Source organism: Winogradskyella sp. PG-2 (assembly GCF_000828715.1).
Taxonomy (GTDB): domain Bacteria; phylum Bacteroidota; class Bacteroidia; order Flavobacteriales; family Flavobacteriaceae; genus Winogradskyella.
The window spans coordinates 910,686-1,372,058 of sequence record NZ_AP014583.1; the positions used below are offsets into that span (position 1 = coordinate 910,686).

Sequence of the window (461,373 nt, forward strand, 5' to 3'; positions counted from 1 at the left end):
ATACATAATTCTAACAGAGCATATCCCATTTGGAAACTTTGAACCTAATAAAGATAAAATAGCCAGTCAAGGGATTCGGCTAAAACAAAATAGTGGTGTTAACCTATTAGAAGCGCCTTTTAATTTAAAAGTTTTAAAAGCAAAAAAAATAAACGAAGTCGTTTTAGAAAACAACAAAGGAAAGATTACAACAACACTCTACAATTGTTTCTGACCGCCTATTTCATTTAGCAGCCACAAATAATCCTCACGAGACTTCACAAAATCCTTATCAGAAATATCAATAATCTTAACATTCATTTCTGGCTGACTTTTTAAGAATTCGAGATAACCAGAGTTAATTTTTTCGAGATAATCATCTTTAATATCCTTCTCGTAATTACGTCCACGCTTTTTAATGTTCTTCTGAAGTCGTTCTGTATTTTGATATAAATAAACATATAAATCTGGTTTCGCAATGTCCTTATAAACTTGATAAAATAATTTTCGGTATAATCGAAACTCATCTGCTGGTAAAGTCACCTTAGAAAATATAAGCGACTTATTTACATCATAATCGCTTACCATAAAATCTTTAAACAAATCTAATTGCGATAAATCATCAGAAATTTGCTGATAACGATCTGCCAAAAAAGACATTTCTAAAGTAAATGCATAACGTTCTGGTTCTTTATAAAATTTTGGTAAAAACGCATTATCTGCAAAACGCTCTAAAATTAATTTCGCATTAAAGTCATGAGCTATTTTATTAGCTAAACTGGTTTTGCCTGCACCAATATTACCTTCAATAGCAATGTAATTATAGTCACCAAAAGTAAATGCTCTCTTAGGGTTTTTTAACCATATTTTAATAGGTTCTATTTCAGAATCATCTTCACATTCCTCCAATAAAACTGAAATTAGTTTATTCAATTTTACATGTTCAATATCTTGAGCAATATCGCAAAGTGGTTTTAGAACGAACTTACGGTTTTCCATTTCTGGATGTGGTATTACTAAAGATTTTTCTTCAATAATAACATCGTCGTAAAACAAAATGTCTAAATCTATTTCACGAGATTCATAACCTTCTTTTGTTTTCGATTGTCTTCCTAAATCAATCTCAATGGATTGAAGCACTTTCAAAACCTTCTTAGGTTTCAGTTCTGTTTCTACCTTAATACATGCGTTATAGAAATCATCTCCATCAAAACCAAAAGCAGGTGTTTTATAGACTTTAGATATCTTACTAACCACACCAATTCTTTCATATATAGCATCAACGGCAAGTTGCAAATAGTCTAATTTGTTGCCTTTATTACTTCCTAATGCTATGTAAACATTTTTTGTTGGTGTCATAGAAAGTTCAAAATAACTAAAAGAATAATTAATACTTTATCTTTACTGAAACTATTTATTAACCATTTTCAATGCCATTAAAAGATAAGCTATTAGCACAACGGATTTATTTGTTATTGGGTGCGCTTTTTATAACGTCTTTAGTGGTTTCTAATCTAATATTTCAAAAATTTTTTTATTGGTACCCAATTGATGTTGAGATTTTTGGAAGCAAACTTTTTGAAATTTCTGTTGGTATCTTACCTTACCCAATTACATTTTTAATTACAGATTTAATCAGTGAAATTTATGGCAAAAAACGCGCTAATGATGTGGTAGTCGTTGGTATTTTTGCCTCGATATTTTCGCTACTAATTATTTACACAGCTTCAATTGTACCTGCTACCTCATGGTCTCCAGTAAATAATTCTCTATTTGATACCGTTTTTGGAAATTCTACAATCGCTGTATTTGCGAGTATGCTAACATATTTGTTTGCGCAATTTGTAGATATTCAAATTTATCATTTCTGGAAACGCAGAACAAAAGGCAAACACCTTTGGTTGCGTAACAACTTTTCAACTTGGTTTTCTCAATTTGTTGATACGTTTACTATTGTATTTTTATTATGCTCGTTTGGTATTATCGATTGGACTAATTTTAAAGGCTTATTAATCAGTGGTTTTTTATTTAAAGTATTAGTCGCGGCATTAGATACACCATTTTTATATCTAGGTGTTTATTTATTCAGAAGGCGTTTTAAACTCAAAGTAAACGAAGAAATTGAGCTCCTTTAGATGTTATTAAATCATTAAAACACTCCCAAAGTTTCTTAATAGCACAACTATTCTGCTCTACTTTACGTATAATATATAGAAGCTATTATCAAAATAATAAAGCACTTATGAAGAAAATTTTCAAAATTATTGGAATCATCTTACTCCTTTTTATTGCAATACTAATTGCTATTCCTTTTGTTTTAGAATCTAAAATAGATAGCATCGTTCAGAATTATGGAGATGAAAACCTAAATGCAGATTTAAGTTTTGATGACATTAGTCTAAGCTTAATAAGCAGTTTTCCAAAGGCAGAAGTTAATGTTGATAATTTAAAAATTACAAATAGGTTACCTTTTGAAGGAGAAACTCTTGCCACTGCAAAATCGTTGTCTTTTGAAATGCCAATTGGCGAATTGTTTAAAGGCACGGAAGAACCACTTATTATAAATGAAATTATTGCAGATGAAATGTTATTAACCTTAAAAACTAATAAAAATGGTTCTGTAAATTATGATATTGTAAAAGAAAGTGATGACGCCAATGAAGTAGAAGCAAACTCAAGTCCTACTGGTTTTAGCTTTGATATTGAAAATTACGAACTCAACAATAGTGCTTTCATTTACATTGATGAAGGCGCAAACACAAAACTTTATGCAACGGAGATAAACCATAATGGTAAAGGCATTTTTTCTGGCAACGGTTCAGAATTAGTTACTAAAACCGAAGCTATGATTAGCATAGCTATAGACAGTACCGAATATTTAAGTAATAATATTATAAAGTTAGATGCGCTAATCGGTTTAGATTTAGAGCAAGAAAAATACACGTTTAAAAAAAACAAAGGCTTTATAAATGCTTTACCACTAGAATTTGAAGGCTTTGTGCAATTAGTTGAGCAAGGGCAAGAAATTGATATCAGCTTTAAAAACCCCGAATCGTCTTTTAAGGATTTCTTAGCTGTAATCCCTAACGCTTATGCCAAGAATATTGAAAATGTAACTACAACTGGGAATTTTACTGTCAAGGGTATTATTAAAGGCTTGATGTCTGAAGAAACTATTCCAACTTTAGATATAAACATGCGCTCAGAAAATGCTTCGTTTAAATATCCTGACTTACCAAAAAGCGTTGACAATATAATGATTAATGCTTCGGTTAAAAACACAACTGGTAACGTAGATGATACATTTATTGACATCAATAAACTAGACTTTAAAATTGATCAAGATGTTTTTAAATCTGAAGCGCATATTAAAAATCTAACTGGCAATATTTTAGTCAACGCCAATTTAGATGGTGTTTTAAATTTAGCCAATATTTCTAAAGCTTATCCTTTAGAATTAGAAAATCAATTAAGTGGTATTTTAAAAGGAAAACTGAACACTGCCTTTGACATGAATGCCATAGAGACCAATGCATATCAGCGTATTAAAAATAATGGAAGTGTTTCAATTTCGGACTTTATATTTTCATCTGAAGACATTGTAAATCCTATTCAAATTAATAAGGCAGATTTAACCTTTAAACCAGGAATAGTTAGCCTCAATAGTTTTGACGCATTAACAGGTAAGAGTGATTTCTCTGCAACAGGAACTATTAATAATTTACTCGGGTTTCTATTAAGTAATAAAAAGCTTCAAGGGAATTTTAATGTCAACTCAAACACATTTGCTATTTCAGATTTTATGGTAGAAGATGAAACTGCAACTGAATCCTCAAATAAGACAACATCAGATTCAGAATCTCTAAAAATTCCTGACTTTTTAGATTGTGCTATTACTGCCAATGCAAAATCTGTTCTTTATGATAACCTAACATTAAAGAATGTAAATGGTGAGCTATTAATAAAAGATCAGAATGCTAATTTAAAAGACATGACAACAGATTTGTTTAAAGGTCAGCTAGGAATTTCTGGTAATGTTTCTACTAAAGGTGTCAAACCAAAGTTTGATATGAAGTTAGCAATGCAACAGTTTGATATTTCACAGTCATTTAAAGAATTAGAACTATTGAAGTTTTTAGCACCAATTGCTAAAATACTTAAAGGAAAACTCAATTCTACAATAGATTTAAATGGTATTTTAGATGAAAACTTTACACCAGATTTAATGTCTATTTCTGGAGATGCTTTAGCTGAAGTATTAACCGATAATATTAGTTCAAATCAAAGTGCTATTCTTTCCGGTCTCAGTGATAAACTAGATTTTTTAGATTTAGATCAATTCGATTTTAAAGACATTAAAACTAATTTAAGTTTTGAAAATGGGCAAGTTTCAGTGAAGCCATTTACTTTTATATATAAAGACGACATCCCTATTGAAATATCTGGAACGCATAGTTTTTCTAACACAATGGATTACAGTGCTGTTCTGCAAGTACCAGCTAAATATTTAGGAAGTGAGGTCAATAGACTCATCGGAAAAATAAATGATTCTGAAGTTGACATTATTAAGATTCCTGTAACTGCAACTATTGGAGGAACAGTTACAAAACCAAATATTAAAACTGACTTAACAAGTGGTATTTCTAATTTAACGAAACAACTCATTGAAATACAAAAACAAAAATTCTTAAATCTAGGAACAAATCAAATTAATGATTTATTAGGTGGTCTTGTAGGAGGTGATTCTAATACTAAAGAAACGGATTCTACTAAAACTAAAACTGACAGCACAAAAACAACTATTGATGATAATATAAAAGAAGGTTTAAATTCTGTTTTAGGCGGACTTCTCGATGGGAAAAAGAAATCGAAGGACAAAAAAGTACAAGATTCAACTAAAAACGACTGACATTTACGTCAAAACCATACTTTTTTCACAATTTCTGTTAATAATTGCCCGTTTTTTTGGATTTCTTAAATATTACGTTATCATGTGGGTTCACAAATTTTAAAAAGGATACATGAGGCAGTTAAAAATCACCAAGCAAGTTACCAATAGAGAAGATAAATCATTAGATAAATATCTTCAAGATATAAGTAAGATTCCACTAATTACAGCGGAAGAAGAAGTAGAATTGGCACAACTTATACGTAAAGGTGATCAAGTTGCATTAGATAAACTAACAACAGCGAATTTGCGTTTTGTTGTTTCTGTAGCTAAGCAATATCAAAATCAAGGATTAAAACTTCCAGATTTAATAAACGAAGGTAATGCTGGTTTAGTAAAAGCAGCAAAGCGTTTTGATGAAACAAGAGGTTTTAAGTTTATATCTTATGCCGTATGGTGGATTAGACAAGCTATACTTCAAGCATTAGCAGAACAATCTCGTATTGTACGTTTACCATTAAATAAGATTGGTACAATCAATAAGATTAATAAAGCGTTTTCGCATTTAGAACAATTACACCAAAGACCTCCAAATGCTGAAGAAATTGCTCGCGAGTTAGATATAAGCGCACGTGAGGTTAAGCAATCTATGAAAAACTCAGGTCGTCACTTATCTATGGATGCACCATTAAAAGATGGTGAGACATTTAGTTTATATGACGTAGTTAGTGCGAGTGAGTCACCAAGACCAGATAAAAATTTAATGAAGGAATCACTGAATCTAGAAGTTGAGCGTGCTTTAGAAACGTTAACTCAAAAGGAAAGTGATGTTATTCGTTTAAATTTTGGTATTGGAGATCAGCCACCAATGACCTTAGAAGAAATAGGTGGAATCTATGACTTAACAAGAGAACGTGTTAGACAAATTAGAGAAAAAGGCATTCGAAGATTAAGACATGCAAGTAAGAGTAAAATTTTAAAGACCTATTTAGGGTAATTAAAATAATTTAATTTTTTATTTTCAAATAGTTAGCATATATTTGCCGACCATTTGCAAGAATTAGATAACAAAAATATATCGATATAATGATTAAAATCGAAATCAAAGAAGGAGAAAATATAGAACGTGCACTTAAGCGTTACAAGCGTAAACACAGAAATGTGCAGATTATGCAAAACTTAAGAGAGTCTCGTTATTTCACAAAACCTTCTGTAAAAAGAAGAAGAGAAATTCAGAAAGCTGAATATATTCAAGGTCTTAGAGACGCTGAAAACGTATAGATTTTAATCTACGTATTTATAATATACTAGAGCAATAGAAATATTGCTCTTTTTTGTTTGCACATCTTTTCCAAACTTTATGTGTCTCATTTGTAAGTTATCTAAAACTTATACTACAAATGAGTCATGCTTATTCTATACTTTTTTATTGGTCTTTTAGCTTCAATTATTGGAGCATTACCTCTAGGCGCTTCTAATATTGCTGTAATTAATACTACACTTAAGCAAAATGCGTCTCAAGCATTTAAAATAGCAATTGCAGCAGGTATTGCAGAAGTCATTTTGTCTTATTACGCTTTGCACTTTAATATGGCAGTAAAAGATTTTTTCAATGCCAATCAATGGTTACAAATTAGTATTGCTATACTTCTATTAGGTATTGGCAGTTTTCTATTCTTTAAATCCAATAACAGAAAATCAAAGTCTGCAACAAAATCAAATAAACTTTTAAAATCAAAATACGCTACAGGTTTTCTACTAGGTCTTTTAAATCCACCAGTATTAGTTTATTGGCTTGTAGTTTATGGATTTATCAATACTAATAATATTATGTTGTCATTACAATCTTCTTTACTAGTACTATTTCTATTTTTTGTTGGTGTATATGCTGGTAAGATTCTAACACTATATATATAAAGTAGATTTAGCATAGTAATTAAGCAAAAGTTTAGGAATATAAACGTGATTATTAATAAAGTAACTAGAAGTCTCTTATTCTTTATTGGATTGGTAAATGTATTTAAAATCTATTTCATTTAGATATTTAATTCCACTACCAAGCCTTCATTCGCTCTAATATTGAATACTGTATTATCTTCAAATATTAGGTACTGTCCTTTTATACCAACTAATTTACCTGAGTACTCTAGTTGCTTTTTTATATTTAAGCTATTTGGTTTTTCTGGGTAGTGTTCTACCGGAAATTTTAAATGTGTTTCAGAATTATACTCTATAAAATAATCTTGGGCTTCTTCAGGAATATATTGTTTTAACTTTTGCCTCCATTCCAAAAGATTTTCATCCTCAATATCATTTTTTAGCATTTTTCTCCAGTTGGTTTTATCTGCTACATAATCTTTTAAAGCTACTTCTGTAATACCAGCTAAATATCTATTTGGAACCTCAACTATTTCAACTGCTTCATGAGCACCTTGGTCTATCCAACGCGTTGGCACTTGACTTTTCCTTGTTACACCAACCTTTACATTACTAGAATTTGCTAAATACACTATATGTGGCTGCAATTGCACCTTTTTCTCATATTCCAAATCACGATCTTCCTTTCCTATATGTGCTGTACTTAACTCTGGTCGCATTATCCAATCACCTGCTAAAGGTTTATCGAAGAAACATGTTTTACAAAAGCCTTGTCTATATATTGGGCGATCTAATCCGCAACTTAAGCACTGATGCCCAACGAGTTTCATTTCAATAGTCTTATTCAATAATTGATTCATATGAATAAAATCATTTTCAAAGACCAAATAATATTGAATTGGTTCTAAAAACTCAGTTTGCATTTTTGTAAGGACACCTTTATAAAGCATAAAAGAAATTTAGTATTTTTAACGCATAAGCTTCTTTAAATTAAATATAAAGATGCTTATAAAATGAAGATTTACGACTACAAAACCTAACTAGTAATATAAATCTCGCTTAGAGAATAAAGATAACTAATCCATGCCAATTCCAATTGTAAATTCTATTGCTTCTTGGTTTTTGAAAAAACGATTTCATCAGATAGAATTGTTTCTCAAATATCCTAATGAAGTACAAAATGAATTGCTCTTTAGTCTACTAAAAATAGCAAAAGACACTGAAATTGGTCGGCAATATGACTTTGCATCAATAAAATCGTATAAAGATTTTAGCGAGCGTATTCCTGTTGTTAATTACGAAGCTTTTCAACCATTAATTGAACGGTCTAGAAATGGGGAATACAATATTTTTTGGCCAAGACCTATTAAATGGTTCGCGAAATCTAGTGGAACAACTAACGCAAAAAGTAAATTTATTCCTGTTAGTACTGAATCTTTAGAAGATTGTCATTATGCAGGTGGTAAAGACTTATTATGTATGTACCTCAATAATAATGAAGGCTCTCAAATGTTTACTGGAAAGAGCTTACGTCTTGGAGGCAGTAAAGAACTTTATAAAGAAAACGGTACCATATTTGGAGATTTAAGCGCAATACTAATAGATAATATGCCTTTTTGGGCAGAATTTAGTAGTACTCCTAGTAGCAGAGTTTCATTAATGAGTGAATGGGAAACAAAAATGGGAGCTATTGTAGATGAAACTATTGATGAAAACGTAACCAGCTTAACAGGTGTACCATCCTGGATGCTAGTTTTACTCAATAATGTTTTAGATAAAACAGGAAAAGATAACCTTTTTGATATTTGGCCTAATCTCGAAGTTTACTTTCATGGTGGAGTGAGCTTCCATCCTTACATTGAACAATACAGAGCAATACTACCGAAAAAGCAATTTAAGTATTATGAAATCTATAATGCTTCAGAAGGTTTTTTTGCTATCCAAGATCAGAATAACTCAGGAGATTTATTACTAATGTTGGATTATGGTATTTTCTATGAGTTTATACCTATGGATACTTATGGGACTCTAGAGCAAAAAGTAATACCCTTGAGTGATGTAAAACTGAATATTAATTATGCTTTAGTAATTACTACTAATGCTGGTCTTTGGCGTTATAAAATTGGTGATACTATTCGTTTTGTTAGTTTAAGTCCACATCGTATCAAAGTTTCTGGTCGTACTAAACACCACATTAATGTCTTTGGAGAGGAGTTAATCATTGAAAATGCTGAAGATGCTCTTAAAAAAGTATGTAAACGTACTTCAGCTGAAGTTGTAGACTATACAGCAGCTCCAATTTTTATGAATGGTAAAGAAAAAGGTGCTCACGAATGGATCATTGAGTTTAAAAAGCCACCTGAAAGCATCAACTATTTTAATGAATTATTTGATAATGCATTAAAAGCCTTAAACTCTGATTACGAAGCAAAACGCTATAATAACATGACTTTAAATAAGCCTACTATTCACATGGCTAGACCAAATCTATTCTATGATTGGTTAAAGGAAAACGATAAGCTTGGTGGACAACATAAAGTACCACGTCTATCTAATTCTAGAGATTATATAGAAGAATTATTACGCTTAAACAATACATAAGCTACTCTAATTTTAATTAAAGGAATGAGCATATTCTTTACATTAAAATGCAACTGACCCTTCATCGTTAAAAACAACATTAAATTTTATTACATCGACTAATCAATAGTCTTTAACCAAAAAATAAATTAAACAACGTTTACTTTATTTTAAGCCTATACCTTGCGGTAAATAAATGTGCTATTTATTATTATAATCCCTTAAGAACTAAATAAAATATTGCCATGCAATATTATATTAATCAATCCTAACTAAATAAAAAAACCACAATTTCAAAATTAGAAATTGTGGTTTTTACTTATAAAGTTTTGTTTTTACGAGACGGCTTTCAATTTCTTTAAAGTTGACTTAGATAACCTATCTTCAGCATACGTTTTGGTAACATTAAGTTTTGTTTCACCAGAACCTGGTAAATCAAACATAGCTTCAGTTAAAATTTCTTCGCACAGTGAACGTAAACCACGTGCTCCAAGCTTATACTCTATGGCCTTACTTACGATATATTCTAGTGCACCTTCTGTAATTGTAAAAGCGACTTCGTCCATTAAAAATAATTTTTTGTATTGTTTAATAATGGCATTTTTAGGCTCAGTTAAAATAGCTCTTAATGTCTTAGCATCTAACGGATCCATATGTGTTAACACAGGTAGACGACCTATAATCTCTGGTATTAAACCAAAGTCTTTTAAATCTTTAGGAATAATGTACTGCAAGATATTATCGTTATCTACATTATCATCAGAATTTATAGAACTATAACCAATAGCTTGCATATTTAAGCGTTTTGTAATAACGCGCTCAATGCCATCAAATGCACCACCAGCAATAAATAATATATGCTCTGTGTTAACTTCAATAAACTTTTGGTCTGGATGTTTACGACCTCCTTTAGGTGGTACATTAACAACAGTTCCTTCTAACAATTTTAATAATGCTTGTTGAACACCTTCACCAGAAACATCTCTCGTTATTGAAGGGTTATCACTTTTACGAGCAATTTTATCTATTTCATCAATAAAAACAATACCTCGTTCAGCTTTTTCAAGATTATAATCAGCAGCTTGTAATAAACGTGTTAAAATACTTTCAACATCTTCACCAACATAACCAGCTTCTGTTAAAACAGTTGCATCTACAATTGCCAAAGGCACATTTAACATTCTTGCAACTGTCTTTGCCATTAATGTTTTACCTGTACCAGTTTGCCCAACCATAATGATATTACTTTTTTGTATTTCAATATCATCATCAGATGGAGGTTGTAATAAACGTTTATAATGATTATAAACGGCAACGGACATAACTCGCTTTGTATATTCTTGTCCAATTATATATTCATCTAAAAAAGCTTTAATTTCTTTCGGCTTTCTCAACATTAACTCAGCACTTAAATCTGAATTTCCTGTTTGTTTAGATTCTTCAATAACAATTCCATGCGCTTGTTCTATGCAACGATCACAAATGTGAGCATCTAGACCTGCAATAAGTAAATTTGTTTCTGGCTTCTTTCTACCACAAAATGAACATTCTAATTCTTCTTTTGCCATAATTAAATTCTAGTTAGGAATTAATAGTCGTAATTATAAGGGTTTACTTGCGTTGTAGCACTTCATCAATCATACCGTAATCTAATGCTTCGTTAGAAGTCATCCAATAATCACGGTCAGAGTCTTTTTCAACTTGGTCATAAGTTTTACCTGAATGACTAGAGATAATATCATACAATTCTTTCTTAATTTTCAAGGTTTCTCTTACTGCAATTTCCATATCAGATACTTGACCTTGAGTACCACTCATTGGTTGATGTATCATAACACGAGAGTGTTTTAAAGCTGAGCGTTTTCCTTTTTCTCCAGCACACAATAATACTGCTGCCATAGAAGCTGCAATACCTGTACATATTGTTGCTACGTCTGGTTTTATAAATTGCATTGTATCATAAATACCCAAACCTGCATAAACAGATCCTCCTGGTGAGTTTATATATATTTGAACATCTTTAGATGCATCAGTACTTTGAAGAAATAATAATTGGGCTTGAATAATATTTGCAACCTGATCATTTACGCCAGTACCTAAAAAGATAATTCGATCCATCATTAAACGAGAAAACACATCAAAAACAGCAATGTTCATTTGACGCTCTTCAATAATATTTGGTGTTAGGTTTGTAGGATACATACTCTGTATAATTTTATCATAGTACATACTATTTACACCTTGATCTTTTATCGCAAATTTTTCAAATTCTTTTCCGTAATCCATTTATTTTTAAATCTTTTAATTGTTGAAATTTGTATTATTCTTAATCTAATGATATCCCGATAATAAGTTCAGGACGACACGAATTTTTCATAGAAAATAAGTGCCAAAAAAAGCGTAAAACTTTTCAGTTCTACGCCTTAAAGATACTAATTAATTCAATATCGATTAACTGTAGAATTCTTTAACAAAATCATCATAAGTGATTTCTTTTGTCTTAATATTTGCTTCAGCTTTATATAAGCCTAATAGTTTTTGGCTCATTAACTGTTCTGATAAACGCTTCACCTCATCTTGGTTTCCTAAAATACGTGCTGCAATATCTTCTAATTCTTTTTCTGAAGGATTCATTTGACCAAATTGAGCCATCTGACCTTTTATCATTTCCATTGAATAGGCTTTCAAATCTTCAAACTGAACTTGTAATTTGTGTTCGTTGATAAGTTTCCCTTCTATTAACTGATAACGCATGCTTTTTTCTGACTTTTCATATTCTTCTTTAGCTTGGTCTTCTGACATCACTTCTTCACCCGCAGTTTGCATCCATTTCTGTAAAAAACTTGCTGGTAAATCGAACTTTGTATTTTCTACTAAATATTCAGTAACATCGTTCAATAATTTCTGATCACCTTGTTGCACAAATTGCTTCTCAGAATCTTCTTTAATCTTCTCTTTCAATTCTGTAACAGAAGTTACAATGGCTTTACCGAATAACTTATCAAACAATTCCTGATCTAAATCCGCTAATTCTCTACCATTGATTTCAGTGATTTCAAAATTAACTTCGACATTTAAACCATCAGCAATATCTTGAGGTACCTTTAAAAATGTCATTAAATCATTGTCATTATTAAACAACCCTTTAGTCTTAAGAGTAATAACGTCACCTACTTTAGCTCCGATAAATTTCTTTGGGTTAGTTTTCCCCTTTAATTTATCTAAAGTCATCATTGTAGAATTATCGATCCCTTTTTCTTCATTGAAGAAGGTACCAGTAACCTCTGAATCTTTATCTGCTTCATTTTGTGAAATTATTTTACCATATTGCTTTTGGATATGCTCAATTTGGTTATTGATCATCTTATCATCTGCAACTATGTTATAATGCGTAATTGCTTTTTTGCCTTTTAGTTTTACATCGAATTCTGGTGCTAAACCTAATTCAAACTCAAAAGAAAATGCGTCTGCATCCCAATCTAAATCGTCTTGAGGTTTAGGTAATGGGTTACCTAAAACGTCTAGCTTTTCTTCAACCAAATACTTCCCAAGAGCGTCTTGTAATAATTTATTCACCTCATCAACTAACACAGCCTTACCATATTGTTTCTTAACCATTCCCATTGGTACATGACCTTTTCTAAAACCTGGAATGTTTGCAGACTTTCGATAATCTGTTAAAATCTTTTCTACTTTATCACTATAATCTTCTTTAGCGATATCCACTGTTACAACTGCATTTAATGCATCAATGTTTTCTCTTGTAATGTTCATTTTTTTGAAACTAAAATTGGGCTGCAAAAATACAATATTTTTTACAACCCAACAATACTTTTAACCCTTTGATTGTTATACCATTTATACTTTCAAAATAACTGCAATAAAACGCCCTTTTTAACTTTCCATTTCTGTTAAAAACAGGAAACGTAGCTTAGGCTATGCTTTAATTTTTACCATCGTATAAAATTAAAAATCATCATTTCATTTAGCAATGATTTCAAAACATAAATGTTACAGCTATTTTTTGTCTTTTTTTAAGAAGGAATGTAGCAACGATTGAAGAACACATAAAAGCACACTAAAAAGTATTGCTGTCCATATACCATCTACACTAAATCCATCAATAAGTTTATCTGCCAATAAAATAATAAGTGCATTGATTACAAATAAAAATAATCCTAATGTCAATATTGTCACAGGCAAAGTCAAAATAACTAAGATTGGCTTTACTAATATATTTAATACAGAGAGTACGGCTGCAACAATCAAAGATGTTATATAGTTGTCTACATAGACTCCATTAAGAACTTCTGCTAGCACAAAAACTGCTACTGCGTTTAATAATAGTTTGATCAGTTTATTCATTTTCTAATGTTATTTATTTTATTCAACCATAAATACAATTGGTATTGAAAATGGCATTGCTACTGGTTTTCCACGTTGATAACCTGGTGTGAATCTTGGCATTTCTTGCATTACACGTTGTGCTTCTATTCTTAATATAGGATGTGGTGCTTTTATTTTAGTAATGCTAACATAACCGTATTTATCTACCTTAAACGTTACAAATATCCTCTGTTTACCTTTTAGTCCTAGTCCCTTAGCTTTGTTTATATCAAAATTTACTGATATAAGTTGCGCCACATTTTGATTGATACATTTTTTTCTGGCTTTATTACCGAATAACTCTTCGCAACCAGGAAATATAGCAACGCGTTCTATCACTCCATCAGGAACTATTGTAGGTTCTATATCTAAATCCTCTACTCCTTTAGATACTTTTATCTTTTTTATTTTCTTACCGTTAGCATCATATTTAATCCAAGTCTTAGAAAATTCATTATTAGTATAAGCTCCTTTCCATAGAAGATTACCATTTTCGTTAAATCGTTTTTCTTCACCTTGTTTTTTATCCTTTAAAATTATGCCTTTAAGTTTTAGTTTACCATTAGGATAAAAAGATTCGTAAATTCCATTCCTAGAGCCCTTTTCATAGCTTACGCTCCACTCTAATTGACTTTGCACATCATATTGTCTCCATTTACCATAAAGCTCGTAGTCTAAATAATTTGCTTCTACTTTTAAAGAACCATCTTCTCTAAACTCTTTATAATAACCGCTTTTTCGAGCTCGCTCATAGAATAATTTTCCGCTCTCATAGTAACCTCTTATTACAATAATGCCATTTTCTTTTACACCTTTACGCCTTACAACACCATTCTCATAGAATGAAGTTCCTTCAAAATCCATTTTGCCATTAGTATAACTAAATGTACTCGAAATTTGTCCGTTTTTATGATAGGCTATCCAAGCACCAACTCGTTTATTGTTTTTATGTTGACCTTCAACTTTTAACTCTCCAGTTTTGTAGTAGTCTTTAAAAGGACCATCTGGTTTTTCTTGGGAGAATGACAAATTAAAGCTTGAAACAACTAAAAGGATTACGAAAATGTATTTCATATTTTAAAAGTACTAATTTTTAGGATGGTAGAAAATCAATTACTGCTCTGTAAAAATCTTTAGGATTTTCTGCATGCAACCAGTGACCTGCATTACTGATTGTTACTATTTCTGAATTTGAAAAATGCCTTTGAATATTGGCTTCATCTGCTTCACCAATATATTCAGAACGATCTCCTCGTAAAAACAAGGTCTCCTTTTCAAATGTTGCATGCATTGGTAATACTTCACCAACTTCCGAAACATTTTCTTTCAAAACTTCTAAATTGATTCTTAAACCCAATTGCCCTTTTTCAACCCAATATAAATTTTTGAGTAAAAACATTCGCGTTCCTATTTCATCTACATAATAACTCAATGCTATATCTGCTTGCCCTCTACTTTTTATTTCAGAAAAATCTAAACTACTCAACCCTTCTAATATAGCATCATGATGAACTGGATAATATCGCGGTGAAATATCTGCTACTAAAAGCTTGCTTACCAATTCTGGATATTTAGTCGCAAATAACATTGCAGTTTTGCCTCCCATGGAATGCCCTAACAAAACAATATCACTTAACTCGTTTTCATCGCAATAGTGTTTTAAATCTTCTGCCATTAACTCATAATCAAAATCATCTGAGTGAAAACTACGTCCATGATTGCGTTGATCAACTAAATGCATTTTAAAATTAGACTCAGAAAACTGTCTAGCTAATGTTTTCCAATTGTCACCCATTCCTAAAAAGCCGTGAAGAATTACGAATGGCTTTCCTTCTCCAAAAGTATTTGAATGTAATATCATTTTAACTTATCTAAATACATACCAATTACATTCTCAGCTCCCATATATAAACTCTCGGCTATTAATGCATGCCCAATAGAAACCTCAAGTAAACCTGTAATATTTTCTTTGAAGTATTTTATATTGCCAAGTGATAAATCATGTCCAGCATTGATACCAAGTTGTAAAGTGTTTGCTAATCCTGAGCACTCCATATATGGTATTATAGCTTCCTTATTTCCTAAACTATATTGATGCGCAAAAGCTTCAGTATAAAGTTCTATTCTATCAGTTCCGGTTTCTTTAGCTCCTTCTACCTGATGTAAGTCTGGATCTACAAATATGGAAGTTCTAATACCATTGCTTTTAAATTCTTTAATTACTTCAACTAAAAAATCTTTATGTTTAATCGTGTCCCAACCTGCATTAGATGTAATAGCATCAACGGCATCTGGCACCAATGTTACTTGTGTTGGTTTAATATCTAAAACCATATCTACAAACTTCGGAATAGGATTCCCTTCTATATTATATTCTGTATAAACTTCTGGTTTTAAATCATAGGCATCTTGATAACGAATATGACGCTCATCTGGTCTTGGATGAATCGTAACACCTTCTGCTCCAAAATGCTGTACATCTTTAGCAAATTGAACCACATTAGGCACATCTCCTCCTCTACTATTTCTTAAGGTTGCTATCTTATTTATATTAACACTTAGCTTTGTCATTTTATAGAATTTGTCATACAAAAATACAAACTACAACACGCTTTTTATGGTAATTTTTGATTAATTTGCAGGATATTTAAAGCCTAATATGCAACTACAAGATTTAGTTATTAATGACATAAAGCCACTCAGTTTAAATGACAAAGTCAGTGATTTGCAAATGCTTTTTAATCAACTGACCTATTCACATATTCCTATTCAGAAAGATGGAGTTTATTTAGGCTGTATTTCTGAAACTGATGTACATTGTTTTGAAAGTGTAAAATCAATTAGTGAATGTCATCATACAATCGAAGGCTTTTTTGTAAGACCTACTTCAAACTGGCTAGATGTGTTAGAGGCTTTTGCTCAAAATGATTCTAACGTAATGCCTATTTTAGACCACAACAATAAATATCTAGGCTATTACGAACTCAATGATATCATTCACTTGTTTAATGAAACACCTTTCTTCTCTGAGCCAGGTGGAATCTTAATCGTTGAAAAAGGAATTCATGATTATTCATTCAGTGAAATTAGTCAGATTGTAGAATCTAATGATGCCAAACTATTAGGTGCATTTATTTCTAAAATGGAAAGCGATTTAGTTAGAATAACGATAAAAATTGGAAACGCAAGTATTAATGATGTCATCCATACCTTTAGACGTTATAGTTACAATATCATTTCTGGGCATGAAGAAGATTCTTATATCGAAAACCTAAAAGAACGCTCTCAATATTTAGACAAATACCTAAACATGTAAGGAATGAAAGTAGCAGTATATGGTCAGAATTACGCAAAGGAGGCGACTCAAGAAGCTTTTGAAATTCTCTTAGAAGTACTTTTAGAACATAAAGTAAGTATATATGTTGAAGTTGACTTTTTAAGTCTTCAAAATGATGCTTTAAAAAATAGTTCTGCAGTAAGAAGTTTTAAAGACTTAGATAAAAGTTATGACTTACTTATCAGTATTGGTGGTGATGGTACAATACTAAGAGCCATAACTTATGTTAGAGATTTAGGTATACCGATTGTTGGTATTAACACAGGTCGACTAGGTTTTTTAGCAACCGTACAAACTGACGATATTGCATCAGCACTTTCGGAGATATTTAAAGGCAACTATAAAATTTCTGAACGTTCTTTACTAAGTGTAGATACACATCCTAAACATAATGACATTGAAGAAACACATTTTGCACTTAACGAGATTGCTATAAGTAGAAAAAATACAACTTCGATGATTACAGTTGAAACACATCTAAATGATGAGTATTTAACTTCTTATTGGGCAGATGGTTTGATTCTATCAACACCAACAGGTTCCACTGGTTACTCCTTAAGTTGCGGAGGACCAGTAATTACTCCAGCTACTAAAAATTTCGCATTAACTCCTATAGCGCCTCATAACCTTAGTGCTCGTCCGTTGATTATTCCAGACGATACAAGGGTAAGTTTTAAAGTAGATGGTAGAGAAGATCAGTTTTTAATGTCTTTAGATTCTAGAATTGTTACATTACCAAACTCTACTATAGTTAATGTAAAAAAAGCAAACTTCGTAATTAAAATGGTTGAACTCTTAGATGAAACTTTTTTAAATACCCTCCGAAAAAAACTACTTTGGGGCGAAGATCGTCGTAATTAGACAATAAATACCACCAAAATCTGTTTATCTGTAATACATTTTGTGTCAAATTATTTAACACAAATCATAATTGTTATATTTGCAAACTTTGAAAAATTTATGAGGTATTTTTTTCTAATTCTATTAAGTCTATTTGTGGTTAAAAACGTTGATGCTCAAATCTATGAGGTTGGCATTTTTGCTGGTGGCAGTAATTTTATTGGCGATGTTGGTGAGACCACCTATATTTCGCCTAATCAAGGAGCATTTGGAGCTATAGTAAAGTGGAATAGAAGTCCTAGACATTCTTTTAGAGCTTCATTGATTTTTTCAAATTTAGAAGGTGTTGACGGAAAATCAGATGATCCAAGACGAGTACGACGAGGCTATCGCTTTAATACGAGTATTCTTGAAATTTCTGCTGGTATGGAATTTACATTTTTAGATTTCGACTTACATACAAGTGACATGAAAGGCACTCCTTATTTATATGGAGGTATTTCCTTGGCCAATCACGACAATTTTTATTTTAATCAAGCTGGTCAGGTAACTTCAGAGAATACAAGTAGTTGGGCATATGGAATTCCTATGGCATTAGGTTATAAGACTAATATTACTAATCACCTTATATTAGCAGCCGAGATTGGTGCTCGTTATACATTTTCTGATGAACTAGATGGAAGTGTGCCTGATGCAGAATTTAGAGAACAATTTAGCTTTGGAAATACAAATAGCACAGATTGGTATGTATTTTCAGGATTTACCTTAACTTACACCTTTGGTAGAAGACCTTGTTATTGCAATTTTTAAATGAGTCTTAAAGAACAATTAAACAAAGAGAAACTTCCCAACCATGTAGCAATTATAATGGATGGAAATGGTCGTTGGGCAAAACAACAAGGCTTTATGCGTGTTATTGGCCATGAAAATGGCACAAAATCAGTAAGGCAAACTGTTGAAGCAAGCGCAGAATTAGGTATAAAAAACTTAACCTTATATGCCTTTTCTACAGAAAATTGGAATAGACCAAAGCTAGAAGTACAAACTTTAATGAAACTTTTAGTAAAATCATTAAAGAAAGAAATAAAAACTCTACAAGACAATAACATAAAGTTATCTGCTATTGGGTGTCTAGGTGATTTACCAAAAAAGGCCCATCAAGAACTTTTAGATGTTATAGAAAAGACAAAAAATAATACGAATATGACATTAACCTTGGCATTAAGCTATGGATCTCGTGAAGAAATTGTTAATGTTATTAAAGAATTATCACTTAAAGTTAAAAATAATATAATTTCTACAGAAAGTATTGATGAATCCATTATTAATAAGCATCTTTACACGCAAAATTTACCAGATGTTGACTTACTTATTCGCACAAGTGGTGAACATCGTATAAGTAACTTTTTGCTTTGGCAAATAGCTTACGCAGAATTATATTTTACAGATATTTTATGGCCAGATTTTAAAAAAGAGAATCTATATGAAGCGCTAATAAATTATCAAAATAGAGAACGAAGATTTGGAAAAACAAGCGAACAACTCACCTAACATATCAGTATTGAAATCAATTAAAACCCTTATTTGTACTGTATTCTTTTTTACAATTTCATTTACTAGTAATTCTCAAGTACAAGGTGGAGAAAAATATTTAATTAAAGAGATTACAGTTACTGGAAACACTAATTTTAGTGCACAAACTATAATTGCATACTCAAAACTTAGAAAAGATGAAGAGATACAAGTTGGTGGTGAAAAAATTGCCAATGCTGTAAAAACTTTATGGAAATCAAATCTGTTTAGTAGTATTGATATTTATGTTACTAATATCGAAGGTCGTAATGCAAACCTAGAAATCAACCTTATTGACTTGCCTGAACTTTTAGATCTTACTATTGAAGGTGTTAAAAAAGGAAGAAAAGACGAGATTATCAATGAGAATAATCTTAAAACCGGCCAGAAAATTACTGAAAACCTTCTTGCAACAACAAAAAACTTCCTTACCAATAAATATAAAAAGAAAGGTTTTTATAACACTAAAGTTAATATCACAACATCTCAAGTTATTGACTCTGTTGAGAAAGAACGTGTTAACATGTTTATAAAAATAGACAAAGGTAAAAAGGTAAAAATAAAGAAGATAACTTTTGACGGAAACGAAAAAATAAAGGACAAAAAGCTTCGTAAAGCAATGAAAAATACGAAGAAAAAGAATCCTATTCGTATTTTAAAACGTTCTAAATATATAGAAGAAGATTTCAAAACCGACCTCGTTAGTGTTGTTGATTATTACAAAGAGAATGGTTATAGAGATGCAAGAATTTTATCTGATTCCATAACTTATGTAGATGATAAAACTATAAGTTTAAATATCGAAGTAGAAGAAGGTGAAAAATATACATTTGGTAAGATAACCTTTGTAGGAAATACAGTTTATACAGATAGACAATTAGCCGCAATTCTTAGAATAAAAGAGGGTGATACTTATAATGGTGTAGAACTAAGAGAGCGCATTGCGGACGAGACGAATCCTGATGCTGATGATTTAACTAATGCTTACCAAAATTTTGGTTATATGTTCTCAACTATAAACCCTGTTGAGGTAAGTGCTGAAGGTAATGTTATTGATATGGAAATCCGTATCTCAGAAGGTAAACCTGCATACTTTAATAATGTAACTGTGATTGGTAATGATGTAACTAACGATCATGTAATCTACAGAGAAATAAGAACACGTCCTGGTGAATTATACAGTAAAGCAAAAATTATAAGAACAATAAGAGAACTTGGTCAACTTGGTTATTTTGATGCACAGCAAATAGCACCAAATATTAAAAATCCTAATCCTGTTGATGGGACATTAGATGTAGAATATTCTGTTGTAGAACAAGGTTCTAGTCAAATACAACTACAAGGTGGTTATGGTGGTGGAGGCTTTATTGGTACATTAGGATTATCCTTTAATAATTTTGCAATTAAAGACATTTTTAAGAAAGAAGCCTATAAACCTGTACCAAGGGGTGATGGTCAAAGTTTAGCGTTAAGATTACAGGCGAGTCAGTTTTTTCAAACCTATAGTTTTTCTTTTAGTGAACCTTGGTTAGGAGGTAAAAAACCTTATCAGCTATCAACATCACTTTCGCATTCAAGACAATTTTTGTTTAATCCGACAACTCGAAGGGCAGATAAAAGTAGGCGTTTTAATATTACAGGTCTAACTTTTGGTCTATCTACAAGGTTATCTGAGCCAGATGATTATTTCTTACTATCACAGGCAGTAAGTTACCAGCACTACGATTTACAAAATTACAATACTGGTTTATTTACATTTGGTGATGGTACGTCAAATAACTTATCATATACCATTGGTTTAAGTAGAAACAACTTATATACTGATCCTATATTTCCAACAGGCGGTTCTAGCTTTTCAGCTTCTGCAAAATTCTCATTTCCATACTCACTAGTAAATGGGGTTGATTACAAAGCTTTAAAAGAAGAAAGAGATGAACTAGATCCTACAGATGCAGATGATTTGACCCGTATTGGTGAAATTGACCAAGAACGCTTTAAATGGTTAGAATTTTACAAAATAAAATTTAAGGTAGATTGGTACACTTCATTAACAAAAAAGTTAGTGTTACGTCCAAGTATGGAATTTGGTTTCTTGGGTGCTTACGATAATAATAGAGGTATTATTCCATTTGAGCGTTTCTTCGTAGGAGGTGATGGATTAGGAAATTTTGCATTAGATGGTAGAGAAGTTATTCAGTTAAGAGGATATCCAAATCAATCTTTATCATCACAAGATGGTGGTTCGATTTATAATAAGTTTTCTCTTGAGTTACGTTATCCTATTACTTTAGGTGCACAAGCAAAGATTTATGCTTTATCATTTTTAGAGGCTGGTCAATCAGTTAATGATTTTAAAGATTTCAACCCTTTTGACCTTCAGAGATCTGCTGGTGTTGGGCTAAGAATTTTCATGCCAGCTTTTGGTTTATTAGGTATTGATTTTGGTCACGCCTTTGATACTTTACCAGATGGATCATCGCCACGAAAATGGGAAACACACTTCATAATCGGACAACAATTTTAAGTTTGGCACGATATTTTCTAATTGCTAAATAAGGATTTCATCATGGTGTTAAAATTTTTAAGAATATATTTCGTTAATTTGAAGTAATGTAACACTGAAAACAAGGATAAGTTTGGTTATACCAAAATAGATCTCAAAACAAAAACACAAAAAGATGAAATATAAAGTTCTTTTTTTATTGGCAATAATAAGTCTGATGAGCTTTAATGCGAGCGCACAACGTGGTGTTAGAATTGGTTATATAGATACAGAATACATCTTACAAAATGTTCCAGAATATCAAGAAGCTTCGACGCAATTAGATAAGAAGGTTTTGAAATGGAAGTCTGAAGTAGAACAGAAATTAAGTGTAATTGAACAAAAGAAAAAAGAACTTGAAAATGAGAGTGTTCTATTAACAAAAGAATTATATGAAGAACGACTAGAAGATATTTCTTTTGAAGAAGCAGAGATTTTAGATTATCAACAAAAACGTTTTGGACCAAATGGAGATTTAATGATTCAAAAGCGTCAGTTGATAGAGCCTATACAAGATCAAATATTCGCAGCAGTGCAAGACATTGCATCAACAGGTAAATATGATTTTGTACTCGATAAGTCCGCAGACGTAGTAATGCTATATTCTGCAGAACGTTACGATTTGAGTGAGCGTGTATTAAAAACAATCACGAGAACATCTAAAAGAGCTCAAGCTAAAAATAAAAAAGAGCGTAAAGCTTTAGAAGATGAAGCTGTAGTACCTGTAGTTAGTGAAGAAAAAGACGCTCGGCAAAAAGCACTAGAAGAACGAAAAGCGACAAGAGAAGCTGAGTTAGCAGCAAAACGTGCAGAACGTGAAAAAGCTGCTGAGGATAGAAGAAAAAAGCAACAAGAGTTGAGAGATGCTAAAAAGCGTGAAGCTGAAGAGCGTCGCCAAAAAGCATTAGATGCCAGAAAGAAAAAAACGTCTGAAAGTAATGACAAACCTGAAGACACAACAGCTAAAGCTAAAACTTCTGTAAAGATTGATAGCACAAAAGCTAAAGGAACTGTTAAGAAAGATTCTACAAGTGCTAAAAAACCTTTAACAGCTGCAGAAATTAAAGCAAAAGACCGTGCCGAAAGACGAAAAGCACTAGAAGCCAGAAAACAAAAGATCTTAGATCAAAGAAAAAAAGCACGTGAGGAACGTGAAAAACAAACAAAAAAGAATGATTCTATAGCAAAGGCTAGGAAAAAAAATAAAGACAATTAATATTTATAACACACAAATACAATTTAGAACAAATGAAACATTTAAAAACTTTACTATTTGCAACCGCACTTTTTATTGGAGCTACTAGTTTTTCAGCTGCACAAGGTAAACTTGCACATATTAATACACAGGAACTTATAGAAGCAATGCCAGCATACGCTAAGGCACAAGCAGAGATTAAGCAAATGGGGGAAACCTATGAAGCTGAAATACAAGGTTCACTTAAAGAACTAGAGAAAAAATTAGCACAATATAATGCTGAAGCTGAGTCACAAACTCAAGAAGAGAATACGAAACGTATGCAAGAAGTAGAAGGTATTAAACAAAGTATCGGACAATTTCAGCAGCAAGCGCAAAAAGACTTAGAAGAAAAAAGATTTAATATGCTTAAGCCAATTACAGAAGAGGCTAAAGCTGCAATTGAAAAAGTAGCTACTGCACAAGGTATACAATATGTATTCGAAGCTGGTGGTTTAATTATAGCAAAAGGTAAAAATCTTTTAGATGATGTTAAAGCAGAATTAAAGATCTAATTCGTAATAAAATAAATTTTTAAAAAGTCGCTTATCTCTAAGCGACTTTTTATTTTTGTATTGATGAAAACACCTATTGGTATATTCGATTCTGGTATTGGAGGTACATCTATCTTTAAGGAGATTCATACCCTTCTACCAAATGAAAACATCATCTATTTAGCCGATAGTAGAAATGCACCTTATGGCAATAAGTCTCAAGAAGAAATTCTTCAACTGTGCATAAAAAACACAGAACTACTCATTAGAAAAAACTGTAAACTTATTGTTGTTGCATGCAATACAGCAACAACAAATGCTATAACCTATCTGAGAACCAATTATGAGGTTCCTTTTATTGGTATTGAGCCAGCTATCAAACCTGCAGCACTAAATACGCAAACCAAAACTATAGGCATATTAGCTACTAAAGGAACGTTAAGTAGCCATTTATTCCACAAAACAACGGATTTATATGCAAGCGGTATAAAAGTAATTGAACAAGTAGGAGAAGGTATTGTGCCATTAATTGAAAATGCAATGTTAGACTCTATAGAAATGGAGACACTTTTAGACCGCTATTTAGAACCCATGTTAGCGCAAAATATTGATTTCCTAGTCTTAGGATGCACACATTACCCTTACCTTATTCCAATGCTGTCTAAAATGCTTCCTGAGCATGTAAAGATTATTGATTCTGGATTAGCTGTTGCTAAACAAACTGAGACTGTTTTAGCTTCGAATAAATTATTAATTACCTCTAATAATAAGGCATCAATTTATCTATATTCTAATGGTAATATTCAAGTACTTAACACTATACTAAAGAATCAATTCGATACTGCATATTTAGATTTTTAGTAAGGATTGTTATCAAAATCGCACTAATGATTTATGACATTACTTTTTATATATAATGCAAATTCAGGGAAATTAAATGCACTATTTGATGCTGGGCATAAATTATTTAGTCCATCTAGCTATCCATGTAGTCTCTGTCATTTAACTTATGATACCTTCACAGAAAATGCAACTTGGAAAAAATTTAGAAAAGAAAGTCATCTAGTAATGGAGTTCTATCATAAAGATGAATTTGAAGCAAAGTTCCCAAAAGTAAAAGTCATATATCCAACAATTTTAAAACTTGAAAGTCATCAGCTGACAACCTTATTAACAGATGAAGTATTAAATGAGATTAAGAATGTTGAAGCTTTAATAAAAAAACTAAAAATTAGTCTTTAAACCAACCTGAGTATTTCACATAATTATTTGCAATACGATCAATCTCTCCCAAAATCAATTCCTTACTAATGTCTTTTACTTTTTTTGCTGGCACACCAGCATAAATACTTCCAGATTCAACTATAGTGTTTTGGGTAACAACGGCACCGGCTGCAATAATACTATTACTTTCTATAACGGCATCATCCATTATAATACTTCCCATACCAATAAGCACATTATCCTTTACTGTACAACCATGTACAATGGCATTGTGCCCAATTGACACATTATTACCAATCGTAGTCGGAGACTTTTGATAGGTAGCATGAATTATGGCACCATCTTGAACATTTACCTTATCACCCATTCTTATATAATGTACGTCACCTCTTATGACGGCACTAAACCAAATACTACATTGTTTCCCCATAGTAACATCTCCTACTATAGTTGCATTTTCTGCTACAAAACAATCTTCTGGTATTTGCGGACGATTACCATTTACTGGTTTAATTATAGACATAGTTTATTTAAAATAAGATAACAAATCAGACTTTTTAGAAGCAGAGACCATAATCTCTTTACCATTACTTAAAACCACACTTCCACCTTTACCTTTTACATATTTCACCACTTCATTGACGTTCACCAAATAACTTTTATGAACTCTAGCAAAATTAGCATCTTTTAGGCTTTCTTCTATATACTTTAAAGTTTTGCTCACTAACTTCTTTTTATTAGTATTTAAGAATATTTCTGTATAATTATCATCAGCTTTGCAATACATAATATCGGCTGTTTCTATAACCTCAAATCCATCTTGTTGTGGAATGGTAATTTTACCATTAACCGAGTTTGTTTTTGGTACCAAAACCTGGTCTTGTAATGCATCTTCCTTAACTCTAATTTCAGTAACATAATCTACAGCTTTTATTAAATCATCAATAGAAATTGGTTTCATTAAATAATAGGAAGCGTGAGCATTTAAAGCTTCAATAGCATAATGATTGTAGGCTGTAACAAATATGGTTTCAAAATTAATATCGCCAACTTTGTCTAATAAATCAAAAGCATTTCCATAGGGCATTTCTACATCTAAAAACACAACATCTAAATCATTATTTCTAATTAAAACTAGCGCATCTTCTACATTCGCTGCTTCACCAACAATTGAAATATTTGGGCAGTATTTAGTGAGATAATTTCTTAAAATCTCTCTACTCTTTTCTTCATCTTCTACTAAAATGGCATTTAACTTCATAATTAATCCTTTTTTAATGTCACCACAACCTTTGTCCCTGCATCTTCTGACTCTTGAAAATCTTCAATGGTAACATCAACCTTATCTTTATACATTTCATTTAAAATAGCGACACGCTTTTTAATATTGTTCATGCCCTTAGAATTTTGCTTTTTCTGATGTTCCGTTTTTAAAGCTTTAGAGCGTGCTCTACCAATACCATCATCAGTAATCGTAATAGTCAATTCGTTTTTGGTTCTCGGCTGTATATTAATATTTAAATGTCCCTTCTCTGTTTTGTAGCGCAATCCATGCCAAACCGCATTCTCTATATAAGGTTGCAATAACATTGGTGGTATTTGAAACTCTTCAACATTAATTGATTCATCCACATCTATTGTATAATCAAACTTATCTTGAAATCTAAAATGCTCTAATTTCGTATACAAATCTAGTAATTCAACTTCTTTTTTAAGTGGAATAAAATCCTCTTCACTATTCTCTAAAACCGAACGCATTAAATGAGAAAAATCTGATAAATATTTATTTGCTGTTCGTTCATCATTTGATGCTATAAAGCTATTCACTGAGTTTAACGCATTGAAAATAAAATGCGGATTCATTTGGCTTCGTAAAGATTTAAGAGCCAAGAGATTATTTGCCAATTTTTGTTGCTTAATATATTTAAACATAAAGTAAGCCGTAACCAAAAGCAACACTAGACCACTAATAAGTGAGTAAATAATTAATTTCTGACTTTTGTTTTGTTCTTGTGTTAAATCATACTTACTCTTAGACAGAGCTCTATCACTTTCTAATAAAGTTTTTCTGTTTTGCAGCTCGGCAATATTTCTACTAAATCTGGCTGCTTGAGATATTTCTTGTTCTTTTTTCGCGTATAATTCGTCAACTATGTTTTCATAATTTTCAATCATAGCTAATCCTTTTTCAGTATCACCTTTTTTGATAAGAGCTTCAGACAGTTTTCTTGATGCATCTTTTCCTACTACAAGGTCTCCTTTTTCATCTGCCTCTTTTCTACTCTTTTCTAAATATGGTATGGCGTCATCATTTCTATTTTGCATAATTAAAGCATTACCAATTTTATAGTTCTGCTTTTGTGAAGTAATAGCACTTTCATTAGAAATAACAGAATCCCGCTCTATCTCTTTAATATCATTTATTATTTCCTTTCGTAATTCTATCTCGCTTTCGTAATCCTGATTATCACTATTAAACTCTGCCACTTTTACTTTCTCTTCAATAGCTCTTGTCCTATTTTCTTTTTCAGCTAAATTCAGAGAATTATTAAAGTAAAAATTTGCCTTGCTCTTTTCCCCTTGTTCATTATACGCTTGAGCAATTTTAGAATTTAAGTCGGTAACTTTTGGAGCTATTAGATGCTTGTTTGCTACCTCAAGCCCTTCTTGATAAGATGTAATAGCTTTAGGAATGTTATTGATTTTTAAATTAGCGTCTCCAATACCTTCGTGTAAACTTGCTTTTTCATAGTTAGACAAATCCTTTTCATTTAAATTTTCATAAGTAGATATACTTTTTTGAAAATCGCCATTATTTTGGTAAGCTTTTGCCAATTTTAACTTAGCAGATGGAGTTTCAAAATTTTGAATACTAATTTTATAAGCAGAAATAGCTAAATCATATTGTTTCCAATGCATATAAATATCACCTAGCAACTCATGTGCTTGGGCACTTTGACTTGAAGTGTCATTTACGCTTAGCGCATCACCTACAAATTTTATACTTTTTTCAGCATCAGATTTGAGATAGACATCTGCTGAATCAATCATTTCATTGAAACGCTTCAGATTTCCGCTCAACTTTGATCGTCCATCAAATTTATCTTCATCTACAACTTTTATAGTAATACGTTCATTAGATTGTACTGTGTGATAAATCGTTTCAAAATCATCATGACTTATTATGAGTTCATCACCAATTTTTGCTCTAATAGTAAACGTACCATCAAAACTAGTTGTAGTATACCTACCACCATTTACGAGTATCTCCGCATCTCTATAGGGTTTGTAAGTCCCTTTTTCATAAACGGATCCCCTTATGCTAAATACTGTTTCTTCAAATTTCTTTGAGACCACTCTATCTTGTCCATAGATAGAAAAACTGAGTATACAGAAACCTAATAATGTTATAAATGTCTTTAATATTTTCACTTATTATAATAAATAATTGGATTAAACTTACATACTTTATTTGGTTTGCAAAAATTGACAATTAACAATTATGGCCCAATTACCATAAAAAAGCCCATGTTACTAAAATAGTATTCCACTTCACTCATTGATATACACATGTCACTCATTCTGATTTTTAATTAAAGTTAATTCAATTGAGCTTTACAGCATTAATCAAAAAACATAAATCAAAATGAAAAAAAGCAATTTAGCATTTATGCTAATCATTCTTTGCTGTTGTTTTTTAACAGCTCAGCATAAAGGAAATTACAACCAAATCACAAGAGACATTTCTCGTCAGAATATTTTAACTTCTGGGAATGCTCAGATTTATAACCCAACTGTTCAGCGCCAAATTCACAAAGTCTTACAAGCTAGTAACGTTGTAAAAATTGACGTAAAAGCACTTCAAAATGTAAGCGCTACCACTAGTACTGCAGTGTTTAATCTATCTCAGATTGGACCATCAGCAGAGGTCACTAATGATTTGATGAAAAAACGTATTGACAGCATCAAAATGCAGTTAAATGCTAAAGGTATTTCTCAAAAAAATATTGCTATTGATGTCATTTCATTTATACCAATTTATGAAGTAGAAGTCACTAAAAAATTATTTAGCAAAACCTATACAGAGGTGCCAAAAGGTTTTGAATTACAGCAAAATATTCATATTCAATTCACCAAAACAAATCAATTTGAAGCTATTTTAGAAGCTTGCGCAAAAAGTGAAGTTTACAACCTTGTTAAAGTGGATTACTTTATTGAGAATATTCAGGAAGTTTATAAAAATCTTCAAGATCAACTTCTTAAACTCATAGAAGATAAAAAAACTTACTATAAAGTTTTAGGCTTTGATTTAGCTGAATACAATGTTGCTATTGCAGATGACAAATACTGTTATTTTCCAAAAGATTTTTATCAAAGCTACCAAGCCTATAATAGTGTGTCTTTCGATGCATTAAAAAAAGGGAAAGCAATTACTAGTGTTAAAAAACAAACGTCTTACTATTACCAACCATTAACCTATGAAAGTTACGATGTGGTTATAAACCCTTCGATTCTAGAACCTGTCGTTCAAATTGGTATGAATATAAAACTGGTTTTCACTCCAAAACCTAAAGAGAAAAAACAACAACCTATTACCAAAACAGAAATAGATCATAAATACTATGTGATATCCCCAAATGGAACTATTGATGTAAAAGAATTAAATACTAAAAATTAGAGGTGAATAATGATATTATATAAAATTCGATATAGCATGAAAACAAAAATTAAATTTTTAAACCTTGTAGTGAGTCTAACAATAATGACAGCTTGCAATGCAAATTCTAAAACTAAAACACAAGATTTAGCAATTTCAGAAACTGTAATTGAAACTAAATCAAAATCTGAAAATCGAGAAATAAAAGTCGCCTTATTATTAGATACTAGTAATAGCATGGATGGTTTAATTGACCAAGCTAAAGCACAGCTTTGGGAAATTGTAAACGAATTGTCTTATGCCAAATGTGAAGACAAAAGTCCTAATCTAAAAATTGCTGTCTATGAATATGGTAATGATAATCTTAATGCTGAAGAAGGTTACTTAAGGCAGGTTATCACTTTTAGTAATGATTTAGATGAAATTTCAAAGTCGCTATTCTCATTAACAACAAATGGTGGGAATGAATTTTGCGGAAAAGTGATTACAACAGCTCTTAATCAGTTAGAATGGGGGGAAAGCGATAATTGATTTAAAGCTAATTTTTATTGCAGGGAACGAGCCTTATACACAAGGGAAAGTTAGTTATAAAGATGCTTCAAAATTGGCACATAAAAATGATGTAACTGTAAACACTATTTTCTGTGGAGATTACAACCAAGGGATATCTAGCTATTGGAAAGAAGGTGCAGATTTAACGCATGGCAATTACATGGCTATAAATCATAATCAAGCCACAGTTCATGTAGCTTCCCTATATGACGATAAGATCTTAGAGTTGAATGAAAGACTCAATAAAACTTATGTCGCTTATAGCAAAAAAGGGAGAGCAAAAATGGAAATGCAAGCTGAACAAGATTCTAATGCAATGAGTTATAACAAAGCAAACGCAGTAAGCAGAACGGTAAGTAAAAGCTCTCATTTGTATTTGAATAGTTCATGGGATTTAGTAGATGCTGAACAAGAAGCTAATTTCTCTTATGAAGATTTAGATGAGAAACAATTACCCGAAGAATTAAAAGGTAAATCTAAAGCGGAAATTAAATCTTATGTTGAAAAAAAACGTAAAGAGCGTAAAATGCTTCAAAAAGACATTGCAAGTTTAAATTTAAAACGTCGAGATTATGTTTCAAAGCAAAATAAAACTAGTAATAATGGCCTCGAAAGCGCGATGATTAAAGCTCTAAAATTTCAAGCTGAAAAGAAAAATTATAAATGGGAATAAAAAAGAAAGGCTCAATTTACATTGAGCCTTTCTTTTTAATTTATTGCAGGACAGTTACACTCATACTTCTCACGTTTACAATTAAAGTTATAACCTAAAGTTATTTGGTGAAAACCACCTGTATTGAAATTAATTGTATTGGCTTGATATGAATATGTATATGCAAACACAAACTGATTATAATCTACACCAATAAATGGTGTTATATATTGTAATTTTTGGCTACTTACACCAGATCCACTGGCAAATTCTGCGCCATCTAAACTTCGTCTATAAGATAAACCTCCCCAAACTTTACCAAAATCCATTTTCTTATAAGCCTTAGCGTTAATATCAATTGAAGATTCCTCTGTAGCATCTCTGTGCATAAACATTATAGAAGGTTCATATGTCCAATCACTACCAAACTTACCGAATGTATATCCTGCAGAAAACAAATAGGTTCTCAAGTTTTTAAATTGAAACTGATTATTTCCACGATTCCAGTTGATACCCTCATTCTCCAAAATATTTTTAGCCGTAAAGTGAGCATAAAAATCTAAAAAGTGATAAGAAAAACCAAAGTCAACATTAAAATTTGTAGCACTTTGTTCAATTCCTGCAATAGCCTGATCAAACTCACCAGGAGCTAAAAACTCTGTTTCATCTAATTTGTACTGCAAAAATCCAGCACTTAAACCAAAAGAAAGCATATTTAAATCTATCTCATTTCGTGAAAACATTAAGTGGTAAGCAAAAGTCGCATACCCACCAACTGTAGAATGATATCCATTAGAATCATTAAAAAGAATTCCACCAAGTCCAACTGGTGTATCCCCTAATTTTCCATTCATACTTACAGTTTGCAAGCTAGGAGCATCATCAACACCAAACCATTGTTGTCTGGCTGTTAATCTAACTTTAGCACAATTTGCAACACCAGCCATTGAAGGATGAATTAAGTAATAATTATCAGTTAAATAATCCGAATAAATCGGAATACCCTCTTGCGCAAAACTAAAATTTGCTACAAAAGCTATAAATGCTACTAAACAAAACTTTTTTAATCTCATAATTATTTATCGTTTCAGGGTAAAATGGGCTTTAAATTCTTTTTGGTTACCATTAATAGGTTCGTTATAAATAACTGTAAACCAGTAATCACTTGTTGGCATTAAACTACCATTAAATGTTCCATCCCAACCCGATCCTGTCGGACTGAGTTGTTTCAGTAATTTTCCATAACGGTCAAATATATAAATTTTTGCACTACTTCCAATACCTTCTATATTCCAAGTATCATGGTTTCCATCTCCATTTGGTGTAAAGTATAATGGATAATCTATTACTTGTACTTCTACACTGACTAATCCACAACCAATCTTATCGCGTGCTGTGATTATACGTATCCCTGAGGATACATTGGTAAACACACCACTATCTTGCCATGGACCATTATCTAAACTGTATTCATAATCACCGATTCCAGTAGCAACTGCTTCTATAACGTTATTATCACCAAATAGTTGTGTTACCACTTCTGCTGTTAAACTTGGTGGTGCACTTTCTATCACTTCTGTGCTATCCATATTAACACAACTTGTAACACTCGATGTACTTATATCTGTAACGATAACACTATATGTTCCACCTTGGGTTGGCGCTAAACTAGATCCTGTTTCTGTTGGAAGGATAGCCCCATTGTAACTCCATTCAAAACTATAATCCGTTTCTGATAAGCCTGTGTCTAATACTGGACTACTTAATACTTCTGTACCATTGGTATCAATACATAAGATATAACTGTCTTCTAAATCAAATTCTGGTAATGGATTTACCTGTAAGGTTAACTCGGCTACTTCAAAACAAATTGATCCATCAACTTGGTTATCAAACACTCCATCATTGGTAATATCTACTGGGTCTCCTTGTCCGTCTCCATCTACATCTACAAAATCTATAAAACCATCAGCATTGGTGTCTATAGCATCTGAGATACCGTCTCCATCGACATCAATCAAATCAAACACCCCATCTGCATCTGCATCATAAGTATCTATAGTGCCATCCCCATCTAAATCTAAGCCTGTTGCCAGACCTGCTAAATCTAAGTTAATCGAGATCACTGTTAACGTGTTATTATCTACTCTTGCATAAATCACCTGTGGATTTACGATATTCTCGTACAGGTTAGGTAATGGGTTTACATTTAAATTCGCATCGTCCTCTGTTGCATAATAAGTGACTATATAATTCGCTGGATCTTGACCGTCTAATACTTCTGGGTCGCGAGTTGCTAAATCAAATTGTACACTGTCATTTGATGGGTTTCCATCAGTCCCCATATTATCATCACACTCCTCATACACAATAGCTTCCATATCTGGATTGGCCTGCGCAGCTTCATCCACTTGGATATTAAAACGTTGTGTACTAATCGAACAACCTGTTACTGTATTGGTTATCGTTACAAAAATCTCTTGTGGATTTGTAAGATTAGTATAAGGGCTTACTAAGGCATTCATCTCTGCTTCTGCATCTAATAAACTCTCATGATAGGTCACTACAAACTCCATTGGGTCTTGACCATTTAAGACTTCTGCATCCTTAGTTGTTAAATCAAAACTATCGATACCATCAGTATTTAATTCACATTGTATAAAGTCTGTTACTGCTATTACTGCTGGTAGTGGATTTACGATGAGCGCAAAATCAACTATGGTATAACAGCCTGTAACATCATTGGTTACTCTTACGTAAATCGTTTGTGGTGTTTGTGTATTGGTATAGTTTATTGGATCTAGTATTGGATTACTACCTGAGTCTGCATCTTCTGGTGTTTCATGATACGTCGGTGTAACTCCAACTTCACCATTTAATAGCAGTATCTCATTTTCTGTTAAGTCAAAGACTTCTTCCCCATCTCCTGTATTGATATCGTCACATAACACTAAATCTGGTAGTATATCCGTTGGAGTTGGATTAGGTAATACTCTAATGGTCATTGTAGTGAAGTCCACACAACCTGTATCTGTATCGGTTACCACTACGTACAAAGTTTGTGGGTTTTGTGGTAAACCTCCTATGGACGTATTTGTATATTGGGTTGGGTCTGGTATCGCATTCATCTGCGACTGAGCATCTGCATCAGTCTCATAATAATCTACAGACCAACTGGCATTACCTCCTGTGATCTCTGCGTCTTTTAACGTCAAATCAAAAGTCGTCATCTCATCTCCTGGGGATTCCCCTAAATCATCACAATCCTCTAATGGTGTTGGTTGCACTGCTACTGGTGGTAATTCTACTTGTAACTCAAACTCTCCTGTATCTTGACAACCTGTTGTTGGATTGAATAACCTCACATAGATAACCTGTGGGTTCATTGTATTGGTATAGTTACCTACATTAATGATTGCACTATTACCTGCTTCTGCTGCGGCTGCGCTCAAATGATAGGTCAATATAACGTCTGTTGCACTTTGAGTGCCTAAAATCTCTGATGCTTTGGTTGTTAAATCAAATTGAGTCATCCCATTAGCATCATCATCACACAACACATAAGGTGCTATATCTGTTGGTACTTCTGGCGATGGAACTACAATTAACTCTAACGTATTTAAGGTGAGACTATAACAACCTGTGATGGTGTTCTCTGATCGTACATAAATCATTTGACTGTTCGCCATAATGTTAGTATATAAGCCTGTGATTGGATTATCACCTAGGTTAGCTTCTTCTTCCGTTTCATGGTAACTAATCACAACATCTAACTCACCATTTATAATTTCTATGGTGCGTTGCTCTAAATCAAATTCTGCAAAACCATCATTATCATCATCACAAACTTCTATAGGGTCTGGATCTGGTTCTGGTGATGGAATTGGATCTACACGTAAGGTTAATGTAATGGTGCTATAACAACCTGTATCATCGTTCTCTGCTCTTACATAAATCGTCTGTGCATTACTCGTATTGGTATATGAACTCCCTATTGGGCTGGTTGCTGCGTCTGCATCTGCCTGTGTTTCATAATATGTTAGGGTAATTCCTGTTTGACCATTGAGTATCTCATCTCTGGCGTCGTCTAGCATAAAGGCTTCTGATTCATCTCCTGGATTGTTAACATCACACTCCTCTAATGGGCTTGGTTGTACTAATACTGGTAATGGATTGACTTTAAGTACTAAACTTGTAACCTTATAACAGCCTCCCGCAGTACTACTGTCTTCAACACGTATCCATATTGTTTGGGTGTTTTCTGTATTGGTATAAGCCGTTGGATTGGCTATTGGATTATTAGCGTCGTTTGCATTTTCTGGCGTCTCGTAATAGCTTACAATATAATCTGTCGCATCTGCACCGTTTAAGACTTCGTCTGCCTTGGTCGTTAAATCAAAACTTGCAAAGCCATCTGCTGAGATATCATCACACTCCTCTAATGGTGTTGGCTCTATAATCTGTGGGCTTGGTTCTACGATTAATTGTAACTCTACTAGTGTTGCACAGGCTGTCGCTATCGTTGCACTTTCTACTCTGGCGTATAGCGTCTGCTCATCAACTACAATATTATTGTAATCTACTGTGGTATCTATGGCATCTACATTATTGTCTGCATTGGCGTAAGTCTCATGGTAACTCACGGTGAGTCCTGCTGCACCTCCTGTAATATCATTATCTGCATCTGTTAGCATAAAAACCCCAAAACCGTCATTGTCTGGATCACAATAGGTCAACGCTGTTGGTATTGGATTAGCGATTGGTGCTTGTTCTACGACTAACTCTAAAGTTGTTGTATCATAACAGCCTGTACCTGTATCTTCTACACGTACATAGATGATTTGTCCGTTACTTGTATTGGTATATAATGTTGGTAGTGGACTTGTCTCTGATTGCGCATCTGACAAGTTCTCATAGTAACTCACTGCATAACTCGGGTTGTTCCCTGTAATCTCGATGTTCTTTAAACTTAAATCCATCTCTGTGAGTCCGTCTGGTGTAGCATCATCACAAACCTCTAAAGCGGTAGGTGCGATTAAGGATGGTAATGGATTAACTACTAAATCAAAGCTAATGTTAGAACTACAATTAGTGAGTGTATTGGTCAGTACTGCAAATACTTCTTGAGGGTTGCTTATCGTATTTGCATATAATGTAGTAATCTCATTAATTCCTAAATCGGCATCCATCTGATTTCCATAGTAAGCTACCGTAACATTAACTTGGCCGTTTATTATTTCTGCATCTTTGGTAGTGAGATTAAATAACTCTTGTCCATCACCTGGATTATTCTCGTCACACAACTCATAATCACCAATCTCTATAGTTGTTGGTAGTGGGTTAACAATTAATTGTAAGGTTGTCGTAGCATAACAACCTGTAACATCATTTTCTATTCGTGCATAGATAACTTGAGATCCTGCTACTATATTACTATAATTGTTTGCTAATGGATTATTACCTGCTATAGCTTCTGCTTCAGTATCATAGTAATTTACCACCATTCCTGTTTGTGTTCCTATAACCTCTACATCACGTAAACTTAAATTGAAAGTGGCTAAACCATCATTATCATCATCACAAACTTCTAAAGGTGTCGTTGGATTGGCTATTGGGTTTTCTAAAACTTCGAGTGGCAATGCAGTGACATTATAACAACTGGTCATTGTATTCTCTAATCTTACATATACAGTGTCGTTATTTGCCGTCGTATTGATATAACCATCAAAAATTTCTGCTGTATCCATCTCTGCCCCTGACATATTCTCATGGAACGATACTTCTATTCCTGTTTGTCCATTTAATAGCTCCGCTTCTTTAGTACTTAATGGGAAGCCTACAAAACCATCCGTGTCGTCATCACATACTTGTAATGGTGTTACTGATGATACTATTGGTAATGGATTGACAATTAAATCAAAACTTGTCGTACCATAACAGTCTGGATGTAAAGGGTCTTCTACTCTTACATAAACAGTCTCAATATTTGGATCTGTATTACTATAAAGCGTCGGTAAGGCTCCTTCATTATTATCCGCATCGTCTTGGGTATCATGAAACGATACATTGTAAATCGATGGGTCTTGACCTGCTAGTATATCTGCTTCTTGGGTCGATAAATCAAATTGCTCTACACCATCGTTACTTACATCATCACAGGTCATCATATTTTCTGGCATATTGCCTATCGCTCGTGTGTTGACTGTTAATGTGAAATCGACTGACCCTGTAACGTTATAACAATTACTGTCACTTACACTCTCTATTCTTACATAGATATCTTGCGAATTACTCGTATTGGTATACAAATCTGGTAAGGCTCCTACACCCATCTCTGCATCTACAATACTCGTGTGATAAGTCACCGTGAAATCAGTCGGACTTTGACTACCTAATATCGTAGCAGTCTGTAAACCTAAATCAAAATCCTCAAAACCATCATTACTAAAATCATCACAAACCATTAAATTATTTACAACGTTAATCGTTGGTTGAGTGGAAGCAGATAATGAGAATGAAATTATATCATAGCATGATTGGGAATTATCAGCCATACGAGCCCAAATAGTTTGTGGATTAGTAATATTCGTATAGTTAGCTGGTAAAGCACCAACATTATCCATTGCATTTTCCGGTGTAAGGTGATAGCTTACAACAAAATCAGCTGCACTTTGTGTTCCTAAAACATCATCGTCATTATCTAACAACATAAACTCAGCTGTTCCAGTTGCACTACATTCTACTAGATTTACAGCCGGATTTGCTGTTGGACTAGGTCTAAACTCAACCAAAATATCATCTGTAGATTGGCAAGCACCTGAAACACCTGTAAAAATAAAGTCAACGGTATAAGTACCTGTATCCCCAACCATAATAGTAGATCCCGTTTCCCCAGGAATTTCAACACCTTCAAAATACCATACATGATCAGCCGCGGGAATACCTGTATCCAGCATAATCTCATTTCCACCGCACTCTGCTGTACCTGCAGCAATGGTAATATCATCACCTAAATTACCTCCTAAATCAAAACTTCCAGCTCTTAGGAATACGCCCGAATCAAGTTGTGTATCTGAACCACCATTGCCATCATCACCAATAACCAACTTTATTGTATAGTTTTCACCAGGAATTACATCAGCTTGGGCTGTAAAAACAGTTGTTCGTCCATCGTAGCCGATTGGAGGGCTAAGCACTGGAATATATTCTCCAAAAAATTCTTCATTGATTGCTGGACAATTACCATTAAAAGGGTGAATATTAGTTACTAAAATTGGTGTATTAGTTCCTGGGAGTACTGCTAAATTAGATGTATTACCCGCAGAATCCGTTAATAAAAAAGCAAAAGCGTCTGAAAATGTACATTCAAAATTACCCATATCATATTCTTCTGAGGCCATTATGAACTCAAAACTTATACTGTCGGCAAATGGAATAAAATTAAATTGTATAAAAGTCGCATTGGTAGTATTTGTGCCAGCAACTACATCCAAGTCAGGGTCACCTGGCCAACCAATTCCGCCAGAACTTTCACCTACACCACTATTTGGCCCAGCAGCTATATTAGCATCACCTGATGAAAGAATTATACCATCTTCAAATGGAAAATTAATCCCATCCCCAAAAAAATAACCAATTCCATTTGGTTCAAATGAATTAAAGGTAGTTCCTGTAGACCACACAATATCAGTTATTTCTGCACAATCGCTATTTATTAAGACATCTTCTATAAGTTGCTCTGGGGTAAATAAATCTTGATCAACAACTACGTTTGGACCTAGAACAAAAACTGTTATAGTTTCTGTATCTATGCATACTTGAGGGTTATCATCTTTTACGGTTAATGTAACTACATAAGTACCTGGATTTGCAAATGTATTAGAAACATCATTACCAGTTGCTGTATTTGTATCACCAAAATTCCAATCATAAGTTGCATTAGTACCATCAAGGGAAAACGTAGCACTACCAGAAAAATCTACTGTATCACCAGGTAAAATCCCTATAACACCAGATCCATTAGGTATTGGAGTAGTACTATCTATTGAAGCAACAATGTCTTGACATGGAGTAGCACAAAGAATATCTGCAACCCAACCATCTGCGGTACCTGAATCATTAGAAATAAATTCTACAGTCAAACAACCTGAAGTATTAGCAGTTGTAGCAGATACCATTCCCGGACTTGTAGTAGGCCCAGAAAAACTCCCTATTAAATTAGCGGAAGTATCATCACCATCATAGATATTCATGGTGTCTACATTAAGTCCTCCTTGAGTACTGAATGATGTGAAATTAAGAATAATAAACTCATCTGCATTTTGAGGGCATATTGTCGTAACAAAGTTTTCATCCAAACTGTAATTACCAAATTCACCACCAGAGTCATAAAATTTATCGGGAGCACAACGGTTAAAAGTACCATTTTGCATAGATACATCTTGTGAAAACCCAATAGAATTAACTATCAGGATCATTATATAGAGGATCTTTTTCATATTTAGTTTTTAACAAACTAACTCTATTAAATGCTAGCAATTACGCATTATGAAACTAGAGATTATTTTTATGAGCACGGAATTTAATCAAATTATATGAATTGACTTAAGAATTTAGTTACAAAACTTAATATATGGGATAAACGTTTAATCTTGATATTTCATACCTTTGTAAAAAAAAGATGTCGCAGACAAAAATTTCAATAATACCAACGTCTAACGAAACGATTTTAAAGTTTGAAGCTGATCGTTTTCTTACTAATCATAATAGTTTTGAATTCAATAATATTGATGAAGCAAAACACTCACCATTAGCACAGCAATTATTTCACTTACCATTTGTTAAAAAGGTGTATATCGCTTCTAATTTTATTGCTATAGAACGTTATAATATTGTTGAATGGTCCGATGTTCAAAGTGAAGTTGCAGTACAAATTGAAGATTATTTATCAAAAGATGGAATAGTTATTACTGAAGACGCAATTAAACCAAAAGCAGCAGTAACTGTATACGCTGAAAGCACGCCAAACCCAAGTGTTATAAAATTTGTTAGCAATAAAGTTTTAGTACCTAATCTTTATGAATTCTCTTCTATTGAAGATGCTAAACCTTCTCCACTTGCAACTGCTTTATTTCAGTTTCCTTTTGTAAAGAATATATATATGGAAAAGAACTTCATTTCCATTACAAAATTTGACATTATAGAATGGGAAGAAATTACACTTCAGTTACGTGAGTTTATAAAGTCTTATGTTGAAGAGGGTAAAACTATACTTAATGATGATGCCCCTCAAAAACTTAATAAAACAGAAGAAGCTATTGAGCAAAAGTTTGAAGCTTTAGATGACACCTCAAAAAACATAGTAAACATTTTAGAGGAGTATGTTAAACCTGCTGTAGAAAGTGATGGTGGTAATATAGAGTTTAAATCATATGACCCTAATACTAAAAAAGTAGAAGTACTATTACAAGGTGCATGTAGTGGTTGTCCTTCGTCAACCTTTACTTTAAAAAATGGAATAGAGAATATGCTCAAAGAAATGCTTAACGATAACGCAATAACGGTTAATGCAATTAATGGCTAAATAGCATTAATTTTAATGTGACAATTAATATTATTTTGTTTCTAAAAAGTATAAACCTAAAAAATATTATGGCAGTATTAAAAGTTATTGAAGTATTATCAAATTCAGATAAAAGTTGGGAAGATGCAACTAAAAAGGCTGTGAAAGAAGCTTCTAAAACTGTAAAAAACATTCGTTCTGTGTATGTACAAGATCAAAGTGCAATTGTAAATGGAGACGATGTCACAGAATTTAGAGTGGCTTTAAAATTAACTTTTGAAGTTAAGTAATAACATTAAAACACAACACATAACTCGACTATTAAACGTCGAGTTTTTTTATTCAACATAAATTAAACCAACATGGACACACAACAATGGATTGACAAAGGCTACAACGTAATAGTTGAGTTTGCACCAAAAATTATTGCTGCTATTCTTATATGGATAATTGGTAGCTGGATTATCAAAGTAATTAAAAATGTTCTAAGAAAAACTTTGAATAAGGGAGATTACGATGAAAGTTTAAAGAAGTTTCTGTTAAATCTAATCAATTGGGTTTTAAAAATTGTTCTTATAGTTGTAATACTTGGCACTGTAGGTATAGAAACCACATCGTTTGCCGCTATTCTTGCTGCTGCTGGTCTTGCTATAGGTATGGCATTACAAGGCTCGCTAGGTAATTTTGCAGGTGGCGTTTTACTGATGATTTTTAAGCCTATAAAAATAGGTGATCTTATTGAAGCGCAAGGTGAACTTGGGGTTGTAAAAGAGATTGAAATTTTTACAACTAAACTTTTAACGCCAACAAATAAAGAAGTTATTATTCCTAATGGTGCATTATCTAATGGGAATATTGTAAACTATTCTACGGAAGGAAAACTACGTGTAGACTTAACTTTTGGAGTAGGTTATGATTCTGATATCAAACAAACTAAAGAAGTATTATTAAAAGTTCTGACATCTAATCCAAAGGTGTTTAAGGATCCTGCACCAACAGTAAACGTATCTGAATTGGCAGATAGTTCTGTAAACTTTGCGGTTAGACCATGGTGTACAGTTGCAGATTACTGGGATGTATATTTTGACACACACGAAAACGCAAAAGAAGCTCTTGATGCTGCAGGAATTGAAATTCCTTATCCACATGCAGTAGAAATACAAAAAGAGGGTTAATTCTTCTTTTTTAAAGCTACAAAATCCTTTAAATAATAAGGTTCAAAATAAGCGACATCTTCAGTGTCGCTTTTTTGATGTTTTAATTCGGCTAAAACTGCCATTTCATTGGCAGACGGTAATTTCCCATTAATAAAAATAGCATTTGGATGTTGAATTAAGCTTTTAGTTTTTTCTACACCACTACCAATAAAATATACTTTGCTTTTACTGAGAAGGTATTTAAAGCTTTCTTCTGTTAAAATTTCAGCTTTAATCTCTCTATGTAACTCTAACTGTGAATTATAAATAGCTGAATACACTTCCATCCGTCTTGCATCTAACATTGGAATAATAAAACCTTCTTCACAATTCACTTGATTCGCTAAACTCTCTAAGGTATCAATCGCAATTAAAGGTTTGTTCAATGCAAAACATAGCCCTTTAGCGGAAGATACCCCAATGCGAAGTCCTGTATAAGAACCTGGACCTTTACTTACAGCAACAGCATCAATTTCTGAGGGGGTAATATGAGACGTTTTAAAAACCTCATCTATAAAAACGTGTAAGGTCTCTGCATGAGAGTAACCTTTGCTATTATCTTCTTTTAAAACTAAAGTCTCCCCATCTTTAGATAGAGAGACAGAACAATTTGTGGTTGCTGTTTCTATGTTTAGCACAACTGCCATTAGCAAATATGTATTAGGTTATTCGTCTTCTTTATCTCCAGACGATTTTACCTTTTTACTTTTTTCTTCAATAAGATCTCCTGGCTTCAATGTCTTAGAAACTACATTATAAGGACCAGTAATTATTTTATCATCTTTCGACAACCCTTCAACTATTTCTATATTGGTATCATCTTGAATTCCTGTTTTTACAACTCTTAGTTTAGCTTTTCCATTTTCATTAACAAAAACACATTCAAATTTCTCTTCCTCTTTTGGAGAACCTTCTTCAATTTCCGATGATTTACCATAAGGTTTCTTAGTTGAACTTGTGTCTGTTTTAATTACTATAGCGCTAATTGGTACCGAAATTGCATCCTTTCTTGTCTTAGTAATCACATCTACTGTAGCTGTCATTCCTGGTCTAAAAGGAGAATACGTATCTGGCTTCCCTTCAGTTAAATCTTTATATGATTCTTCAATAATTCTAACTTTTACTTTAAAGTTAGTCACTTGATCGGCAGCCAAATTTCCTGCAGCGGAGTTTGCAATTTCAGTAACTACACCTCTAAATTCTTTCTTTAAATAAGCATCTACTTCAACAATTGTAGAATCTCCGATATTAACCTTTACAATATCATTTTCATTAACATCTACTTCAACTTCCATATTATTAAGGTTTGCTACACGTAAAATTTCAGTACCAGCCATTTGTTGGGTACCAACCACGCGCTCTCCTAATTCAACATTAAGAAGTGAAACTGTGCCGCTCATTGGAGCATAAATTGTTGTTCTATTTAAGTTGTCTTTAGCTTCATTAACAGTTGCAGCAGCACTTTGAACGTTATAGTATGCAGAATTTTTTCCTGCTTCAGCCGTTTCATAAGAAGCAATAGCTCTATCCCAATCAGCCTTAGAAATGACTCCTTTCTCAAAAAGTGTTTTGTTTCTGTCGTAATCTGCCTTAGCTTGTTTTAAACTTGCTTCAGCTTGTTCTAAGCCTGCTCTAACATTTTGGTAAGAGGCTTGCGAACGATTTACTGCCGACTGAATTAAATCTGGATTTACCCTAACTAATAAGTCTCCTTTTTTAACTTGTTGTCCTTCTTTAAAAGGCAATTCTAAAATTTCACCAGAGACTTCTGAAGATATCTTAACCTCAACTTCTGGTTGGATTTTACCCGTTGCGGAAACGGTTTCAACAATATCTTTTAAAGATACTTCTTTAACCGTAACTTCTTTGAAATTTCCTTTTTTACCGAACCATCCCATCTTAGATCCTGCTATTAATGCGACTAATAGAAGAATGACAGCGACAATGATAATTTTTACTGTTTTGCTCATAATTAAAACTTTAATTCAGTTGCTGGTATTCCGAAATATAATTCAAGAACCTTCAACTTAAAAATATAATCGTACTTAGCACGATTTAATTCAATTTTAGAATTATCGAATCTTAATTTAGATTGACTAAAATCGAATGCATTTGTTAACCCTACATCATAACGCTCCTTGGCGTAATTATAGGCTAATTGTTGTGACTCTAATGCTAATTTGGCTGCCTCATAAGATTTTAAAGCTCCTTTAGCATCAACATAAGCTTGGTACACTGTGGACTCCAAATCTAATTCTGCTTGCTCTAACTGAAACTTAGAACGTTCTAAACTGACTTTACTTCTTTGAATACTTCCTTTAGTATTAAAACCATTTAAAATAGGAATATTAAGATTTAAGCCATATCCAATACCATCATTTTGATATAATTGATCTATAAATGGGTCCGCAGCTACCTCTACTGCAAAAGTATTAGGAAATTCACTGATAACAGCTTGGCCTGTACCTTGTACTGTACCGATTTGCTGAGTAACCGTTGGGTTATTAGGATCTACTTGCTGAATAAATCCTGGTGTATTAGCATATCTGGTATTATATCCAAAAAACGCAGACAATGTTGGTAAATTTGCCCCTTTGGCAATCTTTAAATCCATTTCTGCTAACTCTACAGATTGTTCTGCAATCTTTATTTCAGATCTAGATTCTTTAGCTTTTGCTAATATTTCAGAAATATCTTTATCTGCTATACTAGCATCAACAATGTCATAACCTTCATCCTCGATATCAAAATTTTCATAATCTTTAATTAAAAGTAATTGTGCTAAGCTGATTAATGATATTTGAATATTATTTTCTGCATTTATTATTGATTGCTGCTCACTAGCATCTGTTGCTCTAATTTCTAATAAGTCACCTCTTGGCAATGAGCCTGCATCAACTAATTCTTGTGTTCTTTGAATTTGCTCTTTTGTGACATCATTTTGAGATCTTAAAACCTCTAGATTAGCTTTATTGAGTATTACAGTAAGATATCCATTGGCTACAAACAGTGAAATATCATCTTTCATTTTATCTAAACGATATTGACTAGAAAGTTTAGAAATATCTGCACGTTGTAATTGTCTGATGTTTCTTAAACCATCAAATAAAGTATAACCCATATTAATACTTCCTGAAGCAGACAAAAAGGTTGTAGTTTGAGCATTGTTAGTTATAGGATTAAAACTAAGACCTGTATTTTCTGAAACACCAGCTCCCGCATTTAGACTAGGAATAAAGTTTCCTTTAGCTGTTAATTTCTCAATATCTGCAATCTCTATATCTAATTCACTTTGCTTAACTGAAATATTATTCTCTAAAGCATATACAACACACTCTTTGAGGGTCCACTTTTTATTTTGAGCCTGTGCGAAAACTCCAAAAAGAAGTAATATTATTATGATTGATTTTTTCATGATGTCTATTTGTCTATATAAATCCTAAAGTGTTACACTAAATGTTAAAATTATTGTTGCCCATATGCTGGAGGCCCTTGAAGTTGATTCCATACCTTTATCTCATCAGAATCTGATATCCCCTTTTTTACTTCAACAAAGATACCATTACTTAGTCCTAATTCTATATCACGACGTTCAAATTTCTGATCTCCAACTGCGATTTCAACGAAAGGTTTTTTTGTTTCTGAATCGTATTGTACTAAGGCTTCTTTAATAGCTAGCACATTTTCTACTTTATCTAAAATAATGGACGCATTAGCACTAAGACCTGCTCTAATAAAAGTGGAATCAATTTTTTTAAGTGTGCCCTTAATTTCAAATTGAATAGCACCGTTTTCTGCAACGCCTTTTGGTGCTATATAATCTAAAACCGCATCAAATTTTTCATTTTCTATGGCACCAACAGTGATTTCTAATGGTAGATCTTCTTTTATTTTACCAACTTCGCTTTCATCTACCTTGCCTTCAAAAATCATTTTCTTTACATCAGCGAGAGAAGCAATTGATGTTCCTTCATTAAAGTTATTCGCTTCTATCACTTGATTCCCAGCTTTTACTGGCACATCTAAAACCATTCCTGCAACAGTAGCCCTTACTTGTGTTTGCGCAATATTTCCTAAACCAGACGTGGTTCCTGTTTTTATAATATCATAATTCTGTCTTGATTGGGTCACATCAATTCTAGCCTGTTCTACACTCTGTTTTGCTTGCAAAAAGGTGTTGTTTACTTGATCGAATTCATTCGCTGCAATCACACCTTTATCAAACAATTCTTTCTGGCGATCGTAAATTGCTTTTTGAGTTTTGTAATTGATTTCTGCAGTTTGTAATGCTGTTCTATTTGATGCAATATTATTCTTTGCACTAGCTAAAGATGATACATTAGGAATAACTCTAATCTTTGCAATTAAATCTCCTTGTTGTACATATTCACCAGCTTCAATATAAACTTCTTCAATAACACCTGAGATATTTGGTTTAATCAATACCTCTTCTTTTGGCACTATACTTCCTGTCGCTACTGTTTTTAACACTATAGTTTCAGTTGAAGCTTTTTCGGTAGTATATGTTACTGGGTCTTCTTGATTTTTTGCCCACAAATAATATAAAGAGCTTCCAAATACAAGGACTATTAATATCAGTACAATAATGGTTGTAGTTCTTTTCATTTTTTAGTTGATGATTTTATTTATTCTAACTTTCTTGATTTATGATTATTCAATTCTTAAAGCGTCAACAGGTTTCATTTTAGTGGCACTGTTTGCAGGAATTAATCCTGCTAATAAACCTGAAACTACTAATATGATTAATGCTGTAAATACCACTTGCATACTTACACTTGGATTTGCGAAATTTTCTACTGGTCCAACACTATCCAAAATAGCATTCATTCCCCAAATAACTAATGCTGCAAATGAAATACCTACCATACCAGATAAAATAGTGAGTATTAAACTTTCTTGTAATATTTGACCTTTTATTGTCCATGGTGTAGCACCTAAAGCACGCCTCACTCCTATTTCTTTAGTACGTTCTTTGACTACAATAAGCATGATATTACTAATACCAATGATTCCAGACAATAGAACTAAAGCTCCGACAAAATAGCCTACAATAGATAAAATATCAAAAAGTCCATTAACTCTACCGAACTGCTCAGATAAGTCAAAATGACCTATTGCTCTTACATCTTCAGGGTGAATGGTATGTCTATCTCGCATTAAAGAAAAAATACGCTCTTTAACATCAGTAATACTTATTTTATCCGTTGCTGTAATCGCCATCCATCCTACTACATCACCGTAATTAAATGCCTGATTAAAAGTTGAGAATGGAATAAAGATAGTATTAGCTTCTTCCTCTGAATCACCTTGGCTATTTGTAATTTTAAACGTTCCGGCTACCATGAAGTTAACGCCATTAATTTTTATGTAAGATCCTATAACATCTTCATTTTTATTATAAAGTCCTTTTACAACATCTGGACCAATAACACAAATTTTGCGCTTCGCATTTATATCAGAGTAACTTATAAAACGACCTTCAAGAATATCCATCGGCTTTTGCTTTATAAACTCTGGGTAATCTCCATAAATCTGAAAGGCGCCTGTTTTTGTTCCCTTTATAACATTATTTGCTCCATTATAACCACCTAATTGATTTCTGGGAGATACGTATTTAATTTCTGGATCGGCCGCTTTTATTGCAGCGACATCATCAAACTTGTAATTAAAATTTCTTGATTTTGGCAATCCTTTGTATGGTTTTGATGTTCCTTGTGTCCACATAAACATGGAATTAGTAGCAAAATCGCCAAAATCTGCGGTGACACCATTTCTCAACCCATTCGTTAAAGCTAAGAGGAGCACTAAAATAGTTATACCCCAAAATACCCCGAATGCAGTAAGAAAAGTTCTTACTTTATTAGCATTTAATGCTTCCAATATTTCTGTCCAACGGTCTTTATTAAACATCTTATTCGTCTCTTAATGCTACAATGGGTTTTATCTTGGCAGCTCTATATGCTGGTAAAAATCCTGCTAAAGCACCTGCAGCAACTAAAATAAACACAGTTATAATTGCTGTATTAAAATCAACTTGAGGAAATTTTATAAAAGGGCTATCCACCTGCGGACCAACCAACTCTAAAAGTCCTAAACCGAATATTAATCCAAATAATCCTGAAAACATAGTTACAAAAACAGCTTCTTGCAAAATCATAGCGATTATTGACATAGGCTCTGCACCTAAAGCTTTTCTTATTCCTATTTCTTTGGTACGCTCTTTAACTATTATAATCATAATATTACCTACACCGACAACGCCAGCTATAATAGTCCCTATTCCAATAAACCAAAACACTGCTTTTATAGTATCAATCAGTGAATAGATTTTCTTGGCTTCTTCAAGTGTATTATTTACTCTAATCGCAGCTACATCGTCTGGTGCAACAATATGTTTTTTCTTCAAATCATTTTCAATTGCTAATGATAAATTTTTTGATAATTCTACCGCTTCTTGAAAGTTATCTGACATTTTCACAGTAAACGACATATCTCTAATATTATCACCTCCATTAAAAGAACGCTGAACGGTAGTTAACGGTAAAAAAACATTACTCTCTTCACGTTCACCACCAGGGTCAGTATAGACACCTATAACTTTAAAATTAATTCCCCATATCGCTATATCTTTATTTATTGGATCCTTTCCTTTAAATAAATCTGTCTTTACTTTATTACCAATTACAGCAACCTTTTTCCCTTCGTTAATGTCTGAATAATTCAAAAAGCGACCACTAACCATATCAGCATTCTCAATGAATTGCTCATCTGGCATAACACCTCTTACCCTATAATTTCCGGATTCGTTTTTATGTGTAATTTGCCCTCCCCAAATGCTATAACTTGCGGAACGATATTCGAGATTATCATCATAGGTAGAAGATAGATTAGTAAAATCTTCATCTTTGAGTTGAATACGTCTTCCTGGATTCAATCCTTTATAGCCTTTTGTTGTTATTCGGGTTCTAACACTGATTTCATTAGTTGCATCCTGCTGAAATTCGGACGTAACTCCGTTTTCAATACCAGAACTAAAACCTAAAAGAACTACTAAAATAAAAATACCTGAAGCCACGGAAAGTCCGGTTAAGAAAGTCCTTAACTTATTCTTCCTTAGTGTTTCGAATATTTCTTGCCAGCGTTCTATGTTAAACATATTGCTTTGCTATAACTTGTTCTACTGCACTATCATCTATAATCACTCCATCTTTGAGGTTAACGATACGTTTTGTCATGTGTGCAATATCATCTTCGTGGGTTACCACTAAAATAGTTTTACCTTCATCATTAATACCTTGAATTAACTCCATAACCTCATAAGATGTTTTGGTATCTAAAGCACCTGTTGGCTCATCAGCTAGTAACACTTTTGGCTCACTTGCTAATGCTCTTGCAATAGCTACACGCTGTTTTTGTCCACCAGAAAGTTCACTAGGCAAATGATGTGACCACTGAGCTAAACCTACTTTTTCGAGATAATGTTCAGCCTTTTCAATACGCTCCTTCCTTGGTAATCCTTGATAGAATAATGGTAACGCTACATTGTCTGCAGCCGATTTGTAATTAATTAAGTTAAAAGATTGAAAAACGAATCCTAAAAATTCATTCCTGTAACGTGCTGCTATTTTTTCATTGAGGTTTTTGATAGGAACATTATCTAGGACATAACTTCCTATATCTGCTTCGTCTAACATTCCTAAAATATTAAGTAATGTAGATTTCCCTGAGCCAGAAGAACCCATTATAGACACTAACTCACCTTCTTTTACATCAAAGTTAATCCCTTTTAAAACATGGAGAGAATTACTTCCCATGTGATAAGATTTATGCAAATCTTTTATTTGTATCATAATGCAGTTGGTTACCGATGCAATTTTAAGAAAATCCTTAAGGCTTTTATGCCAACAAATTGTTAAGACTTCCTTATAAACTCTTATGACTAAGACTATCAAATTGAAGAAATGTTACAGAATTTAATCTGTAATTTCAATCTTTTTTGGAGTATTATATTTTCTGTAGATAAAATAGCCTATTGCAGCAACCAAAATATAAGGTACTGCCATTAAAAAAAGAATTCCATCATTAATACCTTCTGCAGCATTTTGACTCTCTTCACTTTCGAGCACAGCTCTGCACATAGCACATTGCGCACTTCCTTTTAGAAAAAAGAAAACAGAGAATAGAAAACAGACAATTTTGCGTTTCATGACTTATGCATAATATGGTGAAATCATGATATATACAATAACTCCTGTTACAGCAACGTACAACCATAGTGGAAATGTAATTTTCGCAATCTTTTTATGCCGCTCAATATTATTGGTTATTGCTCTTACGTAAGTAATTAATACAAATGGAATAATAATAATTGAGAGCACGATATGCGTTATTAAAATAAAGTAATAAACATATTTGATATAGCCCTCATCACCAAATTTAGTTGAATCGCTAGTCATATGATATGCAATATACATTAGCAAGAAAGCTATAGATAACATAATAGCAAACTTCATTAATCGTTCATGTAGTTTTCTGTTCTTCCTTTTAATAGCTATTACAGCAACTGCTAAAACAATGGCCGTTAATCCGTTTATTGTAGCATATATTGGAGGTAAAAAATTGAGAGGTTCGACATCAAAACCTAATTTTTTTAAATTAACTCCAAATAGAGCTGCTACTGCTAATGGAATTATAATCGAAAGCGCTACTATCCACTTATTATATTTCTTTTCTTTTTCTATTGTATCCATAATTATTCTTTTAATAGTTTAGCTATATCTTCTTTTAAAATTGTAATCTCTTGTGGAATACCTTCATCATCTATTCCTTCATCTTCAGAAATAATTCCATTATAGTATATTAATGGGTTATTTGGTGATTTAAGTCTAGATCTTATAAAACCTTTCTTATCAATTAGAGCAAAGTTTCCTGAATGTTCAAAACCATCGATAATTTCGTCGTTTATTGCTGTGTAAAGGTAAAATCCTTCATTAGCTAATTTATAAATAGTATCTTCATTACCTGTCATTAAATGCCAATTAGGGTTTGTAATTCCATAATTAATTGCATAAGCTTTTAAGACTTGTGGTGTATCAACTTCTGGATTAATTGTAAATGATGCTACACCAAAATTCTCAAAATCTTTAAACTCATTTTGAATTTCAATAAGGTTACGATTCATTTTTGGACAAATTGTTGGGCATGTTGTAAAAAAGAATTCTATAACATAAACTTTGCCTAAATAGTCTTCATTAGTAATTGTTTTGCCTTCTTGGTCTATAAAACTAAAACTAGGCACTTTCTTATTTCCACCATCTGCATTTGGAATATATACCAAGTCACTCTTATATGATTTTTTATCAAGATTTTTATCAGCTTTAGATACATCGTCGCTTCGACTCTCGTCTCTAGTGATATCATCTTTTCCGATTCGATCTATTATTTTAGGAATAAAAATTATCCCAAAAACCAAAACGACAAATGCAATGCCTACGTAGGAATAATTGCTTTTCTTACTCATTGGCTTGTTTTAAATCATTTCCTCTTCTTGTATTAGAATCATCAAATTTCCCTTTTCGTTTTTGACGATATTCTGTAAATAAAATACGCATATCATCACTCATCATATTTTTAATTTCCGACACTTCAATTGTGTTATAGGAATAGACACTAAATTTTGGTTTATTAGTTTCTACTTCTTTTTCATCTCTTCCATCAATTCGCCCTCGCTGACTTAAATCTTTATCTATGATAAAAACATTATCATTCGATAAATCTGGCATGAGATTTCTTTTCGATTTTAAAGCATTATATAGCTTTTTTATTTCGCCTTCAGTGCCATAAGCGTAATGCCAAAATCTTAAATCTTCATAGGTGTTCACCTCTCTTTTTAATTCTTCTATTTCTGCTTCTGTACCTTCAGGAACAACAATAATTATTTGAAATTTCTTGAATCCTTTAAACTTATCGTAAACCAATTCCTTAAGATTAGAAGCGGCAATAGATTTAGACAATGGAGATTTACCTAAAAACCCTAAAACTGTAATATGACCTTTTAATTGAATAGAATCCGATAGGTCTGAATAGAAACACTCTAAATCAGAAACCTTCTTGTTTACAATATCTAATGGCTTATAATTATGCTTTGCAGGATAAAGCATTAATAAAAAAGCAACAGGTAAAAAGAATAAAATACCTAATACTATGTTTCGTTTTGTATTGCTTATACTCATAGAATGCAAAAATAAAAAAGGTGGTTTAGAAAAACCACCTTTTAATATCATTTAACGCAAAAAATTACGTTTAAAAATCTCTTTTTATTAAAGCGTCTTCCGCATTATAAACTCCAAACACATATCCACCCTCTTGTAATAAAATAAACATTAAGTAACAGATAAGAAAAACAGCAGTCCATACTACCATCTTACGCATCGCACCTGTTTCATCTCTCATGTGCATAAAATCCCATGTGATATAATAGGCTTTTACTAGTGTCAATACAATAAATATGAAGTTTAAGGACTTCATATATATAATTGGTGAGAAAAATATATTCCCCAGAGTTGCCATAAAACCACCTTCAAAAGGTGACATTAATGGTGTCATTAATACATCTGGCTTATAAATACCTAATACTACTTCTATTGCAGTTATTATTGTTAAGAATACTAACACTCCCCAAATTTTTTGAGTATTAGACTTAAATTTCCAAAGCCCTCTAAATATTTCTAATTTATGTTCGTGTGCCATAATTTAATCTTAATTGCTATTATACTAAGTAGAAGAATGTGAATACAAACACCCAAACTAAATCGACAAAGTGCCAATATAAACCTACTTTCTCGACCATCTCATAACTTCCTCTTCGTTCGTAAGTTCCAAGAATAACATTAAAGAATATAATAATGTTAATCACAACTCCAGAGAAAACGTGGAATCCATGAAATCCAGTAATGAAGAAGAAGAAATCTGCAAATAATGATGTACCATATTCGTTAACCTGAAGGTTCGCTCCCTTGACAACTAACTTGCCGTTTTCCTTTATTTGCCTCAATGATTCTTCCCTTGAGAGTACCGTTTTTTCACCTTCCTCATTAATGATTTGATTTCTTACTAGAATATTATCATTAGTCTCTAATCCGTTATATATTTCATTAACTGAATATGGGGGTAATGACCCTTCAGTTACAAACCAAAGTCCATTCTTACGCTCGTGCTGAACTCTTTCACCTTCTTGCACTACAGCAAATTCATCAATTGAAATACGCTCAAATTTTTGTTCACCATCTTTAGTTACATACTCTCCAAATTGAAGAATATTTCCACCTTTTGTTTGTACAGCCCCATAATCCCCTTGGATAAATGTTGCCCATTCCCAAGCTTGAGATCCTACAAAAATAGCACCACCAATAATGGTTAAAAACATATATAAGGTCACTTTAGCTTTATTCATGTGATGACCTGCATCAACGGCTAAAACCATTGTTACAGATGACATAATAAGTATAAAGGTCATAAACGCCACATAAATCATTGGCAATTCTTGACCATGTAGAAAAGGTACATGAGTAAACACCTCATCTGCAATTGGCCATTCTTTTATAAACTTAAATCTTGAAAAACCATAAGCCGCCAAGAAGCCTGAAAATGTTAGTGCATCAGATACAATGAAAAACCACATCATCATCTTTCCGTAACTTGCATTTAGAGGTTTATTTCCTCCTCCCCAAGTTTTACCTTCTGTACCAGTACTTTCTACTGTAGAATTCATAGAATTTATTTAATTTTTAAGATTGGACAAAAATAATCAAATTATATATCTAAAAAAATATAAAAACAAAAAGAGCACAACCCAAAGTAGGTCTACAAAATGCCAGAAATTAGCTGCCAGTTCTAAACCCAACATATTGTTGGCATTATACTTCTGTTTAAAATGATTATAAATTACGACAATCAAGCATATTAACCCAGCAATAACGTGTAGTATGTGTACTACTGCAATCACATAAATGTAAGACATTGTTATGTTACTTGTTGGTCCTGTAAAATTATAACCTGTTTCAATAATTTGATTAAAGCCTTCTAGCTGATTAAAAATAAATGTAATTCCCAAGGCTAACGTAACTAACAACCAAATCGTAGTCATTTTTACATCATTTTGTTTTAATGCACGCTTTGCTAGAATAAAAGTTATACTACTCACTATAATTACACCTAAGCTTATGAAAAAAGCGTTTGGTAATTGATAGTCTTTCAACCAATCTTTATCTATTCGTTGCTTACTACTTACTATAAAAGCACTAATTAAACCAGCAAAAGACATAATCAATGAACCTATACCAAACCAAAGCATCATCTTCTTAGACCTTGCCCTTTTCTCTTCTTGTGTTCCTTGTGTTAAATCCATCTATCTAAAAAATTTATCTGCAACATATATAATCTGCAACATCGTAATATAAAACACACTAGACAACATTAATTGTTTCGCCGTTTTTGCCGTTCGGTCTTTAAAAAGTTTGAAGGCGTATACCAACATTATCATTCCTAGTAAAAAAACTAAGACAGCACCTAGAATAGACAATTTTAAATCTCCTGTAAAACCAAATACTGGAATTATAGAAGCTAAAACCGTCCAAACACTATACATTATAATTTGCACTGCAGTTCCTTTATCTGGTTTACCTGTTGGTAACATAAAAAAACCACCTTTTTTATAATCTTCAAAAAGAAACCAACCAATAGCCCAAAAATGTGGAAACTGCCAAAAAAACTGAATGGCGAATAAGGTTCCTGGTTCTATACCAAAATCATTGCGAGCAGCAACCCAACCCAACATAAAGGGAATTGCTCCAGGCAGAGCACCAACAAAAACTGCTAATGATGTTTTAGTCTTTAATGGTGTATAAACACTAGTATATAAAAATATAGATATCGCTCCCCACATTGCTGTCTTTGGATTGATAATATACAAGGTAATTAATCCTAAAACCGTGAATGATGTAGCAATAATAAATGCTGTATTCACTGTCATACGACCTGCAGGAATTGGTCTATTTTTTGTACGATCCATAAGTGCATCTAAATCGCGCTCAATAATCTGGTTATAAGCATTAGAGGCACCAACCATAAAGTAGCCACCAAAAGCTAATAAAGTAAGTGTAACCAAATTAATGGTTTCTGCACCAAGAAAATAACCTGCTATAGCCGAAAACACGACACTTATGGACAATCCCATTTTGGTGATTTCCTTAAAATCTGTTATCACAGAAGCTGTTGATATCGAAGATTTTGTGCTATTCAAACTGTATGCTTTTGGTTCTATTCTTAGCGAGTGCAAAGATAGTTTGAAAATTGATTCTAACCAACGTAAAACCTTAGTTTTAATTTTACTCTAAAGGTTCTTGTAAGTTTGTTTATTTTTTTATGACCAAAAGTGCCTAAAACTATGCTATGAAAAACACGCAACTACTCTCCATAGTACTTATACTTACTTCAACTTCTATTCTTGCATAAGGACGTTTTGACAATATTGAAATTAAAGCAACAAAACTATCTGAGCATACTTATATACTAGAAGGAACTGGAGGAAATATTGGTGTCTCTGTTGGAGAAGATGGTGTTTTTGTAATCGATGATCAGTTTGCTCCTTTATCTGAAAAAATTTTAATGCTATAAAGACCTTAATTGATAAGCCGTTAAAGTTTTTAGTAAACACACATCATCATGGAGATCACTCTGATAGAAATGAAAACATGAACAAAGCAGGTGCTACAATTATTGCTCACGAAGATGTAAAAAAACGATTAGAAGTTAAGCAACGTGATGGTAGTTACAAACCTAAAGAAGCTTTGCCTGTAGTTACATTTAATGACTAACTAAATATTAGCATAAATGACTAAAGCTTAGCAATTTTCCATGTTGCTAATGCACATACAGATGGAGATGCATTATTATATTTCACAGAAAGTAATGTGCTACATACTGGAGACACGTACTTCAATGGTCGTTACCCTTACATAGATTTAAACTCTGGTGGAAGTACAAACGGTTATATTGAAGCAGCAAAGTGCGGCTTAATGGTTATTGATGAAGACACTAAAATTATTCCTGGTCATGTAAAAGTATCTAATAAAGAAGAGTACAAAAGTTTTTTGCAAATGCTTGAAACGTTAAGAGCTACAATGCAAAAAGCTATTGATGATGGTAAAACAGAAGAAGAAGTGAAAACAGACTCAAGTTTAACTAAGACCTATGATGATTTAGGTTTTGGTTCTGGATTTATTAATAGCGAAAGGATTCGTTTAACATTTTATAAGAGCTTAAAAAAATCAAATCTTAAAAGTCATTGTACCAATTAAACAAATCTGTTCTTACACCAATACTAAACCATATCGTGTTAGAAGCCATAGTTGAAGCTGTAATAGCTTCAGGATTAAAATCCCGATAAATTATATTGGTAAACAGTTTTAAATTAGTTGCAGGGTTTAACAAGTAACCTGCTTGCAATTCGGTCATAAAACTATTCGTCCTATTTCCTTGACCAATTCTTATACCTGTATCACTAGCTCGATCTCTTTCATCACCAAATATATTTCCTCCATAATTAAAACTATCTTCATCAGTATTAAAATCAAAACCACGCTGACCAATTATAAATTTAGCATCTGCGAACCAACGTTTGTAGTTATAACGACCAATTAAAACTAGCTCTCTAAAGTTAGAACCCCAAAGATGCGCCATTGGTTGATTAACATTTGCATAGTTTAAGATGATAGAATTATGTGAATATGTATAAGGTCGTACTTGATTATACTCTGCTTGCAATAATAAATTATCAACTTCAAAGGCATTAAAATATTTAGCACCTAATTGAAATCCGAATTTATTTTTCCAACTTTTATCACCACCAGTAACATCGCTTAATGAAAATTCATCTAAAACAAATTGACCGTAGATATTCACTTTATTATTCCATTTGTATTTAGCACTCAAACCTAAAATTGCATTACCAGCATCTTGTCCTGTTTGAAATTCAATAGCTCTAAAAAAGATAATAGGATTGAGATAGTTAACATCAAAACCTCTTCCGTTGGTATCAGCCCATATTACAGACTCAAACAAACCTATATTAAGTCTCTTAGACAAATTCCAACTCAAATAGTGATTGGCCATATATTTTGTTAAGAATGCTCCATCAACACGGACTTCATTTCTAGCATCTCTTAGCCACATCCATGTACTTGTATATTTAATTTTCCAAAATGTAGCATTGAGTTTTAAAAACGGGTGTGGACTAGTGACATCACTCTGAAATAATGAACGGTAACCATCACCAATAAAATTTTTACCATGACCAAATTGAATGTTTAAAAAAGCAGCTGGAGTATAGGATAAATAAGCTTCAGCCACTGGATAATCATAGGCATCGTTTTTAAATCGTTTGGCTATACCGCGCCCAGGAATTATTGCAGCTTCAGCGCCAGAACCTCTTAAATCTTCGGCAAATTGATTAAAGTAATCTGCAAAACGTCCTTGACTCTCGTAAACTGATGCTGTTAAATTAAAACGTTTTCCTAAACCAGCTTGTATAAAAAGGCCACGCGTATTATTCCAAGTAGAATTAAAATCAGCTTCAGTATCTTTTCCTATTTGCAAATCTAAAATAGGGTCTACAGTAAACCAATAGTCGTTACTCTGAACTTCCACTAAATGCTCATTATACAATTTTCTATCGAACCAAGAATCCACATCCTTAGCTAAACTTTTTTTTTCTGCCTTGATATCATAATATCTTGCAACATCACTATATACGAAAGGTTTTGCAGCAGTATGACTATTGGTGCCAATGGCATTCATCTCATCATCGAAACGTGCGTAATAAGCATGTGTAAACGGCACATTTAACTCGCTATCATACTCTAACTGTTCGTAAGGTTTCAACCCTTTGGCAATATCATCATATTCATCAGAAAGTGTTGCACTAAGGCTATTTCTTTCAATTAATCCCAATTCACCAACCGAAGCTTCTTTTACTTTTACAGGCTCAGTTAAAGGTATCGTTATACCAATACTATATTGTATAAATGTTGGTTTCCCATTATAAGTTGCAGGTTTTACTTTTGGCAATAACTCAAAAACACGTTTACTCTCTTCTTTTAATTCATCATATATAGCATCGACATATATGATTTTAAACTCGCCATCTTTATTAACCTCGAATAGCAATTGAACATCACCTTTAAAATCTTCGTCAATGGCAATCTGTGGCACTTTAAAATTTGCATAAATAAAGTTATTTAATGTAAAATTGAAACACGATTTTACCTGATCTACAGCTTCAGACTCACACTCATTAAAAGTAGGTGGCTTTTCGTAGGTAATTAAATTTTGGGTAAAACCAAATGAAGAAATCAATACAATAGCAATGCAACAAATGCGCTTCATAAAAGTTTGAATTTTAATGGTTGAAAGATACTTATTTTTTTTAGTAACATTAACCACAGCTTAAGCAATAAAAAAACCGTTATTGCAGTAATAACGGTTTTATATCATAGAAGATTTTATTTTTAATCTCTAACTTCAAATTTAATTGGCAATGTATAAATTACTCCTACTGGTACATTACGTTGCAAACCAGGCTTCATATCTGGTATTTTATTAATAACACGCTTAGCTTCTCGCTCTAAAGCAGGATGTGGTCCTCTAATTTTAATATCCGTAACATTACCATTTTTATCAACAGTAAATTGCGTGTAAATTCTTTGTAGTCCAGTAATACCATGATCACTAGCTATACCAGAATTAAATTTCCTATTAACCAGTTTAGTAATCTTTTCTGACATACATTTTTTTCGTTCTTCATTTGTTTTTTTTCTTTCACAACCTGGATATACTGGTACTACTTGTATTGATCTAAATGGAACTACAAAATCATCATCTATTGGGTCTTCACCACAATCAAAAATAGCATTTATAGGTGCTGGATCCTTCTGAGGCGCTGGGTCAACTGGTGTATTTATAATTCTTTCTTCAATTGGAATATCATCTTCAACAACTTTTAGGACATCTTTCACATCTGTACTTGGTAATGATTCAACTTTTTTTGGCTGAATAACCTCAACAATATATGGCTTAACATAGTCAATTGAAACTGGTACTAACTGCGCCTCTTCTTCTGGCACAATGAGTCTCTTATCCTGAAACTGCATTTCAAAAAGGGAGTAAGTTCCTAATAAGCAAAGTATCAACCCTATTTGAAAATATAGGGTTGAGTTTTTTTGTAAATTTGCATCATGCTTGTGTGGTTTCTTTACTTCAGTAGTGCTCTGACCAGCATTACCGAAGACTTTTTTAGAATTTTTCATAATATGTATTGTTTAAATGTTAATATTATGATAAAGTCACAATAAGTATACCAAAACGAAAATCCCGTCCAATTAATTTTGAACGGGATTTTTATATTTTAAAATATACTTTTTCTAGTCTTGTACTTGGAATACAATTGGAATGGAGAATGGCATTACCACAGCCTTACCTCTCTGTCTTCCTGGTTTCATTTTTGGAAGCTTACTAATAACACGCTTAGCTTCTTTTTCAAGTCCTGGGTGAGGACCACGAGCTCCAATGCTAGTAATGTTTCCGTTCTTGTCAACTTTAAACTGAACAAAAATTCTTTTTCTTCCAGCAGGTAAACCTAATTCACTAGCTAATTCTGTGTTAAACTTCTTATTAATGAATTTATTTACTTTTTCATTCATACAAGCCTTCTTAGCTGCATTTCCCTTTTTCTTTTCACAACCTGGAAAAACGGCCACATTCTCAATAACTGAAAACGGTACTTCTATATCCTCCTCTACTTCTTCAACCTCTACTTCTTCAACTTCTACAATTTCTGTATCCATTTCTGTTTCCGTAGATTCAATAACTGTTTCCTCTACTTCTTCCTCATCTTCTACAACTTCAATAATTTCTGGAGCAGCAGGTGGTGGAGGTGGTGGAGGTGGTGGAGTAATAATTTGTTCTGTGATAGGTATTTCTTCATCTAACTCATCATCTAGATTAAGTGTATCCGCTACAACACCAGTTGGGTCATAGGTCTTATAATTTAAAGATAAATAAGTAACAGCTAGCATTAAAGCAAGACCAACAGCAAAATATATTGAGCTATTACGACTTACATCTGATTTAGGATTCTTTTTAGGTTCCATAGTATTGTGTTTATTATATCATCGCTAATTTAACTAAATAATAGTAAAAAAAACAAGGCTTTGGGTTATTTTAACTTTAGTATGTTAAATTTAATGGCGATTAATGTGCCAAATACAACCCCTGTACAGTTTGCTATTAAATCTATAGTATCATATGTTCTATTAGGATTTAACTGATGTTGAATCAATTCTAAGACTACTCCAAATAGAATTACTGCTATAAATGCGAAACTTATATTATTATTTTTTCTAACTCTCTTTACGTAAGTAATCCATAAAAATGAGAAGCCTAAATACGCTATTAAATGATAAATTTTATCATCAAAGGAAGATCCTAAACTTGGAACGCCACTAAGATTAATTAAGCTAACAACGACCAATACAATCGTATAAATTATTGCAGCTGGTAATAGTAATGTCTTAAGCACTTATTAACGCTTTGTAATCTTCTGCCGATAGTAAATCATCTATTTGAGAATCGTCAGAGAATTTTAGTTTTATCATCCAACCTTCTCCATAAGGATCCGTGTTCACCTTTTCAGGTTCATCCTCTAAACCCTCATTAAATTCCACAATTTCTCCAGATAATGGCAAGAATAAGTCTGAGACTGTTTTTACAGCTTCCACTGTACCAAAGACTTCTTCAATGTCTAAAGTTTCATCTAGGGTTTCTACTTCTACATAAACAATATCACCCAATTCTCCTTGTGCGAAATCTGTAATTCCTACTGTAGCTACGTCTCCTTCAATTTTGATCCATTCGTGATCTTTAGTGTACTTTAATTCTGCTGGTATATTCATTTGTAATGTTGTAAAATATTAGTGAAACAAAAGTAATTTTTTAATTGCTTTGATTCAAAATTAATTCCCAAAATTATATCGTAATGTAATTCCTGACCTAAGAGATGTTTGTGGGAATGATGTAGAAATAGCAAAATCTGAAAACGTATAGTCAAAATAGAAAATCGCAGTTAGATTTTTACTAAAGGCATAATCTGCTGTATACTTTAATCCCCAAATAGTTTGACCAGCTGTAATCTGATTGTTTTCAAGGTCTAAGTATCTGATAATCGTTTTATTATCTCTCACCGAAATATCTGCTCGCATATTTAAATCACTAACTATGATTTGTTTTGGACCAGCCAACTGTGAACGAATTCTCAAATCCTTTATTCTGTAACCTAGACCAAGTGTATATTCCTTACCTTGTATTTCTGTCATTAAATTATTATCAAAACTCAATGATAGTAATCTATCAGTTTTAATTTCAGCTAGAACTTTGATTGAATTTTTCATTTCAAAATCTAAGCGAACTAGAGGACTGAATTGTTCTTCTAAATTGATATTACTGTAAAGCGTTTCATTTTTAAAATTACCAGATTGGTCTAAAGCATCGGCTGGTTGATTTCCATACTCGTCACCTCTAATACCAGGAGTATAATCTAGATTAGTCCTAAACTGATTAATTGTATATCTAGACCTATAGCCATGCTGAATTGAAAAACGTCTAAACGTTTTCTTAAACCATGGTATTTTCATTAATCCTGTGTACTTCAATGTCCAATTAGGTATTGGTACATCTCTAAATGCACTTGTACTTACTTTATCTGGATTAGAACCTTGATATGCTGATAAAAATGCCGGTAATAATACACGTTGGCTATTTTTTCCAAATCCTTCTGGGTAACCATCAGCATCGGTATTAAAAGGCGTAGCACCATAAAAATCTCTTGCTAATCTATTAGCAATGACTAATCTATTAGTTCTAAAATCATCAAATGCAGCTGATTGATTTTCATCGCTTGCACTAAACGCTGTTTTAATAAGTGAAGTTGAAATATTAAAATTTCCAAAAGTATTTGGAGTTAATGGAATATAATTTAAATCGTCATCTACTCTAAAGTTTTCAGTAAAGCTTTCAGCATAAGTTCTGTTACCAATTAAATCTATCTTTAAATCTCGCATTGGTTCAACATTAACAGAATAATCGAGTGTTTTATTCTGTACCTCTGTGTACTGTTGATTAAAATCTGGAAACGTTGTTAACCATCCATTCCTAGCTGTTAAATCTCTAATATCTCTTTGTCCACCAAAAGTATAGCCAACAGTTGGTCTTAGTGTTCCAATAAAACCTGGAGTTGGCAAATAACCAGGTAAAAACGTACCGTTATTCTCTGTGTAGCCCAACTGGACTCTCTTTACCATCGTTACAATATCAATTAAGGTATTGTATGCTTTTTTACCAGTACTTAACTTATTTAGATCTTTTTGTTGATCTTTATTATTCTGTGAAGCATCTGGAGTTGTTGATCGACTTTTAACAGGTACATTTCTTCCTCGCCCTCTAGTTCTTGGTTTTCCTTTTCTTACCAAACCTAATGTTTTATACAAGGTCTCCATGTTAAGCGTGGTATTGATATTGTGCGTATTAGAATTCTGAATAGAATGACCTAAGTTATAGGTGTTACCATCTAAAACTAATCCTTCATTTAAATCCGAACCTTTTTGCCATTGGAAACTACCATTATAAGCATAAGTAGTTCTAAAGAAATTTAATGCTGGTATTTTATAGATTGGCAATTCGTAATTAACCTGAAGCTGTTGAGTCTGCAGATTAGGGTCACCAAAATCAAAGAAACCATCCCAAACATCTAAATCTGGATCTTGTCTTCCATTAATACGATCATCAATAAAATAGTTACGTACAATATTAGTATTGGCAGCTGTAAAGTTTAAACTCAAAGCATCAGTAATGTTATAGTTTATTGCATATTGAAAATCGAATGTATAGTTTCTTCTAAACAATTCTTCAATACCAATATTACTTCCACCTAATTCAACTTCTCTAAATTTCTGCTGACTAAACTGTCTATTAATATTAGTATTTAGAGAGAAACTTGATGGTAAAAGATTTAGGTTAAAATCTTTCAAAATTTTCCAATACTTTCCTGTAAATAAAGAGTCATTCTTTTTGAAAGGTTCAATCTTCAAAGGTTCAAATGAATAATTATAGTTAACACCAGCTCTTATATTTTGATCTAATGCATTTTCAATTTCAAAGTCACGGTGTTCTACTTTATTGTAAGAATAATTGAATGTTAAGTTTTCAACATCATAAAAATGCTTTTTAGCATCACCCATTTTTTGCTTTCTTACGCCAATAAAATTGATACTTTTTCGCTTCGTATAATCTTCAGATTGTGTTCTTATTCGATCCTCTTCTTCACTTGAACTTGCTGCATCTAAACGCGACTCTAAAGTTAAGTCATTATAAAACTGATCAAACTTTGGAGTTATAATCTCTTCACTCTGTGCATAATTAAATGGAATTTGAACTCCCCATTTCTTTGGCAACAATTGTCCCAATTGTATGTTAGTTACAACATCGTATTGCTGAACATCTTCTAAGCTTCTTTCACTAGGTCCTTGTTCAATGCCACCAAAGCCTATTGTGCTGCGTCGTCCTGTTGCACTAATATCTGCAAAGTCTGCTATATTAGTATCCATACTTACTACTGCTGCCCATCCTCCTTCATTCTCTAAGTCCGACATTCTTAACTCATTAAACCATACTTCACCGCAAGCATTCATTGTTGTAATACCAGAGTTTTTGACTCCAACCATTAATACTCTAATATTTCCAAAATTTGGATTTCCTTTTACGGCAACACGTTGTTGTTTTCCACTACTTAAAACGTCATTAAATGGAACATCACCATCCACCAAAGGGTTTTCATCTAATTGCCCATCTACAACATTATAGAATGTAGGATCTTCATTACTTAATGAGCCATCAGAAATACCTAGGGCTTTAATCTTTTGTAAAAATTCTAGTGGAATATCAATTTCATTTTGATTTGGCCAAATTTGTTCTTCTATTGTACCTTCAGCAAAATCAGTAGGCAATAATGGGATTTCAATCTGATAAAAGTTTTGAGTAAAATCATTACCCATTCTTATGAATCCAACCATTTCTCCAGGATCTAACGTTGAACCTTCTTGTGCCTCAGCATGTAAAAACATACGTAGTTTTTTATACTGTCGCATATCTACATTAATATTTTTAAACACACCACGCGAATCAGTTGGTTCCAAATCACAGGCCTGTAATACTAAAGATTGTTCATTTTGTCTTATGATATTATTGTTATTGTTCAGTTCTTCACGTCTTACTCCTGGAGGTATTACATAATCTCCATCGTTTTCTTGTACACCAACAATTGCAACATTAAATTCAGCATCTGCACTATTATTTGTGTCATCATTATCTAAATCTAAAGTATAACGTCTCCAGTCACTCCTCACTAAATCTAAAGTAGCTAAACGTAAAGTTGTTTTTTCTGTAAACTCGGTTAGGTATAAACGAGCAAAACGAACTGAACGAATATCACTAATACCACCAATAGCATTTGTAGGTTCATTTATTGGTAATCTATATTGATACCAAGTCACTTCTCTCTGATCTCCATTTGGTAAGGTTACATTTCTTACCTTAACATCGTTAATCTGAGGGTTATCAATATTAAGATTTGCAGGAATCATATTAACCTCATATTCATAATAACTATCAATGGTATTCATAGTATTATCTCGGTTGATATCTTCAACATCTGGCTGTGTTGTAGAACCTCTATTTGTATCTGTAAAAACATCTGGTGTGTTTCCTTCTTGACCATTATACCTTTTATAACGTTCAAAGATATCACCATCTGTATTTAGGTAATAGATATAATTATCTCTTGCTGGATCTTCCCCAAAATTATTAGCTCCGTATACTTGAGATAACATTTGACTTTCTTCCGCATCATCATAACCATCATAACCAACATCTTGGTTGGCTCTTTCTGCACCAGTGGTAGCAAAAGTGTATATTAAAGATTGATTTTGTGGTACTACATAAGGGCTTTGTAATGTTGGTAATTGCTGCTGAATTGAACTAATATCACCATCTTCAGGTAGTCCGTTTTCGTATTGCTTTTTACCATCTTTTAATACATCTTCAGAAATGTTACCTAAGTTAATGGTTAACTTTCCACCTGAACTAGATGGATTATCTAAAAATGGATCCTGAACCCAAAACTCTATATACTCAACATTAGCCTGTTCAAAATCTGTTGATGTAATTTGTCTTGTTATACCAGCCCAACTTTGATTTGGATTAAGTATATCATCCGTTTCATTCGGATCGAAATTATAAGGTCCACGCTCCGTTGGGTAATATGACAAATCTAAAGTGTTAATCACCGATGTCTGTCCTTGTACAATATCTACTTCTGGAAATATTTCCTCAATAAATACACGTCTTGTATATAAATCTGAAACGTCATCATCAGTAATACCGTCTGGACGTTGGTTACTAAAAAATATTGGATCAATAGTATACCAGTTTAAAAAGGCTCTACCATATCCATTCTCAATACCATTAGCATCAGTTCCTGGAATTGTATTTGGTAATTCTTTAGGACGACTAGATAATGTCCAAGACAAAGGGCTCAATAAATCAATTGATCCTTGCGTTCCTTCAAAATCATCGATATAAGCTGTGGCTTCACCATTAAAATCTGTTCCATTTGGTGCTCCTGGTAACAAATAAGCAAACTCACCTCTTAAGGATAAGTTAGAAGGTACATCTGTATCTATATTTGGAAGTTTGTTTGCTAATCGCGTTAAAAAAGGAACTTCAGTAGAAAAGTTTCCATTAAGTCCGAATATAGTGTTGTTAATTGGCTCACTATTGAAATTAGCTTTTTGGGTAATAGGTCGCTCATTTAGATTTAATAAAGTTGCACCTAAAACAAAATTCTCGTTGAATTGATGTTCTATATTAATTCCCGTAAAACGTCTAGTTTGTTGTCCGAAAACAGCATTATTTTCTACAGAAACATTAATTGGTGTATTTGATGCTTGTAAAGCTGCGTCCAATATTTCTACACGTCCTAACTGATAGTTTACCGTATAATCAACACCTTCTACTAGTAAACGCCCGCCAGCAGTAACTCTTACAGAGCCTCTTGGAACATTAAAGGCACCTATTGGAATTCCGCCAGCTCCTCCACTACTTTTGAATCGTCCTTTTATTTGAAATTTATTCTTTTCTGCTTCATCTAAAGCTTGTGTCTTCGTAGATTTATATAGCAAATCGTAAACATACTTCTCCTGATTTTCATTAGGATATGTATCTAGTTCATAATCAGCATCATTATTATTTGGATTGCCATCATCATCTAAAACATCAAATAAGTAACGTCCAAAAGGTTCTGCTTTGGTGAAAATTATTTTTCCATTTTGACTTAAAACTGTTTGTCCTTCAACGTAGTCAAAAAATCCATCACCTCGTTCTTGTGGATCGTTATTAAAATTTAATCGATCTAAATGAAACAGTCTAATTAATGGTGTTTCGTTTATTTCAGTATCATCACTGGTAAATGTTGTATTGTTATCAAAGGGTGGAAATGCTGTGCCTTCAACTGGTCTTATATAATTTAGGGCAGATGCTTCTGTATAAAATATATTAAGTCTAAAGTCTTCTTGACTTAATTGAAAAGCACCAGTATCATAGATGTTTTTCATCATTAAGTCCCAAATTGGTTGATCAACAGCTGTCACTGCACTTTTCAACATTTTTAAAACTAGTCCTTGATTATTTATAACTTGGTTACCGTTATTACCATCACTTACTTGTGTTGCATCCACCCCATCATTAGCAAATTCACCTACCTGAAAAACCTCACCTCCTATGGTGTATTGAAATGCAACAGCTAAGACTTCATCATTAAGCAATCTTTGATTTAATGATATATATCCTAATTCTGTGTTTAACACATATTCTTGTCCTTCTCTTAATTTTCTTGCAGCCTCAAGTTTACCATAGTCAAAGCCCTCATTTACTGCAACATTAATTCCTGATTCTACATTTGTAATATTTCTAACAGCTTCAGTTAATAAGGAACCTCCACCACCAATATTTGTTGGGTCAAAATCATTGTTTTTATTACTTGGCAATCCGCCTGGAATATTCACAAAACCAGCTGGTAATGGATCTAAACCGATATTCTCTATCTCAGATTCACCTAAATCTTGAAGAGCAACTATATTTCTTACATTCTCTGTTTGATTGTTTCTATTAGTAACCCAAACCTCAACTCTTGTAATCTGTAATCCTTGATTATCTATAAAAGGATATTGTAATAAGGCCTTATCGTAATTATCTCTAAAGTATTGTGCTAAAAAGTAGTGTCTATTTTCATCATAGTCTCTAGCAAAAAATTCAAACTCTTCAACGGTTCCTCCACCTTGTGCAGTTACAGATTTGGACTGAGATTGCTGTTCTGAAAATACTGCAGTTACTCTTGTTTTACCAAATTGTAATTCTGTCTTTACACCAAAAAGACTTTGTGCTCCAGTAATTAAGGAGCTATTTAATGGCATATTTACATTACCGACTTCTATCTTACGGACGATATCATCTTCAGTTGGTGTATATTCTAATTTTACAAGTTGTTGAAAATCGAAGGTTGCTTCTGTATCGTAATTTGCTGTTACCTGAAGTCGCGTTCCTACTTTTCCTAATAAACTTAAACTGATTCTTTGGTCAAAATCAAATGTGAAATTTGTTCTATTCCTTGGAGAGAAAGCTGGGTTATCTTGCTTAGAAAATAGAACTCCCAAATCTACTTCTACAGAACCTTGTGGTATAACGTTAATAGTATTACCACCAAAAATAGTTTCAAATAATCCTGAATTGACATAAAATTCTGGTAATAAATTCTTTTGATCTTCCTCAGCCCCATCTTTCTGGCCAGCTGCAGCATCAGCCATTCGCTTATAATATTCTTTTAATTTCTCTTGTAAAACCAACTTCTGAAATTCTTCAGGTGTTAATATCAATGGATAATTAGTATTGAAATTTCCTATTTTCTCAGTATAGATATAGCGATCTAAAATAGGGTCATAAGTATATTTTGAAACAATACTAGTAGGATTTGGCATGTTAAGCTTTCCAAATGCAAATGTTGTTTTTGTAGAATCTTGCTCTTGCTCAGTTTCTTGCGCAGATAAAGAAGAACCTATCAGCATTATACATGCTATTACGCAATATAAACCTAATGATTTGAGTTGATTATAGTTAGTTTTATTCAATTGCATTATAAATTTTTAAGAGCTTCTTTAATAATTTGCTCTACAAGGGCATCTGGGTTGGCTTGTAAAATTCTATCCACAACTTTTTCAGATTGCTTTTTATTAAATCCTAAAACATCTAAAGCAGATAACGCTTCATCTTTATTCGTATTGTTTGGTAATAAAGAAAGTTCGTCAATACCATAAACTTTTAATACTTTATCTTTTAAATCAATAATAACACGTTGAGCGGTTTTAGCTCCTATACCTTTAACACTCTGAATTAAAGCTACATCTGCACTAGCAATCCCATCTTTAACTTGATCTGGAGTCAAAGATGAAAGCATAGTTCTTGCTGTATTGGCACCAATACCACTAACTGAAATCAATAACTTAAATATTTCGCGTTCAATTTTAGATGAAAAACCATAAAGACTATGCGAATCTTCTCTTACTTGAAGATAGGTATATAATCGTAAATGTTCTCTATCAGGTATTTGAGAAAATGTATGTAGAGATATATTAATAAAATAACCTACACCATTGCAGTCAATCACAACATCTGTAGGATTTTTTTCAACAAGTTTCCCCTCTAAGTGAGTTATCATTTATAATGAATAGTTAGAAACCCAAATGTAATAAAATTATTTACATAAAAGAGTGTCGTCTATGACTAAGAAACTAACTATTTCTGCTGTTGTTTTTCACGTTCTTGGGCATCAATAACTGAAACTGCTGTCATATTTACAATTTCATCTACACTAGCTCCTAATTGTAAAATGTGAACTGGTTTTGCCATTCCCATCATAATCGGTCCAATAGATTCCGCTTTGTTAAGTTCTTTTAACAACTTATATGTAATATTTGCCGCATCTAAACTTGGGAATATTAGTGTATTTACTCTATGACCTGCTAGTTTTGAAAATGGAAAAATATCTTTAAGCATTTTAGAATTCAAAGCAAAATCAGTCTGTAATTCCCCATCAATAACCATTTCTGGATAAGCCTTGTGTAAATAATCAACAGCTTCTCCTACTTTTTTTGCTCGTGGATTCTCTGAAGATCCAAAATTAGAATACGATATCATTGCAGTAACTGGTTCAATTCCAAACATTTTAGTTACACGATATGTCATACGTGCAATTCTCGCTAAATCTTTTGCTGTAGGATCAATATTTATAGAAGTGTCACTCAAAAACATAGGACCTCTTTGAGTCATCATTACATTAGTTGTGGCTACTCTCGAAATTCCAGGCGCCATACCTATTAACTCCAACATTGGCTTCACAACCGTTGGATAACTTCGGGAATATCCAGTTACCAAACAATCTGCATCACCTTGATTGACCATCATTGCCGCATAGTAGTTACGCTCTCGCATTTTCTTTTCTGCAGAATAGATGGTTACACCTTGTCTTTTACGTTTTTCCCAATACGCTTTTGCATAACGATTTTTTCGTTCTAATTCTTCGTCAGATTTAGGATCTATAATTGGTACATCAGCATCGAATTCAATCTCTTTCATCAAATTGACAATTGTATCTCTTCGTCCTAATAGAATTGGATGAGCAAATCCTTCATCATGAGCAATCTGGGCAGCTTTAAGCACATTTAACTGATCTGCTTCTGCAAATACAACTCGTTTAGGGTTAGTGCGTGCTCTACCCAACAATTGTCGGACTAACTTATTATCTGAACCTAAACGTTCTAATAGTGAATCCTTGTAACGATCCCAATCGTCAATTGGCTCCTTAGCAACACCACTCTCCATAGCAGCTTTAGCTACTGCTGGTGGTACTTCTGCGATTAATCTAGGATCAAAAGGCTTAGGAATAATATAATCTCTTCCAAAAGTTAGGCGTGTTTCATTATATGCTAGGTTGACTTGTTCTGGCACAGGTTCTTTTGCTAATCTAGACAATGCTTTTACGGCTGCCATTTTCATAGCTTCGTTAATCTTGGTTGCTCTAACATCTAAAGCACCTCTAAAAATAAAAGGAAAGCCAAGTACATTATTTACTTGATTCGGATGATCACTTCGACCTGTTGCCATAATAATATCATCTCTCGTATCTAGAGCTAATTGATATTTTATTTCTGGGTTTGGATTAGCCATCGCAAAAACAATAGGGTTTTTCTCCATGGATTTCAGCATAGCAGGAGTCACAATATCTGCCATAGATAAGCCAATGAATACATCTGCTTTTTCCATAGCTTCATCTAGAGTATCAATTTTTCTATGCGTAGAAAATTCAGCTTTTTGAGACGTGAGATTTTCTCTATCTGACCTAATAATACCTTTACTATCTAGCATTACAATGTTTTCACGCTTGGCTCCGCAAGCTTGATACAATCGTGTACATGAAATTGCAGCAGCACCAGCACCACTTACGACTATTCTTACCTCATCTATTTTCTTTTTAGCTATTTCTAGTGCATTCATCAATGCTGCTGCTGATATTATTGCTGTACCATGTTGATCATCATGCATTACAGGAATATCTAATTCTTCTTTGAGTCGACGTTCTATTTCAAACGCTTCTGGAGCTTTAATGTCCTCTAAATTAATACCCCCAAAAGTCGGAGCAATATTCTTCACTGTTTCAATAAATGTATCAATATCCTCAGTATCAACTTCGATATCAAACACGTCAATATCAGCAAAGATTTTAAATAGCAATCCTTTTCCTTCCATCACTGGTTTAGAAGCTTCAGGACCAATATTACCTAGTCCTAAAACTGCTGTTCCATTAGAGATTACAGCTACTAGATTTCCTTTAGCAGTATATTTATAAACATTCTCAACCTCTTTTTCAATTTCTAAACATGGTTCTGCAACACCAGGAGAATAGGCTAAGGATAAATCGCGTTGTGAGGCATACTTTTTAGTAGGCACCACTTTTATCTTACCTGGTGTTGGTTTTGCATGATATACCAAGGCTTCTATACGCTTGCTTTGTTTGCTCATAATCAAAATTAATTAAGTTTCAAAAATACAAATATTAAGCTCTATACATGCCAATTTGAATTTGAATGATACGAATATTAAATTTTAATTCTCTTTAACAGATTTATTCAAAATTTCTATGTTAATTGAGAATATATAAATCAATATATTAATGAAAAACCTTCTTTTATTAGCTTTCGTTCTCTTTAACCTTGCTGCCAATGCTCAAAAATCCAGGAAATTTAAATTAGTAGATGAGGATAATAGAAAAGTAATTCCGTTTGCTAATATTCTTTTTAATGACAAAAATTATAAAGGCACATCAACTGATATTGATGGTGTATTCTTTTTAGATTCAGATATCACAAGTATTACAATAAGTTATGTTGGCTACGCAACAAAGGTTTTGATCATTGAAAATATAAAAAGCACTACAATTACACTTAAACCAATTGTGAGTGAATTAGACGAAGTTATTATTGATGGCGAAAATCCTGCTCATCGCATTATTAGACTAGCAGTTGAGAATAGAAATCTTAACAACCCTGAAAATTTAAATTCATTCACCTACAAATCTTACGATAAGGTTTTTGTAGATCTTAATGAAGATAAACCTTTGAATGACACACTTAAGAGTGTGAATTCTTTTTTTAAGGATTCATATTTTTTTATAACAGAAACTATTGCGAAACATAAATACTTAAAACCGCGATTTACTGAAGATAGTGTGATAGCCACAAGAACATCAGGATTTAAAAACCCAAATTTTGCGGTCTTAGCAAATAGTTTTCAACCATTTTCTTTTTACGAAGAATATATTTCGCTTTTTGAAACTAACTATCTAAATCCTATTTCAAAAGGGAGTACAAGGAAATATAAACTCAGATTAAAAGAAGAATATATCAAAGAAAAGGACACTGTTTTTGTTATTTCTTTTAAACCGAAAGCTAATAGAAATTTTGAAGGTTTGGAGGGTTTGCTTTACATTAATTCTAATCAATATGCTGTTGAAAGTGTTGATGCCACGACCTTCAATTCTGGGAAAATAAATTTTACAATTCAACAGAAATATAAATTTATAGAAAATAAATACTGGTTTCCTGAGCAATTGAATTTTGAAATCATTTTAGGTGATGGCATGGGTAGTTTTAAATATATAGGTAAAAGTTATCTCTCTGAAATTACGCCTAATGCTCCATTAAAAAAGTACGATTTCCCTGTAGTTTCCCTTACATTACCGGATAAAGTTGAAGGCAGAAACTCAAAATATTGGAATCAATACAGAAAAGATGCGTTAAACAAAAAAGAACTGCGAACATATGTTTTAATGGATAGTGTCGGTGAGGAAATTAAATTAGACAAAATTTTAAAATGGGCTCCTAGTTTAGCTAAGTGGCGTCTTCCTTTAAAATATGTAGATATTAACTTGAAAAAAATTATACAAACAAACCGCTTTGAAGGTGTTAGATTAGGGCTAGGCGTATACACCAATGACGATATTTTTAAACATGTTTCTATTGGTGGCTATGCAGGTTACGGTTTTAAAGACCATTCTTGGAAATATGGAGGAGAAATATTACTTAATGTTCCGGGAGAAAGAGATATTTCTATAAGCTTAAATTACAACAACGATTTGCGAGAAACTGGAAGCTACTCTGGCAATAATATTGACAATCCATTTACACAAAGGCAATGGATTGCAAGTCAAATGGATGCTATTGAATCATTTAGTCTTACATCCGAAATGAAAATTTTAAGAAACATAAATTGGTCTTTGGGATTTAATACTGCTGATGTTACACCTCTTTATGAGTACCAGTTTGTTAATACTGGGATACCAATTACCAACTATTCTAATTCTGAAATTAGTTTAGGCATAGGCTACCATGTAGATGAAGAATTAGTAAAAACATTTGGAGTTACTACAAGAATACCGAATGATGCTCCTGTATTTAATCTTATTTATTCTAGAGGATTAGAAAACACTTTTGATAGTGATTTTGGTTATAACAAACTTCGCTTTACAGTAGACCACAGTTTCTTAACTAAAGGTTTGGGTAAAACAACATATCGACTAGATTTAGGATATATTGATAGTGACCTTCCTTATGGATTATTATTTACTGGAGAAGGTAATTACGATAAGAAATTACCATATGTCGTGAAAAATTATTTTCAGACCGTTACACCTTATGAGTTTCTTTCTAATAAATACGCACATCTATTTACCACACATAATTTTGGTAGATTATTTAATAACAAAGGGTGTTTTCAGCCTGATGTACTGCTTCACAATAATTTTGGAATAGGCAGTCTTGATAATAGTTCATCACATCAAAATATTAATTTTAAAACTAAAGAAAACCTTTTTTTAGAAACAGGTTTAGAGTTACAAAATATTATTAAAATTCCTGTTCTTAATTTATATTATATGGGTTTTGGAGCTGGAGGGTTTTATCGTTATGGCTCGCATAATTTAGAAAATTTTAGAGATAATTTTGTGTTTAAGCTTTCTATGGGAATTAGTTTTAAGTAACTATTCATCCTTTAAAAACTTAATATTTCTGTCTATACCTGAAAACTTAGTCCGTTTTACAGCTGATTTTTTAAATACCTTTCTAAAGGTATCTTCAGTGATTTCTTCCCAATCTTTTTTAGTCATTGATAGTAGTTCTGGATGCGGATTAAATAAAGGCTCACTATGAGGTTTAGAAAATCGATTCCAAGGGCAAACATCTTGGCAAATATCACAACCGAACATCCAATCGTCAAATTTATCTTTAAATTCTGTTGGGATGTTTTCTTTAAGTTCTATGGTGAAATAAGAAATACATTTACTACCATCCACAACATAAGGTTCTGTAATCGCTTTGGTTGGACAAGCATCTATACATGCGGTGCAGGTTCCGCAATGATCCATAACTGGTGTGTCGCAATCTAATTCTAAATCGATAATCAATTCTGCTATAAAATAAAATGAACCAACTTGCTGTGTTAACAAATTTGAATGTTTACCAATCCAACCCAAACCAGATTTTGCCGCCCAAGCTTTGTCCAAAACTGGTGCGGAATCTACAAATGCTCTTCCATGAACTTCACCAATTTCATCTTGAATAAAATATAAGAGTGATTTTAACTTATCTTTAATTACGAAATGATAATCGGTTCCGTAAGCATATTTGGATAATTTATAAGATTCTTCATTTTGAAATTCTGAAGGATAGTAATTTAATAATAAAGACACCACACTTTTAGAGCCTTCAACAAGTAAAGTTGGATCTAAACGCTTATCGAAATGATTTTCCATATAACGCATTTGACCATGCATATTTTTATTTAACCATGCTTCTAGTCTAGGTGCCTCTTCTTCTAAAAACTCAGCTTTACTAATACCACAAGACAGAAAGCCAAGGCGTTTAGCTTCGGCTTTAATCTTTTTAGTATAAGTTTCTTTGTTCAAAATAGTTCTTAAAAGAACTAAACTACAATAATGTTTTTAATTACGCATTTACTATACTCAATGTTATAGTCTAATTACATCCTAAGTCTGAAGAGGACATATCATCTGCATTTGGAAAACAGTATCCAGATGGAAGACTCTCAGGCACGTAACGCTGTAAATTATCATCATATAAAGATGTCTCCAAGAATATTGTAAGCTGGTTAATCTCAGTTTCTGTTAAATTTAGAGGCACGAAAAGTGACGACAGTTTATCTTGAGGTACTATAGCATTTTCTGATATTGCAGTATTTTTATATTCTACAACTTCTTTTACAGTTTGAAAATTCCCACCATGTCCAAAAAACTGAACGTCTTTTAAATTATATAATTGAGGTGTTTTAAATTTATAATCATCTTCTGCATTTCCAGTAAATCCACCACGACCTTTTTTGGTTCTTTCATCTACAATAGTCGCAACTTCTGTTCCCTCTAAATCATTCATCCCAATAGCATGAAAATCCATACCATTTAATCCTGGTCCTGAATGACATGTATAACATTGTCCTTTATCAAAAAATATCCTTGCACCTGCAATTTCATCATTACCCATTGCATTATCATCACCTCTTAACCATCTTTGAAAAGGGGATTGATTTGGTAATAAAGTTCTTTCGTAAGCAGCAATGGCTAAAGCCGCATAAAGTTTAGTGTAACGTTCACTCTCGTTAATATTTGAAAATGCGTTGTCAAACAAATCTTTATATGAAGAGTTAATGATATCGTCCGCATCAATTTCTAAACGGTGTACATCCATGCCTGCAATCGCTTGAGTTTCAACACCTTCAAAACCTAAATTATTAGTTGCAATTGGAGTACCATATGCCCACTGCGATTCTGTACCTTCATTTGGTCCTGTTGCACCAAACTGTCCATTCCACAACATTACTTTTTGAAATGCAACATTTAGTGTTGTTGGTGTTCTAATAGGTTGCACATCTATACTATCTTCAATGTACATTGGATTTTTAACTCTACCTTCCCCAAAAGTACCAAAACCTAAACCACCATCACCAATACCTTGTTTTAAACCACTCTGAAAACCTGCATCAACATGATGACAGCTTGCACATGAATAGGTATACATTCCATTCTCTATATTTGCACCCTTAGCAATCATAGTTTCATGGTATAATAACTTTCCTAATTCTACTTTAGCAGCAGTAATTGGATTATTTATATCATTTGGAATTGCAGAAAAATCTGTTTCTAATGGTTGAATCAATTCAGCTCTAGAGCCAAATAACTCAATGATTCGATTTTCAAGTTCAATATGATTTGAAACATTTTGATAATTGTCGTCATCTGAATTACATGACATAAGTGTTAAGAAAATCAATACTAGGATTGATTTTAAATGTAGGCTTTTCATTATTTCTAAGCTTTAAGGTACTCAAATATATAATGAAGCTATTTGGAACTTTACGCAATTAGACCAACGCACAAAAAATTAGTTAAACTAATGTAAGGTGCTATTTTCTTCGATGAATTGTTATGGATAGAGAACTAAAACAAACCTCCTTGAGTAGGTCCTTTTATTTTACCTAAATGTCTGTAAGCCTGATCTGTAACTTCTCGCCCACGAGGTGTACGCATAATAAAACCTTGTTGAATTAAAAAAGGTTCATATACTTCTTCAATGGTTTCTGTACTTTCACTTACTGCTGTAGCAATAGTACTAATGCCAACAGGTCCGCCTTTAAACTTTTCTATAATAGTTGTTAAAATCTTGTTATCCATTTCATCTAAGCCATAAGCATCTACATTCAAAGCTTTTAATGCAAATTTGGCAATCTTAATATCTATACTACCATTACCCTTAATCTGTGCAAAATCTCTAACACGTCTCAACAATGCATTTGCAATTCTTGGTGTCCCTCTACTACGTCCTGCAATTTCAATTGCCGCCTCCATCGTAATTGGCATATTCAAAATTGATGCACTTCGTTGCACTATAGTTGTTAATAATTCTGTTTTATAGTATTGTAGTCGACTCTGAATTCCAAATCTTGCTCGCATTGGAGCAGTTAGTAATCCAGATCTTGTAGTCGCACCTACCAAGGTAAATGGGTTTAAATTGATTTGAACAGTTCTGGCATTTGGGCCAGATTCAATCATAATATCAATTTTATAGTCTTCCATTGCAGAATATAAATACTCTTCTACAATTGGGCTTAAACGATGAATTTCATCTATAAAAAGTACATCTCTATCTTCGAGATTGGTGAGTAATCCAGCTAAGTCTCCTGGTTTATCTAAAACTGGTCCAGATGTTACTTTTATGCCAACATCTAATTCGTTTGCTAAAATGTGCGCTAATGTTGTTTTACCTAGTCCAGGAGGACCATGAAATAAAGTATGATCTAAAGCTTCTTCTCTAAGATTAGCTGCTTGAACAAAAACCAGTAAATTTTCCAATACTTGATCCTGTCCCGTAAAGTCTTCAAAGGTTAAGGGTCTTAACTTCTTTTCAACATCTATTTCTTCTGGGCTAAAGTTATCGTTGGACGGATTCAAATTTTCGTTCATATTAAAACAAATATAAAGAAAAAGCCTATCTAAATTAGAAAGGCTTTTCATTAATATATTTAAGTAAACATCATCTAATGATGCAATTCTTCTTCGCCTTCTTTCATGGGAACATTTTGAGGCACAAAGTCTTCATCATGTCCTGGTTTACTATAATCATAAGACCAACGATATACATGAGGTATTGCACCCGGCCAGTTACCATGTATATGCTTTACTGGTGCTGTCCATTCTAATGTATTGGATTTCCATGGGTTTTGTGGCGCTTTCTTTCCATAGAAAATACTACTTATAAAGTTGTATAGGAAAACTAACTGTACAAGACCTCCAAGTAAAGCAAACATTGTAATCACAACATTAGCATTCGCAGTATCATCAAATAATGGGAAATTAGAGTTAGTATAATAACGTCGTGGTAAACCCGCCATGCCTATAAAATGCATTGGGAAAAACACACCGTATGCAGCGATAGCTGTAACCCAAAAGTGCAGATACCCTAAATTCTTATTCATCATTCGACCATACATTCTTGGGAACCAATGGTAAATACCAGCAAATACACCATATAATGCAGAAATACCCATAACCAAGTGAAAGTGCGCAACTACAAAATATGTATCATGCACATTAATATCTAATGCACTATCACCAAGAATAATACCCGTTAATCCTCCTGTTATAAAAGTAGAAACTAATCCAATTGAAAACAGCATAGCCGGGTTCAACTGCAAATTACCTTTCCAGAGTGTGGTAATATAATTAAAGGCTTTTACTGCCGAAGGGATTGCTATCAATAGAGTCGTAAATGTAAACACTGAACCTAAGAATGGATTCATACCAGATATAAACATATGGTGTCCCCAAACAATTGTAGATAAGAAAGCAATTGCTAAAATAGAAGCAACCATAGCACGATATCCAAAGATAGGCTTACGTGAGTTAGTCGCAATAATTTCAGAAGTAATTCCTAGAGCTGGCAATAATACGATATAAACTTCTGGATGGCCTAAAAACCAAAACAAGTGCTCAAATAATACTGGTGAACCTCCTTGATAATGCAATACTTCACCTTGAATAAATATATCCGATAAAAAGAAAGATGTTCCAAAACTTCTATCCATTATTAATAACAATGCAGCCGATAATAACACTGGGAATGAGATTATACCAATTACCGCAGTTACAAAGAATGCCCAAATTGTTAAAGGTAACCTTGTCATTGACATACCTTTTGTACGTAAATTAATAACTGTAACTACATAATTCAATGAACCTAATAAAGATGACGCAATAAATATTGCCATAGATACTAACCATAAAGTCATACCCATACCTGAACCTCCTTGAGCCAATGGTAATGCCGATAAAGGCGGATAAATTGTCCAACCAGCAGCAGCAGGTCCAAACTCAACAAAAAATGAGAGTATCATTATAACACATGATAAGAAGAACAACCAATAAGAAATCATATTAAGAAATCCTGATGCCATATCACGCGCACCAATCTGTAAAGGAATTAACAGGTTACTAAAGGTACCACTAAGTCCAGCAGTAAGAACAAAAAATACCATCAACGTACCATGTATAGTCACTAATGCCAAATAAATATCAGCATCCATAACACCATCTGGTGCCCACTTACCTAATAGTACTTCAAAAATAACATTTGGCTCTTCTGGCCAAGCAATTTGCATACGCATCATTAGAGACATTAAAATCCCAAGAATACCCATAATAATTACACCAGTAATTAAATACTGCTTTGCAATCATTTTGTGATCTTGACTAAATATATATTTAGTTATAAAAGTTTCTTTATGATGATGTACGTCGTGATCGTCGTGATCGTGTGTATCTACTGTTGCTGACATAATCTCTTTATCTATTTTCTTAGATTTCTAATTTTAGTTTAATGAGTTAGCAAAGTTTTTTTGCTCCGCTATCCAAGTATCAAATTCTTCTTGCGTCTCTACAATAATCTTCATTTGCATATTATAGTGTGACTTTCCGCAAATTTTATTACATAATAATAGGTAGTCAAATGTGTAAGGTTCTAAGCCTTCTTCTCCTTTGGCTGTTAATTCCTTACTCTTTTCAATTCTGATTGAATTAATATTCTGAACTTTATCAATTATATCAGGATTCTGACGCATTTCTTCTGTTGTAATTGTCGGTGTAAAACCAAATTGTGTAACCATTCCAGGTACACAATTCATCTGTGCTCTAAAGTGAGGCATATAGGCTGAGTGCAATACATCTTGAGATCTCATTTTGAATAAGATTGGTCTACCTACAGGTAAATGTAACTCTGTTACAATTACATCATCTTTTGCATTTGGGTCATCTTCCGAAACCCCCAAAATATTATTCTTATCTAGATCTATTAATCTTACATTAGCTTTACCTAATACATTATCACCACCACCATATCTGGCTTTCCAATTAAATTGTTGTGCATATAACTCAATGACCATTGGATCATCATCTTGGTCTACATTCATAATGTCATTCCAAGTAAATAGTCCCCAGATAATTAAACCAGCTAAAACAATTACAGGAATAATAGTCCAAATAAATTCTAACGTATTGTTATCTGCATAAAACAAGGCTTTTCTACCTTTCTCACCTTTATATTTAAAGGCAAAATAATGCAATAAAAATTGGGTCACAGTCTGAACTATAAATATGATTATCATGGAAATAACCATAAGAGTATCTAATTCTGGACCATGTTCAGATGCCGCATTAGACACTAATGGCAAATCACCTAAATACCAAAAACTAGCAATAGTTATGGCATAAATGAATACCAAGAATCCCATCATTAAATAACCATTTAACCTGTTGTCATTATCATCAGCAACTTGCGTATTTGATGCACCAACCTGAGCTAAATCAAAAATCTTTACCATCTGCCATAAGGCAACAGCTACAAAGAGTAAAATTATAATCGTTAATAAAGCAGTCATTATCGTTTCTGTTCTTATTTATAATTAATAATGGAAATGTTCACTTTCCTTAATGAATGGGTTTCCTTTTGCAAGTAGCGGATGTTTACCAAGTGACCAAAACACGATCAACATAAAAATTCCACCAAATAATAATATTGAACCAATTTCTGGAATTCCAATAAACCATCTGTCACCAACAGTTGCAGGCATAATCATATTAAAGATATCTACATAGTGACCACATAGTATTACAATACCAGCCATAATCACAAACCAATTAATTCGTTTGTAATCGCTATTCATTAATAGTAATAATGGGAAAATAAAGTTCATTGCTACCATACCAAAGAATGGTAATTTATAATCCTCTATACGGGTTATAAAATAAGTAACCTCTTCTGGAATGTTAGAATACCATATTAACATGAATTGTGAGAACCATAAATACGTCCAGAAAATACTAATACCAAACATAAACTTCGCCAAATCATGAATATGACTATCATTTACAAATTCTAATAAACCTTTAGACTTTAAATAAATAGTGACAATAGCTATTACTGTGATACCACTTACAAACATACTTGCAAAAACATACCATCCAAATAGTGTACTAAACCAGTGAGGGTCTACACTCATTATCCAATCCCAAGACATCATTGATTCTGTATAAATGTAAAATACAAGGAATGCTGCTGAAATTCTAAAGTTCTTTTTAAAATTTCTATTATCATCTGCATTATCTTGAGCAACAGAGAATTTTCTAGAAAAATGACGGTATAAAGACCAACCTCCTAAGAAAATAAGACCTCTGATCATAAATCCTGTTTTGTTTAACCAACCAGACTTCCCTTGAATAAGTTCATCATGAGCAACAACATCAGAATCCATCCAAATAAATATATGACTATCCGCAAAAAATGCTATTAGTAATACAATGATACCACCTGGTAATACATAAGATGTAATCCCTTCCATGACTCTAAAAAGTACTGGTGACCAACCTGCTTGTGCTGCATATTGAATCGCATAAAATGCTAACACACCTAAAGCGATCATAAAGAAAAAGAATGCTGCAACATATAATGCAGACCATGGTCTATTGTGTATTTGATGTAATACATGCTCTTCATGACTCATTTCGTGTCCTGAAGCTTCAGCTCCATGAGCTTCATCCGCGTAAGCGTCTATTGCATGTGCTGCGGATTCGTTATCAGAATCTCCTTGTGCTTCTTCTGCATGTGCTTCTCCATGTCCTTCAGTTGCATGCCCACCATGGTGAGATTCGCTAGCCAATAGTTCTTTTACGTCCTCAACAGTTTCATAGTGATGTGAATCCATAAAGCCGTAGCCAACGCCTAATAATCCTAAGATCATTAAAACTATAGCGCTTATTTTTAATCGATTTGAAATTTTATATTCCATTTATATAATCTTTATCTAAACCTTATTTTTCTAAATCTGCTTTTAGTTTTTCAACATAAGCAACAACTTGCCAACGTTCAGTCTCATTTAATTGGTTAGCATAAGAACCCATAGTATTTTTACCATAATAAATGACATGGTAAATACTACCTGTTGTAATTGCCCTACCAGCATCATCATAACTAGGCACACCTAATATTTTTTCGCGTTGAACTAATTTACCTTGACCATTACCTTTATTCCCATGACATATACCACAATATATATCATATAATACTTTTCCTTCTTCATAATCAACTTCATTAGCTTTTAATGGACTTTTTAAAGTGCCTTTAGCCAAATCATAACCTTCATTAGTGTTATCAATTTCATAAGGCATAAAATCACCTCTTGGAATTGAACCTTCAGCAGGTAATTGAGCTTCTACTCCACCAGGAAAGGCATCGGATTCTTGATACGCTTCATAGCCGATCGGTTCGTACATATTAGGCATATACTGATAGTTTGGTCTAGAATTCTTCTGGCAAGACGTAATACTTACCAATAGTACTAACACTACGATATATTTTAATGCTATTTTCATATTAATGTGCATCTTCATCTTTATCTACAATATTTATCTCAACAGCTCCTGTCTCTTGCAATAATGCCGCTAATGAATCTTCATTATCGTGTATAGCAATTTCCATTAAGAAATGATCATCTGTTGTTCTTGGATCTGGATTCTCAGCATTTTTAAATGGCCACATTCTACTTCTTAAATAAAACGTAATTACCATTAAGTGCGCTGCAAAAAATACAGTAAGCTCAAACATAATTGGTACAAAAGCTGGCATATTCTCTAAATAACTAAAGCTTGGTTTACCACCAATATCTTGTGGCCAATCTTTAATCATTATAAAATTCATCATTACAATTGCAACTGTTAAACCAACACAACCGTACATAAATGCAGTAATTGCAATACGTGTTGGTGCTAATCCCATTGCCTTATCTAGTCCGTGAACCGGAAAAGGTGTATATATCTCTTCAATATGATGCTTTTCTGCCTTCACCTTTTTAACGGCTGACATTAATACATCATCATCTGTATAAATAGCATGAATTACTTTCGAAGCTTCCATAGACTATATTAGTTGTTTAATAAATTTTTAGCTTGCCCTGACCAATCATCACGTTCTGCTCTTCCTGGGAAAGAACCTGTAATTGAATCTAACAAGTCGTATTCTTTTTTAGTCATCTTACTTACCTGAAGGAAGGTATAAATACCAATACTATTAAGTACGTCTTCCATTTTAGGTCCAACACCACTGATTTTCTTTAAATCATCAGCAGTCTCTGTAGAGGCATCAAATGTTCCTATACTTCCTAAAAGACTATTTACTTTTTCTGAATTATCTTCAGTTGTTGATGCTTCAATTTTCTTTGGAGATGCGTTACTCACAACTAAATTAGAAGTTCTTGCATCAGCACCCGTACCTACTAAGCTATCACCACGCTCTCTGATGTTTTTGTAACGCTCACCAGATGATTTTAAAATGGTTTTTACCTCTGCTTGTGCAATTACTGGGAATGTACGTGAGTACAATAAAAATAATACAAAGAAGAAACCTATTGTTCCGATAAAGATTCCAATATCAACAAACGTTGGAGAGAACATAGACCAAGATGATGGTAAATAATCTCTATGTAATGAGGTTACAATAATTACAAAACGTTCAAACCACATACCAATATTCACAACAATAGAGATAAAGAATGAGAACATAATACTTGTTCTTAATTTCTTAAACCACATAAACTGAGGAGAGAATACGTTACAACACATCATTGACCAATAAGCCCACCAGTATGGTCCTGTTGCTCTGTTTAAAAATGCATATTGTTCGTACTCAACACCTGAATACCAAGCTATAAATAACTCTGTGATATATGCCACACCTACAATAGAACCTGTAAGCATTATGACAATATTCATTAATTCTATATGTTGAACAGTAATATAGTCTTCAAGGTTACACACTTTTCTCATGATAATAAGAAGTGTATTTACCATAGCAAATCCCGAGAAAATCGCACCTGCAACGAAGTAAGGTGGGAAAATCGTGGTGTGCCAACCTGGAATAACGGATGTGGCGAAATCAAACGATACAATTGTGTGTACAGAAAGTACTAAAGGTGTTGCTAAACCAGCAAGTACCAATGATACTTCTTCGAAACGTTGCCAGTCTTTTGCTCTTCCTGACCAACCAAAACTTAATAAAGAATATATTTTCTTTTGAAATGGTCTTACAGCTCTATCTCTAATCATAGCGAAATCTGGTAATAAACCTGTCCACCAGAATACTAATGAAACTGATAAATATGTAGAAATCGCAAATACATCCCAAAGCAGTGGTGAGTTAAAGTTAACCCATAAGGACCCAAATTGATTTGGAATTGGTAATACCCAATACGCTAACCAAGGACGACCCATATGAATAATTGGGAATAAACCAGCTTGTACTACTGAGAAAATTGTCATAGCTTCTGCTGAACGGTTAATTGCCATTCTCCATTTTTGTCGGAAAAGTAAAAGTACTGCAGAAATCAGTGTTCCTGCGTGACCAATACCAACCCACCAAACGAAGTTAGTAATATCCCAAGCCCAGTTTACAGTCTTATTAAGACCCCAAACTCCAATACCAGTTGAAATGGTATAAATAATACAACCTATTCCCCAAAGGAATGCTACCAATGCAATGCTGAAAACAATCCACCATGCTCTGTTGGCCTTACCTTCTACAGGTCTAGCTACATCAACAGTAACATCGTGATACGATTTTTCTCCTGTTACTAAAGGTCTTCTAATAGGTGCTTCGTAATGAGACGCCATAATTATATACTTGTTTCTTTAATTTATTATGCTTTTGATGTGTTTCTCACTTTTGTTTGATAAATCACGTTTGGTTTTGTTCCAACGCTTTCTAACAAGTGATACATACGATCATCTTCTTTTAATTCTGCAATCTTACTATGCTTATCATTTACATCACCGAATACCATTGCTCCGTTTCCACATGCTGCAGAACAAGCTGTTTGGAATTCACCATCTTTAACCTCTCTACCATCGCGCTTAGCATCTAGAATTGTTTTTTGTGTTTTTTGAATACACATAGAACATTTTTCCATCACACCACGAGAACGTACAACAACATCTGGATTTAATACCATACGTCCTAAATCATCATTCATGTAGTAATCAAACTCATCATTCTTGTTGTATAAGAACCAGTTAAAACGACGCACTTTATAAGGACAGTTGTTAGCACAGTAACGTGTACCTACACAACGGTTATATGCCATATGGTTTTGACCTTGACGACCATGAGCTGTTGCTGCAACAGGACAAACTGTTTCACAAGGAGCATGGTTACAATGCTGACACATAACTGGCTGAAAAGCAACCTGAGGATTATCAGCAGGATCTTCCATCTCACCAAACTCACTTAATGAACTACCTAAACCTGAAATATTATCTTTCTTTTCATTATCACCTTCAAATGAATCTTCTGAAGAATAGTATCTATCAATACGCAACCAATGCATATCTCTACTACGTCTCATTTCAGTTTTCCCAACTACAGGAACATTGTTTTCAGCGTGACATGCAATAACACATGCTCCACATCCTGTACAAGCGTTTAAGTCGATTGATAAATTAAAGTGATGACCAACTGAACGATCAAATGAGTCCCATAAATCTACATCTGGAGATGTTACAGGAGTTTCTATATGATTAAGCGATACTTTAGGAATTGCATTCCAGTATTCTTTATCTTTTGTATTAAATATTTCTAAGCTTGTCTCTTTAATGATGTCTCCACGACCCATTAACGTATTATGTAATTGTACACAAGCAAACTCATGTGAACCACCAACTTTACTTAGAGAAACATCTTGTGCTGTATTAAAGTTTTGGTATAATGGATAAGCATTAACACCCGTCTGCATTTCAGCTTTTAATCCATCTTTTCTACCATAACCAAATGCCATACCAACAGAACCTTTAGCTTGTCCTGGTTGAATAATCACTGGTACATTAGGAACCGTTACACCATTTACTGTAACATCTACATAACTACCATTTAATCCACCATTAGCAACATTCTCGTTCACTAAGCTCATTTCATCAGCATCAGCTTTTGATACAGTAACGTAGTTATCCCAAGATGTTCTTGTTATAGGATCTGGAAATTCTTGTAACCATGGATTGTTAGCTTGTTTACCATCACCTAAACCAGTTTTAGTATAGAGCGACAATTCCATAGCACCTCCTTTAGCAGAAGTTGCTAAAGCTCTAGCTGCATTTCCACCCGACAAAGCTGAAACCGAACCGCCTGCACTACCACCGACTGTAGTTGATGTTGTGTTTGTTACGTACTCGTCTTTATCTTCATCTTTAATACCAACTCCTACAGCAACATCGTGAATAATGCCTCCTACAAAAGTTCTATCTTTTTTATCTTTTAATTCTGTGGTTGTGGTTTCACTCGTTGAAGCACCTGCTCCACCATTTCCTGCTGAGCCAGAAACAAAAATACCATCTTGTACTGCTTTATTAAATGACGTACCATTTAAGATATTGCTAGTCCAGTAAGACTTTAAGAAATCTCTGTATGAACCCGTAGCACCATTCCATGCCATTAATACCTCTTGAAACTGTTTAGTATCAAAAAATTGACGAATGGTTGGTTGCATCATTGAATAATGACCTGACTTTAACTCAACATCTCCCCAAGATTCTAAATAATGAGGCACTGCTGCGATATATTGGCAATTCGTTGACGTCTCATCATGTTTCATTGAGAACGCTACTGACAAATCTGTTTTTGCAAGACCTTCAGCAAAATCTGATACATTAGGTAATGTATACATTGGATTTACACCATTCATAATGATGGCACCAACTTTACCCGCTTTCATATCAGCAACTAATTGTATTACTGATTTATCGCTTCCTTGTCTTGTTTTTATTGTTGTTTTAGGGTCAAATGCTTTACTATTTAAGTATGCATTAATTTCTAAAACTATCGTTTGCGCATTTACATCTTGAATACCTGTAACGACAACTGCATTACTTCCTGCCAAACTAATTTCTTTAGCTGCTGCTTTAACTGCTGCATCTAATCCTTCCGGAAGTTTAGCACCACTAGCAGAATTGCCGGTAATTTCACTGTATAATTTAACTAGAGCTAATTTTTGCTGAGTTGGAGTTAATGGTACACGCTTATCTGCATTTGCGCCAGATAACGACATATTAGATTCAAACTGAATATGTCTAGACATTTTCCCATGATCTGGAATACGCTTAGTAGCATAACCCGAATCAAAACCTCCACCTTGCCAATCTCCTAAGAAATCAGCTCCAACAGAAACAATAGTTTTTGCTTTCGAGAAATCGTAATTAGCCATTCCTCTTGTACCATACTTAGCTTCGTATGCATCTAATGTTGCAGATTCAGACACAGCATCATAGACAACATGATTTACATTACCATACTTAACTTTAAAATCTGCAATTAATTTATTTGTAGATGGACTTGGAAATGTCTGTGTTAAAAACACTATTGATTTGTCATCGCTAAGACCATTTAATGCTGAAGAAGTTTCAGAGATAAAGGTTTCCCATGAGATTGCATCCTCACCCTTCATAGGTCTCTTCACTCTTAGGTTGTCATACAATCCTAAAACCGACGCATTAACTCTTGCGTTTGCAACACCATTAGTAGCTGCATCAGTATTATTTTCAATTTTAATAGGTCTTCCTTCTCTTGTCTTTACTAAAACACTAGCAAAATCATATCCATCTGCAATCGTTGTTGCATAATAGTTAGCAACACCTGGAATAATTTCCGTAGGTTGATTTACATAAGGGATAGACTTAATTACTGGTCCTTCACATGCTGCTAAAGATGCAGCAGCTGTACTAAAACCGACGTATTTTAAGAAATCACGACGCGATGTAGATGACGACTCTAAAGTTTCTTTATCACCCAAAAACTCATCTGTTGGAATTTCTTCCACAAATTCGTTTTGTTGTAGCGCCTCAACAATAGAACTATTTTCGTTTAGTTCTTCAACACTTTTCCAGTATTTCTTGTTTGATGACATATAATTATGAATTACTTCTTATTTAATTTAATAATGACACTTACCACATTCTAATCCGCCCATCTGTGCCACAGTTAACTGATCAACTCCATACTTTTTAGATAACTCTTCGTGAATCTTTGTATAGTAATCGTTGTCTTTAACTTTTACATTTGTTTCTCTGTGACAGTTGATACACCAACCCATTGTTAATGGCGAATACTGGTACATCACTTCCATTTCCTCAACTGGTCCATGACAGGTTTGACATTCAACACCTCCAACCATAACGTGTTGTGAGTGGTTGAAATAAACAAAATCTGGCAAGTTATGAATGCGCACCCATTTTACAGGTTGAGAATCTCCCGTATAACCTGTTCCATCCCATCCTACTGCTTCGTATAATTTCTGAATCTCAGCATCATAATCTACACCATATGTTTTACCTTCCGCAAGTGTTTCTGGAGCTACATTTGAAATTGATTTATGACAGTTCATACATACATTTAATGACGGTATACCTGAATGCTTACTTACTCTTGCTGAAGAGTGACAGTATTTACAATCGATAGCATTATCACCAGCATGTATTCTATGCGAATAGTGTATTGGCTGCACTGGTTCGTAGCCTTGATCAATACCCACTTGCATAAAATAACCGTAAACAAAATACCCACTTGCTAACAAGAAGAATATTGCTGTTACTAATACTAAAAATTGATTTTGAACAAAAGCTTTCCAAATAGGTGTGCCTTTTTCTTTAGAAGCAACTTCAATTCCTTTAGCATCTGCAAAACGATTTAAGGTACGCTTTACTAAGATTAATGCTAAGGCTAATAAGCCAAATAAAACTGCTAATGCCCCAAGAATTAAGTTGTTTGAAACACCTGAACCTTTACCGTTACCATTTGCCGTGATCTCAGTAGGAGGTGGCGGAGGAGGTGGAGTTGTTGCAGTATAAGCCAAAATATCTGAGATATCCTGATCTGTAAAACCAGGGTAAGGTGTCATAGCGACACCCTTGTATTCTTTGTATATTTTATTTGCATAAGCATCCCCAGATTTAATGACTGCAGCGCTATTACGAATCCACGCATTAAGCCAAGCCCTATCTAAACCTTCATCTTCCGCCAATCTTGCTTCCACATTACGTAGAGCAGGACCAGTCATTGGCTTGTCTAATTTATGACAAGCAGCACAATTTGCATTAAATAAAGCTTTTCCTTTTACTGGGTCGCCTTCTTGGGCTGTAAGTGAGGTTGAAAACGTAAGTAATAAAATAAAACCTAGATGAAGAATCTTTGAGGTTAAATTACGGTAGATCACCTGTTTCATATTGTTAGTTGAATTATCTTCTAAACTTTGGTACGATTTTTTCATTTAATAGAGAAAAAACATGTTTATAAAAACTCATGCAAAAGTAAGATATAAAGTCGATTTTAGAAATCTTAGAGAAGTGTTAATAACTAATTTATACCAATTCTAAATAACAAATTTAGACCATTTACGTTGAATATAATATCTTTGCATTTAAATACGAAAAGGATGACATTTAAAACCAAATATTTAGGCCTCATTATTTTGCTGTTAATGTTTTCTAACATGACATTTTCTCAAGAAGGAGAAGTTACTGTTAATCAAGATAGTGATATTGATAAATTACTGGAATATAAGAAGGACATTAAAACCACTAAGGTATATAGAATCCAAGTATATCAAAGCGTTGATCCTGACAAAGCACAGCGCGAGAAAGCTAACTTCTTAAATTCATATGAGCAATGGCCTGTTGAAATCATTTGGAACACACCAAATTATAAGGTTTGGGTTGGTAATTTTGCCACACGTTTAGAGGCTGATCGTGCTTGGGCAAAAATTAAGGAAAAATACATGAATGCTATTATTTTTCAGCCCAAGTCAGATAAAAAATAATTTTATTTTTAACGTTTTATTTTTCTTATTACTGCATTAATTAAACGAGGAAAAAAAGGTCTTGCTTTTACGAAAGATTTCCTCTTATCTTTATTATAATCTTCATAATTACAAGTAACTAATTCTTTTGGGATTTTAGAAAAACTATTATTAGATCCATGCATACTATAATTGCAAATGGAGTAGTTTTTATTGTCTTGATTTTCAATATTGAAAAACGGTGAGGAATCATTAAAAGTTCTTACTGAAAAATCACAATTATCAACAATATACATTTCAATAGCAAAGAGTAGATAGTTGTCTTTTATGTCGCCTAGTAAAGTCTTAAATTTATTACTCGAATGAAACCTAGCATCATTGATTTTATAATTTCTATCATTAGTACAATAAAACACAGAGTTATAGTCAAAACGGCTCAATTTTCTTAGCATGGTTTCTTCATTCATGCTATCATTTAATTTTTTATTTAGACGATCACCACGTCTTAAATGCACTCCAACAACTGGTCTTTCTAAACTATCCAATATTTGATCTCCAATAGTTTTAATATGGTTTGGAGCTGAGACTAATGGAATCACAAATTTGACTCCAACTCCATGATATAATTTAGCTAGACTGAATGCATCATAGGTCTTTTTTAAACTCCAGAAATTATCTGTTTTTAAGCTTCTGACTACTAAAGTCTCAGAAGTACTATAATCAAAAGGTTGGTCTTGAATAATTAAAACATTTTTGGAATCTATAGTCTTTTCTATATCTAAAAAATCTTCTTCTAGAATATAGTCCACATCTATTTTTTCTAAACTAATATATTCGTCGATTAAATAACTTTCTAAAGGTTTACCATTATTATGTTGAGAACCCAATTGAAATTTCGGAACAACAGCTACCCTATTGCTCAACTTTGCCTCAGCCAATAAAATCATTAAGCATGAGCGTCGATCCAATAAACCTTCACCATATTTTTTAGTTGCTTTGTAATAGAGGTATCTCATTGTAACAGTTCTAAAAATGGTTTTAAATCTAACAAAAAAAGCGACCGATTGGTCGCTTTTTTATTTATATAATTGATATTACTTCAACTTTTTCTTTACTTCTACTTCTTGGAACGATTCTACAACATCTCCGATAATAATATCGTTGAATCCTTTAATCTGCATACCACAATCGTAACCTTTCGCTACCTCTTTAACATCATCTTTAAAGCGTTTTAAAGCAGCAAGCTCACCTGTATGAACAACGACTCCATCTCTAATAATACGTATTCCAGCATTTCTTAAGATTTTACCATTCATTACCATACAACCAGCAATATTTCCAATTTTAGAAACTTTAAATATTTCTCTAATTTCAGCAGTACCAGTAACTTCCTCTTTAACCTCTGGAGATAACATACCTTCCATAGCATCTTTAAGATCATTAATGGCCGCATAAATAATAGAATATGTTCTGATATCTATTTCTTCTTTATCAGCAATCATTCTTGCATTTCCAACAGGTCGTACATTAAATCCTACAATGATTGCGTCAGAAGCTGTTGCTAATAACACGTCACTTTCAGTAATAGCACCAACACCTTTATGAATAATATTAACTTGTATTTCTTCTGTAGATAATTTCTGGAATGAATCTGTTAAAGCTTCAACAGAGCCATCCACATCACCTTTAAGGATAATATTTAACTCTTGGAAATCACCAAGTGCAATACGTCTTCCGATTTCATCAAGTGTAATATGACGCTGTGTTCTAACAGATTGCTCACGTTGTAATTGTGTACGCTTTGTAGCAATTTGTTTTGCTTCACGCTCGTCTTCAAAAACATTGAATTTATCACCCGCTTGCGGCGCACCATCTAAACCAAGTATAGATACTGGAGTTGCAGGACCTGCTTCAGCAACATCATTACCACGTTCATCTTGCATTGCTTTAACTTTACCACTATTTTTTCCTGCTAAAACGTAATCTCCAATACGTAGTGTACCTGCCTGTACAAGTATAGTTGATACATATCCTCTACCTTTATCTAAATACGCTTCTACAACTGTACCAATTGCTGGTTTATTAGGATTAGCTTTTAACTCTAAAAGTTCAGCTTCAAGTAATACTTTCTCTAGTAACTCTTTTATTCCAGTTCCCATTTTAGCAGAGATATCATGAGACTGAATTTTTCCACCCCAATCTTCTACTAGAAGATTCATTGCTGCTAATTGCTCCTTAACTTTTTCAGGATTAGCATCTGGTTTATCAATTTTATTAATCGCAAAAACTATTGGAACACCAGCCGCTTGAGCATGAGAAATTGCTTCTTTAGTTTGTGGCATAATCGCATCATCTGCTGCAACAACAATAATTGCAATATCAGTAACTTGAGCACCACGAGCACGCATCGCTGTAAAGGCTTCGTGACCAGGTGTATCTAAGAACGCTATTTTTTGGCCATCTTCTAATTCAACACCATAAGCACCAATATGTTGTGTAATTCCACCAGATTCACCAGCAATTACATTTTCCTCACGTATGTAATCTAATAAAGATGTTTTACCGTGATCGACGTGACCCATTACAGTGACAATAGGTGCACGTGGTAATAAATCTTTAGGATCGTCAATATATTCTTCAATAGATTCTTCAATATCTGCAGTAACAAACTCTACTCCATAGCCAAACTCTTCAGCAACTATAGTTAATGTTTCTGCATCTAGTCTTTGGTTCATGGTTACCATCATACCTAAAGACATACACGCTGAAATAACTTCAGTTACACCAACCGTCATCATCGTAGCTATTTCACTAACCGTTACAAATTCAGTAACTTTTATAGTTTTACTTTCAGCTGCTGCAATTTCTTGATCAATCTCTGTTTGTTCTCTATGTTGATCTCTTTTGTCTCTTCTGTATTTAGCTCCTTTACCTTTATTAGATTTACCTTGTAATTTTTCAAGTGTTTCTCTAATTTGCTTTTTAACATCTTCTTCACTAGGTTCTTCCTTAACCACTTTTGGTCTAGAATTTCCACCTCTTCCTTTTTGACCACCTCTTCTATTATCAAAGTTTGGTTTTCCACCAGGTGTATTTCCACCTTTACTAATACGACGTCTTTTACGTTTATTAGCATCCCCTGAAGCTGCCGCTGGTTTCTTTTCTTCTTTCTTCTTTTTTGGTTTATTAAACTGCGTAAGGTCAATTTTCTTACCAGTTGCTTTAGGACCTGAAAGCTTTTTATATTGTGTTTTTAAAGTTTCTTCTACTGGTTCTTCTGAAACCTCGGTAGTTTCTTCTTTTTTAGTTTCTTTTTTTGCTTCAACTTTTTCAGTTTTCTTAGTTTCAGCTTTTGATTTTGGTTCCGTTTTCTTAGAATCTTCGACTTTAGCCTTTGGCTTTTCTTTAGCCTCTGCAACTTTAGGCTCTTCTTTTTTAACAGCTTTAGGCTTCTTATCTAAGTCTATTTTACCAACTTGTTTTGGCCCACTTAAATCAGCTTTTGCTTTAACTACAGCTTCCTTAGCTTCTTTAACAACTTCTTCTTGCTTTTGCTTTTCCTCAATTTCGCGTTCGCGCTTTTCGCGAAGCTCCTCTTTTTCTTTGAGTTTAGCTTCACTAACTTCTTGAGCCTTTTCACGCTTAGTTGCATCTGTCTGAAATTCATCAGAAAGCGTGTCATAAACCTCTTGCGAAATTTTGGTATTTGGACTTTTCTCAATCTCTATGCCTTTGGATTCTAAAAAATCCACAGCACGATCAATAGAGATGTTTAACTCCCTTAATACCTTATTTAATCTTGTCTGAGCCATAAATGCCTGTAATATAACTTAAATATATGTGATACCTATTCAACTTCAAAACGTCTTGATAACATTTTAAAAATTTGAAGTGATATTTATTCTTCAAATTCTTCTTTAAGAATTCTAATAACTTCTTCTATTGTCTCTTCTTCTAAATCTGTACGTTTTACTAAATCCGCAACATCTTGCTCTAGAATACTTTTAGCAGTATCTAAACCAGCTTTGCTAAATTCAGAAATAATCCATCCTTCAATTTCATCAGAGAATTCTTTTAATTCTACATCTTCTTCTGCACCTTCTCTAAACACATCAATCTCATAACCTGTCAGTTGACCAGCCAAACGAATATTATGACCACCTCTACCAATAGCTTTAGAAACTTCTTCTGGTTTCAACAAAACCTCAGCACGCATTGTTTCTTCGTCTAATTTTAACGAGGTTACTCTTGCTGGGCTTAATGCTCTTGTTACAAATAATTGTATGTTATTTGTGTAATTAATTACATCAATATTTTCATTTCCTAATTCACGCACAATACCATGAATTCTTGAACCTTTCATACCAACACAAGCTCCTACAGGATCGATTCTATCATCATAAGAATCAACCGCCACTTTTGCCTTCTCTCCAGGAATACGTACTACTTTCTTCACAGTAATTAAACCATCAAAAACTTCTGGTATTTCTTGCTCAAATAATTTCTCTAGGAACGTAGGACTTGTTCTAGACATTATAATTGCTGGCTTACTTCCTTTTAATTCTACACTCTCAATAATTCCTCTTACATTTTCTCCTTTTCTAAAGAAATCTGAAGGAATTTGTTTGTCCTTTGGGAGTATAATTTCATTACCATCATCATCTAGCAATATAATTGCTCTATGGCGTATATGGTGAACTTCTGCTGTATATATTTCGCCTTCTAATTCTTTAAAATGCTTGTATATGTTTGTATTATCGTGTTCGTGAATCTTAGAAATTAAGTTTTGTCTTAATGCTAAAATTGAACGTCTTCCTAAGTCAATTAATTTTACTTCTTCAGCAACATCTTCTCCAACTTCAAAATCTGGTTCTATTTTTTGTGCTTCAGATAATTCAATTTCTTGATTTGGTTCTTCAACCTCTCCATTAGCAACAACAATACGGTTTCTCCAAATTTCTAAATCTCCTTTATCTGGATTAATAATGATATCAAAGTTATCATCATCACCATATTTCTTTTTTAATGCATTACGTAATACATCTTCAAGAATCGCCATCAGCGTAACTCTATCTATTAATTTGTCGTCTTTAAATTCTGAAAATGATTCAATTAACGCTACATTTTCCATAATTGATATGAATTAAAATTTTATTTTAACTTTTGCTTCTTTAATATTATTAAATGTAACATTGGCCTCTTTGGTTACTGTTACTTTTCCTTTTCCAACAGGTTTTGGCTCTCTAGCTTTCCACTTTAAAACCACCCCTTCATCGTTGACATTTGTTAGCTCTCCTTCTAAGTTTTGACTGTCCAGAGTTTTTACTTCTAAATGTCTTCCAATATGTTTTTTATATTGTCTTGGTAATGTTAATGGGGTTGTTGCACCAGATGATAAAACCTCTAGAGAAAAATCATGTTCGTCTCTATCTATGTTGTGCTCTATCGCTCTGCTAATAAACATGCAATCCTCTACCAATACTCCGCTATCACCATCTATTACAATCTTAATCGCATTATCTCCAGACAAGTTAAAATCTATTAAAAACAAATCTTGTCTTTCGTCTAAGGCAGTTTGTAATAAGTCTTCTACGGTTTTCTTGAACATTTTTTGATATAAAAAGAGAGGACTTTTCGTCCTCTCGCGTATTTATTTTTAGTAAACAACGGTGCAAATATAGGGTATTTTTATTGATTTTTCAAAGTTTCATATTATGGATTTATTTTCATAAATTTATGTAACTAACAAATATCTAAACCAATGAATAAAATATTAGTCCCTACCGATTTTTCAGAGCAAGCAGAAAACGCCTTAAGGGTAGCTGCTATGTTAGCAAAAAAGCATGATGCAGAAATTTATCTCTTGCACATGATGGAAATACCAATGCAACAAATAGATCCTGGAGCTGTACAAAGTGATATACCCGAAGCTCTATTCTTTATGAAATTAGCTCACCGAAAATTTGAAGATCTTTTAGAAAGTGATTTCTTAGAAGGACTAACTGTACATGAAACCGTAAAGGCTGATATTACATTTAACGAAATTAAAGATTCCTGTAAAGAATTCGGAATTGACCTCATAGTAATGGGTTCTCATGGAGCTTCTGGTTTAAAAGAAATGTTTGTTGGTTCTAATGCCGAAAAAGTGGTTCGTACATCCGATATCCCTGTTTTAGTCATTAAAAATGAGCATAAGTCATTTGATATTTCGGATTTTGTTTTCGCATCAGATTTTAAAAATGATAATAAAGAAACCTATAAACAAGCCGTAAAATTTGCAAATGCCGTTGGAGCAAAAATTCATCTCTTAATGGTAAATACTGCAAATAATTTTATCACATCCTACGATGCAAAAAAACGTATCAATGATTTTATTTCAGGACAAACGTTCGAAAATTACACTATTACAATACATAACGACACTACTGTGGAACAAGGTGTACTTAATTTTTCAAAAGATATTGATGCTGATCTTATTGGTATTAGCACACATGGACGACAAGGTATCGCTCACTTTTTTAATAGTAGTATTAGTGAAGATTTAGTTAACCATGCTAAGCGACCAGTAATTACTTTCAAAATATAATCAATAAAATTACTAAAATAAAAAAATCCTAATCAGTTATGATTAGGATTTTTTGTTGGCCCACTAGGTTTCGAACCTAGACTCTTCGGTACCAAAAACCGATGTGTTAGCCAGTTACACCATGGGCCAATCTCTTAAAATGAGGGTGCAAATTTAAAACAAAGTTTCACTTGGACAAAAAAAATCTAAGAAAATAATTGAAATTACTTAACGTTAACTTAAAAATGTCTGCTGTATTGTAATTATTAGTAAATTCGCCAGCATCAATACCTAAGGTTTTCATGACAGATTTTAACTTCAAAAAGTGGAATAATATTTTAGCATGGTTTGCTTTTGCTGTAGCATTTGCAGTTTATGGATTTACCATAGAACCAACTGTTAGTTTTTGGGATGCTGGAGAATATATTTTAACCTCATCTAAATTACAAGTTGGACACCCTCCTGGAGCTCCTTTGTTTCAAATGTTAGGTGCATTTTTCTCAATGTTTGCTTTAGAACCTTCCCAAATTGGAATGTTACTAAACATGATGAGCGCAGTATCTAGTGCCTTCACTATTTTATTTATGTTTTTAACCATTAGTATCCTTCTTGTTAAGTTGGTGAAGTACGATAAAGATTCTAGCTCAAGTAAAGGAATAGCTATTTTAGGTAGTGCTCTAGTTGGTAGTTTAGCTTTTACATTTACTGACTCTTTTTGGTTTAATGCAGTTGAAACAGAGGTATACGCCATGGCAACATTAATTATGGCTGTGATGTTTTATCTCGCTTTACGTTGGGAACAAGACATGCATAAACCTCGAGGTAATCGTTGGCTTATTCTTATTGCTTTTGTAATTGGGTTATCTTTTGGTGTTCACTTTATGGGCTTATTGACTATTCCAGCAATCGGATTAATCTATTACTTTAAAAATTATAAAACTATTACAGTCAAAAATTTTATAATAGCTAATATCGTTTCTGCAGCTATATTACTTTTTATATTTAAACTGTTATTGCCTTCTACATTAAAACTCTTTGGTTATTTAGAAGTATTTTTTGTGAATTCCATAGGGCTTCCTTTTAATTCTGGAACTATTATTACTGCTTTACTAGTGATTGGTTTATTCTACTTTGGACTAAATTACACCCGAAAGAAAGGCATGCTGCATGCAAACACTTTAGTGCTTTGCCTTATGTTTATTTTTATTGGTTTTTCATCATGGATGATGCTTCCTATTCGTGCAAATGCTCAAGTTATAATAAATGAAAATGACCCTTCTGATGCAAGAGAGCTTTTAGCATACTATAATCTAGAGCAATATCCTGAAACACACTTATTCTATGGGCCTCAGTTTACAGAAATTTATTCTGGAGCTGATAAAGACGAACCCTTTGTTGACGAAAAAAAGGACTACGAACGAGATGACGAGCTAGGCAAGTATATTATTATAAACGATTGGGAACAATCTAAGCAAAACTACAATCATGAGCATGCTTCAATTCTGCCAAGAATGTGGAGTAGTGAGCATGCTGAAAACTACATGATGTTTACTGGATTAATTGACTTTAAACTAGATCCAAATTTACAAAGGCGTGCATATAATGAAGCAATCGATGCAGGTTATCCTGAAGAAGATGCAGGAAAATATGCTTTAAGTAGAAAAAGGCAATTAGATGAAATCATAAATGATTTTAGAATGCGTATTGCTAATGGAGAAGTAGACTATGAAGACTACGATCAATTTTTAAGACGTTATGGACAACAAGATTTAATTGTAGAACAGCCATCATTTATTGATAATTTAGCTTATATGTTTCAATACCAGTTTGGATATATGTATTGGCGTTACTTTATGTGGAACTTCACAGGAAGACAAAACGATATTCAGGGAAAATATGATGACTTTAATGGAAATTGGATTTCTGGAATAAAAGCTATAGATGAAATTCACCTTGGCTTGTCTCAAGATAATCTACCTACTGAAGTCGTTGAGAATAAAGCAAGAAACACATATTATTTTTTACCATTATTACTTGGACTAATTGGGTTCTCTTTCTTAATTTATTCTGATATGAAACGCTTTTGGGTATTACTGGTATTTTTCTTGTTAACTGGTTTAGCTATTCAATTCTACACAAATATTAGACCTTTTGAACCTAGAGAACGTGACTATTCTGTTGTAGGTTCTTTTTATGTATTTGCTATCTGGATAGGCTTTGGTGTTTATGCCATTTATGATCTTTTGAAATCTAGTGTAAAGTCTAAATTTTTAGCACCTGCGATAACTTTTACGTGCCTAATTATTGTTCCAGGAATTTTAGCAGCAAATAACTGGGACGATCATGATCGTTCGGGTAAGTACACTGCTAATGCTATGGCTCGAAAATATTTAGAATCTTGTGCGCCAAATTCAATCCTATTTACCATTGGAGACAATGATTCTTTTCCATTATGGTACTTGCAAGAAATAGAAGGAGTTCGTACTGATGTTCGTGTAGTAAATACGAGTTTATTTCAAACCGATTGGTATATAGACCAAATGAAACGTAAAGCTTACGAAAGTGACCCAATTCCTTCACAATTAACGCATAAACAATATCGTGGTGGTAATAGAGATGTTCTTATTAGAAGAGAAATAACAAATGATACTATACCTATTAATAACTTTATGGACTTTGTTGCTAGTGAAAAACCAAGTACTAAATTTAGATATGTTGTTGAAAAGCAAGGCGAAGATCCAAGACAATATCCTAGTCATTTGTTAAACTCTAATTATTTTCCTACACGTTCTATTAGTATCCCTGTTAATAAAGATGTAGTTCTTAAAAATGGTATTGTTAAACCAAAAGATGCTGATAAAATAGAAGATAATTTGTACGCTCAAATAGAAGGTAGTTATATTTATAAGAATCGACTATTAATGCTCGATATTATAGCTAATAATAATTGGGAGCGACCAATTTATTTTACTGGTGGAGCCTTTGGTGCTGATGACTATGTTTGGTTAAAAGACTACTTACAATTAGATGGTATGTGTTACAAATTAGTCCCAATTAAAACACCTGTCGACAGAGCAAATCCTTATGACATGGGGCGCGTAGATCCAGATTTAATGTATGACATGGTGAGATCTTGGGAATGGGGAGGAAGTGGAGAAAATATCTATCATGATATTGAAACTAGAAGAAACGGAATTACATATCGAGGTAATTTAGCACGTTTAATAGAACAACTTATAAATGAAGATAAGTTAGATAAGGCAGAAGAAATTGCTGATATCGCTATGGCAAAAATGCCAGTTGATAAATTTGGGTTTTACTCCTTACTTGAGCCTTATGTAAGTGCCTATTATGAAATAGGAAACGTTGAAAAAGGAAGAGCGCTTTATAAAGATGTGGCTAAGAAATATCAAGAAAATTTAATGTATTACTGTAATCTCTCTCTAAAGAATCAAGAGCGCAAAGTTGGTGAAGATATTTATTTAGATATTCAGCGTTACAGAGCTTTGATCGATATTTTAGTAATCTATAATGATAAAGATTTTGCTTTAGAAGAGACTAAGAAGTTTAATAGTTATTTAGGGCTTTTTGATGAATTAATGAATCGATACAGTGAAGATGAGCTACCTGAAGTATCTGAGAATATTGACCTAAAAACTACAATTAATGATACTATTAAAAACATAACACCAGAAGAGTAAAATTGTATGCAGATAATTCCGGCAAAAACCCCAGAATTTGTAAAAACAATATTTCCGAATTTTGTCTGGAATATCCATACGGATAAAAAAGAACTCTATCTTACTTTTGATGATGGACCAACACCCGAAATTACTGAATGGGTGCTTCAAAGCTTAAAAAAATTCAATGCTAAAGCTACATTCTTTTGTATTGGTAATAATATTGAAAAGCACTCTGAAGTTTTTCTAAATATAATTTCTGATGGTCATTCCATTGGCAATCATACTTACAATCACCTCAAGGGTTGGAAACATAAAACTAAAATTTACTACAAAGATGTTTTAAAGGCTGAAAAAGTAATTCAGAAATTTGAAGCTGCTAATTCTATTCCTCTATTTAGACCTCCATATGGCAAGTTTAAAAACAAACAGAGTAAAAAACTGCTAGAACGAGGTTATCGCATTATTTTATGGGATACTTTATCTTATGATTGGGACAGTTCTGTAAATGAAGATACTTGTTATAATAATGTTGTTACAGCTGCAAAGGAAGGTAGTATTATTGTCTTTCATGATAGCCTAAAAGCCTCAAGAAACTTAAAATATGTACTACCAAAAATATTACATTATTATAGCGAACAGGGTTATGTTTTTAAAGCTTTATAATTTAAAAATATTCTTGGATAATTTCAATTAATGTATCCGCATCTTGTTCACCACTATGACGCCATTTCATTTCGCCATTTTTGTAGATGATTAAAGTAGGTAGGCCTTTAACTCGCAGTGCTTCGGCAAGTTCCTTGTTTTTATCTACATCTATCTTTATCACTTTGGCTTTATCACCAAGTGCAGCCGCAACATCTCTAAGAACAGGATGCATTGCAACAGAAGGATCATTCCAATCTGTATAGAAGTCTAATAGAACAGGAATATCTATATCTATTAATTCCCCAAATTTTGACATGCGTGATAGTTTTAAGTCAAACCCGATATATACAAACCTACATAAAATTTTAATAGTAAACTCTAGTAAGTTCTTAATGAGCTATATAAAAATAAGCAATTCTAAGTAATTAAGCTTATTTCTTCCCTTTTTTGAGTTCTATTACTGTAATCTCAGGCCATATACCTACACGCCCAGGAAATGCTAAATAACCAAATCCTCTATTTACATTTATGTATTGATCTAACGCTTTATATATACCAGCCCAATGCTTATAACGCCATTTTACAGGACTCCATTTAAACCAACCTGGTATCTCAATACCAAATTGCATACCATGCGTATGGCCACTCAATGTTAAATGATAATGATAATCACTATTAACAACCTCAGCATCCCAATGACTTGGATCATGACTCATTAGTATTTTAAAATCGTCTTTATCTAACTGTTCAGAGGCCTTTTTTAAATCACCAGCCTGTTTAAAACCCCCTATTCCCCAATTCTCTACACCAACTAAAGCAATACGTTCACCTTTTTTTTCTATAAATCGATTTTCATTTAATAATAGATCGAAACCTATATCTTTTTGAAGAGTTTTTAAATTCTCTAAGTTTTGTTTTTTGTCAGCTTCAGAATCCCATTTCACATAATCACCGTAATCATGATTTCCTAATACAGAATACATACCATCTTTAGCTTTCAGCTTTTTAAATATATCGATATAAGGTTCCATTTCTGTGGCCTTATTATTTACCATATCACCAGTAAAGAGGATAATGTCAGATTGTTGATCGTTAATTAAATCAATCGCATATTCAACCTTATCAATATTATCAAAACTTCCTGAGTGGATATCACTGATTTGAGTTAGTTTATAACCATCGAAAGCATCAGGTAGGTCTTCAAAATGTAAGGTGTAGTTTAAAACTTTAAAATTATATTTTCCTCTATATATACCATATAATATTGAGGCCAATGGTAATGCGGCCAAGCTTAAAGCAATCTGGCTCACAAATTTTCTACGTGCGGGAAAATGATCTACTTGAACATTACTGTTTTGAGTAAAATAGCTATATATGGCCTGAGGCACTCTAAAAATATCTTCACCTAACATAGCTAATACCAAAATAAGTTTAGGTACAACCATTGCTATTAAAAATCCTATTGCGTAAGCATTTGCATGAGAAAAGCCATCACTTCTACTAAAACCATAAAACTGATAAATAAAATTACCTATAATAATGATAGTTATAATCCAGTATATAATATAAAACCAGTTGATTTTGGTCAAGGTTCTTAAAGTTTGAAAAGCGTAAAAATCAGCTATTCCAATAATTACAATAAAGATTAACCAACGGATCATATATATAATTTAATTCGCAAAGATACTAATATGCTCTGCAGCTTATCTTATGAAATTGTTAAAGCTCTTTATTTGCAAATTCTCTAGTTTATTCATCTCTGATTTAAATTGAATTGTTTTAGACTCATTTGGTAATAAATCGAAGAAGTTATCTGAAAAATGACCCTTATGGTTTATAAATAAGAACACATCTTTTTGAAATGTACTACTGAATAATTTGATGTCAAATCCTTCAGCTGTTTTTACAATTTCTCTTTCGATTGGTTGTTGCTTTAAATAAAGATATTTAGGTTTATCAAAATAAAAATAGTTGACGCTAGCACCAAATTTTGTAATAACCATTCTATTTCGACTATTCGCAATATCATGTTCATATAGCTTTAAGTTTATATTATAATTAGAGTTATTACTCACGGTAATCACTTTGTCTAATTTGTAAGATTCATTTCCATCAAAATCTACAATTCTTAACTTCAAAGTATCTTTAATTGTAATCAACCCATCATTAATTACTGTAGTATTCAAAACTCCTTGTCCTCGATAATACTCATTTGAAATTAACACATTCTCAAAACTATTTTTGGCTTTATAATGCAATGCTTTCCAGTTTCCTAAATAGTCAATACTAGACCAAGATACTGCTGGCCAACAATCGTTGAGTTGCCAATATAATGTACCCATGTTGTATGGTTTAGCCCTTCTTTGTGCTTCAATACCTTTTGTAATACCGTAAGCTTGTAAAAGTTGACTCATGTAAACATAATCTTCTGGAGTTTCTGGAACAGGAAAATCGCGCTTCATATAATCTTCGATAATTTGAAATCCTCTAGAATGTTTTTGATGGTTCTTAAAACTATCTGAAGCTAATTCAATCGAATCACTTTGATTGATAAACCTAATAGTTTCATAACTCGGAAAAGACTGAAAGCCAAACTCACTCATAAAACGTGGTATGTTTTCTTCAAGATGTTCAAACGGGTAGACATCGTGCCAAATCCACCAATCGTGTGCATCACCTTCTGTTTTATATTTTGGATTACCTCTTCCGTATTTTGGAGATGATTCCCAATAATCTGTATCTGTTAATTGGGTAACAGTAATTGGTAAAATAGAATCAAATACTTTTAGGTAATTGCTCCAAATCTCAGCTTTTTCTTCTTCGTTTCTATCAGCTTGCCAGCCCCAACGATGCCAACCTTCTGAGTTTTCGTTATTACCGCACCATAAAGCAATTGACGCATGGTTTCTAAGTCGTTTTACATTAGTAACAGCTTCTTGTTTTACATTCTCTAAAAAGTCATTATCACCAGGATACATAGCGCAAGCAAACATAAAATCTTGCCAAACTAAGATGCCTTTTTTATCACATAGATCATAAAACACATCATTTTCGTAAATGCCCCCACCCCAAACTCTAAGCATATTCATATTAGCATCAACAACATCATTTAATAGTTTGTCATAGTGTTTATCTGTTACTTTATTCTGAAAGCTATTTTGCGGAATGTAATTTGCCCCTTTAGAATAAACTGGTACGTCGTTAACTTTGAAATAAAAGGATTCTCCCACACCATCTTTTTCAGTTACTAACTCTATGGTTCTTATGCCATGCTTAACTGAAATACTATCGAGAATTTTATCATTATCCTTAACGATAACTTTTATATCATAGAGATATGGTTCACCCAAATTGTGCGACCACCAGCGTTTTGGATTTTTTATTTGAACTTTAGTAATCCATGTATAGCCTTTGTAGATTTCATGAGATGTTTTAGTCAAAACATCATTAACATAGATTTCATAACGTAATTTTTTGTCTAATTCAACCGTTGAGATTTTTTTTAAATCTAAGAGTATTGAGCAAACAGAATCATTAATAAATTTATTCTTAATATGTATATCATCAACTTTATAATTATTCCAAGCTGTAAATTTTATTGGTTTCCAAATCCCGCAAGTATTTAATTTTGGTCCCCAATCCCAACCATATTGAAATTGCGCTTTTCTGGTAAAAATGCGTTCTCCTTCTGGCAATTCATAAGGCAACTTTTCTTTTTCTATTTTTTCTTGTTTTGAGGTAGATTCAAAAACTATTCGTAATTCATTAGAAAGTTTTAAAAGTGGTTTTACAGCAACATTCCATGCTCTAAAGGCATTATTTGCTTTTAAAATTATACTATCATTTAAATAAACAGAAGCATAGGTGTCTAAACCTTCAAAATTGAGTTCTATCTGTTTTTTTTGGAGCGTTTTTTTATCAATAGTAAATGTGGTTTTGTACTCCCAATCGGTTTCTGAAACCCATTGTACGTCTTTTTCATTGTCACCTATAAATGGGTCCTCAATTAATTGATGATCTAACAAATCTGAAAATACATTACCAGGAACCGTTGCTGATTGCCATATAGAATCTTTAACTTTTTTGAATTGCCAATTACTATCTAATTCCATAGTTACTGGAACGTCATGTTTTGGTTGACAACAAAAACACAATAGAATAAGAGTTAGCCAAGATTTCTCGACTACGCTCGAAATGACAGAATTATATTGATATCGCATTTAAAATGGCTTTTATTTTTTGAGGATCGGAATAGGTTATTGGTCTTGAGAATACTGAATTATCCCCTTCTAAATGAGTTGAAGCTGAAGCATGAATTTCTTCTAGTCCATTAGTTTTAAACTTATTTGCATTATTTGAGTTTACTCCTCCTCCTACCAAAATTGTAATTCTTCCATTCGAAATTTTATTGAGTTCTTTTAATAAGTTAAGTCCTTCTTCTGCTGAAACTTCTTGCCCTGAAGATAACACACGTTCTACTCCCAATTCAATCAGTTGTTCTAATGCTTGTTTCGGGTTTTTAACTTCATCAAACGCACGATGGAATGTAAATTGTAATGGCCTAGAAAGAGTTATTAGTTGCTTTGTTCTATCAATATCAATGGTCTTATCTGCATTTAAAATGCCTGAAACAATACCTTGACATCCCAAATCCTTACAGAGTTGAATGTCTCTTTTCATAATTTCGAAGTCGTCCTCTGAATACACAAAACTTCCACCTCTAGGTCTAATTAAAATAAAAACAGGAATATCTAAATTTTTAATCACCTGTTTTAATAAACCATATGATGGCGTAATGCCTCCAACAGACAATTCTTGACATAATTCTATGCGATGTGCTCCTGCGTCGCAGGCATTTTTTGCGGATTGATATGAGTTGACGCAGATTTCTAGTTTCATAGTATTTACCGTGATAAAGGGAATCTCATTAATTAATACTTATTATTTCAAAGTGGATTCCTGCCTGCTCAGGAATAACAAATCAATTGACAACTATCTCATCAATAAATGTCCAAGCTTTATTGCCAGCACCTTGTTTGCCTTCTGGTATTGTTCCATAGTTTTCAACTCTGATATGAATTTTAGTAACATCCATAATTTCTTCATCGATATCTAGATTCAAATTAACATTTGCCAATAATCCTGTTGGTTCAATTTGTTTATAAACTGTTGGAGCCTTATCTCTAAAGTAATATGTTGCGGCAATACTTTTGGGAGCATAAATCCATTGTCCATTTCCATTATAGAATCGAGTTGAAATATTGTTTACATCAGTAGGCTTATCGAATTCAATTTCTATCCAAATATCTTCTCCCCAAAATCCTAGCCATTCTTTATCTCCATAACGAGAGTCGCTTCCGTTAATACCATTTATTAAACCTGCTGCTCCGCTACCAGAGTAGGCTTTATGTGATTCTTTATTAATTGTGATTTTAGCACCAACCGCTTTATGTAAATTAATATCTTGAGAAAAGGTTGTTCCTAATTTTTCCTCTGCATCAAAAACAGCCGCTTTTAAATTCACACTTTTTGTAATAGGTAGGAGATTCTTATAAACCTTAGAATTTATAGTTGGTTCTAGACCATCTAATGTATATCGGATTGTTTTTCCTTCCGTTGACTTTTGCATTTGGTAAGCCACTCCCTTTCCATTAGAAATTAATTCACCTTCAATTTCGTACAAATGATTCGCATAATTCATACCTAACGCCTCTAATCGCTTATAAAAGTTTTCAACTCTAGACACAAAATCCTTATAATTTCTTGTTTCTGGAACTGACCATACGACTTCACTTAAAGCTAGAACCCTCGGAAACATCATATACTCAACTTTATCAGAATTCGGCATGTATTCTGTCCATATATTACCTTGAGCTCCTAAAACATGTTTAGCTTCCTCTTCAGTTAATTCTTCTGGTATGGGATTAAAGCTATACACTTTTTCTAAAGGTAAAAAGCCACCTATAGCTAACGGTTCATCGTCATTATCTGACTGATAATAATTAAAATAACAATGTGATGTTGGTGTAATAATAACGTTGTGTCCTGCTTTGGCAGCTTCAACAGCACCTTCTAAACCTCTCCAAGCCATCACTGTAGCATTTGGTGCTAAGCCACCTTCTAAAATTTCGTCCCAGCCAATAATTTGTCTGCCTTTAGAATTAAGATATTTTTCCATGCGCTGAATAAAATAACTCTGTAAACCATGTTCATCTCTAAGGTTATTTTTTTTGATAAAATCTTGACAAAATTCACTGTTTTTCCATCTGGCTTTTGGCGCCTCATCTCCACCAATATGGATATACTTACTAGGAAATAAGTCCATAACCTCATCTAATACTTCTTCTAAAAACTGAAATGTAAACTCATTAGGACAATAAATCTCTTCAAAGACTCCCCATTTTTTGGCTACTTGTACAGGCTCTCCGGTACATCCCAATTCTGGATAAGCTGCTACTGCAGCCTGACTATGACCAGGCATTTCAATCTCTGGAATTATAGTCACAAAACGTTTTTCAGCATAGGCAACAATATCTCTAACCTCTTCTTGGGTATAGTAACCACCATATTTTTTACCATCAAACTGATGTGGTTGATCGCTATAATGACCGACTAAGGTCTCATCTCTATAAGCGGCCACTTCTTGAAGTTTTGGGTATTTCTTTATTTCGATACGCCATCCTTGATCTTCCGTTAGGTGCCAATGAAACGTGTTCATCTTTAACATGGCCAAGGCATCGATATATATTTTTATAAAGTCCACAGAAAACATATGTCTTCCGACATCGAGATGCATACCTCGGTATGAGAATTCTGGTTGATCCTTAATGGTTAGGCATTGTATGGCAACTTCTGAATCCGCGTAAGTTCCATCCTCAAAACCAACTGGCAATAACTGTCGCAGGGATTGTACTGCATAAAATGCTCCTACGTCACTCGACGCTCTTATACTTATTTTTTCTGATTGGATATTGAGCTCATATGCTTCTGGCTTTAATGTTGCGACTTGAATAAACTCAATTTCATTAGAATTTTGAATTTCAATTGAGCTTCCATTTTCAATGAAATTTTTCAAAAACGAAGATGATACCTGAAATTCTTCCGAAGCATTAATTCCTACAAAACTATCCAAAATAAATTGATTGTTCGTAATTTCTTGGTCGATTGGAATTGGAATAATTTGAGAAGTGTTATTTGGCATACGCATTTCCAAACACCCAAATAAAACTGAGGCAAAAAGAAAGAGTAGCAGTATTTTCTTGAAATGCATTTTATAATTTTAGATGCATTAAAATTAGTAATCTTTTTGCAACATGTATATAAAAGTTTTGTTGAGGACAGAATAACCTTTATCATTTGGACTTAGATCAACAACACCAACAACAATCAAAAAGTTAAAGTCTTTGAATCTGTAATAAGATATCATTAATAGACCCATATAATATCGTAGTCATCGCATGAAATCAATACAAATTCGTTACTCGTAAACTAAAAAATATCTTGTATTAATAGATTTTATTTTGATCTCTATTTCCAGGCAGATTACGGTACCAATCTTCATTGGTATTTCCCCCACTTATAGCCCATAATGCAAAATTATAATAAGCATCACTGATTGGAATACCGGCATTAGGAAAATCAAATGATTCTGGGATATTAATTGCCCAGGGTAATCCGTTCGAAGTCTTATAATAATACCCATTATCAAAATTACTTGCATCTGAAGATGTTCCAAAAAAACTTAAGTCTGCAAGATCCGTTGGCACTCGACCTGGTAAATGCACCTCCTTACTTCGGTTACCATTAACAAAAATAAATGGATTATACGGCGGATATCCAGTTATACTCTGAGAAACTGGATGATCAAAATTAATCGTAGTGCTTATGATTGTTGTTGGTGATGTGTGAGGGAAAAGACTACCTGAATTCTGAACCGCATCAAAGGCGCTATCAAAAATAATAACAGTTGCATTTTCCTGATTGGCTTCAGTACCATTCCCGTTTTGAGAAATTAATCCATTATTTATATACACACCACTGACGCTATTTACATCATTAGATGCAAGATTATTTAATTGTATCCCAAAACCATTATCAAAACTTGCAAATAGCGCTTTTATAGTCCACTCAGCCTCTATATCTACCAAAAGATTATTACCGTTTAAAATATGATCTATTTCATAATCAATTACCATATCATTAAAATCATAGTCGCCTTCAGCAGGCCAAAGATCTTCAAAGGCCAAAGAACCCGAATATGTGTTTCGAAGTGCTCTTAAGGGATCATCAGGAAAATCATCATTCTCATCTGTAATACCATCACCATCGCTATCTGTAACAGGAGTTGTTATTGGAATATCCCCTGTATTTATCCCCTCCCATGGATTCGCTGAAACATAAAAAATTAAATCATTAAAATCATCATCACTTCCAATTGAACGTGTTTGATCCTCAAAACCATTCAATAGTATTTGATTACCAAAATCCGCTAATTGTACAGTATGTTGACGCTTATTTGGATCGCTTTCTACCGTATTGAAATCAATCCTTGAGAAAAACTTTGTCGCATTAACATCTACTCCTGTTCCTGTCCATGCATTTTGAAAGAGTACCCATGAAATGGTCTGTCCAGGATTAAAATCCCCTAATTTTATTTTGTCCCCTGCATTAAGTTCCCCATATGAATTTACCAACGATGCATTTGGTAACACAACGAAAATTGAATCTATTTCACTAAGGTTGGCAGGAGGATTATTGGTTTCAAAGACGTAGTATCCTAATGCATTACGATAGCCTGCACCCTCACTAACAAAAGTTACCCACACTTCACTCTGTTCTATTACCTCAATATCAAGTTCATTACCTGTGGTTAAATATTCTGGATTATACCAAGGCACTCTTCTATCAGGAAGTGAGGCACTTACACTATTGAGGAATTCTTGACTTAAGTCGTCACCCTCATCCTCAAGATAATGAGGCAAACCCTTCCAATGCCCCTCATTAAAACTGCCCATATAATAATAATTATCGGAAATAGGAATTGGATCGAAATTCATTCGCTTACTATTATTAATAGATCTCCCAGATGGTACACCACCAAATTCCGCGTTTATATGTGGTGCCACATTTATCATTTTCTGATTGGCAAAACCAACACTATGAACCTGTACGAAAACCTCCTCTAAATATGTTGGAATTTGAATCTTTGTATCTACTTTTCCAAACATATCAGTTAATGCTGATGCTAAATATACACCACCAAAGTCAGGATTATCTGTAAAGAAACTTACTTTTACCCCTGGTAATGCTTGATTTTCAATAGACCTAACTTGTATCTCAATCTCAATCTCCTCGGTTGTTTTGTAATTAAAATCGTTAGGTATCTCTAATTCAGTTAAATCATAGCTTGGTTGCTCAGACTGAGCTTCTTCGATGATATCTGATTCTGGTATACATGCGCAAAGACTAAAGATTGATATAAAAAAAATTAAAAAAAATTTTTCATGGTTCAGTTAAATTTGATGTTATCACAAAAAACGTTAATTTATTATAAATGATAAGGCAAAACTCGCTCAATGACGGATTTAAAGCGACTAATCATCGTTTAATAAAGACGAGGAAATTAATCACTTTACAGTCTTACGTAAATTCTGAACTTGAAATGCATTTTTAGTATATTAGATGCATAAAAATTATCAATCTTTTTGATGGACTTTAAACTAATCTTCGTTTTAATTTTAATTCTTCTACTTTTTAATTGTCAAGATTCACCTCTAATTAAAGAAGCTCAAAAAGACCAACCACTAATAAATTATGTAAACACTTTTATTGGCACTGGTGGTCATGGTCACACCTATCCTGGTGCAACACTACCTTATGGCATGATGCAACTCTCACCAGATACACGGTTAGAAGGTTGGGATGGTTGTTCTGGTTATCATTATAGTGACGAATATATTTATGGTTTTTCGCATACACATCTCAGTGGTACAGGTATTAGCGATTATGGAGATGTGCTTTTAATGCCAACTAATACCCACAATTTTAATAATGGTGCTGATGGCAAAAAAGGGTATCGCGCCCATTTTTCTCATGATAATGAAACTGCAGAACCTGGTTATTATAAAGTACACTTAGATTCTACAAATATTGATGTAGAATTAACCGTTTCTACACGCAGCGGGATCCATAAATATCAATTTCCATCTTCTGAAAATCAATTTGTAATTTTAGATTTGGTGCATCGTGATAAAGTCTTAGGTGCTAAGATTGATAAAATTTCTGACACTGAAATAGTTGGCTATCGTCATTCTGAAGCTTGGGCAAAAGACCAACGTATATTCTTTGCGATAAAAACCTCGCATCCGTTTAACGATGTATTACAGTCACCACCAAAAACCGGAATGCCAGAAGCAAGACGATCGTCCTTAAAATTTATTAATCCCAATAACGAACCTATAATTATTAAAGTAGGAATATCTGCTGTAGATATAGATGGTGCTCGTAAAAATCTAGAAGGAGAAATAGGAAATAAAGATTTTAATACCGTTAAAAAAATAGGGCAAAAGTATTGGGAAGAACAACTAGAAAAAATTGTTATTAAAAGTAAAGACTTAGACAAAATGACTAATTTTTATACAGCTCTTTATCATACGATGATTGCACCAAACCGTTATCAAGATGTAGATGGTCGTTACAGAGGTATGGACTTACAAATTCATCATGCAGATTTCGATTACTACACGGTCTTTTCACTTTGGGACACGTATAGAGCTGCACATCCACTTTATACCATCATTGAACAAGAAAAAACAAACGATTTTATAAATACATTTTTAGCAAAATATGATGAAGGTGGCATTATGCCAATGTGGGATTTAGCAGGAAACTATACAGACTGTATGATTGGTTATCATGCGATACCTGTCATAGCTGATGCATATTTAAAAGGAATTACAAATTACGATACAGAAAAGGCATTTAAGGCCATGAAACATTCTGCAACGAGAGACAAATTTGGACTGGAAGCTTATAAAAAATATGGCTTTATTCCTGTAGATGAAGAAAGTGAATCTGTTTCTAAAACTTTAGAATATGCCTATGATGATTGGACTATTGCACAAATGGCAAAAGACATGGGTAAAACTGAAGATTACGAAACGTACATTAAGCGTTCACAGTACTATAAAAATGTATTTGATCCTGAAAGTCAATTTATGAGAGGTCGTTTTAGAAATACTTGGTTTGCACCTTTTGATCCTTATGAAGTGAATTTTAATTATACTGAAGCCAATTCTTGGCAATACAGTTTTTATGTCCCACAAGATGTTTCAGGTTTTATAGACCTACTTGGCGGGAAAGATAAATTAGAAACCCAACTCGATGAGTTATTTAGCGCAAAAACCGAAACCTCCGGCCGTAATCAATCAGATATTACAGGTTTAATTGGCCAATATGCTCATGGTAATGAGCCCAGTCATCATATGGCTTATCTTTACAACTTCGTTAACAAGCCTCATAAAACTCAAGAAAAAGTATATCAGATTTTAACTGAACTCTATAAAAATGATCCTGATGGAGTTTCAGGTAACGAAGATTGTGGGCAAATGAGTGCATGGTATGTGCTGAGTTCTATGGGCTTTTATTCTGTGACTCCAGGAAGCAATAATTACATTATTGGAACACCACTTTTTAATAAAACGACGATTAATCTTGAAAATGGCGAACAATTCAACATTGTTGCTAATAATTTGAGCGACACCAATATTTATATTGAAAACGTAAAACTTAATGGAAAAGATTTAGATGTCACATATCTAAAACATGAAGATATTATTAATGGTGGAACCTTAGAATTTAATATGACTGATAATCCTGCAATTTGGGGAAGCAGAAATGGAAACGAACCAAAAACAGAAATTACAGATCATATCATTTTACCGTCTCCTTATATTGAGAAAGGTGATATAACCTTTAGAGGTTCAACTGAAGTTGTTTTAAATTCCTCTGAAGCAGACGCTAAAATTTTCTACGCTTTAGATAAGGGATATTTTAAATTATATGAAAAACCATTTACAATAACTGAAGATACTCAGGTTAAACTATATTCAGAAAAAGGAGACTTAAAAAGCCCTTTATTATCAACCCCATTTTACAAAATAGATCCAAATCTCAGCATAAAATTAGAGAGTAAATTCGCAAATCAATACAGTGCTGGTGGAAACGATGCTCTAATTGATGGCATAAGAAGTACCAAAAATTACAGAACTGGTAGTTGGCAAGGTTATAATAATATAGATTTGGTTGCCATTGTTGATTTAGGTTCAGAAAAAAGTATTGCATCTGTCTCAACAAATTTCTTAAGAGATCAAGGAGCTTGGATTTTTCATCCTACAGAAGTAGAATATTTAGTGTCTAAAGATGGAAGAAACTTCGAATCGATTGGAAAGAAAACTTTAGAAACTAAATCTAAAAATTATAACATAGCCATTGAAACCGTTGAAATGAATGTGCCAAAATCCAATTACAGATACGTAAAAGTTATAGCAAAAAAACTTGGTAATTTACCAGAATGGCATGTTGGTTATCCGATGGATGGCAAAAGCTGGATCTTTGTAGATGAGATTTCGATAAAATAAAAACTAACTAACAACACTATTAAATGAGTAATCAAAACAACAAATCTGCACTAGCTACGCTTTGTACAGTGTTCTTTTTCTGGGGATTTATAGCAGCGTCTAATGGCGTCTTTATCCCTTTTTGTAAAACGTATTTTAATATTGACCAATTTCAATCGCAACTTGTAGATTTTGCCTTTTATGGTGCTTATTATATTGGTGCCTTACTTTTATTCATTTTATCTGGTTCGATTAAAAAGGATATCCTCAATAATTGGGGATATAAAAATGGTATTGTTTACGGACTTTTATTATCCGCTGTTGGTGCTTTTGTGATGTATCCTGCAACAGCAGGAGCAGAACAAGGTCAGACCGGAGTTTTCTACTTTGTATTAATGGCGCTCTTTATAGTTGGCTTAGGGTTTTCATTACAGCAAACTGCCGCAAACCCATTCACAATTGCTATTGGTGATCCTAAAACAGGTTCACATCGACTTAACTTAACAGGTGGTATAAATTCATTTGGTACAACTATAGGGCCAATTGTAGTGAGTTTAGTGATATTTGGTTCAGCCACCTGGAGTACTGATGAGTTATCTCAGATGATTACCAATAATGAAATTACTCTAGTCACTGTCCAAGGACTTTACTTAGGTGTTGGCGTTTTATTTTTAGCAGCTGCTGCTTTATTTAATTTTTCAAAGAAATTACCAGCTCTGAAATCGGAAAAACCCTTTGAGCCTGCAAACAAAGCACGTAATTTATTGATTATATTATCAATAATAGTTTTTGGTTGTATTGGTTATGTAATTAGCTCATACATTGGATTAACTGAAACAACAGAAGAATTAGAAAATACTAGATTATTGCTCTTATTTATTGCATTAATTGCTGTAATTATTGCTGTAAGTTTTGCTTACACAAGTGCTTCAAAAAAACCAGAAGGTTGGGGAGCTATGAAGTATCCGCAATTGGTTTTAGGCATGCTTGCTATATTTATGTATGTAGGTGTTGAAGTTACCATTGGAAGTAATTTAGGTGAACTTTTAAAACAAGCCGAAGGAGATACTAATTTAAATGCTTTAGGACTTACGATTCTAAACGATTCTGAAATCGGGAAATATATTTCATTGTATTGGGGAGGTTTAATGATTGGTCGTTGGGTTGGTGCCATCACTGTTTTTAATCCTAGTAAAGGATTAAAAAAGGCGCTACTAATTATTGTACCCTATATAGCATTTGCAGTGATAATATTTGTAAACTCAGTGGTAAATACGTTTGAAATAACATTTACAAAAAGTGAAATTTTATTCTTTGCGGTTTGTATTGCCGTTCAGATTGGTGGATTTTTCTTAGCAAAAGATAAACCTGTTAAAACGCTTAAGGTTTTTAGTTTATTAGGAATCATTGGAATGCTCATTGGATTATTCGCCTCAGGAAATGTCGCATTATTTGCGTTTTTATCAGGTGGACTATTCTGCTCAATTATGTGGCCATGTATTTTTACTTTAAGTATCGCTGGACTCGGAAAATATACATCTCAAGGATCAGCATTTTTAATTATGATGATTTTAGGTGGAGCAATAATTCCGCCTGTACAAGGAAAGTTAGCTGATGTATTTAACATCCAATCTTCATATTGGATAGCTGTAGCTTGTTTTGCTTATTTATTGTTTTATGCCTTCAGAACTAAAACAGTCTTAGATAAACAAGAAGTAGAATATTAAAATTAAAAAGTAATGAATCGTAGAAAATTTATAAAAAATACGGCATTAACAGGAGCAGGATTATTGTTAGGTAGTGCATTAGTAGGATGTAATGAAAACGCTACTAAAGAAACAGAATCTACTGCGGTAATTTCTAATGATGATTCTAAAGCAACATTACCACTAGTTATTGCAACTTGGCATGTAAAAGAAGCCACTGCAAAAGCTATGGAGGTTTTACAAGCTGGCGGAAATGCATTAGATGCAGTAGAACAAGGTTGCATGGTTGAAGAAGCAAATGAAAAAGGGCAATCTGTTGGAAAAGGTGGATTACCAGATAGAGATGGTAACGTCACTTTAGATGCTTGTATTATGGATAAGCATGGGAACTGTGGAGCTGTCGTTTATTTACAAGATATAACGCACGCCGTTTCTGTAGCACGAAAAGTTATGGAAGAAACGCCACACGTGATGCTCGCAGGAGAAGGAGCAAAACAATATGCCATCTCACAAGGTTTTGAGGCTGAAGATTTATTAACAGAAGCTTCAAAAGAAGCATGGGAAAAATGGAAAGTTGAAGCCAAATACAAACCTATTATCAATATAGAAAATCACGACACTATTGGTATGCTTGCCATAGATAAAAATGGTGATATTTCAGGCGCATGTACCACAAGTGGATTAGCTTATAAAATGGGAGGGCGTGTTGGAGATTCACCAATCATTGGTTCAGGTTTATTTGTAGATAATGAGGTAGGTGCTGCAGTAGCTACAGGTTTAGGAGAAGAGGTGGTAAAGACTGTTGGTAGTTTTTTAGTCGTAGAATTGATGCGTCAAGGCAAATCACCACAAGACGCTTGTGAAGAAGCTATTGGCAGAATTGTTAATAAACCTAACAGTAATTACAAAGATTTTCAAGTCGGTTATATTGCTGTAAATAAAAAAGGGGAAACTGGAAGTTACTCTGTACATCAATGGTTTAGCATGACTAAATTTGAAGATGGAGTCAATGCGCAAATTCAATCTGATTATTTTAATAAAACAGAAAATTCGTGAACTTTAAGGAATTAACCTCTAATTAAAGCTCTTAACACCCTTGATGAATATTTTTAAAAAGTTTAAAGTAGATTCCTAATAATGCTTAAATGTGTTATTACAAAGAGTCTTACTCTATAGTGGACAAAGCAATTACCAAATTCTATATATTAGAAAATTGCCGGGACAGTTTATGTTTTGAAACCGATAAATACTATTATTAGCCTAAAGGCTATAAAATGTTAAAAATATAACCTAGAAGCACGTTTACTTACTTTATAAAATAACACTAATAGTAAAAGTGCAATAAATACCAATGATACTTATGCAAAAACAAATAAGTTATAATTAAATTAGTATAGAGGTAATTGCTTTTTTTAAAAACAATTGTGTTTTAAGAAAAAGGCCGTTGTAGGGAGCGGCTTTTTTGTTTTTATCGTAATCACATATTGCCATCTATCTTCTGTTCACTAAATAAATAAAGCCATTCACTAAATAAAATAGATTATAACATCTCATAAACTTAACTTTACATTGCTATTAATCTAGTCATAATTAGATTATAACATAAAGATAAAAAGTCGCTGTAGGGAGCGGCTTTTTTCTTTTTTAAATAGTAGTTATAATATGTAAATCATTACTTTAGTGATGTGTGCTAATCAAATATTAAGCTTTTGAGATATCTTCTTATTATTTTGTTTTTTTCAAATATTGCTTATTCTCAAGAGGTAAACAGACATTATATAGATAGTTTGGTTAACAATTACCAAAACAACAATAATGGTGAATTTGAAAAAGAATTTTTAAAACTTGGAGATAAAATTGGTAGGCAAGACAATGCGCTTCAACTATACCAATACTTAGATTCGATTTCTAGTGGAAAGCCAAAAATCACGTTATCATTTTATAACAAATATGTAAGTTATCTCTATAGAACTAGTAGGTTTAAAGAAGGCCTAAAAATTAATAGCATAGGCTTAAAACTTGCAAAAAGATATAATTATCCTAAAATTATATTCGAATACACTCAAATAAAATCTTATGGATTTTCATCAATTAAATCAGCAGATTCGGCACTTTTTTATGTTAATGAGGCCGAAAAAATTGTACTAAAAAATAAAGACATATTAGGTAATAAGTTAAATACCGTTTACTTGAGAAAAGTTGATATTGAAACACTTCTTGGCAATTTTGAACAACGAGATTTCTTATATGAAAAAGCTGTTGAAAGCTGAGAAGATTATCCAGACGATAAGCAAAATGGGTTTGTACTAGCCTATGTCACTAATCATTTTAAGCATACAAAAAATTATGGTAAGCATGCCTATTATGCACAGAAGCTCAAAAAACATTATTTAAGGAGAGATGGGTTTAGTAATCCTGAAAAACATGTATCCATTTCTAGTTTTTTAAATTTCGAAAATACTGAAGAACAAGCACAAGAGCTTAAAAAAATAGTCAACTTATCCCCTCAAGACTTTACAATAACCATTAATCAGCGTTACCTCATTAATATACTTTCTGATGGATTGATTAAAACAGGTAAATATGATGACGCTATCTTTTATTTAGAAAAACTTTTAGGATCCGATAAACAACTACCTACAATTGGTAAATTATTAAATTATTCATTACTAAAAAAAGCACATTATTTAAATAAAGATTACAAAAGTGCTTACGATGTTTTTGAAACACAAAAAAAACTCATTGATTCTCTCAGAACCGAACAAATGCTTACAAAAATTGCAGGTTCTAAGGTAAAGTATGAAACCGAAAAAAAAGAAGCACAATTAGAACTCCTAACACTCGAAAAAGAAAAAGAAAAGCAAAAGAAAAACTTGTTCTTAATCATAGCTGGCTTGGGTCTTCTTTTGGTTGGCTTAATCGCCTATTTTTTCTGTAAAAATAAAGAAAAAAACAAAAAATTAAATAACCAAAATGCGATCTTAGAACGCACCATCGACGAAAAAAACGTTTTATTAAAAGAAGTACATCATCGTGTGAAAAACAGTTTTCAAATTGTATCCAGCTTATTATACTTACAATCTGAGAATATGACGGATAAAAATGCAAAATTAGCTATAAAAGAAACCGAAAACCGTGTAAGATCTATGGTATTAGTGCATCAAAAATTGTACAAAGAATATGACTTAATTGGTATAAACTCTAAAGAAAACATTAGCGATTTGGTCAAAGATATTTTTGAGAGTCATGGATCACAAGGTCAACCCATAAGCTATAATCTTAATATAGAACCTATTGTTTTGGATATTGAAACCATAACGCCTTTGGGTTTAATTTTAAACGAATTAATTATCAATACAATGAAACATGCTTTTACTGGTCTTAAAAAAGACAATACAATAGATGTCAATTTTTCTAAAGCGGATGACAAATTAGTACTCAAAGTCATTGATAATGGTAAAGGTTTTGAAGGCGATATAAAACAAAGTTCTTTTGGTATTAGCTTAATGAAAGGTTTGTCTAAACAACTTAAGGCGTCCTTAAATTATAATTCTAAACTAAAGGAAGGCACCCAAGTTATCTTAAGTATTTCTAAATTTAATATTCTACCCTAGATACGTTTGAAAAAGCCAAGTATATATATTGTAGAAGATGAGTTTTTAATTGCATCTACTATAGAAACTGCTTTAATAAAGCAAGGCTATACTGTAAAAGGGGATGCTGAAGATTATACTTCAGCTTTAAGGGATATCAATATCTTAAAACCAGATGTAATTGTTATAGATATTAAGCAACAAGGTTCTAAAGACGGTATTGATTTAGCTTTAGAGTTAGATAAGCAGAAATTACCTTATTTATTTTTAACATCGCAAACAGACACAAAAACTATTAATCGTGTAAAACTAACTAATCCATTGGGTTATATAACCAAGCCTTTTACTGAAGAAGGCTTAAGGAGTAATTTAGAATTAGCTTGGCACAATTACAATGCCCAAAATATAAAATATTTTACTTTAAAATCTGAAGGTAGAACCTATAAGATAGACCAAGATAGCATATTGTATTTAAAGGCCTTCGATAATTATTGCTATGTCTATACAACTACCAAATGGCATTTAGTACCACATACTCTAAAACACATGTCTGAGCAATTAGAAAAGACATCTTTATACAAACCCATCGCTCGTATTGGGTAAATCTAAAACAAATAGACTCCATAAGAAGAAATACACATTTTATTAAAAAAATAGCGATTCCAATAAGCAACTCAAATAAAGATCTCGTGCAACATAAATTACAATATTTATAAATATTTTCTTTTTTATTCACTAAAAAAACCTATCCATTCACTAAAAATAATAACCCAATACATAAGTTATAAATACTTTGATTTTGCTATTAATTTTTACACAAAATCATGGATACCTCAAACCCTTACAACAACAAAAATCATCATAGTAAAAATGCCATAAAAAACTATGTATAGGGCATATTCATCATTATCTTATTTTTATTAGGGCAAAGTTTATGGGCACAAGTTAGTATAGGAACTACATCACCCGATGCTAGTTCTGTTTTAGATATCACCTCCATTGAAGGCGGAATACTTGTACCTCGTATGGCACAAACAGATAAAGATAACATTACCTCACCTGCAACAGATCTTTTAATCTATCAAACCGATAATACCCCTGGATTTTATTTCTATAATGGTACTATTTGGGTTGCTATTGGAACTGGCGGTAAAAATACTTTAGATGAAGCTTATGACGAAGGTGGATCGGGAATTGGAAGAACTATTAACGCCACAGATGGCACACTAACTATTGCTGGTGAAGATGGTCTATTAGTAACAGGAACCTTTAGCACTGGAGATGATGTATTAATTTCTGGAGCTGGAACACGAATGTTCTTTAACCCTAAAAAAGCAGCATTTAGAGCAGGTCAAATCGATAATAATGAATGGGATGATGGTAATATTGGAGACTATTCTGTAGCAATGTGATCAAGTACTACAGCCTCTGGGGATTATTCTACAGCAATAGGATTTTACTCTCAAGCTACTGGAACTTATGCAGCAGCCATAGGTTTTAGTGCAAACGCTATAGGTTCTAATTCCACTGCAATAGGAACAGGGATTGTAGCATCAGGCTCTAATTCTTTTGCAACTGGATATTTTACAGATGCTACAGGTGATTATTCAACGGCTTTAGGAGAAGGCACAGTAGCGCCTTCATATGCTGAAACTAGTATCGGTTATTACAATAATAATTATACAGTAATGAATAACGCTACTGATAGAGTATTTAGCATAGGTAATGGTAGTGATGATTCTAATCGAAGTAACGCTTTAACTATATTTAAAAGCGGCCTCATGAACATAAACGATGCATACAATATGCCATTAACAGATGGTACAGCCAACCAAATCATGGCTACAGATGGGGCAGATAACGTAAGTTTTGTAAATGCGTCTACACTATTTACAGACACAAACACAACCTATGATGGTACCGATTTTACTTTAAGCAACCAATCGCTTCCTGCTGGACAATTTGTAACAGGTGTTAATGCAGCTGGAACATTAATTGGAGCTATTCCCAACGATAACGACAACCAAAACATACAAGGCTCTGGTTTATCTGGTACAAATCTAACTATTGCGATAGAAGGTGGCACATCTGAAGTGGTAGATTTATCATCTTTAAATTCTAACGACGCAGATTGGTATGAAACATCCACAACAACACCATCAAATGATATCAATAACAATATATACACATTAGGGAGAGTTGGTATAGGTGGTAATCCTGATACTGATCTTCATCTATATCACGATGATACTGCTGCATCGGCTGGTTTAAAAATACAAAACCAAGGTGCCAATAATAATTGGTGGCGCATGTTTTCCAGCAATGCCACTGGTAATTTATTCATATATAGTACATCTGGAGGAGCCGCACCTCGTGGTAATTTTAATAACGTTACTGGTGTATATTCAGCAACCTCAGATAGACGCTTAAAAAAAGACTTTAAGCCGTTACCTTTTTCATGGAAAAATTTTATGAATTTAGAAACCTTAAGTTATCTCTACAAAACGCAAACTGATGATAAACATAGCTTAGGTTTAATAGCACAAGACGTTGAGCAAATCTATCCTGAGTTAGTGACTTATATCACAGAAAGTGATGTATATCACATGAACTACTCTGGTTTTGGTGTAACTGCTATAAAAGCAATAAAAAAGCTTAAACAAGAAGTGAATATACTAAAAGAAGAAAATGCTATTCTAAAAGTTAAGCTCAATAAATTAGAACAATTAAAAGCACGTTTACTTACATTAGAAAATAACACTAAAGAAAAAAGAGTAATTGATAACTAAATAATAATACTTGTATTCAATTATTCTTTAATAGAAAAGTCGCTGTAGGGAGCGGCTTTTTTATTTTTAAAACCACTTTACGGTTAATCTTGCTAACTTCTCCTTTACACTTTCATAAGGTGGAAACAAATACTCACTAATTCCAAAGGTATGTTGTTTTACTATAGCACGTTTATTACTAAACGCTTCAAAACCAAAAAAACCATGACTCTTGCCAATACCACTATTATTAGTACCCCCAAATGGTAAGTTATGGTTAGCATAATGAATGACATTATTATTAATACAAGTGCCACCAGCTCTAGTATGCGCTATTACTTTTTTAATATTAGATTTGCTTTTACTATAAATATACAATGCTAAAGGTCTTTCTTTAGCATTAATGTAACTTATGGCTTCATTCAAATTTTTATAGGTAACTATTGGTAAAATAGGTCCAAAAATTTCATCTTGTAATAATGTTGCATCTTCTTTTAAATGAGATACTAAAGTTGGCGCTATATACTTTGACTCTGCATCTAACTCACCTCCAACTTCAAATTTAGCATTAAGGCTTTTAGCATTTTCTATATGAGATTTTAAACGATTAAAATGTTTGTCTGTAACAATTCTGGCAAAAGACCTTGAATTCTCTGGTTGTTCTGAGTAGAATTTTTTTATCCATTTTTTGCAAGCATTAATAAAATCTGTTTCAATACTCTCATCTATGAGAACATAATCTGGTGCTACGCATATTTGTCCTGCATTGAGGTATTTTCCCCAGACAATCTTTTTTGCTGCCATATCTATGTTTGCTGTCTTATCAATAATAGTTGGAGATTTACCTCCAAGCTCTAAAGTCACAGATGTTAAATGCTTAGTAGCAGCAGACATAATAATTTTACCAACATTTGGTGAGCCTGTAAAAAAGATATGATTAAAAGGTAATTTTAATAATTGTGTAGAAGCTTCAACTTCACCTTCAACTAATGCGACCTCATCTTCTTTAAATACATCTGCAATTATCTTAGCCATCAATGCTGATGAATGTGGTGTCATCTCTGACGGTTTAATAATAACTGTATTACCAGCAGCAATTGCGGATACTAAAGGTCCGAATGTAAGGTTAAAAGGAAAGTTCCATGGCGAAATGATTAAGCAGACTCCTTTAGATTCATATAAATAGTAAGAACTAGCACCTAACATTGATAGTGGTGTTTTTACTTTTTGTTTACGCATCCACTGATGTAAATAAGTTTTCGTAAACTTAATATCACCTACAATCTGATAGATTTCAGAAAGTTCTGTTTCAACAACTGGTTTACTTAAATCCTTTTGTAGAGCTTCTTTTATATGTTCTCTATAGGTTACTTCTACAGCTCTTTGAAGTACATTTAGCTTTTTAATCCTTTGATTATATGTGCTTTTACCTATAGTATATTGATTCGCTTTCTGCTTAGAAAACAAATTGAAATAAGGGTTATCTCTATAATCTGTCATTTCACTATGTATCATATTCTAAAATTATAACAATATTGTGCATTTTATCGATGTTATTGACAAACGGCTACATTTGGTCTAAATCTTATGCTTTTTTACCTGAAAAAAAAAGGTTTTTAAAGGGCTACGAGCTCATTTTATGTATTTCATCGATGTTTTTAACTTACAGATGTCAGTTGTCTATTTATCGCCTTGTTTCGTCCAAAATTTTCACTCAAACTAAATATCTAACGTTTCTTTGTTTCGAAGTTAAAACAAATATAGCTTCCAACAATTATGAAAAAAGGTTTAGTAATCATATTATTTTTAACAATGTCTCTAGCAGGTTTCGCTCAACAAGATGTTGTAGTTAAGAATGAAACTGAACTTGTTGAAACTGAAGAATCGGTTAAGCCAGAAATTAAGAAAGTAAGTATTTCTGCAAAAACTAAAGCTAAAGTTTTAAAAATCAACCGTAAGAAGAGTAACGAAATTATCAGTATCAAGGCTTATAGAAAGAGTTTACAGATTAAAGTAAAAACTAAGAAGCTTTGCTAATCATAAAATATTAATGTGCTATTAATCATTTAAAAAGAGCCGGAACAAATGTTTCGGCTCTTTTTTGTGCCTTATCTTAATCTACTAGATTCAATTCTCCTCGAGATTCTTTCTCTTTTAATTCTTTTACTAAATCTAAAGCATCTGGTACAACATCACTGCATAATATGATTAACGAGCCTTTAACCGCATTTTTAACTGCATACTTTATAGCTTCATTTTCAGATGGTATAATTGTAGTTTTCTTGTTAGGGTCTTTGGACTTTATACCGTCATTAAGCATTTTAATGAGTTCTTCTTCTGTTTTTCCACGTAAACGTTTGTCTTGTCTTATTATAATTTCATCAAACATCTCTGCAGCTATGCTACCCATTTCATTATTGTCTTCAACACGTCTATCGCCAATACCTGCTATAATACCAACTTTTACAGTCGCATCTAATTCGTCAATGAATTTTTGTAAAGCTCTCATTCCAGCAGCATTATGTGCATAATCTAATAGAATAGAAAAGTCATTGAATTCAAATAAATTTAATCGTCCTGGTGTTTGAGAAGCTGATGGAATAAAAGTCTCTAAACCTGCCTTCATATCTTCAATACTAATGCCTTGAACATGAGCAGCAAGAACCGCAGCCAATACATTCTGAATCATAAACTTTGCCTTTCCACCATAAGTCAAAGGAATATTTTCTACTTTCATTAAGCGCATTTTCCATTCACCTCTACAAATTGTAACAAAGCCATTCTCATAAACTGCTGTAATACCATTTAAGCGCTGTAGAGCTTTAATTCTAGGATTATTCTCATCCATAGAAAATAAAGCTACATTACAATCTAAATTGCGTCGCATATCATATACCAAATCATCATCAGCATTTAAAATAGCATAGCCATCTGGTAATACAGTTTCTGGAACCACTGCTTTAACCTTAGCCAATTGCTCTATTGTATGAATCCCTTTTAGTCCTAAATGATCAGCAGCTACATTAGTAACAACAGCAACATCACATTTTTTAAAACCTAATCCTGCTCGCAATAGCCCACCTCTTGCACATTCTAAAACGGCAAAGTTTACTGTAGGGTCTTTAAGCACAAATTCTGAACTTGCAGGACCCGTACAATCTCCTGTCATTAAGAGCCTGTTTTGAATATATACACCATCACTAGTAGTATAACCAACTCGATAGCCTTTCATTTTAGCAATGTGAGCAATCAACCTAGTTGTTGTTGTTTTTCCATTGGTTCCAGAAGTTGCTATAATAGGAATTCTCCCAGTGTCTCCTTTTATTGGAAATAATTTATCAATTACTGGAGCAGCAACGTTTCTTGGTAATCCAGATGTTGGTGCTAAGTGCATTCTAAACCCTGGACCAGCATTAACTTCTAAAACAGCTCCACGAGTTTCAGATAATGGTTTTGAAATATCTGTCGTCATAATGTCTATTCCACAGATATCTAAATCTATAATTTTAGAAATGCGTTCTGCCATACTCACATTTGCAGGATGTATAATATCTGTAATATCTTCAGCAGTTCCTCCTGTACTTAAATTTGCTGTATCTTTTAAAATCAGTCTTTCACCTTCAATAATAACAGATTCTAAAGTATATCCAGCATCTTTTATTAATTTTTGTGTGAGCTCATTAGTCGTAATCTTAGTTAAAACATTTTCATGTCCAAATCCACGACGTGGATCACTATTAACTTCATCTATCAGTTCTTGCACAGTTGACTTACCATCTCCAATAACGTGTGCTGGAGTTCTAATGGCTCCTGCTACTAATTGATTATTAATAACTAACAATCTATAATCTTCACCAACTATAAATTTTTCTACTATAATAGCTCCACTTCGCGAACTTTCCTTTGCATGATGAAAAGCAACTAAAGCATCATCATAGTTTTGTATATCTACTGTAATTCCACGTCCATGATTACCATCAATTGGTTTTATTACCAGCGGAAAACCAACATAACGACAGGCTTCTTTTAAACTACGTTCGTGACGAATAATATCACCACGTGGTACTTCCACCTCAGCTTGCTCTAATAAATACTTTGTATCCTCTTTATCACAAGCCAATTCAACACCTATACTGCTGGTTTCGCTCGTTACAGTAGCTTGAATGCGCTTCTGATTTGCTCCATAACCTAATTGACAAAGTGAATATTTGTTTAATCTAATCCAAGGAATTCCTCGCGCTTCTGCCTCTGCAACAATAGAACCTGTGCTTGGCCCAAGACGATCTGCTTCTCGAAGCTCTCTCATCTCTTGTATATCTTCTTCTAAGTCATAATCTTCACCTGCTATTAAAGCTTCACAAATACGTACTGCCGACTTTGCTGCAAAACGCCCAACAGATTCTTCCATATACGAAAACACTACATTGTACACCCCTTCTTCACCAAAACCTCGCGTTCTACCAAAGCCTGTATCCATACCTGCAAGTGTCTGAATCTCTAGAGCAATATGTTCTATAACATGACCCATCCATGTTCCATCATCAACACGCATAAAAAATCCACCTTCACAACCTTCAGAACAACGATGAGAATACATACTCGGAAACATGGCTTTTAAACGTTCTGGAAATCCATCAATTTTATTAGAAGGAAACTCTTCCATCTCTTGAAGATCTAAAACCATGACGATTAACTTATGTCTTCTTACAGACCAATAATTTGGTCCTCGCATTGCATTAATACTTCTTATATCCATATGGCTGATTTTTTAATAATAGTTAGTTTTTGATAGAGAAAGATTATAAATATAGCACTTTTCAATTGAAAATTTGACGTATTTTTGCGCAATATTTTAGACTTAATTTATGCAGAAGATAAAGGGAACTTTAATCCCAATTGGCGGTAATGAAGACAAGGGTATTGAAGCAGATGAATTGTATACTCTTGAATTTATTGATGAAGGTATTTTATTTCATGTGGTAAGAGAAGCTGGTGGTATTGATGCAAATATTGTTGTGATACCTACAGCATCTAGTATTCCTGTTGAAGTTGGTGAAAACTATCTAACGGCTTTTTCTACACTCGGTTGCAAAAATATTGAGGTCTTAGATATTCGTTCTAAGGAAGATTCTGAAACTGAGCGCGCTATTCATCTTATTAAAAATGCTGATTGTGTTATGTTCTCAGGTGGTGACCAGTCTAAAATCGCTAATAAAATAGGAGGTACAACAATTCACAACATTTTAGTTGAGCGCTATAAAAATGAAAAAGGCTTTGTAATTGCTGGTACAAGTGCTGGTGCCATGGCAATGGCTAATGAAATGATTGCTGGTGGAAGCGCATCTGAGTCGTTTATTAAAGGTGCTGTAAAAATGTATAAAGGACTAAGTTTAATTCCTGAGTTAATTATAGATACACACTTTATTAAACGTGGGCGTTTTGGACGTATCTCTGAAGCTATTGCGCAATTTCCAAAACTTATTGGATTAGGATTAGCTGAAGATACAGGCTTGATTATAAAAAATAATAGTTTCGAAGTTATTGGCTCTGGGATGGTCATCGTTTTTGATGGCAGAAAGATTAAACATAATAACCACAATATTTTGAAAGAAGGTACACCTATGTCTTTAACCAACTTAAGAACGCACATCTTGTCTAATGGTGATCTCTTTAATATTAAAAAGAAAAAGGTTGAAGTATTACCTATTGAAGAACCTTTTATTTAAGATATAATTCCATTTCATATTGATTAACTGTGTTTTTTAAACCAGCAGATGTTACAGTATTAATTTTACTGGTTAAACTGTCGTCAATATTATTAATTCTAACGTCCTTATTTATGGATTGTATTGCTGAAAATAGACTTAACCACTGTAAAGGTGAGTCTTTAAAAACTTCGAGTTGAGCAATATAGCCAGTTTCAGAATTCATTATAAAATACGATTGTATTTTACCCTCTACACCTACTTGGTAATACTCAAAATTCGCTTTCGCTAAACTCTCTTTTTGATTATCCCAAGAATATAAATTTTGATTTGGCAATACTTCCCAATTCATATCATTGTATGAAACTTTCTTTAAATCAAAATCAGATTGTAAGTTAAGAGTAATCTCTCCTTTAAAACATTTGTAATGTTTACATTTTTTAAACCCAATACCTTCATAAGATTTAATGGCCTTTTCATTTTCAGTAATAACTTCAAGCTGACATTTAGTGATTCCGTTTTTAAGTAATTCTGGTATGGCATAATCGTAAATAGACTTTACGATGCGTTGTCCTCTATATTTAGGAATCACTCCTGTACCAGAATTATAAGCTGTTAAATAGCCTGGTCTATTATCTATTGCATTGATTATAAATCCAACTAATTTGTCACCATCAAACATACCATAAGATAAATTGTATTGTACACCAGCGGCTTCCCAACGTTCTCTATAAAAATCATGGTCTATTGGCATTTTAACGAAGTAGTTTTCGAATGCAGAAAGAAAACATTCCATGATAACATCAAAATCTGTATCTCCTAAATACTTAACCTCCACTATTTATAAATTGAAATTTCTTCTCTTCCGTTTGAAGATTTACAAGCACGATACATACCCTCTGTATTAAAAGGCATTGCAATATTACCTTTAGCATCAACAGCAATTAAACCACCATCGCCTTTTATTTCTAGGATGCGTTTATTGATAACTTCGTCTGCTGCATCTTCTAAAGACAAGTCTCTAAATTCCATTAAACAAGATACATCATAAGCTACGACACCTCTTATAAAAAATTCTCCGCTTCCTGTACAACTTACTGCACACGTTTTATTATTGGCATAATTACCTGCACCAATCATAGGTGAATCTCCTACTCTGCCCCATTTTTTATTGGTCATACCTCCAGTAGATGTTGCAGCAGCAATATTGCCGTTTTGATCACAAGCAACAGCACCAACCGTTCCAAATTTCCCATCTTTTTTTACACTGTGATCTAACTGAAAATTGTCACTATCTTTTATCCCTTGCCATTGTTTATATCGTATTTCATCATAAAAATAATTAGGAGATTCAACTTCATACCCTTGATCTTCTGCAAACTTCATAGCACCCTCACCTGCTAAAAACACATGGTAACTTTTATCCATCACATCTCTAGCTAAAGCTATAGGGTTTTTAATCCCTGTAATTAAAGAAACCGCTCCTGCTTCTAGGTTTTCTCCTTCCATGATAGCTGCATCCATTTCATGCGTGCCTTCAGCCGTAAAAACCGAGCCTTTACCTGCATTAAACAAAGGGGAATCCTCTAAAAATCTAACTGAAGTTTCAACAGCATCTATCGCTGAACCACCATCTTTTAACACATTATAACCTGCTTCTCTTGCAACTTTTAAAGCGTCTCTATATTGAGCTTCTAATTCTTTTGTCATAAGGCCTTTTACGAGGGTTCCTGCGCCACCATGTATCGCAATTGAAAATATGCTCATTATTATTAATTTTTGAAATCCAAAAATACGTTTTTGAATTTTTATTGAAAAGTAGTTATAACTATTAAAAAAATCATGTCGTAAGTGTAATATCATCTTTTTCACGAAAAAGAATTTTATTGTATTTTTAATAAAACTAACCATCAAAAAATTGAATGAAGCGTAACTATTTTCTTTTAATATTAGTTATAGTTTTAAGACTTGCATTTGTAGAAGCTCAAAATTTCACCTTTTTTCATTATGGATTAGATGAGGGCTTATCCCAAGAAACAATCCGAACTATTTTAAAAGATTCTAAAGGTTTTCTATGGCTTGGAACACAAGATGGGTTAAACCGTTTTGATGGTACTTCTTTCACGGTTTATAAAAATGAGAAAAAAGATAGCTTAAGTATTTCAGGGAATTTTATTAATTCACTTGTTGAAGATAAGAAGGGTAACATCTGGATTGGAACTAATGATAATGGCATAAGCATTTATGAAACTAGCACCAATACTTTTAAACCAAACCCTATTAAAAAAGGTAATTGTAGTAGTTTATCTAGAGCTTCAAATGGTATTGTAGTAGCTACAATATTAAATGAGGGCATCTATATCTTTGATACTGAACAAACCAATTATAATGTTAAAAGAATTACTGAAATTAATGGGAAGAAATTTCAATTCAATACAACTTTCATAACGAATAACAAACTCTTTATTGGAACTGAAGAAGGCCGGCTTTTTGTTTCAAATAATATTGAAAATGAGAAAATAGCATTCAATGAGATAAAGCTCAATCAATCTATTGGAGGAATTAACACCCTTTATGCTAATAATGAGAATATTTGGATAGGAACAACCATCGGACTTTGGACTTATAATTTAAAAGATAAGCACCTGTTAAAAATACAAATGGGGAAAGTTGAAAAGTTGAATGTATCATCCATCGATTATTACAACCAATCCTATTACATTGGAACTTTTGATGGTCTTTTTATTGCATCCAAATTTAATACTAACTTAAATGAATTTGACCATGTAACTGCCTATTTTGGAGAACAAGATCATGAAAATTCCATTACTTCAAATCGTGTTTACGATACTTTTACAGATGGCGAATTACTTTGGATTGGGACTAATAACCTAGATGTTGTTGCACTAGCAGAACCTGTCTTTAAGAAGATTAATACAAATTCAGAAATTGTTTTAAATAATGCATTTATCCTATCGTTTGCCAAAAATGAAGATTATGTTTTTGTGGGTACAAGAAAAGGTATCAATTGTATAGATTCAAATGGAAAAGTCACTGCAATAACCAAAGAAAATACAGAGAATGCACTAGCTTTTAATGTCATTAGAGCAATGGCAATAGATCACAATAACTTTTTATGGGTTGGCACTATCAAAGGAGCGTCGGTAATTGATCTTAACAATTTTAATCCACGAACACCAAAAGTGAAGAGCTTTTTTCATGATATTAGAGATCCAAGCTCTTTAAGTTCAGATGCCACAAGAGGTGTACATATTGATCACAAGGGTACAGTTTGGGTAATGACTTATGGTGGTGGAATTAATAGATTTATTGGTGATGTAAAATCTGGTAAATTCAGTTTCAAAAATTATAAGGTAAATGATAATGGTAATTCTATAAGTTCAAATTTTAACTATAATATGTCGCAAGACAGTGATCTAAATTATTGGATTACATCTGAAGAGGGTCTTAATAAATTACAGTTTGAAGGGAATAACTATGAGAGTCCAAAATTTACCAATTTCTATAGTGATAACAAAGATACCTCAACATTAAGCAGTAATACAACACTCCATACATGGCACGATAAACAAGGCGCATTATGGGTCGCTACACAAGATGGCTTCAACAAGTTTGATACCAGTACTGAAACGTTTAGACGGTATACAAAAGAAGATGGATTATCAAACACCTTTGTTTACAGCATAACAGAAGATATTAATAACGATCTCTGGCTAACTACAAATGGTGGGCTCTTTAGATTTAATAAAACCACTGAAGTATTCACCAACTACGATCAAGAGGACGGTATTCAAAGCTCAGAATTTAATTTAGGAGCATATATGTATAATGACTTAACGAATGAAATATATGTAGGTGGTATTAGTGGGTTTAATATTTTTGACCCAAACGAAGTGCCTAAACTTGATCAACCTGGTAACTTGACTTTTACTTCATTAAGAATTAAGGATGAGATTATAACTCCTATAACTCATGATCAAATAATTTCTAAGAGCATCACAGAAACCAGTGAACTAACTCTGAATCATACAGATTTCCCATGCTACATTTCCTTTTCTGATTTAGATTTAAGACCTACTAAGAATAACCAATTTGAATACTCCTTAAATAATACAGATTGGAACAGTCTTTCAGGTACTAGAGAAATACCTTTATTGGATCTACCAAAAGGTAAACACACATTAATGATACAAGGACGATCTAGAAATGACTTGTGGGATACTCAACCTTTACAACTACAAATTAAGGTCCTTCCACCTTGGTATAAAAGTAATTTAGCATACGTATCATATTTGTTATTATTCTTAGGTATTATCTATGCATTCTATAGAATAAGTTTACAACGACAAATCGCAGGTCAAGAATCCAAACGCCTAAAAGATTTAGACGATTTAAAATCGCGCTTCATCACTAACATAACGCATGAGTTTAGAACGCCGTTAACCATAATTCTAGGTTATTTAGATAATTTAAAAGAACAGTTTTCAGAAAAAGATGATGTTGAAACATCTATAGAGACCATTGAACAGAATAGCAATAGTTTACTCGATTTGGTAAATCAAATGCTAGACTTAGCTAAGCTTGAAAAAGGACAGCTTAACCTTAATTTTATTCATAATGATATTGTCGTATTTACATCTCATATTGTAGATAGTTTTAAAAGCATAGCGTCAGATAAAAAGATTGAACTTAAGTTTAAAGCAGAGCCTAATGAAATTATAATGGATTTCGATGCCGAAAAAATCCGGCAGATTTTAACCAATCTTATTTCTAATGCTATAAAGTTTTCACCTGAAGATTCTGAATTAAACATCAGTCTTCATAAACTAAATTCTCCTCTACTTCAAATTGAAGTCACCGACCAAGGTTATGGTATTGCTGAAGACGAACTCCATTTTATTTTTGACAGATTCTATCAGGTTGAAAATACTGAGCATAAAGTATCTCAAGGCACAGGAATTGGCTTAGCATTAACCAAAGAATTAGTAGAACTATTCAATGGTAAAATTACTGTTACATCTAAAATAGATAAAGGCACTACATTTAATATCACATTACCAATAACCAACAAAGCAGTAACAAAAGATGTTGACCAAATAGAACAGCAAATAACTATTGGCACTGTTGTACCACAATTAAATGATGTTATTGTAGACGAAGATTCTAACAGTGTGCTCATAGTAGAGGATAATACTGATATGGCACATTATATTGCGTCTTGCCTTAAACCAGATTATAAAGTCAGTTTTGCAAAAGACGGTAAAGTTGGCTTAGAATGTGCTAAACAAAGTATTCCAGATATTGTAATTACTGATGTAATGATGCCTGTAATGGATGGTTATGAGTTTACAGAGAAATTACAGGCTAATGCTAACACCAACCACATTCCAATTATAATGCTCACCTCTAAGGCAATGCAAGAAGATAAACTTCAGGGCATAACAAGTGGTGCAGATGCTTATTTAACCAAACCCTTTCAGAAAGAAGAATTACGCTTACGCATGCAAATGTTAATTACTAAAAGAAAACAACTACAAGAACATTATTCAGTAAATAAGATTGTTGAGCAAAAAGAAGAACAGCCAAAACCAACAGATAAGAAACTCATCTTTTTAAATTCGGTTATTGATGCTGTTCACCAAAATATTGATAACTCTAATTTTGGTGCTACTGAATTAGCAATATCTCTAACAATGAGCGATTCACAACTCTACCGAAAACTCAAGGCTATTTCTAATACAAGTACTGCTGTATTTATTAGAAGAGTTAGATTAGAAAAAGGAAAAGAATTATTAAAATCTTCAGAATTATCTATTTCAGAAATAGCATACAGTACAGGGTTTAATGATCCCAACTGGTTTAGTAAATCCTTTAAAGAGGAATTTAAACAAAGCCCAACCGAATTTCGTAAATAACTGAAATTCAATATTATATTATTGTTTTAAAAAAATAATGATTGTCATTTTCTTCACTTTGACAAAATACTCCTTGCTTTTGAACAAATAATCTAGACCGTTTTTAGGGTTTAGAAATAGGTTTGTAATGCTATTAATTATAAACCATTGTTAGTTGATTTTATAGTTCACCTAACAATGAAATTCCCTACAATTATGAAAATTATACGACTAACCTGCCTGTTTTATATCGTGTCTTTTTACAGTTTTTCGCAAGTTGGTGTGGGCAATACAGATCCAAAGGCAAGTTTAGATGTTAGTTCATCTAATGTAGCTACTCCAGCAAATACAGATGGTATATTAATACCGAGAATAGACAATTTCCCAGCGACTAATCCCATAGCAGATCAAGATGGAATGATGGTATTTGTTACCGGAAATGGTACGCCAATAAAAGGGCTTTACTATTGGGATAATAATACAATATCATGGGTTTCAGTTCAAGGCTCTGATGCTGATATTGATTTTTACGAAATTGGTACAACTTCAAATCCTGATGCCATAACGGATGATATATATACATTAGGTAAATTAAAAATAGGACAAAATTCAGCTGCTACTTCATCGTTGAGTATTCATGATTGGAATTCAAATAACTCTAGCGCTTTTTCGATTTCTAGAAGTTTAAACACAGTTTCATTAAATGGACAATTTAGTGGATCTTATATCACCTTGGATGCTCAAACTTCAGATAACTATTTTGGTTATCAATCATTCCTTTCTGGAAACATTCAAGCTGAAAGCTCTAATTTTTTCGCTCAGGCCATTGGATCCCTAAATTCATTTACAAATTTATTTTCGGGACGTTTTTATTCTGCAAGTGGAAATGGACGATTATATGGTACTAATGTTAGTTTTTTATCTACCGTAACCAACACTGGTAATAAATATGGTTTTAATGTTAGTATACCTTCATCACTTTCAGGAACACACTATGGGTTATATTCAGATGTGCAAAAGAGTTCAGGCTATGCTGCTTATTTATTAGGAAGAACATCTCTAGGAAATACTTCTGCCAATCGATACTTAATGCCTTCAATAGATGGGACAGCTGGGCAGGTTATGACAACTGATGGAACAGGAAATGTTACTTTTGAAACCTTGACTTCTGGAGTAGAACGTATTAATGACTTAATTGATGGTAAAAGTGATAACGATGGAAGTGATGATGGTTCTTCAATTTTCTTAGGGGTTAATTCTGGTGCTGCAGATGATAGTAGTAGTAATCAAAATGTTGGAATTGGATACGACGCTTTATCAGCAAATACAACTGGAATACTTAATGTTGCTATAGGTTGGGGAAGTTTAAGAAATAATACCTCAAACTCTAATACAGCAATAGGCTATTTAAGTGCTTCAGGTAACACATCAGGATCTCAAAATACAGCTATTGGTAGAAACGCTTTAATTGGTAATTCTACTGGTAGTAATAATACTGCTTTAGGATCCTATGCTGGTTATTTAGCTACTGGATCAGGAAATTTGTTTTTAGGAGCTAATGCTGGTTTTAATGAAGTAACAATAAGTAATAAATTATTTATTGAAAATACAGACGCAGACGAAAATAGTGCTTTAATATATGGCGATTTTGGTACAGATAATACTATTACAGGAAATATATTACGTACTAATAGCGAATTTCAAATAGGTAATCCAACAATTACAGGCTATGCATTTCCAACCACAGATGGCACAAATGGTCAAATATTGACTACAGATGGTGCAGGTAATCTAAATTTTCAGGACATTACAGGAGATGGAGACACACAAAACACTTTAGATCAAGCTTATGATGAAGGTGGTGCAGGTGCGGGTAGGATCATAACAGCTGATAATGGTGATATTGAAATATTGGGGGATTATGGTCTAAAAGTAGAAACTAGTGCTTCTATACCTTATGGATCAACTTTTGTAAGTAATTCTCTAAATACTGACGCTACAATATTCGTTGACAATACTTCTACTAATAGCCTAAATAATAGGGCAGCAATTAAAACCTCAAATGCACTCACGGAGATGAATGTTGAAATAAATAGATCTATAGGAGGTGCACCTGGTTTGGATGTTGGTGTTTTAATAAATAATACTGCATTAATTGACGGTAAAGGTGTGTCTTTTGAATTCACAGATTTAACTACTTCCAACTTCATAATTAGAAGTGTAGGTTATAATCACGATATCGTCTATGATGGTGGCAGCGCTGCCTCTATACATGGATTTAAATCAAAAATTGAAGGTAGCGGATCTGCATATAAGTACGGTCTTGAAATAGAAATCCCAGCTTCATCATTAGGCCAGCACTATGGAATTTATTCTGATGTACAAAACCCGACTGGATATGCTGGATATTTTGCCGGCAGAGTTGAGTTCGGCCATGGTTTTACTAATAGATATTTTATGCCTGGATCTGATGGCACAAATGGGCAAGTTATGACTACTGATGGCACAGGTAATGTTACATTTCAAGATGCAACTATAAATACAGATAATCAACAAATAGATAACTTTAACTTTAATACTACCACCAACATTCTTAGTCTTGAAATGGAAGACGATGGTCAAACAGCGCAAACTGTTGATTTATCAACCTTACAAGATGGCATAGGTACAGACGACCAAAACCTGACATTATTAGGAACGAATCTCAGTATCGAAAATGGTAATTCTATAAATCTTAATACTATCAATACAGACGATCAACAAATTGACACTATTGGTTTATCTGGAACTGTTTTAGGCATTTCACTTGAAGATGATGGTGTTGGGATTGCAACTGTTGATTTATCCTCAATCAATACAGACGACCAACAAATAGACAACTTTAGTTTTAATACGTCAACGAATGAATTAACACTTGAAGTAGAAGATGATGGTCAAGCTGCTCAAACGGTTGACTTATCTAGTCTTAACCCAACTAAAGTAATGGCTCGTATCACCATGAATAACGATCAAACAGAAACTGGAAGTGGTACTACTAAAGTGAATTTTGATACGAGAGATTTTGATGTTGGCAATCATTTTAATTTAATAAATGATAATTATGTTGTACCAACTACTGGTAAGTACAGAGTTACTGGACAAATTACAATGTCATCATCTACTGATACAGGAAATTTTGCTATTAGAATTAGAATAAATAATTTTCAACAAAGACGTTCAGAATTCAATCATCATGGAAATGGGGCGGTAGTAAGACAAGTGACCTCAATATTATCATTAACAGCTGGAGATACTATAGACGTTAGTTTTGTGAGACCGTCTGTAGGTGCAACAATAGAATCTGATACCAGAGACACTTTTTTCGAAATAGAACAATTATAAAATCATATAAACATGAAACGACAACATTTTATTAAATCTGTAAGTGGATTAGGATTTTTAACCCTTATGACACAAAATTCTTTTGCTTCTGCACTACCTAAATTATTTAGCGATTTAAAATCTAAAATCGTTAAAAATAATGAAGGTAAACTACTCAATGTTATAGGTGACATACAAACCCATAAACTAGTGGGTAGTGACACCAATAATCAAATTGTTGAGTGGGTAGATAATGTAGAACCAGGTGTTGGTATACCTCCTCATATTCATACTAAAGAGGATGAGATCTTCAGAGTAATTAAAGGACAAGTTGAAATAATGGTAGATGGCAAAACCACAGTCCTAAAATCTGGTGATATGGCCTTTGCTCCTAAAAACATACCACATGCTTGGAAAGTAATTGGCACTGAAAAGGCACAAATGATGACCAGTGCATTTCCTGCAGGAATAGAACATATGTTTAACGAACTACATGAACTCCCACAAGGGCCACCTGATTTTAAAAAGGTAGCTGAAATATGTGGTAGACATGGCATCACATTTGTAACATAATTGATTGTCTTCAATTATATTTTTTGAGCAAGGAAGTCGGTGTAGGGACCGGCTTCTTTTTGTTCATTAATTAGTAAATCATTGTTTCATTTCAAGGCTTAAGTTTTGTAGTTTTATAGACTACAAAATTATATGTCATGCCAGACCAAAAAAGACTTTTCCTTGTTGATGCTTACGCACTTATTTTTCGTGGGTATTACGCTTTTATAAAAAACCCAAGAATTAACTCAAAAGGTGAAGATACCTCAGCCATTATGGGTTTTATGAACTCGTTATTAGATGTGATTAAACGTGAACGACCAGATCATTTAGCGGTTTGTTTTGATAAAGGAGGAAGTGCAGACCGTGTAGAAATGTACCAAGAGTACAAAGCCAACAGAGACGAAACTCCAGAAGGTATAAAAACAGCAGTGCCTTATATCTATGAGATTTTAAAAGCCATGCACATTCCAATCATGGTTAAAGAAGGTTATGAAGCCGATGATGTTATTGGTACACTTGCTAAAAAGGCAGAAAAAGAAGGTTACCAAACCTTTATGGTCACTCCAGATAAGGATTTTGCACAGCTCGTTTCTGAGAATATCTTTATGTACCGACCAATGTTTGGAGGTGGTTACGAAACTTGGGGAATTCCAGAAGTACAGAAAAAGTTTGAAGTTACAGATCCTTTACAAGTCATAGATTATTTAGGAATGATGGGTGATGCCTCAGATAATATTCCTGGATTGCCTGGAGTTGGACCAAAAACAGCAAAAAAGTTTTTGGCGGCTTACGGAAGTATGGAAGGTTTATTGGCCAATACACACGAGCTTAAAGGCAAAATGAAAGAGAAAGTTGAAGCTAATGGAGAACTTGGATTACTATCTAAGAAACTAGCAACCATTATGCTCGATGTTCCTGTGGACTTCGATGCTAAGGATTTTGAAATGTCAAAGCCAGATGTGCCTAAAGTCACTGAAATTTTTCAACAATTAGAGTTTAGACGTCTTATTGATAATTTCAATAAAACCTTTTCTGCAAATGCAGCTTCTGTAACTGCAACTGCAACTCCATCAGCAGATAAAAAAGAAGCACCTAAAACCACGCCAAAAGAAGAACAATCTGCAGGAGCAGGTCAATTTTCATTATTTGGTGGTGCAGAACCATCTACTGGAGATACTGAAACACCTTCAGTATCTTCGAGAAAAACAATCGAAACCAATTCGCATTTCTATCAGAGTATTGCTCCTGGTATGGCAACCAAATTGTTTGTTAAGAATTTAATGAGCCAAACGGCTGTGTGTTTTGATACGGAAACGACAGGTTTAAATCCACTGACTGCCGAGTTAGTAGGTATCGCATTTTCATGGGAAGTTGGTAAAGGTTTTTATGTGCCTTTTCCTGAAGACAAAAACGAGGCTCAAAATTTAATTGAAGAACTACGTACCTTTTTTGAAAATGAAAACATCGAAAAAATTGGACAGAACCTGAAATACGATATTAAGGTATTAGCTAAATATAATATTGAAGTAAAAGGCAAATTGTTTGATACCATGCTAGCGCACTACCTCATTAATCCTGATATGCGTCATAATATGGATGTGCTTGCAGAAACATATTTGAATTATACACCTATATCAATTACAGAATTGATTGGTAAAAAAGGAAAAAATCAACGCTCCATGCGAGATGTCCCTTTAGAAAAACAAACCGAATATGCTGTTGAGGACGCTGATATTACACTTCAATTGAAGGAACATTTTGAAAAAGAATTAGGTGAAGCGAACACACAAAAATTATTTGATGATATTGAATTGCCTCTGCTTCGTGTGCTAGCCGCTATGGAATTAGAAGGTGTCAACTTAGATAAAGCCTTTTTAAATTCTTTATCCAAAGATTTAACTAATGATATCGCTAAACTTGAAAAAAATATTTATGAGGCTGCTGGTGAAGCATTCAATATCGCCTCCCCAAAACAACTAGGCCTCATTTTATTTGAAAAACTAAAATTAGTCGACAAACCTAAAAAAACCAAAACCGGACAATATAAAACAGGAGAGGATATTTTATCCTACCTCGCTAAAGACCATGAGATTATTAAACAAGTTTTAGACTACAGAGGCTTGGCAAAACTAAAAAGCACCTATGTTGATGCCTTACCATTACAGGTTGAAGAAAGTACAGGTCGTGTGCATACCGATTATATGCAAACCGTTGCAGCAACAGGCCGCTTAAGCAGTAATAACCCAAACTTACAGAATATTCCTATTCGCACAGAACGAGGCCGTCAAGTGCGGAAAGCATTTGTACCACGCAATGATGAGTACACCTTACTCGCTGCAGATTATTCGCAAATAGAACTGCGTATTATCGCCGCTTTAAGTAAAGAAGAAACCATGATTCAGGCTTTTAAAAACGGGGAAGATATTCATGCCTCAACGGCTTCAAAGGTATTTGACGTGCCTATTTCGGAGGTCACTAGAGCGCAACGTAGCCATGCCAAAACGGTCAACTTTGGTATTATTTATGGCGTATCTGCCTTTGGCCTTAGTAACCAAACCGATTTATCTCGTGGTGAAGCTAAAGATTTGATTGACACCTACTATGAGACTTACCCAAAGTTAAAAGCCTATATGAGCACTCAAGTTGATTTTGCAAGAGATCACGGTTATGTACAAACGGTATTGGGCCGTCGTCGTTATTTAAAGGATATTGATTCTCGTAATGCCATGGTGCGAAGTGGTGCCGAACGCAATGCGGTCAATGCGCCTATTCAAGGAAGCGCCGCAGATATTATTAAAATTGCGATGATTAATATTTATAATAAGTTAACCCTCGGAAATTATAAAACAAAAATGCTACTGCAAGTGCATGATGAATTGGTCTTTGATGTCTACAAACCAGAACTCGAAGCAATGAAAACCATGATAAAAACAGAAATGGAACAGGCATTTACAATGGATGTGCCCTTAGATGTTGAACTCGATATTGGTGACAATTGGCTGGAGGCGCATTAACTATAAATTGTCGTTTTTGCTCGGATTCTACTTCGCCTCCAAAACCAAAACGCATATAGTAATACTGCGACACCTATTGAAAGCCAAATAAAGGAATAATTTGGTTCTGTAATGGGATCATTAACGCCATAAAGTACAAAACCTGCCCAATAATAAGGCTCCGCTAATTTTGTGTTTCGATTGGCATCTATATAAGCAAGTTTTGCATTTTTAAGTGCTAGTGATTTAGTTTGACCTTTTTCTAAATTCTCATAGAAAAAAACCATTATTTCTTTAGTTGGAAGATCTGGCACTTCCCATAGACTAGCAACAGTTGCTGGCACACCTGCAAAGGTAAAGGCACGTTGAAAAGATTCTATCTTAACATCTTCATTTTCTTTTCCTACACCAGTATTACATGCGCTTAAGACTGCTAAATCTGCATTGAGGCTTAAACCATATATTTCCTCAAGATATAAGTTGCTTTTATCGCTTTTACTGATATTAAATAATAATTGACTTAATCCTGGCTCTTCATTATTAACCTCTGCATGCATGGCCATATGAAGTAATCTGGCATCTTTGGCTGTTTCTAAAAATTCTTTTTTACCTGTTGATGATGCTTTGTAAATTGTAGAAGGAAATACAGTTGAAATAGCTTCTGCTTCATTTTGAGCCCCAATTAATGCCATTGGTGCACTTCTTGTTGCTGAAGCGATGGCCTTCCCTCCATAATCTGGTACATATATAGCTAAAACTTCTTCTATATTAGTTTCAGGCAATTCAGGATGAATAAAACCTAAACTTGAGGTGTAACTTACACGGTAATTATTAATTAGAAATGTATTATCCTGCTTTAAAATTTCAAATGGAAGACGTCTTAAGAGACCATCTGGATTTACTATAAGGTGCTCAATACTTGAACTCAAATCTGGAATTAAAATTGTTGCTAATTTTTTTGAAACACTATCGTCATACTGTTTTTGTTTTACCTGATTAATAACTGTAGTTATTAAATTCTTTTCAAGTTCACCAAAGGGTTTCAAAACGACATCAAAATCTGTTTTACTAATTTTAAAAATTGCAATTTCATCTTTTAAAACTATATATTTTAAAACTACATCATTAGGGTTTAGTTGCGCTTGTAATTCGGTTAGATCAAATTTTTTCTTTGTAAATAAATTTAGATTTGGGTATATCTTTTCAGAATAAACATCTGTATTTTCTATCAATGTATTTAAAGAATCTTGGCTGGAAATATTATTTTCAGATTTTGCGTAAGCCATAGCTGTTCTTAGATTCAATTTACGCTGCTGTAATGAGTCTAATTGCTGCAAACTATTAGCATGTCTGTTTTGGTTAAATCGTTTCCAACTTAATTGATTCTTTATAATTTCTGAACGATTAATAAGTTCTTGCTCATTAAAATTATTGAGCCCATAACCTTGAGCTTTCATCCTTAAAATACCTTGAATGATCTCTTTCAATAATTCATTATCTTTTTTATTAAATTTTGAACGATCATAACTATTCTCAAACTGAATAAATGCCATATAATATAACTGTGAAATTTTATATTTCACTTCTTTATCACTACCAAAATAGTTATTGAGTTTCTCTGCAATACGAAGAAAAAGCTTGGTTCTATTAAAAGATTGATTAGGCTTAAAATTGCTATAATCTTTAGCTAAAGCTGAATCCCCTGTATGCGTGGACTTAATCGCGTTATAAAACGTATTGAGTGCACTATTTTTTTGCTTCATCTTGGCCTCTATGAGGCCTTTTTGCGCCAAAAAGAAAGGTCTACGACCATCTCGTTCAGACATTTTAAGTAGTAATTTATTAATTAAAACTTTTGCTTCATTTAATCGATTTGCCAATGCTAAAACTTTACACTTATTGTATTTAAATTGTAATTCATTACCAGCATACCCTTTGTCTTCCGCATAATAAAGTGACTTGTTTATGTAGAAAAGTGCTTTATCAGTATCAACTTTTGTTAATTCATTCTCGTGTTTTCTTGTAGCATACCAATCACCAATAAGGTTTAATGATGCTGTGTAATATATACTCTCATACTTAATATTAAATGTTGTTTTTGAATGTAACTCTTCAAGTTCATTCATGTAACCGATTACTGTTAAACTGTCTGCTAGTTTAGAGAATGCATATAGCTTTTTATAAGGAAACATAACCTCGTATCTATCGTAAATACCATCTGCATCTGCACGTGACTCATGTATAGCATCTTTGTTGGCGTAGTAAATTCGTTCTGCAAGTCTAATGTAGCGCTGTGCTTCTTCTAAATCACCATTATCTGCTGCACTTTGCGATAAATAATTATATGCTCCAACACTAAAATCACCATTTATATTTTCTAACTTTTCTAGTTCTCTTACTGAATTTTGCATGCTCTTAAAACTCCTTCTAAAGAATTTTAACCCATCTTCTACATATGCTTTTCTATAATATAGAACGCCTTTTAATTCTATATCTTCTTGTGAATTTGTACAAAACTTGATACCAGACTCAATACTTTTTAAACTTTCAAATAAGAAACCTGAATTGGTTTGTGCTTCATATTGATAATTATAAAGTAATGCAATTTTTGAACTGTCTTGAACTTTTGATTCAATGATATTTGGAAGTTCATTTTTGCAAAGTTTAAGTAAATCATCATACTTTTTCTGATTCCAGAGTTTTTCAGCTTTCTTTACTATTGGCGAATTAATGGAGTCCTTTTGTTGAGAACTGACACTTTGTGCGGATATTAATATGATATTACTAACAATACATATAAATGCGTGGTTAAGCTTACAATTAAATAGCAATTAAAGATGGTTTTAAATTGGTTAAGTATTTAAAGATAAACTAATAAATCAATATAAATTTAAAATTATCTATTATCATAAAACGTTTTAAAATTTGTATCAATGGTTATGCTAATATCTTCTACTCTAAAAACTTTATGATTTGGAAATAAACCTGTCTCTACTTTTTCGCAGGGTTTTGATTTATCATTAGCTCTTGCTACGTCTGTACATTCAACAAAATGAGTTCCTTTAAAGTAGGCTCGTAATCGTTTTGAATTAAATTCAATAATATGCAAAGTACCTTTATAAGGTATACTCTCAGTATTACCTGCTGAATCCCCAAATAATATATTATAGGTAGATCTATTCTCTTTAAATTCCTCAGTTTCTTGATTCATAATAACACTATTCTCCAATGTATTTAGCATTGGTTGAGTTAAGGCTTCAATCTTTTTCATGGCTTCATCCGGAGACAATTTGCCTTCTTGCATTAATTTAGATATTTTTTTAACCTCTTCTTCAACTGATTTCTTATCGGACTTTAGACCACTAATATCTGTTTTAGATACCGCTGAATTCATTTTGTTTACCTCTTCTTCATTAAATTCATTTTCTAGCATACTTTCTTTTACATATGAAACATTAATAGATACACTATCTTCTTCTGCTATAGGAAATTTAAATCTTCTTTTGAAATCTACAGAAAGCGATAAATACAATGGCCTTGGTGCATCTTTAGGGTTATAGGTTTTGCCCTGTCGCTGTAATTCGCTAATTTTTTTTGCCCAATCCCCATTAGGACTCATGTCAATTTCTGAAATAGTAAAACTTAGAGTTTCGCCACTATTACCAATCTGAGTTTCTATAACTTCTGCTGGCTTAAAGGTTTTTCCGTTGTAGGTTACGTTTTGTTGAGCACTCAGCATCATTAAAGTACTAAATAATACTATTGCAAAGAATGTGACTTTAGAATTTCTCATCTGGTTTTATTTAGAATAAATTAGTGTTTTTTGCAATGCTAATAGCAACATTCTTAACATCTGCTTCATTATCGATTTTATTTTTTGCTTTCATTTTTGGAGGCACAGTAATCATTACATCGTAGCCTTTCATTTTAATTTCGAGCTTTTTTTGTTTACCAATCCAGATGGTTGCCATACCTAAATTAGGTACATACTCGGCAGATTTAAATCGTTTTTTTCGCATTTCCCAACTTTCTTTCCAGCCGTCTCCTTCAGATTTATTTTCGGTAATAAAAATTGAACCTCTTATATACTGGCTTAGGTCATCAAAAAAAATGACATTGAACTGGCAATTTTTATTAATAAATGAACTTCCTGCATCAAATTTTACTGATGTAGCATTATCATAGCCTTTTAATATTGCAGCCTCGTCTAAAAACTCACATAAGTCTTCAGGTAATTCTGAAAAGTTCTTTTTATTTCCTTTAAAACTATCGTTGACAAAACTGGTATCTCCATAGTCTTGACCAACAACTGTTTTTTGATCGCCATTACATGAGTTTAGTAAAATAACTAATACTAGTGCTAATCCTATAATTTTTATATTTTTCATAATAATTTATTAGTTAATATATCCTGCAGCTTTTACCATTGCAATTGCTACTTCTTTATAATCTCTATTTTTTGACATCTCATCTTTATTGGTTATATTTTTTGGAGGGTAAACCATTAACGTATAACCATCGAACTTAATTTTAAGTTCTTTTTGTCGTTCGTTCCATAATGCAGCCATTCCCATATCACTAATCCATTCTGAGGATTTAGACATTGATTTTTTTAAAGCCCAAGCCTCTTCCCAGTTTTCACCACTACCTGCGGTTTCTGCAATTTCGCCCATCATTTCATCTTTAGCTATTTCTCTAAATAAAGCAATAGAACCACGCAACCACTCATAATCATTTTCACTGGTTTCAATATAAAACCCACATTGCGGCTCTATATCCTTGCGAAAACGGTCTGATTTTTTGTTATCCATGAGATGGATTTCATCTTGAGACACCTTATAAATGTTTGCCAAAGCACTCATAGACATTTGTTCACACGCACTATTATCTTTATTATAGTTAATTAGATTGCCTTTAAAGTTTTTATTGACAAAACTAGTATCGTTCATTTCAGAGACTTCAACTGTCTTTTTATCTCCTAAGCATGAATTTAGTACAAGCATTATTGAAAGTAGTAATGATAATTTTATTGTTGTTTTCATCTTAAATTGAGTTTATTTTTTTATGATTTTAATTTGAGAAGTTCTTTCGGAATTGATAACGTTTAGTATATAATTACCCTTTGCTAAATGACTTAAATCTAATTGCATGGTTTGCTTATTTTCAGAAGTTTTAGTGTCAATAATCCTACCCATTAAGTCATAAACCTCAACGGTATAATTTCCTGTTTCTGGAAGTACTAATTCTAAACCATCTATAACCGGATTTGGAAACGCCTTAACATGTATACCGTTATCAGAAAAATCATTGATTGATAAGGCTAATTCTACAAATTGGTGCTGTGTTGTATTTGTAATAATTGGTGGGTTTTGGTCAAAATAAATGGCTGCTGTATTCTCTACAATTGTGTTTAATGCTATACCTTCTATTGGTCTAACTGCAAACTTTACATAACCTTGACTTGCATTAGGATCATTTGCCGTATAATCTAAAAATATGTCCTCAAAGAAAAAACGAAGTGTTGTTTTTCCATCAATAAACAATTCATCTAAAACAACCTCGTGGCTAGCTTCTATAAGCTGAATAGAATTAACGTCTAAATTAGGATCTAGTTCATCTAAAACATAAATGTCTTTAGCCGAAAAATTACCTTCATTTTCAAATCGAATTGTATAGGTTAAATAAGGGGTGTCAATATCAATTTCATTTAATATATTCGGTAGTCCTGGTGATACAAGTTTATCATTTGGATCATAAGAACTAGCTATTTCTGTATTCTTAGGTAACGGAGCGTAAACAGGACCTTCTGGTACAAAAGGATCAGTTACAGGATTATTAGGATCTAAAAATGGAGGTAAATCTTCTGGAAATCTTAAATTTGGATTATCCTCAGGCCTAGGAATAAGCGGTATATTAAGTGACCCATCATTTTCATCTAAATTATCGGCACCCACAAACGATAATCCGTATTCAATAGTAGAGCCATTTTGTTCTGGTGCAAATAAATCAGTTGCCACCTCAATGATAATCATATCCTTTGCATCTAACTGGTCAATTGTAAAATCTATGGTAACAGTATCAGAATTGGTGTTTATTTGTGGTGTTGTAGTTAAAGTATTTACAGTATAATTAGTATTACTGTCATTTACGCTCCAGTTGTTGCTTTTTGGTTCAATTATAGTTTTATAAATTACAGGTATATCTGTTTCTGAGGTTACTCTATAAACTTTAATATCATTAATTTGCGGAAGAATATTATCACTATCTTCATCTTTATTCTGATATAGAAATTGAAAATTGAGATTAGTAAAATTCTTATCTGAAGAAATATTTCCGATGGCTGTTGTAAAGGTATTTTCAAACCCATCTCTAACAAATCCCCAAGCTCCTAATTTCTCAGCTGATTTAACTAATAAGGCGTCAATATATCTTGCTTGCAACTTCAAAACACCTACATCAGTATCTTGATTAACATCTGTAACAGTAAAATTTATATTTGGAGTTTCTGTAAATATATTGGGATCACTACCAAGGAGAATTATTGTATAATCTCCTTCACCTTGATACAAAAATTCAAATTCGCCATTAGACTTTGAAACTGAATACCTAGTGAGTGTACTCCCATTTTTAGTAATTGCAAATCTTTGATTTTTATACAACTCATTGGCATCTAATGCATCATTATTATTAGCATCAAAATAGACTTGTCCTTTAATTCTAAAAGATTCAAAATTTGCAGGAGGAAGATTGGCATTTGATAAAGTGATTTTTAACCAATCCCCATTAGATTGTGTCCATATATCACCATTAACATCAATAGTAACTGTGTTTGTTAAACCAAAATTTATTTTGGGTAGAATGCTTTCTTCAGTGCTAAAACTACTTGTAAGACCAAGTTGATAAGACTCCGCATTAAGACTTCCGAATGGGTCTAAAATCCTTGCAAGTTTTGGAGAGTTGAGCATCAATATCAAATTACCCATATCATCTGCAGCACCTGCTCGTATAACTTCAAAAGAAGCAAAACCTAAATCTTCTAAGACAATAGTGGTAATATTACTCTCTTCTAATAAAAAAATTGTGGTTTGTGAGAGAAATGCCATTTTGCCATCGGGTAAAGTAATTTGCTGTAATGCATTACTACCACCATTAGGGAAGGGATTTATAGAATATTCAAAAGAAAGCGTTTCTGTAGTTTCGGTAGCCCTATTAAATCTGTTTATAATGATTTCATTAGTGCTCGTATTAACTTCAGAATAGATTGCATAACCAAAACTATCTGCTGTCACAGGGTTATTAGAATCATAATTATCTAAAGTATAAGTAGCAGTTTCATTATCCTGTTTGTAAATATGTAAAATACTAGGCTGCCTATCAAATAACCAAAGTTCATCTTGGTATGTAGCTAGCCAATCTGGATCGAAACCTAAATCTGCATCATCATCTAATTTTTGTATTAATGGTGCATCATATCTATACAAACCACCACTAGTAGCATTGGGTCTATCATTTTCATCTCTTACCAGAATCTGGTCTGAACTAAAAAATTCTGTAACACCAAAAATATCATCATCACTTAAAAAAGTAAGAATATCATCGGTTTCATTTAACCACCAGGTACCACCATTTGCAGCAGCTACAGAAGCATCCATATTGTTAGAAAAACTAGCATTGACCTTTGCCATTTTAGCAGAGATATTACCAGGAGCTTCATCATTAAAGCCACGCCAAACACCATCGGTTAGTTTTAAAAACTCAAAAGGTTTTTCAGTACTAGAACCTATTACACCACCTGAAGCAAAATAAATACTTCCATTAAATGCATCTATTGCCTTTGGACTTTGTACAAGCGGAAAACCTAAATCTTCTATATCGTCCTCTGGTATAAAAGTCCAAACAGGTTGGGTAACATCACTTGGGTCTAAAATAATTACACCATCATATAAACCTGCTATAGCCCAAATTAAACCATCTGGCCCAATAGTAAGATCATTAAAACTATAGTTTCCATTTCCTGGGTTTTCCAACTCGAAGAAATCAAATTCTTCTGTAGTCGGATTAAATCTCGCTAAACCTCCACCGTTAAAAGGTGCAAAAGCTATCCATAAGTTCCCAGAACCATCAGCAGTTATTTTAGAAATGTTTTCTGCAGGAAGACTACTACTATCATAAATAACCGTAGGATTATCACCATTCAGGTCAATCTTATATAATACCTCACCACCTACATATAAAAACCCGTTGACTACTGCGGAAGCATTCCAAAACACAATATTGGTAGATAAACCAGAAATTACACCTAAATAAAGTAGCATATTGTTCTCTAAACTAAAGAGACCGACCTGATTATTTATTCTTGCTAGTATATATGTGATCCCAGTGGCTGGGTCGTAAGCAAATTTTCTCGCTTGAGGTATTTCACTAAACGATTGTTCATAATTAATTGTGTCAAAACTCAATGTATTTAGATCTAAATATGTAAGACCACTTAAATTACTGTTAGAAGTGGCAAATAACAGTTTTCCATCTGGTGTAACAATACCATCTTCTGAAGTAATATTGAAAGATAAATTTTCTCCTGGTATAGCTAAAGCTGGTATATTCTGCCATGTACCATCTGCGCTATGAATTGAATATCCTTTAGATGTAATAAAAACCTCATCATTATTAAAATAATTCTGGGCAATCTTTATAACACTATCAGAATTTAGACCATAGCTTTGTTCTACAACACCCAAATTATTCGCGTCATCACAAAATGTAATTTTATTTTCTGCTTCAGGAATTTCTGTACCACAGGAATTAGGGTAAAATGTAATTTTAGTACCAGTGGTATAATTTTCAATTTTTTCCACTTGTGCTGATAGTGTCAAACAAGTGAAGAAATAAATACTTAATATTAAGTAGCCTTTTTTCATAATTTACGTATTTGAGATTTTTAGGTTAAAACATCTTTCGATAGTCTTTTGGATTAATAGTTTTATTGATATTATCATTTATAGCAATAGTTTCACTGGTCATATTTCCTTCTTTAGATGCTGCGGTATATTCCATAATATGCCCTTTAAGAATCTCTTGATTTTGAATAAACCAATTTGGTAGATTAATATCTGGTGCAACCCAAAGATTCATTTTTACATCACTATCTGACATTGTATATTCATAGCATGTTGCACCAAGAATGGTTTTCGTTTTTCCTGTTTTTTTAAGATTAGTATAATCATAGTTTTCCATTTGGTCCGTTGGATTTTGCATTTGCTGACCTCCCATCATATTCTGCGACATTTGCATTTTCATACCTTGTGTTTCAACAAAAATGTGTGAGTTTCCTTTGTCCATAACTATAATAGATTCACCAGCAATTTCTTCATCTGAATATGCTCCCATATCAACCATTATTCCCATATATGCTTCATTAGGGTTTAAGAGATAAGACATCTCGTAAGAGCGATTTTGTTCTGAAACTGTTACTTTTACTTTAGTTTCAAAAGTGAATTGATAAGTACCTGGTTTTGCTCTACTAATTGCCGTTTCATTTACAGTATAGTCAGCATCATTTTGTGAAGACTGTTTTTCCTTTTTAACCGTTTTATTATTGATAAATTGAGGTGAAGTTCCATCAATGCCTCCTCTCACAATAGCTTCATAAAAAGTTTCAGAATATTCATCAGAATTGGCACTAAGACGTGTTACTTTTCGTAAACTCACTCTACCGTTAAATGAAATCTGAATGGCATCCTCAGAAAGTACATCAATAGTTACTTCACCTTTAGAAACATCATAGGTTTGATAATCATCAGTAACAGCTCTTTTGTAATCGTCTTCGTCTTTTTTATAATGCGGTAATAATGGATCATAAGATAATTTTAGCGTTGCTTCTTCAGGAATTTTAAACGTGCGCTTAACATTTTCAGTTTTATTTGTATCGTGTCTTAGATCGTCCCCGGTTTTAATAGTGAGATAAAACCCATCATGTATATCTGCATCATGAGACCACCAAGATGTACTAAAATTGTAAGTATCATTATTACGTTCTACATTAATTTTTTTAACTTCAGATATATCTACTGAGTCATAAGTATTAGAGTGTGTTATAATAACACTACCAAAACTTGGGGTTTTTATTGGCTCCTCTTCAATATCTTTTTTTCCTGAAATTACACTTTCAGCTTTTGCTTTTAATTTCTTAAATATTTGAGCTTCAGAATCTTGAATCGAAAAAAAAATTAGTAAAATGAGTAAGAATTTTAAAAGTGTTTTCATTGTGATTTTTAAATTGATTACACCTTTTGTACTTCCAAAAAGAAAAAGGTTAACAGCACCTGAAAAAAAATTATCTTTGCTTTAGTTGTTAACCTTTAATAAGGTAATTCTACTAAGTGAATAAAGACCTAAAAGAGCAAAATCTTGAAGAACGATTAAGAGCAGAAGATAAATCTGCACTAGATATTGTTTACAAAAATTATAGAAGTGAATTTTTGAATTACGTAAAACGTTATGAAATTGATTATGAAACGTCTTTAGATATTTTTCAGGATGCCATAATTGCGATGTATCAAAATTTTGCTATAAAAAAAATCTATCTAGAAAAAAGTACTGTTAAAACTTATCTTTTTGGAATTGGTAAGCATAAGACATTTAATTATTTAAAATCAAAAAATAAACACCTTCGCATTGTAAACGATGTTGAAGATTATGAAGAATTAGACATCGAAGAACCTAGTTTAAATTTTTACCAGAAGCAGCTTGCCAAACAGCTCAATCAAATTTCAGAAAGCTGTAAAGAAGTTCTCAAACTTTATTACTATAGAAACTTAACCATTAATGAGATTGTTGAACAAACCCATTATAAAGATGCCAACACAGTAAAAAGCCATAAATCTAGGTGTATGAAACGATTAAAATCATTGGTTAATAGCAAACAACAATGACTCGAGAAGAATTAATACAAGGTTACTTTAAAAACACTTTATCAGATAGTGAGGTGCAATCGCTTAAGAAACGTTTAAAAACAGATGCTGATTTTAAAGCTGAGTTTGAAGATTATGAAAATATACACCTTGCTTTTATAGAAAATGAAAAGAAAGTGCTTAAAGAGCGTCTGAAAAATTTGGATAACACTGGTTTAACTGAGTCAAAAAGCTGGTTGCAATCGTCGTGGCTACGCTATGCAGCAGCAAGTATAATAGTTATTGGTTTGTGTTATACATTTTTATTCCAAAACTCAGAGAGTATGTATGAGACCTACTTTGATGTCTACCCTAATGTAGAGCAACCAGTAGTAAGAAATAGTAGTGCTAATAATGATGGATTTTTAGCTTATGAGAATGCAAACTATCAAAAAGCGGTCATAGAATTCGAATCTCTTCTAGAGTCTATTGATAATCCAAATATCAGATTTTACTATGCGATGTCTTTAATGAATTTAGGCAATATCAATGATGCAGGTAAACAATTGGAATCGTTACTAGCTACTGATTTTGAGTATAAAGCAGAGACATTATGGTATAACGCCCTTATTTATGTTAAAAAAGATAATATTGATTTAGCCATAGCCAATCTTAAAACTTTAGATAGTTCTAATTCTTCATTTAAATCTAAGGAAAGAAAGTTACTTTTGCAGAAATTGGAAGACTAATAATGTCTATTATCTCAAAAGATATATCAAAAGCAGTTGCTTTATTAAATACTGAAGAATTAGTTGCTATACCTACTGAAACGGTTTATGGTCTAGCAGGAAACATCTATAGTGAAAAAGCAATAAAAGCAATTTTTGAAACCAAACAACGCCCGTTTTTTAATCCGCTTATTGTCCATGTTCCTTCTATTGATTATTTAGAAAAAATTGTAGATTCTATTCCTGAAAAAGCAAAGCTTTTAGCTGAAGCGTTTTGGCCAGGACCAATTACTTTGGTTTTAAAAAAGAAAAACACTATTCCAGATATAATTACAGCAGGAAAAGATACTGTTGCTATAAGAATTCCTAATCACCCAACAACTTTAGAACTGTTAAATCATTTAGATTTTCCCTTAGCGGCACCTAGTGCTAATCCTTTTAATAGAATAAGTCCAACTACAGCTCAACATGTTGAAACTTATTTTAAAGACAGCATAAAAATGGTATTAGATGGTGGCGCATGTAAAAGTGGCATTGAGTCTACAATTATAGGTTTTGAAAATGATGAGCCTATTATCTACCGCTTAGGATCAACATCCATTGAAGATATTGAAAGTGTCATTGGTAACGTCAAAGTAAAAAACAAAAAGGACGTTGCACCCGACGCTCCTGGAATGCTTGAACGTCATTATGCGCCAAAAACCAAAACTATTTTAACTAATAACTTGGCTAAATCTCTTAGAGAAAATAACGGTAAACGAATTGGCCTGTTGGTGTTTAACGATATTATGAATGATGATAACATAGACTTCAAAATTGTATTATCAGAGAACAACAATCTTCAAGAAGCCGCAGCAAAACTTTACGATGCACTGCACCAATTAGATGAACAAGATGTAGACATCATCATTGCTGAAAAATTACCCGATTATGGATTGGGTAAATCTATAAATGATAGATTACATAGAGCAACAAAATAAATTCGATTATTATCAGTAGTTTTTAATACTAAGTTGTTCTATAATAAAGAATTAATAATAATCTCTGTAATAAATAAGTCTATTAATATAAAATTATGCCTTATTTTTATAAAAATTTGCTACCAAATCAATGAATGCTCTAAAAGTTATAATCTACTTTTCTATCTTTAAATACCCTCTAACTAAAGAAGAAATATTCTCATTTTCTTCATCAAAAACTATTGAAGACATTGAGCTAGAATTACATAATTTAGTTGAAAAGCGTATTGTATTTAAACATGGAAATTATTATTCTGATGTGAATGATCAAACGCTTGTTGATAGACGGTTAAAAGGAAATAAAATGGCACAAAATATTATGCCTAAAGCTCTAAATCGGGCTAAGCTTATAATGTCATTTCCTTTTATTGAATCTGTTTCAATTTCTGGTGCTCTATCAAAAAACTATTATGATAATGATGGTGATATCGACTTTTTTATCATTACTAAACCCAATCACTTATGGTTAGCGAGGACATTACTAATAACTTACAAAAAGTTGTTTTTATTAAACTCTAGAAAATATTTCTGCGTTAATTATTTTATAAGTTCTGATCGTTTCGGTATTGCTGAAAAAAACACATTTACCGCAACTGAGTTAATGACTTTAATCCCTGTTTATGGTAAAAATATATTCAATCAATTTATAGATAGTAATCGCTGGGCCAAAGACATCTACCCTAACAAGGATATTAATAAATTTTATCTGTCTGGATCTACTCCAAAACCTTTCTGGAGCAAAACTTTAGAGTTTATCTTTAATAATGCAATAGGTAGAAAAATAGACCCTTATTTTAAGAAGATAACACTCAAAAAGTGGAAGTCAAAGTTTAAACATCTTAAGAAAAGTGATTTTGAAATCGCCATGAAATCAACTAACGATGTTTCCAAACACCATCCCCAAGATTTTCAAAGTCGTGTAATTGGTTCTCTAAATAAGCGCTATAATGAAAAAAACGAAGTATTTAATCTTAACTTAACTATGGAAAATGCTTGATGTTGTTTTTTCTCATTCATATTACTATAAATTCGATCCAAAACAATGGAGAAATAAAACTCCCTATCCACCTTTAGGCACTTTATATGCTGCATCTTACTTAAGAGAAAATAATTACAATGTTGGTGTTTTTGATGCCAATCTTTTAGACAATCCTGTCGAAGTAAAACCGTACTTAGTAACTCATCAACCAAAAACATTTGTGCTTTATGATGATGGTTTTAATTACCTCACAAAAATGTGTTTAACCACAATGCGTGAAGCTGCTTTTGAAATGATTAAAATTGCAAAAGCTTTAAATTGTAATATTATAGTTTGTAGTTCTGATTCTACGGATCACTATGAAAAATATATCGCAGCTGGTGCAGATTTTGTAATACAAGGAGAGGGAGAAATTACATTAAAGGAGCTTATAGATGCGTTAGAACAAAAAGCAGATCCATCACAGATTAAAGGCCTCATTTTTAAAAACGAAGATGGTATTATTAAAAATCCTAAACGAAATGTGCTTAGAGATTTGGATGAACTCCCTTTACCTGCTTGGGATTTAATAGATATAAAAGCATATAAAGACATTTGGGAAAGTGGTAGAAATGAATTCACCTTAAATATTGCAACTACAAGGGGTTGCCCTTTTAAGTGTAATTGGTGTGCTAAGCCTATTTATGGAAATCGTTATAATTCCCATTCGCCAGAATATATTACTAAACACATTAAATATCTATCAGAAACTTATGGTGTCAATAGATTTTGGATGTGTGATGATATTTTTGGATTAAAGCCTAACTGGGTTCAAAATTTTAATATTGAACTAAAAAAAGAAAAACTTCCTATTTCTTATTACATACAAAGTCGTGTTGATTTATTGCTAAAAGAAGATACCATTGATGCTTTGGCTGAAAGTGGATTAGAAGAAGTATGGGTTGGTGCAGAAAGCGGCTCACAAGCCATTTTAGATGCTATGGATAAGGATACAACAGTAGAACAAATTTATGAAGCTACACGTTTGTTAAAAGAAAAAGATGTTCGAGTCGCATTCTTCATCCAATTTGGATATTTAGGTGAAACTAAAGAAGATATTGCTAAAACTATTGCAATGATTAAAGAATTAGTTCCAGATAACATAGGTGTTTCTGTTTCTTACCCATTACCTGGGACAAAATTTTATGACAAAGTTAAAGATGACTTAAAGCTAAAAGCTAACTGGACAGACTCTGACGATTTGGCTATGCTGTTTAAAGGTACTTACAGCTCTACATTTTACAGAAAATTACAACGCTATGTTCATAAGGAATATCGAAAAAGTCAGGCCTTTCAGAATATCAAGTCAGTTTTTAAAAATCCATTAAAATTATCAAGACATCAATGGAGGTCACTCTTGTTATTAGGATATTATATTCCATCTGCATTTATAGATAAGCTTCAACTTAAAACCATGGAACATAATGCCTAAGGATTTTGACAAAGCTTCCGTTAATTATGATAACACCTTTACTTTTTCAAACATAGGTAAAGCACAACGCAAAATGGTCTATAGGGACCTAAACCCTATTTTAAAACAAGATAAAAAACTATCAATTTTAGAATTGAATTGCGGCACAGGAGAAGATGCCATTCATTTTGCTCAATTACAACATAATGTTTTTGCCACTGATATTTCTGAAGGTATGATTTCTGTTGCCAAAAATAAGTTGTATCCAAAAAATCTTAAATTTTCAATACTAGATATCACAACAATTAGTGAAACTACTTTTAATGAGAAATTTGATTTCATTTTTTCAAACTTTGGAGGTCTAAATTGTTTATCTACAACTCAACTCGAAACATTTTTTAAAACTTCAGCTCAATTATTAAACCCTAATGGTAAGATGGCAATCGTCATTATGCCTAAAAAATGCCTCTGGGAACGTCTCTATTTTAGCTTAAAAGGTGATTTTAAAAATGCCAAAAGGCGTCAAACAAATAAAAGTATAATTGCAAATGTTGAAGGATTTACAGTTAAAACTTGGTATTACAATCCTGAAGAAATAAAAAATTTAACTAATACATTTTACAACATAAAAAAAATTAAACCGATAGGATTAACCATTCCTCCTTCATATCTTGAAAATTCATTTTTATCCAAAAGACCATTTTTATCAGTTTTTAAACAAATTGATGCTTTAATTACGGGTTCGTTTTGGGCAAAATATGCAGATCATTTTTTAATTGAATTACAGAAAAAGTAAATATCATTAATGAGCATTGTACTAACCCATACTTATTACTTGTACGAAGATGCTAAAGAGCAAGCTATTATGAAGCCGTATGCCCCATTAGGCTTGTTATATATTTCTGCGTATTTAAACAAATACAATGTTGAGAATCACCTATACGATTCCACCTTTTATTCTAAAGACCAACAACTTCAATTTATAAAAGAAAAACAACCAAAAGTGGTTGCCATATACACCAATTTAATGACGAAAATAAATGTCATTAAACTGATTAAAATTTTGAAAAGCGATGCTACCTATGGATTTCCAAAACTTATTTTAGGTGGTCCAGACATAACCTATAATTGCCAAAATTATTTAAACTGTGGCGCAGATTTTTTAATAATTGGTGAAGGTGAACAAACAACTTTAGAGCTTTATAATACTATAGTAAATAATCTAGATTACAGTAAAATCACAGGTATTGCATATTTGGTAAATGGTAGTGTAAAAAAAACTCCCCCAAGACTAAAGATGAAAGACCTCTCGGAATTACCACTGCCTAACAGAGCAGCAATTCCGGTTGAAAAATACTTAGATACGTGGAAAACCAATCATGGTATGAGTTCCATGACAATAAGTACACAACGTGGTTGTCCCTACACTTGTAAATGGTGTAGCACTGCTGTTTATGGACAAAGTTATAGAAGACGACCTGCAGAATTAGTTGCTGAAGAATTATCAATGTTAAAAGACACATATAATCCTGATAGTATTTGGTTTGTAGATGATGTATTTACAGTTAGTCATAAATGGCTGAAAAATTTTCATGAAGAAGTTATAAAGCAAGATGCTATTATCCCTTTTGAATGTATTACCAGAGCCGAACGATTAAACGATGATATTTTACAACTATTAAAAGAAGCTGGTTGCTATCGTATATGGATTGGTGCAGAAAGTGGTTCACAAAAAATTATCGATGCAATGGACAGACGTGTTGATGTGGATGTAGTAAAAGAGGCTATTCAAAAAACAAATGCTTTGGGCATGGAAACAGGTACTTTTATTATGGTTGGTTATCCTGGGGAAGATGAAAACGATATCAACGAAACAATCACATATTTAAAAGCCGCTAATCCATCCCATTTTACAATTACTGTGGCATACCCAATTAAAGGTACATCACTATATAATGAGATTGAAGATAAAATAACATTTCAGCCTAATTGGGAAACTTCAACAGATAGAGAGATTGATTTTACAAGAACATATCCTCGTAAATTTTACGCTTATGCTGTGAGAAGAATAGTTAATGAAGTTAATGCCTCAAATACACAAAACTTGTCAGAAAAATTCAAACTTCGACTTAAAAGTATTATAGCACTTGGTTTAATGAAAATCTACAAAACTAATTTATTGCGTTCTTAAAATGGTAACAGTGGTCATTCCTACATATAAACGTCTAGATTCATTAAAACGCACCTTACAGAGTATTGAAAAACAAACTCTTTTACCTAAAAAAGTGCTTATTATTAGTGCAGGAATTAATAAAACCGATATTAAAAATATTATCCAAAAGATTACATTACCTATTGAAGTTATTATTTCAGAACCTTCAGTTTGTAAACAACGTAATACAGGAATAAAAAAAGCAGTAACTCGCTATATCTTATTGTGTGATGACGATATAGTTCTGCCAGAAAACTATATAAAAACACTTGTATCTTACCACTATTCTAACCCTGAAACGCGTATAGTAACGGGTGAAGAACTTAAGCTTCAACCTGACAAAAAATGGAAACCTTTTACAGATAAGACTAGTTTTATTAGACTTTATTATCATTATTTTTTTGGTTTACCAGTTTGGGATGACTTAAGTTATAACAGGCCAACAAAGAATTTTTATCAAAAATATATTCTGAGCTTATATCAAAAAAAAGGAAATATTACTACAAAAGCGGGCTGGCCATTGCTTACACAACAAACAATCCCAGTTTTTAAAACCACTATTTATGGTTTAGGAGCAGCAATGATTAAAACTGATTTGCTACAAAAGAATCTCTTTGATGAGTGTTTAGAGCAGTTTGGTATAGGTGATAATTATGATGTAGGGCTCCGAATTAATACAAACAAATGCCAAATACATGTTCTTACAACAATACCTTATAAACATTACAAGGAGTCATCAAATAGATTAGAACCATCACAAGCTTATTACTATAGAACCAAGACGCTATATCAGTGTTTAAAGAACCTTTCTGTATTTAGCTCAAAAAACATATGGTATTTTAGATGGTCTTTATTAGGAAATGGCATGGCTTTTTTGATAAAAGGGAGATTCAATTACCTAAAATCAAATTATAAAGTTTTTTGGAATACATTAACTTCTTAATATCTATTCTTTGATCAACCTCCTAAAAAAAATAATCGCTATTATTCCTGATACTTATCAAAAGAAGCTTCCTGTTCTTTTAGGATGGTCATTCTTAAACACATTGCTAGAGTTTATATCAATTGGGGCTTTAGTGCCGTTTATTCTTGCGATCTTGAATAAAGAAAAGGCCAATGAGTTTCTACAAGAACATCTTTATATCACCCTCAATGACAATATTTTAGTCTATTCTATTGTGTTGTTATTTTTATTTTACGTCACAAAAAACATCATCCAGACATTCATCATCAAAAAACAATCTGCTTATATTTATACTATTGCCGTTACTATTTCACAGCAATTGGTAAAAGATTATTTAAACGATACACAAAAGCATTTTACTGTAAATAAAGGAACCTTCTTAAGAGACTTACAACAAATACCTACTGTTTTTGCAACACAATTACTTACATCCTTATATATATTGATTACAGAATTATTTATTCTTTTAGGAATTATTTTAGTTAGTTTATTTATTAATTTCAAACTAGCTCTTATTGCTTCTATAAGTCTAATCACTATTACTTTTATATTTCTTTTTATAAAGAGGAAAAAGATAAAGAAATTAAACAACGATGTAGCTTCCGGATATCAATTAAATATCAACCATTTGATTAATCTACTAAATGGTTTTACAGATATTAAAAGTGCACAGGCTGAACACGTATTTACTAATCATTTTTATCAAACAAATAAGCACTACAATGAACAGTTAGCAAAACTAAGGGTTCATAAGTTGACTAGTATTCGTTTCTTTGAATTTTTTATTATAATTGGCATAGCGTTATTGCTTTTGTTAATGCAATTGAATGAAAACAATAACCTCTTATTACTGGCTTTCTTTGCAAGTGCATTAACGAAGCTCATTCCTTCTTTTAATAAAATATCAAATTCTATAATAGACTTAAGAGCAAATCGCTATGCAGTAGACATCCTTGACAAGAAATTAAAGGTAAAGACTCATAATAAATTAGCAAATCAAAACTTTAAGAAAAGTATTAAATTACATGATGTAAGCTTCTCTTATGATAATAATTCAAATTTATTTTCTAATATCAATATAACCATTAACCAAGGTAGTTTTACCTTAATAACTGGAGCTTCAGGAAAAGGAAAAACAACTTTATTACGTATATTATCAGGTATGGTATTACCTACATCTGGTAATTTAAATATTGATGGGCACAAACAACAAACCCCTGAATTTCATCCTTTCATTGCTTACCTTGAACAACAACCCTTTTTATTTCATGGAACTTTATTAGAAAATATAACCATGTTTAAAACAAAGCATATTGATAAAAAATACATTGAATATCTTCTAACAGAAATGCAATTAACAAATTGGTATAATTCACTCTCTAATGGGCTTGAAACTGTTATTCATGCAGATAGTAAATCTATTTCTGGCGGACAAAAGCAACGTATAGCATTAATAAGAGCATTATACACTAAATCGCAAATACTGTTATTGGATGAAACAACTAACCAATTGAACAAGGAATTAACCAAGGTTGTCATGCAATTCCTAGCAAAAGAAGTAGAAACAAAAAGACTAACAATTGTACTTGCCACTCACAACGAATCCTTAAAGCAATATTCAACACAACATTTACACTTAGGTAATAAAAATAAGCTTCATGAAGTATAAACGTCTATTGATTATTACTCCTATATACGCACGTAATCAAAAAGACGATACTACTGTTCCTTTTATTAAACAGTTTTTAGATTTTTTCAGTCAAACCTATCCAGAAGTAAATCTAGAAATAGTCTCAATGCGCTACCCCTTTGATAAAGATCAATATCATTTTAAAAATATAACTGTTCATCATCTTGGTGGAGGATTCAAGAAACGAATAAACACTATAAAACTACTATTCAAAACTTTTTTTATGGCAAAAAAATTACATAAAAATAATACTTTTGATGGTGTGTTATCCTTTTGGTATGGTGAAGCAATGCTGATAGGAAGACTGCTTAAATTCTTCTTCAATTTACCTCATTTTACCTGGTTACAAGGTCAAGACGTAAAGTACAACAATCGATTTATGCGATGGTTCGCACCTAATCCAAATCATATCATTGCTTCTGGCGATTTACATAATGCTATTTTACAAAAAGAACATAAGTTTAAGGCATCACATATTGCACCTATATCTCTGAACACAAAGGACTTTCCTCCTTTAAATACATTTGTGCGAAAAATTGATATACTTGGTGTAGGCAATTTAGGACCGATAAAAAATTATAATCGCTTTATCAAGTTGATTGATAAGATAAAACATTTTTTTCCGAAAATTAAAGCAGTCATTCACGGAGAAGGTGAATTAAAAATTGAGTTAGAAAAACAAATTATTGAATTAGGATTAGCGGATAATATAACACTTACAGGAATGTATAGTAATTCAGAGGTAAGAAAGTCAATGAACAATACCAAAGTCTTTTTACATACTTCAATATTTGAATCTGGCCCTCTTGTTATTCATGAAGCATTATATTCAGGATGCAAAGTAATAAGCACAATTGCTGTTTCACCTATACAACCAAAAAAATTTTGTTTTAGTCAAAATGACGACGAACTAGTTCAATTTCTTATTGATGCATTATATGATAACGATATATTACAACGTGTGCTTGTGAATAATATCTCTGATACCGCAAAAACTATCTATAATTGCTTTTTTTCTAGTAGATCCTGAAACATAGCTAAAATATCGTTTGCTATTGCATTAGGTGAAAGTTTATTTTCTACTTGATTTAATACACTTTTTCGATAAGTACAAATATCAATGTCTTGAGTTTTTTTTAATGCCTCAATACAAGAGTTTTCATCAGAAGGTCTATAGAGTAATGCACAATGCCCTCTATTAACCATAAACATGAATGAAGCAATATCCGTAACTATAGGTATACAACCACAAGCCATAGCTTCATGTAAGGCATAACCACTTCCTTCAGCATGAGAACCAAGAATAAAAAACTCATTTAATCTATAGATTCGTTCAATATCTTGGTGCGCTACTTTTCCTTTAAGAGTCAATGCTGTTTTTAATTGCTCATCTTTGTTCATTAACTCTTTTATTGAAGGTAGTAGTTCCTCTGTATGGTATATCATCGTTAGCTTAGCCATAGGTTCTATTTGTAAAAACTGGCGAAACGCATTTACTACAGTAATTGGGTCTTTATTTTCATTAAGCCTTCCCACCCATAGAAACGATTTTGGTAATCTGGATATATTAGGATTATTACTAAAAGTAGTTACTCCTTCCATTACTTCATATATTTTTTTTGAATTAAATATACCTTGGTCAACCCATACTTTAGCATTCTCTTTTCCTGTAAACAGAAAAGCATCAATATATTTTTCAGTCCATATATAGATAAGTTTTTTGAGACCTTTAGGAGCAGGTGCATATCCATGCGCTTGGACAACTATAATTACTTTTTTTGGTAATATATATCTTAAAAAAACAGCATTAAAACAATACCCTAACCCATGAATGAGCACAAAATCTGGTTTAAACTTTTTGATTTTTTGATGAAAAAACAAGGCTGGTAATAATTTATAAGATATTATTGTTTTGAAAAAAGTGAAACGAATTTGCCCTTTATCGCTTTTTTTATTGAATGTTGCTCTGTATATAGCTTTAGGTTCAATATAGTTAGGTAAAAAATTAAGATATGTCCATGCACTTTGAGCTTTTTTTAGAATTTTTGAAACACTATTTAACTTAAAGTGAAAATAATTTACATCTACTAAAACCTTGTTCATTCTCTTTTAATAGCTTTTTAAAAGCTAAAATTATAAATAATATCTTTGGAAGATGAGAAAAAACATAAAACAACTCCTTTTTTTTCTTTGGAAAAACCTCGTTTCTCACAAAAATCAACACTATGTTTTTTTAATGGCACATGTTCGTAGTGGGAGTTCCTTAGTTACACATATACTTTGCACAAATAATGAAATATTAGGGTTTGGAGAATATTCATATAAAATCTTAGATGAAAATGATTTAGTTGCATTCAATTTTGACGTTCGAAGAAAATCGCGTGCATTTCTCTCAAAGCAAGCTTATATTACTAATCAAATTAATGGTTCCAATTGTTTTCCTGATAAACATCTTCTGAAATTAAAAAGGTTAAAATTCATCTTTTTAATTAGACGACCACAAGAGGCTATTTCAAGTATGTATCAACTATCAAAACGTTTCAACCAAACCCACTTAACCCCAGAAAAATTGGTAGATGAGTATTGCAAACAAGTAAATTACCTTATGAAGTTAAAAGACACTGTTTCTGAAGATCAATATTTTTTTTTAACTTATGAAGCTTTGATAAAAAATCCCGGAAAGCAACTTAATAGTATAAGTTCTTTTTTAAAATTAAATCAATCTCTATCACCGGAATATAATCTTCAAAAATTCACTCATCATTCTGGCGATCCCTCAGAACACATATGTTCACGAAAAATAAAAACAACAAAATCCCCGCAAATTAAACTAGATAAGGTATTGCTTGAAAGAGCACAAACTATATATGAAAAGGCTCTGGTAAGTTTCACAAAAGATAACTGAAATTTTATGCCCAAACATTTTATTTATTAAAGCTACTATTAAAAGCTTTTTATAACATATCATTAATAATGTAAAGAATGATAAGACGAATACTAAAAAAAATAACACATCCGTTTTTAAAATACGGGACGCAGAAGTATTTTTCAAAACCAAGGCCTTATGCATATGAAGGTATTGAAGTATCAGTGATGCCAAATGTTTTTCCGCCACACTACACCTTAAGCACCAAAATACTATTAGACTATATAAAGCAATTAGATGTAAAAGATAAAACGTTTTTAGAATTGGGTTGTGGTTCTGGTATTATTTCGTTGTTTGCAGCATCAAAAAAAGCCATCGTATCAGCTTCAGATATTAATCAAACTGCACTTTCAGCTCTAAAAAATGCTAAAATCAAAAACAACTTAGAATTAGAAATAATCAATTCTAATTTGTTTGATACTATTCAAAACCAAAGTTTCGATTTTATTATTATTAATCCACCATATTACCCAAAAGCACCAAAAAACATAAAAGAACAAGCTTGGTTTTGTGGAGAACATTTTGAGTATTTTGAAAGCCTATTTCGACAATTAACTCTACGCCAAGATAAAACAGTACTAATGATTTTATCTCAAGATTGTGATATAGATCATATTAAGGCTATCGCTTCTAAAAACAATCTCCAATTAGATATAGAATTAGAACGTACTAACCTTGCTGAACGGAATTTTATTTTTAGAATAGATAGAAACTAAAGGTAATTATATCCCGTAAAATTTAAGGGGTATTCACTACTTTAGTAATCATATAACTAGTTGTACAACATTTGAATGAATATAAAAATACTTCACATAATTATCATTTTTTTGAGCCTAGAATGTTATTCTCAACATTCTGAAAAGTTCATAAGTTTGACTTCTAACTTAAAGCCATCAGATTCTATAACTATCGATTTAAAGTTCAGTAATGGAAATCAAAAAGAAATTGGAAAAATCTATGAGTATGAATTTGGCGATTATGTCTATTCATATTATTATGGAAAACGCATAGAATATTATAGAGATGGATCTGTTGCTTATGAATATGTATACAACGACTATGGTATTTTACTTTCCTGTAAATGGTTTGATGGCCACGATAATTTGTGGCGAGAATCTCAAACATTAAAAATCGATTCTGACGCAAAAAACTCGAAAGAGTTTCTTGAAAGAGAAAAACATATAACTATAACTGCTAATGAGAAAATCTACAGATATGATAATGATGAATGCGAATACTATGTAAAAAAAGAAAACTTGTTTTAGAGCATATAAACGTTGTACAACATTTGAAATGACCCGTAACGAATTCAAAAAACATATAGAAAAGACTCTTTCTGAAATAAAACTTTACGCTGAATTGCATTTGGAAAAGGAATTACCAGACGATTTTGAGTTTGAATGGCAGTGATATACAAAATTAAAGACAATTGGAAAAAGCAATGTGATTGAATTAATTGCTGAAAAAGTTTATTTGAGCGAAAACAGAATTTATCCTTGTGTAGATTTGGTTGTCGAAAAAATAACTGATGAAAATCGGATTTCAATGCGTGGACTAAGGGCTGGTTATGAACCTAAAGAATTTGGAAAAGGTTGGAGTAATCGACCTGGACCATTTATTTATGCTATTGGAAGTGAAATGCCAATAAACAAAGTGAAATGTAGTTCCAAAGAGTTTATGAATATGCTATATGAAAAAGGACTATTGCATTATAAAACTAAATAAAAACGTTGTACAACAATGTGTATAATTCATTGCTAGTTAGAGCCTACTTACGAAAATTCCGCTGGAATTTTCTATCTGTGATTATTTACTAACTTTAGTGCTTAAACACGCAACGAAATCATACACTAAACCGATGGAATACATTCAGCGAAAAGCTGACCAAAATGGTTCCACAACTGCGTTGTTCCCAACCTTTCGGTTCATGTATTCCATCTACCTGCTAAACCAAATTGGGCTTGCCCATAATTATTAATGACAGCTTTTACTGCCCATCGAGGGAAAACGTAAGCCATCGGCAGTGCTAAAAGCAATTTAGCACATAAAAATTCTATTGTTTTAAATCTGAATTCATGAATGCTTCGCATTTGGTACGACCCATCGAACTCTCGATCCAATAAAGTGGCTCACTCAGCAATTTTTTTAAAAATAAAAATTCACTAAGCAAGACGGCGAATAAACTCTAGTCTCGCGTGGCCGCGCGAAACTAGAGCTCATTATCTTCCACTTTTTGTATCTTCGTTCTCAAGGCCGAACTGCGTTTAGCAGGTGGTTGACAATAATATAAACGAACCCTATAAAATTGAGAAAATATCTGAAATTTTTGGTTTTAATTACAATCTTGACAAGTTACAGTTGCGCGTATGAATCACAAAATAGAGAAAAACTCGAATCATCTTTTGAGGATAACTTTGGATTTAAACCACCTGAATCTGTAAAAAAAATTAAGCTTAAAAATCGAGGATATTTTGATTTTCAAGTTCATTATATGTCGTTCACATATGACTCAAATGTTTTGGAAAAAATTATTGCTCACGACCAACCTCTGAATATTGCCAAAAGTAACAATGTGAAATTTGGAAATATAATAGAGGATTTGGAAAAAGACGCGAGCCCACCAAGTTGGTTAGATTTACCAAATAAAAATGTTGACCGAATTTATTATAAAAATGATTTTTTAGACCATACTTTTAGTGAATATTATTTGTGGACTAATAAAGAAACTGAAATGACTTATTTGTATGTTCATTTCTTTGATTGAAAATGAAAATACTATTGCCAACAACGTGTATAATTAATTGCTTGGTTCTAGCCTACTCGGAAAATCCTTCGGATTTCTTTATGGTTCGTTCCATTTTTATTAAGTTAGTTGATTAATCTCGTAACTATCCTTACACCAAACGTTGCAAACAGTATAAACTAACAGAATGCAAAGAAAAATAATCACACTTTTACTTTTAGCAATATTCACGAATTTTGGATATGCCCAATCGGAAAAAATTAATATAAAAACAGATCATTTGACAGAGGTAAATTATCTGAAAATGGATGATTTTTATTTAACTCATTATTTATATATCGACCTATTTTTAAGAGAAAATCTGTTTCCAGAAGCTAACTCGGAGGATGTCTCGTCAATTATCAACGCTCTTAAAAAATATGCTTCAGAAGAAAACAACTTAGATATTGAAATTGAAAAATCTGGAAATAGAAATTACTTAATCCGATTTGCAATTTTAAAGAAAGATGACGGAACTGAACTTTTAATTGCTTTTACAAATTGGAGTGTAAAGAAAAAGAAATTTGAAAAAGAAATTAAGATAGAAAATGATTCCTACACAAGATGGTATTTTCTAAATGGAAACAAAATGACTTACAGAAAAGATATGTCCAATGAAAATGATTATTCAAATATGAATAAATCTGACTTGGCTAATGCTTATCTCTTCGATGAATTAACAGATAACGATTCCGAGATTAAAAAAACAATAAAGGAATATCCAGAGCAAAGCAAGTTAAGTATTTCTGATGAAATAATGGCAAATTTAATTCTGTTGAAATACCAAATTTTTCAAAAAGAGAAGAACAATGTGAAGAAGCAATCTGAATATTTAACTGATTTATTTGAAAAAAATAAGTCTAAATCTAATTTGAGAGGTTTACAAGCAGCTTTTAATGCTACAAAATTTCAAATAGATTAGCGAAATAAATACTGGATACAAGAACTTGTATAGCTCATTGCTATTGCTAGCTAAGAGCAGGATTCTTTTCTTACAATTTACTATATTGTATTGTGGAATATATATCGCGTAATTGACCACAACTAACCATACACAAACACGTTGTGCATAATATTCGAAATCACTAGAATGAAGAAAATAACGACCCTAATTTTAACTTTAATAAGTCTGACAAGTTTTGCTCAAAGTATAGAAACGATTACTGAAAAAATATCGGATAAAATCTGTAAATATATGAGTGACGAACTAAAAGAATACTCAGAAATAAAACCTGAATTCAACAGATGTTATGACAAGGAATTTAATTTTATCTTTAACATTGTTGACTCAAATGAACATAAAATTTTAGTCCAAAATGGAGCTTTAGAAAAAGTAAAGAACCGAATCATACCAACATTAAATGAAAAATGCGAAAAAATTAGAAAACTAATTAAAACTGATTTAGAAAATTCGACTGAATCAGGAACTAAAAATCCTTGTCCTACTAATTTTGACAGTAAAGACTTAAGAAAAATCAAAAAACGAAATGGAGAAATCGTTGCGTTTAATGGACTAGTAACAAAGGTACATACTGCGCATAACGATAAACCTTACTACCAAGTTAAACTGGAAGGAGGAAAAGCAATATGGATTGCCTCACTTGTAAAAAGTGGATTTGAAAAAGAAGGGAAAATATTAAGATTATTGGGTTATGTTTCAGAAGTTGGAAATGATGAAATAGCGAAAGAATATAACGATTCGGATTATCATATTCTTGCATTTTGCATAATTGAAATGGATACTAAACAAATGTCAATGCTTCCAGGTCCAGAACTTCAAATAAAAGAATGGATGAATTGAACAATTCCAAAAGGAGAAAAATAAAAATACTATGCACAACAAGGTACATGATTAATTACTTCTCTCTTCATCGGAAAAATTCTAACCAAATTCCCATAGCTAATCATATACAAACACATTGTAAAATCTCTCAAGATATTTTCCTTTAGACCATTAAGGATTTTTTGCTATTTAATCACATTTAACCTTAATATTTTCTACAAAAACAGCGATTCCTAACAATACTGATTTTCAGCACAAAAAAACATCATACTAGGTTTGGTAATCCAATAGTTTATCGTAAATTTGCAAACTCTTTTTTAGAGAAGAATGTTTAATCTATTGCGCTTTAAAGTGCAATTACAAATCAAATTAGTGTGGATACATTAAGCTACAAAACAGTTTCGGCTAACAAAGCTACCGTGAATAAGGAGTGGGTTTTAGTTGATGCTGAAGGACAAACTTTAGGTCGCTTAGCTTCAAGAGTAGCAATACTTTTAAGAGGTAAGCACAAACCTAATTTTACGCCACACGTTGATTGCGGTGATAACGTTATTGTTGTTAATGCAGAAAAAATCAACTTAACTGGAAATAAGTGGACAGATAAAAGTTATATCCGTCATACAGGTTATCCAGGTGGTCAAAGAAGCCTGACTGCTACTGAAATGTTTGAGAAAGACCCAACCAGATTAGTAGAAAAGTCAGTTAAAGGAATGTTACCTAAAAATAAATTAGGTGCAACTCTTTTTAGAAATTTAACAGTTGTTGCAGGTACTGCTCATGCTCACGAAGCTCAGAAGCCTAAAACAATAACATTAAAAGAAATTAACTAATGGAAGTAATTCACAAAATTGGCCGTAGAAAGACGGCTGTTGCTCGTGTGTACGTTGCCAAAGGAAAAGGCAAAATCACGGTGAACAAAAAAGACATGGCGGATTATTTTACTACTGCAACATTGCAGTATAAAGTAAACCAACCTTTAGCCTTGACTAACAATGATGGCAACTTTGATATTACTGTTAACGTATATGGAGGTGGTATCACCGGCCAGGCAGAAGCAATACGTTTAGGTTTATCTCGTGCAATGTGCGAGCTAGATCCTGAAAACAGACTAGTATTAAAGCCAGAAGGTCTATTAACAAGAGATCCAAGAATGGTAGAGCGTAAGAAATTCGGACAGAAGAAAGCGCGTAAGAAATTCCAATTCTCGAAACGTTAATATCCAAACAACATTTAATTCAGAATCTGCATTTGCAGATTCTGAATTATCTTATTTTATTGAAATCGCTGAATATGTTTTCAGCAAAATTAAAACCAGTTATTGTTGTCTATGACGGTAAAACGTCAAGATTTAGTTTAGCATCTAAATGGTTAAGGCGAGCGAAAGCAACCACTTAAGCATTGCTAATTCAACAGAACGTAAACTATTACAAAATGGAAAAAGTAGAAGTAAAAGAATTACTTGAAGCAGGTGTACACTTTGGTCACCTTACACGTAAGTGGAATCCAAACATGGCCCCTTACATTTATATGGAGCGTAACGGTATCCATATTATCAACCTTTACAAAACAGCAGCAAAAATCCAAGAGACTTCTGAAGCACTAGCTAAAATAGCAGCTTCTGGAAAGAAGATTTTATTTGTTGCAACAAAAAAACAAGCTAAAGACATCGTTGCTGAAAAAGCAGGTGCAGTAAACCAACCTTATATTACTGAGCGTTGGCCAGGTGGAATGTTAACTAACTTCGTTACTATTAGAAAAGCGGTTAAAAAAATGGCTTCTATCGATAGAATGAAAAAAGACGGAACATTCAACTCTTTATCTAAAAAAGAGCGTTTACAAGTTAATCGTTTACGTGCTAAATTAGAAAAGAATTTAGGTTCTATTTCTGATATGACACGTTTACCAGGTGCTTTATTTGTTGTAGATATCATGCGTGAGCATATTGCTATTAAAGAAGCTCAAAAATTAAACATCCCAATCTTTGCAATGGTAGATACTAATTCTGACCCACGTCAGGTAGACTATTTAATTCCTGCAAATGATGATGCATCTAAATCAATAGATAAGATTTTAACTATTGTGACATCTGCAATCGAAGATGGTTTAAACGAAAGAAAAGCTGAACGTGCGGAAAAAGATGGTAAAGCTCAAAAAACTGAAGCGAAACCAGCTCTAGAAAAAGTAGAAGCTAAAAAGGAGGCAAAACCAGCTGCTAAGAAAGCTGAAAAAACTCCAGTAGCAGCTCAAGAAGAAGAATAAATAACATTTAGAAAATATTCAAAAGTCGTTTAGTTCTTTTCTTTGTAGAAAATTAATTATTCGACTTTTTTTAAATTAAAAACTATGGAAAATACTGTGAAAATTACAGCAGCAGAAGTAAACAAACTAAGAAAAGCCACTGGTGCTGGTATGATGGATTGTAAAAAAGCTTTAGTTGAAGCTGGTGGTGATTTTGATAAAGCCATTGAAGTTCTACGTAAAAAAGGACAAAAAGTTGCAGAAAAAAGAGCTGACAGAGATTCTTCTGAAGGTGCTGCAATCGCAAAAGTTAATGCAGGTAATACTTCTGGTGTTGCTATAGTATTAGGATGCGAAACTGATTTTGTTGGTAAAAACGAAAACTTCGTGGCATTAGCAAACCAATTAGCTGATATAGCATTAAATACAAATACTAAAGAAGATTTTTTAGCTGCTGATTTCGGTGGAATGACTGTTGTTGAAAAGTTAATAGAACAAACTGGAGTTATCGGTGAGAAATTAGACATCACTGCTTTTGAAAAGATAGATGCACCTTATGTTGGTCAGTATGTTCATATTAATAAAATCGCTGCTTTAGTTGGTTTATCTGCTAAAGTTGATAATGTAGAAACTCTAGTTAAAGATGTTGCTATGCAAGTTGCTTCCATGGGAGCTACAACATTATCTTACAAAGATTTTGATCCAGCTTTTGTTGCCTCAGAAACTGAAGCTCGAATTGCAGTGATTGAAAAAGATAATATAGAATTAGGTCGTTTAGGTAAGACTTTAAAAAATGTACCACAATACATTTCTATGGCACAATTAACCCCAGAAGTTATAGCTGCTGCTGAAGAAGCTGCGAAAGCAGAATTAAAAGCTGAAGGAAAGCCAGAACAAATCTGGGATAGAATTTTACCAGGTAAAATGGAACGTTTTATTTCTGATAATACAACTTTAGATCAAGAAAAATGTTTATTAGATCAGAAGTTTATTAAAGACGAAAAACAGACTGTTGCTCAGTATGTAGAATCCTATGGCGATGTTGCTGTAACTGGTTTTAAACGTGCAACTGTAGGATAATCAATTATCCTTTCGTGAATATATTAAACGCTTCTCAATATTGAGAGGCGTTTTTTTTGGGATTTATTTCACTTTTACAGAAGCTAATAATTATGTAGCTTTGTTCAACTTTCAAATCATATAATGAAATATAAAAGAATATTACTGAAATTGTCTGGTGAAGCCTTAATGGGAAGCCGTCAATATGGTATTGATCCAGAGCGTTTAGCCGAGTACGCAAAAGACATTAAAGAGATTACTAATCTAGGTATTGAAGTCGCTATAGTTATTGGTGGAGGAAATATTTTCAGAGGAGTTGCTGGCGCTATGAATGGTATGGATCGTGTGCAAGGAGATCATATGGGAATGCTTGCAACTGTAATAAATGGTTTAGCTTTACAAAATGCTCTAGAAGATGCAGATGTTAAAACACGTTTACAAACTGCTATTAAAATCAATGAAGTAGCAGAGCCTTTTATTAGAAGAAAAGCATTAAGTCACCTGAGAAAAGGTCGCGTTGTAATTTTTGGAGGAGGTACAGGAAATCCATACTTCACTACAGATTCAGCAGCCGTATTAAGAGCTATAGAGATAAAAGCTGATGTTATCTTAAAGGGAACTCGTGTTGATGGTATATACACAGCAGATCCAGAAAAAGATAGTACAGCTGTAAAGTTTGATCGTATTTCTTTTAAAGATGTTCTACTTAAAGGTCTAAAAGTGATGGATACGACTGCTTTTACTCTTAGTCAAGAAAATGAATTGCCAATTATTGTTTTTGATATGAACAAAAAAGGAAACTTGCTTAAGGTAGTTTCTGGAGAAAATATCGGAACCGTAGTAAATGTTTAAATTTTGGCGCAAGTTTTGATAGCTAACACTTAAAAAAGTTAACACAATGAACGAAGACATTAAATTTATAATAGATACAGCAAAAGAAGCTATGGATGGTGCTATAAAGCACCTTGAAAAACAATTGGTTAATATTAGAGCTGGTAAGGCTAGTCCATCTATGTTAGGTAGTGTAATGGTAGATTATTACGGTTCTCAAACACCGCTTAGCCAAGTTGCAAATGTCAATACACCAGATGGTAGAACTATTTCTGTTCAACCATGGGAAAAATCAATGTTGCAAGAAATTGAACGTGGTATCATGGTTGCAAATATTGGTTTTAACCCAATGAATAATGGTGAAATGATTATTATAAATGTCCCTCCATTAACTGAAGAGCGAAGACGTGATTTAGCAAAGCAAGCTAAAGCGGAAACTGAAGATGCCAAGATTGGAATTAGAAATGCACGTAAAGAGGCTAATAATGATGTCAAAAACACGGATGTTTCTGAAGATTTGCAAAAAAATGCAGAGATTGACATACAATCACTTACCGATTCTTACGTTAAGAAAATAGACAATATTTTAGACGTTAAAGAAAAAGAGATTATGACTGTTTAACTTAAAAAATTGTTATTCTGAATTTATTTCAGAATCTAAATATCATTAGAATTATAATAATTTGTAGCACGTTCTAATTGATAATTCTATATTTTTTTTCTGGTTCTAATTATAATTTTAAATGCTAAGATGCTTATTTGTTGTATGTCTACTAATTTTTGCAACAAATGGCTTTGCACAGCAACCTAATATAAGTCAGAAAGATTCCTCTAAGGTGTCTCAAGATTCTATAAAGAAAACAGAATTCTTAAAAAATATAGGTAACGGTTATTTACCTTTTAATTACTTTAATTTAGATTTAAGGTATCTCATGAAATTCAATCAGTTCGAAGGTTTTAGAACAGGTTTAGGAGGTATAACTAATAATCGCTTTTCAGAACGTTATCGTGTAAATGGTTATCTGGTTTATGGTTTTAAAGATAAACGTTATAAATATAGTGTTGGCGGAGGCTTTAGAGTCAATGAAGCTTCTAATACATGGATTAATTTATCGTATACTGATGATTTGCAAGAAACAGGTAGCTCAAATTTTTTAACTGATAAACGCTTCTTTACTTTTTTCGAACCACGTCTATTAAATATAGATTTATTCCATAGACATATAACCAAATCTGTAGGCTTACAACATAACATATCAAGTCATCTTCTCACTGAAACACAGTTAGCCACAAGTAAAATAAACCCAACATATTTATACAATTTCGTTTTAGATAATCGATCTTATAATACATTCGATTTAAGCACAGCAAAAGTTAGTTTACAATGGAGCCCTTTTAGTAGATTTGATATAAAAGAAGGTACTATTGAAGAAACAAAAAATGGTTATCCAAAATTCACACTACAACTCACACAAGGTTTTAAATCAATTTTAAGCAGCGACTTTAATTTCTCGAAATTAGATTTTAGAACTATACACCAATTCAACCATAAGAATGAATCTAAAACAAACCTAACTTTAGTTGCAGGTATTGCTGGTGGAGAAACACCTCTAACGCATCTTTATCACGCCTATCCTAATAACATAACCAAAGAAACTATACTACAACGCTTCTCTGTCGCTGGTCTTAATAGTTTTGAAACCATGTATTTTAATGAGTTTTTTAGTGATAAATTTTCAACCTTACAGGTGAAACACAGTTTTAAACCCTTTAAAATTTCAGAATGGTTTAAACCACAATTGGTATTAATTTCACGATATGCTGTTGGAACAATGCGAAGCATGGAAAGACACCAAGGCATTCAATTTAATACACTTGAAAAACTATATTCTGAATCTGGTTTCGAAATTAATAAATTACTCTTGGGTTTTGGAGTTAGTTTTGCGTACAGATATGGAGCTTATCACCTGCCAGAAATTGGAGATAATATTGCTTTTAAGTTTACCTTCAATATTTCACTTTAATACACATTATATTACTGTTAATTCAATGGCTAATCCTTAGGTTTTTTCTACCTTTGTCGCTTACTTCAATTAGTACATGTTTAAACTTTTAACCACAGGATTTTGGGAAGGTATTGCGAGGATTATTCTTCGTAATAAAATTTTCATATTAATTGCACTTATTTTGGCAACTGTGTTTTTTAGTATGCAATGGAAACATATGCGTTTTACTTATACTGAAGCGAATATGTTACCTGATGAACATGAGGTAAATATTACTTATAATGAGTTTTTAGAAGTCTTTGGAGAAGAAGGTAATCTCATTGTTCTAGGAGTAAAAGATTCAACTTTGTTCACCGTTAACCAACTTAATGCTTGGAATAAACTTGCCGAATCATTTAAACCTTATAATGAAGTTGAAACTGTTTTATCTATAAAAGACCTTCAAAAATTAGTTAAGAACACCAAAAAAGAACAGTTCGATTTAGAACCTTTTATTAAAGATTCTATCACCAGTGTTGAAGAGATTGATAAGTTACAAGATGACTTATTTAATAAGTATCCATTCTATGATAACTTCTTATTTAATGCTGAAACGAAAACTATAAGAACTGCTATCTATCTTAAAAAAGAAATCGTAAATACTTCAGCCCGAAAAGATTTTATACTTGAAATTCTTCAGCCAAAAATAGAGGAATTTACATATGATACTCAATTAGAGGTACGTGTTTCCGGAATGCCATTTATCAGAACTTTAAATGCACAGAATATTGTTGATGAAATTCCAATTTTTATTGGAGCTGCTCTTTTTGTGACCTCTTTAATTTTCTTCTTATTTTTTAGATCTTTTAGGGCTACCTTTATTTCTCTGATTGTAGTTTGTACTGGTGTAATGTGGACGTTTGGAATTCTTGGGCTTTTAGGTTATGAAATTACAGTACTTACAGCTTTAATTCCTCCTCTGATTATTGTAATTGGAATACCCAATTGTATTTTTCTTATCAATAAGTACCAGCATGAGGTTAAATCTCATGGAAATAAAGTAAAATCATTGCAACGTGTTATAACCAAAGTTGGTAATGCTACTTTGATGACTAATGTAACTACAGCTTCTGGTTTTGCGACATTTATTCTAACAGAAAGCAAATTATTAAAGGAATTTGGTATTGTAGCCTCATTAAGTATACTAGCAATCTTCATTTTGTGTTTACTAATCATTCCGATTATGTATACCTTTTTACCTTACCCTAAACAACGTCATTTAGAGCATTTAAATAAACGTTGGATTGGTGGTTTTGTGGATTGGATGGAGCGTATGGTAAGACATAAAAAAATTACAATTTATGTTACTGCTCTTATTCTTATTATTGGAAGTATGTTGGGTATAAACCAGATTAAAATTTCTGGAAGTCTTATTGAAGATATGCCACAAGATAAACAATTCTTTAAAGATATTCGTTTTTTCGAGGATGAATTCAATGGTATTATGCCATTAGAAATAATGGTTGATACTAAGCGAAAAAAAGGGGTTATGAAATTAGCAACTTTAAAACGTATTGATCAACTTGAAGAGCTCATAGAGGAAACACCAGAATTATCTAGACCAATATCTGTAGTAAGCTTAGTTAAGTATAGTAAACAAGCTTATTACAATGGTAATCCAAAATATTATCAACTACCTACTAGCCAAGAAAACAGTTTTATTTTATCCTATGCAAAGAACTCATCTTCAGATGTAGAATTATTAAAGAACTTTGTAGATAGCACAGGGCAATATGCACGTATCACAACGTTCATGAAAGATATTGGCACTGACAAAATGGAACGTATTCAAGAAAACCTTCAGAATAAGATTAATAAGGTTTTTCCTAAAGAACGTTATGAAGTAACTATGACTGGTAAAGCTCTAGTATTTCAGAAGGGAACTAAATATCTAGTTAGAAATTTAATCATTTCATTATCTCTAGCCATTTTCCTTATTTCATTATTTATGGCTTATTTATTTCGTTCTTTTAGAATGATTATTGTGTCATTAATTCCCAATTTATTACCATTGCTAGTCACGGCTGGTTTAATGGGTTATTTAGGTGTTCCTATAAAACCTTCAACCATATTGGTATTTAGTATTGCTTTTGGAATATCAGTAGATGATACAATTCACTTTTTGGCAAAATATAGACAAGAATTACAAGCCAACCACTGGAGAATTAAAAAATCTGTATATGCAGCATTACGAGAAACAGGAGTAAGTATGTTTTACACATCAATAGTGTTATTCTTTGGCTTTTCTGTATTTACAATTTCGAGCTTTGGTGGCACTGTGGCTTTAGGTGGATTGGTATCAATAACTTTACTTTTCGCAATGCTGTCGAATTTACTGTTATTACCCTCTTTACTATTATCACTAGAGCGAAATATTGCGAATAAAGAAGTTTTAAGAGAACCTGCAATAAATATTATTCCTTCGGAAGATGATACCGAAGACGACATAGAAAATCAACAAGAAAATTTATCTTAGCTTTCAAAATAATTAAAAAATGACAACAAAAACCGTAGCAGAATTACTTTCGCAAGATGTAACCTTACAAGATGTTACTGTAAAAGGATGGGTAAGAACATTTAGAGCAAATCGCTTTATAGCCTTAAATGATGGCTCTACTATAAATAATATGCAGTGTGTTGTAGATTTTGAAAATTTTGAAGAAACGCTTTTAAAACGAATTACTACAGGTGCTGCAATTCATGTAACTGGAGAATTAGTGGAAAGCCAAGGAAGAGGACAATCTGTTGAAATTGTTGTAAAAAGTTTAGAAGTTTTAGGGGATTCAGATCCAGAAACTTATCCTATTCAACCTAAGAAGCATACGTTAGAATTTTTAAGAAAAAATGCTCACTTACGTACCAGAACCAATACATTTAGTGCTGTGATGCGTTTGCGTTCGTCTTTATCATTTGCAATTCATAAGTATTTTAACGAAAATGGTTTCTATTATATGCATACACCAATAGTAACAGGCAGTGATGCTGAAGGTGCTGGTGAAATGTTTAGAGTGACTGGTTTAGATGCTAAAAATCCACCTTTAAATGAAGATGGAACAGTTAATTATAAAGAAGATTTCTTTGGAAAAGAAACTAATCTAACCGTTTCTGGTCAGCTTGAAGCAGAAACCTATGCCATGTCTTTGGGTAAGGTTTACACATTTGGACCAACATTTAGGGCAGAAAACTCTAATACAACACGTCATTTAGCCGAATTCTGGATGATTGAACCAGAGGTTGCATTTATGGATTTAACTGGCAATATGGATTTAGCTGAAGACTTTATGAAATCAGTTTTAAGCTATGTTTTAGAAACTAACAAAGAGGATTTAGAGTTCTTAGATAAGCGTTTACAAGATATTGAAAAGCACTTACCTCAAGCTGAGAGAAGCCCAATGAATTTAATTGATAAAATTAAATTCGTCGTAGATAACAATTTTAAACGAGTTAGTTATACTGAAGCTATTGACATTCTTAGAAATTGTAAACCTAACAAGAAAAAGAAATTCAACTATATTATTGAAGAATGGGGAGCAGATTTACAATCTGAACATGAACGTTTCTTAGTCGAAAAACATTTTAAATGTCCTGTTATTTTATTTGACTATCCTGCAAATATTAAAGCATTTTACATGCGATTAAATGAAGATGGGAAAACGGTAAGAGCGATGGATATTTTATTCCCAGGTATTGGAGAAATGGTAGGTGGTTCTCAGCGAGAAGAGCGCTTAGAGGTTTTAAAAGAAAAAATGAAAGCCTTAGATATACCTGAGGAAGAATTGTGGTGGTATTTAGATTTACGTAAATACGGAACGGCAGTACATTCTGGTTTTGGTTTAGGGTTTGAACGTCTTGTGATGTTTGCAACAGGAATGGGGAATATTAGAGATGTAATTCCTTACCCAAGAACACCTCAAAACGCAGAGTTTTAATTACTTTTATATGCAATCTTAATTTATGTCATTAAAACAATTTTTACAGTTTAAACTATCGCAGAAGTTATCGCCTCAGCAAATTCAACTTATGAAGTTGATTCAGCTACCGACTCAAGCTTTTGAACAACGTTTAAAACAAGAATTGGAAGAAAATCCGGCTTTAGATACTGGTAAAGAATCCGAAGCTTCTGATGACAATATTGATGATTTTGACAACTCTACAGACGACTACGATGACAATGAAACGATTGATGCTGATGACATAAATATAGATGAATATTTAAGTGATGATGAAATTCCTGAATATCGCACACAAGCCAATAATTACAGTGTAGACGATGAAGATAAAAGTGTCCCTTACGCTGCCGGAACTTCTTTTACTCAGCATTTAATTAATCAACTAAATACTTTTAGACTTTCTGAACAAGACCGAGAAATCGCCTATTTTTTAGTGGGTAGTGTTGATGAAAGCGGTTATATACGTCGTTCATTATCTGACATCACTGACGATTTAGCTTTTACTCAGAATGTATTTACCACTGAGGAGGAGATAGAAAAAGTATTACAGATTGTTCATCAACTAGATCCTGCAGGTGTTGGAGCGCGAAATTTGCAGGAATGTCTAAGCATTCAATTACATCGAAAAGAACAACACCCAGATGTAGAGTTGGCTACTGCTATAATAGATAAAGGTTTTGAACAGTTTACTAAAAAGCATTATAAAAAATTGATGCAAAAATTTAGCATTAATGAAGAACAACTCAAAGATGCTATTGAAGAGGTTGAGCGTCTCAATCCTAAGCCTGGTGGCTCTTATGCTGGTAACAATAAAATAGTTGAACATATTGTACCAGATTTTGCCATAAAAATAGTTGAAGGGGAATTAGAGTTAACTCTCAATGGAAGAAATGCTCCTGAGTTGCATGTTTCGCGAGAATATAATAACATGCTAAAAGGCTATAAGGACACTAAGCAAAAGTCTAAAGCTCAGAAAGATGCTGTTATGTTTATAAAACAAAAACTAGATGCTGCAAAATGGTTCATAGAAGCCGTTAGACAACGTCAGCAAACATTGTTTGTAACCATGAGCTCTATAATGCATTATCAAAAAGAATACTTCTTGTCTGGTGATGAGCGTAAGCTTCGCCCTATGATTTTAAAGGATATTGCAGATGAAATTGAAATGGATGTTTCTACCATTTCTAGAGTTGCAAATAGTAAGTATGTAGACACACCTTATGGTACCAAATTGATAAAAGAATTCTTTTCTGAATCGATGACTAATGATCAAGGAGAAGAAGTTTCTACTAGAGAAATTAAGAAAATCCTTGAAACAGTTATCGAGGAAGAAAACAAAAAGAAGCCTTTAACTGATGAGGCACTTTCTAAAATATTAAAAGAAAAAGGCTACCCTATTGCAAGACGAACTGTAGCTAAATATAGAGAGCAATTAGATATTCCGGTTGCACGTTTAAGAAAGGAACTTTAAGAAATCAATTGGATGAAAGATTTTATTCTCAAAAGTATCTCCTTCGTTTTTCATCCATTAATAATGCCCTTATTAGGCGTCCTGTTTTACTTTTCTAAAACACCCCGTTTTATTCCGGAGCCAGTAATTAAGGCTAAGATATTTTCTATAGTTATCTTAACTATTATTCTTCCAATTCTATTATTCTTTTTGCTGAGAACGATTAATAAAGTAGATTCTATTTACCTAAAAAGTACCAAGGAGAGACTTATTCCTTTATTTATAAATTGCGTTATTATTGTTTTGATTTTACTTAGAGTATTGACGCCTAATGAAATCATTGAACTCTATTATTTCTTTGTCGGAATTCTTTGCTCTACACTTGCCTGTTTTATTTTAGCTATATTAAAAGTAAAGGCGAGTATACATATGATTGCCGCCTCTGGCTTCTTTATGTTTGCTGTTACATTAAGCATTCACTATCAAATAAATATAAATGGAACTATTGCATTAATGATGATGATTCTAGGTGCTATTGCAACATCTCGATTGCATTTAAAAGCTCATACCAATCAAGAACTCATTATAGGTATGTTTACAGGTATGTTTCCTCAATTACTACTTCTAAATTATTGGTTATAGAATATAGAACATCAATCCTAATTTAAAGGACTTCATATCTATTGTATTGTTATTTAATTTTGCGCTACGATCAAATATAGAATTCAATCCATAATAAACATGAAAATTCCATGTACCATAACCAGCACTTAAAGTTAAACCATACTGTAATTCGTTAAAGTCATCTAGGTTAGATAACTTCTCGTCACCTTCATCGCTCTTAAACTTGGTAGAATTATAAAGTAAGTAACCTATTTTAAAACCTGAATAAATACGCCAAAAATTATAGTCTGTTGCAGTAGATGTTCGCCATCTTATTTCTAATGGGACTTCTACTAAATAAGTGGTAAACTTATTCTTAGAAACATTAATCTCACTCTCATCAATTATACTATAATTAATAGCATTGTTCTCCTTCAAAATGGATAGGTTTTGATTATACGAATTAGTAGAAATACCTAGTCCTAACCCTATAGCAAAATTCCGTTTCTCATTAATGGGCATATCTCTAATAAACCCTAAATGAAATCCAGACGAAAAACCACTCTGAGAAACATTGTCTGGCTTATTGTTTAGCAGATTATAGGTCACCGATGCATAAAACTGATCTTCTCTATAATTCTTATAGAGTTCATCTTTATCAGTATCGTTACCTTGAGAAAATCCAATGAAACATGATAATATTAGTAACAGAAATACATAAATCTTCATATTCATAAATCTACAAAATCTTTAGATGTTTATAAATAAAAACGTCCTGATTTCTCAGGACGCTACTTATAAAATTAAGATTTTAAAATCTTATTGTTCAGTTTTTGTATTAGCAATATACATTACTTTTAATGTGTTTGCTTTACGTAGTTCTTGCTTAATGTCAGATACTAAACCAGCATGTACTTCTTTATCTACTTTTAAACCAACAACAAATTTAGGTTGCAAAGCTTCATCGAGTTCAGCTTGAGCTGCAATAACTGAAGGTTTCACTTCATCTACGTCTATAAAAGCATCATTAAATTGAATACGAGGTTCATCACCAAATTTAGTAAATTGACTACTTGGCTTACCTGCAAATATAAAGGCTGTTCTATCCTTTTTAAGTTTCTCAACTTGATCTGCACTTGGTAAACTATTCTCTACCATTAAAGAACTGTCTCTCATTACGGTTGCTACCATAAAGAAGAAGAGTAACATAAATACAATATCTGGAAGAGATGCCGTAGAAATTGCCGGCAATTCATTTTTTCCTTTATTTTTATTAAACTTAGACATAATTAGTTAATTTTTATCAGGTTCTGCTTCAGACAATTTCATAGGGAAAAGAGCCTTAATAGTAGCAATACGCTCATTAAGCTCTTCGTCCTTATTAAATTGATTTTTTTCCTTCTGTTCTAACATCGCTTGAAAGACTTTATCAACTCCTTGATATTCTTTTTTACTACCAAACAAGCGTTTAGCCTCTCTTTCTCTAAGAAAGTTATAAGCTGCTACGAGTTCGTTTTGTACATCCATATATTGCTCGTAAGATGTTTCTCTGTCATGCTTCATCGAGATGATTGCCTTATCTGGATGATCTGATGAAGATTCATCTTTCTTTCCTTTACAATAAGTACAAGATTCACCAGCTGCGTTAGTACTACCACCATTATCTAAGAAATCTATTGCTGCTTGCCTTAAATCTTTTAATGGCATTTCTTCTTCTTCTACAAGAAGCTGATTATGACGATTTATAAGCACAGTAAACAAGTTTTTCTGCTTGATTATTGGTGGTTCTACTTCGGTGTCATCAATTGGAGGCAAACTTCTTAATAATCCTTTATCTTTCTCTATAGTTGTTGTTACTAAGAAAAAGATAAGTAGTAAGAAGGCAATGTCAGCCATTGATCCTGCATTTACTTCGGGTGCTGCTCTTTTTGCCATACTATCTTATTTACTAATTGTTTTTTTAACTCCAGCAAAGATCATTGCTCCTGCAGCTACAGCCAATAATATATAGAATGCAACCAAACCTGCACCAACCATTGTAGATTGACCATCAGAAGCAAAAGTATTATCTTCCTGTAATTCATATGCTGTTGTATCGCCTCCAGATACTACGTAAGCGATAATCAATACTGCGGCAAAAGCACCAACACCTATAAGTGTATTTTTTAGACCTGCGGTATTTGTGAATAGATTCTTTAAAACAAAAACCACCACAAATAATAAAGTCAGTCCTAGTATAATGTATGCTACCCAAGCCATTGGGTCAACAAGACCTGCTTTTTCACCAGTTTTGATAGCGTCATCTCCAGTAGCCACAATACGGACTAAGAAAATAATACCAGCAAGACCAATAACGGCAGCTACTATTTTTAATATTTTGTGTAAATTCATAATTATATGGTCTTTTTTATTTTTTGTGTCTTACTAATAAATCCATCAAAGTAATTGATGCATCTTCCATATCATTTACAATACTATCAATTTTAGCAATGATATAATTATAGAAAATTTGAAGTATAATCGCTACGATAAGACCAAATACCGTAGTTAAAAGCGCTACTTTAATACCACCTGCAACTAAAGAAGGTTGCATATCACCTGCAGCTTCAATTTTATCAAAGGCCTGAATCATACCAATTACAGTACCCATGAAACCAAGCATTGGTGCTAATGCGATAAATAAAGATATCCAAGATACATTCTTTTCTAATTGACCCATTTGTACACCACCATAGGCTACAACCGCTTTTTCAGCAGCGTCGATATCTTCGTCAGCTCTGTCTAAACCTTGGTAGAATATAGAAGCAACTGGTCCTTTTGTATTTCTACATACTTCTTTAGCAGCTTCAATACCACCAGAAGCTAATGCGTCTTCTACATTTTGTGTTAATTTTTTAGAGTTTGTTGTTGAAAGGTTTAAAAAGATAATTCTCTCTATAGCAATTGCTAGTCCAAGAATTAAACATAGTAGTACAATACCCATAAAGCCTGGACCACCTTCAATAAAACGCTTTTTTAATTCTTGATGGAAACTCAAATCTTCAGAAGCCGGATCTGCTTGAGTTACACTTGTTGTTAAAGTTGCTGTTGTAGTTGCGAATGTTGTTGCATTAGCGTTAACAGTACCGATAGCCATTAAACATGTTATGGCAAGGATTGAAAATAATCTTTTCATTGTCTTATTCTTAATTTTATTAGTTAAAGTGTTAAAGATAAAAAAAATAATGTAACTATTACCTAAAATATCAGCAGAGAGGAAGGGATTCGAACCCTCGATACCCTTTTGGAGTATACACACTTTCCAGGCGTGCGCCTTCGACCACTCGGCCACCTCTCTGTAAATTTTAATAAAAATTACTGAAGAGCAAATAACAAAAAAAACTTTAAACGCTGAAATTTATAATGTTATTTTTAGGACATTTCGCCTCTTAATGAAGTTTCAAAAAAAGATTGGAAGTTATCTGGCTTTATCTTTTCACCTAAAAGATACATTAGTTTAGTAATGGCTGCTTCTGTTGTAATATCTTTACCCGAGATCACACCAATAGATTTCAATTGAGAACTCGTTTCATATTGTCCCATTGTAACACTTCCACCAGCGCACTGAGTCACATTAATAATGTATAGGCCTTTAATAATAGCTTCTTTCAACACATCAATAAACCAAGGTTCTGTCGTTGCATTACCAGAACCATAAGTTTCAATAACCAATCCTTTAATTAATTGGCTTCTCAAAACTGCTTCTATAATTGGTCTTGAAATGCCTGGAAATAATTTTAGAACAGCAACATTTGTGTCCATTTTCGTTCGGACTATTAATCTCTCTTTAGTTTTTGAATACCATAAATAATCCTTATTAATATTAAGGTGTACACCTGACTCTGCTAAATGTGGATAATTTAAAGATTCAAAAGCTTCAAAATGTTCTGCATTTATTTTAGTGGTACGGTTACCTCGATACAATTTATATTCAAAATATAAACCTACTTCTCTTACTACTGGCAATCCATTCTCCTGTAATGATGCCATTTGTATGGAGGTAATTAAATTCTCTTTAGCATCTGTACGTAAGTCACCTATTGGCAATTGCGATCCTGTAAATATCACAGGCTTACTTAAATTTTCTAACATAAAACTAAGCGCAGAAGCTGAGTAACTCATTGTATCACTTCCATGAAGTACCACAAAACCATCAAAGGTCTCATAATTAGATTCGATTATTCTTGCAATATCTACCCAATATTTTGGATTGATGTTCGAAGAATCAATTGGCTCATCAAAAGAAACCGTTTCTACATTACAATCTAATAATCGAAGTTCGGGAATACGAATTAAGATACTGTCAAAATCAAATGCTCTTAAGGCACCTGTATCAGCATCTTTAATCATTCCAATAGTCCCTCCTGTATAAATTAATAAGATATTAGGTTTTTGCATCATCTATATTCCGAATATATCTTTTGAATTTTTGGTTGTAATATCTGCTATTGTTTCTTCACTTATTTTGTAAAGTTCGGATAATTTCTCTAATACCTTATTAATATACAAGCTTTCGTTGCGTTTTCCACGATAAGGTTTAGGTGCTAAATAAGGTGAATCTGTTTCTAAAACAATATGCTTTAGATCAATTTGATTGATAAACTGATCAATTTTACCATTCTTAAAAGTAACGACTCCTCCTATTCCCAATTTCATATTATATGATATGGCTTGTTTTGCTTGTTCAAAATTACCTGTAAAACAGTGAAATATTCCATGCAAGTCGTCTGACTTTTCTTGTTCTAAAACCTCAAAAATCTCGTCAAAAGCTTCTCGGCAATGAATAACAATTGGTAGTTTATATTTCTTCGCTAAATTTATCTGATGTCTAAAAGCTTCAACTTGTATATTTAAAGTAGACTTATCCCAATACAAGTCAATACCTATTTCGCCTACTGCATAAAATTCTCTTTTATCCAACTGCTCTTCTACATGTTTTAACTCGTTATTATAATTTTCTTTAACATGTGTTGGATGCAATCCCATCATTAAGAATATATTGTTCGGGAAATCTTTTTCAAGCTTGTACATAGAGTTAGTGTATGAAGAATCTATAGCAGGAATAAAAAAGCGTTTTACGTTGGCATCAATAGCGCGATTAATCATTTCTTCTCTATCCTCATCGAAAAATTCACTATATAAATGTGTATGTGTATCAGTAATTATCATCCTACAAAAGTAATTGTTTGGCGTATTATTCGTTTATTATATTTACACAAAAAATAAAAATGGAAACGTTAAAGGACTTCCTAATCAATAAAGGATACTCAAAGATTAAACTAAAGTTTACAAAAACTAATCATTTTGAAATTGGCGCCTCTATTAATGGTATAAAAGGGCGTTTTATTTTAGACACAGGAGCTTCTAGTAGTTGTGTAGGCTTTGAGGCTATAGAACGTTTCAATTTAAAAGTGAAAGATTCGGAAATAAAGGCTGTTGGAGCTGGCGCATCTAATATGACGACTAAGATTTCTAATTCTAATCATTTAAAAATTGGGAAATGGAAAAAAAATCGTATTGCTTTAATTTTGTTTAATCTTTCTCATGTAAATAATGGCCTTATTAATCATAACGCTGATCCTGTTGATGGCATTATAGGCGCAGATATTTTAAAAAAAGGGAAAGCTATTATAGATTATGAAAAGAAATACCTCTACTTAAGATTAAAAGAAATTTCATTACCTAAAGATTCTTAGTATATTTAGGTTTTAGTAGTATTAATAGCAAAAATGAGCCCAAACATCATCATTGCGGATGACCATCCCTTAATTTTAAAAGGACTAAAAGATTTTTTAGATGAAAAAAATCTTAATGTCATTGCTGTTGCAAAAAATGGTAAAGAAGCCTTAGCACTAATAAAGGCATATTCACCAGACATTGCAATTTTGGATATAAAAATGCCGTTTTATACGGGGCTTGAAATTGCAGAAAAATGCAAAGCAAATAAAATTGCAACAAAAATTGTACTTATAACTTTAGAAAAAGATGAAGAGATTTACATTAAAGCAAAATCTTTAGGTATTTATGGTTATGTTTTAAAGGAATTTGCTTTAGATGAAATAGAGAATTGCATCGCTTCAGTTGTACAAGGTAAATCTTATTTTAGTCCTGAATTATTGAATTTCATTGAGGTTAAAAAAAAGCCTAAACATTTAGAATTATTGACACAACATGAATTTAGAATTGTTGGTTTGATAGTCAACAATAAAACAGCCATTGAGATAGCAGAAATACTTTCAATCTCCCATAGAACAGTTGAAAAGCATAAAAGTAATATTATCAAAAAACTTCAACTTGAAAGAAAGCAAAACAGCTTGTTAATCTGGGCAAAAGAGAACTCAGATTTTTTTAACCAATGTTAATATATGAAAAATACGTAATGTTACGTATATATTGGATTAATATATTTCAGATATTTACCATGTTATTAATTAAGGGTTAATAACGAGCTATTAATTAGTTCTAAGGGGATTACCGAGCCTCGGACATTTGTTCGAGGCTTTTTTTATTAAAAAAATCGGAAAATACGTAGTTCTACGTATAGTATTACATTGTATTTATTCGGAATTTTACATCAGCTATTAATCAATGCCTCAAGTTAAATTACGTAAGAGCTCTGAATTAATTTATAATTCAGAGCTTTTATAAAAATATTTACAGATGGAAAGAATGAAGGATAATACAGCAAAGAGAGACAGACTATTTATAATTTTATTAATTATAAGTTCTGTAATTGTAATTTCGGCGAACATCGCTGTTAATTTCTTTAGTTAATTTTAGTTAGTAACTCTTATTAGTTAGGAGTAGAAAAAGCGCAATTTGTTCAAATTGCGCTTTTTTGATTTTCAAAATCTTATTCTTCTAAAGTTCTAAAGCCTTCATTACATTATTATCCATCAATAGTTCTTCTGGACTTTCTAATGCTTCTTTTACAGCCACTAAGAAACCTACAGATTCTTTACCATCAATAATCCTATGATCATACGATAAAGCCACATACATCATTGGGTGTATTTCAACATTCCCTTCCACTGCTATTGGTCGCTGTATAATATTATGCATCCCTAAAATTCCACTTTGAGGTGGATTAATAATAGGTGTAGACAACATACTACCAAAAACACCACCATTAGAAATGGTAAATGTTCCACCTGTCATTTCATCTACTGTGATTTTTCCATCTCTAGCTCTAATTGCCAGACGCTTTACTTCAGACTCAATACCTCTAAAGGATAAATTTTCTGCATTTCTAATAACTGGAACCATTAATCCTTTTGGGCCAGAAACAGCTATACTAATATCTACAAAATCGTAAGACAACATTTCTTTACCATCGATCATAGAGTTAACTGCTGGATACATTTTTAATGCTCTTACCACTGCTAATGAGAAAAAACTCATAAAACCAAGACTCACTCCGTGCTTTGCCTTAAAGTTTTCTTTATGTACTTTACGTAATTCAAAAATTGGTGTCATATTAACCTCATTAAATGTGGTTAACATCGCTGTTGTATTTTTTGCTTCTACTAAACGCTCAGCAACTTTACGACGTAGCATTGACATTTTACTTCGAGACGTTCCTCGACTTCCTCCAGTTGGTGTGCCCATTGATGGTACAGCATTTACTGCGTCATCTTTTGTGATTCTACCATCTTTACCTGAACCAGAAACCGAACTTGCACTTATACCTTTTTCATCTAAAATCTTTTTAGCAGCAGGACTTGGAGTACCTGTTGCATAAGTTTTAGATACTGACGCTGCTGGTTTTGGATCTTCCATTTTAGGCGCTTCTTTCTTCTTTTCTTCTTTAGCTGCTAGTTCCCCACCATCTGGTTTGGTAGCACTTGTATCAATTAAGCATACAATAGCCCCAACTTCAACCGCATCACCTTCTTCTGCCTTAAGTGTTATAGTTCCACTAGCTTCAGCAGGTAATTCTAAGGTTGCTTTATCACTATCTACCTCAGCAATGGCTTGGTCTTTTTCTACATAATCACCATCTTCTACTAACCATTCCGCAATTTCTACTTCAGTAATCGATTCGCCTGGCGAAGGTACTTTCATTTCTAAAATCATAGGCTTCATTATTTAAGCTCTAATTTGAGTTGTATTATTTTTTTTGTCTTTGGTTGTTTTTGGATTTATCAAAAACGTAATCTATAACTTCTTTATGTCTAATTTTTGAACGCACAGAACTTCCTGCTGCAGGTGCACCATATGGTCGTCTAGTTGCTGCTCTCCAACTTCGAGACTCATTAAAATGCATTAACATATGACTATAAGCACCCATATTTCTTGGTTCTTCTTGTGCCCAAACAACATCTTCTACATTTTTATATTTTTCTATTACGTCTGTCATTGCTTCCACTGGTAATGGAAATAGTTGCTCTAATCTTACCAGTGCTATATCATCTCTATTTAAATTTTCTTGTTCTTCGAGTAAATCATAATAGAACTTACCTGTAACAAATACTAGAGTTTTTACTTTATCTGGTTTAGCAGTTTCATCATCAATAAGCATTTGAAAACTCCCTTTAGCGAACTCATCAACAGATGATACTACCTTAGGATGACGTAACAAACTCTTAGGTGTAAAAACAATTAAAGGCTTTCTAAAATTAGCTTTCATTTGTTTACGTAATAGGTGAAACATATTTGCTGGAGTCGTACAATCTGCAATAAACATATTATCCTTAGCACACATTTGTAAATAACGTTCCATACGACCAGAAGAATGCTCTGCTCCTTGACCTTCATAACCATGTGGCAATAACATTACCAAACCATTCTGAGTTTTCCACTTATCCTCACCAGAGGATATGTATTGGTCTATCATAATTTGAGCTCCATTACTGAAATCACCAAATTGTGCCTCCCAAATAGTTAAGGTATTAGGGCTTGCCATAGCATAACCATAATCAAAACCAACAACGCCATATTCTGATAATAATGAATTATATATATTGAATTGATCTTGCTTTTCAGTAACATTCTTCAATAAAATAATTTCTTCTTCGCTATCCTCTACTTTAACTACAGCATGTCGATGAGAGAATGTACCACGTTCTACATCTTGTCCAGAAATTCTAACATTAAAGCCTTCAGTTAAAAGTGAACCATAAGCCAAATGTTCTCCCATTGCCCAGTCTAATCGATTTTCATCAAACATAGTCTGACGTGATTCTATTAACCTTTGGATTTTACGAATAAACTTTTTGTCTGAAGGAAGGTTAGAAATAACCTTAGTAATATTTTTTAAAACAGTTTTAGATACGGTTGTATCCACTTGTTCCATCATTACACTTTCTGTAACCCTTGTAAGACCTTTCCACTCTTCTTGCATAAAAGCTGTTATCTCCGTTTTATCCTCTTTACGTGAGTCTTCTAAATTCTCTTCTAACTTCTCTTTATACTTAGATTCAATATGTTTTACATAACCTTCCTCAATGATACCTTCTTCTAATAAACGCTGTGCATAAATATCTCTAGGGTTACTATGTTTTGCAATCGCTTTGTATAATAAAGGTTGTGTAAATTTAGGTTCATCACCTTCATTGTGACCATACTTTCTATACCCTAGTAAATCTATAAAAACATCGCGCTTAAACTTCATTCTAAAATGTAGCGCAAAAAGCGCAGCATGCACAACAGCTTCAGCATCATCTGAATTAACATGAAGAACAGGTGATAATGTTACTTTTGCCACATCTGTACAATAAGTACTTGAGCGGCCATCTAAATAGTTCGTTGTAAATCCTATTTGATTATTAACTACAATATGGATAGTTCCATTTGTTTTATAACCATCTAATTTAGCCATCTGCACAACTTCATAAACCAAACCTTGACCAGCAATAGCAGCATCTCCATGCACAACAATTGGAAGTACTTGAGATGGATCTGTAATCTCATCTTTATCTTGCTTCGCTCTTGTAATTCCTTGAACAACCGCGCCGACTGTTTCTAAATGAGAAGGATTCGGAGCTATATTAAGATTGATTTTTTTATTGTTATATGTTTCACGATTACTCGTCCAACCTAAATGATATTTTACATCACCATCAAATACTTTTTCCTCATAATCTTTACCATCAAATTCGCTAAAAATATCTTTAGCAGACTTCCCAAAAATATTAGTCAATGTACTGAGTCGACCTCTATGAGCCATGCCCATAACAAACTCTTTTACACCTTCGTCCGCTGCTTTTTCTATAATAGCATCAACTGCAGGAATTAAAGATTCATTCCCTTCTAAAGAAAAACGTTTCTGACCAACATACTTTGTGTGGAGAAAAGATTCAAAAGCAACAGCTTGATTTAATTTCTTTAAAATATATTTCTTTTCGTCTGAAGTAAATTTAGTGTGATTATCATTGACATTTAGTTTATCCTGAATCCATTGAATTTCTTCGGGTTTGCGAATATACATGTACTCTACACCTATAGAATCGCAATAAATATTTTCCAAATGATCGATTATACTTTGCAATGATGCTGACCCTAAACCTAGGATTTCACCAGCAGAAAATGTAGAGTTTAAATCACTTTTAGATAAGCCAAAATTTTCAATTTCTAGTGTTGGCGCATATTGACGTCTTGCTCTAACTGGATTTGTTTTCGTAAATAAATGCCCTCTAATTCTATAACCATCAATTAGCTTTAAAACCTGAAATTCTTTTTGAAGTTGTTCTGGTATCTGAGTTGATACACCTTCAATAATTTCACCTTCCATTCCATAACTTTCTGAACCAAAATCGTAACCTTGGAAAAAGGCACGCCAACTTGGTTCTACAGAATCAGGATTTTCTAGGTATTGTTCGTATAAGTCAGCAAAATATGCTGTATGTGCTGCGTTGAGAAAGGAATATTTATCCATTACTTTTTATGAGACGTTGTCGTTTCAACAAAATTTATTCAAAAATACAACTTTTACTAAATATAGCTTTGGTTTTATTATATTTATAACAAGTAAGAAAGAACAATTTTAGATATGACAAATTTTAACTCAATTGGCTTAAAAAAAACTATTAGAATTACAGTTTTTACCTGCTTTTTTATGATATTTTCATTTTCTCAAGATAATAAAACTAAAGATGATAGTTTTTGGAAGAATGTACAATATGGAGGTGGAATAGGATTAAACTTTGGTGATGGCTTTTTTAGTGGAGCATTAGCTCCAAACGCAATTTATAGATTTAATACCTATGTATCTGCTGGTGTAGGTCTAAATTTTCAATATAGCTCACAGCGCGATGTTTTTAAATCTACGGTTTTAGGTGCCAGTGCCATTGGGCTTTTTAATCCTTACAGAGATTTACAGGTATCCACTGAATTTGAACAATTACACGTTAGCAGAAATTTTGATGAACAATTTGTAAGTAATGTCGATGATGACTATTGGTATCCTGCTTTATTTTTAGGCTTGGGTTACAGAAGCGGTAACATAACTTTTGGTGTTAGATATGATGTATTGTATGATGAAGAGAAGAGTATTCAGAACCAAGCTTGGATGCCTTTTGTTAGATTTTGGTTTTAATTTCGTTTAACTACCAAAAATATTATGAATACTTAGCCTTGTACCAAACCTTTTGCCACTCTCTTTGAAGAATTAAGAACGTAACATCTTCAGATAATTTGAAGATATCATCACCATCTAGAGTTCTTATTTTTAACTCTGAAATATCAACTTGGTATAATAAATTGAGATATTCAGAAAATTTATTCTCAATGAGATAATAAACCGTTTCTTGTAAGACTAATTTTAAACTTGTGGGAAGCGTTTCCACATCTAATTCTAAATCGATGTTAGAAAATACAAAATCTTTGTTCAGCTGGGTTATCAGCTTCTTGTACAAATTTAAATTGTTTGCTTCTTCTATTAAACTTTCAAAATTAGAAGGTAACACCATTATACGCGCCTATTCATTAATTGTTCTCCAAACAATCTAAGCAACTGCTTTTTATCTTCAGAAACGTTCAAGCCTTCTAAAACCTTAAATGCTTTCGTAGTATAATGTTTCACAGCTATCTGAGTAGTTTCTGAGGCTCCAGAATTGTTAAATAAATCTTTAACAATTTTTACTTTGGTTTCATCTGAAATTGAATTATCTGACATTGTATTAACTAAACTAGATTGCTCACTTGCAGAACCTAGTTCTAAGGTTTTGAGATACAAATACGTCTTTTTATTTTCTATAATATCTCCTCCTACTTGTTTTCCGAAAGTTTCTGGGTTTCCGAAAGCATCCAAATAATCGTCTTGTAATTGAAACGCAACACCTAAGTAACGACCAAAATCATAAATAGCCTTTTGATCTTCGCTTGAAGCTTTAGCTACTATTGCTCCCATTTTCATAGCAGCACCAACTAAAACAGCAGTTTTATACTCAATCATTTTTAAATACTCTTGTATAGTTACATCATTGCGTGTTTCAAAATCCACATCATATTGCTGTCCCTCGCAAACTTCTAAAGCCGTTTTACCAAATAATTTTGCCAATGCCTGAAACGTATTTGGCTCATAATTTTCAAAAAGTTGATACGCTAAAATTAGCATCGCATCTCCAGAAAGGATTCCCGTATTTACATCCCATTTTTCATGAACAGTTTCTTTTCCACGTCGCAAAGGTGCATCGTCCATGATATCATCATGAACTAAAGAAAAATTATGGAATACCTCAACCGACAATGCTGCATTCATAGCCTCAGCAGCTTCCTCACCAAAAACCTCAGCAGTCATTAAGGTTAAAACTGGTCTCAATCTTTTTCCACCAAGTCTTAGAATATAATTAATGGGAGTATAAAGATTCTTTGGTTCTTTATCAACAGTAAAATCCTCTAAATAACTAATAAAAGATTTTTGATAAGCTTCAATGTTTCGCATAGTACAAAAATAATGCTTTCAACATATTTTAAGGTAATGTTACTTATGTTAAATAATTATTAAAACTTAGGAAACTTTTTTTGTTTTTAAAGTTTCCATACTTACATTTGCGGCCAAATTATGAAAGAAAAAATAATTCTTAAGTCAACTGAGCTATTTTTAAATCTTGGATTTAAGAGCGTTACTATGGATGATATTGCCAGTGAAATGGGGATTTCTAAAAAAACCATATACGTTCATTTTCCAAATAAAACAAAGCTTGTTGAAGTTACTACAATGCATTTATTTGAGTTAATATCTCATGGCATTGATTGTATTTGTGCATTAGACAAAAATCCAATTGAAGAGCTTTATGATATTAAGCGCTTTGTAATGGATCATTTAAAAGGTGAGAAATCTTCGCCTCAATATCAACTTAAAAAATACTATCCAAAAATATATACTTCGCTTAAACAAAAGCAATTTGAAGTAATGCACGAATGTGTCAACGAGAACTTAAGTCGAGGAATTAATCAAGGTTTATATAGAGATACCATAAATATTGAGTTTATAACTCGTATTTATTTCAATTCTATGCTAGCTATAAAAGACACAGACTTGTTTCCTCTAAAAATATTCTCAATGAATATGTTAATGGAAAATTATTTAGAATATCACTTAAGAGGTATTTGTACTGAAAAGGGTATTAAAATATTAAATCAATTTATAACAAATAAACAATCTTAACTTATGAGACAAACGCTCATATTATTACTAAGCTTTCTAATCACTTTCTCTGTGTTTGCACAGGATGATAAAAGAAGTTTTACACTCCAAGAAGCTATTGACTATGCCTTGGAGAATAACAGAAACATAAAAATCGCAGATTTAAATATTCTCGCGGCTGAAGAACAAGTTTGGGAAACAACCGCAAGAGGTTTACCACAAATTAATGCGGCTGTAGATTATTCAATCAACATTAAAACACCTTTTAACACTGATGATCTGCAAGAAGGAGATCCATTCTTGTTTTTATTTCCAAAACATAATTTAACACCTAGTGTTACATTAAATCAACTATTGTTCGATGGTGGATATATCGTAGGACTACAATCTAATAAAGTGTTTCTAGAAATTTCTCAAAACGCTAAAGATAAGACTACAAACCAAATTGAAAATTCAGTAGTGAATGCATACAACAATGCTTTATTAACTAAAGAGAGTATTGAAATAACAAAAGATAACATTAGCATTCTAAAGTCTAATTTAAATGAGACGACTAAAATTTTTGAAAATGGTCTTACTGAAGAAGAAGACGTTGAACAATTACAACTAACACTTTCTAGCTTAGAAATAAGTCTAAAAAACTTAGAGACACTTTACGACATTTCTAAAGGTTATGTGAAAATATTATTAGGTATAGACCCAAATGATTCTATCAATTTAACTGATACATTAGATAATTTAATTGTACAAAATATTTCATTAGATCTTATAGTTAGCGAACACTCAGTAACAGATAACATAGATTATAAAATTGCTGAGAATGAGACCACAACCAAACAACTTGAATATAAATTAGAAAAGTCTGAAAGATTACCAAAGCTTAATGCTTTTGTTACTTCAAATTATCTAGGTTACAGTGATAGTGCCTCTAATTACTTTAAAAAAGAACAAGATTGGTTATTTACTACAGTTGGCGGATTTAAATTAACCTTACCTATTTTTAGCTCATTTGGTGGTAAAGCCAAAAGAGAAAAAGCAAAAATTGAATGGGATATTGCCAAAAACAATCTAATAATAAAAAAAACGAATTAGAATTAGAATATAGAAATGTAAAAAACGAATACAATCTAGCCATTGAAACTTATGCTAACAAACAAAAAAACTTAACATTGGCAGAAAAGATAGAACGTAAAAACACTATTAAATTTAAGGAAGGGATTTCTAGTAGTTTTGAATTAAGACAAGCTCAAACCCAGCTGTACTCAAGTCAGCAAGAATATCTCCAAGCTATAATTGATGTTATCAATAAAAAAGCCGAATTAAAGAATTTATTAAACATACAAAAATAACCACCATGAAATATTTATATATAACACTACTTAGTGCCATTTTATTTACCTCTTGTGGAGATAAAAAACAATCTGTTGAATCCGTTATTGAAACCGATAACTTGGAAAATATTAGATTAATAAGAGCAGAAGTTGTTTCCAAACAGAAAGAGATTGCTGAGCAATTAAAACAACTAGACGAAAGAATTGCTGTATTAGATACAACTAAGAAAATTCCTTTAATTACGACATTTACTGCTAAGCTAAATGTGTTTAATCACTTTTTAGAATTACAAGGTAATGTAAGTACAAAAAATAACTTGGTAGTATTTCCAGAATATTCAGGTGTTTTGACACGTGTTTATGTAAAAGAAGGCCAGAACGTAGTTAAGGGGCAAACACTTGCAAAAATTGATGATGGTGGTATGAGTCAGCAATTAGCTCAAGCAGAAATTCAAGTAAATTTAGCTAAAACTACTTTTGAGCGTCAAGCGCGTCTTTGGGACCAAAAGATAGGAAGTGAGATGCAATACTTACAAGCTAAATCTTCATTTGAAGCACAAGAGCAAGCCGTTAACCAAATTAAACAACAGATTGGAAAAACCATAGTTAGAGCTCCTTTTACTGGTACAATTGATGATATTATTACTGAGCAAGGAAGTGTTGTGGGAGCTGGTCAATCACAGTTAATGCGTATTGTAAATTTAAACAATATGTACATTGAAACTGATGTCCCAGAACGTTACATTACAAGTGTTGTGAAAAATAAAAATGTTGAAGTTATTTTTCCAATTTTAGGCAAAATAATCAATGCAAAAGTTAGACAAGCTGGTGATTTTATAAATCCTGCCAACAGAACCTTTAAAGTAGAAGTTGCAGTACCAAATATGGATAGAACAATAAAACCTAATCTTACTGCTAAGCTTAAAATAAACGACTACACTAATGAAGAAGCTATTTTAATTCCGCAAAGTATTATTTCAGAAAATGCTGATGGTGAACAGTATATTTATGTAATCACTGACAAAGCAGATAACATTGCAAAAGCTAAACGTGTAATCATTAAGACTGGTAAAACTGAAGGTAATTATATAGAGGTTCTTTCTGGTTTAGAAAATGGAAATGAAATTATTGATGAAGGTGCTCGAAGTGTTAAGGATGGACAAGAAGTAAAAATTCTTGTTGTAGAATAATAAAAATCTTAAAGACAATTAATCATGACTGAAAATAAAAAGAAAAACGTCTTCAAAGAATTTGGTTTATCATCTTGGGCAATCGAAAACAAAACCACGATGTATGTACTCATTGCCTTGATTTTGTTTTTAGGAGCTTCAGCATATTTAAGTATGCCAAGAGAGAACTTCCCTGAAATTAAAGAAACTAAAATTTATATTAGTTCTGTATATCCTGGTAATACAGCTGAAGACATTGAAAAACTTATAACTGACCCAATTGAGGATAAAATAAAAACCGTAAGTAATGTTATAGAAATCACTTCAACATCTCAAGAAGATTATTCAATAATAATTGTTGAATTTGATGAAAATATTAGTGTTGAAGCGGCAAAGCAGAAAATAAAAGATGAAGTGGATTCTGAAACTTCAGGTGAAGATTGGCCAACATTTAATGGTGCCAAAGTAGAACCAAATATTTTCGACTTAAGTATGTCCGAAGAAATTCCTATACTAAATATTAATATTTCGGGAGATTACCCAGTTGACAAGCTAAAATTTTATGGGGAATACCTAGAAGATAAAATAGAAAGTCTTCAAGAGATTAAAGCTGTGGATATAAGAGGTGCTCAAGATAAAGAAGTTGAAGTCGCAGTTGATATCTATAAAATGATGGCTTCTCAAGTGAGCTTTAATGATATAACTGGAGCTATAAGTAATGAAAACATGACTATGTCTGCAGGTAATTTAATTACAAGCGGACAAAGGAGAACTATTAGAGTTATTGGTGAAATAGATTCCCCTTCTGAGCTAGAGAACTTTGTTGTAAAATCTGAAAATGGAGATGCTATTTACCTAAAAGATATAGCTACAGTGACATTTAAAGATGAAGATCAGACTACTTACGCACGTGAGTTTGGCGCACCAGTTGTGATGCTAGATGTTAAAAAAAGATCCGGTAAAAACATGGTTGCCGCTGCAGACCAAATAAAAATTATTGTAGAGGATGCAAAAGAAAACTACTTCCCTACCGATTTAGTAGTTACTGTATCAAATGATCAATCTGCAAAAACGATTGGTCAAGTAGATGATTTAGTAAACAATATCATTTTTGGTATTATTCTAGTTGTTACAGTTTTAATGTTCTTCCTTGGGTTTAAAAACGCCTTATTTGTTGGGTTTGCTATACCAATGTCAATGTTTATGTCACTAATGATATTAAATATGTTAGGCTACACTATGAATACCATGATTCTTTTCGGATTAATTATGGGATTAGGTATGCTTGTAGATAATGGCATTGTAGTTGTTGAAAATGTGTATCGTCTCATGGACCAGGAAGGTATGAGTCGTATGGAAGCAGCAAAAAAAGGAATTGGTGAAATTGCATTTCCTATTATAATTTCTACAGCAACAACAGTTGCAGCTTTTATTCCTTTAGGTTTATGGCCGGGTGTTATGGGACAATTTATGATTTACTTCCCAATTACATTATCTGTAGTATTAGGATCTTCTTTATTTGTCGCCATCTTTTTTAATTCAGTACTAGTTTCTAGATATATGACGACTGAGGATAAAGAAATGCCAATAAGGAATATGGTAATTATTTCAGCAATATTAGTAGGTGTTGGACTTCTTATTATAATTTTTGGTGGAGCTTATCGTGCTTTAGGGTCTGTTATGATTGTTACAGCAATTTTACTTTGGGCTTATCGCTTATTTTTACGTAGTTGGTCTAATGGGTTTCAAAATAAGATATTACCACGTTGGGAACGTTTTTATGAAAAAGTATTACGTGGTGCTTTAAAAGGTAGAAAACCTGCAGCAATAACAATTGGCACTGTTATTTTGTTATTTATTGCTTTTATTGGATTTGGAGCTTCAGTAAGAAGTCAAAGAACAAAGGTTGAGTTTTTCCCAGATAATACACCAAATCAGATTGTAGTCTATATAGAATATCCTGAAGGTACAGACATAAAAAAGACTAATGCTATTACCAAAGATATTGAGCAACGCGTTTACAATATCATAAATCAAAGCACATATAAAAACGACGATTATAATTTTATGACAGAGAGTGCTGTATCTCAAGTCGGTGAGGGTGCTGGTAATCCACAAACTGATGGTGGTTCTGCAGCAGAAATGCCTCATCGTGGTAAAATTACTGCAACGATGCGTGAGTTTAAATATAGAGAAGGTGAAGACAGTAAGCAGCTTTATAGAGAAGTCCAGGAAGGTCTTAAAGGTATTTATCCTGGTGTAACTATTTCTGTTGAAAAAGATCCTGTAGGACCACCAGCTGGTGCACCTATTAACCTCGAATTAAAAGGTGAAGACTATGCTGAGTTAATTAATACTGCTGAAAAAATGCGCGATTATATTAACTCTAAAAACATTCCTGGAATAGATGAATTAAAAATAGATGTTAATCGTTCTAAACCTTCAATGCAGGTTATTGTTGATAGAGAAAAAGCTGGTGAGTTAGGTGTTTCTGCTGGACAAGTTGGTCAACAGTTACGTAATTCTGTATTTGGTGCCAAAGCAGGAATCTACAAAGAAGCCGGTGAAGATTACGATATTTATGTACGCTTTAATGAAGAAAACCGCTATAACAAAAGCGCGCTTTTTAATCAGAAAATTACGTTTAGAGATATGGCAAGTGGGCAGATTCGAGAAATACCTGTTTCAGCCGTTGCAAAACAAACAAATGCTTCTGGTTTTAGTGCAATAAAACATCGTAAGACTAAACGTGTTGTTACATTATATTCTGCATTAGCTCCTGGTTTTACTGATGCTGCTGCTGTTGTTTCTGTAGTTCAAAACGAGATGCAAAATTTTAAAGAGCAACCAAAAACAGTAAGCGTAGATTATACTGGGCAAATTGAAGAACAAGAAAAGCAAATGTTGTTTTTAATGGGAGCCTTTTTTACTGGTTTAGGATTAATCTTCTTCATTTTAATTTTTCAATTCAATTCTGTATCAAAACCTGGTATTATTATGCTAGCCATATTTCTAAGTTTAATTGGTGTATTTGGAGGTATTGTAGCTACTGGAAGTGCTTTTGTTATTATGATGACCATGATGGGAATTATTTCCTTAGCAGGAATTGTTGTAAATAATGGTGTTGTACTTCTAGATTACACACAATTATTAATAGACAGGAAAAAAGTAGAACTAGACCTTGATGGTAACGATTATTTAGCTAAAGACGATTTACTCGATGCTATTATTAAAGGTGGTAAAGCACGTTTAAGACCTGTACTTCTAACCGCAATAACAACAATTTTAGGGTTAATCCCACTTGCAACGGGTTTAAACATTAACTTCTTTACATTGTTCAGTGAATTTAATGCTAACATTTATATTGGTGGTGATAACGTTATTTTTTGGGGACCATTGGCATGGACTGTAATTTATGGTTTATTTATAGCAACATTCTTAACCTTAATTGTAGTTCCTATTTTATTCTACTTAATTACATCATTTAAGATGTGGCTTAAAAGACCTAAAAATAGTGCTGCTCTAGAAGTCATTCCTCAAGAAATATAAGACTATACAAAAACAGAAAACAATCAGCTTTTAATTTAGAGAACCTTATTTTAGAGAATTAGCAAAATTTTATTAAAAGCTACAAAAGCCTCAACAAATGTTGAGGCTTTTCATTTTTATAATCATTTATCTTCCTTAAATTTGCACGATTAAAATTTCATTATGTATAGAAGTCATAATTGTGGCGAATTAAGAGCTAACCATAACAATAGAGAAGTAACACTTTCTGGTTGGGTACAAGGGATTAGAGATAAAGGGTTTATGATTTACTTAGATCTTAGAGATCGTTATGGTATTACTCAATTATATTTTGACGAAGAACGCACGTCCAAAGATTTAATGGAGAAAGGGCAAAAGCTAAGACGTGAATTTGTAATTCAGGTCAAAGGAACTGTGATAGAACGTGCTTCAAAGAATCCAAACATTCCAACCGGAGATATAGAAGTTTTAGTTTCTGAACTTACTATTTTAAATGCCTCTTTGGTTCCACCTTTTACAATCGAAGATAATACTGATGGTGGTGATGATCTTCGTATGAAGTATCGCTACCTAGATATTCGTCGTAATCCTGTAAAAGAAAGCTTAATCTTTAGAGCAAAAGTGACTCAAGAAGTTAGAAACTATCTATCTGGAGATGGTTTCATAGAAGTTGAAACACCCTATTTAATTAAATCTACACCAGAAGGAGCACGTGATTTTGTCGTGCCTTCTCGCATGAATGAAGGTGAGTTTTACGCACTTCCTCAATCACCTCAAACTTTTAAGCAATTGCTTATGGTTGGTGGTATGGATAAATACTTTCAGATTGTAAAGTGTTTTAGAGATGAGGATTTACGTGCCGATAGACAACCAGAATTCACACAAATAGATTGTGAAATGGCATTTGTAGAACAGGAAGATATTTTAAATGTTTTTGAGGGTTTAACGCGTCATTTACTAAAAGAAGTGAATAGTGTTGAAGTAGAAAAATTCCCTAGAATGCTATATGACGATGCCATGCGTTTGTATGGAAATGACAAACCAGATATTCGTTTTGGTATGGAATTCGGTGAGCTTAACGCTGTGGCGCAACACAAAGATTTCAATGTTTTTAATAATGCCGAATTAGTTGTTGGTATTGCAGTACCAGGTGGAAATTCTTACACTCGAAAAGAAATTGATAAACTCATTGATTGGGTAAAGCGTCCACAAGTTGGTGCTTTAGGCATGGTTTATTCTCGTTGTAATGATGATGGAAGCTATAAATCTTCAGTAGATAAATTTTACGATCAAGAAGATTTAGCAAAATGGGCAGAAGTTACTGGAGCAAAACCTGGCGATTTAGTTTGTGTTTTATCTGGAGATACGAATAAAGTAAGAGCGCAATTAAGTGCATTACGTATGGAACTAGCTGAACGCTTAGGCTTAAGAGATCCTAAAGTATTCGCTCCGCTTTGGGTGATTGATTTCCCTCTATTAGAATTAGATGAAGAAACAGGACATTACCATGCGATGCATCATCCATTCACATCACCAAAACCTGGGCAAATAGAATTATTAGATACTAAACCAGGCGACGTAAAAGCTAATGCATACGATTTAGTTTTAAATGGTAACGAAATTGGTGGTGGATCTATTAGAATCCACGATAAAGCGACTCAAGCCATTATGTTGAAACATTTAGGCTTCTCTAAAGAAGAAGCAAGAGCACAGTTCGGTTTCTTAATGGATGCTTTTGAATATGGTGCACCTCCTCATGGCGGTTTGGCTTTTGGTTTAGATCGATTGGTTGCAATTTTGGGAGGCCAAGAAACTATTAGAGATTTTATAGCCTTCCCAAAAAACAACTCTGGTCGAGACGTAATGATTGATGCACCTGCACCAATTGATGATGAACAACTAAAAGAGTTGAGTTTAAAACTCAATTTAAAATCATAAATAATTAAATCCTGCTTCTTGCAGGATTTTTTATTAGCTTTAAAGAATGCCAACTAAATCCAACTTTTTTAAACGCTTACTCATTTGGAGATACAAACACATCTCTGAAAAGAACTTTGTGTTTTTATTAAGCTTGGTAATTGGACTATTAGCAGGAATCGTTTCTGTAACTATAAAAAATATCACTTTTGCTCTACAGGCTGTACTAGAAAAAGGAATAATACTTTCTGAAAACAGCATCTACTTTATACTACCAATTATTGGAATTTTACTTGTGTATTTGTTTGTGAAGTACATCTCAAAAAAACCTAGCGGACACGCTATTCCATCTCTATTATATTCTTTATCGAAAAGAGATGGTCTTGTAGATAAGAAAAACATATATCTACCACTTATTACGGCTCCATTAACTGTTGGTTTTGGTGGTTCTGTTGGATTGTTAGGGCCGGCTATTTTATCGGCTTCAGCTATAAGCTCTAACTTAGGAAGACTACTCCATATTGATAGGAAAACACGAAGTTTACTTATAGCCTGTGCATCTGCAGGTGCAATTGCATCAATCTTTAAATCACCGATTGCTGCAGTGATTTTTGCTATTGAGATCTTTAGTTTAGACTTAACGTTTGCATCATTATTACCGCTTTTAATTGCTTCCGTTTCTTCTGTAATAACTTCATATTTTTTCTTGGGAGATAGTGTACTTTTCGATTTTAATGTAGCTGATAAATTTGCCATCAAAGACACATTATTTTATATCCTCTTAGGAATAGGAACTGGAATAGCATCTATTTATTTTTCTAAAATATACTTCGGAATAACTTCATTTTTTAATCGATTTAAATCCGCACGACATAAATTAATAATTGGTGGTTTAGCTATTGGTGTGATGTTGTTTTTTATTCCACCACTCTATGGTGAAGGCTTTGGCTTCATAAATAATTTAATGCTTGGTAACGATATTGAAGCTCTTGGCAATACACCTTTTGACACCCATTTAGATAATATATGGATTGTCATTGGTTTGCTATTTGGTATTACAATTTTCAAAGCTATAGCCATGACTACAACCTTTGCTGCTGGTGGAACTGGTGGAATTATAATTCCGACTTTAGTAATGGGAAGTGCTTTAGGAAATGTTGTTGCTAAGGTGATTAATAATTGTGGACTAGGTTTTTCAGTATCCGAAGCAAATTTTACACTTATAGGAATGGCAGGTCTTATTGCTGGTGTACTTCACGCCCCTTTAACTGCGATTTTTTTAATTGCCGAAATAACTGGAGGCTACGAATTGTTTGTCCCTCTAATGATCACCGCATCAATGTCTTTTATTATTAACAAAAATGGTTTAGACCATACTATTTATACAAAAGAATTACTCGAAAAAGGCGCGTTACTTACTCAAGATAAAGACAAAAGTGTTTTGACCTTAATGAGGTTAGATTCAGTGATTGAGCAGAATTTCATTCAATTACATCCAGAAATGTCTCTTGGAGATATGCTAAAAAATGGGGTTTCAAAATCCAGTAGAAATTTATTCCCAGTTACAGATACTGACGAAAGTTTAGTTGGTATTATCCTACTTGACGATATTAGAACAGTAATGTTTGATCAGTCTTTATATAATTCGACAACGGTTGAAACTTTTATGCACAAGCCGCCAGATTATATTAATTATAAGGACGATTCTATGGAAGTTGTGATGAAAAAATTTCAAACTTCTGGTGCTTGGAATTTGCCCGTTATTAAAGATAATAAGTATCACGGTTTTGTATCTAAATCTAAATTATTGACCGCTTATCGTCGCGAATTAATTAATTTTACATCTTAATGAAACCTATAAAAATTATAACATTAATTGCTTTCCTAGTATCTCTAGGAAGTATTATTTGTGGATTAAGTTTAGATTTAGACTATTCAGAAAAATTAATTGGATTTGGTGTTGTAGGTCTATTCTTAGTCGTTTTTCCATTATTCTCTTATTACAGATGGAAGGATAAAGACGTTAAAGATTATATGCTTACAAAAGAAAATCTTGATAAAATGCGCGAAAATCAAAAGCGATAATTCATTTTTATCGTTTTTCTACATATTTCTTCGTTCATTGCCAAGCCCCTTGTTAACAAGGGTTCATGTAAATTATACCGAACTTTTTTTAACCTATTAATTCTCAGTATTTTAAAATAAAACAATTTATTAACATTAGCATTGATTAATATTCTATCTTTGCACTTTAATTTTTATTTATATTATAATGACTGGAACAGTTAAATTTTTTAATGATTCAAAAGGATTTGGATTCATTACCAACGAAGAAACAGGAAAAGACATCTTTGTACACGTATCAAACCTTAATGGTCTAGAATTACGTGAAGGAGACAACGTAGAGTACACAGAAGAAGAAGGAAGAAAAGGAATGGTAGCTGCAAATGTGCAGGTACTATAAGTATATATCTTACAAGTTTCAAACGCTCAACCAATCGGTTGAGCGTTTTTTTTTATACTTAATTTAAATTACGCTTCTCAATAAAAAAGCGCTTCATTAATTCTGAAGCTTCATCTGCTAAAATTCCACTCACAACTTTTGTCTTAGGGTGTAATTTAGTTCCTAATGCTTTAAATCCACGTTGTTCATCTGAAGCAGCGAAAACTATTTTAGCAATCTGACTCCAATACAAAGCACCAGCACACATTTGGCAAGGTTCTAAGGTTACATAAAGTGTACAATTACTTAAATATTTTCCGCCTAAAAAGTTAGCTGCCGAAGTAATTGCTTGCATTTCAGCATGTGCAGTCACATCATTTAATAATTCTGTAAGATTGTGTGTTCTTGCTATAATACGATCTTCAACAACTATAACAGCACCAACTGGGATTTCCCCTTTTTCATAAGCAACTTCAGCTTCTTGAAGTGCCTTTCGCATAAAGTATGTGTCATCAAAAGGATTAATCATAAATAGGCAATGGCATTCTAGTTTTTAATAATCTTTTCGTTATAATTAAAATTATCCCCTTTGATATTCAAAACGTACAATCCAGATTGTAATTGATTTGTATTTACAGTAATCACATTGAATAATTCTTTTCTCATTTCAAGAACAACGCGACCATTAATATCTACTAAAGTAATTGTTACATTACCTAAATTCTTCGTTGTAGAAATTGATAATTCTGTTTTCGTAGGATTAGGATATATAGTTAAATTATCATTAGAAAATTCTTCAGTACTTAATAGAGCAGAACAGTTTTCCAATGAAGGATCTGTACTAGGAGGCACAGAAAAATCCTCTACTTGATCACTCCTTAGATTGGTATTTCCTTGTTCAGCATTAAGCCCTAGACCACGAGCAGCAAAAATTTCCCAAATTATACATTGATCCACACCTCCTGTTGTTGCCATATCTGCAGCTAAAAGTGCGTCTCTACCATCTACAAAACCAGGACTACATGGTTGCAACTTAAGACCATCAATAACTAATTTCATAATCTTGTTATTACCGCCATTACCATTATACATATCAGCACTAAATCCATATTTCTCAATATATGCCCATGTCAAATCCCATAATATAGTTGCCCATACAAACCCAATACCATGTGGTTGAGCAAGTGTATTAGAAGCTTGGTAAGTAAATCCATTACTAACTAAGTTTGTGCTGTAAGGTGCTGGACGTATACCACCACCAGAAACTGGTTGGCTTATAGCAAATGTTCCTATACCTCTTGCATCATCTGGAAGATCTGTTGCCTTTAAGGTTACCATTAATCCAAACCAATCAGACCAGCCTTCACCCATTTGGTCAGCATTAGAAAGACAACCTGCTGCACCTGGACCTCCAGTTAATCGATTTGAAATACCATGACCATATTCGTGAGCAATAATTCCATTATCAAAATCGCCATCAATAAAATCTGTTAAATCTGGCCCTAATAAACTAGCAGTAATAGCTTCACCATTAATAAGTGCTGTAATAAGTGCTTCACCTGTACCTTGAGGAAGCATTATTGATGGTATCGTTACTGAATCTCCTACAGCACCAGCTCCCATTATAATAGCATCTCCTGGTTCATTATTAACAACAATTGCAGCAATGGCTCCTGCGTTTTCTACAGCTAATACTTTCACCCCAAACTCACATGATCCACGTCTTAATACAGCAATGTTACCATTAAGAAATGGTGTATTCATAATTGTTTGACAAGCGTCATATATATCAGTTCCAGAATCCGTTGCTAAGACTAAACTCGAAGTAATTGGTGTTATTGAAGATAATTGTTCTCCAAATGCAGCACCAACACCATTGTAAGTACCAGCTAAACTTCCATTTTCTATGGTAACTCTTTCAGAAGAATCACCACCTGGAGGAGACCATAAAAACATCTGCATTCTTGGACTAAATCCATCAGGTGGTGTTCCAAAATTAGCATTATTAAAACCACTACCATCTTGAGCATCAGCAAAAACAAAATCATTTCCAACACCTAAGTTACTATAATTTGTAGTTTGAAAGTTTCCCGAACTCTCATCAAAACCATGTTGAAACCAAATATCATGCATCATGTTATTTAGGTAAAACAAATTGGTAATTGCTGCCGATTGGTAATCTAATGGAGACAAATTAAAGTCTAACGGATAGTCAAAGTTTAATGTTGCCGTTCCATCTGGTGCGAAACTAAATCTAGAATTATTTCCTTCTACATCATCTTTAGCCCAAACATTATTTCCTCGTGTAATTGTGTAATCAGCTCCAGCAATTCCATCATCGTCATGCCATCCAAAAGGTGATGCTGCAAGACTTGCAGGTTCTGTAACTATTTCTCTCGAACCATGATTTGGACTTTCTAAAGGAAGTGGGAATACATTATAAATAGAACCATCTACCAAAAATGAACTAGGTGTCGTCACTAAATTATTAAAATCTAATTGACTTGGATGCTCTGCGTGGTTATGTTCTTTATCAAAAGTACAGGTTAAAATTAAATCATTAAACTCAATCATTTCATTACTTAAAGCATCTATTCTAATACTCCACCAATGTTCTTTATCATATATAATAAAATCCCAAGCTAAATATAATGCTTCCTCTTTCTCTACATAAACCAATTCTACCTGAATATTTTCAGCTGAAATTGCAACATCAGAGAATACATAGCGATTAGCATTATGCTCTAACTCCTCAATATTTTGTGCGCTTCCAAGTTCTAATTGAAATACAGCCTTCTGAATAGCCGAAACAGGAGAAAACGAAGGTGCTGTAGCATTAATTTTACTAGACAGATTATTAAGAAACCTATTAGCATAATAAAAGACCTTTCCTTCCTTAACAGCAACACTAGAAATTGCATTATAAATTCTTACACCTTGATGAGTTTGGTTAATATAGACTTGAGTTAAATCTGTATTCTGAGAATAATACTCATCAGTCACAATAAACTGCTCAATATCTCCATCTTTAAAATCATATTTAGATTTATGGTCTTTTAGATAATTGAAAATGAGTTCCCCGTTTTCTGAAGATTGAGAATTACTTTGACTGAATAGGCTCGAAGTTGGTATTACCATTAAAAGTAATACCAAGCATAAATAATTTTTTATCATAGCTTTAAGTGATGGTTTAACCTTAAGTCTTAAAAACAAACAAGAACTTACGGTATATTTTCTTTTTATCAAAAATAAGAAATCATAAAGGATATTTAAAATTGAATCCATATTTCACAATAAACGGCGAAATTTGATGCTTTTATGCAAAGCTGTTAATTATGAAGACTAAATACTCACTCTCAATTCCAAAACCATGTCATGAAGATTGGTCTAAAATGACTCCAAACGAAAAAGGAAAATTCTGCCAATCTTGTTCTAAAACTGTAGTGGATTTTACTAAAATGGAAGTTGATGAAATTCAAGATTATATCCATCGTAATAAAGACCAACGCATATGCGGACATATTAAACAGAGTCAACTAAATGCTATTAATTTAAGAATTCCTGAAACGGTCTTTAAAAAGACTTTGAGTTTTCATAGGTTATTTCTTTTGGCTTTGCTCTTAGCAATGGGCACAACTTTATTAAACTGCTCTGATAACAAAGGAAGAAAACAAAAGATTAGCAACATTGAAATTGTAGAAACCAATCAAAAATTTGTTGATACCATTTCAAAAAAATGTACAATAATAGAAGTTAAACCTGATTCAATAAAATCTAAAATAAAACCACCTGTTAAACCAAAAATTAAGGACGAGGAAATAATTGAAGGCTTTATAATAACTGGAGATATTGTTGAAGTAGAAGGAGCGTTAGAAATTACACCTCATCTAAATAAACAACCTTACTCTTATAACTTTGTAGATCAAAAGCCAAAATTCTTAAACACACCAGCTAATTTATCTAAAGACGATGAAAGTGTTTATTTCCAAAAAGAGATTTCTAACATTATAAATGAAAATTTTAAAGTCGAACAAGATAATTTAGGCTTAAAAGGAAAGCAACGCATTTATTGCCAATTTGAAATAAATGAAAATGGTGTTTTGGAAAACCTAGAAATAAGAGGACCTCATCCAAGTTTTGAAAATGAAGCTAAACGCGTTTTTAAATTATTCTCAAAATTTATTCCAGCTAGGCATAATGGTGAAAATGTTTCTGTTGAGTATACTTTACCTATTGTTTTTGTAATCGAAGACTAATAAAATCCCGTATTTTTGTTGAGTGCAAAAGTCACTTTTAGAACATATCAAGCTACCTAAAGATTTACGTCAACTTAAGGCAGAAGATTTACCTCATCTCGCTAAAGAATTACGTGAATTCATTATTAATATCGTCGCCACCAAAGAAGGCCATTTAGGCGCTAGTTTGGGAGTTATAGAATTGACGATTGCTTTACATTATACATTTAATACACCTGAGGATTTACTGATTTGGGATGTTGGACACCAAGCTTATGGGCATAAAATATTAACTGGCAGAAAAGATATATTCGAGACTAATAGACAGTTAAACGGTATCAGTGGGTTTCCAAAACGAACGGAAAGTGACTATGACACCTTTGGAGTTGGGCATTCATCAACCTCAATTTCTGCAGCATTAGGTATGGCTATTGCTTCTCAATTAAAAGGAGAACATAAACACCATATTGCTGTCATTGGAGATGCTTCAATTGCCAGCGGAATGGCTTTTGAAGGCCTCAACCATGCAGGAGTTACAGATGCTAATTTACTAGTCATTCTTAATGATAATGCCATTGGTATTGATCCAAGTGTTGGTGCTTTAAAACAATATTTAACCAACGTTAAAAAAAGTACTGAAAAGCAAGATAATATTTTTGAAGCTTTAAATTTTGATTACTCTGGTCCTATTGATGGGCATAATTTACAATTATTAATTTCAGAATTAGAACGATTAAAATCAGTAAAAGGACCAAAGTTCTTACACGTTATAACCACTAAAGGCAAAGGTCTAAAACAAGCCGAAGAGCAGCAGGTAAAATACCATGCGCCAGGAAAATTTAATGCTAGTACTGGTGAGTTAATTGCCAAATCTGGCTCTAGCCAACCACCAAAATATCAAGATGTTTTTGGGCAAACTATTGTAGAACTTGCCTTAAAAAACGAAAAAATTATTGGTATTACACCAGCAATGCCAACTGGTAGTTCCTTAAAATATATGATGGAAGAGATTCCTCATCGTGCTTTCGATGTTGGTATTGCAGAACAGCATGCTGTGACCTTAGCAGCAGGCATGGCTACTCAAGGTTTAATTCCTTACTGCAACATCTATTCTACTTTTTTACAACGTGCATACGACCAAATCATACATGATGTTGCTTTACAAAACTTACCTGTAATTTTCTGTTTAGATCGTGCTGGTTTAGTTGGTGAAGACGGAGCAACTCATCATGGTGTTTTTGATTTGGCATACTTAAATTGTATCCCAAACTTGGTGATTTTTGCACCAAGAGATGCAATTGCCTTACGGAATATAATGTACACCGTTCAACTTGGAATTGATTTCCCAATTGCTATTCGTTACCCTAGAGGGAGAGGACATATTTTAGATTGGAAACAACCCTTTGAAAAAATCAAAATCGGAAATGGAGTTTGTTTAAAAAAAGGAAGCAAAATTGCTGTACTTTCTATTGGAACTTCATCAAAAACTATTACAGATGCCATAGCTTTTTTAGAAGATAAGGACGCTTTTGGCCATTACGATATGCAGTTTATAAAACCTTTAGATAATGATTTATTACATAAGATTTTTAAACATTATGACTCCATTGTAACTATCGAAGATGGAACAATTATAGGAGGTTTTGGTAATTCGATTATTGCTTTTGCTAATACCAATAACTATAACCGTAAAATCATTACACTAGGTATTGAAGACGAATTTATTGAACACGGTACAGCAGACCAATTAAAACAACTTCAAAAATTGGATGTATTATCGGTAAAAAAACAATTAGTAGAACTACTCCTCAGTTTCAACAATAGCTAAATCTGTTTGATCCTTAGATTGTTCAATCTGTTCTGTTTCTTGTACAATAGTCTCTTGTTGAGGATTAGTGAAGTCATCAATCATTAATAGGCAAGTCACAACAACCATGAAAATGACAAGGCCTCCAAGTATATTATTTTTCATAAGTAGGTATTTGTTGAGGGCTGATTATGAAGTAAATAAAAACATAAAATCGGTAAAAAACAAATTTATTCGATGAAATGCAATTCACTATATATTTCCTTTCAACTTTTGGTGCAATAACATGGCATTAGTATCCGATAATTTTGAGATATAAAGACATATGGCCATTAGGTTATTATATAAAGAATCTTGACTCAATCTTACTGTTTCAGGTAGTACATCAAATAACAATTTATCGTAATAAGACATATTACTGCTATAATAATTAAAAGCCATTTTACCATAGGCTTTAAGTAGTTTATTCAAAATTTCATAACCCGAAATTTCTTTATCAAGCACTTCTTTAGACTTATACACATTATTTACGCTAATATCGATAATATCTTTAATCTGTGCTTTGTATAGACTTACATCTAATAAAGCGGTTTTAAAATTACCAGCTAAAATAGCTTCTTCGTGTGCCATAAATATAGTAGCAGCTTCGTCAATAAGAGTACCTATCGCCAGAGCACGTAAATAGCTTACACGATCTTCTGTAGTCTTTAATTCAGAATACTTTGCTTTATTGATATTCTTAACTAGTGTGATTAAATATTCTAGCGCATATTCTTCTTGAATAAGCCCTAAGTTAATACCATCCTCAAAGTCTATAATGGTATAACAAATATCATCAGCAGCTTCTACTAAGAATGCTAAAGGGTGTCTCTGAAAACTCAAATATTCATCACTTCGTTTTGTCAAACCTAATTCTGAAGCTACATCTGCAAACATCTCTTTTTCACTTTGAAAAAAGCCATATTTCTTATCTACAATATGCAATGTTGGCTTTTTAGGTAAAGATTCTTTTGGGTATTTCATAAAAGCACCTAAAGTAGCATAACTTAATCGCAATCCTCCTTCTCTTCCTTCTCTGCTTTCAGTTAGAATTTTAAAACCATTAGCGTTACCTTCAAAATCGCATAAATCTTGGTACTGTTTATCTGTTAAATAGTTTTTAAGTTCTCTTCCTTCCCCATCTTTAAAATAAGCTCCAATTGATTTTTCTCCAGAATGCCCAAATGGTGGGTTTCCGATATCATGAGCTAAAGCTGCAGCCGCAACGATAGCACCAAAATCGTTCATCTTATAACCGTGAATATTTTCTAAATGCGGATGTTTTTCTAAAAGTAACTTACCTACTTTTCGCCCTAAAGATCGACCAACAACGCTAACTTCTAAGCTATGTGTTAAACGTGTATGTACAAAATCGGTTTTAGATAATGGAACAACCTGAGTTTTATCTTGAAGACCTCTAAACTCTGATGAAAAAATGATGCGATCATAATCAACCTCAAAGCCCAAACGGGTTTCATCTTGTTCTTTTCTTAGTCTTTTATTAGTGTCGCCAAAGCGTTTTAAAGAGAGTAATTGTTCCCAGAGCATAGTTAAAATCTTATAATACGCAAGATAGATAAATTGATATAGAATTGATTATAAAATACTTAGTTAGATAATAGAAATTTCAATGTTAAGTAATCATCTCCTTAATGTCAATTAGCTTAATATTAAGCTAACACTAAACTAACCTTTTGATTACAAATCTTTAATTTTTATGTAACCTACAAACAAGAGAATCACACTTTCTTTGCACCAGTAATATTTTAAAAAACTGATGAGAAAATTACACTTAATATTTATTCTATTTATCACAGCATTTTCATTCGCCCAAAGTACAGGGACTATTGCTGGTAAGTTAACAGATAAGGAATATAATAACGAACCTCTTCCTTTTGCAAATGTTGTAATAAAAGGGACATCTACTGGAACAACTTCAGATATTGATGGTCTATATACATTCGAAGAATTAGAAGTTGGTGCATACACTTTAGTATTTAGTTTTGTAGGTTACGAAACACAAGAAGTTAATGTTAATGTAGTAGCAGGTGAGACTATTACTGTAAATGTAATAATGGGTGCAAGTGCTGCAACTTTAGACGAAGTTGTACTAGAAACTGTTTCTAGAAAAAAAGAAAGTGAAGTCGCTATTTTATTAGAACAGAAAAAGGCAGCCACAACACAAACTAAAATTGGAGCCGTAGAGCTTTCAAAAAAAGGAGTTAGCGATGTCGCTACAGGTTTAACTAAAGCAACAGGTATCTCTAAAGAAAGTGATAAACTTTATGTTAGAGGATTAGGTGATCGCTACAATACTGCGTATTTAAACGGTCTACCAATACCATCATTAAATCCTAAATTAAAATTATTAGATTTAGGTATTTTCCCAACTAAAATTGTAGAAAATCTTGGTATTTTCAAAGCATATTCGTCTGAACAATATGGTGACTTTGCAGGTGCCAGTGTAGACATTAATACAAAGGACAGGCCTGGGAAAAAATTATTAGAAATTGGTTTTGGATCTGGTGTAAATACAACAGCAATCTCAAATGACTTCTTTTTACTAGATGGTGGTAAATATGACTTTTACGGTTTAGATGATGGTTCTAGATTTGCGACTCCTCTTTTAAACATTCCTAATTACACTTATAATAGTAATGATGTTGAGTATTACCCTTTTGATACAGGTTTTAACCCTGAACAACGTTTAGATGGACCCAACATAAATGCTAACATTTTAGCTGGTCATAGTTTTAGGACTGGAGAGTCAAGCAATTTAGATTTACTTTTATCTGCATCTTTCAGTAACGGACATGAAGCTACAATAAACGGCTTTGAAACGGTTTATAATTCACAAGGTGAATTAGACCAAGGATCTTATTTATTTAATTACGATAGATTTAGATATAAGACAAATACAACTGTTTTAGGTAGTGCTTCTTATAAATGGAATTCTAAAAATACCATAACATCTACAACTTTATTTGTAAATGACACTGAAGATGAACTAAGAGAGTTTACAGGTGTTTCTGGTGAAAATACTGAATTAAACACCTATGTAAGACGTGGAACATTTCAACAAAATAATTTATTTACACAACAGATAACTGGTAATCATAAATTTGAGGAAGGTAAGTATGAAATAAATTATGGTGGTGCTTATAACAAAGCTTTAGGCTATGTACCAGACAGAAGACAATTATTCTTTTCTGAACGCCAAGATGGCTCTATTGTTTTAGGAAACTTTAGAAATACTAATGATAGCGATAATCAACGTTTTTATCAAGAATTAAATGAAGACGACTACTCTACAAAAGTATCTTTTGATATTAACCTTTCTAAGGATGAAGACGATCTCTTTAAAAACAAATTAACATTTGGCATTAATACTAGAAACAAAAAACGTGATTTTGAAGCTAAGCAAATCAACTACATTTTCGATGCAAATAATACGGTTGTTCAATTAAATAATCCAGATGCATTCTTAAATGAGCAGAATCTATTAAACGATGTTTACAATGTTATTGAAGTAACACGTCCTCAAAATGCTTATGAAGCTGACTTAAATACCTTTGCAAGTTTTGCACTTTTCAAATGGAAAGTTTCAGAAAAACTATTAGTTAACACTGGTCTTAGAGTTGAAGATTTTGAACAAAATGTATTCTATAAAGATCCTATAACCATTGAAGACTCTGTTGGAACTATTGATGAGTTTTTTGTACTACCAAGCCTAGATGTAAAGTATATACTTAATGAAAAAACTAACCTTCGTATAGCAGCAAGTAAAACGGTAACATTACCATTATTTACTGAAACGGCGCCATTCTTAGATGAGGATGTAAACGAATTTACGATTGGTAATCCAGATCTTAAAAATTCGGACAATTATAACTTTGACATTAAGTACGAATTCTTCCCAAGAAATGGAGAAGTATTTTCTGTAACTGCATTTGGTAAATATTTAGATCAACCTATTGAAAAAATTAGAATTGCATCTGCAAACAACAATAACTCATTCGTAAACTCTGATAATGCTAAAATATTTGGTGGAGAAATAGAATACAGACAGCAATTAAACAACATTTTTACATCAGAAGAAGATGAAGGTACATTGAGTAATCTTTCGCTTGGATTAAATGCAACTGTAATGTATACCAAAGTTGTTATTGACCCAACAGTAACTGTTCTAAATGCTGCAATTGCACCAACAAACTTAGAACGTAAGCTGCAAGGTGCATCACCTTATATCTTCAACGCAGATATTAATTTTTCAAAAGAATTCGGAAAACACAATATCTCAACTACTCTAGATTTTAACTACTTCGGAGACAGAATATATTCTGCTGGTGGAAATGGTGTTGGAGACATTTTTGAGAAAGGTTTCGGAACCTTAAACTTCAATTTTAAAGATACGTTTAACGAGCATTGGGAAATTGGCTTATCTGCTAAAAACCTTCTTAATCCAACTATAGATCGTTACCAAGACCAAGAAGACATCAATCAAAAACTTACAGTAAGTTCATATCAACTAGGTGCAAATTTAAGCCTAGGATTTACATATAAATTTTAATCAAAAACGAAAAATCACACACTCAAAATTAAAACTATGAAAACTACTCAAAACATAATTAAAGGATTATTTCTAACCTTAGTTATCGTATTTCAGGCCTGTACTATTAATGAAGAAAGTATTGGTGATGTGACTATTAATCCTGGAGGAGGAAATAATGGTTCAGACTGTATTCAAATATCTGGAGAAATTTCTGAGAATATGACATTAACATCTGACAACTGTTACGAACTTGTAGGTGGTGTTTCTGTATTAGATGGTGTAACGCTTACTATAGAAGCAGGAACAAGAATATATGCAGGTCAAACTACAGAAGGTATTTATTCTTACCTTCTTATTAACCAAGGTGCAAAGTTAATGGCAGAAGGTACTGCGAATCAACCAATCGTATTAACATCTAATCAAGCAACACCAAATCCTGGAGATTGGGGAGGATTAATTATTTCTGGAAAAGCACCAATTAATAGAGGTGCAACAGCAACTGCTGAGGTAGCAAATATTACTTATGGTGGTTCAGAACCAAATGACAACTCTGGTGTTATTCGTTACATGCGTTTAGAATATACAGGTGGACGAATTAATGCAGATTCAGAATATAACGGCTTATCTTTATATGGTGTTGGTAGTGGTACAACATTAGAATATATCCAAACCTATTTAGGTAATGATGATGGTATTGAATTTTATGGTGGAACTGTAGATTTAAAGTATGCCGTTTCAACTGGAGCTCAAGATGATAGCTTTGACTGGACAGACGGTTGGGTTGGAAGAGGTCAATTCTGGGTCGCACAACAAACCACTTTAGAAGGTGATAAAGGTATCGAAGCTGATAACTTATCGTCTACACCAGATGCCATTCCTTTTTCTTATCCAACGCTTTCTAATATTACTTTATTAGGAGCTGAAGATGGAGATGGTGAAAATAAAGGTATTGAATTTAGAGCTGGTACTAAAGTAGCAGCTTACAATATGATTATTAAGGGATTCCCTGGAAAAGGTATCGAAGTTGATGATGACCAAACTTTAATAAACTTAAACAATGGAGAAGTAGAAGTGAGAAACTCTATTATAGATAATGTGAATTCATTTGATTTAGATCATGGTGGTAGTGCAACTGCAGATCTTGCAGATTACGCAACGTATTCTAACTACACATTAGATGGTTCTAATGATCCTTTTAATAATGTAGGTACAGCAATTCCCGATGATTTTGAACTAGAAGGTTTTAGAGGGACTTATGAAACGAACGCAATTGACCCTTCAACAATTAACTCTTGGTTTACTTCAGTAAACTATGTTGGTGCAGTAAATGCCACTAACGATTGGACACAAGGTTGGGTAAGATTCTAAAGAAAAACTTAGTCAAACAAAAAGAGCATCTTATTGATAAGATGCTCTTTTTGTTTATATGTAATTTTACTCTATCTATTTGAAGCGACAGAGGTATTTGAATTTTTCCATTCATTTACACTTGCAATAGCATTGTTAGAATAGTCTACTTCTTTTAAGTTATCACCACTCCAATAAAACCATTTACCTACTTTAATTCCATTATCATACTTGGCCGAAACAATTTTGTTTCCTTCGTTACAATAACTAAACCATTCTCCGTGTAATTTACCCTCAGCTGTATAATAACCTGTTTGGCTCACCTCTCCATTATCATGATAATAAACAACTTCAATTAAATTCGTTTCTTTATTTAAATTTAATGATCTTTCTTTTTGCGCATAAGAGAAACTTACACTAAGCATTATGAGTAATATAATTATCTTTTTCATCTTTGTTTTGGGCTCTAATTAATATTTACATTACAAACATAACATTATTTTTACATTCTAACAACATTTACTTAACATTTACGTAACACTAGAGCCTTATATACCTGTTTATTAACACTTTAAATTAATTCTATTTGATAACAATACTGTAAATTTTAGATTTTATCAATATCTACAACTGATATGAGTTCATCTTTTTTTTTTATACTTGTGTAGAACATAACCTTTAGTTAACATAACGTTCAAATTAAAAGAAGAAATTTGTGTTCAATACTAGCTTACAATTATATGGAGAACCTTTATGTCTATATGCTAGCTGCTTTAGCTTTTTTAGCTGTTGCAGATTTAGTAGTCGGTGTAAGTAATGATGCTGTTAATTTTTTAAATTCTGCGATAGGATCTAAAGCTGTTTCTTTTAAAACTATAATGATTGTTGCTAGTATTGGTGTTGCAATTGGCGCAATGACTTCTAGCGGAATGATGGAAGTTGCTCGAAAAGGAATCTTTAATCCTGGAGAGTTTATGTTTAATGAAATTATGGTCATTTTTATGGCCGTAATGCTCACCGATATTTTACTCTTAGACTTTTTTAACACGCTCGGTTTACCTACATCTACTACGGTTTCCATTGTTTTTGAATTGTTGGGAGCTTCTGTTGCTGTAGCATTAATAAAAATTTATAGTGATAGCAGTCAGACCATAAGTGATTTAACTACATATATTAATGACTCCAAAGCCATAGAGATTATATTAGGTATTCTACTATCCGTCGTCGTTGCTTTTACCGTTGGAGCTATAATTCAGTATGTCTCTAGATTACTTTTATCATTTAAATTTCAGGAAAAGCCATCATGGTATGGTGCAATTTTTAGTGGTTTAGCTACCACAGCAATCTTATACTTTATATTAATTAAAGGAATTAAGAATGCCAGTTTTATGAGTCCAGATATAAAGGCTTTTATTTCATCTGATCCTTTGGCTTTAATGGTTATTGGATTTATAGGTTTAACTATATTGTCTTATGCAATTATACATCTCCTTAAAACTAACATCTACACTGTAATTATAGTTATTGGCACATTTGCATTGGCAGTAGCTTTTGCAGGTAATGATTTGGTAAATTTTATTGGTGTACCAATAGCTGCATATAACTCTTACGAAGCTTGGTCTATTAGTGGCTCTTTACCAACCGACTATGTAATGACTGCATTAGGTGAACCTGTACAAACAGAACCTTACTTATTGCTTATCGCAGGTTTAATTATGGTTTTAACGCTTTGGTTTTCTAGTAAAGCTAAAGCTGTTGTTAAAACCTCTGTTGATTTATCGCGACAAGATGAAGTTAAAGAACGTTTTGAACCAAATTTCTTATCTCGAAATATTGTTAGACTAACTATAGGTCTCAATGATAGTATTAATCGCTTGTTACCAGAATCTTATAAAAACTGGTCTAACAAACAGTTTATTAAACCTAATGTAGTTGTTAAAGCTAGTGAGGCCCCTGCATTTGATTTAGTGAGAGCTGCTGTAAATTTAATGGTAGCCAGTGTTTTAATATCTATTGCCACTTCAATGAAATTACCTCTATCTACAACTTATGTGACTTTTATGGTTGCCATGGGTACATCCTTAGCTGATAGAGCTTGGGGAAGTGAGAGTGCTGTTTATAGAGTTGCCGGAGTTTTAAATGTCATTGGTGGTTGGTTCTTCACAGCATTTAGTGCTTTTGTCGCTGCAGCTATAATGTCTTGTATATTATATTATGGAGAAGGTTATGCACTCATAGGATTGGTAATATTAGCTATTGCTTTGTTGATACGTAGTTATATTTCACATCAAAAAAATTCTAAGATAATACGCGAAGAAGATCAGCTTGAAAAAGCTGAAAGTAGTTCTACGCAAGGAGTTATCCAAGAAAGTGCTTCAAACATCGCCAATGTTGTTAAACGTGGTAATAGAATTTATACTTCTGCAATTAATGGTTTAGCGGTTCAAGATTTAAAAGTATTAAAGAAGAACAGAAAAAATATTGAAAAGCTATCTAATGAAATCGATGAGCTTAGAGATAATATATTCTACTTCATCAAAAATCTTGAAGAGCCTAGTCTATCAGCCAGTAACTTTTACATCAATATCTTAGGTTATTTACAGGATATGACACAATCCTTAGATTATATTTCTAAGTCGAGCCATAAGCATGTTAACAATAATCACAAGAAATTAAAATTCAGTCAGATTAAAGAGCTTAAGGATTTAGATGCACGTATGGAAGCTTTATTCTCTACAACACAAACTGCTTTTGAATCGCGTTCTTTTGAAAAAATTGGTGCTGTACTCAACGAAAAAGCTGAAGTTTTTGAATTAGTTAGACAAAAAATACAGAAACAAGTTGAGCGCACACGTACTGAAGAATCAAGTCCTAAAAACACCACTTTATATTTTGGGCTATTACTAGAAACAAAAGATCTCCTAACGGCTACAATGAATCTTCTAGAAGAATACTATAGAGCTCACGATAGTTCAGTTGAACCAGCAACATTAATTGTTGACCCAACTATTGAGGAAGAAGAATAAAAAAATTATACTTTTTGTATACCTGACAAGGCCTTAGAGAATTCCTAAGGCCTTTTTCTTTGGAACAAATTAAAAAAATATTGTATTTCAACGTCTAAAAATCATCTTTCGTCGTATATGTGTTGTATTGATTTAATTAACTAAAAACAAACCATGAAAAAAATTTCAATCCTATTAGTATCTGCTATTTTATTTAGCTCTTGTGTTTCTAAAAAGAAGTACTTAGCCTTAGAACAAGAAAATGGCGAAATAAAAAGCGAACTCACTAAAACTCAAGTTGCCAAAGAAGATTTAGAAAATAAATTTGCAAAAATTCAGAAGCGAGTTGATGTATATAACACAAAAATTAACTCTTTAAATGAAGATGTTGAAGGTCTAAAAATAGAAAACGACATTAAATTAGATGTTAATGCTGACGGAACAGTAATTTCTAACGAAAGCAAACGTAAAATGTTGGCGACATTACAAAACGTAGATCCTACACAACTAGCTGAAGCTAAAAATTTAAAAGATTCTATGAATTTAGCTGTTCAGTATAATCTTGAAAAAACTATAAACACTACCGACTTAAATGAAGATGAAGACATCGCAGTAAATATTAACGAAACTGTAGTTATGATTTCTATCTCTGATAAGATGTTATTTAACACAGGTAGTTACAGAATTAGCTCTAAAGCTGATAACATTCTACAGAAATTAGCAGATGTTATTAATTCTGAAGAAAGTATAGATGTTATGGTAGAAGGTCATACAGATGCTAGAACTATTAGTACTGATAAAATTGCAGATAACTGGGACTTAAGTGTATTAAGAGCAACATCTGTTGTTAGAAAATTACAAAACAAGTTTAGTGTAAACCCTGAGCAATTAATTGCTTCTGGTCGTAGTAGCTACCAACCTTTAGTAGAAAACGATTCGCGCGAAAATCGTTCTAAAAATCGTAGAACACGTATTATACTAATGCCAAATATTGATAAGTTTTTTGCTTTAATGGAGGCAAAATAATCCACAAATCTATCATATTATTTAGTAAAAAGCATCCTCCCGTATAACTCGGCATTGGGTGCTTTTTCTATTTAATTAATATTCTAAATAGCCTAACCAATGCTATAAAGCTGTGGATAAAACACATATCAACTAGATTCAGTAAGTTTAAAAAATATTTTCATTAGCCATATAGAGAATATTATTGTTGGATAGTATGTTCAATATAAAAAAAAGCCTTTACTTTTAGTCTACACCAAATAAAAACTCGTTATGATAAAAAAGATATTTGTTTTATTTCTTTGCTGCGTCTTATATTCTGTTAATGCTCAAAATATGTCTGCTAAAGCAATATTAGAAAAAGCTATTAATTATCATGATGAAGATAGTAAATGGGAGCGTTTTAATGACAAATTTACTGTGGTTATGACAACATCTAATTCGCCAAAACGAACTAGTAATATCTCAATTAATTTGCCTCAAGAATATTTTAGTGTAACAGCAACTAAAGATACGGTGACTACAACATACACTTTAAACAAAGGCAAATGTAAAATGGCTTATAACGGTAAAGTTATAGACAGCACCCAAGCCAAAGAAAAAAAGATGTCTTGCAACAGAGCGATGCTTTACAAAAACTATTATAGTTATTTATATGGATTACCAATGAAACTAAAGGGTTCTGGCACAAATCTCAGTGATAAAGTTGAAAAGAAAACTTTTAAAGACAAAGATTATCTCGTCTTAAAAGTTACTTATGATGAAGCTGTTGGTAGTGATGTGTGGTACTTCTATTTTAATCCAAAAACCTATGCAATGGAAGTCTATCAGTTTTTTAAAACCGATGAAAATGGCAAAGAAAAACCAGATACTGGTGAATATATATTACTCTCTGAGGAAGCGCTCATAAATGATATTAAAATGCCAAAAGTAAGAGCTTGGTATTATAATAAAGATGATAAGTATTTGGGTACTGATACTTTGGTTGAAGATTAATAAAATCGTTTTATCTTTCTGAACTTATTTCAGAATTCACATTATTACTTCTTGAAACTCTATTTAACTCAGTTTAACAAAAAAATAGTGAATTAAATATCTTTGTCTTTTTAAAATTAGGTGTAATAAGTAATCTGAATTTAGTTGAGAAATTACAACTCACTTAGATAAAACAACAATTCACTAACCTTATTTTTTTTCAAACGATTATTAAATACACTTTTGTTGGCAACAAGTAAAACGAACATCTATGAAGAAATTAATATTTGGAATAACAACATTGCTTGTTATTTCCTGTAACGAAAAATCAAAAGAGGAGTTTTCACTAATTGGTACGACAAATGATATTGAGAATGGAACAGTCCTTTATTTAGACAATAAAGAAGTATTAATCGATTCTGTAGTAATTGAAAATAATTCTTTCGTCTTTAATACTAAATTATCAAAATCACCATTACAAGTAGTTTTGAGAACAAAAAACTTTTCTAATTACCGTTTCTTATGGTTAGAAAACAATCCAATGACATTTAATGCAAATCAATCGGATTTTAGAAATGCGATTGTAACTGGTTCTAAAGAAGAAAATTTAAGTCAGGTTTTAAGCAAAGAGACTGAATTACTTCCAAGAGATGAACGACTAATAAAAGATATGGAATTTGTAAGCAAGAACCCAAATAGTGTTCATAGTGCATATATTCTATCGGTTTATTCAACAACTTGGGGAAAGGAAAAATCTAAAGAACTTTTTGAGAAGTTTTCATTGAAAAATAAAAATTCTGAATATGGGAAAAGTATTTCAAAATATATTCAGTTGAATAAAGATCCCAAGATTGGTGAGAAATATGTAGACTTTGAAATGAAAAACACCAATGGAAAAATAGAAAAACTTTCTGACTTTAATAATAAAATTGTTCTATTAGAATTTTGGTCTTCTAATTGTGGCCCTTGCAGAAAAGAAAACCCTAATTTGGTAAAAACCTTTGAAAAATATAACCCAAACGGTTTTGAGATTTTTGCAGTATCTCAAGACATAAAAAAAGAAAGTTGGTTAAAAGCAATTGAGAAAGACAAATTACCTTGGAATCAAGTTAGTGATTTAAAAGGTCACGATAATTCAGCATCGTTAATTTATGGAATAAATGGAATTCCTGATAATTTTTTGATTGATGAAAATGGTATTATAATAGCCCGTAATCTAAGAGGAGAAAAACTTAACGAGAAGTTATCTGAATTATTAAAGTAAATTAACTTGAAAAAGATCATTCTTCAAAGTTTAAAAAAATCTGCGCTATCTAGTTTTTTAGTTCTTATTGCATTATTACTATTATCTTCTTTGGATGATGATTTTCATACAAATGTAATTACTAATATATTAGACTATTTCGGTTTCTTTTTTACAGGTTTCTTAATTGGTTTTTTAACTTCTTACAAAATAAAGGCCATTTATTTAGGGATATTTATTTCTGCTATTTTAACTTTTGTAGTTAATTTTGGTTTAAACGAATTATTCTCAAATTTGCTATTCCCCTATAGAGTAAAAATAGTTGGTGCAGCTTCTATTTTAGCGAGCGTACTTACTTATCTGTTTTCTAGGAGTATAGCTTCTAGTAAAAAAGTAAAATTAGGCACTGTAGCCTATCCATTTACCAATTCTATATTCTTTTATTTTATAGTATCAACGCTTTATACTATTATTTTTGTTTGGGCTTTGAGTAGTGAAGCTAGTCCTTACAAGGAATGGTTAAGATTCTTGTACAATATCCTATTTATAGATAGCATAGTTATTTTTATTATCACATTTTTTCTATTTAGATTTATTTATCAATATGTTGAAAAAAGAGCCATAGCTATTTATAGCTATTATTTTATCATTCTCTCTTACTATTTATTAATCTGTTTTTTTAAGTATGATAATCTAGGAGAAGGAGCCATGAATATTCGAAATTTAATGTCTTATTTATTAGCTAGAGTTCCATTTATTTTCATGATTATAGCTTCTATTCAAATAAGCTACTTAATTCAGTACTCTAAAAACGAAAAGAAACAATTAATTCAACAATCCTTTGAGTCACAATTAAACTATCAGCAATTAAAAAATCAATTAGCTCCTCATTTTTTGTTTAATAATATTAACGTGCTTACTAGTTTAATTGAAGAAAACCCCTTGAAAGCAATTCGCTTTTCTGAAAACCTATCACATATTTATCGTTATTTTTTAGAACAAGAAAAACAAGATGTTGTTTTAGTTAAAAAAGAAGTGGCATTTGTAAAGAGTTATTTAGAATTATTAAAAGACAGGTTTGAAATTGGTTTTAATTTTTCTATCGCAATTGATGAACAATCAGAAGAAAAGCATATTGTTTCAACAATTTTACAACAAGTTTTAGAAAATATTGTCAAGCACAATATCATAAATAAAACTAGTCCTATAGATATAAAAATAACGTCTTCAGACAACTATCTAGTCATTGAAAATAACAAAACCCCAAAATTAAAAACGATTCAACATTCTAAAAAAGGAATAAAAAATATTAAAATGAGAATCGCATATTTCACAGATCAAAAAGTGATTATTGATAATAATAAGACACATTATTCCATTAAATTACCTTTATTAGAATTAGCAGAATGACAGCAATTATTATTGAAGACGAATTATCCGCTGCAAGACGATTAGAACGCTTACTAGAAGACTATGAAATAGAAGTACTCGTGAAGTTAAACGCTATAGAATCCACTATATCATGGTTTCAAAAAAATGAGTCTCCAGATATTATTTTTCTAGACATTCAACTTTCCGATGGACTCTGTTTTGAAATATTTAATCATGTCAAAATCTCATCTAAAATAATATTTGTAACTGCTTTTAGCGATTATAGCATAAAAGCTTTTGATTACAATAGTATTTCTTATTTACTGAAACCTGTTAATAAAGAAAAATTAAAAGAAGCGCTTGAAAAAGCTCAAAAAGTGCATCAAATAGAGAATGATTTAGAAGAGTTTAAAAAACTATTAACAAACTATAATCCCATAAATTATAAAGAATCGTTTACAGTTAAAATTGGAAAAAAGATTAAGATTATTAAATCAGAACAAATTTGTTGTTTTAATAGCTTCCAAAACACCACCTATCTTAGAACGATCGATAGAAATTATATAGTAAATTACTCGTTGACCAATATAGAGGCAGATATAAATCCAGTAGATTTTTACAGGGTAAATCGCACATTCATAGTTCATAAGAATACAATAGTTGATATTTCTACTTATCGCAATTCGCGTCTAAAACTAACATTAAATATACCTCTAGATCAAGATCTTATTGTAAGCAGAGAAAAAGTAAAGACCTTTAAAAACTGGATCGATGAATAATCGATTAAACTAAAAAAACATCTCTCCCGATAGCTATCGGGACTGAGATGCTTTTTTTAATCTTTAGAATGAGATTCCTGCTTCCGCAGGAATTTATTTGTTAGCCTTCACAACTAGCACATTCTTTCTTTTGCTTAAACTTCTGCGCTGCATTCATACTGTGTTGGTAATACAATGACTTTACACCAAGTTGCCAAGCTGTAACATATAACTTATTAATATCTTTAACTGGCATATCTGGATGTACCATAATATTTAATGACTGTCCTTGATCGATGTGATTTTGTCTGTTTGCTGCTTGATAAATAATGGTCATTTGGTCAATTTCAGAATAAGTCTTGAAGACATCTTTTTCAAGTTCTGTTAAACCTTCTAAATGCTGCACAGAACCATCATAATCTCGGATGCTCTTCCAAACGTCAACCGTATCCATATCTTTTTCTTTAAGCAATGCTTTTAAGAACGGATTTTTAATTGTCGTTTTTATTTTAGCAATATCCTTAACATAACTATTAGACCAGATTGGCTCAATACCTTGCGATACTTGGCCTAAGATAAATGCAGAAGATGTGGTTGGTGCCACAGCATTTAATGTTGCATTACGTCTTCCGTAACCTTTCATTACTTCTGGCTCACCAAATTTTTCCGCTAATTCTTTTGACGCTTTAACCGACTTTTCTTTAATCGTCTTAAAGATTTCACTATTAAGGTTAAATGCTTCAGCACTATCAAACGGTAACATTTTAGATTGTAATAATGAGTGCCATCCTAAAGCTCCCATTCCTAGAGCTCTGTTTTCTTTAGCGAAGTTATACGCCTTCTCCATAAACATAAACGTTTGCCTATCATCTCTATCTGGAGAGTCTCTATAAACCTCAAGCTTTGTTACAAATTCTTCTAAAACAGCATCTAAGAAATAGATCATAGTTTCAACAGCATCTGTATTCTTCCATTTATCATAGTGTAATAAGTTGATTGAAGACAATACACATACAAAAGACCATCTGTCGTTTGTTGGTAACATAATCTCAGAACACAAGTTACTTGCGTAAATCTCATGTTTATTTTCTTGATATACTTCTGGTGCAGTATTGTTAGCATTATCCTTAAAGAAGATGTAAGGATATCCTATTTCACCTCTTCGCTGTAAAACTTTTGCCCAAATTGCTCTTTTTTCAGTATCACCATCGATCATTTCTTGCATCCACTCATTGCCAACAGTAACTCCATGTGTTAACTCTTGTATTGGATTACCTTCTGTACCGATTTCTAAAAATTCGTTTATATCATTATGTTCTATTGGTAGGTATGGGGAAAAACGACCTCGTCTTACAGACCCTTGACTTACTACATCAACCATTTTTTCAAACAATTGCATAATGTGTACAGCTCCTGAAGATTCGCCATTATTTTTAACTGGTGCACCTCTATGACGTAATTTACCAAAGTAACCAGAAGTACCTCCTCCTAATTTAGACATCATTCCAACTTCCGACTGTGTGTAGAGAATATCACCCATATCGTCAGAAATGTGTGAACCGAAACAACTAATAGGTAAACCACGCTTTTTCCCAAAGTTAGACCACACTGGCGATGCTAATGAATAAAAACCTTCTGCCATGTAGCCATAGAACTTATCTGCAAAACCAGGCATACCTAGTATTTTCTCTGCATTATTGGCTATTTCTCTAATTCTTGCTTCTGGTGTTGTACCTTCAGTTAAGTAACCAGATGCTAAAAATTTGCGACTATGGTCTGTTAACCACTTTATTTCTGGTTCGGTATTGGCCTCTTTAATGGCTTCTTTTCTGGCTTTAATTAATTCATCGTGAGGTGAAGTTTTTGTAGTTTGAGGGTTTGCTACTTTGTTTTCAAGGTCTAAGTTAGTGTTGTCGTTCATGGTTTAAAATAAGTCGTCGCTAGTTATACTTTTAGTTCGTTTGCTGTAATTTATAGAGCGTTTTACAAAGAAATCACCGTGTTTAGTGCCAATGATTTCATCATCAAACCATTCGGTTTGCTCTAGTAAACTATCATCGACATCAAATACTTTATCTATGCCGATACTTTCAAGGGAATTATTAAATCTTTGTTTTATAAATTCATTAATCACGTTTTTCGGAAGGAAGTCTAGCTCACCTGCCTCAAAAATCCAGTCAATGATTCTGCTTTCAGATTCGAAAGCTTCTTCACACATTACTTTTACTATTGTATTGTGCTCTTCACCAAACCATGTTGGGTTTTCATCTTTTATTATTCTGATAATATCTATTCCAAAATCGCCATGAATCTGTTCTTCTTTAGATGTAGCTTCAACAACATTAGAAATACCTTTAAGCATATTCTTGTGCTTGTTAAACGCCATTATAATTAAGAATTGAGAAAATAAAGACACATGCTCAATGAAGAGTGAGAATAACAAAATAGATTCTGCATATTCTTTGTTATCATCACTTTTTGCATTTTTTAAAGCCGTTTCTAAATAATGAACACGTCTCATTATTACAGGATTTTTCTTTAATCTCTTAAATTCATTATTAAGACCAAGGATTTCTAATAGATGTGAATATGCATCGTGATGACGCACTTCACTTTCTGCAAATGTCGCTCCTACTGATCCTATCTCTGGTTTAGGCATTTTACTATAAATGTCTCCCCAAAATGATTTTACAGCAACCTCAATTTGCGAAATAGCTAACATTGTGTTTTTAATGGCATTTTGCTCTACAATTGTTAGTCTGGTTTTAAAATCTTGAATGTCACTTGTGAAATTAAACTCAGAATGAATCCAATACGAATGTCTAATGGCATCCACATATTCGTTAAGTGCAGGATACTCATAAGGTTTTAGATTAATACGCTTTTCAAAAATATTGGTTTTCCTACTTCTGGCTTGCTCATCTCTATATAAGATATATGCTTTGGCAACATCTAAAAATTGGCTGTCCATCAGTTTAAGCTCTACCAAATCTTGAACTTCCTCTACAGTTGGCACATATCTGTAATCTTTGGCTCTTCTATTTAATAACTCATGGAATACGCTTACTGCAATTGTATTTGCATCTGCTTTTGTACCATTTCCAACAGACATCATTGCTTTTTCAATAGCATTAGAAATTTTATTTAAAACAAATGGACTTGTTTCATAGTCTCTTTTTATAATCTCGGTAATCTCTAGTTGTGTCGTTTCCATAGTTTGTCTTAAATTTTGAGGCTAAAAATTCTGCGGAATAATAGTATCATTACCCCAAATTCAGTTAGCAAATGCTGTATTTTTGTGTTAATTTTTTCCTATTAGAGGAATAAAAAAGGCTTGAAAATTTCAAAAACAGAGATTTTTATAAAAAGGCTAAAAACCGCTACTAATTTCTGTTTTTTACTTTGGCCTTAACAAAGATTGATAATTGTACTTAAAATTAAAAGGCATTCGGATAAACGTTGTCAACAAGTTTTTAACAAACTAAGGTATCGCCTATAAAACCTAACGTTTTAATAAAAAATACTTTATAATACTGAATATCAATTGCTTACAAGTAAAGGTTGATTTTTTATTTGTAAGTTTTATCGTGTTAAAAGTATTACTAGTAGCTGTGTTTATAGGTGGTTGAATTTAATTTAAATCATAAAACAAAAAAGAGCGCTTTAAAAATAACACTCTTTTTTTCCCTAATAACTAAGTAATGAAAAAGCAACCCTTAATTGCTTTGTAACAAATTAACACTTAAATAAAATTGAAAATTTTAATCCAACCTCAAATTCACTTGTTAATTATATTTAACCTATCAGAAAGAATCCCTACTTTCTTCTGAACTTATAATTGGTCGTTAGCTTAAATATCATTAAAATCCATTTCGTTCAATGAGCATAATGTATAATTGGTGAGAAAATATGTATAAATGGATAAGTACATTCTTAAATACCTATTTGTAACTTATTACACATAAAAACTTACATGATATACATAAAAGATATAAGCATACCTATATATGTATATCTTTGAAAGTGTAGAATTTTAATTATGTTAAAAGCAGTCATAGTAGATGATGAACCAAAAGCAATAAAGCAAAAGACTTACAATTAGCCAAACTCAAATATCTAAAAACTACAGATGATACTTTATTATAAGCACCTTTTTATTGGGCAGGCTTTATAATAAATGGTAATAATAATGCTATTACTTCTTCTGGTTTAAACAATAGTTACTTAATATGGTTTATAATAGCACTAATTATTATCCTAGTGATTATGTTTTATAGAAATAGGCTTCGTTCTTAAACATAAGTACTCTATGCTGTAATTAATATTTTATAAATCTTTTACTTTGAATTGTTTCATTAGTATGTATTTTGAGAATATATTGACCTACAGGAAAGTTAGTGACATCAATATTTGATCTATCTACCATTCCTAATTTCTGTCCTAAATAATTATAAATCTCAACCTTAGTAATTACGGTATTACTAGCAATTTTCAGTATATCCTTTGTCGGGTTAGGGTAGATGTTTAGTTCTATTGAGTTCTCTAATTCGTTCAAAGAAAGTGTTGTATCTGTTAAACTGGTTAGCTCACTTCCGTTAGCAGAACTAAAACCTTCAAGCCAAAGTTGATTATTAAATTGTATCAGTGAACCAGACTGTACTAATAAAATACTACTATTTACACCATTTATATCAGTCAAAATTTCTGTTCCAGATGGTGTGCCATCAGTAACCCAAAGTTGTTGGAAATTAAAATAAAACAGGTTTCCATTGTATTCTATTGCTCTAGTAAATTGAAACGATTCTCCTGTGTCTGTTACAGAAACAATCTCTATTGTACCTGCTTCTGTACCATCTGTCTTCCAAAGACCAAATTCACCATTTGCGCCATCATTAGCTGTAAAGTACAGTTCATTATTAAATGTGGTAAACTTTGGTAAGTTTAAGCCACTACCTTCAACACTACTTGGAACTGTTGTATTAATATTTTTTACTAAATTAGCTACTGTGCCATCGGTTTTCCATAGCTCATCTCCTATTATAGTATTAGAAACTGCATCGTAACTACGTGCTGAGAAAAACATTTCATTATTAAAAATGAAAAAATCATTAGAGCCACTACCCAAACCAAAAAATGGATTTAAATCATTTGGAAAAATATCATATTTAATTTGCGTACCAGAAAAAGTCCCATCAGTGGTCCAGATTTCATTACCTGTAGCACTCTCTGTAGCCGTAAAAAATAACTGATTATCAAATACTATTAAGTTTGAAATTGGATCAGTAAAACTTCCTCTAACTAGAACTGTACCAGCAGTTGTGCCATCTGTTTTCCATAATTCAAAAGTGCTTGATCGATTTACTGTAAAGTATAATTCATTATTAAACACTACTCCTAAATATGATTTACCATTATTGCTTATAAAATCAGGTGAGCCTGTTTGAGCATCCTCAAAATTCTTAACCGTAATGGTTCCTGCCTCTGTACCATCTGTTTTCCATAATTCTATTGAGGAATTTGTCCGCCCTCTGAAATATAATTCATTGCTAAATTCTACAAAAAGCTCTAGGTCGTTATTTGTATTAAAGTCCATTCCGCTAGAACTTCCTGGTCTAATATCTTTTAATAATATAGTACCTCCTTCTGTACCATCTGTTTTATAGAGCTCTGTACCTAAACCAGATACAAATGCTGTGAAAATTAAATCTCCATTGAATACTGTTAAAGATTCTGGCGAATAACCTGCACCACCATTTAAATTTGGTGCCACTTGGACTGTCCCAGACTGTGTACCATCCGTTTTGTATAATTTTTTAAATGAAGGTGTAAGATCAAAAGCCTGAAAATATAGTTCCCCATTAAATTCAGTTAAGTATTTTGCTGTACCACCATTACTTCCAGACCAAATATCTATTTGTTCAAAATTATACTGTGCATAAGCAAGGCTTCCTAAAAAAAGAAAGGCAAAAAGTAGGTGTGATTTCATGAGATATTGTTTTTTGGTTAATATGTAATTATTTCTATTTGGTTAATCCATTCTAGATTCGTTAGCCTTAAATTTTATAGTGACTTCGGCAGTTTCTTTCTTTTTACTTCCATCATCCAAGGTAAATTCAAATTCAACGGTATCAGTAAAGCTTCCCGTAATAACACGTCGTTTTTTAACGATACCTTGTTTCCAGTTAGTAACTTCTTTAATTATCATTTCGTTGCATCCCGTAAAGTCTCCATCCACGCGTTTATATGGTTTGTCATTCTTTAAATCAATAAAATTTAAACTTCCACATCCTGTCGTTGATGATTTAGCATTGTGTTTTCCTTTAGTCGCTTCACCTGAGAATGTTCTTGAGATATAATGAATTTGAAAATCATTATCTGCAACAAGTTTTGATGCATTCAAATTACTTTCACCTTCAAAATATTTGATATTTACTTGGCTCATACAATTTCCTTTTTCTGGTGTGAATTTATGTGTGCCTGCAAAAATGCCAGACTTAAATGTGACCTCGATATACACATCTTTTGTTTGCGCAGTAACACATAATGTTGTGACTAAAATCACTGTGATAAATATTGATTTCATTGGTGTTATTATTTAATTAAAATTTAAAATCTTTATACGTCGAAGTATCTAACACGAGTGTCGCATTAAGATCAACGTTTGTTATTTTGAGATTTGCTTTTTCAGTTGATGCGGTAGTATGTAATTCCATAACAAAACCATCAAAAGGATTGTTTTTTCGCATACCTAACATTGGCACAAACGCTCTATCTATCGGGAAATTTGGGCAGACCCAAGCAGTAACAGAACCGCTTTCTGTAGTTGTTTTATACGCATTACAGGTGTATCCTAATATAATTTTAGAATTTCCAGTTTTTGTAATCTCTGACTGTTCTGGTATTTCATCTAAATTACTAAATGCACTGAATTCTTCTTTAGTTATAGTTTTTCTCATTTTCATACCTGCAGCATTCATTAGCATTTCTATCTTGTCATTCTCAAAAACAATGTAAATGGATTCGCTAGAACCCATTTCTAGATCTGCATTCATACGCATACAAAGGATAGAATCATCTTTACTACTAAAGAAATAATCAATATCTACAGCATCTTCATCAGAAGATTTTGCCGTCATTGTAATTTTTTGATCAAAATTGTATGTCTTAGGTATTACATTTTCAAAATTACTTTTACCTGTTATAAAAACAGAAAAAAATAGTATGCTTAATGCTAGTGATTTCATAGTTTTACTTTTGATTACAAACACTTGATGTAATAATCTTAAAAAAGTAAACATCAATTTTTGTTTTTTTGTTTACAATTATGATAGATTGACATTAATATGACAGATGCATTGATTTTAAAAGGTTTAAAGACTGGTGATACTTCAGTTTTAAAATCTGTTTATCTCAATAATAAAGATGCCTTTATTGCCTTTGCTAAAACATATGGCCTCAATAAAAATGATGCTCTAGATATTTATCAAGACAGTATTTTGGCACTAAGAGAAAATGTCGCTACAGGTAGATTAGTTGAATTAAAAAGTAGTTTAAAAACCTATTTATTTAGCATCGGTAAGTATATGATTTTTGATTTTTTAAGAGCTAAAAAAAGAATGGTGCCCGTAGAAACTAAAGACTTAAAGTTAGCGGAATTGCCTGAAGGTTTTGAAATTCTATTTAAGGAAGAAATCAATTCAAAAGAACTAAAGCTTAACCATGCTTTTGAACAATTAGGTGAAAAATGCAAAGCTGTTTTAACCTTATTCTATTATAAAGGATATAGCATTGAAGAAATTACAAAATTGTTAAAGTATAGTTCTAAAGATGTTGTTAAAAGTCAGAAATCGAGATGTTTAAAAACATTGAAAGAAAAAATAAACAATGGAAAATAAGTCTTTAAAAAAAGTTATTGCTAAATCAGAGTACAATAAAGGAAAAGCGTATTTAGAAGATTTAGAAAAAGAGACCTCACTCTCAAGACCATATATTAAAGTGGCTGCGAGCATTGTTGTTCTTTTAGGTCTCACTTTAACTGCTGTATTCTTTAATAATAATGACAACTCTGAAGATTTATTTGCCGATAATTTTGAACCTTATAATAATATTGTGGCACCGATTTCTCGTGGTAATTTACCGAAGACAATGGAAGAGCGCGCTTTTTATTATTACGAATCTAAGGACTATGATAAATCCTTAAAAATCTTTGATTCTCTATTACTGACTCAACAAATCAACAAACCTATTTTAAACTTTTATAAAGCTAATATCTTACTACAACAAGACACCAATCTTAATGAAGCTATTAAGCTATTAGAGGCAAACAGTGCAAAAACTGACAAATGGAAGGATAAAAACTTGTGGTACTTATGCTTAGGATATTTAAAATCCGGAAACAATGAAAAAGCTTCAGATTGCTTAAAAAAATTAAATGATCTAAAAAGTAGTTTTAAAAAGATTAAACGCTCAAAGCTTTTTAAAGCGCTTCAATAATATCATTAAAATTATAGCAAATAAAACCGCGAAGGTTACATACCATAGGTAATTTAATGAATTATTTATAATGGGTTCTGTATCTCCTGACAGTACAAAACCAGCCCAATAGTAGGGATGTGCTAAATCATTATCTTCTGTGGTATTTAAATAATTTAATTTTGCTGCTTTTAAAGCTTTGTCCTTATCTAAACCCTGATATAGGCTTTCGTAAAATGACATCATTATTCTACTCGAATTCTCATCTGGCACTTTCCACAAAGACATAACAGTACTTTTTGCACCTGCAAAAGTCAAAGCATTTGAAAAACTCATAACTCCTCGCCCTTTTAACTCTTTTCCAATCCCTGTTTCACAAGAACTTAAGGTGACTAAATGAGCATTTAAAGATAATTTATAAAGTTCTTCTAAAGTGAGATAAGTATCTTCTGGTAAGTTATTCTCAGAAGAATAAAAATAGATTTTACTATGAGACGGCACTTCGCTATTCACTTCAGAGTGTGTTGCAAGGTGTACTAATTTTTGTTTGGATATTGTACTTGTAAATTTAGATTTACTGGCTTCATCATCGATATAAATGACAGATTTGAATAGGCTAGATATATACTCAACTTCTTTTAAACTACTCGGTAATTTACCATTTATAGAATTCCCGGAATTTACAAAAGGTGCAAAGATTAAACTTTGTTGTTTATTGCTATGCTTTATAAGATGCTCATTCTCTTGCTTAATTGAATTGCTTCGTAGTATATCAAAAGTATTAATCAAAAATTGACCTGATGTGTCGTCATTACTAGTCCACAAAGCTTCTACAGGGATTTTTTGTAGTAAATCATCTAAAACGATGATATTTTTAGATTCAGTTATGAGATACTTTTTGAATAACTTTTCATAAATAAACCTGCCTTCAGTTTTGTAATTATCATTAGTATAGCTACCAACATTTAAAATGAATTTACTAATATTCTTTTTTAAGATTTTTGATAAAGGAAGCTTATCGAATATAAGTTGGTCTTTATAGGCTTTAAAAACAAATATAGTACTGTCACCTACAAAATATTCTATAATATTATGGTTCTTATGAAGTTTATTAATCTTGTCTTTAACAGAAAATTCTTCACCATATTTATGTAAAAAGTATTTAGGTTGCTCTGCTTCTAATTTATCTTTAAATACTTGAAATTCTTTTTGTCTGCTTTTTAGTATTTCTGAAGTTTTTTTAGAATCAGATAAGTCGATTAAACGTTTTAAAGAATCTATTTCGGCGGTAAGTTTTATTTCTTTTTCTAGAATTTCGACATCTATATTTTCTTTAAATAATTGATCGAGCCTTACAGATTTTAATTCACTAGCAATCGCTACAAGTTTACTCTCATCTGTAATATTTAAGGCATCATAGAAAATAGCTTCCGTTTTTGTTAAATTCCATTGTTCCCAATAAGAGTCTAAAAGATTGCCATAGATGTACTTATAATTGGTCTCAGTAATAAAACGATCTTCATCGCTAGATCGACTGAATTCTAATAATGCTTTATGCGCTGTTTTATAAACCTTTATTATTTTCTCTCTTAGCTTTTGATTATTCGCTTTGACTTGTTGACGCTTATAAAACTCACCTAGAACAGCTAATTTTTCTAATAGATTTACATCCATTTTCTTAAAATTAAATTTTAAATCTTGGCTGTAAAATGTATCAGAATTAAAACGGAATGATTTTTTTAGATAGTCGCTTGCATTAGAAAAATCATTAAGTTCTAAGTAACTTTCTGCTATCATTAAATCGCACATGGATGCTTCGCTAGGTTTTAATTTTCTTGTTTCTGCATCATCATTTTGTTTGAGGATATTTATGGCTTTTTTATGTTCATCCATGTCTTGGTATATAGCCGCAAAACCCATAGCAGTATATCGCTCAGAGAAATGTATTTTATAAGATGAAGCATTTATGCGTTGAGCAAGTTGTTTTTGATACTTTAACGCCTCTTGTAATTTCCCCTGATCACGATTTGCTTTTATAATGTCGTTATAAATGTCAAAGTAAATGAAAAGCGGCGCATTTTCAATAATAACAGCATTATTATGATCTTTTAAAAACATATTTAGACCACTATAATCTTTAGTTTCTGAATAAAGCCTAGTAATATTTGTCATCACGTGTGATTTGTCTAAATCATATATCTGAGCAAAATTTAAAGCCTCTTTTAGAGCAACTTTAGCTTCTTCATAATTATAAAGTTCTATTTGATTAATCCCTCTGTAAACTAAAACGTCATAATAGAAACGTTCAAAGGGACAGACTTCTATTGCTTTAAAAATTTGTATACTTTTATTTAAATAATATTGCGAATTTTCATATTGATATATTCTGTTATATACGACACCTAATCCTGAGTACAAAGTGGCAACTTCTCGCGAATTTTTATTATCGTCATCAATGAATTGTAGTGCATCTAACAATATGTTCTTAGCCTCATCTAATGGGTCCATATTAGCTGTTGATGACCTATAGGCATTGTAGCTATCTAGTATAGCATCTTTTAATTTACCCTCACTTTTATAAAGCTCAATACATTTTAGATAAAGCTTTTTGGCTTCAGCGTAATTCTTTTCATTGTGATACAAATTGTAGGCCTGCTTATTGAGTTCTTCATAATCTTCTTGAGCACATACACTTCCATTAAAAGCATTACTTAGAACCACTATAAGCATCGATATATGAAAAATTTTAATCTTAATTTTCATATCCTAACGACTAAACTTTTCATCGGCAACCTTCTCTAACTCATCATACCAATCCTCACCAAACTTTCTAATGAGAGCTTCTTTTACGAATTTATAAACTGGGACTTGTAATTCTTTTCCTAGCGAACATGCATCATCACAGATTTCCCATTTATCATAATTCACTCCCGAGAATTCAGAATAATCTTTTACTCTTATAGGATATAAATGACAAGACACTGGTTTCTTCCAAGAAATTTCTCCTTGATTATACGCTTCTTCTATAGCACAAAGGGCTGTTTTTTTCTCATTGAAAATAACATAAGCACAATCTGCTCCATTGATTAAGGGAGTCTCTAAGTCACCAAAGGCTGTAACTACTGAAGTTCCTTGTGATTCAATAGCTTCAATGCCTTCTTTTCGTAAAAACGGTTTTACTTTTGGATAAATATCTTCAAGAATTTTAACCTCATCTTTTTCTAATGGTGCACCAGCATCACCATCAATACAACAAGATCCTTTACATGCAGCAAGATTACAGACAAAATCTTTTTCTATAATATCCTCTGATACTATGGTTTTTCCGAGTTGAAACATAATGTAAAAATAGCTAAACTTTACAGTTATTTAATATTGAAAATCAGTAATTAAATCGCACCTTTGCCGCGAATTTCAGAAACAGAGATTATGCAACTAGATTTTAAACAAATATTTACAGCCTTTATGGTTCTTTTTGCAGTAATTGATATTATAGGAAATATTCCTATAATCATAGATTTACGTAAAAAAGTTGGACATATACAAAGTGAAAAAGCAGCACTAATTGCTGGTATTATTATGATTGTATTTCTCTTTTTAGGAAAAAGTCTATTAAGTCTAATTGGAATCGACGTTAACTCGTTCGCAGTAGCTGGCGCATTTATCTTATTCTTTATTGCTTTAGAGATGATTCTTGGCATTACACTTTATAAACAAGAGGATAGTAATCCATTAACCGCATCTGTTTTTCCATTAGCTTTTCCGCTTATTGCAGGACCTGGAAGCTTAACCACATTACTTTCTTTAAGAGCTGAATTTGCTATTGAAAATATCATTGTAGCCGTAATATGCAATGTTATTTTTATCTATATAGTGTTAAAAACCTCAGCCAGAATTGAGCGAGTGCTTGGTCCTAACGGAATTAACATTATAAGAAAAGTTTTTGGTGTAATTTTGTTAGCTATAGCCGTAAAATTATTTGCGCATAATATTAAAGAACTATTGGCTTAAAAATTTTAACCATGAAAATATTTACAATTGTTTTAAGCATTATTGCTATTGGACTCGTTATTTTTAATACTACCAAATTAAATTTTGATGCACCATTTGAAGGTGAAAGCTTTACAGCGGTTATTACTATAATTGCTGCATTTTGTGCTATCATTCTTTTACAAATTCTTAGAATTTCAAAGAAAATCGAAAAATTAGATAAACAACGTTAATGATTTTTGATGCCTTAATAATTGGTGGTGGAGCAGCAGGATTGTCTTGTGGTTTGGTTTTGGGTTCTGCTAAAGACAAAGCTTTTGTAAAAGACAAAAAGATCGCTATTATAACGCATCAGAAAACATCACATCTTCAAAATGCATTATTTAATAATGTTTTAGGATTAGCACCTAGTACCTTAGGTAGTGATATTCTAAAAGATGGAAAGCAACAACTCAATGATTTATATCCTCATATAAATCAAATTGAAAAAGAAAAAGTTACTTCTATTAAAAAGCATTCTGTAGGCTTCATTATTACTACAAATAAAAAAACATATCAATCGAAAATTGTAGTTATCGCTGTAGGCTACACTAATTTAATGACTATAAAAGGACTTGAATCTTATGTTGAGGCTCATCCTAAAGCTGTAATAGAGAAGGAAAGAATCTGGCTAAAGAACACAGATCATCTTATAGAAAAAAATCTATTTGTTGCTGGAACTTTAGCAGGCTGGAGAAGTCAGTTTGCCATGGCTTGTGGTAGTGGATCTCATGTTGCTACAGATATACTAACGCTGTGGAACGATGGAAAACATACTAAAATCCACGATAAGATTACTGTTTAAAGTTTGGGTACTCTGTACTTAAAAGAATAACCTCTTGTACCATTACATCTTCTTTATTGATGATTTCTTCAAAAGCATTATCATCAAATAATTGTCGCGCTAATGTTGCTTTTATGATGCGTCTTATTTCGTCATTATAAGCAACGAAAGTAATATTGGTGCGTTCTCGAGCATTTACATAATCTTGAAAACGTACAACGATATCATCACTTACCTCAAAATTATTTATGAAGTCATATTTAGTAACATCTTTATATACACTACGATCTTTATCTAATTCTTCAAAAACAAAATAACCAAAATGTCTTCTTCTCCTTAAGTAATTAATGGTTTCGTTATCAAACAAACGATCTACAGGTACAAATACATCAGGAATTATACCTCCTCCTCCATAAACCACTTTCCCTTTTGGTGTTGTAAATTTTAATGAATCATCGACTTCTATACTCGCTTCATCTGCCAATTCTCCAGTTCTTAAACGTTTGTAGTAATCACTATGATAACCTGAATTATTACCATTTGTATAAGGTCTTTGTATTGAGCGACCTGTTGGAGTATAATATCGTGATACTGTTAAACGTACAGCACTACCATCTCCTAAAGCCATTTCACGCTGCACTAATCCCTTACCATAAGAACGTCTTCCTACAATAATACCTTTGTCATTATCTTGTAACGCACCTGCAATAACTTCACTAGCAGATGCTGAATTCTCATTGATTAAAATATATATATCACCGTCTTCAAAGTCTCCTCGATCTGTTGCATAAGTTCTCTCTTCTCTACCCTTTTTATCTTTAGTAAATAATATAAGTTTATCATCTTCTAAAAATTCATCTGCTATTTGCTCAGCTATCCCTAAAAATCCGCCTGGATTGTCTCTTAAATCTAACGTCAATTTTGTTGCTCCTTGCTCTTGTAATTCATCTAAAGCCGCTTTAAATTCTTTAAATGTAGATTCAGCAAAACGATTTATCTTAATATAACCTAATTGATCTGTAAGCATATAAGACGCTTCAACACTTTTAATAGGTATGGCTCTTCGTTTAATATCAAACTCTAATAGGTCATCTTCACCTTTTCTGTAAACTGTTAGTTTTACTTTAGTGTTCTTGTCTCCTTTGAGCTTCTTTGTAATAAAATCGTTTGTAATATTTGACCCATAAATAGTATCGCCATCTGCTAATATAATTCGATCACCACTCATTATTCCCGCGCGTTCACTTGGGCCACCTTCTGTTGGTTTTATTACTGCAATACTATCTTTATAAGGATAAAAATTGATACCAATACCAACGAAATCACCTTTCATATTTTCGGTAATACGAGCTAAATCTTCTTTTGGAATATAAGTAGAGTGTGGATCGAGATTATCTAAAATACCATTCACAGTTACATCGACAATACTATCTGTATTAATCTCATCAACGTATTCGTAATCAATATAATCTATGAGACGGTTAATTTTATCTTTCTTACTATTCGTAGAAAAAAGGTTGTCTGAAGTATCTGTGAAATTTAACTTGCCGCCAATAACAACTCCAGCAGCAATAGCTGTACCGATAATTAATGGTATGTATTTGTTTTTTGTCGCCATTAAGCTTTTAAATCTTCAATTCGTTCTAATTCTATGCCAGCTTTAGCTAAAAATTGTAATCCTGAATCATCTTTATAGCCTTCATGATAAACGACCCTAATAATCCCAGCTTGATGTATTAATTTGCTACACTCTTTACAAGGAGATAGTGTAATATACAACGTCGCACCTTTACATGATTGCGTAGAAGAAGCTACTTTTAATATAGCGTTAGCTTCAGCATGCAGCACGTACCATTTTGTATAACCTTCATCATCTTCACAATAATTCTCAAAACCTGTTGGAGTTCCATTATAACCATCTGAAATTATCATTCGATCCTTAACAATAAGCGCACCTACTTGTTTACGCTTGCAGTGAGATAATTTCCCCCATTCTTTTGCAATCCGTAAATAAGCTTTATCGTAACGTAATTGTTTTGTCTTTGGCATTAATACATTTTGTTTATCAAAGTATGCTATAAGTAACGAATATAAAAGGTTAGTATTTTATAACCAATTTACTTGTAGTTAAAGTTTTACCAAACTTAATTAAGTATTTAACAATTCACTTTGAATTACCATAGGAATAACCAAACCTATAACTATAGCAGACCATACCATAATCCAGTCGCGACGCGAAAACCTAAAAATAGTCTGACATAAGAAACTAAGGAATAAAACCACAAATACAATAATAATCTGAGCAATTTCAATACCTAATGCAAATTCGATGAGGAGTTCTATTTTATTTTCTGAGAGTGAGGAAAGCATTTTAAATTCTCTAGCAAAACCTAGACCGTGAATTAAACCAAAAAATAAAGTGGTAAAAAACAACAATCCTATTTTAGTGCTTCTATCCTTTTTACCAGCTGTAATCACATTAAAAATAGCCGTGATTAAAATAGTTATTGGAATTAAAAACTCAACCAATTTTCCATTAACACTAACTATGCCATAAGCTGCTAAAACCAAAGACAAGGTATGCCCTAAGGTAAACATGGACACTAAGAGTAGAACACGTTTCCAATCTTTAAACACATAAGGCACAGTTAAAACCATTAAGAAAAGTACATGGTCATAACCGTTAATATCTAATACATGGTTAAGCCCGTATTGCACATTAAACCAAAAATTTTCTAGCATAATTAAATTATTTGGGATGCATCAAAGTTACAATTAAAAGTAATATCATACTTTTAAATTAACGCTAATAAAACTTGCTTATTCTAATTTTCTTTCGCAATATTGTAACTTCACAATGTTCAAATAACGTATTGAAATGTTATCAAGAAAGGTGGAGGGATTAGACCCTTTGAAACCTTAGCAACCCTTAAACTTATTAAGAAGGTGCTAAATTCTACGTAATTACCGATTCATTTATCGTGTAATTGAATAGATAACCAAACGTAATTACTCACTGTAATTCGATTTCTTTTTAACATATTTTATAACGCAAGTCTAATAGAGACACATTTGACGTTTAGTTTAAATTGAAATTTAAAACTTATGGGTTTAAGTAGAATAGACGAAGAAATTAAAAAACGAATCCTCGTTTTAGATGGAGCCATGGGAACCATGCTTCAACAATACAACTTCTCAGAAGAAGATTTTAGAGGAGAACGTTTTGCAGATTATCCTTCACCATTAAAAGGTAATAATGATTTATTATCCTTAACACAACCTAAGGCGATTGCAGAAGTGCACGCTAAATATTTTGAAGCAGGAGCCGATATTGTAGAAACGAATACATTTTCTGGGACAACGATTGCTATGGCAGACTACGACATGGAAGATTTAGTATATGAACTTAATTTTGAGTCTGCAAAAATAGCTAAACAAGTCGCTGATAAATTCACAAAAGAAAACCCAAATCAACCAAGATTTGTTGCTGGTAGTATTGGCCCAACTAATAAAACCGCAAGTCTATCTCCTGATGTTAACCGCCCAGAATACAGAGCGATAACTTTTAATGAATTACGTGTTGCCTATAAGCAACAAGTGGAGGCTTTAATTGATGGTGGAGTTGATGTTCTTTTAGTGGAAACTATTTTTGACACTTTAAATGCTAAAGCTGCTTTATTTGCAATTGAAGAAGTAAAAGAAGAACGACATATTGATATTCCAATTATGGTTTCTGGAACTATAACAGATGCTTCAGGAAGAACATTATCAGGACAAACTGTTGAAGCATTTTTAACTTCAATATCTCATATTCCATTATTAAGTGTTGGTTTTAATTGCGCTCTGGGAGCAGAACAATTAAAACCCTATTTACAACGCTTATCTAATGAAACTGAGTTTTTTACTTCAGCGCATCCTAATGCAGGTTTGCCAAATGCTTTTGGCGAATACGATGAATCACCAGAGCAGATGCAAAACTATATTGAGGATTATCTTAAAGATAATCTTATAAACATAATTGGAGGTTGCTGTGGCACAAGTCCCGCTCATATAAATGCCATTGCTGAAGTTGCTAAGAAATATCAGCCAAGACATAAACTTGCCTTAGTATGATTTTAGAAGTTGCCATTTTAAATATTAAGAAAGGTCAGTCTCAAGCTTTTGAAATAGCCTTTAAAACAGCTGAACATTTCATTTCGGCTATGAAAGGATACCTAAATCATACCTTGAAAAAATGTATGGAAGATGATGATAAATACATTCTTTCAGTGAATTGGAAAACTTTGGAAGATCACGAAATTGAGTTTAGAACTTCAGATGAATACCAGAAATGGAAAAAACTACTTCATCATTTTTATGAATCATTTCCAATCGTACAACATTACAAATAATGGATAGTGACTGTAAAAAATATTTAACGCTCTCTGGATTAGAACCACTTGTGGTAACACCAGAAAGTAATTTTATCAACGTTGGTGAACGAACCAACGTAACTGGGTCTCGTAAATTTCTTCGTCTAATAAAAGAAGAAAAATATAGTGAAGCTCTAGAGGTTGCTAGAAACCAGGTAGATGGTGGAGCTCAGATTTTAGATGTTAATATGGACGAAGGAATGCTCGATGGTGTTTATGCTATGACAACCTTCTTAAATCTCATTGCTTCAGAACCAGATATTTCTAGAATCCCAATAATGATTGACAGTTCTAAATGGGAAATTATAGAAGCTGGTTTACAAGTTGCACAAGGAAAATGTGTTGTTAATTCTATAAGCTTAAAAGAAGGTGAAGCTGAATTTAAACGACAGGCCAAACTAGTTAAACGCTATGGAGCAGCAGTCATTGTTATGGCTTTTGATGAAACTGGTCAAGCTGATAATTACGACAGGCGAATTGAAATTTGTAAACGCTCCTATGATATTTTAGTTAAAGACATCAACTTCCCTCCTCAAGATATTATTTTCGATCCAAATATTTTTCCCGTTGCAACAGGAATGGAAGAGCATCGCAGAAATGCCCTCGATTTCTTTGAAGCTACAAAATGGATTCGAGAAAATTTACCTCACGCCAATGTTTCTGGCGGAGTAAGTAATGTGTCATTTTCATTTAGAGGTAACAATGTGGTTAGAGAAGCTATGCATTCATCTTTCTTATTTCATGCCATTAAAAATGGAATGAATATGGGTATCGTTAACCCAACCATGCTCGAAGTTTATGATGAAATTGACAAAGATTTATTAGAACGTGTTGAAGATGTACTATTCGATAGACGCGATGATGCTACTGAACGCTTATTAGATTTTGCTGAATCTGTTAAAGGTCAGAAAAAGGAACAGGAAAACACGGTTCAAGAATGGAGAAGTGAGGCTTTACAGGATAGAATTACACACGCTTTAGTTAAAGGTATTGATGCTTTTATTATTGAAGATGTTGAAGAAGCACGCTTAGCTTCAGACAAACCAATTCATGTTATTGAGGGGCATTTAATGATTGGGATGAATGTTGTAGGAGATTTATTTGGAAGCGGAAAAATGTTTTTACCACAAGTTGTAAAATCTGCTCGTGTTATGAAAAAAGCTGTGGCTTATTTACAACCCTTTATTGAAGCCGAAAAAGATGGTAAGCAAGAATTTGCAGGCCGAATTTTAATGGCAACTGTAAAAGGTGACGTACATGATATTGGCAAGAACATTGTGAGTGTTGTTTTGGGTTGTAATAATTACGAAATCATTGACCTTGGTGTGATGGTTCCACCAGAAAAAATTATTGAAACAGCAAAAAAAGAAAATGTTGATATTATTGGCCTAAGTGGTCTTATTACTCCGTCATTAGATGAAATGGTTTATGTTTCTAAGGCTCTTGAAAAAGAACAATTAGATATTCCACTAATTATTGGAGGAGCAACAACATCGCGTGCGCATTCTGCCGTAAAAATTGCACCAAATTATAGTAATACTGTAGTCCATATTAATGATGCATCTAGGGCCGTAACTGTTGTCGGAGATTTACTTAAAAGTGACAGCAAAGTTTATAAAAATCAGATTCGTGAAGAATATGATTTGTTCAGAGAGCAATTCATAAAACGTGGGAAAAAGAAAGAATATCTTAGCATTGAAAATGCTCGAAAAAATAAGTTTCAAATTGATTGGGAAGCTTCAGAAATTGTAAGACCAGAAACTTTAGGGATTCAGATCATAGAAGATTTCGACATCACTAAGCTTGAAGCTTTTATTGATTGGTCTCCATTTTTTAGAAGTTGGGACTTGCATGGTAAATATCCAGATATTTTGAATGACGAAATTGTCGGTACACAAGCCACAGAATTATTCGCTGATGCGCAACACTTACTAAAACGCATATTTGATGAAAAGCTTTTAAAAGCTAAAGCCATCTTTGGTTTATTTAATGCTAACACAGTAAATGATGATGATATTGAAATTAAGGATGACTCTGGAAATATATTAGTTGAGTTTCTAACGCTTAGACAACAATCTAAAAAATCACAAGGTAAACCAAACATAGCCTTAGCTGATTTTATTGCACCTAAAGCATCAGAAATGCAAGATTACATGGGTTGTTTTTGCGTATCAACTGGCTTTGGAACTCAAGAATTAGCAGCCCAATTCGAAGCTGATAATGATGATTATAATTCTATAATGATTAAAGCATTAGCAGACCGATTAGCAGAAGCTTTTGCTGAATATTTACATAAAGAGGTAAGAACAAAACATTGGAATTATGCCAAAGGTGAAAACTTATCAAATCAAGAATTAATAAAAGAAAGTTACAAAGGGATTCGTCCTGCTCCTGGTTATCCAGCATGTCCAGATCACTTAGAAAAGAAGACCATTTGGGAGCTATTAAATGTTAAAGAAAACATTGGAGTTCAGCTTACCGACAGTTTAGCTATGTGGCCAGCTGCCAGTGTAAGTGGTTATTATTTTGGAAATCCTGAAGCTAGATATTTCGGTTTAGGGAAAATAACACAAGACCAAATTAAAGACTATAGCCAAAGAAGAAACATTTCAATTGAAGAGGCCGAAAAATGGTTAAACCCAAACATCGTACAATAAACATGAAAGTTACAGAACATATAAAAAGAGCAAATGGGAAAACATTATTTTCCTTTGAAATTATACCACCTAAAAAAGGAAATAGTATTCAACAGTTATATAATAACATTGATCCATTAATGGAATTTAATCCCCCTTTTATTGATGTTACTACATCACGAGAAGAGTATATCTATATCGAAAAAGATGGTCTTTTGGATCAAAAAATTACGCGCATGCGCCCAGGAACTGTAGGAATATGTGCTGCCATAAAACATAAATATGATGTCGATACAGTACCACATGTATTGTGTGGTGGATTCACTAAAGAAGAAACTGAATATCTGTTAGTAGATTGCCATTATTTAGGAATTGACAACGTTATGGCACTTCGTGGTGATGCAATGAAACATCAAAAATACTTTGAGGCAAGTAATGGAGGTCATCAATATGCAAAAGACTTGGTAGGTCAAATTCAGAACCTCAACAAAGGTCAATATTTACATGATGTCATAGAAGTTGATGATAGAGCAGATTTCTGCATTGGAGTTGCTGGTTATCCTGAAAAACATATTGAAGCACCATCTTTAAAAACCGATTTAAAACGACTTAAAGAGAAGGTAGATAAAGGTGCCGATTATGTTGTTACTCAAATGTTTTTTGACAATGAAAAGTACTTTAAATTTGTTAAAGCTGCAAAAGAGGAGGGAATAAATGTACCTATAATACCAGGTATTAAACCAATTGCAGTAAAACGCCATTTACAACTACTGCCACAAGTATTTAAAATTGATTTACCTGAAGAATTAATAGAAGCAGTCGATAACTGTAAGACCAATCAACAGGTTAGACAAGTTGGAGTCGAATGGGCTATAGCTCAATCTAAAGAATTGCAAAAAGCTGGTGTACCTGTTTTGCATTATTACTCAATGGGAAAAAGTGATAATGTAAAGGCAATTGCTAGTGCTTTGTTTTAGATTTGAAAAACAACTAATACTAAGGCTTTGGAACTAATATTGATCTATTAATCCAACATCCTATTTTTATGGTCTTTCCAGCCAAATCGCGGAGAAATATTTCTTCTTTAGTAGGTGCTTTTGATTCATAACTTGCAACATATTGATTAACGAATTTGTGCAAAGTTGGGTCAATTTTAGAAGCTTTTTTAACTTCTTCTGATGCTAACCAGAAGACGGCTCTTTGATAAACATTGTCTTTCCCACAATTCTTGGCGCTTTTGCCATACATTTCTGCAATTAGTATATGAGGCTTTCCATTAGATGGATTTAATTTTACAGCGTCTAGTAATAATCTTCTCGATTTACTGTACTGATTTTTATTCTTTAATATAACACCAATCCTAAAAGCTAATTTTGATTTTTTATAAGGACTTGCATCAAATAATAAATATGCTTCTTCTAAATATTGATATGCCTCTTTATCCTTTCCTCTAGCGAGCAACATTGTTGCTACAAAAATTTTTGTATCATATGATGGTGCAACCTTGTCGTACCTTTTTACAAGTTTTTCATAAAGAGGGTCATCAGTACATTGTTTATGATACATTCTGGTTACCGATCGTTTTAACCAAATAGAATCATTTTGATAGGTTTCAAAATCTTTGCTATAGAGAGGAATTAAGTTATCACAAATCGCTCTGATATCTACTTTGGTATTAATATTCTCTTGAATGAGTGCATAATTTTTGAGATAACTTTCATAAACAGATTTGTTCTTATTTTCCTTTTGGGTGAGTACTTCATCTCTTTCCAGTTTTTCTAACAGTGGGTTTAATTTTTCTGAATAGATCTGTACTTCATCCTGTGTTTTTTCGGTAATATCATCATAACCATTGAATAATTCTGCATCTGTTTTTTTACCCTCATCAAACAAATATACCATTAAGGAAAAGTAAGAGTACAAACTTTTAGGATGTGTAAAAGTTTTAGCATCCTCTTTAAAAGCATCATCATAGCAATTATATAATTCCTCTTTACTTTTTCCAAAAAGTTCTTTGTTATCATATTGAAGCTGACAAGCCTTTGCAGCATATTCCCCATTTGGTGTTCTTTTGGAAAAATATTGGTTACGTGCTTTCCATAAATCTATCAAACCTTTAAGATGACCTAATTTTTCATCCCCTTTAGTGTTTTTGATTTTATGTTTTAGTATTTTTTCACCATCACTATATATGGCGATGTTAAGTTCAGGGCAGTTTGTTTTTACAAATAACCAATCTGCATATGCAGTGTCATATTTTTTTGCTTTAACAGGTTCGTGAAATAACGATAGTTTAGTTTTACATTCTATGTCTTCTTGTGCATTTATTAGGTTTACACCTATTATCAAAAAGATGAAAAGGAGAATTAATTGTCTTACCATGATAAATTGATGTTTAGTTAGTTATGGATAGTAAAGCCACAAAAAACATACCATTAGTTATAAAATCATACTTTAACTAAATCTATTCTTACATTAAAACTGAATTCTAAACACAAAAAAGCTTAATCTTTAATTCCTTATAATTTTCATTTCGATTTACTACAAAAACATATTATAGACATGGCAAAATATTTATACTTTTACGATATGAATATAGAAGCAAATCATTTATTACATATATTAAAAAGTAATAGTAGTGATGAAAATGTATTGTGGCTCAACTCAAAAATTGATTTTATTAATTCTGAGTTATCTACAAAAGATTTATACGTTACTTATAGCTTAATTGGAACTAAATTTAAAAACACTGGTGATTTAAAAATAGATTTAAATCACCAAGAGTTAAGCTCATATTTAAAACTTCAAAATGCCTCCATTACTGAAATTGCACGTATCTATTTATTAAAGAGTGTACTCGTATTTAATTCCACCTTTTTTAAGGACAAAGTCTCTAATATTATACAATTGGCAGATACTAGTGAATTAGAAACATTCTTAAAATTCTTAATACTCTTACCAAATCCTGAAGATTATAAGTATGTTGCTGTAGAAGCTTTGCGTACTAATATAGCATCAGTTTTTAATGCTATCTCTGCGCATAACCCTTATCCTGCTTTATATTTTAATCCGCAACAATGGAATCAGATGTTTTTAAAAGCCGCTTTCATAGAAAGTGATTTAACAACCTTTAATAACATAGATGGAAGAGCAAATAAAGACCTTGCTCGTATTATATCAGATTATGCACACGAACGTTGGGCAGCTGGCAGAACAATCGATCCTTATTTTTGGAGACCTGTATCAAATTTCATTGAAGGTCCTATTGTAGATGATCTACAAAGGTTATTCACAAGTGATAATATCACAGAAAACAAAGTAGCCGCAATTTGTTGCTTTAATTCTAGTAACTCAAATGCAAAACAAATGTTAGAAAATTATCCTACCTATATTGAGCAATTGAAAGAAAAAAAATTAACTTGGGGCACACTAAAAGATTAATGAAAATGAATGAAAAAATGATGTTTATAGATCCTCATGTACACATGACCTCTAGAACTACAGATGATTATGAAGCAATGGCCGAAGCCGGAGTAGTTGCTCTTATAGAACCTTCATTTTGGTTGGGGCAACCGAGAACTCAAGTTGGTTCTTTTCAAGATTACTTTAGTAGTCTAGTTGGCTGGGAACCTTTTAGAGCCAGTCAGTTTGGTATTAAACATTATTGCACAATTGGATTAAACTCTAAAGAAGCAAATAACGAAGCTTTAGCAGAACAAGTTGTAGAATTATTGCCATTATATCTACATAAAGAAAATGTAGTTGCAATTGGTGAGATTGGTTATGATGACCAAACTCCAGCAGAGGATAAATATTTTAGAATGCAGTTAGATTTGGCTAAAGAACTCGATATGACTGTACAAGTGCATACTCCACATAGAGATAAAAAAGCAGGAACTATTAAAAGTATGGAGGTTTGTTTGGAGCATGGTTTAGATCCTTCAAACGTAATCATAGATCATAACAATGAAGAAACTGTAAAAGAAGTTTTAGATAGAGGCTTTATTGCAGCATTCACTATTTATCCTAAAACAAAAATGGGTAATGAACGTATGGTAGAAGTTGTGAGAACTTATGGAAGTACCAACATTATTATTGATAGCTCAGCAGATTGGGGCGTAAGTGACCCATTAGCTGTTCCTAAAACTGCAGGACTTATGTTGCGAAGTGGTATTAATAAAGAAGATGTTGTAAAGACCTGCTACCAAAATGCCTTAGATGCTTTTAGCAAAAATGGTAAAATGCAAGAATCGCATTGGTTGGGTGCAAAAGGCATTGACCAATCTCAGCTATTTAATGACAATAGTGTATTACGAGGACAAACACCTAAAATTGATAACGATAAAATAGTTTAAATTGAAGAGTGTTATAAAAGGCTATCTAAGTTTAATGCGTCCTGCAAATCTACCTACTGCTGCTGCTGATATTTTTGCTGGTGCTTCAATAGCAGGTATCTTTTCTGAACTCTCAAGTTTTAGCGCTCCTTTTACTCTAAATCTATTTTTTATAGTATTGGCTTCAGTTTTTTTATATGCTGGTGGAGTTGTTCTTAATGATGTATTTGATATTAAGATTGATGCCATAGAACGGCCAGAACGTGCTATACCTAGTGGCTTAATTACGTTGAAAAATGCAGCAATTTTCGGAAGCCTTTTGCTTCTTATGGGTATTATACTTGCTTTTTTTGTAAATACCTTAGCTGGTTGTATATCCACAATTTTAGCAGGTTTTATTGTTACTTACGATTATTATTCGAAGCATAAATTAATACTAGGCCCTTTAAATATGGGCTTATGCAGAGGTTTAAATTTATTACTGGGTATAAGCATACTTGGTAATATTCAGCATATTGAATTTACAATTGTTCCAATAGTTTATATAGCAGCGATTACATTGATTAGCAAAGGAGAAGTCCATGGTAATAATAAGAATCATATCATTTTTGCTGGAGTATTATACGCTCTAGTCATTGGTCTCATTTCACTATTTATTATTCTCAAGACTGACAACATTTTACAAACACTTCCTTTTTTAGCCTTATTAGCTTTTTTAATATATAAATCATTGCTCAAAGCTTATAAAGAGAATTCACCTCTACACATTAAAAAAGCTGTTATTGCTGGCGTTTTATCCCTTATTGTTTTAGATGCTGCAATAGCTGTTGGATTTTCACAAATCTTTGTAGGTATTTTAATTATCTTGTTACTACCTTTATCCTTTATTTTATCCCGCCTTTTTGCGGTAACATAAAATACATTTGTAATGAATCTATACGACCCCATTGTGCAGTCCTTTAAAGTGACTTACAATTACAAATTATATTTTACCAATCATCTGTTCTCAACAGATAATGAATTATTTAATTCAATTTTAGAGTCCTATAAACCACAAGAATTAACAAAAGTTTTATTTGTATTAGATAGTAATGTAAATAAGCTTCACCCTGAATTAGAAAAGCAGATTAAAGCATATTGTGAGTATTACACTAATAATATTAAGCATACTGAATTAATTGTAGTTCCTGGAGGTGAGCAAAGCAAAAATGACTCAATATTAGTAGATGATATCCTAAGAGGTATTGATAAAAACAAAATATGCAGGCATTCTTTTGTTGTAGTAATAGGAGGTGGTGCCGTTATAGATATGGTAGGTTATGCTGCAGCAATTGCCCACAGAGGTGTAAAATTAATTAGAATTCCTACAACTGTATTATCACAAAACGATGCTGCTGTAGGAGTTAAAAATAGCGTAAACTTACTTAATAAGAAAAACTTCTTAGGCACTTTTGCAACACCTTATGCTATCATAAATGATAGCATATTTTTAGACACTTTACAAGAAAGAGATTGGGTTTCTGGAATTGCTGAAGCTATAAAAGTTGCTCTAGTAAGAGATAAAGTGTTTTTTAAATTTATACAAGATAACGCAGAAGTACTTTACAAAAGAGATAAAGAAACTATGCAGTATCTCATTTATAAATGCGCAAAACTGCACATGGAGCATATTGCACAAGGTGGTGACCCTTTTGAGAGTGGTTCTTCTCGCCCTTTAGATTTTGGTCATTGGGCAGCACACAAATTAGAATACATGACCAATTACCAATTGCGTCATGGGGAAGCTGTTGCTATTGGTATGGCTATAGATTTGACTTATGCCTATCTAATCAATCTTATTGACTTTAATACCTTGGAATCTATTTTAAAAGTTATAGAAAACGTTGGTTTTAATTTAGACTTACCTATTACATCTGAAAATGAATTACAAAAATTATTAGGAGGCATTGAAGAATTTAGAGAACACCTTGGAGGTCAATTGACCATTACACTTATCTCCAAAATTGGAACTAAAAATGATGTGCATTATATTGACATGAATAAAATGCAACAAGCCATAAAAATGCTTCCAACATTATTAAAAGAAAATAACTAACCAAAGTGGTCGTAAATAAAATATTTCATTGCACATATTGTACTAACATTCATGGTGGCAAAAACTGGGAATTAACTTTTAATGACCTAAAAAATTACATCCCAAAAATAAAGGAAGACGTTGCACCAAACAGTCCTTTTGGTATAGGTTTACGCTTATCTAATAAAGCTAGTGAAGAGTTACAAATTGGAAATAATTTACTAGAATTTAAGACTTGGTTAGACTCAAAAAATTTATATGTCTTTACAATGAATGGGTTTCCATATGGGAATTTTCATGATGAAGTTGTTAAGGACAAAGTACATACACCAGATTGGACTACAACAAAACGACTTAATTATACAAAACGACTTTTTAATCAATTAGCATACATATTGCCTGAAGGACTTGATGGCGGAATTTCTACATCTCCTCTAAGCTATAAACATTGGCATAAAACTACAATTGACAAAGAATATGTTTTTACAGAAGGCGCAAAAAATTTGGCCAAAGTTGTTTGTCATTTAGTTAAAATTGAACAAGAAACAGGAAAATATCTGCACTTAGATATTGAACCTGAACCAGATGGCGTATTAGAGAATACTGAAGAATTTTTAGCTTTCTATAATGACTATTTATTACCACAAGGTAGCGAAATCATAAGTGAAGTTTTGAAAATTAGTTCAAAAGAAGCAGAAGAATTAATTTACAGACATATGACAATATGCTATGATGTTTGTCATTTTTCATTGGCTTTCGAAGAACCAAAAGACACTTTTGAAAAACTCAAAAAACACAACATTAAAGTAGGTAAAATCCAAGTAAGTTCTGCGTTAAAAATTAATTTTGATGGACATAACGATGAAGCTATTTGGGAATCTTTATCAAACTTTAATGAATCCACCTATCTTCATCAGGTCACTGAAAAAATTGATGGAGTAGTAATAGTTTATAATGATTTGCCTTTAGTTTTAGGACAAAAGAAAAGTCATAACGAATTAAGAGCGCATTTTCATGTTCCTATTTTTTTGGATACATTTAATCACTTGCAATCAACTCAAAACCAAATATTAGAAGTGATGGATCACCTCAAAACAGATGCCATCTCTAATCATATAGAAGTAGAAACATATACTTGGAATGTATTACCAAACAACCTAAAAATTCCTATAGATCAATCTATTAGCAGAGAGCTTAATTGGTTACTAAAACAATTTTAAACTAATGAATAAAACGGTTGTAATTAATGTTGTAGGATTATCTAATCGTGTTATTGGGGAGCATACACCTTTTATAAAAACATTTTTAGAAAAAGGACAATCTTCTATTATAAAGCCTGTATTACCAGCTGTTACTTGTTCTGCACAATCAACCTATCTAACCGGTAAATGGCCTTCTGAACATGGTATTATTGGCAATGGTTGGTATTTTAAAGAGGAGTGTGAAGTGAAATTTTGGAGACAATCCAATAAACTAGTAGAAAGTAAAAAAATCTGGGATATTCTTAAAGAAGAGAACGATAGTTTTACTTGTGCAAATCATTTTTGGTGGTACAATATGTATTCTACTGTTGATTACAGTGTGACTCCTCGCCCTAATTACTTAGCAGACGGTCGCAAAATTCCAGATTGCTATTCACAACCCTCTGATTTACGAGATACACTTCAAGACAAATTAGGAACTTTTCCTTTATTTCATTTTTGGGGACCAAAGACAACCATAAAATCTAGTCAATGGATTGCAGATGGAGCCATAAAAACTGATGAATTATATAACCCTACACTGAGCTTAATATATTTACCTCATTTAGATTATAACCTGCAACGTCACGGTTTAGATTTCAATATTATTTCTAAAGATTTACAAGAAATAGATAATGTTGTAAGAGGATTGGTAACCTGCTATGAAAAACAAGATTGTAATATTATTCTACTATCAGAATATGGAATTACAAACGTTAATAAACCTATTCATTTAAATAGAATTCTGCGTCAACATAACTATCTATCGATTCGTGAAGAAAGAGGTTTAGAATTATTAGATGCAGGTGCTAGTAAAGCTTTTGCCGTTGCTGATCATCAAATTGCGCATATCTATTTAAATGACACTACTACAAAAGACAAAATTATAGCTATTCTTAAAAAGACAGATGGTATTGAAAAAGTATTGTCAAACGAAGATCTAAAAGCTCTGAATTTAAAACATAATCGTTGCGGAGATATTGTTGTTGTCGCTGATAAAAACTCTTGGTTTACTTATTATTTTTGGTTAGATAATGAAAAAGCTCCTGATTATGCTAGGATGGTTGATATTCATAAAAAACCAGGTTATGACCCTGTTGAAATGTATACAGATCCAAAGGACAAATTGTTAATGCCGAAGGTTATATGGAAGCTCTTAAAGAAGAAATTAGGCTTTAGAACTGTTATGGATATTATACCTATTGATGCTAGTTTAATAAAAGGCTCGCATGGAAGGTTACCTGAAAATGAAGATGATTACCCTATTTTTATTAGTAATAATAATTCAATAGAGATAGAGAAACAACTGGTCGCAACTGATGTTTATCATCTTTTACAAAAGCATGTTTCAGAAAAATAACAGCATACTTTTCAACACTAACAATCAATTTGTTAACTTATAAATTGTGGAGTTTAGCTCCCATTATAAAATTATAATATGAAACTATTTTTTAAAATATTTGCCTTTGTATTTGCCCTTTTATGTCTCACCTCAGCATATTTACAATTAAATGATCCTGACCTTTTATTATGGTTATGTATTTATATAACCTCTGGTATTGTTTCAATTTTATTTGCACTAAACAGATTGCCTTACCAGATTTATTTAGTACTATCTATTGGCTATGTTATTGGTGCTTTTCTTTTTTGGCCAGAAACGTTTGAAGGAGTAACTATTGGTGGAGGGGAAATAAGTAATATTGAACATGCTAGAGAATCTTTAGGCTTAATAATTTTAGCTTTAGTAATGTTAATTTTTGGGATTAGGACTAAAACTAATTAATATAATCCTCTATGAATAATGTAGGTGGTAAACTAATATAAAAAAACCTCGCAACTTCAATCACAGTTACTCTCGTAATATTCTATAATTGTTTTTAGGTCATCTTTACCTAACTTTTCTGCTATAACTTTTTCTGCCAGAGCATTACAGTCTGAAAAGAAAGTTGCAATATCTTTGGAGTCATACATTATTTCTGCCATATCATTACCTTTTGACAAAAATAATTGATTATGTCCACCATAAAATCTAAACATTGGTATGTTAGTTCCACCTGGCATAAAACTCATACCTCCACCTCCGCCAAATGTTCTACCAAAAAGTGTTACTGAACCCTTTTTCAAAACCTCTAAAAAATGTAATCGTTCCCGATCCTCTTCAACATACATTGTAACATATAATGCTTGACTCTGCTTTTTCACTTTACGTTTATTTACTTTTTCTGTATATTTTACAGTAAAATGGATAGAATCTATTTTATTAATTTCAATTTTCTTAGCCTTATCTTTTTTGTTCTGACGAAAACGTAAGCTCTCTTTAGGTTGAAATCTAAATTTACCACCTTGTCTAATTACGGCTTCGCCTTTTACTATACTATCGTTTTCCATATATATGGTCGCAGGTGACCAACTATATTGACCAAAAGCCATGGTAAAGGACAATAAAAATACTACTCTAACAATTCCTCTCATTAAGTTTTTTTGAGGTTAAATTTAGAGAAAATAGATTATATATTTCTAAAGAAAAAGTAATTAGTTATTTAATAAGTTAATCAAGCTATCATATGAAATTTGCTTTATTTCATCTAAAGATTGTGAACTTTCTGTGTTGATGGATTCAACAGGAAATGAACTATTTGCGTATTGATTTTTTTTCTGATTTTTATCCGCCGATATAACTATGATTCCATCAATAGAACCATCGCTAAGGCTTTTTATATAGTTTAATTCTTTGGTATAAGAATTAAATGATTGATAAAACAAAATTCTATAACCAAAGGTTTCAGCAGTTTTCTGTAAATGACATAGCGAATGACTATAACAAGCTATAGTGACTTCAGGTAAAATTACAGCAATAGAACCTGTTTTTGGATTCTAAGTGAAACAGCATAATTATTTGGAACATAATTATGCCGTTTTGCTATTGATTTTATTATCTCTCGAGTTGCTTTACTAATTTCTAGCTTATTATTTAAAGCCTTAGATACCGTGGATATAGAATATCCCGATAAAGATGAAATTTCTTTTATTGTAACAGCAGCCGTCGATTTCAATTTTTATGATTTTAAATCATTAATTATACGTAATGCATTTTTGGTATCCGATTCTATTTTAGTTAAATCATAATTACCTTCTGCATTTTTTGCAATGAGTTTAGAACCCATACCTACGCAAGTTACAACAGCTTTAAACCAGCCTTCTAAATTATCTCTAGTTGGTGAAACACCACCTATAGGCATAATACTTGTCCATGATTGAGGACCTCGAATAGCCTTTACAAAATCAGGCCCATATATTCCACCTGGAAATAATTTAACTATTTCGCAGCCTAACTCTTCCGCTCTACATATTTCAGTTAAAGAACCATATCCTGGAGACCACATAACTTTTCGTCGGTTACAAACCGTTGCAATGTCTTCTCTCAATACTGATGTTACAATAAAGTTAGCACCCAAGGCCATAAAACGAGATGCTGATGCAGCATCAGTTACAGAACCAACACCCATAATCATTCCTGGCAATTCTTTTAGAACATATTTGTTCAGCTCACCAAAAACTTCGTGAGCAAAATCGCCCCTTGCAGTAAACTCAAGTAATCTTGCACCACCATCATAAGTAGCCTTTATTACTTTTTTACTTACTTCTAAATCTGAATTATAAAACAATGGTACTAAACCTGTTTGTTTCATAATATTTGCAACTTCTATTCTTGTGAAATTTGCCATATCTTATCTTGCTACACGTCCTGAGGCATCACCACCCATTAATTTCTCTACTTCAGGTACTGTTACCAAGTTAGCATCTCCTTTTATAGTGTGCTTTAAACAAGATGAAGCAACAGCAAAATCTAATGCATTTTGATCATCTTCAGGATACTTTAATAATCCTTAGATAACCCCCCCCATAAATGAATCACCTCCACCTACACGATGTACAATATCAGTAATTTGGTATTGACGCGTTTCATACATTTTTTTACCATCGTATAAAACACCTGCCCAAGTATTGTGAGAAGCTGAAATTGAACCTCTCAAAGTAGTAATCACTTTTTTAGCTCTTGGGAATTTCTCCATCATCTGTTTACAAACTGATAAGAAAGCTTCAGCTTTTGCATCGTGTCCATGTTTATGTACGTCTAATCCTTCAGGGTGAATTCCAAAATGCTTTTCAGCATCTTCTTCATTTCCTAGAATTATATCACAATAGGATGTTATTTCTGTCATTATTTTTTCTCTATGCTTTTCATCACAAAAAGTCCATAGCTTAGCTCTATAATTTAAATCTGTAGAGATCGTAACACCCATTTCGCTAGCCACTTTAACAGCTTCTAAACAAGCATCTGCCGCTCCTTGAGAAATAGCAGGTGTAATTCCCGTCCAATGAAACCAAGCCACATCTTTAAAAACAGATTCCCAATCTACTATACCAGGCTTAATTTCAGAAATTGCAGAATGTGCTCTATCATAAACCTCTTGACTTCCTCTACTTACTGCACCTGTTTCCAAGAAATAAATTCCTAATCGATCTCCACCATATACAATCTTATCTACTCCAACACCGCGTTTACGTATTTCCACCATAGCACATGCTCCAATATCATTTTTTGGAAGACGTGTTACAAAGTCTACTGGCACACCATAGTTAGCTAAGGATACAGCTACATTAGATTCACCACCACCATACACAACATCAAAGCTTGATGCTTGAGAAAATCTTAAGAATCCTTGAGGTGCCAATCTTAGCATAATCTCCCCAAAAGTGACTACTTTTTTCATTATTAAAATATTAGTTTATTAGTTAAAAATTGTTGTTTGCTTAAACGATTAAGCAACTATAGAAAAAACTTGGCAAATAAAGAAAGAACGACTATCAGAGACATTGCCAAAGTGCTTAATATATCACCTGCAGCAGTTTCTAAAGCTATGCATAACGATTTTAGGATTAGCACTAAAACAAAAGAAGCTGTTAAACGTGTTGCTAAGGAATTAAACTATCAACCTAATCATTTGGCAAGTGCATTAAGAAAAGGTAAAAGTAATTTGGTTGGAGTTATTGTGCCACGAACTAATAGTAATTTCTTTTCGTCTGTCATTGAACATATGGAAATTGTTTTAAATAAAGCTGGCTACAGTATTATTATTACTCAATCTAATGAGTCTTTTGAAAAAGAATGTAACAGTATTGATACTCTTTTGTTTACTCAAGTTGATGGAATTATTGCTTCTATGGCTAATGAAACGGTTGATTTGTCTTATTATGAAAAGATAAAATCTAAAGGTATTCCCTTAATACTATTTGATAGAGGTGAAAATGACTTAAACGTAGATTATGTTGGTATTAATGATTATGACAGTAGTCATATGATAGTTGAACACCTTATTTCTAAAGGTTGTAACCGTATTGCACATATTGGTGAATATAGACGAACAAGAATATTTAATAATAGAATTCGTGGTTATATTGATGCAATAACTAAAAATAACCTGCCTCTAGATAATAATCTAATCATAGAGTGTTCTTTAACTCTAGAGGATGGCAGATACGAAATGCAAAATCTTCTAAAACTTAAGAATAGACCCGACGCCATTTATGTTACTAGTGATTATGCTGCTCTTGGTGCTTTACAAGTTTTAAATGAAAATAATATTAATGTACCTAATGATATTCGCTTGATTGGATTTGGGAATGAACCTTTTACGTCTTTGGTATCTCCAACAATTTCTAGCATTAATCAACATAGTGGGGCTATTGGTCGTCTTGCTGCTGAAACATTTTTGAAAAGAGTTAAAACACCAGAAATAAAACAGAGCCTAAATAAAATAATTCTTGATGCGGAGTTAGTTGTAAGAAACTCATCAGAATAAAAAAGAGTGATTTTACTTTAGTTTAATCACTCTTCTTGCTAAAACTAAAATCAAAAAATTTAGCTTAATGCTAATTATTAATTGAAATCAATATTATATTCCTAAAGCTTGTCCATCTCCAATTTGGATGGTTTCTGCGGTTATAAAAGATGCATCTTTACTAGCTAAGAAAGAAATTACACCAGCAACATCTTCTGGCTGACCTAATCTTCCTAACATAATATTATTTGCCCATGAAGCAAAAACTTCTGGCTTAGTCGCTTTAATTTGTGCATGGAATGGTGTGTCAATTGTTCCAGGAGATACTGCGTTTGCTCTAATACCATATTCAGCTAAATCTTTTGCTAAAGCTCTTGTAATTGCGTGAACACCCGCTTTAGACGTTCCGTATACTCCTTGCACCTGGTCCACCTGCTGTCCAACCAGCATTAGACGTATAGTTAATTATAGATGGGTGTTCTCTCTTTTTTAGATAAGGAATTGCAGCTCTTGATGTAAAAAACACAGAATCTAAATTTAAAGCCATAATAAATCTGTAAAAGTCAGTCGTCATTTCTTCGAATCTAGATCTTCCGCCTAGACCACCAGCATTGTTTACTAACGTATCTATCTTTCCATATTTTTCACCAATTTTCACAATATTACTTGTTACCTGATCTTCTTTAGTAACATCAAAATTATAATATTCTGCCGTTATTACTTAAGCTGCAATCTCTTCAACTCTTTTAGATCCTGCTTCTGGTTCAATTCCATTAAGTATAACAGTATACCCATCTTTACCTAATCGTTTTGCAACTTCAAAACCGATATACCTCTAGTGGCCCCAGTTACTACGGCTACTTTTCCTTTATTACTCATCTTATTTATGGTTATTTTTTAATTTAATTTATTTCGTTTTATATTGGTTTAATTTCTTTTATCAACATGTTAATAGATAATACTGCTAAAGGTGCTAATACAGCCAATATTATAAATGCTGGTGTGTAAGACTCAGTTGTTATTATAGGTATTGACCAGTTCATAATAATTACTGAGACTGCTCCTATACTTCCACCCAGACCTGCTAATGTACCAACCGATTTTCCATTTAGTAAATCACTAGGTATAGTTTGAATGTTACTAATTGAAAATTGAAATCCAAATAGTACAACAAACACAAAACATACAAACTTAAGAGGAGTGTCAGCAAAGAATATCGCACCGAGAATAGCAATCACTATAATTGCTGCTCCAATTAAGATTGTTCTTTTTCGACTAAAATCTATAGTGTTATTCTTAATAAGTCTTTGGGCATACCAACCGCCTGCTAAACTTCCAATCATTGCACCTACATAAGGAAACCAGGCATAATAACCTATCTGTTTTACATGAAAATCAAATTCTTTGAAAAGGTAAATTGGCATCCAAAAAACGAATAACCACCATATAGGTTCTATAAAAAACCTTGCTGCTATTAAACCCCAAGATTCTTTCTTAGACAAAATCTCAATAACGCTCAGCCCTTTTGATGATTCGTCATCTTTTCTACTCTCATGTCTTCCTGATACAATATGATCTTTTTCTTTTTCAGTTATCCATGGATGTAACTTTGGTTTCTTTTTATTCATAATTAACCATGGAATAATCCAGATAAATCCAATTACACCTATAATAACAAAAGTAACCTTCCAACCAAGGCGCCAAATAATTCTGCAACAGTTGGTGCAGCAATTATAGAGCCAATACCTGCTCCAGCATTAAAGATACCTTGTGCCATAGCTCTCTCTTGGATTGGAAACCATTCCGCATTATTCTTTACTGCGCCTGGCCAATTACCAGCTTCAGCAACACCTAATAAACCTCTAAAAATTCCTAAAGAAGCAGCACCTTTAGCAAAAAAATGTAGGACACTTGCCAAAGACCAAAAGAAAATAGAAAGTACAAATCCTATTTTTGTACTACCTTGTCATATACTTTTCCTGATATAAATTTACCAGCAGCATAAGTAATAGTGAATATATTAATTACCCACGCATAATCTGTTTCATCAAACCCTAAATCTTTACTCATTTCTGGCCACATTATCCCTAAAGCAGACCTATCTATATAATTAATGATTGTTGCTAGACATACTAAGCCTATAATCCACCATCTTAAGCCTTTTACTTTCATTTGTAGAATTTTGTTGTTATTAATTCTTTTTTTAAGATTTATAGCAATATTGATATAACACACTAAAGTGCTCTTTCATCTTTGCTTTTGCTAATTGAGGCTTTTGCCTTTTTATAGCATCAAATATTGCTTCATGCTCTTTAATTCCTCTTTGAGCCAATCCTTTATCACAGACGTGATACTTTTCGAAATTGGTAATAATCTCTGGTATTATGGTTAACATAAAAGTATTCATCATGCTATTACCACTTGCCTTAGCTATAGCTAAATGAAATAGTAAATCCTCTTGTACAGCATCCTCGCCATCTAAAACTTTTGATGTATAGGCATCTAAAGATTCCTTTATTTTTTTCAAATCTTCTTCTGATCTCCTAATGGAAGCTAATCTAACAGTCTTAAGTTCTAGCAAAATTCTAGTCTCAACTAAAGATTTAAAATCTGGTTCATCTAATCTTAAGATATCTTCAATCATCCCATTCATGGCAATGACACCAATATTAGCTACAAATGTTCCGCTTTGAGGTATTGAATCTAACAATCCATAAAATTCTAACTTTTGAATTGCTTCTCTAACATTACTTCTGGATACACCAAACTTTTCAGATAACATTCTTTCTGAAGGTAATTTATCTCCAGGTTCAAGATTTTTAATATTTATTAAGTCCTTTATTTTGGATATAATACTCTTTTGTATATTATGACTATCTGTTTTTGCTAATACTTCTATCTTCATATTGTAGTTATTCTATAAATGGTTTATCCATATTTAACTAGTCAAATTTATGTAAATAATACACTAATTTCTGATAAAATTAACTTTATTAGTGCATAAAGAACCCTACGTGAATCAACTATAATAGTAGAATTCAATAAGCGACTAACTCAAATAAATCAATTTTAATGACTAATTTCTAATTCATAAAAGCGGACTTTGGCATAAGCTCCTTCATCTCTAGTTTGGAAATAATTACCCGCTTTAAAATAGTTTTCGAAAACTCCCCATTTCTTTATATGTATGTTTTCATAAACTTTATACTCATTTCCGTTTAGACTAATCACCATTTTTCCGTCTGAAACCTTGACTTCAAGAGTAAATTTTTTGAAATCTACTTTTTCTTCAAAGTTAAATCCTTCATCATCTCCCCATGCTTCTTCATGAAGAATTTCTGGAACCCTTACATTTAAATTTTTTAAGACCTTGGTTTTAACCCTAATCTTACCTTTGTCCAAGTATATCTTTAATATTGGAGGTGCATTATTATCATCTTCACCAATTAAATCACGTTGTTCATTCGTTAGTCGCCCATGAATTTGCATAATGATGACTCTATGGTATTTACCATTGTCATCTCTAGTGACTTCATCCATGGCCAACTTACCTTTCATGTAAGCACCATCTTTGAAGGTCCAGTTTACACTATTCTCACCCGGAACCATTTGCTCTCTCAGCTCTGATCTAGTATACTTAGTATTAGCGGTTTTAGAATTAATTGGCATAGCATGAAAAACAATTGCACCTTTAGTTGAATCTATATACAAATAAGGCTTAGCAACTTCATTTGATGCAAAATCTGATATTTCAGGAGGTTCTATTTCTTAAGGCTTGCCTTTGTCATTAGTAACAGGAAGTGTAACCTTCCAATAACTTAAATCAATTTTTGGCAACTTTATTTTTTTACGCTTTTTCTTTTTCTTTTTTTTGCTCTTTTTCTTAGTTTCTAATTTAATAGCTGAATCAGAATCAATACTATTTTGCGTTTGACATGTGGCACTTGCAAATAGAAATGTTATAAATACAATACTCAATATTTCTTTTCTGAGATGTTTCAATCTTATTAATATTATTTAAATAGCTGTTTAAATTCTTGAATTAATCTTATAGTGTATTTATAACGATATCAGTTAAGAATACTTCATTACTGCCAGTTACTGTGTTAGTAGGCACAAAATAGAAAATAACAAATTTCTGATCTGTTGATGTTAATACACCACCATATGCAATAGATTCATCCACTCTATCTTGTAGAAAGCTAAATGTAGCATCTTCCGTAAAATTAAATATTGATTGTTGCCAAGTGTTTATGTCAGTAGAAACTACTTGTTGAGTAACTAAAGCCAAAGAAGCTAAATCATCATCACTTGATGGTTGGCCAGATAAAATATAGAACGTTCCTTCCACTACGTCAACTGGTGTAGATTCCGTTTTTACAAATGCAGAAATCGAATATTCAACACCTGTTTCAACTTCAAATGGTTGATAAGCTCTCCCCCCAGAACTATCAAACTTTAGAGATCTACCTGAAGTACCACCAGCAGACTGTGCATCAGTACCCGAAGAACTTCCTACTTTAACCATAGATGTAACGCTACCTGTACCAATAGTGTAGCCAATAGCAAAGATACCAGGCCCAAAACCTAATACTATGGCTATTATTTTTTTGGTTTTGTTGTTTCCATTGTATTAGATGTTCGTTATTTTTTATTCCCAATTTGAGTGATAACTCTTTCCTGAATTGTCATCTAGTCTTTGATAAGTGTGCGCTCCAAAATAATCACGTTGAGCCTGAATAACATTTGCTGAAGCATATTTTGTGGTAATTCCGTTTAAAAATTGAATTGCTTCTCCTAATGCTGGTACTGTAATATCATTAAGAACACATTGTGATACCACCTTTTTTGCCGCTGGTCTATATTGACTAACCACATCAATCAATTGTTGATTGGTTAATATATTAGTTGTGTTTTTAAAGACTTCAACTAATTCTTCCATTAAAGTAGATCTGATAATACAACCGTTTGTCCAGATTCTAGCAATTTCACTAAGATTTAAGTTCCATTCAAATTTATTTGAAGCCTCAGCTATTAATTTAAAACCTTGATAATGATTTATAATTCTTGCAAATTGATAGGCTTTTAAGACTTCATCAATCTCTATATCTAATTCAGAATTATTTATGGTTTCGAAGCTCTTATTTAACTGAAGACGTTCATCCTTATAAAAGGAAATATAGCGTGAAAACAATGCTGAACTAATTAAAGTACTTGGCACACCTAGCTCTGCAGAAGCGATAGTTGTCCAATTTCCTGTGCCTTTATTACCAGCTTTATCTAATATTTTTTTGACCAGCCAATCATTACCCTCTTTTTTTCTGAATATGGCAGTTGTTATTTCTATTAAATAACTATTTGCTGAATCTTGCCAAGTTTCTAAAGTGTTAGCTATATCATCTGGGTATTGACCTAAAGCCTCTAATATGGTAGATACTTCAGCTAATAATTGCATTTCTACATACTCAATACCATTGTGTACCATTTTTATAAATTGACCACTTCCTTCTGGACCTACATATGTACAACAAGGCAACCCGTTTTTATCTTTTGCTGAAATAGTTTCAAGAAAAGATGCTGCATTATCATAAGCATCTTTATCACCACTTGGCATAATTGAAGGTCCTTTTAGTGCCCCTTCTTCACCACCAGAAACACCGGATCCAATAAAATGAATACCTTTAGTTTTTAAATAATCGTAACGTTCTTTTGTTTTTTTATAGTTAGAATTTCCACCATCTATTATAATATCATTTTTGGATAAATGAGGTAACAAATCTTCAATGACATAATCAATTGTTTTTCCTGCATTTACCATAAGCATAATGCGTCTTGGTTGTTGTAATGAATTTACAAAACGTGAAATATCATCAAAAGCTTTGGCTTCAGATAATTCCGGATATTGCGCTTTAAAGTTTTTAGCAATATCTACCTCAAAATCATCTACATGTCTGTTAAACATAGAAATTTTAAAACCGTTATTAGCTAAATTCCTGCATAAGCTCTTTCCCATAACTCCTAAGCCAAATAATCCAAATTCCGAGGTAATCATTAATTCGTTTTTTATTTTTTTAATAATCTGTTCTGGTCTTAAACAGATATCTATCTGTATTGCACGTTTAGGTTTCTCTAAAATATCGAATTGCGATTTCAATAATTCCGAAGGCATAAAATGATCAGATCTATTAGTTATTCTTTCATAAATCTGCTCAAAAGTACCTGATAAATGCACCCATTTTGTTTCGCCTGAGATATTTTGACTTAAAATATCGCGATACTTTTGTTTTAAAGCCGAGCATACAATAACACAACTATTAGTCTTAAGTTGTTTTTTCGCTAATTCATTTAAAGTCTCTAACCAACCTTGCCTATCATCATCATCTAATGCCTTTCCACTAGACATCTTTGCAACATTAATTTCTGGGTGAAAATCATCTCCATCAAAGAAAGGAAACGTTAATTCTTTAGCAAGTGATTTACCTAAGGTACTTTTCCCAGATCCGGAAACTCCCATTATAAAGATTGCTTGATTCAAATTAATTTTATTTATGTGGTGCAGTACTTGCACCTAAAGTAGCTTTTTTAAACCAAACTTCGGCATAACTTCCGTTCGCATATTGCTTAGCTATATCACCATTATAAGTTTCTGACTTGGTACTCTTCGCATTCGCTTGGTTGTATGCACCTTGCTTAAAATAATTGATTTCTCCTGCATAAGCCGTATCACGTTCAACTCCACCTCCTTTTTCTCTATTTGCATACACTTTTAAAACTTGCTTAGGAATAGCTTCTCTTGTTATAAATTCTGATTTTATTAAACTCTTTGTAAAGTGAACTGTCTTATGATTTTTACTAGTAAAAGTTAAATACATAATGCCTTTATAAACATTTACTTCATAATTAAATTCTTCACCTCAAGCAATACCATCTTCTGGTTCTTTTGGATATTCCGATGCACTTGAACCAACATCAGAAAAATTATATCCCCAAACTGCTGTAGAGTAATCAAACCTTCCAATATTATCACCTTCTGTATTGATTTCATAATTCCAAAATACAGAACCCTTTGTATGACCAGGAAATTTTTTATAATAGATTTTTAGGGGTTCATTTTCATGGCCTTCATCGCTATGAATTTACCCAACAACTACTGAATATGATGACGCTTTAGTCGCATCACCTGTAGTTGAAACGTGTTTTACTTTTAATGTGCCTGTTAATTTTCCACCGACCTCTGGAATCCAATGTTCTATTTGACCCAACTCCGTTCTTGTATTACTAGATGTTTTTGAAGTAATACCAGTGTTTGGAGTTTTATGAACCACCCATTCTGTATTTCCATCATTCTTAACGTAGAAAAAATCGTGTTTTTGAAAATTCAACAATGAGTCTATACGTGAACCGTCACCTAAAAGGATTCGCCACTCATCCATAAATGGAACAACATCCCTTGGGTACTTTATGGCAGCCTCAGACTGAGTTGTTTTATCTGAAATAGTTTTAGAATTATCTTTACAAGCAACTATTGCTATAAGTGTAGCTATAGTAATTACTATTTTTTTCATTTTAATTGGTTTTTGCAGTAATACGATTAATACATCTGTTTACCTTCTTTAATGATTATCTTTTGATAGCTCCAGAAGTATCACCTTCCATTAAACTTAGTACATTTTTTAGAGAAACGGTATTTACATCTCCTGGAACGGTGTGTTTTAAAGCGCATGCTGCTGCTGCAAAATCCAAAGCCTGTTGATTCTCATAATGTAGTAAACCGTATGTGAGACCAGCTGCAAAAGCATCTCCTGTACCTACACGGTCAATAATATGAGTAATATTTAGCGTATCGGTTTTAATATACTTTTTGCCATTCCACATTTTACCTTGAATCTGATGGTGAGAAGCACTCAATGTTCTTCTCGTCTTTTTGACCACTTTCTTAATATTTGAATAACGACTCATTAACTCCTGAGCTAAATCCTGAAACTTATCGTCAATTTCACCCAAGCCAAACATTTCACGAATACCTCTGCTACTGGTAATTACAACATCGCAATGTTCTACTAGAGTAGGAATCACATCTTGCATGGTTTTCCCATACTTCCACATGTTATTTCTAGAATTAATATCCCCAGAAACAGTTATTCCCAATTTATTTGCTGTTTTTATAGCATCTAGACAACATTTAGCAGCACCATCTGAAATAGCCGGTGTTATACCTGTCCAATGAAACCAATCAGCATCCATAAGCACATCTTACCAATCAACCATTGAAGGCTCGATCAATGAGAAAGCAGATCCTTCTCTTTCATAAATAACCTCACTAGGTCTGTGGACAGCACCTTTCTCTAAAAAGTACTTCCCAATCATATTATCACCATAAACAACGTGTTCTGTACTTAACCAATGTTTACGTAAAAATTGCGTCGCTGCTTTTCCGAGAGCATTATCTGGAAAACGAGTAATATGAGCAGCTTTCATACCTAAATAGGCACATGAAATACCAACATTTGCCTCACCTCCTCCGTAAACTAATTCGAAAGATGATGCATGGGAAAATTTTTCATATCCAGGTGGAGATAAACGCATCATTACCTCGCCAAATGTGATTACTTTCTTAGGCATATTTTTTAATACATTAAAGTCATTACCAGATTTTCTTCGGTTTTAATTTGTCCTGAATTAACCAAAGTATTCTCAGATTCTATATTATTTTTTGCTCCCCATAAAATAGAAACAAACTGCACTTTATTATTCTAAAAAGTGTTTTTTACAATATTCACATTAATGATTCCGTTATGATTTAAAAGTCTTTTATTTTTCTCTTTTTCACCACAATTTGTAAATGTTGAATTTGTTACCAAAAGATTTCCGCCTATAGTAGATTCATCATAACCACCTCTATAATAATCCATGACATTTTCTTTTACATTGTTGAAATTACAGTTATTTATGGTCAAATATTCTGTATTGTAATCCCCTTTATCATTTTTTTCTTCAGATAATTCTATTCCATTTTCACAATCTGAAATTGATGTGTTTTCAAAAGTGACGCGCTCAGCAAATGATTCTTTATAGGCTTTAAGTACATAATTAAAATCATTGATTTCAGAATTAGAAACTGTTAACCCAAAATGATTGGACATATTTTCTTTTAAGTATACGAAGGCATAGTTAGATGTGTTTCCTTTTAAACTTAGATTGTTTACTGTTAATTTACCATAAGGTTGTAATGAGAATAATGGTGTATCTGCTTCACCTGAATATACAAGTTGCGCTTTTTCGTTTTCTTGAGATTGTATAGTAATTGTCTTATTAATTACTAAAGATTCATTTAAAGTGTAAACCCCATTTGCTAGAGCAATGATGTCTCCATTGCTTGCTTAGTTAATCTTTGTTTGTAAATCCTCAGCTTTAGTTATAGCGTGTATAATTGGCTCCTTTGCTTGTATTTCGTTTGAATACCATGTTGTACCATATTAAGATTTATCTAAGATACTTGGACTAGAAACATCTTTACCTGTTATAGCTCCAATACTTTTACTATCTTTTCTAGATACACCTAGTAAATCATTTTCAATGGTATTAAAATCGAGGCCATTATAGGCTTCAAAGTCATCGGGAATTCCTACAGGAATAAAAATATGATCTGACAATTCCCTAAGCTCTAATGATTCTTCAATGATACCTCCATCAAAATTATTAAAGGCTACACCTTGATTATTAATGATATTATTTTTAAACGTAACTCCATCAGCTTTATCATTCTCTACAACAATCCTTTCCAGGCCTTTTTCATTATAAACAATATTGTTAGAAACAGTTGATCTAATAGCTCTTGCAGAACGGATTTCAGATTTTTGCAACACATCTGATTGCGCTTAGTTTTGTCCAACGCCAAATTGCCATGGTGAACTACAATTTACATATGTGTTATAAGCCACAACAACATCTGTAACTTGGTTGTAACGATTTAATGGTGATTTTGGAATCCCATTCATGACTGCTAATGGGCTTCTAAATCTCTTCCCTTTTAATCCATAAAAATATTTGTTAACTACCCAATGTCCCGTATTGATAATTCTAATTCCGCCGTAGTTTTCGTTAACTCTATCTCCAATAAAATAGTTTCCATCTAAGGTTACATAGTTACCATGACGCGTTACTAATGAACCTTCACTTTTATAAAACACATTGTTTTTAAATACGTTGAAATTCGTTTTACTAGAAATGACCTCAACTTCACCATTACATTCTTCAAATAAATTATTGGCTATATAGGTGTGAATTGGTGACATCGATGTATAACTATCACCTAATTGAATCGTTTCTCCACTAGGGCCACCTTTTACTGGCCTAGGTCCAAAATGATTATTCACAATTTTATGGTAATTATTAATGCTTTCTATACCTGCAATACTTACTCTTACCGTTGGTCCTCTATTAGTTTTTCCTGCAATATATGAATTGCTTAGCTCATTATGCCTACCCCAAAATAAAACCCACAAATCACTTTTGTCTCGTTTTGGTTTATTGAAATCTTCGATCACACAATTGGTAACCTTACAATTATTTGATATTTCATCTGGAGCTTCTTTATGCCCTATTTTAAAATCAATAACTGCATTTGATGGTGAGAATCCGTTTTTAAAATGTAAACCTTCAACCACTAAATATTCACCTCCAAATTTCAAATATGATTGCCCTTTTATACTCACTTTACCTGCTGTCTCTGCTCTTAAGGTAACAGGGTTTTCTTTAGTCCCGTTACCCCTAAACTTTATTTCAACATCTTTCCATACTCCATTAGCTAAAACAATTTCATCACCAGCTTTACTATTTTTTACAGCTTCATTGAGCTCATCGATATTAGAAACATTAACTTGGTTTGTAGTAATGTTTGTTTTACAAGCTACAAAAAGCAGAATAACACTAAAATATAAAAGATTTGTTTTCATAATTTTTATTTTAGTGATTATTTAATATTCTTCAATTTTAATATTCGGAAAAAAGCTCAAGTTATACTAATCTTGCATAACACAGATGTAGGTTACAAAACGAATTGGTTTACCTGATTGGTTTACCATATATATAAAAGTATTTTGTATCAAAAAAGTTAAATCGGAAGAATTCTATATTTTATCCAATAAAAACAGCCCAATCTTTCAATTGGGCTATTTTTACATGTACTCAAGGTGGGAATCGAACCCACACGTCTTACGACATTGGATTTTGAATCCAACGTGTCTACCAATTCCACCACTTGAGCGATTTGTTGGACTGCAAAAATAGAAATAATTTCTCTCCAAACAACTAAAAATACAAGGTTATATACTTTATCGAGTAAATAATTTCCCTAAATTTGGGCATTGCTAAAAACTCAACTAACAACTCTTTAATCTCTTAACAAAATGCCCAACAAGACTACAGAAGCTAAAATTTTTACTTGTACCCAAAGCCAGCATTTAGCCGAACAAATCGCAAAAGCGTACGGAGTAAAATTAGGTAACGTCATTACATCGACTTATAGTGATGGAGAATTTCAGCCTTCTTATGAAGAATCAATAAGAGGAACACGAATTTTTATTATTGGATCTACTAATCCAGGCCCTCAAAATCTAATGGAGATGCTTTTAATGATTGACGCGGCTAAACGTGCATCCGCTAGACATATTACAGCCGTTATGCCTTATTTTGGCTGGGCTAGACAAGATAGAAAAGATAAGCCTAGAGTCCCAATTGCTGCAAAGTTAGTAGCAAAAATGTTAGAGGCTGCAGGAGCAACTCGTATTATTACAATGGATTTACATGCAGATCAAATTCAAGGGTTCTTTGAAAAACCTGTTGACCACTTATTTGCTTCCACTATATTCTTGCCTTATTTAAAAAGCTTAAATCTTGATAACCTTACAGTAGCTTCACCAGATATGGGTGGTTCTAAACGAGCTTATGCCTATTCTAAAGCTCTAAAAAGTGATGTTGTAATTTGTTATAAACAACGAGCAAAAGCTAATGTGATTTCTCATATGGAATTAATTGGTGATGTTACAGGTAAAAATGTTGTTCTTGTAGACGATATGGTTGATACTGCTGGTACTTTAACTAAAGCAGCAGATTTAATGATGGAACGTGGTGCAAAAAGTGTAAGAGCTATCTGTACACACCCTATTTTATCTGGCAGTGCCTATGACCGTTTAGAAAGCTCTAAACTTGAAGAATTAATTGTAACCAATTCAATTCCTTTAAGACAAGAGAGCAAAAAATTAAGAGTTATAAGCTGCGCAGATTTATTTGCCGAAGTTATGTGTAACGTTCATCACAATCAGTCAATTAGTAATAAATTTGTGATGTAATTCAGTTGAATCTGACTTTGATTTATATCACTTTTTTATAGTCTAATAACTTATTTAACTCTTCGTAAGTCTTGTCACAATAAAAAAGAGCAAGAAAACCCTAGTATTTCCATATAATATTTCTAAATTTGCAACCCTCAAAATGAGGGAATTAAAATTTATTAAATAAACATTTCAAAAATGAAATCAATTACAATTAACGGATCTCAAAGAGAAAGCGTAGGCAAAAAGTCAACTAAAGCCTTACGTAATGCTGGTCAGGTTCCTTGCGTTATATACGGAGGAGACAAGCCATTGCATTTCTCAGCACCAGAATTGGCATTCTCAAAACTCGTATATACAGCTAGCGCGCATACAGTTGTGATTACCCTAGATAATGGCGAAAAGTACAATGCTATAATGCAAGATATTCAGTTTCACCCAGTAACTGACAGAATTCTACATATAGATTTCTATCAGATTTTTGACAATAAAGCAATTACTATGGAAATTCCTGTACAACTTACAGGTTCATCTGCAGGTGTTTTAAATGGTGGTACTTTAAGAAGACCTTACCGTAAGCTTAGAGTTAAAGCAATTCCATCTAAACTTCCAGATGCTATAGAAATTGACATTACCCCATTAAAAATTGGCAGTAAGCTTTATATTACTGAATTAGAGAACGAAGATTATACGTTCTTACATCCAGAAAATACAGTTGTTTGTCAAGTGAGACGTAGTAGATTAGCTATTGTTGATGAAGAAGAGGAAGAAGAAGGTGAAGAAACTGCTGAGGGAGCTACTGCAGAAGGTGGAGCAGATTCACCAGCAGCTGAAGGAGCACAAGAATAGATTAAAACTATTTCAAATATTTAAAAAGCATTCTTTTACAGAATGCTTTTTTTATTTTTACAAAAACGTTATATAATGTGGAAGCTTTTTAAAAAGTGGCTTGGTTTTGGTAATAAAATTGAAAATGAAGAAACAGACATCATGAAGAAATTCTTAATCGTTGGTTTAGGAAACATTGGTGAAAAATATGCCAATACTAGACATAATATTGGTTTTAAAATTTTAGATCATCTGATTAAAAATGAAGAAGCAGCTTTTGAAACCTTAAAACTTGGTGATATCACTAGATTAAAAATTAAAGGACGCACGCTAATCCTTTTAAAACCTAGTACTTATATGAACCTAAGTGGTAAGGCTCTAAAATATTGGTTAGACAAAGAAAAGATTCCATTAGAGAATTTATTAGTGATTACCGACGATCTCAATCTACCTTTCGGGTCACTTCGTATAAAAACCAAAGGAAGTGATGGTGGTCATAACGGTTTAAAAGACATTCAAGATAAATTACAAACTATAAAATATAACCGTTTCAGATTCGGTATTAGTGATACTTTCAGTAAAGGGAGACAAGTAGATTATGTACTTGGAGAATGGAGTGATGATGAAAATACAAAATTAGATGAACGCTTAAAAGTAGCTTCTGATGTTATTAAATCTTTTGCATTAGCTGGTGTAAATAATACAATGAATCAATATAACGGGAAATAACAAAATACAAGATTTAAACTTTGGGTAAAGTAATAACTATAGGAACATTTGATGGTGTACATATTGGTCACCAAAAAATATTGAGTCAAGTTGTTAAATTGGCTAAACAACAGAATTATATTCCAGTAGTTTTAACCTTATTTCCGCACCCCAGAATGGTACTTCAACAAGACGATTCTATTAAATTACTACATACTATAGACGAGCGCATTCTAGTACTAAAATCGTTAGGCATAGAAGACGTTATTGTAAAAGAATTTACCCAAGAGTTTGCCAACCTCTCTGCCAAAGATTATGTGAAGAATATCTTGGTTGACGAATTAAACACCAAGCAAATCGTTATTGGCTATGATCATCACTTCGGCAAAAATAGAAGTGCTAACATAAAGGACTTAAAAACATTTGCGGACTTATACGATTTTGAGGTTGAAGAAATCTCTGCTCAAGATATCGAAGACGTAACAGTTAGTTCTACTAAAATTAGAACTGCTTTAAATAATGGAGAAGTCGCTTTAGCCAATTCATTTTTGGGCTATAATTATTTTATTACAGGATCCGTAGTTAAAGGAAAAGGGCTTGGAAGAACTATTGACTTTCCAACAGCTAACATTCACATTAAAGAAACATATAAATTAGTACCTAGTGACGGAGTTTATACTATAAAATCTCAAATTAAAAACAGAGCTATTTACGGTATGATGAATATAGGGACTAATCCTACAGTAGATGGAAAAACAAAATCTATTGAGGTACATTTCTTTGATTTTGATGAGGATATCTATAATTCAGAATTCAAAATTGAATTTCTAAAACGTCTTAGAAGTGAGCAAAAATTCAAAAGTCTTGAAGTCCTCAAGGCTCAACTTCAAAAAGATAAAGTGAATGCTTTAAATTACATCAACTCATTGGATGCATAAATTTCTTTTTAAACATATTGACAATTCAGGACTAATCGTTTTTAGAATCCTCTTTGGTTTATTATGTTTTTTAGAATCTATAGGTGCTGTATTTACAGGATGGGTTAGACGAACACTTATAGAACCAGAATTCACATTCTCATTTATAGGTTTTGAATGGCTACAACCATTACCAGGAAATTGGATGTATGTCTATTACATTGTTATGGGTGTTTTTAGTTTATTCATTATGGTTGGTTATAAATATAGATTTAGCATGTTTATGTTTGCCATGATGTGGGCAGCGACCTATCTCATGCAAAAATCGTCCTATAACAATCATTACTATTTACTAATGGTACTAAGTTTTTTAATGGTCTTTTTACCTGCAAATCGCTATGCTTCATTAGACGTAAAATTTAATCCTTCTCTAAAACGTATCTCTATGCCAAGTTGGTGTAAATGGGCTTTTGTATTACAATTGTTTATCCTTTACACTTATGCATCTATAGCAAAAATTTATCCTGATTGGTTAGATACAACTGTTATCGCTTTACTCATGAAAGGGAAGGCTAGTTATCCATTAATTGGTGAGCTTCTTCAACAAAAGACAACACATTATTTTATAGCTTATGGAGGTATTTTATTTGATGGTCTTATAATTCCTTTACTACTGTTTAAGAAAACACGTAAATATGCTTTTTTTGCTTCCATTTTCTTTCATTTGTTTAACTCAATAGTTTTTCAGATTGGTATTTTCCCTTATTTGTCTTTGGCATTTAGCCTATTCTTTTTTGAACCTAAAATAATTCAAACCATATTCCTAAAGAAAAAAGAGTTTTACAATTCGGACAAGATTAATATCCCAAAATATAGTGCTGTTTTAGTTAGTCTTTTTACTCTTTATTTTTTAGTTCATATAGCTCTTCCATTACGTCATCACTTTTTTGAAGATAATGTGCTATGGACCGAAGAAGGTCACAGATTGTCATGGAGAATGATGCTTCGTACTAAATCCGGAAACGTTAAGTATTCCGTTATTGATAAGGAAACTAATAATGCCGTTACTATTAAACTCAGTAATTATCTAACTAAAAAACAGCGACGTGGAGCCAGTTCTAAACCAGATGTGATATGGCAGTTTGCCCAACACCTCAAACAAGATTTTGCAAAGAAAGGTAAGTCCGTTGAAGTATACGTAAGAGCATATGTTAGTGTTAATGGAAAGCCTTCAAAACAACTCATAGATCCAAAAGTTGATCTAGCCAATGAAGAATGGTATCATTTTAAACATCACGATTGGATATTGCCTTCAAAATAGCCTGCTTTTTGTTTTTATCTGGTTAAATTCTTTTTACTTTTGTTCCCTGTTTTTATTACGCTTTTAGCGTAAATCCAAATTCATAGATATGTTAGAGGTTGCTGTTATTAAAGAGAATAAAGAAGACATCATTACACGTTTAGCAAAACGGAATATAGATGCTACCAAAATGGTTAATGAAGCCATCACTTTAGATGAAGATCGTAAAGCACTTCAAACAAAATTAGATAATACCAAAGCTGAATCTAATAGCCTATCAAAAGAAATCGGAAACTTATTTAAGTCTGGTGAAGTTCAAAAAGGAAACCTCTTAAAAGAAAAAACAAGGCAGCTAAAGGAGACTACAAAAACTTTAGAGCAAGAACTTAATGATAAAGTTGACGCATTAAAAGAATTGCTATATAAGATTCCTAATGTACCACATCCTTCTGTTCCAAATGGAAGTTCTGATGAAGATAATGAAGAGATTTACAATGAAGGAAATGTTCCTACATTACATGAGAATGCAAAACCACATTGGGAACTCGCTAAAACATATGGCATTATAGATTTTGAGCTAGGGAATAAAATCTCAGGAGCAGGATTCCCCGTTTATAAAGGGAAAGGTGCTAGATTACAACGTGCTTTAATTGCTTATTTTTTAGATAAAAACACTGCAGCAGGTTATACAGAATACCAATTACCACATTTGGTAAATGAAGCATCATGCTTCGGAACAGGACAATTGCCAGACAAGGAAGGGCAGATGTATCACGACTCTCGCGACGATTTATATTTAATTCCAACTGCAGAAGTTCCTGGAACAAATGTATTTAGAGATGTTCTATTAAGTGAAACTGAACTGCCAATTGGAATTACAGGATATACACCATGTTTTAGGAGAGAAGCTGGTAGCTATGGAGCTCATGTTCGTGGACTAAATAGACTGCATCAATTTGATAAAGTAGAAATTATTCGTGTGGAACATCCTAACAATTCATATAAAGCTTTTGAGGGTATGATAGAGCACGTTAAAGATATTTTACGCGAACTTAAATTACCTTTCAGAATCTTACGACTTTGTGGAGGAGACACTGGTTTTCCATCGGCAATGACATACGATTTTGAGGTTTTTTCTACAGCCCAAGACCGATGGTTAGAAATTTCTTCTGTTTCAAATTTTGAAACTTATCAAGCTAATCGATTAAAATTACGTTTCAAAAATAGTGACGGTAAAAATGAGCTTTGCCATACACTTAATGGAAGTTCACTAGCGTTACCAAGAGTTTTAGCAGGGATTTTAGAAAATTATCAAACTGCAGACGGAATTAAAATACCAGAAGTTTTAGTGCCTTATACAGGTTTTGATATTATTTCTTAACTTTAGTTTATTACCATATTTTCTCTATTTTGTTAAAAAAATAGGTTTTTGGTCGATTTTTTAAGCATTTCTTCGTTTATTTTCATTATTTTTATGATGTTAGCAGTCCCAATCTAGAACTAACCTAATTATGAAAGACCTAAAGCGCATTGTATTACTCATTGCATTAGCTGTTATGGTAACCAAAGTTTTGTTTTAACTATAATTAGAAATAGCAAAATAGTAAGACACCAAACAAAGTAATTGAATCATATTTATAACGAATAATGGTTAATAGCACATTTATTTTGCTGGTCAAAATGCCTAAACTCAAAGTTTAGGCATTTTTTTATAAAAACATTCACAATATCTAGGAGTAGCATTTGTTATATTTGAACATAAGCATGCAAAAGACTTTTTTAATTATACTCATAATATTCGGACTCAATTTTAGCCTAGCTCAAAATAGCGAGGCACTTGCGGATAGTTATTACAAAAAAGGAGAGTTTAAAAAAGCACTTATTATTTACCAAAACCTAAATAAAGAAAAGCCATATAGCTACAAATACATCTACAAACTCGTTGAAACCTATCAACAATTAGAGCAATATGATGAAGCTGAAAATATACTCGTACAACGTCTAGCAAAAAGACAGAATCCAACATTACTTGTTGAGCTTGGCTATAACTTTCAGCTTAAAGATAGTTTGACCAAAGCTGAAAAATTATATGATGATGCCATCTCCTATATAGATGCAAAACCAAATTACATATATAGCATTGCTAAAAAATTTGAGGATCATTCTTTATTAGATCAAGCCATTAAGGTTTATGATAAAGGAAAACTGCTTACGCCAGATAAAAACTATAGTATTCAGTTAGCACGCATCTATGGAGATAAAGGAAATATTGAAAAAATGTTTTCTAATTATATTGATTACATAGCATATAAACCCAATTACCTTAGCAATATAAAGCGCGCTATAAGTGATTTTATATCGGAAAATAAAACAAACGAAAACAACACCTATTTAAGACGTGCGCTATTGAAAAAAATTCAGCAAGAGCCTAATGAATATTGGTACGAAATGCTTAGCTGGTTGTATGTACAAGAGAAGGCGTATAACAAGTCTTTTAGTCAAGAAAAAGCACTTTATAAACGTAATCCCGAGAGTTTAGATCGTATTATAGAGTTAGCAATTACTGCGCTAGACGATAATGATGACGAAACATCAAAAGACATTTTTAATTACATTTTAGAAACCACACAAGATCCAAGTACTGCTTTAACAGCACACCAATATATATTAGAAATTGACACTAAAAATGCTTCTGAGAAAGAACTAAAACGAATTGATGAAACTTATAATGCATTATTTAAAGAGTTTGGCAAATCTGAATTAACCTTACCCTTACAACTAGCTTATGGTCAGTTTTTAGCATTTAACAAAAAAGATACAGACAGTGCTACTTCTTTTTTGCGTAAAAGTTTAAAATTAAATATCTCTGAATTTCAAGAAGCAAAAGTAAAATTGTTACTAGCAGATATTTTAGTACTACAAGAAAAGTTTAATGAAGCTTTAATTTTCTATTCTCAAATTCAAATGAGCCTAAAGAATAGTACGATCTCACAAGAAGCACGATTTAAAGTCGCAAAAACAAGTTATTATAAAGGTGACTTTGATTGGGCAGAATCTCAGCTTAAGATCTTAAAATCTTCAACTTCTCAACTCATTGCCAACGATGCTTTAGATTTAAAGCTTTTGATTTCGGATAATAAATTTGAAGACAGTTTACAAACCGCTTTAAAGCATTATGCAAAAGCAGATTTGTTCTCGTTCCAGAATAAAACAGATGATGCTATTTCACTTTTAGATAAAATATTAGAAGAACATAAAGGAGAAAGTATCACAGATCAAACCTTGTTTCAACAAGCCAAACTTTACGAGCAGAAAAAACAATACAATAAAGCAGAAGCTAATTATTTACTCATCATTAAAGATTGGCGAGAAGATATTTTAGCAGATGATGCACATTACTATTTGGCTGAACTCTACAATACCCACTTAACAAAACCAGAAGACGCCAAACAGCTCTACGAAAAAATTATCTTTGAGTTTGAAGACAGTATCTATTTTATTGAAGCTCGGAAAAAATTTCGAATGCTGAGAGGAGATATTATTAATTAGTAGATATCTATACACATCGGAAAATAAAATAGAAAATTATTAATTTTAATACCTTAAGTAGGTGATGAAATCACTAACCAAAAAACTAATAGATGTCTTTTTTTGGCTTCTTAAATGGGCAGTAATAATTATTATTGCAATTGCTATTATTTATATTGGATGGTGGTCTTATGGTGGTATTGAATTGTAATTCATACTTTTGCCATACTAAGTTATTTCAATACAAATTCCTTTAAAATGATCATATACAACGTCACTGTAAACGTCGACAAAACCATAAACACAGCATGGTTAAACTGGATGAAAGAACACATTCCAGAGGTTTTAGCTACTGGTAAGTTTAAAGAAGCAAAACTCACCAAAGTATTAGTCGCAGATGATGAAACCGACACCTATTCCATACAATATAGAGCGCACAGTAGAGAAGCCTTAGATGCATATTATGCAGAAGATGCAGAACGCCTTAGAGCAGATGGACTTAAACGTTGGGCTGATAAATCCTTAGCCTTTAGAACAGAATTAGAAGTTATTGATGAATATTCTGTTAACTTTAACTAATCTTGTCATTGGGAGCTTAAGCGAAGAATATCTATAAATTAATATTTCTTATTTGTGTCAAATCATAACCAAGTAAAAGCAAAAAAGCATCTAGGTCAACACTTCCTAACGGACGAGTCTATTGCACAAGATATAGCAGATAGTTTATCTCTAGAAGGCTATAATGATGTCTTAGAAATTGGACCAGGAATGGGAGTACTCACCAAATACTTGCTCAAAAAAGATACCACAACACATGTTATAGAAATTGATACTGAGTCCATAGACTACTTAAAAAACAACTACCTCAACCTTGCTAATCGCATTATAGAAAAAGACTTTTTAAAATACGATTTAAATCTTGTTTATGAGAATAAGCCTTTTGCTATTATTGGTAACTTCCCTTATAACATCTCATCACAAATTCTATTTAAAACCTTAGAATTAAGACACCAAATTCCTGAATTTTCTGGCATGTTTCAAAAAGAAGTTGCTAAACGTATTTGCTCTAAAGAAGGTTCTAAAGTCTATGGGATTTTATCCGTTTTAACTCAAGCATTTTACGATGCTGAATATCTCTTTACAGTGCCACCAGCGGTTTTTAATCCACCACCAAAAGTAGATTCTGGTGTCTTATTACTTAAGCGAAAAGCAGATTTTAAATTACCATGCGACGAAAAACTCTTTTTTAAAGTTGTAAAAACAGGTTTTCAGCAACGCAGAAAAACACTTCGTAACAGTTTAAAAACATTTAATCTATCGGATAATTTAAAAGCAAATACTATATTTGGGCAACGACCAGAGCAATTAAGTGTTTCACAATTTATTGAGTTGACGTCGTTAATTGAAAATGACATCAACTAATTTTCCTCTGCTGTCACTTTGTGCACAGTCGAAATCCATTAAAAGCGTCGTAATAATCACGTGGAAGAAATTCAAGACAACATACAATTTCAAGTCACTGATGAACTCATTGAAAAAGTAGAGATTCTTGTCGAAGACCAAAAGGGCAACGAACTCAAAGAACTTTTAAATGACTTTCACCATGCAGATATTGCTGAAATTTTAGATGAACTAAATCTAGATGATGCGGTCTATGTCATTAAACTTCTAGATTCTGAGTTGACATCAGATATCTTAATGGAATTAGATGAGGATGATCGCGAAGACATTCTTAAAAACCTTTCTGCTAAAGAAATTGCCGAAGAAGTTGAAGAGTTAGATACAGATGATGCTACAGATATCATTGCAGAACTACCCGAAGAACGACAGGAAGCTGTAATCTCTCAGATTGAAGATGAGGAACATAAGGCTGAAATACAAGAACTTCTAACTTATGATGATGACACAGCTGGTGGACTTATGGCCAAAGAGCTCGTTAAAGTTTACGAGACTTGGACCGTTGCTGGTTGTTTGCGTCGTATAAGAGGACAGGCAACAGAAGTGACTAGAGTACATTCTATTTATGTTGTAGATAAAGAAGAAAAACTCATAGGTCGTTTATCACTTAAAGATTTAATCGTTGCCAAAAGCGATCAGAAAATTGCTGATATTGCCAAGGATAATGTTGATTATGTTAACGTTAATGATGATGAAGAAGATGTTGCAAAAGTCATGGCGAAATACGATTTAGAAGCCATTCCTGTGGTTGACGATAACCAAACTTTATTAGGTAGAATTACCATTGATGATATTGTCGATGTCTTAAAAGAAGAAGCTGAAAAAGATTATCAATTAGCAGCAGGTATTACCCAAGACGTTGAAGCAGATGATAGTATTATCGAATTAACCAGAGCGCGTTTACCATGGCTATTTCTTGGGCTTATTGGTGGTGTTGGTGCGTTTATAATTATGGAGGGTTTTCAAAAAGCTTTTGACTCTTACAAAGTCCTATTCTTTTTCACGCCTTTAATTGCAGCAATGGCTGGTAATGTTGGTGTACAATCTAGTGCTATTATCGTACAAGGTCTGGCTAATGATGATGTTAAAGGAAGTATTAATCATCGGTTGATTAAAGAAATGCTTTTGGCTACTTTAAATGGTATCATATTAGCTCTTTTTCTTTTCCTTTTTGTTTGGGCTTGGGAAAAAGATTTCAGTACAGCTTTAGCTATTTCTATTTCACTGGTTGCTGTAATTATTGTAGCCGGAATAATAGGTACTTTTATACCCTTATTCCTAGGTAAAAGAGGTATAGATCCTGCTATAGCAACAGGTCCATTTATAACAACAAGCAACGATATTTTTGGAATTTTAATTTACTTCTGGATTGCAAAAATGATTTTAGTTATATAAAAGAAATTGCTTTCGTAACTTTACAACATGAAGGCAATAAACATCAAAGAAAAACATTCTCTATTTTCAAAACAGTGGCATCCACATCGTATTGCTACAGTTGATAATATGCAAGTGATACTTGCTAAAATTAAAGGTGAATTTGTATGGCATAGCCATGAAGATGAAGATGAACTATTTCAAGTTGTAAAAGGCACCTTATACATGCAATTTAGAGATAGAACTGAGGTCGTAAAAGAAGGAGAACTCATTGTGGTTCCAAAAGGAGTAGAACATAATCCATCTACTAAAGATGGAGAAGAAGTTCATCTTTTACTATTCGAAAAATTGGACACAACACATACTGGTGATGTTGAACATGAAATGACGCAGACTGAATATCCTTGGATATAATATTGTCAAAATAATACTATTTGTCATTCCGCACTTGATGCGGAATCCACTTTGAAGTTCAGTTGCATTATGGGTTAACTGCGTTGAACCTAAAGGTTTATCTGCCTTCGCAGGAATGACAAAATGTTTTAAATTATGATTAAATTCTTCCGAAAAATACGATACAATCTCATGGAAACAGGAAAAACGGGCAAATACTTAAAATACGCTATTGGTGAAATTATTCTTGTGGTTATTGGTATTCTCATAGCTCTTCAAATTAATAATTGGAATGAAAATCGTAAACAAAGTATAAGAGAGGCTTCTGTTCTTGAAGAATTAAAACAAGGTTTAGAATCGAATAGAAGTATTCTAGAAAAACGAAAACTACAATTCAAAGAGTTTCAAACCAAAAGCAAAAAACTAATAGAACATTTAGAAGCTAAACGGTCGTATCACGATTCTTTAGATCAGTATTTTTATGTACCAACTGGTAATTACTCTTTTGGTATATCTTATGCTACTTTCGAAAATCTAAAAAGTCAAGGATTAGATATAATCAGTAATAAGGATTTACGTCTTAATCTAGTTAAGCTATATGAGGAAGACTATTGGCTTTTAAAAGATCAAGAAACAAAAGTGGCAAATGCATTTACCAACACAACGCTACCATTTACACGACAGCATTTTAAGTTATTAAATGGCCCAACATACAAACCAAATAACTATAATAATATTTTAGAAAATGTAGAATTTCTGAATATACTTTATGAAAGCAATTATTTAGCAGAACTGTACTTTAGACAATGTGTTAAAGTCTCAGAAGCTACTTCTAATGTTATTGAGAAGATTAAAAATGAATTAAAGGAATAAGACCTAATTTAATAAGATTCCTGCTTTCGCAGGAAGTGAACATGAAAGTACTACACCTAGATAAAAACCACGAACTGCTCTTAAATCAACTCAACGATTTAGGCTTTACCAATCATGAAGATTATACGTCTTCAAAAGAAAGCATTGAAGCCAAAATTTCAGATTATGATGGTATAATTATTAGAAGTCGTTTTAGTATCGATAAACAATTCTTAGATAAAGCAACCAACTTAAAATTTATAGGACGCGTTGGTGCTGGGCTAGAAAACATAGATTGCAAATATGCTGAAGAGAAGGGTGTAACCCTTTTTAATGCACCAGAAGGAAACAGAAATGCTGTAGGCGAACATACCTTAGGAATGTTATTATCCTTATTCAACAAACTCAATAAAGCTGATAAAGAGGTAAGCCAAGGAAAATGGTTACGCGAAGCTAATCGTGGATTAGAATTAGATGGGAAAACCGTTGGATTGATTGGTTATGGTAATATGGGAAAAGCCTTCGCTAAAAAACTCAGAGGTTTTGATGTAGAAGTGCTATGCTATGACATTAAAGACAATGTTGGTGATGAAAATGCTAAACAAATAGCGCTTAGAGATCTTCAAGAAAAAGTAGATGTGTTGAGTTTACATACACCACAAACACCATTGACATTAAATATGGTGAATTCTGATTTTATTAATGGATTTAAAAAACCATTCTGGTTAATTAATACCGCTCGTGGTAAAAGTGTAGTTACAAAAGATTTAGTTTCAGCTTTAGACTCTGGGAAAATTTTAGGTGCTGGACTCGATGTTCTGGAATATGAAAAATCCTCTTTTGAAAATTTATTTAAAATTGATGAGCCCAAGTTCCGATGGATGCGAAAAGGTAAAAAGAGTAACTTACCTGAGGCTTTTCAATACTTAATTAATGCAGATAATATTATTCTATCACCACACGTCGCTGGTTGGACTGTTGAAAGTAAAATTAAACTCGCACAAACTATTGTCGATAAAATCAAAGCAAAATTTTGCTAATTTTAAAACATGAAGAAAACCATTCTTGTTTTTGGATTGTTAATATTGGCCTTATTGCTACTATTTCAATTCAGTAAATACGCTATCATTTCTGGCGATTTAAAAGTTGAATTAATTGTTGCTTGTATAGCAATCGTTTTCTTCTTTGTTGGTGTTTTTCTTAATAAAAAAAAGCCTACAGCAATCTGTAAAACCAATTTATGAGATTGACCATCAAAAAATAAAAGAACTAGATATTAGCAATCGCGAGTACGAGGTTTTACAAAAAATTGCTGAAGGTTTATCGAATAAAGAAATTGCCGAAAGTTTATTCTTATCCGAAAGCACTATTAAAACTCATGTTTCTAATTTACTAGTTAAGCTCGATGCTAAACGAAGAACACAAGCTATCACAAAGGCAAAATCGTTTCAAATCCTTTAATTTAAAGTACTTTTAGACTAAAGTATGAGCCCTAATCCATTGGCTAAACCTACATTTGTTGACATAATTCTAAACTAATACATTATGAAAAACACAATTGTAAAATATGGCGTTTACGCTTTTATCACAGCTTCTGTTTTATTCTTAGCAGGCTTCTTAATCGGTAAGCAAATAGACCTAGATTTTAGTACTATGGCTGTCTTTGGATATGCCACAATGGTAATATCTTTAATATTTGTTTATTTTGGGATTAAACACTTTAGAGACCATATTAATGAGGGTAAAGTATCCTTAGGAAAAGCTTTAATTATTGGATTACTTATTTCACTATTCTCAGCCATTGGATTTGCTATAGTAGATTACATATATACCACATCTATAAATCCAGATTTTGCTGTTGAATATAAAGATAATGCAATGACCCAACTGACTGAGGCCAACCTTACAGCTAAAGAACTTAAAATTAAAGTAGACGAACTTAAAGCTTCTATGGGAATGATGGAAAGTTCTTCCTTTATGGCATTCATCATGTTCGGAACCGTTATGATTATTGGATTTATTATATCTTTAATATCTGGATTAATCCTTCAACGAAAATAAAAACTAAATCAATCTTATTATGCAATACAAAGCAGACTCACCAGAAGAGTATATTAGCCAACTCCCAGAATAACGAAAAGGACCAATGACTAAACTCCATAACCTCATTAAAGAACACATGCCTGAGGGTTTAGAATCAGGAATGGGTTATGGTATGCCAGCGTATTATGTACCTAAATCTATTTATCCGGCTGGTTATCATTGTAAGCCATTTCCGCCTTTACCATTTTTAAATTTAGCCTCACAAAAAAACTTTATAGCATTCTATCATATGGGAATGTATGCAAAAAAAGAACTATACGATTGGTTTGTAGCAGAATACCCAAAACATTCTAAATATAAATTAGACATGGGTAAAAGCTGTGTACGCTTTAAGAAAATAGAAGATATTCCTTACGATTTAATAGAACAACTTCTAGGTAAAATGTCAGTTGAAGAATGGATTGAAATTTATGAAAATGCAATTAAAAAATAAACGATGAAAATACGAGTAACAGGAATAGGTGGTCTGTTTTTTAAAACTAAAGACCCAAAAGCATCAAAGGATTGGTACAAAAAACATTTGGGTTTTAATACAGATGATTATGGCTGTACATTTTGGTGGAAAGATAAAGAAGGGAATGATTGTTCTACACAATGGAGTCCGTTTGCCGAAGACACTAAATACTATGAGCCCTCTAAAAAAGACTTTATGTTTAATTACAGGGTTGAAAATTTAACAGAACTATTAGAAACTCTAAAAGAAGAAGGAGTAACAATTGTAGGTAAGATGGAAGAGTATGACTATGGTAAATTCGGTTGGATACTCGATAATGATGGCAATAAAATAGAACTCTGGGAACCTATAGACAGTGCTTTTCTATAAATCAATTATCATAAAAACTGAATTTTGTCTTACCTAGAAATAATTCAATCATATAATTTAACTGCATTGCAATGGATAGCCATTGGTTTTGCAGTTTTTTTATTGGGATTATCCAAATCTGGTATTAAAGGTATTAGTATAGTCATAGTTGTAATTCTTGCTTTTGTATTTGGAGAAAAAACATCTACAGGTATTTTACTCCCCATGCTCATTTGTGCTGATATTTTAGCCGTGATTTATTACAATAGGCATGCACAATTGGGAATCATAAAAAAACTAATACCATAGATAATAGTAGGAGTTCTTGTCGGAGTATAGGTTGGCAATGATAGTTCTGAATTTGTTTTTAAACGCTTAATGGGTATTATAATAATTCTGTCTGTAATTATTATGCTCTTCATTGAAAACAGAAAAACTAAGCACATACCTACTAGCAAATTATTTTCAAATAGTGCAGGATTTCTAACGGGTTTTGCTACTATGATTGGAAATTTAGCTGGTCCTATTTCCAATATTTATTTTTTAACCATGCGTTTTAAAAAGAATGAATTCATTGGAACTGCTGCCTGGTTATTTTTTATAATAAACCTATTTAAACTTCCTTTTCATTTTCTAATATGGGAAACAGTAACTATAGAAACTCTTGCGTTAAATTCGATATTACTACCTGCTGTCTTTCTAGGCTTTTTTTCAGGCGTCTATATTATAAAGCTGATTTCTAATGTAAATTACAGACGTTTCATTTTAGTTGTTACTGCATTAGGTGGTTTAGTAATGTTATTTAGATAATCTCTAATAATAATCTTACTTTGTAACAAAATTTTTATTTTTAGCTACATATGATTAAAACATTAAACTAATGACTGAAGACAATAATCTAGAGGAAGAAGCAAAAAACGATATAGAAAACACAAATGAAACCTTAAACGAGGCTGGTGATGCTATTGTAGAAAAAACAGATTCTATCAAAGAAAATGCAAGTGAAGCATTTGACACAGCAAAAGAAAAAGCAAGTGAACTTGCTAATGAGGCGAAAGAAATTTTAGGTAATGTAAAAGATAAGGCTACAGAATTCATTAATGAAGATGCCAAAGAATTGTATAGCAATGCAAAAGAAAAAGCTACAGAATTTGCAGATGAGGCTGGTGAAAAAATTGGTGAGCTTACTGATGTCGCCAAAGAAAAGGCAGCAAATTTAGCTGAAGATGCTAAAGAAACATATACAGAGGCAAAAGCTAAAGCCAAAGAATTTGCAGGAGAAGCAAGTGAAAAAATAAGTGAATTCGCAGATGAAGCGAAAGAAAAAGCTTCGGAATTTGCGGATGCAGCAGAGGATAAACTAGAAGACTTAGCTGAGGATGCTAAAGAAACTTATACTGAAGCAAAACAAAAAACTAAAGGATTCTTCCAAAGGTTATTCGGAAAAAAATAAATTTCATTTAGACCTTTTTTATTAACTTTAAGGTCTAACCAAAAACAAAAAAACTATGGCAGATGATAATAAAGACTTAGGAGATGAACTTAATGACATGCTAGATGATGCTAAAGGTGGAGCAAAAAGAGCAGGTGATAAAATAAGTCAAAAAGCAAGTGAATTAGCAGACGATGCTAAAGAGTTAGCAGGTGATGCAAAAGAAAAAGCTGCAGAATTTGCTGAAGATGCTAAAGAAACAGCAAATGATTTTGCTTCTGGAGCGAAAGAGGTTATGGATAACAAGAAAGTTGTAGCAGGTGTTCTTGGTATTATTCTTGGTTGGCTAGGTATTCATAAATTTATTTTAGGATATAATACAGAAGGCATAATTTTGTTAGTTCTCGGTATTTTAGGTTTCTTTACCTGTGGAATCACATCGGCTATTTCTGGATTAATCGGTTTAATTGAAGGAATTATTTATCTTACGAAATCGGATGAAGAGTTTGTTAGAACTTACCAAACAGGAAAAAAACCTTGGTTCTAAAAATCTAAAAACATAGAGCATAAAACCCAAAATGAAAATTTTGGCTTTTTTATAGCCCATAATCAGAAGGCAAAGTATCTCCTAAGCGTTGGCTTCCCATGACTCCACTAAAATAAATACCAATTACTGGTGTGAAGTTACCATAAACATCAACAAAAAATTCGTCTATCTCTAACTCTAATCCAGACTGAAATTTGTTGTTATATAAAATGGCAACTTTATCACTTAAAGTCACCTTTTTAAAGTCTGAATCTTTAACAGTTTCTACCTTAAAATAATCCCATTCTTCTACTCTAAATCTTTTGTAGAAAATTGCATAATCTTCAACTCTAATATTATGATTAAACAGGGAGCGCATAAAATGTTGAACTGAACCTTTATATGCTGATTCTCTATACTCAATAGTTTTCTTTTTTTTAGAGCCTTTTAAATTTTTATAAAACGAAGTCCCAGAATAAGCTACTGTATTAACAGTAAATGCATTTGTTTTTAAATCAACATATAGAAAGTTAACTTCAAAATCAATAATATTAAAAGCTATTTCGTACTGTAATGCTTTATTCTTTAACTTAACCGGAACTTTAGAACTAGCATATAAGGCTTTATTTTTCTTGTCATATTTTAGTATTAACTCTTCTTCGTTTAATATTTTACAAGATTTACCAAAATTGGAAGTGCCTAAAAACTCTTTTCGAAATAAACGTAATTTTTGCCTTCGTGTTAAACCATCATCGTATTCTACATAGACTTCATCTAAGGCTACATTTACTTCAACGAGTTCAATAGTTAGATTGTTTTTAGTTCTGTAATCAGAAACCAAAACCATTTGATAGCCTAAATAAGAAAACACCAATGCTGATTGTACAGCATCAGTATAAGTAATTGAAAACTCCCCATTTTTATTAGTTGTGGTTCCAATAGTTGTATTATCAAAATAGACAGATGCAGTCTCAATGGGTTGTTGCGTTACTTTATCAATAACTTTACCTTTAAGGGTCTGCGAAATAGAAAATAAGGGTAAGAAAAGTGTAAGAAAATAAAATTTACTGTTCATGGCTATCCATGAATTTACGTTCTAGTTCAGCCTGAAACTCTTCCATTACAGGTCTTACAGTACTTTCAGGAAGGTCAGCAATTTTTATATACATTAAGCCATCTACTGCATTATTAAATAGTGGATCTACATTAAACCCTACAAGTCTAGCATTCTGCTTAATGTACTTTTTGAGTAGTACAGGAAGTCGTAATGCACCTGGTTCTACCTCATCTATAATCTTATCGAACTTATTTAAATCTGCTTCAGTGGCATCAAATACAAAATCCTTGTCAGCATCTTTTAGTTTTACTTTAAACTCTTTCTTAGGGTGCACATATTGCGCTACATATGGATCATAGTAATGTGATTTCATAAACTCAATCATTAAACTCTTAGAAAAGTTTGAAAACTGGTTACTTATACTAACACCTCCAATTAAGAACTTATGCTCTGGATAACGCAATGTAGTATGCACAATTCCTTTCCAAAGTAAAAATAATGGCATTGGTTTTTGCTGATATTCTTTAATGATAAAAGCACGACCCATTTCAATAGATTGACTCATCATTTTATGAAGCTCTGGCTCAAACCTAAATAAATCTTGTAGATAAAAACCATCTATACCATAACGTTCAAAAATCTTTGATCCTAAGCCCATTCTGTATGCTCCTGCAATCACATTTTTTTCATTATCCCATAAAAACATATGGTGATAATACGTGTCAAAGGTGTCTAAATCAATAGCTTCATTAGTGCCTTCACCAACTTCTCTAAATGTTATCTCTCTCAGTCTCCCAACTTCTCTTAAAATATTTGGCATCGCTTTAGCCTCAGCTAAATACACCTCGTAATTTTTACTAGTTAGAAGTTTACAGTTTTTTTCTTTTAAAGCTTCCACCTCAGCCATCATAACTTCAGAGTCAATTGGAGTAACAATATTCTTTGGAGGTTTCGGAACTTTTAACTGTGATTGTATATTGTCTAAAATTTTTGGCTTATCCTCAAAAGTTTTAGACAACATATATGTTTTTCGTCTTAAAAAATCTGTAAAATCCGGAAGACTTGGATGTTCTTTCTGGTTTTTCACAGAAATAGGTTTACCAACTCTGACCTTAATTACACGACGTTTTTGAGTTAATAATTCGGATGGTAATTTTGCCGTTCTCAGTGTATCACTTAACTTAGAAAGTCTATAAAACAAACGGCTATTTTTAGCATGGAAATAAATAGGTACAACAGGAACCTCTGCTTTCTGAATTAACTTCATAGCTGCTTCTTCCCATTCTTTATCTACAACTAGTTTTCCGTCCTTGTATGTTGAGACTTCACCAGCCGGAAAAACTCCAAGAGGATGTCCATCTCTTAAATGCATAATTGCATTTTTAAAACCCGTAATACTACTCTTTACATCCTTTCTATCTTCAAAAGGATTCACAGGCATTATATAAGGTTTTAAAGGTTCTATACGATGCAGAAGAAAATTAGCAATAATCTTAAAATCACTGCGCTGCTCTATCATTAATTTTAGTAACAAAATTCCATCAATACCACCTAATGGGTGATTAGAAATTGTAATATATGGTCCTTCTTTAGGCAAACGTTTTAAGTCTTCTTCTGGGATTTCAAATTTAATTTGAAAATCATCTAATAACGCATTCAAAAAATCTAAATCAGATAAGTGTTTGTTGCGTTTATATATTTTATTTATTGAAGAAATTTTGAGAACCTTCATCAATATCCAACCGAAAAAAGTACCTATAAAGCCGTACTTGTCGGCATGGATTGCCTTTGCGACTTCTTTAGCGGTTACTAATCCGATTTCAGATGATTTCCCCATAAAACAAATGTAGTAAATGTTATTTAGTTACTATTTGAACCGTTCCTTGTGCTAACTGCTTCAACAATACAGTTTTATCTTTTTCTAGCTCTTTAATGGCAACGTCATTATAATGCCTAATAGTATATAGACTCACATTATCATAACATGTTACATTGAATTTTGCCTTAAGATGCTGTAGCAATTTTTCAAGATTATTATATAAGTTATCTATACAAACCGAAAAGCTAATTGCTGAGTTTTGAATAACATCAACCTTCATTTTATACAAGTGTAACAGGCTAAAAATTTCACTAATATTTTCTTCCATGATATATGAAAAATCAAGAGATGATAATGATATTAAAGTTTGATTTTTCTTAACTATAAAACAGGGGGTTTCTGGCTCTAAAGCTTTACCCTTACTTACACGTGTACCATCTGCTTTAGGATTTAAAAACGACTTTACATACAGTGGAATCTCTTTTTGCTGTAAAGGTTGAAGTGTTTTTGGATGAATTACTGAAGCACCATAAAATGCCAACTCAATCGCTTCTCTGTATGAGATTTGATGCAGTAATTGAGCGTTTTCAAAATAACGAGGATCTGCGTTTAATACTCCTGGTACATCCTTCCAAATCGTAACACTATTTGCATTTAAGCAATACCCGAAAATTGCAGCTGTATAATCACTACCTTCTCTACCCAATGTCGTAGTAAAGTTATTAGCATCACTACCCAAAAATCCTTGAGTGATATTAAGCTTAGAGGTATCAAAGTTTGATGACATGATATCCTGTGTCTGTTCCCAGTTTACATTAGAACGTCTGTAATAATTATCCGTTTTTATAAACTCTCTTACATCAATCCAATTATTTTTAAGACCTATTTCATTAAGATAATGACTAATAATTGTAGTGGAAATTAATTCACCAAAACCGATTGTCTGGTCATAAACGTAATTATAATCTGGAGATTTATTGACTTTAAAGAATGTTGTTAATTCATCAAAAAGTACTTTTACTGCTCCGAATACATTATGACGTTCATTATCAAATAAATCTAATAGAATTTCATTATGATATTTAATTACCTCATGAATTGAACTTTGTAATTCAGTCTTATTTTCAAAGTAATTTTTAATTACTAATTCCATTGCATTGGTCGTTTTACCCATTGCAGAAACTACAACTAAGGTTTTGTCATATCCTGTTGTTTTTAAAACTGTTGCTAAATTTTTTACACCTTCGGCATCTTTTACTGACGCACCACCAAATTTGTAAACTCGCATTATATATTTTTTAGATAATTTTCAATTCCGTTTTGGTCTAACTGCACTACATCCCAATCTCGCATAACATTAGCGCCTTTACTTTCGTAAAATTTTATAGCTGGTTCATTCCAGTCTAAAACTTCCCAACTCACACGTTTAACTCCAATCTCTTTTGCATACTTTACTACAGCATCTAAAAGCTTTGTTCCTAAGCCTTTTCCTCTAGTTTTTTCACTTACAATAAGATCTTCTAGATGTAAAACTTCCCCTTTCCAAGTCGAATATCTCCTGTAAACTAGAGCTATACCTTCAACACTGGCATCAACTTCTAGAACAAAACATACAAATTTTGGATTAGTGCCAAAACCATCTTTTTCTAAATCAGAAAGTGTGACTTCTACCGCATCTGGTTCTTTCTCAAAAATTGCCAATTCGTTGATGAGTTCTAATACTCTTGGCATGTCTTCTATAGTAGCTAATCTTGGTTGATTCATCTCTTTGATTAAAAAGAAACCAAATATAATCTAAACTCACTTTACATTACAATTTATTTACAGAACGAAAACGTTATAGTTTGTTAAAAAATGCGATATTTGTGAGAATTAATCAATATAATGCTTCATGTCTAATTCAAATCTCAACCAAACTCTTGGTGAATTTATAATTGAAAATCAAACTTCTTTTAAATATACCTCAGGGGAACTCTCTAGACTTATTAATTCAATTCGGTTAGCGGCCAAAGTTGTAAACCATGAGGTTAATAAAGCAGGCTTAGTAGATATTACTGGAGCTGCAGGCGATACTAATATTCAAGGTGAAGATCAACAAAAGTTAGATGTCTATGCTAACGATAAATTTATTCAAACCATGACAAAACGTAATATTGTTTGTGGTATCGCTAGTGAAGAGGAAGATGATTTCATAGCTATTAATAGTCAGGATGAAAACAATCAAAACAAGTATGTCGTTTTAATAGATCCTTTAGATGGTTCATCTAATATCGATGTAAATGTTTCTGTTGGTACTATCTTTTCTGTTTTTAGAAGAGTAACTCCTGTAGGAACTCCTGTAACAATTGATGATTTTTTACAAAAAGGAAATGAGCAAGTTGCTGCTGGATATGTTGTTTATGGTACGTCAACCATGCTGGTATATACTACTGGTGATGGTGTAAACGGTTTTACATTGAATCCTGCAATTGGAACATTTTATTTATCGCATCCTAACATGCAATTCCCTGAAGATGGTAAAATCTATTCTGTGAATGAGGGTAATTATATTCACTTTCCAAAAGGCATCAAAAATTATATAAAATATTGCCAGATGGAAGAAGGTGATAGGCCTTACACTTCTAGATATATTGGTTCTCTAGTATCAGATTTTCATAGAAATATGATAAAGGGTGGTATTTATATGTACCCTAAAAGCTCTAAAGCAAATAATGGAAAATTGAGATTACTTTACGAATGTAATCCAATGGCGTTTTTAGCAGAACAGGCCAATGGAAAAGCAAGTAATGGCTTTATACGTATTATGGATGTAGAGCCAAAGGAACTTCACCAACGTGTACCTTTTATTTGTGGCAGTAGAAATATGGTTGAGAAAGCTGAAGAATTTATGCGTAATGCAAAATTAAAAAAAGCGAACAGAAATGTTCGCTTTTTTTAATTTAGTTTAGAATGTACTACTGATTCATATTTTTCATTTCTTCTGTAAACTCATCAACATCTACATTTTCATGAGCTAGTGCCAATGCTTTATCTGCAATATATTTTACATTTTTAGGATTAAATCCTAGACCAACTGCTAACTTTTCTAACAATCTATGCTGCTTAGGTCCTTCAATATCATCAGCCCAAACCATTCTTGCCAAATCAAATAGACGCTCTAAACGCACATTGTAAGATGTTGGTGGATTAATTGGATGGCTTTTATAATCTTTTAATATCGTTGTATAATCGCTTTCTGTAATATCTAAACGCGTCGCTAAACGGTCTAAAAATGCGTGCTCTTCACCTGTAATAACACCATCGCTCATTGCTACTCTTACAATTGATGCAAAATGGTCTTCATTGCGCTTTTTAAATCCGCTTTCGAATAATTCTGAAAATGACATATTTTATCTTTTTATGAAGTGCAAATATAAATCTAATAATAGATTATTTCAATTAATAACACTTCAAAAATTATATATTTGCACCTTTAAACAAAGGAACTTGAGTAAAGCCTTTATTACCCAAACCTATTTACAGACTTTGCAACTGCAAAATCTGCGAAATTCTATTGCCCAAAGTGAAACAAAAGCCCATTTAAAAGGACTTGTCGGATCATCATTTTCAATAACATTAGCAGAAAGTTTTAAAACTGCAGACAAGCCATTTTTAGTTGTTTTTGATGATAAAGAAGAGGCGGCTTATTACCTCAATGATTTAGAACAACTTATTAATGATAAGGATGTTTTATTTTATCCAGGCAGTTATAGAAGACCATACCAAATTGAAGAAACCAATAATGCTAATGTTCTTTTAAGAGCTGAAGTTTTAAATCGAATAAATTCTCGTAAAAAGCCTTGCATTATTGTCACCTATCCTGATGCGCTTTTTGAAAAAGTTGTCACTAAAAAAGAGCTCGAAAAAAATACGCTTAAGATTTCAATTGGTAACGAATTAAGTATTGACTTTGTTAATGAAGTATTATTTGAATATAAATTTAAACGTGTCGATTTTGTTACCGAACCCGGCGATTTTTCAGTAAGAGGTGGTATTGTTGATGTGTTTTCATTTTCTCATGATGAGCCTTATAGAATTGAGTTTTTTGGAGATGAAGTTGATAGTATTAGAACCTTTGATGTAGAAACACAACTCTCTACTGAACGTATAAAAAAAGTAAGCATTATACCTAATGTTGCTAATAAGCTCATTGCGGAAAGACGTGAGAGTTTCCTTAAATACATTTCTAATAAAACCGTTGTTTTTGCTAAAAATCCTCCGCTTATATTTTCTAAAATTGATGAATTTTATAAAAAAGCTGTGGATGCATTCAATGTGTTATCTAAAGAAATAAAACATGCCTCACCAAATGAATTATTTTGTAATTCTGAATTACTAAAACGTCAGTTTTTAGATTATAATTTAGTTGAATTTGGTACTTCAGCTACCCTTAGCAAGCAAGTCATTGGTTTCAATACAAAACCTCAACCAGCATTTAATAAACAATTCAATTTACTAATTGAAAATTTGAATGAAAATCATGCCAATGGTATTACCAATTATATTGCTTGTGTAAGTGAGCAACAAGCTAAGCGATTTCATGATATTTTTGAAGATCACGAAAATGAAGTTCATTATAAAACCTTTGTACTCTCTTTATATCAAGGTTTTATAGATAGTGAACATAATATTGCAGTTTATACAGACCATCAAATTTTTGATCGTTACCATAAATTCCATTTAAAGAATGGTTATGCTAAAAAGCAAGCTATTACTTTAAAAGAGCTAACAAATTTAGAGGTTGGAGACTATGTTACACACATAGACCATGGTATTGGACGCTTTGGAGGCCTTCAAAAAATAGATGTTGAAGGAAAAAAACAAGAAGCTATAAAATTAGTCTATGGTGAGCGTGATATCTTATATCTGAGTATTCATTCTTTACATAAAATCACTAAGTTTAATGGTAAAGATGGTAAACCGCCTAAAGTTTATAAACTAGGAAGCAAGGCTTGGAAAACTTTAAAACAAAAAACAAAATCTCGAGTTAAAGAAATTGCATTTAACCTTATAAAACTTTACGCCAAACGTAAGCTAAAAAAAGGATTTCAATATGCACCAGATAGTTACATGCAGCACGAATTGGAAGCTTCTTTCGTTTATGAAGATACACCAGACCAGATTAGTTCTACGGCAGATATAAAAGCGGATATGGAAAGTGAGCGTCCAATGGATCGTTTGGTCTGTGGTGATGTTGGTTTTGGCAAAACAGAAGTTGCCATCAGAGCTGCTTTTAAAGCTGTAGATAATGGTAAACAAGTTGCTGTTTTAGTACCAACAACTATTTTAGCTTATCAGCATTCTAGAACGTTTAAAGAGCGTTTAAAAGATTTTCCCGTTACGGTAGACTATGTTAACCGTTTTAGAACCGCAAAGGAGAAACGTGAAACTTTAGAAGGCCTTGAAAAGGGTAGTGTGGACATCATTATTGGTACACATCAATTGGCTAATAAAAACGTAAAATTTAAAGATTTAGGCTTACTCATCGTTGATGAAGAACAAAAGTTTGGCGTTGCAGTAAAAGAACGTCTAAAAACTATCAAGGAAAATGTTGATGTATTGACATTAACTGCTACACCAATACCTAGAACACTTCAGTTTAGTTTAATGGCTGCCAGAGATTTATCTGTTATTACTACGGCTCCACCAAACAGATATCCTATTGAAAGTCATGTAATTCGTTTTACTGAAGAAACTATTAGAGATGCTGTGAGTTATGAAATTCAGCGCGGTGGACAAGTTTTCTTTATTCATAATCGAATTGAAAATATTAAAGAGGTTGCTGGTATGATTCAACGCTTAGTACCTGATGCTAAAATAGGTATTGGTCATGGGCAACTCGATGGCAAAAAGTTAGAGCAATTGATGCTCGCTTTTATGAATGGTGAGTTCGATGTTTTGGTAAGTACAACTATTGTAGAGAGTGGATTAGACGTACCGAATGCCAATACTATTTTTATTAATAACGCGAACAATTTTGGACTCAGTGATTTACACCAAATGCGAGGACGTGTTGGTCGTAGCAACAAAAAAGCGTTCTGTTATTTTATTACACCAGAGTATTCTGCTATGACTACTGATACAAGAAAACGTATTACGGCTCTGGAACAATTCACTGAGCTTGGTAGTGGTTTCAACATTGCTATGAAGGACTTAGAAATAAGAGGCGCTGGTGACTTATTAGGTGGCGAACAAAGTGGATTTATTAATGATATTGGTTTTGACACTTATCAAAAAATATTAAACGAAGCCGTTGAAGAATTAAAAGAATCTGAATTTGCAGACTTATATAAAAATGACAATAAGCCTAAAACTTATGTAAAGGATATTACCATTGATACAGATTTTGAATTGCTTTTTCCAGATGATTATGTAAACAATATTACAGAGCGTCTAATTCTTTATACTAAATTAAACGAATTAAAAACAGAAGAAGAACTGAATACATTTGAAAGCGAAATCATTGATCGATTTGGGGAATTGCCTACACAAGTTTCAGATTTATTAGATAGTGTAAGATTGAAATGGATTGCTACTAAAATTGGAATTGAAAAACTTATTATGAAACAAAGCAAACTAATTGGTTATTTTATCAATGACCAACAAAGTGCTTTTTATCAAAGTGAAGATTTTTCTAAAGTGTTACAATTCGTTCAGATGAATGCTAGTAAATGTAAAATGAAAGAGAAAAAAACCCGGAATGGTTTACGTTTACTCATTACTTTCGATAATATAAAATCTATTGAGCAAGCTCTTGCTGCATTATCCAATATTAAATGAATGCAAAAAGTCATTTAAATCATCTCTTATGGTTAACCATAGCCACAATTTTCATAAGTACTTCTGGTGCCTTAGGTAAATTTATAGATATGCCAACACCAGTGATTATATGGTGGAGATCGGCTCTTGCTGCAGTTTTTTTATTCATATTCTGTCTTTACAAAGGGATTCATTTAAAAATAGAAAACAATAAAGATCGCTTCATGTTTTTTCTAGGAGCTGTTTTTATGGGTGCACATTGGATCACCTATTTCTACGCACTAAAGTTATCTAATGTGGCAATAGGTATGTTATCATTACTTACTTTTCCTGTAATTACCGCTCTATTAGAACCTTTCTTTTCAAAAGCAAAACTAGATCCTATTCATATTGTTTTAGGGCTAATGGTATTAGTTGGTATCTATATTTTAGCGCCAGAATTTGACCTAGAAAGTAACCAACTTCAAGGTGTTTTATTTGGAGTGCTATCTGCCATTTGTTATGCCTTGAGGATATTGATTTTAAAAAGTCAAGTTGCAAAGTATAATAGTACTATGTTGATGTTTTATCAAGTTATGATTATGGCAATACTATTGTTGCCGATACTTTATTTTATGGATAGTTCTAATATTAAAACGCAATACCCATATATTATCTTGTTGGCTGTACTAACAACAGCTATAGGACACACATTATTCGTTAATAGTCTAAAGTATTTTAAAGCAAGTACAGCAAGTATTATTGGGAGTACACAACCTGTTTTCGGAATTATAATTGCTTACTTTTTCTTGAATGAAATACCAACAATACATACATTTGTTGGAGGTGGAATAATTTTAGCCACTGTGGTTATTGAAAGTATTAGATCTAAAAGTAAATAATGGCTTAATTATTGTCGTTATGGAATAGATAAAAACATATAGAAATGAAAAAATTAATATTAGCTTTATTCATATTACCATTACTAGGATTTTCTCAATCTATAAAAGGGAATTTCTCGCCAGCTGAAGAATTTTCTTACGCGTTTTTATATGAAGCTACTCCAGAAGGTGCTAATTACGTTAACAGAGGTAAACTTGATGCCGAAGGTAATTTTGAAATTACAATAGACTCTTCAGTTGCGCCAGGTATTTATAAAATCGTATATGCAATACCACCTGAAGAAAATAATTTTGACTTTATCTATAACGGAAAAGAAACTACGGCCTTTAATTTTAGTTATGAAAAAGGTGTTGAGTTCACCGAGTCTGAGGAGAATAAATTATGGAGCTCTTATCTAAAAAGTATGGATATGGTTAACCAAACCATTAGTAACTACTACACCAAAGATGGTAAAGATGAAAAAGGTTTTAATTCTGTTTTTAAGGTTGTAAAAGACACGCAACTAGCTTATGAGGAGTCTGCAAACGGAAAGTTAGTTTCCGCATTCATTACAGCAAATAGACCTTATATTCCTGTGGCTTATGAAGATCTTGGCACCTATTCTAAAAACCTCAAGTCTCATTATTTAAGTCAGATTGATTTTAGTAATTACTTATTACAGAGTTCGTCATTTTTGGTAGATCGTGTAACATCTTATGTTTTTGATATTGTTCAAAATTCAAGTAATGAAACTTACAAGAAACATGTTGATGATGTTGCTGCTACTATTAATAGTAATAATTTAGGTATTAAAACAAACCTACTAGAAATTTTATGGCAACGTTTTGTAACTCTAGAGAATCATGATTTAGCAAACTACATTACTGAAAAGTATTTACTAGAATTAGCTCATAAGACAGAAAATAAAGTATTAGCAGAAACAATTACATCTTATAAAAACACATCTATTGGAACGAAAGCACCAAACTTTGATATTCCGCTTGTGGACAACCTAACAAACCTACATCAACTAAAAGAAGAAGCGCATTACTTGCTTATATTTTGGAGTAGTGGTTGTGGCCATTGCTTAGCTGAACTACCTAAGGTAAAAGCCTTAATTGCTGACAATCCAAAGCTTAAAGTTATTGCATACGGATTAGAAGATGAAGATAAGAAATGGTCTGAAGAGATTAAAAACTATCCAAACTTTACACATGTTATTGGTTTAGGCAAATGGGATAATCCAATTGTAAAAACTTATGGTGTTGCAGCAACACCTATGTACTTTCTATTAAGTCCATCCAAAATTATTATGGCTAAGCCTTATGATTATAACGATTTAGAGGTTGTTTTGAAGAGCCTTTAATTTTCTGTTTTTAATGAATATAAGTTTTGATCTCAATAGTACTCTTATACCTAATGGACCAGAGTTTAAAACTGAAAAGAAAGGCATTTTAGCTATTCTAATAAATATAGAAGGAATTAAGCTAGGAGCTCCTAAATTAATTCGTCAGTTACAAAAAGAAGGTCATATTATAAACATTTATACAACGTCATTTCGCTCAAAATTCTGAATAAGAAGAACTTTAAAATATTACGGTATTTCAGTTAATAAAATTGTTAACCAATCTGAAAATCAAAAAGTTTTAAAATCAAAAAACATTAATTCCTCAAAGTAGCCTCCAGCTTTTAATTTTGACCTTCACATTGAAGATTTAAAAGGAGTTGGAATTGAAGGGGAAAAAATATAATTTCAAGACCATTATCATTAGTCCAACCGATATAAATTGGTCCCATATAATATTGAATAATTTACAAAAGAAAAACGCCCAGTAAAACAAGTGTTTTATCTGAGCGTTTTGAAACTAAATAACCAACCAAAATTTAGCTTCGTTTGTATCTTTTATTTTTTATTGAGGTTATACGGAACACTCAAATTTATATGTTGTCGTAACCTTCAAGCTTATGCTTGAGTGTTTCTCGTATTCTCTCTAGGATTATCTAACCTTTGTGTTTTTTGCTTACGCTTTTTAGGTTTATCCTTTTCAACCGTTACTCTACCTTTTGTATCAGAGGTTCTGTAATAAGGAATGTAACCTTGACCTTCAAACTCATATGTTGTACCAGAATCTGCATGAAACAACTCTATAGTCCCATCATTGATAACGCTCAGTTCAAAGAATTCATTGTCAAAGAAATCATAATCTAATGTTAATGTTTTTAAGTACATATTACTTGAAACATCTCCAACTCCATAAACGCCTGTATAATCCCAGAAAATGTTATTTGGATTACTTATGTTTCCATCTTGAGAACTTCTAAAAGTAGAGTCATTTACGCCAGATAGAAACTGTAAGTAGTTTTCGTTATCAAACTCATTTATAGCTCCATACTCACTTGTATAGGTTTTCTCCCAAGCTTCATATTCTTGTAAGAAATAATGAATATTGTCGTAGAATATAAAATCATAATCGAAATTAGACTGCTGATAACCTTCTAAGAAATAAGATGTATCGTTAAAAGGGTTATATAATTCTATTGTATTATTATCTATTTGGTATACATCAAAACTATCAAAACCATCAATAATGTGATCTACATCTAACACCATGTCGTACGCATCGTAGTTACCAATTTGCACTCCATAACCACCACCTTGACTTCCAAAACCAACCAAATTGTTATTTGCATAAATGCGACCATTTTCAAAGGTTAATGTAAATGCAATTTGTAGGAATGGTGTTTCACCAAAACCTTGTGTTGAGTTAATATCTACATACCACAAATCATACGATTGTAATAACTGATTTAATGAAATAGATGGTCCATTATCATTAATATTTATTTCTTCTGTGTAGCAAGACGTAAATAAAGTTGCACTAAGTGCAAATCCAAGTAAAAGTTTTATCGTTTTCATAATCTATGAGGTTTTAGGTTATTTATAGAGTTAAATGCAAAACGCGTGCCAAACTCTAAAAATTAGTAGCTATCGATACGCTCTAGGATATGCATATTTAAAAGAAACTCACTAAAAATTTGCGTACTTTTGATATATAATATCCACATTAATTCTATGAGTGATAATACAAAATATGCAGTATTTGGAGCTGGTAGTTGGGCCACAGCAATTGTAAAAATGCTTTGCGAAAACTTAGATGAAGTCGGATGGTATATGCGCAGTGCGTATACTAAAGAACATATCTTAAAAGAGCAACACAATCCAAGTTATTTAAGTTCTGTAGAGTTTCATACTAATCAATTAAAGCTTAGTAATGATATTAACGAAATAGCTACTTGGGCAGATGTGCTCATTTTTGTAATTCCATCTGCTTTTATATATGGAGAATTAGAAAAACTTAATGTAGATATCAGCCAGAAAACAATAGTTTCAGCAGTAAAAGGAATTCTTCCAGAAACAGGTAAATTAGTTGGTGAACACTTTAATGATGATTACAAAATACCATTTGAAAATATTGCAGTTATCGCAGGACCTTGTCATGCAGAAGAGGTTGCTTTAGAGCGTTTGTCTTACCTCACCATATCTTGTGCTGATGCTGAAAAAGCCCAAGCCATTGCAGATAAATTATCAAGCGATTATATAAAAACAAAAATCAGTGACGATATTATTGGTGTAGAATATGCTGTAATGCTAAAAAACATCTATGCTATTGCTGCTGGGATTGCACACGGTTTAGGTTATGGCGATAACTTTCAGAGTGTATTGATGAGTAATGCCATTAGGGAAATGAAACGTTTTATTAAAAAACGCCATAAAATGAAACGTAACATTAACAACTCAGCTTATTTAGGTGATTTACTAGTAACTGGTTATTCTGTGTTTTCAAGAAACAGAATGTTCGGTAATATGATTGGTAAAGGTTATACTGTGAAATCTGCTCAAATGGAAATGAACATGGTCGCTGAAGGTTATTATGCCACTAAAAGTGCACATTTACTCAATCTAGAGAATAAAAAGAAGACACAAATGCCTATAATTAATGCTGTCTATTCTATACTATATGATGGTAAAAACCCTAAGAAGGTATTCAGAAAATTAACTGAGAGGTTAGATTGATTTAAATGAAAATCACAAACAAGAAATACAAAAATCATAATTTAGCCAATGAAGATGATCGAGGCGAAAATCTCATTATTGATTTTATAATTTCTTCTTTTTTAGGTATATTAATTGGGTTTTTAATTTTTGAGTTATTTATCTACATAATCATAGTATATTTCTCAGTTAGATTTCTCTATTATTTCATTTTTGAACTAGCCTATGGAAGAACTCTGGGGAAATTTCAAACTCAAACAATCGTTATGAATAAAGATGGTAATCTACCAACCATGATTCAGTTAATTATTAGAAGTTTAAGCCGTTTTATAAGCATTTTCTCAGGTATTAGTGATGATGAACGCGCAATTCATGACTATTCTTCAAACACATACGTTATAAAGGATTTAAATTTGAGAAAAATTGAAATACGACAGCCTTTGATTTTTATTTTTAATCAAACACTACTAGGCTCTCTTATCTATTATATTTTCAATCACCATGATCTAGAAACAATAGATATAGAAATGATTGCATTAATAGTTTTAGTTATAGCGTTTATAAGTGGATTGTTTTTTGGAATAAAAAAAATGAGGTCTTCTACTTGACCATAACTCCTTTTAATTGCATCAAAGGAACAATCTGTAAAGCCTTTTTATTAATGGTGTTTTTCCTAAATACATAGGTTTTATCAAACATCTGATTACCTTCAAAAAAAGTAACTTTAAAAGAATTATTAAGCTCTAATACTTTTTGTTGTAAATATTCAATCTTAGCATAACTTCTTGCTGGCAATTTTACAATAGTATGACGCATTGGAGGTGTCATTTTTTTATCGTTAAAACCTTGAGATACTATAAGGACAGTGTCTAAATCTGTGTCAGAGTTATTAATGATATAAGCATTCCAATCTAGAGTTTTATATTCTATATGTTTTTCTTGTACTACAGCTACATGTACATCTTTTACTTCTGGAATGTTAATGTCTTTTTTCATGTTTACCACCTATAAAAACAAGAATCTGTTTTTGTTAATTATAATTTAAAAAGCAAAAGTATAAAAAGCTAAATCCTTAATTTAGGTTTTAAACCATAAATCTATAGTTATGAAATTTAAAATTTTTTTTCTAACACTTTTATTCTGCTGTATAAGTTTTAGTCAAAGCAACGAAAGAATTACTACTATTGAAACTGTTGAAATTCTATATGGAAAAGAAGAGGAAGCTATCTATTATTTTCAAAACAATTGGAAGAAATTAAGAGCAAGGGCTATTGAAAAAGAATATATCCACTCATTTCAGCTCATGAAAACTTCATTTAGTTCTGAAACCCCTTTTCATATTATACTAGTCACAACTTACACTAATAAAGAGCAATATAAAAATAGAGAGAAACACTTTACAGAACTTATTAAAGCTAGTGGTGGATTAAAACTATTGAATGATAAAAAGCCAAATGAATTAAGAAAATCAGTATTTAGTGTTGAAGGAGCAAATCATTTGGAATAATGCTTATTATAAATCAGTCCTTAGTTCTAAAATATATAATTATAAATTGTATGAAGCCTAATATCCAATATAATGGAAATCTTAGATAAGCATATAACATATTGAATGAATCATCACCTGAACTACCGTATGACTTTATTTCTGTAAGCATAGATATAAAAGGTAGTAGAAATCCAAATAGTAATGAAAATAAAATTGGAAAAACACAGCTTTTAGAGTTTGGGAATTTTCTAATTATACTATTAAGTATTACTAAAATCAGAAAAATTACTATGTCAAAATATCCGAAATAGATATGTAAGTCATCCACTTATAAAGACGACTTAAACTGCTCTAAGAAACGCACATCATTCTCACTCAATAAACGAATATCACTGATTTGGTTAAGTAACATGGCGATACGATCAATTCCCATACCAAAAGCAAAACCAGAATATTCTTTAGAATCAATTCCGCAGTTTTCTAAAACATTAGGGTCTACCATACCGCAACCCATAATTTCTAACCAGCCAGTACCTTTGGTGATTTTATAATCGGTTTCAGTCTCAAGTCCCCAATATACATCCACCTCAGCACTTGGTTCTGTAAATGGAAAGTAGGATGGTCTAAGTCTAATCTTAGATTTTCCGAACATCTCAGTTGTAAAATATTGTAAGGTTTGCTTTAAATCAGCAAAGCTGACATCCTTATCTATATACAGACCTTCTACTTGATGAAAGAAACAGTGTGATCGTGCTGAAATGGCCTCATTTCTATAAACACGACCTGGCGAAATTGTACGTATTGGAGGTTTATTATTTTCCATATAACGCACTTGTACAGAACTTGTATGTGTACGTAATAATATATCTGGATCAGTCTGAATAAAGAAAGTATCCTGCATATCTCGTGCTGGATGATATTCTGACAGATTCAATGCCGTAAAATTATGCCAATCATCTTCTATTTCTGGTCCTTCACTAACGTTGAAACCTATACGAGAAAAGATATCTATAATTTCGTTTTTTACGATAGAAATAGGATGACGTGCACCCAAAGCGATAGGTTCACCTGGGCGCGATAAGTCTCCATAAACTCCATTGTCTTCCTCTTGATTTTCAAAAGATTCTTTTAAGGTGTTTACTTTATCTTCAGCTGTTTTTTTAAGCTGATTTATGGTTTGCCCAAATTCCTTTTTTTGATCATTTGCCACATTTTTAAACTCAGCAAAATATTCCTTTAATAATCCTTTAGACCCTAAATATTTTATTCTAAATGCTTCTACTTCATCTTTAGACTGCGCTGTAAATGCTTCTGCTTCTGCAATGAGTTCTTTTATCTTATCTATCATTTTATGCTGAATTTAATTCAGTACCTATAATTCAATCTGCAAATTTAAAAAATCTTAACTGATATATTCAGTTTCTAGAAAATAGTTCACAATGGCTTCTTTCATTAAAACACTTTGTTCACCTGCTTTTAGATGCGGTAACTGTGCTAATACTTTATAATGTGGCCAACCATCTTCGTCCACAAAATCAAACTTATAAAACCCATATGGTTCTAAGACCTTACAAATCGCAATATGCATTAAATCTAGTTTATGGTCTTTTTTATACTCGCGGTGTATCTGTCCAAGTTCTTGAACACCAATGAGGTATATGATAGAATCCAAATCTAGTTTATCTCCATCAGCGAATTGATTAGAGAGTTTTTTCACTACTAAATTCCATCGTTCTTTTAATTGTTCGTCTCTTGCCATAATTTGTAACACTACTTTTGCGTTATCTGATTGGCAAAGTTAATTTATATTTGCCTAAACCGCTAGTATTATGAGTATCATTGATATTGTTTTAGGAGCCTTATTATTATTTGGGCTTATTCGTGGAGCCATGAAAGGGCTTTTTGTTGAAGTAGCATCTTTAGTCGCCTTAGTTTTGGGTGTCTATGGAGCGATCCACTTTAGTGGTTTTGCGGCCGGTTTTTTAGAATCTAAGGTAGATTGGGCTGAAAAAACTATCAATATTGTAGCCTTTGCAATCACCTTTGTCATTATTGTTTTAGCTATAAGTCTTGCAGGAAAAGCACTCACTAAATTAGCAGATTTTGCTGCTTTAGGGATTATTAATAAACTAGCGGGCGGAATTTTTGGAGCACTTAAAATAGGCCTGATTCTTAGTGTATTGCTAATTGTATTCAACAAATTAAATAATACACTTCCCTTTATGGAACAAGAAGATTTAGAGGAAAGTGTCCTATACAAACCTGTAAAATCTTTAGCTCCAATTATTTTTCCTAATCTTATTAAGAGCGAAACTGAAGAGGACTCTGAAGAAGAGGCATAAAAAAAGCCAATCTTTCGAATGGCTTTTAGTTATATAGTTTTGTGATTATAGCATTTCTACTTTTCCGGTATGTAAACTATAAACACCGCCAACGATAGCAATCTCCCCATTGTCTTCCATTTCTTTTAGGATTTGGCTTTTCTCACGAATACGATTAATAGTAAGATTTACATTATTGGCAACTGTTTTGGCAACAAACTCACTATTAGATGAATTTGCTTCACCTTCAACTTCATCTGCAGATTTTCTAACTGCTGGCATAATATTCTCTAACATTGCTGTAATATTTCCTAATTCTACACCATCACAAGCTGCTTTAACTGCTCCACAACTTTCATGACCTAAAACTAAGACAAGCTTACTTCCTGCAGCTTTACAAGAATATTCTAAGCTTCCTAGAATATCCACATTTTCAAAATTACCAGCTACTCTAGCAACAAAAATATCGCCAATAGCTTGATCTAAAACTGTTTCTACTGGTACACGAGAATCAATACAAGATAAAACAACTGCTTTTGGAAATTGTCCACCTGTAGTCTGATTTACTAATGCTGCATTATCTGCACCTTCTAACTTACCGTTTACAAAACGGTTATTACCTTCTAATAAATCTTGTAATACACCATTAGGAGTTAATGCTGTTTGTACATCTTTTGTTACTGCTATATTTTTCATATTTAATTAGATTTATTTTATTTATAATTGTCTTTTATATTTGTTTTTATCCACTCTAAACAGGTGTCAAAGTTTTGATAAATTTGATTTTCTGAAACTAAATCTGGAATGATATCTATCCGTTCCATAAGTAATCTTGGTTGATCTAAAACTCCAGTCATTAATATATTAATATCTTGTTTTTTTAAATCAAAAAGTACGTCCTCCATCGCATAAAGACCTGATTGGTCCATGTATGTAAGTTTTTCCATACGAATAACAACGGTTTTGGATGTACTAGGAATTTGTTTGGCCAATTGTTGGAAACTTGCCGTTGAACCAAAAAATAAAGGACCTTCTATATGCTTAATTACAACCTCTTCCTTCAAATTAGAGGGCATATCAAACTCATCATCCCATGGTTTTTCATTCAAAGGTTTTATTATAGATTGCTTTGCTGTAATATCTCCTATTTTCTTCATAAACAGTAAAGATGCAAGTACCAAACCAATCCCAACGGCATAAACTAAATCCCAAACCGACGACAGTATTAAAACCACCATCATAATAAGTACTTCTGAGCTCAATTTTAACGGTCCTATTTTTATATCCTTTGGTAAGGATGGTATGGCTTTTAATCCTTTATAATCAATAACACCTATTCCTACGGTAATAAGAATGCCTGCTAATACAGCTGCTGGAATTTTGGAAGCTAATGGAGATAACACCAATAATATTATAAATAATAAGACCCCAGCAATCATACCAGATAATTTTGTCTTACCACCAGACTTTATATTGACCACTGTACGTATTGTGGCACCTGCGCCAGGAATACCACCAAAAAGTGCAGCGATACTATTTCCAATACCTTGACCTAATAACTCTTTATTTGGTTTGTGTTTTGTCTTCGTCATATTATCTGCAACAACACTGGTTAATAATGAATCTATTGATCCTAATAATGCCAATGTTAATGCTGTAAAAATATAAGGTGTAACACTCCTTAAACTAAAGCCACTAAAAATTTCTGCCTTAAATTCTGGCAGACCTCCTGGAATCTCAGGTATCGCTATATAATCTAAGTTAAAAGCTAAAGCAATTGCAGTCATTACTAGTAAAGCAACCAATGTACTTGGTATTTTGGTTGTTACACGTTTAAACCCATATATAATTAAAATAGTAGCTAATGCTAATAGTAGCTCTAACCAGTTTATCTGTTTAATGGCTCTTGGCAAGACTTTTAAGGCTCCTATAACACCAGAGGCTTCTTTCCCAGCAAGAGTTTTTGCTTCGTCGTTACGTATAACATCCGATAATGCTACAGTATGGTCAATTGAAGTTTTATAATCTTCTATATTTAAGCTTTTACCATTTTTATTATTCTTTGTATTAATCAGGCTTCTTGTAGTAACAACTTCCTCAACTTGCGACTCAAATTTATTAACAAAATTCGTATCCTCTTTGGGATAATAACCTATAGCTGGTAATATCTGAGTTACTAGAATAATTACACCAATAGCTGTCATAAAACCAGAGACTACAGGATAAGGTATGTATCTAATATATTTTCCTAAACCTATCGCTCCAAAGGCAATTTGTAAAATACCAGCCAATAAAAATACAGTTAGAATTGCTGGTAATGCCTTTTCTACACTGCCATTATTAGTAGCAATTAGGCTGGCAATAACTACCATACTTACAGCTGTCATTGGTGCCGTTGGCCCAGAAATCTGTGTATTTGTACCACCAAATAGTGCCGCAAAAAAGCTAATAAATATTGCTCCATAAATTCCAGCACTTGGTCCTAAGCCAGAGGATACACCAAAGGCTAGAGCCAAAGGTAAAGCAACAATACCAGCAGTAATACCACCAAAAGCGTCACCTTTAATATTAGAAAATAATTCTTTCATTTATTCTTTAAAGTTTAAACTCATCTAATTTTGGCCTAAGCTTAAAAAACTCAATAAAACTCTCAGGATTTTCAACGATTCCACGTTCGGAAATGAGCTTTATATCTATATTTCGTTCTTTAGCTTTAAAAGCAAAATCATCTAATATTTCAATAATATCGTTATCTAGATATTGTGTTTTTCTTACGTCTAATTCTAAATACGAATCTTTTGGAAGACTATCTAATTCTTGTAATATTGCTCCTTTATTAAAGAAGGTAACTTCCTCTGCTAAAGTCATTTTTATTTTTCCATCATCTACGTCTTCACCTTCTTTGTGTAAAAAATGTGAATTTTTAAAACTTTTAAAAAGTACGATAAAGATTCCTACAGCAAGTCCAAGCCCTATTCCCCACAGTAAATCGATAAAAACAATACCTACGATTGTAGTAATGAAAGGAATAAACTGCATCCAACCAGCATTATACATTGCTTTAAATGTGGATGGTTTAGCAAGCTTATATCCTACTATAAATAATATGGCAGCTAATACTGAAAGTGGAATTAGATTTAATACCATCGGAATTGTTACAACCGATATTAATAATAAAAATCCATGAATTACAGCTGATGCCTTACTCTTTCCTCCTGATTGAATATTTGCTGAACTTCTAACTATAACCTGTGTTACAGGTAATCCACCAATTAACCCCGAAACAATGTTCCCTGAACCTTGAGCGAAAAGCTCTCTATTTGTAGGAGTAACATTTTTATCTGGATCTAACTTATCCGTTGCTTCAACACACAGTAATGTTTCTAATGATGCTACCAAGCCAATAGTAAATGCAGTTATTAATATTTTTGGATTTGTAATTGCGGAGAAATTAGGAAACGTAAGTAAATCTTTTAGACCAGCCAAACTCTCTGGCACTGGTACAGATACTAAATGGTCTTTGCTTAACTCCATACCCGTGTCTTTGGTCAGAAAGTAGAATACAATACCTATAACGACTGCGACTAAAGGCCCTTGTACAAGCTTAAAAATCTTGCCTTTTTTGCTCAATACATTTGCCCACAATAAAAGTATGCCCATAGAAATTAAGGCGATAATTGTAGCACCTTTATCAAAATTTCCACTGATTATTGCGTTTATAGTTTTTAGTAGTTCCGTTAATGTGTTTTCACCATCAATTTGTAAAAAAGCAAAATCGCCTTCAGGGTTTTTGTCTAATCCAAAAAAGTACGGAATCTCTTTTAATATAATAACTATACCTATTCCTGTTAGCATTCCTTTGATTACAGAAGATGGGAAATAGTAACCTATAATTCCGGCCTTAAATACTCCAAGAATTATTTGAAACACACCAGCCAAAACTACTGCTACTAGAAAATTCTCATAGCCTAGGTCACCGATTGCAGTTGCTACAATTACTGCCAAACCAGCAGCTGGACCACTAACCCCAATTTTAGAGCCCGATGCAGCCCCTACAATAATACCACCAACAATCCCCGCTATTAAACCAGTAATAGGCTCAGCTCCCGAAGCAACAGAAATTCCTAAACATAATGGTAAGGCTACAAAGAATACAACAATACTCGCTGGTATATCGTTTTTTAATGTTTTAAACATAATTTAAGTCATTAGTGCTATTGATAGATAACAATAGCAAATTTTTAAAAATTTTATAAGTGTATTTTATTTGAACGAAAAAAATATCAAATAAATTCTGGAGGAGGTAATACGAGATTAAGGTGTGGTTTTGAATACGACTTGAAAGCATATTTATTATTAAACTCACTACTATTATAAACAAAAAAATCTTCTAGATTTTCAGTGCTAATTTCAAAAAGAAGTTTAAGACTTTCCTTTTCCTCTTCTTCATTTTCACCATAAAAACAAGTGATATCGATTGTATCATCAAATGACATAATTATTGAAGGAGCTGATATAATAGCCATAAATAATATGGTGAAAAATATTGCTATTTTATGTTGGTTGGTTTTTTGCATAAAATAGCTAAAATACTAATTAGAAATTAACATTCCGTTAAATATTTTCTAAAAAATGTTCAACATCTTTATGTCGTTAGAAGGAATCCATCCAGTAGAATTATCTGAAAGTTGAATTTTCATCCAATCTTCATAGGTTTCAAGAACCTGCACCTTTGTTCCTTCATGTAATCTAAACACTTCTTCAGACGTTTTATTAGCTTCAGCCTTAACTCTACTTTCTTGAACAAAGACTATTGCAGGATTATCTTTTTTATCTAAATTATCCTTCTGAAAAGCCATAACCACAGAGAAACATGCTACAAATAAACTCACAATACTAACAACAAATGCGATTCGTTTTTTAGAAGTAGAATAAGAAAAATGATACATTAAGAATAATAAAACAAATACAAGAACTCCTCCTATAGCAAATTTTGCCCAAGCATCTGAATTAAAGGTATTGACCATATTGTTAACGAGTCTTGAAAAACCTACTTGAGGTACTTTATCAATAGCGTCAATAGTCATATTTTGTGCAAAAGACAAATTGCTTTTTATTTCTTTATCATTTGGGCTGATCAGCAATGCCTTTTCATAATAATAAATACTTGGAGCAATATTATTAAGCTTATAATTAGCATTGCCAAGATTAAAATATAATTCTGCAGAATGCGTGTCTGAATTTAAAATAGATTCATACTTATCAATAGCTTCAGCATATTTACTTTCATTATATAACGCATTAGCTTGTTCAAAAACTTTATCGTTTTGAGTAAATCCTAATAGACTTGAACAACATATCAATACAATTACAATGATTCTCATACTATCTCAATTGTTTATCTATTAACGAAATGGTTTGTGCTGCTTTTTCATAATCATTCTGCATAGTTACTTGTGTAATTGGAGTGTAACGCGCCAATTCACAATTCTCTAATATTGAAATGAAGTCTGAAACTACATTACCCTCAACATTACGTTCGTGTAATAACTTTTCGATTTTTTCCTTATTAAAATCACTTGTCTCAATATTCAATTTAGCCTTTAAATAATTATGTAATGCTTTCTCTAGCGCCACATAAAAGGCTTCTTTTTGGCCTAGTGCTTTTTTTGCAGCACTCAAATATTTCTTAGCTAAGCGATCTGCTTTTCTAAGACGATTACCTTGAACATCTGCATTACGTTCATCTTGTTTTCTTCTAATTAAAATTGCTAATGGTATAGCTAAAAAAGGAAACAAAAGTAATGACCAAAAGCCAGTAGTTTTAAAAAAGGGTTGACTTGTTGTCGTCGTCCAGTTAGATGATGTTTTTATAAAGGCAAATGTATTCGTATTTGGTATAACCGTTTGCTTATTATTTGGTTCTGTAGCGTTTACATTGGTAGTCGAAGCTGTAGGACCTTCTAAAACATCAATAACAATTTCATCAGAAGTAATTCGTTTATAACTTTCTGTTTTTAAATCAAAATATGAGAATGATATAGTTGGTACAGGGTACTTTCCTCGATATTGAGGAACAATTGTATAGGTATCTGAAATACTACCTCTCATTCCTGCCAAATTAGTGCGCACATTTTCCTTGTGTTCAGGTTCGTAAACCTCGAGAGCACTTGGTACAGTTAGTTTAGGTAATTCAAAAAGCTTAAGATTTCCTTTCCCAGAAACTTGTATTTCTGCTTCAAGTGATTCAGTAGCATTTAATTGAGTCTTCGATGTATTTACAGTAAAGGAAAAATCACCGACAGCACCAGTGAAATCTGAAGGTTTTCCTTCATCAGGTAATGGTTTTACATTTATAGTTCTACTACCAGCAGTGACAGTTTTTGGCACTTTAGTCATAAGTTGTCGTCCAAAAATATCGGCTCTACCTGAAGGCACTTCAACTGTAATATCTAATACCAAAGGTTCTAACTTTAACTTTCCTGTTTTTTGAGGATAGAGTACCGTTTTTCTAAGAATAACATAACGATAATCTTTTCCTTTGTATTCAGCTTTATGAGTTGGAAAACCTTTAACTTCTATATTCTGACTCCAAAAATCATTATATCTTGGATTGTCTTTCTCTCGCCAATTACTTACACCAGTTTCTCGAGATACAAATAACTTATAAACAACTGTTATTGCTTCATTCAAATAAGGGTTTGCTTTAGAAACTTCAGCAACAAGATGAATATTCTCTGATGCAATATCAGAAGCATCTGGAGCACCATTTGGTCTGTCAACTGCAGCGGAAACAGTTACTGTAATCGGAAAGGTCTTATAGGTTTCACCTTCAATTTCAATTGTTGCTTGCTTAATTGTAAACTTCCCGCGTTTTTTTGGCGCTAAAAAATAACTGTAGGTTTTTAAGTATGTCTTTTTGCCGTTATTGTAAGAATTCATTAACGATGTATTTGGACCACCTACAACCGTAAAATCTTTAAAACTAGGCGGAACAAAATTATCTCCGTCTTGATTCATTTCAAAATCTATTCGTAAACGTTCATTTACGCCTAGTTTTTTCTTACTGACTTTGGCTTCAAACTTTACTTGTGCAGAAGCAATACTTGTAGCAAGTACTAGGATTAAAACAGATATGTATTTTATGAATTTCATTATAATAAGAACAATTCTGGATAACGCATATTACTAAAGATTACCAGTCTTTTTCAGTTTTTATTTTTGCCCCTTTTTGTTTTTCGGCATTCATTTTTTCTTGAACCTTCTGTTCTTGATTTTGCATTGCCTCTAAAATATTCTTTATTTGCTGAGGAGACATTTGACCTGGTTTTGATTTAGGCTTTTTATTTTGGTCTTTTTTATCCTTATTACCTTTACCATCATCCTTTTTATCATCTTTAGGCTTTCCTTTTTCATCTTCCTCGTCTTCACCTTCTTTTTTATCTTTATCTCCTTCGTCTTTTTTATCTTGCTCGTCCTTGTTTTGGTCTTCTTTCTTTTGCTCGTCTTCTTTATCTTTTTCTTCTTCTTTATCCTCATCCTCTTTATTGTCTTCTCCACCACCATCGTTTTGTTGCTCAGCACATTCTTTTGCTAAGACATAGTTATAGCGTGTTTCTTCGTCATTCGGATTATTTCTAAGGGCACTTTTAAAAGCTTCGACCGCTTCTTTACAAAGTTCGTTCTGCATTAAAATATTACCAATATTATGAAATGCTCTGTGCTTTTCATCTTTACTTACAGCGTTCTTTGCAGCTTCTTGACTTCTAAATAAAGCTTCTTTAAAACTCCCTTTCCTAAAGTATGTATGAGCTAAATTATAAGCTCCGACTGCTTTACTTGGTGCTTCAGAAATGGCTTTTCTATATTCCATTTCGGCTTCGATATAATTATCTTCGCCTACTAACTCATTAGCTTTATAAACTAAATTAGTAGCATTTTTTTCTGCTTTTAATTGTGCCTTTTCTGCTTCTTGTGAAAATCCTGAAAACCCAATTAATAATGCAATAAGAGTTACATAAAATCTCATCTTATTCATTTTTTAATTTAAATTCTGTTTGAAGATAAATAGCTTGCCATTTGCCTTCTTTATAACTACCTACAGTAAATCTGTAGGTCTCGTCATCTATATATTCCCAGCAATCTGTTACCGTAGATTCACCATACTTGTAACTATACCATATGTTGTTATTTTCTATGGTAACGATGCCTTGAGTTACTCCTCCAAAAATATCGAATTCCCAGAACTCAATTTTACCTTTATTAGAATTATATTGTCTAATACCATGGTTTCTATTGCCATATTCGGTTTGCTCTTGGTTTGTATATCCTTTTGAGTCTGCCTTAATAATAGATTTATTTAAGTCGAATGCAAAAGTAACTTCTTGTTTAAATTTAGTTCCGTTAGACCATTCTCCTTCGGCAAACCATGTCTTATTGACTAAATTTTCAAAACCAAGTAATTGACTACCTTGACTCACACCCAAAAGAGGTATCAAAATAATTAGAAACCAGTATTTATTTATTTTAGTCATTATAATTTAAAGTTAGTAAACCCTGTCTTCATATAGCGTTAAAGAATATCTAAAAGTTCTCATTGAACAAATTCAATTTCTTTAACCATGCTGTTTTTCGTTCTAAGAAAAATATATCAATAAATAACAACAAAATTCCTAAGCCCAAAAACCATTGAAATTGATCTTTAAAGTCTGCTATTTGTTTAGACTCAAATTCCTTCTTGTCCATTTTGTCTAATACATCTTTAATGGTATCTACAACTTCTGCTGTATTGCTCCCATTAACATAAACACCATTAGTTTCTTCAGCAATTTCTCTTAGAGTCGCTTCATCTAAACGGGTAATTACTGTTTCACCTTTATTGTCTTTCTTATAGTTTAATACCACACCATTCCTTTTAATTGGTATTGGACCGCCTTTTACGTCACCAACACCAACGGTTAAGATTCTTATACCTTCATCGTTAGCTTCTTCAGCAATATCAACAGCTTCACCTCCATGATCCTCACCATCTGAAATGATAATTAAAATCCTGTTTGTTTGTTCTTCATCATCATAATATGTTTTTGCCAGCTGAATTGCTTCATGTATTGCTGTACCTTGTGAAGACAACATATCTGTATTCATATTCTGCAAAAACATCTTTGCAGATGCATAGTCTGTTGTGATTGGTAATTGCGGAAAAGCTTTACCTGCATAAGCAATAATACCTACACGATCACTAGCTAAACTATTTATAATTTGCGTAACTAATTGTTTAGATTTTTCCAATCGATTTGGAGCAATATCTTCTGCCAACATACTTTTAGAAACATCTACTGCAAAAACAATATCTACACCTTGGCTACGAACGGTTTCTAGCTTAGTCCCTATTTTTGGATTCACTAGTGCTAATGATAAACAAGCAAAAGCACCACACAAAACCAATATCTTTAATATACTTTTAAAAAATGATTGATTAGGACTTAATCGTTTTAATAAACCACTATCCGCAAACTTTTTCTGAGCTGAACGCCTCCATATCTGAAGAAATAAAAACAACAGAATAATTACTGGGATAACCAGTAAAGTCCAAAACCATATTTTTTCATCGAGTCTAAACAAAGCTTCTAAATATTGTATTTCTTAATAGTAATTCAATTAACAAAAGTAAACCAGCTAGTAACACTATAGGTCTGTATTTTTCTTCGTAATTGTAATACTTTTTTTCTTCTATTTCTGTTTTTTCGAGTTTATTAATCTCGTCATATATTTCAGCTAACTTTTTATTATTAGTCGCCCTAAAGTATTTTCCATTAGTCACTTCTGCAATCTCCTTGAGTAAATCCTCATCAATTTCTACTTGGGAGCGTCCATATATAAATGATCCATTAGGGTTTTGACGAACTGGTGATAGTGCCATTCCATTAGTACCCAAGCCTATAGTGTAAACTTTAACACCATACTCTACAGCTAATTCGCTAGCAATTTTAGGATCAATAAACCCTGAATTATTAACACCATCAGTTAACAGAATAATTACTTTACTTTTTGCTCTACTATCTTTTAAGCGATTTACAGAAGTGGCTAGTCCCATTCCTATTGCTGTACCTCCTTCTATAATGGTATTATATTTTATATCTCTAAGTGAGCGCTGTACTATAGATTTATCACTGGTAATTGGTGTTTTTGTATAAGCCTCACCTGCATATTCCACTAAACCAATACGATCATTAGGGCGACCATCTATAAAATCTGCAGCAACTTTCTTTAAAGCTTCTAGTCTATTTGGAAGCAAGTCTTTAGCAAGCATACTTGCAGAAACATCAATAGACATAACAATATCAATTCCTCGGGTTGTTTTAGTTTTTGTAGACACATCAACTGTTCTTGGTCTCGCTAAAGCAGTTATTAATAAACCTAAAGCAATTAATCGCAATGCAAAAAGTAAGTGTCTTAATTTAGACCAAATTGATGATGCTGTTTTAAAGCCTTTAATACTAGATATTTTAAGCTCAGCCGTTTGCTTTTTATGCTTAAAGACATACCAAACTATTGCTATTGGTAAAAACAATAGCAGCCAGAATAATTCTTTATTTAAAAATTCTATGTTCTCAAACATCATTCTTGGTCTTCAACTAATTCGTCTGGTTTAAGTTCTATTGAATCTATAATACGTTGCACCATATCATCTGCATAATCATCATCTTGTGGCCATGTAAGTATCACTTGCTGTAACACATTTTCATTAGAAAACATAAATAATGCATATTCAGCTTTCATAACGTGGTCTGTATTTGGCACTTTTATATTTAATGTTCCAAAAGTTTTTAATCCTTCTGCAGCATTTGGTGTAATGAATTGATCCCTTTTAACGGTAATATCAGTAGCACCTTTGGATTCAAAACCTTGAATACTACCTTCGGATATTTTTAATAAGTCAAAGGTTGGGTTTTCAGTCTCCTTTGTTTGGGCTTCTTGCTTAGGCACGTTTAAAGTAGTAGTATTAACAGCTATGCTGAATATATCTAACATTGAACCATACATAAAGGTTGTCATTGTCATTTGTTCTTCAGCGCCTTCAGGAATTGGAGAATCAACACGTTTTAAAACTCTTGGAGTTTCAATATAAACTGGCGGAAAACCATATGCACTTTCTACCCAATTACCTTCTAACAGTTCTTTACTTTCATGGCCAATTATTGTATCCTTTACATAATTAAAGCCATATTTTATACCAAAGCCAACAAGAGTGGCAATAATAAGGAACAAGGAAATAGCAACAGTTAGAATGATCTTTCTTCTCTTCTTTTTACGCTCTTGTTCTTCTCTGTATTGTTGGTCTAGTAATTTTTCTTCTTCGGACGGTTCTGGTAAACTTTCCTTTACATGATCTATTTCTTTATCTATAGTAGTTTTATCCATTTCAGCAAGTGCTGTATCTGGAGCAGATTTTGCGAACTTCACCAAATCGGCACGTTTTAAAATAGATTCAAGATTTTTAATAGTGTCTTTTGAAAGGTCAATTTGATTACCATCTTTTAATAGTTGAAGTCTAGAAATTAACTCGTCTGTTGTACTTTCTAAAGCCCGATCATAAACTTTCTCATCCAAATATTTTCTAATAATAAAGGTCAATTCGGAATAATAATCTTTGACTTCTGCACGTATTAGATATTGACTTTCATCTAATTTCTGTAATGCTAATTTTGCACGATCATAAGGTGCTAATAATGCAATCTCCTCTTCTTCAGTCAATGGTTTCTTTCTCCATATAAACCAATATAATAAGAATGCTACAAATGCTATAGCTGCAAGAATTCCGAGTAACCATTTCCACCAATTACCTCCTGTTTTTTCAACTTCAATGATTGGTTTTATATCATATAGCTTTTGCTTAGTCGTATCTACTTTAATTGTATTTACATCTACACGTAATGAATCTGTGAAAAATGGTTTGTCACCAATAATTACTTTTTGTCTAGGTATGGTATATGAGCCTGAATCGAATTGTGTCAGTTTATATATTCTCGACAAAAGAAATTTCGCGTCCTTTTTTGTGGTATCAATTTTTAAAGCCTCAACTGATTCTAATGGCATAAACGTTTGCCCTTCAGGAAAAACTACTAAGGCAGACGAATCTACTTCTACTTTAATCTTATAGTTAATTTGTTCGCCTATTCTAATTTTTGTAGTATCAACTTCAGTTTTAACTTGTGAAAAAGAAAACAAAGAATATAGAACAAAGCACAAACACAAAGCCAACTTTTTGACTTTGCTATTATCCCAATCCATAATTCGTAATTCGTAATTCATCATGTATTTATCCTCTTCTTTTGAAATAACCCAATAGCTTCTTTACATAACTTTCATCAACACGACAATCAATTGTGCCTGCTCCTGATTTTGTAAATGTGTCTTTAAAGTAGTCCACTTTTTCATTGTAATACTTACTATAATTATGTCTTACTTTTTTAGATGATGTGTTTACTAACATTAACTCACCAGATTCCTCGTCTTCCATTTGTACCATACCTATGTTTGGAATAGCTTCCTCATGTTTATCGTAAATTCTTATCCCAGTAATATCATGACGTCCTGCTGCAATTTTTAAATTTTGCTTGTAGTCATCTGCTATAAAATCGGATAACACAAAAACAATAGCCTTCTTTTTCATCACATTAGATAAAAATTTAAAGGATTCAGCAATATTAGTGTTTTTACTTTTTGGTTTGAATTCTAATAACTCTCTTATAATTCTTAAGACATGTGAACGTCCTTTCTTTGGAGGAATATAAAGTTCTATCTCATCTGAGAACAAAATCAACCCTATTTTATCATTATTCTGCGTTGCAGAAAAAGCTAATGTTGCAGCTATTTCAGTAACAATCTCGTCTTTAAACTGATTTTTTGTTCCAAATAGTTTACTGCCAGAAACATCAGCCATAAGCATCATGGTTAACTCGCGTTCTTCTTCAAAAACTTTAATGTAAGGTTCTCTAAAACGTGCAGTCACATTCCAATCAATATTTCTTACATCATCACCATATTGGTATTGACGAACTTCAGAAAAAGTCATACCACGGCCTTTGAAGGTTGAATGATATTCTCCTCCAAATATATGGTCAGACAAACGACGTGTCTTAATCTCTATTTTTCGTACTTTTTTTAGAAGTTCTTTAGTATCCATTTCTCAATTTTCGATTGAAGATTGTTGATTTACGATTTTTTGAAATCGTCATTCGTTATTCTCAAATCTTAAATTCTAAGGCACCTCGATTTCGTTTACAATCTTGTTTATAATGTCTTCTGAAGTGACATTCTCTGCCTCAGCTTCGTAAGTTATCCCAATTCTATGGCGTAATACATCGTGTACAACAGCTCTAACATCCTCAGGAATTACATATCCTCTTCTTTTAATAAAAGCATAACATTTAGCTGCAGTTGCTAAGTTGATACTTCCACGAGGAGACGCACCAAAAGAAATCAACGCTTTTAAATCACCTAGTTTATATTTTTCAGGATAACGGGTTGCGAAAATAATATCTAAAATATATTTCTCAATTTTTTCATCCATGTAGACTTCTCGAACAGCTTTTTGAGCACTTAAAATCTGAGCTACAGAAACCACAGGATTAACTTTATCATAAGACCCTTTTAAGTTTGCTCTTACAATTTGTTGTTCGTCGTCTATTGTTGGATAATCAATAACCGTTTTTAACATAAAACGATCCACTTGTGCTTCTGGCAAAGGATAAGTTCCTTCTTGCTCAACTGGATTTTGAGTTGCCATTACCAAGAATGGTTTGTCTAAAATAAAAGTTTCATCACCAATAGTCACCTGCTTTTCTTGCATGGCTTCTAATAAAGCCGATTGCACTTTGGCTGGAGCCCTATTAATCTCATCTGCTAAAACGAAGTTGGCGAAAATTGGACCTTTCTTAATCGTAAAGTCATTTTCTTTAATGTTGTATATCAAAGTACCTACAACATCTGCAGGTAATAAGTCTGGGGTAAATTGTATTCTACTAAAACTTGCATCTATCGCTTTAGAGAGCGTATTAATCGCTAAAGTCTTTGCTAATCCTGGCACACCTTCTAATAAAATATGACCTTGACCTAGTAGTCCAATTAGCAAACGTTCTATCATATGCTTTTGACCAACAATAACCTTATTCATCTCTAAGGTTAATAAGTCTACAAATGCACTTTCTTTCTCTATCTTTTCATTAATTGACTTAATATCAATTGTACTCGTTTCTTCCATGTTTATTCTATTTAAGAGCTAAACTATTTTTAGTAATTTTTTCGAAGATGCAAAATGTTAAAATTATTCGTTATTTGCTGTTAACAATTGGTTAAAAAAAGAAGAGTAACACCGAAGTGTCACTCTTTTATCTTAATTAATCATGGATTAGGATAATTAATATTGAACTTGTCTTATTTCTGTATATAATTTTGGATTTAAAATCATCATGTTTTCATCTTCATTATAACTTACCGAATTATCGATATCAATCTCTATAGTAACATTATAAAAACGATGCTTTATCAATTCAGTAGTTACTATATTTGAAGGTGTTGCATTACCTAAACTTGTGACATCTAAACTATGTAACGTATTATTTAAATCTATAAAGTTATTATCACCTAGAACTAATCTAATTTCGTATATAAAAGTAGACGCTATTTCAAAATTATCTGCTAGCATTAACTCCGCATCTGATCTTAAGTCACAAACATTATGTGTTCCACTATTAATAGCGTTTAAGCTAACCCAACCATTACTAGGACTTTCGCTTATTCTTAATTGAACATCTTCAATATCTAAATATACTTTGTTGTGCTCTTCTGTTATACTTTTTAATTTCACAGTAATGGATGTGAAATTACTACCCTCACTAATATCATCTTTAGTACAGCTTGTAAAAGCAACTAAAATTAAGAGCGTAAAAAAAAGCGATTTTATAGGTTGTAAGTGATTCATGATTTGGGTTATGGAATAATTACAGATCAATGATACTGTAATCCTTATGTTTTAAGTATTTTTATACACCAATTGCAAAAAAATCCATATAAACGAAAAAAAAAGTGACATATTCTCGATTAATTGCAGGTACTATGACCTGGGGAAGTTGGGGCAAACAACTCTCAAAAAAAGAAATGGACGCTTTAATGCACCATTGTATATCTCATAACATTACAACCTTTGATCATGCTGATATTTACGGAGCTTATACCACTGAAGCTGATTTCGGTAAAGCCTTTATCGATTCCGGTATTAAACGTGAAAACATTCAACTGATATCAAAATGCGGTATCCAATATGTTTGTGAGAACAGAGATAATAAAGTTAAACACTACAATTATAGTAAAGACTATATTATTTGGTCTGCTGAAGAATCTCTAAAAAACCTCAACACTGAGTATTTAGATTTATTTCTGCTTCATAGACCAAGTCCTTTAATGGTCGCTGAGGATATAGCTGAAGCTATCACTATTCTAAAGAAAGATGGAAAGATTAAAGATTTTGGTGTCTCTAATTTTACGGCATCTCAAATGGAAATGATTGGTTTACGAATGGATATTGACTTCAACCAGATTGAATTTTCATTAACTGAACACTCACCAATGCACGATGGTACTTTAGACTATATGACAACCACTGGCATTAAACCCATGGCTTGGTCCCCTTTAGGTTCAGTTTTTAGAGAAGATAACGAACAAACCAGACGTATACATAAACAACTTGGCGAGTTGATGGATAAATATAATGCAACTGAAGACCAATTGTTATTAGCTTGGACATTACAACATCCATCAGGAATTCACCCAGTTGTAGGCACAACAAATAAAGAAAGATTGACTAATGCTTTTGAAGCTTCTAAAATTGAACTTGAACTTGAAGATTGGTTTTTAATATTGGTGGCAAGTCAAGGTCATAAAGTACCGTAAAAGAAATTATTACATGAAAAAAGTAGCCTTAATAACAGGAGCAACTAGTGGAATTGGTAGAGCTACGGCTCATGAGTTTGCTAAACATGGTATCAACTTAGTTTTATGTGGTCGGAGACAACAACGTCTCGATAGTGTAAAAAAAGCGCTGTCAAGACTAACTGATGTACACACTCTAAATTTTGATGTACGCGATAGAAAAAAAACCTTAGATGCAATAGCCTCATTACCTGAAGCATTTCAGGATATTGATATTCTTATTAATAATGCAGGCAATGCTCATGGTTTAGACCCAATACAAACAGGAAGTTTAGATGATTGGGACGCCATGATGGATATTAATGTAAAAGGATTACTCTATGTTAGTAAAGCTATAATTCCTAGTATGACAAAACGAAACTCAGGTCATATTATTAATATTGGTTCCTCTGCAGGAAAAGAAGTTTATCCTAATGGAAATGTGTATTGCGGAAGCAAACATGCTGTTTTAGCTATTACGGAAGGTATGCGTATAGATTTAAATCCATATGGAATTAAAGTTGGTGCCATTAATCCTGGTTTGGTTGAAACCGAATTTTCTGAAGTCCGTTTTAAAGGAGATACTGCTGCTGACGATGTCTATAAAGGTTATAAAGCATTGCAAGCTGAAGATGTTGCCGACGTCATTTATTTTGCAATATCAAGACCTGCACATGTTAATATTGCTGATGTATTAATGTTTTGTACTTCTCAGGCTAGTTCTACTATCGTAAAGAAATCACTATGATTAGTGAATTGAAATCACAATGGTTAGAACTATCATCTAAATACTTTGAAGACGAGCTTATTACAGAAATTTATTGTAAAGAAATTATTGAACAATATGCAAGTAAAAAGAGATACTATCATAATCTATCTCATCTTCAGAACATGTTCAAGCAATTAGATAAATTTGAAAGTGAAATTATCGATTTAGATGCGTTAAAATTTGCTATTTGGTATCACGATATTATATACAAATCCACAAAAAAAGACAATGAAGAGGAAAGTGCCATTTTGGCTAAAAAACGCTTAAAATCATCGTATTTTGATGAAAAACGAATAAAAAAGGTCGAAAAATTAATTATTTCGACTAAAAAGCATCAATTGATTTTGACTAAAAACGATGATAATGCTTATCTTTTGGATTTAGATTTATCTATCTTAGGGACGGATTGGAATACATACAAAAATTATATTCAGAATATTAGAAAAGAGTATAAAATCTATCCTAAATTTATGTATAATCCTGGACGAAAAAAAGTGCTTAACCATTTTCTCGAAAGAGAAACATTATTTTTTACTGACGCTTTTCAAATTAAATATGAAAAGCGGGCACGAGAGAATTTAAAAAAGGAAATTAAATTACTTTAAACAATAAGATTTCTGCTTTCGCAGGAAATTCTATGATAAATAAGAGATTGCTCATAAAACACCTACTAGCTCACAACGATGAGAACAGTTTCTATGACAAAAAACGAAAAATAGATATAGGTTTTAAAGAAGGAAAAGCTAAGTTTTTAAAACACATATGTGCCCTTTCCAATAGCAATCCTAAAAACAACTCGTATATCGTTATTGGCGTACAAGACGAAGACAATAAAATTATTGGTGTTGACTTCTTTGATGACAGTAAAATTCAAAACCTTATTAATGCATATTTAAGCAATCCACCAATTGTACAATACGAAAATATCCCATTTCCACATTTACCAGATGATAAAGTAGTTGGTTTAGTTACTATAAGGCCCAATGACGACATTACATCACTCAGAAAAAATATTTGGAAATATTATGGTGGTTCTGTTTTCTTTAGAGATGGTAGTATGAGTATGCCCAAGGTTTTTGATATTGAGATTAAGGATGTAAATTCTAAAATTGTTTCTGCCATAGAAAACCATGCTCAGAATAATATTGAACTCACGCTCGATGGTGTTTTTGATTTTATGAATAAACGGCAAGACTTTAATCCTAAATACAAAGTCTTTAAAGAATATTTTGTCCTCTGTTGGTCTGGTGATAAAAAACACGTAAAGGATGAAACCTTTTACTCTAGAGTAGATATAGAGCTTATAAATGAGCAAGTCCGTTTGTTTTATTCAGCATTAGATGAAGTTGCGATTTCTTTTACTGAAGATTCATTTAAGATCGTTGAATATGTTCGACTTGGACTTCAGCAATCTTATAAATATTATAAGCTTGAAGAAAAAACAATTCATTTTGATGATAATGCAAATTATTCTATTGAAGCTCACCTAATTTTCGAACCTCCTCAATTTGATAAAAAGGTATTGCATCATATTTATAATACTAATAATGCCATCCTTGAAAAGCTCGAAAAAAACATCACACTTGCAGAGCACGAGTCTAATGATCTAAAAAATTTGGCTGCGAGTTATCTCATTTGTTATCTCAATGGTTTTGAAGACGCATTACCAAAGCTAGATTATGCAAAGCCATATATTAAGAAGTACGATGATAGTCTTTACAACTCATATAAAGACACGATTAGAATATTACGCAAAGTAAAATACAGTTGATTTAGTCGGATTTAACAACTATTTTACCCTTATTATATGCATCTTATCGAACAATGCATCAAAATACTACAGATTATACATTTTTTTTGACCATTCATCAAAAAATTTAAGGGACAACCGAAATAACTCGCATCTTTGAAGTGCTATTAATCAATTATATAACCTTGTTTCACTCGATTATATCGACCCTGAAACAAGGTTTATTGTTTTTATTAAGTTACACTTATATAAAATTGAGCTTATTAAAAGATTGATTTAAAATAGTAGTATCATCAGCTTCTAACCATTCACTTAAAATGGTAGCGTAAATAGTCCTAAAGTCTATTTCGTATTTTAAGTCACCGTTATTATCTAAGTCACTCAGACTTGCCAAATTATTATAAAAACCTGCTTTTTTTAACTTTTTACCTATTACAAAAACAGCGTTAGCAGCTCCATGATCTGTACCATTTGCTGCATTCTGTTTTACACGTCTTCCAAATTCTGAAAAAGTTAAAATCAAAGTATCTTCAAAAGTGTTATTTCTTTTTAAATCTTTTACAAATGAAGAAACACTTTCAGCGTATTGAGATAATAATCTTGTTTGTTTATTATTTTGATTTGCATGTGTATCAAAACCACCTAAAGAAGTATAAAACACTTTCGTTTCTAAGCCAGAGTTAATAAACTGAGCCACATTTTTAAGTTGCTTTGCAAATTTATTTTGAGGATAGTCTTCTTGAGATAACTTCACTTTAGTATTCTCATAAATATAATTCGCAGAAGACTTGGCTTCTATCATTGTTTGATATAAATACCCTAAATTATGATCACTCAAGTGAGCATCATTATAATGATTAAGGACATTTTTAAAATATGGGTCTTTAGAAGAGTTATATAATACTTTATAATTGCTTGTTGCAATGCCATTAAAATGTTCTCCTTTCATAGCCAAGCTTAATTGCTCATCCATTTCAATTGTATTATAAGGTTTTTTACCGTGTAAATCTAAATAACGTCCTAACCATCCACTTTGTAAATATTCATTAGATCCACTAGCTGTTTGCCAGATATCCATTGATCTAAAATGTGATCGCACGGGATTTGGATAACCTACATTGTTAATAATGGATAGTTCTCCAATATCAAATAAAGACCTTAAAGGTCCTAGACTTGGGTGAAACCCTAAATCATCATTTAATTTTATGATGTCTTTAGTAATTGCTAACCTTGGCCTAGCATTATAATAGATGTCATTATTGTAAGGAATTATAGTATTAAGCCCATCATTACCACCTGCTAATTGAACAATTACAAGTCGTTTGTAACCTAATCTTTCAGCAGCCACAGACTCAAATGCCTTTACAAAACTAGGCACAAAGAACAAGCTACTTGCTAATGCGGTATTTTTTAAAAATTTACGTCTTTCCATAATTATACTATTAGCACATTTGATATTCTGGTAAGGACATTAATTGAATACAATAATCTTTCTTCGATTTTTTGTTCAGTGTTTCTAAATAGTTTGCTGTACCTTTATTTATAATACCCTGAATAATATATGATTCAAGATTCTCTGTTTTTACTGATTTAAATTTTTTAGAAAATGCATCCCAGTCTGGTATGGTTTTAAAAGGTAATTTACTTTTTTTCGTTTAAAGTATTTTTCCCTAAAACTATCATTAAAGTCACCATGTTCTTTTAATGAAATCATTGCATTATTGAGCATTACTGAGGGTAGTTTTAAACGAACCATTATCGTATTAGCATCAATCCACCCTTTATCTCCTTTCCAACCAGCAACATTTGGTGGATCTAATAAGGTTTGTCCAAGTAATTTTTGAAGCTTCAATAAATCCTTTTGTCGTTCAAATTTAATTGAGACCGTATTTGCTATTCCTACTAAAAAATCAATGGGCGATTTTATTTTGGCACCAATATTCTCTTCGTTGTAAAACCAATCTGACATAAAAACAAAGCGCATTAATTTTTCGATATCATAATCTTTAAAAAAAACATTAGTCATAGCATCAATATGTTTTTTATTTGGTGTTGGGTTTACAAAATAGCGATAGACTTTATCCGAAATGAAATGAGCACATTCCCTTTTTTCTAATATTATATCAATGATATTATCACCAGAAAAATTTCCTGTATTTCCAAAAAAAGTTTTGAAACCATTATCGTGTTGAAATTTTCTAAATTTAAAACTTCCCTTAAAGTCGTGATTATAACCTGTAAAAGCCCTAGCACTTTCCTTTATATCTTTCTCAGAATAATGACCTATACCTAAGGTAAAGAGTTCCATCAATTCGCGTACAAAATTCTCATTTGGCTTTGCCCTTCTATTCTGTTTTCCATTTAAATATTTAAGCATTGCCGCTTCCTTAGAAATAGCTTTCACAAAAGCTCTAAAATCACCTAATGCATGCGTTCGCAATGTATTATTATACTTCTTAATAAAAACAATACTATTGTCTTTACAGACAAAATGATTTGCCCAAAATAATGTCATTCGCTCTCTCAATACCTCTTTTGGATTAATTAACCGGTCTATCCAAGCATAATTAAGTTCTAAGACTTTTTTTCTGCTTTTGTCTCTGAGCTCCTTTGCTAATTTTGGATTGTTTTTTAGGTCTAATGGTTTAATACCTTCCAAAAAAGATAGGTCTACATTAATATGAGAAATAGATTTAGATGCTTCAAAAAGAGTATCAACGGTTTTTTTTCTGTTTTGAGGCGTATGTGTTTTAGGACTCAATCCAAAACCTGCACGCCAATTTAAATGCTGAAGTTCTCTCTGTTTCATGTACGTTAGACCTAAATTTTAGTTTATAGTTTAATCTTAACAAAAACTAAACTTATATGTCAATTATAAAAATTGGATATGATTTGTTTTACCACAAAAAAACCGTTTCAAAATGAAACGGTTTTTATACTAAATTATTTTCAAGCGATTACTTTCCGCCATCAAGCTCGTCTTGCCATTTTAGTAAATCAGCCCAACGCCCTTGATAAGCCATTTTAGCTTGCTCTGGCCAAGAACCTGGCTTATGAATTTTAAAACGATCACCACCACTATCTAAAACACTCTGACATTTATCTAAACTACATTCAGATAATGCCTTCCAAGTTTTTACATCATGATTATGGAATAACTCTTGGATTTTTGGCCCAATACCTTCAACAACTGTTAAGTCATTCTCTTTTATTTTCTTGCCGAATACCGCTTTTGCTGCAGCTGCATCAAAAGGAATCAACGTAGCTGAAGAAGTTGCTGTTAATGATGAAGCTAAAGATGCCTTTGTTGTCTTTAAATCTCCTTCTAAACTCATTCTACTCGCTCTACATGCTTCTAAATCTGCTTCTAATCTTCTAATTCTATCGCTATCGTCATTTCCGCCTCCTAAAAGACGACCTAGTAAATAGCCTAATAATGCACTAATTAGACCTACTAATAATGGGATTAATATACACCAATTCATAATTTTATATTGTTTTAAATTTGTTAGTTAATTGTTATTACTGTACGTCTATTTTTAGTACGTCCTTCTTCAGTATTATTATCAGCTATAGGTACTGTTTGGCCTTTAGAAGAGGCTTCTACATTACTATCTAAAATTCCATTTCTTACTAAATAGCTCTTAGCAAAATCGGCACGTTGCTGACCTAGTACTACATTGTTATCAGCATCTCCGGTATTGTCTGTATGACCTGTTACTTGGACTTTAACGCCTAGTTTATCAAAACAACGAGACATATCAGCAATCATTTGACGTTGTTTTGCCGTTAGGCTAATTTGTGCTTCTCCTGTTTTAAAGTATAATACCAAAGGATTCTTTCTAATAGCCTCACATGCAGCTTCAAGAACTTCATCTGTAGCTCCTTCTTCAAAGGTTACAATACCGAATTTTAATGGTCCAAATAATGTGCTTGCATCATCAGGATTGATATCATCATTAAGCTGTCCGTGTGTATCAATTTGTTTAGAAGGCACACCTTGCGATATCAAGTAATTCTTAACCGCATTTGCTCTTGCTAATCCCAAGTTTGGATAGGCAGAATTGTTAGTTTCATCACTACGATAGTAACCCGTAATATCAATATCCTTTAAAGGATTTGCCAAAAGATAATCCTTTAACCTAGCAACTTCAGATGTAACACCTGTTGCAATTGGTTCTAAGATTGAAAAGTTCGATGTTTTAAAATTAAAATTGTCATTAATTTCAATGTTGAAGTCTCCATCAGCATCGGAAATAGTAAATGCATTTCGAGTGGCAGGAATAACTTCAGGCTCTACTATACTATTTGTATCTTCAATTATTGCTTCTTCTCCACTAGGAAAACAATGACAATCGTCACATAAATAGCAATACAATAAAGTACCAATAATGATAGTAAGTAAAATACCTAAAAGGTAAGATGTTTTTTTACTCATTAGTTAGTGTTTTTAGTTAATGGACATTCAAGATATTAAAAAATTTAACATCTTTAGCCATTAGTCTGAAACACAATACTTAAAAAAGTCACAATTCAAAAATGTTCAACTTTCAAATAGGCTTTAATTTTATTTATTTAAGAGGCCTATAAAAAACCTTTTCTCTTTTTAGATGTGTACAATTTCCAACCAAATAAAATACAGCAGAATATCAAAGTTCCTAGACTCAAATAATGAAACCAAAACGGTTCTACACCTTCAAAATCACCTTTAACTCTTGCTACATATGTTAATATCATAACTAAACTCACGTAATAAAAGTAAACCAACTGCTTAGTGAAATTAAGCTTATGGAGCTTAAATGGAGCGACTACAATCATAACATACGCCAAAAATCCTCCTAGCAATTTAATTGGTACCATTTCAATAGCATTTACATACACATTGGTCGCTAAAAAGCCAAAATGAATAACGTAAAGTACGGCAAAAAGTTTAATAACATTCTGCAATTGAATGTTTTCTTGTAAAGGCTTAGCGTATGAAAATGCGTATAAATAAAATGCGAAAAGAAAAATCAACAATGATAATCTCCCAGAATATCTTGCTGCGTATCTACAAGTGTTTTCCATTTCGGGATACAAAAAGAGAGCAGCTAAAAATATAATTAGTTCAGCAGCTAATCTAAGAATAAAGGATTTCGTTGTAATGTATATTATAAATTGAAACGGTTAAGTTTATTCTTTAAAAGGTGGAGGTGGACAAACAGGAAACACATAATTCTCGGGAATTTCTTTAAATGTGTCTCCTTCATAGAACCAAAGTACATGGCTCCACCATCTATCTATTGCTGATGCTTCTGTGAATAAATAAGAGTGATCGACTTTATATACATCATTGGAAACATCAATGTTTATAATTGCAGCGAAATAATATTCAAAATTCTTATTATCAATTCTTTTGTAAGCAAACAAATTAAATCCATAATATGAATTATCAGCAGATGGCTCTATAAAGGTTCCAATAATTAAACCATCAGAATTATTTTCTAAAGTATTTTTATAATCAAGCAATCTTGAATATGTCCAAGTATCCTTTGGAGGTTTCGCTTTTTTTAAATGCTCTATATTCCCATTTTTTAGACTTGAAGTGTAAGCCTTACCCAACGAGTCAATTAATTTATAGTATCTTGAGAATAAACTGAGAAAACGAATAAAAACCAAAAAATAAAAACAACATTCTTACTCAAAACTTATAAATTACAGGTCAAACTTAATACCTTGTGCTAAAGGTAATTCATCGGAATAGTTGACTGTATTGGTTTGTCTTCTCATATAGACTTTCCAAGCATCAGAACCAGACTCTCGTCCACCTCCTGTTTCTTTCTCGCCACCAAAAGCTCCACCAATTTCAGCACCAGATGTCCCAATATTTACATTAGCAATTCCACAATCAGAACCAGCATAGGATAAGAACTTTTCAGCTTCTTTCATTTCATTAGTCATAATTGCAGATGATAATCCTTGCGCAACACCATTTTGTTTAGCGATTGCGTTTTCAACATCTCCAGAATATTTCATTAGATATAGAATCGGAGCAAATGTTTCGTGCTGTACGATTGCAAAATCGTTTTCTGCCCCTATAATTGCTGGTTTTACATAGCAACCAGATTCATAACCCTCTCCTTCTAATACTCCACCTTCAACCAATACATTTCCACCTTCAGCTTTTGCAGATTCTATAGCTGCTAAATACGTATTTACAGCATCTTTATCAATCAAAGGACCAATATGATTGGTTTCATCTAATGGATTACCAATAGTTAATTGGCCGTAAGCACCAACAATCGCATCGCGTACTTTATTATAAACTGATTCATGAATAATTAAACGACGTGTCGATGTGCAACGTTGACCACAAGTACCAACTGCACCAAAAACAGCACCAGGAACTACAACTTTTAAATCTGCAGATGGTGTTATTATAATCGCATTGTTACCGCCTAATTCTAATAATGATTTTCCGAAACGCTCAGCAACCGTTGCTCCAACAATACGTCCCATGCGTGTAGAACCTGTAGCAGATACTAAAGGTATTCTGTCATCAGTAGTCATGTACTCGCCAACTTTGTAATCACCATTCACTATACAAGAAATACCTTCTGGATAGTTATTCTCTTTTAAGATATCAGCTATAATATTTTGACAAGCCACAGAACATAAAGGTGCTTTTTCTGACGCTTTCCAAACACAAACATCACCACAAATCCAAGCTAAAGCTGTATTCCAAGCCCAAACTGCTACTGGGAAGTTAAATGCTGAGATAATCCCAACTACACCTATAGGATGCCATTGTTCCCTCATTACATGTCCAGGTCTTTCTGATGGAATAGTTTGCCCATTTAATTGTCTAGAAAGTCCAACTGCAAAATCACAGATATCAATCATCTCCTGTACTTCACCATAACCTTCTTGCAATGATTTACCCATTTCATAAGAGACTAGTTTTCCTAGAGGCTCTTTTAAATCTCTCAGTCTATTTCCAAACTGACGAACCACTTCACCACGAACTGGTGCTGGCACATCTCTCCAAGATAAAAACGCTTTAGTGGCAGCATCCATTACCTTATCATAATCTGCACGTGTAGTCGTTTTTACTCTGCCAATCAGCTGTCCATCAACTGGAGAATATGATTCTATAATCTCACCATTAGAAAAATTATTTGATCCTGTTGAAGATCCTTCGTTTATATCTTTAACACCTAACTGATTTAAAGCCTCTTTTATTCCGAAATCGGTAGCAATCGCTTCCATATATGGTTATTTTTTGTGAATTATTAAATTTTGCCACGAAGTTACTAATAAATTGTCAGTTTTACTTGAAGTGTGTATTCTAAAAATGTAACTTTAAAGCACTGATAAAATCTAACCCATCATGAAAAAATTGATTCCTTTTTTTGTCGCTATATGTTTATGTTTTACATGCAAAAATGAAAACACTTCTGAAGAAACTGCAATAGCAGAAAACACATCGGAAGCAACTATTGAAAAACCAGAATTTGCGATAATCATTCATGGTGGAGCTGGCACCATTCTAAAAAAGAATATGACACCAGAAAAAGAAGCAGCTTACAAAGCTAAATTGGAAGAAGCGATTAGAGTTGGATATGAGGTCTTAAAAAATGGTGGTACGAGTTTAGATGCAGTAACCAAAACCATAAACGTTATGGAAGATTCACCACTCTTTAATGCTGGTAAAGGAGCGGTGTTTACAAATGCTGAAACTAATGAATTAGATGCGTCAATTATGGATGGCAAAACCCTAAACGCTGGTGCTTCCGCTGGCACAACAATTGTTAGAAATCCCATTGATTTAGCTAGAGCTGTAATGGATAAGTCTAAACATGTGATGCTTTCTGGGAAAGGTGCTGAAATCTTTGCTGAAGAACAAGGATTAACTTTGGTTGACCCCTCTTATTTTCATACAGATAGACGCCTAGAATCTTTAAAACGTGTTAAAGAGCGTGAAGCTAAAAAAGCAGGTAAAGTAGATACTGAATCCGCCTATTTAGATTTCTACGATGCTGATATTAAGAATGCTAAATTCGGAACGGTTGGCTGTGCAGCACTCGATAAAAATGGAAATCTTGCCGCTGGCACCTCAACAGGTGGAATGACCAACAAACGCTATGGTCGCATTGGTGATGCACCAATTATAGGTTCTGGTACTTATGCTAATAATGCCACATGTGCAGTCTCTAGCACAGGTTGGGGAGAATATTTTATTAGAGCACAAGTAGCCCATGATATTTCTGCATTAATGGATTACAAAGGGTTAAACTTAAAAGACGCCTCTAAAATTGTATTAGATAAAGTCAAGGATTTAGGAGGTGATGGTGGTATAGTTGCTGTAGATAAAAATGGTAATATGGTAGCAGAGTTTAATACAGCAGGCATGTACAGAGCTACCATGAATGATAAAGGAGAATTAACTATTGGGATCTATGAGCAATAAACTGTAACAATTTAATACCTTTAAACACATATAGTTAACCAACCTCAACTACAACCATCAACCTAATTTACTTTCAACCTAAAGAAAGTAAATGATTAAATTTTTTCGCCGCATTAGGCAACAACTCCTTTCCGAAAAGAAATTTTCGAAATACCTCATCTATGCTATTGGCGAAATTATTCTTGTGGTAATTGGTATTCTCATTGCATTACAGATTAATAACTGGAATGAAAAACGGAAAACAAACATTCAACTAAAGTCTGCGCTTAAATCAGTATACAATGATATGGTTTCAGATAGTGTTATCTTATATCAAAGTTTACCATTGGTACATTTGCGAGATAGCACAATCGAAAGTTTAATAAAGCGTTCTTATGCCACAGAAACTAATCTCGACACTTTAGTTGCGATGATGCAAAATGAGTTTCCTCTAAGATGGTATAATTCCCCAACATATAATAAAAACACCTTTACAAACCTAAAGAATACAGGAGCATTCGATATTTTACCTAATGATATTAAACTGTCTTTATCTGAATATTATACCACTGTGGAATCTTATGAAACTCTGAACAAGACATTGTTAAATCAATATCGTACACAATTAGATGATTTTGTAAAACACTACAATATAATTGGTCGTTTTTATAACAGTAATTATAACAATAGTTATATATACAAAACTAGCTGGACCAATGTTGATGGCGCTGATTTTGCACCAAGAGTGGCTGTAATTTTAGCAGCGTATAACGTGTTATTCGGATACACTAAAGAAGAATTAGAAACCAATCTTATGAATTGTAGAGAAATTTTACCACAACTGAAACCATATATTGATTAACATACAATAATTAAATTCTTTAACCAAAAATTAAATAAAACTACTAATCCATACCAAACACATGAAAATACTAAAAATTCTATTTATATGCATGCTTTTGCTCCCAATAAGTAACTATGCTCAAAAAAGAAAAAAGAAACCAACTGAGCCAACTATTAAACTTACAGACTCTCTTTTTCATGGCTTAAAATGGCGAAATATAGGACCTTTTAGAGGTGGTAGAAGTGTTACTTCTACTGGAGTCATCGGACGACCTCATACCTACTATATGGGTTCTACTGGTGGTGGTGTTTTTAAAACGACTGACGACGGTATTACATGGAAAAACATTTCTGATGGTTTCTTTAAAACAGGATCTATTGGTGCCATTGCAGTATCTGAAAGCGATGCCAATGTTGTAGTGGTTGGTATGGGAGAACATGCCGCTCGTGGTGTAATGACATCCATGGGAGATGGTGTGTACAAATCGATGGATGCCGGAAAAACATGGACACATATAGGATTAGAGAAAACCTATCATATTTCTGATGTGATTATACATCCTACTAATCCCAATACTATATATGTAACAGCACAAGGAGCACAATATGCACCTTCTAATGAAAGAGGTGTTTATAGAACAATGGATGGAGGTGCAACTTGGGAGAAATTACTTTATGTAAACACAACAACTGGAGCATCTTCTTTATCAATGGACATGACTAACCCTCGCATATTATATGCTTCTATGTGGCAGCATCGTCGTTATCCTTGGATAATGGAATCTGGTGGTGAAAATTCAGGATTGTATAAGTCTACAGATGGCGGAGATACTTGGGATAAAATGGAAGGAGGTTTACCAGACGCTTTTGGTAAATCGGGTATTTCTGTCTCTAGAGCAAATCCTGAACGTGTATTTTCAGTTATAGAAGCAGAAGGTGAAAAAGGTGGAGTATACCGTTCTGATAATGCTGGTAAAACCTGGAAACAAGTCAATAAGAATCGCGTTAATATTGCGCGCTCATGGTATTACATGGAGATTTTTGCTGATCCACAAAATGAAAATGTAGTGTATGTATTAAATGCTCCTGTTATGAAATCTATTGATGGTGGAAGAAGCTTTTTTAATATTCCTGTGCCTCATGGAGATAATCATCATTTATGGATTAATCCGCACGATAATACAAATCTCATTAACTCTAATGATGGAGGAGCCAATATCTCCTTTAATAGCGGAAAAAGTTGGAGCACACAACAAAACCAACCAACCTCTCAATTCTATCGTGTTATTACAGATAATTTAGTGCCATACAATGTCTATGGAGGTCAACAAGACAATTCAGCAATAGGTATTGCAAGCCGAACAAATGATGGAGGTATCGATTGGAAAGATTGGTATTCGGTTGCTGGAGGAGAAAGTGCTTTTATTGCTTTTGATCCAGATAATCCAGAAACTGTTTATGGTGGAACTTACCAAGGTAATATTAGCAAGTGGACCAAATCTTCTAGAGAACAAAAATCAATTAAGGAATATCCTGAATTGGGTCTAAGCATTGCTCCTAAAGATTCTAAATACCGTTATAACTGGAATGCTCCTATCATCACATCTCCTCACAATAGAGCAACAGTTTATCATGCCGGAAATGTGGTTTTTAAAACCATGGATGGAGGAACAACTTGGAAAGCTATAAGCCTTGATCTTACAAAGAATGAAACAGAAAAACATGGTCCTGGTGGTGGACCATATACCAACGAAGCTGCCGGAGGAGAAAACTACAATACACTCACTGCCTTAGTAGAATCTCAACACCAAGAAGGAGTACTCTATGCTGGTAGTGATGATGGGCTTTTACATATTACAAAAGATGGAGGTGCAAGCTGGCAAAATATAACACCAAATGGCATTAAAGATGGCATCATTAATAGTATAGATATCTCAGAACACGATCCGGCAACAGCCTATGTCGTTGTAATGCGCTATAAATCTTTAGACCTCAATTCTTATATTTTTAAAACCAATGACTATGGGCAATCATGGACTAAAACTGTAAACGGTCTTAATGATCCCAATGGATTTACGAGAGTGGTTAGAGCAGATAAAAAACGAAAAGGACTGTTATACGCAGGTACGGAAACAGGACTATATGTTTCTAATGATGATGGCACGCATTGGCAACATTTAAACTTAAATTTACCAACAGTTGCTATTAATGATTTAGTAATACAAGATAATGATTTGGTCGCAGCAACATCTGGTCGTGGTTTTTGGATTTTAGATGACTTAGGAGTACTCCAAAATATGAGTACAACCAAAAACACAGTTCAGCTATTTAAGCCAAAAGACACTTATCGTATTTTTGGTGGAACATCTAAAGCAACAGGACAAGGTCTTAATCCTCAGAGTGGAGTTACCTTAGATTATTATTTAGATAAAGATGTAGATACGCTCGATTTAAAGCTAGACATTTTGGATGGCTCAAAAGTTATCAGAACCTATACCAATAAAAAGCCAAAGGGTTTTAAATCATGGCCAGGAGGACCAGCTAAACCTCAAGTTCTGCCATCTAAAAAAGGCTATAATCGATTCACTTGGAATTTTAATAGAGACCCATTACCTGCTATTAATAAAGTTTTCGTTTTTGGCGGACTCTCAGGCTCTAGTGTTGCTCCTGGAGATTACACCTTAAGATTAACATTAGATGGAGAAGCTGTTGAGACTCAAGCCACCATTCTTCCTAATCCGGCTATCGATTCAAACTCTACTGATTTTGCTGAACAACAAAATATGCTAGTTACTATTGAGAACACCATTAAAGATATGCATGAGTCTGTTAACCAAATGCGATCCGCAAAAACGCAACTAAACACATATGCTAAACTGTTAAAAGATAATGACAACGCTAAAGCGCTTAAAGAAAAAGGTGAAGCTCTCATAAAGCGCATTAATAGTTGGGAAGAAAACTTAATACAAGCGAAGCAAAAGACCTTTCAGGATGTTATCAATTTTAATAACAAACTCAATGCACAGCTCATTCAACTACTTAGTTACATAGACCAAGCAGATCCAAAAGTGACGCAAGGTGCTAAAGAACGTTTTAATGATTTAATGCAAGATTGGCAAGTTTATAAAAATGAACGTGATGCTATTATAACTACTGAAATGGAGGCCTATAATACACTCTATAAATCATTAAATATACCAGCACTTATTCTTAAAAATAAGGAGTAATGATTAAACTCTTCCGTCGCATTCGTCAAAAGCTAATTATGGAAAATAAGACATCCAAATACTTCAAATACGCCATTGGTGAAATTATCTTGGTAGTAATTGGGATTCTGATTGCATTGCAAATTAATAATTGGAACCAAGAAAGAATAAATCAACAAAAAGCAATTGTTTACTTAAATAGTTTAATAGAAGACATAGAGTCTGATGTTATTAATTATAACGGCAACATTACTAATTACCAAACAAGCCTTAATAACAACAAAAGACTTCTAATTAACGATGATTATAAATTATTAGAAGGAGATTCTATTATAAAGCTTGTTTCTGGCTATTATGAAGTTGATAGAACATCTAGCCAAACTTACGAGAAAATTAAAAATGCAGGCCTCGCAGAATCTTTAGGCTCCGAAGAAGTTAACAAAGTAATTAATGATTACTATAATGCCCAAAAGAGTTATTATCAAACTATGTTGCGTTGGGATAAAGATTTTAGTGACAAGGATGTAAATTTTTGGACCTATAACACTAATTACGAATCTAGTTCTATTAGAAATTATAATACAAACGCACTACCCTTTTTAAATAGTGCTGCCAAACGAAAAGAAGATTTAATAAACCTTATTGAGTCTACACAAGGCAGAAATCATTTGCGTAATGCAATAATTAGAAAAGAACATACACTATACAGGGCGAACGAGTTTGTCGTTACTGCAGAAAACCTAATTAATTTAATAACTAAAGAACTTAATAGTAAATGATTAAATTCTTTCGCAAAATACGCTACAACCTTATGGAACAAAACAAAACAGGCAAATACTTTAAATACGCCATTGGAGAAATTATCTTAGTGGTAATTGGGATTCTCATAGCACTACAGATTAACAATTGGAATGAGCAACGTAAAAACTCAAAACAAGAGCTTATACTTCTAAAACAACTGCAAACTGACATAAGTACCAACAGAGATAATGTTATCGAATTAAATGAACGCCTTAATATTAATAAAGTTGGTGTTGATAGTCTTATTTTAAGACTAGATAAAAAGCAAAATGATTTAAAATTTATGCTTTTTCTATCTCAAACTATGAGAAAAAGTGATTTCAATAAAGCGAGTTCTGGCTATAATATTATGCAAAATGGCAAAGTATCTCTTATCTCTAATGAGAATATTCTAAAATCTGTACTTAATATTTACGAAAATGATTTGCCAGATATAATAGATAGACAAGGTGTTATGAATAATCGTATTGACCAAATCCAAAATCAATTTATCAACAAATTGTTTGCACTTGCATCAAATAATTGGAACGTTAAATTTAATAATTATGATGTCGTTGCTACAGAACTTTTTGAACCTTTAGATTTCGATACGCTTTCACAAAATATTGAATTTAAAAATACGCTTATACAACTTAGAAAGTTAATAGAAGCACGATTAGCCTATCTTAAAATTACAGAAAATAAACTAATGAAAACTATAGAACTTCTAGACTCTAAAACAAAATTAAATCTACATGATTAAGTTCTTTCGTAAAATACGTTACAACCAAATGGAAGAAAACAAAATGGGTAAATACCTCAAATACGCTATTGGCGAGATTATCCTAGTCGTTATTGGTATTCTCATTGCACTACAGATTAATAATCGGAATGAAAACAACAAAGCACTTAAAAAAGAGCAAGCGTTTTTACAGGAAATTAACTTTGATTTTAAGTCTAATAAAACACAATTAGATTCTATTATTAGTTTCAATAAAGTGAGTTTTCATGCTAGTATAAGACTTTTAGAAATTATGGGAACCTTTGACTTAAAAAACCCCAAAAGAAATGAAGCAAATGCTCATTTTGCAGATAGCATGAAATATTATAACCGTTTAGCATGGAGAAATAAATCGTTTAACCCTAAAAATGGTGCAGTAGAAGCGCTTTTAAATTCTTCATCATTCGATCTTATTAAAAACGATACTTTAAGACGTAATTTAATTTCTTGGAAAGATGTTTTGGGAGATTATTTAGAAGAAGAGCAATTTGCAGTTAATTTTCTAACTAATGAGTATGGTCCTTGGGTAAGAGCAAGTTTTGATCCAGACCTCGATGACGACCCAGAAAACACAAAAGCGTTCTTTAGTAAAAGACATAGGAATTTTATAAACCAAAGAGCAGGAGATTTATATAACAATTTAACCACAGTAAAAGAGGAAGGTGTTGTTGCTATGATTAATGATATTATTAGATTAACTGAACCTTTGAATAATAACTAAAACTTACAGAAATACGGTAAAATAAAACTCAATTTTCTTAGCCAAAACAATACTAATTTACAGCACTAAGTTTAGCATAATCCTTAACTTTAAGAACAATTTAACAACAGCCTAAAGTCTAAACACTAAAAATTTAGCGTACCTATTTAACAAGAATGCACCTACCTTTCTTTTTCACTGAAGTTTTATTTTAATACCATCATCAACTATGCACATCAAAAAACAACTTGCCTTTCTAGCTCTAATTGTAATCGCAGTATCGTGTAAAAAGAAGCCTGTAGAAACCGATAATATTTTTAAGTACAGAGATTATATTAGTTATACCACATCTGGAGTGGTTTCGGTAACAGCGCCTATTAAAATTAATCTCGCTGAGGAAGTAGAAGGTTGGGAGACAGAGCAAGAATTAGATACGGATTTAATTAAAACACAACCTCATATCCAAGGCACATTAAAAGCACTCAACAAACACACACTACTGTTTACACCAGATGAAGCTTTAGAACCTGCAACAGCTTATGGAGTTACTGTAAAACTGGGTAATATTTATAAAACGATCCTTCAAGAATTTAAGAACTACACCTTTGAGTTTAAAACCATCACTCCGAGTTTTAGTATCATGACTAATAATTTGCAGTCCTATAGTAAAGAATGGCAGTATGTATTAGGTCAATTACGCTCATCAGACGTTATTACTTTAGAAGATGCTAAACAATTAGTATCAGCAAAACAGAACAAAAAAGACCTCAACTTAGTTTGGTTAGAAGTGCCAGAACCTTCCAAATATTTTGAGTTTAGAATCGATAGTATTAAACGTAAAATAGAAGACAGTAAAATTGATGTCTTTTGGAATGGTAAAGCCATAAAAGCCGAAAATAAAGGAGAGAACTTCATCAACATTCCTGGGAAAAACAACTTTAGTATTGTTGAGACTAATGTGATTCAAAATCCTGAGCAATACTTAGCAATTAACTTTTCAGATCCTTTAAAAAAGCAACAAAATTTTGCGGGTTTAGTGACTATTCAGAATGTGAAAAACCCAAAATATATCGTTGATGGTAATGTGTTGAAAGTATATACAGACGTCAAATTAGTCGGAGATATTAGAGTCGATGTCTTTACAGGTATCAAAAACACAGACGGTTTCAAACTTAAAAACGCCTTCGCTCAAACCTTAACCTTCGAGGAATTAAAACCACAAGTACGTTTAGTAAGCAACGGTTCTATTTTACCAAATTCAAAAGATTTAAAATTCAATTTTGAAGCTGTAAATCTAAGTAAGGTCGATGTTAGAGTCATTAAAATATTTGAAGACAATGTACTTCAGTTTTTACAAGAAAATAACATGAATAGTAACTACGAAAACTCAATAAAACAAGTTGGTCGACGTATTGCAAAAGAGACAATTACATTAATACAAGATAAAAGTCAGAATACCGCGAAATGGAAAGCCTACAGTATTGATTTATCTAAATATATACAAGCAGATCCTGGTGCGATTTACAGAGTAGAAGTTGGTTTTAAACGCAACTATTCCTTATACGATTGTTCATCAAAATCAAAAACTACAAACGTTGATGAGGATGAGTATTATGATGATTACTATGACGACTATTACGAGGAAGATTTTTACGCCTCAGAGGATATTTCTGAAGAAGAGCAAGAATTAAGAGAAGAGCGTTATTGGGATAATCTCACCTACAGGTACAGAAATACGAATTACCGTTATAGAGATAGAAACAATGCCTGCACAGATTCTTATTTTAATTATGGTAACAGAACCGTATCTCTAAATTTAATTGGTTCTAATCTTGGTGTGATTGCAAAACAAGGCAACGATAATACGTACTTCTTTGCGGTCACCAATATTCTATCTACAGATCCTGAAGCAAGTGCAAAAGTCACTTTATATAATTATCAGCAACAAGAACTCGTAAATGGTAATACAAACAATGATGGTATTATAGAACTAGATACTAAAAAACGAGCTGCCTTTGCTATCGTATCTAAAGGAAAGAACGTAAGTTATGTAAAGCTATTTGATGGTAATTCTTTATCACTAAGTAAATTCGATGTCTCAGGAAATAGATTACAACGTGGACTCAAAGGGTATATCTATGGCGAACGTGGTGTATGGAGACCAGGCGATAGTTTGTTCTTAACCTTTATGTTAAATCATAAAGCCAATAAACTACCAAAACGACATCCTGTAAAACTAGAAATTACTGATCCTGTTGGGAAGTTGGTATATAGAAAGGTATCTATTGATAACATTAATAATTTCTATGACTTTAAAGTACCAACGTCATCCGATTATAAAACAGGAAACTATAATGCTAAGGTATCTGTTGGTGGAGCAAACTTTTCTAAAAATTTAAAGATCGAAACGGTTAAACCCAACCGATTAAAAATTAAAATAGATTTTAAAGACAACATCTTAAAAAATAAAGAAGCCTTAGAAGGTGACTTAAATGTAGCATGGTTGCATGGTGCACCTGCAAAGAATTTAAAAGCTGAAGTAAAAGCGAAATTCTCAACAGCTTACACCAGTTTTAAAGGGTATAAAAACTATGTATTTAATGACCCAACTAAAAATTTTAGCACTGAAGAAACCAATGTATTTGAAGGCTATTTAGATACAAATGGAAACGCTAAAATTGATGCAGAATTAAATATTGGAAGTAATGCTCCTGGTATGCTGAATGGACAATTTTTAGTCAGAGCCTTTGAAAATGGTGGTGACTTTTCGCTCGATGCATTCACAATGCCATATGCTCCATATGAGAGTTTCGTAGGCTTACAATCACCTAAAGGCAACAATTATGGATCTTTCTTTACGGATGAAAATCACACCTTTGACATTGCAACAGTTACTGCTGAAGGGAAACCAATTCAACGTAAAAATTTAGAAGTAAAAGTCTATAAAATTGAATGGCGTTGGTGGTGGAATTCCTCTTACGATAACTTATCGAGTTACGTATCGAGCAATTACCATAGACCTGTTCAGCAGTATTCTATCAATACAGATGCTAAAGGAAAAGCAAGTTTTAAAGTTAATATTCCTGAAAATGATCGTGGTCGTTATTTAATCAGAATAGTAGATCCTGAAAGTGGTCATGCAACTGGTCGTACTGCGTATTTCTATAAAAACTGGTGGTCCAATTCAGCATCTGGCGATAAAGAAGCGGCTAAAATGTTGGTGTTCTCAACAGATAAAGACAACTATAATGTTGGTGATACAGCAAAACTAACCTTCCCTTCTGGTAGCGAAGGCAGAGCTTTAGTAAGTATTGAAAATGGTACTGAGGTCTTACAACACCAATGGGTAAAAACGAAGCCAGGTGAAACCACAATTGATATTGTGGTGACAAAAGAGATGGCGCCAAATGTGTTTATTAATATTTCATTATTACAGCCACATGCTATTACTTCTAATGATTTGCCAATTCGTTTATATGGAGTCATTCCTATGATGGTCGAAAATCCGGCAACAAAATTAGAACCACAAATTAGCATGCCAGATAAAATTCAACCAGAGCAATCTTACGAAATCAAAGTCTCTGAAAAGAATAACAAAGCGATGACTTACACCATTGCTGTAGTTGAAGAAGGGCTTTTAGATTTAACGCGTTTTAAAACACCTAACGCTTGGAATAGTTTCTACGCTCGTGAAGCTTTAGGAGTAAAAACCTGGGATATTTTCGATGATGTCATTGGAGCTTATTCTGGCAGTATAGATCAAGTATATGCAATTGGTGGAGATGGAGCTGCAGCTAAAGGCAAAAACAAAAAAGCAAATCGCTTTAAACCAGTGGTAACCTATATAGGACCTTTCGTTTTAAGTGAAGGAAAAACAAAAACACACCAACTAAAAATGCCAAACTATGTTGGTGCAGTAAGAACAATGGTTGTTGCAGGAAATAGTAATACTGAAGCTTATGGAAGTACTGAGAAATCAGTACAAGTTAAAAAGCCACTAATGGTTTTAGCGACTTTACCACGTAAGTTAAGTCCTGGTGAAAAAGTAACTCTCCCTGTAACGGTTTTTGCCATGGAAAAGAAAGTGAAAGACGTTAAACTTACGATAAACCTAAGTGATGGTATTACCGTAAAAGGGAACAAAACGCAATCACTTCAATTTAGTAAACCGGACGAGAAAATGGTCTATTTTAAATTGGATGTTACTAAAGCAAAAGGTATTAATACTATTGAAGTCGTTGCGACAGGAAATGGCGAGAAATCAACTTACAAAGTCGAGATTGATATTGAAAACCCTAACCCAATGACGTCTCGAGTTATCGACCAAGAGCTTCAAGCAAATAGCAATCAAACTATAGATATTACAACTTTTGGTGTACCAGGAAGCAACTCAGCAACTGTAGAGTTTTCAACCTTACCTCCTATGGATTTCACAAAACGAATGGAGTATTTAATTCGTTATCCTCATGGTTGTGTTGAGCAAACCACATCTGGTGTTTTCCCTCAATTATTCTTAACAGATATTTTTGATTTAACACCTCAAAAGAAAAAACAAGTACAGCGTAATATTGAAAGTGGTATTAGACGCTTAGGACGTTTTCAAAATGCTAGTGGTGGCTTAGGCTATTGGATGGGTGAAAGCTCTAACAATGATTGGGGAACAAGTTATGCTGGTCATTTTATGATTGAAGCTGAGAAGAAAGGTTTTGTATTACCATTAACCTTTAAGAGTAATTGGATTGCATACCAAAGACAAGCGGCTCGTAATTGGAGACCAAGTTATAGACATTATCATAGTGATTTTGCACAAGCCTATCGTCTATATACATTGGCTTTGGCTGGTAGTCCGGATTTGGCGAGTATGAACCGTTTGAGAGAATTCGAGGAAATCTCTAATGACGCTAAATGGAGATTAGCTGCTGCCTATGTATTAGCTGGTCAAAAAGAGGCTAGTGATGCTATTTCTAAATTATCGAATATTGATTTTGAATCAGACAAAATAGATAATTATACTTATGGTTCCGTTTACCGAAATAGAGCAATGGCTTTAGAAACCATGTTGATTACTAATCATCCTAAGAAAACAGATTTGGCAAAATCGATTGCAAAATCCTTAGCAAGTGACCGTTGGATGAGTACACAAACTACAGCCTATAATTTATTAGCGCTAGGAAAAATGATAAGTCAGAATGGTGGTAAAGAATTAAAGCTCACCTATAAAATCAATGGTAATACTGAAACGATAGATACTCGAAATGGAATTGCACAACGTAATATTCCTATCAATGAAGGAGTGAATCAGATGACGATTACAAATGCAAAAGACAATTTGGTCTATGTACGTGTTTTAAATTCTGGGAAATTAAAATTAGGCGAAGAGATAGCCGAACAACGCGGTTTCTCAATCTCTACAGTCTATAAAGATTTACAAGGCAATAAAATAGATGTCACCAAGCTACAACAAGGACAAGATTTTGTAGCGACAGTAAGTATTTCTAACCTAACTAGAGATTACGTTAATGATGTGGCTTTGACTCAGATTTTCCCATCAGGTTGGGATATTGTAAATACACGTTTTACAGATTTTGGAGATACAACAGTAAGCAATGCTAGGTATACAGATATTAGAGATGATCGCGTAAACTTCTATTTTAATATGAGTAGAAAAGGAAAACATGGTGCCAAAACATTTACTGTAATGTTAAATGCATCTTATTTAGGGACCTATTACCTGCCTGGAGCACAAGCTGAAGCCATGTACGATAATGATGATTATCTCGTAAGGAACAAAGGGAAATGGGTAATCGTTGAAAAATAAAAAACACTAAACATAAACTAAAACTTGTCGGTCGACAGTCAAGGAAGCTAAGAGAAAACAAACCGCTAAAATGTTTAACTTAAAAACAAGAAATTATGAACTATTTAAAAATGATTTTAGCGATCGCATTGGTATTCAATATGGCAATTGCAACAGCTCAAGAAGAAGCGTACGTAGCAGCAGAAAGTGGATTATCTCTTAGAGATCAACCAGATGTTAGTGGAAAAATGTTAACGAAACTATCCTATGGTGAAGCCATTGGTGTATTAGAAGAAACGGATAAAAATTTAGTAATACTAGATGGAGGTGAGAAAATTAGCGGGAAATGGGTGAAAGTTGAGACTCGAAATCATATTGGTTACGTTTTTAATGGGTATTTATCATCCAATAAAATTGCAAAAACGATACGATTAAATCTAGATAATATAAAGGTTGATATCCAAAATTTAGCGACAAGTGATTATAAAAGAACACATGATTTAAAAGATGAAGATAAGGCGACAATTAATGTAGATATTAGTGATTCTGCTGAAGGAAAAAACATTGTTCTTTTAGATAATGGCTATAAGCAAGTACGTTTATTTCAGAGCTATGCAAACAACTTTTCCTATATGAGCTCTAATGTTAAATGCAATTCTAATGAATGGAAACAGTTTAATACAGAGTGGAAGCCATTGAAGCAATTAAAGTCTAATACTTTTGAAACATTAGCCTATACTGAAAAAGACTGGATCGATTTTATTGACATAGCTATCAAGGATTTAAAAGATGACGTTGAAAATAAATGTGGTGAAGACTGGTTAAATTATGTAAAAACCATAAAGAACATAAAAGATTATCCTGTCAGTATTACAACAGAGCGTATTTTTATTAAATTTATAATGACAGATTTTGAAGATAATATCACCGAGAAAATAATTGAATTTGAAATTCCTGAAGGTTCTTAAAAAATGAAAAACTTTAAACCATACTTTGCTGTAATATTTACATCAACTCAAACACAACATACCGAAGGTTATGCTGAAATGGCTAACAAAATGGAAACCTTAGCAAAACAACAAGAAGGTTACATTGGTATTGATAGTGCTAAAAACGATGTAGGTATTACAGTGAGTTATTGGGAAAGTTTAGAGGCTATTAAAAATTGGAAAGCAAATTCTGAGCACTTATTTGCTCAACAAAAAGGACGAGAGCAATGGTACAATTGGTACAATTGGTACAATGTACGCATTTGTAAAGTAGAACGTGAACATGAATTTAAACTATAGAATACACTAGAAATCTATTTCAAATACTCATCTAAATTAGATTTAATTATTTGAGACCAAAGTTTGTAACCCTCTCTATTTAAATGTAATTGATCTTCAATAAATAATTCAGTTCTAGGAAGTTGGTCTTTATTCAAAAACTCTTGGCTTGTGGATATAAAATAAAGATTGTCCTTACTTTCACAATAGGCTTTCATTAAATTATTCGCTTTAACCGTTTTATTCCAAATATTCCATCTGCTTTGTGTCGGCGTAATTTCTATTAAAAAAATAGGTGTGTCTGGTACTATTTTTTCAACTTGCTTAGTGAAGTATTTAAATAAACGATTTACTTGTTTCGGATTAACTCTAGTTTTGGGTTCGTCCCAAATTCCAGTAAGATCATTAGCAACAAAACATACAATTGCCTTTGCGTTTTTATGAGAAGTTACTAAACGTTCTGTAAAATGTATTAAATCATAAAAATGAGCTCCTCCATAACCTCTTTTTACAGAATTATATGGTGCCATATCTTTATGAATAGAATCCCATAAACGAATACTAGAACTTCCTATATATAGAATGTAATCGTCTTGAAAAGTCTCTATTTTATCAAGTTTTTCAAGATCCTTAACCTGAAATTCAAAAGTTTTTGCAGTATTAGCATACTTTTTTAATGGAGAACACGATGTTATTAAGTACAACATACATCCCATAAAAGTGAATTTTGTGAATATATTCCTCATTAACTTTAATCTTAAATTTTAGTTATTTTGCATTCTTTTAATGAGACTAAATATAAGTTTTTAACGCTTTAAAGTAAAATGCCCTTTAAATTCTTGTGTATCTAAGACAATACGATACCAGTAATCCGAAGTTGGCAAATCGACACCATTAAAAGTACCATCCCAGAAAACATTGCTATTAACTGCAGAGAACAACAATTTACCATAACGATCAAAAATATAGACTTCTGAAGAGGTGAAAAATTGAGAGACATTTAAAACAAAGAAATCATTATCACCATCAGCATTCGGAGTTATAAACTTTTGAATATAAAAATGGAAATGTTCTTGGGTAACTACAGCATCACAATCATTTGACTTCACATAAATTGTGTATAGTCCACTTGGAAGACCAATAAATACATTACTAAACTGGTAATTTAAACCATCTATTGAATATTGATAATTACCATTATTAGCCAGATTTACAATTATAGAGCTCCCTTGAGTTATGATATTGTCTATTATCGGATTCTCAATTTCTGAAACAATAAAAGTTATTATTTCTGTAAGACAACCATCCGTAACCTCAACTACATAAGTACCTTGACTATCAACTGTAATAGATTGAGATATCTCACCAGAATCCCAAATATATTCAGGATTCATGATTGAAGAGGTAGCAATTAATTCTATATCATCCCCTTCGCAAAAAGTTAAAATTTCATCTCTAAATTCTAGAGGTTGAGTTCCTGTAATTTCCCACGCACAAGAGTCTACATTAAAAAATGTAGATTCCCAACATTCTAAATCACTAGGTTCTTCTGGTTGAGTTCCTGTGATTTCCCAACTACATGTTGTGCTATTAAAATTTGTGATTTCCCAACAATTGAGTTCTGTAGGTTCTTCTGGTTGAGTTCCTGTAACATCCCAAGAACAGGTAACATTATTGAATGTAGTCGATTCCCAACATTCTAATCCTGTTGGGGCAGATGGTTGTATCCCTGTGATTTCCCAACTACAAGTTGTAGTATTAAAAATTGCGGTTTCCCAACATTCTAGATCTACAGGTGCAACAGGTTGTACTCCCGTAACATCCCAACTGCATGTAACATTATCAAAAGTCGTAGTTTCCCAACATTCTAATGTTGGTTGTATAGGTTGAGATCCTGTTATTTCCCAAACGCAAGTTGTATCATTAAATGCTGCGGTTTCCCAACACTCCAATCCTGTTGGTGCAGTTGGTTGTATACCTGTGACTTCCCATAAGCATGTTGTAGAATTAAAAGTTGTAGTTTCCCAACACTCTAAATCTACAGGTGCAACAGGTTGTACTCCCATAACGTCCCAACTACAGGTTGTCGTATTAAAAGTTGCTGTTTCCCAACACTCTAATGTTGGTTGCATAGGTTGAGTTCCTGTTATTTCCCAAACACAGGTTGTATTATTAAATGATGTGGTTTCCCAACACTCTAAATCACTTGGTGCTGCTGGTTGAGTTCCTGTTACAGACCAGCTACATGATGTGTCATTAAAAGTTGCGGTTTCCCAACACTCTAATGTTGGTTGCATAGGTTGAGTTCCTGTTATTTCCCAAACACAGGTTGTATTATTAAATGATGTGGTTTCCCAACACTCTAAATCAGTTGGTGCTGCTGGTTGAGTTCCAGTTACAGACCAGCTACATGATGTGTCATTAAAAGTTGCGGTTTCCCAACATTCTGTTGTTGGCATTGTAGGAGCTAACTCAACATTAACCTGAAACATGTCCGAAATTGTATTACACGACGCATTATTTACGTTGACTATGGATTCAGCAACTTTTGTCCTGTAAAAAGTCATGGTAGTTATCCCTGTAAGTGCAATATTTATATTTGTTTCTCCTATAATATCTGTCCAAGTAATTCCATCTGTACTTTCTTGCCATTGATAAAAATGATTACTAAACACTGTAAAATCTGGAGTTGCAGTAAGCACTGTAGAATATGGTGTTTGACTACTACAAATCGAAATACTTGCATTACTCATTCCATCACTTACCGAAATATAGTCTCCACAACTTTTAAAAACAATATCATCAATTGCTAAATCATTACCACAAGGGTTTGTGCTTGGAGCATTATTTATCATTTTTAAAATAATGGATGTTTGACCAGGCGATGTTTGAAAAACTAATGCATATTGCTCCCAAGTCGTAGTCGCTGAACTAAATATATTTCCTGTTGCTCCACTGGCTAATAAATTAGTATTTGTATTATCCCATATTTCAAACTGAACATTTACAGGTACTCCATTTCCACCACAACCAGAACTCGGTAATATATTAATTAACCAAGACGAAAATTCATAAGTTGTATTTTCACACAAACCACTTACTGATGTTGTATAGAATTCTTCTGCGATAGAATTAGCATTTACGATTAATGCCTTACCATTGGTGTCGCCTGGAGTATGATCACTAGGCAAGGTCCATCCATATGAAAATGTGTTTCTTCCTACTGTATATTGTCCATCTTGTGGGCCAGAATTTCCAATAAAATTATAAGTTGTAGTTCCTGCTGGTAATGGTGGCCCATAGTTTGTGCCTGTTCCAAAGGTTTCTGTAAAAATGGGGTCACCAGAATTTCCTTGGCAAAATCCTAATTGCGCATGCAACTCTTTTGAAAGCAAAGAAATACAGAAAATTATGAGTACTTTAAGATCTAAGAAACTATTTCGCACGTTTAAATATATAGATAAGTTTGTGTAATAATTTTCACTTTTCGACGAAAAGAACAAAAAACCCTCTTTTGTATAGTACATGTATAGGTTAATACGGCATTTTAAGCGGAATAAAATAAAAACTGTAGTGGTATTTGTACTACTTATAGCTTATTATTTCTGTTTACCTAAACACTTATTCAAAGATCCTACAGCGACTGTTATTACAAGTAACTCTAATGAACTTCTAGGAGCATTAATTGCAGATGATGGGCAATGGAGGTTTCCAGTAAGTGATAGCGTTCCTAATAAATTTAAGGTTTGTATTCTTCAATTTGAAGATGAATATTTTTATAATCATCCTGGCTTTAATCCTATTTCAATTTTTAAAGCTTTAAAAGAAAATATAAGTTCTGGTTCGGTAAAACGTGGTGGTAGTACTATTACACAACAAGTCATTAGGTTATCTCGAAAAGGACAATCTAGAACATATTTTGAAAAATTTAAAGAAATTATTCTGGCCACAAGGTTAGAGTTTAGGTTTTCAAAAGATGACATTTTAAAACTTTATGCTAGCCATGCTCCTTTTGGTGGTAATGTTGTTGGTATTGATGCTGCGTCTTGGAGATACTTTAATCGAAATGCTTCAAATCTGTCTTGGTCAGAAAGTGCAACTTTGGCTGTTTTACCAAATGCACCAAGTCTTATTTATCCTGGTAAAAACCAAAAAAGACTTTTAGACAAACGCAACCGTTTATTAAAAAAATTGCATGAAAATGGTACAATTGATGAGCTAACCTATAAATTATCAATCGCAGAACGATTACCTCAAAAGCCTTATTCATTGCCGCAAATTGCACCTCATCTACTCCAAAAAGTAGCCAGAAAGCATAGAGGTGAACGTATTAAAACAACCGTAAAAACTTCGCTTCAAGAACAAAGTAATACGATTGTAAAACAACATTATAATCTTTTAAGACAAAATGAGATTTACAATATTTCGGTATTAATATTAGATGTGAATACGAGAGAGATATTAACCTATATTGGTAATTCACCCACGGATAATGCACACCAAAAAAGTGTAGATATTATTGACAAACCTAGAAGTACAGGTAGTATTTTAAAGCCTTTTTTATATGCTTCAATGCTCGATGCTGGTGATTTATTACCAAATACTTTAGTTGCCGATATCCCAACCCATTTTGGAAGTTACCAACCCGAAAATTTCAATAAATCTTATGACGGAGCTGTCTTTGCAAACGAAGCATTATCGCGTTCACTAAACGTACCTGCTGTACGTATGCTTCAAGGCTTTGGACTCGACAGATTCTATCACTATTTAAAACAATTAGAACTCAAAGATTTAAAATATAATGCCAATCATTATGGTTTGTCCTTAGTTCTTGGTGGTGCAGAAAGTAACCTTTGGGATTTATGTAAAAGTTATGGAGCAATGGCTTCAACACTAAATCATTTTAATGAAAATTCTAGTCAATATTTTACGAATGAATTTGTACAGCCTCATTACGAGTATGAATCATCTGTTGACTTTGGTAAACTAACTAATGAGAAAATCGTTTTTGATGCAGCTTCCATTTATCTCACTTTTGAGAGTATGAAGCAAGTCAACCGACCAGAAAATGATGAAAGCTGGGAATTCTATGATTCTTCGCAAGACATTGCTTGGAAAACTGGCACTAGTTTTGGCTTTAGAGATGCTTGGGCCATTGGGACAACTAAAGATTATGTGGTCGGAGTTTGGGTTGGCAATGCAGATGGAGAAGGGCGACCTGGTTTAGTTGGTGTACAAACTGCTGCACCCCTTTTATTTGATGTATTTGATGTGCTTCCTAAAAGCGACTGGTTCACCAAACCTTATGATGAAATGCTGGAAGCAAATATTTGTAAAAAAAAGCGGCTATAGAGCGTCTTCAATATGTGATGATGTAGAAATGCGTTATATTCAGATCAGTGGGCAAAAAACAGAACCTTGTCCTTATCATCAATTAGTTCATTTAGATGCTTTGGAGCATTTTCAGGTGAATTCATCTTGCGAATCTGTTTCAAATATTAATAATAAATCCTGGTTTATTCTACCTCCTTTACAAGCCCATTATTTTAAAACTAAAAATCCATTTTACAAGGTAGTTCCTCCCTATAGAGATGACTGTATAGAAGCACCACGGATTTCTATGGAATTTATTTATCCTAATCAACAAAGTACCATTTTCTTACCTAAGGATTTTAATGGCAACACTAATGATTTAGTCCTAAAAGTAGCACACTCTAAACCAGAGTTAGAACTCTATTGGTATATTGACAACCAATTTGTTGGTAGTACAAAAGATATTCATGATATAGCTGTTTTACCAGCTTCAGGAGATCATGTCATCACTGTTATAGATGAACTTGGTAATGAGTTAAAACATAAAATTACTATTTCAGAGTAATCACATTCGTCTTCAAATTCTTATTTTTGTACTTATTATTTAACTAATCAAATTTTAAAAATGATTCAATTTTTACATTCTTATTGGGCTTATTTAGTTTTAGTCGTTTTGATTTTAGCAACAGTAAATGCCCTTATTAAATTTTTTGGAGATAAAGAATTTGATGCTAAAGATTTTAGAATCTCATTGTTTGCATTAATTACAATGCATATTCAATTGTTACTAGGTATTATCTTATTCTTTACAAAAGATTATTTTACAACCATTAACGAAATGGGAGGTATGGGAGAAGTTATGAAAAATGCTGTAATGCGATCTAATATTATTGAACATCCTTTAACAATGATTATTGCTGTGGCTTTGGTCACAATTGGTTACTCTAAACACAAAAAGAAACTAGTTTCTAAACCAAAATTTAAAATATTGGCTATTTTCTATACACTGGCTTTGGTATTAGTACTAGCAAAAATTCCATGGAACTTATGGTTCTAGAAAACAAAAAGGCGCAAATTAAATTTGCGCCTTTTTCGTATATTTCTTTTAAGATTTTAACCTTTAGTTTTTTTAGTTTCTGATTCAGCTTCTTTTATAAGGTATACATAAACCGGAAAATGATCACTAAATCCTCCTGTAAAGCCTCCATCTGCAAAACTTCTAAATGGATAACCTTCATAACGTCCTCTTTTATTAAACATATAAGATGGATTATAAATACCCGCTTTGTAAAACCTATATGACGAATAATCTTTTTCAAGTAAAGGTTGAGTCATAATTATTTGATCAAATAAACTCAATGCATCTCTATATGCAGTAGTTCCCCATCCTTTATCAGTAAACATAGTTTCATATGGATTATAAAGTCCTTTTAAAGGTACATCCTTTTTGCTTTTCTTAGCTTTTAAAACTTTTTTTACGCTTTCATTGGTTGGGTCATCATTTAAATCACCCATTGTAAAAATCTTAGCATAAGGGTCTATAGATTGTAAGGAATCTATTATGCGTTTATTTAATCGTGCAGCACCAACTCTTTTAGATCGACTTCGAGCTTCGCCACCACTTCTAGAAGGCCAGTGATTAACTAATACATGTATTAAATCACCATCTAATTCCCCTTTTACTAGTAATTGATCTCTTGTAAAAACACGTTTTCTTGTTAGATCATCGTAAATTAATAATTCGTGTGAACTAGAATCTAATGGTTTAAACAATGCTTTTTGATATAGAAGTGCAACATCTATACTTCTTCTATCTGGCCCATCAAAATGTATAATGCCATAATCTTTACCTAATAATAATGGGTCATTCACTAAATCCTCTAATACATCTCTATTTTCAATTTCACATACACCGATTACAGCAGGTGAGTTGTTGGCTTGATCTGCACCAATATTAGCGATTACACGAGCCATATTCTTAATTTTCTTCTTATATACCTCAGAACGATTAGCCTTCATTTCCATAATTGGACTAGCCTCATCAAATTTCAGTGGATCATTGATAGTATCGAATAAATTTTCTAAATTGTAGAATGCAACTGTATGTATTTTAAATTTTTTGTCTTGTTGCGCCAAAGCACCAGAAAAAGATACAATTGCAAGTAATAATAGGAGCGGTTTAAATATTTTCATAGTTGATATATTATCTAATTGTTATATCATAATCAAATTGCTTGCCAAAAGTATGTAATTATTATAAATAACGTACATTTGCAAGCCCTAAATCACTAATATTTAATCAACAATAACAATCAATATTTATAATTAGGCATGAAAAAAAGTTTTTTACTCTTTCTATTCGGAATTGCCTTTTCATTAACAAGTTTTGCTCAGCAAACCACTGTTAAGGGAAGTGTTTTGGATGGAACTACAGGAGAACCAATTCCTGATGTGACAATTACTATTGAAGAAACCGGACAAACTTTAAAAACCGATGCAAAAGGTGAATTTAGTTTTTCACAAAATGTGCCTCTTGGAGAGCAGGTTTTAAAGGTTGAAAAGGTAGGCTTTGTTACAAAACGTTATCCAATTATTGTAAACGAAGGTAAGACTGTTGATATCAGCGGTATGACTCTAGATTACGATCAAAGTGATAAAAAAGATCTATTTATTATTTCAATTTCTGATGACAACTTAAATAGTGAAGATGATGGTTTAACCGATAATATTTCTGGTTTACTACAAGCTTCTAGAGATGTATTTCTTAGTGCAGCCGCATATGATTTTAGTGCGACATTCTTTAGACCAAGAGGTTTAGATAACGCCAATGGTAAGGTACTTATCAATGGTATAGAAATGAACAAACAATTTAGTGGTAGACCACAATGGGCAAATTGGGGAGGTTTAAATGATGTACAACGGAACCAAGAATTCTCAATGGGTATGTCTGCTAATGATTATAATTTTGGAGATTTAGCAGGTACTAACAATATTGTGATGCGCGCATCTAAATATAGAAGAGGAGGTCGTGTATCTTATGCTTCTGCAAACAGAAGTTATACCAACAGGGTTATGGCAAGCTATAGTTCTGGTTTACTAGAAGGAGGTTGGTCTTATTCAGTTTTAGGATCTCGTCGTTTTGGGGATGAAGGTTATGTCGATGGAACGCTTTACGATGCTAATTCATTTTTCGTTGCGGTTGAAAAACAACTTAACGAAAAGCACAGCTTAAACTTTACAGGAATTTATGCACAGAATAGACGTGGTCGTTCTACAGCAATAACTCAAGAAGTATTTGACCTTAAAGGACGAAAATACAATCCATTTTGGGGTAAAATTGATGGTGAACAACGTAACTCTAGAATGAGAGAAACCAATGAGCCAATTTTAATGTTAAATCACTTTTGGGACATTTCATCAAAAGTAAAATTAAACACTAACGTGGCATATCAATTTGGTGAAATCGCAAATTCTAGAATAGATAACGGAGGTACTCGTTTAGTAACAATTGGCGGTGAAAGTATTTATCTAGGTGGAGCAAGAAACCCTACACCTGAATATTACCAAAATTTACCAAGTTATCATTTACAAGATGCTAATCCTACCGCTTATGACTATCAGTTAGCATTCACAGCACAAGAGGCATTTGTTAATGATGGTCAATTAAATTGGAATAACTTATACGAAGCTAATGCATCACTTAACGCTCAAGGAGGCAACTCTCTATACGCTGTACAGTCTGATGTTATAAAAGATCAACAGTTATCAATTAATTCTATTATTGACGTAGAACTTGCAGATAACATTAAATTTAATGGTGCACTTAATTATAGAAGTCTCAAGAGTGAAAACTTTGCCAGAATAGAAGATTTATTAGGTGGTTCAGGTTATTTAGATGTAGATTTCTTTGCAGAAGAAACACCTAATACTGTAGGTGGCGATTTAGAAGATGTAGCTCAGAGTGATTTACAAAACCCAAACCGTATCGTAGGTGAAGGTGATCGCTATAAATACAATTTTGAGATGAATGCTGATGTTATTAGCGCATTTGCTCAAGCTCAGTTTAAGTATAACAAAGTAGATTTTTATGTTGGTGCTAATGTTTCTCAAACGAGTTATCAAAGAAATGGTATTTATGAAAATGGTAACTTTCAAGGAGGAGGAAACAACGGTTCACTTGGAAAGAGTGATAAATTAGATTTCTCTAACTATGGATTAAAAGGTGGCTTTACTTATAAAGTAACAGGAAAGCACTTAATAGATGTTAATGCTAGTTATTTTACTAAAGCACCTACCTTAAGAAACTCTTTTAGTAATTCTAGACAAACCAATGCGACAGTAATTGGTATAGAAAGTGAAAAAGTTCAATCCTTAGACGTTAGTTATATTTTTAGATCTCCAATTGTAAAAGCTAGACTTACTGGATTTTATTCTGGTTTTAAAAACGGAACTGATATAGGGTTTTATTTTACTGAAGACTTAGCTGGATTAGGAGTAGATGAAGGTGATGCATTTGTGCAAGAAATTTTAACAAATGTTGAAAGAAGAAATATTGGCGTTGAGTTTGGTATTGAAGCTCAAGTAACACCAACAATTAAGTTAAAAGGTGCTGCTTCAGTTGGTCAATATACATTTCAGAATAATCCAAACTTATATTTAACTAGTGCAGATATAGATGGTGCTTTAACCTTTGGTGATGGAACTACACAAATTAAAGATTACCATGTAGCAAGTGGTCCGGAACGCGCTTTCCAAGTTGGTTTTGAATATAGAGATCCTGATTATTGGAATATTGGTGTAACAAGTAATTTCTTCTCTAACGCCTATTTAGATATGAGTAACCTAGCTAGATCAGCAAACTTTACATCTGACTACGATGGTAACACTTTTAATGATTACGATCCTATTGTTGCTAAAGAATTATTAAAGCAAGAACAATTTGATGACTATATGTTAGTCAATGTTATTGGAGGTAAGTCATGGAAAATTGACGACTACTTCGTTGGTTTCTTTGCTACTATAAATAATATTTTTAATGAAGATTACAGAACAGGTGGATTTGAGCAATCTCGTTTAGCAAATTTCCGAAGATTGCAAGAAGACAAATCTAGAGACAATGGACCTGTATTTGGCCCTAGGTATTTCTTTGGAAATGGTACAACGTACTACTTAAACGTATATGTAAGATTTTAAAAAGCTATGTTAGAACAAAATAAAAATAAAAAAATGAAAACTTTAAAAATTAACAAATTAATACTATTACTAATCGGTTTAGTAGTATTTAATAGCTGTGTAGAAGATGACGACTTTAACACACCTAACACATCAGTTGTAGAACCAGTCCTTGATGGATCTGAAATTACAATAGCCTCTATAGCTGGTCGCTTAGCACAAGAACAAGATAATGGAGGTACTTTAGATTATACCGATGAAGACTCTGTAATTACTTTCGATTTTAGTGCAACAAATGAGTATATGGTTGGTTACGTAATCTCTTCAGATGAAGGAGGAAATTACTTTGAAGAAATAATTCTTCAAGATAAAGCTGAAAATCCAACAATAGGGATTAAAGTCTTAATTGATGTTAATCCATTATTTATAAGATATGAAGTAGGTAGAAAAGTATTTATTAAGCTTAACGGATTAGCTGTTGGGATTACTAATGGTGTCTTAACTGTCGGAGCATTAAATGGGAATGAAGTTGATAAAATCCCTTCTGCATCAGAAAATGAATTTATTCTTAGGTCAGCTGCAATTGCAACCATGGTACCAATGCCACTTGCCTTTGCAGATTTTTCAGATGATAAAACTAATTTATTAGTAGAATTACAAGATGTTCAATTTAACAGAAACCAAGCTACTGGTGACAATCCATTTAGCTATGCCTCTGAAGGCTCTGATGAATTTGATGGTGAACGTACTTTAGAAAGTTGTACAGCAGCATCTTCTGTAATATTTAGTACAAGTACTTTTGCTGATTTTAAAAGTTTAACATTGCCATCTGGTAGAGGTAATATGACTGCTATATTAACCAAAGACTTTTTTGGAGAAACTTTTAATATTGTGGTCAACTCTCCTGAAGATATCAACTTTGATAATGCAGAACGTTGTGACCCTGATTTCTTGGAATGTACTGGAGCCTCTGGTGGAGGTGCTGCCATATATGAAGAAAACTTTGAAGGATTCGCTGGTTACGCAGCTGAAGGTTGGACTAACGTTAATGTTAGTGGCGGAGGTACGGACTGGATTATAGGAAACTTTAGTGGTTCTAGTTATGCTCAAATTTCTGGGTTTAATAGTGGTGATGATGAAATAAATGTTTGGTTAGTGACTCCCACAATAAATATGGACAGCTCTACTGGTGAAGAATTATCATTTGATGTTCAATCTAATTTTGATAACGGTACTATTTTATCTGTTTATGTTTCTTCTGATTTCACAGGAGATCCTGCTACTGCTACATGGCAAATACTTGATGCTTCAATACCTACTGGACCAAGTGGTGGATTTGGTAGCTTTGAAGGTGTTGGGCCAATAAACATTTCTTGTATTGATGGAGATGTTAACTTTGCTTTCTTCTACGAAGGTTCTGACCCAAGTGCTACAACTAGATATCATATCGATAATATTGAAGTTACAGGCAACTAATATATTTTATACTTAAAAAAAGCCACATCTTTGTATTAAAGGTGTGGCTTTTTTAATTTAATACTATGTTAGATAAATTCTATATTTCCGTCTTTAATCATTATAAAAAAAACTTAGGCAAGAAGAGTCTTAAGTTGGCATTGCTATATATTAACTTTTTAGAGCTATCAATTATATTGGCTTTAGGAGCATTTTTTATGGCATTTGCTTCACAAATGAAATTATTAATAATGTCTTCAACAAAATTCTGGATACTTTTTACTTTAGTGGCTTTGTTTGTTGTTTTTAAAAATTGGATGCATTACAATGGTAAAAAGAGAACTGTTTTAAATGCTAAACTTAAAGGGAATAAAACATCTATTTACATATTATGGCTTCTACCTTTTGGGTGTCTTTTTATTGCCTTTATTTTGCTTCAAGTATTAAACTAAAAAAGCACTATCGATTAAGACAGTGCTTTAAAATAAATTCTTATAATTATCTAAACTTTGCTTTTCGCTTATTAAGATAGATTTTATCTAATTAAATTTTTACTCTTTAGTATTTTCTTCACTAAAATCGTCTACGATTTTTACATCTTTTACCTTATAAACATCAGCAACTTTAGTTACAGTTTCTTCTAAAGATTTTGGTGTTACTTTTGCTTCATCGTATTCTACCATTGCTAAACGCTTATCAAAATCTACTTTTGCAGTTTTAACTCCTTCCATTTTAGCCATTTTTTTCTCAATGGTTTTAGCACAACCCATAGCACAAGTCATACCGTCAATACTAAATTCTACTTTAGCATATGTAGCATTAGGGTCTAAACTTTCTGGAACATCTTTTTTAGTGACTTCTACATCAACAGTTTTAACTTCTGGTTCAGTATCATTTTTACAAGAGGTAAATACTAATGCCACAATAGCAACAATACATAAATTTTTAAGGGTCTTCATAAATTTAAATTATTGGATTTTGGCTAAAACTAATAAATATTGATGTTTCTTAAACAAGAATTAACGATTTTTGTGATTCTTTTATATTGCTTTTGTATGAAAAACACTAACGTTAAGTGGATGTACCTTTTAGTATTATCTGTAATTTGGGGCAGTTCATTTATCTTGATTAAGAAGTCCCTTTTAGGGCTTACAGCTTATCAACTTGGTGCTTTAAGATCTATCATAACTGGTATTATTCTTCTCGCTTTTGGTTATCATACATTAAAAAATATATCCAAATCAAAATGGATCTGGCTTATCATTTCTGGGCTTTTAGGTTCTTTTATTCCATCATTCTTTTTTGCAATTGCTGAAACTGAAATTGATAGTGCAGTTGCATCAATACTAAATTCTTTAGTCCCTTTAAACACCATTCTATTAGGTTTTGCTGTCTTTAAAATAACATCTACTAAGCGTCAAGTTTTAGGTGTAATAATCGGTTTTATAGGTACTGCCATTCTTATATTAAAAGGCTCTGAATTAAATCCCAATCAAAATTATTTATATGCTGGTTATGTGATTGCTTCTACACTCATGTACGCAGCTAACGTTAACATTATAAAACGTTATTTACAAGATGTAAAACCGTTGGCCATTGCTGCTGGGAACTATGTATTTATAATATTACCTGCTATCATTATACTTCTTTTTACAGACTTCTTTACTGCGGAGCGTTTTAGTAATCCAAATTTTACTAACGCTATGATTTATATTACTGTTTTATCAGTTCTAGGTACAGCAATAGCAAAAGTGATTTTCTTTAAACTTGTACAGATATCGACGCCTGTTTTTGCCTCTTCGGTAACTTATGTTATGCCAATTGTAGCATTAATTTGGGGAGTCTTAGATGATGAAGCTTTTAGTCTTATTCAAGGTTTAGCTGCCATTCTTATTTTAGTGGGTGTTTATCTGGTACATAAACGTAAGGCATAAAAAAACCGAAGCTCTCACTTCGGTTTTTCTAATTATTTAGAATACTTACTTTTAGTCAAAATCAGCATCAGTTACACCTTCGTTGATTTTAACTTCCTTCAATTTAAATACAACAGACTGACCCATCATAGTGGCATCTCTTGTCTCAGGAAATTTTAAACCATTAAATTCTTTATAATCTTTTAATAAAGCTTCTTCACTTTGTGTTTGCCCTCCCATTGATGTGGTCTGTACTTCTTTAACTTTAAGTCCTGTCTCTACATCGTAATAAAGCAAAAATGATACAACTTCACCGCCAACTTCAATTACATAGGCATCTCTTCCATCAATTTTTTCTATACCAGTTATTTTTGCTAAATCAGAATCTACCAAATTGATCTCCATAAATAGTCCAGCGTTGGCCTTCATATCATTAGTCATATTTTCCGGTAAAGGTTGTTTATTTGCTGTAGCTCCATCTTGTTTCATTATCATCGACATCATCTTGTTTCCACCCATGTAAATACTTCGAGCAGTCTTACCGTCCACACGTTTTTCTTCAGACACTACTGCTCCCATAGGAGTTGTAGCTTCATATTGTGTCATTACAGATTTTAAAGTGCTCATTTTATCTTTTACACCTACCTCAGTTAAATACTTATTCAAAATAGTCTTTAATGTAACACCTTCTGGTAATGAGACTGATAACTCAGGTCGCTCTGCACCATTTGCTTCTTTATCAAAAAATTTGACTGGTAGTTTATTACCGTTCCATTCTATTTTTTCTACATTTTCTAAAACATCTGCGGCTTTACCAACCAATACGATTCTCATCTTATCATCATCAAGATACTTGTTGGCGATTTTATTGATATCCTCAACAGAAACCGCATCAATATTGGCAATATAATTTTTATAAAAATCTTTAGGTAAATTATTGATTTTAATATTTAGAGCACGTCTAAGCGCAACTGCTTTATCTTCAGATTCTAGTATAAAATTTCCTAAAAATTTTGCTTTTGCTGTCTCTAATTTCTCAGCGTCAACTGGTTCTGTTTTTATTCTTTTAATTTCTTTTAAAGTTTCTACAACAGCACTATCCGTAACTTCATTTCTCACTTTTGTGGTTGCTCTAAATGAAGAGTTATAATATCTACCTGTTCCTAATGATGATCTTGCACCATAAGTATAACCATTGGCTTCTCTTAAATTCATGTTTAGATAAGATCCAAAAGCTCCACCTAAAATATAATTTGTAACTAAAGCTCCGTGGTAATCCTTATCATTCATTTTTAATGGTGATACACTCATTACAGCTAATTCAGTTTGAACAGCGTTAGGAACATCTACAAAATTAATTTCTGTAGTTGACACATCACTAAAGCTAGGATAATCTGGTGTTGCTACACTACCAGACTCCCATTTACCCATATATTTTTTAAGTAATTTCTTTGCCTCTTTTGCAGTGATATCACCCGAAAATAAAATGTAAGCTTTTGACGGCTTAAATCTAGAATCGTAAAACTTTTGCACGTCTTCTAAATTTACATTCTTAACCGTTTCTTTTGTAACAATCTCGCCAGCTGCATGATTTTTTCCGTACAACAAAGCACTTCTTACATTACCGGCAATTGCTGCTGCACTATTTTCGCCAGATTTTATACCTTCTATTAATTGATCTTTTTCAAAGTCTAATTCTTTTTGTGTAAACTTTGGTTCTAATGCCGCTTCGGCAAAAAGGCTAAATACCTCTTCCTTATATTTAGAAAGACAAAATCCAAATCCACCATTAGGACTTACATTAACATTAGCACCTAAGAAATCTACCTTTTCACTAAAGTCATCTTTAGAGGTTCTTTGGGTTTCTTTACCCATTAAAGCACTAGTTAAAGACTGTACTCCTGCTTTATCGCCTTCAAATACTGGTGGGTTATTTAAATTTAAACTCCAGTTAACTGATGGTAATTTAGAATCAGTTACTACTAATACTGTTAATCCATTTTTAAGTGTAAATTCTGTTGCTTCACCTAAATTTACTTCTGGTGTAGGACCTGAAGCAGGAATCTTTGATCTATCAATTTGAGCAGTTACGACAAAACTCGCAACTAACATAAATGTGAATATTATATATTTTTTCATGTTTCTTAACTTATTTTTTAATTCTAGTTTTCTGGTTCAGATCCTGCTAAATACTTAATCTCAACACGTTGGTTTGGATTTAAATATTGCTTAGCAACACGCATAATATCTTCTCGAGTAATACTTCTGTAAACATCTAACTCTTTATTAATACGACTCGCATCACCTTGTAACATTTGGTATGTAGCAAGTGATGATGCAATACCTTCTACACGAGAATTAGCATTAACAAAACGTGTTTCAAACTGATTTTGTAGTTTCTGATATTCTTTTTCAGAAATTAATTCTGTTTGTAATTTTTTAATCTCTTCATCTATAGTAGACTTTAGATTATCCCAATTAGGTTCACCTTTAATTAGCGCTCCCATAGTATAAGTTCCGTAATCTTGATTTGCTTGATTGAATGCTAAAACTTGCACTGCAACTTGGTCTTTATCTACCATTCTCTTATACATTCGAGAGCTGTTCCCTCCAGTTAATATAGAAGATATATAATCTAAAACATAAGCATCTTTTTCTACAGATTTTGGTGTTATATATGAAAAGATATAAGCTGGAATTTGAATATTAGAATCATATTCAGTAGCATATCTTGTTTCAGTTATAGCAGGTTCTAATATTGCAGTTCTTACGTTTGTCTCTGCCCTATTTTTTATAGGGCCAAAATAATCGGCAATCATTTTCTTTGTATCGTCAATATTAATATCGCCTGCTACTACTAAAGTTGCATTGTTCGGATTATAATATTGGTCATTAAAAGCAATAAATTCACTTAATTCAGCTGCATTTAAATCATCCATAGATCCAATAACTGATCTTCCATAAGGATGTACTTTAAATAAGTGTTTATCTACACCTGTTCTATAAATGATTTTTCCATAAGGAGAATTATCTATTCTTTGGCGTTTTTCCTCTTTTACAACTTCATTTTGAGTATCTACACCAATTTTTTCAATTTTTGGGTGTAACATACGCTCACTCTCCATCCAGAGGCCTATCTCTAGTTTGTTAGACGGAAATGTTTCATAATAATACGTTCTGTCTTGTGATGTATTAGCGTTATTTCTACCACCATTAGCAGAAACGACGTTAAACCATTCACCTCTTTCAATATTCTCTGTGCCTTCAAATAATAGATGTTCAAAGAAATGAGCAAACCCTGTTCTTCCTTTTACTTCATCTTTTGCACCTACTTGATACATTACACCAACAGTAACTAAAGGTGCAGCATTTTCTTGATGTAAGATTACATGTAAACCGTTGTCTAAATCGTACTCCTCAAATTCTACCTTCTGCGCATTGGAATGAAACCCAACAAGCAACAAAAGTACCAGAGTAAATAAGCTTTTTTTCATTATTAAGTGTGTTTAAAATTTTAAATTGTATAAGTATATGTCTTAACTAAATGTAGATTGTTACATTAAGCATCACAAAAATAAGGAATGATTCCTCTTTTTTAACATAATAAAATGTGAAAACTCTATTAAAAATAACTTTAGTTTTGGTGATAGTCATAAACAAAACTAAAAAGTCCTTTAAAAAGCAGTCGAAAACGCTCGAAACGTTTGTGAATTAAGAATTTAGGAGTATATTTGCATCCGCTTTCTGAGAAGAAAGTGATTTATTTAATAAACAAATTAATAAAAACGTTACGCTATGTACGCAATTGTAGAGATAGCAGGGCATCAATTTAAAGTTGAAAAAGACCAAAAAGTTTTTGTTAACCGTTTGTCTACTGAAGAAGGTAAGAAAGTTTCTTTCGATAATGTTCTTTTAATAGGTGATGGTAACAAAACCACTTTAGGCGCCCCAGCTATAGACGGAGCACAAGTTAGTGCGAAAGTCTTGAAGCACCTTAAGGGTGATAAAGTAATCGTTTTCAAAAAGAAAAGACGTAAAGGTTACCGTGTTAAAAATGGGCACAGACAATCTTTAACTGAAATCGTAATTGAAAGTATTACTGCTTCTGGAGCTAAGAAAGCTGCTCCTAAAAAAGAAACCAAGAAAGCTGAACCTAAAGCTGAAAAAGCTGCACCAAAAAAAGCTGCACCTGAAAAGGCAACTGGTAAAGCTGATGATTTAAAGAAAATTGAAGGTATTGGGCCAAAAATTGCGTCTACTTTAGTAGAAGCAGGTGTTGCTACTTTTGCTGATTTAGCTAAAACTAAGCCAGCTGAAATTTCTGAAATCATTGCTGATGTTCGTGGTAACCACGTTACTGACACATGGCCAAAGCAAGCTAAATTAGCTGCTGATGGTAAGTGGGACGAGCTTAAAAAATGGCAAGACGAATTAGATGGTGGTAAAGCATAATTGCAAAATCACTTTAAGTATAACAATATAAAACCTTAAGATCATGGCTCATAAAAAAGGAGTTGGTAGTTCGAAGAATGGTAGAGAATCAGAATCGAAACGTTTAGGCGTTAAAATTTTTGGTGGACAAGCTGCTGTTGCTGGAAACATTATCATAAGACAACGAGGTAATACGCACCATGCAGGTGAAAACGTATACCAAGGAAAAGACCATACTTTACATGCTAAAGTTGATGGTTTAGTAAAGTTTACTAAGAAAAAAGACAACAGGTCTTACGTTTCTATTGAGCCTTTTGAGGCTTAGGATATTATTTCTTATCAGAGTATTAAACCCTTTCTGTTTACAGAGAGGGTTTTTTATTTTAAACAATTTCCATCTTCTTCAACAGGAAACTAGCATTCATATTCTGGCAAACCCCTTGCTTTAATTTGTAATCAAAAAAGAGTTCGTCGTTAATGATTTCTGCATCGAAGTAATAATTTTTCACATCTTCTAATTCTGCTTCAATTTCTGTAAGACTTAAGTCGTGAGTAGCTATAATTCCTGTAGCATTTAGTTTTACTAATTTCTCAACAAACTTCCTTGAACCAATAGCCTTGTCTGTGCTGTTTGTGCCCTTTAGAATTTCATCTAAAATCACAAAATAGTTCGTGTCATTTTCAATAGTATCAACTACAAACTTAAGACGTGTTAGTTCACTAAAGAAATATGAACTGTCGTCCGTTAAAGAATCTGTAGTGCGCATACTAGTGATTAACTTAATTGGCTTGTACTTACTTTCTTTAGCGCAAACAGGTAGTCCAACATTGGCCATAACAATATGTAAAGCTACGGTTCTTAAAAACGTGCTCTTCCCAGCCATATTTGCACCAGTTACAATAAAAAATTGTTGATCTTGTAGTTCTAAATCACTATCAATACGCTTTTCAATATTTAATAATGGATGTCCTAATTCTTCTGTAGAAATGGTCGTTAGTTTATCTGTAATGATAGGGTAAGTAAATTTTTGATGATTAAAAGCATAGTTTCCAAAACTATTATATGCATCAAAAAAAGTGACCACTTCAAACCAGTCTTCAACTTTATCGGCATATTTAGTTATCCATTGTTCTATATGATAGGTTTGTCTAATATCCCAAAGTAGTAGTCCATTTCCAAAGATGGCAGATATCAAGTTATTTCTATTATCTAAGGCATCTAAAGCTTTTGAGAATTTAGAGAAAATTTGAGAAGCTTTTAAATTCTCTGATCTAATTTTTTGTTGCTGCATCTTCAATAATGAAGATTCAAATTCTTGTCCCTCTATACGTTCTAACAATAACGCATATTGTCTAAAAGTATCTTTTGCTCTTTCTGTATGCTGAGCAATACTATTAATACGCTTTAAATACATAGCTGTAATACCTAGACCCAACAATAACCAATACCCAATAAATGCAATAGAAATAACTTCTGTGATCCCTAAAACCAAAATTATTCCTGAGACTAAACTAAACGCTATAGTGAACCAATATCGAATAGAACTTAAAAAAGGACTATAACTTTTAAGCCATTTTATAATCGACTTTGCAGAATGTTCTACTTCTACACCTTGAGCAACACCTGAATAATATTGTCGCCATTGAGGTAATAATGCTAATTCTTTAATAGCCTCTTGCCTAGTTTCAATTTCTAAAATATCATTGGCCAATAAATATTCCGTTAGTTTATTTTTGCCTTCTTTTATTGTAGTTCTGTCTATAAACTGAAAGAAAGACCCTTTGCCAAATAAATCAATATCTAGACTATAAAAATGTTTTGGATTTTGAAACTCTGAACCATCAGCTCGGTCATGAAAATTACCAGATCCGATTCTAAGTTCATTTTCATTGATAGTTACTAGTCTTTTATGAAGTGCTCTTTTTGCTTTTAAATCTGTATACTTAGACAGTAGGAATAAAAAAATTGCAACACCTACAATACCTATTAGTATAGCTATTTTCCATTCTTTAAAACTTAAGTATATACCAAAAGCGGTAACTAAGAAAACAATAAGTCTAAGCGTACTCAACAAACTCATCTGTTTGAAAATACGCTTTGCTTGGGTTTTATGTATATCTAATTGAGATTTATAAAACGACTCTTGGTCTTGCATTTATTTAGTTTAAGATTATACTTGAAGCGTCAACAGCTTCAAAAATAGATAAAATAATCTTTACTGAATTCTTATAAAATTGTGGAGTAATATCTTCGAAAACATCTGTTGGAGCATGATAAGCCGCATGGTCTTCGTTTCCAAAATATAAAAATGGAATCTTTGCTTTATGAAAAGGTCCATGGTCTGAAGCTAATGTCCAATCTTGTTTATCATCACTGCCATCATGGCCTTCTAATAATTTTGAAGACGTTGGATTTTTAAAATCATCAACTACCTTTTTTAATACGTTATTATAGCGCGAACCAACAACATATAATTCGTCTTTAGAGCTACGACTAATCATATCCATATTTATATTAAGTACGATTTTACTATTATCAAATGTTTCAACAAAATTTTTCGCTCCTCTAAGTCCTAATTCTTCCGCATCAAAAGCAGCTAATATTACCGAGTGTTTAGGTGGATTATTTGTAAGATATTCAGCAAAACTAAATAATGCTGAAACACCTGAAGCATCATCATCTGCTCCGTTATAAATATTTTTGCCTGAAACACCTAAATGGTCATGATGCGCACTAATAACTACATATTTTTCTGGGAATTCTGCCCCTTTTATTTCTACTAATATATTATTAGCATTTAATTTACAGCTTCCCGTATCAAGTGTAAATGGGTGTTCATATTTTCCGTTAAGACCTTTTACATTTAAACTTTTAAATTGTTGAATGATATATGCTCTAGCAGAATCATTCCCCTTTTCACCTGTTTTACGGCCTTCAAATTTATCTGAACTTAGAATCTCTATGCGCTCTAAAAGTTTGTCTCCGTCAAATTCCTCTATTTTATTTTGTGCACGACTTTGTATTATAAAAAGTATGAGACCAATAAGGGAAGTTATTCTATTTTTCATTTTAGGGATATTAATATCAAATAAAAGAAAAAATCCTAAGACAAAATTTATCTTAGGATAAGCATTTTATGTTTTATTTTCTCAGATAGTTAACCTTTTAGGCTTGCAGATAAATACTCACGATTCATACGCGCAATATTCTCTAAAGAAATACCTTTAGGACATTCTACCTCACATGCTCCAGTATTAGTACAGTTACCAAATCCTTCTTCATCCATTTGTTTAACCATATTTAAAACACGATCTGTTGCCTCTACTTGTCCCTGTGGTAATAAGGCAAACTGAGAGACTTTAGCTCCTACAAATAACATTGCTGAAGAGTTTTTACATGAAGCAACACATGCACCACATCCAATACAAGTAGCAGCAGCAAATGCATTATCTGCATCTTCTTTATTAATAGGAATGGCGTTTGCATCTATAGTATTTCCTGATGTATTAACAGAAATAAAACCACCAGCATGTTGTATACGATCAAAAGCAGTTCTATCTACAACTAAATCTTTTATTACAGGAAATGCTTTTGCTCTCCAAGGTTCAATAACAATTGTTTCGCCATCCTTAAAGGTACGCATGTGCAACTGACAAGTCGTTATTAAACGATCTGGCCCATGTGCTTCACCATTGATATATAATGAACAAGATCCACAGATTCCTTCTCGACAATCATGGTCAAAAGAAACCGGTTCTTCACCTTTTTCTATTAGCTCGTTATTTAATATATCTAACATTTCAAGAAAAGACATATCTGGCGAGACATTACTGATTGGGTAATCCACCATTTTTCCTTTATCGTTAGCATTTTTCTGTCTCCAGATTTTTAGATTAAGATTCATAGCTTTTCTTATTTATAACTTCTTTCTTTCACTTTAATATTCTCGTATGCTAATTCTTCTTTGTGAAGTACTGCATCCTTTGGCTCTCCTTTATATTCCCATGCAGAAACATACTGGAATTCTTTTTTACGCATCGCTTCCCCTTCAGCCGTTTGATATTCTTCTCGGAAGTGTCCACCTGCAGATTCTTCGCGCTGTAAAGCATCCTTAGCGAATAACTCTCCAAGTTCTAAGAAATCAGCTACTCGAGCCGCTTTTGCTAGCTCCTCATTAAACTCATTTTGAGAGCCAGGTACTCTAACATCTTTCCAAAACTCTGCTCTTAACTCTGAAATCTCAGTAATTGCAGACTTTAAGTCTTGAGCATTTCTAGCCATTCCACACTTATTCCACATAATTTTACCTAAACGCTTGTGAAAGTAATCAACAGAATGTGTTCCATTATTATTAATTAAGTGATCAATGTTTTTTCTAACCTCAGCCTCTGCTTCTTCAAACTCCTTGGTATCTGTTGAAATAGGACCTGTTCTAATATCATCAGATAAATAGTCACCTATTGTATAAGGTAATACAAAATATCCATCTGCTAAACCTTGCATTAATGCCGAAGCACCAAGTCTATTTGCGCCATGATCAGAGAAGTTAGCTTCACCTATACAATATAACCCAGGAACTGTAGTCATTAAATTATAATCTACCCAAACTCCACCCATTGTATAATGAACTGCTGGATAAATCATCATAGGGGTTTCATAAGGATTCTCATCTACAATTTTTTCATACATCTGGAAAAGGTTCCCATATTTAGTTTTAACAACTTCTTGACCTAATTTTTTTACTAAACTTGTATCATTCTCGTCTAACCCTTTCACATGCGCAGCCTCTTTACCATAACGCACAATTGCAGCAGCAAAATCTAAATATACAGCTTCTCCTGTCGCATTAACACCAAAACCAGCATCACTTCGCTCTTTGGCAGCACGAGATGCGACATCACGTGGTACTAAATTACCAAATGCAGGATAACGACGTTCTAAATAATAATCGCGATCTTCTTCAGCAAGATCTGTTGGCTTTAAGGTTTTATTTCTAATAGCTTCAACATCTTTTAAATATTTTGGCACCCAAATACGTCCATCGTTACGTAAAGACTCGGACATTAAGGTTAACTTAGACTGGTGATCTCCAGAAACTGGTATACATGTTGGGTGAATCTGTGTGTAACAAGGATTTGCAAAGTAAGCACCACGCTTGTGTGCTTTCCAAGCTGCTGTTACATTAGATCCCATAGCATTTGTAGATAAGAAAAATACATTACCATAACCACCTGTACCTAAAACAACAGCGTGAGCAGAATGTCTTTCAATTTCTCCAGTAATTAAGTTACGAGTTATTATACCTCTTGCTTTTCCATCAACTTTTACAACGTCTAACATTTCGTGTCGGTTGTACATCTTTATTTTACCACGACCAATCTGACGATTCATAGCAGAATAAGCTCCTAATAATAATTGCTGACCGGTTTGTCCTGCAGCATAAAAGGTTCGTGATACTAATACTCCACCAAACGAACGGTTATCTAATAATCCACCATACTCACGAGCAAAAGGAACGCCTTGCGCTACACATTGATCGATAATATTTGTAGACACCTCTGCTAAACGATAAACGTTAGCTTCTCTAGATCGGTAATCACCTCCCTTTACAGTATCGTAAAACAATCTATAGGTTGAATCACCATCCCCTTGATAATTTTTTGCAGCATTAATTCCTCCTTGAGCCGCAATAGAGTGAGCTCGTCTTGGTGAATCTTGAAAACAAAATGCTTTTACATTATAACCTAACTCTGCTAGAGTCGCAGCAGCTGATCCACCTGCTAATCCTGTACCAACAACAATAACATCTATGTTACGTTTGTTTGCTGGATTTACTAAGTCAATGTGATTTTTATAATTAGTCCATTTGTCTGAAATTGGACCTTCTGGTATTTTAGAATCTAAAGCCATATTAGATATAATTTTAATGTCCTGTTAAATGATGAAATAATGCAATGAAAATGAACCCTAAAGGAATACCAATCGCATATATTTTACTAAACTTCTTCAATCCATCGGTGTATTTATTGTTAGCACCAACTGATTGAAATGCTGAACTAAAACCATGTAATAAGTGTAATGCTAAGAATATGAATGCCACAACATAAGCTCCTACACGCAATGGGCTATGGAATTTTTCAACTAATTCGTGAAAATATCTATACTCACCATTGTGCATACCTGTCATATCACCAACAATATACTTTGTGTTTATTTCTGGAATCCAAAAATCTATAAAGTGAAGCACCATAAAAGCTAAAATTGCCAAACCACTCCAAATCATGTTTCTACTCATCCATGATGAATTAGCAGCTCCATTATTTTTAACATAACTTATTTGTCTTGATCTATTATTCTTGATTTCAAGTACAAAGCCCATAACAAAGTGAAAAATCACTCCTAAAATTAATAGAGGTTGTAATAAATACTGCACTGCCCAAAAAGTTCCCATAAAGTGAGACGCTTCGTTAAACGCATCAGAACTAAAAACCGAGAGTATGTTAATTGCAAAATGTTGTAATAAAAAAACCATTAGGAAGAGTGCCGAAAGCGCCATGGCAAACTTTCTTCCAATCGACGAATTTAGAATTCCGCTCATTGTATTGTAGTTAGTTATTTGTACGACAAAGATACTGCGCAAACGTTGTAATGGCAACTACACTTAATTATAATTATTTATTTAGAATGATTTTAATCTAAAAGTTGAATCTTGGATTGACTATAGAATTATAAATAGAACCAAACTGATAACTAAAACCAACACTTACAGAGTAGTTATAACCAGATTGTAACTGCTGCTGCTGCAACAATAACTCTTCTAAAGAGACGTCTCCAGCAGGTAAATTAATTTGGTCTCTTGTTATTCTATAGTTGCCTCCAATATTAAAGTTAAAGCCTTTAAAAACACGAACGTTAGCACCTAAATAAAATCCAAAAGACTTCAAAGTACCATCGTGCAAAAATTGATTGAAAGATGCTTCACCATTAATATTTCCCCATTCTTGTCTCACACTTCCGCCTAATAAGAATGAATGCTGAAATAACAATTCGTCATCTTCAGCAAAAACTGAACGCTCTATATAATCATTAAAATATAACCCATTTCTATAAGACAAGATAAGTTGCTTTTTTGCAGATTCTGAATACTTAAAAAAGTTGTACTCAATTGCTGGTCTTAATCGCCAAAACAAATCATAATTACTATATGTTGACGTTCCAATATTTCCATTAATACCATAAGACTAATGGTCGTTAATACTCAAAACATCACTTACTCTTATAGATTTACTGTTATTAACTGCTACGATATCATCACCATCAAACGTAAATGTAGATTTGTTTTCATTAAAATTAATTCTAAACGAAAACTTGTTTTTATCAGTGACACTTCTAGCCGATAAATTAAATCCTAAGTTGCTTGATTTATTAGTTTCTTACCCATTAAAAAATCCATTGGCACCAACCCTAAACACCCAATAGTTCCAAGGATCTTTTTCTTCAATTTTTTCTTCTTCATTTTCAGGTGTTGGTACATTAACAGTGACTTCAGTTGTAGTTCCTTTTGCAATCCAGAACCTTACTAAACCTAGCTTTATGTTTTTTAACATCATCTCTTGTCATATTAGAATCCGTAGAAAAACTAAGTTTATAATTAATGGTTTCAAAATCGTTTTTACCAATAAAATCGACATCATAACTTCTTCCTCCACTAGCATTTCGTTGTGTCACAAAAAATAAATGTACATCACTAAGATCTTGATCTCTTACAAACTGAACATTCCCTAAATTCTGTCGCATAAAGTCGTCATCACAGACATTACAATCTAAAAATATTTTGAGTTGCTCTGTGGTATCTTCTTGAGCGAATGAATTAAGAAAAAAGAAAAGCGAGAGTACTGCAGTAAAATACTTTAACATGATTGATTGATGGTTTAATTAACAGCTGGTATTATAAAACGAAAAAACGCATTATATTATAATTGCTGCAATTATTATGCCACCAAATCTAGGTTTTAGTATTGGTCTTTATGTCAAAAAACTGTAAAAGAAGTGCAAAAGTAAACCGTTGTTAAGCTTCCTTATTTTACAAAATTAATTTACAGAAACTCAAATTTATCATTCGAATTGCTCAAGTAATTAAAGCTATCTTTTCAACAAACCAAAAGTCAATCTTAACAAAATCATTGCCATTCTATGGGTTCTATTGCTTTAGTTGCTATATTAGTTATCTAAATATAATTCTTATGAGTAATTACCAAAAACGATTAATGAATTCATTCTTGGCAAAACCTATTAAGGAATTACAAGCGTTAAAACATTATTTAGCTTTAAATAATTATTCTTCGAAAACTGTAAAAGAACATCAAACGATTTACTGTATATCACCGTACAAAACAGGAACAACATTCTTAGCTGCAGCATATAATAAGGAAATTGCTCAGCATGAGCCGATGCAATATTTATCGCTAAAGTTTTTTGAGAAAAAATTTGATACTTTTTTTATTAAACGATTAAATACTCTAAATCTAAAGCTAGAATGTTCTGGTTTCTTTAGCGCATATATAAAAGAATTAACTCAGCATAAATTGGCCAAAAATTTTGAATATATTGTTATTACAAGAAAACCTTCTTCATGGATTAATTCGGTTGTTAATTACTGGGCTAAATTAGATTATTTACAAAATGACTATATCAACACCTACTATTGGAAAAGAAAAGTAGGAGTAGATTTATTGAATTTTAAACATAAATCCGAATCCGAAAAACATATTATTCTAGACCAGCTTGCCTCGTTCTATTTTGATTTTACAAGACAAAGTGGTCAATTAAAGAATATAACTTATGTAAATCTTCATGACGTTGTGGACTACGTAAAAATTTTAGATACAAAAATTAACGAAAAAGCTCAAGTTCGGAATGATAAAAGACGTATAAATACAGAAAAGTATTATACTTATGAAAATGACAAATTAGACGAAGAGTACGCTCAATTAATTTTAGAATTAAAGTCTAAAAAAACGTGAGTATTCTCTATATACAAACGGACTATTTTATCTCAAGCTTAGTCTTAACATCTTCAATCTGTATGGTGTAGATGCCTTTTGGTAAGTAATACTTTCCATTACTTTTTTCAATGATATCTATATTTGTATTTTCTTTTAATAAAGCTTTGCGTCCTTTTTTAGTGATGTCTAAATTATAATCCACATAGTTAAAACCTTTATCCGCATCAACTTTCATACTATTCAATTCAGTGCCATTTTCAGACAGAATTTTAATTGTTTTTTGCCCTTTAGAATTACTATAAAACTGAATTGTTTTTTCTGGATCATATGCCTCTAACCATTGACTCCAAGAACTTCCCCAACGACTAGAATATCTTGTAGATGATACATCAAAAATTGTAATTGCTTTTTCTTTCATGTCGGCATTCATCTTTTGTAATGGAGCTATATTCGCTTTATAAATGCTTCGCCCATGAGTAGCTAATAATAAATCTTTTGCTTCAGGTTGAATAACAATATCATGTACAGCGACATTTGGCACTCCGTTTGAAAAGATTTCCCAAGATTCACCTTGATTGAAAGAGACATAGGCACCATTATCAGTTCCTAAATACAATATATTTTCTGAAGATGAGTCCTCACAAATCACATTTACTGGAGAAGCTGGTATATTACTACTAATAGATTTCCAAGTCTGTCCGTAGTCATCACTCATGTAGGCATATACCTTAAAATCATCCCATCGGTAACCATTCAATGTCACATAAACACGTTCTTTTTTATGCTTAGAAGCTATTACTCTGCTTACCCATAAATCTTTTGGAAATGAATTTGAAATAGTTGCCCAGCTACCTCCTGCATTTTTAGTAACATTTACTAATCCATCATCACTACCAGTGTAAATTAATCCAAACTGAAATGGACTTTCACTAATAGATGCCAAAGTGCCATAAGCTACATTTCCTTTTTTTCCTCCTTGAGTTAAATCCTCACTAATAGCCTCCCAATCATTACCTTGATTCATAGAACGCATTAATTTATTGCCTCCTAAGTACAATATATCTTGATTGTGAGGTGACAGCAAAATTGGTGTTTGCCAATTAAAACGATAAGGGTTTTCACCTAAAGTGTGTTTAGGTTGTATATAGGTTTGTTCTCTTGTTTCGGTATTTAATCGAAAGTAATTTCCGAATTGAAATCCTGTGTAAACAACATTAGAATTGCGATTATCTATTTCTATTTGCATACCGTCACCTCCCATTATAGATTTCCATGGATACTGACCTCTTTGATGCCAACCTTTATCTTCTCTAGCATTATTAGCACCTTTCCAAACACCATTATCTTGTAATCCACCATAAACGTTATACGGCTTTTCATTATCTACATTAATCGCATAAAACTGACCTACAGAAGGTGAGTTGTTTTTAATCCAGTTCTCACCATCATCATAGGTAATGTTAACTCCACCATCATTTCCGTCAATTAAATGATTTGGATTTTTAGGATTTATCCAAAGGGAATGGTGATCTGCATGTACATTTTCTGCACTTATTGATGCCCAAGATTTTCCTCCGTCTTTCGACTTTACAATAGGTACACCATAGATATAAATTGCATTTTCATCCGAAGGCGATACATGGATATGCCCAAAGTAGTAACCGTAACTAAAATAAATACCATCCAAATAAGCATCATGTGTTTTACTCCAAGATTTTCCTCCATCTGTACTTTTGTATACCTCTGCACCAACAACTGGTGTATCAAATAACATTGAGTTAGCATCTTCTAAATACTTAGCTAAATCAATAGGTTTTACATTCCCAGAACGTACCATTTGCTTTACATTCTCTGCTCTATATTTTTCTTGAAAACCATTTGTTTTTAAGAACCTATTTAGCTTCTTATCTTCTAGTGCAAGGAAATCTGCATTAGACATGGTTTTAAAATCATTTTTATCTAAACCTCGTCGCTCTTCTTTTTTCTTATCATCTGGTCTTCTAAATTGACTGTCGTGTATAGCATAAACAATATTATCATTGTAAACCGCAACACCTATTCGACCAACTCCTTCACCTATTGGAAAACCACTTCCTTTAGTTGAAATTTTAGTCCAAGTTTCACCTGCATCAGTACTTTTATAGATTCTTGAGTTGTTTCCATTTCCTGAAAAATTCCATGCCTTTCTATCTTTAGTCCAAGAACTAGCATACATCACATTATAATTAGATGGGCTATGTTGCAAATCAATAATACCACTCATATTATCTACAAACAATGTTTGTTTCCAAGTCTTACCTCCATCAGTAGTTTTATAAATACCACGTTCATCATTAGGTGAGTATAAATGGCCTGTAACTCCAACAGTTACCACATCTGCATTATCAGGATGAATCAAAATCGGTGCAAAGTGATGTGCATCCATTAGTCCAACATTATCCCAAGTTTTTCCGTTATCTGTAGATTTTAAAATTCCGATACCAGCATAGGAGGATCTCGATGCATTATTCTCGCCAGTACCTACGTAAATCGTTCTGGTTGGCCAATGCACAGCAATATCGCCAACATTCTGTGTGTCCGAGCTATCTAAAACTGGAGTAAACGTAGTGCCATTATTTGTAGTATGCCAAACACCACCAGAGGCATAACCAACATAAAACTCTGAAGGCATATCCGGATTTACATCCACATCTACCACACGACCACTCATAATCGTTGGTCCAATATTTTTAAAAGGTACATTTTTAACCAATGAAGATTGTGTAAGCGCATTTTTTTGTATCAAGGCTTGTTTAATAGTTTCAGCAGGAGTTGAAGATTGTTGTGCAATAGCAAAAAATGAACTTATAAAAAGTAAAAATGTAAGTGTTTTTGAAAATGACATATTGGTTGGTTTTAGTGGTATAATTTAATCATTTCAAACAGAACCATCAAACACCTATGTTAATTTTTAACACACATAGTAATTATCATTTTGACAATTTTTACACTATTAAAATATCTATTCATCTATTTTTTAACATTTTTTTATATAAATTCATTACATTTATCCCAATTAACTAATAAATTTATATTATGATGGAAGAGTATTTACCCTTAATTATTCAACTCGTGAGTGGAGCTGTCGGTGGAAATGTTGCTGGCAAGCTTATGAAAAATTTTAACTTAGGAACCCTTTGGAATTCTGTTGCAGGTATTCTTGGTGGTGGTCTCGGTGGACAAGTTCTAGGCATGGTTCTAGGAGGAGGCGCAGAAGCTGCAGCAGCATCATCTGGAATGGATCTTAGTAGTATCTTAGGCAGTGTTGCCGGAGGTGGAGTTGGAGGTGGTATTGTTATGGCTGTTATCGGAATGATAAAAAAAGCTATGGCTAAATAACTTTTTACCTATCAATATTAATTAGGCAATCTTATTTAAGATTGCCTTTTTTTATGCTTATCAAATTGGTATTTTTGGATACACCAATGAAATTCCCACTTTCGTGGGAATGAAAATTAAAATTTACATGAAATACGATCTAATCAACAATCAGCTCTTTATCAAAAACCGTAAAAACTTTATGGCTCAGATGAAGCCAAGCAGTTTAGCTGTGTTTAACTCTAATGATATTTATCCTATAAGTGCAGATAGTACTATGCCGTTTCAACAGCATCGCGATATCTTTTATTTAAGTGGTGTAGATCAAGAAGAGAGTATTTTAGTGCTATTCCCAGATTGCCCAAAAGAAAAGCACAGAGAGATTTTATTCTTAAAAGAAACCAACGAGCACATCGCCATTTGGGAAGGTGAAAAACTAACCAAAGAAGTAGCCTTAAAAACAAGCGGAATTAAAACTGTGTATTGGTTACAGGATATGGAAAAGGTGATGTTCGAAATCATGACCCAATGCGATACGGTTTATATTAATACCAACGAGCATTATAGAGCCAACGTAGAAACCGAAACTCGCGAAGACCGTTTTACGAAATGGTTAACCAACAAATATCCTGCGCATTCTGTAGCGAAGAGCAATCCTATTTTACAACGCTTACGTTCTGTAAAAGATCAAATAGAATTAGACCTCATCCAAAAAGCCTGTGATATCACAGAAAAAGGTTTTAGGCGTGTGCTTAATTTTGTAAAACCAGAGGTTTGGGAATACAATATCGAAGCAGAATTTATGCACGAATTCCTCAACAACCGTTCTAAAGGATTTGCTTATACTCCAATTGTGGGCTCAGGAAACAATGCCAATGTTTTACACTATATAGAGAACAACCAACAATGTAAAGCTGGTGATTTAATTCTTATTGATGCTGGTGCAGAATATGCTAATTATGCGAGTGATATGACACGTACTATTCCTGTTTCTGGTCGTTATAACGAAAGACAAAAATCGGTTTATAATGCGGTAAACAGAGTGAAGAACGAAGCGACCAAAATGCTAGTGCCTGGAACACTTTGGGAACAATACCATATTGAAGTTGGTAAACTAATGACCTCAGAATTATTAGGCCTAGGTCTTATTGACAAAGCCGATGTACAAAACGAAAACCCAGATTGGCCAGCTTATAAAAAATACTTTATGCATGGTACCTCTCACAATATGGGATTAGACACACACGATTATGGTTTACTACACGAAACTATGCAAGCTAATATGGTCTTTACTGTAGAACCTGGTATTTATATCCCAGACGAAGGTTTTGGTATTCGTTTAGAAGATGATGTGGTGATACAAGAGTCTGGTGAACCGTTTAATTTAATGCGCAATATCCCAATTGACATTGAGGAGATTGAGGATTTGATGAATTAGATTCTGTAAACAAACAACCGCTCCAAAGCCACCTTAGTCGATAAATTCTCAGCATGCCAAGAAAAGGTCGTTTTGGCATCTTTTTCCCAAATACATTTAAAATCATCTGGAGCATTATATTCGCTTATAAAAACGTGGTGACCAGCTTTGCTTTGTTGTCTGCACCACTCCCAAAATTGGTCGTGGTCAAAACCATGGCGATATTTAGTTGTAGAAGCATAAGGAGGATCACAATAGATAATGCTATTTTTAGGAATATCTAACTCGAGATAAGATTTACAAAACAATTGCAAACCTTCTAATTTTGGTACTTGCTTGGTAATGTTTCGATAATGCTCACCCCAATAATCGCGCTTACCTTCTTTATCACGTCTGTAACCTGCAAACCACTTACCACCAAAAGAATTAAAACCAACATAACCCACTAAATGCTTTGGGTATTTATTTGGATTATATTTTATGTGTTTGTACTCTTCTTCGCTAACCAATTCTGGTGGATCCCAATTGTCGTAAATTAAGGCTTGCCACATGGCCATGAGTTCTTGGTGTTGATCGTTAGCAATGCGAATACCATCGACTTTGTCAATCATATTCATGCCACCAGCAAAAGGTTCGAGGTAGGCTTGGTTGGGTTGTCTATCCTTTAGAATAACGGGTAATAAATCTTTGGCAAAACGTGCCTTGCTTCCCATGTACTTCATCTATACATTACTTTTGGGTTGTACAAGATAGGTCACAACAAAAGTGGCTAAAGCTGGTAAAACCCAACCCAAACTTTGTTTGGCTAATGGAATATAGTCAGTGATACTTTTTAAGCTCTCAGAAGGACTAATAAATCCAATCACATCAGGTGTACTAAAAATAAAGGTGACGATAACCACAGCTCTAAATACTAATGGTGTTGCAATACGACCTGGCATTACATTTAGAAGAATAAGCATTATGGTTATTGGATAAATGAATAACAATATTGGATAGGCAATAACAATAATAGAATGGAAATCTAACTGTCCAACTCCGACTCCTGCAATACAAGCAATAATAGCTGTAATCACATAAGCGTTTTGAGATTTATTAAACAAGCCTCTAAAATAATCTGCTGTACCTGCAACGATACCAACAGCTGTTGTAAAACACGCTAAAGAAATTAGTACACTTAAAACCGTGTTTCCAAAATTACCTAATGCTGCAATGCTAATGCCTCGCAATAAATTGGCGCGTTGCATATCTGTGCTAAGCTCTGAATTGACTTCAATCTGAGAACCATAATAAGCACCAACTGCAATGAGTCCTGCATAAATGATAAAGAGTCCAGAACCAGCTATAAATCCTGATTGTCGTATGAGTTTACGTTTAGAGTCGAACTGACTCACTTTCATATTTTTAAACTTTAAGGAGACAATAATCACAGCTCCAACGACTACAGCACCAATAGCATCAAAGGTTTGATAGCCTTCTAAAATTCCGGTAACAATTGGTGTTTCAAATGTTGAGGTTCCAGTTGCAAATGAAGACGACGATAAGGCAATTCCAATGACTGCCAAAAGTATAATGACAATACAAGGTGTTAAATACTTACCAAGAAGATTTAAAATTTTTGAGCGGTTTAACACAAACACCAAAACCAATGTAAAGTAAATAGCGCTAGTTAATAATGGGCTTGTACCAAAGGCTGGATGAATCGCAATTTCGTGCGTTGCAGATGCCGTTCTTGGAGACGGAATCGCAACTGAAATAATATAAACGATAATACAATAGATGGAGCTAAACCAAGGTGAGACTTTCTTTCCAAAATCGTACATGGTGCCTTGAAGTTTGGCATGTGCTAGTATTCCAATAATTGGAATGAGCACAGCAGTAATCATAAATCCTAAGGAAACCCATAGCCAATTTTCACCTGCATTGTAACCTAGTAATGGTGGTAGCAACAAGTTTCCTGCGCCGAAAAAAAGTGAGAATAAAGCAAAACTTGTGACTAATAATTCTTTACGTTGAATGTTCACTTAGTTGGTCTTTATAAGTTCTAAATCATGGAAATCGAAACTAAAGTCAGTAATTGGAGCAATGTATTTCATACTAGCTGAAACTGCTTCTCCTTTTTCATTAAAAGTAAATTGTACATAGACATCAGCATCAAAACTTCTATTGTTCCACTTCGTTACATAAGTCGTAGCGTTATACGGTAGTAGTTCACCAAATAGGGCCGGAGAACGTTTACACTTTATGCTATAGGTTTTACCATCATGAGATATCATAACATCACCAAACCAATCGTCTGTATAGGTTCCAACAATGTGTTCCGGTTTTGGAAACGTTGTATTCCCTTTCATTTTTGAAGTCTTCAAATAAACAGCTGATTTTATACTATCGTTAAACTTTAGATAATCTGCATTTCGCGCTCCATATCTTTTCAACCAACCTCTATTCTCATAACCTAAATACGAATCTTTAATCGTGTTTGTAATCGTATTAAAAGCCGAACCATTCATTTGATTCGTCAAGACTACAATTGCTAAATCTAAAGCTGGAATCATCGTAAACTGAGTTACGGTTCCTAATAATCCACCTGTATGATACACTTGTTTATGCCCTCCTTTAACGTCAGTTAAAAACCAACCCAAACCGTAACCTCTAAAATTAGAATTATACCAGTCACCAGGACGAACCGTCAATGGAGTTTGTAGTTGCCATAACTCATGAAACAATCTTGCATCTAATAAACGTTCTCCACTTTCCGTCACAGCATCATTCATTAAGAACTTTGCCCAAGTCATCATATCATGTACATTACTCACAATACCTCCTGCTGCATTTGCGGTTTCACTCCAATCATGTGGAATCTGAATCACCTTACCTTCTACTCTGGTATGCGCATCGATGATATTCGATTTATCTGTCACACGATTATATGATGCTTTAGAATTTTTCATACCAACAGGTTTCATAATCTTAGTTTCAGTAAAGTCTTCCCAAGACAATCCACTAACACGTTTTAAAACTTCGCCAGCAATAATAAACATGTTATTATTGTATGCGAATTTGCTTCTAAAAGAAGTTTCAGGTTCTAAGTATTTTACATTATTAATGACATCATCGACATCAAAGTCATTACCTTCTGGAAAAAACATTAAGTCACCGGCACCTAATCCCATTCCGCTTCTATGCGTTACCAAATCTCTAACTGTAAAATGTTTCGTTACCCAAGAATCGTGTAACTGAAATTCTGGAATATATTTGCGTACTGGATCATCCCATTCTAATTTTCCAGCATCGACCATCATAGCTAAAGCAAAACAAGTAAAGCCTTTACTATTAGAAGCTACGCCAACTAAGGTGTTATCATTCATGTCTTTTTTAGTGGTCAATGAACGGAGTCCGTGACCTTTAGCATAAACTTCTTTTCCGTCTTTAAATATACCTACAGAAATACCAGGCACATCAAAAGTGGTTAAGGTTTCTTTTATAAGTTTATCAAGTTCTGCGTCTTCGATTTGAGCATTTGTTGAAACTGCACTTATCGTAAAAACAAGAATTAATAGTCGCTTTAAAAACATGTGAATAATAATTTATAATGAGTAGCTTCAAATATAATAAATGTTAGTGATGATTAAACCTTAGAATTAGTTTCAAAATTTATCTTTGTGCTATGCAATTAGAATACAAGAACATAAACATTAATTATACGATTTCAGGAAAGGGATCTACAATCATTTTACTTCATGGCTTTCTTGAGACTTTAGATATGTGGAAAAACTTAGTTACTGAATTATCCCAAAACCATCAAGTCATTTGTATTGATTTATTAGGTCATGGTAAAACTGATTGCATAGGTTATATTCATACTATGGAGGATATGGCTGATGCCGTTTTAGTTGTTCTGGAACATCTAAAAATTAAAAAAGCAAAATGTATTGGACATTCTATGGGAGGATATGTTTCATTAGCACTGGCAGAAAAACAACCTCAGCTTTTTGAAGGTTTGTGCTTAATGAATTCAACATTTGAAGCTGATGACAATGAAAGGAAAGACCAAAGAAGCCGAGCTATTAAAATGGCTCACACTAATTATGAAAATTTAGTTCGTATGTCTTTTGCAAATCTATTTGCACCAGAAAGTAAAATAAGATTTAAGAAAGAATTTGAAGCTGCCCTAAAAATAGCACTACAAATACCATTACAAGGTTATATTGCGGCTCAAGAAGGGATGAAGCTAAGACCAAATCGTTTCGAAATTTTTAAAAATCTTAAAGGGAAAAAGCTCATCATTACTGGTGAAAAAGATTCACTGATTAGTTCTGAAAAAATTGCAATTCAAATTAAAAACTCTATGATAATTCACAAAGAACTCTCCGAAGGGCATATGAGTTATATTGAAAATATATCAGAATTAACTTACATTTTAAAACATTTTATCGAAAAATAATTCACTTAAACGTTTTTAGCCTCTTTTTTTTCTAAGTTTACTTTTCTAACTAAAAAAGACAATATAAAAACAAATCTACCATGACACTTACTAAACTTTACTGCAACTTATTTGGTCACAATTATCAAGTAACAAAGAAAGTAACTAAACATGTAAAAGAATATACTTGTAAATGTTGTAAAAAGCAATTGACAACAGATAGTAATGGCAGATTAATTGAACTTACACCAAAATATCAAGATATAAATTCAGCTTTAGAGCGCATATACAATAGTCGTATGTTACGTTCAAAGAAAAAAACATTCAGTTCGTCGATTTATTAATTGTTAACAAGTTGTTAACAAGTCAATTTCATATATTTAAGTCCCTGTTTAGACTTAATCCCTATTAGACGACTAGCTAAAAAATGAAAAACGTTTACTGCTCACTATTTGGTCACGACTATAAAGTCTCCAAAAACATCACTTACCATGTAAGAGAATACAAGTGCAAAAATTGCAAATCTGAAATGACAATTGATGGTAATGGAAAGTTTATTCCATTGACACCAAAATTCAAAGAAATTAATTCCGTTTTAAATCGTGTTCACAACAAACGATTAGAGAAAGGTCAAAAGATTTTGATGATTAACCCTTAAGTGCATTCCAACCCTTTGCAATTATAGGAATTTTAGTTTCTCCTCTTGTTACAAGATACATGCCTCTGTCTTCATCTGTCATATAACCAATTACTGTAAGATTTGGGTTTCCTTTAATCTTAGGAAAATCTTCTTGAGAAATGGTCATCAATAATTCATAATCTTCTCCACCACTTAACGCAATAGTTGTACTATCTATATTGAATTCTTCACAAGTAGAAATTACTTGCGGATCTAAAGGTATTTTATCCTCATAAACATCTACACCAACTTTACTTTGTTTACATAAATGAATAACTTCAGAGGACAAACCATCGCTAATATCAATCATACTCGTTGGTTTTACTTTGAGTTCTTTTAATAACTCAATAATATCTTTACGAGCTTCTGGTTTTAATTGACGCTCTACAATGTATGAGTACATTGATAAATCTGGTTGATTATTAGGATTAACCTTAAAGACTTCTTTTTCGCGTTCTAAAACCTGTAATCCCATGTAAGCACCACCAATATCACCTGTTACTACTAATAAGTCATTTGGCTTTGCTCCAGACCTTAAGACTTCATCTCCTTTTTCAATATCGCCAATGGCAGTTACGGAAATAATTAATCCAGATGTTGAAGACGTAGTATCTCCGCCTACAACATCAACATTATATAATTTTGCGGCAGTTGCAATACCTGCATACAACTCCTCTAAAGCTTCTAAAGGAAAACGATTAGAAACCGCTATAGAAACTGTAACCTGAGTTGCCAGGGCATTCATAGCATAAATATCAGATAAATTAACCACTACAGCTTTATAACCTAAATGTTTAAGTGGTACATAACTCAAATCAAAATGTACACCTTCTACTAATAAGTCAGTAGACACCAAGACTTGTTTTTTGCCATAATTCAATACAGCTGCATCATCACCAATGCTTTTAACAGTAGACTTCTGTGTAACTTTAAAATGTTGAGTTAGGTGTTCAATTAACTTAAATTCACCTAATTCACTCAGCTGTGTACGTTGAGGATTTTTATCTTCTATCATGTTGCAAAAATATTCCCTTTTATCAAATACAAAGGTAATATCTACGTTAATTATAACAGGATTTTATAACAGAAATAAAATTTACTGTAAATTGCTAAAAAAAAGCTTATGAAGTTCAATGCCCTAAACAAAGCACTTCTCATTTGCATATCTGTTCTTTTAGTTTGTAGCTGTAACGACGAACGCCTTCCTGAAGCTAACACAGATATAGATGGTGATACTGTTTTAAATGCTTTTGACAATTGTCCTAATAACACCAACCTTGATCAATTAGATTCCGATAATGATGGTGAAGGAAATGCTTGTGATTCTGATGATGATAATGATGGTATTTTAGACGAGAATGATAATTGTCCATTAGTTCCAAACCCAAATCAAGAAGATGGAGATAATGATGGCATAGGTGATGTTTGTGATGACAATACTATCGTTCCTCAATTTCCTTGTGTTAATGGTTTTGCTAATGGTTACCCTTGTGATGGTTTCGATTTAATGAGTGAAATTCCTATTGAGATACTTGGCGGTCCTGGTGCAGAAGGTAATGATTCATGGGGCTGGACAGATCCTGAAACAGGAAATGAGTATGCCTTAATCGGAGCAACAACAAGTGCTGCATTTGTGGATATAACTGATTCTTCAGATCCAATCTTTTTAGGTAGACTGCCAACAGCTACCGAAAATAGTTTGTGGAGAGACATTAAAGTTTACAATAATCACGCCTTTATAGTAAGTGAGGCTGATGGTCATGGCATGCAAGTCTTTGACTTAACAAGATTAAGAAACGTCGCTAACCCACCTGAAACCTTTACTGCAGATGCTACCTATAATGGTTTTGGGAGTGCTCATAATATTGTTATTAATGAAAACAGTGGCTTTGCCTATGCTGTTGGATCTGACACCTTTAATGGTGGGCCTCATTTTGTAAATATTCAAAACCCAACCAATCCAGTTGCAGCTGGTGGTTATGCTGATGATGCTTATTCTCATGATGCTCAAGTAGTAACTTACAATGGACCAGATTTAGATCATACTGGTAAAGAAATCCTAATCGGTAGTAACGAAGACCAAGTAGTTATTGTAGATGTTACTGACAAAAATGCTCCTGTTCGAATTTCTACAATAGATTACAGTAATATTGGGTATACACACCAAGGTTGGTTTACAGAGAACATGGAGTACTTTTTACTTGGTGATGAAGTAGATGAAATTGATTTTGGAGTGAATTCAAGAACAATTGTTTTCGATTTTATCGATTTAGACAACCCTGTTTTCCATATGGAATATCTTGGACCAACTGGTGCTATTGATCATAATGGATACGTTGTGGGTAACACATTTTATATCGCAAATTACACTGCTGGAATTCGCGCTGTAGATATTTCTAGTATTGGTTCAGGAACTATGATAGAGACTGGTTCTTTTGATACATACATTCCAGATAATAGTACTAGTTTTCATGGTGCTTGGAATATTTATCCCTTTTTTGAAAGCGGAAATATCATTGTTAGTGATATAGAAGGTGGAATGCTGATTATTAAACTAAGTAATGATTAGGATATGAGATGGATTAACAAGTATAGTTTAGTCTTTTTTGTATGTCTTATGACATGTCAATCAAATGATGATAATTCAACTGATGGGCAGTTTAGAGGTATTGTAGATTGGTCTCAAACTATTGGAGGTACTGATGAAGATTTTGGCTTATCAATCATAGAAACTACAAGTGGTAATATTGGAATATTAGGTCATACAAAAAGTAGCGATGGAGATATTATCGATAAATCGCTACCCGGAAATGACTACTGGTTTACAACTTTGGATATTAATGGAAATATCATTTTAAATAAAACTTATGGTGGTTCAGGTGATGACAGAGGACAAGCATTAGTACAAACAAATGATGGTGGTTTTGCTATGGCTGGCTATAGTATGAGTAGTGATGGGGATGTAAGTAATAATGAAGGCTTTCACGATAATTGGCTTATAAAAACAGACATACAAGGTAATCTAATTTGGGAAAAGAGCTTTGGATTTTCAGGACACGATCATGCCTATGCTTTAACTCAAACTAATGATAATGGATTCTTTATGGCTGGTTTTTTAGACGTCACAGCATCAGGTGGTCTAGGTAATACTAATAAAAACCTTAATACTACAGCTAAACATGGCATTGGTGAATTTTGGTGCCATAAATTAGATAGCCAAGGAAACATTCAGTGGCAACGCTTTTTTGGTGGATCTGCAAATGATAGAGCTTTTGATGTTTTACAAACAAATGATGGAGGTTATCTATTAACTGGGTATTCTGAAAGTGGTGATTTTGACATCACAGATAGTAAAGGATCATACGATTATTGGGTGCTAAAACTCAACTCTTCTGGAGATTTGTTGTGGCAAAAATCTTTTGGGGGCTCGGGTATTGATCAAGCACGTAAGCTTATTAAAACAGATGACAACAGCTATATTATTGTTGGTAATTCATTTAGCGATGATATTGATATTGCATCAAATTATGGTGGCTCAGATTACTGGATTATAAAGATTGATGATTTGGGTGATATTATCTGGAAGAAGAATTATGGTGGTTCAAACTTTGATTATGCTACAAGTATAAAGAAAAGTAAAGATGGCTTTGTGCTCTGTGGTTATTCTAAAAGTAATGATACACATTTAAATGTCAATTATGGTGATAATGATTTTTGGGTCATAAAAATAAATGAGGATGGAGATTTATTGTGGCAAAAAAACTTTGGAGGCAGTGGATTAGATTTAGCTTATGATTTAATTGAAACATTAGATGGGCATATTTATGTAATTGGAGATACTGAAAGTAGTGATTATGATATTGAAGAGAACAAGGGAAGTAAGGATTTATTAGTGGTAAAAATCAAATAATGCTAATTTATTATAGTGCATTTCGTCGAAAAATAATGCATTTCAACTTGTTTTAATTCATTTTTAATTAGATTGTTGTCCTTAAACCTACTAATAAAATGAATTCTACAATCCATAAATCATTACCATGCTCTGTTTTTGGTCATAATTATATAAAATCAAAAACCAACACAGACAACACCTCACAGCTTACATGCTCTCACTGTGATATTATAGTAAATACAGACACTAAAGGTGATTTTGAATATTACAGTATTTCAAATAAAAATATTCACGAAACACTCCGACGCTTGTACCATATAAAACTTCGTTCGTACAAGCTTGCTTTTACCTAAATTTTTACATTACTAAAAACTATCAAATCATATCCTAATATAATGTTAGGTTATATGGTAAAAAGAGACTTATATCGTATCTTTGCAAGATATTTAGAATATATCTATATAAGAATATGATAAAAGTTTCTGATACAGCTAAAAAGAAAGTCGTTGAACTAATGACTGATGATGGCTTCAACCCAACAACTGACTACGTTAGAGTTGGAGTAAAAAGTGGTGGATGCTCTGGTTTGTCTTATGACTTAAAATTTGACAACTCAAAAGCTGAAGAAGACAAAGTTTTTGAAGATAATGATGTGAAAATCATAGTTGATAAAAAGAGTTTCTTATACCTAATTGGTACAACATTAGAATATTCTGGTGGATTAAACGGAACAGGTTTCGTTTTCAACAATCCAAATGCCAACCGAACTTGTGGTTGTGGTGAATCATTTTCACTTTAAAAAATTAAAACGAGCATGTCAAAATATACTGAAGACGATTTAAGGGAAGAATTAAAAACCAAAGAATACGAATACGGTTTTTTTACAGATATAGAATCTGAGACTTTTCCTGTTGGATTAAATGAAGATATCGTTAGAGCTATTTCTAAGAAAAAAGAAGAGCCCGAATGGATGACGGAATGGAGATTAGATGCCTTTAAGGTCTGGAAAGAAATGGCTGAACCAGATTGGGCAAATGTAAATTACGAAAAACCAGATTTTCAATCTATAGCTTATTATTCAGCACCTGTTGCAGTTGATCCAAACAAAACATTGGACGATGTAGATCCAGATTTATTAGCCATGTATAAGAAATTAGGAATTTCTGTAGATGAGCAAAAGAAGATGAACAATATTGCTATGGATATTGTTGTAGATTCTGTTTCTGTTGCAACTACGTTCAAAAAAACATTAGCTGAAAAGGGTATTATTTTTATGCCTATTTCTGAAGCTATACAGGAACATCCAGAATTAGTAAAAAAATATATTGGCACAATTGTACCCACAAAAGACAACTTCTATGCAGCTTTAAACTCTGCGGTATTTAGTGATGGTTCATTCTGTTACATTCCAAAAGGTGTAAAATGCCCAATGGAATTATCAACTTACTTTAGAATTAATCAAGGTGGTACTGGTCAGTTTGAAAGAACTTTAGTAATTGCTGATGAAGGAAGTTATGTCTCTTATCTAGAAGGTTGTACAGCACCAAGTCGAGATGAAAATCAATTACACGCGGCTGTTGTTGAATTAATTGCTCGAGATGATGCTGAAATAAAATATTCAACCGTACAAAACTGGTATCCTGGTAATACAGAAGGTAAAGGTGGTGTCTATAATTTCGTTACAAAAAGAGGGCTTTGTGAAAAAAACGCAAAAATATCTTGGACACAAGTTGAGACGGGTTCTGCCGTAACATGGAAATACCCAAGTTGTATTTTAAAAGGTGATAATTCAGTTGGTGAATTTTATTCAATTGCTGTTACCAATAATTATCAGCAAGCCGATACTGGCACAAAAATGATTCACTTAGGTAAGAGTACAAAATCAACTATTATTTCTAAAGGAATTTCAGCTGGTAAATCTCAAAACTCATATCGTGGATTAGTGCAAATTAATTCGCGTGCAGACAATGCTCGTAACTTTTCACAATGTGATAGTTTACTAATGGGTAATGAATGTGGAGCACATACCTTCCCTTACATTGAAGCTAAAAATAAATCAGCACAAATAGAACACGAAGCTACAACAAGTAAAATTGGTGAAGATCAGATCTTCTATTGCAATCAAAGAGGTATAGATACCGAAAAAGCAATTGCCCTTATAGTTAATGGATTTAGCAAAGAAGTCCTAAACAAATTACCAATGGAATTTGCTGTAGAGGCTCAAAAACTATTAGAAATTAGCCTTGAAGGTTCTGTCGGATAAACACATTAATAATGAAAAAAGTACATCTTATAATCATTTTAACTTTAGTTGTTTTTGCTTGCAAAAATGAAACTAAGTCAGAGGTAAATTTAGAGGAAAATCGTGCTAAATCTTATGATGCAAATGATGGTTTTGTAACCATGAAAGGTGAGTTTGTTTATTATGCTGATGCTGCTGTTTTTCAAACTGCAACTGAAATCTATGGAGTCGTTATTGACGAAAACATGCACCAATTAGACGAGCAAGTAAAAGCATTCAAAAAAGAAGATACTGATATGGTTCCTGTGACTGTTAGAGTGAGAAAATTTGAAAAAGCTGAGGGTGAAGAAGGCTGGCAACACCTTGTTGAAATAAAAGAAATATTAAAAATAGAAGCATCAGATCCGAACAAAGGAGACGTTATAAAACTAGGAAATTAAAGACAATGTTAAAAATAAATAACTTACACGCAAGTGTAGAAGATAAAGGGATTCTAAAAGGAATTAATCTAGAGGTTAAAGCTGGAGAAGTACATGCTATAATGGGACCTAATGGTTCTGGTAAAAGTACATTAGCTTCAGTAATTGCTGGTAAAGAAGAATATGAAGTTACTGAAGGTAATATTCTTCTTAACAATGAAGATATCGAAGAATTAGCGGCAGAGGAACGTGCTCATAAAGGTGTGTTTTTATCATTTCAATATCCTGTAGAAATTCCTGGAGTTAGTGTGACTAACTTTATGAAAACTGCTATTAACGAAACTCGTAAAGCCAAGGGTTTAGAAGATATGCCAGCTAATGAAATGCTGAAGTTAATTCGCGAGAAATCTGAAATGTTAGAGATTGACCGCAAATTCTTATCACGTTCTTTAAATGAAGGATTTTCTGGAGGAGAGAAGAAACGAAATGAAATTTTTCAGATGGCTATGTTAGAGCCAAAACTGGCCATCTTAGATGAAACAGATTCTGGTTTAGATATCGATGCTCTTCGTATTGTAGCTAATGGAGTTAATAAATTAAAATCTAAGGATAATGCTGTGATTGTTATTACGCATTATCAACGTTTATTAGATTATATAGTGCCTGATTATGTTCATGTTTTACACAATGGTAAAATTGTGAAATCAGGAACTGCAGAATTAGCTCATGAATTAGAAGCTAAAGGCTACGATTGGATTAAGGAAGAAGTAAACGCTTAACACATAAGCAGAATGGAATTAAAAGAAAAGTTAGTGTCGTCATTTATGGCGTTTGAAAATAGTGTTGATGTCGATTCTCCTATACACGATATTCGTACAGAAGCTATAAAGACTTTTGAAACTGAAGGTTTCCCTACTAAACGACAAGAGGCTTGGAAATACACGTCGTTGAATTCTGTTTTAAAACACGACTACAGCGTTTTTCCAAAACACGAAAATGCTCTAGAGTATAAGGATGTAAAGAAGTATTTTATACATGAAATTGATTGTTATAAAATCATTTTTATTGACGGGAAATATTCTTCTCACCTATCACAAACAACTCATGATGGGATCGATGTTTGCTTAATGTCTTCAGCATTATCAAAGCCAAAATATAGATTGATTATTGAAAACTATTTCAATAAAATTGCACCTAAAGATGGTTTATCATCTTTGAATACAGCGTTTTCTGCTGAAGGTGCATACATTCATATTCCAAAGAATAAGTTGGCTGCGAAACCAATACAAATTATTCATTTTTCTACTGGTAATGAAGCTGCATTAATGTTGCAGCCAAGAAACTTGGTGGTGGTTGATGAGAATTCTCATGTTCAGATTATAGAACGTCATCAAAGCTTAACTGATAATCCTGTTTTAACAAACAGTGTTACTGAAATTTTTGCAAATAAGCGCGCTATTGTAGACTACTATAAGATTCAAAACGATAATGAAAATGCTACGTTAGTTGATAATACGTTTGTAAATCAAAGGCAAGAAAGCATAGCAAAAGTACACACCTTTTCTTTTGGTGGTAAATTAATACGTAATAACCTCAACTTTTATCAAAATGGAGAACGTATCGATTCTACAATGAAAGGTATTACCATCATTGGAAATAAACAACATGTAGATCATAATACTCTAGTTCATCATATTGAGCCAAACTGTGAAAGTCATCAAGATTACAAAGGCATTTTTGATGATAAATCGACTGGTGTTTTTAATGGTAAAGTTTTAGTAGAAAAGGAAGCTCAAAAAACAAATGCATTTCAAGCTAATAATAATATTTTGATTAGCGACAAAGCTAGTATTAATACTAAACCACAGTTAGAGATTTTTGCAGATGATGTAAAATGTTCGCATGGTTGTACCATTGGTCAATTAGATGAAAGTGCAATGTTTTATTTGCGTTCTCGTGGTATTCCAGAAAAAGAAGCAAGAGCTTTGTTAATGTTTGCGTTTAGTAATAACGTTTTAGACTCTGTAAATATTCCTGCAATTAAAAACAGAATTACCAAGATTATTGCCAATAAATTAGGTGTTAATATTGGGTTTGACTTATAAATGAGTTTACCACAAAATCATATCGATTTTAATGTAAAGACTATAAGAAAAGACTTCCCTATACTTCAACGTGAAGTGAATGGAAAGCCTTTAATCTATTTTGATAACGCAGCAACTTCGCAAACACCTCAACAGGTTATCGATTTAATTGTAGATTACTATAGTAATTACAACGCAAACATTCATAGAGGAGTTCATAGTCTAAGTCAAGAAGCTACAGATGCTTATGAGCAAGCACGCATAAAAATTCAAAAACATTTTAATGCTGAGCATCCTCACGAAATTATATATACCTCTGGAACAACTCATGGTATTAATTTAATAGCAAATGGGTTTTCTTCATTACTAAAAAAAGGTGACGAAATTATAGTCTCTGCATTAGAACACCATAGCAATATTGTGCCTTGGCAAATGTTGTGTGAACGTACTGGAGCTATTTTGAAAGTGATCCCAATGAATCAGAACGGAGAGTTAGTACTTTCTGTATTTGATTCTATTTTAAACACATATACAAAACTCGTTTTTGTTAATCATATCTCAAACGCTTTAGGTACTATAAACCCTATTGAATACATCATAAAAGAAGCGCATAAGGTTGGGGCAGCGGTTTTAGTTGATGGAGCACAATCTTGCCCTCACATAAAACCAGATGTTAAAGCATTAGATGTCGATTTCTATGTATGCTCTGCACATAAAATTTGTGGTCCAACTGGTGTTGGTATGCTTTATGGTAAAGAAGAATGGCTAAAAAAATTGCCACCTTATCAAGGTGGTGGAGAAATGATTGCTGAAGTTTCATTTGAAAAAACAACATACGCAGATTTACCTCATAAATTTGAAGCAGGTACACCTAACATCTGCGGAGGTATTGCTTTCGGTGCTGCATTAGATTATATGAATTCTATTGGTTTTGACGCTATTGCTAAATACGAAAATGAGCTTTTACAGTATGCTACAGAACAACTACTTCTAATTGAAGGTCTTAAAATATATGGAACTGCAAAAGAGAAGACCTCTGTAATTTCTTTTAATGTTGGCAACATTCATCCCTATGATATTGGAACTATTTTAGATAAAATGGGAATTGCCGTTCGTACTGGTCATCATTGTGCACAACCTATTATGGACTATTTTAAAATTCCAGGAACGATTAGAGCATCATTTATGTTTTATAATACCAAAGAAGAAATAGACATATTTATTACTGCATTAAAAAAGTCGGTAATGATGCTTTCTTAGACTTTGGCATCAAAAGTGTAACTTATAGTGTTAAACACTTTAATTATGAAAATATTACTTAGCCTTTTTACTCTGATATTATTTACGGAGTCTTGTAATTCTACTAAAGCTGCATCTACTGATTCTAGAGAATCCTATACGGATTCAACAGCTAACATTTTAGAGATCACAGATAAAAACGCTACTCTAAATAAATTTAAAGACGGAATTTTTCTTATATACAAAGCTTTGTCTCGAGGTACATTTATATTTGTAGAAATCTCAGAAACTGAAGTATTAGTTTCTTCGGATAGAAATTTCATCAATAAAGATAAATATAGTTGCGAAAAAGGAGATTGGGAAGAATTAAATAAGCTCTTAGAAAAAGTTAATAGAGAAACATTTACAGAACTAGAAGCACCTACAAATCAGCGTTTATTTGATGGTGCTGCTCACGCTACCTTAACTATAAAAGAAGGTGGAGAAGAAATTACAACATCTTCTTTTGATCATGGTTCTCCACCAGAAGTAATTATGGACTTAGTTAATAAAGTGTTATCCATTAAAGAAAATGTTATAAAACAATAGTGATTTTGTAATTTTGCATCAAAGTAAAAGACTATGACTATTGAAGCGGTACAAAATGATATAATTGATGAGTTTTCTATGTTTGAAGATTGGGAGGAACGCTATCAATACATGATTGATTTAGGGAAAACGTTGCCCTTAATAGAAGATCAATATAAAACAGACGATAATATTATTAAAGGATGTCAAAGTAAAGTTTGGGTTCATGCAAATATGCAAGACAACAAAGTGAATTTTACTGCAGATAGTGATGCCATTATCACTAAAGGAATTATTGCCATATTAATTAGAGCATTTTCTAATCAACATCCGAATGATATCATAGAAGCCAATACAGATTTTATTGATAAAATTGGATTAAAAGAACATTTATCACCTACTAGAGCTAATGGACTAGTAAGTATGATAAAACAAATAAAATTATATGCCATTGCATACCAAACTCAATTGAACTAAAATGAGTGATATAACTATAGATACAAACGTACTAGGCGATAAAATTGTAAGGGTTTTAAAAACTATTTACGATCCAGAAATTCCTGTAGACATATATGAATTAGGATTAATTTATGATGTTATGGTTAATGAAGATTATGATGTAAAAATCTTAATGACATTAACAACACCTAATTGTCCGGTTGCAGAAACTTTACCTTTAGAAGTCGAAGAAAAAGTAAAATCTCTTAACGATGTAAAAGATGCGGAGGTTGAAATTACCTTCGATCCACCTTGGACTCAAGATTTAATGAGCGAAGAAGCGAAGTTAGAATTGGGTATGTTATAATATGGCTGACGAAATTATAAATAGAGTCGCGAATAGTAAGCTAAAGGTTATTGACCTAGAGGATTATTATCCAAATGGTAATCGAATACTTTTTGATATCAAAGACTGGCTGCTTGAAGGCTTGGTTCTCAGAGAAAAAGAGTTTAGAGTTGCTGTTTCTGAACACGATTGGTCGCAATATCAAGATTGTTATATAGCTTTACATTGCTCTACAGATGCCATTGTGCCAGATTGGGCATATATGCTTATATCTATTCAACTCCAAACTTATTCTAAGCTCACTGTTATTGGTTCTTTAGAGCATTTAGAATCTATAATTTATGCTTCAATAATTTCAGAATTAGAACTTTCTACATATAAAGATGCTCCAGTGATTATTAAAGGATGTTCTCATAAGCCGGTCCCTGCAAATGCACTTGTTTTTCTCTCTCAACGTTTAAAACCAATAGCCAAATCTGTAATGTTTGGTGAAGCTTGTTCTTCTGTGCCTCTCTACAAGAGAAAATAATATGTGACTTTTTCAACATCTTAGGTCTTACTAACAGATATTTATTTGGTTTCATAAATAACAGCAATCAATAAAGACTTATATTTGCAACCTAATGAGAGCTATTTTCAAAATTTTATTTATTATGAACAAAAAAATATTTTTTTCAGCATTCTTAATGCTTGCAATTACATTTGGGTTTTCTCAAACTAAAGAAGAATTAGAAACTCAAAAAGCAGAAAAACAAGCAGAAGCTGATAAGTTTCAAGGAGAAGCAAACGCATTACAAGCACAAATCGATGCGTTACCAGGGTGGAGAACTGGTGCTTTTGGTACTATTGGTGGAAGTTTATCTAACTTTAAGAATTGGTACGCTCAAGGAGCACCAAACAATGCTTCTGGTAATATAGGTATTACAGTTAATGCTTTTGCTAACAAGCTTGAAGAAAAATACTTCTGGAGAAATTCTTTAACTGCAAATTTAAATTGGGTAAAATTAGATAACAAGGATACCGATTTAGATAGTGATGATTTTAACCCAACTACAGATGTATTTAATTTATCTTCTCTTTATGGATATAAACTTAGTGATAAATGGGCTGTATCTGCTTTAGGAGAATACAGAACAACATTATTAGATAATTTTAATGACCCTGGATTTTTAGATCTTGGTGTTGGTGCAACATGGACTCCACTAGAAAATTTAATTGTAGTGATTCACCCATTAAACTACAACTTTGTGTTCGCTAAGAACGATGCGGCTTTCGAATCTTCTGCTGGTGCAAAAATTGTTGCAGACTATACAAGATCTATTGGAGCAATTAACTTTAAAACAAATTTCTCTACTTTCCAAAGCTATAATTCAAGTGACTTATCTAACTGGACATGGACAAACTCATTTAGCTATACACTATGGAAAATGATTGGTGTAGGTTTTGATTTTGCATTAAGAAGCAATCAACAAGAAGCTGCAAACTTTCAGGGTGTAGATTTAGCAGATGCTGATAATAAAGTGCAGACCTATTATACTTTAGGATTAAGCTACGCTTTCTAAAAATAAATTATTATCATAAAAAGAGGTCTAAGTTTTAGACCTCTTTTTTTATTGTATATCCTCAACATCTGGATATAAAAAGTGATTGTAAGGAAAACGTGTGACATGGATTTCTCTAACTTCTTTATAAACACGTTTTCTAAACTCGTCTAAATTTTCTTTATTTAATGCAGATATAAATAACGCATTATCACCAACTCTAGCCATCCACGTATTTTTCCATTCTTCAATACTATAATTGGCTTTAGTTCTTTCAACTATTAAATCTTCTTCATCAAAAGGTTCTGGTTCATAAGCATCAATCTTATTAAACACCATTATGGTTGGCTTATCTTTACTTTCAATCTCATCTAAAATTTGATTTACAGAATCGATATGCTCTTCAAAATTAGAATGTGATATATCCACAACATGCAACAATAAATCTGCCTCTCTTACCTCATCAAGAGTACTCTTAAAAGATTCTACTAATTGCGTTGGAAGCTTTCTTATAAACCCAACAGTATCACTTACTAAAAAAGGTAAATTACCTATTACAACTTTTCTTACTGTAGTATCTAATGTTGCAAAAAGCTTGTTTTCAGCAAATACCTTACTCTTACTAATCACATTCATTAATGTAGATTTACCAACATTGGTATATCCAACTAAAGCAACGCGTACCATTTTGCCTCGATTACCACGCTGTACAGCCATTTGTTTGTCAATCGTTTTAATCTTTGACTTAAGTAATGATATTTTATCACGTACAATTCGTCTATCCGTTTCAATTTCAGTTTCACCAGGTCCACGCATACCAATACCACCTTTTTGCCTTTCTAAGTGAGTCCACATTCCTTTTAGTCTTGGTAATAAATATTCGCATTGAGCTAATTCTACTTGAGTTCTAGCATAACTTGTTTGAGCACGTTGGGCAAAAATATCTAGGATTAGGTTGGTTCTATCTAATATCTTACAGTTAAGTATTTTACTAATATTACGTTCTTGTGCGGGTGATAATTCATCATCAAAAATTACAGTTCCTACTTTATTTCCCTCTACATAATGTCTAACATCCTCCATCTTACCTGTTCCTATAAATGTTTTAGGATTAGGCATCGCCATTTTTTGGGTATAACGTTTTACAACTTCCCCTCCTGCTGTGTAAGTTAAGAACTCTAGTTCATCTAAATATTCTGTAGATGTTTCTTCATTTTGATCTTGTGTAATAACACCTATTAAAACTACTTTTTCTAGTGCTATATCTTTTTTCTCTATCATAAAATAATTAAAGTGCAAAGTTAAACAAATGCATTATTTAGAATAAGGTTTTAAAATCATATATTTATTGCCATGACTAACACTAATTATACTTCCTATACTATCGCATTTTATAACATCGAAAACTTGTTCGATATAGAGAATGATCCGTTAACCAATGATGATGACTTTTTACCTACATCAAAAAAAAGATGGACATCGCAACGGTATAAAAATAAACTAATGAAATTAGGTTCGGTGATTTATAAAATAGGAGAAGAAGATGCCGAAATCGCACCTGTAATTGTTGGTTTAGCAGAAGTTGAAAACAAAAAAGTACTATCTGATTTAGTAAGAAGTAAAAACCTAATTAAGGAGGCTTATAGTTATATTCATTATGATTCCTCTGACGAAAGAGGAATTGATGTCGCCTTACTATATAAAAGTGATATTTTTACAGTTGAAAGTTCTGAAACGTTTTCTGTTTATCTAGAAACCGAAACTGGTGAGCGAGATTATACTAGAGATATTCTATTAGTTCAAGGTAATCTTAATAATGAACCTATTAGTATTATAGTAAATCATTGGTCATCTCGAAGAGAGGGTGAGAAAGAAACCGAATATAAGCGCTTGGCCGCATCAAATAGAGTAAATGACATCATTAGAAATATAAAAGAAGAAAAACCAAATGCTAAGATTTTAGTTATGGGAGATTTTAATGACAACCCTAATAACAATAGTATGTCTTTACTTGAAAAAGAAAGTGGCCTTTACAATCCCTTTAAAACAGTTTGGTCTCAAGATAAAGGAAGTCAAAACTATGATTTTCAATGGAATTTGTTTGATCAAATTCTATTTTCTATAAACTTTTTTGATGCTAATAATTCTGCGCTTGCTTTTGATAGTGCTGATGTATTTAATTCTAAGTTTTTAACTCAATATAATGGTAAATATAAAGGACAACCTTTTAGAACCTATGTTGGTAAAAAATACAAAGGAGGTTATAGTGATCATTTCCCTGTATATATACAATTTAGACCGTTTTAATACGGTTAAATGTTAAAACCATTTATCGATTATTACGGTAGTTAATCTATTATAACATTGTTAACATCCTGTTAATAGTCATTTTTTATATATTCGACTTGACATAAGAAAAACGCCTAACCAACGTAATTAATGTCTAACAATGTCCCACTTCATAAAAAATAAATCAAGTCCTTTATAATCAATTCATTATAAGGGCTAAAATAATTACTAACAAACCAAATTAATAATGAAAAAAAGTACTTTACTACTATTTGCACTTTTTACCATGTTATTTCAAATTAATGCTCAAGTAGCAATTGGAGCAGGTAATTTACAAGGCGAAAATGCACCTTTCGAAGCTTATTTCGGATACTCATACGCGCAAACTCTGTATTTAGCTTCTGAAATTAATGCTGCAGGTGATATCACTGAGATTCAATGGTATTACAGTGGGACTTCTGATTTAGCAAATAGTCAAGATATGATTATTTACATGGCAGAATCAACTAGAACTGAATTTGCTGATACAAATGATTGGGAGCCATTAACTTCTCTAACTCAAGTATATGCAGGTGGAATTACTGTTACTGCCGGTGTTGAAGGATGGGTAACTATAACTTTAGATACGCCCTTTACATATTCTGGTGTAGACAATTTAATAGTAGCAGTAGAGGAAAATAGTGCCGGATTTGATCAGTTTGGAGATGATTTTTATAATTCTCAAGTAACCACTAACAGAACTATATCTTATTTTAGTGATGGCACAAATCCAGATCCTGCTACACCACCAACTGCGAGTAACATAGATGATACTATACCTAATGTGATTTTAGGTGGAATATCTCAAGCATGTCCTACTCCTAGTGATTTAGCTGCAACAGGGATTACTGCAAATGAAGCAGAATTTTCATGGACAGAAAACGGTACTTCAACCACATGGAATATAGAAATTGTTGCTGCTGGAGCAACACCAACAGGTACACCAACTGCTACAGGAGTAACTAATCCATATTCTGCAACTGGTTTAACCGCTGTAACAGGGTATGACTTTTATGTTCAAGCAGATTGTGGCACAGAACAAAGTGCATTTGCTGGACCATTCTCAATTGAGACATTATGTGATGTATTTGTACCTGATTACTTAGAAAATTTTACAACGATTATTCCGGATTGCTGGGATGAAGCTGATAGTGGTGATGCGACTTCTGGACCAGGTGATTTTGGTGCTGGTTCTTGGACGGCTGACGGTTTTCTTAATGATGGTTTTTCTGGTTCCTACAAAATAAACTTATTTACTACAGGTAAAAGTGATTGGATAATTTCACCTCTTTTTGATTTAACCGGTGGTCCTTTCCAAGTAGAGTTTGATTTTGCAATTACCAACTGGAATAGTAGCACTGTTGCAGGAACTTTGGGTTCTGATGATTTAGTGCAACTATTAATAACAAATGATGGAGGTGCTACTTGGATTCCTTTAATTACTTACGATAACACCTCAGTTGTACCTATCACTGGATTACACCCAGTAGTTGATTTAACAGCTTATGGCGGACAAACAGTTCAATTCGGAATCTTAGGTTCTGAAGGAACCGTAAATGATCCTGAGGATATTGATGTATTTGTAGACAATTTTCAAGTTAGAAATGTACCTACATGTCCAGAACCAAGTGATATTGCAATCACTAATATAACACCCGATGGAGGTGAGTTATCTTGGACAGAAAATGGAACATCAACTATATGGAATGTAGAAATAGTGCCAACAGGTGATACACCAACAGGTACACCTACTGCAACGAACGTTTCTAATCCATACATCGTAACAGGTCTTGATGCTATAACTGGGTACGACTTTTATGTTCAGAGTGATTGTGGTGGTGATTTAAGTTCTTTTACTGGCCCTTTTAACTTCACAACATTATGTGCGGTATTTATACCTGATTATTTAGAAAACTTCACAACTATTATTCCTGATTGTTGGGATGAAGCTGATAATGGTGATGCTACTACTGGTCCAAGTGATTTTGGTACTGGTTCTTGGGTACCAGATGAGTTTCTTAACACTGGCACTGGAGATGGAGCCTATAAAATAAACCTATTTACAACAGGTAAGAGTGATTGGATTATATCACCTCAGTTTGATTTAACTGGTGGACCCTTTCAGGTAGAGTTTGATTTTGCAATTACTAATTGGAATAGTAGTACAATTGCTGGAACTTTAGGTTCTGATGATTTAGTACAATTATTAATGACAAATGATAACGGAGCAACATGGATTCCACTTTTAACTTATGATAATACTTCTGTAGTGCCAATTTCTGGTATTCATCCTGTTGTTGACTTAACACCATATGCAGGTCAAATTGTACAGTTTGGAATTTTAGGCTCTGAAGGAACTGTAAATGACCCTGAAGATATAGACGTGTTTGTAGATAATTTCCAAGTAAGAAATATCCCTACATGTCCTGAGCCATCCGATTTAACAAGTAATAACCTAAGTTTAACTTCTACCGAGATAGGTTGGACTGAGGCTGGGGCTGCAACATCATGGAATATAGAATATGGACCAGCTGGCTTTGCTCAAGGTACAGGGACTGTTGTAACTGATGTAACAACTAACCCCTACGTTATAACTGGACTAATGTCAGATACAAGCTATGAGTTTTACGTTCAGGCGATTTGTGACCCTTCTAATTTAAGTTCTTGGACTGGTCCTTCAGAATTCTACACTGGTTATTGTGAGTCTGTTCCAACAAGTAATGATGGTCAAGGAGTTGATAACGTTACCATTGGTGTAACTGACTTTCCTAGTTTTGGTGATGAAACATACGAAAATCATACAACTCCTGTTGTGAATGTCTTTCAAGGTATTAATACTAACGTAGCTATAACATTTGTTACTGGATTTACATATGGCACTAATATCTGGATAGATTTTAATGACAACTTAGTGTTTGATGCCGATGAATTAGTATACTCTGGAGTTTCGACCAATGCTAACCCAACAACATTAGACGCATCTTTCCTTATGCCCGCTACTGCACCTATTGGTGAGCATAGAATGCGCATAGGTACTGCAGATTCTGGTCAAGCGACACCAAATCCATGTTACAATGGAACTTGGGGTGTGACTTTAGATTTCACTGTAAATGTTCAAGTTTTAACATGTACATTAGCAGAGGCAGACTATACTGTGAATACAGATTGTGATAACGACCAATTCTTTATAGATGTTAATGTGACTAGTTTAGGTGATGCTACTTCTCTAGAAATCTCTAATGATTTTGATGCTACTACCGTCCAAGCAACTGCAACAGGCACATATCAAGCAGGTCCTTTCCCTTTTGGAAATACAGTAAAAGTATTTGTAACTAATGAACAAGATAATAACTGTGTTATAAGTAGTCCTTTTTATGAAGTATTGGCTTGTCCACCAAGTAATGATGAATGTGATGCAGCAATTGTTGCTGTTGTAAATGATGGTGAGACATGTGATTTAGTAACTCCTGGTACTATTTTAGCTGCAACAGTTTCTAGTCAAGATCCTGGTAGTTGTACAGGTACGATAAATGATGATGTTTGGTTTGAATTTACTGCCTTAAGTGAAGTACAAATTCTCTCAATAATAAACATTGCAGGTGGTACAACTAATATAGATCATGCTGTTTATGAAGGTACTTGTGGTGCTTTAACGGAATTATATTGTTCAAATAACACATCTAGTGTAACACCGGCGTTAATTATAGGAAACACCTATTACATTCGTATTTTTAGTGGAGGTGCACAATCTGAGACTTCTACGTTTGACTTATGTATTAGAGAAGCTCCGACTAATATAATATGTGATAATGCTGAAAACTTCTGTTCTGTTGGAGGTGCTCTAGTAAGTTCTAACATTATTGGTATCCCAGATCCTAATGATATAGCGTGTTTAGCATCTGCGCCAAATCCAACTTGGAATATAATTCAAATTGGAGAAGGGGGACTAATTGAAATAGAGATTGCTCAAACCGATGCAGCAGGAAATGGATTAGATGTTGATTTTGTTTTATGGGGACCTTTTGAATCTGTTGAAAATGCATGTTCAGAGATTGCATTTGAAGATTGTCCTACCTGTCCTAACAATACAACTAGCCCAGATTTTTATCCATTTGGTAATATAGTTGACTGTAGTTATTCTTTTGTTTCTACTGAGAATTTAACTATAGACAATGCCTTGCCAGATGAAATATATATGTTATTAGTTACTAACTTCTCAGACGATCCTGGTACAATTACAATTACTCAGACAAATTCTGGAACTACAGATGGAGGTACAATTGAAGCTGAAATTTCAGCTGAAATTGTTAGTAACGATGTTTCAATAGATAATACTAATGCACCAGAAGACGTAGACGAAGTATCTGTTTGTGGTTTTGATCAAGTAATTATTGAAACAAATTCACCATTTGCAGATGAATATATTTGGTATAGAGATGGTTTTGTTCTAGCTGGTGAAACAGGACCTACACTTACAGTAACTGAATCCGATAATTACCAAGTACAAGCTTTTGATGACCAATGTAGTGATGATGCATTCTCTCAAATTGTAATTGTTAATATGTATGACGATGCTGGCAATGTAGCTCCTCAATCCATAACTGTTTGCGATGGACCTGTAGCCGACGGAAGTGAAGACTTTGACTTAAATGCTTTAACAACTTCGTTAGGTCTTGGTACTGATTTTGCTGTGTCTTATTATACAAGTACGGCTGATGCTAACCAAGCTATGAATGCAGTTGCGTCGCCATACAATTCTTCAGGTGAAACTTTAATTATTAGAATTGAAGATGCTGATGCTGCCGCAGATGGATTCTTAGGTTGTCGTTCATTATCAGAAGTAACATTAACTGTTAATCCTAGACCTGAAGTTAACCAACCTGAAGATTTTGTTGTATGTGATGATATAGATGGTAGTGTAGATGGCGTTACTAATTTTGACTTAGCTTCTATTGATGATGAAGTTAATACTGATGCTGATGTTGTCATTACTTATCATAATACACAAGAAGATGCAGATAATGGCACAGGAGCACTCACAAGCCCTTATTCTAGTGGTGGAGAAACTGTATACGTAAGAGCGGAAAATACAACTAATGGATGTTACAACACTACTTCATTTAACTTAGAAGTTAATATTGTGCCATTAGCAACTTTTGATCCTCAGTTTGAGTATGAAGTATGTCCTAATGCAACTGTCCCAATTATTATTGGTATTACACCTTCAAACTTTACACAAGCAGATGTTTCAGTAAGTTGGTTCCTTGACGGAGTTCAAATTAGTGGTGCAAATAATTTAACGTTAGATACTGTTTTAGTACAAGGTGATTACTCAGCAGAGATTACTTTTAATGCTACGGGCTGTGTTAATACTATAACAACATTTGTAATGGAATTAGAATCTTGTGTAATTCCGCAAGGTATTTCACCAGGTGTTACTCCAGGTTTCAATGATTCTTTCGATTTAAGTAGTTACGGTGTTACTAAACTCGAAATATTCAATAGAAATGGTACGCTTGTTTATTCAAAAAATAATTACACAGATGAATGGGTAGGGCAAACAAATGATGGGGAGGAGCTTCCTGTGGGAACTTATTTCTATACTATGGAATATGAAGGAGGATCTAAGAAACGTAGTGCTTGGATATATATTAACAGATAATCAACTAACTGAATCAACTTATTATAATGAAAAAACTCTCTATTATAGCTGTTTTGCTTTTAGCATTTCAAATGCATGGACAACAAGACCCTCAGTACACACAGTACATGTATAATATGAATATTGTTAATCCTGCCTATGCAGGCTCAAGAGAAAACCTCTCTTTTGGATTACTTTACAGAAACCAATGGATAAACATTGATGGAGGACCGGAAACTGGTACTTTTTTCGTTCACTCACCTGCTGGTAATAACCTTGGGTTAGGTTTGTCTGTTATATCAGATCGAATTGGTCCTGTTAAAGAAACTAATGTCTATGCAGATGTATCATACACCTTAAGATTGGGTGGTGAACACAGATTAGCATTTGGAGTAAAGGCCGGTGCTACCTTTCACGATATAGGTTTAAGCTCGATTGATCTAATTGATGAGGACGATCCTTTCTTTCAAAACAATATTAGTGAAACAACCCCTAATATTGGTGCTGGTTTCTTTTACTATACCAATAAATACTATTTATCTTTATCGGTTCCTAATTTATTGTCATCAGTGCATTTGGATGCAAATGGCTTTAAAATAGGTTCAGAAACGCAACACTACTTTTTAACAGGTGGATATGTTTTTGATTTGTCACCAAACACAGAGCTGAAACCTTCATTCATGGTTAAATCTGCATTTAATGCACCAACCTCATTTGATTTAAACGTTAATGCTCGATTCTATAAGAGATTTGAAATTGGAGCTTCATACAGATTGGATGATTCATTTTCTGGCTTAGTTAATTTTGCGTTATCACCAACAGTAAGAATTGGCTATGCTTATGATGCTGTATCATCTGACATTAAGGCTTATGCACCAGCTTCTCATGAAGTAATGCTTTTATTTAACCTTAATTTTCCAAAACGTATTTCTCGTTCACCAAGATATTTTTAATCAGATAAGCTAAAGAATTATGAAAAACCTAAAAACAATATTATTCATTACATTGATGAGTAGCCTTTGCTTAACTGCTCAAAATCGTGATACAAAAAAAGCAGATAAACAATTTTCTAGACTAGAATTTGTTAAAGCCGCTGAAAATTATAGTGCATTGGTCGAAGATGGAAAAGGTGACACATACATTTATGGAAGACTCGCGGATAGCTATTATAACATATTCAATACTTTTGAAGCTGAACGTTGGTACTCCAAAGTTTTAGAATCTTCAGAGAGCCCTGAAATGATTTATAAATATGCCCAAATGCTAAAAGCAAATGGGAAATATGAAGCTTCTAATCAACAAATGGATCGTTTTGCTTCTATGCGTCCATCAGACAATAGAGCAACTACTTACATTAAAAACAAAAATTATCTTCCTAAAATATTAGAACAAGGAAAAAAGTTTAATATTCAAAATGCTGATTTCAACTCTGATCAATCAGATTTTGGTGGCATTTTAAACGATGGTAAATTATATATTAGTTCTAGTCGAAATGAAATTCGAAAAAATTATGGTTGGAATGACCAACCATACCTAGATATCTATACAGTTTCTAAAAACTCTGATGATACGTATCAAGAACCTATTATAGCAAATTATATATTAAATACTAAATATCATGAAGGTCTGGTTTCATTTACACCTGACGGTAACACAATGTATTTTACACGTGAAAGTTATTATGAAAATATTTATCAGAGAGATACTTTAAGTAAAAGAACACGTTATAGCCAAATATTTCTATACAAGGCAACCAAATTAGATTCAGATTGGGATAATGTTGAAGGCTTACCTATAAATAGCGAAAATTATTCTGTAAAAAATCCATCTGTAAGTTCTGATGGTACCACTATGTATTTTGCTTCCAATATGCCTGGTGGTTATGGAGATTTTGATATTTATAAAGCACCTATAAACGCCGACGGAACTTTAGGTGAAGCCGTAAATATGGGGCAAAAAGTAAATACAGAAGGACAAGAAATGTTCCCTTATATTAGCAGTAAAAATATTCTTTACTTTTCTTCTGATGGGCATTTAGGATTGGGTGGTCTTGATGTATTCTATACTAAAGAAATAGATGGTAAAATGGCTCCAATACGTAATGTAGGTATTCCTATTAATAGTAATGGTGATGATTTTGCTTTTAATATCGTAGAAGAAACTGAAGAAGGTTTTGTGTCTTCTAATAGAGAAGGTGGAAAAGGTGGTGATGATATTTATATCTTTAAAAAGTTACAACCACTTTGTGATGTTTTAATAGCTGCTACTGTTTTAGACGACAAAACCCGTGAACCAATTTCTGGAGCTACTGTATCTTTATTTGATATTGAAGGTAATAAGATTTCTACTAAAACTACTAATGAAGAAGGTATTACTGAATTTATCGTGGAGTGTGAGACAGATACTGAGTTAGAAGTAACCATGAATGATTACGATAGTAAAAGAGTAACTGTTAAAGGTTCTAATGAAGAAGAGCTTGATGTACAAATTTCTTTAGATCCAATTGAAAAATTAATTGTCGCTGATAAAATTGAATTAGCCCCTATTTATTTTGAATACGATAAATCTAATGTCACTGCGCAAGCAGCTTTTGAGTTAGATAAACTTGTACAAATAATGAACAAATATCCTGAATTAGTAATTAATGCAACGTCGCATACAGATTACATTGGTTCTAATTCTTATAACATGAGACTTTCAGATCGTAGAGCAAAAACCACTGTTCAGTATGTTATTTCTAAAGGTATAGATGAATCTCGTATCTCAGGAATGGGTAAAGGAGAAACTGAACCAAAGATAGATTGTGGTACAAAATGTACAGATGAGGAACGTCAATTAAATAGACGTTCAGAATTCATTATTGTAAGTGGTGCCCCTCAAACAAAGCAATAAATAAATTATTAAAATATATAAGCCTATCATTTGTTAAAGTGATAGGCTTTTTTTGGGATTTAATTTACATTTATAATGTATTTTAAATTCAAAAAAATGATTAAAAAAATTACTTTGTTTTTTGTTTTAACATGTTTTACATTTTATGTAAGCGCACAAGAAAATATATTGTCTTTAGGCTCAGAGAGTACTTCTACTTCCGGAAAAGTATCATATTAAGTTGGCTTAATTCATTATAAAGAAGCAAATGGTACAGGAGGAGGTAGCTCTTCAGGAGTTCAGATACCATACGAGATATCTGATGTTTTAAGTCTAAATGATATTAGTCAGTCTATTTCTACAGTCTTTCCAAATCCGACAGATAATATTTTAAACATACATTTAACTACAATAGAAAATTTAAAATATCAACTTATAGATTTATCAGGTAGAAAAGTTAATTCAGGAGAACTCATTATACTTCAATCTAAAATAGATTTGACCTCATTAGAAAATTCTATCTATATTTTAAATATACTTAAAGACAATACGATCATTCAATCATATAAAATATCAAAAAAATAATCTATGAAAAATCTCTACACAACGCTCTTTATATTTTTGTTTTCACTTATTTCTTTTGCCCAAGCACCAGAAATAATGAGTTATCAGGCAATAGTCAGAAATGCAAGTGATGACCTTATTCGAAATGCATCAGTAGGTATTAGAATTAGTATTTTACAAAACTCTGATACTGGTACTGAAGTTTATACTGAAACACATACAACCACCACCAATGATAATGGCTTAGTTACTTTAGAGATTGGATCAGGCACAACATCTAATGATTTTTCCTCTATAGATTGGGGAAATGGAACTTATTACATAAAGTCCGAAACTGATCCTACTGGAGGAGCTAACTACACTATTGCTGGAACTAGTCAGTTATTGAGTGTTCCTTATGCGCTCTATGCCAAGAGCACTGAAGTAGTTGCTGCAGATGAAAATGGAGTTAGTGATATAAATGTTCCTGCAAAAAATATAATTTCTAATAGATACATTTTAATTAATGATGATAATAATAACATCGTTTATGCTTATTCTCCTGTAACTGGTGTTTGGTCATCTCAAGCAACAACTGGATTTATAAATGCTAGTGATATAACAGAATTCGAAGGTAGCTTTCTAGTTAATGATGATAACAACAATATTGTTTATGCTTACTCAAGCTCAACAGAAACTTGGTCTTCTCAATCTACTACAGGGTTTATTAATTCTGATGATGTTTATGGTTCTAATGGTACATTTTTAATCAACGATGATAATAACAATGTCGTTTATGCTTATACAAGTTCTTCTAGTAATTGGGACGCCCAATCAACAACTGGGTTTATAAACGCTAGTGATATATTTAGTTCAGATGGTACATTTTTAATTAACGACGATAATAATAATAATATTGTTTACGCTTATTCTCCTTTAACAGGGACTTGGGCTTCACAATCAACAACGGGTTTTATAAACTCAGATGATATTTTTACTTCTCAAAATTAAATAGATAAACGCTCTGACAATTCAGAGTGTTTATCTATTCCATAATTTAAATGGTATTTTACTTAACTGAGTATTATAATACCTCACATCTCCTGTAACCTCTTTTCCTAGCCAAGTCGGCTTTTCAAAAATCTCATTTTCAGTATTCAATTCTACCTCTGCAATAATTAACCCCTCACTATCACCAAAAAATTCATCAACTTCAAAAGTGTGATTCCCAACATTTACTTCGTAACGGATTTTGTCTATGATTCCATCCTCGCAAAGTTGTAAAAGCGATTCTGCATCGGTTTTAGAAATTTCTTTTTCCCATTCAAATCGAGATAGACCGTTTTGAGATGATTTCCCTTTTACTGTTATATAGCCTATATCCTTTTTAATTCTAATTCTCACAGTGCGCTCAGCATGACTATTTAAAAAACCTTGCTTAATAGAATAATTATTGTGCGATTCAGATCTATAAGTATTTGTCTTCACTAAAAATTTACGTTCTATTTCTATCATCAAAACTCTAAAAGACATTTAATGTCTAAATTTACATTATGCTTAACAATTTACCAATAAGAAAGATAATTCATGTAGATATGGATGCATTTTATGCCTCTGTAGCTCAAATGGACAATCCTGAATTAAGAGGTAAACCCATTGCAGTTGGAGGAGGTGGAAAACGTGGAGTTATTAGTGCTGCAAGCTACGAAGCTCGTAAGTTTGGCGTAAAAAGCGCAATGTCTGGCCGTTTAGCTGAGAAACTTTGCCCTCAGCTTATTTTTATAAGAACTGATTTTGCTAGATATTCTGAAATATCAAAACGTGTTAAATCTATTTTTTATGACTACACAGATTTAGTAGAGCCCTTATCTCTTGATGAAGCTTATCTAGACGTTACAGAAAACAAAATAGACCTTCCTAGTGCCACTTTAATTGCGCAAAAGATAAGAGCAAGGGTTTATGATGAAATTGGCTTAACGGCTTCAGCAGGTATCTCTATAAATAAATTTATTGCAAAGGTTGCTAGTGATTACAATAAGCCTAATGGCCAGAAAACCGTCAATCCAGAAGATGTGCTACAATTTTTGGAAGATTTAGATATTAGAAAGTTTTATGGTGTTGGTAAAGTAACTGCTGAAAAAATGTATCAAAAAGGGATTTTTACAGGAAAAGATCTAAAGTCTAAAACGTTAGATTATCTAGATCAAAATTTTGGAAAGTCTGGTCGTTATTATTATCATGTAGTTCGTGGTATTCATAATAGTGAAGTGAAACCAAATCGCATTCGTAAATCTTTAGCTGCTGAACGTACATTCAGTGAGAACTTATCATCTGAGATTTTTATGCTCGAAAAACTTGAGCATATTGCAGAGGAAGTTTCAAGGCGGTTAGTTAAAAGTAAGGTTGCTGGTAAAACCGTAACCCTAAAAATAAAGTATAGTGACTTTACGCTACAAACGCGAAGTAAAACATTGCCATATTATATCTATGAAAAAGCTATTATTCTTGAAACTGCTAAGGATTTATTATATCAGGACAAATTGGATAACTCGGTTAGACTTTTAGGAATTTCATTGTCTAATTTAAATACTGATCCTAAAAAATCTAAAGCTGTAGAAAAAGAAAAGAAGTCTGTTAGCGTACAGTTAAAGTTCGATTTTTAGTCTTTTGAATTTATTAAGTTTATAAGACTAATGCAAACGATCAAAAAATGAAATTCTACACTAAAATTCTAGTTGTACTTTTATTTGTTACGCTTACATCCTGTAAAGAAAAAGAAGAAACAAAAAAAGAATCCGTTAAATCTGATAGGCAAAATCAGCAAAAAGAAGGTGTGCAACCTTTTGCAAAACACATCTTTTCTCAATTTACTAATGTTAGGGATTTTACGATTAATACTGATGAAAATGAAGCTTACTTCACATTACAAAGTCCCGCAAGAGAATTATCCGTGATAATGAGAATTAAAAAAGTAGATAATAAATGGCAAGAACCTAAAATTAGCCATTTTTCTGGACAATATATCGATTTAGAACCTTTCTTGTCTCCAGATAATTTAAAGCTATATTTTGTGTCTAATAGGCCTGTTTCAAAAGACAGCACAAATACCAAAGACATGGATATTTGGTATGTGGAACGTGAAACTAAAACATCTACTTGGTCAACACCTAAAAATATTGGTGCTCCAATAAATACAGATGGAGATGAATTTTATCCAGCAGTTACTAGTAATGGTAATTTATACTTCACAACTATTAAAAAAAAACTCGAATCTGCAGACGATATCTTTGTTAGCAAATGGGAAAATAACGTTTATTCCGAGCCCACGCTTCTTGGAGAAGGAGTCAATACCAAAGGTGCAGAATATAATGCCTTTATTGCACCAGACGAATCCTATATTATTTTTTGTGGTTGGAGACGACCAGATGCTTTAGGTTCTGGCGATTTGTACATTAGTAAAAATTTAAATGGTGAATGGACTAAAGCTAAAAACCTTGGAGAAGGTGTTAATTCTAAGCATATGGAATTTTGCCCTTTTGTAAATGATAGAATACTTTATTTTACAAGTCGAAGAAGTAATGTAATACAAAAAGAAACAGGATATGCCAATGCCAAAGAATTATTCTCTGAAATAAATCGTTATGATAATGGTGCTAGTAGGATTTATCAAGTTAATTTAAGTAAAACTTTGAATCAATAATAATCACAAAAACAATATTGATTATTACTCATTAGAAATTTCTCGAACGCGTAAGGTATTTACCATACCTTTCTCTGCTATTGGCATTGAAGCTAAACTTATAACCATATCTCCTTTATCCAAATAGCCACTTTTCTTAGCTATTCTATTGGTATCTCTAACAGTTTCATCTGTACTTACAAACTTGTCGTAAAAAAATGCTGTAACACCCCAAAGTAAATTGAGTTGTGTTAGAATACGTTTATTTGATGTAAACACTAAAATATGAGCTTGTGGTCTCCAAGCCGAAATCTGAAATGCTGTATAACCACTATTCGTTAAAGTAGAAATAGCCTTAGCATTAATCTCATTTGCCATATTAGCTGCATGGTAACATATCGCCTTAGTTATATATCTTTTAGTTCGGATATGTGGTGGTGATTGTGGCACTTCTATTAGTGGTGAATCTTCAACACTACGTATAATATTTGCCATTTGTCTAATCACTTGTACAGGATATTGCCCAACTGAAGTTTCACCAGACAACATCACAGCATCAGCTCCATCCATAACAGAATTTGCTACGTCATTTACCTCAGCACGTGTTGGAGTTAAACTTGTAATCATTGTCTCCATCATTTGGGTGGCGATAATTACAGGAATTCTAGCGCGTTTAGCTCTTAAAACTAATTGCTTTTGTACTAATGGTACTTCCTCAGCTGGAATTTCCACACCTAAATCACCACGAGCTACCATTAAACCATCACAATACGCAACAATTTTATCTATATTCTCAACAGCTTCAGGTTTTTCAATCTTTGCTATAATAGGTATTTTATGATCACTATGTTCAGAAATTAATTTTTCGAGTTGCATTAAATCTTCTGCATGACGCACAAAGGATAGTGCAATCCAATCTACTCCTAATTTACAAGCAAAAATAGCATCTTCAACATCTTTTTCTGTTAGTGCTGGTTGCGATATGTTAGTATTAGGAAGGTTTACACCTTTCTTAGATTTAAGTGGACCACCTTGTATAACTTTAGCTTTAACTTCAGACTTTCCATCTGTTGACACCACTTCAAAATGTAATTTCCCGTCATCTAAAAGAATGCGTTCTCCAGGTTTTGCATCTTGAGGAAACTTATCATATGTCATATAGACACGTTCTTTCGTGCCTTCAAAACGTTCTCCTGTTGCAAAAATAATTTCATCTCCAGGATTAACCACAACTTCTCCTTTCATCATTCCAACACGTAATTTAGGACCTTGTAAATCTCCTAGGATAGACGCGTTGTATCCAAACTCATCATTAAGCTCTCTAATCAATTTTACACGTTCTTCAACGTCTTTATAATCTGCATGAGAAAAGTTAACTCTAAATACATTAGCTCCTTCATCTAACATAGCTTTTAAAACTTCTTTCTTGCTAGTTGCTGGGCCTAATGTGGCTACTATTTTTGTTTTCTTGTTCGACATCAATTCAAAAAATTAAATGATCTTTAGATTTTATTTTTAACGGATCTACCGTGTAACTTGTTATAATTTGAGGAATAGCTTGTAATCGATTTAAGATTAGCTTTTCATTTACATTCTGTATTTCGTCAGAAATCTTAATGAAATAATCCACCTTATTCAACTCTGATATTAAATTGAAGGTCTTAAGCACTTTCTCACTCGTTTCAAACAATGTTCCTGAACTGTATAAACTATCTTCTTCTCTCTTACACACATTAGAAACTAAGTTCCAAGTAACATATTGAGCTTTATTATTCCACTCAAAAATACTGTACGATGATTCTAAATACTTAAAATCTAAATCCTCTAATTTTCTTTCTAAACTAAGGTTTAAATTCTGATTGAGTAAATACGCCAAACGATAATCTTCTAGCCTACAATGAATAGCAATGAGCTTATAGGTGTCGTCATAAAAATCATCTACCAGAAGTTTGTGTAAAGCCATACAGTAATAACTTTGAATGGTAAATATAGAATAATAATAGCTTTAAAATATTAACTTTTGGTTATTCTTAATCCATAAAATCTACGAAAACGTTATAGTAGAACGGAAATTTATACAACCAACTAAATTAGTTTGGTGATTTGCTTTTGAAATGCGAAAAAAGCACGTTTTGATGCTTTCTCTTCAGCCTTTTTCTTAGAAGTTGCTCTTGCTTTAGAAACCACTTTATCATTAACACTTAGTTTCACAGAGAAGTGTTTTAATTCATCATTCCCTGTATCTTCATAAACATTATAATCGAACGTATTTTTCTCTTTTTGACACCATTCTATGAGTAGACTCTTATAACTTATAACTTTTCCTTCTAAAGTTTCTATATCTACATAAGGGTTTATAACACGCTTGTATATGAATTTTTCACATACCTTATAACCTCTATCGAGATAAATAGCTCCTACTAATGCTTCAAAAAGATTACCATGTATATTATTTCCAAAGTTGGATTTTGGAATTCTACTTTGTACTAATTCAATAAGTCCTAAATCTTTACCTAGTTCATTAAGGTGTTCTCTACTCACAACTTTAGAACGCATTTTAGTCAAGTATCCTTCATCACCATGTGGCACTTTCTCAAATAAATAAGCTGCTATAACTGAACTGAGCATAGCATCGCCAACAAATTCTAAACGTTCGTAGTTTAAAGCATTACCTTTTTTGTCCTTAATATTCATAGAACGATGGGTAAATGCTTTTATATATAATGGTTTTGATTTCGGTTTAAAGTCTAAGATTTCTTTGAGTTGTAAAAAAAAATTCCCGTCTTCTTGTGAACGGGAATTTAATATGTTACGAATGAAACTCATTCGAGATTTAATCTAATTTTTTAAATAATACACAAGCGTTGTGTCCGCCAAATCCAAATGTATTACTCATTGCGACTTTAACATCTCGTTTCTGAGCTCTATTGAGTGTTAAGTTTAATTCTGGGTCTATATTTTCGTCAACCGTTTCGTGGTTAATTGTCGGTGGGACAATACCATGCTTCATTGCCATGATAGAAGCAATTGCTTCAATAGCTCCAGCAGCACCCAACAAATGACCTGTCATAGATTTTGTAGAATTAATACTTATGTTTTTAGCGTGACTGCCAAATACTGTCGATATAGCTTTTAATTCGGCAACATCACCTAAAGGTGTCGAGGTACCGTGTGTATTAATATGATCTACATCTTCAGGATTTAAACCTGCATTTTCTAAACAATTTTTCATTACCGCAATAACACCTATTCCTTCAGGATGTGGTGCCGTCATATGATACGCATCAGAAGATAAACCACCACCTACAACTTCTGCATAGATTTTAGCTCCTCTTGATTTCGCGTGTTCGTACTCTTCTAAGACTATAGAACCCGCTCCTTCTCCTAATACAAAACCATCTCGGTTTGCATCAAAAGGCCTAGAAGCTGTTTGAGGATCATCATTTCGAGTACTCATTGCGTGCATAGCATTAAAACCTCCCATACCTGCAATAGTAACTGCGGCTTCACTTCCACCAGTAATTACAACATCACAATGTCCTAAACGTATAGTGTTTAAAGCATCGATTATTGAATTGGCAGAAGAGGCACAAGCAGAAACTGTTGTGTAGTTAGGTCCCATGAAACCATATTTTATAGATATGTTTCCTGGTGCTATATCAGCAATCATTTTAGGAATGAACCGTGGATTAAATCGAGGGGTTCCGTCACCAGCAGCGAAGTTTAACACCTCTTCTTGAAATGTTTCTAAACCACCAATACCTGCTCCCCAAATTACTCCTACTCTTAATTTGTTTATTGCATCTAGATCTAGTTTTGAGTCTGCAATTGCTTCATCCGAAGCCACCATTGCATACTGCGAAAACTTATCCATTTGACGCGCTAATTTTCTATCAATAAAGTCAGTAACTTCAAAGTTTTTTATTTCACAAGCGAATTTGGTTTTGAACTTTTCAGCATCAAAATGCGTTATAGGCGCTGCACCACTTTTGCCATTTATAAGCGCATCCCAATATTCATCTTTGGTATTGCCTATTGGTGTAAGTGCACCTAAACCAGTAACTACAACTCGCTTTAATTCCATAAAAATAGAGTTCTTATTTTGCTTCTTCTATATAAGAAATAGCTTGACCAACTGTTGCGATGTTTTCAGCTTGATCATCTGGGATTTGAATATCAAATTCTTTTTCAAATTCCATTATTAATTCAACAGTATCTAGTGAATCCGCTCCTAAATCGTTAGTGAAGCTAGCTTCAGTTACAACTTCGTTTTCATCAACGCCCAATTTATCTACGATAATCGCTTTTACTCTTGATGCAATGTCTGACATAATCTTTTAATTTTAAGTTTTAATTAGATGGCAAAAATAAAAAACTTTATTTTAAAAATCACCTTTACCGATAAAATGTGCTTTTAATTGCAAAAAATCGATAGAAGTATTTTTGTTTTGCCTTAATTGTTAATTATTATTCTTTTTTTTGTCTGAATAATATAACATTGATTGTCTGTAAATGAAACGTATTGTAATCTTTGCGTCCGGATCTGGAAGTAATGCTGAAAATTTAATTAAGTTTTTTCACAACAGAGATAATGTGTCTGTTATTCAGGTACTAACTAACAATCCTTATGCCAAAGTGTTAGACCGTTGTAAAAAACTGAATGTTAGCGCATTGTCTTTTAACAGAATTGCTTTCTCAAAGACAGAAGATGTATTAAATATATTAAAAGTAACACAGCCAGATCTAATTGTACTTGCTGGATTTCTTTGGAAATTTCCTGAATTCATCTTGAAAGAATTTGAAAATAAAGTCATTAATATTCATCCTGCACTTCTACCAAACTATGGAGGAAAAGGTATGTATGGTATGCATGTTCATAAGGCAGTAGTAGAAAATAAAGAAACTGAAACTGGTATTACAATTCATTATGTAAATGAAAATTATGATGAAGGAGCTATTATTTTTCAGGCAAAATGTAATGTTTTACCCACGGATTCTGCTAATGATGTAGCTGAAAAGATACATTTGTTAGAGATGGAGCATTTCCCTAAGGTGGTTGATAGGATATTAAATGAGTAAAAAGAAAAAAAATATTATACTGTTTGGAAAGGGCATCACACAGGTGTCTTTGAATCTTGGCAAGACTGCAAAGCCCAAATTAAAGACTTTAAAGGCGCGCAGTATAAATCATTTTCAACTTTTGCGGCTGCTTATAAAGCTTTAATAGGCAATTACAAAGATTATATAGTTAAATCTAAATCTTTTAAAAGCGAACTTTCTGAAGCACAACTTAAAAAGATTGGTCAACCTAATTACAATTCTATATCAGTTGATGCGGCTTCTAGTGGTAATCCTGGTATAATGGAATATAGAGGCGTAGATACTAAAACCAAAAAACAACTTTTTATTCAAGGGCCTTTTAAAGAAGGGACAAATAATATTGGTGAATTTTTAGCATTAGTGCATGGGTTAGCTTTTTTAAAGCAAAATAAAAGCGATCGTATTATGTATACAGATTCAAGAACAGCTATGAGTTGGGTTAGAAAAAAAACGTGTAATTCTAAATTAGAACGTAATAAAAAAAACGAACCTGTTTATGATTTGGTAGATCGCGCTGTAAAATGGTTAAAAACAAATGATTATTCTACAACAATTGTAAAATGGGAAACCAAAGCTTGGGGGGAAATTCCTGCAGATTTTGGTAGAAAATAATATCTATTTAAAGGTGAAATTCCTATTTCACAAGGAATATATTTTATGTAAATTTGCACCTTAATTCAAACATAGGTAATGGGTAAATTGGTAATTGTCGGCACAGTAGCTTTTGATGCTATAGAAACCCCTTTTGGTAAAACTGACAAAATTCTTGGTGGTGCTGCAACATATATAGGTTTGTCAGCTTCCAATTTTAATGTAAACTCTGCCGCTGTTTCTGTTGTTGGTGGTGACTTTCCTCAAGAATATTTAGATCTTTTAGAAAATAGAAACATTAATATAGAGGGTATAGAGATTGTTAAAGACGGAAAAACTTTCTTTTGGAGTGGGAAATACCATAATGATATGAATTCTCGAGATACTTTAGTTACTGAATTAAATGTATTAGAACATTTTAATCCTATCGTCCCTGATCGCTATAAAGATGCTGAAGTTGTAATGTTAGGTAATTTACATCCGCTAGTACAACAAGGTGTTTTAAACCAAATGACTGAAAAGCCTAAATTAGCTATTTTAGACACTATGAATTTCTGGATGGATGTCGCTTTAGACGATTTACTTTCAGTAATTAAAAATGTAGATGTTATTACCATAAATGACGAAGAAGCTAGACAATTAACGGGTGAATATTCACTAGTAGTAGCTGCAAGGAAAATTCATGAAATGGGTCCTAAATATGTAGTTATTAAAAAAGGTGAACATGGGGCTTTACTATTTCATGATGATAATGTCTTCTATGCTCCTGCGTTACCTTTAGAAGAAGTATTTGATCCTACAGGTGCTGGTGACACTTTTGCTGGTGGCTTTGCAGGTTATTTAACAAAAACAGGTGATTTCACTTTTGAGAATATGAAAAATGCTGTGATATACGGTTCAACTCTAGCATCATTCTGTGTAGAAAAATTTGGCACTGAACGTATGCAAAACCTAACAGATAAAGAGATTTATAAACGCTTAGACCAATTTAAGAGTCTAACACAATTTGACATACAACTAACGTAAACTAACGCGCTCAAAATTGAGTGCGTTTTTTATTATAGATAATTAATAGCTGATAAGACAACATGAGTGATGCTTTAAAACATGAGTGCGGTATAGCACTTATTAGACTTTTAAAACCATTAGAATACTACAAAGAAAAATACGGAAGTGCATTTTATGGTGTCAATAAAATGTATTTAATGATGGAGAAACAGCACAACCGTGGACAAGACGGAGCTGGTTTTGCTAGTATTAAATTAGACACCCGACCTGGTGAACGTTATATTAGTCGTGTACGCTCTATTGCTCAGCAACCTATTCAAGATATTTTTGGTCAAATCAATGAACGTATTAATGAAGAGATAACTCAAAATCCCCAATACCAAGATAACGTTGATTTACAAAAAAAGAACATTCCCTATATAGGTGAATTATTATTGGGTCATGTACGTTATGGTACATTTGGGAAAAACAGTGTAGAAAGTGTTCATCCATTTTTAAGACAGAATAATTGGCAACATAGAAACCTTATTGTTGCTGGTAACTTCAATATGACTAATGTCAACGAACTATTTGATAATTTAATTGACTTAGGGCAACATCCAAAAGAAAAAGCTGATACCATTACAGTAATGGAAAAAATTGGTCATTTTTTAGATGATGCTGTTGCAAAAATCTATAAAGACCTCAAAAAAGAAGGTTATAATAAAAATGAAAGTTCACCTCTAATTGCAAAACGCCTAAAACTTGGTAAAATATTAAAACGTGCTGCAAAAAATTGGGATGGTGGTTATGCTATGGCAGGCTTATTAGGTCACGGAGATTCTTTTGTTTTAAGAGATCCTGCAGGTATCCGTCCTGCTTACTATTATAAAGATGATGAAGTTGTTGTTGTTGCCTCAGAACGACCTGTAATTCAAACAGTTTTTAACGTGCCTTTTGAAGCGGTTAAAGAATTAGATCCAGGACATGCTATTATAACTAAAAAATCAGGCTCTACTGCAATTAAAAAAATATTAGAACCTTTAGAGCGTAAAGCTTGCTCTTTTGAGCGTATTTATTTTTCTCGAGGTAGTGATGCTGAGATTTATCAAGAACGAAAGGAACTAGGTCGGTTACTAATGCCAAAAGTGCTTGAAGCGATTGATAATGATACAGAAAATAGTGTTTTTTCCTTTATACCCAATACTGCTGAAACATCCTTCTTCGGAATGATTGATACAGTTGAAGAACACCTTAACAAAAAGAAAACAAAATCTATACTAAGTGGTGGTGGAAAACTTTCTGCAGAACGCGTTACAGAAATTTTATCTGAACGTCCTCGTATTGAGAAGATAGCCATAAAAGATGTAAAACTAAGAACCTTTATTACTGAGGATAGTAGTAGAGACGATTTAGTTGCTCATGTTTATGATGTCACCTATGGAGTTATAAAACCTACTGACAACCTAGTTATTATTGATGATAGTATTGTACGTGGAACAACACTTAAGAAGAGTATCATTAAAATGATGGATCGATTAAATCCGAAGAAAATAGTTGTAGTATCCTCTGCTCCTCAAATAAGATATCCAGATTGTTATGGTATAGATATGGCAAACCTAGAAGGTCTTGTGGCATTTAGAGCAGCTTTAGCCTTATTAAAAGACAATAATCAATATCATATCGTTGAAGACGTTTATAATAAATGCTTAACTCAAGTAGATCTCAATGATAATAAGGTGGTTAACTATGTAAAAGAAATCTATAATAAATTTACAGACGAACAACTTTCAGATAAAATTTCAGAATTATTAAGTGACGATGATGTAAATGCAGAAGTGAAGATCATTTTTCAACCCGTTGAAAACTTACACAAAGCTTGTCCTAAAAACCTAGGTGATTGGTATTTCACGGGTAATTACCCTACTGCTGGTGGGAATAGAGTTGTAAACAGAGCTTTTATTAATTTCTACGAAGGAAATAAAGAGCGTGCCTACTAGATAACACCTCAAAACAGCTTTTAATCCGATAAAATACGTATTTTATCGAAGAATAGTGCATTTTGTCCAATATATGCAAGTGCTTTAACAAATTAAACTACATTGGTCTCACCATAACATAAGTAGGTTAAGTTCATGGTAGATTTGGGGCAAAAAAAGGTGAACAATGTTCACCTTTTTTTATACCCTTTATTAAAGTATCACTTTAAGTCTTAATTTTTATAATCAGTATTTGTTTTATACTTACAAGTTCAGAAACAAAGGAGTTTCCACGCTTAGACTAATATATAGGTCGTTTGTCCAAAAAATTGATTGATTAAAATAATGTGCACTTATATTTGACTCACCATAACATAAGTAGGTTAAGTTTATGGTAGATTTGGGGCAAAAAGGATGAACGTCTGTTCATCCTTTTTCATTTTTTTACCCTATCTCATTTTTATAATTACTTATATTTAAAGCATAAAAAATCCGAGTCTAAATAGACTCGGATTTTTCAATTTATGATATTACTATTACCTACTTTGCTTCAGCGTAACGACGTTCAACTTCATTCCAGTTAATTACATTAAAGAATGCATTAATATAATCTGGTCTTCTGTTTTGATAATTTAAATAATAAGCATGTTCCCATACATCTAATCCTAAAATTGGAGTTCCCCCACAAGTTACACCAGGCATTAACGGATTATCTTGATTTGGTGTAGAACAAACTTCAACCTTTCCTCCTTTATGTACACATAACCAAGCCCATCCTGAACCAAATCGTGTTGCAGCAGCTTTACTAAAAGCTTCTATAAAAGCATCTTTAGATCCAAATTCAGCATCAATAGCATCTTTTAAATCTCCTGAAAGATAACCCCTATCTTCAGGGTTCATAACGTCCCAAAATAATGAGTGGTTGTAAAATCCACCTCCATTATTTCTTACTCCTTTGTTATTCATATCCAAATTTGTAAGGATGTCTTCTATCGACTTTCCTGCTAAATCTGTTCCTTCAATTGCCGCATTAAGTTTTGTGGTATAACCATTATGGTGCTTAGAATGATGAATCTCCATAGTACGAGCATCTATATTTGGTTCTAAAGCATCATAAGCATATTTTAATTTTGGTAATTCAAAAGCCATAGTCTTAAGTTTTAATGTTAATATTTTAATTTTAACAAATTTACAATATTGAAAACAAGAAAGTCTAAATTAATTATTAAGATTCGCTATTTTGGTATAAAATTTTTCTTTTGCACAATTCTGCTTTTAAAATCTATAATGCCTCTGCTGGTAGTGGAAAAACATTTACGCTAGCAAAATCGTATATAAAAATTCTTGTTAAAGCTAAAAACTACGACCAGTTTAAATCTATTTTAGCAATTACATTTACTAATAAAGCAGTTGGCCAGATGAAGGAGCGTATTATTAATATGCTTAAATTATTTTCTTCAGAAATAGCCCTTAAAAAACCTCATCCAATGTTTACTATGATATGTGATGAGTTACCTATATCAAAAGAGCAACTCCAATATAAATCCAAACATTTATTAAAACATATTATTCATAATTATGGTGCTTTTGATATTTCTACAATTGATGGTTTTACCCATCGCGTTATTAGAACTTTTGCTCACGACTTAAATTTACCTGTTAATTTTGAAGTAGAATTAGACCAAGAACGATTATTAAATGAAGCGGTAGATAGTCTTATTGCCAAAGCAGGGACTGACAATGAGCTGACAAGTGTATTAATAGACTTTGCTATAGAAAAAGCAGACGATGATAAGAGCTGGGATATTAGTTACGACTTTGATAAAATCTCTAAGCTTTTAGTTAACGAAAATGATTTCTCTGCAATACATACTCTAAAAGATAAATCTTTCGATGATTTTAAATCACTCAAAAAACATTTAGCTAAACAAATTTTACAGCTTGAAAGTGATATTATAAATGTCTCTGAATCAATATTAAACCACATAGAGGAATGCGGTTTGGAATATGATGATTTTAATAGGAGCTCACTTCCAAAACACTTTGAAAACTTAAAAGCTAAGAAATTCAACATTAATTTTAATTCGAATTGGCAAAACGACTTGATTGAAGGCAATACACTTTACCCAAAACGTGTTACACCTAATATTGCTTCAACTGTTGAAAGTATTCAGCCTAATTTATCCGACGATTTTATAAAAACTAAGGCACTAGTATATGAATTGAAAATTAAAAAAGGATTTTATAAAAACATTACTCCGCTTTCAGTTTTAAATGCGATTCAGAAAGAGCTCAATACAATAAAAGAGGAGCAGAATAAAATGTTGATTTCAGAATTCAATAAAATCATAAGTAAAGAAATAAAAAATCAACCTACTCCTTTTATTTATGAGCGTTTAGGTGAAAAATTTAAGCATTATTTTATTGATGAGTTTCAAGATACATCTAAGATGCAATGGGAGAACCTGATGCCTTTATTAGAAAATGCACTTTCTGCTTCAAACGGTTCTGCGATGTTAGTTGGTGATGCTAAACAAGCAATTTACAGATGGCGTGGTGGTGAAGCAGAGCAATTTATTCACCTCTATAATAAAGTAGAAAACCCTTTTCAAGTTGAAGCAGAAGTTTTAGAATTAGATACTAACTATAGAAGTGCTAAGGAAATTGTAAACTTTAATAATTCATTTTTTGAATATTTAGGCAATAACTACTTTAGTAATAGTGATTATGCCAACTTATTTAAAAACGCAAAACAAAACACGTTTAATGATGAGGAAGGTTTTATTAGTATTAACTTTTTAGATCTTAATAAAGAGAATAATGCAAATGAATTTTATGCTTCACAAGTTTTAGAAAAAATTAATCAATGTATAGATAATGGTTCTTCTCTAAGTGACATCTGTGTTTTAGTACGTAAACGAAAAGAAGGAGTGATTATAGCTAATTACTTAAGTGAAAATGGAATTAAAATTACATCTTCTGAAACACTACTTCTAAAAAATTCTAATAAAGTAACTTTTATAAATGCACTTATAAAATTATTGGTACAACCTACTAATGATTCTCTTAAGGTTGATGTTTTATCTTTTTTAGCAAACCAATATCAAATTAAAGATAGGCATCAGTTTTTTTTAAACTATCTCAACACAAATTTAGATACCATGTTAGATTGTCTCAAGGAATTAAAAATCTTTATTGATAAAGATAACCTCCTTCAACTACCACTTTATGAAATGGTTGAGCATTTGATAAGAGTATTTAATCTTAATAAATCCTCTGATGCCTATCTACAATTTTATTTAGATATTGTATTAGAATTTACTCAAAAACAAAATTCAGATTTATCTAGTTTTATACGTTATTTCGAAAAGAAACAAGATACCTTAAGTGTTGTATCCCCAGAATACATGAATGCCGTCAAAATTATGACTATTCATAAATCTAAAGGTTTAGAATTTCCGATAGTTATATTTCCATTTGCAGATCTTAATATATATAAAGAGTTAGAACCAAAGGTTTGGTTTCCTATCGAGGAGGGTAACTATTCTAATTTTAAAACCTTGCTTCTCAACTACAATATGGATGTTGAACATTTTGGAGATGTGGGAAATGAAATTTATAACACACATCAATCACAATTAGAACTTGATAATGTAAATTTACTCTATGTGGTTTTAACTAGAGCTATAAGTCAATTATTCATCATATCTAAAAAGGATATGAGTTCTAAAGGTGTAATTAATGAGAATACGTATGCAGGTATGTTTATCTCATATCTTCAGAGCTTTGGCAAATGGATGGATAATCAATTGAGTTATACGTTTGGAGTTCAGTCGGAGATTAAAAAGCATATAGAAAAAGAAGAATCTGCTCTACCTTTGGAATTTATATCCACACCTAAAGAAGATCATAATCTAAGTATTATTACTAAAGCAGGTTTATTATGGGATACAAAACAAGAACAAGCTATTGAGCGCGGAAATTTAGTCCACTTAATTTTATCTAAAATAAAAACCATTCAAGATGTTGATTTTGCTTTTGCAGATTTACTAGTATCCGGAGATCTTAATAAAGGAAACACCCAAGAACTGAAGTCAATAGTATTAAGGGTTATAAAACACCCTAAATTAAATATTTACTTTCAGGATGATTTCAATATATACAATGAACGAGATATAATAACAAGTTCTGGTCAACTTCTAAGACCTGATCGTTTAAATATAAATTCTAAAAACGAAGTCACTATTATCGATTATAAAACGGGTGATAAAAGAGCACACTACAACTCACAACTTAATGATTATGAGTCTGTTTTAAAAAAAATGAATTTGGTTGTTACAAATAAGGTATTAGTTTATATAAATGAGACAATTGATGTCATTGAAGTCTAATCAATACATAGTATCTTTGTTGAGAACTAATACTAAAATCTATGTACGGAGATATAAAATCACATTTAAAAAACGAAATTGAGTCTATAAAAGATGCTGGTCTTTTCAAAGAAGAGCGAATAATTACTTCGCCTCAAGGTGCAGAAATAACACTTAATACAGGACAAAAGGTTTTAAATTTTTGTGCTAATAATTATTTAGGTCTCTCATCACATCCAGAGGTTGTGCAAGCAGCTAAAGATACTATGGACACACATGGTTTTGGTATGTCTTCCGTACGATTCATTTGTGGCACACAAGATATTCATAAAACACTTGAGCAAAAGATTGCCGATTTTTATGGTACTGAAGATACTATACTATACGCAGCTGCTTTTGATGCAAATGGTGGTGTTTTTGAGCCTTTACTTACTAAGGAAGATGCTATTATATCAGATTCACTAAATCACGCCTCTATTATTGACGGAGTTAGATTGTGTAAAGCCGCAAGGTATCGCTATCAAAATAATGATATGGCGGATTTAGAAAAACAGCTGATTTCAGCTAATGATAATGGAGCACGATTTAAAATTATCGTTACAGATGGTGTGTTTTCTATGGACGGCTTAGTTGCCCCTTTAGATGAAATCTGTGATTTAGCAGATAAATATGATGCTATGGTAATGATTGATGAGTGCCATGCAACTGGGTTTATAGGAGAAACAGGTATAGGTACATTAGAAGAAAAAGGCGTTCTTGGTCGAATAGATATTATCACTGGGACCTTAGGTAAAGCTATGGGTGGTGCTATGGGTGGTTATACTTCAGCTAAAAAAGAAATTATTGAAATTTTACGTCAACGTTCAAGACCATATTTGTTTTCGAACTCGTTAGCACCAGCAATTGTTGGAGCTTCTATTAAAGTGTTTGATATGCTAAAAAACAACACTTCACTTAGAGATAAAGTCGATTGGAACACAAAATATTTTAAAAAAGGTATGAAAGAAGCAGGTTTTGATATTGTAGATGGAGATTCAGCAATTGTACCAGTTATGCTATATGATGCTAAGCTTTCTCAAACCATGGCTAATATGTTGTTAAAAGAAGGGGTTTATGTTACAGGGTTCTTCTATCCTGTTGTTCCTAAAGATAAAGCCAGAATAAGAGTACAATTATCCGCGGCGCATAGCATAGAGCAATTGGATAAGGCAATAACTGCTTTTGTTAAAGTGGGGAAAAGTCTCAATGTTATTTAAATTGGTTACAAACTCACTATTTTAGGGCGATGTAACAATATTTTTATATATTTGTCTTTGTTAATAACATTTAACAACTTACTTTTACCAACAAATTAACACTTAAAAAAATTAAAATTAATTAGAATATGAAAAATCTTAGCAGATTATTTTTTGTCGTAGTGCTTCTTATGAGTTTTAGCACTTCAAACGCTCAAGACAAGAACAATCCATGGGCTATTACAATTGGAGCAAACGCCGTTGATTTATATCCTACTGGAGGAGACGCACCTCAGGGAGATTATTTTGAAGAATTCTTTAACGTAGAAGATCACTGGAATGTATTCCCTTCTTTATCTAAAATCGCTGTATCTAGATATTTAAGTGATGGTTTCACTTTTACTGCTACAGGAACAATAAATAAAATTGACAAACTTGGTTCTGTCGATGTCGCAGGTGAAACAATCTTAGCTACTGCTGATGATTTAACATACTTAGCCTTAGATGGTGCTGTTTCTTACAGTTTCATGAAAGTAATTAACTCTAACAAATTTGATCCTTATTTAGGTGTTGGAGGTGGTTACACTTGGGTTGACGAAGTGGGTTCTGGTACTTTAAACGGAACTTTAGGTCTTAAATATTGGATTACTGAGAAATTAGGTGTAGATGTACAATCTACTTACAAGCACTCGTTTGAAGATTACTTACCTAAGCATTTCCAACATTCAGTTGGCGTTACTTTCAAATTCGGTGGTGTTGATACTGATAACGATGGTATCTACGATCAAGATGATGCTTGTCCAGAAGAAGCTGGTTTAGAAATTTTCAACGGATGTCCTGATTCTGATAACGATGGTATCCAAGATTCTAAAGACGATTGTCCTAACACAGCAGGTTTAGCTGAATTTAATGGTTGTCCTGATGGTGATGGTGATGGTGTAATGGATAAAGATGATAAATGTCCTACAGTTGCTGGTTTAAGCTCTTTAATGGGATGTCCTGATGGTGATAGCGATGGTGTTGCTGATGGTGATGACAACTGTCCTACAGTTGCTGGTCCTGCTGCTAACGGTGGATGCCCATGGCCTGACACTGATGGTGATGGTATCTTAGATAAAGACGATAAATGTCCTAATGAAGCTGGTGAAGCAGCAAATGATGGTTGTCCAATACAGGCACCAAGTCCAGCGGTTATGAAAACCTTAAATGATTACGCTAAAACAATATTATTTGATACAGGTAAAGCCTCTATAAAGGATGCATCAGAAGCTGTTCTTGTAAATATCACAGCGATATTGAAAGAATATCCTGATTCTAGATTCCATATTGATGGTTATACAGATAGTACAGGTAATGCGAAATCTAATCAGTTATTATCTGAAAGAAGAGCGAATTCAGTAAGAGATTACTTAATTGTTAATGGTATTGCTGCGGATAGATTAAATTCTAGAGGATTTGGTGAAGACAATCCTATCGACAACAACAATACGAGATCAGGTAGAAAAAATAACAGACGTGTAGAAGTTGTTCTTATACCAAGGAACTAAAAGAAACTTCAACAGATATTAATAAAAACGCCTCGGAAATCCGAGGCGTTTTTTATTTTTATAAAATGGTGAGTTTTATAAAAACGGTATTAATAGATCTTAAAGAAAAAAAGCAAAACCTAGAAGATTTACACTTTATACTTCCGAGCAAACGTGCTGGTGTATTTCTTAAACACCAACTTTCAACTTTATTAGAGCAACCTATTTTTTCACCACGAATTCTAAGTATTGAAGAGTTTGTAGAAGAACTATCTGGTTTGCAAAGTGTGCCAAATACAGAACTTCTTTTTAGACTTTATGAAACTTATAAAAGTCTTACTAAAACGTCTGAGCAAGAGTCTTTTGATTCATTTTCTAAATGGGCACAAATTTTACTACAAGACTTTAATGAGATTGATCGTTATCTTATACCACAAGAGCACATATTCGATTACCTAAATGCTATAAAAGAACTTAATCACTGGTCACTCGAGTCTGAGCAAACCGATTTAATAAAAAATCACTTAAAATTTTGGAAACGTCTTAAAGAATACTACGTAGCTTTTACTGAAGATCTACTTCGAACTAAACAGGGTTATCAAGGTTTAATTTACAGAGAGGCCTCGGAAAACCTTGAGGCTTATATCGAAAACAATAGCACTACAAAACATATCTTCCTTGGATTCAACGCTCTTAATGAATCAGAATCACGAATTATTCAAGGTTTATTACAAAATGATTTAGCTGAAATATATTGGGATACTGATACAGCATTTATTAATGACAGATTACATGATGCTGGTTTATTTACAAGAGCCCATAAAGAGCATTGGAACTACTTTAAAAACCACACTTTCGATTGGATTACCTCTCATTACAAAGAGTCTAAAAATATACAAGTCGTTGGAATCCCCAAACTTGTTGGGCAAGCAAAGTATATCGGCCAGTTATTAGAGGAAATTAACCAGACCAATAAAACCCTATCTAATGTAGCTGTCGTTTTAGGAGAGGAAAACCTTTTAATTCCTGTGCTAAATTCTATTCCCAAGACCATAACTAAACTCAATGTCACAATGGGTTTGCCACTAAAATATGTGCCATTAGCTTCGTTTTTTGACTACTTATTCTCTATTCACAAAAACAATACTAAATCCTTTTACTTTAAAGATGTCGTAAGTATTCTTTCTCATCCTTCTGTCTATCCATTATTTAAAGTTGACGCTGGTAATATATCTAGTAAATTAGTAACGCATATTCAAAAAAACAACTTAGTCTATATTACAGCTGACGACTTATTAAAACATGCAGCTTCTCATACAGAACTCATTAATTTATTATTTAAACCTTGGGGAGATAAATCTGAAATCGCTCTAAAAAATTGCTCCACTCTTATTTTAAGAATGAAGACAAATTTTGGAGATAGTAAACAAAGTAATAGTCTGGAGTTAGAGTATTTATATCGCTTTCATACATTATTTAATCAGCTTTCACAACTAGACACCTCCTACAAACATCTTAATTCAGTAACCACTTTACATACTATATATAAAGAGCTATTAAGTCTAGAAACCCTAGATTTTAAAGGGGAACCTCTTGAGGGCTTGCAAATTATGGGCATGTTAGAATCTCGAGTCTTAGACTTTGAAACAGTAATTATAAGTTCAGTAAATGAAGGTATCCTTCCCTCAGGAAAAACAAATAATTCGTTTATTCCTTTCGATGTGAAAGTCGAAAACAACTTACCGACCTATAAGGAAAAAGATGCTGTTTATACGTATCACTTCTACAGGCTTTTACAACGCGCTAAAAACGTTTATATTCTATATAATACTGAGGTTGACGCCTTAAAAGGCGGAGAGAAAAGTAGATTTATTACACAATTAGAAATTGAAAATAAGCATAAAATCAAACACTCCATTATTTCCCCAGAAGTACCAATTATTGAAAAACAATTAAAGAAAATTTCTAAAACACCTTTGGTAATAGAAAAACTAAAGGTGCTCTCTCTTAAAGGATTTTCACCATCATCCTTGACCAACTATATGAGAAATCCTATGGATTTTTATTATGACAAAATTCTTCGTATAAGAGAATTTAAAGAGGTAGAGGAAAATATTGCAGCAAATACTTTAGGTTCTGTCATTCATAACACACTAGAAGACTTTTATAAGCCGTTAGAAGACTCTTTTCTCACTTTGGACCATCTCGTGAGTTTTAAAGCTAAAATACTAAATACCGTTACAAAACACTTTAAGGAATTATATAAAGACGGTGACTTTACCAAAGGTAAAAACCTCATAATTTTCGAAATTGCACAACGTTATATTTCCAATTTTATCAATACCGAAATTGAAAGTCTTAAAGCCGGACATAAAATAAAAATTCTAGCAATTGAAGCTGATGAAAAAATAGAATTTCCAGTTGAAAGCCTAGACTTTCCTATAAGACTTACTGGAAAAGTTGATAGAATCGACCAATTTAATGGTGTAACGCGCATTATAGACTATAAGTCTGGTAAGGTTGAACAAAACAAAGTTGAAATTACAAATTGGGAAGATTTAACTTCGGATTACAACAAATACAGTAAGTCATTTCAGGTATTATGTTATGCTTATATGATGCATCAAAACAGCTTAATAACATTACCTATTGAAGCTGGTATCATTTCTTTTAAAAATCTTAATGGAGGGTTTCTTAAATTTGGTAAAAAAGAATCAACTTACAGCAGAACTAAAGATCAACTTATTACAGAAGAAACATTGAATAACTTCGAAATTGAACTGAAAAAACTAATTATAGACATCTGTAATCCAGATCTTGATTTCGTTGAAAAAGAACTCGACTAATGAGAATTGAAAAGAATATCATTTTAAATAGAACGGATAAAAAGCCTTTACTCATAGACACCTTTTACTCTGAAAGTAAAACCGATCAACCCATTGTTGTTTTTTGTCATGGTTACAAAGGGTTTAAAGATTGGGGAGCTTGGAATCTTATGGCAGAAGCTATAGCCGAAGCTGGTTTTTGCTTCATTAAGTTTAATTTTTCTCATAATGGTGGCACCGTTGAAAACCCAATTGATTTTCCGGACTTAGAGGCTTTCGGAAATAACAACTATACAAAAGAGTTAGATGATTTAAATGATGTGTTAGATTGGATTGTAAGCCATTTCACTAATAATACTAAGGTCGTTGTGAATCAAATATGTTTGATGGGTCATAGTCGTGGCGGTGGAATAGCTATATTAAAAGCTTCTGAGGATAACAGAATTACAAAACTCATTACGTTGGCAAGCATTAGTGATTTTGGAACAAGGACTTACACTATTGGTAATCTTAAAGAGTGGGAAGAAAAAGGGGTGAAATATGTTCTAAATGGTAGAACGAAACAACAAATGCCTCATTTTTATCAATTTTATAAAGACTTTAAAGCTAATGAAGAACGCTTACATATTGAATCTGCAATAAAAAGATTACAAATTCCAATCCTCATTATTCATGGTGATAATGATACATCAATATCAATAAATGAAGCAAAAGAATTAAATAAATGGAATCCTAATAGCCAACTTGAAGTTATAGGAGAAGCTGATCATGTGTTTAATACTAAACATCCATGGAGCACCAATAACTTGTCGCCTCAATTAGATGAAGCAAATCGTTTGATAATAAATTTTATTTCAAACCACTAAGCACTAAAACAGGTAATTCTGTGCTATGAAAATCTTCTTTTAAAACTGTATCATCTTCCCAAAGTTTCTTAAAGAAACCTCTTTTACGCCTAACAACACATAATAAATCTGGAGAATTAGATTTATAATGTTCTAACACAGCTTGAAATGTAGTTGGGCGCTCAGCAATAGTCTTATTTGTAATTATACCTCCCAATTCTTCGTTAAGAATAAAGTCTTCGTCTTTATGATGCTTTGTTTTCACTAAAAGTATATTAACAACAGCCTTAAATTGGTTTTTAATAGATAATAAAGGCTTTAAAACACCTTCTTTTTTTACTAAAGCAGATTTAACAGCAACTAATATTTTAACTATAGGTTTATAAACATAATCTTCTGGTACTATTAACGCTGGTATTTGTGTACGCTTTATAATTTTTCCTGAGGTTTTCCCTAAATAGACCTCATCCTTAATAGAATTTGTACGAGGTTCTAAAATGATTAAATCTACTTCTAAAGCATCACAAACTTTCTCTAACGTATCTACCAATTTTCCCTTAAACGTTCTAGTGTAGACTTGAACATCTTTTGTGTCTATCGAAGCAACATGACCATCTAAAAAATCTTTGGATTCTTTTTCAATAATAGAATCTACATTGATCATGGTTCCTGCTTTGGTATAAACATTATATATTTGAACGACATATAACTTTGCACCAAATGCTTTAGCAAAATCAACAGCATATTGTAAATGTGATTTTGCGTTTTTTGAAGACCCAACAGGAACTAGTATTGTTTTCATCACGTGTGAATTTAATGCAAAAGTAAACATTATTAATGATTCGGAAGGCCAACTCAGCAGATATAGAAACAATAATGCACATAACAAAAGCTTGTGCTAAAACCATGATAGCCAATGGAATTTATCAATGGAATACGCATTATCCAAATCCTGCTGCTTTTGAAAATGACATTAAACGAGATGAACTTTATGTGCTAGAGATTGATGGGCAGGTTAAAGGCACTATCGTAATTTCTACTCTTATGGATGAAGAATATGTTCCTATTAAATGGCTTACTGAAAATGAAAACAATATCTATATTCATCGCTTAGCCATTCATCCTGAATTACAAGGGAAAGGTTTTGCGCAACAATTAATGGACTTCGCAGAACAATTTGCCATAGAAAACAACTATAGATCTATTCGTTTAGATACCTTTTCTCAGAACAAAAGAAATCAAAAATTTTACGAACTTCGTGGCTATAAACAATTAGGTGATATTTATTTCCCGAAGCAAAGCGAATACCCTTTTCATTGTTATGAACTAGTCTTTTGAATACATCAATAACATTAAAACAAATCAATAAACTCGCAATACCAGCATTAATTTCTGGTGTATCTGAACCTATTTTATCTTTATCAGATTCAGCAATTATTGGTAATATGGATTTTAATGCTACCGAATCTTTAGCTGCTGTTGGTATTGTAGGCACATTTATGTCTATGTTGATTTGGGTTTTAGGTCAAACTCGTAGTTCTATATCATCAATAGTATCTCAATATGTTGGAGCAGATAATCTCAACGCTGTAAAAAACTTACCTGCTCAAGCTATATTCTTAATCACATCGTTAAGCATTCTAATTATCCTAACAACATATCCATTTGCTTCGCAGATTTTCCAATTTTACAACGCTTCAGATACTATTCTAAACTATAGTGTTGATTATTACCAAATAAGAGTGTTCGGCTTTCCATTTACACTATTCACTATTGCTGTTTTTGGAACTTTTAGAGGTCTTCAAAACACCTACTATCCAATGCTAATTGCTATTGCTGGCGCGGCTTCAAATATTGTTTTAGATATTGTTTTTGTGTATGGTATTGAAGGTCTAATCCCTGCAATGCATATTAAAGGTGCGGCTTATGCTAGTGTTATTGCGCAAGTTATTATGGCTGGTCTTTCGGCATATTACTTACTAAAGAAAACAGATATTCCGCTATGGGTTAAGTTCCCCTTTAATCCAGAGATTAAACGTTTTACAATAATGATCCTTAATTTATTCGTTAGGACTATATTCTTAAATGTGGCTTTATATTTCGGTACAAGCTTTGCTACAAAATACGGAACAAATTATATCGCAGCCTATACAATAGCGATTAACCTGTGGTTCTTGGGTGCATTCCTAATTGATGGTTATGCCAGTGCTGGTAATATTTTATCAGGAAAACTTCTAGGTGCAAAAGACTACAAAAACTTAGTAGATTTAAGTACAAAACTGATTAAATACGGTGTAATTATAGGTGTGGTTTTAGGTATTATTGGTGCTATCTTATATTATCCCTTAGGGAAACTGTTTAGTAATGATGAAAAGGTTTTAAATGAGTTTTATAATATCTTCTGGATTATACTTATAATGCAACCATTATGTGCTTTAGCGTTTATTTTTGATGGTGTTTTTAAAGGTCTAGGTAAAATGAAATACCTTAGAAATGTCTTATTATTTTCAACCCTATTTGTCTTTATACCTGTTGTTTTTTTGGCAGATGCCTTAGACTATAAACTTTATGGTGTTTTCTTCGCTTTTACGCTTTGGATAATAGCACGCGGATTACCATTAATTATAAAATTCAGAAAAACATTTAAACCCCTTGCTCAAAACTCGTAAATTTGACCCATAGATTTACACTAAATTATAAATATGGATATTCTCAATTTTTTAGGTGGAAATGGATTATTCTTAATCCTAGGACTTGTGCTTATTATCGTATATTTTGTAAACCGAAATAAAAGACGTTAATGAGCAACATACGTATTACAAAACAATTTTCTTTTGAAGCGGGTCATGCACTTCATGGTTATGATGGTAAATGTAAAAACTTACATGGTCATAGCTATCACTTATTTGTAACTGTAATTGGCACTCCAATTAATGATAATACAAATTCAAAATATGGAATGGTGATAGATTTTGGTGATTTAAAAAGAATAGTTAATAATGAAATAGTTGATGTCTTTGACCATACTATGATTTTTAACCAAAATACACCTCACCTAGAATTAGCAAATGACTTAAAAAATAATGGACACAATATAATCTTGGTAGACTATCAGCCTACTACAGAAATGATGATTATAGATTTTGCTGAAAAAATAAAACAACGTCTCCCAAAAAATATTAAACTTCATTCTTTAAAATTGCAAGAAACGGCTACCAGCTTTGCTCAATGGTATGCTTCTGATAATGAATAATAATAACCACATAACCATTCCTAACGGAAAAAAAATCTACTTTGCTTCAGACAATCATCTAGGCGCTCCAACAATGGAAGCTTCTCGTCCTCGCGAAAAAAAATTCGTAGCTTGGTTAGATGAAATAAAACAAGATGCAGCAGCTATTTTTTTACTTGGGGATTTATTTGATTTTTGGTTTGAATATAAAACCGTTGTGCCTAAAGGATTTGCTAGAACTTTAGGTAAGTTGGCCGAAATAGCAGATTCTGGTATTCCAATTCATTATTTCGTTGGCAACCACGACCTTTGGATGAATGGTTATTTTGAAGAAGAACTCGGCATTCCTGTATATCATAAGCCTCAAGAATTCAAAATTCAAAATTCAGAATTTTTTATTGGTCATGGTGATGGTCTAGGTCCTGGTGACAAAGGTTACAAGCGCATGAAAAAAGTATTTATTAGTCCTTTTTTTAAATGGCTATTTAAATGGGGACATCCAGATATTGGTATGCGTATTGCTCAATACTTTTCAGTTAAAAATAAAATGATTTCGGGAGATGATGACGCCAAATTTTTAGGAGAAGACAATGAGTGGTTAGCGGTTTACAGTAAACGCAAACTTGAAGAAAAACATCGCGATTATTTTGTGTTTGGTCATCGACATTTACCTCTAGAAATTCAACTGAATGAGTCTTCAAAATACATCAACTTAGGGGATTGGATTCAATATTATACTTATGGTGTTTTTGATGGTGAAAGCTTTCAATTAAAAACATTTCAAAAAGACTAAATGTGATATTACATAGTGGAATTAAACCTTCATTAATATCCTTAGTCTTATATAAAATCAACTTTATGAAACTCCAACAACTTAATCTAATTATCATTGCTTTTGCTATAATTTATTCATGTAGTAGTAATGATGATGAATCTGGTACGCCTCAAGATAGTCCGGAAAGTAGTAAACCAAATATATTACTGATAATAGCTGATGATATGGGTTTAGACGCGACGCCTGGCTATAACGTAGGGTTTACAAAACCAAATATGCCAACTTTACAAGGCATGATGAATTCTGGATTAAGATTTGATAATTTATGGTCAAACCCTGTTTGTACACCTACTCGAGGTACAATTCTTACTGGGAAATATGGATTTAGAACTAATGTGCTACAAGTTGATGATGACATGTCAACTTCAGAAATATCGCTACAAAGACATTTAGACAATACTAATACCGGCTATAGTCATGCCGTAATAGGGAAATGGCACCTATCAAATGATACAAACCACCCAACAAACATGGGTGTTGGTTACTATGCAGGTATTTTAAATGGTGGAGTACAATCATATACCAATTGGAATCTAACAGAAAACGGAACAACTTCAAATTCTAATGAATATACCACTTCAAAATTTACAGATTTAGCTATAGATTGGGTTGAACAACAAAACCAACCTTGGTTTTTATGGTTAGCCTATAATGCGCCACACACACCATTTCATTTGCCACCAACTGATTTACATAGTCAAGGAAATTTACCAATTGACCAAGCTAGTATAGATGCAAATCCATTACCATATTATATGGCAATGTTAGAAGCTATGGATACTGAAATAGGGAGATTAATTAATTCTATGTCAGAAGAAGAAAAAGATAATACAGTCATCATTTTTATTGGTGATAATGGAACACCTGGCCAGGTAGTACAAGAGTATGCATCACAAAGAGCTAAAGGGAGTGTTTATCAAGGTGGAGTCAATGTTCCTATTATTATTTCAGGGAAAGATGTTATGCGAATTAACGATAATGAAGACGCTTTAATTAGTACCGCTGACCTATTTGCTACTATTTCTGAATTAGCAGGAAACTCATTACCAGAAATAAATGACAGCAAGAGTTTTAAAGATCTTTTAATGAGTTCTAATGTAGATACAAGAGATTACACCTATACTGAAATCGGGACTGATGATGGCACCTCCAATTATACGATTAGAAATGCAACACATAAATATATTAGTTTTAGTAATGGTAATGAGGCTCTATTTAATTTAAGTAATAATCCTCTTGAAGGTCCAAACTTATTAAACGCAAATCAATTGCCTTTAATTGCTGAAAATAGCACAATAAAAGACGAGCTCATTGCAGAATTGAACGCCATTAGGAACTAAGATTCTTTTTCGTGTTCTTCTATATCTTTAACTAAATCTAATTTTCTAAAAGATGGTAAAGCAATTCCTGTGGTAATAACTGTTATTAGAGTCATTGCTCCCCCAAAAACAACAGCTCTGGCAGTTCCCATTAGTTTTGCAGTTACACCACTTTCTAAAGCACCTAATTCGTTAGAGGAACCAACAAACATTGAATTTACAGATGCTACACGACCACGCATATTGTCTGGTGTTTTTAGCTGAAGAATAGTTTGTCTAATCACCATAGATACTCCATCTGTTACTCCACTAAAGAATAAGGCTATTACTGAAAGCCAAAAAGACGTTGATAAACCAAAAATGATAATACAGATTCCAAAACCAAAAATGGCAATTAATAATTTCATCCCGGCATTTTTACTGATAGGAATATAAGCTGTAATCAGCATCGTTAAAAAAGCACCAACCGATGGTGCGGCAACTAAAATGCCAAAGCCTTGTGGGCCAACTTTTAGAATATCTTGTGCAAAAACAGCTAACAATGCAACTGCACCACCAAATAATACTGAAATCATATCTAAAGTCAACGCCCCTAAAATTGCTTTGGTTTTAAATACAAATCGAACTCCTTCTGTTAAACTTTGTAGGATCGGTTCACCTATTTTAGGATTAAGAATCGGTTTCTTTTTTATTCTAAATACAACCAATAAGGCGAACATTACCAAACCAAAAACAATGCATAATGACCAGTGTACACCAATCCAACCGATAGAAAACCCAGCAAATGCAACACCAAGCACACGCGAAATTTGCCATGTAGAGCTACTCCATGTTGCTGCATTAGGATAAAGCTTTTTAGGCACAATCAAGGCCACTAATGAAAATATGGTTGGGCCAAAAAAAGCGCGTAATAATCCACCAAAAAACACTAATAAATAGATAGAGTACAAAATTGTCCTTTTTGACCAACTGGCTTCAATAGTAGAAGTCGTTAACCAAAACAGTCCAAAACTAATTAGAGAAAATGCGGCTATTGTCTTAATAAATAAATTCCTTTTTTCTCGTTGGTCAACGATATGGCCAGCAAAAGGTGCCATAAAAAACGCCGGAAAAAATTCACATGCTCCAATTATACCCAACGATAATGGATCTTTTGTTAACGCATAAACCTGCCACTCTATAACAACGAATTGCATAGACCAACCAAATATTAATGCAAAGCGCACCAATAAAAAGATGTTAAACTCTTTAATTCTAAGCGCTGCATATGGATCGTTTCTGGTCAAAGGCTAGCTCTCTATTAATTTAAACTCAACACGTCTATTTAATTGTCTTCCTTGTTCAGTATCATTTCCCGAAATGGGTTTAGAACTCCCAAACCCAATAAATTGTACTCTTGACGAATTAAGACCTTGCGAAATTAAATAATCTGATACAGCTTTAGCACGTTGTTCTGATAATTCTTTATTTCTAGTATCTAAACCGACATTATCAGTATGCCCGTAAATTTCAATATTTAAAGTTTGATTGTCTTTAAGATGCCTATATAATTGATTTAGCTCATTAATTGAAACAGCTAATAATTGGGCTTTATCAAAATCGAATAATACATTTTTGAAAGTATAAATTTTATTGGATTTTATTTCTGATTCTTCAACTTCATCCTCTATAACATCCGTTTCTTCTTTTTCTAGAACTTCAATTGAAACATCATCTATATAATAGTATGAAAAGAAAAGTGTGCTAATTGACAATACCTGTTGCTTTTTAGTTTTAGGATTTCTATAAAAATTACCTATTGAAAAATAACTTTCATAGCCTTCAGCTGTAAATTCAAATGAATATTCTTTCCAAGTTTTTTTATCAGAAAAGTAAACGTCTTCCGAATTAGAATACATTTTAAACTTTTCCTTAGTTGCTTTTGTAGGTTTTATTGCCTTTTCGCAACTATTAGATTTATAACAAGGTTTTAAGCGTTCTTCAGTAATTAAAACCTGAATATCTTTTAAAGCATACGAAGATTTGTCTGCCAAACTCAAATAAAATACCATCCTATATCTTTTACCTTTAATTAAAGTTTTAGATAACTTTCCTTGAACATATTCTCTGTAGTTTTTATCAGTGTAAACATAAATACCTGCATAATTATTTCCTGATTTTGGCTTTTGATATCCATTATAATTTTTGATGCCAGTTTTCTCATTTTCAATACATTAGCTAAAAAAGTCTGTCGAACCCATATTTGGTATTGACCAATCCGAAACACTGTTAGCAAACATGCCTATCTGCCAAGGACATTCGTTATTAGCTTCAAAACTTGGATTAAGCACTAAGTTTTGTGCAAATAAAAAACAGTTTATAATAAGAAAATAAATAGTGGTTAGTTGTTTCATGTTTAGTCAACGACACGATTATATTTTTATTCTTTGATGTCTTTCAATTTTAGTTGTAAACTTATTTTACCGTTCCAATGGTTTTCATCAATCGAATAGGTAATACTGAAAGGCCTTTTACTTTTGATAACATCTATTTTATCACCCAATCCAAAACCAATGCAAGCAATTTTATCATTAAAGGATTGTGTCGCTGTAAGTCGTATATGTTTATCATCTTCACCAACACATTTTCCCCAACCTGTATCTTTTACCCCTTGAGACATAAAAGTTGGAGACATATTACCTGGTCCAAATGGTGCAAACTGTTTTAAGATTCGCATTAGTTTATCATTGATTTGACCTAATTCAATTTTTAAATCAACTTTTATTTCTGGTATTAATAATTTTTGGTCTATACTTTTTTTGACAATATTTTCAAACTTTGCTTTAAAAGCGTCATAATTTTCTGGAAGTAATGTTAATCCTGCGGCATATTTGTGTCCACCGAATTGTTCAATATATTCTGAGCATGCCTCCAAGGCATTATAGACATCAAAACCCTTAACTGATCTCGCTGAAGCTGCAAGTTTATCTCCACTTTTAGTGAATACTAAAGTTGGTCTAAAGTAAGTTTCTGTTAATCGTGATGCTACAATTCCAATAACACCTTTGTGCCAATCTTCTCTGTAAACAACTGTTGTAAAGCCTTTCTGTTCGTTGTTTTCTTCTATTTGAATTAAAGCTTCTTCAGTAATTCGCTTATCAGTTTCGCGACGGTCTGTATTAAACTGATCAATATCTACAGCATAGGCTGCAGCTAAATTAAAATCGGTTTCTGTAAGCAATGTCACGGCATGATTTCCATGCTTCATTCTACCGGCTGCATTTATTCTTGGAGCGATAATGAATACTACATCAGTAATAGTGAGCTCATCTTTTTTTACCTCAGCTATAATAGCTTTCATTCCAGGTCTCGGTTTAGTATTAATCACCTGAAGACCAAAATAAGCTAAAGCCCTATTTTCCTCTACAATAGGAACAATATCAGCGCCAATTGCAGTAGCAACTAAATCTAGGTACTCGGTCAAATCCTCAACCGATTGTCCTTGGTTAGAAGCTAAAGCAGTAATGAGTTTAAAACCAACTCCACAACCACATAATTCTTTAAATGGATATTCGCAATCTCCTCGTTTTGGGTCTAAAACAGCAACTGCATCCGGAAGTTGATCTCCTGGTCTATGATGATCACAAATAATAAAATCAATCCCTTTTTCCTGGGCATAAGCTATTTTATCAATAGCCTTAACACCACAATCTAAAGCTATAATTAATGTAAAATCATTGTCATTTGCAAAGTCAATACCTTTATAAGAAATTCCATAACCTTCATCATAACGATCTGGAATATAAGTTGCGATAGACTCGAGTCTCGTTTTTAAATACGAAGACATCAAAGCTACAGAAGTTGTACCGTCCACATCATAATCTCCATAAACCAAAACATTTTCACCGTTAACAATCGCCTTTTCAATTCGGACAACAGCCTTATCCATATCTTTCATTAAGAATGGGTCGTGCAAATCGTCAAAACTCGGTCTAAAAAATGTTTTAGCAGATTCGTAAGTTGTTATACCACGTTGCAACAATAAAGTCGCAACAATATCATCAACTTGAAGTTCTTTTTTTAGTGCTTCAACTTTTAAAGGGTCTGGTTTTGGCTTTAACGTCCAGTGCATATATAAAATGAAAAAATGGATTAATTGATTTTAGAAAAATAGCGATAGTTATTTTTATAACTCGCTTTAAAGTGAAAAATCTTTAATCGTGAACTTTAAAATGATAATAATATACGACTAGTTTAAGTCATTAGTTTCAAACTTAAATGTTCTATATCCTACAATAACATTTTCGCTATGAGTTGTTGCTGCGTTATATACACCCGCTTTGAGGTAGTATCCATTAGCAATACCATTGTCGGTAACCCAATTGGTTGAAGTCTCTGGTTGAAATGATTCATCCAGAATTACAGTGTCATCTTGTAGTACTGTGATATTCACAGAGCCATTATCTTTCACTAAGATAACCTTCAATGGGAATAAGCTATAATCTTGTCCATTTAAGAACGAAAAATCAGTTTTACTGAAGGTTGTCTGACTTGAACTTACTTCTGGGTCTTTTCGTATTACTGTTTCTAATTTATCGTCATGGATTTCTAATCTAAAGAATGGTTTATTAGAACTACCACCTCTATTGTGCAACTGAGCAATAGTAAAACCGCCATCTGGAATATCATAATATAAGGCTTCAAATTCAATTTTTGAATAGGATGTTAAAGGTCCTTCAGAAATTTGCTTAAACTCAGCGCGTCTCCCTTTTTGTGGTTGACAGGCTAGGTTTAGTTCAACCTCGTCAGCATTCATATAAAAATAGGGGTCATTAGGTAATGAATTAGCAAAAACATCCGTTAGCGCATCTTGATCTGTATCACATGGTAGACTATCGCAACCACCTGTATTCCAACTATGTTCTATGACTAAATTTGAGTTAAACACAAAACGTGTCGCTAATCCATTAGGATCATCATCGTCGTCATCGTCATCGTCATCTTCTTGCATTTCTTCATTTTGAGATGAATTATCCTCCGATGAACAACTTACAATAACAAAAAATAAAAGACTATATGCGAATACATAACTTAATTTAATCCCTAGTACTTTATTTAGATTCATGGCTTTTTATTTTCGAAATAAAGGAATTACGGTCTATCTGACTACTAGATTAATTTGATTTTAATGATGTATTGGTGTCTATAATTACTTATTTTAAAATTTATCAACCCTTCAAATGTGCTTAAAGTGAAACTACATTATCTTTTAGTTGCTATATGGTAAATTATATTCGTTTTTATTTCTGCAAAACGTCTAAACATTTCCATAACTCCACAGTATTTATCAACAGACAAATTTACTGCGCGTTCACATTTTTTTTTGTTTAAATCCGATCCATAAAAATGATAGTCAACAACTACAGAATGATAATATTTTGGGTGTTCATCGGTTAACTCACCTGAAACTTCAATTTTAAAGTCGTCTATCTCCTCTTTCATTTTGTCTAAAGTAGAAATGACATCTAAGCCAGAGCAACCTGCTAAAGAAGATAACATCATAGCTTTAGGAGATAATCCAAAGCGCTCATTTTGACCCTCAATATCAGTATCCATTATGACAGATTTTCCGCTTGGGTTATCCGATTCAAAGGTTAATCCACCTTTCCAATGTGTTGTTATTTTATGAGACAATTTCTTTTAATTTAATTATTAGAACTCCTATCTTGTACATTCAAAAATACGACTTAAAAAAAACAAATATGGCATTAGTAACACCCTTATCTGCTGAGCATGATTTAGAAACTAAAGAATTAGCAGAATTCTTTAATGAAACCCTTGGGTTTTGTCCAAATTCAGTCTTAACGATGCAACGCAGACCTGCAATATCTAAAGCATTTATTAATTTAAATAAAGCCGTGATGGCAAATGAGGGCCGTGTCACTTCAGCACTTAAACGTATGATTGCTTGGGTAAGTAGCAACTCAACAGGTTGTCGTTATTGCCAAGCGCATGCTATAAGAGCAGCCGAACGTTATGGTGCGGAACAAGAGCAACTAGATAATATCTGGGAATACAGAACACATCCTGCTTTTTCTGATGCAGAACGTGCGGCTTTAGATTTCTCCCTACAAGCGTCTATGGTACCAAATGCTGTTGATGCAGAAATTAAAGAACGTTTATACAAGTATTGGGATGAAGGTGAAATTGTAGAAATGCTAGGTGTGATTTCTTTGTTTGGTTACCTCAACCGCTGGAATGATTCTATGGGAACAGATATTGAAGATGGTGCCGTTGAAAGTGGAAACAAATATTTAGGAAAACATGGTTATGAGGTTGGGAAACATGATGGAAGCCAATACTAGATTGCTAGACTTTTAAATAAATTAAGTAAGCCTTGCCAGAAATGGTGAGGTTTTTTTTAAAAGTTTAATTGAATTTCTTACAAAAATCTCTCTTTTGCATTTAATAAATGAGTGATTATGAAGAGAAATCAAAAAACGCTTAATTGAAACCTTTAAATGAAAAATCAATTGAAGAAAATTAAACCACTTTTAAAATCAATTCTTTAACCTTCTTCTGCAACTCAGAAACCACCAATTCCTCAAACCAAGGATTCTTACTCCTCCAAAAACGATTAGTCGGTGATGGATGTGGAATAGGGAAATATTTTGGTAAATAACCTTTATAATCACCAACGGTTTCAGTTAATGTTCGTTTTGCTTTATCCTTTAAATAATACTTCTGCGCATGAGCTCCAATTAAAATTATCAACTCTACTTTAGGCATTTTATCTAACAATTGATCATGCCATTGTGGTGCACATTCTGGTCTTGGTGGTAAATCGCCTGTTTTTGCTTTTCCTGGATAACAAAATCCCATTGGCATAATAGCAAAGTTTTGGGTATTGTAAAATTGCTCATCAGTAACATTGAGCCATTGTCTTAGTTTCTTTCCGCTTTGATCATCCCAAGGAATTCCTGATTCATGTACTTTAGTTCCTGGCGCTTGCCCTATTATTATAATTTTAGAATTAATATGAGCTGTGACTACTGGTCTTGGACCTAATGGTAAATGTGCTTTACAAATTGTGCATTGGCTGATGTTGTGAAATAATTCTTTCATTATTTTTTCCCACCGACAATAATAACAATCTCTCCTTTTGGTGGCTTATTGGTGTAATGTTTTATTACTTCTTTAGCAGTTCCTCTAACAGTCTCTTCATAGAGTTTGGTTAACTCTCTAGAAACAGACACCAATCTATCTTCTCCAAAATAGTCACAGAAATGCCCTAAAGTCTTTACTAACTTATGTGGACTTTCATAAAAAATCATGGTTCTAGTTTCTTCGGCTAGTAATAAAAGTCGAGTTTGACGACCTTTCTTTACAGGTAAAAACCCTTCAAACACAAACTTGTCATTTGGTAATCCACTATTAACTAAAGCGGGTACAAAAGCTGTGGCTCCTGGTAAGCAATCTACTTCAATATTGTTTTCTACACAGGCTCTCACTAACAAAAACCCTGGATCAGAAATTGCTGGAGTACCAGCATCGCTAATCACTGCGATAGATAATCCGGATTTCAGTTTTTCAACCAATCCATTCACCGTTTTATGCTCGTTATGCATATGATGACTTTGCATCTGAGTAGCAATTTCAAAGTACTTTAAAAGCTTTCCAGAAGTTCGGGTGTCTTCTGCTAAAATTAAATCTACTTCCTTTAAAATCCCAATAGCTCTAAAGGTGATGTCTTTGAGATTTCCTATTGGAGTTGGTACAAGGTAAAGTTTACTCATTAATCTCTAATATATTTACCTAAAAAGTAAGAAGGGAAAATTACAATTAAGCCATAAAGTGAAAAACCTATAATCCCATGACCAGCATAATGATGCGCTACTGTTGCTAAAACCAAATCAAAGAAAAAACCAGCATAAGCCCATTCTGTTAGCCAAGTATTTGGTCTCCAAAGTATCATAGCAACTCCTAAGACTTTTACGATTGCTAAAGGAATAACAATATATGTTGGATAATTAAAACTCTCAAAAAAGTCTTTAACCATATCCGTTTTAGTGAAATACATAAAAGCCGATTTCAGGAAGATTCCACACAAAACGGCAGTACTAATCCAATACACAATTTGCTTGTTTCGCATCTATTTAATTGAATTTACCTTCTACAATTTCTATAAAACGCTCTTCATACTCTGATTTTCCTTCCCAGTTATTATAGTCTGGCTTTACCATTTCCAAGATGAGTTTTTGTGCTTCTGGCAAGGTGTCAGTAGTATTGATTTGAGAAATAACACGATCGTAGTCTTCGTTTTTACCTTCAAATAAATGCTTTATAAAAGCTAACTTATCGTTGAGTCCAATTTGTAAACTCTGACCTTTCAATTTATCATTTAAAGATTTTTTAGTGTTTTCCGCTTCACGTTTTTGTGCCTCTTCTATAGGTTCAAATTCCGGTATTTCTGCAAAATCAGAAGTTATGGTTTCAAATTCAATTGTGGTAGGCACTTCTTTAGAAATAGCTTCCTCAACAATAACATCAACTTTTTGGGCTTCTTCTGGCATTTGAGCAACCATGTCTTTAATCTTCTCCATTACCGGTTCCATAATACCATCATCTTCGACCTCATCTAAATTCACATAGGTTTTATTTCCAACTTCAATATTATCACTAATCTTATTATTGAATGCTGTATCTAGCATGTCAAAAAATGAAGAATCATTGCCTATAGTTGGCATATCATCTTCAAAATTCTCTTGTGCAAATTTTAAAACTGTCAATTTTTCGTAGAGTTTAGAAACTTCTTCGTGCATTCTATCTACGTCCTCTCTACCTTTTAGCTTTAGAATCCTATGTGCTATGCTAACTAATTCTGATTCTAATTTCTTTTTCATGAATTTTACTTTTGATTTTTGATAAATTTGATTGACCTTTATACAAACGAAAATATACTCCGTTTTAGTGCTAAAATTACGAAATGTTTCTTGAAAATACGGTAAATCATAAAGAACAATTTGGGTGGATTGAAGTGATTTGTGGGTCGATGTTCTCTGGTAAGACTGAAGAATTGATTCGTAGATTAAAACGCGCCAAATTTGCTAGACAAAAGGTTGAAATTTTTAAACCTGCTGTAGATGTGCGCTATGATGAAGACATGGTTGTGTCTCACGACTCTAACGAAATTCGCTCTACTCCTGTACCTGCAGCTGCAAATATTCCGATTTTAGCAGACGATTGTGATGTTGTTGGTATAGACGAAGCACAATTTTTTGATGATGAGATTATACGAGTATGTAACGACTTGGCTAATAAAGGCATTCGGGTTATTGTTGCAGGACTTGATATGGATTTTAAGGGTAATCCTTTTGGCCCTATGCCCTATCTTATGGCTACTGCAGAATATGTCACCAAAGTCCATGCGATTTGTACAAAAACAGGCAACTTAGCGCAATACAGTTATAGAAAAGCTGCAAGTGATGATTTAGTTTTGTTAGGAGAAGTAGAAGAATACGAACCTTTGAGTAGAGCTGCTTATTATAAAAGTATGCTACGAGATAAAGTAAGGCAAATGAAAGTGAATGATGCAGAAGAAATTGATTCTAAACAAAAGAAATCTGATGCCTAAAGCTTTAGAAACTATTCTCGAAATTGATTTAGGTGCTTTAACGCATAACTTCAATTATTTAAAATCTAAATTACAACCCGAAACTAAATTTTTAGCTGTTGTTAAAGCTTTTGCTTATGGAAGCGATTCTGTAGAAGTTGCTAAACATTTTCAAACACTAGATGTAGATTATTTTGCTGTAGCTTATACAAAAGAAGGTGTTGCGCTAAGAGATGCCGGAATCACTACTCCTATTTTAGTCCTTCATCCTCAATCAATAAACTTTAAAACATTAATTGACAGATGTTTAGAGCCTAGCCTTTATAGTCCTCATGTTTTAAAAGAATTTATTAGAGTTGCTGAGTTACAATCTCAAACCAATTATCCTGTACATATTAAATTTAATACCGGACTTAACCGTTTGGGCTTTTGGGAAAACGATGTAGATTATATTGTTTCAAAATTAAATCTAACAAATAGTATTGTTGTTAAGTCTTTATTTTCTCATTTAGCAGCTAGTGAGGATGCTGATGAAAAAAAATTTACAAAGAGACAAATAGACAACTTTAAGACTATAGCGCAGGAATTTGAAAGCAAAATAGGTTATAAACCTTGGCTCCATATATGTAATACATCTGGTGTTATAAATTATCCTGAAGCTCATCTTAGTATGGTACGCTGTGGTATAGGTCTATATGGTTTTGGGAATTCTGCAAAAGAAGACCAAAATTTAAAACCCATAGCTAGTTTAAAATCCATAATCTCACAAATACATAAAATAGAGCCCAATGAGACTGTTGGCTATAATAGAGCTTATACATCAAAAGGGTATGAAAAAACAGCAACTATCCCTATTGGTCATGCAGATGGTATTAACCGTATTTACGGAAATGAAAAAGGGTTTGTGGTTATAAATGGTAAAAAAGCATCAATTATAGGTAACGTTTGTATGGATATGATAATGGTTAATATTACAAATATTGATTGTAATGAAGGTGATGAAGTCATCATATTTGACCCAAAACACAAGGCCGCAGATCTTGCTGAATCAGCAGAAACCATATCCTATGAAATCATAACCTCTGTTTCTCAACGAGTTAAACGCATCTTTATTTAGTGTTATATAATGTTAAAATTTTAACATTAAAGAATTTTCTGTATTTTCGTATTCTAACACTAACTAATAACTATTGAAATTATGTTAAAAGAATTTAAGGATTTTATTATGACAGGTAACGTGATTGATTTCGCTGTTGCTGTAATTATGGCTGGTGCTCTTGGTGGAGTAATGAATGGCTTTGTAAATAACATTGCTATGCCATTTGCAGGTTATTTTGCTGGAGGTATGAACTTTGGTGATCTGCATCATGCTATGGATGGTAAAGAGTATAATACTCTCGCTGCTGCGCAAGAAGCTGGTGGAGCCGTAATCGCATATGGAGCATGGATTAACACTATAATTAACTTATTAATTGTTGGTTTAGTAATGTTTATGATTGTAAAAGCATACAACAAAACTAAAGCACCTGCTGAAGAGCCAGCACCTGCTGGACCATCTGAAGTTGATTTATTAACTGAAATTAGAGACGCTCTAAAAAAATAATTAAGATCTAGCGACACCACTACATTACATATTATTAACCAAACCTAAACAATTAAGTTTAGGTTTTTTTATGCTGAATGTTAAATAATTAACATTTTGTTTTTTTGTTGTTATATCACTTATTTTAATTGAAAGCTAGGGGTTTTTTTATGTAGCTTTGTCGAAGATTTATTTAAAATAACAAAATGAAAGTAGCAGTTGTAGGTGCAACAGGTTTAGTGGGAAATGTAATGCTTAATATATTAGAAGAGCGCAATTTCCCCGTTGACGAATTATTATTAGTGGCTTCAGAGCGTTCTGTTGGCAAAAAAATAAAGTTTAAAGGAAAAGATATTGAGGTAATTGGTATTCCGACAGCTATTGAAAAACGTCCAGATATTGCGTTATTCTCTGCTGGTGGTAGCACCTCTTTAGAATGGGCGCCAAAATTTGCGCAAGTTGGCACAACAGTAATTGATAACTCATCTGCCTGGAGAATGGATTTATCAAAAAAATTAGTTGTCCCAGAAATCAATGCAAATGCACTATCTAAAGACGATAAGATTATAGCCAACCCAAATTGTTCTACTATACAAATGGTTATGGCATTAGCACCACTTCACAAACAATACAAAATTAAACGTATTGTGGTTTCTACATACCAATCCGTATCAGGTACTGGTGTAAAAGCCGTTGAACAGATGGAAAATGAAATTGCTGGTAAAAAAGGTGAAATGGCTTATCCTTACCCTATTCATAAAAACGCTATTCCTCATTGTGATATTTTCGAAGAAAATGGATATACTAAGGAAGAAATGAAGTTGGTAAGAGAGACTCAAAAAATTCTTGACGATAGAACAATTGCTGTTACTGCAACGGCAGTTAGAATACCAACTGCAGGCGGACATAGTGAAGCTATAAATGTTGAATTTGAAAATGACTTTGATTTAACTGAGGTTAGGCAACTACTTAATGAGACAGATGGTGTGACTGTTCAAGATAATCTTGATGTTAATGTATATCCTATGCCAATGTACGCTAATGGGAAGGATGATGTTTTTGTTGGTCGTATAAGACGTGATGGTTCTCAACCAAACACACTAAATCTATGGGTTGTAAGTGATAACCTTAGAAAAGGTGCCGCAACTAATACTGTCCAAATAGGTGAATATTTAATTGAAAATAATTTAGTTTAAAACTATTTTTAAATAATTACACAAAACTCCTGTATCATTTTATACAGGAGTTTTTTTGTTACTTTTATCTACCAAAATATTGATTATATAAAAGGGGCAATAATGATTTCAAAAATAATTCACTTTTGTTAGTTAAGTGACGAACCATATCCGTCAATTTCTAAAAAGTGTTTAGAGTCATGGAAGATTAAATCCAGACTATGAATTTATACTATGGGATAGAAGTAAATTTGACATTGATTCAACACTATGGACTAAACAAGCCTTTGAAGCAAAAAAGTATGCCTTTGCTTCAGATTATATAAGGCTCTACGCTGTTTACAATTATGGTGGAATTTATTTAGATTTAGATGTTGAGGTCTTAAAAAGCTTCAATGATCTTCTTCATTTACCCTATTTCATAGGGAGACAACACGACGATTTAATTGAAGCTGCTATTTTTGGTGCAGAAAAAATTCAGACTGGGTTCTAAACTCCCTAAAGCACTATGAAAATAGATTTTTTATAAAAGAAGATGGAAGCAAAGATCTTCTTATTTTACCGATTATAATGCAGTCGCAAATTGAGAAAGATCGAGAAATAGCTAAAACCGAATATTTTCAAATTGAGGAAATAGAAAAATTAACTCTTGATAAAAAATCCTTTGTTTTACTTCCCTCAAAAACTTTTAGCCCTAAAAATTCATCAAACAGGTAAAATTTCAAACAGCAAAGCTTCTTATACTATCCACCATTACGATAATTCATGGCTACCATATATCTCTAGGCTACGCTTAAAACTTATTCAACTCTTGGGTGTGGGCAATACTGAAAGCATTATCAAGTTTTTACGCCTCAGAAAAATTACTCATAAATTAAAAAATATTATGAGGTGAATTAAGGGCTAAATGGTTTAAATAACTATTTCAGAATAGCAGTAAATTTTTGTATTTCAACTAATTAATTAAATTTTTAGTTAGGTTTCTTGTTATATTGCTGTCCCGATTTACCTTAAGTTTTAAGAAATTTTTGATATTATCAGTTTTGTTAAATACTTATATTTGAATTTAACGACCACTAATTTCAAAAAACCTAATTATGAAAAAATTACTTCTAATTATTGTTGCTCTTAGTATTTTTGTTTCTTGCAAAAACGAAACAGAATCTGTGAAAGCTATTACCATAAATTATCCTGAAACAAAAAAAGTTGATACTGTAGATACTTATTTTGACGAAGCTGTTGCTGATCCATACAGATGGTTAGAAGATGATCGTAGTGAAGAAACTGAGGCTTGGGTGAAATCTCAAAATGATGCCACTTATGGTTATTTAGACAATATTCCTTATCGTAAAGAGCTCAAAGAACGACTTACTAAATTATGGAACTACGAAAAAATTGGCTCACCATTTAAAGAAGGGGATTACACCTATTTCTACAAAAATGATGGTTTACAAAATCAATATGTAATTTATAGGTATAAAACAGGTGCAAACCCTAAAACAGCTGAAGTCTTTTTAGATCCTAATACGTTTACAGAGGATGGTACAATTTCTTTGGGCGGCACAAGCTTTTCTAAAGATGGTAAAATCCTTGCTTATTCTATTTCAGAGGGTGGAAGTGACTGGAGAAAGATTCTAGTAATGAATACTGAAACTAAAGAAATTGTTGAGGATACTTTAGTTGATATAAAATTCAGCGGTATGTCTTGGTATAAAAATGAAGGTTTTTATTATTCAAGCTATGACAAACCTAAAGGAAGTGAATTATCTGCAAAAACAGATCAGCATAAAGTATATTATCATAAGCTAGGAACTAAACAATCTTCAGACCCATTAATTTATGGTGGAACTGCTAAAGAAAAGCATCGTTATATTTATGGCGGAGTTACTGAGGATGATCGTTATTTAATTATTTCGCCTAGAGTTTCTACTTCGGGCAATAAATTATATATCAAAGATTTAACTATCCCTAATTCACCACTTGTTGAAATATTAGGTCACACAGATTCAGATTCTAACATTATTGAAAATGTAGGCTCTAAACTTTACATTATGACCAATCTTGGTGCGCCTAATCAAAAAATTGTTACTGTTGATGCTTCAAATCCTAAACCAGAAAATTGGGTTGATTTTATTCCTGAGACTGAAAATGTATTAAGCCCATCCACAGGTGGAGGCTACTTTTTTGCCAATTATATGGTTGATGCTGTTTCAAAAGTGTTACAGTATGATTACAATGGCAAATTAGTTAGAGAGGTTGAGTTGCCAGGTGTTGGGAGTTCTCGTGGTTTTGGTGCAAAGAAAAAAGATAATGAATTGTATTATTCTTTTACCAATTATGTAACTCCTGGAAGTATATATAAGTACGATATTAAAAATGGTACTTCAGAATTATTTAGAAAACCAAGTATTGACTTTAATCCTGAAGACTATGAAAGCAAACAAGTCTTTTACAAGTCTAAAGATGGTACCAAAGTTCCTATGATTATTACACATAAAAAGGGTTTAGAACTTAATGGTAAAAACCCGACTATTCTCTATGGTTATGGTGGTTTCAATATTTCTTTAACACCAAGTTTTAGTATTGCAAATGCTGTTTGGATGGAACAAGGTGGTATATATGCTGTTGCCAACCTTAGAGGTGGCGGTGAATATGGTAAGGCTTGGCACAATGCTGGTACAAAACTCAAGAAGCAAAATGTCTTTGACGATTTTATTTCTGCAGGAGAATATCTTATTTCTAATAAATACACTTCATCAGGTTACTTGGCGATTAGAGGAGGCTCTAATGGTGGATTATTAGTTGGTGCTACTATGACACAACGACCAGATTTAATGAAAGTAGCCTTACCAGCTGTTGGTGTTTTAGACATGTTACGATATCATACGTTTACTGCTGGTGCTGGTTGGGCTTACGATTACGGAACCACAGAGGATGATAAAGAAATGTTTGAATACTTAAAAGGGTATTCGCCTGTTCATAATGTAAAAGAAGGTGTCGAATATCCTGCTACCATGGTAACTACAGGAGATCATGATGATCGTGTTGTACCTGCACATAGTTTTAAATTTGCTGCCGAACTGCAAAGTAAACAAGCTGGCAACAACCCTACTATAATAAGAATTGAGACAGATGCAGGACATGGTGCTGGTACACCAGTAAGTAAGACTATTGAGCAATACGCAGATATTTTTGGATTTACACTATATAATATGGGCTTTGATGTGTTACCAAGTAAAGCTAATGAAAAGATAAAAGGATAATTAGATATTAACTAAACCAAATCATTTGTCACTTAACCAACTACACAAACAACTTAAAGAAAAGAATATAAAATTTCTTTTTACAGACTATTATGATACTATAGTTCATAGACATGTGCACCCTAATTATGTACAAAGAATTTGGGCAAAGCTTATGATTTTAGAAATGGGATTAACCAATTCTATTGATGAACTATATAATATCAGACAAGAATCAACAAGGCACCTCATCGAGACCTTAGAAAAGAATAGTGTTGAGATTTCTTATGACGCTCTAAAAGCTGATATATCTAAACGAATGATTAATGCTGATATCATTCCTGTTGAAGAAAAAAATGTTTTCATTAATCTTTTTGAAGCTATCGATGTTAAAGCAGAAGCAAGTGTACAATACATAAACCAAAGTGTTTTAGACACTTTAAAATACTTTAAGTCTAATGGCGGTAAAGTGTATCTGGTTTCGGATTTCTATGGCTCTAAATCTTTATTTGAAAAATTACTAAAACACCATGGTATTTTAGATGTTTTTGAAGGTATTTATAGTTCTGCAGCACTAGAAAAAAGCAAACATAGTGGTACTATTTATGCGCCTATTTTAGAAGAATTAGCTGTTGACCCAAAAGATGTAATGATGATTGGTGATAATCAAAGAAGTGATTATACCAATGCCATAAAAAATGGATTAAACGCCTATCAATTACCTCATAAAAAGTATTTAAGAAAAAATAAACGCAACAACTTTGGAAATGACAACAAAGATCTAAAACGCGTTATGAATTCCGTTTACAAGACTTGCCGTAAACGTTCCTCCATTCCATATACTGAATACGTTATATTTTATCACGTATTTGCCGAACGTGTATATGAAAAAGCCAAACGAAATAAACTCAAAGATTTGTTCTTTTTATCTCGTGAAGGAAAATTTCTTAAAAAACTATTCGACTCTTACCAAGACTTTGCTCAGATTGATGAAAGTAGAAGAATAAAAACTCATTATTTAAAAATTTCAAGGCACGCAGCACTTCAGATGTCATTAAAAGCAATTGAGATAGAACCCTTTTCTTTTCTTCAATTAAAATATAAGAACCTTTCAACTGACGATTTTTTAATTGCGGTGAATTGTCCTGATGATTTAAGGGCTCAAATTATTTCAGAACTTCATATAGATGGGCAATCAGTAATTGAAGGCTTTTTTAAATCAGAAACATTTGAGAACCTAAAACAAAACGAAACTCTAAGAAACTACTGGGAAACACACAGAAAAGCAAGTAACCTAGCTTTTAGAACATATATTAAATCGTTTAATGTAGATATAGAGAAAGATGGCATTACCGTTATAGATATTGGTTGGGGCGGCACTATGCAAGAAGCTATTTATAATTTTTACGATTGTGAAATCCCAGTAACAGGTTACTATTTAGGTTTAGGTAACATCTACAATATTCAACCAGAAACAAAACGTTATGGATTAATATCGTCTATAATGCCTTATGTAGATTATAACGACCATATTTTAATGGCCAATCAACAACTATACGAACAATTTTCTGGTGCAGACCATGGAAGTGCTTTAGACTATAGTTTGGAAACTGAAGATTATGTTTTAGAAACACGTAACGAAGAAGAAAAATGGCTATATGACAATTATATTAAATTACATCAAGAAGAAATGTTGGCATCTCACAAAGTACTTCTACAAAAATTAGAGTCGCAATGCTATTCTCAAGATATGATGCAAAATATAATTTCTAAAATTGCATTAAAAGTTGGTCTATTTCAAGGTTCTAAAAAACTAAAATTCTTAGATACATTAAGTAACGGATTCTTTCAAAATGTAGGTAATAACCAAGTTGGTATTTCTTACGAACCACCTAAAATTGATAGCCCTATAAAAGAGTTGATTAAGTTTTTAATGACACCAGAAAAGTATTTTAGGTATCTCGTAAAAGTAAGACCTGTTTTATACAAAAAGAGCAAGCTCATAACCTTATTGGTGCCAATGTATTTAATTTATTGCTACATACGATTTAATAAATATATACGATTTAACATTTTAGAACGTTTCTTTCTCTTAAAACACAATGCTTTTAACAAGTTAAAGTAGCTTTATATATCAATAAGAATTCTTGGTTTGCATTACGATAATTAATGTTCTAGCAAAAAATTCTTAGATTTAGCTCTGATTTTTAGTATTAGGTAGGGTTTTCTAATATTTAACTGTCTTATTAATAATGCAGTGTAATTGCATATGGTAAAAAATTACTTTCTACTTTTTTTAATCACTTTGTTTCTGCATTCTTGTGGCACAGATGATAATTTGACGCCCTTAAATATAGAGACAGAATCAGACTTAGTGGTATTGACTCAAAATTCTGAAATTGAAATTTTTATGTTTTCAAATGATTCAAATATTCCATCAAACGGGCAGCTATCTATAAGCAATCCTTCAAAAGGGAGTGCTATAATTATAGATGTTAATGCGACACCAAATAATCCTAGTGATGATAGTGTAAAGTATACGGCAAATCCTAACGAGACTGGTGAGGACTCTTTTGAATATACTATATGTAACAACTCAGGAAACTGTAAAACAGAAGTGATATCGGTTACTATTACAAGCGGTACTGATGTACCTTCTAATTTAGAAGGTATGCCTTTTCAAACACTTTCCGAATATCAATTATTTCAAAGCCCATTAAAAAACCTAAACCCAGAATTTGGTGTTCTTCCTTATACATTAAACTCTACACTATTTACAAATTATGCTAAAAAAAAGCGTTTCATTTGGATGCCAAATAATACAAAAGCTTCCTATATAAGCGACGATGCGCCTCTTAATTTTCCTGTTGGCACTATATTAATTAAAGGGTTTTATTATAATAATGTTTTACCGAATAATGACACTCAAAATATCGAAACACGCTTAATGATTAGAAAAAATGAAGGCTGGGTTTTTGCAAATTATGTATGGAATTCTGACCAAACAGAAGCTACATTAGATTTAAATGGAAGTTTTGTTAATCTTGAGTGGCAAGATGAAAATGAGATTAAAAGCGTACAGTATAGAATTCCTGCAGGTGCAGAATGTCATACATGCCATAAGGTGATTGAAGTATCTCAGCCCATTGGGCCGAAACCAAGAAACCTTAACTTAGTATATAACTATGAGGGAGAGTCTATAAATCAATTGGAAAAGCTTAGAGATATAGGCTATTTAGAAAATTCTTTACCTTCTAATATTGAAACACTGCCTAATTATGACGACACTAGTCTTAGCCTCGGACTAAGAGCTAGGGCTTACTTAGACATCAATTGTGCACATTGTCACTCTGAAGAAACACATTGTGCCTATCGCCCTATGCGCTTTAGTTTTTCAGACACTGAAGATTTTACCAATATTGGTCTCTGTGTAGATCCCGACACTGATCTTGGATTAGGTCATGAGCATATTGTAGAACCTGGTGATGCCAGAAACTCTGTATTATACTATAGATTAAGTTCTACAGAACCCTCAGACCGAATGCCTTTGCTTGGACGTTCTTTAATACATATAGAAGGGGCTGATCTTATTGAAGATTGGATTAACTCCTTAAATAACGATTGCAACTAAATTTACGACTATGAAAAAAATATTACACATCGCTCTTATACTTGGCCTTTTTGGTGGAGGTATTTATGCCCAAGTATTAAACGAAGCAGCAAACTGGCCTAATGATCAATGGTCCATTTCTGGGTCTTATGATGTTGACCATCTAGATCATAATCCGACAATTGCTTCTGGTTCTAGCTCATTCTCCTTTGATGATAATTTAGCAGGTGGATCATCTATAAATAATGTCGCTGTAGAATCACCAATCATTGATTTAACTGCTGCTTATAACGCAAATGAAACTGAATTGATTGTAGCTTTTGATTATGCTCTTAATATTTACCTGCAAGAATCTTTACGACTTCAATTCTGGGATGCTAGTGCTGTTCAATGGGTAAATTGGGGAACTGCTTTATCTGAAAATTCATCTGCTACAGTTAATTTTTGTAATGGAGGTACTACAGACTACACTAGTGAAGCTTTGAATATATCTTCTTTTGCAACTAACCAATTAGAAGGGTTTAAATATCGCATTTTATATGATGACAACAGCTCATTTGGATGGGGTTTTTGTGTTAACTCAGTAGTTATTAGCTCTACTGCTCCACCAGCATGTCCTAACGTGAGTTCAGTAATGACAACTAGTGTCACTTCTACAACTGCCGATGTTAGTTGGATTGCAGGAGGTACTGAAACGGGATGGGAAGTTGCTGTAATACTAACAGGGTCAGCCACACCTTCTTCTGGAGACTTTACTTCAAATAGTGTTGTTAGTTTAAATGGCCTTACTCCATCAACTAATTATACTGTTTGTGTTAGAGCTGATTGTAATATAGATGGCTTCAGCACTTGGGAATGTACAGATTTCTTAACAGGTATTGATACATCTGGTTATCCTGTTACATTCACAACAAATCCAATAGCTACAAACGGAACTTACGATATTGCTCTAGTAGATTTAAATGGCGACTTTTTAGATGATATTGTTTCAGTAAGCTCAACTAATGTTAATGTTCATTATCAGCTTGCTAGTGGTGGGTTTAATATGGTAAATATAGGCACTACATCTGCAGATTTTTCACCTAACTGGAGTTTAGCTGCTGGCGATTTTGATCGTAATGGCTATAATGATCTTTTGTATGGTGGTGGTTCTGGTGTTACATTTATGAAAGCAAATGCAACCGGTACAGCATATACAGAGATATCTGGGTCTGATTATGTATTCTCACAACGATCAAATTTTATAGATATTAATAATGACGGTCATCTTGATGCATTTGTATGCCATGATGTACAGGCCAATGTTTATTATATCAATGATGGTTCTGGAAACCTAACATTCTATCAAGGACCTAGTTCTGAAGCTCCAAATGGTATTGGTACAGTTCCTGGTGGTGGTAACTATGCAACTGTTTGGATTGATTATGATAACGATAGAGATATGGATATGTTTATTGCCAAATGTAGGGGTGGCTCAACCACAATTAGCACTAACGAATTATGGAGAAATGATGGCAATGGTATGTTTGTAAATGTTGCTGATAGTAATGGTTGGTACAATTCTACTTACCCAGGAGCTGGTCATAATAATGATTCTAACTTAGGAGATAATGTACAGACTTGGTCTTCTGCTTGGGCTGATTTTGATAACGATGGAGATATGGATGTATATGTAGGTGCAAGTAACACTACTAATGGAGATTCAAAATTAATGCGTAACAATGGAGATGGCACTTTTACAGATATAACTTCTGGATCTGGTGTCTTATCAGCTAGTTTAGGAATAGAAAATGCACCTGCAGATTTTGATAATGATGGGTATGTAGATATTATATCAAATGGCGATGTTTTATTTAATAATGGTGATTTTACATTTACAAATTATTCTAGTAATATGCCCCCAAACGGAGCTATTGGAGACACTAATAGTGATGGGTTTTTAGATGTCTTTAGATTTGGAAATATCTATGTAAATAATACCAATTCAAATAATTGGATTAAAATTAATACCGTTGGGACCGACAGTAATATTAATGGTATTGGAGCTAGGGTTGAAATAATGACAACTGCTGGAAAACAAATAAGAGATGTAAGAAGTGGTGAAGGTTTTGAGTTTATGAGTTCTCTAAATACACATTTTGGGATAGGCACTGAAACTTCTATTGAAAGCATTACTGTTTATTGGCCATCTGGTATTATAGATTATATTCCTAATCCTACTATAAATACAACGGTCAATATTATTGAAGGCTCTTTTTTAAGTTTAGAAGACGAAACACTTAGAGATGTAGTTATATACCCAAACCCAGTTGAAGATATTTTAAATATTGAAACCTCAACAAGTCTTATAAATAAGATTGCTACTGTTTTTGATATTAACGGAAAAATAGTACTCAACCAAAAATTGATTACAAATACCTTAAAGGTTTCTAGTTTAGGAAGTGGGATTTACTTTTTAAGACTTGAATCTGAAGGAAAAAGTATAAAACGAAAGTTTATAAAAAAATAGCTTTTCACCTTCCTATAAATTACAATAATAAGAACCGTTTGAGAAAATCAAGCGGTTTTTTTGTGCTACTTTTGTACTATGCTTCGAGTAAAACATGTTTCTTTCGGATACTCCAAAACTACAATTTTAAAAGCTATAGACTTTAATGTAAAAACGGGAGAAAATTTAGCCATTATTGGTGAAAGTGGATCGGGAAAAAGTACACTTCTCAAACTCATTTATGGTGAATTTGATTTAGAACATGGACATATTTATTGGAATGAGAAAGAAATTCTTGGCCCCAAATTTAACTTGGTGATAGGTTATGGCTTTATAAAATATGTCACCCAAGAATTTGATTTGATGCCTTTCACCTCTGTTGAAAACAACATAGGTAAACACCTCTCTAATTTCTTTCCTGTAGAAAAGCAAAAACGTATTAATGAACTTATAAAAGTTGTGGAACTCGAGGCCTTCGCTAAAACCAAAGTTAAGAATCTCAGCGGAGGACAAAAACAACGTGTTGCTATTGCTAGAGCCTTGGCAAAACAGCCAGAAATCTTATTACTAGACGAGCCTTTTAGCCATATAGATAATTTTAAAAAGCAATCGCTAAGGAGAAGTGTATTTAAATATCTAAAAGAAAACAACATTACATGCATTGTTGCTACTCACGACAAAAATGATGTGCTAGGGTTTTCAGACGCAATGTTAGTGCTTCATAAGGCGAAAATCGTAGCTCAAGATACACCTCAAAACCTATATAGTAATCCCAAATTACCATTAGTGGCATCTTTCTTTGGTGAGTTTAATGTCATAGAACCTTTTGGAATTGTCTATGCCCATCAACTTAAAATAGTAGAGAATTCAGATTTAAAAGCTGTAGTAAAGCAGTCTTATTTTAATGGAAATACTTGGTTAATTGAGGCTGAGTATAATTCTGAATCTATGTTTATTGAGCACAAGGTTAACATCGAAACATCATCTATTATAAAGTTCGAAGTTCTGGTCTAAATCTAATTATCAAACTTCTTCAATAAAGCTGGCAAATAAAAGATATCCGTAATCAAAGCAATAGCCACAGTAACGGAACACAGCAGCCCGAAATCTTTAACAGATGGTGTTGCGCTAGAGGCAATGATTAAAAAGCCGCCAACTAATGCAATTGTAGTAGAAAACAAAGCGCTACCAGTATAATGCATCGCATTATCCATTCTTACTTTTGGAGTTCCTGTGATAGTTTTACTTCGTCTATATTTATAGACTAAATGTATAGTATCATCCATTGCAATACCCAACATTATAGGAGTAATCATAGCTGTAGTGACATCTAAAGGAATATCTAATAGGCTCATAAAAATAGCTAAAACCGTAAGTGGTAATAAATTAGGAATCAATACTAAAAGTGTTGTTCTTAAACTTCTAATAAAAACTAAAAGGCATAAAAAAGCTACAAAAAATGCTGCGAAGAAAGACTTAAACTGTGTTTCTAATATAAAATTGTTGAGCTGCGCAAATACAACAGCAAAACCGTTGATTTTTAAGTTATAATTTTTAGTGTCAAATGAAGATTCGAAATCTCGCTTTACATCCTCTAACACTTGTTCTAATTCAGAAGTTTTCATTTCTCTTAAACTCAATGTGAAACCTGCTGTGGTTAGATCTTTAGAAAACAGCTTAAAAAAGCTATTATCATTAGTATCGGCTAAAGATAAAGTGTTCTTAATCTTATCATCTGATACATTGGTTTGAAATAAAACAGGATTCCGCTTTTCTAAAAAAGATTTAATATTGATTACAGATACTGGTGCTGAAATTAGAGGGTTCGCTTCAAGTTTACTTTGAAAGACCTCTAATTGTTTCATAGCGCCTTTGTTCAGAATAGATTCACCATTAGCCATTGACACATTGAGTTGTAATCTAGAGCTTCCTTGCAATTTACTTTCTACTAATCTTAAGTCTTGCTTTGCTTTTCCTTCCGCAAGTAAGTTTGAAGAATCTGTATCTATCTTAACTTGAAAAATTGAATAAAATCCAAAAAGTAATACTAATGTAAAACCAACAATGATGCTCGTTTTGTATTGTGATGTAAATCCGTTTAACCAATTTATAAAACCCGATTGACTCACGGTTTTAATACTCAAAAGTGGTTTCGCGGCTTTAAAGTTGAGCGTCATAAAACTAAAGCCAATAATGGTAATTATATAGACCAAAATAAAACTCAATAACAATCCGACACAGGTGAAGACTCCCATGTTTTTAAATGCTGGCAACGGAGATAAGTATAATGCAAAGTAACCCACAAAGGTTGTTAATGTTGTATAGAAACATGGTGTAAAGCTTTTTCTAACAGCAATTGCCAACAATTCAACTTTAGATAATGATGTGTTTAAAATCCCCTCTTTATGGTAAACATTGATAATATGGACTGCATCACTAACACTGTAAACCATAAGAATGGTTGGGATTAGCATAGAAATCATATTCAGAGCAAATCCGAATGACGTTATAAGTCCAAACAATAAACTCACTGGTATCGCAACAGATAATAGAGATATAATAAGATAGCGTTTGCTTGGTAGTAAAAACAAAAGCATTAGCGTAATGACAAGAACAGTTAATACGCCAAAGGTTAGGCTCTCTTTATAAATTCCTTTACTATAAGCCTCATTTAAAACTGGTGGACCTGTTAAATAGTAATTATAATATTCTTTTTCTATTATGGTTCGTATTTCACCAGCAATATCTTTTCGTTTTTCTTCAATTGTTGGGGTTGGGTTTAATTGAATATAAAAGAACTGATTTTTATAATCGTTGGTGACTAGTTGAGACGTAATATTAGGCAATTTTGAAAACAAGCTTTTAAGACCTTTTTCGCTTCGTTTTACATTATATAAATCACCAAAATTGATTTTGTTATTCGCATAGATAGGATATTTAGCCTTGGCTAAGCTGAATGATGTTTTTACGTAATGAAGTGCTTCAATGCTTAGATGTAGTTGTTTAAGGCTTTGCATTTCCGCTTCGCCTATAGCATTTTCAACAGGAAACATGGCAATGAAAATCTCATCAGAACCAAAGTTTTCTTGGAAATCTATATAGGCCTTATAGCTTGGGTCATCCTCTAAAAACCATATTGACAGTGAATTATCAACACTTAATTTCTTTAGCGTTTGATAACCTGAAAATGACATGAGAATTCCCAAAACAACAATAATGAGTACTCTGAACCTTATAATACCTCTGATAAGATTTTCAATCTTTTTCATGGTCATATATATCTCAATTATTAATCAATTTTTGAGATAACAAAGGTACTATTTCTAAACTGAATTTGATCACCAACAGTTTTAGATAATAATAGTTTTGCGATGGGTGTTGACGGAGAAATTGCATAAAATTTATCTATTTCTATTTCTATTTCGCCAGCACTAATAGCAATAAAATAATTAGCTTGAGACGAATATACTACACTGCCAAGTGCAACATTATTGTGCTTAATTTCTAGGTTAATTTTAGCAAGTATCCCTTTCTGTTTTTGAATTTCAGCTAATTGATGACCTGTCTTTTCACGTTCTAATTGCAGCATCGCTCGTCCTGTTTCGTGCTTATCGCCAGCACTGCTCTTAGTTTCAGATTGCAATGAGTTTTGAATATCTAAAATTTTAGATTGTATAACTTCTAAGCGACCATTTAAAAAGTCTTGACATTTTGTATAAAGTTGTTGCTTCGTATTCATTACACTATATCTGCAAGTTCTTTTCCCACTAAAGTACCAATTGCAACTCCCATTCCGCCTAATCGAACTCCACAATATATATTATTACTCAATTGTTTTACAATCGCATTCTTTTGTTTTCCAATTCCCATTATACCTGACCAACTATGCTCAATTTCAAAATCTATACTAGGTAAAATAGTGGTTCTTAAAAGTTCTTTTAGTTTGTTTTGAACAATTTCAGTTTTACCAAACTCTGAAGTTTCTTCGGTTTTAAAATCTAGGTTTCGTCCTCCTCCTAACAAAATTCTATTATCAATATTCCTAAAATAATAATACCCTTTATCTAGATGAAATGTACCTTCAATATGAAGATCCCTAATTGGCTTTGTAATTATGACTTGTGCTCTTGCTGGCTTAACCGTTTCTTTAATGAGTTTTGAAGCAAATCCATTCGTGGCAATTAAAAGGTTTTGTGTTGAAAGCTCAAATTTGTTTGTTTTAATTTTTACTCCATTAGTATCGTCTTCAAATTCTTGCACAACACAATTGTTTAGTATTTTAATGTCTTCTTGCTGTACTTTATTTAATAAAGCTTCCATCATTTTACCAGTATCAATTTGACCTTCAAATTGGTTAAAACTACAATGTGGTTTTATATTTTTAAACTTAAATTTATTCTCATTTAATGAAAAGACCTCATCTTTAAATATCGATTTTAAAAGCGTATTGATCTCATTTCTCTTCCTTAAACACACATCATAAAGTTCCTTGTCAGTTTCTAAAAACAATTCATAACCTCCTAAGTTTTTATAAGAAATAGACTTATCGCCTAATGTTTTGCGAAGTAATTGTAAGCCATTAACTCTTTTTTTTATGAGCTCTAAAACTTCATCCTCAGAATGGTGCTTTAAGTCATCTATTATTTCGCCAAGACTTCCAAAACATGCAAAACCTGCATTCTTAGTACTTGCCCCTTGTGGTAAGACTCCTTTTTCTAATACAATAATTTTAGCCTTAGGAAACCTCCTTTTTAGATGAAGTGCGCAACTTAAGCCAACAATACCACTGCCCACAATGGTATAATCAATATTAGATAACCAAGTCTTTATTTCCCAATAGGATAAAATCATTGGTATAAAAATAAGGATGTTTCATGAAGACTATCTGTTTTTGTACTGTTTCTTAAATTATATTTATATTAGTGCCCATTCTAAAGAGAATTTCGCAAAAAATAATTCTGAAAGAATTCTTCCTAAATACAAAAATTGCTTTATGAAAAATATTACCATCAAAACATCACTTTTACTTTCCCTATTTTTTATGGGGTTTGTATTTGCTCAAAGCTCCTTTCAAGAGGTTAAACTGATTAAAGATGATGTTTCTAAAATGTTAGAAATTAATGTGCCCCTAACAGCTAATATTTATGATTTCAATGTAAATACTATACAATCTAAATTTAATAGCACATCAAAAACTAAATTTAGTTTACCTAATGCTGAAGGCAAATTAGTGAACTTTAATATCAAAGAATCTTCTGTAATGGAAGATGAATTACAAGCCAAATATCCAGAAAATAAAGCTTATTCTGGTTTTGGAGAAAACGGTGAATATATTAGACTTACTGTTTCACCTCATAATGGTGTTAATGGGATTATCTTAACTGTTGATCGTTCAAACTCAATCATCATTCA

387 protein-coding genes, 3 tRNA genes, 15 pseudogenes and 1 riboswitch (2 of these 406 running past the window's edge) are annotated in these 461,373 nt (G+C 32.6%); of the genes and pseudogenes, 218 read left to right on the top strand and 187 right to left on the bottom strand.

What is annotated here, in order from left to right:
* Positions 1 to 214, top strand: partial view of a class I SAM-dependent methyltransferase gene (locus tag WPG_RS04095; protein WP_045475152.1) — the end only. It extends 404 nt beyond the left edge of the window; only the last 214 of its 618 coding nucleotides appear in the window; the start codon falls outside the window, past its left edge; it ends in the stop codon at positions 212 to 214.
* Here WPG_RS04095 and folK read toward each other — a convergent pair.
* Positions 199 to 1,338 (bottom strand): 2-amino-4-hydroxy-6-hydroxymethyldihydropteridine diphosphokinase, encoded by a 1,140-nt coding sequence (folK, locus tag WPG_RS04100; RefSeq protein ID WP_045469692.1) that lies wholly within the window; start codon positions 1,336 to 1,338, stop codon positions 199 to 201. The two genes, WPG_RS04095 and folK, sit on opposite strands and share 16 nt — an antisense overlap.
* A gap of 71 nt (positions 1,339 to 1,409) precedes the next feature.
* On the opposite strand from folK, the gene WPG_RS04105 reads away from it, so the two are divergent.
* The 5 genes from WPG_RS04105 (at position 1,410) to WPG_RS04125 (ending at position 6,784) form a co-directional block, all read left to right on the top strand.
* A complete protein-coding gene (locus WPG_RS04105; protein WP_045469694.1) occupies positions 1,410 to 2,114 on the top strand; it encodes a queuosine precursor transporter in 705 nt (234 codons plus the stop codon).
* 107 nt (positions 2,115 to 2,221) lie between these two features.
* Positions 2,222 to 4,888, top strand: a complete 2,667-nt coding sequence (locus WPG_RS04110; protein ID WP_045469696.1) for an AsmA-like C-terminal region-containing protein — start codon at positions 2,222 to 2,224, stop codon at positions 4,886 to 4,888.
* 112 nt (positions 4,889 to 5,000) lie between these two features.
* Entirely contained in the window at positions 5,001 to 5,864 is an 864-nt protein-coding gene (locus tag WPG_RS04115; protein ID WP_045469699.1) for an RNA polymerase sigma factor RpoD/SigA, read from the top strand.
* Positions 5,865 to 5,953: 89 nt separating this feature from the next.
* Positions 5,954 to 6,148 (top strand): 30S ribosomal protein S21, encoded by a 195-nt coding sequence (gene rpsU / locus WPG_RS04120; protein WP_008269492.1) that lies wholly within the window; start codon positions 5,954 to 5,956, stop codon positions 6,146 to 6,148.
* A 126-nt stretch (positions 6,149 to 6,274) separates the two neighbouring features.
* Positions 6,275 to 6,784: a LysE family transporter gene (locus tag WPG_RS04125; RefSeq protein ID WP_045469703.1), complete on the top strand. Its 510-nt coding sequence runs from the start codon at positions 6,275 to 6,277 to the stop codon at positions 6,782 to 6,784.
* Positions 6,785 to 6,903: 119 nt separating this feature from the next.
* Here WPG_RS04125 and WPG_RS04130 read toward each other — a convergent pair whose 3' ends face one another.
* On the bottom strand, positions 6,904 to 7,695 hold the full coding sequence (locus tag WPG_RS04130; protein WP_045469706.1) for a DUF2797 domain-containing protein: 792 nt from the start codon (positions 7,693 to 7,695) through the stop codon (positions 6,904 to 6,906).
* A 133-nt stretch (positions 7,696 to 7,828) separates the two neighbouring features.
* Between WPG_RS04130 and WPG_RS04135 the strand changes: the two genes are divergently transcribed.
* Positions 7,829 to 9,346 carry a GH3 auxin-responsive promoter family protein gene (locus WPG_RS04135; protein ID WP_045469709.1) on the top strand — a complete coding sequence of 506 codons (1,518 nt, stop codon included), beginning with the start codon at positions 7,829 to 7,831 and terminating at the stop codon, positions 9,344 to 9,346.
* Positions 9,347 to 9,660: 314 nt separating this feature from the next.
* On the opposite strand, the gene clpX is transcribed toward WPG_RS04135, so the two are convergent.
* From clpX to WPG_RS04170, 7 genes are all read right to left on the bottom strand, one after another.
* On the bottom strand, positions 9,661 to 10,893 hold the full coding sequence (gene clpX / locus WPG_RS04140) for an ATP-dependent Clp protease ATP-binding subunit ClpX (RefSeq protein WP_045469712.1): 1,233 nt from the start codon (positions 10,891 to 10,893) through the stop codon (positions 9,661 to 9,663).
* Between the two features lie 43 nt (positions 10,894 to 10,936).
* Positions 10,937 to 11,611: an ATP-dependent Clp endopeptidase proteolytic subunit ClpP gene (gene clpP / locus WPG_RS04145; RefSeq protein ID WP_045469716.1), complete on the bottom strand. Its 675-nt coding sequence runs from the start codon at positions 11,609 to 11,611 to the stop codon at positions 10,937 to 10,939.
* Positions 11,612 to 11,776: 165 nt separating this feature from the next.
* Positions 11,777 to 13,099, bottom strand: coding sequence for a trigger factor (gene tig / locus WPG_RS04150; protein ID WP_045469719.1), 1,323 nt, complete (start codon positions 13,097 to 13,099; stop codon positions 11,777 to 11,779).
* 243 nt (positions 13,100 to 13,342) lie between these two features.
* The gene (locus tag WPG_RS04155; protein WP_045469722.1) at positions 13,343 to 13,690 is read right to left on the bottom strand and encodes a phage holin family protein; all 348 of its coding nucleotides are present in this window, start codon (positions 13,688 to 13,690) and stop codon (positions 13,343 to 13,345) included.
* A gap of 18 nt (positions 13,691 to 13,708) precedes the next feature.
* Positions 13,709 to 14,785, bottom strand: coding sequence for an energy transducer TonB (locus tag WPG_RS17240; RefSeq protein WP_052471145.1), 1,077 nt, complete (start codon positions 14,783 to 14,785; stop codon positions 13,709 to 13,711).
* 19 nt (positions 14,786 to 14,804) lie between these two features.
* Positions 14,805 to 15,572: an alpha/beta fold hydrolase gene (locus WPG_RS04165; RefSeq protein WP_045469725.1), complete on the bottom strand. Its 768-nt coding sequence runs from the start codon at positions 15,570 to 15,572 to the stop codon at positions 14,805 to 14,807.
* The gene (locus tag WPG_RS04170; protein ID WP_045469728.1) at positions 15,569 to 16,282 is read right to left on the bottom strand and encodes a pyridoxine 5'-phosphate synthase; all 714 of its coding nucleotides are present in this window, start codon (positions 16,280 to 16,282) and stop codon (positions 15,569 to 15,571) included. Before WPG_RS04170 ends, WPG_RS04165 begins: the two co-directional genes overlap by 4 nt.
* An 88-nt stretch (positions 16,283 to 16,370) precedes the next feature.
* Between WPG_RS04170 and WPG_RS04175 the strand changes: the two genes are divergently transcribed.
* The 9 genes from WPG_RS04175 to WPG_RS04215 all read left to right on the top strand — a co-directional run bounded on the left by WPG_RS04175 (position 16,371) and on the right by WPG_RS04215 (position 24,972).
* On the top strand, positions 16,371 to 17,027 hold the full coding sequence (locus tag WPG_RS04175) for a CBS domain-containing protein (RefSeq protein ID WP_045469731.1): 657 nt from the start codon (positions 16,371 to 16,373) through the stop codon (positions 17,025 to 17,027).
* A gap of 3 nt (positions 17,028 to 17,030) precedes the next feature.
* Positions 17,031 to 17,909, top strand: a complete 879-nt coding sequence (locus tag WPG_RS04180) for an NAD kinase (RefSeq protein ID WP_045469734.1) — start codon at positions 17,031 to 17,033, stop codon at positions 17,907 to 17,909.
* Between the two features lie 99 nt (positions 17,910 to 18,008).
* Positions 18,009 to 18,698, top strand: a complete 690-nt coding sequence (locus tag WPG_RS04185; RefSeq protein WP_045469736.1) for a DUF6089 family protein — start codon at positions 18,009 to 18,011, stop codon at positions 18,696 to 18,698.
* Complete coding sequence (locus tag WPG_RS04190) at positions 18,699 to 19,439, top strand: isoprenyl transferase (protein WP_045469740.1); 741 nt, start codon at positions 18,699 to 18,701, stop codon at positions 19,437 to 19,439.
* Positions 19,411 to 21,984: an outer membrane protein assembly factor BamA gene (bamA, locus tag WPG_RS04195; RefSeq protein ID WP_045469743.1), complete on the top strand. Its 2,574-nt coding sequence runs from the start codon at positions 19,411 to 19,413 to the stop codon at positions 21,982 to 21,984. Before WPG_RS04190 ends, bamA begins: the two co-directional genes overlap by 29 nt.
* Before the next feature lie 154 nt (positions 21,985 to 22,138).
* Positions 22,139 to 23,218, top strand: coding sequence for an OmpH family outer membrane protein (locus tag WPG_RS04200; protein ID WP_045469745.1), 1,080 nt, complete (start codon positions 22,139 to 22,141; stop codon positions 23,216 to 23,218).
* Between the two features lie 32 nt (positions 23,219 to 23,250).
* A complete protein-coding gene (locus WPG_RS04205) occupies positions 23,251 to 23,751 on the top strand; it encodes an OmpH family outer membrane protein (RefSeq protein WP_045469748.1) in 501 nt (166 codons plus the stop codon).
* A gap of 60 nt (positions 23,752 to 23,811) precedes the next feature.
* Positions 23,812 to 24,591 carry a glutamate racemase gene (murI, locus tag WPG_RS04210; protein ID WP_410529693.1) on the top strand — a complete coding sequence of 260 codons (780 nt, stop codon included), beginning with the start codon at positions 23,812 to 23,814 and terminating at the stop codon, positions 24,589 to 24,591.
* Between the two features lie 33 nt (positions 24,592 to 24,624).
* Positions 24,625 to 24,972 (top strand): hypothetical protein, encoded by a 348-nt coding sequence (locus WPG_RS04215; RefSeq protein ID WP_045469754.1) that lies wholly within the window; start codon positions 24,625 to 24,627, stop codon positions 24,970 to 24,972.
* Here the strand turns inward: WPG_RS04215 and WPG_RS04220 are convergent.
* The 3 genes from WPG_RS04220 to WPG_RS04230 are packed head-to-tail and all read right to left on the bottom strand — an operon-like array spanning position 24,962 to position 28,386.
* Positions 24,962 to 25,477 (bottom strand): gamma carbonic anhydrase family protein, encoded by a 516-nt coding sequence (locus WPG_RS04220; RefSeq protein WP_045469757.1) that lies wholly within the window; start codon positions 25,475 to 25,477, stop codon positions 24,962 to 24,964. The genes WPG_RS04215 and WPG_RS04220 overlap by 11 nt on opposite strands.
* Positions 25,478 to 25,480: 3 nt before the next feature.
* On the bottom strand, positions 25,481 to 26,215 hold the full coding sequence (locus tag WPG_RS04225; protein WP_045469760.1) for a LytR/AlgR family response regulator transcription factor: 735 nt from the start codon (positions 26,213 to 26,215) through the stop codon (positions 25,481 to 25,483).
* A gap of 2 nt (positions 26,216 to 26,217) precedes the next feature.
* Complete coding sequence (locus WPG_RS04230) at positions 26,218 to 28,386, bottom strand: histidine kinase (protein WP_052471146.1); 2,169 nt, start codon at positions 28,384 to 28,386, stop codon at positions 26,218 to 26,220.
* A gap of 214 nt (positions 28,387 to 28,600) precedes the next feature.
* Between WPG_RS04230 and WPG_RS04235 the strand changes: the two genes are divergently transcribed.
* The 3 genes from WPG_RS04235 to WPG_RS18530 all read left to right on the top strand — a co-directional run bounded on the left by WPG_RS04235 (position 28,601) and on the right by WPG_RS18530 (position 30,836).
* Positions 28,601 to 29,632, top strand: a complete 1,032-nt coding sequence (locus WPG_RS04235) for an SIMPL domain-containing protein (RefSeq protein WP_045469763.1) — start codon at positions 28,601 to 28,603, stop codon at positions 29,630 to 29,632.
* A gap of 36 nt (positions 29,633 to 29,668) precedes the next feature.
* Complete coding sequence (locus tag WPG_RS18525) at positions 29,669 to 30,142, top strand: VWA domain-containing protein (protein WP_231850247.1); 474 nt, start codon at positions 29,669 to 29,671, stop codon at positions 30,140 to 30,142.
* A gap of 73 nt (positions 30,143 to 30,215) precedes the next feature.
* Positions 30,216 to 30,836 (top strand): hypothetical protein, encoded by a 621-nt coding sequence (locus tag WPG_RS18530; RefSeq protein ID WP_231850248.1) that lies wholly within the window; start codon positions 30,216 to 30,218, stop codon positions 30,834 to 30,836.
* Between the two features lie 35 nt (positions 30,837 to 30,871).
* Here WPG_RS18530 and WPG_RS04245 read toward each other — a convergent pair whose 3' ends face one another.
* Positions 30,872 to 31,888: a type IX secretion system membrane protein PorP/SprF gene (locus WPG_RS04245; protein WP_084221517.1), complete on the bottom strand. Its 1,017-nt coding sequence runs from the start codon at positions 31,886 to 31,888 to the stop codon at positions 30,872 to 30,874.
* A 6-nt stretch (positions 31,889 to 31,894) separates the two neighbouring features.
* Positions 31,895 to 39,313: a choice-of-anchor L domain-containing protein gene (locus tag WPG_RS04250; protein ID WP_231850249.1), complete on the bottom strand. Its 7,419-nt coding sequence runs from the start codon at positions 39,311 to 39,313 to the stop codon at positions 31,895 to 31,897.
* 182 nt (positions 39,314 to 39,495) lie between these two features.
* Here WPG_RS04250 and WPG_RS04255 point away from each other — a divergent pair, with 182 nt between their 5' ends.
* From WPG_RS04255 to WPG_RS04265, 3 genes are all read left to right on the top strand, one after another.
* Positions 39,496 to 40,398, top strand: a complete 903-nt coding sequence (locus WPG_RS04255; RefSeq protein ID WP_045469772.1) for a NifU family protein — start codon at positions 39,496 to 39,498, stop codon at positions 40,396 to 40,398.
* A gap of 68 nt (positions 40,399 to 40,466) precedes the next feature.
* Entirely contained in the window at positions 40,467 to 40,667 is a 201-nt protein-coding gene (locus tag WPG_RS04260) for a dodecin family protein (RefSeq protein ID WP_045469775.1), read from the top strand.
* Positions 40,668 to 40,739: 72 nt separating this feature from the next.
* Positions 40,740 to 41,552 (top strand): mechanosensitive ion channel family protein, encoded by an 813-nt coding sequence (locus WPG_RS04265; RefSeq protein ID WP_045469779.1) that lies wholly within the window; start codon positions 40,740 to 40,742, stop codon positions 41,550 to 41,552.
* On the opposite strand, the gene tsaB is transcribed toward WPG_RS04265, so the two are convergent.
* The 15 genes from tsaB to cyoE all read right to left on the bottom strand — a co-directional run bounded on the left by tsaB (position 41,549) and on the right by cyoE (position 54,894).
* Positions 41,549 to 42,220 carry a tRNA (adenosine(37)-N6)-threonylcarbamoyltransferase complex dimerization subunit type 1 TsaB gene (gene tsaB, locus WPG_RS04270; RefSeq protein WP_045469782.1) on the bottom strand — a complete coding sequence of 224 codons (672 nt, stop codon included), beginning with the start codon at positions 42,218 to 42,220 and terminating at the stop codon, positions 41,549 to 41,551. The two genes, WPG_RS04265 and tsaB, sit on opposite strands and share 4 nt — an antisense overlap.
* 18 nt (positions 42,221 to 42,238) lie before the next feature.
* Entirely contained in the window at positions 42,239 to 43,546 is a 1,308-nt protein-coding gene (locus WPG_RS04275; RefSeq protein ID WP_171817205.1) for an efflux RND transporter periplasmic adaptor subunit, read from the bottom strand.
* The gene (locus WPG_RS04280) at positions 43,546 to 44,988 is read right to left on the bottom strand and encodes a TolC family protein (RefSeq protein ID WP_045469788.1); all 1,443 of its coding nucleotides are present in this window, start codon (positions 44,986 to 44,988) and stop codon (positions 43,546 to 43,548) included. The genes WPG_RS04275 and WPG_RS04280 overlap by 1 nt, the downstream gene beginning before the upstream one ends.
* 50 nt (positions 44,989 to 45,038) lie before the next feature.
* Positions 45,039 to 46,199, bottom strand: a complete 1,161-nt coding sequence (locus WPG_RS04285; protein WP_045469791.1) for an efflux RND transporter periplasmic adaptor subunit — start codon at positions 46,197 to 46,199, stop codon at positions 45,039 to 45,041.
* A gap of 45 nt (positions 46,200 to 46,244) precedes the next feature.
* Positions 46,245 to 47,504, bottom strand: a complete 1,260-nt coding sequence (locus WPG_RS04290; RefSeq protein ID WP_045469794.1) for an ABC transporter permease — start codon at positions 47,502 to 47,504, stop codon at positions 46,245 to 46,247.
* 1 nt (position 47,505) lies between these two features.
* Positions 47,506 to 48,750 (bottom strand): ABC transporter permease, encoded by a 1,245-nt coding sequence (locus tag WPG_RS04295; RefSeq protein WP_045469797.1) that lies wholly within the window; start codon positions 48,748 to 48,750, stop codon positions 47,506 to 47,508.
* Complete coding sequence (locus WPG_RS04300; RefSeq protein WP_045469800.1) at positions 48,743 to 49,444, bottom strand: ABC transporter ATP-binding protein; 702 nt, start codon at positions 49,442 to 49,444, stop codon at positions 48,743 to 48,745. The genes WPG_RS04295 and WPG_RS04300 overlap by 8 nt, the downstream gene beginning before the upstream one ends.
* A 123-nt stretch (positions 49,445 to 49,567) precedes the next feature.
* Positions 49,568 to 49,801: a hypothetical protein gene (locus WPG_RS04305; RefSeq protein WP_045469803.1), complete on the bottom strand. Its 234-nt coding sequence runs from the start codon at positions 49,799 to 49,801 to the stop codon at positions 49,568 to 49,570.
* Positions 49,802 to 49,804: 3 nt separating this feature from the next.
* Positions 49,805 to 50,344, bottom strand: a complete 540-nt coding sequence (locus tag WPG_RS04310) for a DUF420 domain-containing protein (protein ID WP_045469806.1) — start codon at positions 50,342 to 50,344, stop codon at positions 49,805 to 49,807.
* Between the two features lie 2 nt (positions 50,345 to 50,346).
* Positions 50,347 to 51,114 (bottom strand): SCO family protein, encoded by a 768-nt coding sequence (locus tag WPG_RS04315; protein ID WP_045469809.1) that lies wholly within the window; start codon positions 51,112 to 51,114, stop codon positions 50,347 to 50,349.
* Entirely contained in the window at positions 51,107 to 51,877 is a 771-nt protein-coding gene (locus tag WPG_RS04320; protein WP_231850250.1) for a hypothetical protein, read from the bottom strand. Before WPG_RS04320 ends, WPG_RS04315 begins: the two co-directional genes overlap by 8 nt.
* 19 nt (positions 51,878 to 51,896) lie before the next feature.
* A complete protein-coding gene (locus tag WPG_RS04325; protein ID WP_045469812.1) occupies positions 51,897 to 52,343 on the bottom strand; it encodes a cytochrome C oxidase subunit IV family protein in 447 nt (148 codons plus the stop codon).
* 19 nt (positions 52,344 to 52,362) lie between these two features.
* Positions 52,363 to 53,364, bottom strand: a complete 1,002-nt coding sequence (locus WPG_RS04330; RefSeq protein WP_045469815.1) for a cytochrome c oxidase subunit 3 — start codon at positions 53,362 to 53,364, stop codon at positions 52,363 to 52,365.
* A gap of 36 nt (positions 53,365 to 53,400) precedes the next feature.
* Positions 53,401 to 54,000: a heme-copper oxidase subunit III gene (locus WPG_RS04335; protein ID WP_045469818.1), complete on the bottom strand. Its 600-nt coding sequence runs from the start codon at positions 53,998 to 54,000 to the stop codon at positions 53,401 to 53,403.
* Positions 54,001 to 54,894: a heme o synthase gene (cyoE, locus tag WPG_RS04340; RefSeq protein WP_045469821.1), complete on the bottom strand. Its 894-nt coding sequence runs from the start codon at positions 54,892 to 54,894 to the stop codon at positions 54,001 to 54,003. It lies immediately after the preceding gene.
* Positions 54,895 to 55,345: 451 nt separating this feature from the next.
* Here cyoE and WPG_RS18760 point away from each other — a divergent pair, with 451 nt between their 5' ends.
* Together WPG_RS18760 and WPG_RS18535 are read left to right on the top strand one after the other, a co-directional pair.
* Positions 55,346 to 55,468 carry a hypothetical protein gene (locus tag WPG_RS18760; protein ID WP_262507860.1) on the top strand — a complete coding sequence of 41 codons (123 nt, stop codon included), beginning with the start codon at positions 55,346 to 55,348 and terminating at the stop codon, positions 55,466 to 55,468.
* A 96-nt stretch (positions 55,469 to 55,564) separates the two neighbouring features.
* Entirely contained in the window at positions 55,565 to 55,951 is a 387-nt protein-coding gene (locus WPG_RS18535) for a hypothetical protein (protein ID WP_052471147.1), read from the top strand.
* Here WPG_RS18535 and WPG_RS04350 read toward each other — a convergent pair.
* The 8 genes from WPG_RS04350 to WPG_RS04385 all read right to left on the bottom strand — a co-directional run bounded on the left by WPG_RS04350 (position 55,929) and on the right by WPG_RS04385 (position 70,886).
* Complete coding sequence (locus tag WPG_RS04350) at positions 55,929 to 58,037, bottom strand: hypothetical protein (protein WP_045475161.1); 2,109 nt, start codon at positions 58,035 to 58,037, stop codon at positions 55,929 to 55,931. The two genes, WPG_RS18535 and WPG_RS04350, sit on opposite strands and share 23 nt — an antisense overlap.
* Positions 58,038 to 58,159: 122 nt before the next feature.
* A complete protein-coding gene (locus tag WPG_RS04355) occupies positions 58,160 to 58,957 on the bottom strand; it encodes an energy transducer TonB (RefSeq protein ID WP_045469825.1) in 798 nt (265 codons plus the stop codon).
* 114 nt (positions 58,958 to 59,071) lie between these two features.
* Positions 59,072 to 59,800: an energy transducer TonB gene (locus tag WPG_RS04360; protein WP_045469828.1), complete on the bottom strand. Its 729-nt coding sequence runs from the start codon at positions 59,798 to 59,800 to the stop codon at positions 59,072 to 59,074.
* Between the two features lie 65 nt (positions 59,801 to 59,865).
* Complete coding sequence (locus WPG_RS04365) at positions 59,866 to 60,228, bottom strand: VanZ family protein (protein ID WP_045469832.1); 363 nt, start codon at positions 60,226 to 60,228, stop codon at positions 59,866 to 59,868.
* Complete coding sequence (gcvH, locus tag WPG_RS04370) at positions 60,221 to 60,601, bottom strand: glycine cleavage system protein GcvH (RefSeq protein WP_045469836.1); 381 nt, start codon at positions 60,599 to 60,601, stop codon at positions 60,221 to 60,223. Before gcvH ends, WPG_RS04365 begins: the two co-directional genes overlap by 8 nt.
* 60 nt (positions 60,602 to 60,661) lie before the next feature.
* Positions 60,662 to 67,945 (bottom strand): cell surface protein SprA, encoded by a 7,284-nt coding sequence (gene sprA / locus WPG_RS04375; RefSeq protein WP_045469840.1) that lies wholly within the window; start codon positions 67,943 to 67,945, stop codon positions 60,662 to 60,664.
* A complete protein-coding gene (gene ruvA, locus WPG_RS04380) occupies positions 67,945 to 68,526 on the bottom strand; it encodes a Holliday junction branch migration protein RuvA (protein WP_045469842.1) in 582 nt (193 codons plus the stop codon). Before ruvA ends, sprA begins: the two co-directional genes overlap by 1 nt.
* A gap of 77 nt (positions 68,527 to 68,603) precedes the next feature.
* A complete protein-coding gene (locus WPG_RS04385) occupies positions 68,604 to 70,886 on the bottom strand; it encodes an NADP-dependent malic enzyme (protein ID WP_045469844.1) in 2,283 nt (760 codons plus the stop codon).
* Positions 70,887 to 71,037: 151 nt separating this feature from the next.
* Here WPG_RS04385 and WPG_RS04390 point away from each other — a divergent pair, with 151 nt between their 5' ends.
* Positions 71,038 to 73,401: a DUF5686 family protein gene (locus WPG_RS04390; RefSeq protein WP_045469846.1), complete on the top strand. Its 2,364-nt coding sequence runs from the start codon at positions 71,038 to 71,040 to the stop codon at positions 73,399 to 73,401.
* Here WPG_RS04390 and queG read toward each other — a convergent pair whose 3' ends face one another.
* From queG to WPG_RS04445, 11 genes are all read right to left on the bottom strand, one after another.
* Positions 73,402 to 74,328 (bottom strand): tRNA epoxyqueuosine(34) reductase QueG, encoded by a 927-nt coding sequence (queG, locus tag WPG_RS04395; RefSeq protein ID WP_045469848.1) that lies wholly within the window; start codon positions 74,326 to 74,328, stop codon positions 73,402 to 73,404.
* 67 nt (positions 74,329 to 74,395) lie between these two features.
* Complete coding sequence (locus WPG_RS04400; protein ID WP_045469851.1) at positions 74,396 to 75,736, bottom strand: cytochrome-c peroxidase; 1,341 nt, start codon at positions 75,734 to 75,736, stop codon at positions 74,396 to 74,398.
* Positions 75,737 to 75,870: 134 nt separating this feature from the next.
* Entirely contained in the window at positions 75,871 to 76,893 is a 1,023-nt protein-coding gene (gene ruvB, locus WPG_RS04405) for a Holliday junction branch migration DNA helicase RuvB (protein ID WP_045469854.1), read from the bottom strand.
* Between the two features lie 74 nt (positions 76,894 to 76,967).
* Positions 76,968 to 78,764: a cbb3-type cytochrome c oxidase subunit I gene (locus WPG_RS04410; protein WP_045469858.1), complete on the bottom strand. Its 1,797-nt coding sequence runs from the start codon at positions 78,762 to 78,764 to the stop codon at positions 76,968 to 76,970.
* Between the two features lie 33 nt (positions 78,765 to 78,797).
* Positions 78,798 to 79,862, bottom strand: coding sequence for a cytochrome c oxidase subunit II (locus WPG_RS04415; protein ID WP_045469861.1), 1,065 nt, complete (start codon positions 79,860 to 79,862; stop codon positions 78,798 to 78,800).
* Between the two features lie 24 nt (positions 79,863 to 79,886).
* Positions 79,887 to 81,269: a hypothetical protein gene (locus WPG_RS04420; RefSeq protein WP_045469864.1), complete on the bottom strand. Its 1,383-nt coding sequence runs from the start codon at positions 81,267 to 81,269 to the stop codon at positions 79,887 to 79,889.
* 22 nt (positions 81,270 to 81,291) lie between these two features.
* Positions 81,292 to 81,852, bottom strand: coding sequence for a c-type cytochrome (locus WPG_RS04425; RefSeq protein ID WP_045475163.1), 561 nt, complete (start codon positions 81,850 to 81,852; stop codon positions 81,292 to 81,294).
* 1 nt (position 81,853) lies between these two features.
* Complete coding sequence (locus WPG_RS04430) at positions 81,854 to 82,393, bottom strand: DUF3341 domain-containing protein (RefSeq protein ID WP_045469867.1); 540 nt, start codon at positions 82,391 to 82,393, stop codon at positions 81,854 to 81,856.
* An 8-nt stretch (positions 82,394 to 82,401) separates the two neighbouring features.
* Positions 82,402 to 84,144: an NrfD/PsrC family molybdoenzyme membrane anchor subunit gene (nrfD, locus tag WPG_RS04435; RefSeq protein WP_084221518.1), complete on the bottom strand. Its 1,743-nt coding sequence runs from the start codon at positions 84,142 to 84,144 to the stop codon at positions 82,402 to 82,404.
* Positions 84,145 to 84,170: 26 nt separating this feature from the next.
* Positions 84,171 to 87,422 (bottom strand): TAT-variant-translocated molybdopterin oxidoreductase, encoded by a 3,252-nt coding sequence (locus WPG_RS04440; RefSeq protein ID WP_045469871.1) that lies wholly within the window; start codon positions 87,420 to 87,422, stop codon positions 84,171 to 84,173.
* 27 nt (positions 87,423 to 87,449) lie between these two features.
* A complete protein-coding gene (locus WPG_RS04445; protein ID WP_045475168.1) occupies positions 87,450 to 88,736 on the bottom strand; it encodes a c-type cytochrome in 1,287 nt (428 codons plus the stop codon).
* A gap of 210 nt (positions 88,737 to 88,946) precedes the next feature.
* Between WPG_RS04445 and WPG_RS04450 the strand changes: the two genes are divergently transcribed.
* The gene (locus WPG_RS04450; protein ID WP_045469874.1) at positions 88,947 to 89,330 is read left to right on the top strand and encodes an SPOR domain-containing protein; all 384 of its coding nucleotides are present in this window, start codon (positions 88,947 to 88,949) and stop codon (positions 89,328 to 89,330) included.
* Positions 89,331 to 89,338: 8 nt separating this feature from the next.
* Here WPG_RS04450 and WPG_RS04455 read toward each other — a convergent pair whose 3' ends face one another.
* From WPG_RS04455 to rimP, 4 genes are all read right to left on the bottom strand, one after another.
* Positions 89,339 to 90,325, bottom strand: coding sequence for a hypothetical protein (locus tag WPG_RS04455; RefSeq protein ID WP_045469877.1), 987 nt, complete (start codon positions 90,323 to 90,325; stop codon positions 89,339 to 89,341).
* A gap of 78 nt (positions 90,326 to 90,403) precedes the next feature.
* Positions 90,404 to 93,121 (bottom strand): translation initiation factor IF-2, encoded by a 2,718-nt coding sequence (infB, locus tag WPG_RS04460; RefSeq protein WP_045469880.1) that lies wholly within the window; start codon positions 93,119 to 93,121, stop codon positions 90,404 to 90,406.
* Between the two features lie 86 nt (positions 93,122 to 93,207).
* Positions 93,208 to 94,440 carry a transcription termination factor NusA gene (gene nusA / locus WPG_RS04465; protein WP_045469882.1) on the bottom strand — a complete coding sequence of 411 codons (1,233 nt, stop codon included), beginning with the start codon at positions 94,438 to 94,440 and terminating at the stop codon, positions 93,208 to 93,210.
* A gap of 12 nt (positions 94,441 to 94,452) precedes the next feature.
* Positions 94,453 to 94,917: a ribosome assembly cofactor RimP gene (rimP, locus tag WPG_RS04470; protein WP_045469885.1), complete on the bottom strand. Its 465-nt coding sequence runs from the start codon at positions 94,915 to 94,917 to the stop codon at positions 94,453 to 94,455.
* 153 nt (positions 94,918 to 95,070) lie between these two features.
* Between rimP and WPG_RS04475 the strand changes: the two genes are divergently transcribed.
* Positions 95,071 to 95,895 (top strand): universal stress protein, encoded by an 825-nt coding sequence (locus tag WPG_RS04475; protein ID WP_045469888.1) that lies wholly within the window; start codon positions 95,071 to 95,073, stop codon positions 95,893 to 95,895.
* Positions 95,896 to 95,950: 55 nt separating this feature from the next.
* On the opposite strand, the gene WPG_RS04480 is transcribed toward WPG_RS04475, so the two are convergent.
* Positions 95,951 to 96,024: transfer RNA gene (locus WPG_RS04480), tRNA-Gln, on the bottom strand.
* A gap of 152 nt (positions 96,025 to 96,176) precedes the next feature.
* Between WPG_RS04480 and WPG_RS04485 the strand changes: the two genes are divergently transcribed.
* A complete protein-coding gene (locus tag WPG_RS04485; RefSeq protein ID WP_045469890.1) occupies positions 96,177 to 99,575 on the top strand; it encodes a DUF2723 domain-containing protein in 3,399 nt (1,132 codons plus the stop codon).
* Between the two features lie 6 nt (positions 99,576 to 99,581).
* Positions 99,582 to 100,220 (top strand): polysaccharide deacetylase family protein, encoded by a 639-nt coding sequence (locus WPG_RS04490; protein WP_045469893.1) that lies wholly within the window; start codon positions 99,582 to 99,584, stop codon positions 100,218 to 100,220.
* Between the two features lies 1 nt (position 100,221).
* Here WPG_RS04490 and WPG_RS04495 read toward each other — a convergent pair whose 3' ends face one another.
* The 6 genes from WPG_RS04495 to WPG_RS04520 form a co-directional block, all read right to left on the bottom strand.
* Entirely contained in the window at positions 100,222 to 100,518 is a 297-nt protein-coding gene (locus tag WPG_RS04495) for a thioredoxin family protein (RefSeq protein WP_045469896.1), read from the bottom strand.
* Positions 100,519 to 100,633: 115 nt separating this feature from the next.
* Positions 100,634 to 101,863, bottom strand: coding sequence for a metallophosphoesterase (locus WPG_RS04500; protein WP_045469899.1), 1,230 nt, complete (start codon positions 101,861 to 101,863; stop codon positions 100,634 to 100,636).
* A gap of 42 nt (positions 101,864 to 101,905) precedes the next feature.
* Positions 101,906 to 104,314, bottom strand: coding sequence for a beta-mannosidase (locus tag WPG_RS04505; RefSeq protein WP_231850251.1), 2,409 nt, complete (start codon positions 104,312 to 104,314; stop codon positions 101,906 to 101,908).
* A gap of 91 nt (positions 104,315 to 104,405) precedes the next feature.
* The gene (locus tag WPG_RS04510) at positions 104,406 to 105,101 is read right to left on the bottom strand and encodes a copper homeostasis protein CutC (protein WP_045469901.1); all 696 of its coding nucleotides are present in this window, start codon (positions 105,099 to 105,101) and stop codon (positions 104,406 to 104,408) included.
* Between the two features lie 82 nt (positions 105,102 to 105,183).
* The gene (locus WPG_RS04515; protein WP_045469903.1) at positions 105,184 to 107,472 is read right to left on the bottom strand and encodes a beta-N-acetylhexosaminidase; all 2,289 of its coding nucleotides are present in this window, start codon (positions 107,470 to 107,472) and stop codon (positions 105,184 to 105,186) included.
* Between the two features lie 235 nt (positions 107,473 to 107,707).
* Positions 107,708 to 109,429, bottom strand: coding sequence for an LruC domain-containing protein (locus WPG_RS04520; RefSeq protein ID WP_052471149.1), 1,722 nt, complete (start codon positions 109,427 to 109,429; stop codon positions 107,708 to 107,710).
* 480 nt (positions 109,430 to 109,909) lie between these two features.
* Between WPG_RS04520 and WPG_RS04525 the strand changes: the two genes are divergently transcribed.
* From WPG_RS04525 to WPG_RS04560, 9 genes and pseudogenes are all read left to right on the top strand, one after another.
* Positions 109,910 to 112,840 (top strand): GH92 family glycosyl hydrolase, encoded by a 2,931-nt coding sequence (locus WPG_RS04525; protein ID WP_045469906.1) that lies wholly within the window; start codon positions 109,910 to 109,912, stop codon positions 112,838 to 112,840.
* 23 nt (positions 112,841 to 112,863) lie between these two features.
* A complete protein-coding gene (locus tag WPG_RS04530; protein ID WP_045469909.1) occupies positions 112,864 to 114,546 on the top strand; it encodes an MFS transporter in 1,683 nt (560 codons plus the stop codon).
* 12 nt (positions 114,547 to 114,558) lie between these two features.
* On the top strand, positions 114,559 to 115,581 hold the full coding sequence (locus WPG_RS04535) for a N(4)-(beta-N-acetylglucosaminyl)-L-asparaginase (RefSeq protein WP_045469912.1): 1,023 nt from the start codon (positions 114,559 to 114,561) through the stop codon (positions 115,579 to 115,581).
* Positions 115,582 to 116,234: 653 nt separating this feature from the next.
* Positions 116,235 to 116,795: a hypothetical protein gene (locus WPG_RS04540; RefSeq protein ID WP_144374412.1), complete on the top strand. Its 561-nt coding sequence runs from the start codon at positions 116,235 to 116,237 to the stop codon at positions 116,793 to 116,795.
* Between the two features lie 294 nt (positions 116,796 to 117,089).
* Positions 117,090 to 118,139, top strand: a complete 1,050-nt coding sequence (locus tag WPG_RS04545) for a histidine kinase dimerization/phosphoacceptor domain -containing protein (protein ID WP_045469918.1) — start codon at positions 117,090 to 117,092, stop codon at positions 118,137 to 118,139.
* Between the two features lie 6 nt (positions 118,140 to 118,145).
* Positions 118,146 to 118,834 (top strand): annotated as a pseudogene (locus WPG_RS04550) (LytR/AlgR family response regulator transcription factor).
* Positions 118,835 to 119,143: 309 nt separating this feature from the next.
* Positions 119,144 to 119,530 (top strand): hypothetical protein, encoded by a 387-nt coding sequence (locus WPG_RS04555; RefSeq protein WP_045469921.1) that lies wholly within the window; start codon positions 119,144 to 119,146, stop codon positions 119,528 to 119,530.
* A 3-nt stretch (positions 119,531 to 119,533) separates the two neighbouring features.
* Positions 119,534 to 119,731: pseudogene (locus WPG_RS18940) on the top strand (hypothetical protein); the annotation flags it as partial.
* 75 nt (positions 119,732 to 119,806) lie between these two features.
* A complete protein-coding gene (locus WPG_RS04560; RefSeq protein ID WP_045469924.1) occupies positions 119,807 to 120,907 on the top strand; it encodes a tail fiber domain-containing protein in 1,101 nt (366 codons plus the stop codon).
* A 66-nt stretch (positions 120,908 to 120,973) separates the two neighbouring features.
* Here WPG_RS04560 and WPG_RS04565 read toward each other — a convergent pair whose 3' ends face one another.
* On the bottom strand, positions 120,974 to 122,401 hold the full coding sequence (locus WPG_RS04565; RefSeq protein WP_045469926.1) for an aldehyde dehydrogenase family protein: 1,428 nt from the start codon (positions 122,399 to 122,401) through the stop codon (positions 120,974 to 120,976).
* A gap of 261 nt (positions 122,402 to 122,662) precedes the next feature.
* Here WPG_RS04565 and WPG_RS04570 point away from each other — a divergent pair, with 261 nt between their 5' ends.
* Positions 122,663 to 122,923: a hypothetical protein gene (locus WPG_RS04570; RefSeq protein WP_045469928.1), complete on the top strand. Its 261-nt coding sequence runs from the start codon at positions 122,663 to 122,665 to the stop codon at positions 122,921 to 122,923.
* Between the two features lie 76 nt (positions 122,924 to 122,999).
* On the opposite strand, the gene cphA is transcribed toward WPG_RS04570, so the two are convergent.
* A complete protein-coding gene (gene cphA, locus WPG_RS04575) occupies positions 123,000 to 125,642 on the bottom strand; it encodes a cyanophycin synthetase (protein WP_045469931.1) in 2,643 nt (880 codons plus the stop codon).
* A gap of 109 nt (positions 125,643 to 125,751) precedes the next feature.
* Between cphA and WPG_RS04580 the strand changes: the two genes are divergently transcribed.
* Positions 125,752 to 126,612, top strand: a complete 861-nt coding sequence (locus tag WPG_RS04580) for a cyanophycinase (protein ID WP_045469934.1) — start codon at positions 125,752 to 125,754, stop codon at positions 126,610 to 126,612.
* On the opposite strand, the gene WPG_RS04585 is transcribed toward WPG_RS04580, so the two are convergent.
* On the bottom strand, positions 126,605 to 127,429 hold the full coding sequence (locus WPG_RS04585; protein ID WP_045469938.1) for a GNAT family N-acetyltransferase: 825 nt from the start codon (positions 127,427 to 127,429) through the stop codon (positions 126,605 to 126,607). The genes WPG_RS04580 and WPG_RS04585 overlap by 8 nt on opposite strands.
* On the bottom strand, positions 127,429 to 128,358 hold the full coding sequence (locus WPG_RS04590) for an isoaspartyl peptidase/L-asparaginase family protein (protein ID WP_045469941.1): 930 nt from the start codon (positions 128,356 to 128,358) through the stop codon (positions 127,429 to 127,431). Before WPG_RS04590 ends, WPG_RS04585 begins: the two co-directional genes overlap by 1 nt.
* Before the next feature lie 155 nt (positions 128,359 to 128,513).
* Between WPG_RS04590 and WPG_RS04595 the strand changes: the two genes are divergently transcribed.
* The 4 genes from WPG_RS04595 (at position 128,514) to polA (ending at position 139,435) form a co-directional block, all read left to right on the top strand.
* Positions 128,514 to 132,527 carry an ATP-binding protein gene (locus WPG_RS04595; protein ID WP_045469944.1) on the top strand — a complete coding sequence of 1,338 codons (4,014 nt, stop codon included), beginning with the start codon at positions 128,514 to 128,516 and terminating at the stop codon, positions 132,525 to 132,527.
* A gap of 195 nt (positions 132,528 to 132,722) precedes the next feature.
* On the top strand, positions 132,723 to 135,887 hold the full coding sequence (locus tag WPG_RS04600; RefSeq protein WP_144374413.1) for a beta strand repeat-containing protein: 3,165 nt from the start codon (positions 132,723 to 132,725) through the stop codon (positions 135,885 to 135,887).
* A 12-nt stretch (positions 135,888 to 135,899) separates the two neighbouring features.
* Positions 135,900 to 136,439, top strand: coding sequence for a cupin domain-containing protein (locus WPG_RS04605; RefSeq protein ID WP_045469950.1), 540 nt, complete (start codon positions 135,900 to 135,902; stop codon positions 136,437 to 136,439).
* Between the two features lie 137 nt (positions 136,440 to 136,576).
* Positions 136,577 to 139,435 carry a DNA polymerase I gene (polA, locus tag WPG_RS04610; protein WP_045469953.1) on the top strand — a complete coding sequence of 953 codons (2,859 nt, stop codon included), beginning with the start codon at positions 136,577 to 136,579 and terminating at the stop codon, positions 139,433 to 139,435.
* Here polA and WPG_RS04615 read toward each other — a convergent pair.
* The 6 genes from WPG_RS04615 to WPG_RS04640 all read right to left on the bottom strand — a co-directional run bounded on the left by WPG_RS04615 (position 139,432) and on the right by WPG_RS04640 (position 149,677).
* Positions 139,432 to 142,245: a CHAT domain-containing protein gene (locus WPG_RS04615; protein ID WP_045469955.1), complete on the bottom strand. Its 2,814-nt coding sequence runs from the start codon at positions 142,243 to 142,245 to the stop codon at positions 139,432 to 139,434. The two genes, polA and WPG_RS04615, sit on opposite strands and share 4 nt — an antisense overlap.
* A gap of 65 nt (positions 142,246 to 142,310) precedes the next feature.
* Positions 142,311 to 143,207, bottom strand: coding sequence for a hypothetical protein (locus tag WPG_RS04620; RefSeq protein ID WP_144374414.1), 897 nt, complete (start codon positions 143,205 to 143,207; stop codon positions 142,311 to 142,313).
* Between the two features lie 10 nt (positions 143,208 to 143,217).
* Positions 143,218 to 143,802 carry a hypothetical protein gene (locus WPG_RS04625; protein WP_045469961.1) on the bottom strand — a complete coding sequence of 195 codons (585 nt, stop codon included), beginning with the start codon at positions 143,800 to 143,802 and terminating at the stop codon, positions 143,218 to 143,220.
* 9 nt (positions 143,803 to 143,811) lie between these two features.
* Positions 143,812 to 144,456 carry a hypothetical protein gene (locus WPG_RS04630; RefSeq protein WP_045469964.1) on the bottom strand — a complete coding sequence of 215 codons (645 nt, stop codon included), beginning with the start codon at positions 144,454 to 144,456 and terminating at the stop codon, positions 143,812 to 143,814.
* Between the two features lie 12 nt (positions 144,457 to 144,468).
* Positions 144,469 to 148,332, bottom strand: coding sequence for a T9SS type A sorting domain-containing protein (locus WPG_RS04635; RefSeq protein ID WP_045469967.1), 3,864 nt, complete (start codon positions 148,330 to 148,332; stop codon positions 144,469 to 144,471).
* Positions 148,333 to 148,357: 25 nt separating this feature from the next.
* Positions 148,358 to 149,677, bottom strand: a complete 1,320-nt coding sequence (locus WPG_RS04640) for a DUF4412 domain-containing protein (protein ID WP_045469970.1) — start codon at positions 149,675 to 149,677, stop codon at positions 148,358 to 148,360.
* A gap of 116 nt (positions 149,678 to 149,793) precedes the next feature.
* Here WPG_RS04640 and WPG_RS04645 point away from each other — a divergent pair, with 116 nt between their 5' ends.
* The 10 genes from WPG_RS04645 (at position 149,794) to WPG_RS04690 (ending at position 160,375) form a co-directional block, all read left to right on the top strand.
* Positions 149,794 to 150,345: an RNA polymerase sigma factor gene (locus WPG_RS04645; protein ID WP_045469972.1), complete on the top strand. Its 552-nt coding sequence runs from the start codon at positions 149,794 to 149,796 to the stop codon at positions 150,343 to 150,345.
* On the top strand, positions 150,342 to 151,052 hold the full coding sequence (locus WPG_RS04650) for a hypothetical protein (protein WP_045469975.1): 711 nt from the start codon (positions 150,342 to 150,344) through the stop codon (positions 151,050 to 151,052). The genes WPG_RS04645 and WPG_RS04650 overlap by 4 nt, the downstream gene beginning before the upstream one ends.
* A 2-nt stretch (positions 151,053 to 151,054) precedes the next feature.
* Complete coding sequence (locus WPG_RS04655) at positions 151,055 to 152,011, top strand: L-threonylcarbamoyladenylate synthase (protein ID WP_045469978.1); 957 nt, start codon at positions 151,055 to 151,057, stop codon at positions 152,009 to 152,011.
* 130 nt (positions 152,012 to 152,141) lie between these two features.
* A complete protein-coding gene (locus WPG_RS04660) occupies positions 152,142 to 153,047 on the top strand; it encodes a hypothetical protein (protein WP_045469981.1) in 906 nt (301 codons plus the stop codon).
* Positions 153,040 to 154,500 (top strand): B12-binding domain-containing radical SAM protein, encoded by a 1,461-nt coding sequence (locus WPG_RS04665; protein ID WP_045469984.1) that lies wholly within the window; start codon positions 153,040 to 153,042, stop codon positions 154,498 to 154,500. The genes WPG_RS04660 and WPG_RS04665 overlap by 8 nt, the downstream gene beginning before the upstream one ends.
* Complete coding sequence (locus tag WPG_RS04670) at positions 154,493 to 155,275, top strand: class I SAM-dependent methyltransferase (RefSeq protein WP_045469987.1); 783 nt, start codon at positions 154,493 to 154,495, stop codon at positions 155,273 to 155,275. Before WPG_RS04665 ends, WPG_RS04670 begins: the two co-directional genes overlap by 8 nt.
* A 9-nt stretch (positions 155,276 to 155,284) precedes the next feature.
* A complete protein-coding gene (locus WPG_RS04675; RefSeq protein ID WP_045469991.1) occupies positions 155,285 to 156,670 on the top strand; it encodes a B12-binding domain-containing radical SAM protein in 1,386 nt (461 codons plus the stop codon).
* A gap of 10 nt (positions 156,671 to 156,680) precedes the next feature.
* On the top strand, positions 156,681 to 157,634 hold the full coding sequence (locus tag WPG_RS04680) for a glycosyltransferase family A protein (protein ID WP_171817152.1): 954 nt from the start codon (positions 156,681 to 156,683) through the stop codon (positions 157,632 to 157,634).
* Positions 157,635 to 157,644: 10 nt separating this feature from the next.
* Entirely contained in the window at positions 157,645 to 159,324 is a 1,680-nt protein-coding gene (locus WPG_RS04685; RefSeq protein WP_045469996.1) for an ABC transporter ATP-binding protein, read from the top strand.
* Positions 159,314 to 160,375, top strand: a complete 1,062-nt coding sequence (locus tag WPG_RS04690; protein WP_045469998.1) for a glycosyltransferase — start codon at positions 159,314 to 159,316, stop codon at positions 160,373 to 160,375. The genes WPG_RS04685 and WPG_RS04690 overlap by 11 nt, the downstream gene beginning before the upstream one ends.
* On the opposite strand, the gene WPG_RS04695 is transcribed toward WPG_RS04690, so the two are convergent.
* The gene (locus tag WPG_RS04695) at positions 160,345 to 161,448 is read right to left on the bottom strand and encodes a glycosyltransferase family 4 protein (protein ID WP_045470002.1); all 1,104 of its coding nucleotides are present in this window, start codon (positions 161,446 to 161,448) and stop codon (positions 160,345 to 160,347) included. The genes WPG_RS04690 and WPG_RS04695 overlap by 31 nt on opposite strands.
* A 52-nt stretch (positions 161,449 to 161,500) precedes the next feature.
* Between WPG_RS04695 and WPG_RS04700 the strand changes: the two genes are divergently transcribed.
* The 18 genes from WPG_RS04700 (at position 161,501) to WPG_RS18540 (ending at position 179,051) form a co-directional block, all read left to right on the top strand.
* On the top strand, positions 161,501 to 162,250 hold the full coding sequence (locus WPG_RS04700; protein WP_045470005.1) for a sulfotransferase: 750 nt from the start codon (positions 161,501 to 161,503) through the stop codon (positions 162,248 to 162,250).
* A gap of 77 nt (positions 162,251 to 162,327) precedes the next feature.
* Positions 162,328 to 162,987 (top strand): methyltransferase, encoded by a 660-nt coding sequence (locus WPG_RS04705; protein ID WP_045470008.1) that lies wholly within the window; start codon positions 162,328 to 162,330, stop codon positions 162,985 to 162,987.
* A 156-nt stretch (positions 162,988 to 163,143) separates the two neighbouring features.
* Positions 163,144 to 163,536, top strand: coding sequence for a hypothetical protein (locus tag WPG_RS04710; RefSeq protein ID WP_144374415.1), 393 nt, complete (start codon positions 163,144 to 163,146; stop codon positions 163,534 to 163,536).
* A 178-nt stretch (positions 163,537 to 163,714) separates the two neighbouring features.
* Positions 163,715 to 163,996 carry a hypothetical protein gene (locus WPG_RS04715; protein ID WP_045470012.1) on the top strand — a complete coding sequence of 94 codons (282 nt, stop codon included), beginning with the start codon at positions 163,715 to 163,717 and terminating at the stop codon, positions 163,994 to 163,996.
* Positions 163,997 to 164,576: 580 nt separating this feature from the next.
* Positions 164,577 to 165,035: a hypothetical protein gene (locus WPG_RS04720; RefSeq protein ID WP_231850252.1), complete on the top strand. Its 459-nt coding sequence runs from the start codon at positions 164,577 to 164,579 to the stop codon at positions 165,033 to 165,035.
* Positions 165,036 to 165,201: 166 nt separating this feature from the next.
* A complete protein-coding gene (locus tag WPG_RS04725; RefSeq protein WP_045470015.1) occupies positions 165,202 to 165,975 on the top strand; it encodes a hypothetical protein in 774 nt (257 codons plus the stop codon).
* Positions 165,976 to 166,248: 273 nt separating this feature from the next.
* Positions 166,249 to 166,854 (top strand): hypothetical protein, encoded by a 606-nt coding sequence (locus tag WPG_RS04730; RefSeq protein WP_171817153.1) that lies wholly within the window; start codon positions 166,249 to 166,251, stop codon positions 166,852 to 166,854.
* A gap of 356 nt (positions 166,855 to 167,210) precedes the next feature.
* Positions 167,211 to 167,666: a 50S ribosomal protein L13 gene (rplM, locus tag WPG_RS04735; RefSeq protein WP_045470019.1), complete on the top strand. Its 456-nt coding sequence runs from the start codon at positions 167,211 to 167,213 to the stop codon at positions 167,664 to 167,666.
* Entirely contained in the window at positions 167,666 to 168,052 is a 387-nt protein-coding gene (gene rpsI / locus WPG_RS04740) for a 30S ribosomal protein S9 (protein ID WP_045470021.1), read from the top strand. The genes rplM and rpsI overlap by 1 nt, the downstream gene beginning before the upstream one ends.
* A 215-nt stretch (positions 168,053 to 168,267) precedes the next feature.
* Entirely contained in the window at positions 168,268 to 169,095 is an 828-nt protein-coding gene (gene rpsB, locus WPG_RS04745; protein ID WP_045470023.1) for a 30S ribosomal protein S2, read from the top strand.
* An 84-nt stretch (positions 169,096 to 169,179) separates the two neighbouring features.
* Complete coding sequence (gene tsf, locus WPG_RS04750; protein WP_045470026.1) at positions 169,180 to 170,154, top strand: translation elongation factor Ts; 975 nt, start codon at positions 169,180 to 169,182, stop codon at positions 170,152 to 170,154.
* A gap of 123 nt (positions 170,155 to 170,277) precedes the next feature.
* Positions 170,278 to 170,985 (top strand): UMP kinase, encoded by a 708-nt coding sequence (gene pyrH / locus WPG_RS04755; protein WP_045470028.1) that lies wholly within the window; start codon positions 170,278 to 170,280, stop codon positions 170,983 to 170,985.
* A gap of 46 nt (positions 170,986 to 171,031) precedes the next feature.
* On the top strand, positions 171,032 to 171,586 hold the full coding sequence (gene frr, locus WPG_RS04760) for a ribosome recycling factor (RefSeq protein WP_045470030.1): 555 nt from the start codon (positions 171,032 to 171,034) through the stop codon (positions 171,584 to 171,586).
* Positions 171,587 to 171,707: 121 nt separating this feature from the next.
* Positions 171,708 to 172,988 carry a DUF5686 family protein gene (locus tag WPG_RS04765; protein ID WP_045470033.1) on the top strand — a complete coding sequence of 427 codons (1,281 nt, stop codon included), beginning with the start codon at positions 171,708 to 171,710 and terminating at the stop codon, positions 172,986 to 172,988.
* A 76-nt stretch (positions 172,989 to 173,064) separates the two neighbouring features.
* Entirely contained in the window at positions 173,065 to 175,485 is a 2,421-nt protein-coding gene (locus tag WPG_RS04770) for an efflux RND transporter permease subunit (RefSeq protein ID WP_045470035.1), read from the top strand.
* A gap of 19 nt (positions 175,486 to 175,504) precedes the next feature.
* Positions 175,505 to 176,938 (top strand): asparagine--tRNA ligase, encoded by a 1,434-nt coding sequence (gene asnS, locus WPG_RS04775; protein ID WP_045470037.1) that lies wholly within the window; start codon positions 175,505 to 175,507, stop codon positions 176,936 to 176,938.
* Positions 176,939 to 176,963: 25 nt separating this feature from the next.
* Positions 176,964 to 178,430 (top strand): RNA polymerase factor sigma-54, encoded by a 1,467-nt coding sequence (gene rpoN / locus WPG_RS04780; protein WP_045470040.1) that lies wholly within the window; start codon positions 176,964 to 176,966, stop codon positions 178,428 to 178,430.
* A gap of 282 nt (positions 178,431 to 178,712) precedes the next feature.
* Positions 178,713 to 179,051 (top strand): hypothetical protein, encoded by a 339-nt coding sequence (locus WPG_RS18540; protein ID WP_231850253.1) that lies wholly within the window; start codon positions 178,713 to 178,715, stop codon positions 179,049 to 179,051.
* On the opposite strand, the gene WPG_RS04790 is transcribed toward WPG_RS18540, so the two are convergent.
* The 8 genes from WPG_RS04790 to WPG_RS04825 all read right to left on the bottom strand — a co-directional run bounded on the left by WPG_RS04790 (position 179,046) and on the right by WPG_RS04825 (position 184,220).
* Positions 179,046 to 179,747, bottom strand: coding sequence for a porin family protein (locus WPG_RS04790; protein ID WP_316929976.1), 702 nt, complete (start codon positions 179,745 to 179,747; stop codon positions 179,046 to 179,048). The genes WPG_RS18540 and WPG_RS04790 overlap by 6 nt on opposite strands.
* An 84-nt stretch (positions 179,748 to 179,831) precedes the next feature.
* Positions 179,832 to 180,299 (bottom strand): ExbD/TolR family protein, encoded by a 468-nt coding sequence (locus tag WPG_RS04795; RefSeq protein WP_045470048.1) that lies wholly within the window; start codon positions 180,297 to 180,299, stop codon positions 179,832 to 179,834.
* Between the two features lie 6 nt (positions 180,300 to 180,305).
* Entirely contained in the window at positions 180,306 to 180,947 is a 642-nt protein-coding gene (locus WPG_RS04800) for an ExbD/TolR family protein (RefSeq protein WP_045470051.1), read from the bottom strand.
* A gap of 6 nt (positions 180,948 to 180,953) precedes the next feature.
* Positions 180,954 to 181,403 carry a hypothetical protein gene (locus WPG_RS04805; protein ID WP_045470053.1) on the bottom strand — a complete coding sequence of 150 codons (450 nt, stop codon included), beginning with the start codon at positions 181,401 to 181,403 and terminating at the stop codon, positions 180,954 to 180,956.
* A 16-nt stretch (positions 181,404 to 181,419) separates the two neighbouring features.
* The gene (locus tag WPG_RS04810; protein ID WP_045475179.1) at positions 181,420 to 182,187 is read right to left on the bottom strand and encodes a MotA/TolQ/ExbB proton channel family protein; all 768 of its coding nucleotides are present in this window, start codon (positions 182,185 to 182,187) and stop codon (positions 181,420 to 181,422) included.
* Positions 182,188 to 182,261: 74 nt separating this feature from the next.
* A tRNA-Ser gene (locus WPG_RS04815) sits at positions 182,262 to 182,349 on the bottom strand.
* Positions 182,350 to 182,423: 74 nt separating this feature from the next.
* Positions 182,424 to 183,452, bottom strand: coding sequence for an asparaginase (locus tag WPG_RS04820; protein ID WP_045470056.1), 1,029 nt, complete (start codon positions 183,450 to 183,452; stop codon positions 182,424 to 182,426).
* Positions 183,453 to 184,220, bottom strand: coding sequence for a TatD family hydrolase (locus WPG_RS04825; RefSeq protein ID WP_045470058.1), 768 nt, complete (start codon positions 184,218 to 184,220; stop codon positions 183,453 to 183,455).
* A 59-nt stretch (positions 184,221 to 184,279) separates the two neighbouring features.
* Between WPG_RS04825 and WPG_RS04830 the strand changes: the two genes are divergently transcribed.
* Both WPG_RS04830 and WPG_RS04835 read left to right on the top strand, forming a co-directional pair.
* Positions 184,280 to 184,747 carry a TIGR02281 family clan AA aspartic protease gene (locus tag WPG_RS04830; protein WP_045470059.1) on the top strand — a complete coding sequence of 156 codons (468 nt, stop codon included), beginning with the start codon at positions 184,280 to 184,282 and terminating at the stop codon, positions 184,745 to 184,747.
* A 33-nt stretch (positions 184,748 to 184,780) separates the two neighbouring features.
* Positions 184,781 to 185,413 (top strand): response regulator, encoded by a 633-nt coding sequence (locus WPG_RS04835; RefSeq protein WP_045470061.1) that lies wholly within the window; start codon positions 184,781 to 184,783, stop codon positions 185,411 to 185,413.
* A 499-nt stretch (positions 185,414 to 185,912) separates the two neighbouring features.
* Here the strand turns inward: WPG_RS04835 and odhB are convergent, their stop codons facing one another.
* The gene (gene odhB / locus WPG_RS04840) at positions 185,913 to 187,127 is read right to left on the bottom strand and encodes a 2-oxoglutarate dehydrogenase complex dihydrolipoyllysine-residue succinyltransferase (RefSeq protein ID WP_045475182.1); all 1,215 of its coding nucleotides are present in this window, start codon (positions 187,125 to 187,127) and stop codon (positions 185,913 to 185,915) included.
* A 34-nt stretch (positions 187,128 to 187,161) separates the two neighbouring features.
* Positions 187,162 to 189,927 (bottom strand): 2-oxoglutarate dehydrogenase E1 component, encoded by a 2,766-nt coding sequence (locus tag WPG_RS04845; RefSeq protein WP_045470062.1) that lies wholly within the window; start codon positions 189,925 to 189,927, stop codon positions 187,162 to 187,164.
* 180 nt (positions 189,928 to 190,107) lie between these two features.
* Here WPG_RS04845 and WPG_RS04850 point away from each other — a divergent pair, with 180 nt between their 5' ends.
* Positions 190,108 to 190,587: an alpha-ketoglutarate decarboxylase gene (locus WPG_RS04850; protein ID WP_144374416.1), complete on the top strand. Its 480-nt coding sequence runs from the start codon at positions 190,108 to 190,110 to the stop codon at positions 190,585 to 190,587.
* Between the two features lie 22 nt (positions 190,588 to 190,609).
* On the opposite strand, the gene WPG_RS04855 is transcribed toward WPG_RS04850, so the two are convergent.
* Complete coding sequence (locus WPG_RS04855) at positions 190,610 to 190,960, bottom strand: hypothetical protein (RefSeq protein ID WP_045470065.1); 351 nt, start codon at positions 190,958 to 190,960, stop codon at positions 190,610 to 190,612.
* Positions 190,960 to 191,934 (bottom strand): polyprenyl synthetase family protein, encoded by a 975-nt coding sequence (locus WPG_RS04860; protein WP_045470068.1) that lies wholly within the window; start codon positions 191,932 to 191,934, stop codon positions 190,960 to 190,962. Before WPG_RS04860 ends, WPG_RS04855 begins: the two co-directional genes overlap by 1 nt.
* A 120-nt stretch (positions 191,935 to 192,054) precedes the next feature.
* Here WPG_RS04860 and WPG_RS04865 point away from each other — a divergent pair, with 120 nt between their 5' ends.
* From WPG_RS04865 to WPG_RS04900, 8 genes and pseudogenes are all read left to right on the top strand, one after another.
* Positions 192,055 to 192,660, top strand: coding sequence for a TetR/AcrR family transcriptional regulator (locus WPG_RS04865; protein ID WP_045470071.1), 606 nt, complete (start codon positions 192,055 to 192,057; stop codon positions 192,658 to 192,660).
* A gap of 3 nt (positions 192,661 to 192,663) precedes the next feature.
* A pseudogene (locus tag WPG_RS04870) lies at positions 192,664 to 193,988 on the top strand (TolC family protein).
* A 5-nt stretch (positions 193,989 to 193,993) separates the two neighbouring features.
* A complete protein-coding gene (locus WPG_RS04875) occupies positions 193,994 to 195,160 on the top strand; it encodes an efflux RND transporter periplasmic adaptor subunit (protein WP_045470072.1) in 1,167 nt (388 codons plus the stop codon).
* 24 nt (positions 195,161 to 195,184) lie between these two features.
* Positions 195,185 to 198,688, top strand: coding sequence for an efflux RND transporter permease subunit (locus tag WPG_RS04880; RefSeq protein ID WP_045470074.1), 3,504 nt, complete (start codon positions 195,185 to 195,187; stop codon positions 198,686 to 198,688).
* Between the two features lie 162 nt (positions 198,689 to 198,850).
* Positions 198,851 to 200,605 carry an aspartate--tRNA ligase gene (gene aspS, locus WPG_RS04885; RefSeq protein WP_045470077.1) on the top strand — a complete coding sequence of 585 codons (1,755 nt, stop codon included), beginning with the start codon at positions 198,851 to 198,853 and terminating at the stop codon, positions 200,603 to 200,605.
* A 46-nt stretch (positions 200,606 to 200,651) separates the two neighbouring features.
* Positions 200,652 to 202,433, top strand: a complete 1,782-nt coding sequence (locus WPG_RS04890; protein ID WP_045470079.1) for a chloride channel protein — start codon at positions 200,652 to 200,654, stop codon at positions 202,431 to 202,433.
* The gene (locus WPG_RS04895) at positions 202,433 to 202,669 is read left to right on the top strand and encodes a hypothetical protein (protein WP_045470081.1); all 237 of its coding nucleotides are present in this window, start codon (positions 202,433 to 202,435) and stop codon (positions 202,667 to 202,669) included. Before WPG_RS04890 ends, WPG_RS04895 begins: the two co-directional genes overlap by 1 nt.
* A gap of 187 nt (positions 202,670 to 202,856) precedes the next feature.
* Positions 202,857 to 203,048: a cold-shock protein gene (locus WPG_RS04900; protein ID WP_045470083.1), complete on the top strand. Its 192-nt coding sequence runs from the start codon at positions 202,857 to 202,859 to the stop codon at positions 203,046 to 203,048.
* A gap of 58 nt (positions 203,049 to 203,106) precedes the next feature.
* Here the strand turns inward: WPG_RS04900 and WPG_RS04905 are convergent, their stop codons facing one another.
* A complete protein-coding gene (locus WPG_RS04905; protein ID WP_045470085.1) occupies positions 203,107 to 203,556 on the bottom strand; it encodes a nucleoside deaminase in 450 nt (149 codons plus the stop codon).
* Positions 203,557 to 203,573: 17 nt separating this feature from the next.
* The gene (locus WPG_RS04910; protein ID WP_045475184.1) at positions 203,574 to 206,201 is read right to left on the bottom strand and encodes a T9SS-dependent M36 family metallopeptidase; all 2,628 of its coding nucleotides are present in this window, start codon (positions 206,199 to 206,201) and stop codon (positions 203,574 to 203,576) included.
* 161 nt (positions 206,202 to 206,362) lie between these two features.
* Between WPG_RS04910 and WPG_RS17250 the strand changes: the two genes are divergently transcribed.
* Together WPG_RS17250 and WPG_RS04920 are read left to right on the top strand one after the other, a co-directional pair.
* Entirely contained in the window at positions 206,363 to 207,283 is a 921-nt protein-coding gene (locus tag WPG_RS17250; protein ID WP_052471152.1) for an energy transducer TonB, read from the top strand.
* Between the two features lie 22 nt (positions 207,284 to 207,305).
* Positions 207,306 to 209,090 carry a 1-deoxy-D-xylulose-5-phosphate synthase gene (locus WPG_RS04920; RefSeq protein WP_045470087.1) on the top strand — a complete coding sequence of 595 codons (1,785 nt, stop codon included), beginning with the start codon at positions 207,306 to 207,308 and terminating at the stop codon, positions 209,088 to 209,090.
* Here the strand turns inward: WPG_RS04920 and WPG_RS18180 are convergent.
* Positions 209,064 to 209,234, bottom strand: a complete 171-nt coding sequence (locus tag WPG_RS18180; RefSeq protein WP_171817154.1) for a hypothetical protein — start codon at positions 209,232 to 209,234, stop codon at positions 209,064 to 209,066. The genes WPG_RS04920 and WPG_RS18180 overlap by 27 nt on opposite strands.
* 87 nt (positions 209,235 to 209,321) lie before the next feature.
* Positions 209,322 to 210,656, bottom strand: coding sequence for a dGTP triphosphohydrolase (dgt, locus tag WPG_RS04925; protein WP_045470089.1), 1,335 nt, complete (start codon positions 210,654 to 210,656; stop codon positions 209,322 to 209,324).
* Positions 210,657 to 210,885: 229 nt separating this feature from the next.
* On the opposite strand from dgt, the gene WPG_RS04930 reads away from it, so the two are divergent.
* Positions 210,886 to 213,678, top strand: coding sequence for a TonB-dependent receptor (locus tag WPG_RS04930; protein WP_045470090.1), 2,793 nt, complete (start codon positions 210,886 to 210,888; stop codon positions 213,676 to 213,678).
* 36 nt (positions 213,679 to 213,714) lie between these two features.
* Complete coding sequence (locus WPG_RS04935; RefSeq protein ID WP_052471153.1) at positions 213,715 to 215,028, top strand: hypothetical protein; 1,314 nt, start codon at positions 213,715 to 213,717, stop codon at positions 215,026 to 215,028.
* A 71-nt stretch (positions 215,029 to 215,099) separates the two neighbouring features.
* On the opposite strand, the gene WPG_RS04940 is transcribed toward WPG_RS04935, so the two are convergent.
* Entirely contained in the window at positions 215,100 to 215,459 is a 360-nt protein-coding gene (locus tag WPG_RS04940) for a hypothetical protein (protein ID WP_045470092.1), read from the bottom strand.
* A 288-nt stretch (positions 215,460 to 215,747) separates the two neighbouring features.
* Here WPG_RS04940 and WPG_RS04945 point away from each other — a divergent pair, with 288 nt between their 5' ends.
* From WPG_RS04945 to WPG_RS04970, 6 genes are all read left to right on the top strand, one after another.
* Entirely contained in the window at positions 215,748 to 218,033 is a 2,286-nt protein-coding gene (locus WPG_RS04945) for an inorganic phosphate transporter (protein ID WP_045470094.1), read from the top strand.
* A gap of 153 nt (positions 218,034 to 218,186) precedes the next feature.
* Positions 218,187 to 219,038, top strand: coding sequence for a flagellar motor protein MotB (locus tag WPG_RS04950; protein WP_045470096.1), 852 nt, complete (start codon positions 218,187 to 218,189; stop codon positions 219,036 to 219,038).
* A 252-nt stretch (positions 219,039 to 219,290) separates the two neighbouring features.
* Positions 219,291 to 220,013 carry a DUF6503 family protein gene (locus WPG_RS04955; RefSeq protein WP_045470097.1) on the top strand — a complete coding sequence of 241 codons (723 nt, stop codon included), beginning with the start codon at positions 219,291 to 219,293 and terminating at the stop codon, positions 220,011 to 220,013.
* 250 nt (positions 220,014 to 220,263) lie between these two features.
* Entirely contained in the window at positions 220,264 to 221,256 is a 993-nt protein-coding gene (locus WPG_RS04960; RefSeq protein WP_045470099.1) for an AhpC/TSA family protein, read from the top strand.
* A gap of 6 nt (positions 221,257 to 221,262) precedes the next feature.
* A complete protein-coding gene (locus tag WPG_RS17255) occupies positions 221,263 to 222,645 on the top strand; it encodes a sensor histidine kinase (protein ID WP_052471154.1) in 1,383 nt (460 codons plus the stop codon).
* A complete protein-coding gene (locus tag WPG_RS04970; protein WP_045470101.1) occupies positions 222,642 to 223,385 on the top strand; it encodes a LytR/AlgR family response regulator transcription factor in 744 nt (247 codons plus the stop codon). The genes WPG_RS17255 and WPG_RS04970 overlap by 4 nt, the downstream gene beginning before the upstream one ends.
* Positions 223,386 to 223,485: 100 nt before the next feature.
* Here WPG_RS04970 and WPG_RS04975 read toward each other — a convergent pair whose 3' ends face one another.
* The 5 genes from WPG_RS04975 to WPG_RS04995 form a co-directional block, all read right to left on the bottom strand.
* Positions 223,486 to 225,285, bottom strand: a complete 1,800-nt coding sequence (locus WPG_RS04975; protein WP_045470103.1) for a ribonucleoside-diphosphate reductase subunit alpha — start codon at positions 225,283 to 225,285, stop codon at positions 223,486 to 223,488.
* Between the two features lie 3 nt (positions 225,286 to 225,288).
* Positions 225,289 to 226,578: a ribonucleotide-diphosphate reductase subunit beta gene (locus WPG_RS04980; protein ID WP_045470105.1), complete on the bottom strand. Its 1,290-nt coding sequence runs from the start codon at positions 226,576 to 226,578 to the stop codon at positions 225,289 to 225,291.
* A 1,104-nt stretch (positions 226,579 to 227,682) separates the two neighbouring features.
* Positions 227,683 to 229,350, bottom strand: a complete 1,668-nt coding sequence (locus tag WPG_RS04985) for a T9SS type A sorting domain-containing protein (protein WP_045470107.1) — start codon at positions 229,348 to 229,350, stop codon at positions 227,683 to 227,685.
* 42 nt (positions 229,351 to 229,392) lie between these two features.
* A complete protein-coding gene (locus tag WPG_RS04990) occupies positions 229,393 to 229,947 on the bottom strand; it encodes a hypothetical protein (protein ID WP_045470109.1) in 555 nt (184 codons plus the stop codon).
* 16 nt (positions 229,948 to 229,963) lie between these two features.
* Positions 229,964 to 230,608: a DUF4412 domain-containing protein gene (locus WPG_RS04995; RefSeq protein ID WP_171817155.1), complete on the bottom strand. Its 645-nt coding sequence runs from the start codon at positions 230,606 to 230,608 to the stop codon at positions 229,964 to 229,966.
* Between the two features lie 99 nt (positions 230,609 to 230,707).
* On the opposite strand from WPG_RS04995, the gene WPG_RS05000 reads away from it, so the two are divergent.
* Both WPG_RS05000 and WPG_RS05005 read left to right on the top strand, forming a co-directional pair.
* Positions 230,708 to 231,259: an RNA polymerase sigma factor gene (locus tag WPG_RS05000; RefSeq protein ID WP_045470113.1), complete on the top strand. Its 552-nt coding sequence runs from the start codon at positions 230,708 to 230,710 to the stop codon at positions 231,257 to 231,259.
* Positions 231,249 to 231,857: a hypothetical protein gene (locus WPG_RS05005; protein WP_045470114.1), complete on the top strand. Its 609-nt coding sequence runs from the start codon at positions 231,249 to 231,251 to the stop codon at positions 231,855 to 231,857. The genes WPG_RS05000 and WPG_RS05005 overlap by 11 nt, the downstream gene beginning before the upstream one ends.
* Here WPG_RS05005 and WPG_RS05010 read toward each other — a convergent pair.
* Complete coding sequence (locus WPG_RS05010; RefSeq protein ID WP_045470116.1) at positions 231,831 to 234,599, bottom strand: CHAT domain-containing protein; 2,769 nt, start codon at positions 234,597 to 234,599, stop codon at positions 231,831 to 231,833. The two genes, WPG_RS05005 and WPG_RS05010, sit on opposite strands and share 27 nt — an antisense overlap.
* A gap of 3 nt (positions 234,600 to 234,602) precedes the next feature.
* The gene (locus WPG_RS05015) at positions 234,603 to 235,175 is read right to left on the bottom strand and encodes a DUF3109 family protein (RefSeq protein WP_045470118.1); all 573 of its coding nucleotides are present in this window, start codon (positions 235,173 to 235,175) and stop codon (positions 234,603 to 234,605) included.
* A gap of 90 nt (positions 235,176 to 235,265) precedes the next feature.
* Here WPG_RS05015 and WPG_RS05020 point away from each other — a divergent pair, with 90 nt between their 5' ends.
* From WPG_RS05020 to WPG_RS05030, 3 genes are read left to right on the top strand one after another with little or no spacing between them, the layout of a single operon-like run.
* Positions 235,266 to 235,847, top strand: a complete 582-nt coding sequence (locus tag WPG_RS05020) for a MarC family protein (protein WP_045470120.1) — start codon at positions 235,266 to 235,268, stop codon at positions 235,845 to 235,847.
* An 11-nt stretch (positions 235,848 to 235,858) separates the two neighbouring features.
* Entirely contained in the window at positions 235,859 to 236,059 is a 201-nt protein-coding gene (locus WPG_RS05025; protein WP_045470122.1) for a hypothetical protein, read from the top strand.
* Positions 236,060 to 236,061: 2 nt separating this feature from the next.
* Positions 236,062 to 236,670 (top strand): NAD(P)-binding domain-containing protein, encoded by a 609-nt coding sequence (locus WPG_RS05030; protein ID WP_045475194.1) that lies wholly within the window; start codon positions 236,062 to 236,064, stop codon positions 236,668 to 236,670.
* Here the strand turns inward: WPG_RS05030 and WPG_RS05035 are convergent.
* The 3 genes from WPG_RS05035 to WPG_RS05045 form a co-directional block, all read right to left on the bottom strand.
* Positions 236,660 to 238,267, bottom strand: coding sequence for a S41 family peptidase (locus WPG_RS05035; RefSeq protein WP_045470124.1), 1,608 nt, complete (start codon positions 238,265 to 238,267; stop codon positions 236,660 to 236,662). The genes WPG_RS05030 and WPG_RS05035 overlap by 11 nt on opposite strands.
* Positions 238,267 to 238,698 (bottom strand): deoxycytidylate deaminase, encoded by a 432-nt coding sequence (locus WPG_RS05040; RefSeq protein ID WP_045470126.1) that lies wholly within the window; start codon positions 238,696 to 238,698, stop codon positions 238,267 to 238,269. The genes WPG_RS05035 and WPG_RS05040 overlap by 1 nt, the downstream gene beginning before the upstream one ends.
* Before the next feature lie 99 nt (positions 238,699 to 238,797).
* Positions 238,798 to 239,391: a HupE/UreJ family protein gene (locus WPG_RS05045; protein ID WP_045470128.1), complete on the bottom strand. Its 594-nt coding sequence runs from the start codon at positions 239,389 to 239,391 to the stop codon at positions 238,798 to 238,800.
* 136 nt (positions 239,392 to 239,527) lie between these two features.
* Positions 239,528 to 239,651, top strand: a riboswitch (SAM riboswitch).
* A 103-nt stretch (positions 239,652 to 239,754) separates the two neighbouring features.
* On the opposite strand from WPG_RS05045, the gene WPG_RS05050 reads away from it, so the two are divergent.
* The 4 genes from WPG_RS05050 to metF are packed head-to-tail and all read left to right on the top strand — an operon-like array spanning position 239,755 to position 244,674.
* Positions 239,755 to 240,762 carry a homocysteine S-methyltransferase family protein gene (locus WPG_RS05050; RefSeq protein WP_045470130.1) on the top strand — a complete coding sequence of 336 codons (1,008 nt, stop codon included), beginning with the start codon at positions 239,755 to 239,757 and terminating at the stop codon, positions 240,760 to 240,762.
* Complete coding sequence (locus WPG_RS05055; protein ID WP_045470132.1) at positions 240,759 to 241,040, top strand: antibiotic biosynthesis monooxygenase family protein; 282 nt, start codon at positions 240,759 to 240,761, stop codon at positions 241,038 to 241,040. The genes WPG_RS05050 and WPG_RS05055 overlap by 4 nt, the downstream gene beginning before the upstream one ends.
* Positions 241,040 to 243,718 carry a methionine synthase gene (metH, locus tag WPG_RS05060; RefSeq protein ID WP_052471155.1) on the top strand — a complete coding sequence of 893 codons (2,679 nt, stop codon included), beginning with the start codon at positions 241,040 to 241,042 and terminating at the stop codon, positions 243,716 to 243,718. Before WPG_RS05055 ends, metH begins: the two co-directional genes overlap by 1 nt.
* Positions 243,719 to 243,720: 2 nt before the next feature.
* A complete protein-coding gene (metF, locus tag WPG_RS05065; protein ID WP_045475200.1) occupies positions 243,721 to 244,674 on the top strand; it encodes a methylenetetrahydrofolate reductase [NAD(P)H] in 954 nt (317 codons plus the stop codon).
* A 19-nt stretch (positions 244,675 to 244,693) separates the two neighbouring features.
* On the opposite strand, the gene WPG_RS05070 is transcribed toward metF, so the two are convergent.
* A complete protein-coding gene (locus WPG_RS05070; protein ID WP_045470134.1) occupies positions 244,694 to 246,079 on the bottom strand; it encodes a tetratricopeptide repeat protein in 1,386 nt (461 codons plus the stop codon).
* Positions 246,080 to 246,259: 180 nt separating this feature from the next.
* Between WPG_RS05070 and WPG_RS05075 the strand changes: the two genes are divergently transcribed.
* The 7 genes from WPG_RS05075 (at position 246,260) to WPG_RS05105 (ending at position 253,129) form a co-directional block, all read left to right on the top strand.
* Positions 246,260 to 247,138 (top strand): EboA domain-containing protein, encoded by an 879-nt coding sequence (locus tag WPG_RS05075; RefSeq protein ID WP_231850254.1) that lies wholly within the window; start codon positions 246,260 to 246,262, stop codon positions 247,136 to 247,138.
* Positions 247,138 to 248,052: a TatD family hydrolase gene (locus tag WPG_RS05080; RefSeq protein ID WP_231850255.1), complete on the top strand. Its 915-nt coding sequence runs from the start codon at positions 247,138 to 247,140 to the stop codon at positions 248,050 to 248,052. Before WPG_RS05075 ends, WPG_RS05080 begins: the two co-directional genes overlap by 1 nt.
* Before the next feature lies 1 nt (position 248,053).
* Positions 248,054 to 248,947 (top strand): UbiA-like protein EboC, encoded by an 894-nt coding sequence (gene eboC / locus WPG_RS05085; RefSeq protein WP_144374417.1) that lies wholly within the window; start codon positions 248,054 to 248,056, stop codon positions 248,945 to 248,947.
* Positions 248,948 to 248,959: 12 nt separating this feature from the next.
* The gene (locus WPG_RS05090) at positions 248,960 to 250,126 is read left to right on the top strand and encodes a 3-dehydroquinate synthase (RefSeq protein WP_045470136.1); all 1,167 of its coding nucleotides are present in this window, start codon (positions 248,960 to 248,962) and stop codon (positions 250,124 to 250,126) included.
* A 5-nt stretch (positions 250,127 to 250,131) separates the two neighbouring features.
* A complete protein-coding gene (eboE, locus tag WPG_RS05095; protein WP_045470138.1) occupies positions 250,132 to 251,325 on the top strand; it encodes a metabolite traffic protein EboE in 1,194 nt (397 codons plus the stop codon).
* A 4-nt stretch (positions 251,326 to 251,329) separates the two neighbouring features.
* Positions 251,330 to 252,706, top strand: a complete 1,377-nt coding sequence (locus tag WPG_RS05100; protein ID WP_045470140.1) for an alkaline phosphatase family protein — start codon at positions 251,330 to 251,332, stop codon at positions 252,704 to 252,706.
* Between the two features lie 78 nt (positions 252,707 to 252,784).
* A complete protein-coding gene (locus WPG_RS05105) occupies positions 252,785 to 253,129 on the top strand; it encodes a transmembrane 220 family protein (protein ID WP_045470142.1) in 345 nt (114 codons plus the stop codon).
* A gap of 56 nt (positions 253,130 to 253,185) precedes the next feature.
* On the opposite strand, the gene WPG_RS05110 is transcribed toward WPG_RS05105, so the two are convergent.
* The 5 genes and pseudogenes from WPG_RS05110 to WPG_RS05125 form a co-directional block, all read right to left on the bottom strand.
* Complete coding sequence (locus WPG_RS05110) at positions 253,186 to 253,818, bottom strand: hypothetical protein (protein ID WP_144374418.1); 633 nt, start codon at positions 253,816 to 253,818, stop codon at positions 253,186 to 253,188.
* 60 nt (positions 253,819 to 253,878) lie between these two features.
* On the bottom strand, positions 253,879 to 254,202 hold the full coding sequence (locus WPG_RS18945; RefSeq protein ID WP_144374509.1) for a LacI family transcriptional regulator: 324 nt from the start codon (positions 254,200 to 254,202) through the stop codon (positions 253,879 to 253,881).
* Positions 254,193 to 254,399, bottom strand: a complete 207-nt coding sequence (locus WPG_RS18950) for a LacI family DNA-binding transcriptional regulator (RefSeq protein ID WP_084221520.1) — start codon at positions 254,397 to 254,399, stop codon at positions 254,193 to 254,195. The genes WPG_RS18945 and WPG_RS18950 overlap by 10 nt, the downstream gene beginning before the upstream one ends.
* 3 nt (positions 254,400 to 254,402) lie before the next feature.
* Entirely contained in the window at positions 254,403 to 255,071 is a 669-nt protein-coding gene (locus WPG_RS05120; RefSeq protein WP_045470148.1) for a bifunctional 4-hydroxy-2-oxoglutarate aldolase/2-dehydro-3-deoxy-phosphogluconate aldolase, read from the bottom strand.
* 3 nt (positions 255,072 to 255,074) lie between these two features.
* A pseudogene (locus tag WPG_RS05125) lies at positions 255,075 to 256,121 on the bottom strand (PfkB family carbohydrate kinase).
* Positions 256,122 to 256,190: 69 nt separating this feature from the next.
* Here WPG_RS05125 and WPG_RS05130 point away from each other — a divergent pair.
* The gene (locus tag WPG_RS05130; protein WP_045470150.1) at positions 256,191 to 257,210 is read left to right on the top strand and encodes a LacI family DNA-binding transcriptional regulator; all 1,020 of its coding nucleotides are present in this window, start codon (positions 256,191 to 256,193) and stop codon (positions 257,208 to 257,210) included.
* 93 nt (positions 257,211 to 257,303) lie between these two features.
* On the opposite strand, the pseudogene WPG_RS05135 reads toward WPG_RS05130, so the two are convergent.
* From WPG_RS05135 to WPG_RS05180, 13 genes and pseudogenes are all read right to left on the bottom strand, one after another.
* Positions 257,304 to 258,068: pseudogene (locus tag WPG_RS05135) on the bottom strand (SDR family NAD(P)-dependent oxidoreductase).
* A 38-nt stretch (positions 258,069 to 258,106) separates the two neighbouring features.
* A pseudogene (locus WPG_RS18840) lies at positions 258,107 to 259,107 on the bottom strand (MFS transporter).
* A 29-nt stretch (positions 259,108 to 259,136) separates the two neighbouring features.
* Positions 259,137 to 259,361, bottom strand: a complete 225-nt coding sequence (locus WPG_RS18850; protein ID WP_316929978.1) for an MFS transporter — start codon at positions 259,359 to 259,361, stop codon at positions 259,137 to 259,139.
* 31 nt (positions 259,362 to 259,392) lie between these two features.
* Positions 259,393 to 260,094 carry a FadR/GntR family transcriptional regulator gene (locus WPG_RS05145; RefSeq protein WP_045470152.1) on the bottom strand — a complete coding sequence of 234 codons (702 nt, stop codon included), beginning with the start codon at positions 260,092 to 260,094 and terminating at the stop codon, positions 259,393 to 259,395.
* A gap of 164 nt (positions 260,095 to 260,258) precedes the next feature.
* Positions 260,259 to 261,191: pseudogene (locus tag WPG_RS05150) on the bottom strand (polysaccharide lyase family 7 protein).
* A gap of 46 nt (positions 261,192 to 261,237) precedes the next feature.
* Positions 261,238 to 261,717, bottom strand: a complete 480-nt coding sequence (locus tag WPG_RS05155; protein WP_045470153.1) for a hypothetical protein — start codon at positions 261,715 to 261,717, stop codon at positions 261,238 to 261,240.
* Positions 261,718 to 261,840: 123 nt separating this feature from the next.
* Positions 261,841 to 263,724: an NADP-dependent phosphogluconate dehydrogenase gene (gndA, locus tag WPG_RS05160; RefSeq protein WP_084221521.1), complete on the bottom strand. Its 1,884-nt coding sequence runs from the start codon at positions 263,722 to 263,724 to the stop codon at positions 261,841 to 261,843.
* 7 nt (positions 263,725 to 263,731) lie between these two features.
* Positions 263,732 to 264,091: pseudogene (locus tag WPG_RS18955) on the bottom strand (polysaccharide lyase family 7 protein); the annotation flags it as partial.
* Between the two features lie 234 nt (positions 264,092 to 264,325).
* Entirely contained in the window at positions 264,326 to 264,754 is a 429-nt protein-coding gene (locus WPG_RS18960; protein WP_410529694.1) for a polysaccharide lyase family 7 protein, read from the bottom strand.
* Between the two features lie 55 nt (positions 264,755 to 264,809).
* A pseudogene (locus WPG_RS18545) lies at positions 264,810 to 265,811 on the bottom strand (sugar kinase).
* 131 nt (positions 265,812 to 265,942) lie between these two features.
* Complete coding sequence (locus WPG_RS18965) at positions 265,943 to 266,332, bottom strand: hypothetical protein (protein WP_410529695.1); 390 nt, start codon at positions 266,330 to 266,332, stop codon at positions 265,943 to 265,945.
* Between the two features lie 333 nt (positions 266,333 to 266,665).
* Positions 266,666 to 268,144: pseudogene (locus WPG_RS18555) on the bottom strand (chondroitinase-B domain-containing protein).
* A 229-nt stretch (positions 268,145 to 268,373) separates the two neighbouring features.
* A tRNA-Leu gene (locus WPG_RS05180) sits at positions 268,374 to 268,455 on the bottom strand.
* 142 nt (positions 268,456 to 268,597) lie between these two features.
* Here WPG_RS05180 and WPG_RS05185 point away from each other — a divergent pair.
* The 23 genes and pseudogenes from WPG_RS05185 (at position 268,598) to WPG_RS05280 (ending at position 285,763) form a co-directional block, all read left to right on the top strand.
* Positions 268,598 to 269,539 (top strand): ribose-phosphate pyrophosphokinase, encoded by a 942-nt coding sequence (locus WPG_RS05185; protein WP_045470155.1) that lies wholly within the window; start codon positions 268,598 to 268,600, stop codon positions 269,537 to 269,539.
* A 180-nt stretch (positions 269,540 to 269,719) separates the two neighbouring features.
* Positions 269,720 to 270,370: a 50S ribosomal protein L25/general stress protein Ctc gene (locus WPG_RS05190; RefSeq protein WP_045470156.1), complete on the top strand. Its 651-nt coding sequence runs from the start codon at positions 269,720 to 269,722 to the stop codon at positions 270,368 to 270,370.
* Positions 270,371 to 270,445: 75 nt separating this feature from the next.
* Entirely contained in the window at positions 270,446 to 271,078 is a 633-nt protein-coding gene (gene pth / locus WPG_RS05195; RefSeq protein ID WP_045475209.1) for an aminoacyl-tRNA hydrolase, read from the top strand.
* A 20-nt stretch (positions 271,079 to 271,098) separates the two neighbouring features.
* Positions 271,099 to 271,995: a bifunctional riboflavin kinase/FAD synthetase gene (locus WPG_RS05200; RefSeq protein WP_045470157.1), complete on the top strand. Its 897-nt coding sequence runs from the start codon at positions 271,099 to 271,101 to the stop codon at positions 271,993 to 271,995.
* Positions 271,988 to 273,295 (top strand): HTTM domain-containing protein, encoded by a 1,308-nt coding sequence (locus WPG_RS05205; RefSeq protein WP_045470159.1) that lies wholly within the window; start codon positions 271,988 to 271,990, stop codon positions 273,293 to 273,295. Before WPG_RS05200 ends, WPG_RS05205 begins: the two co-directional genes overlap by 8 nt.
* Before the next feature lie 88 nt (positions 273,296 to 273,383).
* Complete coding sequence (gene serS, locus WPG_RS05210) at positions 273,384 to 274,655, top strand: serine--tRNA ligase (RefSeq protein WP_045470161.1); 1,272 nt, start codon at positions 273,384 to 273,386, stop codon at positions 274,653 to 274,655.
* A 383-nt stretch (positions 274,656 to 275,038) separates the two neighbouring features.
* Complete coding sequence (locus WPG_RS05215; protein WP_045470163.1) at positions 275,039 to 276,823, top strand: tetratricopeptide repeat protein; 1,785 nt, start codon at positions 275,039 to 275,041, stop codon at positions 276,821 to 276,823.
* Between the two features lie 64 nt (positions 276,824 to 276,887).
* Positions 276,888 to 277,013 carry a hypothetical protein gene (locus WPG_RS18765; RefSeq protein WP_262507861.1) on the top strand — a complete coding sequence of 42 codons (126 nt, stop codon included), beginning with the start codon at positions 276,888 to 276,890 and terminating at the stop codon, positions 277,011 to 277,013.
* A 47-nt stretch (positions 277,014 to 277,060) separates the two neighbouring features.
* Positions 277,061 to 277,381 carry a DUF4286 family protein gene (locus WPG_RS05220; protein WP_045470165.1) on the top strand — a complete coding sequence of 107 codons (321 nt, stop codon included), beginning with the start codon at positions 277,061 to 277,063 and terminating at the stop codon, positions 277,379 to 277,381.
* Positions 277,382 to 277,435: 54 nt separating this feature from the next.
* Entirely contained in the window at positions 277,436 to 278,224 is a 789-nt protein-coding gene (gene rsmA, locus WPG_RS05225; protein WP_045470167.1) for a 16S rRNA (adenine(1518)-N(6)/adenine(1519)-N(6))-dimethyltransferase RsmA, read from the top strand.
* A gap of 60 nt (positions 278,225 to 278,284) precedes the next feature.
* Entirely contained in the window at positions 278,285 to 279,655 is a 1,371-nt protein-coding gene (gene mgtE / locus WPG_RS05230; protein WP_171817156.1) for a magnesium transporter, read from the top strand.
* A gap of 27 nt (positions 279,656 to 279,682) precedes the next feature.
* Positions 279,683 to 280,048, top strand: a complete 366-nt coding sequence (locus WPG_RS05235; protein WP_045470168.1) for a cupin domain-containing protein — start codon at positions 279,683 to 279,685, stop codon at positions 280,046 to 280,048.
* A gap of 135 nt (positions 280,049 to 280,183) precedes the next feature.
* A complete protein-coding gene (locus WPG_RS17260; protein WP_144374419.1) occupies positions 280,184 to 280,900 on the top strand; it encodes a DUF6090 family protein in 717 nt (238 codons plus the stop codon).
* Between the two features lie 41 nt (positions 280,901 to 280,941).
* Positions 280,942 to 281,919 carry a 2-hydroxyacid dehydrogenase gene (locus WPG_RS05245; protein WP_045470170.1) on the top strand — a complete coding sequence of 326 codons (978 nt, stop codon included), beginning with the start codon at positions 280,942 to 280,944 and terminating at the stop codon, positions 281,917 to 281,919.
* A 9-nt stretch (positions 281,920 to 281,928) separates the two neighbouring features.
* The gene (locus WPG_RS18560) at positions 281,929 to 282,123 is read left to right on the top strand and encodes a hypothetical protein (protein WP_231850294.1); all 195 of its coding nucleotides are present in this window, start codon (positions 281,929 to 281,931) and stop codon (positions 282,121 to 282,123) included.
* A complete protein-coding gene (locus WPG_RS18565; RefSeq protein WP_316929990.1) occupies positions 282,071 to 282,340 on the top strand; it encodes a response regulator transcription factor in 270 nt (89 codons plus the stop codon). Before WPG_RS18560 ends, WPG_RS18565 begins: the two co-directional genes overlap by 53 nt.
* A gap of 84 nt (positions 282,341 to 282,424) precedes the next feature.
* Positions 282,425 to 282,940 (top strand): DUF4199 domain-containing protein, encoded by a 516-nt coding sequence (locus tag WPG_RS05255; RefSeq protein ID WP_045470172.1) that lies wholly within the window; start codon positions 282,425 to 282,427, stop codon positions 282,938 to 282,940.
* A 19-nt stretch (positions 282,941 to 282,959) separates the two neighbouring features.
* A pseudogene (locus tag WPG_RS05260) lies at positions 282,960 to 283,415 on the top strand (DUF1801 domain-containing protein).
* Positions 283,416 to 283,418: 3 nt separating this feature from the next.
* Positions 283,419 to 283,805: a VOC family protein gene (locus WPG_RS05265; protein ID WP_045470174.1), complete on the top strand. Its 387-nt coding sequence runs from the start codon at positions 283,419 to 283,421 to the stop codon at positions 283,803 to 283,805.
* A gap of 24 nt (positions 283,806 to 283,829) precedes the next feature.
* Positions 283,830 to 284,093 carry a hypothetical protein gene (locus WPG_RS18855; RefSeq protein WP_316929979.1) on the top strand — a complete coding sequence of 88 codons (264 nt, stop codon included), beginning with the start codon at positions 283,830 to 283,832 and terminating at the stop codon, positions 284,091 to 284,093.
* A gap of 60 nt (positions 284,094 to 284,153) precedes the next feature.
* Positions 284,154 to 284,594, top strand: a pseudogene (locus WPG_RS18860) (TSUP family transporter); the annotation flags it as partial.
* Positions 284,595 to 284,664: 70 nt separating this feature from the next.
* A complete protein-coding gene (locus tag WPG_RS17265; RefSeq protein WP_052471157.1) occupies positions 284,665 to 285,237 on the top strand; it encodes a hypothetical protein in 573 nt (190 codons plus the stop codon).
* A gap of 55 nt (positions 285,238 to 285,292) precedes the next feature.
* Positions 285,293 to 285,763, top strand: coding sequence for an NINE protein (locus WPG_RS05280; protein WP_045470176.1), 471 nt, complete (start codon positions 285,293 to 285,295; stop codon positions 285,761 to 285,763).
* 49 nt (positions 285,764 to 285,812) lie between these two features.
* Here the strand turns inward: WPG_RS05280 and WPG_RS05285 are convergent, their stop codons facing one another.
* The 4 genes from WPG_RS05285 to WPG_RS05300 are packed head-to-tail and all read right to left on the bottom strand — an operon-like array spanning position 285,813 to position 290,382.
* On the bottom strand, positions 285,813 to 286,817 hold the full coding sequence (locus WPG_RS05285; RefSeq protein WP_045470178.1) for a carboxypeptidase-like regulatory domain-containing protein: 1,005 nt from the start codon (positions 286,815 to 286,817) through the stop codon (positions 285,813 to 285,815).
* Positions 286,807 to 288,636, bottom strand: coding sequence for a GNAT family N-acyltransferase (locus tag WPG_RS05290; RefSeq protein ID WP_045470180.1), 1,830 nt, complete (start codon positions 288,634 to 288,636; stop codon positions 286,807 to 286,809). Before WPG_RS05290 ends, WPG_RS05285 begins: the two co-directional genes overlap by 11 nt.
* 19 nt (positions 288,637 to 288,655) lie before the next feature.
* Positions 288,656 to 289,906 (bottom strand): aspartate kinase, encoded by a 1,251-nt coding sequence (locus WPG_RS05295; RefSeq protein ID WP_045470182.1) that lies wholly within the window; start codon positions 289,904 to 289,906, stop codon positions 288,656 to 288,658.
* Complete coding sequence (locus WPG_RS05300) at positions 289,906 to 290,382, bottom strand: GNAT family N-acetyltransferase (protein WP_045470184.1); 477 nt, start codon at positions 290,380 to 290,382, stop codon at positions 289,906 to 289,908. The genes WPG_RS05295 and WPG_RS05300 overlap by 1 nt, the downstream gene beginning before the upstream one ends.
* A gap of 127 nt (positions 290,383 to 290,509) precedes the next feature.
* Here WPG_RS05300 and fbp point away from each other — a divergent pair, with 127 nt between their 5' ends.
* A complete protein-coding gene (gene fbp, locus WPG_RS05305) occupies positions 290,510 to 291,556 on the top strand; it encodes a class 1 fructose-bisphosphatase (RefSeq protein WP_045470186.1) in 1,047 nt (348 codons plus the stop codon).
* A gap of 16 nt (positions 291,557 to 291,572) precedes the next feature.
* Here fbp and WPG_RS05310 read toward each other — a convergent pair whose 3' ends face one another.
* Entirely contained in the window at positions 291,573 to 292,004 is a 432-nt protein-coding gene (locus tag WPG_RS05310) for a fructose 1,6-bisphosphatase (protein WP_045470187.1), read from the bottom strand.
* 100 nt (positions 292,005 to 292,104) lie between these two features.
* On the opposite strand from WPG_RS05310, the gene mfd reads away from it, so the two are divergent.
* From mfd to WPG_RS18570, 4 genes are read left to right on the top strand one after another with little or no spacing between them, the layout of a single operon-like run.
* Entirely contained in the window at positions 292,105 to 295,437 is a 3,333-nt protein-coding gene (mfd, locus tag WPG_RS05315; RefSeq protein WP_045470189.1) for a transcription-repair coupling factor, read from the top strand.
* Positions 295,434 to 296,297 carry a DMT family transporter gene (locus WPG_RS05320; RefSeq protein ID WP_045470191.1) on the top strand — a complete coding sequence of 288 codons (864 nt, stop codon included), beginning with the start codon at positions 295,434 to 295,436 and terminating at the stop codon, positions 296,295 to 296,297. The genes mfd and WPG_RS05320 overlap by 4 nt, the downstream gene beginning before the upstream one ends.
* A 44-nt stretch (positions 296,298 to 296,341) precedes the next feature.
* A complete protein-coding gene (locus WPG_RS05325; protein ID WP_045470193.1) occupies positions 296,342 to 297,643 on the top strand; it encodes a TlpA family protein disulfide reductase in 1,302 nt (433 codons plus the stop codon).
* A 13-nt stretch (positions 297,644 to 297,656) separates the two neighbouring features.
* Positions 297,657 to 297,851, top strand: a complete 195-nt coding sequence (locus WPG_RS18570) for a hypothetical protein (protein ID WP_231850256.1) — start codon at positions 297,657 to 297,659, stop codon at positions 297,849 to 297,851.
* 389 nt (positions 297,852 to 298,240) lie between these two features.
* Here WPG_RS18570 and WPG_RS05335 read toward each other — a convergent pair whose 3' ends face one another.
* A complete protein-coding gene (locus WPG_RS05335; protein ID WP_045470195.1) occupies positions 298,241 to 299,194 on the bottom strand; it encodes a hypothetical protein in 954 nt (317 codons plus the stop codon).
* 156 nt (positions 299,195 to 299,350) lie between these two features.
* Here WPG_RS05335 and WPG_RS05340 point away from each other — a divergent pair, with 156 nt between their 5' ends.
* On the top strand, positions 299,351 to 300,352 hold the full coding sequence (locus WPG_RS05340) for an NAD(P)H-dependent glycerol-3-phosphate dehydrogenase (protein WP_045470197.1): 1,002 nt from the start codon (positions 299,351 to 299,353) through the stop codon (positions 300,350 to 300,352).
* A gap of 5 nt (positions 300,353 to 300,357) precedes the next feature.
* Positions 300,358 to 300,939, top strand: a complete 582-nt coding sequence (locus tag WPG_RS05345) for an RDD family protein (RefSeq protein WP_045470199.1) — start codon at positions 300,358 to 300,360, stop codon at positions 300,937 to 300,939.
* Here the strand turns inward: WPG_RS05345 and WPG_RS05350 are convergent.
* Complete coding sequence (locus WPG_RS05350; RefSeq protein ID WP_045470201.1) at positions 300,932 to 301,327, bottom strand: hypothetical protein; 396 nt, start codon at positions 301,325 to 301,327, stop codon at positions 300,932 to 300,934. The genes WPG_RS05345 and WPG_RS05350 overlap by 8 nt on opposite strands.
* Positions 301,328 to 301,436: 109 nt before the next feature.
* Between WPG_RS05350 and WPG_RS05355 the strand changes: the two genes are divergently transcribed.
* Positions 301,437 to 301,838, top strand: a complete 402-nt coding sequence (locus WPG_RS05355) for a hypothetical protein (RefSeq protein WP_045470203.1) — start codon at positions 301,437 to 301,439, stop codon at positions 301,836 to 301,838.
* Between the two features lie 101 nt (positions 301,839 to 301,939).
* Positions 301,940 to 302,131: a hypothetical protein gene (locus WPG_RS05360; RefSeq protein WP_045470205.1), complete on the top strand. Its 192-nt coding sequence runs from the start codon at positions 301,940 to 301,942 to the stop codon at positions 302,129 to 302,131.
* Positions 302,132 to 302,148: 17 nt separating this feature from the next.
* On the opposite strand, the gene pheS is transcribed toward WPG_RS05360, so the two are convergent.
* Both pheS and WPG_RS05370 read right to left on the bottom strand, forming a co-directional pair.
* A complete protein-coding gene (gene pheS, locus WPG_RS05365; protein WP_045470207.1) occupies positions 302,149 to 303,168 on the bottom strand; it encodes a phenylalanine--tRNA ligase subunit alpha in 1,020 nt (339 codons plus the stop codon).
* Positions 303,169 to 303,222: 54 nt separating this feature from the next.
* The gene (locus tag WPG_RS05370) at positions 303,223 to 303,579 is read right to left on the bottom strand and encodes a hypothetical protein (RefSeq protein ID WP_045470209.1); all 357 of its coding nucleotides are present in this window, start codon (positions 303,577 to 303,579) and stop codon (positions 303,223 to 303,225) included.
* Between the two features lie 70 nt (positions 303,580 to 303,649).
* On the opposite strand from WPG_RS05370, the gene WPG_RS05375 reads away from it, so the two are divergent.
* On the top strand, positions 303,650 to 304,162 hold the full coding sequence (locus WPG_RS05375; RefSeq protein WP_045470211.1) for a CvpA family protein: 513 nt from the start codon (positions 303,650 to 303,652) through the stop codon (positions 304,160 to 304,162).
* A gap of 45 nt (positions 304,163 to 304,207) precedes the next feature.
* Here the strand turns inward: WPG_RS05375 and WPG_RS05380 are convergent, their stop codons facing one another.
* From WPG_RS05380 to WPG_RS05445, 14 genes are all read right to left on the bottom strand, one after another.
* Positions 304,208 to 304,837, bottom strand: coding sequence for a carbonic anhydrase family protein (locus WPG_RS05380; protein ID WP_045470213.1), 630 nt, complete (start codon positions 304,835 to 304,837; stop codon positions 304,208 to 304,210).
* A gap of 17 nt (positions 304,838 to 304,854) precedes the next feature.
* On the bottom strand, positions 304,855 to 306,729 hold the full coding sequence (locus WPG_RS05385) for a SulP family inorganic anion transporter (protein ID WP_045470214.1): 1,875 nt from the start codon (positions 306,727 to 306,729) through the stop codon (positions 304,855 to 304,857).
* 7 nt (positions 306,730 to 306,736) lie between these two features.
* Positions 306,737 to 308,338: a SulP family inorganic anion transporter gene (locus WPG_RS05390; protein WP_045470215.1), complete on the bottom strand. Its 1,602-nt coding sequence runs from the start codon at positions 308,336 to 308,338 to the stop codon at positions 306,737 to 306,739.
* 86 nt (positions 308,339 to 308,424) lie between these two features.
* On the bottom strand, positions 308,425 to 308,667 hold the full coding sequence (locus WPG_RS05395) for a hypothetical protein (protein ID WP_231850257.1): 243 nt from the start codon (positions 308,665 to 308,667) through the stop codon (positions 308,425 to 308,427).
* Positions 308,668 to 308,766: 99 nt separating this feature from the next.
* Positions 308,767 to 309,525, bottom strand: a complete 759-nt coding sequence (locus WPG_RS05400; RefSeq protein ID WP_045470217.1) for a tetratricopeptide repeat protein — start codon at positions 309,523 to 309,525, stop codon at positions 308,767 to 308,769.
* A 1-nt stretch (position 309,526) separates the two neighbouring features.
* On the bottom strand, positions 309,527 to 311,296 hold the full coding sequence (locus WPG_RS05405) for a BatD family protein (RefSeq protein ID WP_045470218.1): 1,770 nt from the start codon (positions 311,294 to 311,296) through the stop codon (positions 309,527 to 309,529).
* 40 nt (positions 311,297 to 311,336) lie between these two features.
* Positions 311,337 to 312,179, bottom strand: a complete 843-nt coding sequence (locus tag WPG_RS05410; protein WP_231850258.1) for an aerotolerance regulator BatC — start codon at positions 312,177 to 312,179, stop codon at positions 311,337 to 311,339.
* Positions 312,172 to 312,675, bottom strand: coding sequence for a hypothetical protein (locus tag WPG_RS05415; RefSeq protein ID WP_144374420.1), 504 nt, complete (start codon positions 312,673 to 312,675; stop codon positions 312,172 to 312,174). The genes WPG_RS05410 and WPG_RS05415 overlap by 8 nt, the downstream gene beginning before the upstream one ends.
* A gap of 49 nt (positions 312,676 to 312,724) precedes the next feature.
* A complete protein-coding gene (locus tag WPG_RS05420; protein WP_045470222.1) occupies positions 312,725 to 313,762 on the bottom strand; it encodes a vWA domain-containing protein in 1,038 nt (345 codons plus the stop codon).
* A complete protein-coding gene (locus tag WPG_RS05425) occupies positions 313,755 to 314,759 on the bottom strand; it encodes a vWA domain-containing protein (protein WP_045470224.1) in 1,005 nt (334 codons plus the stop codon). Before WPG_RS05425 ends, WPG_RS05420 begins: the two co-directional genes overlap by 8 nt.
* Positions 314,759 to 316,453, bottom strand: coding sequence for a hypothetical protein (locus WPG_RS05430; protein WP_045475222.1), 1,695 nt, complete (start codon positions 316,451 to 316,453; stop codon positions 314,759 to 314,761). The genes WPG_RS05425 and WPG_RS05430 overlap by 1 nt, the downstream gene beginning before the upstream one ends.
* A gap of 7 nt (positions 316,454 to 316,460) precedes the next feature.
* Complete coding sequence (locus WPG_RS05435) at positions 316,461 to 317,327, bottom strand: DUF58 domain-containing protein (RefSeq protein WP_045470226.1); 867 nt, start codon at positions 317,325 to 317,327, stop codon at positions 316,461 to 316,463.
* 75 nt (positions 317,328 to 317,402) lie between these two features.
* Complete coding sequence (locus tag WPG_RS05440; protein WP_045470228.1) at positions 317,403 to 318,404, bottom strand: AAA family ATPase; 1,002 nt, start codon at positions 318,402 to 318,404, stop codon at positions 317,403 to 317,405.
* Between the two features lie 156 nt (positions 318,405 to 318,560).
* Positions 318,561 to 319,124: a DUF4382 domain-containing protein gene (locus WPG_RS05445; protein WP_045470230.1), complete on the bottom strand. Its 564-nt coding sequence runs from the start codon at positions 319,122 to 319,124 to the stop codon at positions 318,561 to 318,563.
* 104 nt (positions 319,125 to 319,228) lie between these two features.
* On the opposite strand from WPG_RS05445, the gene WPG_RS05450 reads away from it, so the two are divergent.
* Genes WPG_RS05450 through WPG_RS05465 form a run of 4 tightly spaced genes read left to right on the top strand, consistent with a single transcriptional unit; the run spans position 319,229 to position 322,650 of the window.
* Complete coding sequence (locus WPG_RS05450) at positions 319,229 to 320,092, top strand: aldo/keto reductase family oxidoreductase (RefSeq protein WP_084221522.1); 864 nt, start codon at positions 319,229 to 319,231, stop codon at positions 320,090 to 320,092.
* 13 nt (positions 320,093 to 320,105) lie between these two features.
* The gene (locus WPG_RS05455) at positions 320,106 to 320,858 is read left to right on the top strand and encodes an SDR family NAD(P)-dependent oxidoreductase (RefSeq protein ID WP_045470232.1); all 753 of its coding nucleotides are present in this window, start codon (positions 320,106 to 320,108) and stop codon (positions 320,856 to 320,858) included.
* Positions 320,855 to 321,484 (top strand): hypothetical protein, encoded by a 630-nt coding sequence (locus WPG_RS05460; RefSeq protein ID WP_045470234.1) that lies wholly within the window; start codon positions 320,855 to 320,857, stop codon positions 321,482 to 321,484. The genes WPG_RS05455 and WPG_RS05460 overlap by 4 nt, the downstream gene beginning before the upstream one ends.
* Before the next feature lie 32 nt (positions 321,485 to 321,516).
* Complete coding sequence (locus tag WPG_RS05465) at positions 321,517 to 322,650, top strand: ATP-binding protein (RefSeq protein ID WP_045470236.1); 1,134 nt, start codon at positions 321,517 to 321,519, stop codon at positions 322,648 to 322,650.
* Between the two features lie 223 nt (positions 322,651 to 322,873).
* On the opposite strand, the gene WPG_RS05470 is transcribed toward WPG_RS05465, so the two are convergent.
* The 7 genes from WPG_RS05470 to WPG_RS05500 all read right to left on the bottom strand — a co-directional run bounded on the left by WPG_RS05470 (position 322,874) and on the right by WPG_RS05500 (position 329,877).
* The gene (locus tag WPG_RS05470; protein ID WP_045470238.1) at positions 322,874 to 324,061 is read right to left on the bottom strand and encodes a DUF1501 domain-containing protein; all 1,188 of its coding nucleotides are present in this window, start codon (positions 324,059 to 324,061) and stop codon (positions 322,874 to 322,876) included.
* Positions 324,062 to 324,211: 150 nt separating this feature from the next.
* Entirely contained in the window at positions 324,212 to 325,438 is a 1,227-nt protein-coding gene (locus WPG_RS05475; RefSeq protein WP_231850260.1) for a DUF1800 family protein, read from the bottom strand.
* A gap of 148 nt (positions 325,439 to 325,586) precedes the next feature.
* Positions 325,587 to 326,114: a hypothetical protein gene (locus WPG_RS05480; RefSeq protein WP_045470240.1), complete on the bottom strand. Its 528-nt coding sequence runs from the start codon at positions 326,112 to 326,114 to the stop codon at positions 325,587 to 325,589.
* Between the two features lie 23 nt (positions 326,115 to 326,137).
* Positions 326,138 to 327,067 (bottom strand): OmpA family protein, encoded by a 930-nt coding sequence (locus WPG_RS05485; protein WP_045470242.1) that lies wholly within the window; start codon positions 327,065 to 327,067, stop codon positions 326,138 to 326,140.
* A gap of 146 nt (positions 327,068 to 327,213) precedes the next feature.
* Positions 327,214 to 327,696, bottom strand: coding sequence for a hypothetical protein (locus WPG_RS05490; protein ID WP_045470244.1), 483 nt, complete (start codon positions 327,694 to 327,696; stop codon positions 327,214 to 327,216).
* A 105-nt stretch (positions 327,697 to 327,801) separates the two neighbouring features.
* On the bottom strand, positions 327,802 to 328,230 hold the full coding sequence (locus WPG_RS05495) for a hypothetical protein (protein WP_144374421.1): 429 nt from the start codon (positions 328,228 to 328,230) through the stop codon (positions 327,802 to 327,804).
* A gap of 93 nt (positions 328,231 to 328,323) precedes the next feature.
* On the bottom strand, positions 328,324 to 329,877 hold the full coding sequence (locus WPG_RS05500) for an aldehyde dehydrogenase family protein (protein ID WP_045470255.1): 1,554 nt from the start codon (positions 329,875 to 329,877) through the stop codon (positions 328,324 to 328,326).
* 121 nt (positions 329,878 to 329,998) lie between these two features.
* On the opposite strand from WPG_RS05500, the gene WPG_RS05505 reads away from it, so the two are divergent.
* The 9 genes from WPG_RS05505 (at position 329,999) to WPG_RS05545 (ending at position 344,453) form a co-directional block, all read left to right on the top strand.
* A complete protein-coding gene (locus WPG_RS05505) occupies positions 329,999 to 331,078 on the top strand; it encodes an isoaspartyl peptidase/L-asparaginase family protein (protein WP_045470257.1) in 1,080 nt (359 codons plus the stop codon).
* 91 nt (positions 331,079 to 331,169) lie between these two features.
* Positions 331,170 to 331,919, top strand: a complete 750-nt coding sequence (locus WPG_RS17270) for a DUF6090 family protein (RefSeq protein ID WP_052471158.1) — start codon at positions 331,170 to 331,172, stop codon at positions 331,917 to 331,919.
* A gap of 61 nt (positions 331,920 to 331,980) precedes the next feature.
* Entirely contained in the window at positions 331,981 to 335,127 is a 3,147-nt protein-coding gene (locus WPG_RS05515; RefSeq protein WP_045470259.1) for a VPS10 domain-containing protein, read from the top strand.
* A complete protein-coding gene (locus WPG_RS17275) occupies positions 335,127 to 335,885 on the top strand; it encodes a DUF6090 family protein (protein ID WP_144374422.1) in 759 nt (252 codons plus the stop codon). Before WPG_RS05515 ends, WPG_RS17275 begins: the two co-directional genes overlap by 1 nt.
* A gap of 32 nt (positions 335,886 to 335,917) precedes the next feature.
* Positions 335,918 to 336,649 carry a DUF6090 family protein gene (locus WPG_RS17280; RefSeq protein WP_052471160.1) on the top strand — a complete coding sequence of 244 codons (732 nt, stop codon included), beginning with the start codon at positions 335,918 to 335,920 and terminating at the stop codon, positions 336,647 to 336,649.
* Entirely contained in the window at positions 336,642 to 337,388 is a 747-nt protein-coding gene (locus WPG_RS17285; protein ID WP_052471161.1) for a DUF6090 family protein, read from the top strand. The genes WPG_RS17280 and WPG_RS17285 overlap by 8 nt, the downstream gene beginning before the upstream one ends.
* Positions 337,389 to 337,596: 208 nt before the next feature.
* Positions 337,597 to 343,185 carry an alpha-2-macroglobulin family protein gene (locus tag WPG_RS05535; RefSeq protein WP_045470262.1) on the top strand — a complete coding sequence of 1,863 codons (5,589 nt, stop codon included), beginning with the start codon at positions 337,597 to 337,599 and terminating at the stop codon, positions 343,183 to 343,185.
* Between the two features lie 95 nt (positions 343,186 to 343,280).
* Positions 343,281 to 344,132 (top strand): SH3 domain-containing protein, encoded by an 852-nt coding sequence (locus tag WPG_RS05540; protein ID WP_084221523.1) that lies wholly within the window; start codon positions 343,281 to 343,283, stop codon positions 344,130 to 344,132.
* Between the two features lie 3 nt (positions 344,133 to 344,135).
* On the top strand, positions 344,136 to 344,453 hold the full coding sequence (locus tag WPG_RS05545) for an antibiotic biosynthesis monooxygenase family protein (RefSeq protein ID WP_045470266.1): 318 nt from the start codon (positions 344,136 to 344,138) through the stop codon (positions 344,451 to 344,453).
* A gap of 14 nt (positions 344,454 to 344,467) precedes the next feature.
* Here WPG_RS05545 and WPG_RS05550 read toward each other — a convergent pair whose 3' ends face one another.
* Positions 344,468 to 345,178 carry a GDSL-type esterase/lipase family protein gene (locus WPG_RS05550; RefSeq protein ID WP_144374424.1) on the bottom strand — a complete coding sequence of 237 codons (711 nt, stop codon included), beginning with the start codon at positions 345,176 to 345,178 and terminating at the stop codon, positions 344,468 to 344,470.
* A gap of 60 nt (positions 345,179 to 345,238) precedes the next feature.
* Positions 345,239 to 347,878: a T9SS type B sorting domain-containing protein gene (locus tag WPG_RS17290; RefSeq protein ID WP_171817157.1), complete on the bottom strand. Its 2,640-nt coding sequence runs from the start codon at positions 347,876 to 347,878 to the stop codon at positions 345,239 to 345,241.
* A 79-nt stretch (positions 347,879 to 347,957) separates the two neighbouring features.
* On the opposite strand from WPG_RS17290, the pseudogene pbpC reads away from it, so the two are divergent.
* Together pbpC and WPG_RS05565 are read left to right on the top strand one after the other, a co-directional pair.
* Positions 347,958 to 350,310 (top strand): annotated as a pseudogene (pbpC, locus tag WPG_RS05560) (penicillin-binding protein 1C).
* Between the two features lie 51 nt (positions 350,311 to 350,361).
* Complete coding sequence (locus WPG_RS05565; RefSeq protein ID WP_045470268.1) at positions 350,362 to 350,802, top strand: hypothetical protein; 441 nt, start codon at positions 350,362 to 350,364, stop codon at positions 350,800 to 350,802.
* A gap of 56 nt (positions 350,803 to 350,858) precedes the next feature.
* Here WPG_RS05565 and WPG_RS05570 read toward each other — a convergent pair whose 3' ends face one another.
* Positions 350,859 to 351,938 carry an endonuclease gene (locus WPG_RS05570; protein ID WP_045470270.1) on the bottom strand — a complete coding sequence of 360 codons (1,080 nt, stop codon included), beginning with the start codon at positions 351,936 to 351,938 and terminating at the stop codon, positions 350,859 to 350,861.
* A 138-nt stretch (positions 351,939 to 352,076) separates the two neighbouring features.
* Between WPG_RS05570 and WPG_RS05575 the strand changes: the two genes are divergently transcribed.
* The 3 genes from WPG_RS05575 (at position 352,077) to WPG_RS05585 (ending at position 356,824) form a co-directional block, all read left to right on the top strand.
* Complete coding sequence (locus WPG_RS05575; protein WP_045470272.1) at positions 352,077 to 354,938, top strand: carboxypeptidase regulatory-like domain-containing protein; 2,862 nt, start codon at positions 352,077 to 352,079, stop codon at positions 354,936 to 354,938.
* Positions 354,939 to 354,971: 33 nt separating this feature from the next.
* On the top strand, positions 354,972 to 356,393 hold the full coding sequence (locus tag WPG_RS05580) for a DUF5689 domain-containing protein (RefSeq protein WP_045475241.1): 1,422 nt from the start codon (positions 354,972 to 354,974) through the stop codon (positions 356,391 to 356,393).
* 65 nt (positions 356,394 to 356,458) lie between these two features.
* Positions 356,459 to 356,824 (top strand): hypothetical protein, encoded by a 366-nt coding sequence (locus WPG_RS05585; RefSeq protein ID WP_045470274.1) that lies wholly within the window; start codon positions 356,459 to 356,461, stop codon positions 356,822 to 356,824.
* Between the two features lie 99 nt (positions 356,825 to 356,923).
* Here WPG_RS05585 and WPG_RS05590 read toward each other — a convergent pair whose 3' ends face one another.
* Entirely contained in the window at positions 356,924 to 357,331 is a 408-nt protein-coding gene (locus WPG_RS05590; RefSeq protein ID WP_045470276.1) for a cation transporter, read from the bottom strand.
* A 96-nt stretch (positions 357,332 to 357,427) separates the two neighbouring features.
* Here WPG_RS05590 and WPG_RS05595 point away from each other — a divergent pair, with 96 nt between their 5' ends.
* Positions 357,428 to 358,306 (top strand): DMT family transporter, encoded by an 879-nt coding sequence (locus tag WPG_RS05595; RefSeq protein WP_045470278.1) that lies wholly within the window; start codon positions 357,428 to 357,430, stop codon positions 358,304 to 358,306.
* 51 nt (positions 358,307 to 358,357) lie between these two features.
* Here the strand turns inward: WPG_RS05595 and WPG_RS05600 are convergent, their stop codons facing one another.
* Together WPG_RS05600 and WPG_RS05605 are read right to left on the bottom strand one after the other, a co-directional pair.
* Positions 358,358 to 360,424, bottom strand: a complete 2,067-nt coding sequence (locus WPG_RS05600; RefSeq protein ID WP_045470280.1) for a M16 family metallopeptidase — start codon at positions 360,422 to 360,424, stop codon at positions 358,358 to 358,360.
* Between the two features lie 23 nt (positions 360,425 to 360,447).
* Complete coding sequence (locus WPG_RS05605) at positions 360,448 to 361,779, bottom strand: M16 family metallopeptidase (protein WP_045470281.1); 1,332 nt, start codon at positions 361,777 to 361,779, stop codon at positions 360,448 to 360,450.
* A gap of 301 nt (positions 361,780 to 362,080) precedes the next feature.
* Here WPG_RS05605 and rplU point away from each other — a divergent pair, with 301 nt between their 5' ends.
* Together rplU and rpmA are read left to right on the top strand one after the other, a co-directional pair.
* A complete protein-coding gene (gene rplU / locus WPG_RS05610; RefSeq protein WP_045470282.1) occupies positions 362,081 to 362,737 on the top strand; it encodes a 50S ribosomal protein L21 in 657 nt (218 codons plus the stop codon).
* 43 nt (positions 362,738 to 362,780) lie between these two features.
* On the top strand, positions 362,781 to 363,041 hold the full coding sequence (gene rpmA / locus WPG_RS05615; protein WP_045470284.1) for a 50S ribosomal protein L27: 261 nt from the start codon (positions 362,781 to 362,783) through the stop codon (positions 363,039 to 363,041).
* A 58-nt stretch (positions 363,042 to 363,099) separates the two neighbouring features.
* Here the strand turns inward: rpmA and WPG_RS05620 are convergent, their stop codons facing one another.
* From WPG_RS05620 to WPG_RS05650, 8 genes are all read right to left on the bottom strand, one after another.
* Positions 363,100 to 364,872, bottom strand: coding sequence for a MutS-related protein (locus WPG_RS05620; protein WP_045470286.1), 1,773 nt, complete (start codon positions 364,870 to 364,872; stop codon positions 363,100 to 363,102).
* Between the two features lie 4 nt (positions 364,873 to 364,876).
* Positions 364,877 to 365,785 (bottom strand): M28 family peptidase, encoded by a 909-nt coding sequence (locus tag WPG_RS05625; protein ID WP_045470288.1) that lies wholly within the window; start codon positions 365,783 to 365,785, stop codon positions 364,877 to 364,879.
* A gap of 89 nt (positions 365,786 to 365,874) precedes the next feature.
* Positions 365,875 to 366,621 (bottom strand): succinate dehydrogenase/fumarate reductase iron-sulfur subunit, encoded by a 747-nt coding sequence (locus WPG_RS05630; protein WP_045470289.1) that lies wholly within the window; start codon positions 366,619 to 366,621, stop codon positions 365,875 to 365,877.
* A gap of 8 nt (positions 366,622 to 366,629) precedes the next feature.
* Entirely contained in the window at positions 366,630 to 368,627 is a 1,998-nt protein-coding gene (locus WPG_RS05635; protein ID WP_045470291.1) for a fumarate reductase/succinate dehydrogenase flavoprotein subunit, read from the bottom strand.
* Between the two features lie 13 nt (positions 368,628 to 368,640).
* A complete protein-coding gene (locus WPG_RS05640) occupies positions 368,641 to 369,315 on the bottom strand; it encodes a succinate dehydrogenase cytochrome b subunit (protein ID WP_045470293.1) in 675 nt (224 codons plus the stop codon).
* Between the two features lie 97 nt (positions 369,316 to 369,412).
* The gene (locus WPG_RS05645) at positions 369,413 to 369,907 is read right to left on the bottom strand and encodes a hypothetical protein (RefSeq protein WP_045470295.1); all 495 of its coding nucleotides are present in this window, start codon (positions 369,905 to 369,907) and stop codon (positions 369,413 to 369,415) included.
* A gap of 243 nt (positions 369,908 to 370,150) precedes the next feature.
* Positions 370,151 to 370,327 carry a hypothetical protein gene (locus WPG_RS18185; protein ID WP_171817158.1) on the bottom strand — a complete coding sequence of 59 codons (177 nt, stop codon included), beginning with the start codon at positions 370,325 to 370,327 and terminating at the stop codon, positions 370,151 to 370,153.
* The gene (locus tag WPG_RS05650; protein ID WP_045470297.1) at positions 370,263 to 370,634 is read right to left on the bottom strand and encodes a hypothetical protein; all 372 of its coding nucleotides are present in this window, start codon (positions 370,632 to 370,634) and stop codon (positions 370,263 to 370,265) included. The genes WPG_RS18185 and WPG_RS05650 overlap by 65 nt, the downstream gene beginning before the upstream one ends.
* A 326-nt stretch (positions 370,635 to 370,960) precedes the next feature.
* Between WPG_RS05650 and WPG_RS05655 the strand changes: the two genes are divergently transcribed.
* Positions 370,961 to 371,740 (top strand): hypothetical protein, encoded by a 780-nt coding sequence (locus WPG_RS05655; protein WP_045470300.1) that lies wholly within the window; start codon positions 370,961 to 370,963, stop codon positions 371,738 to 371,740.
* A 22-nt stretch (positions 371,741 to 371,762) separates the two neighbouring features.
* On the opposite strand, the gene WPG_RS05660 is transcribed toward WPG_RS05655, so the two are convergent.
* A complete protein-coding gene (locus tag WPG_RS05660; protein WP_045470302.1) occupies positions 371,763 to 374,606 on the bottom strand; it encodes a WD40/YVTN/BNR-like repeat-containing protein in 2,844 nt (947 codons plus the stop codon).
* 191 nt (positions 374,607 to 374,797) lie between these two features.
* On the opposite strand from WPG_RS05660, the gene WPG_RS05665 reads away from it, so the two are divergent.
* Positions 374,798 to 375,100: a hypothetical protein gene (locus tag WPG_RS05665; RefSeq protein ID WP_231850261.1), complete on the top strand. Its 303-nt coding sequence runs from the start codon at positions 374,798 to 374,800 to the stop codon at positions 375,098 to 375,100.
* A 127-nt stretch (positions 375,101 to 375,227) separates the two neighbouring features.
* The gene (locus WPG_RS05670; RefSeq protein WP_045475243.1) at positions 375,228 to 376,517 is read left to right on the top strand and encodes an aminopeptidase P family protein; all 1,290 of its coding nucleotides are present in this window, start codon (positions 375,228 to 375,230) and stop codon (positions 376,515 to 376,517) included.
* Here WPG_RS05670 and WPG_RS05675 read toward each other — a convergent pair.
* Genes WPG_RS05675 through WPG_RS05685 form a run of 3 tightly spaced genes read right to left on the bottom strand, consistent with a single transcriptional unit; the run spans position 376,514 to position 380,071 of the window.
* Entirely contained in the window at positions 376,514 to 377,218 is a 705-nt protein-coding gene (locus WPG_RS05675) for a DNA adenine methylase (RefSeq protein ID WP_045470306.1), read from the bottom strand. The genes WPG_RS05670 and WPG_RS05675 overlap by 4 nt on opposite strands.
* Complete coding sequence (brnQ, locus tag WPG_RS05680; RefSeq protein WP_045470309.1) at positions 377,219 to 378,520, bottom strand: branched-chain amino acid transport system II carrier protein; 1,302 nt, start codon at positions 378,518 to 378,520, stop codon at positions 377,219 to 377,221. It abuts the gene before it with no gap.
* Positions 378,521 to 380,071, bottom strand: a complete 1,551-nt coding sequence (locus WPG_RS05685) for a serine hydrolase (RefSeq protein ID WP_045470311.1) — start codon at positions 380,069 to 380,071, stop codon at positions 378,521 to 378,523.
* A 92-nt stretch (positions 380,072 to 380,163) separates the two neighbouring features.
* Here WPG_RS05685 and WPG_RS05690 point away from each other — a divergent pair, with 92 nt between their 5' ends.
* The 3 genes from WPG_RS05690 (at position 380,164) to WPG_RS17725 (ending at position 381,577) form a co-directional block, all read left to right on the top strand.
* Positions 380,164 to 380,940, top strand: a complete 777-nt coding sequence (locus tag WPG_RS05690; RefSeq protein ID WP_045470314.1) for an alpha/beta fold hydrolase — start codon at positions 380,164 to 380,166, stop codon at positions 380,938 to 380,940.
* An 80-nt stretch (positions 380,941 to 381,020) separates the two neighbouring features.
* Positions 381,021 to 381,263 carry a hypothetical protein gene (locus tag WPG_RS17720; protein ID WP_084221525.1) on the top strand — a complete coding sequence of 81 codons (243 nt, stop codon included), beginning with the start codon at positions 381,021 to 381,023 and terminating at the stop codon, positions 381,261 to 381,263.
* Positions 381,264 to 381,346: 83 nt separating this feature from the next.
* Positions 381,347 to 381,577, top strand: a complete 231-nt coding sequence (locus WPG_RS17725) for a hypothetical protein (protein WP_045470317.1) — start codon at positions 381,347 to 381,349, stop codon at positions 381,575 to 381,577.
* Here WPG_RS17725 and thiL read toward each other — a convergent pair.
* Complete coding sequence (gene thiL / locus WPG_RS05700) at positions 381,567 to 382,613, bottom strand: thiamine-phosphate kinase (protein WP_045470319.1); 1,047 nt, start codon at positions 382,611 to 382,613, stop codon at positions 381,567 to 381,569. The genes WPG_RS17725 and thiL overlap by 11 nt on opposite strands.
* Positions 382,614 to 382,721: 108 nt before the next feature.
* On the opposite strand from thiL, the gene WPG_RS05705 reads away from it, so the two are divergent.
* The 14 genes from WPG_RS05705 (at position 382,722) to WPG_RS05765 (ending at position 394,387) form a co-directional block, all read left to right on the top strand.
* Entirely contained in the window at positions 382,722 to 384,167 is a 1,446-nt protein-coding gene (locus WPG_RS05705) for a choice-of-anchor B family protein (RefSeq protein ID WP_045470322.1), read from the top strand.
* 3 nt (positions 384,168 to 384,170) lie between these two features.
* Positions 384,171 to 385,508, top strand: coding sequence for a hypothetical protein (locus WPG_RS05710; protein ID WP_045470324.1), 1,338 nt, complete (start codon positions 384,171 to 384,173; stop codon positions 385,506 to 385,508).
* 98 nt (positions 385,509 to 385,606) lie between these two features.
* Positions 385,607 to 385,843, top strand: a complete 237-nt coding sequence (locus tag WPG_RS18035) for a hypothetical protein (protein ID WP_144374425.1) — start codon at positions 385,607 to 385,609, stop codon at positions 385,841 to 385,843.
* 116 nt (positions 385,844 to 385,959) lie between these two features.
* The gene (locus WPG_RS05715; RefSeq protein ID WP_045470326.1) at positions 385,960 to 386,289 is read left to right on the top strand and encodes a HesB/IscA family protein; all 330 of its coding nucleotides are present in this window, start codon (positions 385,960 to 385,962) and stop codon (positions 386,287 to 386,289) included.
* A gap of 15 nt (positions 386,290 to 386,304) precedes the next feature.
* On the top strand, positions 386,305 to 387,753 hold the full coding sequence (gene sufB, locus WPG_RS05720; protein WP_045470328.1) for a Fe-S cluster assembly protein SufB: 1,449 nt from the start codon (positions 386,305 to 386,307) through the stop codon (positions 387,751 to 387,753).
* A gap of 11 nt (positions 387,754 to 387,764) precedes the next feature.
* Entirely contained in the window at positions 387,765 to 388,172 is a 408-nt protein-coding gene (locus WPG_RS05725) for a hypothetical protein (RefSeq protein WP_045470332.1), read from the top strand.
* Between the two features lie 5 nt (positions 388,173 to 388,177).
* Complete coding sequence (gene sufC / locus WPG_RS05730) at positions 388,178 to 388,930, top strand: Fe-S cluster assembly ATPase SufC (RefSeq protein ID WP_045470334.1); 753 nt, start codon at positions 388,178 to 388,180, stop codon at positions 388,928 to 388,930.
* Between the two features lie 12 nt (positions 388,931 to 388,942).
* Positions 388,943 to 390,256 carry a Fe-S cluster assembly protein SufD gene (sufD, locus tag WPG_RS05735; RefSeq protein ID WP_045470339.1) on the top strand — a complete coding sequence of 438 codons (1,314 nt, stop codon included), beginning with the start codon at positions 388,943 to 388,945 and terminating at the stop codon, positions 390,254 to 390,256.
* Positions 390,257 to 391,495 carry an aminotransferase class V-fold PLP-dependent enzyme gene (locus WPG_RS05740; protein ID WP_045470342.1) on the top strand — a complete coding sequence of 413 codons (1,239 nt, stop codon included), beginning with the start codon at positions 390,257 to 390,259 and terminating at the stop codon, positions 391,493 to 391,495. It begins immediately after the preceding gene.
* Between the two features lie 45 nt (positions 391,496 to 391,540).
* Positions 391,541 to 392,062 carry a hypothetical protein gene (locus WPG_RS05745; protein ID WP_144374426.1) on the top strand — a complete coding sequence of 174 codons (522 nt, stop codon included), beginning with the start codon at positions 391,541 to 391,543 and terminating at the stop codon, positions 392,060 to 392,062.
* A gap of 33 nt (positions 392,063 to 392,095) precedes the next feature.
* A complete protein-coding gene (locus WPG_RS05750; RefSeq protein ID WP_045470347.1) occupies positions 392,096 to 392,518 on the top strand; it encodes a SufE family protein in 423 nt (140 codons plus the stop codon).
* A 1-nt stretch (position 392,519) separates the two neighbouring features.
* Positions 392,520 to 392,846 carry a DUF59 domain-containing protein gene (locus WPG_RS05755; protein WP_045470349.1) on the top strand — a complete coding sequence of 109 codons (327 nt, stop codon included), beginning with the start codon at positions 392,520 to 392,522 and terminating at the stop codon, positions 392,844 to 392,846.
* 1 nt (position 392,847) lies between these two features.
* The gene (locus WPG_RS05760; protein WP_045470352.1) at positions 392,848 to 393,354 is read left to right on the top strand and encodes a DUF2480 family protein; all 507 of its coding nucleotides are present in this window, start codon (positions 392,848 to 392,850) and stop codon (positions 393,352 to 393,354) included.
* A gap of 124 nt (positions 393,355 to 393,478) precedes the next feature.
* Positions 393,479 to 394,387 carry a DUF3078 domain-containing protein gene (locus tag WPG_RS05765; protein WP_045475245.1) on the top strand — a complete coding sequence of 303 codons (909 nt, stop codon included), beginning with the start codon at positions 393,479 to 393,481 and terminating at the stop codon, positions 394,385 to 394,387.
* 48 nt (positions 394,388 to 394,435) lie between these two features.
* Here WPG_RS05765 and hflX read toward each other — a convergent pair whose 3' ends face one another.
* Positions 394,436 to 395,647: a GTPase HflX gene (hflX, locus tag WPG_RS05770; protein ID WP_045470354.1), complete on the bottom strand. Its 1,212-nt coding sequence runs from the start codon at positions 395,645 to 395,647 to the stop codon at positions 394,436 to 394,438.
* A 72-nt stretch (positions 395,648 to 395,719) separates the two neighbouring features.
* Here hflX and WPG_RS05775 point away from each other — a divergent pair, with 72 nt between their 5' ends.
* From WPG_RS05775 to WPG_RS17295, 6 genes are all read left to right on the top strand, one after another.
* Positions 395,720 to 396,673: an endonuclease gene (locus tag WPG_RS05775; RefSeq protein WP_045470356.1), complete on the top strand. Its 954-nt coding sequence runs from the start codon at positions 395,720 to 395,722 to the stop codon at positions 396,671 to 396,673.
* 229 nt (positions 396,674 to 396,902) lie between these two features.
* Complete coding sequence (locus tag WPG_RS05780; RefSeq protein WP_084221526.1) at positions 396,903 to 402,356, top strand: fibronectin type III domain-containing protein; 5,454 nt, start codon at positions 396,903 to 396,905, stop codon at positions 402,354 to 402,356.
* A gap of 26 nt (positions 402,357 to 402,382) precedes the next feature.
* Entirely contained in the window at positions 402,383 to 403,288 is a 906-nt protein-coding gene (locus tag WPG_RS05785) for a type IX secretion system membrane protein PorP/SprF (protein ID WP_045470361.1), read from the top strand.
* 19 nt (positions 403,289 to 403,307) lie between these two features.
* Positions 403,308 to 405,227, top strand: coding sequence for an OmpA family protein (locus WPG_RS05790; RefSeq protein WP_045470368.1), 1,920 nt, complete (start codon positions 403,308 to 403,310; stop codon positions 405,225 to 405,227).
* Between the two features lie 333 nt (positions 405,228 to 405,560).
* On the top strand, positions 405,561 to 405,791 hold the full coding sequence (locus tag WPG_RS18970) for a T9SS type A sorting domain-containing protein (protein WP_410529696.1): 231 nt from the start codon (positions 405,561 to 405,563) through the stop codon (positions 405,789 to 405,791).
* 3 nt (positions 405,792 to 405,794) lie between these two features.
* Complete coding sequence (locus tag WPG_RS17295) at positions 405,795 to 406,760, top strand: hypothetical protein (protein ID WP_144374427.1); 966 nt, start codon at positions 405,795 to 405,797, stop codon at positions 406,758 to 406,760.
* A gap of 30 nt (positions 406,761 to 406,790) precedes the next feature.
* Here WPG_RS17295 and WPG_RS05800 read toward each other — a convergent pair whose 3' ends face one another.
* On the bottom strand, positions 406,791 to 407,264 hold the full coding sequence (locus tag WPG_RS05800) for a CYTH domain-containing protein (protein WP_045470372.1): 474 nt from the start codon (positions 407,262 to 407,264) through the stop codon (positions 406,791 to 406,793).
* Positions 407,265 to 407,302: 38 nt separating this feature from the next.
* On the opposite strand from WPG_RS05800, the gene dinB reads away from it, so the two are divergent.
* A complete protein-coding gene (dinB, locus tag WPG_RS05805; RefSeq protein WP_045470375.1) occupies positions 407,303 to 408,412 on the top strand; it encodes a DNA polymerase IV in 1,110 nt (369 codons plus the stop codon).
* A 47-nt stretch (positions 408,413 to 408,459) separates the two neighbouring features.
* Complete coding sequence (locus WPG_RS05810; protein ID WP_045470377.1) at positions 408,460 to 409,449, top strand: TolB family protein; 990 nt, start codon at positions 408,460 to 408,462, stop codon at positions 409,447 to 409,449.
* 24 nt (positions 409,450 to 409,473) lie between these two features.
* On the opposite strand, the gene pyk is transcribed toward WPG_RS05810, so the two are convergent.
* From pyk to WPG_RS05835, 5 genes are all read right to left on the bottom strand, one after another.
* Entirely contained in the window at positions 409,474 to 410,910 is a 1,437-nt protein-coding gene (gene pyk, locus WPG_RS05815) for a pyruvate kinase (RefSeq protein ID WP_045470379.1), read from the bottom strand.
* 1 nt (position 410,911) lies between these two features.
* Complete coding sequence (locus WPG_RS05820) at positions 410,912 to 411,391, bottom strand: IPExxxVDY family protein (protein WP_045470381.1); 480 nt, start codon at positions 411,389 to 411,391, stop codon at positions 410,912 to 410,914.
* Positions 411,392 to 411,513: 122 nt separating this feature from the next.
* The gene (gene rnc / locus WPG_RS05825; RefSeq protein ID WP_045470383.1) at positions 411,514 to 412,254 is read right to left on the bottom strand and encodes a ribonuclease III; all 741 of its coding nucleotides are present in this window, start codon (positions 412,252 to 412,254) and stop codon (positions 411,514 to 411,516) included.
* A 7-nt stretch (positions 412,255 to 412,261) separates the two neighbouring features.
* Entirely contained in the window at positions 412,262 to 413,512 is a 1,251-nt protein-coding gene (gene fabF, locus WPG_RS05830; RefSeq protein ID WP_045470386.1) for a beta-ketoacyl-ACP synthase II, read from the bottom strand.
* Between the two features lie 13 nt (positions 413,513 to 413,525).
* Positions 413,526 to 413,759 (bottom strand): acyl carrier protein, encoded by a 234-nt coding sequence (locus tag WPG_RS05835; protein WP_008269813.1) that lies wholly within the window; start codon positions 413,757 to 413,759, stop codon positions 413,526 to 413,528.
* 181 nt (positions 413,760 to 413,940) lie between these two features.
* Between WPG_RS05835 and WPG_RS05840 the strand changes: the two genes are divergently transcribed.
* The 4 genes and pseudogenes from WPG_RS05840 (at position 413,941) to WPG_RS05855 (ending at position 418,106) form a co-directional block, all read left to right on the top strand.
* Positions 413,941 to 414,507 (top strand): phosphoribosylglycinamide formyltransferase, encoded by a 567-nt coding sequence (locus tag WPG_RS05840; protein WP_045470389.1) that lies wholly within the window; start codon positions 413,941 to 413,943, stop codon positions 414,505 to 414,507.
* Positions 414,508 to 415,140, top strand: a pseudogene (locus WPG_RS05845) (viroplasmin family protein); the annotation flags it as partial. It abuts the gene before it with no gap.
* 78 nt (positions 415,141 to 415,218) lie between these two features.
* Complete coding sequence (locus WPG_RS05850) at positions 415,219 to 416,145, top strand: PfkB family carbohydrate kinase (protein WP_045470391.1); 927 nt, start codon at positions 415,219 to 415,221, stop codon at positions 416,143 to 416,145.
* A gap of 62 nt (positions 416,146 to 416,207) precedes the next feature.
* On the top strand, positions 416,208 to 418,106 hold the full coding sequence (locus WPG_RS05855) for an amidophosphoribosyltransferase (protein WP_045470393.1): 1,899 nt from the start codon (positions 416,208 to 416,210) through the stop codon (positions 418,104 to 418,106).
* A 519-nt stretch (positions 418,107 to 418,625) separates the two neighbouring features.
* Here WPG_RS05855 and WPG_RS05860 read toward each other — a convergent pair.
* On the bottom strand, positions 418,626 to 419,234 hold the full coding sequence (locus tag WPG_RS05860; RefSeq protein WP_045470394.1) for a superoxide dismutase: 609 nt from the start codon (positions 419,232 to 419,234) through the stop codon (positions 418,626 to 418,628).
* A gap of 110 nt (positions 419,235 to 419,344) precedes the next feature.
* Here WPG_RS05860 and WPG_RS05865 point away from each other — a divergent pair, with 110 nt between their 5' ends.
* The 5 genes from WPG_RS05865 to WPG_RS05885 all read left to right on the top strand — a co-directional run bounded on the left by WPG_RS05865 (position 419,345) and on the right by WPG_RS05885 (position 428,907).
* Positions 419,345 to 422,476, top strand: coding sequence for a UvrD-helicase domain-containing protein (locus WPG_RS05865; RefSeq protein ID WP_045470397.1), 3,132 nt, complete (start codon positions 419,345 to 419,347; stop codon positions 422,474 to 422,476).
* Between the two features lie 41 nt (positions 422,477 to 422,517).
* Positions 422,518 to 423,711: a glycine C-acetyltransferase gene (gene kbl / locus WPG_RS05870; RefSeq protein ID WP_045470400.1), complete on the top strand. Its 1,194-nt coding sequence runs from the start codon at positions 422,518 to 422,520 to the stop codon at positions 423,709 to 423,711.
* A 128-nt stretch (positions 423,712 to 423,839) separates the two neighbouring features.
* Complete coding sequence (locus WPG_RS05875; RefSeq protein ID WP_045470404.1) at positions 423,840 to 425,237, top strand: OmpA family protein; 1,398 nt, start codon at positions 423,840 to 423,842, stop codon at positions 425,235 to 425,237.
* A gap of 65 nt (positions 425,238 to 425,302) precedes the next feature.
* Positions 425,303 to 428,062, top strand: a complete 2,760-nt coding sequence (locus tag WPG_RS05880) for a PD-(D/E)XK nuclease family protein (RefSeq protein WP_045470407.1) — start codon at positions 425,303 to 425,305, stop codon at positions 428,060 to 428,062.
* The gene (locus WPG_RS05885) at positions 428,062 to 428,907 is read left to right on the top strand and encodes an alpha/beta hydrolase family protein (protein WP_045470410.1); all 846 of its coding nucleotides are present in this window, start codon (positions 428,062 to 428,064) and stop codon (positions 428,905 to 428,907) included. The genes WPG_RS05880 and WPG_RS05885 overlap by 1 nt, the downstream gene beginning before the upstream one ends.
* Here WPG_RS05885 and WPG_RS05890 read toward each other — a convergent pair.
* Positions 428,891 to 429,688, bottom strand: coding sequence for a universal stress protein (locus WPG_RS05890; RefSeq protein ID WP_045470413.1), 798 nt, complete (start codon positions 429,686 to 429,688; stop codon positions 428,891 to 428,893). The genes WPG_RS05885 and WPG_RS05890 overlap by 17 nt on opposite strands.
* 35 nt (positions 429,689 to 429,723) lie before the next feature.
* Here WPG_RS05890 and WPG_RS05895 point away from each other — a divergent pair, with 35 nt between their 5' ends.
* The 5 genes from WPG_RS05895 (at position 429,724) to WPG_RS05915 (ending at position 434,293) form a co-directional block, all read left to right on the top strand.
* Positions 429,724 to 430,224, top strand: coding sequence for a GNAT family N-acetyltransferase (locus WPG_RS05895; RefSeq protein ID WP_045470416.1), 501 nt, complete (start codon positions 429,724 to 429,726; stop codon positions 430,222 to 430,224).
* Positions 430,221 to 431,555 (top strand): MATE family efflux transporter, encoded by a 1,335-nt coding sequence (locus tag WPG_RS05900; RefSeq protein WP_045470419.1) that lies wholly within the window; start codon positions 430,221 to 430,223, stop codon positions 431,553 to 431,555. The genes WPG_RS05895 and WPG_RS05900 overlap by 4 nt, the downstream gene beginning before the upstream one ends.
* A 131-nt stretch (positions 431,556 to 431,686) precedes the next feature.
* Positions 431,687 to 432,139, top strand: coding sequence for a 6-pyruvoyl trahydropterin synthase family protein (locus tag WPG_RS05905; protein ID WP_045470422.1), 453 nt, complete (start codon positions 431,687 to 431,689; stop codon positions 432,137 to 432,139).
* Positions 432,140 to 432,149: 10 nt separating this feature from the next.
* On the top strand, positions 432,150 to 432,911 hold the full coding sequence (locus tag WPG_RS05910; RefSeq protein WP_045475254.1) for a UDP-2,3-diacylglucosamine diphosphatase: 762 nt from the start codon (positions 432,150 to 432,152) through the stop codon (positions 432,909 to 432,911).
* A gap of 65 nt (positions 432,912 to 432,976) precedes the next feature.
* Positions 432,977 to 434,293: a sulfatase-like hydrolase/transferase gene (locus WPG_RS05915; protein WP_045470425.1), complete on the top strand. Its 1,317-nt coding sequence runs from the start codon at positions 432,977 to 432,979 to the stop codon at positions 434,291 to 434,293.
* Here WPG_RS05915 and WPG_RS05920 read toward each other — a convergent pair.
* The 6 genes from WPG_RS05920 to WPG_RS05945 form a co-directional block, all read right to left on the bottom strand.
* Positions 434,290 to 435,558, bottom strand: a complete 1,269-nt coding sequence (locus WPG_RS05920) for an MFS transporter (protein WP_045470428.1) — start codon at positions 435,556 to 435,558, stop codon at positions 434,290 to 434,292. The two genes, WPG_RS05915 and WPG_RS05920, sit on opposite strands and share 4 nt — an antisense overlap.
* Positions 435,559 to 435,561: 3 nt before the next feature.
* The gene (locus WPG_RS05925) at positions 435,562 to 436,323 is read right to left on the bottom strand and encodes an OmpA family protein (protein ID WP_045470430.1); all 762 of its coding nucleotides are present in this window, start codon (positions 436,321 to 436,323) and stop codon (positions 435,562 to 435,564) included.
* 162 nt (positions 436,324 to 436,485) lie between these two features.
* Positions 436,486 to 436,665, bottom strand: coding sequence for a hypothetical protein (locus tag WPG_RS18040; RefSeq protein WP_144374428.1), 180 nt, complete (start codon positions 436,663 to 436,665; stop codon positions 436,486 to 436,488).
* A gap of 26 nt (positions 436,666 to 436,691) precedes the next feature.
* A complete protein-coding gene (gene recJ, locus WPG_RS05935; RefSeq protein WP_045470434.1) occupies positions 436,692 to 438,383 on the bottom strand; it encodes a single-stranded-DNA-specific exonuclease RecJ in 1,692 nt (563 codons plus the stop codon).
* Between the two features lie 117 nt (positions 438,384 to 438,500).
* Positions 438,501 to 439,376 (bottom strand): hypothetical protein, encoded by an 876-nt coding sequence (locus WPG_RS05940; RefSeq protein WP_045470440.1) that lies wholly within the window; start codon positions 439,374 to 439,376, stop codon positions 438,501 to 438,503.
* Between the two features lie 137 nt (positions 439,377 to 439,513).
* Entirely contained in the window at positions 439,514 to 439,945 is a 432-nt protein-coding gene (locus WPG_RS05945) for an OsmC family protein (RefSeq protein ID WP_045470443.1), read from the bottom strand.
* A gap of 68 nt (positions 439,946 to 440,013) precedes the next feature.
* Here WPG_RS05945 and WPG_RS05950 point away from each other — a divergent pair, with 68 nt between their 5' ends.
* A complete protein-coding gene (locus WPG_RS05950; RefSeq protein WP_045475257.1) occupies positions 440,014 to 440,616 on the top strand; it encodes a carboxymuconolactone decarboxylase family protein in 603 nt (200 codons plus the stop codon).
* 178 nt (positions 440,617 to 440,794) lie between these two features.
* On the opposite strand, the gene WPG_RS05955 is transcribed toward WPG_RS05950, so the two are convergent.
* The 4 genes from WPG_RS05955 to WPG_RS05970 are packed head-to-tail and all read right to left on the bottom strand — an operon-like array spanning position 440,795 to position 443,154.
* Positions 440,795 to 441,376: a uracil-DNA glycosylase family protein gene (locus WPG_RS05955; protein WP_045470445.1), complete on the bottom strand. Its 582-nt coding sequence runs from the start codon at positions 441,374 to 441,376 to the stop codon at positions 440,795 to 440,797.
* The gene (gene rsmI, locus WPG_RS05960) at positions 441,376 to 442,047 is read right to left on the bottom strand and encodes a 16S rRNA (cytidine(1402)-2'-O)-methyltransferase (protein ID WP_045470448.1); all 672 of its coding nucleotides are present in this window, start codon (positions 442,045 to 442,047) and stop codon (positions 441,376 to 441,378) included. The genes WPG_RS05955 and rsmI overlap by 1 nt, the downstream gene beginning before the upstream one ends.
* Positions 442,047 to 442,403 (bottom strand): DoxX family protein, encoded by a 357-nt coding sequence (locus WPG_RS05965; RefSeq protein WP_045470451.1) that lies wholly within the window; start codon positions 442,401 to 442,403, stop codon positions 442,047 to 442,049. The genes rsmI and WPG_RS05965 overlap by 1 nt, the downstream gene beginning before the upstream one ends.
* A 4-nt stretch (positions 442,404 to 442,407) precedes the next feature.
* Entirely contained in the window at positions 442,408 to 443,154 is a 747-nt protein-coding gene (locus WPG_RS05970) for a hypothetical protein (RefSeq protein WP_045470454.1), read from the bottom strand.
* Positions 443,155 to 443,237: 83 nt separating this feature from the next.
* Here WPG_RS05970 and WPG_RS05975 point away from each other — a divergent pair, with 83 nt between their 5' ends.
* From WPG_RS05975 to WPG_RS06015, 10 genes and pseudogenes are all read left to right on the top strand, one after another.
* Positions 443,238 to 443,885, top strand: coding sequence for a thymidine kinase (locus WPG_RS05975; RefSeq protein WP_045470457.1), 648 nt, complete (start codon positions 443,238 to 443,240; stop codon positions 443,883 to 443,885).
* Complete coding sequence (gene alr / locus WPG_RS05980; protein ID WP_045470460.1) at positions 443,878 to 444,981, top strand: alanine racemase; 1,104 nt, start codon at positions 443,878 to 443,880, stop codon at positions 444,979 to 444,981. The genes WPG_RS05975 and alr overlap by 8 nt, the downstream gene beginning before the upstream one ends.
* An 81-nt stretch (positions 444,982 to 445,062) precedes the next feature.
* A complete protein-coding gene (gene mscL / locus WPG_RS05985) occupies positions 445,063 to 445,467 on the top strand; it encodes a large conductance mechanosensitive channel protein MscL (protein WP_045470461.1) in 405 nt (134 codons plus the stop codon).
* A 185-nt stretch (positions 445,468 to 445,652) separates the two neighbouring features.
* Positions 445,653 to 446,642: an aspartate-semialdehyde dehydrogenase gene (locus WPG_RS05990; protein ID WP_045470464.1), complete on the top strand. Its 990-nt coding sequence runs from the start codon at positions 445,653 to 445,655 to the stop codon at positions 446,640 to 446,642.
* A gap of 196 nt (positions 446,643 to 446,838) precedes the next feature.
* Positions 446,839 to 447,114, top strand: a pseudogene (locus WPG_RS18975) (glycosyltransferase); the annotation flags it as partial.
* A 604-nt stretch (positions 447,115 to 447,718) separates the two neighbouring features.
* Positions 447,719 to 449,884 carry a prolyl oligopeptidase family serine peptidase gene (locus WPG_RS05995; RefSeq protein ID WP_045470467.1) on the top strand — a complete coding sequence of 722 codons (2,166 nt, stop codon included), beginning with the start codon at positions 447,719 to 447,721 and terminating at the stop codon, positions 449,882 to 449,884.
* A 25-nt stretch (positions 449,885 to 449,909) separates the two neighbouring features.
* Positions 449,910 to 451,988: an HAD family hydrolase gene (locus WPG_RS06000; RefSeq protein WP_045470470.1), complete on the top strand. Its 2,079-nt coding sequence runs from the start codon at positions 449,910 to 449,912 to the stop codon at positions 451,986 to 451,988.
* Between the two features lie 144 nt (positions 451,989 to 452,132).
* A complete protein-coding gene (locus tag WPG_RS06005) occupies positions 452,133 to 453,494 on the top strand; it encodes an Ig-like domain-containing protein (protein WP_045470472.1) in 1,362 nt (453 codons plus the stop codon).
* 10 nt (positions 453,495 to 453,504) lie between these two features.
* Complete coding sequence (locus tag WPG_RS06010; protein ID WP_045470473.1) at positions 453,505 to 455,982, top strand: FG-GAP-like repeat-containing protein; 2,478 nt, start codon at positions 453,505 to 453,507, stop codon at positions 455,980 to 455,982.
* A 78-nt stretch (positions 455,983 to 456,060) separates the two neighbouring features.
* Positions 456,061 to 456,975 carry an ABC transporter ATP-binding protein gene (locus WPG_RS06015; RefSeq protein ID WP_045470476.1) on the top strand — a complete coding sequence of 305 codons (915 nt, stop codon included), beginning with the start codon at positions 456,061 to 456,063 and terminating at the stop codon, positions 456,973 to 456,975.
* Positions 456,976 to 456,977: 2 nt separating this feature from the next.
* Here the strand turns inward: WPG_RS06015 and WPG_RS06020 are convergent, their stop codons facing one another.
* From WPG_RS06020 to WPG_RS06030, 3 genes are read right to left on the bottom strand one after another with little or no spacing between them, the layout of a single operon-like run.
* Positions 456,978 to 459,230, bottom strand: a complete 2,253-nt coding sequence (locus WPG_RS06020; RefSeq protein ID WP_045475259.1) for an efflux RND transporter permease subunit — start codon at positions 459,228 to 459,230, stop codon at positions 456,978 to 456,980.
* Positions 459,231 to 459,250: 20 nt separating this feature from the next.
* Complete coding sequence (locus WPG_RS06025; RefSeq protein ID WP_045470479.1) at positions 459,251 to 459,700, bottom strand: 3-oxoacyl-ACP synthase; 450 nt, start codon at positions 459,698 to 459,700, stop codon at positions 459,251 to 459,253.
* A complete protein-coding gene (locus tag WPG_RS06030) occupies positions 459,700 to 460,812 on the bottom strand; it encodes an NAD(P)/FAD-dependent oxidoreductase (RefSeq protein WP_045470482.1) in 1,113 nt (370 codons plus the stop codon). The genes WPG_RS06025 and WPG_RS06030 overlap by 1 nt, the downstream gene beginning before the upstream one ends.
* Before the next feature lie 142 nt (positions 460,813 to 460,954).
* Here WPG_RS06030 and WPG_RS06035 point away from each other — a divergent pair, with 142 nt between their 5' ends.
* Positions 460,955 to 461,373, top strand: partial view of a reprolysin-like metallopeptidase gene (locus tag WPG_RS06035; RefSeq protein WP_171817159.1) — the start only. The gene runs 2,239 nt beyond the window's last position; only the first 419 of its 2,658 coding nucleotides appear in the window; its start codon is at positions 460,955 to 460,957; its stop codon lies beyond the right edge, outside the window.

Coding starts and splice junctions, on each gene's coding strand:
- folK (WP_045469692.1), bottom strand. CDS start 1,338: ATGACACCAACAAAAAATGTTTACATAGCATTAGGAAGTAATAAAGGC.
- WPG_RS04105 (WP_045469694.1), top strand. CDS start 1,410: ATGCCATTAAAAGATAAGCTATTAGCACAACGGATTTATTTGTTATTG.
- WPG_RS04110 (WP_045469696.1), top strand. CDS start 2,222: ATGAAGAAAATTTTCAAAATTATTGGAATCATCTTACTCCTTTTTATT.
- WPG_RS04115 (WP_045469699.1), top strand. CDS start 5,001: ATGAGGCAGTTAAAAATCACCAAGCAAGTTACCAATAGAGAAGATAAA.
- rpsU (WP_008269492.1), top strand. CDS start 5,954: ATGATTAAAATCGAAATCAAAGAAGGAGAAAATATAGAACGTGCACTT.
- WPG_RS04125 (WP_045469703.1), top strand. CDS start 6,275: ATGCTTATTCTATACTTTTTTATTGGTCTTTTAGCTTCAATTATTGGA.
- WPG_RS04130 (WP_045469706.1), bottom strand. CDS start 7,695: ATGCTTTATAAAGGTGTCCTTACAAAAATGCAAACTGAGTTTTTAGAA.
- WPG_RS04135 (WP_045469709.1), top strand. CDS start 7,829: ATGCCAATTCCAATTGTAAATTCTATTGCTTCTTGGTTTTTGAAAAAA.
- clpX (WP_045469712.1), bottom strand. CDS start 10,893: ATGGCAAAAGAAGAATTAGAATGTTCATTTTGTGGTAGAAAGAAGCCA.
- clpP (WP_045469716.1), bottom strand. CDS start 11,611: ATGGATTACGGAAAAGAATTTGAAAAATTTGCGATAAAAGATCAAGGT.
- tig (WP_045469719.1), bottom strand. CDS start 13,099: ATGAACATTACAAGAGAAAACATTGATGCATTAAATGCAGTTGTAACA.
- WPG_RS04155 (WP_045469722.1), bottom strand. CDS start 13,690: ATGAATAAACTGATCAAACTATTATTAAACGCAGTAGCAGTTTTTGTG.
- WPG_RS17240 (WP_052471145.1), bottom strand. CDS start 14,785: ATGAAATACATTTTCGTAATCCTTTTAGTTGTTTCAAGCTTTAATTTG.
- WPG_RS04165 (WP_045469725.1), bottom strand. CDS start 15,572: ATGATATTACATTCAAATACTTTTGGAGAAGGAAAGCCATTCGTAATT.
- WPG_RS04170 (WP_045469728.1), bottom strand. CDS start 16,282: ATGACAAAGCTAAGTGTTAATATAAATAAGATAGCAACCTTAAGAAAT.
- WPG_RS04175 (WP_045469731.1), top strand. CDS start 16,371: ATGCAACTACAAGATTTAGTTATTAATGACATAAAGCCACTCAGTTTA.
- WPG_RS04180 (WP_045469734.1), top strand. CDS start 17,031: ATGAAAGTAGCAGTATATGGTCAGAATTACGCAAAGGAGGCGACTCAA.
- WPG_RS04185 (WP_045469736.1), top strand. CDS start 18,009: ATGAGGTATTTTTTTCTAATTCTATTAAGTCTATTTGTGGTTAAAAAC.
- WPG_RS04190 (WP_045469740.1), top strand. CDS start 18,699: ATGAGTCTTAAAGAACAATTAAACAAAGAGAAACTTCCCAACCATGTA.
- WPG_RS04200 (WP_045469745.1), top strand. CDS start 22,139: ATGAAATATAAAGTTCTTTTTTTATTGGCAATAATAAGTCTGATGAGC.
- WPG_RS04205 (WP_045469748.1), top strand. CDS start 23,251: ATGAAACATTTAAAAACTTTACTATTTGCAACCGCACTTTTTATTGGA.
- WPG_RS04215 (WP_045469754.1), top strand. CDS start 24,625: ATGACATTACTTTTTATATATAATGCAAATTCAGGGAAATTAAATGCA.
- WPG_RS04220 (WP_045469757.1), bottom strand. CDS start 25,477: ATGTCTATAATTAAACCAGTAAATGGTAATCGTCCGCAAATACCAGAA.
- WPG_RS04225 (WP_045469760.1), bottom strand. CDS start 26,215: ATGAAGTTAAATGCCATTTTAGTAGAAGATGAAGAAAAGAGTAGAGAG.
- WPG_RS04235 (WP_045469763.1), top strand. CDS start 28,601: ATGAAAAAAAGCAATTTAGCATTTATGCTAATCATTCTTTGCTGTTGT.
- WPG_RS18525 (WP_231850247.1), top strand. CDS start 29,669: ATGAAAACAAAAATTAAATTTTTAAACCTTGTAGTGAGTCTAACAATA.
- WPG_RS04245 (WP_084221517.1), bottom strand. CDS start 31,888: ATGAGATTAAAAAAGTTTTGTTTAGTAGCATTTATAGCTTTTGTAGCA.
- WPG_RS04250 (WP_231850249.1), bottom strand. CDS start 39,313: ATGAAAAAGATCCTCTATATAATGATCCTGATAGTTAATTCTATTGGG.
- WPG_RS04255 (WP_045469772.1), top strand. CDS start 39,496: ATGTCGCAGACAAAAATTTCAATAATACCAACGTCTAACGAAACGATT.
- WPG_RS04260 (WP_045469775.1), top strand. CDS start 40,467: ATGGCAGTATTAAAAGTTATTGAAGTATTATCAAATTCAGATAAAAGT.
- WPG_RS04265 (WP_045469779.1), top strand. CDS start 40,740: ATGGACACACAACAATGGATTGACAAAGGCTACAACGTAATAGTTGAG.
- tsaB (WP_045469782.1), bottom strand. CDS start 42,220: ATGGCAGTTGTGCTAAACATAGAAACAGCAACCACAAATTGTTCTGTC.
- WPG_RS04280 (WP_045469788.1), bottom strand. CDS start 44,988: ATGAAAAAATCAATCATAATAATATTACTTCTTTTTGGAGTTTTCGCA.
- WPG_RS04285 (WP_045469791.1), bottom strand. CDS start 46,199: ATGAAAAGAACTACAACCATTATTGTACTGATATTAATAGTCCTTGTA.
- WPG_RS04290 (WP_045469794.1), bottom strand. CDS start 47,504: ATGTTTAATAAAGACCGTTGGACAGAAATATTGGAAGCATTAAATGCT.
- WPG_RS04295 (WP_045469797.1), bottom strand. CDS start 48,750: ATGTTTAACATAGAACGCTGGCAAGAAATATTCGAAACACTAAGGAAG.
- WPG_RS04300 (WP_045469800.1), bottom strand. CDS start 49,444: ATGATACAAATAAAAGATTTGCATAAATCTTATCACATGGGAAGTAAT.
- WPG_RS04305 (WP_045469803.1), bottom strand. CDS start 49,801: ATGAAACGCAAAATTGTCTGTTTTCTATTCTCTGTTTTCTTTTTTCTA.
- WPG_RS04310 (WP_045469806.1), bottom strand. CDS start 50,344: ATGGATACAATAGAAAAAGAAAAGAAATATAATAAGTGGATAGTAGCG.
- WPG_RS04315 (WP_045469809.1), bottom strand. CDS start 51,114: ATGAGTAAGAAAAGCAATTATTCCTACGTAGGCATTGCATTTGTCGTT.
- WPG_RS04320 (WP_231850250.1), bottom strand. CDS start 51,877: ATGATATTAAAAGGTGGTTTTTCTAAACCACCTTTTTTATTTTTGCAT.
- WPG_RS04325 (WP_045469812.1), bottom strand. CDS start 52,343: ATGGCACACGAACATAAATTAGAAATATTTAGAGGGCTTTGGAAATTT.
- WPG_RS04330 (WP_045469815.1), bottom strand. CDS start 53,364: ATGAATTCTACAGTAGAAAGTACTGGTACAGAAGGTAAAACTTGGGGA.
- WPG_RS04335 (WP_045469818.1), bottom strand. CDS start 54,000: ATGGATTTAACACAAGGAACACAAGAAGAGAAAAGGGCAAGGTCTAAG.
- WPG_RS18760 (WP_262507860.1), top strand. CDS start 55,346: ATGAACAAAGCAGGTGCTACAATTATTGCTCACGAAGATGTAAAAAAA.
- WPG_RS04350 (WP_045475161.1), bottom strand. CDS start 58,037: ATGAAGCGCATTTGTTGCATTGCTATTGTATTGATTTCTTCATTTGGT.
- WPG_RS04355 (WP_045469825.1), bottom strand. CDS start 58,957: ATGAAAAATTCTAAAAAAGTCTTCGGTAATGCTGGTCAGAGCACTACT.
- WPG_RS04360 (WP_045469828.1), bottom strand. CDS start 59,800: ATGGAACCTAAAAAGAATCCTAAATCAGATGTAAGTCGTAATAGCTCA.
- gcvH (WP_045469836.1), bottom strand. CDS start 60,601: ATGAATATACCAGCAGAATTAAAGTACACTAAAGATCACGAATGGATC.
- sprA (WP_045469840.1), bottom strand. CDS start 67,945: ATGCAATTGAATAAAACTAACTATAATCAACTCAAATCATTAGGTTTA.
- ruvA (WP_045469842.1), bottom strand. CDS start 68,526: ATGATAACTCACTTAGAGGGGAAACTTGTTGAAAAAAATCCTACAGAT.
- WPG_RS04385 (WP_045469844.1), bottom strand. CDS start 70,886: ATGAGCAAACAAAGCAAGCGTATAGAAGCCTTGGTATATCATGCAAAA.
- WPG_RS04390 (WP_045469846.1), top strand. CDS start 71,038: ATGAAAAACCTTCTTTTATTAGCTTTCGTTCTCTTTAACCTTGCTGCC.
- WPG_RS04400 (WP_045469851.1), bottom strand. CDS start 75,736: ATGAAAAGCCTACATTTAAAATCAATCCTAGTATTGATTTTCTTAACA.
- ruvB (WP_045469854.1), bottom strand. CDS start 76,893: ATGAACGAAAATTTGAATCCGTCCAACGATAACTTTAGCCCAGAAGAA.
- WPG_RS04410 (WP_045469858.1), bottom strand. CDS start 78,764: ATGTCAGCAACAGTAGATACACACGATCACGACGATCACGACGTACAT.
- WPG_RS04415 (WP_045469861.1), bottom strand. CDS start 79,862: ATGACTGCTTTATTAACGATTATAATTTTACTCTTTGTAGCTGTTGCC.
- WPG_RS04420 (WP_045469864.1), bottom strand. CDS start 81,269: ATGGAATATAAAATTTCAAATCGATTAAAAATAAGCGCTATAGTTTTA.
- WPG_RS04425 (WP_045475163.1), bottom strand. CDS start 81,852: ATGAAAATAGCATTAAAATATATCGTAGTGTTAGTACTATTGGTAAGT.
- WPG_RS04430 (WP_045469867.1), bottom strand. CDS start 82,393: ATGGAAGCTTCGAAAGTAATTCATGCTATTTATACAGATGATGATGTA.
- nrfD (WP_084221518.1), bottom strand. CDS start 84,144: ATGGCGTCTCATTACGAAGCACCTATTAGAAGACCTTTAGTAACAGGA.
- WPG_RS04440 (WP_045469871.1), bottom strand. CDS start 87,422: ATGTCATCAAACAAGAAATACTGGAAAAGTGTTGAAGAACTAAACGAA.
- WPG_RS04445 (WP_045475168.1), bottom strand. CDS start 88,736: ATGAAACAGGTGATCTACCGTAATTTAACCTCAAAGATTCTTCATCTA.
- WPG_RS04450 (WP_045469874.1), top strand. CDS start 88,947: ATGACATTTAAAACCAAATATTTAGGCCTCATTATTTTGCTGTTAATG.
- WPG_RS04455 (WP_045469877.1), bottom strand. CDS start 90,325: ATGAGATACCTCTATTACAAAGCAACTAAAAAATATGGTGAAGGTTTA.
- infB (WP_045469880.1), bottom strand. CDS start 93,121: ATGGCTCAGACAAGATTAAATAAGGTATTAAGGGAGTTAAACATCTCT.
- nusA (WP_045469882.1), bottom strand. CDS start 94,440: ATGGAAAATGTAGCGTTAATTGAATCATTTTCAGAATTTAAAGACGAC.
- rimP (WP_045469885.1), bottom strand. CDS start 94,917: ATGTTCAAGAAAACCGTAGAAGACTTATTACAAACTGCCTTAGACGAA.
- WPG_RS04475 (WP_045469888.1), top strand. CDS start 95,071: ATGAATAAAATATTAGTCCCTACCGATTTTTCAGAGCAAGCAGAAAAC.
- WPG_RS04485 (WP_045469890.1), top strand. CDS start 96,177: ATGACAGATTTTAACTTCAAAAAGTGGAATAATATTTTAGCATGGTTT.
- WPG_RS04490 (WP_045469893.1), top strand. CDS start 99,582: ATGCAGATAATTCCGGCAAAAACCCCAGAATTTGTAAAAACAATATTT.
- WPG_RS04495 (WP_045469896.1), bottom strand. CDS start 100,518: ATGTCAAAATTTGGGGAATTAATAGATATAGATATTCCTGTTCTATTA.
- WPG_RS04500 (WP_045469899.1), bottom strand. CDS start 101,863: ATGATCCGTTGGTTAATCTTTATTGTAATTATTGGAATAGCTGATTTT.
- WPG_RS04505 (WP_231850251.1), bottom strand. CDS start 104,314: ATGGAATTAGATAGTAATTGGCAATTCAAAAAAGTTAAAGATTCTATA.
- WPG_RS04510 (WP_045469901.1), bottom strand. CDS start 105,101: ATGAAACTAGAAATCTGCGTCAACTCATATCAATCCGCAAAAAATGCC.
- WPG_RS04515 (WP_045469903.1), bottom strand. CDS start 107,472: ATGCATTTCAAGAAAATACTGCTACTCTTTCTTTTTGCCTCAGTTTTA.
- WPG_RS04520 (WP_052471149.1), bottom strand. CDS start 109,429: ATGTTTGGAAAAGTAGATACAAAGATTCAAATTCCAACATATTTAGAG.
- WPG_RS04525 (WP_045469906.1), top strand. CDS start 109,910: ATGGACTTTAAACTAATCTTCGTTTTAATTTTAATTCTTCTACTTTTT.
- WPG_RS04530 (WP_045469909.1), top strand. CDS start 112,864: ATGAGTAATCAAAACAACAAATCTGCACTAGCTACGCTTTGTACAGTG.
- WPG_RS04535 (WP_045469912.1), top strand. CDS start 114,559: ATGAATCGTAGAAAATTTATAAAAAATACGGCATTAACAGGAGCAGGA.
- WPG_RS04555 (WP_045469921.1), top strand. CDS start 119,144: ATGGCACAAACAGATAAAGATAACATTACCTCACCTGCAACAGATCTT.
- WPG_RS04560 (WP_045469924.1), top strand. CDS start 119,807: ATGAATAACGCTACTGATAGAGTATTTAGCATAGGTAATGGTAGTGAT.
- WPG_RS04565 (WP_045469926.1), bottom strand. CDS start 122,401: ATGATACATAGTGAAATGACAGATTATAGAGATAACCCTTATTTCAAT.
- WPG_RS04570 (WP_045469928.1), top strand. CDS start 122,663: ATGAAAAAAGGTTTAGTAATCATATTATTTTTAACAATGTCTCTAGCA.
- cphA (WP_045469931.1), bottom strand. CDS start 125,642: ATGGATATAAGAAGTATTAATGCAATGCGAGGACCAAATTATTGGTCT.
- WPG_RS04580 (WP_045469934.1), top strand. CDS start 125,752: ATGCAGAAGATAAAGGGAACTTTAATCCCAATTGGCGGTAATGAAGAC.
- WPG_RS04590 (WP_045469941.1), bottom strand. CDS start 128,358: ATGAGCATATTTTCAATTGCGATACATGGTGGCGCAGGAACCCTCGTA.
- WPG_RS04595 (WP_045469944.1), top strand. CDS start 128,514: ATGAAGCGTAACTATTTTCTTTTAATATTAGTTATAGTTTTAAGACTT.
- WPG_RS04600 (WP_144374413.1), top strand. CDS start 132,723: ATGAAAATTATACGACTAACCTGCCTGTTTTATATCGTGTCTTTTTAC.
- WPG_RS04605 (WP_045469950.1), top strand. CDS start 135,900: ATGAAACGACAACATTTTATTAAATCTGTAAGTGGATTAGGATTTTTA.
- polA (WP_045469953.1), top strand. CDS start 136,577: ATGCCAGACCAAAAAAGACTTTTCCTTGTTGATGCTTACGCACTTATT.
- WPG_RS04620 (WP_144374414.1), bottom strand. CDS start 143,207: ATGAGAAATTCTAAAGTCACATTCTTTGCAATAGTATTATTTAGTACT.
- WPG_RS04625 (WP_045469961.1), bottom strand. CDS start 143,802: ATGAAAAATATAAAAATTATAGGATTAGCACTAGTATTAGTTATTTTA.
- WPG_RS04630 (WP_045469964.1), bottom strand. CDS start 144,456: ATGAAAACAACAATAAAATTATCATTACTACTTTCAATAATGCTTGTA.
- WPG_RS04635 (WP_045469967.1), bottom strand. CDS start 148,332: ATGAAAAAAGGCTACTTAATATTAAGTATTTATTTCTTCACTTGTTTG.
- WPG_RS04640 (WP_045469970.1), bottom strand. CDS start 149,677: ATGAAAACACTTTTAAAATTCTTACTCATTTTACTAATTTTTTTTTCG.
- WPG_RS04650 (WP_045469975.1), top strand. CDS start 150,342: ATGACTCGAGAAGAATTAATACAAGGTTACTTTAAAAACACTTTATCA.
- WPG_RS04655 (WP_045469978.1), top strand. CDS start 151,055: ATGTCTATTATCTCAAAAGATATATCAAAAGCAGTTGCTTTATTAAAT.
- WPG_RS04660 (WP_045469981.1), top strand. CDS start 152,142: ATGAATGCTCTAAAAGTTATAATCTACTTTTCTATCTTTAAATACCCT.
- WPG_RS04665 (WP_045469984.1), top strand. CDS start 153,040: ATGCTTGATGTTGTTTTTTCTCATTCATATTACTATAAATTCGATCCA.
- WPG_RS04670 (WP_045469987.1), top strand. CDS start 154,493: ATGCCTAAGGATTTTGACAAAGCTTCCGTTAATTATGATAACACCTTT.
- WPG_RS04675 (WP_045469991.1), top strand. CDS start 155,285: ATGAGCATTGTACTAACCCATACTTATTACTTGTACGAAGATGCTAAA.
- WPG_RS04690 (WP_045469998.1), top strand. CDS start 159,314: ATGAAGTATAAACGTCTATTGATTATTACTCCTATATACGCACGTAAT.
- WPG_RS04695 (WP_045470002.1), bottom strand. CDS start 161,448: ATGAACAAGGTTTTAGTAGATGTAAATTATTTTCACTTTAAGTTAAAT.
- WPG_RS04700 (WP_045470005.1), top strand. CDS start 161,501: ATGAGAAAAAACATAAAACAACTCCTTTTTTTTCTTTGGAAAAACCTC.
- WPG_RS04705 (WP_045470008.1), top strand. CDS start 162,328: ATGATAAGACGAATACTAAAAAAAATAACACATCCGTTTTTAAAATAC.
- WPG_RS04725 (WP_045470015.1), top strand. CDS start 165,202: ATGCAAAGAAAAATAATCACACTTTTACTTTTAGCAATATTCACGAAT.
- WPG_RS04730 (WP_171817153.1), top strand. CDS start 166,249: ATGAGTGACGAACTAAAAGAATACTCAGAAATAAAACCTGAATTCAAC.
- rpsI (WP_045470021.1), top strand. CDS start 167,666: ATGGAAGTAATTCACAAAATTGGCCGTAGAAAGACGGCTGTTGCTCGT.
- rpsB (WP_045470023.1), top strand. CDS start 168,268: ATGGAAAAAGTAGAAGTAAAAGAATTACTTGAAGCAGGTGTACACTTT.
- tsf (WP_045470026.1), top strand. CDS start 169,180: ATGGAAAATACTGTGAAAATTACAGCAGCAGAAGTAAACAAACTAAGA.
- pyrH (WP_045470028.1), top strand. CDS start 170,278: ATGAAATATAAAAGAATATTACTGAAATTGTCTGGTGAAGCCTTAATG.
- frr (WP_045470030.1), top strand. CDS start 171,032: ATGAACGAAGACATTAAATTTATAATAGATACAGCAAAAGAAGCTATG.
- WPG_RS04765 (WP_045470033.1), top strand. CDS start 171,708: ATGCTAAGATGCTTATTTGTTGTATGTCTACTAATTTTTGCAACAAAT.
- WPG_RS04770 (WP_045470035.1), top strand. CDS start 173,065: ATGTTTAAACTTTTAACCACAGGATTTTGGGAAGGTATTGCGAGGATT.
- asnS (WP_045470037.1), top strand. CDS start 175,505: ATGACAACAAAAACCGTAGCAGAATTACTTTCGCAAGATGTAACCTTA.
- rpoN (WP_045470040.1), top strand. CDS start 176,964: ATGTCATTAAAACAATTTTTACAGTTTAAACTATCGCAGAAGTTATCG.
- WPG_RS04790 (WP_316929976.1), bottom strand. CDS start 179,747: ATGAATATGAAGATTTATGTATTTCTGTTACTAATATTATCATGTTTC.
- WPG_RS04795 (WP_045470048.1), bottom strand. CDS start 180,299: ATGTCTAAGTTTAATAAAAATAAAGGAAAAAATGAATTGCCGGCAATT.
- WPG_RS04800 (WP_045470051.1), bottom strand. CDS start 180,947: ATGGCAAAAAGAGCAGCACCCGAAGTAAATGCAGGATCAATGGCTGAC.
- WPG_RS04805 (WP_045470053.1), bottom strand. CDS start 181,403: ATGAATTTACACAAAATATTAAAAATAGTAGCTGCCGTTATTGGTCTT.
- WPG_RS04810 (WP_045475179.1), bottom strand. CDS start 182,187: ATGAAAAGATTATTTTCAATCCTTGCCATAACATGTTTAATGGCTATC.
- WPG_RS04820 (WP_045470056.1), bottom strand. CDS start 183,452: ATGATGCAAAAACCTAATATCTTATTAATTTATACAGGAGGGACTATT.
- WPG_RS04825 (WP_045470058.1), bottom strand. CDS start 184,220: ATGATAATTACTGATACACATACACATTTATATAGTGAATTTTTCGAT.
- WPG_RS04830 (WP_045470059.1), top strand. CDS start 184,280: ATGGAAACGTTAAAGGACTTCCTAATCAATAAAGGATACTCAAAGATT.
- WPG_RS04835 (WP_045470061.1), top strand. CDS start 184,781: ATGAGCCCAAACATCATCATTGCGGATGACCATCCCTTAATTTTAAAA.
- odhB (WP_045475182.1), bottom strand. CDS start 187,127: ATGATTTTAGAAATGAAAGTACCTTCGCCAGGCGAATCGATTACTGAA.
- WPG_RS04845 (WP_045470062.1), bottom strand. CDS start 189,927: ATGGATAAATATTCCTTTCTCAACGCAGCACATACAGCATATTTTGCT.
- WPG_RS04850 (WP_144374416.1), top strand. CDS start 190,108: ATGATATTTTCATTTTCTCAAGATAATAAAACTAAAGATGATAGTTTT.
- WPG_RS04855 (WP_045470065.1), bottom strand. CDS start 190,960: ATGGTGTTACCTTCTAATTTTGAAAGTTTAATAGAAGAAGCAAACAAT.
- WPG_RS04860 (WP_045470068.1), bottom strand. CDS start 191,934: ATGCGAAACATTGAAGCTTATCAAAAATCTTTTATTAGTTATTTAGAG.
- WPG_RS04865 (WP_045470071.1), top strand. CDS start 192,055: ATGAAAGAAAAAATAATTCTTAAGTCAACTGAGCTATTTTTAAATCTT.
- WPG_RS04875 (WP_045470072.1), top strand. CDS start 193,994: ATGAAATATTTATATATAACACTACTTAGTGCCATTTTATTTACCTCT.
- WPG_RS04880 (WP_045470074.1), top strand. CDS start 195,185: ATGACTGAAAATAAAAAGAAAAACGTCTTCAAAGAATTTGGTTTATCA.
- aspS (WP_045470077.1), top strand. CDS start 198,851: ATGTATAGAAGTCATAATTGTGGCGAATTAAGAGCTAACCATAACAAT.
- WPG_RS04890 (WP_045470079.1), top strand. CDS start 200,652: ATGCCAACTAAATCCAACTTTTTTAAACGCTTACTCATTTGGAGATAC.
- WPG_RS04895 (WP_045470081.1), top strand. CDS start 202,433: ATGAAACCTATAAAAATTATAACATTAATTGCTTTCCTAGTATCTCTA.
- WPG_RS04900 (WP_045470083.1), top strand. CDS start 202,857: ATGACTGGAACAGTTAAATTTTTTAATGATTCAAAAGGATTTGGATTC.
- WPG_RS04905 (WP_045470085.1), bottom strand. CDS start 203,556: ATGATTAATCCTTTTGATGACACATACTTTATGCGAAAGGCACTTCAA.
- WPG_RS04910 (WP_045475184.1), bottom strand. CDS start 206,201: ATGATAAAAAATTATTTATGCTTGGTATTACTTTTAATGGTAATACCA.
- WPG_RS17250 (WP_052471152.1), top strand. CDS start 206,363: ATGAAGACTAAATACTCACTCTCAATTCCAAAACCATGTCATGAAGAT.
- WPG_RS18180 (WP_171817154.1), bottom strand. CDS start 209,234: ATGAAAAATAATATACTTGGAGGCCTTGTCATTTTCATGGTTGTTGTG.
- dgt (WP_045470089.1), bottom strand. CDS start 210,656: ATGCTCTGGGAACAATTACTCTCTTTAAAACGCTTTGGCGACACTAAT.
- WPG_RS04930 (WP_045470090.1), top strand. CDS start 210,886: ATGAGAAAATTACACTTAATATTTATTCTATTTATCACAGCATTTTCA.
- WPG_RS04935 (WP_052471153.1), top strand. CDS start 213,715: ATGAAAACTACTCAAAACATAATTAAAGGATTATTTCTAACCTTAGTT.
- WPG_RS04940 (WP_045470092.1), bottom strand. CDS start 215,459: ATGAAAAAGATAATTATATTACTCATAATGCTTAGTGTAAGTTTCTCT.
- WPG_RS04945 (WP_045470094.1), top strand. CDS start 215,748: ATGGAGAACCTTTATGTCTATATGCTAGCTGCTTTAGCTTTTTTAGCT.
- WPG_RS04950 (WP_045470096.1), top strand. CDS start 218,187: ATGAAAAAAATTTCAATCCTATTAGTATCTGCTATTTTATTTAGCTCT.
- WPG_RS04955 (WP_045470097.1), top strand. CDS start 219,291: ATGATAAAAAAGATATTTGTTTTATTTCTTTGCTGCGTCTTATATTCT.
- WPG_RS04960 (WP_045470099.1), top strand. CDS start 220,264: ATGAAGAAATTAATATTTGGAATAACAACATTGCTTGTTATTTCCTGT.
- WPG_RS04970 (WP_045470101.1), top strand. CDS start 222,642: ATGACAGCAATTATTATTGAAGACGAATTATCCGCTGCAAGACGATTA.
- WPG_RS04975 (WP_045470103.1), bottom strand. CDS start 225,285: ATGAACGACAACACTAACTTAGACCTTGAAAACAAAGTAGCAAACCCT.
- WPG_RS04980 (WP_045470105.1), bottom strand. CDS start 226,578: ATGGAAACGACACAACTAGAGATTACCGAGATTATAAAAAGAGACTAT.
- WPG_RS04985 (WP_045470107.1), bottom strand. CDS start 229,350: ATGAAATCACACCTACTTTTTGCCTTTCTTTTTTTAGGAAGCCTTGCT.
- WPG_RS04990 (WP_045470109.1), bottom strand. CDS start 229,947: ATGAAATCAATATTTATCACAGTGATTTTAGTCACAACATTATGTGTT.
- WPG_RS04995 (WP_171817155.1), bottom strand. CDS start 230,608: ATGAAATCACTAGCATTAAGCATACTATTTTTTTCTGTTTTTATAACA.
- WPG_RS05000 (WP_045470113.1), top strand. CDS start 230,708: ATGACAGATGCATTGATTTTAAAAGGTTTAAAGACTGGTGATACTTCA.
- WPG_RS05005 (WP_045470114.1), top strand. CDS start 231,249: ATGGAAAATAAGTCTTTAAAAAAAGTTATTGCTAAATCAGAGTACAAT.
- WPG_RS05010 (WP_045470116.1), bottom strand. CDS start 234,599: ATGAAAATTAAGATTAAAATTTTTCATATATCGATGCTTATAGTGGTT.
- WPG_RS05015 (WP_045470118.1), bottom strand. CDS start 235,175: ATGTTTCAACTCGGAAAAACCATAGTATCAGAGGATATTATAGAAAAA.
- WPG_RS05020 (WP_045470120.1), top strand. CDS start 235,266: ATGCAACTAGATTTTAAACAAATATTTACAGCCTTTATGGTTCTTTTT.
- WPG_RS05025 (WP_045470122.1), top strand. CDS start 235,859: ATGAAAATATTTACAATTGTTTTAAGCATTATTGCTATTGGACTCGTT.
- WPG_RS05035 (WP_045470124.1), bottom strand. CDS start 238,267: ATGGCGACAAAAAACAAATACATACCATTAATTATCGGTACAGCTATT.
- WPG_RS05040 (WP_045470126.1), bottom strand. CDS start 238,698: ATGCCAAAGACAAAACAATTACGTTACGATAAAGCTTATTTACGGATT.
- WPG_RS05045 (WP_045470128.1), bottom strand. CDS start 239,391: ATGCTAGAAAATTTTTGGTTTAATGTGCAATACGGGCTTAACCATGTA.
- WPG_RS05050 (WP_045470130.1), top strand. CDS start 239,755: ATGGGTTTAAGTAGAATAGACGAAGAAATTAAAAAACGAATCCTCGTT.
- WPG_RS05055 (WP_045470132.1), top strand. CDS start 240,759: ATGATTTTAGAAGTTGCCATTTTAAATATTAAGAAAGGTCAGTCTCAA.
- metH (WP_052471155.1), top strand. CDS start 241,040: ATGGATAGTGACTGTAAAAAATATTTAACGCTCTCTGGATTAGAACCA.
- metF (WP_045475200.1), top strand. CDS start 243,721: ATGAAAGTTACAGAACATATAAAAAGAGCAAATGGGAAAACATTATTT.
- WPG_RS05070 (WP_045470134.1), bottom strand. CDS start 246,079: ATGGTAAGACAATTAATTCTCCTTTTCATCTTTTTGATAATAGGTGTA.
- WPG_RS05075 (WP_231850254.1), top strand. CDS start 246,260: ATGGCAAAATATTTATACTTTTACGATATGAATATAGAAGCAAATCAT.
- WPG_RS05080 (WP_231850255.1), top strand. CDS start 247,138: ATGAAAATGAATGAAAAAATGATGTTTATAGATCCTCATGTACACATG.
- WPG_RS05090 (WP_045470136.1), top strand. CDS start 248,960: ATGAATCTATACGACCCCATTGTGCAGTCCTTTAAAGTGACTTACAAT.
- WPG_RS05100 (WP_045470140.1), top strand. CDS start 251,330: ATGAATAAAACGGTTGTAATTAATGTTGTAGGATTATCTAATCGTGTT.
- WPG_RS05105 (WP_045470142.1), top strand. CDS start 252,785: ATGAAACTATTTTTTAAAATATTTGCCTTTGTATTTGCCCTTTTATGT.
- WPG_RS05110 (WP_144374418.1), bottom strand. CDS start 253,818: ATGAGAGGAATTGTTAGAGTAGTATTTTTATTGTCCTTTACCATGGCT.
- WPG_RS05120 (WP_045470148.1), bottom strand. CDS start 255,071: ATGGCAAATTTCACAAGAATAGAAGTTGCAAATATTATGAAACAAACA.
- WPG_RS18850 (WP_316929978.1), bottom strand. CDS start 259,361: ATGAAAGTAAAAGGCTTAAGATGGTGGATTATAGGCTTAGTATGTCTA.
- WPG_RS05145 (WP_045470152.1), bottom strand. CDS start 260,094: ATGAAGATAGAAGTATTAGCAAAAACAGATAGTCATAATATACAAAAG.
- WPG_RS05155 (WP_045470153.1), bottom strand. CDS start 261,717: ATGGTTAAAGTAGGAAGTTCTTCGGGTACTGATGCACAGTCTGCTGGT.
- WPG_RS18960 (WP_410529694.1), bottom strand. CDS start 264,754: ATGAAAAAAATAGTAATTACTATAGCTACACTTATAGCAATAGTTGCT.
- WPG_RS18965 (WP_410529695.1), bottom strand. CDS start 266,332: ATGTCCAATCATTTTGGGTTAACAGTTTCTAATTCTGAAATCAATGAT.
- WPG_RS05185 (WP_045470155.1), top strand. CDS start 268,598: ATGCCCAACAAGACTACAGAAGCTAAAATTTTTACTTGTACCCAAAGC.
- WPG_RS05190 (WP_045470156.1), top strand. CDS start 269,720: ATGAAATCAATTACAATTAACGGATCTCAAAGAGAAAGCGTAGGCAAA.
- pth (WP_045475209.1), top strand. CDS start 270,446: ATGTGGAAGCTTTTTAAAAAGTGGCTTGGTTTTGGTAATAAAATTGAA.
- WPG_RS05205 (WP_045470159.1), top strand. CDS start 271,988: ATGCATAAATTTCTTTTTAAACATATTGACAATTCAGGACTAATCGTT.
- serS (WP_045470161.1), top strand. CDS start 273,384: ATGTTAGAGGTTGCTGTTATTAAAGAGAATAAAGAAGACATCATTACA.
- WPG_RS05215 (WP_045470163.1), top strand. CDS start 275,039: ATGCAAAAGACTTTTTTAATTATACTCATAATATTCGGACTCAATTTT.
- WPG_RS18765 (WP_262507861.1), top strand. CDS start 276,888: ATGAAATCACTAACCAAAAAACTAATAGATGTCTTTTTTTGGCTTCTT.
- WPG_RS05220 (WP_045470165.1), top strand. CDS start 277,061: ATGATCATATACAACGTCACTGTAAACGTCGACAAAACCATAAACACA.
- WPG_RS05235 (WP_045470168.1), top strand. CDS start 279,683: ATGAAGGCAATAAACATCAAAGAAAAACATTCTCTATTTTCAAAACAG.
- WPG_RS17260 (WP_144374419.1), top strand. CDS start 280,184: ATGATTAAATTCTTCCGAAAAATACGATACAATCTCATGGAAACAGGA.
- WPG_RS05245 (WP_045470170.1), top strand. CDS start 280,942: ATGAAAGTACTACACCTAGATAAAAACCACGAACTGCTCTTAAATCAA.
- WPG_RS18560 (WP_231850294.1), top strand. CDS start 281,929: ATGAAGAAAACCATTCTTGTTTTTGGATTGTTAATATTGGCCTTATTG.
- WPG_RS05255 (WP_045470172.1), top strand. CDS start 282,425: ATGAAAAACACAATTGTAAAATATGGCGTTTACGCTTTTATCACAGCT.
- WPG_RS05265 (WP_045470174.1), top strand. CDS start 283,419: ATGAAAATACGAGTAACAGGAATAGGTGGTCTGTTTTTTAAAACTAAA.
- WPG_RS17265 (WP_052471157.1), top strand. CDS start 284,665: ATGACTGAAGACAATAATCTAGAGGAAGAAGCAAAAAACGATATAGAA.
- WPG_RS05280 (WP_045470176.1), top strand. CDS start 285,293: ATGGCAGATGATAATAAAGACTTAGGAGATGAACTTAATGACATGCTA.
- WPG_RS05285 (WP_045470178.1), bottom strand. CDS start 286,817: ATGAACAGTAAATTTTATTTTCTTACACTTTTCTTACCCTTATTTTCT.
- WPG_RS05290 (WP_045470180.1), bottom strand. CDS start 288,636: ATGGGGAAATCATCTGAAATCGGATTAGTAACCGCTAAAGAAGTCGCA.
- WPG_RS05295 (WP_045470182.1), bottom strand. CDS start 289,906: ATGCGAGTTTACAAATTTGGTGGTGCGTCAGTAAAAGATGCCGAAGGT.
- WPG_RS05300 (WP_045470184.1), bottom strand. CDS start 290,382: ATGAATCAACCAAGATTAGCTACTATAGAAGACATGCCAAGAGTATTA.
- fbp (WP_045470186.1), top strand. CDS start 290,510: ATGTCTAATTCAAATCTCAACCAAACTCTTGGTGAATTTATAATTGAA.
- WPG_RS05310 (WP_045470187.1), bottom strand. CDS start 292,004: ATGTCATTTTCAGAATTATTCGAAAGCGGATTTAAAAAGCGCAATGAA.
- WPG_RS05320 (WP_045470191.1), top strand. CDS start 295,434: ATGAATGCAAAAAGTCATTTAAATCATCTCTTATGGTTAACCATAGCC.
- WPG_RS05325 (WP_045470193.1), top strand. CDS start 296,342: ATGAAAAAATTAATATTAGCTTTATTCATATTACCATTACTAGGATTT.
- WPG_RS18570 (WP_231850256.1), top strand. CDS start 297,657: ATGAATATAAGTTTTGATCTCAATAGTACTCTTATACCTAATGGACCA.
- WPG_RS05335 (WP_045470195.1), bottom strand. CDS start 299,194: ATGAAAACGATAAAACTTTTACTTGGATTTGCACTTAGTGCAACTTTA.
- WPG_RS05340 (WP_045470197.1), top strand. CDS start 299,351: ATGAGTGATAATACAAAATATGCAGTATTTGGAGCTGGTAGTTGGGCC.
- WPG_RS05345 (WP_045470199.1), top strand. CDS start 300,358: ATGAAAATCACAAACAAGAAATACAAAAATCATAATTTAGCCAATGAA.
- WPG_RS05350 (WP_045470201.1), bottom strand. CDS start 301,327: ATGAAAAAAGACATTAACATTCCAGAAGTAAAAGATGTACATGTAGCT.
- WPG_RS05355 (WP_045470203.1), top strand. CDS start 301,437: ATGAAATTTAAAATTTTTTTTCTAACACTTTTATTCTGCTGTATAAGT.
- pheS (WP_045470207.1), bottom strand. CDS start 303,168: ATGATAGATAAGATAAAAGAACTCATTGCAGAAGCAGAAGCATTTACA.
- WPG_RS05370 (WP_045470209.1), bottom strand. CDS start 303,579: ATGGCAAGAGACGAACAATTAAAAGAACGATGGAATTTAGTAGTGAAA.
- WPG_RS05375 (WP_045470211.1), top strand. CDS start 303,650: ATGAGTATCATTGATATTGTTTTAGGAGCCTTATTATTATTTGGGCTT.
- WPG_RS05380 (WP_045470213.1), bottom strand. CDS start 304,837: ATGAAAAATATAGCAGTAACAAAAGATGTACAAACAGCATTAACTCCT.
- WPG_RS05385 (WP_045470214.1), bottom strand. CDS start 306,729: ATGAAAGAATTATTTTCTAATATTAAAGGTGACGCTTTTGGTGGTATT.
- WPG_RS05390 (WP_045470215.1), bottom strand. CDS start 308,338: ATGTTTAAAACATTAAAAAACGATATACCAGCGAGTATTGTTGTATTC.
- WPG_RS05395 (WP_231850257.1), bottom strand. CDS start 308,667: ATGGCTATTATATCAGCTCCTTCAATAATTATGTCATTTGATGATACA.
- WPG_RS05400 (WP_045470217.1), bottom strand. CDS start 309,525: ATGAGAATCATTGTAATTGTATTGATATGTTGTTCAAGTCTATTAGGA.
- WPG_RS05405 (WP_045470218.1), bottom strand. CDS start 311,296: ATGAAATTCATAAAATACATATCTGTTTTAATCCTAGTACTTGCTACA.
- WPG_RS05410 (WP_231850258.1), bottom strand. CDS start 312,179: ATGAATAAGATGAGATTTTATGTAACTCTTATTGCATTATTAATTGGG.
- WPG_RS05415 (WP_144374420.1), bottom strand. CDS start 312,675: ATGACTAAAATAAATAAATACTGGTTTCTAATTATTTTGATACCTCTT.
- WPG_RS05425 (WP_045470224.1), bottom strand. CDS start 314,759: ATGTTTGAGAACATAGAATTTTTAAATAAAGAATTATTCTGGCTGCTA.
- WPG_RS05430 (WP_045475222.1), bottom strand. CDS start 316,453: ATGAATTACGAATTACGAATTATGGATTGGGATAATAGCAAAGTCAAA.
- WPG_RS05435 (WP_045470226.1), bottom strand. CDS start 317,327: ATGGATACTAAAGAACTTCTAAAAAAAGTACGAAAAATAGAGATTAAG.
- WPG_RS05440 (WP_045470228.1), bottom strand. CDS start 318,404: ATGGAAGAAACGAGTACAATTGATATTAAGTCAATTAATGAAAAGATA.
- WPG_RS05445 (WP_045470230.1), bottom strand. CDS start 319,124: ATGAATCACTTACAACCTATAAAATCGCTTTTTTTTACGCTCTTAATT.
- WPG_RS05455 (WP_045470232.1), top strand. CDS start 320,106: ATGAAAAAAGTAGCCTTAATAACAGGAGCAACTAGTGGAATTGGTAGA.
- WPG_RS05460 (WP_045470234.1), top strand. CDS start 320,855: ATGATTAGTGAATTGAAATCACAATGGTTAGAACTATCATCTAAATAC.
- WPG_RS05465 (WP_045470236.1), top strand. CDS start 321,517: ATGATAAATAAGAGATTGCTCATAAAACACCTACTAGCTCACAACGAT.
- WPG_RS05470 (WP_045470238.1), bottom strand. CDS start 324,061: ATGGAAAGACGTAAATTTTTAAAAAATACCGCATTAGCAAGTAGCTTG.
- WPG_RS05475 (WP_231850260.1), bottom strand. CDS start 325,438: ATGAAACAGAGAGAACTTCAGCATTTAAATTGGCGTGCAGGTTTTGGA.
- WPG_RS05480 (WP_045470240.1), bottom strand. CDS start 326,114: ATGAATTGGTGTATATTAATCCCATTATTAGTAGGTCTAATTAGTGCA.
- WPG_RS05485 (WP_045470242.1), bottom strand. CDS start 327,067: ATGAGTAAAAAAACATCTTACCTTTTAGGTATTTTACTTACTATCATT.
- WPG_RS05490 (WP_045470244.1), bottom strand. CDS start 327,696: ATGGAAAACACTTGTAGATACGCAGCAAGATATTCTGGGAGATTATCA.
- WPG_RS05500 (WP_045470255.1), bottom strand. CDS start 329,877: ATGGAAGCGATTGCTACCGATTTCGGAATAAAAGAGGCTTTAAATCAG.
- WPG_RS05505 (WP_045470257.1), top strand. CDS start 329,999: ATGAAAAAATTGATTCCTTTTTTTGTCGCTATATGTTTATGTTTTACA.
- WPG_RS17270 (WP_052471158.1), top strand. CDS start 331,170: ATGATTAAATTTTTTCGCCGCATTAGGCAACAACTCCTTTCCGAAAAG.
- WPG_RS05515 (WP_045470259.1), top strand. CDS start 331,981: ATGAAAATACTAAAAATTCTATTTATATGCATGCTTTTGCTCCCAATA.
- WPG_RS17275 (WP_144374422.1), top strand. CDS start 335,127: ATGATTAAACTCTTCCGTCGCATTCGTCAAAAGCTAATTATGGAAAAT.
- WPG_RS17280 (WP_052471160.1), top strand. CDS start 335,918: ATGGAACAAAACAAAACAGGCAAATACTTTAAATACGCCATTGGAGAA.
- WPG_RS17285 (WP_052471161.1), top strand. CDS start 336,642: ATGATTAAGTTCTTTCGTAAAATACGTTACAACCAAATGGAAGAAAAC.
- WPG_RS05535 (WP_045470262.1), top strand. CDS start 337,597: ATGCACATCAAAAAACAACTTGCCTTTCTAGCTCTAATTGTAATCGCA.
- WPG_RS05540 (WP_084221523.1), top strand. CDS start 343,281: ATGAACTATTTAAAAATGATTTTAGCGATCGCATTGGTATTCAATATG.
- WPG_RS05545 (WP_045470266.1), top strand. CDS start 344,136: ATGAAAAACTTTAAACCATACTTTGCTGTAATATTTACATCAACTCAA.
- WPG_RS05550 (WP_144374424.1), bottom strand. CDS start 345,178: ATGAGGAATATATTCACAAAATTCACTTTTATGGGATGTATGTTGTAC.
- WPG_RS05570 (WP_045470270.1), bottom strand. CDS start 351,938: ATGAAAATATTTAAACCGCTCCTATTATTACTTGCAATTGTATCTTTT.
- WPG_RS05575 (WP_045470272.1), top strand. CDS start 352,077: ATGAAAAAAAGTTTTTTACTCTTTCTATTCGGAATTGCCTTTTCATTA.
- WPG_RS05580 (WP_045475241.1), top strand. CDS start 354,972: ATGAAAACTTTAAAAATTAACAAATTAATACTATTACTAATCGGTTTA.
- WPG_RS05585 (WP_045470274.1), top strand. CDS start 356,459: ATGTTAGATAAATTCTATATTTCCGTCTTTAATCATTATAAAAAAAAC.
- WPG_RS05590 (WP_045470276.1), bottom strand. CDS start 357,331: ATGAAGACCCTTAAAAATTTATGTATTGTTGCTATTGTGGCATTAGTA.
- WPG_RS05595 (WP_045470278.1), top strand. CDS start 357,428: ATGAAAAACACTAACGTTAAGTGGATGTACCTTTTAGTATTATCTGTA.
- WPG_RS05600 (WP_045470280.1), bottom strand. CDS start 360,424: ATGAAAAAATATATAATATTCACATTTATGTTAGTTGCGAGTTTTGTC.
- WPG_RS05605 (WP_045470281.1), bottom strand. CDS start 361,779: ATGAAAAAAAGCTTATTTACTCTGGTACTTTTGTTGCTTGTTGGGTTT.
- rplU (WP_045470282.1), top strand. CDS start 362,081: ATGTACGCAATTGTAGAGATAGCAGGGCATCAATTTAAAGTTGAAAAA.
- rpmA (WP_045470284.1), top strand. CDS start 362,781: ATGGCTCATAAAAAAGGAGTTGGTAGTTCGAAGAATGGTAGAGAATCA.
- WPG_RS05620 (WP_045470286.1), bottom strand. CDS start 364,872: ATGCAAGACCAAGAGTCGTTTTATAAATCTCAATTAGATATACATAAA.
- WPG_RS05625 (WP_045470288.1), bottom strand. CDS start 365,785: ATGAAAAATAGAATAACTTCCCTTATTGGTCTCATACTTTTTATAATA.
- WPG_RS05630 (WP_045470289.1), bottom strand. CDS start 366,621: ATGAATCTTAATCTAAAAATCTGGAGACAGAAAAATGCTAACGATAAA.
- WPG_RS05635 (WP_045470291.1), bottom strand. CDS start 368,627: ATGGCTTTAGATTCTAAAATACCAGAAGGTCCAATTTCAGACAAATGG.
- WPG_RS05640 (WP_045470293.1), bottom strand. CDS start 369,315: ATGAGCGGAATTCTAAATTCGTCGATTGGAAGAAAGTTTGCCATGGCG.
- WPG_RS18185 (WP_171817158.1), bottom strand. CDS start 370,327: ATGATGTTAAAAAACATAAAGCTAGGTTTAGTAAGGTTCTGGATTGCA.
- WPG_RS05650 (WP_045470297.1), bottom strand. CDS start 370,634: ATGTTAAAGTATTTTACTGCAGTACTCTCGCTTTTCTTTTTTCTTAAT.
- WPG_RS05655 (WP_045470300.1), top strand. CDS start 370,961: ATGAGTAATTACCAAAAACGATTAATGAATTCATTCTTGGCAAAACCT.
- WPG_RS05660 (WP_045470302.1), bottom strand. CDS start 374,606: ATGTCATTTTCAAAAACACTTACATTTTTACTTTTTATAAGTTCATTT.
- WPG_RS05665 (WP_231850261.1), top strand. CDS start 374,798: ATGATGGAAGAGTATTTACCCTTAATTATTCAACTCGTGAGTGGAGCT.
- WPG_RS05670 (WP_045475243.1), top strand. CDS start 375,228: ATGAAATACGATCTAATCAACAATCAGCTCTTTATCAAAAACCGTAAA.
- WPG_RS05675 (WP_045470306.1), bottom strand. CDS start 377,218: ATGAAGTACATGGGAAGCAAGGCACGTTTTGCCAAAGATTTATTACCC.
- WPG_RS05685 (WP_045470311.1), bottom strand. CDS start 380,071: ATGTTTTTAAAGCGACTATTAATTCTTGTTTTTACGATAAGTGCAGTT.
- WPG_RS05690 (WP_045470314.1), top strand. CDS start 380,164: ATGCAATTAGAATACAAGAACATAAACATTAATTATACGATTTCAGGA.
- WPG_RS17720 (WP_084221525.1), top strand. CDS start 381,021: ATGACACTTACTAAACTTTACTGCAACTTATTTGGTCACAATTATCAA.
- WPG_RS17725 (WP_045470317.1), top strand. CDS start 381,347: ATGAAAAACGTTTACTGCTCACTATTTGGTCACGACTATAAAGTCTCC.
- thiL (WP_045470319.1), bottom strand. CDS start 382,613: ATGATAGAAGATAAAAATCCTCAACGTACACAGCTGAGTGAATTAGGT.
- WPG_RS05705 (WP_045470322.1), top strand. CDS start 382,722: ATGAAGTTCAATGCCCTAAACAAAGCACTTCTCATTTGCATATCTGTT.
- WPG_RS05710 (WP_045470324.1), top strand. CDS start 384,171: ATGAGATGGATTAACAAGTATAGTTTAGTCTTTTTTGTATGTCTTATG.
- WPG_RS18035 (WP_144374425.1), top strand. CDS start 385,607: ATGAATTCTACAATCCATAAATCATTACCATGCTCTGTTTTTGGTCAT.
- WPG_RS05715 (WP_045470326.1), top strand. CDS start 385,960: ATGATAAAAGTTTCTGATACAGCTAAAAAGAAAGTCGTTGAACTAATG.
- sufB (WP_045470328.1), top strand. CDS start 386,305: ATGTCAAAATATACTGAAGACGATTTAAGGGAAGAATTAAAAACCAAA.
- WPG_RS05725 (WP_045470332.1), top strand. CDS start 387,765: ATGAAAAAAGTACATCTTATAATCATTTTAACTTTAGTTGTTTTTGCT.
- sufC (WP_045470334.1), top strand. CDS start 388,178: ATGTTAAAAATAAATAACTTACACGCAAGTGTAGAAGATAAAGGGATT.
- sufD (WP_045470339.1), top strand. CDS start 388,943: ATGGAATTAAAAGAAAAGTTAGTGTCGTCATTTATGGCGTTTGAAAAT.
- WPG_RS05740 (WP_045470342.1), top strand. CDS start 390,257: ATGAGTTTACCACAAAATCATATCGATTTTAATGTAAAGACTATAAGA.
- WPG_RS05745 (WP_144374426.1), top strand. CDS start 391,541: ATGAAAATATTACTTAGCCTTTTTACTCTGATATTATTTACGGAGTCT.
- WPG_RS05750 (WP_045470347.1), top strand. CDS start 392,096: ATGACTATTGAAGCGGTACAAAATGATATAATTGATGAGTTTTCTATG.
- WPG_RS05755 (WP_045470349.1), top strand. CDS start 392,520: ATGAGTGATATAACTATAGATACAAACGTACTAGGCGATAAAATTGTA.
- WPG_RS05760 (WP_045470352.1), top strand. CDS start 392,848: ATGGCTGACGAAATTATAAATAGAGTCGCGAATAGTAAGCTAAAGGTT.
- WPG_RS05765 (WP_045475245.1), top strand. CDS start 393,479: ATGAACAAAAAAATATTTTTTTCAGCATTCTTAATGCTTGCAATTACA.
- hflX (WP_045470354.1), bottom strand. CDS start 395,647: ATGATAGAGAAAAAAGATATAGCACTAGAAAAAGTAGTTTTAATAGGT.
- WPG_RS05775 (WP_045470356.1), top strand. CDS start 395,720: ATGACTAACACTAATTATACTTCCTATACTATCGCATTTTATAACATC.
- WPG_RS05780 (WP_084221526.1), top strand. CDS start 396,903: ATGAAAAAAAGTACTTTACTACTATTTGCACTTTTTACCATGTTATTT.
- WPG_RS05785 (WP_045470361.1), top strand. CDS start 402,383: ATGAAAAAACTCTCTATTATAGCTGTTTTGCTTTTAGCATTTCAAATG.
- WPG_RS05790 (WP_045470368.1), top strand. CDS start 403,308: ATGAAAAACCTAAAAACAATATTATTCATTACATTGATGAGTAGCCTT.
- WPG_RS17295 (WP_144374427.1), top strand. CDS start 405,795: ATGAAAAATCTCTACACAACGCTCTTTATATTTTTGTTTTCACTTATT.
- WPG_RS05800 (WP_045470372.1), bottom strand. CDS start 407,264: ATGATAGAAATAGAACGTAAATTTTTAGTGAAGACAAATACTTATAGA.
- dinB (WP_045470375.1), top strand. CDS start 407,303: ATGCTTAACAATTTACCAATAAGAAAGATAATTCATGTAGATATGGAT.
- WPG_RS05810 (WP_045470377.1), top strand. CDS start 408,460: ATGAAATTCTACACTAAAATTCTAGTTGTACTTTTATTTGTTACGCTT.
- WPG_RS05820 (WP_045470381.1), bottom strand. CDS start 411,391: ATGGCTTTACACAAACTTCTGGTAGATGATTTTTATGACGACACCTAT.
- rnc (WP_045470383.1), bottom strand. CDS start 412,254: ATGAGTTTCATTCGTAACATATTAAATTCCCGTTCACAAGAAGACGGG.
- fabF (WP_045470386.1), bottom strand. CDS start 413,512: ATGGAATTAAAGCGAGTTGTAGTTACTGGTTTAGGTGCACTTACACCA.
- WPG_RS05835 (WP_008269813.1), bottom strand. CDS start 413,759: ATGTCAGACATTGCATCAAGAGTAAAAGCGATTATCGTAGATAAATTG.
- WPG_RS05840 (WP_045470389.1), top strand. CDS start 413,941: ATGAAACGTATTGTAATCTTTGCGTCCGGATCTGGAAGTAATGCTGAA.
- WPG_RS05850 (WP_045470391.1), top strand. CDS start 415,219: ATGGGTAAATTGGTAATTGTCGGCACAGTAGCTTTTGATGCTATAGAA.
- WPG_RS05855 (WP_045470393.1), top strand. CDS start 416,208: ATGAGTGATGCTTTAAAACATGAGTGCGGTATAGCACTTATTAGACTT.
- WPG_RS05860 (WP_045470394.1), bottom strand. CDS start 419,234: ATGGCTTTTGAATTACCAAAATTAAAATATGCTTATGATGCTTTAGAA.
- kbl (WP_045470400.1), top strand. CDS start 422,518: ATGTACGGAGATATAAAATCACATTTAAAAAACGAAATTGAGTCTATA.
- WPG_RS05875 (WP_045470404.1), top strand. CDS start 423,840: ATGAAAAATCTTAGCAGATTATTTTTTGTCGTAGTGCTTCTTATGAGT.
- WPG_RS05880 (WP_045470407.1), top strand. CDS start 425,303: ATGGTGAGTTTTATAAAAACGGTATTAATAGATCTTAAAGAAAAAAAG.
- WPG_RS05885 (WP_045470410.1), top strand. CDS start 428,062: ATGAGAATTGAAAAGAATATCATTTTAAATAGAACGGATAAAAAGCCT.
- WPG_RS05890 (WP_045470413.1), bottom strand. CDS start 429,688: ATGAAAACAATACTAGTTCCTGTTGGGTCTTCAAAAAACGCAAAATCA.
- WPG_RS05895 (WP_045470416.1), top strand. CDS start 429,724: ATGATTCGGAAGGCCAACTCAGCAGATATAGAAACAATAATGCACATA.
- WPG_RS05905 (WP_045470422.1), top strand. CDS start 431,687: ATGAGCAACATACGTATTACAAAACAATTTTCTTTTGAAGCGGGTCAT.
- WPG_RS05915 (WP_045470425.1), top strand. CDS start 432,977: ATGAAACTCCAACAACTTAATCTAATTATCATTGCTTTTGCTATAATT.
- WPG_RS05925 (WP_045470430.1), bottom strand. CDS start 436,323: ATGGTATTTTATTTGAGTTTGGCAGACAAATCTTCGTATGCTTTAAAA.
- WPG_RS18040 (WP_144374428.1), bottom strand. CDS start 436,665: ATGAAACAACTAACCACTATTTATTTTCTTATTATAAACTGTTTTTTA.
- recJ (WP_045470434.1), bottom strand. CDS start 438,383: ATGCACTGGACGTTAAAGCCAAAACCAGACCCTTTAAAAGTTGAAGCA.
- WPG_RS05940 (WP_045470440.1), bottom strand. CDS start 439,376: ATGAATCTAAATAAAGTACTAGGGATTAAATTAAGTTATGTATTCGCA.
- WPG_RS05950 (WP_045475257.1), top strand. CDS start 440,014: ATGGCATTAGTAACACCCTTATCTGCTGAGCATGATTTAGAAACTAAA.
- WPG_RS05955 (WP_045470445.1), bottom strand. CDS start 441,376: ATGAAAGAATTATTTCACAACATCAGCCAATGCACAATTTGTAAAGCA.
- rsmI (WP_045470448.1), bottom strand. CDS start 442,047: ATGAGTAAACTTTACCTTGTACCAACTCCAATAGGAAATCTCAAAGAC.
- WPG_RS05965 (WP_045470451.1), bottom strand. CDS start 442,403: ATGCGAAACAAGCAAATTGTGTATTGGATTAGTACTGCCGTTTTGTGT.
- WPG_RS05970 (WP_045470454.1), bottom strand. CDS start 443,154: ATGAAAAAGAAATTAGAATCAGAATTAGTTAGCATAGCACATAGGATT.
- WPG_RS05975 (WP_045470457.1), top strand. CDS start 443,238: ATGTTTCTTGAAAATACGGTAAATCATAAAGAACAATTTGGGTGGATT.
- alr (WP_045470460.1), top strand. CDS start 443,878: ATGCCTAAAGCTTTAGAAACTATTCTCGAAATTGATTTAGGTGCTTTA.
- mscL (WP_045470461.1), top strand. CDS start 445,063: ATGTTAAAAGAATTTAAGGATTTTATTATGACAGGTAACGTGATTGAT.
- WPG_RS05990 (WP_045470464.1), top strand. CDS start 445,653: ATGAAAGTAGCAGTTGTAGGTGCAACAGGTTTAGTGGGAAATGTAATG.
- WPG_RS05995 (WP_045470467.1), top strand. CDS start 447,719: ATGAAAAAATTACTTCTAATTATTGTTGCTCTTAGTATTTTTGTTTCT.
- WPG_RS06005 (WP_045470472.1), top strand. CDS start 452,133: ATGGTAAAAAATTACTTTCTACTTTTTTTAATCACTTTGTTTCTGCAT.
- WPG_RS06010 (WP_045470473.1), top strand. CDS start 453,505: ATGAAAAAAATATTACACATCGCTCTTATACTTGGCCTTTTTGGTGGA.
- WPG_RS06015 (WP_045470476.1), top strand. CDS start 456,061: ATGCTTCGAGTAAAACATGTTTCTTTCGGATACTCCAAAACTACAATT.
- WPG_RS06020 (WP_045475259.1), bottom strand. CDS start 459,230: ATGAAAAAGATTGAAAATCTTATCAGAGGTATTATAAGGTTCAGAGTA.
- WPG_RS06025 (WP_045470479.1), bottom strand. CDS start 459,700: ATGAATACGAAGCAACAACTTTATACAAAATGTCAAGACTTTTTAAAT.
- WPG_RS06030 (WP_045470482.1), bottom strand. CDS start 460,812: ATGATTTTATCCTATTGGGAAATAAAGACTTGGTTATCTAATATTGAT.